We start from the raw sequence: 461,373 nt of genomic DNA, 5'->3' as shown, positions 1-461,373 counted from the left end.
CCAGAGAGATTGTGACAGCTTTAGTCATCAGATTTGATAAGCCCAGAAAATAAAGAACCCGGCCAGATCAGAGGATCTGCCGGGACTCCAGGTTTAACCAGGAGTCTGTCGGATTTGGAATTGATCTGCTGCGTTGCCGGGAGCGCAGTCTAAATCCGACAGATTCCGAGGGAACAGATCACAGAGGTGCCTTATTCGCCTTTGGTATCGATCACTTTACGGCCACGGTAGAAACCATCGGCGCTCATATGATGGCGCAGGTGGGTTTCACCGGAGGTGGAATCGATGGAGAGAGTCTCCGCAGACAGGGCATCGTGAGAACGACGCATGCCACGCCTGGAAGGGGTTTTTTTGCTCTTTTGAACAGCCATGGCTGAGCTCCTAAGTTCAGTCTAACAATTAATCGTGGTCGCGCTTCAATTCTGCAAGCATTGCAAACGGGTTCTCCCGCTCTGCCTTCCCGCTCTCCGATTCCGGATCCAGGGAAGGCTCATCCGCAGACTGCATTGTGCAGTCCCCTTCCGAATGCCTGGCAACTTGGGGCAACGCCAGTAACAGGTCGTCTTCCACCAAGTCCCTGAGTTTTACCCGCCCATCTTCCACAAGATGAGGGTCCAACTGCTCCGGCAACGCTTCAGCCTCATCCTGGCCTTCGACAAACGCCAGAGAGATCTCCGCATCCACCGGCAATACCATCGGGCCGAGACAGCGCTGACACTCCAGCTTCAATGAAGCCCGCAAGTCACCCTGCACACAGGCGCGTCGGCGCTCATCACGCTGAAACACCAAGTCAAAGGCGACTTCGCCTTCGGCATCCATCAGGCAAGCCCGTAATCTTGGCAAATCCGCCAACGGAAATCGACCGCTGATTTGATTGCCCAGATCAGCAAAGCGCCAAGGATCAAACTGATCGGGCAAGTGCTGCGACATAAGCGGACAATGATATTACGGAAAGGGACGGCGTGTCAAAATGACCAACCGGTTCACTAAGTTAGAAAATGCGATGCAGATGGGATTGCCGGTTCCGCTGCGCCTGAACCGACCTACCCTGATTTCTGAAGATGCGAAGGACACAATGCCAGCAGGGGCCCGTGCCTCGCGGCGAAGGGCGCACTTAGTGTCAGCCACCCACGATAGCCAATAACACTCCGGCAGCAACTGCAGAACCGATAACTCCCGCGACGTTCGGCCCCATGGCATGCATCAGGAGGAAATTGTGGTGATTGGTTTCCAACCCGACCTTGTTCACCACCCTGGCGGCCATAGGCACGGCGGAGACACCGGCAGCACCGATCAGGGGGTTGATCTTGCCGCCGGTAACACGGTGCATCACCTTGCCCATTAAAACGCCAGCCGTGGTGCCGATACAGAAGGCAAAGGCGCCCAGACCAAGGATACCCAGTGTCTCAACGGTAAGAAATTTATCTGCAGAGAGCTTGGAACCTACCGCCAGACCCAGAAAGATCGTGACGATGTTGATGATCTCATTTTGCGCTGCGTGACTCAGGCGCTCCACCACACCGCTCTCCCGCAGCAGGTTGCCAAACGTCAGCATACCGATCAGCGGCGCAGCAGAAGGCAGAAAGAGGATGCAGAGCAGCAATACCGCAAAGGGGAAGAGCACCTTCTCCAGCTTGCTGACGTGGCGCAACTGCTGCATGACGACGCCCCGCTCCTCCTCGTTGGTCAGCCAACGCATGATCGGCGGCTGAATAATGGGTACCAGCGCCATATAGGAGTAGGCGGCCACAGCAATCGCCCCGAGCAGATCCGGCGCAAGGCGGGATGCAAGGAAGATTGCCGTCGGTCCGTCGGCGCCACCGATGATGGCAATGGCCGAGGCATCCGACAGGGTAAAATCGAAACCCGGCACCATATTCAGCGCCAGCGCACCCATCAGGGTCACGAAGATACCGAACTGGGCAGCGGCCCCCAACAGCAATGTCCAGGGCATGGCTATCAGCGCACCGAAATCGGTCAATGCCCCAACACCCATGAATATCAACAGGGGAAATACGCCGGTCTCTATCCCGACTTGATAGATGTAACCGAGCAGCCCAGTGTCACCACCAATACCGGCCACCGGGATATTGCTCAGGATAGCCCCAAAACCGATAGGCAGCAGCAGCAGCGGCTCAAACTTCCTGACGATGGCAAGATAGATCAGAAGGCCGCCAATGAACATCATCAGCATCTGCCCCCAAGTGAGGTTAGCCAGGCCGGTGGACAGCCATAAGGGTTCCAGTCCGATCTCCATCAGGCGAGACTCAAAAGAGCATCATCGACCTGGACGGTATCACCCTCTTTGACCAGGACATCCGCAACCACACCGGCTATCGTCGTCCGTACCTCGGTCTCCATCTTCATGGCTTCGAGGATCATCACCACTTCACCAGCGGCAACCGACTGGCCCTTGGCGACCTTTATTTTAAATATATTCCCCGCCAATGGAGAGGAGACCAATCCTCCACCAGCAGCTGCCGGTGCCGGTGCCGCGCTGACCGCACTGGCGGCAGGGGTGGGCTGAATGCCACTCACCTCGCCTCCGGCAGTCACCTTCACGTCGTAGGCCACACCATTGACTTCAACCTGGTAGAAACCAGGCTCATCGTTAGAAACTGGCGCTGCAGCGACCGGCGCTTCCGGCTCCTGCCCAGGCACCGGTTCGAACGCATCGGGATTATCCCGATTCTCAAGAAACTTAAGTCCAACCTGGGGAAAGAGCGCATAGATCAACACATCGTCGACTACCGCATCCGCAACCCGCAGGCGCTTCTCCTTGGCAAGGAGATCAAATTCATTCGCCAACTTGTCCATCTCCGGCTCGATCAAGTCAGCCGGACGACAGGTAATCGCCTCCCCACCATCCAGTACTTTGTCCTGAAGCAGCTTATCGACCGGTGCCGGAGTTGCACCATATTCACCCTTCAACACACCCGCCGTCTCTTTAGCGATATTCTTATAGCGTTCACCCAGCAGTACATTGATAACGGCTTGGGTACCGACGATCTGCGAAGTCGGCGTCACCAGTGGAATATATCCAAGATCCTTGCGTACCTTGGGTATCTCTTCCAGTACCTCGTCGAAACGGTCACAGGCACCCTGCTCACGCAGTTGATTCTCCATATTGGTCAGCATGCCGCCAGGCACCTGTGCCACCAGGATTCTGGAATCAACCCCTTTCAAGGAACCCTCAAACTTTGCATACTTTTTTCGCACTTCACGAAAATAGGCCGCGATCTCTTCCAACAGGTGCAGATTGAGACCGGTATCGCGCGCAGTGTTATCCAGAATCGCCACCACCGACTCAGTCGCTGAATGGCCATAGGTCATACACATGGAGGAGATCGACGTATCCAACATGTCGATACCCGCTTCTGCAACCTTGACCGCAGTCGCAGTGCTCATACCGGTAGTGGCATGACTATGCAAGGCAATGGGAATCGAACAGGAGGATTTCAGGCGGGTAACCAGCTCCTCGGCCACATAAGGCCTGAGCAGACCCGCCATATCCTTGATACAGATGGAATCGCAACCCATCTCTTCGAGCTGGCGACCCATCGCCAACCAATAGTCCATGTCGTGCGCAGGACTCACGGTATAGGACATGGTGCCCTGCGCATGTTTGCCTGTCTTCAAGGTGGCTTTGACCGCAGTTTCCAGGTTCCGCAAATCATTCATTGCATCGAAGATACGGAAAACGTCGATGCCATTTTCCGCCGCACGATCGACAAAAGATTCGACCACATCATCCGCGTAATGCCGATAACCGAGTATATTCTGCCCGCGCAGCAACATCTGCTGAGGGGTTTTCGGCATGGCCTTTTTCAACTGGCGCAGCCGCTCCCAAGGATCTTCGCCCAAAAAGCGAATGCAGGCATCGAAGGTTGCGCCGCCCCAGGTCTCAAGGGACCAGAATCCCACCCGATCAAGCTTCTCGGCGATCGGCAACATATCCTCGATGCGCATACGCGTCGCAAACAGCGACTGATGGGCGTCACGCAAAACAAGCTCAGTGATACCTAGAGGTTTTTTTTCAGTCATGGAAAGTCTGCCGCCATCTGTTAACAGATCAGGTCAAAATAATTATATAGGAGTCGGATTTTACTGGATAATCAATTGTGTGTCGCGCGGTAACGGGTGACGGCCGCTGTTATGACGGCAACCAGATCCCCTCTTGCTGATGGATGACCCTGCTGTAAGACAGGCAGTCCCCCATCCGGCTGCTCCTCCAATTCCGGCTTCTGCAGCGCCACGGCAAAACGAGACATGGCCAGCATGACAAATACCAGAACGACCAGAAAAGAGAACACTATCCCCATTCCCAGCGCCATAAGCTTGGAACCAGCCAGCAGTAAATCCGACATTGGCATAGGCAAATCTTGTTTCCCAGTAGCACGCAACGTCCTTTTTACGTCACTTGGTGGACACGAGTCAAGCACGATCCACATTAAGAAAGAAGAGCTACTTATTGTTAATTAAAGAAAAATATGCCATCTATTAAGATTATTCATGCTTTGTATTGAAAATACCAATAGAACAATACACAGCATAATCTCCACCCAATATACAACAGAGTCAGCTTAAATGCGCTTATTCACTGTGGTTTTTGCTATTATCCGCGCGTCCAACCTCCAGACACACTTAACTTGATAGAAATTGATAGAAATTGATATGCCCACAGCAATGCGAACCCTCGTCCTTGGCTCCACCTCCCCTTTCAGACGCGAGCTTCTCAACCGCCTTGGCATCGCCTTTGAAACAGCCTCTCCAGAGATCGACGAGACACCTGTTTCAGAAGAGACCCCGGAGGCGCTGGTCACCCGCCTTGCCAGACTCAAAGCCGATGCGGTCAGAGAATCCTGGCCCAATGCCCTCATTATCGGTTCCGACCAGGTGGCAACAATTGACGGAGAGATTCTCGGTAAACCCGGCAGCCACGAACGTGCCGTCGAGCAGCTCTCAAAGGCCGCCGGAAAGCGCGTCACATTCTCCACCGGCCTCTGCCTGCTTAACAGCCGTACCGGTAACACTCAGGTTTGCTGCGAACCCTTTCACGTCTATTTCCGTCAGCTGGAACAGCAGGCCATCGAACACTATCTTCAGCGTGAACAGCCCTATAACTGCGCAGGCTCATTCAAATCGGAGGGCTTGGGTATCACGCTGTTTGAAAAGATGGAGGGCGACGATCCCAATTCGTTGATCGGACTGCCGCTGATCCGCCTGGTGGATATGCTGGCCAACGAAGGCTGGGATATCCTGGGTAACGCCTGATTCTGACCGGCAGACTAATCTCTCTGACTTAATACCGGCCCTTAAACTGTCGAAAAACTTTACAGTTGCAACCGGCCTGCCCTGGACTGCGGATCCCGTCTTCTTCCTGAACTGCGGAACCTTGATATTTTCTTTTATTACAGCAAGTTAATAACCCGCTGTGGAGATCTGAATATAGAAAGAACGACAGAAAGGTCATAATTCCGGTGGAGTACATTCTTAATAATAGGATTTATATTCATTACGATGTGTCGGATTATTTTACATTCCTTTACAATTTCAGGGTTTCTGAAATAAACATTATTCTGTAAAAACAAAGAGATACCTTTTAAGGCATAAAGCATGCTTGACTTTCCATGTTATTTGTGCCGATTTTTATTGATGGACAGCAAAAGTCGTGGCCTTATATCCGCAGCAACTCAATATGATGATCAGGAATATTAAATTTGTAGTGATTTAGAACTCGATCGCGATTCTTCGCTGGACGAACACTAAAAGGATATCAAAATGGGCATGCAAAGAATGAGGGGTATTCTGGTTGCACTCTGGGGTGGTTGCCTGATTGCTTTCTGGCAGGCCCCGGTTCAAGCGGCGATGTACGGAAGTGACGTAGCGTTTGAGACAACGGACCAGAGCATGTGGGCGCCGGGTGCGGCGGGAATCCTGGATATAAACCATTTCATTGGTCCGCAATGGAACGAATCCGGCTCGATCGGGGGTATCGCTGAAGTCACGACACCGTCAGTCACCCTGATTCCGGAAATTTGCGCGTGGGGCATCTGTACACCTGCGGTGACGATCCCCGCAGCCGATCTCGGGGACTACGGGGCTGAGATTTCCGGCAGCACGGATGGCCAGATCGGTTTTGATCTCGCCCTGGCCGCCGACTCCGGCTCGGTCAACGTGGCGTACCCGGTGGGCACCACGTTCGAGTGGCCTGACCCGCAGGATCTGAGCGCGGGGGCGCCGCTCCTTCTTTCCACCTCGCTCGCCGAGGGCGCCACCGCCATGAGCACGAACTTCCCCGAGGCCTCGTTGACCCTTGATTTCGTCTTCGACGTACACGCGGAGGGGGGATTCGAAGTTTGCGTCGCATTCTGCGGCGCCCTGGATTTTCCGACTATTGATATTGACGAGACGATCAATCTGGTGGATATCGACTCGAATACCACCGCCGTCACGTTTGATGTTGGACCAATCACCACCACGGCTCAGATTCCGGACCTCGACACCTCGACCGCAGGGACCAACGCCAGTGGAGACCTCGTTTCCTCCGGTATAGGCTCAGCCCCCCTCCTTGACGTGGATGTAGACCTTGATCTGATCGCGACAACCTTGCTTGGTCTGCCGCCATTGGGCGCGGAGATTGGGATTTTCGGCGCTTCGGCCGGCTACGAGCTGCTCGACGTCCTGGTTGGCGCCAACGTCCAGGTTGTCCAGAGCTTTACCTTCGATCCGACTTTGATGGTACAGCTGGATCTCAGTGACGGGCAGTCCAAGACTGTTGCAGTGGGGGACAGCGTCCTGTTCGATACACCAGTGGCAAAGGAAACCACAGTCACGCCTACTTTTTTCCTCGACAACACCTTCACCAATACCACTTCCCTGCGGATCGACCCCACGTTCGATCTGGAGATCCTCTCTGCCCATCTGGGACTGGACCTGCCTGGCATAGTGAATACTTTGGGTGTCGGTGACATTAATATCACCTTAGGGCCCTTGTTCGAACAGCATCTGACTACGCCCGGGCCCGACATTGCAGTGTTTGATCGGTCTTGGGCACTGCCATTTGACCAGGTCATGGCAGCCGATTTTACCATCCGGACACCTGAACCGGGCACGTTGATATTGCTGGGCAGCGGTCTTCTCGGCATGGCCGTATCACGGCGCAGGCGTACAATTCCTGCCTGATACAGCGCATAGACTGTCTTTCCCCTCACAGCAGGAAGGAGGCCGATTGAGGCCTCCCTCCTGCTTCTCTGTTTTCAAAATACAGGTTTATATAGCGATCGAAACACCTGGAAAAGTCCTGCCTGTTCATTATGGCGTCTGGATGCACATCCTTGCTGTACCGTCAATTTTGTCCACCGAATAAGTGGTGGACTTTGAAAAGTGTATGATGATGTTTTGAACAACCTGCTCTGAGTGGTGGTGTCTGCACAGCCACCTGCGCCGATACAAAAAGTCGTGATGGGTCATGAGATAAATATAATGGCATTAAAGAAGAGTTTCGGTCTCGCGGTTGTTGTCGGCATATGTTTGCAACTGGCGGTTTTCTGGAATACAGCCCACGCAATCTACATCTCGCCACCGGTTTTCGTGCAGTTTTCCGGCAGTACGAAAATTCGTCAGCTTTTGGAGACCCGGCATTTCCGGGAAGTGCTCAAACTGGCCCAGACCCATCTCCGGGACAAGCCGGATGACGGTGAAATGCTGGCAATCCTGGGATACGCGCAGGCGGGGCTTGGGGATTGGCGCTCAGCCCGGCGGAGCGTCACCCGGGCCATTCAACTGGTCCCAGCGGCTCGTGCTGACCAATTGCGATTGTTGTTGGCCAACATCCTGCTGGATAAGGGAGACTCGAAAGAAGCTGAAAGAATCTTCCAGGCGCTCCTGGCGCGTGATGCAACCAATACCAAAGCGCTGCTGGGACTGGGACTGCTATTTCGCCGTACCGATGACTTACCCCGGGCAGTGGATTACTTTAAGCGGGTTCTCAGGATCGATCCTGAGCAGGAAACGGCCCTCAGAGCACTGGTCCAGATCCACATGGAGCAGCGTGATTACCCTGCCATCGCCCGCGTGGCGAGAGAAATTCCTGCAGATTCCCCTAGCAAGGGCTTGGGGTATTACTTCGAGGCACTGGCGCTGATCCGACGGGAGCAGCCCGACTACCACGCCGCGGTTGACCTTCTGGAAAAGGCATTGGATGTTTCCAGATCGGCCCAGGTGCTATACACCCTCGGATACGTGCTACTAAAGGAAGGGCGAACGAAGGAATCCGTGCGCCGGCTGAAGGAGGCCATAACACTGAACCCCAACTTCTTCGAGGCGCTCAAGTTGCTGGGGATTATTTCATTGCGGTCGGAGCAACCAAAGGCGGCATCGGAGTATCTGGAAAAGGCACTCTCCATAAATAAATCTCCCGAACTGCATCATCTTCTGGGAAAAGCCTATCTACTCCAGGATCGAAGGGAAGACGGGGTAAACGAGCTGTTGAAATCGTTGGAGAGCGCAGATTTGAATTCTGATGCGCAGTTCGCACTCGAGGGGCTTTACCGTTATATCGGCGGCGATCTGGAGCAATCGGAGATCGCCCTGCGGGAATCGCTCAAGACGACTCCAAACGCACTGGATGCACGCATCCTGTTGATTGCGAATCTGCTCAAACAGGGCAGATTCGAGGGCGCAGCCCGACAAGCCCGGCTCGGGATGGACCTTCACCCCAACCTGCAGGCGTTATTGCTCAACCTTTTGGCCCAAGCCAAGCTGAGTGCAGGCGATCTTGAAGAGGCGGAAAAGGCGCTGCTGGACGCCCTCGAAAGTGATCCGGGCGCAATACCGGCCCGTCTAAACCTGTCAGGGGTATACTTCAGAAAAGGGCAATACAGCAAAGCGGAGGCGGAGCTGAAAAACATCCTGACGAAGGACCCTCTGCATGTGCAGACCCGACTCCGCCTCGGCAGGGTTTATCAGGCGACCGCAAATTTCAATGCGGCGGAGCGAGTACTCCGCGGCCCGAAGGACGACGCCCCCCCAGCGCAGCTCTTGCTGCGGGAGTTGGTCTTATTGAAGACCCGCGAACGCGAGCACATGGCCGCGCTCGAGTATGCCCGGATCATGATTACCAAATACCCCAACCTGTTCGATGGGTTCCTGTTGCAGAGTCAGGTCTTTGCATCCCTGGGCAGGGCTGCGGATGCGATCGAGTCCCTCGACACCGGATTACAGAAAGCCGGCGATAGTCGCAAATCACTCGGCCTGGCCGCGAAGCTGGCAAGAGTGAACGGTTGGCATGAAAAGGCTGTGCATTACCTACAACGCCACGAGATGCAGTTTGGACTGGCTGACCCTGTACTTAAGAAATTATATGCCACTGAATTGATAGAACTCGGAAGTACCAGTCTGGCGAGGGAAGTGATTCAGGGCAGCTTGAGCCCGGCAGATCCGGATACAGCCTTTTTGCTGGCGAAAAGCTATATTGCGGACGGCGACCAGGTAAAGGCCGAGGAATATATCGACAGCGCCTTGGAATCAGGCGTATCCGCCGAGGCAGTGGAGAAACAGAGGGCCGAGCTGCGGTTGGCGATACAAACGGAATCTTTGGTGGAGGCACTGCAATCCAAGCCAGATGATCCGGCACGATACCATGCCCTCGCCGAGGCCTATGAGTTTCTGGGTGACTTCGACGCTGCGATAGAGACCTATAAAAGAGGAGCAGCAAAAACCCGGCGAAAGTTGCTGTTTCATACACAGACGGCACGCATCTACCTTAAAAAAGGCGATACAAGGCGCGCAATTGAGCTGGCTGACGATGTCTTGGATCGGCTGGGGAACGGATCCGATCCCGGTGGCGATGTTGAGTTTCGCGCCTACGCGGTTCTTGGGATGAGTTGGGCTCGTCGGCAGGATACGAGCAAGGCTGAGGCAGCCCTGGAACGTGCTACCCGAGAAGGAAGTCGCTTGGCCCCTGCTTTCTACCAGCTCGCAAAGATTAAGCTGGCAAAGGGTGATGCAGAAACAGCGACGACGTTGTTGAAGTCGGCAATTGGTATCAAACCGACTGTTATTCGCTATTACTTGGCACTTGCCCAGATTTATCAGCGATCAGGACATGTTCAGAAAAGTGTAGCGGTATATGAAGAAGGTCTTGCTGCAAATATCGATTCCGTACCTCTGCTTAACAATGTAGCACTACTCTACCTGAGTCTGGGTGAGCACCAGAACGCACTCTCCCGTGCGAACCGAGCTTTGGAACTGGCTCCCCAGGAAGCAAACGTCCTCGATACAGTTGGTTGGGTGCATTTACAGACCGGGAACCCCGAAAAGGCTGTTCGCTATCTGGAGCGAGCAGTGGATCGAGATCCAAAATCATCTCTGTATCGCTACCATTTGGGTTTTGGCTACTTCAAAATGGGTGCTATTAAACTGGCAAAGCGCGAGCTTGAAGAGGCACTCAACCATCAGGCACTCGCACCCTGGACTCAGGAAGTCAAAAGAGTACTTGCGACAATCGCGAGCCAGGGCTAGGCATCTCTTGATGTCCCGCCTTCGGCATCCCGGATTATGCGCTAGCTATTGGGCTCAGAAAAAATCTTCTGTTAAGACATGCAGATGAAATATCCGGATGAGAGCAAGAAATCTACCGCTGCGGGCGACAGAAATCCCACGAGCCTCGTTTCCCTGAAAAATAGAGATCTGGCATTCATAGAGAATTGGGCCCGCTCCTATCCGTATAATCGGTATCGGAATTATCCGGTTATCTCCAGGATTCAAGCCACGAAAACGCTTGCCGATGCCATCCTTGAGGCGGAACCCACGGCACTCCTGTTATGGTGTCGGGATGGGTCGATGCCGACCGGGTTGGTTCGTACCGTTGATCTTCCTTGGGACAGCGCCTTGTACAAGCGCCGAATTGGGCGTATCACCCATCTCTGTGGAGATCTGACTGCTGGAGATCTCCGACGCCTTCTCATGAAGACTGGTTTTGACCATCTTTCAGTGCGCGTCGATGCCTCTGACTTGGACACACAGCGGATGCTTACCCAGATTGGATTCTTCATGGCAGATTCCATTCTTACCTATCTTTATCACCCGACTTCCGGTGAACCACCGAAACAACCGATGGTCACCCGTTCCAGAAAGCCACGCAGATACCGTGAATACGAGCCGCTTGACCGGGATCGGATCCTGAAACTCACATCCCAACTGTACGCGCACTATCCAGGGCGATACTCCGCCGACCCAAGTCTTCGTGAACGCGCAGTGGAGCGCTATGTGCGTTGGGCAGAGAAATACTTGGACGGAGACGCCGATAAAATTTGGGTTTCAGAATTGAACGGACGGGTGGTTGGGTATCTCGCCTTTCGCTACGATAGGAGTCTATATCGGAACTTCGGGGTCGGATGCTACGGTTCCGGGCTTGGTGGCTCCAGGGGTGGTGACTACCATGGATTGTTACAATATGCACTGACACACACAAAGGACATGTCCTGGCAGTGCGCGGAATTTGACACCCAGATAGACAACTACCCTGTACATCGCATCTACCAGGACTTGAAACTCGAGTATGTACGAGCTGAGTACACTTACCACCTGCATCTCTCATAAGGAATCTGACCTGGGTTGGAGCAGGCGTCCCAAGGGTGTGCCGGACAACCCGACCTTATCGATTACTGTTCCCGTTTATAACAACGCCGCTTCACTTCCCCAGTTGCATGAACGCCTGGTTTCGACCCTTCGTGCCACAGGATTGGAACACGAGATTATCTACGCCAATGACGGAAGTACTGACAACAGTTACGAAGTTCTGACTGGTTTGCGCGGCGTAGAAGGACGGGTGAAGGTCCTGGATCTAGTCAAAAATTACGGGCAAAGTGCAGCTATCCTGGCAGCCATAAGTAAAACCAACGGAGATATCATCGTCACCATTGATGCCGATCTGCAAAATCATCCGGAGGATATTCCAGCCCTGGTCGCAGGGATACGCAATGGCGCCGATTTTGCCTGTGGTATCCGCCTCAACCGGCGGGACTCCCTGCTCACCAGAAGGGGACCGTCATGGCTGGTGAATCAACTGGTCGGTCATGCATTAGGCGTCAATTTACGGGACTGGGGTTGCGGGTTGAACGCGGTAACGTCGGTCCTGGCCATGGAGATTTTCGCTCAGAATCCGCCGCCCGGGCTACCAAAAGCAGAAGTTGCCCTGATGGCTTCTCGTATTGCCCAGATAGAGGTGGGGCACAGCGAGAGAGAGCACGGGCGCTCGGAATACACTGCGTGGCGCTTGCTTTGTTTTAGCGCAGGTTTTCTGCGAAGTTTTTCAATAAGACGCAGCTTTTCCCGACTATTCACTAGGCTGACAACAGGGAACAACCTGCACGCCCCCGGTTCCATGGAGGAAGCACCTGGCACTTTTTCCGGTGCGGGTGAAAAAGCCGCTGCCGTGTTGGCCTGGACAGTCCTGGCAGGCGCAGCTGCCATCGTGCAATTGGGGGCGTTATTCTATCGTTCCACAGCTGCAGACAACCACTACAGGATTCGTGAAATCCTGGAATAAGCTCCGGTTTCACCTGGCAAGACCCCGGCATACTGATGCAAACGCATGAGTAGGCGTTAGTGATGCGTATTCCACTCCACAAGGTGGCGAGAGCTGGCGTGTTTAAAGCGTACAAGCCTTGAAATCAGGAGATGCGAAAAATAGAAAGTTATTTTTGCGCGAACTCTAAGAAACTTTTACGGATCGGGAAACAACCACTGAACAGAGTCCCGGGACGAGTATGTTACTGCAAAAGCCTGCATGGTCCCGGATTGTATATTGGCTGCAATGCCCTTCTTACTGTGTGCTAAAGAGATGTCGGGGCTGTTTTTTTCGCTGAAGGTCAAATGAGTGAAGGGGCTGTAGCCGGAATCATTGAGGATCAGCATCGCAGAGGCCGACTGGGCAGGGTTTGGTGGAACGAACTTGAAATAGCGATACGACAACGTCGTCAGGCTGAATCCAAAGAAATAACCATCGGAATTGGCCGTTATATTTGCGTTATGCGGAATCAACACGGTCTCGATGTGCGGCCCATTTTCCAAAAAGTCGAGGAAATACAGAGGGACTGGATTAGCAACGAAGATGGTTTGAACGTCTTTATGAGCATCTACGTAGGCGTCGACTCTACCAGCGAAGGCACGCAATGGCTTTGGGTTGAACCGTTTGAGACCCTGGCCCGGATCTCGTTCTATTTCCTGCCCTTTTACCAAATTATGCTCAGAGGACCCCTGCTGATCGTAAAGTTGGCGTAACCATTCAGACTGCAACATGTGCCCTGCCAGGGTGGTAAGGAAAATCGCGGCCGTAAGGAACGTGATCAGACTCTGGTGGAAACGCAACTTGGATTCCGCCTGAAACAAGTAGTGGACCGGCAATGCCCAGGCAATCCCGAATACGGGGATGACAGAGAACAGGTATCTGAGCTCAAAATCCTGCATTCCTCGAGTGATAGTCAATGCCTGTATCCCAATCAGAACCCAGGGTCCGAGGAGAATCGGCCACCACTTCCTGTATCTGCGTATCAACAACGAACTTAGAGCCAGACCGCACCAGAGTGGATTTAACAGTCGGTCCAGCGAAATCCCCGGACCGGATTGTTGCCCCAGTGCCGGTGACAGTATGTTTCTCAATTCGAGTCGCCACCCGAGAAAGGAGATCCCGTCTCCCGAAAGCAGAAGAAAAACAACCAGGTAAATCAAACTGGGCAAAGCAACAAGTGCACCCTGTTTGGCATCTCGACGAAGCCCGAAGTAGACCAGGAATAAAAGGCAGTATATTCCTCCCTCTGGCCGGACCAATGGCAACAGCCCCACGATGATGGCCAGCAAAGTGTTTCTCTCCTCAATGAGGAGCATGAAAGCCACGGCCAGCAACAAACCAAAGAGACCCTCCGCGTAGAAACTGGAAGAAAGGATCACGTAGAGAGGCATCAGTCCTACAATCAGAACGGACGCAGCAGCCAGGATGGGGTGGCACCCGGACCGAAGGCTGGCACGGGCGATCACTACGAGAGTCAGTATTCCTACGATAGCGTGACCCAATCGCATGACGAGCAGATTGTCGAAAGACAGCGCGGCCACTATCGCATCAAACAACAGTGCCAGCGGCATAACATAATTCCAGAGGAAAATCGTAGGCACACGGAAGGCATTCTTGGCGGCGAAAAAACGATACGAATCGTCAATGGAAAAAAGCTTCCTGCCGTCGATCCAATCGATTTCCAGCCAAATGTCTGGACCGCTTGTAAGGAATGGCACTGCGAGCAGGAGGAGACCCAGCAGTACCAGGCACATCCTTATGAGATCCCGCGAGACAAGGTGCCTAAAGGGTCGGTTCCTCATAACTGCACCATGCGATAAATATGGAGGGTCTCCGAGAACTGTATTTTAGATTATGAATCTTTTGACAAGAAAGTCTAATGTGAGCATAGGGGGAAAATAAACGCCGTTTTCTACCTACCAGCAAAGTATCGAATGGTCGCTGAGTTGTCAATTAGACGAATCACTGGTCCGAAATCGCCTCATTTTACTCTTTAAAGAGTGCCCTCCATACCAATAATTATGACGAATTTTAGGGTGACGAGCAGCGGCAACAGCACTTACTTAACCACCGGATAACAGGGATCGCCCCATAATCCCGTCGGATTCTCCATCATGAGATGAATAATGGTTGGAACCAGGCACATCATGATATTTACACCGTTCCTGATCTGGGCTCGATTCAGCTAACTTGCGGTTAATGTCATTCACAACAACGCTCTTCAGTAGCGAATCACACTTTCACAACTTCTTCCGAAGCAACCGTCTTACACAAGCGGGCAAAGGGGCGCATCCCCTCTGCGGCATCGAAATCGGCGTAGTCTGGATTGTTGGCCTGGAGATAGTAGCCACCATCACCACGTTTGCGCACCACCCGCAGGACATATTGATCATCGCCGCTCACATCCTGTCGTTCCACCGCCATGATCTGGTTGCTGATCGAACCCGCATGTTCTGTATCGACCAGTTTCAGCAGGAGATAATCACCGTCGCGGATTGGACTTCTGCCACCATCCATAGAATTGCCTGTAGCGCGAGCAATAAAATGGCGTGAAGAATTTGCACGATACTGTGGCGCTATTTTCACTACAGTCTCATTGCCACCATCTGCATCATTGAAGTGACCGCAGGCAATCTTGAGATTGGGATAGAATGGGATCACATCCCAATCATCATCGGTATCAATCCTGGTGACGTGGCCTGTTTCTGCAACAATATCTGCGTTGCGCTGCTCACGATCCATATACATGGCCAATTTGTAATCAGCCAACTCCTGAACCATCGCGTGAAAGATCTGCCGATCTTCGACTGCCAGTTCAAAATTGGGCTGTAACCGGTCCTCATTCATCTCAAAGAATGGTGGACTCTGGTTATTATTGCCACCGATAAAGGCGTTCACAGGATTCGAATTCCAGTAAGTCAGCCATTGGCCGAATTTGGAAACGAGAACCTCGGCCAGATTCTGAAAACGCTTGGGCAGATCCATTACCATCAATGGCTGACGGCGCAATAGAATCTCACCAGAACGGATCGCCAAATCCTGGATGGTCTGCGGGTGAATGAAGCCATCAAGTTCCAGCAGCGCCTCCAGCAGCACCATCTTGTACGACTTGTTCATGGCTGCCTTTTCGACTTCAAGGAAGTAGGAGCGATGGCCTTGCAAAACTCGCTGCTGTGCATCATCCAGTCCTCCACGAGCTGTGACCAAATCAAACCAGGAGCCAAACTTCTTATTGCGCCTGATATGTTTAAAATCCACCCCGGCACGATACATCTCAACCGCGCTGGGTCGCTGCTGCTCCACCAACATCAACTGTTCGTAGATCTCAACAATCCCCTTGGGCAGGGTTTTGATCACTTCGTTCAGAAAGTCGATCACACCCAGATCATAGTTGGCGAAACAGCCCTTGGGCAGTGGCAGGTCATCCTGCAGTTGCCGTCGGATGAATTCACGCAGGGAAGTCACCCCAAACAGGGTCTCCGGCTTGTTCAAAAATGCCTTGTGGTTACCGATGAAATCCAGCACCTGTAGATAATCTTTACCGTCATGCATCCGCAGACCGCGCCCCAACTGCTGCAGGAAGAGTATCTTCGACTCGGTAGGTCGGAGCATCATCACGGTATCTATGGAGGGAAGGTCGGTTCCCTCATTGAACAAATCGACCGAGAAGATCACCTCCAGCTTGCCGCTCTCCAACTGATTCAATGCAGCGTGGCGTGGCAGTTCTGATTCGGCATGTACAGCCGCTGCGAGAATCCCCTCCTTTTTGAAATAGTCGGCCATAAACTCTGCGTGGGAACGAGAGACGCAGAATGCGAGGGTCCGGCTCTGACTCAGTTCCCGCCAGACTGTCAGCGCATGTTTAGCCCGAGCATAGGTAGCCAACTGATTACTCAGATCGCGAGGGTCAAAACGCCCGTTACGCCAAGGAATCTCGGTATATTCTACGGTTCTGTCATGAATGCCGTGGTAGTGGAACGGGCATAGCAGATCCGCATTGATACCCTCGACAAAATTTCTCTCAAATACCAAGTTGTCATCGCACAACGAAAGTATGTCCGCTTGATCAGTACGCTCCGGCGTCGCTGTCAGACCAAGCATGAAACCCGGTTGGAAATAGTTGATCAGACGACGATAGGTGATCGAATCAGCATGATGGAATTCATCCACCACAATATAGTCGAAACAGTCCGGCGCAAACTGTCGCAGGTGCTCATCCCGCCCCAGGCTCTGAATCGAGGCGAAGACAAAATCCGCCTCACCATCCTTCGCTCTACCTGTGTAGTACCCCAGACTCGTCTCTGGCTGAATACGAGCAAAGGTATCTTCCGCCTGCATCAGAATCTCTTCCCGATGGGCGACGAACAGCACTCGCTTGGCTTTGATCTGTTGCACATCAAAGGCCGCCAGCCAAGTCTTACCCAGACCCGTGGCCAACACCACTAACCCGCGCCGATAACCAGCAATCCGAGTGGCCTGCAATGCAAACAGCGCCTCTGCCTGAATCTCGGTTGGAGTGGCGGGCAGTGGCTCCTCTTCCGGCTCACCGCTGACCACCCGCAACGATACCTTGCGCCGCACCGCATAATCGTCGATCCAAACGTGGGTTAATGGAAATAACCGCGAATCAGAGAACAGCGCCTCAAATTTGTAGAAGATCTCCTGAAACTTGGCCGAATCCGCCGGGTAATCCACTCTCAGATTCCACTCCAGACCACGGGTCAGTGCCATGTTGGAGATATTGCTGGAACCGACAAAGGCACAACCATCGAAGAGATCGTCACCGTCACGACGCAAAAAGATATAAGACTTGATGTGAAAGCTGGGATCACCTGGAGTAGAGAAGATCCGAACATCCGCTCCACGCTCTGCCAGCAGCATCAACCGCCGCAACGCTTGAGGCTCGGTCACATCCAGATAGTCAGACGTCAGCACCCGAATCACTGCCCGGCGACTCATTGCATCTCTCAATGCATCAAAGATAAGCTGCAAACCACTCTGACGGATAAAGGCCACGGTGATATCGATCTCAGTGGCCTGGTTAATGGCATCGAGCAACTGGGGGAGAAACGGGTCTAATTGACCACCGGTGACTAATGATTGGTTTGATTCTTTCATCTATTCTGGAAGCCAGCCTGGATATAGTCAGATCAATATCACTCTCAATCACGACAACTTACCAGAATTCCATTCAGCCATCGCTCATGATCTCGCCCTGGCCTGATGTCAACCGTAACCCACAATTCCTTTATTGTCAGAGTTTCGGTCTTACCTACCAATGATTGCAGCCCTGCCTCATCCAGATCGGTGAATCGACGGCCCTGTTTTTCGTATTCGCCCCGACCATATTTGAATGAGCAATAGATCACACCATTGGGCTTCAACGCATCTGCCAGTCGATGAAAAACGTCTGATAACTCTTTGGCGGGAACATGCAGCAGCGAGGCACAGGCCCAGATGCCATCGAACTGGTTTTGATATTGAATATCCTGCAGGCGTTGCACCTGGACTGATTGTCCGATCTCTTTTTCAGCCAATGCAGCAATCTCGGTGGAGGCGTCAAAAGCAGTGACCTGATAACCATTTTTGATGAAATGCCTGGCATCGCGGCCAGAACCACAGCCAGCATCCAAAATATGAGCATACCCTGGCAATAGCGGAAGAAAACGCCGATAGAGTGGCTGCATGTCAACCTGGAGGGTCGATTCAACAAAAGTCTTGGCGTTATTTTTATAGTAGTCCATGTTCCGCACTCACAGATACTCGGCGGTTTTTGCCAGCAGGGCACCCGCCTGTGTCGCCATCCGCTGCGGATCGGGTCTTATACCTACTCGTCCCAGATCGAGTCGGTCTGCATCCCAGCAGGTTGCAATGGTCATATCTGCGTGAGTATGAGAACGGGTGTGTCCTTCACAGGATGCCGTTAGCTGCTGCATCTGGCCATCAGTCAGCCGGATTACCCCTTCAGTTCGCAAGATCTCAGCATACCTGGCGGCCCTTGGCCCATGTTCAGGATCGTTTGTGTCATTCACTCTGCAACTATCGTGGATGACACTGAACAGTTCAATGACGCTGGTATCCACTATATTTTCTACCGCCAATCGCAAACCATTCTGTCTGACCCGGCTCCAGTGAGATACACCGTGGATACCCTGCCAATCAAGTTGGTAGTCGACCCGAATTCTGTGGATGAGTTTTGTGTCTATACCCATTTGTGGTGCGCCTCCTTGGGAAAAACGCCTCTCCTCTGCCTGAGTCTATCGCAAGCGCTTGCGGTAGATTCATTATCCATGATTTCTGGTTTTGCCATGGACTTTCCAGGCCTTCCGTCGGCCATTATCACAAAAATAATGGCCGATGAATCACTGCCTTAGTGTCTCCATCGGCTGCGACGTTGCGACGCCCTCGCAAACCGGCTTCCTCCATGGGCAGCAGCACTGCCCCTGACCTGCAACCTGAATGCGCAGAGATGGATCACGCGGTTCTCCTTCACCAGCGCACCCCCGGAGAGGCGTTCACCGTGGAGGCGCAGATCCTCACCTTCACCCACGGAAGGAAAGCATTCCACTGCCGCCTTGGCAGTATCATCCAACATCACTTGCGGGTCGTCAGTTGCAGCTCCCTCTGACCCTGCCTGCGCCGTGTCGATAGCATCCAGCGCATAGCTTTCCACAAGCTTGCCCAGCAGGCTCGAAAGGGTTGCGGGGCTGTCGAACAGATCCAGTCCCACAGTCCTGCCATTCACTGCGAACATCGCTCCGGCCTGCTCTTGAATCGGAAGGAAAGCCTGGAGAAAATCGTCCAGACTGGCGCGATGCTGCTGGTACATTGCGGCAGCGGCTTCACTCCTGGAGTGGGCCTGCATTCGCGCAGACTTTTCCGATATATCCTGCCAGACTGCCGACTGATCGCTACGCCGGGTGCCGGAATTCCGCAGGGATGCACTTACATGGGCCGCCTTGCTCGCTCTTCCTGCGGCATAGTGTGCGCGCTTGGCGCTTGCAAAGTCGGCGGATTCAGCCTGCCACCGTCCCGCCTCCACGCAGGAGACAGGAATGATGATGCTCTTGTGGGCAGGCGCCATAACGGTGAGATTGAGTATACGATTCTGCTTCGCTCCCACCAGTTCTTCGCCGTCGAGGAGTAACACCGGACGATCGCATTCGTTGACGAATCTGAGTTCCGGTACAGAGCCTGACTCGGATACTTCGGTCACACGGGCGCATCCCCGCGCCAGGGCTTCATCCAGCAAGAGATAGTGGGGTTCGGCACTCTTTTCTGCGATCAACGGAAAAAGGACAAGATTGTGGTGGACCTGTGGTTCACCCAATCTGACCTGGGAAAGACATTCGGTAATGGTGGACATGGCGACCTCCTGTGACAGGGAACACTTAGGATGTTGTCATTATCACTGAGGCGGTGACTCATTCCGTGAGTCCGTGAAGCGGGTTGACGTGGTCAAGGATTTTGTTACAAACCAGTTAAGCCGCTTTTTTCAGTTCCATCAGTTGCTGTTCAAAGTCATTGGGGCTCATGCAGCCCAGATATGAGTGCAGTCGCTTTCTATTATAAAACATGGAAATATATTCCAGTATGTCCTGCAGGGTTGTTGATTTCCATGCCCAATTGATCCAGTTTGAGTGAAAGTTGCATTTAATATCTGGCCCAGGCTGAATAAATAACTTCAGGAAGTTCTATGGTTTTTCCAAACCAACATGGGTCATTATTCAATACAAACGCTGGTTCAAATTTAGAAGCAAATCAACACCCCTCGACTTTGGGAAAAAGTGCATTTATGCTTCCTATACACTCAACTTGGCAGCACGGTGATTGAAAGAACAGCATCTTACCGCGAGTTGTTTGTGCGACAACTCGATACAACGGCACTTATGTAGATTCACCAAGCCTCAAATCAGGGGATGGCACTGGGGTACGGCCGGTTCAAGCAGGGGGTGAAACGCTTGGCAGGGTACTGCGTCGCTCCCCTGAAGAGAGAACCTAAACCCAAGCAAATCAATAAATAACGTGTAGTTATTGCTCTGACCCTAAATATCTTTTGCTGATGTTTGCTATTGTCAGTCACTGAACCCCACGGAGGGCCAGTAGCTCAACGATTCAGGTTACTTAAATTGAGGAGGAGAGGCTAGATGAAAAGAAAAAAAATAGCTGTGGTCGGTGGTGGTCAGATCGGCGGTATCCTGGCCTTGCTGGTGGCCCAGAAGGAGCTGGGTGATCTGGTGATTCTGGATATCCCCGACAAGGAGAATTTTATCAAGGGCAAGGCCCTGGATATCATGCAGATGCGGCCAAATGACGGGGTTGATGTGGAGCTATCGGGCAACAGCGATTTCTCCGCCATGGAGGGTGCCGATGTGGTCTTGGTCACTGCCGGTATGCCGCGCAAACCGGGGATGAGCCGCGACGATCTGCTGAATATCAATCTGAATATCATCCGCAACGTGGCGGACCAGGTGAAGCAGCATGCCCCAAATGCCTTGGTGATCATTACCACCAACCCACTGGATGCCATGGTCTATGCCTTCTATAAGCTCTCGGGCCTGCCCAAGGCTCAAGTCGCGGGCATGGCGGGGGCTCTGGATGGTGCGCGCTTTCGTACCTTCATTGCCATGGAGACCGGGCTATCGGTACAGGATGTCTCCTGCCTGGTGATGGGTGGTCACGGACCCAGCATGGTACCTCTGGTTCGCACTGCAACGGTGGGAGGAGTCCCCATTACTGATCTACTCTCAGTCGAGCAGATTCAGGCCATTGTGAGACGTACTCAGGATGCCGGCACCGAATTGGTCAAGCTATATGAGACCGGCAGTGCCTATTTCAGTACCGCCTCCGCCGTCATCGAGATGGCCGAAGCCTATCTTAAGGATAAACAACGGGTGATTCCCTCCGCTGCCTTATGCGAGGGGGAATACGGCGTGAACGGCCTGTTCCTAGGCGTGCCTGCGGTCATTGGCGGCACTGGTGTGGAACGTATCCTGGAATTCGAACTCTCCTCGGAAGAAAGGGAGATGCTGGATGCCACGGTAGCGGCGGTGAGCAAAACCGTGGAGGAGACCGGCTTGTAAGCCATGAACGATGCAGATACCACGGGGTGTTTGCACCTAACAGCAAACATCGGATGCAGGTCACGCCTTCCAAACAAGGAAAGGGCCGCAAGCTCGATCCTGAAGAGAAAGGACAATGCCAATCTTTATCTGTACGTATGCAGGTGATGTCACCGGCATATACGGTATCCGGCTGACCAACCCGAAATTCACGACCCAATAAATTCGGGGTGATTACCCTCCCTCGCCGCTTTTTCATCTTTTTGACGTTGGCGACTGGATTCACGTCCATCCAGCCCCACTCCCTGGTAGCCACATTGATCGCGCTGGAAAACGAGGTCAGGTATCGATTGACCGTCCCTGGCGCTCTTTTTTGTTTCAACTTGTCCCGACATTCAGTAATCAGGGCCGGCAAGAGATCAGCCAGCTTGTAACGGCCGATCAGAGCTTCAACTGTATGCCTTTTCGTCTGAGTACCTACAAGCCGATGTTCACTGATCGCGGCCTCAGTCTGAGTGGCCCAGGCTTTGGCATCGGTCCGGTGCTTGAAGGTCTCAGTTACATTCCTTATTTTTCACAAGTAAACTTTCTATAAGCTATTCTGATTTCACGCCCTGTTTTTTTCTCAAAATCAAAATCGAAAAAGTCTCCATCAACCTTTATTACCAGCCCACGATCACCATCACTTCTGAATGTCATCTGATAACCCCCTGTACCAGAACACATTTGTTGATCTCCCATACTATTCCACGAGCATACATATTTTCCATATGAGGTATATCTGAGCCCCATCTCTCTAAATGAACTTGAAATTTCGCTTGCATATATTTTATTATTGTTCCGTTTAATGCTAAATGGATTGCTAGGCAAATCCCAATTAGCCTTTCTTGATTTCCCACCATCCAAAACCACTTGCCCATACCATGGGCCATCGAATTTACATTGCAATACAACATCGTTTGACGAATCCCACTTTTTTTCTTCATCATAGGGATTGCTAGCAATCACGTTGCTAGACAGAAACGCCAAGGTTAAAAGCATTATTTTTTTAACCATCTCTCACTCCTAATTAAATCTAACGAGCCTGTCGAAAAACCAACATTTCACACAGCATCCTGCATGGAGTCGATTTCCGGTAAGGCTTTTTCATTACTCGATATAATTGATCCGTATTTTCAATCACTGCGTAGTTTCTGTCTAAATCCATCTCGTAACCACCACCATTTCCACCCGCTAACCCCATGCCCATCCATAACGGTGAATCTTGAGGATGTTGTGTAGCATCATCAATTTCCATTGACCATCCACTTTGCGTTTGCCTCTAAGGGTAAACCGCCGGATGCCGATGGCGTCTGTAATATGGCCAAACACCGGCTCTACGGTACCCAGCCTCTGGCTGTAGATATGGCGTCCTGCCACACTATCGATCTTGCGCTTCATGCGTTCGATGATCCCCGCCTTCTGCTCCTGCGTGATATCCAGTGCAACATTGACCTGTCAGGGTGTGATCTGTTGGACGCGATCAGGCATTGCCCAAACAAAAACGCCGGGCCTGTGCATTACGCTTCCGCTTGCTTTGTCCGTTATCACAACCGATGCGTATATATCCCATTCAGTCATTTATCCACCTCCCTAATCCTTTTAGTCAAGGCACAATCTAAGGTACACCCTCAGGTACGCCGAAACCACAAAAGGTTGATTCAAGCGCCCCAGAGACTTAGAGATGCGTATTCCGCACCATCATGACCATTCATTTCGTTCTATCGTGACCGGTGGTTACGATTTATCGTGACCGATTTCGGGAGTTTTCCCGGAAAACACGATCACGATGCAGGAATCGACGGTCATCCTTAAGCGGAATACGCAAAAGAATGACATTCTGATGAGAGCATAATTCTACTTTGTCAGATTCCATCACCCGGCAACCGACTGTTCCAGCGTCTGTTTTCGATATTGGGAGTCGATAGCCGCTTGTCGTTTACGATGCCGTTTCGTCATTTGCCGTAGTATTTCATCGCGTTCAATATCTCGCCGTGGCAGGAAGGCACGCAATAGCGATTCGATGTCTGAACAACTGAGTAAGGGGTGATCATCTTTTTGCACAATTCGCTCTTCGAGCATGAATAACATCGCCATCATGACCAAGGCCATATGGTGATGCCAGGATTTCCATTTACGGGCCTGATAATCAGCAAGACCTGATTCACTCTTACCATCCTGGAACGAACGCTCAACCCAGAACCGCTGCGCCTGCATCTTTGCAAGACAATGGGATGGCGTTTCTTCCGGTGCATTCGACAAGGTGTATTTAATCGTCTCCGGTGAATTGACCTCTCGTCGTACAATCAGGTGCCATTGATGTGCCTGGGCTTCTTTTCCATCCCAAAGCCAAACCCGATGATGCAGGATCTCGACGCGCAGTTTGCCCTTGCTGCTATCCCGTAATACCACTTGCTGCCACTCGCTGTCCCGTTGCTCATTGAGCCACTGGTCAACGCGCAGACGGGCTGCCTGGGCTTGCAGACGACTTCGACGACGACCGCGCGTTGTCGTGCTCTCCGGTATGAACGGCTGTGGATCTTCCAGGTAGACCTGTTGGTCTTTGTGGATGTCCACCACAAAGGTTTCACCCATCGCCTCCAAACCCCTCAGAAAAGCCGGATCCTTCCCGTATCCCCCATCTGCACCCACCCAGGCAAAACGCAGGCCAAGCGTCCTCTGATGACGCACCATCTCCAGCGCCAACTCTGACTTGCTTTGATGTTTCCGTTCAACTTCCGGGATACCCGCCTTGCGACAGCGAGCCGGGTTCGATACCCACTCTTTGGGTAGATAGAGACGTTCATCTATCAGCGTGGACAAGTGCCCTTTACCCAGTGCTGCGAATACACCAACCTGGCAGTTATCCACCTTGCCCTGGCGGCCATTCCATTGGCGTTTAACCCCCACTGAATGTTTACCCTTCTTGGCAAGGCCACTCTCATCGAGCAACAGACAGGTATCCGCGGTTCCACCCAGCCATTGATCGGCTTCCAGCGCCACTTGGTCTAACACCGCACGATGATCCCACGGGGACTCGGTGAGCATATGCTGGAGACGCTGATCATCTGCGCCTGCAACCACCTCTTCCATGCGTTCCATGTTCTTTCTCTGCGCTTGCATCAGGCCTTTGAGATAGTGTGTGACCGGTTGAAACACCGACCTCGTCTTGCTTCGAAAATGGGATTCAAAGCGGTACTGGAAACGTTGGAATCGCTCCGCTATGCGATCGATTCTACTTATGCGCGTATCAGGTAATTCAAATGACCTTGGTGCTTGTCATTTGATGCTCTTCCTTACGATGATTGCCAAGAAATTCACAGCATATATTTTATATTATTCAGTGAGTTACTTATAGATCTAATCTGACAAAGTAGAAATAATAATGGAGTTTTTTGGGTGGGAAGGGATTTCAAGGAGCAATTTGTTTGGATTTGTCGAGACTCAGGTAAGCCACAGAGGCAACGACATCGCCCCAGAAATTCCAATCAATCGGCCCCGCAGCGGGGGACTCTATGGGGGACTAATGCATTTCAATAAGACATATTTATTATATTTATCAATATCTTATGATTGCTATATGGCGGAGAGGCAGGGATTCGAACCCTGGATGGGCTACAAACCCATGCCGGTTTTCAAGACCGGTGCATTCAACCGCTCTGCCACCTCTCCAGTGCGGCGCTAGGATACCACCAGATTACTCCTTGAAAAAGCCCGAATTCGCCTATATTTCATCTATTGATCTTTCAAATAAGACAGGTATCCTTCCCTGAACTAATATGGATGTACCCTGTCATATATTAAACGTTCGATTTCAGGCATTTACCCAGGAGGCAAAGCCGACATGAACCAATTTGATCTTAGCACCGCCCGTTCCCAGGAATCGGTACTGGCTACCAATAAGGTGCTCAAGAACACCTATATGCTGCTGTCCGCGACGCTGGTCTTCAGCGCGATCATGGCTGCGGTCTCCATGGCAATGACGATGCCGCCTATGGCCTATATGATCTCGGTGATTGGCGCCATGGTGCTCGGCATATTTGTTCTGCCCCGCACCGCCAACTCTTCCAAAGGCATTGGGGTCATCTTTCTGATAACCGGCCTGATGGGCTTTGGACTGGGCGCTATACTCTCCATCTACCTTGCCCTGCCGAAGGGTCCCGAGATCATCGGCACCGCTTTTGGTGGTACCGGCATCATCTTCCTCGGCCTGTCCGGTTACGCGCTGACGTCCAAACGTGATTTCAGCTTTATGGGTGGATTCCTGTTTGCCGGCATGATGGTTGTCCTGCTCGCGGTACTCGCCAATCTCTTCATGGATCTGCCCGCGCTTTCACTGGCGATCTCCGCAGGCATCATCCTACTGATGAGCGGCTTTATCCTGTTCGACACCAGTCGGATTATCAGTGGCGGCGAAACCAATTACATCATGGCCACTTATGGCCTCTATCTCGCCATCTTCAATATCTTCATCAGCCTGTTGCATCTGTTGGGGGCGCTTTCCGGTGACGATTGAGTAGCCGCTTGATGTTGTATCTTAAAGCCCCGGCCTGTGCCGGGGTTTTTTCTTATTGGGGTACCTCTGGTCAATTGGGTTGTTGTTATTTCGAACCCGACCGCGGGAAGTCCTTTAGGGTAGTAAGAAATCTCATACCTCAAAACCTACTATGCGCTCTGTAGTTTGAGATCTCTCCCTACGGTCGAGATGACGATTAATCAGGTAGAAAGATTATGGATTGGATGAAAATACTTGCCGCGGCAGGCGTTGTGATGATGCTGTTTTTCATGTGGCCAGCCTACAAACACTGGAGCCAAAACGGCCCAAAGGCGGAGAAAGGCGATTGGCAGGCCGTGGTGCTGCCGCTGGCAGCGATAGTGGGGTTTGTGGTCCTGTTGATCATGATGGTGAGATAGCCCCGCATCAAATGCTCTGACGGTGCCCAAAGGGTTTCCAGGAGGGTGCGATGACATTCGGCATATCAGATCGTTTGAGCAGGCGAGCGGGTGCAATAGCAAACTCGCCATAGCGTGCGTTGGTTTGATCCACCACCTGATGCAACGCGTCTGACTCCACCTGCTCATCCATGCCAAAAAGCTCCAGCTGTTCGCAAACCGGTCGAGGATCCAAGGCCGTGACCTGAACCTGGGAGACACCCTCTCCCTGCCACTGCTCACGCAAGGTTTCGCGACACAACGCCATGATCCGCCTCCCGTCACTCGTCGGCAGGGGGGTAGCCCTCTTGGCGCCAATCCACCCCCATCCCGCCCGGAGCCCCACAAAGAAGCGGCTGGCCTGCAGTTCATGTCTGCGTAACCGGGCTGCCACCTTCTCGCTCATATGCAGCAAAAATATCTGGATTATCTCCAGGTCCCGCGTATCCGGCGGCATTACCTTGCCGTGACCGATGGACTTTGGCGGTGCCACCCGGGTCTCCACCCGATCCGGATCTTCCCCCTGGCACATATACCAGATACGCCTTCCCTGATTGCCGAAACGCCGGCCAAGTTCACCGATCGGCAGCCGTGACATGTCACCACAACGATAGACACCCCGCTCCGCCAGATAGCGGCCGACCCCATCTGCAATACCACAGAGTTCCGTGACCGGCACTCCCCGCAGGCGATATCTGGCCTCCCAGGGCGGAATCAGCACAAACCCATCCGGCTTGCCCTGCTTGGCCGCCCACTTCGCCGTTGTCTTATCCCCGCTCACGCCCACTGAGCAGCGCACGCCAGAAGCCGTCTCCACCCGCGTTTTTACCAGACGCCCTATCCGCTCTGGCGATCCATAGAGCCGCTGACAATGCGTGACATCGAGGAATGCCTCATCTACGGAGAAAATCTCCAGATCCGGCGTGATCGTCCGCAGGACACGCATGATGCGGGTGGAAACTGCAGCGTACCGTTCAGGGGAGGCAGGTACCTGGATAAAATCCGGACAGATCTGTAGCGCCTCCCTGACCCGCATGCCGGTTTTTATCCCCAGGGCACGCGCCTCGTAGGAGCAGGTGATGATGCAGGTGCCACGCTGGCCGTTGGTGATGCCGATCGCCCGTCCCCGCCACTCTGGATGATCCCGTTGCTCCACCGAAGCAAAGAAGGCATCCATATCCATCAGAATGATGACACGCCGCCAGCGCCTATCCTCCAGAGTCGTCATCAACGCTTCCCATAGGTACGCAGCTGCCCCACCACCACGCCCTGGATACGCACCCGCTCAGCAGCATAAACCATGGGTGCCATGGCGCTGTTGGCGGGAATCAGACTGATGTCACCCTGCGGATTCCGCCGCAGGTATTTCAGCGTCGCCTCTTCATTGTCAATCAGTGCCACCACGATGTCCCCATCGGCGGCATGCTCCTGTTGCGCAACCACCACCATATCGCCATCGAGGATACCGGCCTCCTCCATCGAATCACCACAGACCTGCAGCGCAAAGCGCCCAGGACCGATAAAAAAGGCGGCCAGATCCACCCGTACCTGATCCTCAATCGCCTCGATCGGCCGCCCCGCTGCAATGCGTCCGGCCAGCGGCAGCGTCATATCCCGAGCTTTACTCGGCCCCGGCAAGGTAATGCCCCGCTTGCGCCCGGCATGCAGTTCGATGACACCTTCTTGGGCCAATGCCTGTACATAACGATGCACCACGCCTTTGGAGCGAATACCAATTCCCAGTGCAATTTCGCTCAAAGTCGGGGCATAACCTTCGTGGAGGATAAATTCACGAATAAAGCTCAGGGACTTCAGGTGACTTTTGCTCAACATAATTGTTCTCTAAATGTTCTCTATCCTAAAATAATAGAGAACATTTAGAGAACTGTAAACAGATGATGGCGTTTCCAATTGATCATGAGCAACCACACTGCTGTTTCCCGCAATTGCCGATAGCGATTCATCCCGTAAGCAACTAATCTTAAATGTTCGTCCTGAAGCATGGATTACAGACTGAGCACCCAGGAGAGAGCACCATGTTCGAAGCCACCAAAGTCGGTCGGAAAGTCACTAAAGAAGACTACAAGGCGGAAGAGCCCGATCTGCGCACCGAACTACTTCGCGTACAACGAGAGATCCGGAAGACCAATACTTCCGTTGTAATTATCGTTGCGGGGGTTGAAGGTGCGGGTAAAGGTGGGGTTGTCAATCGCCTCAATGAGTGGCTCGACCCCCGTAATGTGCAGACTTTCGCCTTCTGGGACCAGACCGATGAGGAGCAGGCACGCCCCCGCTATTGGCGCTTTTGGCGCACTCTGGCTCCGAAAGGGGATATCAGCATCCTCTTCGGCGGCTGGTATCTGGCACCCATCGAACACAGATTTCGCGACCGGTGTGACGACGCCCAACTGGATGCCGAGTTAAATCGTATCGCCGACTTTGAACGCATGCTCACGGAAGATGGCACATTAATACTGAAGTTCTGGTTTCACCTGCCGGAAACGATACAAAAGAAACGGCTGAAAAGCCTTTCCAGAGATGACAAGAGCCGCTGGAAAATGCTGCCCAAAAAAGCCCGTTTCAGCCAACAGTACCGCCATTTTGAAAAGGTGGCGGAACGTGTCATCCGGCACACAGACACAGGCGCCACCCCCTGGTATATGATCGAGGCCACTGACAAGCGTTACCGTGATCTCACTGTTGGACGGACACTGTTGGAGGCGATGAAATCCCGCCTGGAGACGCCTCAACCTCTTTGCATCCCGGCCACGTCTCATGCCCCCACACTGCCGAATCAGGCATCGGCGCAGATTACCCTGCTCGATCAAGTCGATCTCTCAAAAACGAAGGAAAGAGACCTCTACAAATCCGAACTCAAGAAACTACAAGCCGAAGCCAACGAACTGGCCTGGAAGGCATACCAGAAAAGGCGTTCCTGTGTATTGGTGTTCGAGGGCGTCGATGCCGGGGGTAAGGGCGGCGCCATCCGGCGTCTTACCAGCGCAGTTGATGCCCGTCTCTATCGAACCATTCCCATTGCTGCACCCACCGATGAGGAGAAGGCGCACCACTATCTATGGCGTTTCTGGCGTCATCTGCCCCGGGCTGGCCGCATGACCATCTTCGACCGCTCCTGGTATGGCCGTGTGCTGGTGGAACGGGTCGAAGGTTTTGCCAGTGATCCCGAGTGGCAACGCGCCTACTCAGAGATCAATCAGTTCGAGCAGCAGATGTCGGAAAACGGCATCATCGTCATGAAGTTCTGGCTGCATATCAGCGCCGACGAACAACTCGCCCGTTTTGAGGCCCGCAAGGCCACGCCATACAAACAGCACAAAATAACCGATGAAGACTGGAGAAACCGGGAGAAGTGGGAGGAGTACAAACTGGCGGTCAACGAGATGGTGATCCGCACAAGCACAGAATTTGCGCCTTGGCATCTGATCCCAGGAAACGACAAAAAATATGCCCGTGTCACCGTACTCCGAACGATTGTCGAACGGTTGCGGGCTGAGTTGAAAAGCGATGACAAAGCGAGCGGCTATATCCCCTGTGGGCCACTCAAAGTCTGACGGGAAGTCCGGAAAGGGTTACTGCTATAAAGAGCAGCAACAGGGAAATCGGCTGACTGGTGGGCCAGACAGCTACTCTTGCTCAATAGCGCTGTTCACGCGCTCGCGCAGCTCCTTTCCCGGTTTGAAATGGGGAACATACTTTCCTGAAAGCGCGACTGTTCTGCCGGTCTTTGGATTGCGTCCCATACGCGGCGGCCGATAGTGAAGTGAAAAACTGCCAAAACCCCTGATCTCGATGCGTTCACCAGATGAGAGTGATTGGCTCATCTGCTCGATCATGCACTTTACCGCAAGCTCCACATCCCGATAGGCAAGGTGGCTCTGCGCTTTAGAGATTATCTCGATCAACTCGGATTTTGTCATTCTTATCAGCTTCCCAGTGATTATTGGGGGCCGGCAACCCCGGCCCCCGCATTGTCAGACTACTGATTTATCGAAAATCAGTCGCCCTGGTTGTCCATCTGCTCTTTCAGCAAATCACCGAGGGTCGGTGCGCTGGTTGCCGCATCACGGGCATAACCCTTGATAGCTGCAGTCTCTTCATCCGCATCCTTCGCCTTGATAGAGAGAGAGAGAGTACGGTTTTTGCGATCGACACCAAGGAACTTCGCCTCAATCTTGTCGCCCTCTTTTAACACGCTGCGCGCATCTTCGACGCGGTCGCGGGAGAGTTCAGAGGCACGCAAGTAACCTTCAACGCCATCAGTCAGAGTGATGACAGCACCTCGAGGATCAACTTCGGCAACTACACCGTTCACAAGGCTGCCCTTGGTATTAGCTGCAACGAAAGCGGAGAAAGGGTCTTTCGCAAGCTGCTTGATGCCGAGGGAGATGCGCTCACGCTCAGGATCGACGGAAAGGACAACGGTTTCAACCTCATCACCCTTCTTGAAGTCACGCACTGCCTCTTCGCCGACATCATCCCAGGAGATATCGGAGAGATGAACCAAACCATCGATGCCACCGTCCAGGCCGATGAAGATACCGAAATCGGTGATCGACTTGATGTTGCCGGAGACATGATCGTTCTTGTTGTGGGTAGCGGCAAACTCATCCCAGGGATTGGATTTACACTGCTTGATGCCGAGGGAGACACGACGACGCTCTTCGTCGATATCCAGCACCATGACTTCAACTTCGTCACCCAGGCTGACAACCTTGGAGGGGTGGATGTTCTTGTTGGTCCAATCCATTTCGGAAACGTGAACCAGACCTTCGACACCCTCTTCGATCTCCACGAAACAGCCGTAATCGGCGATGTTGGTGATCTTGCCGAACATGCGGGTGTTTTCCGGGTAACGGCGAGCCAGATTGACCCACGGATCGTCGCCCATCTGCTTCAGACCCAGGGAGACACGGTTGCGCTCGCGGTCGAATTTGAGGACTTTGACATCAATCTCATCACCGATCTCAACCACGTCGGAAGGATGCTTGACGCGCTTCCAGGCCATGTCGGTAATGTGCAGCAGGCCGTCGATACCACCCAGATCCACGAAGGCACCGTAGTCGGTAAGGTTCTTGACGATACCCTTGATCTGCTGACCCTCTTCCAGAGTCTCCAGCAGCTTCTCGCGCTCTTCGCTGTACTCCTGCTCCACCACGGCGCGGCGGGAAACCACTACGTTGTTGCGGCGCTGATCCAGCTTGATCACCTTGAATTCGAGATCCTTGCCTTCGAGATATGCGGTGTCGCGTACCGGACGTACGTCCACCAGCGAACCAGGAAGGAATGCACGGATATCGCCGAGCTCGACGGTAAATCCACCCTTGACCTTGCCGTTGATACGGCCGTGAATGGTCTCCTCCGCTTCAAATGCCGTTTCCAACACTTTCCAGGCCTGGTTGCGCTTGGCCTTTTCACGGGAGAGCCTGGTCGCGCCGAAGCCGTCTTCCACGGCATCCAGGGCGACTTCAACCTGATCGCCGATGTTGACTTCGATCTCGCCATCCAAATTAAGGAACTGGGAACGCGGGATCACGCCTTCGGACTTGAGTCCGGCGTTGACGATGACGGATTCGGAGGTGATGTCCAGCACCGTGCCGATAACGATGGCACCGGGACGAAGCTGGGTATTGGAGAGGCTCTCCTCAAATAATTCTGCAAAACTTTCGGTCATGGGTTTGGATTTCCTGCAACGCTGAACGGTTGCACAGGCAGTTGTAAAAACCTGCCAGGTTAATGGTTAAAAAAATAGCTGGTCGATCCAGCCGCTTATCCGGCCACTGCCGGCATCATTGAGGGTCAGACGTTGAGATCGGAAAAGGTGAAACGCACCTTTTCCATTACCTTCTCGACAACCTCATCAATGGTCATCTCAGTGGAATCCAGTTCCAGTGCCGTCTCCGACGCTGCAAGTGGAGCCACGCTACGATTCCTGTCGCGTTCATCACGCTCCTGGATCTCTGTAGTGAGACGGGCGAGATTAACACTCAATCCCTTGTCTTTCAACTGTTTATAGCGACGACGGGCACGTTCTTCGGCACTCGCGGTGAGGAAAATTTTGACCTCCGCTGCGGGGAAGACGACCGTTCCCATATCCCTCCCATCAGCCACCAGACCGGGCGCTTGTGCATAGTTGCGTTGCCACTGCAACAGCGCGGCGCGCACTTGCGGTACCGCCGCCACCTTGGAGGCCGCATTTCCTGCAGTCTCGGTGCGAATTGCGTCAGTAACATCCTCGCCATCCAGCAAAACCCGTTCTCCATCGAAGGCAAGCGGCATCTTTTCCGCCATTTTGGCAAGTTTATCGACATGATCGACACTGATTCCAGCACGATCAACCATCAGGCCCAGCACTCGGTAGATCGCGCCGCTGTCAAGAATGCGCCAGCCGGTGGCCTCTGCCACCTGTTGAGTAATGGTGCCCTTGCCGGATCCTGAGGGCCCATCGATAGTAATCACCCGAACCATGCTCAAGCATCCTCCGAACTGCTGATCCGCAGCCCTGCCCCGCCGGCCAGACCGGTAAAGCCGGGAAACGAGGTATTCACATTGGCGCAGTCGTCGATGTGGATATCTCCTGTGGCACGCAGCGCCGCCATGGCAAAGGACATGGCAATCCGGTGATCGCCATGACTGTCGACCGTGCCACCCTGGATCGTCCCACCCTGTATGACAATGCCGCCAGGCGTCGCCTTGGCATCTATGCCCAACGTATTCAGCCCATCGGCCATCACCTGTATGCGGTCACTCTCCTTGACCCGCAGCTCCTCGGCGCCGGTCAGGATGGTCTCCCCCTCGGCACAGGCGGCGGCGACAAAGATTGCCGGGAATTCATCGATGGCCAGGGGCACCTGATCTTCAGGAATACGGATGCCTTTGAGCCGACTGGAACACACCCGGATATCCGCCACTGGCTCGCCGCCCACGGTTCGCTCATTGAAGACCTCGATCTGCGCCCCCATCAGCCGCAAGATATTGATGACGCCTTCCCGGGTCGGGTTGATACCGACATGCTCCAGAGTGACATCCGAGCCTTCGGCAATAGTGGCGCCAACCATAAAAAAGGTGGCGGAAGAGATGTCTGACGGGACATCGATATTGCAGGCGGACAGCTTTCCTCCGCCAGTCAGGCAGACCCGCGCCCCTTCACGCCGGATCGCGTAACCGAACCCCTCCAGCATACGTTCGGTATGGTCACGGGTCGGCGCCGGTTCGGTGATACAGGTTTCCCCTGCCGCATAGAGTCCCGCCAGCAGCACACAGGATTTCACCTGGGCACTGGCCATCGGTAATCTGTAGTCCATGCCCTGCATCGAGCGATTGGCATGTATGACCAAAGGGGCCGTTCCCCCTTCAGCGGTATCGATCTTTGCCCCCATCTGCGCCAGGGGTTCGGTGACCCGTTTCATCGGCCGTCCGGAGAGAGAACTGTCACCACTGAGAGTCACTTCAAAACCCTGCCCTGCCAGCAGACCGGAGAGCAGCCGCATCGAGGTTCCGGAGTTGCCCAGGTCAAGAGGGGCATCCGGCGCCTTGAGTCCGTGTTTACCGACGCCGTGGATCACTACCTTACCTGCGTCCGGCCCCACTATTTCAACCCCCATCCGGCGAAAGGCGTTGAGGGTCGCCAGACTGTCCTCTCCTTCAAGAAAACCGGTCACTTCAGTCATACCCTCGGCCAGAGAACCAAGCATGATGGAGCGGTGGGAGATCGATTTGTCACCCGGTACCCGCAGGCTGCCGGTGAGACTGCCGCCAGGTTTGACGTGAAATTTTATGTTGGATGATGCGTTCAACTACTTTCTCTCAATATATTTGAACCGTTGGAGGGGGCCATTCAAGAAGCCTCCCATACAACCTATGAATTAAATGGCTATTGTCATCTCGACCATAGGGAGAGATGACAGGCTTCTCTATTCATTGAAAGATTCATTAAGGAAACTCTGCTGATAAGAAGCTACTCTACCCCGTCGATATAACGATCCCGTGCCGCCTTGGCGCGTTCAAAGATTTCAAGCAGGCCCTCTGCGTTGTCTTTTTCCAGTGCATCCGCCATGCCATGCAACTCACCGGCAAAACGTTTCAACATACCGCCCAGCGCCTCACGATTTGCCAGGCAGATATCCCGCCACATGACCGGATTGCTGGAGGCGATACGGGTAAAGTCCCGAAAACCACCCGCTGCATAGCGAAAGATCTCGTCGTTCTCTTTCATGCGTGCCAGGCTGTCCACGAGACTGTAGGCCAGCATATGGGGAAGATGACTGGTCGCAGCCAGCACCTCATCGTGATGCGCCACAGCCATGTAGCTGAGATCGGCACCACAATGCCGCCAAGCCTGCTCGACCTTCTGCAGCGCTTGCGGATCGGTGTTGTCCAGCGGCGTCAGGATAACCCGGCGGTTGCGAAACAGCTCCGGGAACGACGCATCGACACCGCTCCGCTCAGTACCGGCAATAGGGTGACCCGGCACCAGAAAAGCCGGGGCTTCACCAAAGACCTTGACTGCGTCCTCGACAACACTGCCTTTTACGCTGCCCACATCGGTGATCACCGCGTCGTCTGCAAGATGGTCCTGCATGGCGCGAAAAGTCGCTTCCATTGCACCCAGCGGTACTGCCAGGACAATCAAATCCGCCCCCCTGACAGCTTCACCGATATCGTGGGTATAGTGGTCGATAACACCCAGTTCAACCGCCCGCTCCAGGTTGGGCTTGCTACGCCCGCAACCGACGATCTCCTGTACCACACCCTCCTCACGCAGGGCGCGGGCCATGGATCCGCCAATCAAACCGACCCCGATGATGGCAAGTTTTCTGATCATCGTCCCAGCACCTTTTTCAGAGCATCCAGAAAACGCCGGTTCTCTTCCGGCAACCCCACGGTGACCCGCAGATGGTTCGGCATCCCGTAGTTAGCCACCGGCCGCGCGATACAACCCTCCCGCAACAGAGCCTGATCGATCTCCACGCCGGAACAGCCCAATTCAACCGCGATGAAATTACCTGCCGAGGGGATATAGCCGAGACCCAATGCCTCAAAGCCCTCGATCAATTGAGTCAGACCTGCCAGATTGGCCTCCACCGATGATTGGATAAATGCCTGATCCTCCAGCGCAGCCAATGCACCCACCTGAGCAAAACTGTTCACATTGAAAGGTTGGCGCACCCGGTTGAGCAGTTCCGCCACATCGGGATGACTGATGCCGTAACCGACCCTCAGGGCGGCCAGCCCATAAGCCTTCGAGAAGGTACGGGTGACCACCAGATTGGGGAAATCATTGAGCCACCGGGAAACATCCGGGTAGGTTTTCTGAGTCACATACTCGCTGTAGGCCTCATCCACCACAACAATGATATTCTCCGGAACAGCAGCGAGAAACGCCTTGAGTTTATCAGCTTCGAGCCAGGTACCGGTGGGGTTGTTGGGGTTTGCAATCCAGATGACGCGGGTAGCGCCGGTAATGCTTAGCCGCATCGCATCCAGGTCGTGGCCGTAATCATCAGCAGGTGCGATCACAAGTTTCGCCCCTGCAGCCTGACTGCTGATGGGATAGACAGCAAAGGCATACTGAGAGAAGAGAGACTCGCTTCCCGGCGCCAAAAAGACCCGGGCGATCATATCCAGCACATCGTTGGAGCCGTTGCCAAGGGTGATGCATGCCGGATCCACGTCATGCTTTACCCCCAATGCAAACCGCAGGTCATGCCCCCCTCCATCGGGATAACGGGCCAATTCCGCTATCGACCGCCCGATCGCCGCTGCCACTTTAGGACTGGCACCCAACGGATTTTCATTGGAGGCAAGTTTTACCGAGTGACTGATGCCCAACTCCCGCTCCAGTTCGGAGATGGGTTTCCCTGGAACATAGGGCGTCAGCTCAGCGATACCGGGAGTAACATTTTCAATGAATCGGTTCATGCATCAATAGTAGAAGAAAGGGTCAGTTCAGTGCATCTCTTTAAAGATGCACCGGGCAAATCGGGTCATCTCGACCGCAGGGAGAGATCTCCAGCTACGGAGCACTGGGGATGAGATTTCTCCCTGCGGTCGAAATGACGACGAAAACAGCATTCAAGCAAGGCCCTTTTAAAGAACCGCTCTCGGATAGGAACCGAGCACTTTGAACAGGCTCGCTTTCTTTTCCAGCTCGGCCAGCGCCTCTGCTATCGATTGATCATTACGATGACCATTGATATCGACAAAAAAGACGTAGTCCCATCTGCCACGTCTCGACGGCCGTGATTCGATGCGCGTCATGCTGATGCCGTGTTCGGCAAAAGGAGAGAGGATCGTGTGCAGGCCACCGGCCACGTTACGAATGGAAAAAAGCAGACTGGTTTTATCTTCACCGCTCGCTGCCGCATCCTTGTTGCCAATGACCAGGAAACGTGTGGTATTACCCGGCTCATCCTCAATGTTGCTCGCCAGCACCGGCAGCGCATAGACTTCCGCAGCGGTCTCGCCGGCGACAGCCGCACAACCCGATGCATCCGATGCCATCTTGGCCGCTTCTGCGTTACTACCCACAGCAACGCGTTCAGCGCGCGGCAGATGATGATCAAGCCAGCTGCGGCATTGGGCCAGGGATTGCTGATGCGAATAGACAGTCTTGATCGCATCCAAACCAGCCTCATGGCTCAACAGATTGTGATTGATACGCAGGGAGACCTCCCCACAAATCATCAATGGAGAAGAGAGAAAGGTATCCAGTGTATGGCTGATCACCCCCTCTGTGGAATTTTCCACCGGCACCACGCCATATTGGCAGATACCGGATTCCACCTCTCGAAACACGTCGGGGATAGAACCCAGGGATGTTGTTTTGACCGAATGGCCAAAGTGTTTGAGAGCTGCTGCCTGGGTAAAGGTACCTTCCGGACCAAGAAATGCAATCTTGAGGGGTTGCTCCAGTGCCAGGCAGGCGGACATGATCTCGCGAAACAGACGCGCCACCTCTTCACCATCCAACGGGCCGGTATTGCGGGCCTTGACCCGACGCAGCACCTCCGCCTCGCGTTCCGGGCGGTAGAATTGCGCATCGGGATCTGCTGCCAGCTTGATATCGGCAACCTCCTGGGCCGCTGCCGCACGGGCATTTATCAGTTGCTGAATCTGCTGATCCAGGGAGTCGATACGCTCGCGGATTGCCTCCAGCTTATCGTTGTCGCTCATGTACGCAGTCCGGCCTCGGTCGCTCCCTGCCTTACTTTTTGCAGCCCAGGCAACGCACGGAGAGTACTCCGTCAATGGCAGCCAGCTCATCCAGTATGGCCTGTTGGGGCTCACTATCCACATCCAGAAGCGTAAAGGCGATATCACCGCGAGACTTGTTGAGCATATCGATGATATTCAGCCCGGCATTGCCCAGATCACTGGAGATCTGACCCACCATATTTGGCACATTGCTGTTGACCACAGCAATCCGGTATCCACCATCACCGTTGCGCGGCAGGTTAATCTCGGGAAAATTCACCGAATTGGTAACATTTCCATTCTCTAGATAGTCACTGACTTCGTCGGCCACCATGATGGCACAGTTGTCCTCTGCCTCTTTGGTGGATGCACCCAGGTGCGGCAGCGTAATCACCCGGGGATGACCCTTTAGCAGATTGCTGGGAAAATCGCAGACATAGGCGTAGAGCTGTCCGCTGTCCAGCGCCGCTACGGCAGCCTCGTCATCGATGATGCCGTTGCGGGCGAAATTAAGCAGTACCGATCCCTGCTTCATCAGCTTGAGACGATCCTCATTGATCATGTTGGCAGTGGCGTCATTCAGCGGCACATGGAAAGTGACAAAATCCGCTTTGGACAACAGGTCGTCCACACTCAGCGCCTGTTCCACATCGGCCGCCAGTTTCCAGGCGCTCTGCACAGTGATCGTCGGATCGTAGCCAATGACGTTCATGCCCAGCACACGACAGGCGTTGGCCACCTTAACGCCGATGGCACCCAGACCGATGACACCCATGGTGCGTCCAGGCAGCTCAAAGCCGACAAAATTCTTTTTGCCCGCCTCCACATCCTTTGTGATAGCGGCATCTTCGCCACCAAGACCTGTGGCGAACTGCCAGGCCTGGCCAAGATTACGTGCGGCGATAAGGGTGCCGGCAATCACCAGTTCCTTCACCGCATTGGCATTGGCACCCGGCGCATTGAAGACGGCGATACCCTTCCCCGTCATCTTATCGACCGGGATGTTATTCACACCGGCGCCGGCGCGGCCGATTGCTTTCACTGTCTCTGGAATCTCCATATCGTGCATCTTGTAGGAGCGAAGCAGGATCCCATCGGGGTGAGTGATCTCGGAGGCCACTTCATATTTTTCTCGCGGAAGACGATCCAGCCCGACCACAGAAATATTGTTTAATGTCAGTATCTTGTGCATATTACTTCAACCTTGGTGCTATCAACACGGATGCCGCTGAGACGCGGAGAACGCTAAGAAATATTTATGAAAACTCTGACCTATTGTCATTTCGAGCGTAGCGAGAAATCTCATACCTCGTAATCAATCACTCTGTAGATTGAGATCTCTCCCTACGGTCGAGATGACAATGACCCTTATTTACCAGAGGTCCTTAAATATTTCTTAGCGTTCTTTGCGCCCTTCGCGTTCCTTAGTTTCTTAAATCAACCGTGAGTCCGTTCGAACTCGGCCATATACTCGATCAGGGCCTTAACGCCCTCTTCCGGCATGGCGTTGTAGATACTGGCACGCATGCCACCTACAGAACGATGTCCTTTGAGAGTCTTGAGACCCACAGCCGCAGCCCCTTCCAGGAACTTGCCGTCCAATTCAGCGTTTGCCAGAGTAAACGGTACATTCATCCAGGAGCGGCTCGCAATCTCCACCGGGTTGGCATAGAAGTCAGAACCGTCGATAGCGGCATATAAGGCAGCGGCCTTGCGCGCGTTGATCTCGGCCATCGCCGTCAGTCCACCCTTGCCTTTGAGCCACTTGAAGACCAGTCCGGCCAGATACCAGCCATAGGTCGGCGGGGTGTTGTACATGGAACCCGTTTTGGCGTGAGTCCCATACTGGAACATCACCGGCGTACCATCAATAGGCTCCCCGATCAGATCCTCGCGGACAATGGCCAGAGTCAGACCGGCAGGGCCGATATTCTTCTGCGCACCGGCATAGATAATGCCGTATTTTGACACATCCAACGGGCGGGAAATAATGGTGGAGGAGAAATCACCCACCAGCGGCACATCACCTGTATCCGGGATATAGGGAAACTCCACGCCCTCGATGGTCTCGTTGGGCGTGTAGTGAACGTATGCGGCATCACTGCGGAGATTCAGTTCCGGCTGTGCCGGGGCACGGGTGAAACCACCGGTTAGATCGGCAGCCAAGTTGACGTCACAGTAACGCTTCGCCTCGGCGATCGCCTTCTTCGACCAGGAACCTGTGTTGATATAATCGACTTTGTTGTTATCCCGGGTCAGATTCATCGGCACCATGCCAAACTGACTGGAGGCACCACCCTGCAGAAAGAGCACCTTGTAGTTGTCCGGCACCGCCAGCAACTCCCGCAGATCGGCCTCTGCCGTTTCCGCGATGGACATGAATTCCTTGCCCCGGTGGCTCATCTCCATGACCGACATACCCGCATCATGCCAGTCGAGAAGTTCCTCCTGCGCCTGCTGAAGAACGGTTTCCGGCAGCGCCGCAGGACCAGCGCTAAAGTTAAAGACACGTGACATCTTTGCCTCTCAATATACTGATATTTAAAGTTTTAATGCCGTAACATTTCTACTACAAGCATGTGTTAATTTCGTTAGGAACAGAAGCAGGCCGGTTCAAGCGTAGCGGAACCGGCAACAACCCTATCTATTCAGTCATCCGAATACGCCCGATCCGCTACGCTTGATCGGGCCTACGCATCAGGATTCTCACTCTCGGCCTCATCGGACGCTTCCGCACCCTCCGCCTCGTCGAGACTTTCGACGCGCTCGATGCCGATCAGTTTTTCTTTCTTGCTCAGGCGGATCATTATGACACCCTGGGTGTTACGGCTCATCCGGGAGACATCGACGACACGGTTACGCACCAGCGTCCCGCCGTCGGTGATCATCATCACCTCATCATCATCATCAACCTGCACTGCGCCAACCACAGAGCCATTGCGCTCCGAAGTCTGAATGGAGATAACCCCCATGCCGCCGCGGCCATGCACCGGGTACTTATCCACCGCTGTGCGCTTGCCGAAGCCATTTTCAGTCACGGTCATGACGTCGCCATGTTCCGCGACAATCAGGGAGACCACCTCATGCCCCCCTTCAAGCTTGATGCCGCGCACACCACAAGCGGTACGCCCCATGGCTCGTACATTGGATTCCTTGAAACGCACCGCTTTGCCGGAACTGCTGAAGAGCATCACATCCTGGTTACCGTCGGTAATATCGACACCGATCAGTTTGTCCCCATCGCGCAGATCCACGGCAATAATGCCATTGGCCCGAGGCCTGGAGAAGGCCTCCAGCGGCGTCTTTTTCACCGTACCGGAACTGGTCGCCATGAAGACATAACGGTCATCGGTATATTCACGCACCGGCAGGATGGCGTTGATGCGCTCATCCCCTTCCAGCGGCAGCAGGTTAACCATCGGTTTACCGCGCGCATTGCGGCCCGCCTGGGGCAATTCATAGACCTTCAGCCAATAGATCTTGCCTCGATTGGAGAAGCAGAGAATCGTGTCATGGGTGCTGGCAACGAACAGTTTGTCGATAAAATCCTCGTCCTTCGTCGCTGTCGCCATCTTACCCTTGCCGCCCCTGCGCTGCGCCTGATAAGTGGTGATGGGCTGAGCCTTGGCATAACCGCCGTGGGAGAGTGTCACCACCACATCCTCTTCGGTGATCAGGTCTTCCAGAGTCAGATCCAGCCGGTTCTGCAGAATCTCGGTACGCCGTTCATCACCATACTGCTCGCGAATGGCCAGAAGTTCTTCACGGATCACCTGCATCAGGCGGTTCGGATTACCGAGGATATCGAGCAGATCGGCAATCTTCTCCAGCAGCTCCTCGTACTCCTTGATGATCTTATCCTGCTCCAGACCGGTCAGACGATGCAATCGCAGGTCGAGGATCGCCTGGGCCTGTACCTCGGTAAGGCGATAACCCTCATCGGTCAGACCAAATTCCGACGTCAATCCTTCCGGCCTGGTGCTCCCGGCACCAGTCCTTTCGAGCATCGACTCCAGCGCCCCTGATTTCCAGTGTCGCGCCAACAACGCTTTTTTGGCCTCGGCAGGACTGGACGCCTTTTTAATCAGTTCGATGACTTCGTCGATGTTGGCGAGTGCAACCGCCAGACCTTCGAGCACATGCGCACGGTCGCGCGCCTTACGCAGTTGAAACAGGGTTCTGCGAGTCACCACCTCACGGCGGTGACGAATGAAGAATTCGAGCAGTTGCTTGAGATTCAGCAGGCGGGGTCGACCATCCACCAAGGCAACCATGTTGATGCCGAATACACTCTGCATTGCGGTGTGCTGGAAGAGATTATTCAGCACCACCTCCGCCACCTCGCTACGGCGCAGAGTGATGACCACGCGCATGCCATCCTTGTCGGACTCATCGCGCAGTTCGGTAATGCCTTCGATCTTCTTCTCTTTCACCAGATCGGCGATGCGCTCCAGCATGCGCGCCTTGTTCACCTGGTAGGGTAATTCATGGACGATGATCGATTGCCGGTTGTTGGACGGATCGGTCTCGATCTCGGTGCGGGCCCGCATATAGATGCGGCCACGGCCGGTATGATAAGCCTCGTGAATGCCCAGAGCGCCGTTGATAATGCCCGCCGTCGGGAAATCAGGACCGGGCACATGCTGCATCAGTTCATCGATGGTGATCTGGTCATTGTCGATCAGCGCCACACAAGCGTCGATCACCTCTGTCAGATTATGCGGCGGCACATTGGTGGCCATGCCCACGGCGATACCGGCAGAGCCATTGACCAGCAGATTCGGAACCCTGGCCGGCAGGACACTGGGTTCATGTTCCGTTTCGTCATAGTTGGGAACGAAATCGACCGTATCCTTGTCCAGATCGTCCAACATGGTGTGGGCGATCTTCGACATACGAACTTCGGTGTATCGCATGGCCGCAGGTGAATCCCCGTCCACCGAGCCGAAGTTACCCTGACCATCCACCAGCAGGTAGCGCATGGAAAAGGGCTGAGCCATTCGCACCATGGTGTCATAGACCGCGGTATCGCCATGGGGATGGTATTTACCGATGACGTCCCCGACGATACGCGCCGATTTTTTATAGGGCTTGTTCCAGTCGTTGCCGAGTTCGTTCATCGCGTAGAGAACGCGGCGGTGGACCGGCTTGAGACCGTCGCGGACATCCGGCAGTGCGCGCCCCACGATTACGCTCATGGCGTAATCGAGATAGGACTGACGCATCTCGTCTTCCAGGTTGACCGGCAGGATTTCTTTGGCGAATTCGCTCATGGACGTCTGCTATCTTTCGCGGGTACGAATTTAAGGTATTTGTCCAAATATTGGACAGCCACCCAAGGAGGCTCTGTTTAAAGAATCCTGTCATCTCGACCGCAGGGAGAGATCTCCGGCAACGAAGCGCTTGCTCGCTGTCGAGGTATGAGATTTCTCCCTATGGTCGAAATGACAATAACCAATTTTTCAGAACTGGCCTTTGAGAGAGGCGTTATAAAAAGCGAATTATACCATAGCCACTGCCCCTGCTGCTGTATAAAAAACGTCTGAAATCGATTTTCAGGCCGTCTCAGCCTACTTTTCCATCAATTCACGCATCTTTTTTGCGTTCGGCGAGTGAACAACGCCCTTCTCGGTGACAATAGCGTCGACCAACCCGGCTGGGGTCACATCAAAAACCGGGTTCCAGACCCCTGCCCCTTCGGCGCCGATGCGTTTATTCCCGCAGGAGAGAAGCTCGTCCCCATCCCTGACTTCAATGGGGATATCCTCTCCGGAAGCCGTCTGCATATCGATGGTGGAGGTCGGCGCCGCCACCATAACCTTCACCCCATGAAACTTTGCCGCCACTGCAAGACCATAGGTACCGATCTTGTTTGCCACATCTCCGTTTGCGGCAATGCGGTCGGAACCGACGATAATCCATCCGATACCGCCCTGGGACATGCGGCTTGCCGCCGCGCCATCGGCCAGCAGGGTCACGGAGATGCCGTCCTGCAGCAGTTCCCAGGCAGTGAGGCGGGATCCCTGCAGCCAGGGCCGCGTCTCATCCGCGAACACCTGATCGATCAACCCGGCAGCATGGGCGCTGCGAATCACCCCAAGGGCGGTACCGTATCCACCGGTGGCGAGCGCCCCTGCATTACAGTGGGTAATAACCCCGGTGGGCCCATCGATCAGCGAGGCACCCAACGCCCCCATGCGCTGGTTTGCCACCACATCTTCTCGATGGATGGCCACGGCTTCCTTCAGCAGGGCGGCTTCCGGGTTCTCTGTCTCAGGCAGATCATCTATCAGGGACTGCATCCGATCGAGCGCCCAGAAGAGATTCACGGCGGTAGGCCGTGACTGACGCAGCTTCTCCATTCCCGGACCAATCCGTTGTTTCCACTCCGATGCCGCAGACGCAAATGCATCCCTGCCCGCCAGCACCACGCCATATGCCGCTGTGACGCCGATTGCCGGCGCACCACGAACCACCATATCCCGAATGGCATCTGCCGTTGCGGCAGTACTGTTCAGCTCCAGATAGTCGGCTGCTGCAGGCAGATAACGCTGGTCCAATAACCAGAGCCGGTTTTCACGCCAGACGATCGCAGTATCGGGTGTGGGCTCAATCTTTCTATCTGGTGCTTCCATCTTTAGGGTTCCCGTGGCAAATTTGGCGCTATTTAGGCAAATTCAATAAAAAAGGCAAGATTACCCTATGCCCTCTACTGTCGATACCCTGATCCACGCACAGTGGATCATCCCTGTCGTGCCGGAAAACCTGGTAATGGAAAATCATTCACTCGCCATCGAGGGGGGGCGCATTCTCGACATTCTGCCGACCTTGGAGGCACGGGAAAAATATTTGGCCGCCAATGAGCTTGAATTGACCGGGCACGCGCTTATCCCCGGTCTGATCAATGCCCATACACATGCTTCCATGTCACTCCTGCGGGGTCTGGCCGACGATCTCCCCCTGATGACCTGGCTCAACGAACATATCTGGCCTGCCGAGGGGCACTGGGTGAGCGAAGAGTTTGTCCACGACGGCACCCAGCTCGCAATAGCGGAGATGCTGCGCGGCGGCACCACCTGCTTCAGTGACATGTACTTTTTCCCGGACGTCGCAGGGCGCGCTGCCGATGCGGCGGGAATACGGGCCGTTGTGGGGCTCATCGCCATCGATTTTCCTTCGGCCTGGGCCACGGATGCCGATGACTACCTACATAAAGGGCTGGAGGTACATGACCAGTTTCGTGGCAATAACCTGATCCATACCGCCTTCGCCCCTCATGCCCCCTACTCCGTCTCCAACGAACCCCTGGAGCGCATCCGGGTACTGGCTGACGAACTGGAGATTCCGGTACATATCCATCTGCATGAAACAAACGACGAGATTGTGCAGGGACTGCAGAATCACGGAAACCGCCCGATGCAGCGCCTGCAGGAGCTGGGACTGCTCACCCCTTCGTTGATGGCCGTGCATATGACCCATCTGGAAACGGGTGAGATCGAGATCTTTGCTGACGGAGGCGGCCACGTCGTCCACTGCCCCGAATCAAACCTCAAACTGGCCAGCGGCTTCTGCCCGGTCAACCGCCTGATGAAAGCCGGAGTGAATGTCGCTCTGGGTACCGACGGCGCTGCCAGCAACAACGACCTCGACATGTTCAGCGAGATGCATACCGCTGCACTGCTGGCAAAGGGCGTAGCGGAGGATGCCAGTGCCGTACCAGCCGCAAGCGCACTCTCCATGGCGACCATCAATGGCGCACGGGCACTGGGTCTGGGTAACGTAACTGGCTCACTGGAGACCGGCAAATCAGCGGATCTGGTGGCGGTGGACCTGCAACGACTCAACACACAGCCGGTGTACCATCCCATCTCCCAGCTGGTTTATGCAGCAAGCCGCGAACAGGTCAATCACGTCTGGGTTGCCGGCCGCGAACTGCTGCGTGATGGAGCGCTTACGACCATCGACGAGGCCAGCGTCATTTCACGCGCCAATCACTGGCAGCAGAAAATCGCCGAAGCTTGATCTATGTCGATGATTCCCTTATTTTCTGGCGACTGTCAGGCACTCAAGTTTAGGAGTTCAAGCCACCCTGAGAAAATGAAGGGGGACGTATGCTTCATCAGGTAGGGTGCGCTGTGCGCACCCTACGTTTGCCATATCCCATGCCAACATCATCACAAACTCCGAAACTTGGGTTAGGAATTAACCCGTATTCAAGTTTCAGAGTTGAAAACCGATACAGAGTGGTATTCCATACTTCAATCCTTACAAAAAATAACATTACCACCCGACCCCAGACATCAAAATAAACCATCTTCCTTATTGCTGCCGGGCAGCCATACCCATAGTCAGCGAAAGAAAGATCCAGGACGAAACAATAATCGGAGCGACTTTAGTCAATGAAACGGAACATACACCTGATCGCAGCAGCCCGGCCCAACTTTATGAAGATCGCACCGCTTTACCACGCGCTCGCCAAAGAGTCGTGGGCCGATCCGAAAATCGTGCATACGGGCCAGCACTATGATCTGAACATGTCCGATGCCTTTTTTCATGACCTGCAACTCCCGGAGCCACATATCCATTTGGGCGCAGGCACCGGCAGCCACGCAGAACAGACGGGCAAGGTCATGATGGCCTATGAGAAGGTCGTGTTGGAACACAAACCAGACATGGTGGTGGTGGTCGGCGACGTCAACTCCACCATCGCGTGTACGCTGGCAGCCACCAAGGTCGTCTACGATCCCGATGACACCAGCAGCTTGAATCGTCCGCTGGTCGCTCACCTCGAGGCTGGCCTGCGCTCTTTCGACCGCAGCATGCCTGAAGAGGTAAACCGCCTGGCAACCGATGTGCTGGCGGACATTCTCTGGACCCCCTCTTCAGACGGAGACGAACACCTGCTCCATGAAGGCGTCGCCAGGGAGAAGATCATCCGGGTCGGCAACATCATGATCGATTCATTGGAGATGATGCGGGACAAGATAGAAGCTGACCCGACTTATACCAATTTGGGGCTGGAAAAGGGGGAATATGCCGTCGTCACCCTGCACCGACCGGCCAATGTGGATAATCCGGCTTCCTTGAAGTCGCTCTGCGACATGTTGTCCCATCTTGCCAAAGCGCTGACCATCGTCTTCCCGGTTCATCCAAGAACACGCAAGAATCTGGAGAGCACCGGGCTGCTGTCATCGATTTCAGACAATCCCAACATCAAATTACTGGAACCGCAGAACTACATCAGTTTCATGAATCTGGTCTTCAACTGCCGTATCGCAATCACTGACTCCGGCGGCCTGCAGGAAGAGACAACCTATCTCGGCATCCCCTGTCTGACCCTTCGCCCCAATACTGAGCGGCCGATTACCATCACCCAGGGCACCAACCAGCTAGGCACACTGGAGAGCATCGAGGGACAGATCGACGCAGTACTTCGGGGTGAATCAGGTAAAGGCAGCGTACCAGATCTCTGGGACGGCAAGACCGCCGGCCGGGTGGTCGATTCGATCAAATCGTTGTTGGACACATAGCGTCATGGTGCGCGGGTTGCACCCTACTGTCCGAGATTGTAGGGTGCGCCATGCGCACCGGTACTCCAAGGTTTCGTCAGGCGTAATCGTCTACCAGACCGTTCGATATCCGCCTTGTCGCTTGAGGTTCTCCTGATTCCGGCAAGTTCGCGGGTTCACCACCAATACCTACACCTTCTCCCCTGCCTCGCTCTTCAGCACCGGGTTGCGCATCTTGGCTCTCACGCTGTCCCACGTCCACGTTGGCCAGGTTCAGGTTGGCTTCACCCAACATATCACGCAAACGGGGTATCGCAGCCTCCAGGGCCTCCCTCGTCAGGGGTTGCTGAGCGATGAAACTTACACTGGCCTGGTCATTTTGCACGGAGATGCGGATCTCCATCGGCCCCATATTCGGCGGTGTCAGCTTGACTTCGGCACTCTGGATATTGCGGCCGAGCATCCACTGAATACGTTCTCCTACGGCCTGATCCCACCCCGGCTGGCTGACTGGCACATCGACCCGCAGCATCTCCATGCCCGGCCGGGCAGAAGCGCCGGCACCAACTGACTGGAATCCGGCCAGGTTGAATCCACCGGTAACTTCTCCAGTTGTCCTGCCCTCAAGGGCAACACCTTCTGAAACCCTGCCCAAACCAGCCAGGTCACCTTTCACAGCTCCCTGGGCCAGTTGACCGAGCATCAAGGCGGTTTTCATGTCAGCCTGGGCGTCCGTACCGATGGGGGGCAACACTGTCTGCAAGCCAGAGGTGTCTGTCAATTGGATAGCAGCTTGCGGCATTGTCTTGCCGTTTGCAGCGGGGTTGAACGGCAGCAGGTTGCCGCCGGTAACTATAAACGGGGTCAGTTTGTCACCCCCCTCTACATCCGGCATCAGCGGCAGAGCAACGACTACACCCTCTTCGAGGTCGTCGATCATCTCCTGCATCTGCTGATCAAAAGGGTTTTCCGGCGCGCTGTCCGGTGATACAGCTGACTGATTACCGCCTTTTCCTGATGAGGCACCCGAGAGCGTAGCGGCTCCCTGGCTGGCGGGTAGTGCGGGTAACTGAAGCATAAACACGGCCTGTCATACGAATCCTGACAAGTAACCAGCATAAACCGGGCCAGATTGACTCCGACCCCTTAGCAGTCATGGTGCGCACAGCGCACCCTACAAAAGATCATTTTTGCTCGCCCGGCGCCACTTGGCCGACTGGAGGCGCCACTCTTCATCACTTTCCAGTGCCACCAGCAACTCAATGCGCAACAGTTCACCGCGCCATTGGCTCAACGCCTCACTACCCACAGGAGCGGTACCGGCAATGCCTGCAAACAGAACGACCTGCGCCTGCGCATCCTCAAGCAACTCCACCTGGTCGATCCGGTAGACGACATGAATCGATTTGTGCCGTAGAAAATAACCTGCCAGCAGGCGTCTGATCTCATGTCGGGTACGCCTTATACCATCAGAATACTGCTCCGAGATCAGTGCTGCTGCATCGCTCAGGTCCCGGCCCTCCACCGCGACTTCACCTCTGGCGACGAATTGCCGGACCTGATCCTCCGGTGACAGGTAGGGGGGATCGCTGCATCCCGCCAGCAGTATCAGTACCCAAAGTAACGGCAGGCGAAGCAGCCAGTCCAAGGGGTTACCTCAACCCAAGTACGTCCTGCATGTCGAAGATTCCTTTCTCCTGGTTGACGATCCAGTTCGCTGCCCTTGCAGCACCCTTGGCAAAGGTCATCCGGTTGGAAGCCTTGTGGACGATCTCCACACGCTCACCCTCATCGACAAACCAAACCGAATGCTCACCAATGATATCGCCGGCACGAATCGTCTCGAAGCCGATGGTTTTGGTATCGCGCGCGCCTGTCATGCCTTCCCGGCTATAGACCGCACACTCTTTCAGGTCACGCCCCAAGGCATCCGCTACCACTTCCCCCATACGCAGCGCAGTACCGGATGGGGCATCCACTTTGTGACGATGATGGGCTTCGATAATCTCGACGTCCGTATCTTCCCCCATCACCTTGGCGGCAATCCGCAGTAGATTGAAGCAGAGATTCACTCCAACGCTCATATTCGGCGCAGTGACGATGGGGATCACCCTGGAAACATCCACCAGGTCTTTCTTTTCCGTATCGCTCAGACCGGTGGTGCCGATCACCATGCTTTTGCCCGCAGTCATGCAGACTTCAAGATGTTTCATGGTGGCTTTTGGCGCAGTGAAGTCGATCACCACATCAAAATCATCCACCACATCCTCCAGCGAGTCGGCAATGGAAACACCAAGATTTCCGATACCGATCATCTCTCCGGCATCCATACCAAGTACATTACTGTCCAACCGCTCGGTTGCCGCGCTCAGGACCAGTCCTTCCGCTTCATTCACTGCCTGAATCAGCGTCCTTCCCATACGCCCTGCCGCACCTACAATGGCTACACGCGTCATATTATTATCCTCTCAATTGCTCGGTTAACCAGCGGATCATCAGCCCGTTATGGCAGTTATATAACTAAAAGCCCATTCCTTCAAAAAACTTCTTTACACCATCCACCCAAGTGCTGGACTGAGGACTGTGCTTACTGCCACCTTTTTTCATGGTTTCATCAAATTTTCTCAACAACTCTTGCTGCTCATCGGTCAGGTTTACCGGTGTCTCCACCTGCACCCTGCAGAGCAGATCACCCACAGCACCGCCACGCACCGGCTTCACCCCCTTGCCGCGCATGCGGAACATACGATCGGTCTGGGTCCCTGCCGGGATTTTGAGCATTACCTTACCACCGAGGGTCGGCACTTCAAGCTCCCCCCCCAGCGCCGCGACGGAAAAACTGATCGGCACTTCACAATAGAGGTGGTTGTCCTCCCGTTTGAATATTCCGTGGGGCTTAACCACGACCTGCACATAGAGGTCACCTGAAGGACCGCCATTCTCGCCGGCCTCACCCTCACCGGAAAGACGGATACGGTCACCGGTATCGACCCCTGGCGGCACTTTCACCGAAAGGGTCTTGTGCTCCTGCACCCGACCCTGACCATGACAGCTTGTGCAGGGATTATCGATGACTGAGCCCTTGCCATGACAGCGCGGACAGGTCTGCTGCACAGAGAAGAATCCCTGCTGCATACGTACCTGGCCCTGGCCTCCACAAGTATCACAGACTTTGGGCTTGGAACCTTTCTTTGCACCCGTGCCGCCGCATGTATCGCATTTAACCAGCGTTGGCACCCGAATCTTTACGGTAGTGCCGGAAACGGCATCCTCCAGTGAAAGCTGCAGGTTGTAGCGCAGATCGGAACCACGCTGTACACGAGGACCGCCACCGCCACCGCCCCGGGCACCACCGAAGATATCGCCGAACACGTCGCCGAAGATATCGCTGAAATTTGCGTTGCCGCCGCCGAACCCTCCCGGGCCGCCCCCCATACTGGAATCGACACCGGCATGTCCAAACTGGTCATAGGCAGCCCGCTTCTGGGCATCTGAGAGAATCTCATAGGCCTCTTTAGCCTCCTTGAAACTCTTTTCAGCCTTACCCGCCTCGTCTCCTGTATTCCGATCAGGATGGTACTTCATGGCGAGGCGCCGGTAGGCCTTCTTTATCTCGGCCTCACTGGCGTTCTTTTGTACACCCAGTACTTCGTAGTAATCGCGTTTAGACATGCGCTGTTGAACCGAACTTCAAATTCATATGATATATGAAACGCAAAGCGTTCCCCCAATAAATGCCAAAACCGCGCACCAACCGAAGGGTCGATGCGCGGTGCTTCAACAAGGCAGCCCTGCCTTATTTTTTGTCGTCTTTGACCTCTTCGAACTCGGCATCGACCACATTGTCGTCAGCACCACCCTGGGCACCGGCGTCGTCGCCTGCTGCACCAGCCGCGCCGGCAGCACCCGCTGCTTCGGCGGCGCCCGCGTCACCACCCTGCTGGGCGTAGAGACGTTCGGCCATTTTCGACGAAGCATCGGTGAGTACTTTGGTCTTCGCCTCAATGGCATCCTTGTCGTTGCCTTTCATCGCCTCTTCGAGATCTTTGATCGCCGCTTCGATGGCGTCCTTCTCACCAGCTTCCAGCTTATCGTCACCAAGCTCTTCCATCGACTTTTTGGTGGCGTGAATCATATTGTCCGCCTGGTTGCGAACCGTTGCCAGCTCCTGGAACTGGCGATCTTCGTCGGCATGAGCCTCGGCGTCCTTCACCATACGGTCGACCTCGTCATCACTCAAACCGGAGGAGGCCTTGATGACAATCGACTGCTCCTTACCGGTCGCCTTGTCCTTGGCTGAAACGTTGAGGATGCCGTTGGCATCGATATCGAAGCTCACCTCGACCTGCGGTACACCACGAGGCGCCGGAGGAATGTCGGTCAGATCGAAACGACCCAGGGATTTATTGGCCCCCGCCTGTTCGCGCTCACCCTGCAGTACATGCACGGTCACCGCGGTCTGATTGTCATCGGCAGTGGAGAAAACCTGGGACGCACTGGTCGGGATGGTGGTGTTCTTGTCGATCAGTTTGGTCATCACGCCACCCAGGGTCTCGATACCCAGGGAGAGCGGGGTGACGTCGAGCAGCAGCACGTCCTTGACCTCACCGCCCAATACACCACCCTGAATAGCGGCGCCGATGGCCACCGCCTCATCCGGATTGACGTCTTTACGCGGTTCCTTGCCGAAAAAGGCCTGTACCTGCTCCTGTACCTTGGGCATGCGGCTTTGACCACCGACCAGGATCACCTCGTCGATATCAGAAGTGGAGAGGCCTGCATCCTTGAGGGCGATCCTGCAGGGGTCGATGGTACGAGTCACCAGATCATCCACCAGGGATTCCAGCTTGGCACGTGTCAGCTTGATATTCAGGTGCTTGGGACCGGTCTGATCCGCCGTGATATAGGGCAGATTGATATCGGTCTGCTGGCTGTTTGAGAGTTCAACCTTGGCCTTTTCCGCACCCTCTTTCAAACGCTGCAGGGCCAGCGGATCGTTGCGCAGATCCACGCCCTGATCTTTTTTGAACTCATCGACCAGGAAGTCGATGATGCGCATGTCGAAATCTTCACCACCGAGGAAGGTATCGCCGTTGGTGGAGAGCACCTCGAACTGGTGTTCTCCATCAATCTCGGCGATTTCAATGATCGAGATGTCGAAAGTGCCGCCGCCCAGGTCATAGACCGCCAGTGTCTGGTCGCCGCGCTTCTTGTCCATGCCATAGGCCAAGGCCGCAGCAGTGGGCTCGTTGATGATGCGTTTGACGTCGAGACCGGCGATACGGCCCGCATCTTTGGTGGCTTGGCGCTGGGAGTCGTTGAAGTAGGCCGGGACGGTGATGACCGCATCGGTCACATCTTCACCGAGGTAATCCTCAGCGGTCTTCTTCATCTTCTGCAGGATCTTGGCTGCGATCTCCGGCGGGGCCATCTTTTGGCCATTGACGTCAACCCAGGCATCGCCATTGTCGGCTTTGACAATCTTGTAGGGCACCATATCCATGTCGCGCTGCACCACACTGTCCTGAAACATACGACCGATCAGGCGCTTGATGGCAAACAGGGTGTTATCGGGGTTGGTAACCGCCTGACGCTTGGCCGACTGACCCACCAGGATCTCACCATCATTCGCATAGGCGATGATGGAGGGGGTGGTACGATCACCTTCGCTGTTTTCGATCACCTTTGCGGTATCACCTTCCATCACTGCCACGCAGGAGTTGGTGGTACCCAGATCGATTCCTATGATCTTGCCCATGTCTCTCTATCTCCGAATTCTATATCTAAAATTAATGTGCTGATTCTTGCTAACTGACTCTATAAATGGGGTCAGCCGATAAAACTTCAAGCCTGTTCATCAACGGGTGCTGACGGCGCCTTGGAAACCATCACCATTGCCGGACGAATGAGGCGGCCATTCAGACGGTAACCCTTCTGCACAACGGCCACTACCGTATTGGGCTCCACGTCATCCCGCTCCTGCATCGACATCGCCTGATGGAATTCCGGATTGAAGGTCTCACCCGTAGGATCGACCTGCTCCACCCCATTCTTCTCCATCACACTGCTGAGTAGCCTGAGGGTCAGCTCCGTGCCTTCCCGCAGCTTCTCCACATCGGCACTCTCTTCCTGCGCGGCCTGATGTCCCAACTCCAGACTGTCCCAGACCTGCAGCAGGTCCTGGGAGAATTTGTCCAGCGCGAATTTATGGGCATTTTCCAGATCGCGTTCCTGGCGCTTACGCAGATTATCCATCTCGGCCTGGGAGCGCATCAGTTGATCCCAGTGATCGTCGGCCTTGCCGCGGGCATCTTCCAGCAACTTCGTCAGCGCCTCCGGGGAGACCTCTTCGTTGGTGACGACTTCGCCTTCAACCACGGTTTCCGCGGCCTTCTCTTCGCTCACATCCTCTACCTTATCTACCACTTCGCTGGACTCTGCCGGCTGATCCTTATCCATCTCTTACTTAACCTCTGAATCTCAATGTTTTGCTCTGAATTACCCGACAAATTGGGGTTGCTATCTGTTTTTCAAGGCCGCACCCAAAATCTTTGCCGTGACATCGACAATCGGGATCACCCTTTCATACTCCATGCGGGTTGGGCCGATGACAGCCAGCATACCCACCACATCTTCATCCACCTGGTAAGGGGCGGTCACAATCGAACAACCATTAAGCATCTGAAAACCCGACTCCTCACCAATGAAGATCTGCACCCCATCGGCATTGTGGAACTGATCGAGCAGATGGAGGATCTCGCGCTTCTCGGCAAAGGCATCAAACAGTTTGCGCAGCTGCTGCAGACTGGCCAGATCCTCGAACTCCATCAGATTGGTCTGCCCGGCAATGAGACAATCTTCGCGAGTTGCGCTCGCATCAACCACCTCTCCCGCCATCTCCAGCGCCTGGGCCATGGTCTGATCGAAACTTTCGCGGGCGGCATTCAGCTCTTCCAGCACCCGGCTCCGCACCTTCTCCATCTCCAGCCCGGAGAAGGAGTGGTTGAGGAAATTGGCGGCCTGATCCAACTCCAGGCGGGTAAAATCCCGATGGGTATTGAGGATGCGGTTAGCCACCTCGCCATCATTGGTTACAAGGATCGCCAACACCCGATTTTCGGATAGCGGCAGGAACTCGATCTGACGGAATGCCGTGCGTTCCCGCCTCGGGACCGTCACAACCCCAGCCATGTGCGTCACGCCGGAGAGCAGTTGCGAGGCCGAGGTCAGCAGGTTACCCGCATCACCGGAATAAGCCAGCTCCGAGCGAATGCGTTCAACCTCTCCCGCCTGCAGCCGCTGCACAGTGAGCAGAGAGTCGATAAACATACGGAAACCGGTCACAGTGGGAATCCGCCCGGCCGAGGTATGTGGCGACGCCACCAGCCCGAGATCCTCCAGGTCGCACATCACATTGCGGATGGTCGCAGGACTCAGATCCATCCCGGCATCCTTCGCCAGGGTTCTGGAACCCACGGGCTGACCATCACGGATATAGCGTTCAATCAGCACTTTGAGAAAGTGCTGGGCGCGTTCGCCAACCCCGCTTTCACTGATTACCTTCTTCGTTGCCAAAAAGCCCTCCGCAAAGGCACACTGTTAGCACTCTTTTATATCGAGTGCCAAAACCGGGTGAAAGCTAGCAACTCACCCCTTTTGAGTCAAGGAATATAAGCCTTCTGAATGCTTGGATTGGTCTGAAGCACATGCTAAGTTTCCTTGAATAAAACCGATGATTCCCGGCACTAAGGAGCCGTTAATAAAATGAACCAGCCTTTCCAGCGCATCGGATTGATCGGCAAGCACGGAGACCCTACCGTCAAGGCGACAACCCGTCGTCTCTGGGATTTCCTCTCCCGGCGCGGTCACGAGGTACTGCTGGAAGAGGCCACCTGCAAACTGCTGGAGGGACGACCCCTGCCCGGCGTTCCCGAAATCGACCTGCCCAGTAACAGCGATCTGGTGATCGTGGTGGGTGGTGACGGCACTCTGCTGCACGCTGCCCGTGTATTGGCAGACCAGGACACCCCCATTCTCGGCATCAATCTTGGCAGACTCGGTTTTCTCGCGGATATCTCACCGGGCGAGATGCTGCCCCATCTCGACGCCATTCTGGCTGGGGATTACGATGAGGAGCGGCGCTTCATGCTGCAGGCCTCCATCGGTGAAGATAAGGGTTCGAGTGATGCCATCCCTGCATTCAATGACGTGGTGGTGCACAAGTGGAACATTGCCCGCATGATCGAATTCGAGACCTATATCAACGGCAAACTGGTCAATGATCAGCGCTCTGATGGTCTCATCATCTCCACACCGACCGGTTCCACTGCCTACGCGCTTTCCGGCGGCGGCCCCCTGCTGATGCCTTCGCTCAACGCTCTGGTGCTGGTCCCCATCTGCCCCCATACCCTGAGCAACCGCCCCATCGTGGTGGACGGTGACAGTGAAGTGGAGATTCATCTGGCCCAGGGTCATGCGGAACATGTCCGGGTCACTTGCGACGGCCAGGCCACGCTCCCGGTGGTGGAGGGGGATATCATCCGCATCCGCAAGGCGGAGCACCCCGTTCGACTGATCCATCCCCGCGGCCACGATCACTACAATCTCCTGCGCGCCAAGTTGGGCTGGGGCTGATGCTGACGCAGATACATGTTCGCAATCTGGCCATCGTTGCAGCACTGGAGCTGGACCTTTTTTCCGGACTGAGCGCCCTCACCGGTGAGACAGGGGCCGGTAAATCCATCCTGATCGATGCCCTTGGTCTGGCCCTCGGCGGCAAAACGGACAACAGCATGATCAGGAGCGGCAGTGAACGGGCCGAAATCACCGCCATTTTCGATATCTCCGCCCTGCCGGAGATCCACAGCTGGCTCCAGGACCACTCCCTCGACGATGAGAACGACTGCATGCTACGACGAGTGCTCTCCAGAGAGAGCCGCTCCCGCGCCTATATCAACGGTCGTCCTGTCCCTATCCAACAGGTCCAGGAACTGGGGCAACGTTTGGTGCAGATTCATGGCCAGCACGCGCATCAATCACTACTGCGCCCCCACTATCAGCGGCGCCTGCTCGATGCCTACGGGGACCATCTTGCCCAGACAAAAACAGTCGATGAGTCATTCAGAGACTACCGCAAATCATTTGAACAACTGGAAACCCTGCTGGCTGCTGCTGCAGACCGGGCCTCCCGGCTGGACCTGCTGCGATTTCAGGCCGATGAGTTGTCGCAGCTTGGTGCTTCCTGCGCAGAGATCGAGACGCTGGACAGGGACCACAAACGTCTGAGCCACCTGGAGCGACTGCGTTTTGGGTGCGGAGCGGTAATCGATGGGCTCGATGAGAACGAGCCGTCTCTGCGCAGCCAACTCGCACGTCTGAGTGATGAACTCAGCGCACTGCAGGAGCTGGACAGCAATCTCGAAGAACCCGGGGAAATGCTGGCGAGCGCCCTGATTCAGGTGGATGAGGCCCTGATCGGCCTGCGCAACTATCTCTCAGGTCTTGAACTCGATCCCGAAAGCCTGCAGCAAGTGGAAGCGCGCATCGGCGCACTGCATGACATGGCGCGAAAATACCGGGTCAGCCCGGAGAGACTCCCCCAACGCCTGCAGCAGGTCCTGCAGGAACTGGCGCAGTTGGAAAACGCCGATGTAACGCTGGAGACCCTGTCCGTTCGTGTTGAAAAACAGCGGGAGGCGTTTTTAGGGCAGGCGAAAAAACTGAGCGGCAAGCGTCGTCTGACCGGCAAACGACTGGCTCAGGAGATCAGTGCCGCCATGCAACAACTGGGTATGCCCGGTGGACGTTTCGATGTCACCCTAAAGGAGATCAACGCAGCAGACGCCAACGGCTCTGGGCTCGATCTGATCGAATTCATGGTCTCCGCCAATCCTGGCATGCCTCTGCAGCCCCTTAACAAAGTGGCCTCCGGCGGTGAACTCTCCCGCATCAGTCTGGCCATCCAGGTCGCCACCATCCGTTACGGTGATACCCCGACCCTCGTATTCGATGAGGTCGACGTCGGCATCGGCGGCAGTGTGGCTGAGATCGTAGGCCAGATGCTGCGCACCCTCGGTGAGTCCAGGCAAATTCTCTGCGTCACCCACCTGCCCCAAGTAGCGGCACAGGCTTTGAACCACCTCCAGGTGCAGAAAAGCACGACCAATAAGCTGACCCGCACGGAGATCACCCCACTGGGGGATGAGAGCCGAATCCAGGAGATCGCCCGCATGTTGGGCGGCATCGAAATCACTGAACAGACCCTCGCTCACGCAGAAGAGATGATCTCACTTGCGGACAGGCGGTAACACCTTCCCAAATCCTATCAACAGAATTGTTAATGATCATTAACAACTGGCGGATTGACCTACCCTCCCCCTATTCACTATATTCTGTGACGTAATCCTCACTTTCCCCCATTGGAGAGAAAATCAGGAGCCTAGGCGGACAAATTGCAGACCGATGTAATGTTCGATTTCATGCCAGTCTCTGGAACTTTGCAGAGCACTATATTAGTACTTTAGAATAAGACAACCCTTAAAAAACATGTAGTTATGAAAGCTCTAAAACGCAAAGGAGGCAGGCCCGTCAAGAAATCTTTTGTAACGCCGGATGTGCTGCCGCAGGAAGATTACGACAGGCCACTGAGAATCGGTCTGCTCGATATTAATACGCGCCTCGAAAACAGATTGCGTTACTTCTTCTCGGAAAACTGCCATGGCGATTATGTCGTCAACGAGAATCCCCACTCCGCCGATATCTGCCTGATCGATCTGGATGGCCTCCACGGCAAGTCTATCTGGGCAAGCCAGATCGAGCGTCAATACCGCTGCCCTACGATTCTCCTCTCCTTGCATGAGACACAGGCCGAAGGCGCAATATGGCTGCAAAAACCATTACAGGCAAAACTGCTGTATGAAGCGCTGGAAAAGATCAGGCGACAATTTCTGCAGGATCATCACCAATACAGGGAAGTAAATTCGGTTACTCTGCCCAAACCATCCGCTAAAACCGATCTTACTTTCAACCACCTACATCAGGAACTGCAACTCAGGGCCAAGGCGCTGCAGGGCCGCCTGGAAAAAGAGAAGATCAGACGCACCGAATTGCGCACTCGCAAAGGCATTGAGCTAACCAATAACCTGCCGCCTGCCGATACCCCATCCAGACAGATGTCTATTGAAAGCCTGGGAAACGAGGTGGTCGAGATATTTATCGGCAGCACCCCAGATGTGGATCTGTATAACAAAGCACAACTCGCCCAAGTACAATACGACCCACAACACTTCCTGATCGGACGAGTACTGGAGGCTGTTAAGCTTGCTGAAACTTATTGCCGGCCTGCCAGCATCTCCAGCCATCACGGCACAATCACCATTGTTCCAATGACCCGAGAAGTATTGATTGAGATTGAAGAGCAGCAATTGCATTCTCTCGCCTCTCAACCTATTGAAACAGATAAGTGCCTTCCCTCCTTGCAGGATTCGGTTTGTGACATGCCAGGCCGGACACGCCGTCGTCCAATAGAGGCTTTCGTCTGGGAACTCACACTCTGGAGCAGCTTGGGCCGTATGCCTGCCGGCACCAACCCCCACCAGGCAGTCCGGCTTAAACACTGGCCCAATCTGACACGTCTGCAGATTTTTCCACACGCCACACGGATTACTGCGCTCTGGTCACAGCAGAAACACTCGTTGGCCACTACAGCCCAGGTACTGAATATTCCTCAGCGCTACGTCTTTGCCTTTTACAGTGCCGCCCATGCCATCGGACTGGCAGCTACAGAGGCAGACATGAATACGGAAACCGGTATCCCGACACTAGCCATCAAATCTTATGGCAAACCCACGCTGTTCAAAAGAATCCTGCATCAGTTGAAATCACGCTGAGTATGGCCGCAGTGAATAACTAGATGGACAACTACAAAATACTCATTGCGGGATCGGTTGGCGCGGGGAAGACCACTGCAATCAGTAGTGTAAGCAATACCCCACCCCTGACTACTGAAGCCCTTGCGTCTGACATCACCCAGGAATATAAAGAGACCACAACGGTCGCCATGGATTACGGATTGATGACGCTATCCGGCATTGGTACGCTCCATCTATATGGCACCCCAGGCGAACCACGCTTCGACTTCATGTGGGATATTCTAAGCAAGGGCAGCGTCGGTCTGATACTGCTTATCGACAGCTCACGCACCGACCCTTTCAGTGACCTGCACTTTTTCCTCCGCTCGTTCAAAAAGTTCACCTCAAAAAACAGAGTTGCCATCGGTATTACCAAGATGGATCTCTGCTCAACCCCCTCGATTGACGAATATCAGGCACAATTGCGGAATATCCTTCCTAATATTCCTGTTTTTTCGGTAGATGCAAGAAATCATATCGACGTAGCATTACTTATCGAAGCGCTTATTTTTTCACTGGATCCGAAATTAGCTGCCTGACGTGAATAACTATCTTCTAAAAAAAGGGTTGTTTGTACTGCCGACGCCTGCCGGCGCCTACTACTGTGTCTCCACACCAGACCCGACAATCGCCAGAATCATGCTGCGCGCCATGATGAATGGAGAATCGAGCCATCGTTTAACCATTGAAACCCTGACATCATGGAGCTGTGTCGATGAAGAAGAGACAATAGAGACCCTTTTAAAGTCCCAGACCATGGGCTGGATCGAGGGCTTTGAAGTGAGGCAGCCTGCGCCCGAGGGAACACTCGAGGATTTGTTGCCAAAGATGCTCCTGAAACTTTCAGGCAGCGGCAAAGCAATATTGGCGGACGAACAAGGATTTTCCATCAATTCCCTCGGGTTTTCCCCGGATACAGCGGTAAACTTGTCTGCTATCAGCGCAGATATTGCTTCGATGCACGAACGCCGACGCAATATCCTGCATGATAAGCTAGAATTCTGGACCAGTGCATGGGCATTGGTGGATGCGGCAGGAAACAGCCAGGTTGGATTCTGGCCGATCTATATTGGTGTACACCGTTTTGTACTCATCATTGGCGGTGTACCACATCTTAATCAACCGGTATTGACCCAGCTGATTTGGGCATTGAACAAACGCTATGGAAACCTGGATGGATAGAAATACCTGCCGCTACCTTCGCGCCATGAGTTTAAGAGAGTGTTCCACCGCCTAGAGAGGAGAAATTTTCCACTCCCCCTCCGTGGCTATAAAAGTAATGATAACAATAGAAAACTACAATAATTTTAGATAGTTGGGGACAATAACATGCGCTCAGACATGCTAAATTCTATATTGAATGATCTTAACGGCACTTCAGCCGATATTGAGGCATCCGGGGTTATCTCCACGGATGGTTTGATGATGGCATCACAACTGCCCGCGGGAATGGATGAAGACCGGGTTGGCGCGATGAGTGCCGCCATGCTCTCACTGGGAGACCGTACCGCTCAGGAACTTGCCCGCGGCGAGCTCGAACAGGTTCTGGTTAAAGGCAACAGGGGTTATGTACTCATGATGCATGCTGGCGACGAGGCAGTTGTCACTGTATTGGCAAAACCCACTGCCAAATTGGGTTTGATCTTTCTCGACGTAAAACGTGCCGCAGAAAATATCATTAAAATGATCTAAAACCTTTTAACTGTCAGAAACGCCATTACCCGACCTACACCTTGGCAACGAAATTGCGCGTCATCACTCACCCAAGTCAAGAGCATCAGCTCCAGCACGTTCGAAAGATCGATCCCAATATCGACGCCGCATTCCGTATCCCCGGAGAAAAGCAACTCTGGCTGGATGCTGGCAACTGGTGGGAGCAGGCTTTGAGCTATCTGGCCCGACAGATTACTCATGAGCCATCCGACCTGCGCTCCCACGTGCAGCGAATCTACCTCCACATACATCTCAGCGATGCGGCTGGCGTCACAGGTGCGCTGCTTGACCTGTATATCGCACTAGGTGAAAAAGGACAGCCCCTGAGAACCCGCATGTTCATTTTTGCAGCACACCTGCTGAAACCACGCTGGATCGAGTATTTCATCCGCCATCAGGATGCTGGGGTGCTTTCATCAGACATTACCCCACCCGTCCATACATCCATGCTCACACTCGGATTAAGCGGAACATCGCAGGTCATCAGTCTGGAAAAGGGGCAACAACTGCTGACAGAAATATCCCCAAGCCTGACAATAGTGTCGGCCGCAAGAAATCCGCGAGGTTAATCGCTTACGATTCGCGGCCGGGGCAAGAAGGGTTGATGCAACGCCCATAGATAATCAGAGAGTGGTCCTCCATTTCAAACCCATGCTCTGCAGCAATCTCTTTTTGCCGCTCTTCAATGGTGGCATCCATAAACTCTTCAACCTTCCCACAGAGTACACAGACGATGTGATCGTGATGCTCTCCACGATCCAATTCAAATACCGCGTGCCCCCCCTCAAAATTATGCCGGGTAACCAAACCCGCCGCTTCAAACTGGGTCAGCACCCGATAGACAGTCGCCAGACCGATCTCTTCGCCTTTTTCCAGGAGCATCTTATAGACATCTTCAGCACTGACGTGGCGTGGCACACTCGCTTCAAGTAGCTCAAGAATCTTTACCCTTGGCAGGGTAACCTTCAAGCCCGCTTTTCTAATTTCCTGATTATCCATTTATCACTACTCCGCCTTCGTGTTTTTCAGAAGGTGATGAGGTATCATCCAACATTGATTTTTATTGAATTGTACTCGTAATGCAAAAGATTCTCATCTCTCTTTTGGTCAGCACTCTCCTCATCCTGGGCGGTTGTTCAAGCTGGCGGGATTTCTCCCTGGTTCATATTCCAGACATCCAGCAGGGTAACATCGTCACCCCTGAAGTGGTGGCTGAACTCAAACCGGGAATGAGCCGAAAGCAGGTACGATTCTTACTCGGCACCCCTCTTCTGGTGGATGTCTTTCATCAGAACCGATGGGATTACCTTTTCAGCATAAAGAGGCGCAACGATCCTCTGGAGATCAAGCACTTTTCCGTCTTTTTCGACGGTGACTCAATGGTCCGTTACAGTGGAGACATCAAACCTGCGGAAAACATTGCTGAACAGAAGGAAAAGAAAGAACTCGTTGTCAGCGTACCCGACTACACTGGCGAATTGGGCATCGTGGACAAGGCACTGCAGAAAGCCGGTCTCGATATCGAGGATGACTAGAACTTCTGCCGGTTCCGCTACGCTTGAACCGGCCTGCCCTAAATTAGCTGCGTGAAAAGCATCTAGCCATCTCAGCTCTGCTCGCCGCCACCTTTCCTCATTACCTTACCCTCGGCAGCGCGCTTCTTTCTCGCCTCCTTGGGATCAGCAATCAGTGGCCGATAGATCTCCACCCGGTCACCACTATTCAATACCGTCTCCTGCTTGGTGAGTTTGCCGAAAATACCCACCTTGGCTGAGTCCGGGTCTATCTCAGGAAACTGCTCCAGAACGCCTGACGATTCAATGGCGTTGCGCACCGTCATGCCAGAGGCGCCTTTGACCACCAGAATAACCTGCTCATCAAGCTTCCCATAGGCCACTTCCACCAAAATACCTTCATCAGTCACGGTACACCTCATCCGCCCGCTTACAAAACGAATCCACCAGCGTGGTGGCGATATGATTAAAAACCTTGCCGAAAGCAGCATCGATCAATTTTCCCGAGAACTCAAAATCCAGTACCAGCTCCACCTTGCTCGCATCGGTTTTGAGGGGAATGAAGCGCCAGCCACCCTGTAATTTTCTGAATGGCCCATCCCGCAACTGGATATCCATCCGTTCATTGGAGACCAACGCATTGCAGGTTGAAAAACGCTGTCGAATACCAAGGCGGGAAACCTCCAATTCTCCACAAATCTGATCCTCGGTTCTTGAGATCAGGCGACTGGCACTGCACCAGGGGAGAAACTCCGGGTAAGACTCAAAGTCACACACCAAGCGGTACATCTCTTCGGCTGAATGATGAACCAGGGCGCTTTTGCTCACTACCGGCATACTCAGAAGATCCCGACAGCGTTAAGAAAGACGACAACAACAGCCAGTGGCGAAACATAGCGGATCAGCACCCGCCACAGACCATAACGCCAAGCATGCATGGCAAACTCATCAACACTTGATTCCCGCTTCATCAACCAGCCGGCAAACAACGCAATCAGCAAGCCGCCCAGCGGCAGCATAATATTGGCTGCCAGATAGTCCAACAGATCAAAGAACGTCTTTCCGAACAGCTTATACTCATCTCCTGACCAGATATTGAAGGAGAAGATGCTGCCAAGGCCCAAAACCCAGGTCGTCATACCGATCACGGCAGAGGCACGTACGCGAGTCAGCCCCCGATTCTCCACCAACCAGGCAACCGCCGGTTCGATCAGCGAGATCGCCGAGGACCATGCGGCAAAGACCAGCAGAACGAAAAACAGAGTTCCAAAGAACTGTCCGCCGGGCATGGCGCCGAAAGCAATCGGCAGGGTCTGAAAGATCAGCCCTGGGCCTGAACCGGGCTCCAGGCCATTGGCAAACACGATGGGGAATATCGCCATGCCAGCAACCAATGCAACCAGGGTGTCCAGCAGCGCAATCAACACCGCTGAACGGGCGATAGAGGTTCCCTTCGGCATATAGGAGCCGTAAACCATGATCGCCCCCATACCCAGACTCAGGGTAAAGAAAGCGTGTCCCATCGCCACCAGAACGGGACTGCCAGACAGCTCACAACTTTCGCTTCCAGCGACAGTTTCGCAGACGTAAAACAGCTTGCCGAAATCAGGTTGAAAGAGAAATTTCAGGCCATCGATGAACGCCCCTGTACTCATCGCATAACCCAGCAGCACAAACAGCAGCACAAAGAGCGCCGGCATCAGGTAAGTCACCGCCTTTTCCAGACCAGCCCGCACCCCGCGCGCGACCACCGCCATACTCATCAACATGAACAGGGTATGCCAGGCAATCAAGCGTTCCGGATCGCCGGTAAGACCGGTGAAAACAGCCTGCACGCCCGCCGCATCGGCACCATTGAAAATTCCTCCGGCCACCCGAAAGACATAGGCCAAAGCCCAGCCGGCGATCACACTGTAGTAAGAGAGGATAATAAAACCGGCCAGCACACCACTCCAGCCAACCAGGGACCAGGCAGACGAAGCGCCCTCCTCCTTTGCCAGCGCCGTCATGGTGTTGATCGGACTCTGCCGACCACGCCGTCCCAGCATCACCTCCGCCATCATGATCGGGATACCCACCACGGCAATACAGAGCAGATAGACCAAGACAAATGCACCCCCGCCATTCTCGCCGGTGATGTAGGGGAATTTCCAAATATTGCCCAATCCCACCGCTGAACCCGTAGCAGCCAGGATAAAGACCAGCCTGGATGACCACTGGCCGTGGATGGATGTCCGTTCTGTCATGGCGGAAATTTTTCCCCTGAAGCGCTTGATCGAAAGCGATTTATTCTCCGTGAAATCAACCTCTATAACAAGGCAGGACTGGCCGATAGATGCCCACTCGCATAGAATGCGCCGATGGGAAAAAAATCAAAATCAGCGAAATCCTCCGGCGGCTCGACCATCGCCCTCAACAAGAAGGCGAAGCACGACTTTTTTATCGAGGAGCGCTACGAGGCGGGCATCTCCCTGCAGGGATGGGAGGTCAAGAGTCTGCGCGAGGGACGCGTGCAGATCAAAGAGAGCTACGTCATCATTCAGAACGGCGAGGCCTACCTCTTTGGGGCCCATATTACCCCGCTCAAAACCGCGTCCACTCATGTCACGACCGATCCGACCCGCAGCCGAAAACTGCTGCTGCACCGCCGCGAACTGAGCAAACTCATCGGCCTGGTGGAGCGAAAAGGCTACACCTTGGTTCCCACCGCGCTCTACTGGAAAAAAGGCTACGCCAAACTGGAGATCGGTCTGGCAAAAGGTAAAAAACAGCACGATAAACGCAGCAGCGATAAAGACCGTGACTGGAAGCGTGAGAAAGAGCGAATCTTCAAACGCGGCTGATCCAACCTCACTTCAGCATGGCACGGAACTTCCCGCTGCTTTATACTGTCTACCCTTGAGACTTGAGAAAAGTTTCTCCTTGGGGGCGACGTAGGCTTCGACGGGGGTTACAAAACCTTAGGTGCATGTCGAGGGGCAGATAACCTCGTAAAACTAGCTGCAAACTTATAGTTGCCAACGACGACAACTACGCACTCGCCGCTTAATAACCGGTAGAATGCCGTCTGACTGGAGCCGTGCTTATGCGTCCAGGGTCTTCGGACCAATCAGGCGTCATATCTCATAAGATCGCGATGAAGCTTATTCGGGGTGGATTCGTTAAAACTTAACCGAAATCGCTATCTGCACACCCTGTCCGTCGGGTGGCAGCCAGCTAAAAATAATAGACCGGACTAAACATGTAGAACCTACGGCAGAGGACTCGCGGACGGCGGTTCGAATCCGCCCGCCTCCACCAATTGAAGATCCAAAGCAATCCAATAAAGACCCTAAGCCCGCGTAACAGCGGGCTTTTTTATTGCCTGACTGTCCGTTACCGTCTAGTATAATCCTATGAAATCCACGATAAATGACGGTAAGTATGGCGGTAGCCCCACTTACCGCCACTGGAGTTACCGCCATGCCACTCACTGACAGCGCCATCCGTAACGCCAAACCAAAAGACAAGCAATACAAACTGACAGATGGGTCTGGCCTATATCTCCTTATTACTCCAAAAGGAGGCAAGTGGTGGCGATTGGATTACCGTTTCAACAGCAAGCGGAAAACTCTCTCAATGGGGGTCTATCCTGATGTGTCTCTGAAAACAGCAAGAGACAGGAGATCAACAGCCCGAAAGCAATTGGTGGATGGAATTGACCCAAGCGAAGCCCGCAAAGCAACCAAGGCATCTCAATCAGGAGCAGACAGCCTAGAGACCGTAGCCCGTGAATGGTGGGGCAAGCATGAGCCCAACTGGTCGAAAACCCACTCGTCCCGGATCTTGCTGCGACTGGAGAAAGACGTGTTCCCTTGGATTGGCTCAAGGACAATCGGCGAGATCACAGCACCTGAGCTACTGACAGTCCTTCGCCGAATAGAAGACAGAGGCGCACTGGAAACAGCCCACCGCATCCACCAAAGCTGTGGACAGATCTTCCGCTCTGGAAGAGATCAAGCCACTCACTGGCAACGGAAAGTATGTTTTTCCAGGCATGCGCAGCAATAAACGCCCCATGTCAGAAAATACAGTTAATGCAGCCCTGAGGCGACTCGGGTATACAAAAGAGGAAATGACAGGTCATGGGTTCCGCTCCATGGCTTCTACCCTTTTGAATGAGCAGGGTTGGCACAGAGACGCTATCGAACGCCAATTAGCTCATACTGAAAGAAATTCCGTTCGAGCCGCCTATAACTACGCAGAACACATGCCGGAGAGGATCAGGATGATGCAGGAATGGGCGGACTTCCTTGATAAGTTGAAAGCTGGTGCAGAGATTATTCATATAAACCAAAGATTCTAAACAACACTGGGGACACCTTTTTGGAGCGGATCGGAAGCAGATCGGGGGAGGACGTAGAGCCAGCTGCGGTGCCGCAACCCGGCGCTGCTACTTAGAAATCAGTATCTCTTAGCTCAGAACGATGACGGGAAACGAAAAATGAGTATGTCTGGTAGCTGACACCTTCTATTTTCCGAACCTGAATACTACCCATTTTGAGTCTGATACTCGCTTCAGACCGCCCCCCCATAACATCAGAGGAATAGGTATGTTCCCTCCAAGCCAATCGGGTGTGTCTTGGGCTCAATATCTCTTCCCGATCAGCTTCTATTGACACCCGTTCCCATACCCAAATAAAGTGATTCGGATCGTCTCTATCACCCAGATCCTGAGATACATGAATTTCTGTCCCGTTTGGAAATCGATAGCTAACAGGATAGATTTAGATTAATTTCAATCAGTTAGTGTAGCCAGAGAGATAAATTAATCAATTTCCAAAGTGTAAATAATTCCGACAAATTAACTTTCATCCAAAGTCTCTGTCCAACTGGCATAGGTATTGGACGATTCTCTACCCAATCGCAACCCCCTTGATCTTGCGCAACCAGTTAGGTGAGAAATCTACTACTGGACATTTTGTCCAGGGATGACCAAGAATCATCTTGATAAGAGGGTCTTGCCCCTCCACCGGGAGATTTTCGAAGTTATGTTTTTGAAGTGCAGTAAAAGTTAAATTTCAACTATGGAGAAGCGCAATGCCTCAATACGTTATTGTTTATCTGGGCGGTGATCAACCATCCAGTCCAGAGGAAGGTAAGCAACATTTTTCGAAATATATGGATTGGTTATCTTCATTGGGCGACTCAGCTGTTAGTCCTGCAAATCCGCTTAAGAATACGAGCACAGTAAACTCTGATGGCACTGTTGCCATTGGAGGCACAACGACAATGTCTGGTTACACAATAATTGAAGCGGAATCTATGGAGGCGGCGCTGTCGATTGCAAAGGCTTGCCCTTTTCTTGATATTGGCGGTTCACTTGAGGTGTCGGAGTTAGTAGAGATGCCAAGACAAAAATAATAATTTCAAGGCTCAGAAGATGGATTTTTGAGCTCTGCGTTATGCCATAGGAGGAGAGAAAGGTTGAAAGAATCTTTAAAACCTGGAATTCGATACGAGCACAAATATGTCGTGCCTGTATCAAAGACGGTTCCAGCCTTATATCCAGAATCAGAAGAATTTATAGCAATGCCCGAAGTCTTCGCAACAGGATTTCTGGTTGGATTTCTTGAGTGGGCGTGTATAAAGGCGATTAATCCTCATCTAGGAGTCTGTCGGGTTTGATCCATTGAGCCAGGGATATTTTCCGGCCCACCGTGTTTTTCCCATAATCGCTGCCTCTGTAGGAATATAAGCCCTATGTAGGGCAGTGAATTATGAAAGACTGACCTATCCTTGTCGATATCTCAGCCTGCCAGCGCATGCATCCGCTTCAGGTTCCATGCCGTACATACCAGATTCCATTCACCTTGCGCTGAATCACTCCCTCGAAGGTGAAATTGCCGAAATCCCATTACTTCTTTGATAATGCCGAAGACGGTCTCAACTGTCGATTTCCGTGTGGCATACACGGCCTTGCCTTCCGGTGTACTGAGTCGATGCCTCATTCGGGTTAACATATCGGCATCTTCCGGGCAGGGCGGCACCTGTTTCAGCCGCTCTTCCAGCGGCAGGTTGTGCTGTTCGCGGCTATCGGAGAGGTAGGGGGTGATCTCCTGTGCTTCACAACGATTGACATTCTCTTCACTGAAGTAACCCGTATCCGCCAACAGACCTTGTGGTTTTCCCAGCTGCTCTTCTGCTGCCTTCAGTTGTGCAAGTGCAGGTTCTATTTCCTGTTTGTCATTGGGTTGCTGGGTAATATGGTTCTCCACGATCAGGTGGGTACCGGTATCAACTGCCGCTTGGGCGTTATAGGCCTGAACAAACCCTTCCGATGAGGGCATGATGCGTGACTCCTCATCCGTGAAATTGACTTGGTCTTTTTCCTGTGGACCTTCTTCTGGCGGCTTTGGCACTCTACCTCTGGCCTTCTTCCCTGTCTTTTCCTCTCGTTCCTTACGCCGCTTCACCTTCTCTTCGTATTCCGCCCGTTCTTTTTCAAAGCGCTCACGCGCTCTTCGTTCGATCTCTTTCTTAGCCTTGGCTATCGCAGCAAGCCGGTCCTCACGACGTTTGAGTTCCTCTGGAATATCCAGTTCCGGCTCTTCTTCTGCATCGGCCTGTTCGGCCTTTTTCAGCAACAGCTCGACTTCACGATGAAGCTGCTCTTCAAGCTTGTTGGCATACCCCCAACTCATCGCCTTGTGTTTGCTGGCATTGGCCTTGACCTTTGTCCCATCCAAACTCACATTGCCTATCTTCAAAAGACTCATCGCCTTGGCTATCACTAATATCTGGACAAAGAATCCCTTCAACTCCTTGAGAAAGCGTTTGCGAAAGGTGGCGATGGTGTCATGGTCTGGATGGCTGTCTGCCGTAATGAACCGGAAGGCCACGGAGTCGTAGGTGGCTTGCTCCAACTTTCGGCTGGAGAATACGCCGGTTGCGTAACCGTAGAACAGCAGTGAAAGCAAAATGGCTGGATGGTAGGGCGCTTTTCCTCCGCCACCGTATTGAGATTCCAGCTCTTTCAGATCCAGCTGTTCTACGATGTCCACGATAAATCGCGCCAAATGGTTCTCTGGTAGCCAGTCCTGTAATGAGGGCGGCAACAGATAGGGGGTGTCTCGATTAATCGTGCGGAATTTATCTGACATACTGACTTCGGTTCGTTATTCTTTGGCTTACAGTATTTTATCAAATGGGACTGGTTAAATCCGACAGACTCCTAGACTGGCCACATGAACAAACCGTTGGAATTCATATTAATGTAAGTCATGGCGCGGCAACACCTCCTGGGTTCGAAGTTACTGCAACTGTCGAATTAATTAAAGTCGAAGGAAGAAAACTTACATTTTCGGTCGAGGCACATGATGAAGTAGAATTAATCTCCAAAGGCGAGCATAAACGGTTTGTAATTAGCAAAGAAAAATTTGATTCAAGCGTTGCAGAGAAACAAAATAATATTACATGATCGGATAAGGAGCGACTCAAGTGTATAGTCGAAACTTGATCTGACAGCACAGCCTTACGACTGCTCTCCCTCACTCACCAAGCCTCGTCCGAAACTTTCGAAAAACATCATTAAGCTCTCGTTCAGTATTCCCTTGTTATCGTTACCAGTAGGAGAGGAATTTAACCGCTCTCCTGGAGGTTCAAAATGCGCAACAAGAGCCTGATTACAGCACTCTCCGTATCCACATTGATTCTGATGTCCCTTGGAACTCCGCTGACCGCGGAAGCAGAATCCAATGATAAAGCAGGCATGATCAAGACCGGCGACTACAGCTATCGTGCCGAGCGGCCACGCAAGCATGAGCGCTGGCGCCATAGGGAGCGCCGTCATTCCCAGCACCACAGGCACTGGAAAGGCAAGCGTCACAATTGGGAATATCCGGCATACCGTTACCCAAGGCACCACTACTATTACGACGATGCGCTTGGAGTATTCATTCTGGGGGGTGTCCTGGGATACTACCTGAATGAGTGACGTGGATGTAGCCAAATATGATTAGCCGGGGCAGTGGCTAATGCTGCCCCTTTTATTATATATCCTGATTACCTCTATAATTCAGCTGTGATGGGTACAACTATGACTGGATCACGAAGAGTGGGTGTTGCTGCAACAGCTTGCGAGTGGGAACGAGCTGTCATCGCTTTGACAGACGATGGGCCAAGGGTCATTGTAGGGCAGGATAGATAAGGCGCAGTGAATGAAGGCAGGATATAGACCGTCGGCTGGAGTAATGGGAATCATGATTCCCCTGGGTTTGGCGCTCGCTGTTGGCCCCGCCGGCGCAGAGACTGAAGCGGACGAAAACTGGTTAGACTACTCGGTGCATGGGGTCGGCGAGACCCTGGACGCAGGAGCCAACTGGTTCGACCGTTTCTTTGGGGATGAGCGGGATGCGGAGGAGACCGATGCGGTGGTGCATCTGCGTCTGATTCAAGACCTGCGGTTCGAATCGCGCAATGAAATGACCTACGACCCGAAGTTCCGCCTGCAGGTGAAACTGCCACGGTTGCAACGCCAGGCCCGGCTGGTGATCGAGGGGGGAACCGAAGAAGATCGCCTGACCGATTCAGAGGTGCCACCGCCCACCGCAGCGACTACCGGGACTACCAGTACCAGCGGTGCCAGCCTGCGTTTCGACGTGCTGGATCAGGCGATGAAAAAGTTGTCCTTTTCCGCCGGGTTCCGGCTCAACCCCCTGGCCACCAAACTCCGGACGCGTTACCGAGAGGCTTGGCGTTACGATGAAGATTGGTTGACCCGGTTGGCCGGCACCGGCTATTGGGACTCCCGGGACGGCTTTGGCGTCGATCTGCGCGGTGATATAGAGCACGCCCTGACCGGTGGGGATATGCTGCGCTGGAGCAACTACGGGCTACTCTCCGAGATCAGCAACGGCGTGGAGTGGAGCAGTGAATTCACCTATTTCTACCGGGACTCTTCCCAACGGGCCATCGCTTTCGACGCCGGGATGTTCGGACAGACCCAACCCGATTTTCAGGTCAACACCTATCGGATCCGTGCACGATATCGGCGCAACTTCTACCGTCCCTGGCTCTTCTACGAAGTGATCCCGGAAGTCTTTTGGCCCCTGGATGACAACGGTGGCGGTCGTGACATCAACACGGCCCTGTTCCTGCGTCTGGAGATCCTCTTCCGCCAGGATGGCTCAGGTTAAGCGGCAGCATTGGGATGCTGTCCATCCGAAAGCATTATGCGGCGACCAATTTTTGATGCCACCACTCCACCGTTCAGGCCGTAAAATTCTGCTACAAGGGAAAAACGGGTCACAGGGCGGCTGGATCACAAGTCCGGCGAGAGGCTGCCTCCACAAATCCCGGCTGACTCAGCATGCCGGTAGAGTCCTTCCTCATCAATCACTTCGATACTGCTGCCATGAACCTGGATCAGTTTTTGCTCGGAAAAATTGTGCAGGATTCGGGAGAAGGTTTCCGGCTTCACCGAGAGTCTTGAGGCCAGCACCCCTTTGGGGACATTCAGTTCGATGGTGTTTCCTTCCTTTTTCCCTGCATTCCAGCGTCCCCAGAGGAAACCTGCCACACGCCCGGTTGCACTCTGCAACGTGAGATCGTCGATCTCCTTGATCAGCCGTTTGAGCCTCTGGCTCATATCCCCCATCAAACGGAAGCAGGTATCTACCGACTCACGCAACATACCGAGAAAAGCTGTGTTATCGAAGGAATATAATTCAGTTTCACCAATGGCTGATGCATTTACCGGAAAATTGGGACTCTCCTGAAACATCAATGCTTCAGCAAAAGTGTGGCCGGGAGAGATAATCTCAATTACCTTCTCATTGCCATTCAGAGCCAGGCGATAGAGCTTGATCTGGCCCTGCGTGACCAGATAGAAGCGCGTCGCTTTTTCTCCGGCCTGGAACAGATGCAGCCCATCCGATAGCTTTATACGGCGACTCATCGCCTCAACGCGCTGGATCTGCTCTTCATCCAAGCGGGCAAAAAGATACGACTGTTTCAGCTCTGTCGACACACTGCGCTCCATTTAAGAGGCAACCCGCACCATCGATAAGTTTGTCAGCCAAGCCTATCCAGCTCAATACTCACGGCACGAAATCGTCGGACTGCATGCACTAAATTGTAGCAGAGCAACAGCGCAGATAGCGACAAGAGAGACCCCGCGAGGCGGGAAAGCGCTTCCGGAAAAAATACAGCGGCGCCCAAAGTCACCAACATCAGCAGATGCAAGCGGTATTGACGCCGCGCCAATGTGTCAGGAAGAAAGTCCTTCATGGTGGGAATACGCGGCCCCGCACCTCCCTGCTGAACCATTTTTCGATGTTGCAGGTGAAACCAGCTCAGAAAGGGAACGATTTTATAGAGCATCCCATTGACCACAGAAAGGCCAAAACCGGTCAGCATGATCACCCCCAGCAGCAAGACAAATCGATGATCCAAACCCCTCATCATCCAGACCGGGAAAGCTGCCAACAGCATCAGCATACCCAAACGCCAGAAGTCGAGCGTCACATCCGGCAGCTTGCGGCGCCGTTTCCGCTGCAACTGTAGCGTCGACCAGGCAAAGCCGATAAAAACCAGCCCGATGGCACCCATGATCCCCCATGCGAGCCAAACCGGCGTCCACCCCTTAACACCCGACAGGTAGAGCATCGACCAAAGCAATACCAGTATAAACAGCGCACGGGAGAGATAGCGCGTCATCTGCTCAGGATACTCAGGTGTGAGTTGAAACATTGGCACCACCTGGTAGGAGACACCAACCACCAGCAACCCAACCCAGGTCAGCAGGCCCCAGCTCAGATGAACGTTTGTCAGTACCAACGGCTGCCAGAGAGGCAAGGGCCAGACCAGACTCGCAGTGAGCAACAGACCAAGAAAAACCGTAACCGCCAACCCTGAAATAGCAAAGCGCATTGCTGTAACCGTGGGACTCGGCAACTTAACCTTTAGAAGCGCTATCGCCACCCCGCCACCGAAAATGACAAAACCTCCCGTGAGCGCAACCATGGCAACGGGCATCCAAAACTGGCCATTCTGAATAAACCCGATAATAAGAGAGGAGACGCCGATGGTCAGTAGCAGATGAGCCAGAGTACTGACCCAAAAAACACCAGGCACCGGTGACCCCGCCAGTACGGGGAGCATCTGCATCATCGCCCCAACCATCACCAATCCCAGAAAGCCCAGAGTAAAGAGGTGTGTAAGTGCCAGGGTAACAGGTGACCAGCGGAACGTAAGCGCATCGGCCCCATAGAACATCAGCACTACACCGGCAAGGAACAGAAACAACGGGGCAGTCAGAAAAAAACGGATTGGAACGGAGAACGGTGGCGCCTGCTCAAGGGAAAGACTGGCCTGAGTCAGCATACCTCCGCATTCTCCATCAGCGCCTGGACCGTTGCGGCCATATCTGCGTCATCGGCACGCCAGATATAGATTTCAAATCGTCCCAGGCGGGCAGTGCCAACCTTCCAGACAAAACGCCCCTCAAGCATGGGGAAAAGCATGCGCGGCTCACGGGAATGGATGACATGCAGGCAGTCACCCAATGCGAGCGCCTGTACTGCCTCCAGCGTCCGCTCCAGCGGTTCACAGGGCTCCAGCATGCTGACATCCAGATTAATCACCATTGTGCTGCTTCAGTCGATGGCTCCCATCCGATCCAGCAACTCGGAAGCTTGACCGCCGAGTACCTGGTCCGACATCTGGTAGAGCATCTGCTCCTCTTTGGCATTGTGCTGTTGCATAACAACCAACAGCGTATCCGACAACCCCAGGTAGCGATCCTGATCCCTGGTTTTTACACTCTCAGCCATCTCTTGAAACAGATCACGCATCTGCGCATGTTCGCCACGCATCACTTCTGTCGGCCCCATAGCCATGCCGGTAGCCTCCTCAAAGGCAGGAAACAGCACCTCTTCCTCCATTTTAAAATGGTGCTCCATTGCAGCGTGAAATGCCCCGAATTGAGTTGCAGCGACCTCCCAGTCCCCATTCGCCGCCTCGTTTTCCGCTGCGGCAAAGATCTCATCACAACGCCGGTGATCGTGTGTCATCGCTGCAGAAATGGTGCTCATTGATGCCTCTGACTACATAAAATAATGGAGAGTATCAACCAAAAGCACAGAAACAATCTTTGATAAACGTCAACACAAAGGTGACATATGTCAGAGGATTTTAATTTCTGGGGAGTTGTTCTATATTGACCATGGAGTCACTGATGCCCCGCGTGTCCGGAAAAGCATCCCGATCCACGCTGACGCACATCGTCAAGGTAATTTCACCAAGGGGGCAAAATGGACAGCAATAATAAGAAAATCATCCTATTTTCCGACGGAACCGGAAATAGTGCTGCAAGCAGAAACCGCACTAACGTCTTGCGTTTGTATGACACACTCGATCTGCAAAAGAATGATCAGGTCGCTTTCTATGATGACGGCGTCGGCTCCCAGGAATTCCTCCTGTTCAAAATCCTTGGAGGCGCTTTCGGTTATGGTCTCAAACGCAATGTGCGTGAGCTCTATAAGACGCTGTGCCGCAGCTATGACAAGGGAGACAGGATCTACCTGTTCGGTTTCAGCCGGGGCGCCTTCACGGCCCGCGTGCTGGCAGGCATGATCGCATACTGCGGTCTAAAAACAGATGCTGCAGACGAAACGGAACTCGACAGGATCACCCGACAAAACTACAGCGCCTTCCGTTCTCAGTTTCATCAAACCTTGCTAAGCAGGCTCTACCGTAGAATTTTAGGGCTGGGCAAAGACTCCATTTCCAATGAGCAACCTGACATCCAGTTCATTGGTGTCTGGGACACAGTGGATGCCTACGGCCTGCCTATCGATGAATTATCCGTACTCTGGGACAAGTATATCTTTCCCATCCGGTTTCCGGATCGCTGCCTGTCCAAAAAGGTTATTCGCGCCTGCCACGCCGTCTCAGTAGACGATGAACGACTGACCTTCCATCCACTGCTGTGGGATGAAACCAAGAAAAATGACCCCAGTCGGATCGATCAGGTATGGTTCTCGGGCGTACATGCGGACGTGGGCGGCGGATATCCCATGGACAATCTCTCCCTGGTACCCTTGGACTGGATGATTTCCAAGGTCGAGAGCTTCGAAGATCCAGCGCACAATCTGCAGTTCATCCAGGCGAAACGCCAGGAGATCTCTCAACATGCTGACTGGCATGGCGTGCAGCACGATTCACGTGCAGGAGCGGGCGCCTACTATCGTTACAAACCCCGTCATATCGATCATCTGTGTAATGATCAGGAAAATGGCGTGGAGATCAAAAGACCGAAGATTCATCGCAGCGTACTGGAAAGAATCAAGCGGGACGTAGTGCCCTATGTGCCCACATGATTACCTGCGGACTACGAAGTGGTCTCAACGAGGAACCAGGCACCTGAGTACGAAAAGCCGCAGGAGGCTCTGGCCAGGGCCGAGGCCATGAACCCCGCCCTGGACGTAATTTTCTGGCGGCGTTGGCTCTATGGTTTGCTGTTGGTCACAACAGCGCTGTTCCTGGGCTCCCGTTTCTATCTGGACTGGACACCCGACGGAAGCTGCGTGGGCAGCGCCTGTGCCATTGACCCCATCCTGGTTTTCGCCAAGGATGCCCTACCGGATTCACTGGACGGATGGTTTCACGCCTGGCGGCAGAACCCCATATGGTTATGGAGTATCCTTGCCGCTTTCGCGCTCTTTACCTGGCTTAAGGTAATAGCCTGGCACTCGACTCAGGCACATGCCGGGGCAGCTTGGGCAGTATTGAAAGGCAAAGCCGAGATAGTGAAATCCACAGTTAACCCGGCTACCCAGGAGAAGAGACACAGCAGCGTCCGGCAATTCCGGGAAAAGGCCCATTCCACTGTTCGAAACAGAAGCAAATCGGTGCTGGCCCACTTGGCCCTGCTGGTAATTCTCTATCTCATCCTGGCAGTATTCAGCCATTCCATCCTGCATGTGAGGGCAAGCTTTGGCGGACTCTGCGATCAGTCAGTAGCAACAAATAATCTGAAAGAGAGCCATTCCGTCACACTCGATATCAGCAATCCCTGTTCGGCAACCGGCATTACATTGAAGGCAGGTCAAAGTTACCGTTTTGAAGCCATATCTGAAGGCCTGCTGGATGGGGATATACCGTCAGGACCCGAGGGCACATCCCCGGCCAAGCTTATACCCTGGACCCCTTTTCGCCGTCACATCGGAGAGCCCTGGATAAAACTCATGGGACGTATCAACGATCAGGGCAACGAGACCTTCACCATCGGCAGCGACCTCCCGAAATACACAGCCAAAACCGACGGAGAACTGTTTCTCTATATCAACGACGCAGCATTTGGGTTCTTGCCAGGAAAATACTGGGCACTACCCTATTCCTGGTCGTTGGGACAGAACAAGGGAGAGATTGAGATCACCGTCACCCGACAGGCGGATGACGGTTGAGACGAGGTTGCTGGAGATTAAATAGAAGGGGCGATGTCTCCTCTACGATCGCACCGTAGATGGATTAATCGCGGCAGAAAATTACGCACTTAGCGCAAAAGATATGGAGATTTTGTCGGCATGTGAAGTCCATTCTCCACAAGAAGGAAACTCAGGCGGAAGAATCCATCTCATACATCGTGAGGAAGCTGTCAGTCGACATGCAATACCCGTCGGTGCCGTCCTCATTGTTATAAACGAGGTAGTCACCGGCTTTGTAGTGGGATTCACCCTCGATGGTTTTGATGCTGCCGCCGCTATCCACCTGCCGCGCCCACACCGGTGTGGTTTTTACGAAACGCCCGGGTGAAACCTGGCAGTAGGTGCGGGTGAAAACATCGGCATCGACAGTATAGAAATCACCATCGTTATTCACCAGCCAATCACCCTGTTTGCAGCGCTGTTCTGCACCCCACTTTTGGTAGACAAAGCCGGTGGTTACCAGATCCAGTTGGACGGCTGTGACGGCTTGATCCGGGCGCTTACGATAGCGGGTGAGGTTTTTCATAGGTTCATCAACATAGCATGGATTTTATTCCGAAGCGGACACCCACATTTCCTGTAGGATCCGCGCCTCGTGGCGATGAGACAGAGCGCCTGCAGGTAAAGTCGCCCACCTCGGATCCCAGTCCGGTAGGTTGAGACCGCTCCCTACAGTTGAGATGACTTGAACGCATGCATTATTTGGAAAACACTTTTTTCAGCAGATCAGTGGTTCTGGCCGTGGGATTTTCCCGGATCTGCTTCTCCTGAATGGCTATATATTTGAACAGGCCATCCATGGTCCGGTCAGTAACATACCGGTCAAGATCCATCGAGTCGGTGTTGAAAAAACCACCGAGCATTCCGCCCGCCTGGCCCAGCAGGGATTTATAGGCCGAGGTGACCCCAGCGCTATTCGTGGCCCGTTCTACAATTGGACGAAATTTCTCCTCCAATTGCGCTTCACTGCTCTTGCGAAAATATTGCGTTGCGGCATCGTCTGATCCATTCAAAATGGATTTGGCATCACCAACACTCATGTCTCGAATGGAGTCACCCAAGATTGCCGACGCCTCGGGCACAGCCTGCTCTGCTGCCCGATTCAGAGTTGTGACAAATTCATCGACATAATGCCCCTGCCCTGTCTTTCGGGCAATCGACTCAATCGTCTTTAGAGAATCAGGCATGGCAATGCGCACCAGTTCGTCAGCTAAAAACCCATCCGTCTTACCCAATCGATTGATCGCGGTCTCGACGCCATTGGCAAGCGCCTCTTTCAATCCGGACACTATGTCACTGTTGCTCAGCACCGATTGCGTTGCAGTTTCAACATCGTCGCTCTCGACGAACTGCTTAAAGATACTTTTCCAATCACCTTGAGCACTCGATGCAAGTACTGTCAAAACAGCTGCTGCCGCAAGCAATCGGGTAAATTTGAGCTTTTTCATTATCCCTGTCCTTTTCCATACAGTGTTGGATTCTATGTCAGTTTCTTCAGAGGCTTATTATTTCAGCTTATCCAGAAACCCGTCTACCCAAACTGAGCAGGATCGGTCCGATTCTGCTAAATGATACGCAATCCCTTCTCGCTTGAACGGGTCACTTTTTGCGTCATGCCTCCCGCGGCAATCGTCCACCCCTGGGCGTCATGGGATACAAGACGACGCAAGAGAGGCCGGTTTCAGTGAAACAGAACTGGACAGGCTGGATGAACTTTGCCTGGCAGTGTTTTGACTTTTGTCAAGTTCTCTTCATGTAACCTAAAGAAATTTCTGGCATGGTCGCTAAACTATTTAGAGTGAATTGAAGGGATTGGCATCAGATTGGCTATTCGTCTGAACAGTAGATAAGAGAGGTGACCTGGAATAACCGCTATTTGGGACATCACTGAAAAAAATGAAAAAAAACAGTGATCTGACAAGAATCAAACGACCAGTGTTGCTACCGCTGGCCGTGACATTCATTATTCTAACGAGTGCATTTCTCGCTTTAATTCTATGGATTGAGCAGGAGCATGCGAGAGAGAAATTCCTCTCTCTCAGGAATTCCATCGAAACCTCTTTCCTGAGGAAACTGGATGATGAGACGGCGCTGCTTTCCAGCCATCTCTTTTTCATCAGCAACAGCAGCTGTTTTCAAAAGGCCTGGAGGAGACAGGACAGACAGGCATTGCTGGCATGCAGTGGGCCTGTCTTTCAGCAAATGCAGGCGTTTTTCCAAGTCTCAGAGTTGAATTATGTCACAGACGATTTCAACTATTTTTTACGCGTTGACGAGCCCACAAGATATGGAGATTCTGAGCGTGGTCGAGTTGTGCATCGTGCTGCCAATACCGGAGAGCTCAGTTATGGCCTGGAGATCTCCCAACGCGGTCAACTCCTCCTGGTAATTGCAAAACCCTGGCATTTTGAAAACAGTGCTCCCGGTTTTATCGAAATGGAGATTGATATATCTGATGCTATCCATGAGGTTGCAACTGTACAGAATGTGGATCTTTTCGCTTTCATTGAAAAAACGGAGATCAATAGGGCATTGTGGGAGCAAGAAGCGAATCAATCCGGGAGTGACTATGGTTGGGAATTCCTGGAAAACCACATTGTCACTATTGGCGACCCATTGAGTTTTCCCAATAAACAGAAACATTTTTTTGACGGCCATGTTATCGAAGATGAAGAACCGGCAATCAACTACAGGGACAAGGCGCGTTCCTACTCATTAGGCAAGTTCCCCCTGCTTGACGAGGCCGGTCGTTATGTTGGCCATATTGGGATAATCGTTGATAACACAGAGGAGCAGATTGCAATCTGGGGGCTGTTCGGGCGTTTTCTTGCCCTCTTTCTGTTGGCTGGCGGCATTCTGTTTTTGTTGTTTTTCCGATACCTCGGCCGTATTGATCAGAGACTGGCAACGGTATACCACGATCTGCATCAGGAAATTACTGAAAGAAAAAGAATGGAGATCTCTCTGCGCAAGCTTTCGAGTGCGGTTGAACAGGGTGCCAGCGCAGTTGTGATCACCACTGATCAAGGAGAGATCGAGTATGCCAACTCCCGCTTCAGTGAAGTAACTGGTTACTCTTTGGATGAGATTAGAGGAAAAACACCCAGCATATTACGCTCGGGGGAGACCCAGGCTGACATATACGAAGATCTCTGGAGCACCATTTTGGCAGGACGGCACTGGGTTGGCGATCGGCACAACCGTAAGAAATCCGGAGAGCTCTACTGGAGCCATCTCTCCATTTCACCGATTACCGGGGATCGCGGAAAGATCACTAACTACGTGGCAGTCAGTGAAGATGTGACTGAGCTGAAATCAGCCCATGAACAAATGGAACGCCTGGCCTTCTACGACACCCTGACTGAGCTGCCAAACCGCCGTCTGTTCAAGGACCGGCTAGAGTGGGCCATTAAGGATGCATCAAGAAAAGGTAGTTCAGTGGCTCTTCTGTTTCTCGATCTGGATCATTTCAAACATGTGAACGATACCTTGGGACATGAGGCAGGAGATTTACTGCTGAAAAGCGTAGCCCGGACGTTGACAAAGAGCGTGAGGGGAAACGATACGGTAGCACGTCTTGGGGGGGATGAGTTCACCATTCTTCTGACTGATATACAGAGCCCTTCCGCTGCCAGAAAAGTAGCGGAAAAGATTTTGCAGTCGCTGCGATCACCGGTTCACCTGGAGGGTAAAGAGGTCACAATAACCACCAGTATCGGTATTACGCTGGGCCCTGAGGATGGAACTCAAGCCAATGCGCTGATGAAATATGCTGACCTCGCCATGTATAAAGCCAAGGAAAAGGGACGAAAAAACTATCGATTCTATACCTCTGCAATGAACGACGAGGTGCAGCAACGGGTCCGGATTGAAAGGGAGTTGACCAATGCACTGGAGAACAGGGAGTTTTTTCTTTTCTACCAACCGCTGATCCGTATCCACGATCGGAAGATGGTGGGAATGGAGGCTCTGATACGCTGGCAGCATCCGGAACGTGGCCTACTGGCACCATATGAGTTTCTCACAGTTGCAGAGGAGACAGGCCATATCAACTCAATAGGTGATTGGGTACTGCGTCAGGCCTGCCAGGATACAGCTGACCTGCATCTCGACGGATATGGCGATATTGTTGTATCTGTGAACCTTGCAGCTAGCCAGTTCCGTGATGCACATCTCCCGAAAACCATTAGCGAAATACTGGACGAAAAACGAGTGGAGAGCCGATGGTTGGACCTGGAAATCACCGAAAGTATCCTGATGGAAAATACCGATCAGGTAATTGGAACGCTACGGCATCTCAAGGCTCTGGGTGTGACGCTTTCGGTGGATGATTTCGGGACCGGCTACTCGTCACTGAGTTATCTGAAACGTTTTCCTGTGGACCGTTTGAAAGTGGATCGCTCATTTGTTCAGGATATACCGGATGATCGCAACGATATGGAGATCACAGCGGCCATTATCGCGATGTCCCATAAACTGAATTTGCAAGTGGTTGCCGAAGGTGTTGAAACAGCAGAGCAATTTGAGTTTCTCCAACAGAATACTTGCGATATATGTCAGGGGTATATGTTCAGTAAACCAGTGCCGATAGACAAACTCAGGCAGTACCTGGATGAGCAGAAAAATAGTTAGACCTCATCGCTTACTAGATGGAAAGTGACTTGCCAAGGGAGACAAAAAGCTAGACGGCATGCCTGCAGGAGGGCCAGTTTCAGGGGAATTGGGTGAAAAAGGGGCCGTAAACGCGGCTCGTTACGACCCCAATCCCGGCAGATGATTCGCGGCACTTGGGCCGCGAACCTTTTTCAGGATTACTTACGGCTCAGTTCAACCCGGCGATTCTGGGCTTTACCCTCAGCCATATCATTCCCGGCCATCGGATTTTCTTCGCCATAACCCATGGCAGACAGGTTATCAGCTGTGACACCATTGATCACCAGATAGGCCATCACGGTTTCTGCACGACGCTGGGAGAGATCTTTGTTGTAAACAGCATCACCATCGCTATCGGTATGACCGGATACCTCCACCGCGATATCCGGATTGGCAACCAGGGTGGCAGCAACACGATCAAGAATTTCGACAGAATCATCAGTCAACTCATCAGAGTTGATCTTGAAATTCACCCCACGCAGGACAATGGCAACATTCTGCTCGCAGCCCAGGGCGTCAACAGTTGCGCCTGCTGCGGAATCAAGACACATATCGGCGCTATCCAGTACGCCATCAGCATCGCTATCGGTAACTACAGGTGCTTCTTCAGGAGTCGGAGCTGAGACTGCGACTGCAACCTCGACTGGCTCTGGCTCTGCTATTTCGACTTCGGCTGGCTCTGGCATGGCCACTTCGACTTCTACTCCAGCAGGGGTCTTTTCGACCGGTGCAACTACAACGGGGGCAACCGGTGCATGCCAACCCCAGGGACCCTGGCGATTGTAACCACCCCAACCCGGCATACCATATACAGGTGCTCCGCTATAAGGCCGTGAGGGGGCAACTTGTGGCGATGTCTGCCAATTATGCGCACGATGTTCTTTGACCCAATCAGGGGCTTCCGGGCGCTCAAATGACGGCATCTGTGCACGACGTTCGGCTACCCAGTCGGGTAGTTGCGGCGCTTCAAAAGCGGGCATCTGGGGCATCGTCGGCATCTGGGCACGACGCTCGGTTACCCAGTCGGGTAGTTGCGGCGCTTCAAAAGCAGGCATCTGGGGCATCGTCGGCATCTGGGCACGACGCTCGGCTACCCAGTCGGGTAGTTGCGGCGCTTCAAAAGCGGGCATCTGGGACATCGTCGGCATCTGGGCACGACGTTCGGTTACCCAGTCGGGCACCTGCGGCGTGCCAAAGGCAGGCATTGCCGGGCGGGCCATACGAGCCATGTGACCCCGCCCCATCGGACCGCTGAATAGGCTTTGACGCATCGCCTTCCTCTCGGCACGACGCTCCTGAACCCAGACAGGTGCTTCCAGTCGATCAAGACGGTGGGCAGAACGGCATTCAGGGTTACTACCTGCAGCTTCGGCCAGGACAGCAGTCGGTGCGGTGGTTACCATCAGGCTGAACATAGCGTATACCAGCGATCGCTTGTAAAACATGGGTGTCACTCCTGTAAGGGGCAGACCACATACTATGGGTGGCAGGCCAAAGACTCTTAGTAATTCATAAAGTGCGAATATTCTACTTTATTTCGCCTGCAATAGAGAAGCCTGATATTTGTGTAACGTTTTTTTACTTTTAAACTCAGGTTTCAGGGTTCGCGGTTGTGGTTGACATGGAGTAATGTAACGAACGCAGGGTGCGCTGTGCGCACCAGAAATAAGCAATCATGGCGCGCACAGCGCACCCTACCAGATGGTTTAAACGCCACCCTTCATCTTTTCAGGATGGCTTGAACTCCGAAACTTGAGATTTGAAGTCTGTCTGGCTTTGCATTCAGCTTTCATTCAGCCACCTCACCGTAGTCTGTAGTCAGAGGTTGAGTAATCTCAACCTACTGACAAATTAACGGGAGATAGTGATGAAAAAACTGAATGGAGTACTGCTTGCTGCAGCGGGTTTGCTGTTTGCATTTGCCGTTGAAGCGAGACCGGTGTGGCAGGATGATGATGTCGATATTGAGATCGTCTCAGATTATGGCCGGGAATTTGCCAAATACGAAATTGAAAACGACGGACACGCACACCGCGCCTACCTGGAAGCCAGAAAGGGAAAAAATTACAGTATCCGCGTTTCCAACAACAGCGATAGACGTATCGGGCTCGTTATTGCGGTTGACGGCAGGAACATCATCTCCGGAAAAAAATCCCATCTGAAATCCCGCGAACGTATGTATGTTCTTGGTCCCTATCAGCAGGCAGAGTATGAGGGTTGGCGCACCAGCAAAAAACAGGTCAACCGATTCTACTTCACCCAAGTTGACGATTCATACGCTGATGCCTGGGGTGACCGCACAGCGATGGGCGTCATTGCAGTTGCCGTGTTTAATGAAAAAAAACCTAAAATTGCACACGACAATTACCCCCGCCGACAAGAGAAACGTCTCTCGCGTCGAGGACAGGGGACAGACATGCAAGAAAGTGCGCCTGGCACCGGTTTTGGCGAATCAGAGTACTCTCCGGTCAGAACCGTACGTTTCAAACCGCGTTCCAAAGCAAGTGAAAAGCACTTTCTGAAATATGAGTGGCGCAGAACACTGTGCAGAAAAGGTGTGATCGATTGCCAGCGCTCTCGCGGTCACTCGCGTAATCGTTTCTGGCCTGATGAATGGGACGGCGGATTTGCCCCCTTCCCTCCCGGTCGCAGGAATCATTAAGCACCGTGTAACCCTGAAGGCATGATCAAGCGTAGCGGATCAGGCGAAATGCCGGTTCCACTAAGCTTGAACCGGCCTACAGAGGTTGATACCCCATACTATCAAGATCATTTTGAAGCCGGTTTATCAAACCTTCCCCTTCCCTCGCCGCATAAGGGATACGTTCCCCACAACCCCACACCGGCCCCGGCCAGCAGGCATCGCTTTGGGAACGGGCCACCACATGCCAGTGCAACTGCGAAACCACGTTCCCCAGAGCACCAATGTTGATCCTGTCCGGTGTGGTCATCGCACTGAGCAGATTTGAAACGGCACTACTCTCTCTGATGAGAGCCAGTTGATCACTCTCCTCAAGCCTATGTACCGCAGTGATATCTGCCCGCTGCGGCACCAGGATCAACCAGGGAAAACGACTGTCGTCCATCAAGCGAAGTTCGCATAACTGCAGCTTCGCAACAAAGAATGTGTCAGCTTTGAGTTGTGGATGAAGCAGGAACATAAAACCTCAATGCATGAAAAAGCGTTCAAAGGTCAGGCGACCTAATCTGTTGGAATCGCGCCACGCAGGGGAACCAATAGCGCTATAATACTCCGATGAAGCGTACCATCTTCTTTATCTCAGACCATACCGGCCTTACGGCCGAGGCTATTGGTCGTTCGCTGTTGAGCCAGTTCAAGGGACTTGAATACGAGACCATCCATATGCCTTTTATCGACAGTGTCGATAAAGCACGCCGCGCCTCCGAGCGGATCAACCAGGTGACCATGGAGTCGCACACGCATCCGCTGGTGTTCAGTACATTGGTCGATCCAAAATTGCGCGCGTGTCTGCATGGCGTTGGGGCTGTAATCTTCGATTTTTTCGACGATTACACCCATCAGCTCGAGAAGGAGTTGGGCACCGCATCCACACCGGTAAGGGGACGCGCCCACGGCATGGGTAATCACCATGTCTATAATGCCCGCATCCACGCAGTAAACTTTGCGCTCGCTAATGACGACGGGGCAGTGGTACGTAACTACGCTTCCGCCGACCTCATTCTGCTGGGGGTATCGCGCAGCGGCAAGACGCCCACCTGCCTGTTTCTCGGCCTGCAGCACGGTATCCTGGCAGCCAACTATCCCCTTACCGACGACGACCTGGAAAACGGCCGCATCCCCAAAACACTCCAGTCTCACACTGACAAACTGTTTGGTTTGACCATCGATATACAGCAGTTACAGCGTATCCGCCAGGAACGCCGCCCCGGTGGGCGTTATGCATCGCTGGCCCAATGCAGGTTGGAAGTCGAGGAGGCGGAAACCATGTTCCACCGCTACAAGATCCCCTTTCTCGACACCACATCCATGTCGGTGGAGGAGATATCCGCAAGGGTTTTGCAGCAGACAGGCCTTGAGAGCCGGATGGGTTAACCTGTTGCCAGCTTGATCAGGCCTGCGAAGATCAATCCTTCTTGCGTGATTGATGCTTCTTCTGCTTCGACTTGTGTTTACCGGCAGCCTTTTTCTCGCCTGTATTGGCCTTTTCACGGTGAGATTTCTTGCCTTTGCCACCGCGACTCCCTTCGTCCAATTCAATGTCCAGTTTCTGCCCGCAGACATAGACCCGGCGTAGATGTTGGAAGATATCCTTCGGCATGCCTTCCGGCAGTTCCACCGTGCTGGAATCCTCACTGATATCGATATGACCGATATGTGCGCCGTCGAGACCCGCCTCATTGGCAATAGCGCCAACGATCTCCCGGGGCGAAACACCATCTTTGTGACCAACTGCAATGCGGTAGGTTTCGCGTGGAATATCGTCATCTCGCCGCGAGGGTCGCTCTTTACGTTTTTTGCCTTCCCCGGGCCCTCGATCACCACGGGGGGCTTCACCCCGCTCCTGATTCGACTTGCGCCCAGGGCGCTCAGACCGGCCGCGCTGTTGAGTCTGTAACTCCTCAACGATGAAGGGGCGCTCGCGCTGGCTCAGGTAGGTCAGCGCGGCAGCAATATCCATCGCGCTCATCTCCTGATCCTGTTCGAAGCGGCTAAGCAGACGATAATAGTAGTCGAGATCCTGTTCCGCGAGGGTCTCCCGCAGCATCAGCATGAACCGGTCGATGCGGTGTTCGCTGAGATCATCCGCGGTGGGCATTTCCATCGCTGGAATACGCTGGCGGGTGTTGCGTTCGATGGCCTTCAACAGATGGCGTTCACGGGGCTGTACAAACATCAGAGCCGTGCCTTCGCGCCCTGCCCGGCCGGTGCGGCCGATGCGATGAACATAGGATTCCGGATCATTGGGGATATCGAAATTGACCACGTGGCTGATGCGTTCCACATCCAGGCCGCGGGCCGCGACATCGGTGGCCACCACGATATCGAGCTGACCTTTTTTCAGGCGGTTGATGGTACGTTCCCGCATCGTCTGATTCATGTCGCCGTTCAAGGCTTCAGCGGCAAAACCGTGGGCCTCAAGCTTGTCCGCCACCTCTGCCGTGGAAGTCTTGGTGCGCACAAAGACAAGCATCGCATCAAACTCCTCCACCTCAAGCACCCGGGTCAGGGCATCCATCTTGTGATGGCGGGTCACAACGATGTGGCGCTGATCGATAGCGGTCACGGTCTCGGTCTTGCCCTTGACCTTGATCTCCATCGGATCGGTCAGATGCTTTCGCGCCACGCGACGAATCGCATCCGGCATGGTCGCGGAGAAAAGCGCCACCTGACGTGTCTCCGGTGCCTGATCGAAGATCCACTCGATATCATCAACGAAGCCCATCTTCAGCATCTCATCGGCCTCATCCAGTACCAACGCCTGGATGCCCTTCAGAGAGAGTGTGCGGCGACGCAGATGATCCATCACCCGCCCCGGTGTCCCGACGATGACATGTACCCCCCGCTTGAGCTGACGCAGCTGGGTCGACATGCTCTGTCCGCCATAGAGGGGCAGGACGTGGAATCCCTCCAGATGGCGGGCGTAGCTCTGGAACGCCTCGGAGACCTGCAGTGCCAGCTCACGGGTCGGCGCCAATACCAGCACCTGGGGTTCACGTTGTTTCAAATCGATACGGCTCAGCAGCGGCAGAGCAAAGGCTGCGGTTTTGCCGGTACCGGTCTGGGCCTGGCCCAGCAAATCCCGTCCCTCCAGCAGGTGCGGAATACACTGTGCCTGCACTGCTGTCGGAGTTTCATACCCCAGCCGCTGGATCGACCTTAAAACAGGCGTGGCCAGTTCGAGATCGTCGAAAACGATAGAAGTTGGATCGGAAGACATGGGGAACAGCACCTCGAACAGGGAGAAAATCCACCGAGGAGGCTCAATGGAAGGGACGGGAAAGGCGCGTAATTATACAGATTTTGGCCATAGCTGGATAGCATCACTCGCTAAAACCTTAAGATTTAGCACTACCGATCATCGAACAGACAAAAAAATGTTATTGAATTTTCACATTTCAGCTCCATACTGGCTACGCTTATTAGGTTATGTTCCTCCCATAACAAATAACCGCCAACCACCTCTCTGGACTGGTGCCGCCACTGTAGGCCCCCATATTTACCATGAAAACGTTACGACGACTTTTCAGAAATGCTCCCGTGCCTATTGCCATCAAATGGTCAATCGCCATCGGCACCCTGATTTCACTGGTAATGGGCACCCTGGGCTGGTTTCTGATCACCCAGCAGAACCGCATCCACATGCAGGAAGTGGAGATCTTCGGCACGGCACTGGTAGAGCAACTCTCTCACTCCTCGAGTGAACCTCTGCTCGCTGACGACCTATTCAACCTCCAGGGGTTGGTCAGCAGACAGACCCAAAGTCGCGATATCGTGGGTGCTGCCATCATCGGTTTGCGCGGCCTGCGCGCTGACTCGGGAATCGTGCCGGAAAAGCTGGACGATGCAGATGAACAGAACTCCCGAGTATGGTTCTGGCGCGATGAAGACGGAATCTCCCATCCTGTGATTACCTTCACCACGCCAATCCGCTTCCGCGACACCACCGCGGGTCAGGCGATCATCACTCTCGACCGGGAATTTCTCGACCGTCATCAGCTCGCCACTATCCGTATCATCGCCTATGCCACCTTGGGCCTGATCCTGATCGCCGCCCTGCTCTCATACGCACTGAGCCGTCGACTTTCACGCCCTATCACCCTGCTTGCACAGGCAGGAGAAAAAAAAATTGGTGCCGACTTTGCCGAAAGTATCGATGCGGGGCGCAGGGACGAGATTGGCCAGGTCTACGCCCACTTCGATCGTATGTCCTTGGGACTGCTGGAGAAAGATCAGGTTGAAGCAGCCCTCTCCCGCTACGTCTCACCGGTGGTGGCAAACAAGATTCTCTCCAATCTGGCTCAGCCCCGTCTGCCGAACCAACAGGTGGATGGCTCGGTGCTCTTTTGCGACATTGTCGGTTTTACAGAATTTTCGGAGAATCTGCCACCTGACGAGGTCGCAACCATGCTGAACCTCTATCTGGGTTATATCGCCGAGGCGGCCAATCTCAGTCATGGATTTGTCGATAAGTTCATCGGCGACAGTGCCATGATCCTGTTCGGCGTACCGGATTCAGATCCGAAGCATGGCCAACACGCCATCCGCTGCGCCTGGCTGATTCAGGCACTGGTCAAGCAGCTCAATCGTCAGCGTGTGGCTTCTCCGATCCACTTTCGTATCGGCATCAACAGCGGAGTCATGCTGGCGGGCAATATCGGCATCCCGGAGCGTCTGGAGTTCACCGTTGTGGGTGACACCGTCAACCTCGCCTCACGGCTCTGCTCCCTGGCGCCGGCGGATGGTATTATCATGAGCGAAACAACTGCCATACAGCCCCACATTGATGAGATGATTGAACTGACTGAACAAGCACCCATCCAGGTACGCGGACGAAAAAACCCGGTAACACCCTCCATCGCAGGCACACCCTCCTCCGAATTCGGTCACTGGTTGATGAATGCCATCAGCACTATCCTCGACAATGGAACAAGGGGATGAAACAGCTGCTTCTGCTGGCACTGGTGCTCATCAACGGTTGCGCACTCAATCCCCTGAAAAAAGAGGAGCAGCCCAAGCCAATACCAATCGACGACTCACTTGCCAGCGCCCAAACACTGGCACAGGATGGCCGTTTGGGCGAGGCCGTGGCCCTTCTCGAAACTGCCATCCTGCAAGAAAATGACAACACAGCCCTTCAGGTCACGCTCGATAAGCTGCAACAACAAAAGAGCGCACTACGACATGAGTTACAAGATCGTTTACTGATTGCAGAGGTCCATGGAATGCAGCGGGAGCTCCCGCTGATGGAGAGGCTCTCCCTTTCGGAATCAGGCGACGGCTATCTTCGTTCCAGGCTAATGGACAAAAAAACCAGGCTGCAACGCAGCCATAAAGAACTCTCCGACTGTGGCTGGCGTTATGCGAAAATAGACCGGGAGCTGGCAATAACCTGTCTGAACCTTGCTCAATCGATCCACAATGACGTCACCGACCTACGGCTGCTCACACAACTGCAGGAGAAAGAGCAGCTTGCCAATGAGACGCATAAACAGGAAGCACGTCTGGCACGCGAAATGGCTTGGACCACCCGCAATCAGCAGCGTATTGCACAGGCAAAAAGCTTTTTGAAGCAAAATATCCTGCTTGAAGCGCGTTATCTGATCAGGCTGGTATTAATAGAAGACCCCAAAAATAGTGAGGCTAAAAAATTGCTTTCGCAGTTGGAAGCCAAACTTAAAGGTCACGTCGATACCCTGCTGGAAGCTGGTGACCGACTCTACCGGGATGACGAGATAGAAGGCGCCAAAGCGGCTTGGCACGCGGCCCTGAACCTGGACCCAAGTGATGCACGGGCCAAAGAGAAGATCAAGCGCGCCCAGAAAGTACTCGACAACCTGAAGTCACTTAAAAAGCCGGAGTAACTCATCCGTACGCCGAATCCCGCAAGCTCCATCCCGGCTGCTGATTTCCCAGTTCTCGCGTATAGACCCTGAATCGCCCAGGGTTATGGCCTGTGACAGGGCCTGGAACAGCAGTATCCGGCAGTTGCAAGTGGATATTGGCCGCTGATCCGGTACAATCCCGCCCTGCGCAATGCGGGACACAAACCCTTTATGCTGAATTCCCCGCGTCCGTGTATCCGTCTCAGGGATTACGCATACAGCGAGATGCGCTACAAGGTGCCACCCCGAACCGATCCGGAATGCGCCAAGCGTCTGATGGAGCTTGCCCAGGAACTGGTCGATCTGCGTTGGGAGACTTAACGAACACATGACCGGGCAGGAACCCACCGAATCCAGCCGGTCGCTTAGGAAGCAATTCGGATGATAAAAGCGCTTTCAAGTTGCCTTATGGGATTGCTGCTCTCATCAGCTGCCCAGGCGAACAGTTGGCTCCCCAGCACCCCAGTCTCGTTTTATGAAACCAGCTACGAAATGCAGTATCTTGCCGCAACGCTGAACGAGGAATCCTGGCTGACCAAGGCTGCTGAAGGGACCGAACAGCCGTTATCACTCAATGACCGTCCCTACGGCTTTGGCAGGGAACTGGACGACGACAGCCCTGCTGACTGGGATGGAATCAAACGGGATGCATTCTACTTCATAGGCTACCAGGCAACAGCCATCGCCGTGCTCTACGTAATGCCGGAAAGCATCTCCCAGTGGAGCGACGAGGACAAAAGCAACTACAGCTTCTCCAAGTGGTGGGATAACGTCACAAACCCAATCTGGGATGGGGACCACTGGTGGATCAACTACATCCTGCATCCCTATTGGGGGATGGCCTACTATACCCGTGCACGGGAGCGTGGTTATGACGAGATGAGTTCATTTTGGGCATCCGTCGCCTTCTCCTCAATGTATGAATTCGGACTCGAAGCCCTTTTTGAACCGGTCTCGATACAGGATCTGATCTTTACGCCCGTGATCGGCAGTATGCTCGGCTACTACGTGGAAGGTGTACGTACCAATATCAAGGCACAGCGCCACTACAGTTTCGGTGACAAAACCCTCCTGGTACTCACAGACCCACTGGGAGCCGCTAACAGCATAGTGGATGGCTGGTTTAGTAGTGATGTGGAATCTGACCTGAAATTTCGATCCTTTGTCAGAGAAAATTACTACACCAACTCAGAACCCGAAGCATGGAGTGACTCGCCCTACCACACTGAACGCGTGGTAGGTGATTATCTCGGTCTTGAGATGAACCTAAACTGGCGCTAAAAAGGTAGAAAGATAACAGATTTATTTTCGTAGGTCGGGTTAGCACAGCGTAACCCGACAAGATCCTACCCCGCAGCAAGCAGACAGCTTTCGACAAGTAGCCACGCTACCCGTTGCATGCCTTCCCGTTGCATTGACCCGTTCCAGTCCCTCTATCCGAGCCTGCCATCGGTTATACTGACGCATAATCAGGCCGGTTTGATACCATCAAAATCTATACATCGTAATTTTGGATAACCGAGTCATGGGTTACTGATATTTGCTCATATGGAAGCCGATGCGGCGATTTGTTGTAGTCACCTGCCTGCTGCTGGCCACTGCTGCCGCGCATGCTTTGGACATAGCGGTGCAGATAGAAGGCCTGGACGGCGAGCAGGAGGCTAATGTGCGTGCTTTCCTCTCCCTGGAGCAGGAGAAGACACGGAAGAGGCTGACCGAGGGTCGGTTGCGTCTGCTACACAGGGAGGCACCGGCAGAGATTCGTCGGGCGCTGCAACCCTTCGGCCACTTCAAACCCAAAATTGAATCCAAACTTGAACAGAATGAGGCAGGTTTTCAAGCCCTCTACCAAATCCAGCCCGGCCCCCGGATAAAACTGGCAAAAGTCGAGTTCAATGTCACCGGTCCAGGCAGGGGGGATACCCTGTTTGTCATGGGACTCGACCTGTACGAAAACGACTTTCTGGATCAGACCCGCTACAAGATCCTTAAGCAGCAACTGCTATCCGGCGCCATAGAGGCCGGATATCTCGATGCCAGCTACAGCATCCATGAAGTACGGGTGGACCTGGACAGGTACCAGGCTGAGATCCGCCTGGAACTGGAGAGCGGCCCGCGCTACCGGTTTGACGAGGTGCGCTTCGTTCAGGACATACTGAATCCCGAGTTTCTTGCACGCTACCTGCGCTTCGGTCCCGGCGACCCGTTCAGCCACGAACAGTTGCTGACACTGCAGTCCAACCTTATCGATAGCGAGTACTTCAGCCACGTGGAGGTCCGCACTCTGCGTGATGAGGCTGTGGAAGACCGGGTGCCCACCGAAGTGGTACTGACGCCCAACAAACCAAACCGTTACCGGATCGGACTCGGCTTCACCACCGACACAGGGCCACGCGTCACCCTGGACTGGAAGCGTCGTCTACTCGGCCGTAACGGCCATCGCATGCTCAGCGAACTGCGCCTGTCCGCACCTCACAGCTCGTTAAAGACAGAATACACCATCCCACTGGAGCGCCCGTCCAGGGACTCCCTCTCATTCTCGGCCCAGGGAGACCGTTTCGACACCGATGCCCGCCGCGGTGAACGACTGCTGCTCAATAGCGCCCGTTCAGTGGGTCTGGAGAATCACTGGCGGCGCACCATAGGCATTGACTACTCCTACGAAGACTTTGAGGTGGGTGCGCAGGACGACAACGCCTTACTGCTGGTGCCTTACGTGAGCTGGTCGCAGCTGCGCAGTGACAGTCTCTACTACATTCAGCGCGGCCATAGGGTCAACCTGCGTTTCGAGGGAGCCGCCGAGCAACTGCTCTCCAGTACCAGCTACCTCCAGGTTCATACCAACAACAAGCTCATCCGTGGCCTCGGCGACGGCAACTGGCGTATCCTCACCCGAATGGAACTGGGAGCCACCCTGACGCAAAGTCTGATGGAACTGCCCGCTTCCAAACGTTTCTTCGCCGGCGGAGACAACAGTGTGCGCGGTTTTGGGTGGGAGGAGATCGGCCCTCAGGACTCGACCGGTGCGGTTATCGGCGGACGTTTTCTGGCGGTGGGCAGTATCGAGTTGGAACGTTTGCTTGCGGAAAAGTGGAGTGCCGCCGTGTTCGCCGATGCAGGCAACGCCTTCGACCCGGATTACGCTGCCGACATCGAATACAGCGTCGGTTTCGGTGTGCGCTGGCACTCACCGGTGGGACCCATTCGGGTGGATCTGGCCAGCGCCCTGAGCCAGGATGAACCCTCAGTGCGTCTGCACATCGTTATCGGTCCCGAGTTATGAGCTGGCGCCTCCTCATTCTGCGCAGTCTGGCAACCCTGATCAACACCATTCTGCTGGCCTCCGTCTGCCTCATCCTGGGACTGGGCTTTGTTGCACACAGCGAAAGCGGCACCCGTTGGCTGTTCGATCTGGCCAGGGATCTGGCACCGGGTGAGCTGCAGGCAGTCAGTCTCAAGGGACGCCTCACCGGCCCGCTGTACCTTACAGGACTCAGCTATCGTGATGGCGATCTATTGCTGGAGATCAGCCATCTGAATCTGGATTGGCAGCCCGTCGCCCTGTTGCAGCGACGCCTGCAGATCCTCTCCCTGGCACTGAACCAGAGCCGTCTGACATTGCCGCAAACAGCGTCAGACAACACCCCAGCCGAGCCATTTCCCGGCCTCGCCCTACCCCTTGAGCTGGTGTTGAAATCGGTAGAGGTAACCGACTTCCATCTCATCCAGCCCACGGCTGCCGAACCTGTCATCATCGAACAGATCAGCCTGGCTGGCCAAACTTCCGGTGAAACACTGAAAATCAATCACCTGGAAGCCACTGCCCTTGGCGCTCAAGTGGAGGTCAACGGAAATGTACGCCTGATTCCAACACTGCCCCTGGAATTGCAGTTGCAGTGGCGTTATCAGCTGCCGGAGGGTCCCGGACTGTCAGGACAGGGCCGCTTCGCCGGCAACCTGACCGAACTCAAACTTGAGCAGACCTTCTCCCCCCCCCTGTCCACAAATCTGAACGCCACTCTGTACGAGCTGGAAACAGCACCCCGCTGGGATGCCAAACTTGCGCTGAATGACACGGATCTCGGTGCCTTCGTCGCTGACTTTCCTGCCAGAATCAGCGGACGGCTACAGACAACCGGTAGCCCTGAGATGGCCAAAGCTGACGGCAATCTAAAGCTGACCGAGCACTCCCTGGGGGAACTGAACACGGCGCTTGCCATCACCTATGAAGCGGGCAGTCTGGTTGCCAAGCACCTGCAAATCACCACCCCCGCAGGCGCCAGGATTGAAGGACGTGGACGATACTTTGCCGACGATGCTCAAGGCGTGTTCGATGCCGACCTCTCCTGGAGCAACCTGCGCTGGCCTCTGGCTGGGGAGACAATCCAGGTACGCAGCAATCAGGGCCGATTGAAAGTCGACGGTCAGCCAACGGACTACCACTACCAACTCAGCCTGGATGCGCTCATCCCGGATCAGCCGGCACTCGCGCTGGAGGCATCCGGCAATGGCAATACCGATGGCCTGGACTTTGAGGCGCTGCACATCCTCCTGCCCGAAGGAGAGATCGACGCTTCCGGCCGGGCGGACTGGACACCACAGCCAGCCTGGGATCTAAATCTTACAGGCGCCGGTATCAATCCCGGACAGTTCCATCCTGACTTTCCCGGCAAGCTGGCGCTGGATCTGACTAGCCGAGGCCAGCTGTTGGAAGACGGCCCCCAGGTTGAAATGAAACTGGCACGGCTGGATGGTGAGCTGCGTGGCTATCCGATCAAAGCCAAAGGCGACCTGAAACTCGCCGCTGAGACGTTACAAATAGACAGTCTGGCGCTGACCTCCGGCAACAGCGTGGCCCACATCGATGGTACGGCCGGTGACGTACTGAACCTGGAGTGGAGCCTGCAGGCTGATGACCTGGCCAGTCTGTGGCCCGGCCTGAGTGGCTCCCTCCAGGGCGAAGGCCGCCTGAGCGGTAGCCGGGAGACACCGCAAATTCACGCCGACATCGGCGGCAAGGCTATCGGTTTCGAGGCATATGAGGTGGCTGAACTTCAGGTACAGGCGGCGCTGGATCTGAGTCGCAACCAGCAAGTGGAGCTGGACCTGGCGGCCCAAGGCCTGAAGTCGGGCACCTTGCAGTGGCAACAATTGTCACTGAGTGCCAAAGGCGCACGCACCGCACACCGCATCGAGCTTAATCTGGACAGTCAGCAGGCACCGGCAGCGCAACTGACTATTGATGCCGGGCTGGATGAAAACGACAGCTGGAGCGGACATCTGCAGACACTGGCCCTCACGCTGCCCGAAATCGGCCGTTGGGATCTGGATCGCCCCACCGCTTTTTCTCTGTCACCCAAAACCCAACGGGTGCAGGAGCTGTGTCTGGCTGCCGGTGAAGGACGCCTGTGCGCTGACTTCGACGGGAATGCGGAGCATGGCTGGAAGGCAAAACTGGACGCACCGGCCTTTCCCCTAACCTTCTTCCAGCAGTGGATGCCAGCGGAGCTGGCACTCACGGGGCACAGCGACCTGGCAGCAGACTTTCACACCGATCCCGAGGGGACAATCCTCGGCCGTGCCGATATCAAACTACCCAGGGGAGAGCTGGTTTTCGAACTGAATGGTGAACCCCGCCGAGTGGATTTCTCCGGTGGCAATCTACAGGGGAAGCTGGACGCCAAGGGTGCCCATGCTGAAATCACTATACCTCTGGCCGATCTGGGAGAGATCGACGGGGAGATACGTCTGCCGGGGGTGAATACCGCAGACCTGGATCCGGACAGGCAGCCCCTGACGGGTCACCTGAAGGCACGCATCAACGACCTGGGTCTGGCCTCAGTGGCAGCGCCGCAATTACAAAATGTGGCGGGGTTCATCGATGTGGATTTCGTCCTGTCCGGCCTTTTGGGCAAACCAGAAATCAAGGGAAAAGCAGAGCTGAAGGAGGGTGCCCTGGACATCCCTGAACTGGGGTTGGAGCTGCGCGATATTGGCATGAACATAAATGCCCCAACGCTGGACCGACTGGTACTGCAGGGTAAAGTCAGTTCCGGCGGCGGCACCCTGACGCTGGAGGGCGAGACTCTCGTCAAACCGGCAGAAGGTTATCCCACCCGCCTCAAGATACAGGGAAAGGATTGGGTAGCGGTAAACATTCCGGAAGCGGAGATGCACGTATCACCGGATCTGCTGATCCTGCACACCAGCAAACGCTCTGAACTTGACGGCGAGATTCACATCCCCTACGGTCGTATCCGACCAAGGGAGCTGCCCGCCTCCACGGTATCCGACACGCCGGACCTGGTGATTGTGGGTCGTGACGCGCCACAGCACGAGCAGAATGATCCAAACTTTCACTCCAAGCTGCGCATCATCTTCGGCGACAGGGTCAGTTTCGAGGGTTTTGGCCTGCGTGCTGATCTCACCGGCAACCTGCTGCTGATCGATGAACCGGGCAGACCGGTCATAGGCCGCGGCAGAGTGGGTGTGACGGACGGCACCTATCGCGCCTATGGACAGGATCTCAAAATAGAACGCGGTTACGCCCTGTTCGCCGACAGCCCTGTGGACAATCCGGGCCTGGACGTTCAAGCAGTACGCGAAGCTGGAGAGGTAACCGCCGGCTTGCGGGTAAGCGGCACCCTGAAGACGCCCAAGCTTTCACTCTACTCCACCCCAACCATGACCCAGAGCGAAATCGTCTCCTATCTTCTCACCGGGCATCCGCCGGGAGAATCCAGTGGAGATGTAAGCGTAGTCGCGGCACTACAGGCTGCGGGTGTGGGCAGCCTCGCCACCGAAGCCGGCCGTCAGTTGGGATTGGAAGAGCTACGAATAGAAGCGGGCAGCAGCCTGGCCGAGGCCTCTGTGGTGGCAGGCACCTATCTATCGCCACGCCTGTATGTGCAATACGTCAACGAACTCGCCACGCGCGAGACCAAGCTGCGACTGCGCTACGACCTCACAGACAAACTACAGATTCAGACGGAAACCGGCCGTTCACAGGGAGTGGATATTTTCTACACCATCGAGCGTTAAACCAGGCGAAACCACGCTGGACGACATTTTTTCCTATGTTGAGCTGGACTCCACCGGAAAACCCTCCAGGCGCCATTCCGGCAGACCACCATCCAGACGCCGGGCTTTAACGCCTCTCTCCCGCAGTTTCGAAACGGCGTCGAATGCCAGTACACAATGTGGCCCACGGCAGTAGGCAACGACCTCCTGGGAAGGATCAAGTGCATCCAGCTGCTTTTCCAATTCTGCCAGCGGAATATTGATCGCACCCGGCAGATGTCCCGCTGCATACTCTTCCGGCGGACGCACATCCAGTACAGTCACCAGACCATCCCTGACCCTCTCCAGCAATTGTGCCGCTGGCACAGGTTCCAGGCTGTCCTTGACCTTAAGATAGTCATCGACAAGACGATCCACGTCAGCCAGGTGGCGCTCCGCCACTTCTCTTAGAGAGCCAAGCAGGGCCGAGACATCCATACCACTCAACCGGTAGTAGACCTTGTGTCCCACTTTGCGGTTGATGACCAGTCCGGCCTGCCTGAGCTGCTGCAGATGTTGGGAGGTATTGGCCACGGTCAGACCTGAGACCCGGGCCAAGGCATCCACGCTACGCTCGCCCTGGGCCAGAAACTCCAACAGTTCCAGCCGGTGGCCATTGCTCAGCGCCTTGGCGACACGGGCAAACTGGCTGAAAAGATCGTGTTTAAAATGACCTGTTGACATATCAACCCAACTATACTTCAATCATTCAAGGGATCTATTGAATTAATGATAATTAAATTAAAGTATAGCAGACAAGAGTGTGGAGGATAGTGAATCATGAACTGGCACGACTGGATTCTGGCCAATGAGTTGCCCATTCGTCTGAGTTTTTTCTTCGGCATCTTTGCCGTTATGGCAGGGTGGGAAATCCTCTCACCCGCCCGCACCCTCACCGTCCCCAAGGGTATCCGCTGGGCCAATAATCTGGGACTGGTGTTTCTAAACAGCATTGTGCTGCGACTGCTTTTTCCTGCGGCTGCGGTGGGTGTTGCCGCCCTTGCCGAGCAGCAAGGTTGGGGGCTGCTCCACTTCTACGACATCCCCTTCATATTATCGGTCGTCATTGCAGTGATAGCGATGGATTTTGTCATCTACCTGCAGCATGTGATGGTCCACGCGATACCTGTTCTTTGGCGCCTGCACCGGGTCCATCACGCCGACCTGGACTACGATGTCACCACCGGCGCCCGCTTCCATACCCTGGAGATCATCCTCTCCATGCTGATCAAGTTCGCCACCATTCTGCTGCTGGGTCCACCCGTCGTGGCTGTGGTGATCTTCGAGGTGGTGTTGAATGCCACTGCCATGTTCAACCACAGCAATATCCGACTGCCGGCAAGCCTGGACCGGGTAGTGCGCTGGTTCCTGGTCACGCCTGATATGCATCGGGTACACCATTCAGTGGAGGACGATGAGACGAACAGCAACTTCGGTTTCAGCCTGCCCTGGTGGGATCGGCTCTTCGGCACCTATCGTGATCAACCCAGAGGCGGTCATGAAGGCATGACCATAGGCATCCACAAATACCGCGATCCGAAACAGGTCAACCAGCTGCCCGGTATGCTGGCACTACCCTTTGTCGGCAAGATCAGTGGTTACGCCATCAACCGCCGCGAATGGAGCAACAGCGATGAAAAATAAAGGGCTGTGCCGCTTTTGGCGAGATGGCGCAATGAGATAAGGATGCCCCACCCGTAAAAACTGCAGTCGAAGTCTGATATGGAGCCGATCATGAACACTCTGATCATCTTGAATGACCCACCCTATGGCACGGAACGCAGCTATCACGGTCTGCGCCTGGCCAAGGCACTGAACAAGACAGATGCGAAGGTCACGGTATTTCTGCTGGCCGATGCAGTGGTCTGTGCAAAACGCGGGCAGAAGGTACCCCAGGGATTCTACAACATCGAACTGATGCTCAAATCCATCTTACGTAAGGATGAGGTACTGCTCTGTGGCGCCTGTATGGATGCCCGTGGTTTTACGGACGATGACATTGTGCAAGACGCCCGGCGCAGCACCATGGCGGAACTGGCAGAACGCACCTTGACGTCGGACAAGGTGTTGGTGTTTTAACCTCGTTTGGCTGCATAACCCACGCAAAGATTTCTCATGCACACAGGCATAGGAGGTCAGGCAATGTTCAAGCGACTAATTTGGCTTTCAATGGATTTTCCGCACAGCACGCTGCTGCTGGTACTGTTGGCCACACTGGCTTTCGGCTTTCAGTTTCAAAAAAAACATACGAGACGCTGCAACGCCAGGCCGAATGCTGCCTCGATTGTGGCGTTCCTGGCTGCCGCAATGCATGATGCCCATTGGGTAATTTCGTCCCAGACTGGCTCGAAGCTGCTGCCTGCAGGGATTGGCAAACAGCCGGAGACCTGGTCCGAATTCGTGACAGAATCCTGCAATCCAGTCGACGCAAGTCACTGGCGGACAACCCGGAGGAGTAACATCCATGTCCACCCTGCCCCATCGAATACCTTTTTTTCTACTCCTGTTCCTGTTTTGGCAGGGTCAGGTTCTTGGATTGACCCTTTCCGGCGTGGTGATGGATGATGAAGAAACTGTTGCCGATGTAGAGATAATGCTGACCGACGCGAGCAACAATGTCGTCCTGGACAGTGTAGATACCAACAGGAAAGGTGCATTCCGTTTTTCCGTCAAACCGGGTATTTTCAACATTGGCGCTTTCAAAAACGAATATGCCGTTGTCTGGACCAGAGGCGTGGCAGTAAAAGACACCGACATTTCAATCAGGATCGAGATCATGCCAAAGGCGTTTGCGGAAGATCCGTTATCAGCATCTGATGATTGCGAGTGAATAAACCGCCCCACCACAAACGGTCTGAATATTTAAACGACGGGGAATCAAACCCAAAGAGATGAAAGATCAGCATTGTGAAATCACCAAAGCTGCCGCCGGGACGGATAATGCACAAGACCGGCTTTGGCCCTCCCCCGCCTATACGCAACAGGTCGAGGCATTGAAGAACGCGATAGGCAAAAAAATCTATCTCGTCGAACTCAAACCCGGTGATATCAACATGGGCATCCGCCTTTCGGATACTGCCTTTGAATTGCTGGATGTTGTCGATTTCCCACGGCCTGACCCCACAAAAGGGATCGCCCCACACCTGATCCTGCTCGACGATGGCCGAGGCATCAATCTGGGACACATTGCGCGGATTTCATTGAACACCCCTTTCAGCCCTTCTGCCGCCAACACTCTCTACCAGGATAGATTCCTGATGCAGAGTCTTCTGTTGCGTGAGCGGCGGCTTTCCAAGGTCTCTATTGCCGCAAAATCCAAAGCGTTGCTTGGAAGAATGCTTGGGAAACCGTTGGATAATCCGATCATAGAGAACGGGGGATCTATCTTTGAGTCTGATGTGACCGCCAAAAGAAAACGGGTGAAGAAATCACAATAATATTCAGGCAAGGAAGTTGAAGCCCCAGCCAACCAGAGTGAATGCCACGGCCAATACACCGGCAAACAGGGCCAGCGCCTGCCACTTGATGACCTTGCGCAGGATCAGCATCTCGGGCAGCGATAGGGCCGCCACACTCATCATCAAGGCAAGCGTAGTGCCCACGGCAACCCCTTTTGTGAGCATCGCCTCGGCCACCGGAATCACCCCGGTGGCGTTTGAATAGAGGGGAATGCCCAACACCACGGCCGCCGGTACCGAGTACCAGGCATCGCCTCCCAGATATTCACCAACCCATTGTTCAGGCACAAACCCGTGGAACAGGGCGCCCACGCCTATGCCCAGTACCACCCACTTCCAGATTCGCCCGACAATCTCCTTCACCTCCGCTACCGCATAGCGATGTCGGCCAGCGAAGGATCTGTCGGGCTCGGGTAGGTCAGCCTCTCCCATGTGGATCTTCCAGACGTAATCCTCGACCCAACGTTCCGGCCTGAATACCTGCATCGCCAAACCGCCGAACCAGGCAACCAGTAACCCCGCCGTTACATAGAGCGCCGCCAGTTTCCAACCGAGGATGCCAACCAGGATTACTGCGGCAACTTCGTTGATCATCGGGCTGGCGATAAGAAAGGAGAAGGTGACGCCCAAAGGTATTCCTGCCTCCACAAAACCGATGAACAGCGGCACCGAAGAGCAGGAGCAGAATGGCGTCACCGCACCGAGTGAGACCGCGACCCCCCGTGCCTGCCAATCGGGGCGACCACGCACAAATCTGCGAACCCGCTCCGGGGACAGCAGTGCCCGCAGCAGCCCCATGAGATAGATGACAATAACCAGAAGTGCAAATATCTTGGCCAGATCCATGACGAAGAAGTGCAGCGCCGCGCCTGCGGATGATTGCGGATCCAGGCCCATGCCTTGATAGATCAGCACGTTTGCCAGGACCTCAAACATCTACAGCTTCTTTCTTCTCATGGGGTACATCAGGAAGGCGAAACGAAAGCAGCGCAGCCACTAACAAGAACCCGGCCGACCACCAGAGACACCCCACCAGCCCCTGCGTCTGGTAGGCCCAACCGGAGAGCATTGTACCCACCAACCGGCCGCCTGCATTCGCCATATAATAAAAACCGACATTCATCGAGACCTTGTCAAAATCGGAATAGGCAAGAATCAAATACGAGTGCACAGCTGAGTTGATGGCAAAGACGATACCGAAAAGAATCAGACCGAGGATCAGCACCACTTGCGAATCCCATCCCTGCCCCAACGCCAGAGCTAAGCCTGCGGGGATGAACACAAGCAGAAAGGCAGAGTTGCGCGCAGTATTGCCGCCAGGCCCCTGACCGTGATGAGTGTGCCGTACCACTCTTGGAGCGGCGGCCTGCACGAAACCGTAGCCGATCACCCACAGCGCCAGGAAACCACCCACCCAGGAGAACTCCCACTTCAGCACGTCATAGAGGAACACCGGCAGACCCACCACAAACCAGACATCACGGGAACCGAACAGGAAGAAGCGGGCCGCCGACAGCCAGTTGATCGCCGGAATCTTGGAGAATACCTGGGTGAACTTGGGTTTGGATTTCATCTTGCCCACACCGGAGGGCAATAACACGGCTGTTACCACCAGCACTACCAGCAACATACCCGCCAGCACAGCCAGCGCTGCCCGAAAACCGATCCACTCCAACAGGGCCGCTCCGATAAAGAACCCCGCCCCCTTGAGGGCGTTCTTGGAGCCGGTAAGCACGGCAACATACTTGAACAGCTTCGACTCACCACCACCGCTTAAGGTTTTCACGCTGGCCTTGGCAGACATCTTGTTCAGATCTTTTGCGATGCCAGACAACGCCTGGGCAGCCATCACAAAAGGTACGGAGAGCAAGGCATCCGGCACAGTGAGCGCCAACAGTGCCACCACCTGCATCCCCATACCGATATGCATGGTGAGATTCAGGCCGATACGTGCTCCCAGCCACCCCCCCACCAGGTTGGTGACAATGCCGAAGAACTCATAGAAGAGAAACAACATCGCCACCTCGAAGGGCGAATAGCCCAGCAGGTGGAAGTAGAGTACCACCAACATGCGGATGGCACCGTCGGTGATGGTAAAGGCCCAATAGCCGCCGGTGACTGTCAGGTAGTTTCTGAGGTTATTATCCATTATCGGCCATTGTCATGAGAGAGTTAACAGCAGGCGGCAACCCGACAGACCGCCTCGCGAATCAGGGTCTCCGGCAGTGCTTCATAGGTCTCTCCGCCAAAGGTCACGGTTCTGCAATCCGTCGGCTGGCCAGTGAATTCACAGCAGGAATCGCAGTGACTCTTACCCGAACTGGCCTCGGGTAGGATTGACTCGATAGGTCGTCCATTGATGAGAATGAGATTGGACTGATCGATCTCATCCATATCCAGCAGTGTCTCCTCCAATCTGATATCCCAGCCCGATGGCTGACACTCTTTTGCGAGCCGTTCGATTAGCATATCCAAAGCTACACCTGTATCGGTGCAACGGACACAGGTATTTCCCGCTTTCTCAATATGTCGCCATTCGACAACCAGTCTCTTGTCATGCATGTCTCTATCCTCCAGCGATCACTGATCAGTGTTAGAAAAACTCATAAAAAACTGGCCACTTTGCCTGCAACATCCATCATCCGTTCCACATAACCCCACTCGTTGTCATACCAGGCATAGATTTTGACTTGAGTGCCATCGACCACCATGGTGGAGAGCGCGTCGACGATGGAGGAGCGCGAATCATTGAGATAGTCGACAGAAACCAGCGGCCGCTCCTCATAGCCCAGAATCCCTTCCAATTCACCCTCGGCAGCCTCTTTGAAGTAGCCGTTAACCTCTTCAACCGTTACCGGACGACTGGCCTCGAAGACGAAATCGGTGAGTGAAGCATTGAGCAGCGGCACCCGCACGGCGTGGCCATTGAGCTTGCCGGCCAGCTCAGGAAATATCCGGGTGATCGCCTTGGCCGACCCCGTCGAGGTGGGAATCAGCGACTGACCGCAAGCCCGCGCCCGGCGCAGATCCTTGTGACCCTTATCGACGATGGTCTGGGTATTGGTGATATCGTGGATGGTGGTCATGCAACCATGTTTGATGCCGATCCGCTCATGCATCACCTTGACCACCGGCGCCAGACAATTGGTGGTACAGGAAGCGGCGGTCAGCAGATGATTCACCGCTGGGTCGTAAAGATCGTCATTAATTCCGTAGACAATGTTAAGCGCACCTTCGGTGGGTGCGGCCACGATCACCTTCTTCACACCCTGTTCGAAATAGGCATTCAGGGAGTCCGGCTTTTTGTGGTGTTTACCGGTGGCCTCGATGACGATGTCACAATCCGACCAATCAGTATCCCCAATTTGCATATTTGATGAGTAGGCCAACGGCTTGCCGTCGACGATCATCACTTCATCATCCGACGCGGTTCCAAGATCCCAGGTGCCGTGCACCGAATCAAACTTGAGCAGGTGCGCTGAACCCTCAGCATCCGTGGCAATCTCATTGACGCGGACAATCTCAAACTCGTCCCTTCCCCAACCTGCCCGCAGACCCAGCCGACCCATGCGACCAAAACCGTTGATGCCAATTCTTACAGTCATCTCTATCTCTCCTTAAGGTAGTCTATTCAGCGATCCATTGACGGACCAGATCTGGACCCGGCAGGCCACCGGCATGAACCACCTTGCCATCGACCACCACACCAGGGGTGGACATCACACCGTAGCCCATGATCTCCGCCATGTCGGTAATCTTTTCGAGTTCGATCTCCGCGCCTGCCTGTTCTGCGGCAATTCGGATCAGATTGGCGGTGGTCTCGCAGTTCTTGCAGCCGGAGCCCAATACCTTGATGTTTTTCATAATCGGTTCCTCTGGATCTTGTAAAAATCAGGCGCTACAGACGCCACTGGGACGGTTGGGCATCTCCGCCAAGGCAACGGTGTCACTGGCAAAAGGCTCTTCATCCCGAATTCCTTCTGCCGTCTTGCGGATCACCGCCTCCACCCAGGGTGGAATCTCCGGGTTGAGACGGTAGTAGATCCATAGCCCAACCTTGCGGTCACTGACCAGTTCCGCCTTGCGCAGACCAGCGAGATGGTGGGAGACCTTGGGTTGGGGAAGTCCCAGCGCTTGGGTCAATTCACAGACGCAAAGTTCTTCATGATTGACAAGCAGGGAGAGGCAACGAAGACGGGTAGGATCGGAGAGCGCCTTGAAAAGCAGTGTGGGCGACATATCGAATCAGCTCTATATCTACGGAAGAAGATATAGAGTATATCTACACAAATAGATATTGCAAAGAAAAATTTGTCTCGCCTACCAAAAAGGTCGGAGTCGATACAGCTCTACCTGTGAGTTGTGACATTCTTAATTTGTCTGTGACCTACATCTCACCTACTTACATATTTTCATCTCGATCACAATTAATTGTGATGCGGTCAATAAAAAATGATGCCTATCATCACTATGAAACGATTTGATACAGCAGAGAAACAGATGGGAAATATCTGTGCATTATATTGCTATACACACATCGGATGCGGCTGAGTCTTATACCGCCTACTCCTCTGATGCGTCTTTCTTATTAGCAAGAGGTAATCAACAAATGAACAAGTCTACCAAGCACGCTTTCCTGGCTTTTACTCTGACTGCAATCAGTACGCCTTATGCAATGGCGGATCACAACAGCATCTGGGGCGAGGGATGGGCCAACATGCCGAACGATATCCATAACACCCGTCTCGACACTATGGATGGCGATAACGAGGAGTTCCTTGACTTCGTTCGCATGGGTGCCGGTGCGGATTCCGTCAACCGTTATGCTGAGGATGGCTCCACAGAGTCAGGCTCCGGTACAGGTAGTGCTTTCCAAAACGGTGTCGGTTCCGGGGCCATGGGCAGCAGTTCAACGAGCGACATGCGTGGCACCCGGGGTGGAAGAAGCTAAAACTTTCGCTCAAGCAAAAAAGGCGCCTCGGTGCCTTTTTTGCCGTTTCATGATGCCACAGAGGAAAAGCATGAAGATGACTATGCAAATCGGCAGACTTAAACATACTGGGGTGATCCTCTGGTGTATCACTATCCTGCTGTTTGCAGCCGAGGTGACTGCAGCTGATCAAACTGCTGCGCCTGACGAGGATGCAGGAAATTTTAACTATCCTATCTCGCTCAACGCCACCTATATATATGACGATAATATCTATGCACAGAATGCTGATGCGCTGGATGATTCCATTCTATTGATATCACCAAGAATCGCCGCAAAATCCTTGTGGGATCGCCACAACCTCACCTTTCGTGCTGGGGCGGATTTAGGGCTCTACAGCACCTATTCCAAAGAGAACTACGAAGATCTTTTTTTCAAACTCCGGGGACGTTATGACCTATCAGACAAAACATCAGTGTTTGGTGGTATTGGCTACAGTCTGGAGCATGAAGGACGCGACTCACCGGAAGACAACCTGAGTGGACTTGAGCCGACCACCTATGATTCAACTGAACTGAGTGCCGGCGTGTCCCACGATATCGGCCTCTATTCACTGCGTCTTGGTATGACCAGTGAATGGCTTGATTATGACAATGTTCCCGCAGTTGACGACTCCCTGATCTATAACGATGATCGGGATAGACGATTGGATAGCGTAGGGCTACAACTAAAGCACAGCGTAACCGACGCCAGTGAATGGTATGCACGAACGCTCTACAATCGCCGCGACTACGATGAGGCATTGAGTCTTGATGGTTACCAACGGGACTCCACCGGCTATCGTGCCGCCCTTGGTTTCAAGTACAAAGCTGAACAGAAAATACTGTTCGACGGCTATCTCGGCTTGATGACGCAGAATTACGATGATCCACGTTTCAGCCGGGTGGATGCGATTGACTTTGGTGGAAAACTCGTTTGGCTGCTCAATTCCAAGAGCCGGTTGAACCTGCTCTTCAATCGCACACTCAACGAAACCACCGTGGCCGGCTCTTCTGGATATCTCCTGACCGACCTGGGGGGTACGCTGGAGTACAATTTCATGCCGAAGACGATCGGCAGTCTCTCCCTCTCGAAAAGTGTTGCGGATTACCAGGAAATAACACGTCAGGATGATCTGTTGTCTTGGGGTGTGGGAGTGAAGCATCTTCCCAACAAGAATCTGTATGTTTCAGCAGACTACAAGATATTTTCCCGGGATACCTCGGATGCCTATCTGTCCGATGGCATGCCAACGGACGAGTACGATTTCGATCGGCAGCGGATCTATTTGACCGTAGGGCTTACTTTTTAAAATGGAAACATACTGATATGGGGATTTCAGCCCCGGAAAAGAGAGTCGTCCAGCATGCTCTCTTTTCCGGCAGCTAATCCACCTACTTGGCCATATAGTGAACACCGCCGAAATGTTTTTGCCCGTCAACGGTTTTGAAAAGCACCATCAACTGATATTTTCCGGCTGATGCCAGGTCATAACCTGCCATATACCAATCCCCCATCTTCATCAGCATCTTGCTGCTCTCTTTGCCGTCGGGGCTGGCCACCTTGGAGTTGGCGGTGATGTCGTTCAGCGTCTGCCCCCCCTTCTCCACCTTGATCATCAGGTTGTGACTACCGCCATGCTGCATACCCTCTTTGGCCTGCATCACATGGAAGCTGACGGTGTAGCCGTCGATCTGGGTCTTCTCCAGGAACATCTTTGGCTGGGAAGCCATAGCATCATGGCTGCTGTGATCCATGCTGTCACCCATGTCGGCATAGCCAACTGCGGCAATGCTGCTGAGGATGGCAAAAGTCAGGCTCTTCAGGACTGTTTTCATGTTGTATCTCCACTCATGTTGATAAAAAAATTGATTGAAGGGGGCGGAGTCAAACCGCCCCAACCACGTCATTTTTTCCGCCATTGTTTGCGCAGTTTGACTCCGACCGCCAGGGATGGCGGAAGTGTCGGTTTGGCCCGGAGCATTCACCGACCGACCCCTGGCACAAAAAGAATCAGGCTTCGCTGTTTTTCAGTAGCTCCTCCGCTTCCTCGACAGTTCCACTGGAATAGAATCGTTCCTTGAACTGCAACACCAGGCCATAGATCACCGGCAGTACCAGCAAGCAGAGCACGGTGACACTCACCATGCCCCCCACCATCGGGGCGGCTATACGTTGCATCACCTCGGAACCGGTGCCGGTGCTCCAAAGGATCGGCAGCAGGCCGGCGATGATGGCGGTGGCAGTCATGGCGATGGGACGCACCCGCTCCGCCGTGCCCTGGAGCACCGCGTCCATCAGTTCGGTTTTGGTCAGACAGCCTGCCTCACCCAGACTGGTCCTCTGGTGGCGCGCCTCCGCCACCGCCTGATCGATGAATGTCAGCACCAGCACACCAATCTCCGCCGCCACCCCGGCCAGGGCGATGAAACCCACCACCACCGCCACCGACAGGTTGAAGCCGTACCAGTAGACCAGCCAGATGCCGCCGATCAGGCCGAAGGGGATGGAGAGCATCACCACCAGCGGCGAACTGAGATTGCCGAAATTGAAGAAGAGCAGCAGGAAGATGATCAACAGCGTCGCCGGTACTACGATGCGCAACCGCTCCTCAGCCCGCTCCATGTACTCGAACTGTCCCGACCAGACCAGGGCATAACCCGGCGGAATCTTCACCTGCTCACTCACGGTCTTCTTGGCCACTGCCACATATCCGCCAATATCCGAGGTGCTGATATCGACATAGATCCAGGCGTTGGGCCGGGCGTCCTCACTCTTGATTACCGGCGGCCCCCGGCGCAGATGGATCTCGGCTACCAGGGCCAGAGGGATGGATTCACCGCCGGGAGTGGGAATCAGCACCCGCTTGAGCCGCGCCGGATCATCACGCAGCTCTCTCGGGTAACGCACGTTGATCGGATAGCGCTCCAGCCCCTCAACCGTGCGGGAGACGTTCATGCCACCGATGGCGGACTGGATCACATCCTGCACATCGCCCAGGGTGAGTCCGTAGCGGGCCGCCTCTTTGCGGTCGATGTCGAAGTCGAGGTAGTAACCCCCAACCGCCCGATCACCGAAGGCGGAGACCGTATCGGGCACCGTCTTCATAACCCGCTCGATCTCTTTCGACAGGGACTCCAGCACTCCGAGATCCGGCCCACTGACCTTGATCCCAATCGGGGTCTTGATGCCGGTGGAGAGCATGTCGATACGGGTCTTGATCGGCATGGTCCAGCTGTTGGACAGCCCTGGGAACTTTATCGTCCCATCCATCTCGTTCATCAGTTCTTTGGTCGTCTTGGTGGGATCGGGCCACTCTTCTCGCGGCTTCAGCCGAATCGTGGTCTCCAGCATCGCCAGGGGCGCCGGGTCAGTGGCGGTCTCGGCCCGGCCCACCTTGCCGTAGACCGTCGCCACCTCCGGAAAGCTGGCAATGATCTTGTCGGTCTGCTGCAACAGCTCCCTGGCCTTGGCGATGGAGATACCGGGATAGGTGGTGGGCATGTAGAGGATGTCCCCTTCATCCAGTGGCGGCATGAACTCACTGCCCAGCTGCTGCAATGGCTGGACAGTAAAACCCAGCAGCGCAACCGCCCCGACCAGGGTCAACCAGCGCACCCGGATCGCCAATGACAATAGCGGACGATGCAGCAGATGGAGCAGGCGATTGATGGGATTTTTCGCCTCTGAGATGATCTTGCCACGGATGAAAAAACCCATCATCACCGGCACCAGGGTCACCGCCAGGATTGCCGAGGCGGCCATGGCATAAGTCTTGGTGAAGGCCAGGGGGCTGAACAGGCGGCCCTCCTGTGCCTGCAGGGTAAACACCGGCAGAAAGGAAACGGTGATGATCAGCAGCGAGAAGAAGAGCGCCGGCCCCACCTCTCGGGCGGAGTTGCCAATGGCCTGCCAACGCTCCCGGTCACTCAGCTTGCGGTCGAGCCGGTGGGCCATCTGTTCCAGATGTTTGTGGGCGTTTTCGATCATCACAATGGCGCCATCCACCATCGCACCGATGGCAATGGCGATACCGCCGAGAGACATGATGTTGGCATTGATACCCTGGGCCTGCATCACCATGAAGGCCATCAGGATACCCACCGGCAGGGTGAGGATCGCCACCAGCGCGGAGCGGGCGTGCAACAGGAATATGATGCAGACCAGTGAGACCACGATCGACTCCTCCAACAGCTTGTGCTGCAGGTTGTCCACCGCCCGCTGGATCAGATCGGAGCGGTCATAGACCGGCACGATCTCCACCCCGTCCGGCAGCCCAGCCTTCAACGATTCCAGTTTCTCCTTTACCCGCTGAATCGTGGTCAGGGCATTTTCGCCAAAACGCATCACCACCACACCACCGGCAGTCTCACCCTCGCCGTTCAACTCGCCCACGCCACGGCGCAGCTCCGGCCCCAGCTGCACCTGGGCGATATCCCGCAAGCGCACAGGGGTCCCCCGGCCATCCACCGCCACCGGTATCTCCCGCAGGTCATCCAGGCTCTTGATATAGCCACGAGCCCGCACCATGTACTCGGTCTCGGTCATCTCCACCAGCCGCCCACCCACGTCGTTGTTGGAACGTTTGATGGCGTGTTTCACCTTGTCCAGGGTGATGCCGTAAGCGGCCATGGCATTGGGGTCCACTTCCACCTGGTACTGCTTCACGAAACCACCGATGCTGGCCACCTCGGCCACCCCGGGCACCGTCTGCAGGGGGTAGCGCAGATACCAGTCCTGGATCGAACGCAGCTGGGAGAGGTCCTGATTGCCGCTGCGATCCACCAAGGCGTATTCGTAGACCCAGCCGACCCCGGTGGCATCCGGTCCCAGAGTGGGGTTGATCCCATCAGGGAGTCGACTGGTGACGTAGTTGAGCTGCTCCAGCACCCGGGAGCGGGCCCAGTAGAGGTCGGTCCCATCCTCGAAGATGATGTAGACGAAGGAGAGACCGAAGAAGGAGTAGCCCCGCACCGTTTTGGCGTAGGGCACCGAGAGCATGGCGCTGGTCAGCGGATAGGTGACCTGCTCCTCCACCACCTTGGGGGCCTGGCCGGGAAATTCGGTGAAGACGATCACCTGCACATCCGACAGATCCGGGATGGCATCCAGCGGGGTCTGTTTCACCGCCCAGACACCCGCCGCCAACAGTAGCAGGCTGCTGATGATGATCAGGAAACGGTTGCGCAGGGAACCGTTGATGATCCACTCAATCATGGCTTGCTCCCTTCATCCAGGGAAAAGCCACTCATATCCATCGCATCGGAACCGCTGCTATCGAGGCGCATCGCATCCATCGACATGTCAGGTGCGTCCATGGACATCCCCTGCATATCCATATCCGCCCCACCGACAGACTGATCGGCCTTGACCGCCTCCAGCATCTTGGCAGTGGCCTCACGCAGCTTGGACTCGGAATCGATCAGAAACAGAGCAGAGGCCACCACCTCTTCACCGGCGTTCACTCCATCGAGCACCTGCACCCAACCCTCGCTATTCTGACCCAGGGTCACCGTTCGTGGCTCGAATTTGCCCGGTGCACGCACCACGAAGACCTGCTCCCGTTCACCGGAACGCACAATCGCAGAATCCGGCACCACCACCGCATCCTTCTGCAACCCGGTATTGAGGGTCACATCGGCGAACATATCCGGCTTCAGGGCCAGTTGCGGGTTCTCCAGCTCCAGACGCACCTTGATGGTCCGGGTTCTTGCCTCCGCATAGGGGTAGATATAGGAGACGATACCCTCGAAGGTCCGGCCCGGCATGCTCTTCAGGGTTAGCTGCGCCTTGTCTCCGATACGCACCCAGGGCAGCTCATGTTCATAGACATCGACCTGCACCCATACCCTGGTGAGGTCGGCAAGTCGGTAGAGTTCGCTCTTGGGGGTCACATACTCCCCCTCGCTCACATTCAGCTTCATCACGATGCCGTCGAAGGGGGAGTGGACGTGCAGTGCCTTGAACGTCTTACCGCTCTGTTCCAACTCCCGAATCTGGTGTTCCGGCACATCCAGCAGCTGTAGCCGCTCGCGGGAGATCTCTGCCATCTGACGGGCGCCCTCGCGGATATCGGGATACTCACTCTCACCCAATGTCTTCAGATTGCGCAGCGCCAGCAGATACTCATGCTGGCTGCTGACCAACTTGGGGGAGTAGATGGAGAAGAGGATGTCATCCTTCCTGACCGGCTCCCCTGTCTTGTTGATAAAGAGTTTTTCGATCCAACCCTCGGTCTTGGGGTGCAGACGGGTGATGCGGGTCTCATCGGCAATCACCCGGCCCAGCGCCCGTACCGAGCGCGAAAAGGCCTGACGTTTGGCCGTGACGGTGCGCACACCGATATTCTGCACCGTCACCGGGTCGATCTTCACCGTGCCGGCCGGTTCATCCGCTGCCCCGCCGTCATCCGCATAGACCGGCAGATAGTCCATGCCCATCTCATCCTGGGTAAAGACCGGAGAGGTAATTGCGGGATTCATGGGATTACGCCAGAACAGGGGTTTCTTCCCCTCCGCCTTAACCGGCGCTGCAACCGCAGCCTCCACACCAAGCACTGTCCAGGGTATCTGCAACGGGTAACCACTCAACCAAACTCCAGCACCTATGCCAACCAGCAGTGCGACCGTGAGACCTATCAGGTATTTATTCATGATTTTTTCTCCCCACCGACCGCAGCCAGCAAACGCGCCTCCGCCTGTTTGGCTTGGCTCAGTGCCTTCCAGTAGGCGATACGAAAGTTGTTCAATTTGATCTGTGTGCGAACCAGGGTGAGGAAATCCACCTTGTCCACCTGATAACCGGCAAGCATGGAGGCCACCGCCTGTTCGGTCTGTGGGATGATTCCTTTGAGCAGCAGACGGGCTTGCTCCCGGCCCTGTTCATAGTCCGCCAGCGCCCGCTCCACCTGTTCGCGGATCTCATGCCGGGCATCATCCAGGGCATAGCGGGCCTCCATCCGTTCACTGTTGCGCTGATCCACCTCCCGGTTCTGTTTATCGCCCTGATAGATCGGCAGGTTGAGGCTGACACCGATGGAGAGAAAATCGCTGCGGGATGAGCCGTCCGGATTGTTTCCACCGCGCAGGCCGTAGGCCCCCTTGATGGTGAAATCGGGATAGTTCCCCCTACGCGCCAGCTCCAGACGCCGATCTGAGGCATCCAGCGAATGTTGCTTCATACTCAGCAGGGGACGCACAACCAGAGCCTGCTGCAGCCACGCATCTTCACCCTCCAGATCCGCCAGCTCAGGGGGATCTATTAGCTCCAGCTCCACTGATGAGCCGCCTGGATGGGCCATCAGGGCTTGCAGGCGGGCTGCCTCACTGCGGCGCATGCCCCGCAGGCGTACCGCCCGTTCCAGCTGGCCTGAAAGCTCCACCTGTGCCAGCAGCACATCCTGCTGCAGTCCCTCCCCCACCCGGTATTTGACCTGCACCACCTGGACGAAAGAGCGCAACCGCGACTGATTGTCCTCTACGGTGGCCAAGGCGCGATCCAGGTAGAAGAGGTTCCACCAGCTGCGCCTCACATCGCGGACCAGCATCAGCCGCGCCTCGCGGGCTTTATCCTGCTTGCCCAAGGCCGCCAAGCGTGCCGCTTCGGCACGCAGTTCAAGCTTGCCGGACCAGGGCAGTTTCTGGCTGATGCCGACCTGAAATTGGGTCATGGCTTCCTGGGTCAGATCAAAACTGTCCAGGGGAAGATTGGCGGCATTGAAGGACAACACAGGATCGGCCAAGGCGCCAACCTGACTCGGCCGCTGGGCAGCAGCTTCTGCCCTGGCCTCTATCTCAGCGAGACCCGGATTACCTTGTAACGCCAGGCTCACCGCCTGGTCGATCGACAAAGTACCGGCCGCCTGGCTGTTCTGCCAGACCATACCGCACACAAAGAGAAGGGCGGCACGCACCCGGCGTTGCGAAAAAGAGATCATTGATGGAAACCTGCTGTTTGATTCGGGATTGGCAGCAGGGGTTTCCTCACCCCAAGCAAATTCGAGTCGTCCTGGCGGACGCTAAAACATCAGGGGGTGGAGAACGGGATGCTGCCTGCTGAAACGATCGTCAGACAACAGGAGGTATCAGATACGCAGGCAGCAGAAACTCAGGCGTGGGGGTATTGGAACTGGCGGGGCCGGGAAGGAGAACAGAATCTCATCGCGGGGTGGCCCCCTTACCGGGCGCAGGTCCCCCAGATCTTTGGAGACCAGAACCGGCTGATCGATGCGCTCAAAGGTCAGGAGATTGGAATCGCGCTGCGGCAGAACCTGCTGCAGATTGAGATGAGCGGTGTCACAACGACACAGAGTGTCCACCATCTTGGGCATCTGGCAATGCTGATCATCACTCATGACCTTATGGGAGTCCTCTCCCATCGGCATGGAGTGCTGCCCAAAAGCCGCCAAGGCACCCTGCCCCCAGGACAACAGCAATACCACCACCAGCATCCAGGTGGTCAATCGAAGACTGTTGTCGCGGACAAATGACATCTTAAGGCTTCTTACTTCCCAAGGTTTTCATATGTTCAGTTAAAGACACTGCTGGCAACGAATGGTTCCGCCGCTGAGCACTGGATTTGAACAGACATCATGGCCAGTCACAAGTCTATTCCATCCCTATCGACTCACGGTCGACTTACCTGACAAATGCGAACAGCGATACATCACCTACCCTTCTACTTGGGTGGTTTATTACAACAGGCGGGAGGTGGCGCATTTGCATTGTCTCTGGCATTGGTATCGGAAAATTGAAACCAATTACCCTTGAACCGGCTCCACCAACTATCCAATGGCGGAAAGCCGGTGTTTTCCAACACATCGGCAATCACCTGGTAGGCCGATTGAGTGGCGTCGTAACGCACAATGACCTGATGTTTTTCCACATCGGTGGCCACCTTACAAACTCCCGGCAAGGCGCTGACCGCACGTTCCACTACCATCGCATCAGCAGCATGCACCAGTGCCGGTATTTTAATCCTGTGCCTGACTTCCCAGGTGCCTACAGGTTTCATGGGGTCTTGTGCTTTCGCCATTTAGTCCACAACACTCCCCCCCACCACCCCGCGTACACGAAGGAGACGGGAACGCACCTCTTTCGCCAGATCGGCCACGTCATCCCGATCCACCAGACTCAGGACCGCTTCCGGATCCATAAATGCAACTGTGATTGCACCATCCTCCTCTTCACGGATCACCACATTGCACGGCAGCAGCAGACCAATATCGGGCTCTGCATCGATTGCCTGATTTGCCAGGGTTGGGTTGCAAGCGCCCAGGATTTTGTAGGGACGTTTCTCCAAACCGAGTTTTTTCTTCAGCGTAGCCTGGACATTGATCTCGGTCAGGATGCCGAATCCCTCTTCTTTCAGGGCATCGACCAACTTCGCCTCGATCTCGTTAATGTTTCCCGTCAGTCGGGTTGAAAAGCTGTACATGATTATCTTTCCTCTCTTGGTTTGTTGATAAAAACTATAGCGTCCTCAGGAAACGGATAATCTTCCAGCGATCCTTTTCGCTGAGTGAATCCTTGAAGGCCGGCATAGCCGTATTGAATCGCTTGCCACCCTCGCTGATGGTCCAGAAGAGATAGTTGTCTCTGGCCATCATGCGCATCTTCATGAAGGCATTAAGATTGGAGGGACGGGGCGAAAGCTCCTCGGCGGCTGGCCCGTTTCCATAACCCAGTTTACCGTGACAGACAGCGCAGTTGGCCTGGAAGAGCTGCCCGCCCTCAACTACCACCTCATCGGATGCAGACAATGGATTTCGCATATCTCTGTAGGGTTCAGGAACCCCCACCATCATGCCTTGGTGGTGCCTGCCCATGCTGTGGTTCATCATCATGTCGGCAGCCAACGTGGCACCAGTCACCAACAGCAGAACCAGCACACTCAATCCAAATTTTCCTCTTGGTCTATTCAAAGCGGTTTTCCTCCAGCACTGAAGATCACCGTACAGTGATGGTAATCTTTTCGGAGAGCAGAGGCGGATCCTGGGGTTCGTGTTGCTCATCGCCCAACAATAACTGGAGCGTATGTCTACCGGGTGGCAGCTCCAGCAGAGTTTCAGTCTCCCCTTCATCAAAATGCATGTTATGTGCATCCCTTGGTATCGTCTCATCCATATCCGGTGTCTGATCCAAATCCACAAGAAGGTGATGATGGCCTGCAGTGTGCCGGCGCTTGCCCTTGGTCCCGGCAGGGGTGATACCGAAACCCTTGATGCCGAATTTCACTTTAAACGGACTCTTCACCACTTCTCCATCCGTAAGACCAACAAAATAGATCTTTGCCTCTTCCGGTGGCGAATGCGCCCCCGAGATGGGTGTCGCCAGCAGCAGTGCCATTGCCAGAACGGATGTGATGGCGGAAACAAGCCTCTTCTTATTCATCTCTATCTCCTACTGGTTCCGGCTGGCATAGACGGTGGCTTTCCCGTTTTCCTGAATAGTCACAACGTTATATGGATCTTTCCTCGGCCCTTCCATCCCTGGCGAACCCATGGGCATGCCGGGTACGGCAAGACCTTTGATCGGCGGTTTCTCTTTCAACAGGCGGGCAACTACATCCGCAGGCACGTGTCCCTCTATGATATATCCCCCGACCTTGGCGGTATGACAGGATTGCATGTTGCGCGGCACGCCAAGCTCTGTTTTGATCGAACTCATATTGCTCTGGTTGTGTACCTCCACCGAATAGCCATTCTCTTTCATATGGCTGACCCAATCTTTGCAGCAACCGCAGGTCGGACTTTTGTAGACCACTACATCAGCCGCCTCAGCGGGTTGCTGGCTGAACAGTACGCCACCCGCAACCAGCGTGATCCCGGTCAGCAACCAACCAGCAAGTTTTCCGTAAAAGGGTGATTTCTTCGACTTCTTAATATTTGTCTTTGGCATGATTTTTTCCTCTGTGATTATCAGCCTTTATTACTGGACTGTATTGGTTTACCGGCCTGAGCATTCCGCTCGTGCCACACGCGATAGATCTCATCGGACCAGTGAGTCTGTACCCAGGCCAGAATGTCATCGATCTGTCTATTGCTCAGTATGTCAGCGAAGCTCGGCATAGTTCCGCCGAGAGGAATGCCTCCCCGTTGCACGGTTCGGCGCAACACGGATAGCGGATGGTGCCAGGTATGAGCGGCACCATTCAGGGGTGGAGGTGGATATTTGCCATCGGGCAGCGGTTCTTTCCAGTTCGGCGTGCCCGATGCGTCCGGCATGTGGCAGCTAGCGCAATTCGTCTGGAACAGTACATTGCCCCTCGCAACCTGCTCCTGGTTGTACCAACGCTGAACGGATGGAGATACTGGCGGCGAAACAACCGCTTTTTCGATGCTGGCCACTGCATCCTGCTGCTCGCTGCAACCGGCCAATACAACCAGTCCCATCAGCGGCAACAGGCTCAACAATCTTCTCTTCATTACTCTCTCTCCCGTTGTCTGGCGGCAGGGATCAAATTCAAAATTAACTCCAACTTCTTCATCACCAATCAGAACCAGGCGCGGATACCGGCAACAATCTGAGCATCGCTGGTATTCTCACCTTCATCTCTGGCAAAGTCGGCAGTCTGGCCGAATTTCCCTGTCCAGTTGACACCTATGTAGGGAGCAAACTCCCGCCGTATCTCGTAGCGCAACCGCAGCCCCAACTCCATATCGGAGGGACCGGAACCGACGCCGATCACTTCGACATCCTTGCTGTAGAGATTCATCTCGACCTCTGGCGACAGGATCAACTTCTGCGTGAACATATATTCGTATTCTGCATCCAAGCGAGCTCCGATCTGCCCTGACTCACCGATAAAGATGCCGGCATCCACCTCGAACAGATAGGGCGCCAGGCCTTTGAAACCGAAGGCCAGGAAGTCCCGGTTCGGATCCGGTTTTATATCCCGTCGCCAGCCAACCTGGAGATCCCAAAATGGTGCGATGGCGCGGCTATAGAGGAACTGCACTTCAGCCTCCTCAGTTTCGCCATTCACGCGCTCCACTTCTGTCTTGAACCAGAACTTGTTGAGGTCGTATCCAATCCAGGCGTCCGCTTCCAGCACCAGCGGATTGGAACCACTCGTACCCCTGGTCTCCAGTTTGTCGATCATCACCTGGTAGACCAGAGGATCATCTGCTCCACCAGCAAAAACGGGGTTGGATAATCCGATCGCCATCAACGCAGCCAATGTCTTTTTCATCATTTATTTCCTCCTCAACTGACGACGACGGTGCGGAACATGCCGAGCATGTGATAGAGCAGATGGCAGTGATAAGCCCAGCCTCCCTCCGCATCCACGGTGACCCGATAACTGATGCGGGAACCCGGCTGCACGATCACGGTGTGTTTGCGCGGGATGAAGTTGTTGTCACCGGTCTCCAGGTCACTCCACATGCCATGCAGATGCATCGGGTGGTTCATCATGGTGTCGTTGACGAAGGTGATGCGCAGGCGTTCGCCCAGTTTCCAGCGTAGGGGTTCGGCGTCGCTGTGTTTGACGCCGTTGACGGACCACATGTAACGGCCCATGTTGCCTGTGAGGTGGAGTTCGATCTCACGATCCGGATCACGGTGATCATGGGTGGTGTGCAGGTTTTTCAGATCCGCATAGGTCAGCACACGACGGCCGTTGTTACGCAGGCCGACACCGGGATCATCCAGCCGGTACTGGGGAGCGTCCGCCCGCATGTCCACATGAGGGCCGTATTCCGTTGAAGCGTGATGTACAGGTTTGGCGGTGAAGTCTGATGGGTTGGGCTTCATGGCCGGTTTCGCGGATGGCATCGGAGCCATCTGCATGCCACCCATATCCATATCGCCAGACATCTGCATCCCCGGCATCATCTTCCCGTCAGGCATCTGGTGCTGGCTGTGGTCCATGCCCGACATGTCATGCCCGGCATGGTTCATCATGTTCATGCCCATGTCGTCATGCCCCAGATTCGGTACCGGATCCATTTCGGGGATCGAGGCCGTCAATGAGGGATCGGGCGTCAGGGTGCCCCTGGCATAACCAGAGCGTGCGATATCCTGGGCGAAGATAGTGTAAGCCGTGTCATCTTTGGGCTCGACGATGACATCATAGGTCTCCGCCACACCCATGCGGAACTCATCTACGGAAACCGGCTCGATATGCTGACCATCCGCTGCCACCACGGTCATCTTCAGACCGGGAATGCGCACGTCGAAGAAGGTCATGGCAGAACCGTTGATGAAACGCAGGCGAACCTTTTCACCTTTTCTGAACAGCCCGCTCCAGCCTTCCGCCGGGGTCTGGCCATTGGTCAGGAAGGTGTAGGTATAGCCGGTCACATCCGACAGATCGCGCTGGCTCATGCGCATCTGATTCCACATCTTGCGGTCATTCCAGGTGGCCGTCAGTCCCTTCTCCTTGATGTCCTTCATCAGGTCCGCGTGGGTGCGCTCATTGAAGTTGTAGTAGTGGCTGAGCTTTTTCAGTTTGGCATAGACGTTGGTGGGATCTTCATCGGTCCAGTCGGAGAGCATCACCACGTAGTCACGATCATAGGTGTAGGGTTCAGGCTCCCCGGGATCGATGATGATGGGGCCGTAGAGACCAGTCTGCTCCTGAAACCCGGAGTGGCTGTGGTACCTGTAGGTGCCGCTCTGGGTCACGGGAAACCGGTAGGTGAAGGTTTCACCGGGTTTGATACCTTTAAACCCTGTTGCAATGTCCGGCACCCCGTCCATGGCACTCGGCAGGATAATGCCGTGCCAGTGAATGGAGCTGGTCTCTCGCAACAGGTTGGTCACCCGCAACGTCACGGTATCGCCCTCTCGCCAACGAAGAATCGGCGCCGGCAGTGAACCATTGACGGTCGTGCCAATTTGCGCGGCACCAGTGAAGTTGATTGCCTGCTCACCAATGGTCAGATTGAAATCGGTGCCGCGCAGGGTTTCAGGCCCCTGCTGTTTCATGACGGCGGCCAGCGCGCTGGACCCCAGCCCCAGCCCAGCGAAGGCGCCACCCATCGCCACACCTTGTACAAATCGGCGGCGCGTCAGACACACCCCCTTGATCGGGTCGTTAATACTACTCATGGAGTTAATCTTCCTCTGCAAATCAACGGCAAAGTGATAGCCGCTGACTATTTAGTCAACAAACAGTTGTCAGGTGATCTCTGATAAATCAGCGATCAGCAGCAAGGAAGTCAGGCCCTGGGCGGGCGGAAGAGAGAAGAGGAGAGTTGGCTTACAAAGCCCTTTTCTGCCCTGGGCAAAACAGGCGTTGCGGCAAGATGGGTGGGAAGTAAGAAAACCGGCAGCAGCGCAAGCACGCAGGATGCGCACTGACCGGATGAGCAGCTATGGTTGGCACAGCCATCGTCAGCATTACACTGCTCACAATCGTGGGCCGTTTGGTCCATAACCATGCCGCTATCAAACATATCCGACATCTGATGCACGCTCCCCTCCCGGTCAGGGGAAGCGGCAAAACCGGCCATCGCACCCTGCAACGGAGATAACCCCAGCAAAAGTGTCAGGAGCAGAGCCAGAAATTTGTCAGACAGTCGAGGCATATTTAGATAATACTGAGATTCATTCTTATTTCAATCATTTTTCTGGCAGTCAATTTTCAAAAAAGTTCCATCTCTTTTGTCGGTCAGAGGCCGGAGTCAAACCGAATGCAATAACAGGATTGACTTCGTTTCTCTGGAAGAGATGCCTCACCGCCTTGCCGTCACATCTTGAGGCCCGTAACATCTGGTCTCTACCGGAAACGGATCTTTCAAACCGACCGGGAGATGAGACCAGGATGCAAAAGAACCCATCAAGCACAAACGGACAGGAGGTCCAGATGCCGTCAAGGATTCAGACAACACTGCGACAATATTTCGGTTTCACCGAACCACGCCCCGGTCAACAGGAAGTGATGCAGCATCTGTTGGAAGGCCATTCGGCCGCAGCCGTCTTCCCTACCGGTGGCGGCAAATCGCTCTGTTACCAACTGCCCGCGCTGCTGCTGCCCGGGGTGACCCTGGTGGTCTCGCCTCTGATCGCCCTGATGAAAGACCAGATCGATGCACTCACTGCACGAGGCATCAGCGCACGCCGGCTCGATTCCAGTCTCAGTGCCGACGAATACCGGGAGGTGATGGCGCAGCTCAGAAGCGGCACCCTGCGTCTGCTCTACGTGGCCCCCGAGCGTTTCAACAACGAACGATTCCGCGAGACCCTGCGCCGGATCGACATCTCCCTGCTCGCCGTGGACGAGGCCCACTGCATCTCCGAATGGGGCCACAACTTCCGCCCCGACTATCTCAAGCTGGCGGGATTCGCCCGGGAGTTCGGCGCCGAACGCATCCTGGCCCTAACCGCCACCGCCACGACACCGGTGCTTGAGGATATCTGCCGGCTCTTTGCAATCGGCCCGGAATGTGCCATCCGCACCGGATTCTACCGCCCCAACCTCACCATCGAGACCACACCGGTGGATGCCACGGAACGCGACCGGATACTGCTTGATGCCATCAGGGAGGCACCAACCGGATCCGGCATTGTCTATGTCACCCTGCAAAAGACAGCAGAGGCGGTGGCCACTATCGCCTTCGGCATGGGGGTGGACAAGGCCGATATTCGTGCCATCTATCACTACAACCTGCCCAAGAGCCTGGAGAACTACTCCCAGGAGATCGGCCGCGCCGGGCGTGACGGACAACCCGCCCTCTGCAAGATGCTCGCCTGCGCCGACGACCTGAACGTGCTGGAGAATTTCATCTACGGTGACACCCCGGATGAGTCGGCACTTCACAGCCTGATCAACGACCTCTTCGACCAAGGTGACACCTTCGATGTCAGCCTCTACACCCTCTCGGCACTACACGACATCCGTCCCCTGGTACTGCGCACCCTGCTCACCTACCTGGAACTGGCAGGCTATCTGGAGGGTGGAATCCCCTTCTACGCCGATTACAGGTTCAAACCTCTGCTGAGTTCAGCAGAAATCCTCTCCCGTTTCGATGGCGAACGTCGAACTTTTCTCGCTGCCCTGTTTCGCCAGTCGGTCAAGGGCAGAATCTGGTTCAGCCTCGATCCGGCCCAGGCCGCCGCCAACCTGGAAACCACCCGGGAACGTATCATCAGCGCCCTCGACTGGCTGGGGGAACAGCAGTTACTGGAGGTTAAGGTGGCCGGCATCCGCCACCGCTACCGGCGTCTTCGTCAACCCAATCCCGCCCAGGAATTGGCCCACGAACTACACCAGCGCATGCTCAAACGAGAGAAGGCGGAGGTCCATCGCCTGCAACAGGTACTCGACCTGGTGGACCTGGACGGCTGTCAGACCAACGCCCTGTCAGCCCACTTCGGCGAACAGCGGGAGCAACCCTGTGGACACTGCAGCTGGTGCCGCCGGGGGAAACAAAGGATAGCGCCGCGCCGGACCGTTTCCATCAGCGATGGGATATGGCAGGAGGTTAGCAACCTGAAACAGGAACAGGGAGAAAGTCTTGCGGACGCACGCCTGCTGACCCGGCTTCTCTGTGGAATCACTTCCCCCCGGTTGAGCCGGGAGAAACTGACCGGGCATCCACTGTTCGGCAAGTTGGACCAGATGCCCTTTGACAAAGTACTCGTCTGGGCAGAAAAGCGTACAAACCGCTCCGACTGATTTGCCACTGCTCCCCAACCATGATCCACACTCTGAAAGACTTACGCGAACGCTTTGGCCCAGCCTGGCTTGAGCAAGGTTCCCGCTTCCTCAAGAATCATGCCGCCTTCATACCCCAGGTTCAGCGAGGGGGGGCGTTGATCACGGCACTGATCAACGCCGATCAACAGCGGTTACGGGTCTATGTCCGCGTACAAATGGATCCGGGCGAGAAGATCCAGATCAACGGGGAGTGCAGCTGTTCATCAGGACAGAATTGTTCACATGTGGCCGCTGTGCTGATCAAGGTATTGCTGGATGAGCAGGAGATACCAAGCGAGGCGCAGGAAACCAGAAAGGCTAAGCATCCATTGGGACGACCCATGGCGGGGTTGCTGGACTATCCGCCTGGAGTGCATCAGCGCCTGACCTATCTCCTCCGCCCCGACCCGGTTGATCCTACACGGATAGAAGTTGAGACCCGTTGCGCCCGGGCACTGAAAAACGGCGGTTACGTGGAGGATCGTATCTATGAACCCGCTTGGGCTCAGCGGGGAACACCTCCACGTTTTCTGCTTCAGACCGATCTCGATATTCTGGCTGGCCTGAATCAGGGGGGAGAGGCAAAGCCGTCGCTCAAGGGTAAGTCAGGTGAACAGCTGCTGCGCGCCATGCTGGAGACCGGGCGTTGCCATCTGGGACATGTTTCCGGGAAGACTCTGCGTCTGGGCAAGCCACAATCTGCAACCCCCTGCTGGGAAGTGGATTCCATCGGCAATCAACGGATCAGATGGCATGAACGCGCCACCATTTTCCTCGCCTCTCTCTGGTGTCTGGAGTCTGATCGATGCACCCCCTTGGCGAGTGATCTGCCCGGCGCCTTGGTAGAGGCGCTGGCCGCCATGCCACCCGTGACCCCGGAACAGGTTCCCAAGGTAACGGCCGACCTGCAAAAGCACTTTCCTGACACCACCCTACCCCCCTTGCGACAGATCAGGGTTGAGCGGCGTCCCCCTGTGGCGCCCCGGCCCTGCCTGCACCTCTGCGGACCGGAGATGCCCCTGGCCTGCCTCTCATTCAAGTATCACGAAATCCGCATCGGCACCCGGGGAGCGCCTATACAGTTCAAAGACGGCGCACAGGTACATCTGATCCGGGATGAACCCGCCGAGCAGCGCTGTATAGAGCAACTCATCACATTGGGTTTTCGCATCCATGAAGGTCAGAGCAGGGAGAGAGCAACCGACTGTTTTTCGCTTGCAGACGAGCCTCTCCCCTGGCTCGATTTTCAATCCCGTCAACTGCCGGAATGGGAGACGCAGGGTTGGCGGGTAACCTGTGACAAGGATTTCCCCCACCGCCTGGCCCGCCCGGACCACTGGTACAGTGAACTCGAACCCCTGGAAACGGGGGCGGATGGCTACGGTGTCAGCATCGGCATCGTTCTGGAGGGCCAGCGCATCAACCTGTTGCCAGCCCTGGTGCAGTGGCTGCACGAACTGCCACCGGACCGGCGCGGGGAGAGACTGGATGGGCTGATCCATGAGTGTGGGATGGCCGTACCCCTGGAAGACGGCCGCCACCTGCTCCTCTCCCAAAACCGCGTTCGCCGGATCATGGAGAGCCTGTTCGAGCTGCACGACAGCAGGCTCGACGAGATGCAGCGTCTACGGCTCAACCGCTTCCAGTTGGCCCGTTTGGCGGAACTGGACGAGTCACCGGACGGGGAACCCTTGCAATGGCTGGGCGCGGAAGCGTTACACAGCCTGGCAGAGACCCTACGCAACATCGGAGCCATCCCCGCCATAACGCCACCGGCGGGCCTGCGGGCAGAACTGCGTCCCTACCAGCAACGGGGACTGGACTGGCTGCAATTTCTGCGGACTCATCGACTGGGTGGCATACTGGCGGATGACATGGGACTCGGCAAGACTGTGCAGACCCTGGCTCATCTGCTGTACGAAAAAGAACAGGGGCAACTGGACAGGCCCAGCCTGGTGGTCGCCCCCACCAGCCTTATGGCCAACTGGCAGCGGGAGGCGCAACGCTTCGCTCCCGATCTGCGGACGCGGGTCCTGCACGGTCCCCAGCGGCATGAACTGTTCGAAGGAATGGGGGAACAGGATCTGCTGATCACCACCTATCCCCTGCTGCTGCGGGATCAGGACCGGCTACTGATCCAGGAGTATCACCTGCTGATCCTGGACGAGGCCCAGGCCATCAAGAATCCCAAGGCCAAGGTTGGCGCAATCGCACGCCAGCTCAATGCCAGACACCGGGTATGTCTGACCGGCACGCCGATGGAAAACCATCTGGGAGAACTCTGGTCCCTGTTCGATTTCCTGTTGCCCGGTCTGCTGGGAGAGGAGCATCAGTTCCGACGGCGTTGCCGTAAGCCGATTGAAAAATGGGGCGACGAGTATCAGGCCGACCGGCTGCGCCGCCGCATCCGACCCTTCCTGTTACGGCGCACCAAGCAGGCGGTGGCGCCGGAACTGCCGCCCAAGACCGAGATCCTGCGCACGGTGGTACTTGGGGAAACACAACGGGAACTCTATGAGGATATCCGTCAGAACATGTACCAACGGGTGCGTAAAGAGGTAGCTGAAAAAGGCCTCTCCCGCTGCGGCATCCTGATCCTCACCGCCCTGCTCAAGCTGCGTCAGGTATGTTGCGATCCACGCCTGATCAGCCCGGAAGAGCGGGGGCGGATCGAGGCCGGACACTCCGCCAAACTGGAACTGCTCATGGATCTGCTGCCGGAGATGATCGAAGAGGGTCGCCGCATCCTGCTCTTCTCTCAATTCACCTCCATGTTGGGACTGATCGAGCAGGCACTGCAGACGGCCGGTATCGACTATGTCCTGCTCACCGGCAGCACCCGCGATCGAGCCACCCCCATCGATCGTTTTCAGGCCGGCAAGGTGCCCCTGTTTCTCATCAGCCTCAAGGCCGGCGGCATGGGCCTCAATCTTACTGCAGCCGACACGGTCATCCATTATGATCCCTGGTGGAACCCGGCCGTGGAGCGCCAGGCCACCGACCGGGCCCACCGCATCGGTCAGGAAAATCCGGTATTTGTCTACAAGCTGATCAGCGAGGGTTCGGTAGAGGAACGGATCCAGTCCATGCAGGAACGCAAACAGGCACTGGCCGATGCACTCTATGACAGCACCGGCGCCGCCGATCCCCAATGGACCGAGCAAGACCTGAAAGCGCTGTTCGGGCCGTTGGTCTAAACCATGAAAGGTGGCCGCAAAGCGACAATCTGTGATACATAAGCGCTTACGCGGGGATTATTTCCTTTTGCTCGAGACGTAGGCACGATCAAGCATAGCGGATCGGGCGTTTTTGCTGAGCACTTCCCCCGAGTTCGGGATAACATCATGAGCCACCCTATCCAACACGCCGTCGATCAGCTGCTCCTGGAGCAGGGTGAATACAGCCCCCTTGAACTTTTGCTGGCAGAGGGGCGTCTGGATTACAGCGATTATGAGGCTTGGCGCACCGCTGATATCCCACGACTGGAACAGGTGTTGTTCGGCGACCCGGAAAGGTTGGACGGCCTTCTGGCCGAGGCCCAGGAGTATGCAACTGCCCTGGGCCTGCAACCGGAAACCCTGCGCTACCACGCTTGGGGAGATAGCGGTGGATCCCCACTCAGCTTCAGCGACAACATCATCCGGGAGCAGCGCTTCCATACTGTATTTCGCAAGGCCAATGATCAGCCTCAGTTCGACCTGTTCATGGACGCCACAGCCACCAGTCTGGCCAATGGTATCGTCCTGGCGCTTATCGATCGCAACAACGAGGAAGCCCATCGCCTGCTCGATCAGTTGTATGAGGTGGATCCGGGGCATCCCCCGCTGGGAGCGTTGGAACGAATGGTTGAGGCAGGTGACCGGTTGATCGAACCGGTCGCAGACTGCGAGTGGGAACTCCGGTATCTGATGGATGAACTCCTGCCTCTAGCCGAAAGGGAGCTGGGGCGCGAAAGCCGCAATCTGCTGGTGCCTTATTGGCAGCGACTCACCGACGCCCTCGAGGACCTGGCCTTCGACCCCACCCGGCCGGAGCTGCATGCCAGCTACGCGGCGAGCCGTGCCTTTGACTGGGAAACGGTACGCCGGGCAACTCAGGAGGATCCCGGCTGGCCACAACAAGCCCTGCTGCTGCGCCGCCACGCCCATGCCTGCGGACGCCTGCACAACCTGCTGGAGTCCCTGCAAAGCTGGATCCGGCTATGCTGGTCTTCTCCTCATGAGGCGGCAGCGATCGCCACCGAGGCAGATACGGACTTGCAACAGATGTGGCGGCTTTTTCTGACCCTGGACCCGGAACTGACCGCAGAGGATTTCCCTGCCTGGTTGTTATTGATCCGCCCCGGCCTGGCGCGGCAACTCCCGCCCCCCGAAGGCGACGAACTCTATCCTCCGTCCTATGTGCGGGTCTATCACATGCTGCGAGAGGATCAACCGTCTCAAAACACCCCGGGCGCAACCGAGATAGAGCGACGCGGCGAGCTGAAGCAGTTGAATCCGGCACTCTTTATCCATTATATGCGGGCCAGAACAGCCCTCTGAAGCACCAGGGCAGAGCCGACCCAGTGCTAATGGCGTTTCTCCGGCTAAAAGCACCTCAGCCAATCCTCTTATAACCAATCGAGTCTGACCCCATCGATTGCCGCCACGATGAGCACACCCACTAAGGCCGGAGGTATATCTTCCCTTCCTCTACTCGCGGGGCGCACCTGCCTGCCAATACCTCCAGTAACGCTTCTCCAGCAATCAACTTGCGCCAGCCATCAAGGATCGCCAGGTTCCGTTCTCCAAGAATCAGCCTTTCGATGTCACCTTGTGACGCCAGGGCCGATGGCGTGATGCCTTCCCTCGCCGCCAACAGACGCAGACTGCACATAAGGAGATCGGCCATCGCTTCCTGGTTGATGGAGAGCCGGGGAGAACGCCGTTTTTCCTCAGGCCACTGCTCCTTGGGGGTTTTACGGGCATCTGCAATCCTCTCCAGCAGCGTCTCGCCAAAACGCTTCACTGTCCCGCTTTCAAGACCGCGAATCCGTTCGAGTTGCCGGATCTTCTCAGGCATGCGCCGAGCCAATTCCAGCAGCACCTCGTCTTTGATAATCCAGCGACGGGGGCGGTCCGCCGCAATCGCCCGTTCTTCACGCCACGCTGATAATGCCTTCAACACGGCAAGTTGAATGCCTTTGAGACGCTGCCGTCCTTTGACCCGCTGCCAGGACTCATCTGGATCTACTGCATAGGTCGTGGGATCGGCCAAGCGTGCGAAGTCATCCTCCAACCATCGATCCCGCCCTTTCTCTTGTAGACTGGCGACCAGCTTCAGATAGACCTCGCCCAGGTAGATCACATCATCGAGCGCATAACGTAACTGCTCCTGCTCCAGGGGGCGTCGTGACCAGTCGGTTCGTGTATGGCCCTTCTCCAGGCTATGATCCAGCACCTGCTGCACCAGGGTACCGTAACCCACCTGATCGCCCAGACCCAGCAGGGTTGCCGCCAATTGGGTATCGAACAATGGCCCCGGCAGACTCTGCCGCAGTAGATAGAAGATCTCCAGGTCCTGGTGCCCGGAGTGAAAGATCTTCACTATTGCCGGATCGTAGAGGATATCCAGCAGCGGGGCGAGATCGTCAATTGCCAACGGATCTACAGATGCGGCCAGCTGCCCGTTGCTCACCTGCAAGAGACAGAGTTGGGGAAAATAGCTCTTCTCCCGCATGAATTCTGTATCCACCGCCAGCCACTCACTGCCACGCAGTTGGTCGCAAAGCGCGTTCAGTCCGGTAACGGAATCGACGTGGAACTCCTGCATGATCAGCAGCACTCCTGGAATGATAAAGCCGCGAGCATAACATGTTGCTGGTTCTACTGCGGTGTCCTCACGTGAGTATAAAACCATAACCCGGCATAACAACCCTTAACTTGATCGCACTCACCTTGTTGGCTGGGTCATCACGGCGGAGTAGTTAAAATAGCAGTTCTTATGTGTGGACAAATCCGCACATCCCTGCTTTTCCAACTCAAAAAATGAAACAACGAATTTCGCCAAATATGTAACGATAATGTTACCGTATCTCCCTCGAGGTCAGGCCCGCCCATAGTCCTTAAATAGGATCTGAACTACACAAACGCCCTATGATCACGCGAAAGCCGCCACTGGATTCCTCCCGTCTTCTGTTCGGTCCCGAGAACAGTGCAATCTGGCTGGTTGCCATCATCGGTCTGAGTCTTTCCTTTGCCGCCCAGCTACTGATGCAGCAACAGCTGGAAGCACACAAAATGCTGGACTTCGAATGGGTTGCTCACAACCGCACCCGAGCCTTAAGCCACGGAATAGATAACAGTATGCTCGCGGTTACGACTCTCCGGGATCACATCCTGGCATCGGACCGGGTGGATAGTGATGGATTCCGGATGTTCGCCGAATCGCTCCTGGACCGTTACCAGGGTATCCAGGCACTATTATGGGTACCACTGGTTAGAGGACCGGAAAGGAAAGCCTTCGAGGCATCCACTGCCCTTAGGCGGAACGAATACCAGCTGTTCGAGCGCGCCCGCACCAGCGACTTCAAGCTGGTCCCTCGTGGCGAAAGCGCTGAGTATTACCCGGTGCTCCATATGGCCCCGGAGCAGGGTAACGGGATTCGAGCCGGTTTCGATCTGGGCTCGGTCCCCAAGTTCGCAGAGGCTCTGTCACGTGCCCGTGAACAAGGGCAGGTGGCAACGAGCGGGCGCATCGCCTATCCGACGCCACAAGGCGGCATCGAGTACGGATTCATGGTAGCCAACCCAGTTTTCAGCGCAAGCGCCCCCGTACAGACGGCCGATCAGCGCAGAGCGAGTTTGTCAGGTTTCGTCGTGGGATTCTTCCAGTTTGGCAAATTGGCCAATGCCGCCATCTCGCTGCTTGAACCGCGCGGAGTGGAAATCTTGATGCTTGATGAGTCGGCGCCTATTGACGAGCGATTCCTGCATTTTTATTCCAGCCGCCTCTCTCCCAAAGACGTTGGGGCGGACGATTATGAAGGCTGGTGGAACAATCAGGAGGAGCCCAAGTTCGCTGAACGGGTTCAGGTAGCTGACCGGCAATTGGCGATCGTCTGTGGGCGCACAAATCTGTTCCGCAGTGCCGAGGCCTTTCAGGAAGGACCATGGATGGTGCTGATCGCCGGCTTGCTGTTCACTCTACTCATGTCTTTCTACCTGGCCAGAATTCGAGAGAACATTCGGCAACGCTCGGCCATGGAGCAGCGACTCATGGAGCGTGAAGAGTTGTTCCGACAAATGACAGAGACCGTGGACGAGGCATTCTGGGCCACGGCGGTGAACGGCATAGAGATACTCTATCTCAGCCCCGCCTATGAGAAGATTCTGGGGATTGTCAATGGTGGTAAACTTCCTCCTCTGCTGGACGCAGCTTACCCCGAAGACCGCCCGATGCTGACCGAAGCATTGCAGAACATCGGACGGGAAGGGAATGACGCCGAGATAATTCACCGGATACAACGTGCGGACGGAATGCTGCGTTGGGTGCGGACCCGGGGATTCGCAGTGCGCGATCCGGACGGCAGTATATACCGCTTAGTAGGCTTTATGGAGGACATCACCGAGCGCAAGCTGGCAGACAGAGCGTTGCGTGAGTCCGAGGCCAAGCTGCTTGATCTATTCCAGCAGTCGCCGGACATTATCATGACAGTGGATGTCCAAGGCAAGATTCTGCTCATGAACCGCTCCGTTCCTGCTCTGCCGGCAGAGCGGGCCGTTGGACGCAATTCCATGGCCCTGATGCCCCGGGAATTTCGCAAGTGGTTCCGCAAGGCATTGAAAACAGTTTTCCACAAAAGCACCACCCGGCAATTCCAGTATTCGGCAGACGACGGAACATACTGGGAAGGTCGCATCGTACCCATCTGCAGCGATGAAGGGCAGGTGACTGCTGCCATGGTAATCGCTGGCGACGTCACGGAAAAACGTAACCTGGAATCCCAGGCGCTGCGTAACGCACGCCTCGCTTCCATCGGTGTGCTGGCTGCCGGGGTGGCCCATGAGATCAACAACCCCAACAACGCGATACAGTTCAACGCTACTTTGGTCTCGCGAGCATGGCATGACATCACCCCGATTTTAAATGGATACTTCGAGGAAAACGGCGACTTTGCTCTCAGCGGACTGCCCTTCTCTGAGGTCCGAGACAACTTTCCGCACTTACTGTCGGAAATCACCATGAACTCGGACCGCATCCGCCGTATCGTACAAAATCTCAAACACATGTCTCGACAGGATACCGGTGAGTTGACCGAGAAAGTGGACATCCAACAGGTGCTGGAAGCAACAGTTATGATCCTGCACAATCAGATCCAGAAATTCACCGATGACTGTACCCTGGTAGTGCCGGATGGCCTACCCGCCGTACCGGGCAACTCCCAGCAGCTCGAGCAGGTATTTATCAACGTCTTGCTGAACGCACTGCAGGCCCTGCCGGATCGGACCAAAGGGGTGCATATCAGTGCTGACTTCGATGCAGATAATAGCGAGATATGGGTTGCTATACAGGATCAAGGTCGAGGCATTTCAGAACGGGATCTAGGCCAGCTGACAGAGCCCTTTTTCACCACCCGAACTGACGCAGGCGGCACCGGTTTGGGCCTATCGATATCCCGCTCCATCTTGGAGAAACACGGTGGTAGAATAGGCTTCAAGTCGGTACTGGGCAGCGGCACCACGGTGACCATCCGGGTCCCGACCATTCACAAGGCATGAGAGCGCATCATATGGTGCATGAATCGAACACCTCTTTCCCAGTGGTACTGGTAGACGATGAGTCTACGGTACTATTCAGCTCCCAGATGATTCTCGCCAGCGCTGGGATCAAGGAGGTGCTGACCGTAAAAGACAGCCGGGAGCTGATGCCGTTGCTGGCAGGTCAGGAGGTAGCCGGAGTGGTGCTGGACCTGTTCATGCCCTACCTATCTGGAACCCAACTGCTGCCGGAGATCGTCAGGGAGCATCCCGAACTCCCGGTAATCGTTATGACAGCGGCCCAGGAGGTGGAAACAGCGGTGGCCTGCATGAAGGAGGGGGCCTTCGACTATCTGGTCAAGCCAGTGGAGGAGAGCCGCTTCGTCTCGAGCGTCAAGCGGGCACTTGAGATGCGCACTCTGCGCAGACAGGTGAGCGTCCTCAAGCGTAGTCTGATGACAGACGAGTTGGAGCACGGAGAGTTATTTTCCAATATCGTCACCGTCAGCCGCAAGATGCGCTCCCTGTTCCAATACCTGGAGGCAATTGCCAGCTCTGGAGAACCCGTTCTCATCAACGGTGAGACCGGTTCAGGCAAGGAACTGTTAGCTGAGGCAATACATCGTCTGAGCGGTCGAACGGGAGCATTCGTCCCGGTAAATGTGGCGGGGCTGGACGACGCCCTGTTCTCCGACACTCTATTCGGGCACCGCAAAGGTGCTTTCTCAGGTGCTGATACAACACGCGAGGGAATGATTGCCCAAGCCGAAGGCGGCACCTTGTTTCTGGATGAGATCGGCGATCTGACGCTCGCTTCCCAGGTAAAGCTGCTGCGGCTACTGCAGGAGCGCCACTACTACCCATTGGGTTCGGACATGGCGAAGATGAGCAGTGCCCGGATCCTTTGCGCCACTCACCGCGATCTGAATGCCCGCATGGCCGAGGAGTCCTTCCGCTCCGACCTCTACTATCGCCTGTCCGTACATCAGGTGGATATTCCCCCATTACGGGAACGCAAGGAAGACATTCCGGTTCTGCTGGCCGTCTTCGCCGCTGAAGCGGCCGACTCATTGGGGAAGAAGTTCCCGGAGGCACCGCCGGAGTTACTGACTTTACTCACCAACTATCATTTTCCCGGCAACGTGCGAGAACTGCGATCGATGGTCTTCGATGCCGTGGCACGCCACAAATCCGGGCGGGTACTGGCGGTAAAAAGTTTCCGCAAGACCATCAAGACACAACAAGTCACTGCGGTGCCATCAAAGAAGAAGGCAACGGAGAAAACTGACTCGCAGGGAAGATTCCAGACCTTGAAGGAGGCGGAACAACTGCACATTGAGGAGGCATTGCAACGAGCCGGCGGCAACCAAGGCACTGCCGCCGCCTTGCTGGGCATCTCGCGACCAGCCCTCAACCGGCGCCTAGCGAGGATGCGGGGTGATTGAGCCTGAAATGCTTTTTACGCTAATTGGCAATCATTCCATCGTCATACCAATTGAGCTTGTCGCAGGCATCGGTGGAATATTGGTTTCGACACGAGACAAGGGATAAAGCAAATTAGATCAAGCTTACTAACGCTACAAAGGAAATCACTGCGAAAATAAACAGCACAGGCAGGATAAAAACATCCACTGGGAATTCTAAGCTTTTCATATTGTTTTCAGATGGCATTTGAAACTCCTAATTGTCGAATACACTTCTTTCATTCAGAAACGATTAACATATTTTGTATAGGTTTTACTAAGTTAAAGCACCCAGGCTAGCGTATGCGCTTTCTATCAGGCCCAAGTCTTTCTTCAGTTTCCTACGCATCGTTTTGCTATTTTGTCTTTCCAGTTTCTTGAGTAGTTTTTTCTTCTCCGCCTTGAGCTGCCGGAGAAAGAAATTCAACTCATCTTGACGCTTATGACACTGCTTGGAGGTTGAATCCAAGAGGCTGTCAAGCTCATTTATTAGCTTTTGATATTTCATTGACTTCTCCCCATTTCTATATTTCATTTTGTATTTGTAGCACCCAGAATTTTAATTTCCTCATCAGCAAACAACCCTGGAGTAAATGACATACCCATTACGGCCTCAAACTCGCTTTATCCCTGCTGACCGTTTTTTCAATGCATTGACTTAGATCTCAAGCAAAAAACGCACCACCCCATGCAATTTAAGATTACTGACCTAAAATCAATCAGATAGAATGAGAGGAAAGAGAGAGAAATAACTTTTTGGGGTGTAACAAAACGAGCATTTACAAGCAGATCAAGGCTGCACAAAGTTCATTTATCATTATTAATCAGTTGGTTATATATCTATCAAACACGCATGTATTGGGTGTAAATTTTTATTTCGTTACACCCCCCGCCGAAACAGACCTGCTCTTCCTTTTCCGTTCACTGGTCCGCAGTTGGTCACAAAGCGCGTTCAGTCCGGTAAAGGAATCGACGTGGAACTCCTGCATAATCAGCAGCACTCCTGGAATGATAAAGTCGCGAGCATAACATGTTGCTGACTCTACTACGGTGTCCTCACGCGAGTATAAAACCATAACCCTTATCTTGATCGCGCTCACCTTGTTGGCGAAGTCATCGCGGTACGTTACTGATTCACCATGACATCAGCAAAAAAACAGACCATTTCCGAAACCAAACTGTAAGTATCTCCGTATAACAACGACTAACGGACAGAAAACAAAATACAAAAGATTTTCGTTACCGTTTTTTACCCAGGAGAAACACGATGAAACTCACCACACGCAAAAAGACACTAAATGCCATTCTCTCCGGCTGTCTGGCCACAGTTGCCCTGAGCAGCGCACCCCTGTTTGCCGCCAATCCCTGCGGAGCCAGGAACCCCTGCGCCGCCAAGCAGGCGATGAAGATACACAATCCCTGCAATCCCTGTGCGGCAAAAAACCCTTGTGGTGCAAAGAATCCATGTGCCGCCAAGAATCCCTGTGCTGCGAAAAATCCCTGCGGGGCTGGAAAAGTGACCCGACCAGCCGACTACAAGCCTTACCGAGGCAACAGTGCGGCCCTTGCAGCCGAAGGAAGCAAGCTGTTCAAGGACACCCGCCTGAGCACCAATGGCATGTCGTGTAATACCTGCCACAATAATAACGCCTCTTACCAGGCTACCTTCGCTGAGCCCTACCCTCACTATGTACGCATGGCCGATGACCAGCAGAAGCTGAAATCCGTCCATGCCGACGAGATGGTGCAGCTCTGCATGATGGGTCCCATGAATGCCAAAGCATTGGCCTGGGACTCAAGAGAGCTGGCCGCCCTCACCGGCTATGTTCTGGCACAGCAGAAGAGCTTCACCAAGACCCACAAGATGGGCGCAATGAATCCTTGTGCCGCCAAGAACCCATGTGGCGCAAAAAATCCCTGTGCCGCCAAGAATCCTTGTGGGGCAAAAAACCCTTGTGCCGCCAAGAATCCATGTGGGGCGAAAAACCCTTGCGCGCCAAGAAATCCTTGCTCTGCAAAGATGCACTAACGTGTCATGCGGTGGGCGCTCCAGCCAGCCGCCCATTCACACAATGGCTCTGAACTCAAGCTTCGGAGTTCGTGGTAATGTTTGGCATGGGATGTGACGAACGTAGGTTGCGCTGTGCGCACCATGATTGCTGAAGACGCTCAAATTCCGAGGGGGAATCTGATTTGATGCAGCTGCCTGTACTGTCAACGTCGCTGGTCATCGTGGTTCCGCTCTTATTCACCACCGAGCCACGCCTCACACTGCTGCTCCTGATTGGCGTCGCCCTCGGCATCACCCTGCAACATGCCGCCTTCGGTTTTACCAGCGCCTACCGGCGTTTTATACTTTACCGTGATACCGCCGCATTAAATGCCCAACTGATCATGCTAGCAGTCGCCACGCTGCTGTTCGCGCCGATTCTAAGCAGTGGCACTGTTTTTGGGCATGGCGTGGCAGGTGCTGTGGCTCCAGCAGGCCTACAGGTTGCTGCAGGTGCCTTTCTGTTCGGTATCGGCATGCAACTCGGCGACGGCTGCGGCTCAGGCACCCTCTACAAGGCAGGCGGTGGCGCACCGCGAATGCTGATCACCCTCATCGCCTTTTGTGCAGGATCCTTCTGGGCAAGTCTTCACATGGGATGGTGGCAACAGCTTCCATCGCTACAGACCCAATCGCTCGCCGAACCCTTGGGATACCCTACTGCGGTCTCAATCCAGTTAGCGTTTTTCGCCCTGCTTGCCCTGCTGCTACGTCGCTGGCGCAGCCGACAGAAACCCGCTACCACCCCACCGCAGAGAGGCTGGCAGCGTTTGTTATCAGGCCCTTGGCCTCTGGTCATGGGTGCCCTGCTGCTCGCGCTGCTCAATTTCGCAACCCTGCTGACAGCTGGCCATCCCTGGACTATTACCTGGGCCTTTACCCTGTGGGGTGCCAAGGCGGCAGTCCTTCTCGGCTGGGATCCGTCCAGTGCACCATTCTGGAGTGGGGCTTTTCAGCAGTCGGCGCTACAGGCCGACATCCTGCAGGATGTCACCTCGGTGATGAATATCGGCATCCTGCTCGGGGCATTGGCCGCCGCCGGACTGGGAGGCCGATTCTCGCCCTCATTCCGCATCCCCCTGCGTTCGCTTGCTGCCGCCATCATTGGTGGTCTTTTGATGGGTTATGGTGCCCGCATCGCCTATGGTTGCAATATTGGCGCTTTTTTCTCGGGCATCGCTTCCCTTAGCCTGCACGGCTGGCTCTGGATCGCCTGCGCCCTGCTCGGCAGCGCACTGGGCGTACGCTGGCGACCCCGTCTTGGACTTTCAAACTGATGAGCAGCAGAAACAAGTGAACAGTAAAATTTCCGATATTCCGTTACCCACCCTATCTCCGCCGAATCCCGCTCAACTCCCATGCGGAGAAATCGCGGAGATGCTGACAGCAGGAACAGAGGTACGTGCCAGTATGCGGGCACTGGAGCGGGTCGGGCTCAACCTGGTAGGCGAAGTGTTGAAAGACCAGGGCGATTTTATCGAACTGGAACACTATCCAAAAGATGATGTCTTTGACGACGAGACCCACAGCCAGTACTACTATCATACCCATCGTGACGATGCGGATGAGCATGGTCACTTCCATACTTTTCTGCGGGCCGGTGGCATGCCTGAAGGCGCCAAACCGCTGGACTACCCCCTGGCCAGTGAACCCTGGCCACAGGGAGATGATGCAATCGGCCATCTGGTTGGCATCTCCATGGATGCCTGGGGTCGGCCTATCGGGCTGTTTGCCGCCAATCGCTGGGTGACGGGTGAAACCTGGTATCCTGCTGAGACCATGATCGAAATGTTGCCCCGTTTCGCCATCGAGCACGCCTGGCCCTCCTGGCCGGTGAACCGCTGGATCAGCGCCGTGGTCAGGCTGTTCCAACCGCATATCCTCGCCCTGCTCACCCACCGCGACAGTGTGATTTCCGCCTGGCAGCAGGCCCACCCTGGGATGGATGTGTTTGAAGATCGTAACCTGGAGCTGACGGGGTATCTGCCCATCTCTGTGGATGAGTGGATGGCGTTGCTGGAACAGGCTTCATCGTGAGCCGTCACCGGATCAAATTTCAGTTTGCCTGCGGGTTTGTGTTTTCGATGCTGATCTCGACGGCGATGGCTGACAACGATCCCAGCGCATCCATCAATACCTTCCTTTCCCGCCACTGGCAACGCCCGCTGCAACATCAGGGCGAGGCACCGGCCTCCTTCCCGGCCCTGGAGACCTCACTGGACCCCAAGGCCTGCGGGACCTGCCATCCACAGCAGTTCCAGGATTGGCAGGGAAGCCTGCACGCCCATGCAATGGGTCCCGGTCTGCTGGGTCAACTCATGGACATGAACCCCGTCAGCAGAGCAGAACATCAGGCCTGTCTGCATTGTCACGCGCCCCTGGCTGAGCAGGCCGATGAAGTGATTACATGGCTCTCCGGTGAAAAAACCGGCAGCAGCAATCTCCTGGACGTGACTATTCCCAATGACCCGCTCTATGATCAGGGATTGATCTGCGCCGGCTGTCATCTGCGCAATTTTCAAGTCCACGGCCCACACAGAAACAAGGCACTTCCCCCCTCCCCGCCACTGGCTGAAAACGCCCATCAACCCCACAATGGATGGCAACCCCAGGATGCCTTTGAGAGTTCCCGCTTCTGTGCAGCCTGCCACCAGTTCGATACAGACGGTTACGCACTGAACGGCAAACTGCTCGAAAACACCTTCGAGGAGTGGAAGGGAAGCCCACAGGCGAAGGCGGGAAAAAGTTGCCAGTCCTGCCACATGCCAGACCGCCGTCATCTGTGGCGAGGCATACACGACAAGGCAACTGTGCTGTCGGGCGTCAGGATCTCGCTGGACGGGGTAGAGACAAACAACGACAGGATCAGCGGCATCCTGTCACTGACCAGCACGGAGGTGGGTCACCAGTTCCCAACCTATGTCACCCCTCGCGTGGTGTTGGAGGCGATACAACTGGATAGTCTCAATCAACAGATTCCCGGAACCCGGCAGGAGCAGATTGTCGCCAGGCAGGTGAGCCTCGACCTAAGTCGGGAACTGTTCGATACCCGCCTCGCACCCGGAGAGACCGCCCGCCTGAATTATCAGGCCCCCCGCCATCCTGAAACCCAATCCATCCTCTTCCGAATCCAGGTCGAGCCAGATACTTTCTACCGGGACTTCTATCGGGCCACCCTGAACAGCGGATCGAGTGATAAAGGCGCCGAAACCCTGCGTCTCGCACTACAGAATGCCGAGGCATCGGTCTATACTCTGTTTCGCAGAGAGATACCGCTGGAGTTGAACAGTGAGCCATAATCGTTGACTGGAAGTCTGTCGACCCGACTATGGATCTCGTCCAATCCAATGCACATTTTTCCTCTTATCCTGACTTGAAGATTCATTTGAGAACAGCCAGGTTGTTGAGCGTTTATAGAATAAACCATTCAAGGGAAGCGCATGTCCATATCGGAACCCGAACGCTGGCTTGAGGAACATAGCTCCGCGCTCTATGCGTTTGCATTCCTGCATGTACGCGACGGGCATCGGGCTGAGGATTTGGTGCAGGAGACCCTGCTGGCGGCTCTCAAAGCCCGCAAACGTTTTCAGGGCAACGCCTCTCTCCGAACCTGGCTCACCGGCATCCTCAAGCACAAGATCATGGACGAATTCCGGCGACAGTCCCGCGAGGCACCCACCCCGAATTCTCCCGAGGATGCGTGGGATGCGGCTGAAGCGAGACGGGTTGCCGAGAATTTCACCGATAGTGGCCGCTGGAGTCAGCCACTCACAAACTGGGGGGACACGGAGCAGGATTTTTCCCGCGATCAGTTCTGGTCACTGATCGAGCAGTGTTTGGCTGCACTCTCCCCCCGTATGGCACGACTCTTTGTTTTGCGCGAATTATGGGAAATGGAGACCGAAGAGGTGTGTAAGGAAATGGCTATCACACCGACCAACCTCTGGACAACACTGCATCGAGCCCGATTGGGTATGCGACAGTGCCTGGAAAAAAACCTGTGTGCCTGATGTGAGGTCTCTGCACAATGCTTACCTGTAAAGACGCGAGCCGCCTGATCTCCGAGGGGCAGGATCGAAAACTCAGTCAGAGGGAAAAGATAGGCCTGCGCCTTCATCTGTGGATGTGCGACAGTTGCCGTCTCTTCGAAAAACAGGTGGCTCATCTGCGCCAAGCCTTGCGCCGGGGATGGTCAGGTGGCGATCTACCCACGGACAAGCAGTTGTCCGAGGAGGCCCATGAGCGTATCCGCAAAGTCCTTAAAGAATACTCAAACGAAGACAGCAACTCATCTACTTGAAACAGGCTGTCATAACCATCCGCAGAATCAATGGTGATGGATATCCGTATGCTGGAAGTATTTACGCAAAGAAAAGAGATCGCTCTTCTCAATCAGCCTCGGCACAAGAAAAAACAGGAAGACAACTGCGACACCCGCAATCAGGCTGATAACACCCCCTTCCACCACCACGGCGCCAAAGGTAACGTAAAGATAGGTCAGCGGCAGCATGCCAAGATAGGTGGCAATACTGAATTTTGCCAATGACATCTTGGTCAATCCGGCACCATAACTGACGATATCAAAGGAGATCATAGGCATCAGCCGGGAGAAAAAAACAATTTTCGTCAGCAACCTGTCGGAACAGAGTGTACAGAAATTGATGTGGCCACTTATCAGGCCCTCTATCAAATCACGTCCCAAAAAGCGGGCAATAAGAAAACTGACCATCGCTCCCAACAACGCGCCGATAGACGCGTACAGGGTTCCGGCAATTGGGCCAAAAACAGTACCGGCAGCGATATCCAACGGCAAACTGGGAATTGGACTTATCACCACAGCGGAGGCCATCACACCAATGAACAATACTGGCGCCATTGGTCCTGCGTCATTCAGCCACTGACTGATCCTGTCAGGCTGCAGAAAATCGCTGATCTCAAAATAGGACTCAACCCAATAGAGCAACGCAAAAACAACCAGGACGAGGCCAATCTTAAGTATGAATTCAGGCTTTTTCATTAATCCAATTCAGCATAAAAATTCCAAGATTCAAAAACGGAGCCACGGCTTCATTCCGACGAAAAGTAGATATCACCGTACCAGGCTGTCGCTTTTGCACCAGTATTATCTGTATCCGTCATGAGTGCTATCAGGTCGATCTGATGAACATCCTGACCGAACAGCTGTTTAAAATCCTCCTTCAGGTTGCGTCGCTCCGATTTCCACAGCAACACATCCGATACGCCTGAGTGTACAGCAACCATCATTGATTGATCGGTATAGGCGCTGGGCCAGACACTGCCTTCTGCCTGACTGCTCGACCAGACATAGGTGATTGAGCGGGTACGCCAGGGAGCCCAACCACCCTCCTTCACTACATAGATCCTTGCAGGATAATCATCGCCTTGCCGGCTACGTTCATTTGGACTGTCCAACACACCAGCCACCCGCCAACGCCAATTGAGGTACGGCGTCTTGTCCAGATTGATAGAGATCTTCTTCACCAGCCCGGATGCGGACCCCACGCTTACCGCCTTTACCACCTGCTTGCCGTTTTCTTCGATCAGTTGATAACTCGTATGACCTTTAAAATCGTGCCCCTCCCATCCGGCCAGGCCATCAATATTGATATGCTCAACAATAGGCGACGCTGCATGAAGGATGGAAGAACCGCTCAGCAGACAGACCAGCAAAAAAGTTTTCATATTGACGTCCAGTAGTCCTTTCTATCTTGAAACAGGTATTCCACCGAGTTCACTGTAAGACAAATATTAGAGCGCATACCATTTACCCGATCTAATTAAATACACACCTAACAGCATACGACTTGGTCGCACGAGAGCGCTTTTTCCTTACTCGGCCGATACTACGAATTACACTCGTGGCAGGAAAAGCTCTTCTCTAACAGACGGAACATGATCCGCCCTGCCAAGCACAGCCCAAAATATTAGCCTGTAAGCATTTTTCTTTATCGTCGACTAAGAGGAACCACAATTTACCTGGCACACATGGAGAAAAAAAGTGGAAATCACACCCCGAACGTTGTTTGCTTTTGCGATCCTCACCCTCGTAGGCGTCTTTTTCGCCATAGGATCTCTGACCGGCATCCTTTCACCCGCGCTTCTTATCTCTCTCTTCTTGCTTGGTATTTCTCTGATGGCCGCCAAAAAGGTCGCGGGGTGGGTAAAGAACAGAAAAGTTTATGCGAAATGGCAGAAGCCCTCCACATTTGATCGTAACCTGGTGGTGATTGGGGCGGGATCAGCCGGACTGGTGACCGCCTATATCGCGGCTGCGATAAAGGCAAAGGTCACGCTTATCGAAAAACATAAGATGGGTGGTGACTGCCTGAACACCGGGTGTGTGCCCTCCAAGGCGTTGATCCGCTCGGCCAAGCTACTCTCCCACATGTCTCGTTCCAAAGAGTTTGGTATCCGTGAGGCCCATGCTGACTTCGACTTTGCCGAAGTAATGGAGCGGGTTCAACGTGTGATAAAAAGAGTCGAACCCCATGACTCAGTGGATCGGTATAGCGAACTCGGCGTGGATGTGATTCAGGGCGAGGCGAAGATCGCCTCACCCTGGACAGTAGAAATCAAAACGGCAGAGGGCATGCAAACCCTTACAACCCGCAACATCGTCATCGCCACCGGAGCCAGACCCTTTGTGCCGCAGATTCCGGGACTCGCGGGGATTGGCTATCTCACCTCCGACAATATCTGGGATCTGCGAATACGCCCAAGGCGTCTGCTTGTTCTGGGTGGAGGCCCTATCGGATCGGAGATGGCGCAGACTTTCTCCCGCCTGGGTTCACAAATCACTCAGGTGGAAAGACGGCCCCGGCTTCTGATACGCGAAGACCCGGAGGTGTCGGAGATGGTCATCCAGCGCTTCCGTTCCGAAGGTATCAATGTGCTGCTGGAACACAAGGCAAAACAGTTCCTGATTGAAAACGACGAAAAAGTCCTGATCGTGGATGATCTGCAAAACGAGGGAGTGGAAGTGCGCATCCCCTTCGATGCTGTGTTGGTGGCGGTAGGCCGTGCAGCCAACCTGAAGGGCTTCGGCTTGGAAGAGTTGGAAATCCCCGCCGGTCGCACCATTGAGACCAATAAGTTCATGCAAACGGTCTACCCGAACATCTACGCCGCAGGCGACGTGGCTGGCCCCTTTCAATTCACCCACACCGCCGCTCACCAGGCGTGGTACGTGGCAGTCAATTCCCTGTTCGATCCCTTCAAAAAGTTTCAGGCAGACTACTCGGTTATCCCCTGGGCCACCTTCGTCGACCCGGAGGTAGCACGGGTGGGTTTAAATGAGCTCGAAGCAAAGGAGCGCAATATTCCCTACGAAGTGACGGTATATGGAATCGACGATCTAGACCGGGCTATCGCCGACGGGGAGGCTCACGGCATGATCAAAGTGCTCACTGTGCCGAAGAAGGACAAGATTCTCGGCGTCACCATCGTAGGTGAGCACGCAGGAGACCTGCTTGCCGAGTATGTGGTGGCCATGCGCCATGGCATCGGCCTCAACAAGATCCTGGACACCATCCACATCTACCCAACCCTGGCTGAAGCCAACAAGTATGTTGCCGGAAACTGGAAACGTGCCCACGCACCCGCAGGTCTATTGCGCTGGAGCGAGCGTTTTCATTCATGGCGGCGTGGAATAAAAACAAAGGAGACACGAGTAAGCAAGACACTTCCTCCTGTTGGAGAGAAATACAGTCGTTAGATTTTTATGTGTAGTAGTGAAGACTTAATTTGGCAAAGAGTGTCAGATACTGAATTACTGCAAGCGACACTAAACTGACATCCGCCTCACATTCAGATCATATGTCGGAATATTTTACACCCTCTAAGCTGGGCAGATGCGCCTAAACGCCGGTTCCGCGCATATATCGACCCAAAACAAGCCATTTTCAGGCTGATTTCGGGCTGATTTCGGGCTGATTTCGGGCTGATATGCGAATTCTTGACCCTTTATCTAACCTCAGGTCCGCAGGGGGTGTCGGATAATCTTACAGTCATGAAATACCTAACAATTTAAGCAAGCATTAACCCTATGAAATATAAGTGTAAATTTAGTCTGGCACTAAATATGCCTTTTTATTGGGGAGGGAGGCGCTTGATTCTTAGAGATATTGGGTCAAGACGACCTGAGTTTTACAGACTGGAAAGTAATCAATTTCAGAGGTCTCGAAATGAAACAGTCTCTTTTTCAAACTCTATTGATGTCATGTCTGTTGGTATCAGCAGGCAATGCTGTGGCGCTAGGTTTGGCAACGCCGAGCGATGATCCATATACGTACTGGGCTTGGGCGGATGCAGGCGATGCAACTGATGAACCTGCGGATGGCGTTCAACACGCTCATGCAATCGAGCCAGGGAGATCAGAAATGCTGGTCGATCCTTATAGTCTGCACGGATATGGCTTGAATGATGGGACAAGCTCTTCTATCGCGGTGGATGGGGCATTTAAAGACCAGATCTATTTTGAAACAGCAGATTCTTCTCCAGCTTATCTTTCATTCGAATTCAATTTAGACATTACCGTTAGTGCTACCGGAACAGGTGAGCCTGGAGGAGTATATTTCGTCCCACGTTTTGTCGTAGATAATCGTTTTTTTGTACTCGGACTTGGTGAAACACCATCTAGTATTGAAGATTCATACTTTGAAGTGGGGTCTTACCATGAGACGGTCACTTACTCCACAAATGGAAATATGGTGCAGGAGATGGTAGATAGTGGCACCTATCTACCCATTGACATTGCAGCATTTACAATTGTCTTGCCAAACACTGAGATGGACTGGCTGGATTCCATGACGTTAGACGCTGTCCGGGCATTCGACGCAACGGGGAATGAATTAAGTCCTGATCAGTTTATAGCGACCAGTGATGCGCTTGCTTCAGTCCCAGAACCCTCCACACTTGCTCTCATGAGTTTTGGCCTGATTGGTATTGGCATTGCCAGTCGTAAAAAACAATAAGTATTACCATAAGAAGCCAAGCTATAACTTGCCCTGCTTCGTGCAGGGCTTTTTGTTTTTAGACATAAGTCTGGGGACGGGTTAATTTGCTTGGAACGAAATCACCTAAATGACAGGTTCTGGTCGATAGCTGCTCTTCGCAGAAAGCGTTAGTGAACGGCACCTCTGGCCGAAAGCAGCATTTTGACCGAGTTTAAAGGAATATGTAGGTGATATTTCCTATACTCAAATAAAAATCCAATCTCCCAGGTGATGAGGATGGTACGACATATCTTGGTTATAACGCTTACCTGTCTGCTGATGATAGGCCAGCCTGCCGCGGAACAGAGTATCAATCAGGCCATGAGGCAGATCGAAGAGGCCATACACCTGACCCCGGATATCGACAACGGGCGAGAAGTCTACCGGATATGTGCTGTCTGCCATATGCCGGAGGGCTTGGGCACTGAGGATGGATATTATCCTCAGATAGCCGGACAACATTCTACGGTAATCATCAAGCAGCTCGCGGATATCTTGGCCCGCAACAGGGACACCCCCACCATGTTTCCCTTCACTATTCTGGAGAACCTGCAGCCGCAGGAGTTCGCCAACGTGGCGGCCTATCTGGCAGGCCTGCCGATGACGCGCGATAACGGCCTCGGCCCCGGGACGGACCTGGAGCACGGCAAGAGGCTGTATGAAGAGAACTGCATAGATTGTCATGGAGAAAATGGGGAGGGAACCAATAACGACTACATGCCCCTGATCCAGGGACAGCATTACAACTATCTTGTACGCCAGTTCGAATGGATTCGAACAGGGAAACGACGTAACGCAGATGAGAAGATGGTGGAGCAGATTCAGGGATTCACAGACCGCAATATCTCGGCCATCATGGACTACACGTCACGACTGAAACCAACGTCTGGGCGGCTGGCAGCGCCCGGTTGGCGGAATCCGGATTTTCCCGATTTCTTTCGTGTGGAATCACCGAAGTAGGCGATTCACATTCAAATCTGACAGACCCATCGAGGCGAACTATCAGCAATACAATGGCATTTTAAACAGCAGGAGATTAAAGGTAAATCTTAGTGGCACCGATCCGCCGATTCTTAGCTGACCTGGAAGAAGCAGCATCCATTTATTCTGATCGGAGTACTCGCTGGAAACGTTCGTCTAATTCTTTTTGCTGTTTTGGTTCCGCACCTGGCATACATAGCCAGTCTAGTTCCATATGCTCTAACTGTTCGGTGCTATTCACTGTTTGCTGGCCCAGTCCAGATTTATTCATCTGTTCAAGCTGGTATTGCATACGTATCGCTTTATCATCAGCAGGGCTTTCCTTTCCCATCGCAATTTCCAACTGAATACAAAGCAGTCTGCGTTCTGCCCCGATTGCAACTCGATCAACAACCGTCTGAGCTGAATTTCGACGCTTTTCTATACGGCTGGACAATGCTGAGTCATGAAGGTCAATGGAATCCCATTGTTGCGATATTCCCTGAAGTTGTTCGTCTGAGGGCGATTCTCCCAAGGCCTCCAGTTGAGCGCAAAGATTAGCTTTCAGTCGGAGTGCATCTATCTGCTTGGCGCGCATACTATTAACAATTCGAGAATGACATTCTTCGAACTGATCGCAAGCTTTGCTATATTCACGTTGAATACCTTCTGCCAGCTTTTCAGGGAGTTGCCCGGGTGATTGAGGCCGATTCGATTTAGGAAGCTGTAATTCAGGCAGATCGGCGTATTTAGCTTGCAGAATAGTAAATAACTGATCAGCCTCCCCTAGATTATTAGCTGTTCTGGCCAGTGTTTTAATATCCTTAATAATGTCCTTGTAGGCATTGACCTGTTGGTCTGTTTTATCTCTTTTCCCCTGGCGAAGTTCCTGTACTTTGCTGTAGACAATATCACACTGTTTTTTGAACTCAGTCCACGCCTTTTGGTCTTGATTACGCTTAGTGATACCGATCTGCTTCCATCTTATTTGCAGTGTTTTTAATTGCGCCAGATTTTCCTCTTTGACGGCTGCTTCAGCAAGCACCTCAGTTTGCTTAATCAGATCATGCTTCAACCTTATATTAGCCTCATAAGCAACGTCAAGTTTTGCAAACACATCGCCCTTAAACTTTGAAAATTGCTTCCATTGTTTTTGGCCTTCATTTCGTTCAACATCTTTTATGTTGGTAAAGTTCTTACTAATACTGCGTACAGAAGACTGTACAGCCTTATAGTCAGGATTGTTGTCCCAATCGGTTCCTTCGAGTAGTTTTTGCATCTGTTCAACATACTGTTGTCGTTGTTCGAGATGAGTTTTACGAATCTTGTGTCGTTCATTAAAAAACTCTGCACAGGGTTGATAAACTTTATCAGTTGCATGTTTAAACCTTGGCCAATACTGCTCTGATATGTCCGAGTGCCCGAGTTTTTTCCACTGTTGCTGGAGATTCTTTATCTCGATTGAGAGCTTGTCGGGGTGCTGTTTGGAGGTGCCAAGAAGCTCAATCTTTTCACAAAGCTCTATATACTTTGGTTCTGTCGCGAAATTCTTCCAATCATCCATATCACCCAATGCTTTCCTGGCTTCTTCAAATCGCTCTTCGAGGGCCAAACGATCTTTCCCTTCAAAATGATGGAGTCCTTTTTCGACTCTTTCACAGAACTGCTTTGCTCTCGCAAGATTGCCAGTGCGGGAAAATCGAAAGATAGAACTGATTTTCTTATGCAAAAGATCAAGTTTTTGCTCCCGTTCGGCTGCAGACTTCTTCTGTGTTTTTCGCCAGTCTGTCAGCTGTGCTTGTAATTCAGTCGCCACTTGTAGCTCACCATACGCAGAAAGCCATTTATGATTTTTTAAAGCGGCACTCAATTTCTGACTATTTTCGGCTAACTTGTTAGCGGCTCTGGTTTGCCCGGATACATCAGATTCATCTGACTCTGTAATACTCTCATCCTTCAATATGTTGGTGGCCTGAAGCACCAACTGAGTCGCAGATTGTAATGCACTGAGCAGTTTGTCGTATCGATCATGTATTACAAAAGCTGGCCTGGCTTTCACGGCTAATTGTTGCCAGTTAGAGCTGAATTGATCTAATCTGTTTAGCGTTTTGGGTAGTGACTCTATTGAGCTGGTGAGATCCCTGCTCGCTACGTTTTCGAGAAAAGCTTTGATTTCTTGAACCAATTGTTGCTGAGACTGGTGAGTCTGTTCAAGAGTGCTTTGTTCTTCAAATCGAGAATCAACAATCTTACGCGCAGTTTGATATCGCTGATTCGAATCTGGATCTATTTCGAAATCAAGGTTATCCCAGTGCTTTCGGTGAACCAGTAGTTTAGCTTTGAACTCGGGCCGCCAATCTCGACTGGCGAGATACTCTATTTCTTCAGACAGCTTTTCTACAGTCGTTAAATTCTTGACATGCTGTCGCTCTTGTCTTCTGAATTCATCTATTTTTTCCTTAAGAATGCGTTCGGCATTCTTGTCTTTTCCGCGCAGAATCTTCCTGGCGGACTCGAGCGCTTCGATATTTTTTAGTTTTTCTGCAACCAGTTGCCGGGAGTCAGTAAAAATGGTTAGACCAAGTACTTCAAGAAGTTGCTTTGTGGACAAGCTTTGTATGGCTTCAGATCGAACTGAAGAGATGTCTGCATGGGCTGCAATGCGCAATTTCAATTCTGGATAGCGATTTAGCAAGTCGCTATATTGATCTTTATTAAGAGAACATCTTGTACTCATTAAATCATTAACCCTTTTCTCAGCTTCTACACAAACTGAGTGATTGGAATGCTTTATCGATATTTCGTGCAATGCAGCGGCAGACGTTAACTTCTGGATAGCCGCAATACAAATTGAAACATCCTCATCATCTGTGGCCAGCTGAGTAAGTATCTTCTGTTTCTCTGAACTTGCGCTATCCATTTCAGAAATGGCTTTCAAGCGTTTCTGAATTGAGCTGCTTTTCCAGGCGGGTTTAAAAAGATCGGCTAACATATTTTTCCATCTGATTGTTTTTAGCAGGAGTATTTCCCATGTATGCTCATTCTAGCTCCTGTTTGATCTGGTTGTTCCATATTTCTGGAATCGTGCAAGGTACTTTTTTCCGCACAGCCCTTGGGTGACCCTGCCATTCAGCTCTGGCCAAAATCAGACACTACCTGTCAGATCAATCACCCCCGGATACACATCACGCATTCACAACTGACAGCAGGCTATCCACAATGTCGTCCATTTCTTCCCGTTGCGGGTGCATCTTGTTGTAGACCCGCAATCCAAATATGCCGGTCATCAGCAACTGTGCCAGCGTGGACGGATCCTTTCCTGAGGCAAGCTCACCCCGCTCAAGCGCTTCAGTCAGCACTTGGCAGAAGCGCTTTTCAACGTACTCAAGCGCTTCTATTACCCGTTGGTTTATCTCTGCATCCTCCGCAGGGACTTCCAGCAGGGTGTTTACCAACAGGCAGCCCTTTCCCTCAGGGTCAGCAGCTGTCTCATCAAGAAGATGTTCAAAAAAAAGACGAATCCTGACCAATGGTGGCTCATCGCTGTTCAACACGGCGTCAACGAACCGTTTCAGTTCTCCAGCGTAGTAATCAAGAGAATACAAAAAGAGACTGCGTTTGTTATCAAAAGCGCCATACAGACTGCCCGGTTGCAAACGGGTCGCTTCGGTAAGATCCCGCACCGAGGTATTGTGATAACCCCGGCGCCAGAACAGCAGCATTGCATCCTGTAACGCTGTTTCACGATCAAACTCGATAGGTCTTGCCATATCTCTAACCAAATTCTCTGAAATTACTTATATGCTAGCGTTACTTGAACGGTCGTTCAATAACAACTATGGTTATTGAACGATCACTCAATTACCAAAAAGGAGCTTCTCATGCCGATTTTTCCTGTCCATTCCCGAGAATCAGCCCCAGATGCGGCACACCCGACTCTGGATGCAGTCACCAGTCTGTTCGGTTTTCTTCCCAACCTGCTTGGCGTAATGGCGACCTCTCCAGTGCTTGCAGAGGCCTATGTCGCTCTATCCGGTATCTTCGAGAAGAGCGGCCTGAATGCTGCAGAGAGGCAAGTGGTGTTATTGACGGTGAGCCGCTTCCACGAATGTCATTATTGCATGGCCGCCCACTCCCTGGCCGCTGATATGGAGCAGGTACCCACAGATGTGGTTGAGGCCATCCGTAGCGATCATCCGATCACCGATCCAAAACTGGAGGCGCTACGGGTTTACGTCAATCGTCTGATAGAAAAACGCGGCTGGATCGAGGAGACAGAGATGGCTGAATTTCTCGCTGCCGGTTTTGAACCCTCTCATGCCCTCGATGTGCTGGTCGGCGTGGGACAGAAAACCCTCAGCAACTTCACCAACCATCTCGCCAAAACCCCGCTCGATAGTGCCTTCGAACAACACACCTGGGCACCTGCAGAATAAAACCGACGTAAGGAACAGCCTATTCAAGCGACCAATCGCAAATAGAGGAAAAAGCCAGCGAGAAACATCACGCGGGTGAAACACACTCTAACTGGAGCCTTTCAGCCTACACTTGGTTAAAGCAGGCAAGTACAGACTTGGCAGGAGGGCGGTAGCACGATGAGGAAGGCGTGAAAACAACAACCCGTAAAACAGCGCGTGACGGCAAACCCAATGAGTCTGGCAGGATCAATAAAGCCGAGCGGGAACGAGTGTCGGCACAAGCCAGTGGAAAACAGGCATGGCGCCGCTGGGGTCCCTATCTCAGTGAACGCCAGTGGGGCACGGTGCGTGAAGACTATAGCCCCCGCGGCAAGGCGTGGGAGTATTTCACCCACGACCAGGCACGTAGCCGCGCCTACCGTTGGGGCGAAGATGGCATTGCCGGGTATAGCGATGAAAAACAACGACTCTGCCTTTCGCTCGCCCTCTGGAACGGCCAGGACCCGATCCTCAAGGAGCGGCTGTTCGGCTTGACCAACAACGAAGGCAACCACGGCGAGGACGTCAAGGAACTCTACTACTATTTGGATGCAACACCGAGCCACGCCTACCTTAAGATGCTCTACAAATACCCCCAGCGCGCCTTTCCTTATGCTGATCTGGTGGAAGAGAATCACCGTCGCGGCAGGGATCAACCCGAATACGAACTGCTTGATACCGGCATCTTTGATGAAAACCGCTACTTCGATGTCTTTGTCGAATATGCCAAGGCGGATGTGGACGACATCCTGATGCGAATCACGGTGATTAATCGTGGCGCTAAAGATGCCCCCCTCTACCTGTTGCCCCAACTCTGGTTCCGCAACACCTGGGCCTGGGGCCAGGATCCGGCCCGACCGACACTCACTGCCACAGAGCGTGGCTGCATTGCGATACACCACCATAAGCTGGGCGACTACCACTGTCATCTGGACGGCGGCCCCGAGTTGCTCTTCTGCAACAACGATACCCATGTAAAGCCGTTGAAAGAAATGGAGGCCAGCGGCTACTTCAAGGATGCCTTCCACGACTATCTCATCAATGGCGACCACACGGCGATCAACCCGCAGCGCAACGGCACCAAGGCGGCGGGACTCTACCACTTTGAAATCCCTGCTCTTGATCAGGTGCAGGTGCGCATCCGGCTGAAAAAAGGGCGGCATCAGCACCCTTTTGAGCACTTCGATGCCATATTCAAATTGCGCACTGAAGAGGCCGATGCCTTCTACGCTGATTTACAGAAGAGTCTGCCGGATGACGAAACCCGGCTGATTCAGCGCCAGGCTCTCGCGGGGATGATCTGGAGCAAGCAGTTCTACTACTACGACATTCCACAGTGGCTTGAGGGCGACCCGGGACAATCAGTGCCGCCGAAGGAACGCCGTCATGGTCGCAACAGCGACTGGCGTCACCTCAACAATGCCGACATCATCTCCATGCCGGACAAGTGGGAGTACCCCTGGTACGCAGTCTGGGATCTGGCCTTTCACTGCATCACTCTGGCAATGATCGACCCGGACTTTGCCAAACGCCAGTTGCTACTGATGACACGGGTCTGGTACATGCACCCGAACGGACAGATCCCCGCCTATGAATGGGGCTTCGATGACGTCAATCCACCGGTTCACGCCTGGGCGGTGTGGGAAGTTTATCGCACCGAACGCGACACCACGGGCAAGGAAGACCTCGATTTTCTCGAACGGGAACTGCACAAGCTGATCCTCAACTTTACCTGGTGGGTCAATCGCAAGGATGCAGACGGCAACAGCATCTTCCAGGGCGGCTTTCTCGGCCTGGACAACAATGGGGTATTCGACCGCAGCTCCCCATTGCCCACCGGCGGTCATATCAACCAGGCCGACGGCACCAGCTGGATGGCCATGTACTGTCTCAACCTGATGCGTATCGCGCTGGAACTGGCACAGACCAACCACACCTACGAGGACATCGCCACCAAGTTTTTCGAACACTTCCTCTATATCGCTGCCGCGATGAACAATATCGGCGATCAGGGCATTGGCCTATGGGACGAGGAGGATCAATTCTATTACGACGTGTTGCGCTTTCCCGATGGAAAGCTGATGCCGATGAAAATCCGCTCGATGGTGGGACTGATACCGCTTTTCGCGGTAGAGATTCTGGAACCAGAACTTATCGACCGGCTGCCCGACTTCAAACGCCGCTTGCAGTGGTTTCTCAACTACCGCCCCGACCTGGCAGCCTTGGTCTCCCATTGGGAAGAACCTGGTCGGGGCAATCGCAGGCTACTCTCTCTGTTGCGCGGCCATCGCATGAAATGTCTGCTTCGGCGCATGCTGGACGAGACAGAATTCCTCTCCGATTACGGTGTGCGCTCACTATCCCGCGCGCACCAACGGGCCCCGTATATTTTCGACTTCTTGAAGCACTCCCTGTCAGTCTCCTATCGGCCAGGCGAGTCGGATTCGAATGCGTTTGGTGGCAATTCCAACTGGCGCGGTCCCATCTGGTTCCCGGTAAATTATCTGCTGATCGTCTCGCTGCGCCGCTTCGCCACCTTTTATGGTGACGAATTCAAGATCGAGTGTCCTACTGGCTCGGGAGAATACCTCTCGATCGATAAGGTGGCCGATGAATTGGTGATACGCCTGACCCGGCTTTTTCGTCGCGACGAACAGGGACGAAGAGCGATATTTGGTGACAACACCAAACTACAAGACGATCTCCACTTTCGTGATCACCTGTTGTTTCACGAGTATTTCCACGGTGACGACGGCCGCGGGATCGGCGCTTCTCACCAGACCGGCTGGACTGGATTGGTAGCGTCACTTCTGGGTTCGTAAGACAAATTAATAACAGGAAACAGCATGCATTCAACGTTCATCAAGACCCTGTCGGCCACACTGATTGCGGTCGCAATCATCTACCCTCTCTGGCCAGCCACTGTGTGGGTATTGGTTTTCATCACCCCTTTCACTGCACTGGGGTTTTACGACATGCTCCAGAAGCGGCACTCCATTCGCCGAAACTTCCCCCTGTTCGGGCGCGGCCGGTGGATCATGGAGGAGATCCGGCCTTTTATCCGTCAGTATTTCGTGGAGTCAGACACCGACGGAGCACCCATCAACCGGATGTTCAGGAACATTGTGTACCAACGCGCCAAAAGGGCATTGGAGACTGTGCCTTTCGGTACGCGGGTCGACACTTACCGAACCGGTTATGAATGGATCGGGCACTCACTCTCCGCGATAAACGTATCAGATGTCGACGAGGATTTACGGGTCAATGTCGGCGGACCAGGTTGCAGGCAGCCATACTCGGCCAGCATATTTAATATCTCCGCCATGAGTTTTGGCGCATTAAGCCAGAATGCCATCCTGGCACTCAACAAGGGGGCAAAATCAGGCGTATTCGCGCACAACACCGGTGAAGGCGGAATCAGCCCATATCATCTGGAACATGGGGGCGATCTGATCTGGCAGATTGGAACCGGCTACTTCGGCTGTCGTGACCGGAACGGCAAATTTTCCCCTGATCAGTTCAAAGAGAAGGTTTCCCTCGAAAGCGTCAAAATGATCGAGATCAAGCTCTCTCAAGGCGCTAAACCCGGCCATGGCGGAATCCTGCCTGCGGAAAAAAACACCCCTGAAATCTCGAGGATACGTGGTGTGAAACCCTATACACAGGTCAACTCGCCCGCCACCCATAGCGCATTCGATTCACCGCTGGGATTGGTGCAATTCATCGCTCAACTGCGTGAACTCTCCGACGGCAAGCCGGTCGGTTTCAAGCTCTCGATTGGACGCAAGAGCGAATTCGTCGCCATCTGCAAGGCGATGCACGAAAGCGGCATTCTCGCCGACTTCATTACTGTTGATGGCGGTGAAGGTGGTACCGGCGCCGCCCCGCTTGAGTACACAAATTCCATCGGCATGCCGTTGCGTGAAGCCATCACCTTTGTTGCCGACTGCCTGACCGGTTTCGGCCTGAAGCAGCATATAAAGATCATTGCATCCGGCAAGATCATCACCGGATTTCATCTGGTAAAAAACATGGCACTCGGTGCTGACATCTGCAATAGCGCCCGTGGCATGATGCTCGCAGTTGGCTGTGTACACTCCCTTATCTGCAACAGTAACAGGTGCCCCTCCGGGGTTGCCACGCAGGATCCTCGACTCTTCAACGGGCTGGTTGTACCGGATAAGGCAGCACGTGTTGCGCACTATCATGCCAAAACGGTACATGCGACTGCGGAAATCATTGCATCAACCGGCATCTGTCACACCTCTGAACTGAATCGCACCCATATCTATCGGCGTATCAGCCAGTACGAAATCAAACGCTATGACCAGATCTTTCCCTACCTGCCCGCAGACTGTCTGTTAGAGAATTCAATACCTGACTTATTCAAGCTAATTATGCAGGAGGCGAGTTCCGATACATTCGCACCCCATAATTGCCTGACGCGCATTGACAACGAGTGCAGAGAAATTGATATGCCGGATGAAATGGCTGTCGCTGAAAAGACGACTATCACAGAGGATCGATAAAAGATCATCCCGCAATATTCACTTGGTGGGTCTTGTATTAATAGATGGAACAGCTACGAGAGGGACTTCTTTGGTCGCCGCCCCTCCAAGTTGACGATTTACAACCCGGCTCACCAGCTTGCATTCATCGATACAGTATCCTAGCTTGTAAATATAGGTGGAAGAGAAAAACTGTAGGAGAATGACGATGTTCAGAATTATTCGCCTTTTCTTGATGCTGTTTCTGATGAATGTGCCGCTTTCTCTTTTGGCACTCGATTTCGAAGTGACAGCCCAGACCACCGACTGCTCCGGCGACATCGGATTCTCCTCTTTCGATTCCCGGGACCTCTATAAGATGCAATCGGCAGACTGCAGCGACCCGAATACCGGACAGAAGCTGCAGCAGGTGCTGCTGAAATCCAAATCAGGCCTGGTCACCTACGATGTCATCTGGGTCACTCAGGAGGAGGCCAGAAACATCCTGCAGCAGATAAAGGAGATCAAGGCAGCCAAGATCAAACGTCTGACCCGTCCCGAGGTGGTGATCCAGAAAGAGACCGTGATCCGCCACGAACGTCCAGCTGCAGCTGTGCCCCCAGCCGCCACCCGTTCGGCCCCGTCGGTGCGTAGCGACCTGCCCGGACCGGCAATCAACATCATCGACCCGCCAATCGCCAACACCCGCTCCATTACCAATGTCATCACACCATCGGATGCCGATAAGCGGATCGTAGTAGGCAAGATCAACTCACCCGCAGGTCTGATCTCCCTGACCATCAACGGCCAGTCTCACAAAGTTGACGAACACGGCATCTTCAAGGCAGAGGTACCGGTAAGTCGTTCCAAAACACCGGTAACCATCGTCGCCGTGGATAATCAGGGCAAACGGGGCACGGTGGAGTTCCGACTGCTGCCCGAACCCCTGCAGGAACAACCCGACACTGCCGCCGGTACGGACAGCGACCCTGACATCTTCGGCACCTATCACGCCCTGATCATCGCCAATACCCGATACGATAAACTGGATGACCTCAGTACCCCGAAAAACGACGCGGACGTGATCGCCGACATCCTCAAACAGCGTTATGGATTCACCGTCACCCGCGTCTACGACGCCACCCGCTACGAAATTCTCTCCGCCCTGAACAAGGCCCGCCGGGAACTCACGGAAAAAGACAACCTGCTACTCTACTACGCCGGCCACGGAGAGTACGACAAGGCCAATAACCGTGGCCACTGGTTGCCGGTGGACGCGGAGACCGACAGCACCGCCAACTGGATCTCCACCGTGGCAATCACCGACATCCTCAATGCCATGTCGGCGAAACATGTGCTGGTGGTGGCGGACTCCTGCTACTCCGGCGCCCTCACCCGTGCAGTCAACACTGAACTCGATCCCGGTATGTCGGAAGAGACCCGTATGAAATGGCTCAGGGTCATCGCCAAGACCCGCTCACGTTATGTGCTGACTTCGGGTGGCGTAAAACCGGTATTGGACGACGGAGGAAACGGTCACTCCATGTTTGCCAATGCACTCATCGATGTACTGAACGGGAGTAAAGGGGTACTCGAAGGCTCCAAGTTGTTCCGCGAAGTCAAGTCACGGGTGTCGGCCCGGGCAGAAGAACTCAATGTCGATCAATCCCCCCAATACGCCCAGCTCAAGCGTACCGGCCACGAGTTTGGTGAATTTCTCCTGGTAGGTCAGCGTTGATCCTGGTCTGGTGTAACTGGAAGACTTCACTCCATGGATGATTTCAGAGCGGCGCTGGACGACTTTTTCACCGGACGATTGGATCTGGAGGGGCTGTTGGGCAGGCTCGATGCCCAACTGCTGCTGAACCCGGAAAGCCGGACAGAACTCACTGCACTGCTCGAAGAGTTGCAGCACAGCAACCGGATTCCGACACAGATCGTCACCAGCCTGCGTGTACGCCTCGACCAATACGCGCAACCCGCCCAGGATGCTGCGGGAGAAGAAACGCGAATTCATTCAGACCTGGAAGCAGACCGTCTGCCCCCCATTCCCGACGAAGCAACCCGTATCGCCGGAACCCCGACACCATCGCCCTCTCCCGCTGCTCAAACATGGTCCGCCCCAGCACCTCATCAGGCTTCAGGACGTGCCGCCCACCCACTGGTAGGCGACACCCTTAACGGACGTTTCGTGCTGGAAGACGAGATCGGCCGCGGCGGCATGGGCGTGGTCTACCTGGCAAAGGACCTGCGCAAGGAAGAGGCGCGGGACCGGGAGCCCTATGTCGCCATCAAGGTGCTGAACGAGGCGGTGCAACAGAATTCCGATGCCTTTATCGCCCTGCAGCGGGAGGCCAAGAAGGCCCAGCGTCTGGCCCACCCCAACGTGGCTACAGTCTACGACTTCGACCGGGACGGCGATACAGTCTACATGACCATGGAACTGATGCAGGGTGAGTCGGTAGAGCATCTGATCAAGCGAATCCGGCCCAGCGGACTGCCAATGGAGAAGGCCCTGCCGATCATTGAAGGAATGGCCCATGGCCTGGCCTACGCCCATAAAAAGGATATCGTGCACGCTGATTTTAAGCCGGGAAACGCCTTTATCCTGCAGAATGGCGAGATCAAGGTGCTCGACTTCGGCATCGCCCGCGCCTTCAAACCACCGGGACAGAGCTCAGGCGACGCCACCGTCTTCGATCCCGCCAAATGGGAGGCCCTCACTCCTGCCTACGCAAGTTGTGAGATGTTCGACCAGGCAGCCCCCGATCCACGAGACGATATCTACGCCCTCGGCTGCGTCAGCTATGAACTGCTCACCGGACACCACCCCTTCGACAAGCTGCCGGCCAACCAGGCCCGTGGCCGAAAATTAATACCCAAACCCATCCCCGGACTCAGCCGCCAACTGAACCAGGCCCTGGCTCATTCCCTGGCCTTTGAACGCAGCGAGCGCACCCCGGATCTGGAGCAGTTTCTACAGGAGCTGAAAGGGGGAAGCGGCGCGAATCTCAAGTTGCGGGGATTGGCAGTGGCTATCTCCCTGCTGCTGGCAGTTGTGGGCATTGGGATCTATCTTTTGATCGGCGAAGAGTCAGACAAGCCGAAGGATTCACTCCTGCCGGTACCGGCGGTTGAGCCGCTGGTAAAAACAACTCCGATGCCGGTGGTCCGACTGGAGCCATCAGAACCGGATGAATTCGAAGAAGCACCGGCTGCCGGCGCCAAACCCGAACCTGAACCCAAACCCGGAAAACTCGATGCTGAAACCCAGGCCAAGGTTGAGCGCATTCTGGAAGTCGCTGCACTTCACCGGATGATCGGTCGCCATCTGGAACCGAAAGGCAGCAATGCGGTAGAGGCCTATCGGGCGGTTCTCGACCTGGACCCCGAAAACCGAATTGCACGGGAGGGTTTGGATCAAGTGGCCAACCATTTTGTGAATCAAGCAAAACAGGCCATGAAACAGGGAGATAATTCAGCGGCACAAACCCTACTCGACCAGGGCCTTCAGGCAGCCCCCGAACACAGAGAACTCCAAATCTTGAAAAGGCGGCTGCAATCAGAGTAGGCATATACATTTAATTCTCACAATAAGGCTATCAGCAGATACTTCAATCAGAGCGCCGATTTGATCTTATACTTCAGATTAAGGACAGAGATATTCGCCTCACCTGCAATCATGGGAAGGAGCCAACAGATGTTGAAACTCAAGCACGGGTTATGTCTGCTCACCGCCGCACTGACCTTGGGACTCGCCTCTCTGGCGCAGGCGGACTACGTAGCCTATTCGATCATAAAAGAAGGTGGTGCCAAGCAGCCGCTACCCGAATATATCGGCGACATTGATGTTAAATACCTGGTCAATCTTGAGTGGGGCGGATACAGCGGCAAGAAGACCCGTATCGGCGTATTGCCGGTGGAAAACAACTCCTCCAGCCAGAGCGTAAGCGTCAGCGGCCCCAGTGGCACCTATACGTACAATGCTGCCACCAGCAGCGGCGGTGTTCCGGTCCAGGGTATCGAGGCGATGCTGATGGACACGATGCACAAGACCAAACGTTTTCGCCTGGTGGAGCGCAAAGTGCTGGACAAGGCGATAAAGGAGCAGGATCTGGGGGCTACCGGGCGCATAGCCAAACCTTCCGCCGCCAAAATCGGAAAGATTCTCGGCGCTCAATACCTGTTTCAGGCGGTGATCACTCATTATGAGGCAGGGGTGGAAGAGAAAGGCGGCGGCCTTGGTGGTTTGATAGGCGGTAGTGCCGGTGCGCTACTGGGAGCCATCTCTGTGAAAGAGTCAAAGGCAGTACTGGGCATGAACTTCCGTCTGATCAACTCTGAAACCAGCGAGATCGTCTACACCGATCAGGTAGAGGCAGAATTGAGTGAATCCGGGCTCACCTTCGGCGGGGCAGGCATAACCGGCGGCGGCGGGCTGGGAGGCTTCATGTCCAAATACGCCAAAACCCCAATCGGGCAGGCTGTAATCTCCACCGTCAATCGTGGGGTCTACGGTCTGATCAAGCAGACCGGCACCTCTCCCGCCACCGGTTCGGTAATCAAGGTTAAGGGCAACAAGATCTATCTCAATCTGGGTCAGGATACAGTGGAACCCGGAGAGAGCCTGGACCTGATGCGCATGGGTGAACAACTGATCGATCCTGAGACGGGCATCTCCCTCGGCGGGGAAGAAGAACTGGTCGGCTCGGTCAAGATCACTGCAGCGAAGGAAAAATACTCCATTGCCAAACCGACTGGACGCCTCAAGGCATCGCGTATCAAACGTGGCGATAAGATAGTCTCCCAACGTGCTCCCGAACCGATGAAGTTCGCCACTTCCTGGAGACCACCGAAGGAGAAAAGCGGGTTCTTCGGTGGAGGCAGTAAAAAGGAAACCAGCAGTCCATTCGGAGACGATTCGCTCTTTTAACAAGAGCCAAAATGATCCCCGGACGGGGTATTAGATTGTAGGAGCGGCGCCCTCGCCGCGATAACTCCGCAGATGGAAAAATCGTGGCGGGGCGCCGCTCCTACAGACGCTTCGCAGCAAGCTGCACTGACATAGGACGGTAGATAACATGGGCAATCCAGCAGCGAGAATGGGGGATAATGTCATCCAGCAGGCCCCCCATTGTCATGCCCCGATTCACCCACCGGCACCGGTTCCCACCCCGGTACCCCATCCTCCGCTGCCTCTGGCGATCGTTAAGGGCGAGCCGACCGTGTTGATCGGAGGCATGCCAGCGGCCCGGGTAACCGACATGACCGCTCCCTGCGCCCTGCCCGGCTGCGTCCCCAACGGCCCCGGCATGGTCGCAATGGGTTCTTTTACCGTGCTGATCGGTAACCTGCCTGCAGCACGTATGGGAGACATGACCGCTCATCCGGGTTGCGTGGCACCCATCCCCAGCCCGGTGGGCAAGATTCTGCCGCCTGGATGTCCCACTGTCCTGATTGGCTAAGGCGGATTGAGCATTGCGTCTATGTCATTTTGAAACCCTTGCCCCAATCTGCCCCCGATGTCGCCTGGAGACGGCGAAAACACATCCATTAGCGGTGGCAACCGTGGAACAACAGATCGGGGAACTGATCATCGAAGGCGTGATCCACTGTTCCAATCCGGCCTGCCAGTTGGAATATCCGATCATCGACGGCATCCCTGTCATCGTGCCCAACGTCCGCCAGTATCTCGCGGACAATCTGTTCCACCTCACTCTGCGCAGCGATCTCTCACCCACATTGACATCCATGCTCGGCGATGCGGCGGGACCGGGCACCCCCTTCGACAGCAACCGCCAGTACCTGAGCACCTACACCTGGGACGCCTACGGGGAATACGATCCCAAGGAACAGGAAGCCCAACCGGGTGTTTCACCCGGCGCGGTAAAACGCTGCCTTAAAGCCGGGATGGAGTTGCTGCCGGGAATACCGGAAGGACCGGCCGTCGATCTGGGCTGTGCCGTGGGTGGCTCCACCTTTGAATTTGCCCTTCACACCGACGGGCTGGTGCTCGGCATCGACAACAACTTCTCCCTGCTGCGGCTGGCCCAGCGGGTCCTGCAGGAGCGGAGCGTCAGCTATCCCCGACGGCGAATCGGTATCGTCTACGACCAACGGGAGTTTTCTGTACCAGTGACCCAAACGGAACGGATCGATTTCTGGGCCTGTGATGCACTTGCGCTGCCCTTCGCCGATGCCACCTTCGGTTTGGCGGTGGGGTTGCAACTGGTGGACTCTGTCAATTCTCCAACGTTCCTGCTGGAAGAGACGGCCCGTAACCTGCGCCCCGGCGGCACCATGATCATGGCGACACCCTACGACTGGTCGCCTGCGGTCACACCCCTCGAAGGCTGGATCGGCGGCCACTCCCAACGCGGTCCCAACTCAGGCGCCGCAGAACCTCTGTTGAGGTCGTTGCTGACCCCGGAAGCACATCCCCAATCCGTCAAAGGGATGCGACTCACCAACGAAATCACAGATTTCCCCTGGCACACCCGCATCCATGACCGCAGCATTATGCAGTACCGTGTTCATCTGGTAACCGCCGTGTCGACTGACATTTGAACGGTGCACCGTTCATAGTTCTACATGAAGATCCTGGACATAGGAGTGTTGAACCGAATTACAATTCGCCTGCTGTATCAAGAAAAAGCCAAGCGGATGGAACTAGATGCTGTTGAGAGGCGATGCGATCTATTGATTGTGAAATCGGTGATCTGCTCGAAAAAGTAAAAGAATAGGAATATTATTCAGCGATAATAGATCAGATAATGACTCAAGCCTGAATACTGCAAGATTTCTCGTGTTGATCGCAATCAGATCGAAGGAACACTTAAGCGAATGGATTTGAGAAAATTTAATGCCAGCCCGCCCTTTTTGTACAAATCTTTTCAGCTTTTCTGTTGCTCACATCTTGTTGGGTAGTTAAGAGGGCCACGTGACCACAGCACACCACGCCAAATATTTCGCTTGGGAACTCACTCGCCGCCGCAGAGGCGATGATGTTGACCGCATCTCCCAGTCCCTCTTTGATGCCAGCGTTGATCTAAATCCCCACCAGATTGACGCTGCCCTGTTCGCCCTGGGTAACCCGCTGACCAAGGGCGTTGTAATGGCAGATGAAGTCGGTCTCGGCAAGACGATTGAGGCCGCATTAGTGCTTTGCCAATATTGGGCTGAGCGCCGTCGTCGTCTCTTGGTTATCTGCCCCGCATCACTTCGCAAGCAGTGGGCAACGGAGCTTGCTGAGAAGTTTCATCTGCCGACACAAATCCTTGATGCCAAGACCTGGAAGAACCTGAAGAAAGGTGGAATTTACAATCCGCTTGATCAGGAACAGATCAGCATCATGTCTCTTAATTTTGCGGCACGTAACCAAGACAAACTACGTGGCATCCCCTGGGATCTGGCCGTTATCGATGAAGCGCACAAACTTCGTAACGCCCATCGTGAAAGCCATCAAACAGGGCAAGCTATCAAAAAGGGACTGGCTGGTTGCCGAAAATTATTACTGACAGCCACACCATTGCAGAACTCCCTACTTGAGCTATTCGGGCTCTCAACCGTTATTGACGAACACCTTTTTGGTGATGCGGTCAGCTTCCGTAGTCAATACATGCGCGGTGAGGATAACCTTCCTGCTCTCCGGCGTCGCCTCAGTGAATTTGTGACGCGCACTCTGCGTCGCCAGGTCTTGGAATATGTGCGTTACACAGAGCGAAAACCGATAACCATACCTTTTACCCCAGGAGAAGATGAGCAACGCCTTTACGACCTTGTCTCAGCTTACCTGCAACGCGAAGAGACCTACGGCTTCCCTGTTCGGCAGCGTCATCTCATCGCTCTTGTTCTACGCAAACTGCTGGCATCATCCACTCAGGCGGTCATCAATACCCTTGAGACTATGCATGAGCGCCTGCGCGTGCTCCTGGAAGGAAAAACACTGGATGATGACTGGCTTGATCATCTCATTTCTGAAGAGGAAATTGACGACGAACTTGAAGATGAGCCACTTAGCGAAGCGGCTGAAGAGGCCGGGAACTACCAGGTCGATAAAGATAATGAGCGCACAATCGACCTGGTTGCACTGCGTGGAGAAATCGCAGAACTGGAGCACTACATCACCCTTGCTCACAGCATCAAGGAGGACGAGAAGTCTCACGCATTACTGAAGGCCCTGCAAATTGGTTTTGATCACATGGCCGAGATGGGGGCGCCGCGTAAAGTCGTCATATTTACTGAGTCACGCCGTACACAGGATTATCTGGCCAGATTTCTGGAAGCCCATGGTCATGCCGGCAAAGTGGTCACTTTTTCAGGCACGAATAATTCACCGGCCATTACAGGTATTTACCAACGGTGGCTGAAAGAGCATGCGGGCAGTGATCGTATTGCCGGTAGCCCCGCGGTTGATAAACGTACCGCCATTATCGACCATTTCCGTGAGCGTGGTGAAATTTTGGTGGCAACAGAAGCGGCAGCTGAAGGCGTCAACCTACAGTTCTGCGCCTTGGTCGTGAATTATGATCTGCCATGGAACCCCCAACGGGTCGAGCAACGTATCGGTCGCTGTCATCGCTATGGGCAGGCATTCGATGTTGTGGTCATTAACTTCCTCAACCGTCGCAACGAGGCAGATCGTCGTGTGCTGGAATTACTCTCAGAAAAATTCCATCTGTTTGACGGTGTCTTCGGTGCTTCTGATGAAATCCTCGGTCGTATTGAGTCAGGTGTCGATTTTGAGAAGCGCATAGCGGCTATCTACGATACCTGTCGAACCACAGAAGAGATCCAGACAGCTTTCGAAGCCCTGCAAAAGGAGCTGGAGGCATCCATTGAAGAGCGCATGCGGGAGACAGAGCAGAAGTTGCTTGAGCACTTCGATGCTGACATCCATGAGTTGCTCAAGATAAAGCGTAAACGTGCGGAAGAGAGCCTGGATCATATCGCCAGACTATTCTGGTTGCTCACGCGCCATATCCTGGTAGATACCGCAACCTTCGACAACGAAGCACTCAGCTTTCATCTGGCCGATTCACCCTGTCACGGCGCTCTCCCTGGTGAGTACCAACTCATCCGCAAAGGGGAGACCATTCCAGAGCATGCCCACCTCTATCGCCTGTCGCATCCTCTCGGGGAGTATGTCCTGGATCACGGTCGCCGACTCGATACCCCGCAAGCAACGCTCTGTTTTGACCTAAGCGGGCACCCCTATAAGGTGTCTGTTCTGGAGGGATTGTCGTCCAAATCTGGCTGGTTGGAGCTCAACCTACTTGAACTGCATAGCTTTGAGAAAGAAGAGCATCTGGTTTTCACCGCGCTGACTGATGATGAAGAGCTTCTCGATCAGGATGCCTGTATCAGGCTTTTTGGCCTGGAAGCGAAATCCACTCAGGCTAACGGTGATTCTTCCCCTGCTATGTTGTCCGGCACAGCCCAGCGTCAGATTGAAGCCACCCTGGCTCGTGCACTGGATGAAAATGATCAGTACTTTCAGCGAGAGCGTGAAAAGCTCGAAAACTGGGCTGATGATCAGATTTTGGCGGCAGAGCAAACCTTACAGGACACCAAAAGCCGTCTTCGGGACAGCAAACGTCGTGCCCGACTTTCTGATACGGTCGAAGAGCAAAAGCAGTGTCAGGAAGAGATAAAAAACCTGGAACGTCGTCAACGCCGACAAAGGCAGGAGATCTTTGATGTGGAAGATGAGATTGAGGCCAAACGGGATCAGCTTATCGAAGCTCTGGAAAGGCGTCTGAAAAAGAAGACGCTGGTTCATCTGCTCTTCCGTATCCGGTGGGAAATAGCTTAATATGTCGACCATATTATTTTTTATCGACATATTCTGCCAATGCGTTGATGCGATCGACACGCTAGAGAAATATGTCGAAAAATTGTAAGTAAATCGACATATGAAGCCATTTCTGCCAGAGGCACCTTACAACGAATTACCACTCCTGCCGCCCACTGAGGAGCTGGAAACCCGCGCTGTACTTAAACTCTGCATTGAGGCTCGGGCGGCAGTGGCTGAACTCAAGCAATTGGGGGAAAATCTGCCCAATCAGGCCGTGCTGATCAATGCCATCCCATTGCTGGAGGCTCAAGCCAGTTCTGAGATTGAAAACATCGTCACCACATCCGACCGCCTGTTCCGCTTTGCCGAGGCGGGTAACAACCAGATTGATGCCGCCACCAAAGAGGCGCTGCGTTATCGCACGGCACTCTACCAGGGACATCAGATGCTGATGAGACGGCCGTTGAGTACCGGCACCGCGGTTGAAGTCTGCAGCATCATCAAGGATGTAAATCTCGATATTCGCCAAACCCCCGGCACACAATGGGTCAACGACCGTACGGGAGAAGTGATCTATACCCCACCCGAAGGCGAGGCGCTGCTGCGCGATAAGCTCGCCAACTGGGAACGTTTTCTGCACCAGGAGGAGACCATTGACCCCTTAGTGCGCATGGCGGCGGGCCACTACCAGTTTGAGGCGATTCACCCCTTTATCGATGGTAACGGTCGTACCGGCCGTGTACTCAACCTGCTCTATCTGGTGGAACAGGGGCTGCTCAACCAGCCGACACTCTACCTCTCCGGTCATATCAACCGCACCAAGGCCGATTATTACCGCCTGTTGCTGGAGGTGACCACGGAAGAGCGCTGGGAAGCGTGGATGCTCTACATGCTGGATGCCATTCGCCAGACCGCCGTCTGGACCGGCGACAAGATCCGCGCCGCACAGGCCCTGCTGGAGCACACCGTTCAGTACGCACAGAAAAAAGCCGGCAACATCTACAGCCGCGAACTGGTGGAGCAGCTTTTTGTACAGCCCTACTGCCGCATTGCCAATCTGGTGGATAACAGCATCGCGAAACGGCAGACCGCATCGGTCTACCTCAAACAGCTCTGCGACATCGGCGTGTTGGAAGAGCACAAGGTCGGGCGTGAAAAGCTCTTCCTGCACTCCAAGTTTTTAACGCTGCTCACCCGTGACAACAACGAATTTGAGCGATATGCAAACACATCGCGTGATTGATGCGGTTCGCTACCGCTCACCACATCCTACATTCACGTAGGGTGCCGGTGAGGAACGAACCGCACCATTCACCCTGTAGACACGGAAATTTGACCCATGGCCTCAAGCTACAACAAAAAACAGAAGTTCATCACCCTGCTGCATGAACTGTTCCAGCTCAACCAGCCGGAACTCGACTTCGGCATCTACCGCATCATGCATGCCCGTAAGGACGACATTAACCGTTTTGTTGAGCAAGACCTGCCGCGCATCGTCAATGACGCCTTTAAGGATTTCCAGTCACAGGACAAAGTTGCTCTCCAAGCAGAGCTGGCAGAAATTCGTCAGGCTGTTGAGAAACTTGGTGGAAACCCGGACGAACACGAAAAGGTTAAGGCGTTACAGGGCCAGCTTGCCCATGGTCTCGACTTGGGCCGTGAAGAGGGCGAGGTCTACGATGCACTCATCACCTTCTTCAGCCGCTACTACGATGAGGGTGATTTTATCTCCCGTCGCGTCTATAAAGACGGCACCTACGCCATCCCCTACAGCGGTGAAGAGGTGGTGTTGCACTGGGCCAACAAAGACCAGTACTACATCAAATCCTCAGAGACGCTGCGTGACTACAGCTTCCGGTTGGATCCAGACAATGAAGCCAACCCCATGCGCGTCCACTTCAAGCTGGTGGATGCCGATCCTGGTGCGCAGAACAATGTGAAGGAGAGCGAGACCAGCAAGCGGATCTTCATACTCGATGCTGAACAGCCTTGGGAAGAGCTGGAAGGAGAGCAAGGTAAAGCGCTCAATCTCCGTTTCCACTACCGCGCCACCACCGCCAGTGACTGGACGGCAACCGCCAAGGCCGGAGCAACAGCCGCTGCCGTCAAAAAATCACCCACCCAGGATCACTGCCGACAGATGGCGGTGGAGCGACTGCTGGGCGAGAACAGCGACCTGCCCGCTGCCTGGAAAAACGGCCTCGGCCAGCCCTATACGAAGGCCGATGGTGAGAAGGCCGACTACCCCATCCTGCAGGGCCAGCTCAACAACTACACCAGGAAAAACACCTTCGACTACTTCATCCACAAGGATTTGGGGGGCTTCCTCACCCGTGAGCTGGATTTCTACATCAAGAATGAACTGCTGCGATGGGAAGACGTGGCGGCGATGAAAAACCAGCCCGCGAGACTGGCGCCATTGCTCTCCAAGATCGAAGTGATTCGAACTATTGGCGAGAAGATCATTGCCTTTCTGGCACAGCTTGAGGAGTTTCAGAAGAAGCTGTGGTTGAAGAAGAAGTTTGTTACGGAGACGAATTACTGCATTACCTTGGATCGGGTGCCTGAGTCTCTTTATGACGAAATTGTGGCGAACCAACGGCAGCATGAGGAGTGGGAGAGACTGGGGTTTACCACGAAGGACACGAAGATCACGAAGACGTTCTTAATCGAGAATCTGTTTCTTATTTTGGATACGGGGTTATTTGAAAATTATTTGAAAACTCAATTAGTGGCAGGTGTTGATGGCATTGATGCGCTTTGTAATGGATTGTTGGTACACTCTGAAAATTTCCAGGCACTAAATCTAGCTACAGAAAAATATATCGGCAGAATTAATACAATCTATACAGACCCTCCATATAATACAGGTAGCGATGAGTTTTTATATAGGGATAATGCAAAACGCAGTAGTTGGCTGACATTTATTGATAACAGAATAGCCGCCGCTAGCCCACTAATGTCACCAAATGGCTCATGCTATATGAGCATTGATGACACCGAGTATCCGTATCTTAAAGCAACATTCGATGGCTTGTTTGGAAAGCAGAACTTTATAGCCAATATTATTTGGCAGAAAAATTTCTCGCCTCGTAACACGGCCAAATTCTATTCAGAAAATCATGACTATGTGTTGTCTTATGCGAAATCAATAGATAATTTTGAAATCGGCTTGTTACCTAGGAGTAAAGATGCAATTAATCGCTACTCTAATCCAGATGGTGACTCTAGGGGGGATTGGACCTCTGGTGATCTAACCGCAAGAAACTATTACAGTGAAGGGACATACGAAGTAGAAGGTCCAACAGGAAAAATATTTACACCTGCAGTCGGCAATTACTGGAGAATAGCGAAGAATAAATTCCTGGATATGGATCGACAAGGCATCATCTGGTGGGGTGAAGATGGAAACAATATGCCTCGTTTAAAGCGGTATCTAAGTGAGGTTAAAGACGGGGTGACACCGGTTACGATATGGCCACATAAAGAGGTTGGTCATACGCAAGAAGCAAAAAAAGAGCTTGTTTCGATGGTTTATTTTGAGACTAGTGGAGATGTTTTCAACACGGTAAAACCCACGAGATTAATTAAAAAAATTATAAATACATCAGGACTATCGAAAACCGGTAACGTTCTCGATTTATTTGCTGGGTCTGGGTCAACAGGGCATGCAGTAATTGACTTAAACCGAGAAGATAAAGGTACGCGCAATTACACGCTCATTGAGATGGGTGGCTATTTCGATACCATCCTTAAACCCCGTATTCAAAAAGTCATTTATTCTAAAGACTGGAAAGACGGTAAACCAAAACCCGACAAAAACGGCAATCTCAACGGCGTTTCCCACTGTTTCAAATACCTCCGTCTTGAAAGTTACGAAGACGCCCTGGCAAACCTAAAACTGAACCGTGAAAAGGCCCAGCAGGATCTACTTACCTCCCAAAGCTCGGAAGATCAGGCCGCCCGCGAAGCCTATCTGCTCAACTACATGCTGGATGTGGAGACCCGTGGTTCCGACTCGCTACTGAACGTCGCCAAGTTCGTTGACCCCACCCGCTATCAACTCCAGGTACGCAATCCCACCGGGGATGAGACCAAACGGGTCAATGTGGATCTGCTGGAGACCTTCAACTGGCTAATCGGCCTGACGGTGGAGTATATCGCCGCGCCGATCCACTTTGATGCCAAACTGAGCCAGGCCGAGCATGGCCGCTGGCAGGCCAGCGTGAAGCGTTTTGAGGGTGGCCGTTGGTGGTTCCGATCTGTGGTGGGTACTACCCGCAAGGGCCAGAAGGTGCTAGTGGTCTGGCGCAATCTGCCTTGTGTCATCGACAAGGAGGAGAACGGCCTGGTGAAAGACAACGCTGTGCTCGATGCGGTGCTCATCGACAAACTCAAGATCCGTATGACCGAGAGTCTGGATGACGAGTTTGACATCCTCTACGTGAATGGCGACCACAACATCACCATTCCAAAGAAGCGCAATGGTGAACTGCTGGAAGCACGCATCAAGCTTATCGAGGAGGACTTCCATCGCCTTATGTTCAGCAGTGAGGGAGTTTGAACATGCCTATCTGCTGGATAATTGCAGGACCCAACGGAGCGGGCAAAACCACCTATGCCTTGAAGTATCTGCCGGAAGTGGCTAATTGCCGCAATTTCATCAATGCCGACCTGATTGCGGCGGGACTGTCTCCACTGGCGCCGGAGCGGGAGCAGATGGCCGCAAACCGGATTTTTCTCCGGGAAATTAAGGCGAATATCGGCAGACATGGAGATTTCGCCTTTGAGACTACCTTATCTGGCCGTACCTATTTGCGTCTAGTCAATGGATTGATAGAAACTGGTTGGCAAGTTGAATTGGTCTATCTGGCCCTGCCCAATGTGAAGATGTCACAAATGCGAGTCGCCGAACGAGTGGCTCATGGTGGGCACAATATTCCTGCTCATGCCATCGAACGTCGTTTCCCACGCAGTCTGTACAATCTGTTGGTGGACTATTCATCTTTGGTATCCCGCACACGCTGCTTCATGAATCATCAGGAATACCCTGAGCTTGTATTTGAACAAGTCGGCGATGAACGCGAGATCATTCATACTGAATTCTACAGACGCCTTTTAAAGGAGGGCGGACTATGAGCAACACCAAACAACCTGCAACCCCTGTCATTTCAGAAGAGAGTCAAAAGATGTTGGATAGCCTGCGCGAGGCGGTTCAGGAAGCGCTTAAGCGTAAACATAAACTGGGCCAATACGCGGTGATTTGGAAGGATGGCAAGCCGGTTATCATTGGTGAAGATGCGCCGACCAATCAACAGGACGAACTGGGTAGCTAAGCGTGGTAAAAAGAGCCAGGAAAAGGACACCACCCTTGCCGTTCAGCCGCCAACTGGTACTCAACCAGTGGCTGTTTTCGCTGTTTGGCTTTGATTCGATGGATGGCCGCTATGACATTCGTGGACGAGAGGTGCCTCTGCTGGAGGCGCTCAGAGACCGTCACCAGATGATGGGCGAAGTGGTTGGCCGCAACAGCGAAGGTGAGCACGAGATTGTTCAACGTCTGCTCAACGAAGCGCAAGGCTTGCCTGGCATCAGCGACGAGGAGTTGCGAGAGTATGACCGCAATATCAAGCACCTGTCAGAGAGCATCAATGACGGCCGTGCACTGGCGCGAGAGGAGCCGGTGGAGTGGAAGTACTTTCAGTACCTGATGCTGCTGTTTACCGAGGTCTATCTGGATTGGCTGTTCCGTAAACCGGAAGATCTTAGAGACGCACTCAACAAACAGGTTGAGGCATGGAATGACCAACATGCGGATCAACCGCCACTGGCAGTTTTGGATGAGGCTGAACTACCGTGGCTGCAACTCAACAAAGTCGCCTACTGGAGTGCCACAGGTTCAGGCAAGACGCTGATCATGCACGCCAATATCCTGCAGTATAGGCACTACCTTGAGCACTATGGTAATGCCAAGGATCTTGGTCGAATCATCCTTCTGACGCCCAATGAGGGACTTACCCGGCAGCATCTGGTGGAGATGGAAACCTCTGGCATACATGCCACCCCCTTTAGCAAAAACCAGGGTTCACTGTTTGCCGATGCGGTCATCGTTATCGACATCAACAAGTTCCGTGACGAGGCCAAAGAGAAGACGGTAGCCACCGCCTCTTTCGGCAATAACAACCTGGTGCTGGTGGATGAAGGCCACCGTGGCTCCTCGGGTGAAGAGTGGCTGCGGCATAGAAATGCGCTCTGTGAGAAGGGGTTCTCTTTTGAATACTCCGCCACCTTTGCCCAAGCCGCTATGGCGCGTGATGATAGGCGTCAGCTCTACAGCAAGGCAATTCTGTTCGACTACTCCTACCGTTTTTTCTACGGGGATGGTTATGGCAAGCAGTCGCAGATTCTCAACTTGCAGAAGAACCTGGACGACAAGGACCACTACGCCTATCTGGTGGCATCGCTTCTGAGCTTCTACCAGCAGCGACGCCTCTTCGATGAACGGAAAGACACACTCAAGCCTTTCAATATTGAGCCGCCGCTGTGGATCTTCGTCAGCAGCAAGGTGACCGCCAGTCTCTCTACGGGAGAAGCCTCTGATACGGTGCAGGTGCTGCAGTTTCTCGACAAGGCGGTCAAGGATAAAGAGGCGACCGTATCGGCTATCCGCAGGCTTCTGGATAACGGCATGGTCGGTGCGGGGGGCGTGGATCTGCTATCCGGTCGGTTCGACTATCTCAAGTCGTTAACCGAAACGCCCGAGACGCTTTATAGCGACCTGTTGGAAAGGTTATTCCATACCGCAGGTGGTCATCTCTATGTGGAAAATATCAGTGGTGTTGCCGGTGAGATTGCGCTGAGAGCAGGCGCCTCAGACATTCCCTTCGGTGTTATCAACGTCGGTGATGACAGTAAGCTGGTTAAGCTCTGTGAGAAGGCCGGATTGGCGGTGCAGGATTCGCGCTTCTCCGCATCTCTGTTCAATGACATCAACCAGCCGGATAGCCGGGTCAATGTGCTGATTGGGTCCAAGAAATTCACCGAAGGTTGGAGCAGTTGGCGTGTTTCTAATATGACGCTGATGAACGTGGGCAAGAGTGAGGGTGCGCAGATCATCCAGCTCTTTGGTCGCGGGGTGCGATTGAAGGGGTGGAATGAGACCCTGAAACGTTCCGCTGAAGTCGTGCCGCAACTGCCTGAGGGCCTGGAGCGCCCTAAACATATCGGCGTTCTCGAAACATTGAATATCTTCGGCGTCAAAGCGGACTACATTGCCCAGTTTCGCAAAGAACTCGAAGAGGAAGAGATTCCTATCAATGAAGGGCTGGAAGAGTACCGGCTGCCGCTGGCGCACATCAAACCTCTGCCCGGCAACCTCAGCGTTATCCGCCTGAAAGAATCCATCGCCGGTCGTGCCCTGGGAGGGCAGGGCAGCGCATTCAGTCAGCTTGCCGAGCAGGTATACCTGCTGCCGCCGAAGACGCTCAAGCCACAGGAAAAAGACTACTTCATCTGCCCGCCTCGTATCACCCTGGACTGGTATCCGCAGGTTAAAGGCTTTGCTACCGATAGGCGGGGGCAGCAGGAGGCTGGCCGTAATAATGGCAATCTGGGTGCGTTGCATCTAGCGATGCTGGATATGGATAAGCTCTATTTCGATCTGCTCACCTTCAAACGAGACAAGCGCTGGGCGAGCCTGACCCTGAGCCGTGACCAGATCAGAGAGGTAATTGCTGATCCCTCCTGGTATACCCTTTACATACCCAAGGAAACCCTCTCACCCGGCGCACTGGATGGGCTGAGAACCTGGTATGACATCGCCCTGACCCTGCTGAAGAAATATACCGAAGCCTTCTATGCATGGCGGCGTAAGCAGTGGGAGGCAGATAAACTTGAGTACCGCCCCCTGGTCGGCGATAAGGCGCTCTTTCCCGGTGTCAGCGAAGAGACTCCGGGCGGAAGCTATGTGCTGACTGTTGATCGTAATCGTCACGAATCCCTGATCAATCAGCTCGACAAACTGCGCACTGAGATACTTGGGGGAAATATCTCGAACTGGCGTGGGCAGAAGCCGAGTGGCCTGGAGCTGCTATGGTGCGAACGCCATCTTTACCAACCTCTGTTGGCCCAACATGACAAAGAAGTAGAAGTAGCCCCTGTTCCCCTGAACAAAGGCGAGCAGCAATTCGTCGAGGATATGCAGAAGGCGATGGAAAATGGTGTTTTCAAAGGCTTCGAGACCTATCTGCTTAGAAACGAGAGTAGAGGCGATGGCGTCGGCTTCTTCCTGGAAGGGGGCTTTTACCCGGATTTCATTCTTTGGCTTATTCAAGGTGCCAAGCAGAAAATCGTCTTTATTGATCCCAAGGGGCTGCGCAACCATAAGCCCGAAGACCCTAAAGTTCAGTTCTATAAATCCATAAAAACTATCGAGGCCGATCTGCATGCACAGGATACAGCAAGCAAAGATATCGAGCTGCACGCTTTTCTGGTATCCAACACGTTGGCCTCAATGCTCGAAAGCCAGTGGTCTGGCGATGGACGTACAGTGACTAAGCAGGATATGGAAGGCTGGAATATCCTGTTCCAGATTGATGATGCAGATGACTATGTTTCAAACATGGTGAAGCGCGTACTGTGAACTTGATTTGTACAGGATGTACCCATGGCAATTGAGCGACTTGAAAGGATTTCCAACTATCGTACCTATCGCGATTTCAGGTGGTCCAACGATCTTCTGGAATTTTCCAGGTACAACCTTTTCTATGAATGGAGTTGGTCAGGAAAAACCACGCTATCAAGCATCTTTTGTTCTTTACGGGGTCTGTAAAATAATAGACGTAATCCTTCAAGGAAGCTGAATCGTATTGGGCGCAAAACTACGGAATATCTGATCAAACAGTGGGTCGGTTGCGGCCTGATTGGAGGCCAAAGAGACCGCCGTCAGCTTGTAAAGATGGACGGTTTCACCGCACTGCATTATGAGCAACTGTTTCTGCCGCACCCGCGCCGGACCCTCACCCCACTCACAGCTGCTCATGATACCGTCACAACCCGATCGTTTGCCTGCCGCCTGGCTGATAAGTTGAAACGCCTCGACCTTCTCTCTCAGAGCTTCCATCTCCTGATCCGCCAAGGTCTTGAGATCAGGCGCCTCAGACCGCTTCTCCACCCGGATCGTCATATAGGGTGAATCATTTCCCTTTGCCGGAAATGCGAAGGTATAGACCGAGGCATCGATACACTGCTCCGGCAGTTCAACGGCAAACCCGGAGCCCTGAAACTTGGGCATAACACTCTCCTGCTGGATCTTTCAGAACAGGCCACACTATCAGACCGATACTAAGCCCCCAATATCATTGCCACAGTCCAGCCAGATTAACCGGCGGCAAGGCCAATGACTGAAACCGCAACACCCTGACCATGTTGCGGGTGCGGTGACTGAGCAGCGGCATGACACCCTGTTTGAGCAGCACCTCCCCTGCACGCTCGCTGATCCATGCCTCGGCGCAGGGCAGCATCTGCCGTTCGCCGTCAACTTCAAAGGTGAAGACTGGAAGACCCTCGATATCGAGGCGGTCTCCGGGCTCCATGGCCCAGCCACGTGCGACAAATGCCTCCGCCAATAGCTGGGCACAGGCAAAGGCCGGGCTACCCCAAAGATAGTCTTCATGATCTCCCGGCTGCAGTGGAATCTCTTCGAAGGAAAAGCTGTCGATCTCCTCCCCCCCTTTGCCGTAGGGCAGTCGCATCAAAGGCTGTGGCAGAGCCAAACCGAGCCAACGGGCTGCTGAAGTCTGACGCAACGCCTGCCAACGCTGTGCCGCATCCCCATCTAATCCAGCCCACTTCTCCACCGGCTTTGTGATGACATCACAACCGAGCAGTTGTGGTGAGGCGGCGGCGAGAAAAGGACCACCTGCCTGAGAGCCCAACAGCCCCAAGGCATGTAACGCAGCGACATCCTGCTCTCCTGCGCCGAAGGCGAAGTCGCCCGCCAGCACCGACCAGGGTTCACCACCCGTGCTCCCCACCCCCTGTTCCACCAATAAACGATAGAGCGACGATCCTGACGGGTTGTCCGACAAGGTGGAAATATCTGCCGCCAGTTCCGACTTGGTAATGTCGAATGTATAAAGCTTCAGAGTCTCATCTGTCTCCACGCCTGTGACCAGACGTTGTAGTGCAAGCCAGGTGGCCTCCAGCGCCTGAAACTTGGGCGCGTGCAGCAGACTTCGCATCTGCTCGCCAATGGCATCATCCACTGAGGAGATGTATGCCGCCTGTTGAGGATCGGCCCCGGGCACGATATGCGCTGCGACAATGTGCTGGATAAACTGTTCTATCCCTGCATTAGGCGCACTCTCTCTTGTTATCGGGCTACTGGACTCACGGCCTAACAGGCGCTCGAACACATCGCCTTGCTGCTCAGGTGTGGCAGAATCGCCGACTGTTTCTTCGCTGGTTGATATTACGTCGACGGCTGCGGCTTCTTGCCGAAGTTCGGCAGCGGCGGCAGAGAATGTATTCGCATCCTGTAATCTGCCACGAAGCTGACGCAATGCCTTGAAAAGACCAAGGCGCTGAAACAAGGCATCGGGATGAAACTCCTCCAGTTCACTGAAGGTAAGATCGATCCGGGCATTCTCTCCCTCACCAAGCTGAAGACTCACACTCGGCGCATAGCGCCCGATCAGCTGTTCAAAATTGTCCACGTCCACCTGACGAATGGCGCGTTCAATCAGCGGCCCTGCATCCTCAGGATGACCACTGAAGTTACCCATCAACAAGATACGCATAACCGAAGTCGATTTTCGCTGCGGTGCTGCGCCACCACCGCGAAGACCAAACTCAAATTCCATGTGTGCAGCCATCGGTCAAAACTCCCCATTTGATCTTCTGTCTTTAGTGTAGCCGCTCACTCCTGCTTAATTTCATAGGGATCTGCCGGAACTTGGCAATGTGGGGCAAAAGAAAGCAAAATCAGCTAAACTCGAATTGAAAATGCAGGGAGAGTTGCCAGGTGTCTGACCCCACACAATCCACCAGGAGCGTGTCCGTCTCCACCCCCCTCGGCGGGGATGTGTTGCTATTCAAGAGCATGAGCGCCAGCGAGGGAATGAGCCAGCTCTTCGAGTACGAACTGGAATTGCTCAGCGAACAAAGCGACATCGATCTCAACGATATGTTGGGACAAAGCGTTACTGTTCGTCTGGAGAGCGTTACCCCGGCAGCCCAAGGGGGCAAGGATCGTTTTTTCAACGGACAGGTCAGCCGTTTCAGCTACGCGGGCACTTTAGACCGTTACCATCTCTACCAAGCCACCCTGCGACCCTGGTTTTGGAATCTGACCCGAACCTCCACCTGCCGCATCTTTCAGGAGATGACCGTTCCCGATATCGTGGCCGAGGTGTTGCGAAAAAACGGCTTTTCCGATTTTGAATTCAGCCTCAGCAGTGGCAGGTACCGCACCTGGACATACTGTGTTCAGTACCGTGAAACCGACTTCAACTTCATCTGCCGCCTGTTGGAGCAGGAGGGTATCTACTTCTATTTCCACCACCAGGATAACCAACACTTCCTCGCCATGACCGATTCGGTCAGCTCCCATAACAGCGTGGGCGCAATCCCCTATTTTCCACCTCGGGAAAACGCGCGGCGTGAAGGTGAGTTCATACACGAATGGTATGTAGCTTCGGAGGTATGCCCGGGTAAATTCGTTACCGACGATTTCAACTATGAGACGCCGAAGACAGAACTGGAAGCACGTCTGGACAGTCCCGAGAGCCATCAGGGCGCCGACGGCGAGATCTATGACTATCCGGGGGAATACAGCAAGCCGAACGAGGGCGAGACCTACGCTCAGATCCGCCTAGAGGAATTGCAGACCCCCCATATCGTAGCCGAGGCAGCGAGCAACTGCCCCCGAATCAGCGTGGGTGAATTGTTTAATCTGGAGAACTTTCCGCGAGAAGATCAAAACCAGGAGTACTTGATTACCTCCGCCTCCTACCAGATCAAATCCAATGCCTATATCAGTGGCTCCGGCAGCGCAGACGAGGGTCTCTACAGCTGCCAGTTCAGCTGCATCGACCGTACCCGCCAGTATCGCGCCCCCCGGCTGACGCCAAAACCCGTGGTGCAGGGGCCACAGACCGCGTTCGTGGTCGGACGAAAAGGTGAGGAGATCGATACCGACAAACTGGGCCGGGTCAAGGTGCAGTTCCACTGGGACCGGGAGGGCAAGATGGACGAAAAAAGCTCCTGTTGGGTCCGTGTCTCACAGAACTGGGCAGGCAAGCTGTGGGGAGGCGTATTTCTTCCCCGCATCGGACAGGAAGTGATTGTGGATTTTCTCGAAGGCGACCCCGACCGGCCCATCATTACCGGTCGGGTCTACAACGGGGAGAATACGCCGCCTTATGCCCTGCCCAACAACAAGACCCAATCCGGCATCAAGAGCCGCAGCACCAAACAAGGCGAAGAGGATAACTTCAACGAACTGCGCTTCGAGGACAAAAAAGGCGAGGAAGAGGTCTATTTCCACGCGGAAAAGAATTTCACCCGCATGGTGGAGAACGACGACACTCTCAACGTCGGCAACGACCAGACGCGGGAGATCCACAATAACCGGACTACCACCATCAAAGAGGGTGACGACCAACTGGAGATCGAAAAAGGTCATCGCAATACCCTGATCAGCGAGGGCAACGACACCCTCGAAATCAAGATGGGCAACCACGACACCATCGTTACTCAAGGCAATGACACCCTCTCCTTGGAACAAGGTGATATGAAGGTCAATATTGATGTCGGCAAGCAGGTGGTCAAGGTCGCCGAAAACATCGAGATGAGCTCAGTCAACAGTTCGATCAAAATGGACGGAAACAACTCTATCGAAATGTCGACCAAAAAGTGCATCATCGAGGCATTGAGTTCGATCGAGCTGAAGGTTGGAGGCAGCAGCATTAAGATTGAACCCGCCAAGATCACGATAAAATCTCCGCAGATCGCTATCAGCGCTGATGGCAAGCTCGACGTGAAGAGCCCCATGACCACGGTAACGGGCGATGGCATCCTGACCCTCAAAGGCGGGCTCACCAAGATCAACTAGGCTGTGATTCAATGGAAGATATCAAACTGAACAAGGTCAAAGTCGCTACCGCCAACGAAGTCTGTCTCCTTTTCGATTTGGATGAAGAGGCAGCGCCTCTGCTGCAGGAGAACCAAACACCCGCCCAGTTTCTGCAGATCCTGATGGAGCACGAATACCTGGCCGATGCCGCTCGATTTATCGCCTTCGCCCTGCCCGAGCGTGAAGCCGTCTGGCTGGCCTGCCTGGTTGCCCGCAGCGCAGTCGATGAATCAACCTCCGAGGCCGAGAACAAGGCCATCGCCCAAGCCGAGCAGTGGGTCTACAAACCAACTGATGAGCAGCGCCGGACCCTGATGGATATCGCAGAGTCCGCCGGACTCGACACCCCCGCAGGTTTCGCCGCAGCCTCTGCTTTCTGGAGCGGAGACGTCATCGCCCATGCCGATCTGCCTCCGGTCCCGCCCCCTGACGGCATCACCGGCAAGATGGTCTGGGGGGCCATGATTTTGGCGGCGTACCATAAGACACCGGAGCTGGCGAACGACAGATACCGCACCTATATCAGCCAGGCCATCGATATCGCCAATGGCGGCGGCGGCAAGAACCACTGAAAGTGAGCGTATGTAATAAGCCCCTGATCGGTAAGAGACAAGGGCATTTTTTATGACATCTATCAGGCAATATGCAGCTTTTCCCAGGAAGGATTTGTTTTCTTTTCCAGTTGATTGCAGGGGTCTGAAGAGTGTGCTACAAGAATGAGTATAGGACAATAAATTTGCTGGATTCAGTATAAAGAAATCAGGGTAGTCTACAATCCTAAATAGGTCGGATTGCGGCAATAGATTGAGGACAACGGGACGCTGGCCGATGACAAGTGCAATCGATGTAGAGAGCATCCTGCAAGAGGTATCGGCTGACAGCCCATGCGGTGAAGATCTGGAGTACGATCCAGGATTCATCGAACTGGAACGGCTGGCCGCCGGCCGGGCAGAACAGCAGATCGGGGATACGCTCGTGGAGGCGGAAGAACCCGACTGGAAGGCTATGCAAAATGCCTCCCTGGAACTCCTTTCACGCACCAAAGACATCCGCATCCTCATCTATCTCATCCGCGCAGCCCTCCACATCGATGGCTATAGTGGCGCCGCCAAAGGCATCAACCTCCTGCACAACCTGGCCGAACAAAACTGGGAACAGATTCATCCCCAACTCGATGCAGAAGACAACAATGATCCCACGATGCGTATCAACGCGATCAGTGCACTGACCGACAATACCAGCATGCTGAGCCCTCTGAGCAAGGCGCCCCTGGTCACTTCCCGAATGCTGGGGAGATTCGGCCTGCGGGATTACGCCATCGCCGATGGTGAACTTGAACCGCTGGATGACGCAGACACGGTGGACATGGCCCGGATTAACGCCGCCTTCATGGATACTGATTTGGAGGAACTACAAGCGACCGCAGAGGCCGTGGACGAGTCCATCGACCACCTGACCAAATTAGAGGTCTTCATCACGGAACAGGTCGGTGTAGCCAACGCCATCAGCCTTTCCGATTTGGTGGATTCGTTCAAAGAGGCACAGCAGGTTCTGAACGGGCAACTGGAGGCACGTGGCGTGGGATCTGAGGAAGAGACGAATTTAGAGCAAGGCGCGGCTTCAGGCGCCCCTGCGCCAGCACTCAGTGGAAACATCAACACCCGGGCAGACGTAACACGGGCCCTGGACAAGATCATCGACTATTACAACAGAAATGAACCATCAAGCCCGATCCCTATCCTGATGGAGCGGGCAAAAAAACTCATCTCTCTCGATTTCGTGGATATCATCAGGAACATGGCGCCGGATGCCATAAGCCAGGTGGACGTATTTCGCGGCCCTGACGAGGAAGAGGGATCGGAGGCGTCAGAAGACAATTGGTAAATACAGTATCACCTGAATAACAAACTTGGAGGTAAACCGTGGCCCAGAGCAGTCAGAAATTCATAGCCAGGAATCGCGCACCGCGCGTTCAGATCGAATACGACGTTGAGGTTTACGGTGCCGAAAAGAAGGTACAGCTTCCCTTTGTCATGGGCGTCATGGCAGACCTCTCCGGCAAGCCCGAAGAGGCCCTGCCTCCGATTTCCGAGCGCAAGATGCTGGAGGTCGATGTCGACAACTTCGACGATCGTCTCAAGTCGATGAAACCCCGGGCGGCCTTCCAGGTGCCCAATACCCTGACGGGTGAAGGCAGCCTCAGTGTGGACCTCACTTTCGAGAGCATGGACGATTTCTCCCCGGCAGCGGTGGCACGCAAGGTAGGCGCCTTGAACGAACTGCTGCAGGCGCGCACCCAACTCGCCAACCTGATGACCTACATGGACGGTAAAGCCGGCGCTGAGGAGCTCATCTCCAAGGCCCTGAACGATCCCACCCTGCTGCAATCTCTGGCCTCGGCACCAAAGCCCGGGGACGATGAAACAGCGGCAGAGGAAGAGGAGGGTTAAACCATGGCAGAGCTGGAAAAAGACGTACAGGCGCAAGCGGAAGCAACAACCCTGGAGGCCGGTGATTTCGCGTCACTGCTGAATCAGGAGATCCGCCCGAAATCGGACCGCGCCCGCGAGGATGTGGAGAATGCCGTGCAGACCTTGGCGGAGCAGGCCTTATCCGCTTCCGTCACAGTGTCAGCCGACGTTACCGTTACCATTCGGGAGATGATCGCCGAGATCGACAAACGCCTCACCGAACAGGTTAACCAGATCCTGCACAATGAGGATTTTCAGAAGCTCGAAGGTGCCTGGCGCGGCCTGCACCATCTGGTCAACAACACCGAAACCGATGAGATGCTCAAGATCAGGGTCATGAACATCTCGAAGAAAGATCTGCACAAGAACCTGAAGAAGTTCAAAGGCACTGCCTGGGATCAGAGTCCCATCTTCAAGAAGCTCTATGAAGAAGAGTTCGGCCAGTTTGGCGGTGAGCCCTACGGCTGTCTGGTGGGTGACTTCCACTTCGACCAGAGCGCACCCGACGTGGAGCTTCTGGGGGAGATGGCCAAGGTTGCCGCCGCAGTTCATGCACCTTTCATCGCCGGCGCTGCACCCACCACCATGCAGATGGACTCCTGGCAGGAACTGAGCAATCCTCGCGATCTGACCAAGATTTTTCAGACCCCGGAATATGCGGCCTGGAACTCACTGCGAGAGTCCGATGATGCCAAGTACATCGGCCTTGCCATGCCCCGATTCCTCTCCCGCATGCCGTACGGTGCTAAAACCGATCCGGTGGAAGAGTTCGATTTTGAGGAAGAGACCGGCAACGCCGACCACGATAAGTACACTTGGGCCAACGCCGCCTATGCCATGGCCGTAAATATCAACCGTTCGTTCAAGATGTACGGCTGGTGTTCCCGAATCCGCGGCATCGAGTCCGGAGGCGCGGTGGAAGGCCTGCCGGCACATAGCTTCCCCACAGACGACGGCGGGGTGGATATGAAGTGCCCCACCGAGATCGCGATCAGCGACCGGCGGGAAGCAGAACTGGCCAAAAACGGCTTTATGCCGCTGGTACACAAGAAAAACACCGACTTCGCCGCTTTCATCGGCGCCCAGTCATTCCAGAAACCTGCGGAATACGATGATCCCGATGCCACCGCCAACGCAAATCTGGCGGCCCGCCTGCCCTACCTGTTCGCCACTTGCCGCTTTGCACACTACCTGAAGTGCATCGTGCGCGACAAAGTGGGTTCGTTCAAAGAGAGGGAAGAGATGCAGCGTTGGCTGCAGGACTGGATCCTGCAGTACGTGGACGGGGATCCGGCCCACTCTTCCGAGACCACCAAGGCAGAACATCCTTTGGCGGCTGCGGAAGTCGTGGTTGAGGAAGTGGAGGGAAATCCGGGGTACTACACCTCGAAATTCTTCCTGCGTCCCCACTATCAACTGGAAGGTCTGACGGTTTCGCTGCGCCTAGTATCGAAGCTGCCATCAGCTAAAGCCGGGTAAGGAGATGTCGCCGGTTATTGAGTGTGGATTTTTTCCGCAGACCAACACCCGGCCGATGTCAGGTACAACACGTTGAGCATTTAGGAGAGATATCATGGCTGTTGACATGTTTATCAAGATTGGCGACATCAAAGGTGAAGCCCAGGACAAATCACACAAAGGCGAGATCGACGTCCTCGCCTGGAGTTGGGGCATGAGTCAGTCCGGCACCATGCATACGGGTGGTGGTGGCGGTGGCGGCAAGGTTTCGGTGCAGGATCTGTCGTTGACTAAATATGTGGACAAGTCCACACCGAATCTCTACAAATATTGCGCCTCAGGCGAGCAATTCGACGAGGCAAAATTGACCGTGCGCAAGGCCGGTGGCAAGGCTCCTTTGGAGTACGTCATCGTCACCATGAAAGAGGTGATCGTGACCTCGATATCCGCAGGTGGCAGCGGCGGCGAAGACCGGCTGACCGAAAATATCACATTGAATTTCGCAGAGGTAAAGTACGAATACCAGCCGCAGGATCAGAAGGGTGCCAAAGATGGCGGCCTGATCAAGTTTGATTTTGATGTGGCAAAAAATGATGTGAAAAAGTGACGGATCTCCGTCGATGGCTATATGGGATGGCCCCGCAAACCGGTGGGGCTGCCCTCTCCTGTCATCCTGAAGGCGGTGAACCGAAACACCCCTTCGCTGAATTGATCGGGGTGTGAATATGTTGGCGCAACAATCCCTGCGCGATGGGAATCTCGATGAGGCCCTGGCTCAGCTCCAGGATCAGGTGCGCAAGGCCCCCGCCAAGGCCGAATACCGGACCTTCCTGTTCCAACTGCTGTCGGTAATGGGCAGGTGGGATAGGGCGCTCAACCAACTGAGTGTGGTAGCCGACCTGGATGACGGCACCCTGGCCATGGTGCAGACCTACCGCGAAGCGATCCGTTGCGAGGTTCTGCGGGAGGAGATTTTTGCCGGCAAACGCTCTCCCCTGCTGTTCGGTGAACCCCCTGAGTGGGTAGCACTTTTGATCGAAGCCCTGCGCCTCGGTGCGGAGGGCCAACACGCCGAGTCTCAGACTATACGCAGCCAGGCCTTCGAGGCGGCTCCCACTATCAGTGGCACCCTCGACGGCCAGCCCTTCGAGTGGATCGCCGATGCGGATCCCCGCCTTGGCCCTGTCCTCGAAGCGGTGGTCAACGGGCACTACTACTGGGTGCCGATGCAGCAGATCCGCCGCATCAACATCGAGGAACCCGAGGACCTGCGCGACCTGGTCTGGATGCCCGCCTACTTCACCTGGGCCAACGGCGGTGAAGCGGCAGGGCTTATTCCCACCCGCTATCCCGGTTCGTTTGCCAGCCAGGACCCACAAATCCAACTGAGCCGCAAGACCGAGTGGATCGACGCCGGTTCAGACCTCTATCTGGGGCTGGGACAGCGTATGCTGACCACCGATGGCGGTGAATTTCCTCTGATGAACATCCGTGAAATCAACCTGGACACAGTGGATGAACCTGCGGAGCCGACACCACAGGATGAGACCTGACGGATTCGACAAACCTTGGCTGAACTCACCCAAAAAGAGCGTCTGCAGCCGTCCCTGCTGGATCGGTTGGCCGATGATCACCCGAACAAAAAAAACGAGTCCCGTGACCAGCGGGTGCTCTCGATTCAAAAACTCCGGGAGAGTGTGCTACGGGATCTGAGTTGGCTGCTCAACACGGTAAATCTGGGCACCATGCAGAACCTGGAGGCGTATCCTGAAGCAGCACGGTCGGTGCTCAACTACGGGGTCCCGGACTTTGCCGGCCACACGGCATCCAGTGTCGACGTGCCCGTTCTGGAGAGGCTGTTGCGCCAGGCGATCATCGACTTCGAACCCCGGCTGCTCAAGAACAGCGTCAGAGTCAAACTCCAGGTTGCCGAGAGCCACATGAGCCACAATGCCATGACCTTCGACATCGAAGCTGAACTCTGGGCAGAACCGGTACCGCTGCATATGTACATGAAAACCGAGATCGACCTGGAGGTCGGCACCGTCACCGTCTCCGACTATTCCGGCGGGGGCAGGGGCTGATGGATCCTCGGTTGCTGCAATACTACAACCGGGAGTTACAGTTCATTCGGGAGATGGGCGGCGAATTCGCCAAGGAGTTTCCCAAGATCGCCGGTCGGCTCGGACTCGAAGGTTTCGAGTGCGCCGACCCTTATGTGGAGCGCCTGCTCGAAGGTTTCGCCTTTCTTGCCGGTCGCATCCAACTTAAACTCGACGCTGAATTTCCCCGTTTCACACAACACCTGCTGGAAGCGGTCTATCCCCACTACCTGTCGCCAACACCTTCCATGACAGTCGTCCGGTTTCAGCCCGATCTTATGGAGGGGGGGCTGGCAGACGGTTTCACCCTGCCCCGGGACAGCGCCATGCGTAGCCTGATGGGTAAACACGATCAGACCGCCTGCGAATATCGTACCGTCAGGGAAACGGTCCTCTGGCCACTGGAAGTAACCGACGCCACCTACCTGCGTTCTCTTGCCGGCATCGACCTGCCCCATCTCCCGGAAGCCAAGGCAGGCATTCGACTGCGTTTGCGGGTCACCGCAGGACTCAGCTGCGACAAGCTGGCTCTGGAAAGCCTGCCACTCTATCTGCAGGGCGCAGACGAACTCCCCATGCACCTCTATGAGCAGATCCTGGGCAACGCAGTGGCGGTGGTGGCGCGCCCCACCAGTCGTCCCGCCCCCTGGCAGGAGGTTATGGATCGGCAATCGATCAATCAGATGGAATTTGACGACAGCGAGGCTCTGCTGCCTTTCACCGACCGCTCCTTTGAAGGATACCGTCTGCTGCATGAATATTTCGCTTTTCCGGCACGCTTCATGTTTGTCGAGCTGACAGGACTGGCTCCAGCTTTCAAGCGCTGTCCGCACGATGAGATCGAACTGATCATCCTGCTCAACCGCAGTGATACCTATCTGGAAAAGGTGGTCAACGCAGACAATTTCGCCCTCTTCTGTACACCGGCGGTCAACCTCTTCCCCAAGCAGTGCGACCGCATCCACCTGACCCAAAAAGAACATGAACACCACCTGGTGCCGGACCGGACCCGCCCATTGGACTACGAGGTCTATTCAATCACCGGCGTCACCGGCTACGGTGTCGGCACTAAAGCGGAGCAGGAGTTCCTGCCATTTTATGCCTCCCACGACTTGGCGGTACAACAGACCGATGAGGGATTTTTTACTCTGAGACGTGACCCACGTGTCATCTCCTCCCGTCAGCGACGCAACGGGCCGCGTTCAAGTTACATCGGCAGCGAGGTATTCCTCACCCTGGTGGATGCCAAAGAGGCACCCTACCACCCGGACCTGCGGCAGTTGGGTATCTCCACCCTCTGTACCAACCGGGATCTGCCACTGCAGATGCCGGTTGGTAAAGGCACCACCGACTTCACCCTGGAGAGCGGAGGGCCGTTCGACAGTGTGCGGGTGGTCGCCGGCCCTACTCGCCCCCGACCCTCCTGGGCGGAGGGTGATACCACTTGGCGGCTGGTCAGTCATCTGTCGCTCAACTACCTCTCGCTGATCGACAACGACGAGGCCCAGGGTGCGGCGGCACTACGGGAGTTGATGAGCCTTTACAGCAATGTCGCTGAAGCGCCCGTGCGCAAGCAGATCGGCGGTGTCAAGAGCATCACCTCAAAACCAATCATCCGCCGCGTTCCCATACCCGGGCCAATCGCCTTCGGCCGTGGCCTGGAGATCACCCTGACCCTGAACGAGGACGAATTCGAAGGCACCGGCGTATTCCTGTTGGGCGCGATTATGGAGCGGTTTTTTGGCCGCTATGTCTCTCTCAACTCATTCACCCAGACCGTCATCCGCACAACGGATCGCGGCGAGATCATGCGATGGCCGTTACGCACAGGACAGCAACACTTGCTCTAGCGCTGGAGCAGAGCCTCACCCAAGAGCCGTATAGCTACGACTTCTACTGGGCCATGCGGGCGCTCGAAGCCTACCATCCGGGCAATCCCCGGTTCGGCGAGTCCCTGCGCCCCGCAGATGATGCAATCCGGCTGGGAGAAGAGGCTTCCCTGTCATTCGCTCCCTCCAGTATCTCCAGCTTCATCCCTGCTAATGAAGGACAACGCCCACGTTTGGAGGTGTTGTTCTTCGGCCTGTTCGGACCCAACGCGCCCCTCCCGCTGCATCTGTCAGAATATGCCCGGGATCGGGTGCGCAATTCAGACGACCCCACCTTCAGCCGCTTCGCCGACCTGTTTCATCACCGCTTTCTTTCGCTCTTCTACCGTGCCTGGGCCAATGCCCAACCGGCAGTCAGTCATGATCGGCCGGAGCAGGACCGGTTCGCCACCTACTTGGGCGCCACTTGCGGTTACGGCATGCCGTCGCTTCGCAAGCGGGACGAAATGCCCGACTTGGCCAAACTGCACTACTCAGGCTGGATCTCCAACCAAGTCCACAACGCAGACGGTCTACAATCGATTCTGGCGGGGGTTTTTCGGCTGCCGGTGTCCATTGAGCAGTTCGTGGGACACTGGATGACCCTGCCGCAAGATACCCGCTGCCGGCTTGGCGAATCCCCAGAGACAGGCGCCCTCGGTCTGACCGCTGTCATCGGCGCCCAAGTGTGGGATTGTCAGCATAAGTTCCGCATCATATTGGGGCCGCTCGAACTTGCGGACTACCTGCGTATGCTGCCTGGTGGAGAGAGTTTCAAACGCCTGACAGCCATCGTAAAGAACTACATCGGTGACGAACTGCACTGGGACCTGAATCTCATCCTGAAAAAAGAGCAGATACCGCCAATCCGGTTGGGCACTGAGGGACAGTTAGGCTGGACCACCTGGTTGAGCTGTGAGCCACCCACAGAAGACCCGCGTGACCTGATGCTCAACCCCTTTTTCAAGCCGTAACCCGGCTGGAGCCAACTATACTTGCAACAGAAGTGAACTATTGGAAAACAGTACAAACGGATCGCACAGGAGCGCAATTATCATAGAGCGTTTTTATTGTTAATACTGGCAATGCGCAATGTAGGAGCCGCGCCCTCGCGGCGAAGCGCCGCTCCTACGCTGTGTTCAGGATTTTCATACAGCGCTTAACTTCGCGCCCTCTGCGTTCCAAAAGGAAGCTCAGAGTGACTCGGTTATTGTCATTTCGACCGTAGGGAGAAATCTCATGCCTCCGACAGCAAGTAAGTACTCCGTTGATTGAGATCTCTCCCTACGGTCGAGATGACAGGTATCTCTACTCGTTCAGAGTTTCCTAAATCAGGTTTATGGGTAGAAGACCACCAGGAACACAACAAAGGGGATATAAGGATGTCTGAAATCAGTCGCACCGCCCTGTTCGGCAAGCTCAACAGCGTCGGCTACAAGTCCATCGAAAGCGCCACCGTCTTCTGCAAGATGCGAGGCAACCCCTACGTGGAACTGGTGCACTGGATCCACCAGATCCTGCAACTGAAAGACTCCGATCTCCACCACATCATCAAATATTTCAGCCTGGAGCCCTCCCACCTGGTGAGGGACATCACCGAGACCCTGGACAGCCTGCCCCGAGGCTCCACCTCCATCTCAGATCTCTCCGCACACATCGAGGAAGCAGTGGAACGTGGCTGGCTCTACGGCACGCTGATGTTCGGGGAATCCCAGGTGCGCACTGGTCATCTGGTTGTCGGCATTCTCAAGACCCGCAGCCTCACGCACGCCCTGAGCGGCATCTCCAAGGAGTTCCAGAAGCTCAAGCTGGAGAGCCTCACCGACCGCTTCGACGAAGTGGTGGGCGACTCCCCTGAAGCGACCCTGCACGCCACCGACGGCTTCCAGGTGGGTGGCGGCGTTGCCCCCGGCGAGGCCAGCGGCGCCATCGCCCCGGCCCAGATGGGCAAGCAGGAGGCATTAAACCAGTTCACCGTGGACCTCACCGCCGAGGCGGCATCCGGCAAGATGGACCCGATCGTCGGTCGTGACGAGGAGATCCGCCAGATCATCGACATCCTCATGCGGCGACGCCAGAACAACCCGATCCTCACCGGTGAGGCGGGTGTGGGCAAGACCGCCGTGGTTGAAGGCTTCGCCCAGCGAATTGCTGCCGGCGACGTACCGCCACCGCTGCAGAATGTCACCCTGCGCTCTCTGGACGTGGGTCTGCTACAGGCCGGCGCCAGTATGAAGGGCGAGTTCGAGAACCGCCTGAAGCAGGTGATCGAGGAGGTACAGTCTTCCGAAAAACCAATCATCATGTTCATCGACGAAGCCCACACCCTGGTGGGCGCCGGCGGTGCAGCCGGAACCGGCGATGCGGCCAACCTGCTAAAACCAGCCTTGGCCCGCGGCACCCTGCGCACTGTCGCCGCCACCACCTGGGCCGAGTACAAAAAACACATTGAAAAAGACCCTGCCCTCACCCGCCGTTTCCAGGTGGTACAGATAGACGAGCCATCGGAGGAGAAGGCGATCCTCATGATGCGAGGCATGGCAAGTACCATGGAGCACCACCACAAGGTGCAACTGCTGGACGAGGCCCTGGAGGCTTCGGTCAAACTCTCCCACCGCTACATCCCGGCGCGCCAACTGCCCGACAAGTCGGTGAGCCTGCTCGATACCGCCTGCGCCCGGGTGGCCATCAGCCAGTACGCAGTGCCCGCGGAGGTGGACGATTCGCGCAAGCGCATCCAGGCCCTGAATACCGAACTCGAAATCATCGGACGGGAGAAAAACGTCGGTGTCGACACCACCGTACGGGAAACGGAGGCCAATGAGTCACTGGCAGCAGAAGAAAAACGGCTGGAAGGCCTGGACAAACGCTGGAACAACGAAAAAACACTGGTCGAACAGATTCTCGACATCCGGGGAAAATTGCGGGTCACCACCCACAAGGTGGAAGGTACCGACAGCGATTTGGAGAAAGCGGCTGATGCCGCAGCGGAAGATATCGCTGTCGAAAGTACGACAGGTGGAGACGAAGAAGCCCTCTCCGACGAGGAACGTCAGACGTTACTGGCACAATTGAAGGGACTGCAAAACGAACTCCACGAACTTCAGGGAGAGCATCCCCTCATTCTACCCTCAGTGGATGGACAAGCCGTCGCCTCGGTGGTTCAGGACTGGACCGGCATCCCCGTGGGCCGCATGGTCAAGAACGAGATCGAGACTATTCTTCATCTGGCAGACACTTTGGAGCAGCGCATCATCGGGCAGCGTCATGCTTTGGAGATGATCACCCGCCGCATCCAGACCTCCCGCGCCAGCCTCGACAATCCGAACAAACCCATCGGTGTCTTCATGCTGGCGGGTACCTCCGGTGTAGGTAAGACCGAAACCGCCCTGGCCCTGGCCGAAACCCTCTATGGCGGCGAACAGAACATCATCACCATCAATATGAGCGAATACCAGGAAGCCCATACGGTCTCGACCCTCAAGGGTGCCCCTCCCGGTTACGTCGGTTATGGCGAAGGCGGAGTACTCACCGAGGCGGTGCGCCGCCGTCCCTACAGCGTGGTGCTGCTGGACGAGGTGGAGAAGGCCCATCCAGACGTACACGAAATCTTCTTTCAGGTATTCGACAAGGGCTGGATGGAGGACGGCGAAGGCCGGGTGATCGACTTCAAGAACACCCTCATCCTGCTCACCACCAATGCAGGCACCGACCTGATTACAAACCTCTGCGCAGACCCGGACCTGATGCCGGAGCCCGAAGGTATCGCCAAGGCATTAAGGGAACCCTTACTCAAAGTCTTCCCGCCCGCCCTGCTCGGTCGCCTGGTGGTAATCCCCTTCTATCCGCTCAGCGACGAAGTGATCGGACTTATCGCCAAACTACAGCTCGGACGTATTGAGAAACGCATCCGCGAAAATCACAAAATCCCCTTCAGTTACGACCAGGATGTCATCCAACTCATCACCGACCGCTGTACCGAGTTGGAGAGCGGCGGCCGCATGATCGATACGATCCTGACCAATACAGTATTGCCGACAATCAGTGAAGAGTTGCTCAAGCGGATGATGGAAGCAAAACCCATCGAGCGAGTGCATGTGGGAGTTGAAGGGGGAGAGTTTAGCTACGGATTTGAATAGGCGCGCAACGGCAGATCAGGCAGAAGAAATTCGAGGACGCTAATCATGGGATTCAAGCAATGCAGCAGCTGCAAAGGTTACTACAACGCTAATCGCGGTGGGTGCATCAATCCAGAGTGTACCGCGTGTGACAAAGCTCGTGTCACCAACATCATTAGCACGCCAGTCATTCCGAAAGCGAAGCCCAGGAGGCCGGTCACTAAACCGTGGGTGAAACCGAAACCCAAGAGGCCGGACACGAAGCCGTTGATGAAGAAGAAGTCTCGACCGGCAGGAGGAATTGGAGCGCCACCCAAGCTGGCCGGCCCTTCGCCGGTCGTTGTACTCAAATCCGACACCATGTCAGAATCTGAACAACAGCGGAGCGATATTGGGTACCACATCATCTATCGTGGGGACACCAGGACGCCCCCACAGTTAACAACCTATGACGGATTCACTGCCTGGGTGGAGTTGAGTCCAGAGCAGGCAAGAAATGTCATCAAACGTAGTCAAGGGCAGAACTTCAATCTCAAATTACCAAAGGAGGCGAAAAGATTGGAAGATGCTTTCAATAAACACCAGAACCTCAATCTAATGACCCTAGGCCGTCAGATCAAGCTGGAGAAAGCGGGAGATACTTTCCATGTCTCAACCGACCCGACAGAAGGCTGCGGAGGCTACGCGAGCGGATACATCTATGCCATGAAGTTCAAAACGCTGTACTTGATCGACAAATCCGGAAACCAGTCGACAGGATCACTCAAGGACGTCAGAGGGATCAACCCCAAGCTCGTACTCGATACCCCTTCCTTGTCAAATGCGACTATTATCGGGCTGGCTATACCGGGACAAGCAGGAGTCGAAGTCGCATTCTTGACGAAGATACCTATGAAGAACATCTACAGATACCGGATGCCGCATAATCAGGAGTGGAATTATTTGGAGTCAGAATAGCCTCGTAGCAGGGACGGCGGTTACTCGACGTTCATTACACAGGCCTAAGGAAACTCAGGTGAATTGGATCATTGTCATCTCGACCGTAGGGAGAGATCTCAAACTATACGGCGTATAGCTATGTTTCCAGCTGAAGTGGACCAACATTCGATCGAGCCGACCCCTTTCAGGAACCCGCATCAACCGCCGCAAACCGCTCCATCAGACTGTTGAAATTATCCAGGGATGCGAGATGGATATATATCCACTCCAACTCATCATTTTTAGCCAACTTCCCGATCACCTCTGCATCGAGATTTTTTAACCGATCACGGTTGACCGTATAGAACCCTGTCAGCGACATCTTGGCGCCGCTGTTCAACTCCACATTGGCGTGCATCGGTTCCAGCAGATCCAACTCCTTCAGATGGTTCGAAAAGGCTTGCGAACGTTGAGATTCCACCTGATACTGCTGCAGAAAACCTACCATCCGCTGCAGATAGGCACTCTGACTGCCATCCTTCTCGAACAGCCGTTCTCCTCGTCCATCCTGATTTACACCTTCGTAAGCTTCGTCGATACAGACAGTAAACTCGCTACCACTATTCGCAAGGATAAATGGATAACGCCGTACATAGGCTGGCAGATAATCGGCATCCCAGGTCGAACGCCCCTTGATGAAAAGGTTCTGTTCCTTTTCAAATCCCAGCAGCGCAACGGGTGAAAGTGAATTGTCATCACCAGAAAAAACGATGGGATAGTAGTGGGATGCCTTGACGAACTCCACCACCGACAGGAACACGGCATTAGTGGCTTTGGAAAAAGAGCAATCGTTGCCCTGTTGCACAAAGAAGCCCGCATGACGCTGTTCACTGACGGGCATCACGGATTGATAAAATATGGGATTTCCCGACACTTGATTATCCTTTTTAATTTCTTGCAGATCCGGCTCAAGCCGGGTTTCTCATCGACCTGAACAACGCCTACCGCATTCTCCCACCATCGATTCTCGACTCATCCGGCGCATAAAAAACCTTTGGGAAGGCTTTGACGTGACTCATCCAATTTTTCGGCAGTTCATATTTCAGATTAAGCCACCTACCACCCATGGTGAGTTCATCGCCACTAAAATCCCCACCCTCTTGTTCATCCAGAATGCCTGGCATCCTGAGCCCAAGCCCAATAACATTGTGGATCTTGATCTGAGATTTCAGAAGGGCTGCATCAACTTTTTCAAACTGATCCTGGGATGCGGCCTGAACCTGTCCGGCAAGCAGACTTTGCACTGCTGACAAATCGGTAACGGTTCCCCCGATGGAGGATCGCCCTGCAGTCAGGCCTGTACTTCTTTCGTAAACAGGTTTGCCCGTGATGACATTCACTGTCCCGGTAATGACTGCACCCCACTGCCCACTGATGACCGCTTCGTGATTAAAGGCCAGGTTTATGGTGCCCACATCCGGCTGCTGGAAGCGCACCGGTTGAGTACTTGTGCCGATGGAACCGACGAAACCCAATGCGTAAATATTGGCTGTCACACCGCTGCCCTTGACATTCACATTTTCGTTGGTCGCCTTGATGTCACCAAATTCAGAATTCACATTTATTTCCGCTGCAGCGGTTTCCAGTTGAGAGATGGTAACGTCGTCATGACCCGTGTAAACAATCTGATGACCAGAAGTGGCTAAGGTATGGGTACCGGCGTTCATCGTCAGGGTGCCGGTATCTGCAAACACTTTGACAAAGCCATTTTCTGAAGTGATGTTCCCGGTTTGAAGAATGGAGTCTGCCCACATTATTGTGTCGCCGCCCGCAGCAATATCACCGACAACAAGGGTATCCTTGTCTCTGACAGTAACAGTGTTATTGCCACTGTTGTTTACACTGACAGCGCCTATGAAGTCATTGTGCTCATCGACCAAAGTGATGTCATTGGCACCAGTTGTGAAGCTGCTGGTTCCACCAATGCTCAACGCCCCACTCTGGGTGATCGAGCCGCTTGCTGTAACATCAAGATCGGTCAGTGACATCTCAGGCAGCACAACTCCACCACCCGTTGCATTCAGATTCAGATTAGCCGCCGTGATATTGCCGCCGCCAATGATCGTTTCAGCAGTCAGTACTGCTGTGCCCAAAGCCTCAACCTGGTTGATATTCATCACCCCTGATTCGGTCACGTCGATCGCACCCGCTACAGCCGTCGTACCCCCCTCATTCAAGGTCCGTACCGCCAGGAAGCCAAACTGGGAGTTGGCATCATTCAGCGTGATGTCGGCAGCAGCATCGTTCCGAGTGACAAACAAGGCACTGCCGTTCACAGATAGAGTGCCGCTATCGGTAATGGCACCCGCTGCACCGAGCGTTAGCTGTGCTGTGGTAATTGCGCCCAGGTCGATAGCATCGGCCAGGTTCGTCACGCTGGTGGTGCCTGTACCGTCGGTGGTCACGATCAAGGCACCGTCGATATCGCTGGCCTGATCCAGGGTCACCGAGCCGTTGGCTGCCGTTGTTGTGAACAAGGCATCACCGCCGATGTCCAGTACGCCGCTGTCGGTGATCGCACCTGCTACGCCAATCGTCAGTTGTGCGGTGGTGATCGTGCCAAGATCGATGGCATCGGTCATGTTCGTCACGCTGGTGGTGCCCGTGCCGTCGGTGTCCACAATCAAGGCACCGTCGATGTCGCTGGCCTGATCCAGGGTCACCGAGCCGTTGAGTGCAGTAGTCGTGAACTGGGCATCGCCGCCGATATCCAGTACGCCGCTGTCGATGATCGTGCCCGCAGCCCCAATCGTCAGTTGTGCGGTGGTGATCGTGCCAAGGTCGATGGCGTCGGTCAGATTGGTGACGCTGGTAGTACCCGTGCCGTCGGTGGTCACAATCAAGGCACCGTCGATATCACTGGCCTGATCCAGGGTCACCGATCCGTTGGCTGCCGTTGTGGTGAACTGGGCATCGCCGCCGATGTCCAGTACGCCGCTGTCGGTGATGGTACCGGATGCAACCATCAGTTGTGCGGTGGTGATTGTCCCAAGATCGATGACATCGGTCAGATTGGTCACGCTGGTGGTGCCCGTGCCGTCGGTGGTCACGATCAAGGCACCGTCGACGTCGCTGGCCTGATCCAGGGTCACCGAACCGTTGGCTGCCGTTGTCGTGAACTGGGCATCACCGCCGATATCCAGTACGCCGCTGTCGATGATGGCACCCGCTGCACCAATCGTCAGCTGTGCGGTGGTGATCGTGCCAAGATCGACGGCGTCGGCCAGGTTGGTGACGCTGGCGGCGCCCGTGCCGTCAGTGGTCACGATCAAGGCACCGTCTATGTCACTCGCCTGATCCAGGATCACCGAGCCGTTGAGTGCAGTAGTCGTGAACTGGGCATCACCGCCGATGTCCAGTACGCCGCTGTCGGTGATGGTACCGGCTGCGCCAATCAGCAGTTGTGCGGTGGTGATTGTCCCAAGATCGATAGCATCGGTCAGATTGGTAACGCTTGTGGTGCCCGTGCCGTCGGTGGTCACAATCAAGGCACCGTCGATATCACTGGCCTGATCCAGGATCACCGAGCCGTTGAGTGCAGTAGTCGTGAACTGGGCATCACCGCCGATGTCCAGTATGCCGCTGTCGGTTATAGCACCCGCTGCACCAACCGTCAGTTGCGCGGTGGTGATCGTGCCAAGATCGATGGCGTCGGTCAGATTGGTCACGCTGGTGGTACCCGTGCCGTCGGTGGTCACAATCAAAGCCCCATCGATATCGCTGGCCTGATCCAGGATCACCGATCCGTTGGCAGCCGTGGTGGTGAACTGGGCATCGCCACCGATATCCATTACGCCGCTGTCGATGATCGCGCCCGCTGCACCAATGGTCAGCTGTGCGGTGATGATCGTCCCAAGATCAATGGAGTCTGTCAGATTGGTAACGCTGGTGGTGCCCGTGCCGTCAGTGGTCACGATCAAGGCACCGTCTATGTCACTCGCCTGATCCAGGATCACCGAGCCGTTGAGTGCAGTAGTCGTGAACTGGGCATCACCGCCGATGTCCAGTACGCCGCTGTCGGTGATGGTACCGGCTGCGCCAATCAGCAGTTGTGCGGTGGTGATTGTCCCAAGATCGATAGCATCGGTCAGATTGGTAACGCTTGTGGTGCCCGTGCCGTCGGTGGTCACAATCAAGGCACCGTCGATATCACTGGCCTGATCCAGGATCACCGAGCCGTTGAGTGCAGTAGTCGTGAACTGGGCATCACCGCCGATATCCAGTATGCCGCTGTCGATGATGGCGCCGGCGGAATTGGCAATAAGATCGTCGGCAATCCCCAGTGCAGGCAGCGATATGCCGGCGCTATTGGTTACCGTTAATGCCGCCAACGCATTGTTCTCACCAACCGCGCCCAGCAAGTTAACAATACCCGCCGCACCGGCGTTGAGCACCAGGGAGTCAGCGCTGTCGGCATCTTCCACCACGCTGGTGATGGTGATGTCGTCTCCCGCTCCCCCTCCAGAGGTCAGGGTGACGGCGCCACCACTGTCCAGATCCACAGCGCCGGTAAAGGTTAATGCTCCCGTGTTACTGGTGTAGATGGTTCCATTCAGGTCGATGTTGTCGCCGGTCACTGCGATGGGGGTGTTGGCGATCATGTTGGCCAGATCCACTTGGGCCGCATTGCTGACTGTCAAGCCGTCAAGGGCTATGTCTGCCCCGATCGCACCAGACAGCATCACACCCCCCCCGGCACCACCGTTGAGCACCAGCGCGCTGGCAGTACTGTCATCATTGACCGTACCTGCAATATTGATGTCCGCGCCGGTAGCAACTCCATTGGTTGTATTCAAGGTCACAGTGGCAGGTGTGCCAAGGATAACGTTATCGCTTATCACGATCACGTTACCCGCAGTGACGATGTCGGCGTTCAGCGTGGTAGTGCTCCCCGAGCCATCCAACGTGATCGAAGCGTTGTCGTTGCCCGTAAGCTGACCGTCTACCGTGATGCTGCCAGCACCGGCCGGCGCCCGAATGGTCACCGGATCCACGAAGGTCGAGCCGCCCACTACGATGGCGTGGGCACCACTAGCCCGGCCAATGGAAATCGAAGCGAATCCATCAGCCAACGCAGCTATGTCGGTAGCGGAAACATCCAGGGTACCGGCTCCGCCTCCCACTCCTATCGAAGTGCCATCGGCAACCGGCTGCAGAATGATGCTCGTGCCAGCAATGGAACCAACTCCACCGTTAAAGTCGATCTCGTCGGCTGTGTAACCCTGGGCACCAACGGTGGTTACAGCCCCCGTATCCACCTGTGCCGCACTGCTGACAGTCAGCGCTGCCAGCATATTGGTTCCACCGACGGCACTTCGTAGATCCACGTTGCCCAATCCACCCGCATTGAGCACCAGGGTATCCGCACTGTCGGCATCTTCCACCGCGCCAGTGAGGGTGATGTCATCGCCTGCTCCACCATCGGTGGTCAGGGTGACGACGCCACCGCTGTCCAGATCCACCGCGCCGGTGAAGGTCAATGCTCCTGAGTTACTGGTGTAGGTGGTTCCATTCAGGTCGATGTTGCCGCCAGCCACCACGACAGCGCCATCGGCGATCACGTTGGCCAAATCCACCTGTGCAGCATTGCCGATCGTCAAACCGCCCAGGGCCGTGCCCTCTCCGGCCGAACCAGACAGCGCCACCGTCCCCCCTGCTCCACCGTTGAGCACCAGCGCACTGGCAACACCGTCGTCATCAACCGTTCCACCGATACCGATGTTTGCGCCGGCCACAACTACTCCACTATTGGTAGTATCCAGGGTCACCGTGGCTGGAGTACCAAGAATCACGTTATCGCTGATCGAGATTGCGTTGCCGGCGGTGACGATATCAGCGTTCAGCGTGGTCGTAGCTCCCGGACCATCCAGGGTGATCGACGCGTTGTCGTTGCCCGTAATCTGACCGTCCACCGCGATAGCACCGGCCCCGTCGGGAGCACGAAGGGTAATCGGGTCGTTGAAGGTAACAGCATTGATGGTGATGGTTCCGGTTCCGTCGGCACGGCCGATGGTGATTCCGCTGAACCCATTCTGGAATTCGGCAATTTCCTCAGTCGTGAGAGAGAAGGCCCCCGCGCCACCGGCAATACCGATGCTTTGTCCCACAGTGGTGGGCTGAACCAGAAGGGTTCCAGTTCCGTTGACGACGCCATCCAGGCTCATTCCGTCACCGGTCAGGGTGATGGCGCCGGTTCCGGCTGAGAGAGTTCCAGCCGCATTGGTGACCAGGGTACCGGTACCCACACCAATATTGATGACGTTGTTGGCGGCTTGTACCGCGGCAGTCAGAGTGATGCCGTTGTCGCCATTATCCAGGGTGAAACCACCTGGAGCCGTCACCGCCCCCAACTGGGCAATGTTATGATTACCCGAATCCAAGGTCAGGTCCGAGGATACTCCCGTCAGCGTAGCCGTCATTGTCGCAGCAGCAACCCCTGTTCCGGCCCCATCGGTCACATCCCCTGCGGCAATCAGGTTCACCGTCTGACCCGCCGCGTCCAGATTGTTCAGAACGATCCCGGCACTGCCGGTCAAATCCAACTGCCCACCCACAATGGAGTCGGTCAGAGTCAACGCGCCGGTATTGCTGATGGAAGTCGCAGCAGTGGTCAGATCAAGCGTGTTAACCGCTGTCTCAATGTCAATCACCGCCTGGTTGCCCAGGATGTTCAGGGTGCCGGCGGTTACATTGACCGTGGCATCCACGCCAGCCGCATCAGCATTGCCGTCGGTAATGGCGCCACCCGCGGACAGGTTCACCGTCTGGCCGGTCGCAGTGATGGTTCCAAGGGTAAAGGCGTTGGCCAAGGTGAGATCAACCTGCCCCTGAGCGGTAATGTCACCATTCTGATTCAGGGTTCCGGCATCGATGTCTATGGCCCCAACCAAGTTGCCGGCACCCACTGCGCCACCAAGGGTTACAACACCGTTGCCGGCATTCACGGCCAGATCCCAGGCGGACCCCTGTCCTTGAATGGTGCCGGAGAAGTTGATCGGCCCATTGGCTGCAGTCAGACTACTGTTGCCGGTCAGAACCACGTTGTTCTGCATGGCGATCCCGCCACCACCCGCAGTGAGCACGGTATTGAGCAGAATCTGGTCCAGGGCATTCACGGTCACGCCACCAGCCCCAGTGGCGGTAACCCGCCCGTCCAGCTGAATATCTGACCCTGCGGGGGCAACGCCACTGCTTTGCAGGGTAATGCTCCCTGCCGCCTGGATCTGATTATTGGCGCCATCCGCGGCCACGTAGACACTGTTGAACCCGCCGACGCCATTGGGATCGTTGTCGTCGGAAAGGTCGGAACCGGTAATGGTCACGTCTCGGGCAGAGTCGATGAAACCGCCGGTGTCCACCCGCACGCCACCATCGCTATCGTTATCATTATCCGCACTCAGGATGATATCCAGAGTGTCCAGGGTTGTTTGCAACATGGCCTGAATAACGATATCGCGGTCGGCGACCAGATTGATATCACCATGCCCGGCTTCAGAGTGGATGATGTCGGAGGCGATCACGGTATCCGGGGAACCGCCGGTTGCGGTAATGTCACCGGCACCCAGTCTAATCTGCACCCCGTTGCTCACGGTGAGTCCGGACAGGGTGCTGGTGCCGCCACTGCCGTCTCGGGTATCCAGGTCTGCATTAAGGGTCAGGTTGCCGGTGGCATTGATCAGGATGTTGCCACCATCGGTACCTGGATGGTTGCCACTGGTGACAGCACCGGTAACATTCAAGTCACCGCCACCAGTCTGGTTGAAGGTTACATTAGCCCCCACCGTGCTCAGTGAAGTCAGTTCGGTGGCACTTGCCTGGCTGTTTGAGATTTGCACATCAAAGGCACCACTGTTGTCCACCGACAGGGATGTAGCTGCGGTTTCAATGGCATCCTCCGCCCCTATGCCTGAGACGGCGGTGAGCGAAATAGTCGTTGCCGTGATGTTGGTTCCGCCACCGTTACCGTCGGTGATGGCGCCGGCAGCGTTCAGGTTCACCGCCTGACCAGTGGCGTCCAGGTTGTTCAGGGCAATCCCGACGCTGCCGGTCAGATCCAACTGCCCTGTCACCGTGGAGTCGGCCAGGGTCAACGCACCTGTGTTGCTGATGCTGGTGGCCGCCGTAGCCAGGTCCAGGTTGCTCGCCGCTGTCTCAATATCCGTCACCGCATGGTTACCCAGAATGTTCAGGGTGTCAGCGGTTACATTCACTGTGGTATCGGCGCCGGCGGCATCCGCATTAGCATCGGTAATAGCACCTCCGGCGGCCAGGTTCACCGTCTGGCCGGTGGCCGTCAGGGTACCCAGAGCGATGCCCGCACTGCCGGTCAGATCCAACTGACCCGTCACTATAGAGTCAGCCAGCGCCAGCGCGCCGGTATTGCTGATAGAGGTGGCCGCAGTAGTCAGATCCAGAGTGCTAACCGCTGTCTCAATATCCGTCACCGCCTGGTTGCCCAGGATGTTCAGGGTGTCAGCCGTCACATTTACCGTGGTATCCGCGCCAGCGGCATCAGCATTGCCGTCAGTGATGGCGCCTCCGGCGGTCAGGTTCAAAGTGCCGCCGTCCAAATTAAGGATACCTAGAGCCACCGCAGCGGTATTCACCACATTCACGCTTTGGTTAGTGGCATCATTGCCGTCGGAAGAGTCAATGGACAGCGTGGATACGGTAGTACTCAGAGTATTTGCACCCGCCCCGTTGGAATCCAAATCCAAATCCAATGTGTCGGCACTGATGGTGTTGGTGGTATCGTTGATCCGGCCACCTCGCAGGGCCACATTCTTTCCGGCCAGATCCACCGCATCGCCCAGGCTGATCGCGCCTGTGCCGCCAGCCTGGCCGATGGTCACTGTACCGCTGCCTGCCTTCAATTCGGCAATGTCGTCGGTGGTCAGGGTGAAGCTCGTCCCGTCCGCCACTGCCAGTCCCACCGTATCCGCCACCGCATCCGGTTGTAGTATCACGTTGGTACTGCCCAGACTGTTGATGGTGTCAAAACCATCCACGTCAGTGGCAGTGACCGTCAGTATGCCGGCCGTCACATTTTCTGTCGTATTGTCCAAGGCAAAGGTGACCGCATTGGCGCCAGTAGTGATCGTGACGTCGTTTACTCCAGCATCGATCCCGCCAGTCAGATTCAGCGCCTGGTCGTTGGCCAGCTGGAAGTCACCTCCAGTAGCATTCACCGTATCCAAGTTGATCAGTACATTGGCTTGAGTCAGCGTGGTGGTACTGCTGGCATTAGTGACGTTCAGGGTAGTTGCTGTCAAAACGCCGTTCTGGGTAATAGCACCTCCAGCGGTCAAATTCACCGTCTGGCCGGTGGCCGTCAGGGTACCCAGAGCGATGCCCGCACTGCCGGTCAGATCCAACTGACCCGTCACTATAGAGTCAGCCAGCGCCAGCGCGCCGGTATTGCTGATAGAGGTGGCCGCAGTAGTCAGATCCAGAGTGCTAACCGCTGTCTCAATATCCGTCACCGCCTGGTTGCCCAGGATGTTCAGGGTATCAGCCGTCACATTTACCGTGGTATCCGCGCCAGCGGCATCAGCATTGCCGTCGGTGATGGCGCCTCCGGCGGTCAGGTTCAAAGTACCGCCGTCCAAATTAAGGATATCTAGAGCCACTGCACCGGCATTCACCACAGTCACGCTTTGATTGGTGGCATCATTGCCGTCGGAAGAATCAATGGACAGCGTGGATACGGTAGTACCCAGGGTATTTGCACCCGCCCCGTTGGAATCCAAATCCAAAGCCAACGTGTCGGCACTGAGGGTGTTGATGGTATCGTTGATCCGGCCACCTCGCAGGGCCACATTCTTTCCGGCCAGATCCACTGCACCGCCCAGACTGATCGCGCCTGTGCCGCCAGCCTGGCCTATGGTCACTGTACCGCTGCCTGCCTTCAATTCGGCAATGTCGTCGGTGGTCAGGGTGAAGCTTGTCCCGTCCGCCACCGCCAGTCCGACCGTATCCGCCACCGCATCCGGTTGTAGTATCACGTTGGTACTGCCCAGACTGTTGATGGTGTCAAAACCATCCACGTCAGTGGCAGTGACCGTCAGTATGGCGGCCGTCACATTTTCTGTCGTATTGTCCAGCGCAAAGGTTGCAGCATCACCTGCCGTGATACCAATGTTCCCACCTGTCGAGAGTGCACCGCTGACAGATACGGTGCCTTCTGAATTGATTGTGATCGACCCGGACCCGGAAGTCAGAGTGCCAACCGCAATGTTGGCTGTACCCACATCACGACCATCTGATCCGGATTGAATGATGATATCTCCAGCACCTTGCCCGCGGATTTCTATCGCAGATACATCAATGCCTGTGCTTCCTTCTAATGCTGCATTGCGAGTAATCAGAGTCAAGGATCGATCAGTATTCAAAAGGAGTATGCCATTCCCTTCGCCACCATTATCGAAAGTTCCAGAGGTAGAGATACCATCAGTGGCTTGCAGGATGATATCGGCATTGGTTCCTTCGATTTCGGATTCATACACGGTAAAACTGGCCGGAATATCTGCAAATGCTACGGTTGTATCGCCATCATGAGAGAGCACGGTTGCTGAATCGCCGGCCTCGTTATCACTACCGTCTGAACTTCCGCCAGCAATTGTGATCGTGCCAGGATCGAGGAGGAGTGTCCCCTGACGACCATCAGCTCCAGATAGATCAGTTGTTCCTCGATAGATCAAACCCTCTTTACCGGATACCTCGGCAAAACCACCACTACCTGAATTGCTGTCGCCTTTTGCACTAATGGTTCCGTAGAACCTGGTGATTTCATCCGCCCAAACGATCACCTTGCCGCCATCACCATCAACAATGGCATCCGCCCTGATCTGCGTATCTGGCCCAACATAAGTTCGGTCGGCATTCAGCACATCCGGATTACCCCCCTGGTAATCCCCACCAACCAGCACTTCGCCGCCACCAATATGGCCGGAGGCATCAATCGTTGCGTTGCCGAACAGGCCGACACGGTCACCCAACACCTGCACACTACCGCCTTTGCCACCAATCTTGGATTGGGCGCTGATGGCACTGTTATCGGTCAGGAGGGTCGTATCGGCAGATTCCAGTTTCACCCTGCCGCCATCACCTGCACTGCCGTCGGCAACAATAGCGCCACTGGATGTGATGCGGTCGCCTGTTACCTCGATGCTTCCACCCTTGGTACCCGACGCTTCCAACCTGCCGCTGTTGGCCACCAGACCGCCAAACCCGGTCAACCGGATCTTGCCACCGGATTTGTCGATGCTGCCGGCATGGATCACACCTGTGTTGTTGACCACTTGGCTGAAGACGTCGCGGGCGGTGTGTCCGGCCAGAACCACAGTGCCGCCTTCGGCACGGATCTCACCTGAATTGGCCACGGAAGCTTCGGCACCGCTGTCATTGCCCAGCACTGCTTCGTCGACGCGAAAACGGATCAATCCGGCACCGTCAAAATCAACCACGGCCTTGCGCCCGGAGGCAAGGTGAACGTAACCCACATCGGCAACGATCAGCCCTTCATTGCTGGCAGTGCCGCCCACCATAACGACGCTGCCGCCGGTAGCGGCCTTGATGATTCCGCGGTTGATCACGCTGCCGGGGGATTGGCCGTCAGGCAGACCCAGTTCATATTTGCCGTCCATGAATTTGCCCGGATCCATGTCCAGGCCCGTGGCGATGAGACTGCCGACATTGACGGTAGCGGTACGGCCGAAGATGAGGCCATTGGGATTGGAGAGAAAAACCCGGCCGTTGGCTTCGATGGTGCCGAAGATCTGGCTGGGATTTTGATCGAGTATGCGGTTGAGGACGGCGGCGGAAGCGGAGGGTTGCTGGAATCGCACCAACTCCTGGGCCTGTACGTTGAAGCTCTGCCACTCCAGAGCCAGGTTGTGAGACTGCTGCTGGATCAGGGTGGTGTTGGTGCTGGGTGTGCTGATCGCGCCCTGACCACCGACTACCTGCCCCCCTTGGGGACCGGCCAAAACCATACCCGGCTGAGCAAGCAGCAAACTGGCTGGCAGGACGATTGCCATCCGTATGAAATGGGATAACTCTTTTATGGCGTAGCAAGTTTCACTCGAACCAGTGGCAGTCTGGCCCACGCGTGCCGCTTTCCTTCGCCGATGGCGCCTTCTCATTGCTAAACTCTCAGACGATCTCCGACCTCACCACGCTACAGTTCGCTTATTAGTTAGTATGGACTATTTATTGGTTTTTTCCGCTTTATATGGTGTCTTATTTGACCTGAACCCAACCTGGACAATCACCTGAATTCCTATTCATTAAGTATAATAATATTATATTTATCAAACAGATAAATAACAATAATTATCTAAATTCTAACAATAGCAACGCCCATCAAATACTGTCAAAAAAGCTGGAACAGCATGTTCACAAAAAACTGCGGATCTCTTTCATTGCTCGGCTCACGATCCCCCAAGGGTGTAGCCAGCGACATGTTCATACTGAAGCGGGAGGTGTTGAAACCCAACCCAAGCCCGGCGCCGCTGAGAGCGATGGATTCATCCTCATTGTCCAGAGGATTGTTGAGCCAGCCGCTGGCATGATCCACAAAAAGCGATACGGTAATCGCCCGCCCCCAAGTGGTGGCGGTGGAGCCGGCAACCCAACCTGGAACCGCAGTCTCCTTGAAAAATGGCAGGTTAGACGACCACTCCAGGGAGAGGAAATAGCCGCTGTCACGTAAAAATTCGGCGGTAGGATATGCCCGGACGCTGCTGGGACCACCCAGGGCCATCTGCTCCAGGGAGACCAGCAGATCCGGCGAATACTGCCCGTTCACCCGTAACCAAAGCATGGTGTCGGCGAATAACTGTTGTTTGCGTACGGCACCGAATACGAGTTTGCCGAAACTGCCCCCGGCTTTGGTTCCGTCGCCGCCGGTACGACTGGAATTGGAGGCGTTCTCTCCCTCCATCGCCCCGAACAGATCCCCGACTCCCCGATGGTAGGCAACGTTCAAACGCAGCTGGTTGGAGCGCCCCACCGGTGCCAACAGTTCGTCGGAATCGAGGAAATCGAGACCAAAGTTGAACACCGACAATTTGTCCTGGGCGGTGACTATATCCGTTTGGCGAGTCAGGGCATCTTTGAGCGTCAGCCCCGCAGAGGCCGCGAGACGGGTGCGAAAAGTCTGCCAGAACACCCGATCAAGGGCGAGGTACATCTGCTCCGTCACACCATCAATCTCGAACACCTCCAGTTCCTGGCCAATCTCAAACTGGTTGCGGCTGACTCCCATACTGACATGATAGTCCGGTGTAATAACCGGTCGCATGTAGTCAAAGGCATAAAAACGACCGTTACTGGGACTGGCGTTGTTGAGCAGCGAAGCCGAGAATCGGTCAGCGGCACCGGTGGGGTTATTCCAGTCGAGGTTGAGACGTCCACGGTAGATACCCGAGTATTCAGATCCGGAATTATCCAGTGAAAAACCGAGGTTTATGGGATACTTCTCTTCAAATACCTCAAGTTCCAGTGCAGTCTTGCCCACCTCTTCGTCGGGGAAGAAGGTCAGCTGGGCTCGGCGCTCCGCCAGGCGCAGCCCAGGATAGTCCCAGACGCTGAGCAGCGACTGAGTGATCTCGCTGCGAGTGACCGGTTCGTCCACCAGCTTCTCAAAGGGTTTCAACAAGACTTCAGGCTCATAACGCTGATTGCCCTTGACTGCCACCTTGCCCAACCGTCCCTCAAGGAGATGGATCTCCACTGAGGCATTTTCCACCGTCTGGGGGGGCAGGAAAGCAGTGTCCAGAATTCTGTCGCGCTCGCGGAAAAAGTTGGTCACCCGGATAGAGACATCCTCCAGGTCGAAGATGGAAAACTGGTTTTCATACTCCTGCAGAACCGATTTAAGCAGTTGGTCCAGCGCAGGATCCAACACCGGCACGGCGCAAAACTCGCCATATTCAGTGTGGTTGCAGTCGACATCGAAGGTGAGCCGTACATTGATGCCCGCCTGGTCGAACATGGCGAACTGCTTGCGGTAAGCTTTCAGCACCTCGTCGAGTACCTGCTGCAGTGCATCGTCATCCAGATTGATGTCGCAGGTGAAGCCGGACTCGGTCTTGGCACACTTACCTTCGAACTGCTGGATGGGAATGAGTCGTTTGACACTCAGACGATTGACCTCGACCCGGTTCTCGTCCGGAACGCGTTCGCGTTTAAGTGGGACTCGGAAACCCTTGAGGGCCTCCTCCTCAGCGCCCTCTGCGGGCAGCGGGATGTCCAACAGCGGCCCCGGAACATCCATGTCCCGCGGCATTGCAGGATCTGGGATGAGTGGACCGGCGGACTGAACCGGTCCGATGCCGGAGAACGCCAAGACAAGAGTGAGAACCCGGATCAATACCCGGCTGCGTTGCCTCACACCGACTACACTCATTGCCTCATCCCCAGCCCGTCGACACGACTTTTCGCAAACCCCAATAAAGCTTACGATACTTGAGAAAGTATATGCCCATGTTCGGTAAAGACAACCGAAGCGACTAGCGAAAGGTGCGATTATCATTGATATTTACCGATCAGTTGCAGAAGATATAGAAGATTGACCACCTGATCAGGTAATCCGTATAGCGCCCTGTCTGGTTGTGCCGGTCCCGGCCCGGAACATGGAAGCGGAATTGTCCTAACCCAAATTGGATCATCAGTCTCTACCACCCATGAAACTCTGTCTGAACGTCACTACCTACCGCAATCAGCCGCCTGTCACTCCTTTGTCGGCTGAGTTCGACTCACAGGGCGGCACTCTGGGACGTTCCGCCGGTAACCTTTTCGTGCTGCCTGATCCCGAACGTTTCATCTCCGGCAAACACGCGGCCATTGCCTTTCGCGACGGTAGCTTCTACATCACCGACACCAGCACCAACGGTATCTATGTAGGAGGTAGCGAGCAGCCATTGGGGCGCGGCAACAGCGCATCACTGAGCAACGGCGACCATCTGCTGATCGGCGACTATGAGATTGAGATTGTTTTGGAGGGAGACGCAGGGGCTGCCGCCCCTGCCTTCGGCGCGGACAATCCCTTTGCCGCACCACCTCTGACCCCTGCTGCATCGCCCGTTGTTGACGCTTTTTTCCATGAGAGAGAAGCGGACGACGATCGGGTGGACACCACACCCACCACCAACTCCCTCTTTTCCACGCCGCCGGAACCTGTCCCCTCTCCCGTTACTGGTTCTGAAAGGGATGATGTGCCGGTGGAAAACGAATTTTTCCAACCACCTCAGGCCATCCCAGAGGATTGGGACTCACTGACAGAGGCGCCACTGTCGGCACCACCACCAGCAGAGGAGGAACCCGTATCTGCCCCTCCTCCTTCACCACCGCCAGCAACCCAGCCTGCGGTCACGCCCAGCCCACCGACATCGGTTCAGGATCAAGAGGCACTACGCCTGATTCTTGAAGGCGCAGGTATGCAGCATTTCGACATTCCAACCGATGTCGCACCGGAAACTCTGCGCACACTGGGCGCTCTGATGCGGGAGATGGTGGAGGGCCTGATGGGAGTGCTACGCGCGCGTGCCGAGATCAAAAGCCAGTTCCGCATGCAGCTGACTACTATCCGTCCGGTAGAGAACAATCCACTAAAATTCACCGTCAGCGTAGAAGAAGCCCTGTCCCAGCTGTTCAGGCCGGACAACAGCGCCTACCTCTCTCCCATGGATGCAATCCGGGAAGCGGTGGATGACATCTCGGCCCATCAGCTTGCGGTAATGGCCGGTATGCAGGGCGCACTCTCCGCCATGTTGCAGCGTTTCGAGCCCGAGGCACTGGAGCGTTACTTCCAGCAAAAAGGGGGGCGCAGCCTGCTGGAGAGCAAAAATGCCTGGTACTGGGAGCAGTATGCGGAGAAACACAAAGAACTGCTGGCGGAGGCCGAAGACAACTTTCAGGATCTCTTCGGCGAAGAGTTCGCCCGCGCCTACGAGGACCAGATCACCAGACTGGCCAGGGCGCGAAGAGACTGACCCAGTTTATTCCGGTGCGCACAGCGCACCCTACCAAACTCCGGTGCGGGAGATCTCTCCCTAACGGTCGAGATGACAGGATTCGTTCAGCGGTTACCTGACCTGGGCTTGATCAGATAACACACAATAAAGTGGCTGCGAAAAGGAATGGGTTTCCGGGAATCCGTTATACTCTCTAACGAAAGGTTGCCTGCACCACCCATCCACGTAGGATAAACGTGGCGATAGTGCGTAGGGTAGACTAAGTTTAGGAACTGGGCATTGATAACCCAAGGAGAAAACATGCGGTCCCGCCATCTGCTTCTGTTCTTCGCCCTGATGGTCTCTCTCTTCTTTGCCGGCTGCGGTGAAAAAAAGGCCCCTCCCCCTACCCAACTCAGCGCCAAGTTCATCGCCTCGCTCCACGTTAATCCAAACGCCGAAGGCACCCCTTCACCGGTTGTGGTCCGCTTCTACGAGCTTAAGACCCCGGGTATCTTTGAAGACACAGATTTTTTTACCCTGTACGACGACGACACCGCAGTACTGGGCGCCGACCTGGTGGCCAGGGATGAGTTCAAGGTCAAACCCGGAGAGACACTTCCCTTACTGCGGGAACTCGATCCCCAGACCCGTTTTGTCGGCGTCATGGCCGCATTCCGCGACCTGAACAACGCTATCTGGCGGGCGACTGCCCCCATCGCACTCCATCAAGTCAACGCCTATACCATTCTGCTCGGACGCGGTGAGGTTTCCATTTCGGAGACCAAACCTCCGGGAGACGAAGAACAAGAGAAGAAATCCAAAGAGCCACTTTTCAATTTTTGACCCGGGACCCGGATATGACCTGGCGCAACAAAATCATCTGGTCGGAAGGCATGTTCCTCCGGCCTCACCACTTCCAGCAGCACGATCGCTACCTGGAAAACCTGTTGGAATCACGCTGCGCGCCACTCCGGGCCTACGGCTGGGGCATCCGGGAACTGAGCATCGACCAGGATCTGCTGACCCAGGGAAAATTGTCGGTCTCCCGCTGCAAGGGTGTGTTACCGGACGGCACCCCTTTCGACATCCCAGGAGAGGACACCCCTCCACCCATACTTGAGATACCGGAGAACACCCATGACACCCTGATCCACCTGGCCCTGCCTGCCCGCCGACAGGGGGCGGTGGAAGCCGACCGCAACGATATCCCGGAAGTGCTGGCCCGCTACCTGCCCAGGGAGCAGGAGGTGGACGACAGCAACGACGGCGCCGACACCAAGGCCCTGGTCCAGACCGGCAGCCTGCGCCTGCGCCTGATGCTCGACGGCGAAGACCGCAGCCAGTTCATCTGCATGCCTCTGGCACGGATCGTGGAACTGCGGGCCGACATGAACCTGCTGCTCGACGAGGACTTCCTGCCTCCCGCCCTCGATTGCCGGTCTCATCGTCGGCTGCACGGTTTTCTCGATGAGCTGCAGGGATTGCTGCATCACCGGGGCGAAGCCCTCGCCGGGCGCATCACCGCATCCGGCCGGGGTGGCGCTGCGGAGATTGCCGACTTCATGATGCTGCAGGCGGTCAACCGGCTGGAGCCCCTGTTCACCCACCTGGCGCAGATGGAGGGACTCCACCCCGAGGCCTTCTACCAGATCGGCGTCCAGACTGCCGGGGAACTCTCCACCTTCACCTCGCGGGAGAAGCGCCCCCTTGAACTGCCGCCCTACCGCCACGATGATCTGCAGGCGACCTTCGAGGCGCTGATGAACGCCATGCGCCAGTCCCTGAGCATGGTACTCGAACAGAATGCCGTGGCGATCCCGCTGCAGGATCGCAAATACGGCATCCGGGTCGCAGCGCTGGCCGACCACAGTCTGATCGACAGCGCCAATTTCGTGCTGGCGGTGGGCTCCCAAATGCCTACCGAGACCCTGCGCAACCGTCTCCCGGCCCAGGTCAAGATCGGGCCGGTGGAACAGATCCGCGAACTGGTCAATCTGCAACTGCCGGGGGTAGCGCTACGACCTTTACCGGTAGCGCCGAGGCAGATCCCCTACCATGCCGGATTGACCTATTTTGAACTCGATCGCAGCAGCGAACTATGGAAACAGCTCAAGAGTTCCGGCGGATTCGCTTTCCACATCGGTGGCGAGTTTCCCGGTCTCGAACTCGAATTCTGGGCTATCAAAGGGTGACCAACCGTGACTACCGACGACCCCTTTTTCGACGCGGACGGTGACGACAGCGACCGGACGGTGATCCGTCCCATGCCCGGCGGCAGACGGCCGGGCGGTGGAGCTGCCACGCCCCGGGCCGAACCACCACCGATGCAGCCCAGGGCGCCGGTTCCACCGCCCGGCCGCTATGACGTCGACCGGGGTCTCAATCCTCTGGTGACCGCCGCCGCCCCCCTGCTCTCCCTGCTGGGCAAACTGCGCAACGCCCCGAGCCACCCGGATGTCAACAGCCTGCGCCGACGCATGGAGGAAGAACTCCGTCTTTTCGAAAGCCGGGCCGCTTCCGGCGGGATCGACCAGGAGAGCATCTTCGCCGCCCGCTACGCGCTGTGCACCGTGATCGATGAAACTGTGCTCAACACCCCTTGGGGCAGCAGCAGTCCCTGGAGTACGGAGAGCCTGCTGATCCTCTTCCACAAGGAGGCTTGGGGCGGCGAAAAGTTCTTCCAGATGCTGGAGCGCATGCTCAAGGATCCAGGCCGTTTTCTGGAGATGCTGGAACTGATGTATATCTGCCTGAGCATGGGTTTCGAGGGCAAATACCGCATTATCGAAGGAGGCAACCGGACCCTTGAACAGATCCGTGACAGCGTCTATCGCACCATCCGAATGCAACGTGGTGAATACGAGCAGGATCTTTCGGTCCACTGGCGCGGCGAGCAGTTGGGCGACAACACCCTGCGCCACTACATCCCGCTCTGGGTGGTGGCCGCACTCTCCGGCGTACTGCTGCTGAGCACCTTTCTGGTCTTCAGCTACTTCATCAACGACACCTCCGCCCCCGTCTTCAAAGACGTCTACGCGGTGGGCCGTGAGGTTCCGCCGGAGATCGACTCCGCCCCACCTCCTCCACCGCCGGTGAAGGACGACCTCTACGACCGGGTCTCCGGCTTTCTGGAACCAGAGGTTCGGGAGGGACTGGTGGAACTGATCAACAACGATTCCGACGTGGTCATCCGCCTGCGAAACAAGGGACTCTTCGGTTCCGGCAGCGATCAGGTGAAGTCAGGCTTCAGGCCCTTGCTGCAGCGCATCGCCGAGGCCCTGGCGGCCAATGTCGACGACCCTATCCTGGTGGCCGGACACTCGGACAATATTCCGATCCACACCCTGCGCTTCCCCTCCAATTGGCACCTCTCCATGGGACGGGCCGAGTCGGTGGCGGAGATCCTGCGCCAGGATGCTGCGATCAAGGGTGAAATCGTTGCCGATGGCCGTGCCGATAACGAGCCGCTGGTGCCCAACGATTCATCGGAGAACCGGGCCAGAAACCGCCGTGTCGAGATAATCCTGGAGAAGTGATGAGCAAGATCGCAGGGTTCTTCAAAAAGCGCTGGGTAATCCAGCTGCTCGGGCTGATCGCCCTGAGTATCATCATCTGGTTCATCGGCCCCCTGATCGCCATCGCCGGCATGGTGCCGCTGGAAGGGATGATCGTGCGGGGTCTGGTGATCGTTTTCCTCCTCCTGTTATGGGTGCTCTATCTGCTGTGGCATCAGTTACGGGCGCAGAAGGCCGACAAGGCGATGATGGAGGAGATCAGCCAATCCGATGCGGCGCCGGGCGCTGAACAGTCGGCAGAGGAACTGTCGATCCTGCAGGAACGTTTTGACGAAGCCCTGGGAGTGTTGAAAAAGAGCGGCAAGGGGAAAAGCGGCAGCCAGTACCTCTACGAGCTGCCTTGGTACATCATCATCGGTCCACCGGGATCGGGCAAGACCACCGCCCTGGTCAACTCCGGACTCAATTTTCCGCTCTCCGACCGCTTCGGCAAAGACGCCATCCGCGGCGTGGGCGGCACCCGCAACTGCGACTGGTGGTTCACAGAAAACGCTGTGCTGCTCGACACCGCCGGGCGCTACACTACCCAGGACAGTCACGAGGCCGTCGACTCCGCCGCCTGGCTCGGCTTTCTGGAGCTACTGAAGAAACACCGCAAACGCCGCCCCATCAACGGTATCCTCATCGCGGTCAGTCTCTCCGACATGATGTTGCAGACCGAGGAGGAGCGCAGCCTGCACGCACGCTCGGTGCGCAGCCGCATCCAGGAACTGAACGAACGACTGGGAGTGAAGGCACCCGTCTACATGCTGTTCACCAAGTCCGATCTGGTGGGTGGCTTCACCGAATTCTTCGAGGACATGGGCCGCGAGGACCGGGCTCAGGTCTGGGGCATGACCCTGCCCCTGGAGGCGACAGAGAGCACCGAGGGGGCGGTAAGCCGCTTTCCCGACGAATTCGATGCCCTGCTGAGCCGTCTCAACGACCGGGTGCTGGCCCGCCTGCACCAGGAGCGGGACATCCAGCGACGCAATCTGATCTTCGCTTTTCCCCAGGAGATGGCCTCTCTGAAAGAACCCCTTACCCGTTTTCTCGACGGCGTCTTTCGTCCCAGCCGTTTCGAGGACCGGCAACTGTTGCGCGGCATCTACTTCACCAGCGGCACCCAGGAGGGCACACCCATCGACCGGCTGCTGGGCAACCTGGCCCAGAACTTCGGCCTCGACCGCATACGGCTGCCCGCCTTCAGCGGACGCGGCCGCAGCTACTTCATCCAGGATCTGTTCCGCAGCGTCATCTTTCCGGAGTCTAGTCTGGCCGGTAGTGACAAGAAGGTCGAGCTGCGCCGGGCCTGGATGCAACGAGGTGCCTATGGTGGGGCGATCCTGCTGACTATTCTCACCGCGCTGGCTTGGACCACCAGCTTTACCCGCAACCAGGTGAAGGTCGGCAACCTGGAAAATAACCTAGAGAGCTATCAACAGTCGATCTCAGATCTGGACTACCGCATCACCGATTTCCGTAAACTCCTGCCACCCCTGGACGATCTGCGTGCCGCCACCGAAGTCTACCCTGAGGATACGCCCCTTCTCATGGGCATGGGGCTCTATCAGGGCAAGAAACTGGGGCCCGCCACCGATTCGGCCTACCAGCGGACGCTGCAGGGGCGCTTCCTCTACAGCCTCGGCGCCCGGCTCGAGGATTATCTGCAGAGCCGGGAGCAGAAAGACCTGCTGCGGGAGGCCTTGAAGAGCTACCTGATGCTGGGTTACCCCGAGCACCTGGATCCTGAGCAGATCAGACTCTTCATGTCAGTGGACTGGGGAAACAGGTTGGCCGGCGAAAGCGAGGCCCAGAATCGGTTGATGAACCACCTGGAGAGTCTGCTCTCCACCCGTTTCAAACCCCTGCCCCTGAATCTCAAGCTGGTGGCCCAGGCACGGGATGCGCTGACAGAAATCCCCCTGTCACAGCAGATCTACAGCCAGATACGCCAGCGGTCGGCAGCGGATCGCAGCAAGGATTTTCTGCTCGGCACTGCCTTGGGGCGTCACGGCGACCTGGTCTTCGGCGTCAACGAAGGGAGCCTGGAAAAGACCCGTATCCCGGCCCTCTACACCCGTCAGGGTTTCTATAACATCTTCCTGCCCCAAACCCTGGAGCAGGCGGAGGCCGCGCTGAGCGAAAACTGGATCCTAGCCGAAACAGACGCCGGCGAGATCAGCGATGCCGAAGCGCTGCGTCTGGTGAAAGCGGTCAAAGATCTCTACGCAGAGGACTACATAGCGGCCTGGCGCGGCCTGCTCGATGGTATGCGCATCGTCAAGATACGCTCTCTCACCCAAAGTGTTGAAGTGCTGGACGTGGCCTCCGGTCCCTCCTCCCCCCTGCGCAAGCTGTTACGGGTGGTTGCGGACAACACCACCCTGAGCAAAGCCCCGACCGATGAAAAAATGGCTGCCGCCGCCGACAAGGCCAAGGGGGTGGCGGATATTGCCGCGGAATTGAGCACAAGTGCCTACCAGAAGAAAAACCGCCTGGAACGGCTGATGCGGGCGGCCGGCAAATCAGGGGTAGAGACCCCGGGCAAATCCCTCGATCCGGTTGCAGTGCAGGTTGAGGAGACCTTCGAGCGGCTCATCGAGCTGGCCAAGGCCCAGGGTGACAACCCCGCTCCGCTGGAAGGTCTGATCGGTGACTTGGGCGACCTGCACGCCTCCCTGGCCGACCTGGAAGCCGCCGGTGGCAGCGCCGCACTGGCTGCCGCCAAACAGCGTGCCTCCGGCTCCAAGGACCCGACCAAACGGCTGCAACGCCGGGCCAAGCGTCTGCCCAGACCGGTCAACGAGTGGGTCTACGCACTCACCGAACGGGGCTGGGGCGTGGTAGTGGGCAGTTCCCGTAACGAACTGGCCAAACGCTGGCAGGCGGAAGTGCTGCCGCTCTGCCGCCGCGGCATTCAGGGCCGCTACCCCCTCTCCAAAGAGACCGAGAAGGAGGTCACCCTGAGCGACTTCTCGCGCTTCTTCGGCCCCGGCCAGGTGATGGACAAGTTTTTCGAGGAGAACATCAAACCCTTCGCCGACACCAACCGTAGCCCCTGGCGCTGGAAAAAGGCCGGTGGCCACCCGATGGGCGTTTCGGCAAACACCCTGCGCCAGTTTGAGCGCGCTGTACGCATCCGCGATGTCTTCTTCGCAGAAGGGGGCAAACGGCCCAAGATCGCCTTCAGTCTCAAGCCCGCCTACCTCGATGCAGAGACAAGCCGCTTCCTGCTGGATCTCGATGGCCAGAAGCTGAGCTACCGCCACGGACCGGCCCGCAACACCCGCATGCAGTGGCCTGCCCCCGACGGCAGCGGGCAGGTCAGAATCCTCTTCGAGAATCTTAAAGGCCGTACCTCTGCCGATTCCAAGGACGGTGTCTGGGCCTGGTTCAAATTGCTTGATCAGGCCGAGGTGAAGGATACTGCGATGGCCGACCGTTTCCAGGTTAGCTTCAGCCTCGGGGGGCAAACTGCCCGTTTCGAACTGCGAGCCGACAGCATCATCAACCCGTTCCGCATGCCGGAGTTGGAGGCGTTCCGTTGTCCGGCAAAACTCTGACCCATGCTGCCCCACAGGCCAGCGGTTTTTTCGGCAAGCTGCCAAGCCACGGCGACTTTCTCACCCGCCGCCTGCCCCGTGGTTTCACCGACCCCTGGGACCGCTGGCTGCAGAGCGCCGTAGCAGACAGCCGTGAGCAACTCGGAGAGGGCTGGCTCGACATCTACCTCACCAGCCCGATCTGGCGCTTTGCCCTCTCGACCGGGTTATGCGGCGAGACCGCCTGGTGCGGCATCCTGATGCCCAGCGTGGATCGGATCGGCCGCTACTTCCCTCTCACAGTGGCAGTCCCCCTGGAACCAGGCAGCAACCTGACGGCCCTACTACAGGATGACGCTGAGTGGTTTTCACGCTGCGAGAAACTTGCGTTGGCTTCCCTGGCGGAAGAGATCCCCCTGGAAGATTTCGATTTAGCCCTGACCGATCTGTCACCACCGGAGATCCCGCCCCATCCCGGAGCCGTCACCAGCAACAGCTTGGGAAGAGCGGCCTGGCAGTTCGAACTCCCCTCCCTCGAATCCGCATTCCCGGTAAGCACCGCCCTTAACCAGACCCTTTTGGAACGGACCTTTCTCGCTTACAGCCTCTGGTGGAGCGAGGGCTCGGAACGGGTTCGTCCCTCCCTGCTGGTCACCGAAGGCCTGCCGCCGATTCAGGGTTTCGCCGCCCTGCTCGACGGTAACTGGGTCAACTGGAACTGGAGCCAATACCGGGTTCCCCTGCCCCCCTCACCCATCCTGGAGAGTGATAACGGAAGTGAACCGGAGACCGGCAAACCCGCAGAAACGGAAGCCAAATGAGCGGGACGACCACCGTATATTGGGAATCCACCGCGTTGAGCAACGTCGGCAAGGTGCGCAAGCTGAACGAAGATGCCTGCCTCGACCGGGTTGAATCGGGCCTCTGGGTGGTGGCGGATGGCATGGGGGGACACAGTTCGGGCGACCTGGCCAGCGGTTTGATTGTGGAACGGATGCAGCAACTGAGCCTGCCGGATGCCCTGAGCAATAAAGTGGATCTGCTGGAAGAGACCCTGCTCGACATCAATCAGCAACTGCTGGCGGAAGCCACCCGCCGTGGCGGCAATATTACCATCGGCGCCACGGTGGTGGTGATGCTGGCGCATGCGGCCCATCTGTTGCTTCTCTGGGCTGGTGACAGCCGCGCCTACCGTTTTCGAGATGGCGAACTGGCCCAACTGACCCAGGATCACACCCAGGTGGAGGAGCTGGTCGCAGAGGGTTTGTTGCTGCGGGAGGATGCGGAGAACCACCCCGCCTCCAATGTAGTTACCCGTGCGGTGGGGGCGATGGAAGCGCTCTATGTGGACATGGACGATACCCGGGTCGAACCGGGGGACCTCTACCTGCTCTGCAGTGACGGCCTCAACAAGGAGGTGGCAGACCCGGAGATCGGGCAGATCCTGGCCATGCAGCTGCTCCCAGGGGACTACTGCCAAAGGCTCATCGATCTCGCCCTTGAGCGCGGGGCCAGGGACAACGTTACCGTAGTGGTAGCCCGGGCCGAAACGAGGCAGTCTGAACGGATATGACAGACTTCAGGACCCTGTTGAACGGACTCAGTCAAGGCAGCATAAACGCCGACGAGCTAATCGAGCAGTTCTCCCGAATCGCCGTAGAGACCCCGGAACAGATTCCTGAGCTAATCAACGCGATTGACGAAGACTTTCGCTCGGGACATCTGCCACCCCAGATCCACGCCATAATGCTGGCCCGGATCAAGAGACCAGCCCCCGCCGATGCAGAAACTCCTGTGCCACCATCCGGAGTTGCCGAAAAGAGCCCCCAGGACGAGAAGACTCACATCATCGACAGAGACGACGATGCCACCCTGGTAATCCCCCGTCCCGGCAAAGAACCTGTAATCGACGACGAGGCAACGCGGGTCGTCACCCGTCCAACGTCCCCCACACCTGTCGACGACGAGGCCACCAGGATTGCCACCGGGCATACAACCCCGCCCACCTCACCCTCCCAGACCTCCAACGCGCCCTCCTGGGCCAGTACCAGAGGCATGGGAACCACCACAGCGTCAAACCGGATCAGCCACGAACCCGAGGTAGGCGACATTCTCAACCAGCGTTTCGAACTGGTGGAGGAGATCGGCCGCGGCGGCATGGGGGTGGTCTTCAAGGCACTGGACCAGCGCAAAGTCGAGGCAAAGGACCGCAAACCCTACGTCGCACTCAAACTGCTGAACGAGAGTTTCAAGCAGCACGCCGCCTCCCTGATGGCTCTGCAGCGGGAAGCACGCAAGGCCCAGGACCTGAAACACCCCAATGTCATCGGCATCTTCGACTTCGACAAGGACGAACACGGCAACTACTTCATTGCCATGGAGTTCCTCGAAGGCAGCCCCCTCGACAAGGTAATCAAGAAACTGCGCGGCACTGGCATGTCACCGGAGCAGGCGCTGAAACTGATCACCGAGATGAGTCTGGCGCTGGAGGCCGCCCATAACCACAAACCAGGCATCATTCACTCAGATTTCAAACCGGGCAACGTCTTCCTCACGCAGGATGGTGAGGTCAAGGTATTCGATTTCGGTATCGCCCGGGCGGCCAAGCCGAAGATCCCCCAAGCGGGCAGCGATGTCACCGCCTTCGACGCCAGCACCCTGGGGGCGCTTACCCCCACATACGCCAGCCTGGGAATGCTGGAGGGCCAGGACCCCGATCCCCGGGACGACATCTATGCCCTGGCCATTGTCGCCTATGAACTCTTCACCGGCGGCCGCCCCTTCGGTCGTCTGCCCGCCACTGAAGCGAAAAACAAGGGACTGCGCCCGGAGCGAATCAAGGGGCTGAGCCGGCGTCAGTGGAAAGGACTGCAGCGGGGGCTGGCCTTCGAACGTGAAGACCGCACCCCCAGCGTCGAACAGTTTCTCGACGAACTGACCCCGAAGAAATCCCGGCTGCCGCTTATTGCCGGGCTCTCCGTCATGGGTGCCGGACTGCTGGGCTGGCTGCTGGTGCCGGGTTATCTTGAGAAACAGCGCGCAACCGAACTGGCGGCAGAGGTTGAGAAGGCCAAGCTTGCCCAAATCCCCCAGCTGCTGGAAAGCGCCACCGAGCTCAGCCCCGAATCCCAACGCTTATTATCCTCCAAGGCGGTAACCCGCCTCATCGGCATCATCAACCAAGGCACCCAGAATCAGATCAGGGAAGGCCTGCAGGTAACCGAGGAACTCCCTCCTGCTCAGATGCGCGAGGTGATCTCCAGCGCCCGCGAGGCGATCCTCACGTATTACATCAGTCTGGCTGACGCCGCCTTCGCTCCCCAGGAGGGGAGCTACGACTATGTCGCTGCTGAACGGCAGATGACCCTGGCCGGTGCCCTCTATCCCGATTCGATCCAGGTTTTCCGCACCACCCAGCGTATGGAGGATGCCCGCAACGACCTGCTCAATCGCCTGGATAGCCGTTTCAACGAAAACCTGACCGCAGGGCGTCTGCTGCCCGATCCAGTAATGGATGATATGGCCGATGTTCTCGGGATCCTGCGCCAGCTTGATCCCGAACATCCGCTGCTCACCGATCCACGTCTCGCCAATGCCTACAGCCAACAGGCAAACAGCCTCCTGACGAAAAACGACGTAGATAGCGCCGCCATACTGACGGAAACGGGCCTGAAACAGTTCCCCGATGACGTGGCGTTGGAGAATCTGGCGGCCCGAATCCATCTGATGCGCAACAAAGAGGAGGCCCAAGCCCTGTTGGTCGATCTGCACCGGGATCTCAAACAGAGGCTCCCCGGGATCGACACGCTTGATGGCTATCGGGGGGTGGAAAAACCCCTTGAGCAGCTGCGCTTGATCCAACCCGGCGATCCTCTGCTCAGCCAGGCTGAAGCGGGATTGCGCAAGTTGCTTCAGCCCCGGCTTGAACATCTGATCACGCAGGAGAAGTGGAGCGAAGCCAATACCCTGTTGAAACAGTTTGCCGGACAACTCTCCAGCGACTATATGCGGGAACAGCAGAAACGTCTGCTCGATGGCAAACGCGCCCCGGAACTGCTGGCTCAGGAGATCGCCGAGCGCAAACGGATCATCGAACAGTTGACCGCCGGGGCAAAATTCACCGCTGCCTGGGAACAGGCACTGGACACCGCACTGAACAGTCTCAATAACCTGATCGAGGCTGATGATCCCTGGCTCAGCAAACAGAGAGAGAAAATCGGCCGACTCTACCTGCAGCAGGCAGAGAAAGAGCGTAGCGCCGACCAGTTCGCCAAGGCGGGTGCCCTGTTGAGTCAGGGTGAACGCTTTGCTCCAGCCATGACGAACCGTTTCAAGACGGAACGCGGCCTGCTGACCTCGGCGGAATCAGCCTGGGAGCAAGAGAACAGGGAACGCATCCGGCTGGCCCGGGTAGAGGGTACCAAACAATCACTGCTCACCCAGGCCAAGGCAAACGATGTTACAAAAGCCAGCAAGACTTTGCAGGAGTTGCAGCAGGAGTTACCGGCGAATGACCCTTTTCTTCAGGTCATCGGCCCCGAAGCCATCGGTGGGGCCTATCTCCGTCTGGCACAAAGACGGGCTAAGAGAGATGACTTTGCCGCGGCCATAAAACTGGTTCGCCACGGTCTGACGATTGCGCCGGAAATGCTGGAACTTACCGAAAAACTGGGTGACTTCCAGCGCAAAGTCGAATTTCAAAAGGTTGGCCAGGCATTGAAAAAACAGCCACCGAAAAAACTTTACGCGCAAGAAACCGAGTTACAAAAGCTGCAACAAAAATTCCCCGAGCAGTACCCGGTGGCTGAGAAAAAATATGTCGCGCTGCTCATCAAGCGTATTGAAAACGCAAAGAATCCAGAGGTCTCCACCTCCCTGCTCACCGCTGCCAGGCAACTCTTTCCCGAAAACCGGGCATTGACAAAAGTTGTGATCGCCAAGCCGCCCAAACCATCAATTTTTGCCGCACGCGGTTTAGCGGCAGTCGACGCTGGACGCCTCAACGAGGCCCAAAAACTGTTGCAGGAGGCAAAGAAAAAGGAGTCGGCCCACCCTGATCTGGCACGCCTCGGGAAGTCCCTGAAGGCACGCCGGGAACAGGCAAAAAAGCACTTTTCCGAACACCAGACAGCGCTAAAGGCAAAGGACCGTAAACAGGCCATCGCCAAGGTGGAACAGGCTATCGAACGCTGGAACGATAATGCCACTTTCAAGAAAAAACTGAAGGCGTTACAACAGCCCCTCTCGAAAGACCGTTGTAATCCAAAATATGCCGGTTACGGAAAACGCAGCAGCAAGTTCCGTTGTTACGATCTGCTGGAGGGCAAGCAGCGCGGTCCCATTATGGTCGTGGTACCGGCCGGCGCAGGAAACACCACACCCTACGCCATCGGCCGCTACGAGATCTCCGTCGGCGACTACAATACCTATTGTCGGTTGAGCGGCAAGTGCGAACCCCGTTCAGGCAAGAACACCAAGCTTCCTTTGAACAATATCTCACTGCAGACGGCTCAGGCTTATGCCAAGTGGCTGACCGGGAAGACCGGCCACACCTACCGGCTGCCACGGGAGGATGAATGGCTGCACGCCGCCAAGGCCAAGGGGCGTCAACCCGCCGGTTCGGACTTCAATTGTCTGTTGCGCAGTGGCGGTTCGGTGGTCAAGGGTGGCGCGCCCATCGAGGTCAATGTGGCACCGCAGAACGCTTGGGGCCTGTTCAATTTTGTGGGCAACCTGCAGGAGTGGGTAAACAGTTCAAGCGGGACCAAGGTCAGGGGCGGCCACTTTAACTCACCGGCAGACACCTGCAGTATCAACCTCAGTCAGAAGCATGGAGGAGGCGCCGACAAGGTGACCGGATTCCGGCTCCTGCGTGAGATCAAAGGGTAAGCCATGAGCGACACGCAGCCCAAAATCAGACTACGGCAACTGGCAAAGGAATTCGCAGAGGGCTGTATCGACCGGGAGAGCTATCGCGCCCGGCGTGCCGGGTTGCTGGATGCCCTGTCTCCCACGGACAAGATTGCTCCAGCTTCCGACAGGAAGGCGACAGCTGCCACAAACCGTTCCATCCTCCCCCTTGTCACCGCTGCCGGTGGTCTGCTAATGCTGGCGGGGGCAGGGCTGTTTCTCCTCTTCACCGGGGAAGACGAACCGATATCAACTCCACCTGCTGTGACGGCTGAAACACAATCACCTCCCCCGCCCCCCGTGATTCCGGAAATGGAGGAGACATTGGTAACAGTACTACAAGCATTCGTGCAGTCAGACGACTGGCGTGAGGAGAGCCGGGAGCGACTTCTGCAAGCATGGAAAAACCGGGGAGCACAGGCTAAAGCGAAGGTAAGATCCTCACGCTGGTTCCACAACCTGGAGACCGATTTCCAGTCACGTCTTGAGGAGGAGCGCGGACTGGCCACCAGCAGGAGTGGGGAGAGAGTGAAATCGCTATTGGATTTTGGACGCCAATTGGGACTGCAGCACGACATAGAGGATAAAACACTGATCGTCGTGCCGACCCCTGAGAAGAAGCCCCGTCCGGTTTCTCCCCCCCCGCCCCCTGTCGAAAAACCGGCCTCCAAAACCACACCCGAACTTGTCACCCCGGCGCCACCCAAACCTGTGACCGCAGTAGCACCGAAACAGAAGATGGCATCATCAATCGAAGCCTCGATCAAACATCCCGTTGTCAGCGAGCTGGTAAAGCATAAAACCGAAGAAAAACCGGCGACCTCCCCCTCACGGAAACAGTCAGCAAGTGTTGAAATACCAGTCCCACCAGGATGCCGTCCCAAGTATTCCAGTCGCCATCGGCTGCAGTGTAGGGATCGTCTGCAATTAGGTGAAAAAGGACCCTGGCTCGCAGTACTTCCCGGTGGACTTTTTGCCATGGGCAGCAGCGAGAAAACAGATGAAGAACCCGTACACCAAGTCAACATCGCCTACCCTTTCACCATCTCAACTCATGAGGTCAGCTATCGGGAGTATGCGATATTCTGCCGGACTACAATCGGGGAGTGTCCTGAGCAGCCCTGGAATCGTGATGATCTTCCCGTAGTCAACGTCAGTTGGGACGATGCCAAGCGTTACACGACCTGGCTCTCGAAGCAGACAGGCAAGGGCTATCGCCTGCCCACCGAAGCGGAGTGGGAGTATGCAGCACGGGCAGGCAGCACCGGTCCCTATCCGGTAGCCGAGAGCGATCTCGGCAGTTATGCCCACTATACCCGTCACGGTAACGAGGACTCACCACAAGCCGACAAACCACAACGCACCAATCCCAACGCCTTCGGCCTGTTTCACATGGCTGGTAACGTTCGGGAGTGGGTGTTGGACAGCTGGCATAATAATTACATCGGCAGCCTGGGCAACGGCAAACCCCGTTTCGATCACAAATCGAAACAGCGTGTGGTACGCGGAGGCAGTTATAACGACTCAGCCGGCGCTCTGCGTTCATCAGCCAGGGCCACCCTGCCCCAGATCCAAACCGATCGCTATACCGGTTTTCGCACTGTTCGGGATATCTACCTCAAACCCGGTCGGGTGGACCTGGAGAGCTGGGGAGACTGGTGGCTGTCACAGCAGGAAGTAACTCACTATACGGTGCAACTCTTTGCCCTCAACCGGCTGGACAAACTGGAAGGTCTCATGGCGCGCCATTCGGATCTGGTCATAAAGGTCGTCGGCGCAAACGATGAAGGCTTCAAATACCGGATTCTCTACGGACTCTTCACAACAAAACCCGCCGCCGAGAAGGCCTTCGATAGCCTGCCCGAAGCACTACGGAAACAGGTCCCACGTCTGGTGGTCAAGCAGATTGGGGAATTGCAGGGGCCATAAGTTTTGAAGGAAACGGTGGCCGGAGGTAAGAGTGGATTCTTATAACCTGATTCAGATCAACATATAGACGAAAATGTATCGAATCATATTTCCCGAATAGTCTATAACAGAAAATAGGGGTTCTGTTTTGTCTGAAGGGAGGAGTGGGGATTCAGCCTAGTTTCATGAGGAGTTATGACTGTGGTTCGCCCCTACTCATTTCCCGTCCCCTATTATTTCCTTTTTGTGACGTAAATATTGCGTTGTAAATTACGCTCTATCGGAGAAAAGTAATGATAAAGACATCCTACGAATTAGCGGCAATGTTACTTGTGACGGTTTCAATGACATTCATGCACGCTGCACAGGCTGTAATTATCGACTTTGAATCGGCAACTGTTGGAACAGATCAGACGGCTAACTACATGGAAGATGGATTTCGACTATCAGTTCTTGTCGGCGACTATGACGTGAACCCTTCAGATGCCTTTATTGGAGATGGTCAGTATCTGGCATTAGAGAGAACTAACAACGGAATCTTACAGAGTACAGTTAAAATAGACATGTTTGGCGCATTGTTTGATTTTCAGAGTCTCGTATCTTCGAGTTTTGGCGGGCGTATTACATTTTCTGACGGCACGTCGGAGCTTTTCGGCGATTTTCTTACGGAGCCGGTCACGGTGGCATTCTCCGGCCATACTAATCTCACCTGGATTGAATTAAGTTCCCGAAGCAACGACTTCTTTCGCGTTGACAATATCTCACTTAACGTACCCGAACCCTCGACCCTCGCATTGACAGCAGTTGGTCTAACCGGCCTGGGCTTCGCCCGTCGCCGAAAGAATGTACAAAAGAACGGGGACAGGTCTTGAATTCGCGTACTCGCTCCAGATAACTTTACAGCACGACTCCCCGTTGATAGTGGACACCAAACCATACTGTAAAGAAGAGGTGATTTTTTTACGCCGGATAGGGGCCAACAAATAAATCCGCCCCCTTCCGGCTCTTTTCCAAATGGAGGTCTCCGATGTGGAGCGACAGATCGGGCTAGGGGAACGGCCCCTGGTCAGGATTCGCAGCACCACCATCAACCTGGGCTTCCCTGCGTTCGATCTCCGTCTTCAGGCTATGTATGCCACTGCCATAACTTAGCGATCCGGTGAATTGGGGGAATTCACGCCGGTGGCGCTGGATCAACGGGGCATTGGTGCCAAAGTAGTAGCGCAGCCCAAGGAAATAGTAGCTGTAGTCACCCTCACCCTTGGCAGCACCGCCCAACAGTGTCAGCGCCGGTAAACGATCCAGGGCCGGCTGCAGTTCAAAACCCAGTTGTGCCATCGCCTCTCCATCGACCTGAGCCGCCCCGACATTCAGCGAGAGGATATCTATCGGGTAGAGATCCAACCCGGCGAACAGATTGACCTTCTTCTCCGCATCCCCATTCTGGTACTCGACACTGCCGCTGAAGGTGGTAATTGATGTGTACCATTTGCCATTCAGCGCGTAACGGTTAAGTCCGTTCCCCTTCCAATTCAGGCGGGACGCGTTGGCGTCGAGCAAGCCGATCTCAGGATCGTGCCAATAGAGATGCACACCAAAGCCGGTCATGCTGGAATCGGCCACCTCACCCAAGGCACCATCCACCTGGATAGAAAAGGGGCCGGAGAGACCGAAATGATAGTTGCCTCCAATCACATGGGCGGTTTCGGAGTCGAGTTCGCCACCCATATAGTCGAGCAGACCATTGGAATGTGGAACTTCATCGGCGTATGCAGCTTGGCTCAGGAAACCAACAACGGCAATAAATATCGGTAGCAGGCATTTCATGGCTCAGGTTTCCAATAGGACAGAAAAGGTAATAGAAAATGGGGCAGGATTTTTTCACTCAAGAATGTGGCCAATAATAAATTCCCTTCCACCTTATACTATAGTATTAAACTGACAGACATAGTTGAACGCAGATTAACGGCAATCTTAATCTTCTGATTCAGAGGTGGTCATGGGTCAATACTTTCCACTCAAAAAGTACACATGGAAATTCAAAAGGACGAAAGAAGGAAACTGGAAAGCCGGCATGCTGTTTTACACTGCTGCCAAACCCTACGGACTTAAGGATCTGCATATCATTGCTTCCAAACCGAGCAGAATAGGAAGCTATTCGGACGCCCACGTCACTTTCGGTTTTGCGCAATACAAAGAGCGGATTTTTTATCAGGTAAACGACGATAAATTAGTAGCCGACTACGTGCTGGCCCCAAAAGGCTGGCAGTCATCATTCTGGATAAATTTCCCGTCTCTGAGAGCGGCTACTGAAGCGGAGGTACTGAGGTTCGTTGCCTTTTGGCGAGATGAGGGCAGACTGGAAAATCCACCGAGGGCTGTTGACTAAGATAAAAAAGGGACGAAGGGATTATTCTTTGACCCGTTTGCAGTGATGCGATAAAAATAACAACACACAAGGACTATGTTGTAAGGATCTGTGATGCCAGAAAGAACAAGGATATATACACCAGAGCTTCCTAGTCATATACCATAATATCTCCGTCGCCTTTTAGAATCCTTTCCCACTCAAAATGACTTCGCCCACGGATACCGACCAACAAGGAAATGACGCCGCGAACGATTCCGGAGTCACCATTGGCGAAGCCCTGCAGATTGCTCTCGAACGCCATCAGCAAGGTCGACTGACGGAAGCACAGCTCATCTACGAGCGTATCCTCGAGCTGGCCCCGGAGTACGCCGAGGCACACCACTTTCTCGGGCTGATCAAGGTCCAGTCGGGAGATGCTGAAGGGGCAGAAGATAATCTTAGACAAGCTATCCGACTCGACCCCGCTTACGTGGCGGCGCATAACAACCTGGGTAACTTTCTGCAGGAACAGGGACGGCTGGACGAAGCGGAAACCGAATATCGACAGGCCATCTCACTAAATCCGGAGTTCGCCGACGCCCACAACAATCTGGGGACAGTACTCAAGAATCAGGAGCGGTGGAATGAAGCGGAACCGCTCCTGCGCCGCGCTATCGAGCTGCAACCCGATCATTTCCAGGCCCTGAATAACCTGGGCGTCCTGTTGAAGGAACAGGGCGATCTGGAAGCGGCCCGGCAACTCCTGCAACAGGCGTCAGATCTGAAACCCGACTTTGCCGAGGCCTGCCACAACCTGGGACTGGTCCTTGCTGCCTTAGGTGACTATGAAGCGGCCGAGGCGGCCCTGGAAAAAGCGGTGGCCTACGGTGCGGATACCTACGTCAACCTCTGCAGCATCCTTCGGGAGCAGGCCCGCTTCGCCGAGGCAATCAAACACTGCCGCAAAGCCCTCGCACTCGATCCCGATCGCTGCGATACCCTACATCATCTTGGCATGATGCTGGAAGCCACCGGCCAGGTGGAGGAAGCAGCGGGAGTGTTCCGACACTGGGCAGAAGTGGAACCGAACAATCCCTTCGCCAAACATATGCTCGCAGCCTGCAGTGGCGAGGAGATCCCCATGCGGGCGACTGATCACTATGTGCAGTCGCTGTTTGACAGCTTCGCTCCCACCTTTGAGGAACGACTCGAAGGACTGGAGTATTGCGTCCCCCAAGTCATCGCCGACGCGGTCATCAAGCGGATCCCGCCGGATAACGGCTACACCGCGCTCGATGCAGGCTGCGGCACAGGACTCTGTGGCCCACTGCTCAAGCCTGTCGTCTCACGTCTGATCGGTGTGGATCTTTCCCGAAAGATGCTGGAGAAGGCTGCAGAACGAAAGATCTACGAGCAGCTGATAAAAGCGGAATTGACCCACTTCTTCCAAACTACACCGGAGCACTTTAATCTTATCGTCTCCGCCGATACCCTGGTCTACTTCGGCGACCTGCAACCGGTGATCTCCGCAGCCTGGCTCACCCTCCAACCCAGGGGCCTGGTCGTCTTTACGCTGGAACGGCTTGATGAGAGCACCGACACAGGTTTTCATCTCTGTCCTCACGGGCGTTACAGCCATACAGAGCCATATGTAAGATCCGTCCTGCTGGCAGCAGGGTTTGGGGAGATCTCTGTCACCGACGAAACCCTCCGGATGGAGATGGGCAAACCGGTGGCGGGGTTGCTGGTGATAGCCAAAAAGAAATAATACAGTTATGGAATAAATGGATAAGAACGATAAAAAATTATCTCTCGACGACGCTGTCAAGTTGGCAGTGAAGCTTCACCGGGAGGGGCAAGTCGACGACGCAAGAACCCTCTACCAACGAATACTTGAAGCGGCTCCCACCCAGCCGGATGCGCTCCATTACCTGGGTGTTCTACAGCACCAAGCCGGGCGTGAAGAGGAAGCGGTCAAACTGATTCGTGGCGCCATCAAGTCAAACCCGGCCTACAGGGAGGCCCACAACAACCTGGGAAATGTATTGAAGGAACTGGGTCGACTGGATGAGGCAAAGGCGGCCTATCGGGGCTGTCTTGCGCTCGACCCAAAAAACGCCGATGCACTCAACAACCTGGGAACGGCGCTCAGGGAACAGACTCACTACCAGGAGGCGATGTCGTGCTATCGAAAGGCCATCGAAATCTCTCCAGAACATGCGGATGTATGGCATAACATCGGCAGCATTCTGGTTGAGCTGGAACGCTACGAGGAGGCGATAGACGCTTACCGCAAAGCAATTTCATTCCACGCCCCCAATTCCGCCTCCTACCGCTGGCTGGGTTATTCGCTCTACCGGCAGGGTCGGCTACAGGAGGCGGTGGATGTGTTCAGGAAATGGTTATTGTTCGACCCGGACAATCCCGTTGCCCGGCATCTACTGGCTGCCTGTACAGGAGAGAATGTACCGGAGCGGGCCTCCGATGCCTTCGTCGAAGAGACCTTCGACAAATTTGCCGGCAGCTTCGACAAGGTCCTGAAAAAGCTTGAATACCGTGCGCCGGAACTCCTGGCAGAGGCAGTTGCAAGCCTCATCCCACAACAGAACGAGGAACTCATGGTACTCGATGCCGGTTGCGGTACCGGCTGGTGTGGCCCCCTGCTACGCCCATACGCAAGGCGCCTGGTCGGGGTCGATCTATCCCGGGCCATGCTGGAAAAGGCAAAGGGTTGTGGGATCTACGACGAACTGATCGAGGAAGAGCTGACCAGCTATATCCAGGCAAGAAAGGGGGTTTTCAACCTGATCGTCTCCGCAGATACACTGTGCTATTTCGGCGCGCTTGAGGAAGTCACCCGTGCATCCTTCGAGGCATTAAAACCCGGCGGGCTGATGCTGTTCTCCATCGAAAAGATCGCCAATCCACAACCGGGTAACACCTTCATCCTGCGTCCCCACGGCAGATACAGCCATGCGGAAAATTATTTGCGTAATCTGCTGTCGGCCTGCGGGTTCGATCTGATATCCATCGAGAACCAGATCCTGCGTAAGGAAGCAGGCAGGCAGGTTGAGGGACTGATCGTGTCGGTCATGCGACCCCCTGGGCAACCTACTTAACGCTAGTCAGGAAGATCCACTCTCCCAGCGGATCTGACACAAATACACCGTTATTCTAATCGCGATCCTCTGATATCGGAAAATTCCTACAACCGGATCAGGCGCTGCCGATGATTTTCCTCCCAAAATAGATCTACACTTAAAGCTGAGTAGGGGATCGGGAGTATGACTATGGCAGTGCAGCGAAATTCCAAGATGTCTCGCAATGAGAAAATAGATCGTTTTCAGACGGTGATCGATCAAGTGAGTCCGCCGAAGACACTTCATGAGCGTCTGATACTAAAGACCTATAAGCTATTGTTGCAGAAAGAGTTAAATACGGGAGAAGACTTGAGCGACCTGCACAAGTGCTTCTGAATACAGCAACAACAGGAAGATACCGGAGAAGAGCAATATCCTATCTGGCCGCCCGGTATCTTCCACACCTCATTTCATATCCACCAATAACCACGCCCCTGGCTAAATGCCTCGACGGTAATTTGTTGCCCGTGACCGTCTGGAAACAGGAAAAGAAGTCTCATGATGGGCTACTCTGTCCGCTACGTCTGGTTATGTCTGCCGTGCCATGGCCATTTTTTGAAACACGCGTGGCAGCCTCACGAGATCACGACTTTTTCGAGATCAGTCAGTTAATATTTAATGATTCAATGCTAAATATTTCCCTCATTAATTTTAATAGTGTGTATTGATAATATTATCTAGATTAATACATGGACCTCCCTTAAACTCCCAGGAACACTACGGTTTTTATTACCCGTTGATGACAACCCGAAAGTGATTGGGAATTTGGACTACGACAACCTTATTCATATCTCTATTGCAATCGCCTTTATGAGCGTTTTGGGGCTTGTTTTATCTCTTACCCTGGCCATTGCGAACCGTAAGCTGTGGGTATTCGAAGATCCGCGCATCGATGAGGTCGAAGAGATGCTCCCTCTGACCAACTGCGGCGCCTGTGGTACCGCAGGTTGTCGCCCTTTTGCCGAGGGATTGGTCGATGGCAGTCTGGAACCGGCTCAGTGTACTGTGAATTCCCAGGATGCCATTGAAGAGATCGCGGAGTACCTTGGCGTAGCGGCGGGTGAAGTGGAGCAACGGGTGGCTCGCCTCGCCTGTGCAGGAGGCACCCATGTCGCGCACATGCGGGCGCACTACGAAGGCCTCTCCTCATGCAGGGCAGCAGCCCTTGTGGCCGGTGGTCCGAAAGGTTGCAGTTGGGGATGTATCGGAATCGGCGATTGTGAAGATGTCTGCGAACTAGACGCCATCACCATGGATCAACATGGCCTCCCGGTGGTCACTAATGCCAAGTGCACGGCCTGTGGGGACTGTGTCGATGTCTGCCCTAAGGAACTCTTCTCCATCCAGCCAATCAGCCACAGGTTATGGGTGGCGTGTAAAAACCTGGGCGATGGCGACGGGGCTGAAGCCGATTGCGCCGTGGCCTGCACTGCCTGCGAACGTTGTGCAAAAGACAGTCCGGAAGCGCTGATCACCATCACCGACAACCTGGCTGTAATCAACTACGAAAAGAATGCCCTGGCCTCCCCCATTGCCACCCAACGCTGCCCCACCGGCGCCATAGTCTGGCTGGACGGCGACACAGTGACCAAGGGTCGCCAGGCCAAGCATATTGTGCGTAAGGAGGCGTTGCCCCAGCACCCTGCAACCTAATACTGAGATTGCAGCAACGCGAAAAGCGTAAAGTTTCTTTAGAGGAAAATTACTCAAGACACCAACACCTGAACTGTTCAAAGAAGCATCAGGAAAAAATATAACTCCGCGTTCTTTGCGGCATTGCGGCCTCCGCGTTACCAACACCCAGGCTGACTGAAACGAGACAGAGACTATGTTCGGCAAAAAAGAGACCAAGACCTTCAAGTACCCCGGCATCCGCAAGGCGATGGCCGGCAACGAGGCCGTAGTCCGCTGTGAGCGCGAGGCCTCGGATGCAGCGGGCGCCTATCCCATTACCCCCTCCACTGAGATGGGGGAGATCTGGGCGCAGGAGATGGCCTCGGGTCACGTCAATATCTCCGATCGCACGTTGATTTTCGTCGAGCCGGAATCGGAACACGCTGCCGCAGCCGTCACCGCCGGTATGTCGATGACCGGCCTTCGCTCAACCAACTTCTCCTCCGCACAGGGCGTCGCCTTCATGCACGAGTCGCTCTACGCGGCTGCTGGCAAACGCCTGCCCTATGTATTGAATATCGGCGCCCGCGCCATCACCAAGGCATCGCTCAATGTGCACTGCGGTCATGATGACTTCCACTGCATCGACGACACCGGCTTCATTCAGATGTTTGCCAACAATGCGCAAGGCGCCGCCGACCTCAACCTGATCGGCCGCAAGACTGCCGAGTTGGCGCTGACCCCGGCCGCCATCGGCCAGGACGGCTTTCTCACCACCCATCTGATCGAACCGGTGCAGGCACCGGAGCGTGAGCTGATCGCCGAATTCCTTGGCCGTCCCGATGATGAGATCGAGAGCCCCACCCCGGCGCAGAAGATGCTCTACGGTGAGACCCGCCGCCGTGTTCCCCTGGTCTGGGACGTGGACAACCCGATGCAGTCGGGTACGGTGCAAAACCAGGACGCCCACATGCAGACCACGGCGGCGCAGCGGCCCTACTTCTATGACCATGTTGCTGAGCTCGCCGAGCAGGCGATGGAGGAGTACTACCAACTGACCGGACGCCGCTACGCGCGCATCGGTAGCCATAACGTTGACGAAGCTGATTATGTGATCGTTGGTATGGGTTCCATGGTGGTGCAGGCCCACGGCGTGGCCGAGTATCTGGAAAAGACCCGTAAGTTGATGATCGGCGTAGTGGACATCACCCTCTATCGTCCCTTCCCCGGCGACTTGCTGGGCAAGGTGCTGAAGGGCAAGAAGGGCGTGGTAGTGCTAGAGCGTACCGATCAGCCCCTGGCGGAGGATCTACCGCTGATCCGTGAGGTGCGCGCCGCCATCTCCAAATGTATCGAGAACGGCCAGGCTGACGGCACGGCGCCTTACCCCGATTACGCCTCCTACAACTCTCTTAAGGACGTGCCGCGCCTTTTCTCCGGCTGCTACGGCATTGGTTCCCGCGATCTGCAACCGGAATCGTTGATCGGCGCCATAGAGAATATGCTGCCGGAGGGTGAGCAAAAGAAATTTTTCTATCTCGGCATCGATTTTGTGCGGGATGCGGCCAACCCGAAGCAGGAAATCCACATCCAGAAGATGCTGGATGCCTATCCCAATGTCGGTGAGCTGACGGTGAAGGGTTCTGAGAACCCCAACCTGATGCCCGAAGGCTCCATCACCGTGCGCATGCACTCGGTGGGTGGCTGGGGCGCCATCACCACCGGTAAGAATCTGGTGATGACCCTCTACGATCTGCTTGGTTACGAAATCAAGGCCAACCCCAAATACGGTTCGGAGAAAAAGGGCCAACCCACCACCTACTTTCTGTCGGCGGCCCCCACTCCGATCCCGCTCAACTGCGAATACCACTTCGTCGACGTGGTGTTGAGCCCCGACCCCAACGTGTATAGCCATTCCAATCCCCTTGCAGGACTGAAAAAGGGAGGCACCCTGATCATCCAGTCCAATCTGGACAGCCCTGAAGCGGTTTGGGCCAGCTTCCCACGTTCGATGCAACAGCAGGCGGTGGATAACGAGATCAAGATTTTCTATATCGACGGCTTCAAGATCGCCCGAGAGGAGGCCTCCAATCCTGAGCTGCAATTGCGCATGCAGGGCAACGCCTTCCAAGGTGCATTCTTCGCCGGTTCACCGTTGATGAAACTGGCCGGCCTCGACGAGAACAAGCTGTTCACGTCGATCGAAGCCCAGCTGGAGGCCAAGTTCGGCGCCAAGGGCAAGCGCGTGGTGGAGGACAACCTGCGCATCGTGCGTCGTGGCTTCGACGAGATCCACAAACTTCCCCACATGCAGGTGGGTGTGCAGAACGCCGGCCAGCTAAAGAAAGAGATCGGCATGCCGGTGATGCTGAAACAACTGCCCGAGAGCAGCGGCGGCATCTCCGACGTGCATCGTTTCTGGGAGCAGACTGGTAGTTTCTATGCCACTGGCAAAGGCTCCGACAACTTGGCAGACCCCTATCAGGCGCTGTCGTTGGTGCCGGCCTCCACCGGCATCTTCCGCGACATGACCCAGATTCGCTTCGAATACCCCAAGTGGGTGGCAGAGAACTGCACCGCTTGTGGGGACTGCTATACCATCTGCCCCGACTCCTCGATCCCCGGCCTGGTCAACACCATCGGTGAAATCTTCACTTCAGTCATCAACAAGATCGAGACAGGTGGCATGCCGACCCAGTACCTGCGCCGCGAAACCCGCAAGGTTGAGAAACGACTGCGCGAACTGGTCAACGAACAAGGCGAAGGCGCCGAGGTACGCAACCTGCTCGACCGGGCGATCCTCGAAACCATCGCAGCCAGTGATCTGGAGGAGGATACCGAAGACACAGGAACGCACAGAAGCGACCTGGAGGCGGAGTTCGGTCGCTTTGTCGATGCGCTGGGCAGCTTCGATTTCGCTGCCACCAAGCCCTACTGGAACAACAAGGAGAAGAAGACCCCCAACTCCGGCGGACTCTTCTCCATCACCATCAACCCATATACCTGCAAGGGCTGCATGGAGTGTGTCGACGTCTGCGACGATCTGGCGCTGATCGCCGAGCATCAGGACAACGCAGCCATCGATAAGATGCGCAATGACTGGGACTTCTGGCTCGACCTACCCACCAGCAATGAGAGTTACAGCCGCATCGACGACCTCGATGAAAAGATCGGCGCACTGGAGACCCTGCTGCTCGACAAGTCCAACTACAATTCGATGAACTGTGGCGATGGCTCCTGCCTCGGCTGCGGCGAGAAGACCGCCACCCACCTCTTCACCAGCACCATCACCGCGCTGATGCAACCCCGCGTCAAGGCACAGCTGGCGAAGCTGGATGACCTGATTGCCCATCTTGAGCAGCACATCCGCCTCAAGCTCGCCTCCGGCGTCGACCTGAGTGATCCCGACGCACTCAACCGTGCTGCGGATGCTGAAGAGGGTGACCTGAGCCTTTCGCGTCTCAGCAACAGCATCGACCCGGACCACGAAAACACCCTGGTCGACAAAGAGTGGCTGAAGTGGGTCACCGGTGTACTTAACCAGCTGCGCGATCTGCATTGGCGCTACCGTGAGGGCCAGACCGGCAACGGCCGCGCCGAGATGGGCATAGTCAACGCTACCGGTTGTACCTCGGTATGGGGCTCCACCTACCCTTTCAACCCCTATCCGTTCCCCTGGACCAGCCATCTGTTTCAGGACAGCCCGTCCGTAGCCATGGGCCTATTCGAAGGCCATATGGTGAAGATGGCGGAAGGCTTCAGGGCAATCCGCCACGCCGAGCTGGAATTGGCGGGCAAGTTCAACCCGGTCGAGCATAACCCCTTCTTCCAGCAGTTCAACTGGAAGGACTTCAGCGACGATGAGTGGCTGATGTGTCCACCGGTGGTCTCGGTGGGCGGTGACGGCGCGATGTATGACATCGGCTTCCAGAACCTCTCCCGTGCCATGGCATCCGGCATGCCGATCAAGGTGCTGGTACTCGACACCCAAGTCTACTCCAACACCGGCGGTCAGGCCTGCACCTCCGGCTTCATCTCCCAAGTGGCTGACATGACCCCCTATGGCAAGGCGATGAAAGGCAAAGAGGAGATCCGCAAGGAGATGAGCCTGATCGGTATGGCACATCGCACCTCGTATGTGCTGCAGGGCTCTGTGAGCAACACCACCCATCTGATCGAGGGCTATATCGACGGCCTCAACAGCCGCCGTCCGGCACTGTTCAACATCTACGCAGTCTGCCAGCCTGAGCATGGGGTGGCCGACGACGCCACCGCACGCCAGGCGAAACTGGCTGTTGAATCCCGCGCCTATCCGCTGATGAAGTTCGATCCGGACGCCGGCGAGACTCTGCAGGATTGTATCGACCTGGAGGGCAACCCCGCCATTGAGGAAGACTGGCCCGCCTACAGCCTCGATTATGTCGATGAGAATGATCAAGAGGCGAAACTGGGGGTGCCTATGACCTTCGCCGACTTCGCCGTTACCGAAGGCCGCTTCCGCAAGCACTTTCGCACAGCGCCACCGGAGACGTGGGGCGAGGAGATGATCCCCTTTCACACATTCCTCGATTTGGACGAGGACGAGCGCGAGGGTAACTACCCCTACATCTGGGGTGTTGATGGCAAAAACCGCCTGATGCGCATCCTCTGCTCCGAAGAGATCGTCAAATCCGCCGAGGAGCGCCGCCAGTTCTGGCACCAGCTCAAGAGCATCGCCGGCGAACTCGACAAGGTCGATGTCAACGCTTTGGTGGAGCAGGCCAAGGTCGATATGGCCAACCGTCTCAGCTCCACCCTGCTATCGATGGCTGCATCAGGCAATGCAACAGCGCTGGCGGGATCTATTTCAGCAAATGGCCACAGCCCTGATGGGGGCATAGGCGCCGCGCCTGCCGGAGATTACGAACCGGTCTGGATCGAGACCCCGGAATGCACCGCCTGCGACGAGTGTACCGATATCAATCCAAAGATCTTCGCCTACAACGACGACAAGCTCGCCGTGGTCGTCGATCCCCAGGCAGGTACCTACAAGGACATCGTCAAAGCGGCTGAGAAATGCACCGCCGGCTGCCTGCATCCCGGTACCCCCTGGAACATGGGCGAGAAGGATATCGAGAAGCTGGTCAAACGGGCTGAGAAATTTCAGTAACCAATTAGGGCAAAAACCTATTAAGATCTGTGCTCCGATATTTAACGACCAAACTGTAGAGAAATAAACATGGCTAAAATTACACTCAAAGGAAACGAGATCAACACCAGTGGTGAACTGCCTGCCGTCGGTTCCGACGCCCCGGCATTCAGCCTCACCGCAGGGGACCTGTCCAACAAAGGACTGGGCGATTTTTCCGGGAAAAAAGTACTGCTGAACATCGTGCCAAGTCTGGACACTGCAACCTGCGCCGCTTCAGCCCGCAAGTTCAACGAGAACTTCAACAGTCGCGACGATGCGGTCTGCCTGGTGATCTCCTGTGATCTGCCCTTCGCTCAAGGCCGCTTCTGCACCGCAGAAGGTCTTGAAAACGTGGTTTCTCTGTCACTGATGAAGAGCAAGGCATTCGCCAAGGATTATGGTCTGCTGATCACCGATGGCCCTCTGGAGGGCTTGTGCTCCCGCGCGATCGTCATCGTTGAAGGCGGCAAAGTGACTTACACCCAGCAGGTTCCCGAAATCGTCGATGAGCCCGACTACGACGCTGCACTGAAAGCCCTGGGCTGATAACGCCCTCAGGATCCTGGGATAAGGTCAAAGCAATGTCACTGTTTAATCTTTTTGGACGCCCAAGCTTCAATCACGGCATCCATCCGCCAAGCAACAAAACAGTGACAGGCAAGACACCGATACGTCGTCTGCCCTTTCCCGGGATGCTGGTCATTCCCCTAAACCAGCATATCGGCAAACCTGCCATCCCGATCATCAAAAAGGGGGAAGAGGTGGTACGGGGACAGCCTATCGCAAAAGCAGATGGGTTTGTTTCAGTGCCGATACACGCCCCTGCCACCGGACGAATCAAAGGCATCGAACTGATGCCCACTGCCCAGGGTCGGAATGCGCCCTCCATTCTTCTCGAAGTTTATGAGGGTGCCACCCAGGAAGTCCTCTGGGGAGAAGAACAGACAATTGGTGACATGTCGGATGAGGCCTTGCGTCAGGCCATTCAGAACAGCGGCATGGTGGGTCTGGGAGGCGCTGCCTTCCCCTCTCACGTCAAGCTCACCATCCCGGAAGACAAGTCCGTTGACACACTGGTAGTCAACGGCTGTGAATGCGAACCCTACCTCAGCTGCGATCACCGCATGATGCTGGAGCATCCCCGTGCACTGATGCGCGGTATTCGCTATGCCATGCGCGCCACCGGCACCAAACAGGCCGTAATCGGCATCGAAGACAACAAGATGGACGCAGTGGAAACGTTGCGCGCCAACCTGCCCAGAGACGGCAGTATCAGTGTCGAGGCTGTGGAAACCAAATATCCCCAAGGCTCGGAAAAGATGCTGATCAAATCGCTACTGGGCCGCGAGGTACCTGCCGGCGGTATACCGGCTGAAATCGGTGTCGTGGTGAATAATGTCGGCACCCTGGCTGCTCTGGGCCAGTTACTACCCAAAGGGGAGGGTCTGATCGAACGTGTCATCACCGTTGCCGGTCCCGGAGTTAAACATCCCGGCAACTATCTCGTGCCCCTGGGCACACCTATCGGATTTGTTTTGGATCAGGTGGGTTATGAAGGATCACAAACCGAATTCATTCTCGGTGGACCGATGATGGGTCCCGCAGTCTCTGCGCTGGATACGCCTGTCACCAAGGGCACTTCCGGGCTGCTGGTGCTCAACGAACCGGACATCGAATCCGAGACGCTGCGGATCTGGCCTTGCATCAAGTGCGCCCGCTGTGTCGACGCCTGCCCGATGCACCTCAACCCCTCACATCTGGGCCAGCTCGCTGCAAAACGCAAATACGAAACCATGGCAGAGGAATTCCACCTGAACGACTGCTTCGAATGCGGTAGCTGTTCCTATGTCTGCCCCTCGAATATACCACTGGTGCAGTATTTCCGCATCGCCAAAGCGATCAACCGAGAGCAGGCGGCTTGAAAAACAGCAAATCACAAATAGAGCTTCGCACCACACCTCATACCCACGCTGCAGGTGATGTGGTGAAGATCATGCGCAACGTGGTCTATGCCCTGCTGCCGATTGCCGGTTTCGCTGTCTGGCAGTTTGGCCTGAGCGCCCTCGCACTGCTGATCACGGTCACCCTCAGCTGCTTGCTCACAGAACGTTTTTTCAACTGGATGGGCAGTGGTTACAACAGCCTTGGAGACTGGTCGGCGACTATCACCGGCATTCTGCTGGCCCTGACGCTGCCACCCGCCTTTCCGTTGTGGATGGGAGCCGTTGCAGGCATTGCCGGCATTGCGCTGGGCAAGGCGCTCTTTGGCGGACTTGGCATGAACGTGCTCAACCCCGCCCTGGTGGGACGTGCCTTTGTACAGGCCGCTTTTCCCGTGGCCATCACAACCTGGACCCCTGCTTTCTTCGACGGCCGCTTCAGCCAGTTCGCCCCCTCTACACTGGCGCTGCCCTTCCTTCGCCCACCCAGTGTGGATAGCTGGGTAGAGTTGTTGCAGGTCGACGCCTTCTCTGGCGCCACTCCCCTTGCCCTGTATAAATTCGAAGGCATTCAGACCGATACCATCGATCTGTTGACCGGTATGACAACGGGCTCTGCCGGAGAAACCTCCGCACTGTTGATATTGGTCTGTGGCCTCTACCTTGCCTTTCGGCGAATGCTCGACTGGAGAATTCCGCTCACTGTAATGGGCGGCGTCGTTCTCACATCTGTCCTGCTGTCTCTTATCGATCCTGAAAAAGCACCCGATGCGATATTCATGCTGTTCTCCGGCGGTCTGATGCTGGGCGCCTGGTTCATGGCGTCCGACATGGTGGGTTCACCGGTCACCCCACTCGGCATTCTCATCTATGGTCTGTTGATCGGATCTCTGACTGTTGTCATCCGTGTCTATGGCGGGCTCACCGAAGGGGTGATGTACGCTATCCTCCTGGGCAATGCGGCCACACCGCTTATCGAACAGATTACACAACCCCGTGTCTTCGGGCAGAGGGCAAGTAAGTGAGTGTCGTGGAAGAGCAGATGCAGCAACCTGCTGCCCCGGCAGGTCCGATGATAAGAACCCTGGTGAGCGTCGCCATGCTCTCAGGTTTACTGGTGGTGCTTACCTTCCATTTTACTAAACCCTATATCGACGAGAATCAGCGCCGCGCCATAGAAGCGGCGCTCTTTCAGGTAGTCCCTGGCGCAGTGACGCGGAGGGATTTTCTGGTGACGGAAAAGGGCGTCGTTCCAGCTACGGAAAAAAAGCAACTTGGCGACACGTTGTTCTACGCCGGTTACGACGACAAGGGAAAATTGCTCGGTATCGCCGCCAATGCAAGGGCCCAGGGTTATGCCAACCTGATCCATCTGCTCTACGGATACGACCCGGTTTGTCAATGCATTCGGGGCATCAAAGTACTGAAACTGGCTGAGACCCCGGGACTGGGTGACAAGATCATTACCGACCCGGCATTCGTGGCCAATTTCGAGGCACTGGACGTTACACTCGCTGAAGACGGAAAGACGTTGGCCAATGAGATAGTTACCGTTAAACACGGCAGCAAACAAAATCAGTGGGAGATCGACGCCATCTCCGGCGCCACTATCTCATCCAAGGCGGTCGGCAAGGCATTGAACGAATCAGCAAAGGCGTTGTTGCCGATGTTGGTGCCGAATCTTGAAGTCATCAAGGCGGGAAGTGTGGAACAGGTGACAGGTGAAACCGGCAATATGTAGGCCCGATCAAGCGTAGCGGATCGGGCATTCAGACTGGCGTTGCCGGTTCCGCTGCGCTTGAACCGGCCTACAGACTGATGACCTTTCAATCCGAGATTGAAACATGGCAAGAAAACAAAACAACACAATCACCTGGGATACCTTCTCCGAAGGCCTCTGGCGTGAGAACCCGGTTTTCGCCATGCTCCTGGGCATGTGCCCGGTACTGGCCGTCACCAACTCCGCCATCAATGCACTGGCAATGGGGGTTGCAACCACCTTTGTTTTGCTGGCATCCGGTCTTCTGATCTCGTTGCTGCGCCGGCAGATACCCAAACAGGTGCGTATCGCCACCTATATCGTCATCATCGCCACCTTCGTCACTATCGTCGACTACTCCATCCAGGCCATCTCGCTGGATCTCTACAACGCACTCGGCGCTTTCATCCAGCTGATCGTGGTGAATTGCATGATACTGGGACGCGCTGAAGCCTACGCATCAAAGAACAGACCACTTAAGGCATTCGTCAATGCACTGGGCATGGGAGCCGGTTTTACCTTTGCCCTGCTCTGCCTGGGTGTCGTCAGAGAGGTGTTGGGTGCCGGCAAGCTCTTTGGTTTCGACATCTTCGGGCCGCAGTTCGAACCCTGGGTCGTCATGGTATTGCCTGCCGGAGGTTTCATCGTGCTCGGCGCATGGCTGCTATTGTTTGAATGGTTCAAACAGCGAAAGGCGCAGAGTGAATCTGACGCAGTGGTGGAAGTCAGATGAATTATGAATCCCTCAGCTTTATCTTTCTGAATGCCGTGCTGGCCAACAACTTCGTGCTCGCCCTGTTTCTCGGCCTTTGTCCTTTCCTGGGCGTATCCGGAAAATTGAACACTGCTGTGCCGATGGGGCTGGCGACGATGTTCGTGATGCTGGTGAGTTCGGTCTGCGCCTATGGAATCAATATCGTGCTGGTCGGTTTGGATATCGAATTTCTGCGCTTGATCGCCTACATCGTAGTGATTGCCAGTGCCGTCCAGCTGGTCGAGATGACACTGAAAAAATTCTCCCCCGGCCTGTTTCGCGCTTTGGGTATCTTCCTCCCATTGATCACCACCAATTGCGCAATTCTCGGCCTGGCGCTTTTCCAAACCTTCAAAGAGTATGATTTCCTGCAGTCTCTGGTCTACGCATTGGGGGCGGGTACCGGCTTTATCCTGGCCATTATGCTGATGGCAGGACTGCGGGAAAAACTTGAGCTTTCAAATCTGCCCAGTGTGACTCAAGGTGCGGCCGTCAGTCTGATGCTGGGCGGACTGCTCTCCCTGTCATTTATGGGCTTTGCAGGGCTTGGAGGGCAATAGAAATGTTGCGGGACGTACTTATTGCAATAGTGTTGATTCCCACACTGCTGCTCTGTTGGTTGCTGGTGCAGTCCGTCAGCCGACGTTTTTCGAAGGCACACCCCGAGTTGGGGCCGGCACGTGAAGAGGGGGCCGGCTGTGGAAAGAGCTGCCTTTGCAGCGGTAGCAGTTGCCAACGCGAAGACAAGGACAACCGACCGAAGGGGAATAACCATGTGTGAATCATCCCATCAAGCCGATAACGGAGAGCAAACGGTGAGCGAACAAATCATCTGGTTCGAAAATCTCAACATGCAGCAGGTCAACCAAGTAGGCGGAAAAAATGCCTCACTGGGGGAGATGATCAGCACTCTTTCGGAGATGGGCGTCAGCGTACCCGGCGGTTTTGCCACCACGGCCCACGCCTTTCGTGAGTTCATCCGCCACAATCGGCTTGAAGAACGTATTGAGTCTCTACTGTCAAACCTCGACATCAATGACGTAGAGGCACTGGCGAAGACTGGACAATCCATCCGCCAGGCAATCATGGATGCTCCCCTGCCGACAGTGCTCGAAAACGCCGTCACCGCCGGTTATCAGAAGCTGGCGCGCAACAACGATGGCGATCCTGCAGTAGCAGTACGCTCATCCGCCACCGCAGAGGATCTGCCGGATGCATCCTTTGCGGGACAGCAGGAGACCTATCTCAATGTTACCGGCATCGATGAGGTACTCCTCGCCATCAGGCGTGTTTTTGCTTCCCTCTATAACGACCGTGCCATCGCCTATCGGGTACATCAGGGTTTTGATCATGATGAGATCGCCCTTTCCGCCGGCATTCAGCGCATGGTGCGCTCGGATATCGGCTCCGCCGGCGTAATGTTTACCCTGGATACCGAATCCGGTTTCGACGACGTGGTCTTTATCACCAGTGCCTATGGCCTGGGCGAAACCGTCGTACAGGGCGCAGTCAATCCTGATGAGTTCTATCTTCACAAAGCCAACCTGAAAGCTCGACGCCCGGCCGTTTTGCGCCGTACCCTCGGCAGCAAGGCCCTGAAGATGATCTACGGTAAGGGGGATCAGGAAAACGTGGTCACGGTGGATGTGGCTACCGAGGCGCAACGCCGGTTTTCACTCACCGATGAACAGGTCGAGGCACTGGCGCGCCAGGCGCTGACCATTGAAGAACACTATGGCCGCCCGATGGATATCGAGTGGGGACTGGACGGTGAAGATGGTCAACTTTATATCCTTCAGGCAAGACCTGAGACGGTTGAGAGCCGCGTCGACCATGCCAAGGTGGAGCGCTTTAACTTGGAAGAACGTGGGGTGGTGCGGGTACAGGGTCGCGCCATAGGGCAGCGTGTCGGCTCCGGCTCCGTCAAAATCATTGCGGATGTCTCGGAGATGGCCCGCGTCGAAAAGGGCGATGTGCTGGTAACAGACATGACGGATCCCGACTGGGAACCAGTCATGAAACGGGCTTCTGCCATCGTCACCAATCGTGGTGGACGCACCTGTCACGCCGCCATCATCGCCCGGGAACTGGGTATCCCTGCGGTGGTCGGTTGTGGAAATGCCACCACCAAACTGAAAGATGGCGAGGCAGTGACCGTCTCCTGTGCTGAAGGGGACGACGGGTTGATCTATGAAGGCCTGCTGAGATATAGCGTGACCCAGGGGGATAAGGTCACCCTGCCCCCGCTCTCCACCAAGATTATGATGAATGTGGGCAATCCGGGGCGTGCTTTCGGTTTTAGCCGCATCCCCAACGCCGGCATCGGGCTTGCCAGAGTCGAATTCATCATCAACACCACTATCGGTGTCCACCCCCATGCACTGATGGAGTATGAGCAGCTGCCGGAGGCACTGCGAGAACGAATTGAAAAACAGATTGCCGGTTACCCCGGCCCGGTGGAGTTCTATGTGGAAAAACTGGTGGAGGGCATCGCCACCCTCGCCGCCGGTTTTACCGGGAAACCTGTCATCGTGCGCATGTCCGATTTCAAGTCCAATGAATATGCCAATCTGATTGGCGGTGAACGCTACGAGCCGAAAGAGGAGAACCCAATGCTCGGTTTTCGCGGCGCTTCCCGTTATATCTCGAAAAAGTTTCGCTCCTGCTTTGAACTGGAGTGCAAAGCACTCAAACGGGTGCGTGAAGAGATGGGTTTCGACAACGTCGAGATCATGATCCCATTCGTGCGCACGTTGGAAGAGGCGGCTGAAGTGATCCGCTTGCTGGAGGCTAATGGACTCAAACGGGGAGAGCATGGCCTGCGTGTCATCATGATGTGCGAACTGCCTTCGAACGCCATACTGGCAGAGGATTTTCTGGCCTATTTTGACGGTTTTTCCATCGGCTCCAACGACCTTACCCAGCTGACATTGGGATTGGACAGGGATTCAGGACTGGTGGCCCACAGCTTCGATGAACGTAACCCGGCGGTGAAGAAGATGCTCAGCATGGCAATCTCCGCTTGCCATAAGCAGGGCAAATATATCGGCATCTGTGGCCAGGGACCTTCCGACTACCCGGATCTGGCCCACTGGCTGATGGAACAGGATATCAGCAGTATCTCGCTAAACCCGGATACCGTAATAGACACCTGGAAAATGCTGGCGGAATCCAAGTAGTACCTGTCCTGAAGACCGCTTGGATGCAGGCCGGTTCAAGCGTAGCAGCGGAACCGGCAGCCTCAAGCCATCCATCGATTTATATACGCCTGATCCGCTACGCTTGATCAGACCTACATCCTGAATCGATCAGACTTTGAACTGCCTTACGTGTGCCTGCAGATCATCTGCCAGACGCGCGAGTTCATGGGTCGACTGGGTCAGGTCAGTCGCGATTTCCGAAGTATGTGACGCAACCTCATTGATACTGATAACATCCTGTTCCACACCGATCACGGTGTTGTGCTGTGACTCTGCTGAGTGCGCGATCTGGCGGTTAAGTTCGGAGATAGAGGCCACCTTGCTGGCAATCTGATCCAGGCTGGCGTCTGCCTGGTTAACCGGCTCCACGCTGGTCATCGTTTGCGTTCGGGCACACTCCATCACCGAGATAGCAGTTGCAGTGCCTTCCTGGAGCTGATCGATCATGGTCCGGATTTCACTGATGGAATCGTGGGTACGTGCGGCCAGGCCACGGACCTCATCCGCCACCACTGCAAATCCACGACCCTGTTCGCCCGCGCGAGCCGCTTCGATGGCCGCGTTCAAGGCCAGAAGATTTGTCTGTTCGGAGATTCCCCGAATAACATCGAGCACACTGTCAATAGCCTCGCTCTTCTCCCCAAGGCTATTGACCACACCAGTAGCATGTTCAACCTCACTGGCCACCTTCTCTATGATCATAACAGTTTCCTGCACCACGCTTCGTCCATGGGCAGACTCTCTATCGGCGTCACCTGCCTGCACGGCTGCCCGTGATGTATTGCCTGTCACCTCTTGAAAACTTGTCGCCAGTTCGTTGATAGCAGTTGCCACAGACTGAACTGCCCGTTGCTGCTGCTGAATCTCATCTCCGGTGCTGTCAGCCACACTGGCAATACTCCGGGTAGTGCCCACAAGTTGCTGAATCGAGGTCTGGAGACCAGACACCATGCCCCGTAACTTCTCCCTGAATGCATTAAATTCGTGGGCGAGGTCTGCAATCTCATCATTGCCCTTCACCTGCAAGCTGACAGTCAGATCCCCTTCTCCCTCAGCGATATTGTGTAGCTGCTCCCGTATCTCCCGCACCGACCCAGAAATGGTTTTTACTGTCAACCAAGAGACCACTCCCGCAACGCCCAGCCCTATCAGCAGTGATAGATAAAGTGTGCTCTCTCCCGCAATCACGAGGCTATCAAGCTCAACCAGTTCAATATCCACACTGGCGCGATTGTCCGTAGTCAGGTTTTCCACCTGGTGCATCAAAGTCTCCGCTATTCCTGCGTAGGTTTTGTGGGCAACGTGCATTTTCAGAAACCCATCCATCGCCGTCACGAGAGTATCTTTATGCTGCAGCAACAGAGCCTCAATCACCTGGTGATACGATTTGCCTGCATACAAACCATCGGTAACCGGTTTATCGATCGACCCACCCTCATTGATCACTTCCACTGCGTACGCGAGGTCTTCGTAGAGCACGTCCATGTTTGCGGATATGTTTTTGTCAGCCGGCTCATCCATAAACCGCCGGTAGAGATCAAGGCGGGAAAGAATGGCAAGCCGCGCCTCCCCTGCGGCATTAATGATTGCCCACGAGTCATTGTCGACACCGGCTTCCTCTTCCTGCACAGCAACTTCGTTACCAAATCCATCCTCCGCAGCCATTTCAATATCTTCCGCACTCTTGGTATTGAGATCCCTCTCCAGCATTCGCTGGCTCGATAGACGTTCCACGGCAACCAGGAAATTCTGGAAGGTGGCGGAATTTTCAGATAGCTCCGTCTCGCTTTCCTTGAATTTTCGATATGCGTCGAGTAGATCTTCACGTGCAGAAGAGAACTTCTGCAGATTGGCATCCACTTCCACAAGACTCGCCTGTTCGACCCTTCCACTCGACTTCATCCCCTGAAACGCCTGCGTGGTAAACTGCTCAGCCTCGGTGATTTCAACATCATGGTTTTCGCCTGTTGAACGCAAGACCAAGTCAACTGCGATCAGCTGCTTTTGGATGCCCCGCATACCCGCGTTGGCACTCTCCATCGAATCCCAGACCGGCCCTGTGATCTGGCTAAGTGACTGGGTGAGGCTGTTGATCACCCAAAATCCGACAAATCCACTGATGACCAATACCAAGCCGACCGACAGAAAGCCACCGCCAATTTTTGCCGCAATGCTCAAACGCCGCATTTTCCTCTCCACTTGGTAATAATATGCAACTGTATTCCTCAGGTATTTCGGCAGACGAGCCGAATCCTTAAATGGACAACTTATTACCTGGAAAGAAATACCGGGAAATACCGGGCCGGATAGCCCTTGAAAGCTTTGGCGTCGAATGTAACTATCCGTCGTGGATCGGCCTGTCGAAATGATGGCCTGAAAATGCACAACCATCCGGATAACGAGGATCAGTATGAGCAATAGTTTTGAAACCCCCCAGGACGCTGAAGACGCCTACTATGATGCCATCGATGAAATGGATCTGGAGGCCATGATGGCTGTTTGGGAGGAATCTGATGAAGTCCTCTGTCTGCTGCCCATGTCACCCGCACAAAGAGGGCTGGAGGCGATACGCAAAGTCTGGGAACCCATGTTGAGTGGGGATATGGTGCTTAATATGGAGATCAAGCATTTAAGTTGGATCGAAACAGATGATATTGCCATCCATCTGATCAAAGAGATTGTCAAAATTCCCGGTGCACCGGAAACTCAGCCGGTTTACGCCACCAATATCTACCGCCGTGGGGGGAATGGCTGGCGTATTCTAATGCACCAGAACAGCCCGACTCCACCGGCACAAGGAATCATTCCCAAAACCATGCAGCGGTAACGATATATTTCGCTGCCATGGAAAACCATAAACTCGTTCTCCCTGAACACCTCAACCACTATGGCTACCTGTTTGGCGGCAACCTCCTCAAGTGGGTGGACGAGTACGCCTGGATTGCCGCCAGTCTGGAGCATCCGGGTTGTAAATTCGTCACCATCAGCATGGAGAATCTGGCTTTTAAAAAGAGTATCAAATTGGGCACTATCCTCCGCTTCGATGTCAGAAGAACGGAGAGTGGCAACACCTCCGTCCAATATCAGGTGGATGTCTTCGCGGACAATCTGGAGACGGGAGCGGAGGCGTCCGTCTTCTCCACCAGCGTCACGTTCGTCTGCCTGAATGACGCGGGGGAGAAAACACCTGTTTCACAGCAATAGAGGGCTACGTCAACAACGGATCGCCCTGTCCGCAAGCTTGATCGGACCTACGGCAGATTAATAACATCAGCCCGCTTCCGATTCAGTTCCGTTGCCGGGCGGTGACGCCTTGAAAACAGGCAGATCCGGTCCCTGCTCCTCTTCCAACTCCACCTTTTCGATCTTTTGGAAGCGACGGCTGATCTTTTTTGCCGAGACATTCACATCGTTAACATCACGATTGGCCAAATCAATATGCACGGCAAGCTTGTCCATACGCTCCTGAAAACGGCCAAAATCCTTGGAAAGCGCCTGTAGATGCTGCTGGATAACATGCACCTGCTCACGGGTGGCGGCGTCCTTCAACACCGCCCTTGCAGTGGTCAGTATCGCCATCATGGTGGTGGGCGAAACCAACCAGACGCGTTTACGATAGGCGTCCTCCACCAAGTCGGGGAAGCGGGCATGGATCTCGGCAAACACAGCTTCGGCCGGGATGAACATCACTGCACCGTCTGAGGTCTCCCCTGCAATGATGTATTTACCGGCGATGTCATCGATATGTTTACGAATATCCTGACGAAACTGACGTTTTGCCTGATTGCGGTCGGCTTCTGACAGCGCAGCGTCCTGCATGCGTTGGTATGCCTCTAACGGGAACTTGGCATCGATCACCACATTGCCAGTGGGATCAGGCAGAAACAGCATACAATCTGCCCGCTTGCCGTTACCCAGGGTGTGTTGCAGTGAAAATCCGGACTCCGGCATCACATTGCGCACCAAGGCATTGAGCTGAACCTCACCGAAGGCACCGCGGGAACGTTTATCTGAAAGGACCTCCTGCAAACTGACCACATTGCTCGAAAGCTCGGTGATTTTTTTCTGCGCCTCGTCTATGCGTGTCAGGTGGATGAGCACCTTGGAGAAGGTCTCCGTCGTCTTCTCAAAACCTTCGTTGAGCCGTTTTTCAACCTGGCCACTGATCTCTTTCAAGCGCTGATCCGTGGTCTCCGTCAGCCCCTGAACGCGCTTGCCCAGATCGTCCGCATGCTGGATCAACGCCTCACCCACCTGCTTGCGCACCTCCGTCATGCCGGTGTGCAGCGCCTCCTGCTGCGTCTTCATTGTATCCAGCTGACGCTTATCGAATGCCTGGCGATGGCTAACCTGGGACTGAGAAAGCGCCTCTTTCAGTTCCACCAGTTTCTCATGTTGGGCCAAACGCCCCTCATGCAGGCTGCCAGCAACAGTGGTCTGCAACTGTTCAAACCGCTCCAGCAGTTCCACACGCAGGCGGCCAGTATCACCGGTCAGGGTCTGTTGCATCTCACCAAAACGGCGTTCAAGTCCCAAGTAGAGCTTATCGGAACGCTCCAACAAATGTTGTTGCAGCACATGCAGGGAACGTTGTTGGGCCAGGGCACTCTTGGCAATTCTCTCTGCCGAATTCTGGCCGACCTGGGAGAGTTCGCGCAGCAACACCCGCTCCAGTTCACGCAGGCGTTCATCGCTCTGCCGATGGCGACCCTCCTGCGTCTGCGCCAGGGCCAGTTGGTGTTCCAGGATTTTCCACAGCCAACGCAGCACCATGACCAGCATGAGCATCAACAGCAACGTTATAGCCAGGGCGGCCTGCTGCCATGGGGGAAGTAGTAACAGTGTCTCCATGACCCAGACTATACCGGATCAGGGAGCTCATAGGTTGAGCCTGCGCGGCAGTTCCGATCAACTACCGGTAACTTTCCTTTCGACAATATCGAGCAGGGAGATGATACGCTGGGAAAGAGGATCAACCTGACTGAGCAACTCTCCTGCCTCTGCTCCACTGCCCGCATTTTTCTTCTGCACGATCTGTTTGATCAATGCATGCATGTCGGCATGGGGTACCTCCAACTCGCGCATTTCAGGAATTGCACCATAGTTGGACAGGCCTTCCGAGTAGTACCATTTGCCAAGGATGCAGTCATGATGGGACACAGCCTCATTTTGGCTCATCGACGTTTGCCCATCCAGAAAACCCTGCAACCTTGCCTTCCAGGCCAGGTGAGCCGATTTGGCCGCTGCGAAATCAATAGTTGCCTCACCGGAAATTTTGAACTGGCTGACTGTCTGCTGTAGTCCTGAAGCCCGTTGCCCCAATTCACTGATGATAGAACTGGTCTGACGGGCATAGTCAGCAGTCTCATGGCTTGAGTCACTGATATGAACCACATTTTTACTGATCTCATCCGCCACTGAATGCTGCTGTTCAGCTCCAGTGGCAATCTGAGTATTCATAGCGCTGATCGTGGAGACCGCCTCAGCGATGGAGACCAAAGACAGCCTGGCCCGCTCCGCCTGCTCAAGATTCTGTTTCGCTGTCTGGGTGCCGGATTTCATCACGGAAGCCGCATCGCGTGCGCCCGCCTGAAGCCGTGTGATCATATTTTCGATCTCGACGGTGGACTCCTGGGTGCGCGTCGCCAGCCCTCTGACCTCATCCGCCACCACGGCAAAGCCGCGGCCCTGCTCTCCTGCCCTCGCTGCCTCAATAGCCGCATTCAGAGCAAGCAGGTTGGTCTGTTCAGCAATCGACTTGATCACATCGAGGATTTTGCTGATCTCAGCACTGTCATCCTCCACCTTGAGGATGGAATTGGCAGCCATTTCAACCTCTCCCGCAAGCCGCTTGATGGAGGAGGCGGTCTCCTCCACTATCTCACGGCCATGCCCTGCTTCACTATCCGCCGACTGTGCGGCCTCACGGGCAGTTTGCGCACTATCCGCCACCTCGCCGATGGAGATGGACATCTGATGCACAGCTGTTGCGACCTGTTGAGTGCGGCCTTCCTGCTCGATCACCTCGTTGCTGATCACAGCCGTGATCTCCGACGTCTCAGCCACGCCGCCAATCACCGCACTGGTGGAGTTTGCCGTCTCCCGAACCAGCCTCTGTATCTTGTCCACAAAGCGGTTGAAGCTGCTTGTCAGAAGACCGATCTCATCACTACCACCACACGCCATTCGCCGTGTCAGATCACCATCGCCACTGGCGATATCGTCCATCATACCAGCGGCATTGCGAAGTGGTACAGAGACCATGCGGCTGATGACAACTGCGATCAACAAACCGACTATCAGACCACTTACCAGCAGAAAAAGGACCAGACGATTGGTGCTTTCAGCCTCGGCCAAGAGATCATTACTGGTCTCATATATCGCAATTTTCTGACGCTCGACCAAGTCACTTACCTTGGCATCGATGGTTTTAAAGATCGGACTTATCTGGCTCTTGATCAACCACACATCGGTTCGCCAGCGGTCACTGCCATGGATCTCGACCATCTTTTTCTGGGCCTGATCAAAGGCTGTATAGTCAGTGGTAAACTGTTCAAGTGCCTCCTCCTCCTCAAAGGTGAGTGCTTCACCATAGGCTGAGACCTTGTCTATCTGCTCTCTCGCTCTTTCCATATAGAGCGCCAGGTTCTCCAGCTGCGCCTGGTTACGGAATGCCAGATACCCCCGGATACTGCCCATCACGGTGGACCAACTGTAACGAAGCTCGTTGACTGCGGTAAGCAGCGCCAATCTGGAACTGTCCTCTGCCCCCTCCGCCTCCTCTAATTCGGATTCGATCATCTGTGTCGCCAGTTGCAGCAGACTCCGATTCAGGGGATTCACATACTGATTTGCATGGGCGATACCGGGAAAGTTTTTCTCGTTATCCGCGGCGGAAGCCAACAGTTCTTTCTGCACACTGGCGGATTTTTCCAGTTCAACGGCTATCGACTCCACCAGCATCCTGGCATCGGGGTCGCCGGATATTGATGGTAGCGCCCTGAGGTTCTGAAGCGTCACGGTGACAGCGTTCATCTTCTGTTCGAATGAATTGAGATGTGTCTGCTCTTTGCTCAGCAGATAAAATCCCAGCACTCCGTAGGCATTATGCAACTGCGTCGCCAGTTCGGCAGAGAGCAGCGCCGTAGGCTGCCGCTCCTCGACCACATCAAAAACGGCATGCCTGACCTTCTGAAGGCTGAACAGGGTCAACCCCGAGGAAGCCACCAGCACCACCAGGACAACTGCAAACCCAATGAGTATTTTATGACTGATCCGCATGTTAGAAAGAAACTGTTTCATTTTCGTTCTTATAAATCTGCCGGGCAATGCTTGCCGTAATGAAAAAAACACTGCCACATCCGAATAACAGTAAGGGTTGGTGGGAATCTCTATATTTACTGCGTTCCCTTCCTTCTTCTCCAACTTATCGGCCCATTCGACAACTTCTTTAGTCAGACACACATAATCCCATGATTTTACTATGGGTTAGCCAGCCTATTTGATTGAAAAACAGCTACAATCACACTCCATTGACGAGTGATGGCGACACGTGGATTTGCAACCAGCGACCACTCTGATATACCTTTCCCCCCCTTTTCAACATCCAACTACCCAATGAGAATCCACCTGAAAACCCTCGGCTGCCGCCTCAACGAAGCGGAACTGGAAACCTGGAGACGCGACTTCGTCGGCTTGGGGCATCAGTTGACCGGCAATCCGGAACAGGCGGAGCTCTTGGTAGTGAACACCTGTGCAGTCACTGAAGAAGCCGTACGGAAATCACGCAAGCTACTCAACCGCGCCAATAGAGCCAATCCAAACGCCAGACTGGTAGTCAGCGGCTGTTATGCCTCTCTGGACCCTACCTCCACGGCCCAGGTGGAGGGTGTTGATCTGGTTATCGGCAACCAGGACAAGGAACGACTGGTAGAGATTGTCGGCCGGGAACTGGACCTGAACGTGATGCCGGAGAACGCCACCGAACCGGCGGCAACCGGGCTGCTGGCCAGAGGCCGCCAGCGAGCCTTCATCAAGGTACAGGATGGCTGCCGTTATCGCTGCACCTTCTGCATCGTGACTCAGGCCAGAGGAGAAGAGCGCAGTCGTCCGCAATTGGAGATTATCGATGAGATCAATCAACTGCATGATGACGGTATTCAGGAGGTAGTCCTGACAGGGGTCCATATCGGTGGCTATGGCAGCGACAGGGACTCCGATCTATCCAGCCTGATACGCCAAATACTGTCGGAAACCGATATTCCCCGCCTGCGCATCGGCTCGGTCGAACCCTGGGACCTGCCGGAAAGCTTCTGGGATCTGTTCACCGATCCCCGCTTGATGCCGCATCTGCATCTGCCACTGCAGAGCGGCTCCGACAGTGTATTGCGCCGCATGGCCCGCCGCTGCAAAACCGATGAGTATGCCCTGCTGTTGAAACTGGCCCGCAGTAAGGTAGAGGATCTCAACATTACCACCGATATCATCGTCGGTTTTCCCGGTGAAACCAACGAAGAGTGGCAGCAAACACTGGACTATGTGCAACGGATCGGCTTCGGTCACCTGCACATCTTCGCCTACTCGCCTCGCAGCGGCACCAAGGCGGCCCAACTCTCCGATCCGGTCAGCCGGGATGTCAAGCGCATCCGCAGCGATGCCCTGCATCAGCTAGGAGAAGTGATGAAACGGCAAACCCTGGAGACCTATATCGGACGCACCCTGCCGGTGCTGGTGGAGGGTAGTGGGGTAAACGGCTGGGGCGGATACACGCCCAACTACCTGCGGGTGGCTATCGATGCGCCTGCTGATACGCCGCTGGAAAATCAGATAATCGACATCCGCATCAATGGATTAGCGGACTCAGGGGATCGGCTGGCCGGTGAATGGAAACAGCCATAGGGTTCAGCGAAAGCTTAAATTTTAGTATTTATTCAGCATAGTCCGGGTTACTTTACAGCCCTTTGTCCGCCTCCATCTGCTGCTGCAAGTCCAGACTATTGACGAGATAAGCGATAGATATCCCCAGCTTTCGCGTCCAGCCTAGTTCTACCCGCCAAGGTTCTCCCTCCAACTGCCAGATATGGAGTGCAGCTGCGTCACCACGGCGTATTGCACCAATCTTTCCCGCAGTGTTGTGAACATAAGTGGGATATTGGCTCTGGTCCACTGATTTGCCGTATTTTTTCTGTAAACGACGTTTAATGTCTTTGAAAGTAACTTGGGTGGCCGGTTCATAAGTGCGCAGCACCTTGTAAATCGTCCCTTTGAACGCCATGACATAGATCTTGTCTCTATCTACAGAATAGATCACCCCGGATCGTTCACCCCTCTGCTGCGGCTCTCTCTGAACAGCCCGCTTTGTAAGCTGGTTATTCATGCTTCCGCCCAGACAGAAATCGCCGAATACCTCCCGGATACAGCCCTCTTCTGCGGATACTGCATAACCCGCCAATGGCAACAACAGAAGAGTGGGAAACAGTAGTTTCGAACGAATTGTTGATTTCCTCATTATCCCGCCTTATTCATGGTGACATCACGATCCGTCGACCTGACCTTGCACACAAGCGCTAGGTGCACAATGATTGAAGGAGAGCGCTGAAATTCATGATATCCCACGGTTATGAATAAAATCAGACTCGCGGCCTCTATAATATCTGCTAGTCTTCGGTCGGAGAAGATGCAATTAGCGGATCCGCGACACTTGATCCCCTCATTCACCCTTCGAACCTGCTGATTCTTGTAGGCCGGATCAAGCGTAGCGGATCCGGCAAACAATAACCAACGATTCAGAAACCACACGTTGTTTGAGAACAAAAGAATGCCGGATACTAAACCCACTCTACTGCTGGTCGACGATGAACCCGCAAACATTACGGTGCTCATGCACCTGCTGAAAAAAGATTATCGGCTGACTGCAGCCAGAAACGGACTGGAAGCGCTGGAACGAGTGAAAAGCCAGCCTATGCCAGACCTGGTTCTATTAGACATCATGATGCCCGGAATGGACGGATATGAAGTCTGTCAACGGCTCAAAACTGATGAGACGACCCGTGACATACCAGTGATCTTTATCACCGCAATGGGTGAAGAGAGTGATCAGACACGGGGGCTGGCGATGGGCGCCGTCGATTACATCACCAAACCTATATCCACTGCGATCGTCCTTGCAAGGGTAAAGACACACCTCACACTGAAACAGGCCAGGGAGGCACTGGCGAACCAAAACCAGATTCTGGAAGAACGGGTCAAGGCCCGGACCAAAGAACTCGCAATGGCAAAAGACACCACCATTCTTGCCATGGCTACCCTAGCGGAGACCCGTGACAATGAGACAGGCAACCATATTCGGCGCACTCAATACTATGTCAAGGCATTGGCCGAAGAGTTGAGAAAACAAGCCAGCTTTGCCCCTCTCCTGACGGATGACTATATCGAGCAGCTCTACAAATCGGCTCCACTGCACGATATCGGCAAAGTAGGCATCCGCGACAGCATCCTTCTGAAACCGGGGAAGCTGACTGAGGATGAGTTCGAAGAGATGAAGAACCACACCGTATATGGAAGAGACGCCATCATCGAGGCAGAGAAGCTGCAGGGAAACCCCGACTCATCCTTCCTCATGATTGCCCGTGAGATCGCCTACAGTCACCATGAAAAGTGGGATGGCAGCGGTTATCCGAACGGTCTCTCCGGCCAGGAAATTCCCTTTTCCGGACGACTGATGGCGGTCGCTGACGTGTATGACGCCCTGATCTCAAAAAGGGTATATAAACCCGCTTTTTCTCACGAAAAAGCCAGCGATATCATCCGCCAAGGCCGCAGCGGCCATTTTGATCCGGAAGTCGTGGATGCTTTCGAGCGTATCAACGATGAGTTCCATTCAATCGCCAGGAAATTTGCCGACTAGTCTCCCTCCAGATGTGACTCAAAAAAGGGCTGACGAAATATCATCAACCCTTTTTAGGGTTAGCCGTCACAGCTCCATGCGTTCCCGGCGGAGGTAGTTGCGCTACCTACTTTTCCTTGCTTTTGGAGCTTTTTTTGTCCTTTTTGCCTTTCTTGTCCTTCTTGTCCTTCTTGTCCTTCTTGTCCTTCTTGGCCTTCTTCTCTTTCTTATCTACTTTTTCTTTGGTCTTTTTACCCTTTTCTCTCTTTGCTGCCTTCTCTTTCTTTCCACTTTTCTTGCTCACCGATGACTCCGCTTTTTCGTGCTTGGCATCAGTCTTACCACTCTTTTTCGCCTTACCGGGTTTCGCCCGGCAGTAGCCTTTGACTTTTTTTCCACTTTTGGCTTGGTAGCCTTTCACCCAGGTACAGGAAGCGTTGCCCGAACAGCTCGATTGACTCATTCCCTTACAGTCGACGGCGGCATTGCCCAGCGGGTGGAACATGGCCAAACACAACAAAAGCCCAAGTATCAGAAGTTTTCTAAAATCCCCTTTTACATCAATCATCTCTATTCCTAATTTTGTTCAAATAACTCAACAGCGCGATAGGCAATTTGCCTGTCCATACATTGGATGGGAAACTAACAGGCTCGTCAATCCTGGTTACATTTGTTTACAATTCGATATTCCGGCAGCAACTCCAAAATGCTTTTAACACAGGACTGTTGTTGAAAAGATCAAATTTCTCACAGTAATTCTCTTTAAAAACAAGCACTAAAAAACATTTCCTGATTGTTGCGTTTTCTCAATGCGCCGGCAACTCTGCATATGGTCAAATATTACCAAGTCAGGCGGGGTGGATTCAGGCAGCAAGCCCCACCCATCCAGGCTTATCTCCTCCATCCTCCTTTGGTATATACCGCTTCAGGCTTTTTCTGAAGCGGTTTTTTTTTCGCCCACAATTTAGATAAAAACAACGATCTTGCTGGGGGCTGGTAAAGCGCCAAGCGTATGATACAAGGCAATTTCAGAAGCATGGTAGGTCCGAAAACTCTTGCTGGATATGGACTTGAAAGGGCGGCAGGGCGAACTGTGGGCTTTAAGGAAGATGGCTTTTGTTCTTCCTATACTTTGTACTCCAGAGGCTGTCGCTAATTTAGGGAAGGCCTGATCCTGATTCCCCTTTATTCTGATCCGGGTCATTGTTTTTCCATGCCTATTATTATACAAAAAGCAAGTGATTATTGGGCCAAAGGCTGCTTGTTACACGAAGTAATTATCGCAGTCTATTTACGCATACAACCCATGCCAATAACGTCTAACAAAACCATGGAGAGGATCATGCGCAGTAAATTTCAAATACCAACCATTCTTTCTCTGATAACAGCCTCACTTCTATTCTCGGGTATAGTTAATGCCAGCACCTCCTCATTGCCTGAGGAAACGCAGCCTATTCCCGCCGCTCTCCGCCTTAAGCTTCTTGAGTACAGTTTAGAAAACGTGACGGAAGACTATTGGGTGGATGCAAAGGAGATCTGTGCTGAAAATCCAACAAGTTCGTTGCACTCTTGCTTCACCCAGGATGGTATCCAGGTTAAATCCGATCATGGCAGCTTGCATCTAAGCCTCACGGCATGGGGGCGCGGGACGTCGCTGTCAGATGTTGAAAAAGTTGCACCGAGCATCGACAAAGCCAAAATAGAGTTTGCGCGTAAAGGCCTCATCGAGTGGTATTTGAATATACCCCAAGGTCTTGAGCAGGGTTTCACTATCACGGATGCACCCACTGGAGCCGGCAAACTTGTACTGAAACTCACCTCACAAACTAAGGCAGAGCAAAACCAGGGGGCCTTTAAATGGGGAAGCATTCAATACGGTGGTCTCTATGCCGTTGACTCAACCGGACGAGAACTCGCGACCAATTTCAGCGCCCGGGGTAACGAAATCAATATCGAAGTCGACGATAGTCATGCCGTCTACCCTGTGATCATTGATCCATTGATCGAGGAGGAAGTACTTGACGCTTCTGATGCAGAGGTGGGGCGAAGGTTTGCAAATGACGTAGCCATTTCAGATGATGGGAACACCGCTGTTGTTGGCGCTGAAATAGTAAATAATATATTTGGGGCTACGTATGTTGGGGCTGTCTATGTATTTGTCAAGAATTCAGGTATATGGACGGAACAAACAAAGCTTACGGTGGTAGGTTCATTTAGACTTGGCGCCTCAGTAGCCGTTTCCAGCGATGGCGATACTCTCCTTGCGGGCGCTTATATGGACGGTAGCGGTACGGATAGGCCGGGCGCTGCCTATGTGTTTACTCGGAATGGCGCCACCTGGACACAGCAACAAAAGCTCCTCGCCTCCGATGGCGCGAATAATGACCTGTTCGGTTTTTCAGTGGATCTTTCCTCAGATGGTAATACCGCTGTTATCGGTGCTTATGCTGCAAGTATCAGCTTCCTTGGGGCAAATGAAGGTGCCGCCTATGTGTTCAGACGGAATGGTGGCACATGGACAGAACAGCAAAAACTCACTGATGTAAATGGAGATCTTACCGATTTTTTTGGCTATTCAGTTGCACTTTCGGGGGATGGCAATACCGTTATCTCCAGTGCAATTTTTGATGAAGGCAATAGTTCCAGCGAGGGTACCGCTTTAATCTATGCATGGAACGGCAGCGCTTGGGTGCAACAAGCGCTGCTGGCTGCTTCAGATGCCGCTGCGAATGATTGGTTTGGCGACTCGACAGCACTTTCATTTGACGGGAATACCGCCCTGGTCGGCGCACCACTGGCTGACGTAGGAGGAAATGTTGATCAAGGCGCCGCCTATGTATATACAAGAAATAGCGATGTATGGACGGAACAACAGAAGCTGCCAGCCGTAACTGGCGCCAGTGCGGGTGATAGTTTTGGTGGTGCTGTAAATGGTACTCCAGGCAGGGCGGTGGCTTTGTCAGATGACGGTAATACTGCCCTTATCGGTGCTAATGGGTTTGGTGCAATCACCGAAGGTGCGGCCTTTATATTTCTAAGCAGTGGAGGAGTATGGGCGGAGGACCAGCAACTGACATCCAGTTCCGGGTGGGATTTTGCCCGTTTTGGTAATTCGGTCGCCCTTTCTGGCAACAGCACAAAGGCCACCATAGGCGCACCGTTTGATAATAACTCCCGAGGAAACGCCTATGTATTTGGGACAGACGCTCCCATCATTACAGTTGAGGATTCTGTCGCGCCCATCGATGACCAGCAGATTCCTTTTGGCGATGTTGCCGAGTTCTCGGCATTGGATAAAACCGTTACGGCCCGCAATGACGGCAGTTCGGATCTCACACTTGGTGCGATTGCTCAACCGGGCGCTTTAGACACTCCATTCAGCATTTCTGCCGACAACTGTTCCTCTCAGATCCTGACACCGTCTTCGAGCTGCACCCTCACGGTCAGATTCGAACCGCAATCAACAGGAGCATTCAGTGATACTTTCGATATTCCGTCCGATGACCCGAACAACAATTCGGTTACGCTCAGCCTGACCGGCACGGGTATTGGTATGCAGGTTCCGGATATAACGGTCACGGATTCCGTAGTACCCATCACCGACATGCAGATAGCATTTGGTAATGTCACTCAGGCAACTTCGTCGGATGAGACGGTCACCATCACCAATGACGGAAATGCCGATCTTACTATCGGGAATATTGCTACGTTAAATGGACTCGTGGCGCCTTTCAATATTCTGAATGATGCCTGTTCGGGAACAACCGTAGCGCCAACGGCAAGTTGCACACTAGCTGTCAGATTTGAACCGACTGCAATAGGTGCGTTCAATGACAGTTTCGACATTCCATCTGACGATGCAGATGAGGCATCCGTTACGATAAGTGTGGCTGGCACGGGGACAGCAGTACCGGTACCGGATATCACTGTTACCGATACCGTTGCTCCCGTAGACGATCTTCAAGTGCCGTTTGGTAATGTCACCGTGGCCAGTTCATCTGACCAGACAGTAACGTTGGCAAATGACGGGACTGCAGACCTCATTATCGGTCAGATCGCCCAGGCTAATATCCTGGCAGCACCATTTATCATCCTTAATGACACCTGTTCCGGGCAGACCTTGGTGGCGACAGCAAGTTGTGCATTGACTGTCAGATTTGCACCGACTGCTATTGGTGCATTCAATGACAGCTTTGACATCCCGTCTAACGATGCAGATGAAGCATCCGTTACACTAAGCCTGGCTGGCACGGGGACAGCGGCTCAGGTACTGGCGCCGGATATCACGGTTACCGATTCCGTTGCCCCCGCGGACGATCTTCAGGTGCCGTTTGGCAATGTCACCGAGGCCAGTTCATCCGACCGGACAGTCACTCTCACCAATGACGGTACCGCGGATCTCATTATCGGTCAGATAGCCCAGGCTAATACTCTGGCAGCGCCGTTTACTATCCTTAATGACAGCTGTTCAATGGTGACGCTGACCCCAACTTCAAACTGCATCTTCATGGTCAGGTTCGCACCCACCTCAGTGGCTGATTTCAATGATAGCCTCGATATCCCGTCCAATGATGCCGATGAAGACCCTGCCACCATTAATGTCAGTGGCTCAGGCGTGGCAGCGGACAGCACCACCGCTGATAGTAGTGATGATGACGGCATCTTCGGTATAGGTGCATTCGACCCACTGATGCTACTTGCCATGTTCATGCTGTCAATCATCAATCTGGCCCACAGGCGCTGGAGATCGTAAAAAAACCTGTAATCTAAAACTGAAATCTGGCGCGGCTGTTATGGCCGCGCCGCCTTGTGCGCGCCCGGCATGGGCATGATTTTATGAGGTGAAAGTCCTCTGTGAATATTCCAGAAAGGAGACGAAAAGTCACCTTTAAAAAGCATTAGTGTAGTGTCCTGAATAAAATATCCATTTATAATCCCCTATGTTCCGGTTTTATGGCAAGGGAAGGAAAAATGAATTCAGCAGTAGCTATTCATCTCACCACACAAGAACAGACAGCATTACAAAAAGAATGTTCGTTGACGCAAAAGCAATTGAAACGTGGTGTATTTACCTCAGTTGAAGATCTGGAAATGGCAATCAGACAGTTTATTGATCAACATAATCAAGCTCCAGAACCTTTTGTCTGGACAAAAAGCGTTGATCAGATACTGGAAAAAATTGGGCGAGCTAAGGTCGCATTACGAAATGTGTAATATATTTAGGACACTACACTAGCGGCCATACTGCATAACCCGATGCCGCAGCCGCTCGGAGAGATCTTCTTCCACCTGATCCCATCTAAATCGCCACTGCCAGTTTCCCTCGGTGGTTCCAGGGGTATTCATGCGATGATCCCGTCCCAGGCCCAATACATCCTGCATCGGTAAAATCGCCATATTGGCGCAGGATGACAAGGCACATCGAATCAGCGGCCATGGCATGATCTCCCGGGATCGTCCCAGATAATTGTCTACCTGCTCCCTTTCAGCATCATCCAGACTGTTATACCAGCCAAGACTGGTATCGTTGTCATGGGTGCCTGTATAGACCACTGAATCCCTTGTGTGTCTGAACGGAAGGTACGGGTTGTCAGCCCCCCCGGAGAAGGCAAACTGCAAAATCTTCATACCTGGCAAGCCGTGACTTTTTCTCAGAGCCTCTACCTCAGGTGTGATAATCCCCAGATCTTCTGCCACCAACTCCAGGTGCGGCAGATCTTCATATAATTTCTCGAACAGCTTTTCACCGGGGGCAGGAACCCATCTGCCGTTGATTGCCGTCTCCTCGGTTGCCGGGATCTCCCAATAGGCCTCAAAGCCACGAAAATGGTCAATACGGATCAGATCGCAAAGCGCAGATTGAGTCTCCATGCGTTCTAACCAGAACGAAAAACCATCCTCTTCCATCTGTTCCCAACGATAGAGCGGGTTTCCCCAACGCTGTCCGGTTTCGGAAAAATAGTCCGGCGGTACGCCAGCTACCACCCGGGGCTGCCCGTCTTCCAACAGATCAAACATCGCGCGATGAGACCAGACTTCCGCGCTGTCATGAGCGACGAAGATCGGCACATCACCGAACAGAAGGATGCCGCGCTCATTAGCGTAGGACTTCAGGCGAAACCACTGACGAAAAAAGAGAAACTGTTCGAAACGGGTATATTGAATCTGGTCGCACAGACGGGCTCTGGCTTCAGCCAACGCCTGTGGGTTTCGGTCCCGCAAAGGTGCCAGCCATTCCCACCAGCATCCACCTTGCTCCGAATGGAGTGCCTGGAACAGACAGTAGTCGTCCAGCCAATGGCCCTGCTCGGCACAGAAACGATCGAGTTCGGCTCTGTCTTCATGGGAAGCCCGATCTTTGAATCCCTCCCAGGCGAGGCTGAGGGCGAAGGCGCGTCCGTTGTCGGAGAAGCTACTTTCTTCCAGCGGCAACTCATCCAGCCAACCCTCCTCTATCACGGGCTCTAGGCTGATAAAACGAGGATTGCCCGCATGAACTGAACTGCTCTGATAGGGTGAGCCATCAGCCTGGGTCGGACCTACCGGCAGTATCTGCCAAACAGTCATCCCAGCCGCATGAAGAAAATCAACAAATCGATAGGCATGACTGCCAAGATTCCCAACCTTTCCTGGGCCTGGCAGTGAACTAATGTGCAACAATATCCCGGCCCGACGGCGGCCCAATACCCCGGACAGGCTTTCACCGCCATCGGTCTGGCTATAATCCATACTACTTAATCCTTATTAGGCGACTGCCGGAATTTGAAAATATGGGATCAGTCGTTTTTTTTCATCACGCCGCCAAGCGCAGGATCACCGCTACCCTTGGTAAACACCTCTCCAAGATAGGCGGGTTCATTGATGCCCAGTAGCTCATAGAGGTGGGAAAGTTGGCGACGAAAAAGACTCTCGAAATCACTCACAGTGCCACTGGGGTTGTAGTCACCAAACCACCAGAACCAATCTGACCCTTCACAGATAGCCAGTTGTCGCTCAAGTTCCTCCATCTGCTGCGCAGAAAAGTCACCATCAGCAACTGCCTGATCATAGGCTACTTTTGCATCCCCCAGCATATCCCATGCCCGGTTCTTGTCATGATCGCCGATCCAGGTCGAGAAGGTGCCATAGACCCAACTTCCGGCAACCAGTTTTGGAAGCCTTGGTGAGGGCTTCGCCTGCTGCGCAAGAGACTCGGAAAATGTGGTTAACTCAAAACGTGGATGGTTCGACAGCCGGTCATACATGGCGTTCAGAAAGTAACTGCCATTATGGGGGTAATACTCCCAGGCATTTTCCCCGTCCATGATGATGGAGACCACCGCATTGGGATTATCCCCACAGGCATTGGCAATATTCTCCAAATGGTTGATCAGGTCCCCAACTGCGTCATCGGCGTGCCAGTCACCATAGGTAAAACCGATCAGATCAGAGAGTCCGTCGTCCCGGAAAAACATGTTCAGACCGCCCTCCCGAACCCTGTAGGGAGTGTGGACCCAGTTTTCCGGCATATGATCACCTTCACTGCTGCCAGAGAGGCTGTTATGCAATACCTGCTGACCGGTTGCGGCCCAGAGAAAACCCTCCTCTTCCAGCAGCTTGAGCGTTACTTCACTCACCGCACCCTCCGAAGGCCAACATCCGGCAGGCGAGAAGCCAAAGTGTTTCTTAAACACGTCGACACCTTTGCGCACATGCCAGCGCGCCCTCGCCTCCCCGCCCGGATAGCTTTTCAGCTCGGGCATTTCCGCATAGGGCATCGCCTCTGTGGTTGACTCGATATCCATCAACAAGGGCACGATCGGGTGAGCATAGGGGGTGACGGAGAGTTCCACCTGCCCATTTTCAGCCAGTTTGCGATAACGGTCTGTTACCCGGGTCAACTCTTCACCGATCAACTCCACCAAGCGACGCCGGTCACTGATATCATAACCATACCCCTTACTCTGCAGTGAACGAATGCGAATATCGTTGAGTCGCACGCACTCACCCACCCAGGCCAGGTGATACCAGACAAGAAGATCCACCATGAAGTGATCGTTCAAATAGGGTATGAGCGTCTCCTCCTCCAACACTTTGGAGGCGAGATCAGCCAGTCGGGAATAGTGCTTGAAACGGTGGATCAAGCGACGCTCATTGGCACGCAGGCAGGCTGAAACCAGCTCCTTGCGGGAATCCTGGTCCACCGGAAGTCCCGGCCCGGCAAGCGCTGCCAGCAGTGGATCGCGGATCAATGTTCCACGTTCCAGCCAGGCCTTGATCTGACCCGCATAGTCGTCGATCTGCTCCAGTAGAACCGGGGCAAAATTCACCACCGCCTTCGACTTTGGATTGTGCTCCAGGTGGGCCGCCATATCCGCATAGTCTTTGATACCGTGCAGATAGACCCAAGGAAGATGGTAGTCACTATGCTCCGGCCCCTTGTAGTAAGGCTGATGCATATGCCAGCAGAAGACTACCTTCAACCGGTTCTTACTCTCACTCATGATTGATTTTTCTCGTTATCGTACGTGATGAATAACCTGCCCCAGCATCTCCGGTGTTACCAATACCACTCCACCATCAGATACCAGGAAACGTTCCGCATCGGCTACGGCATCTTCGCCAATGACAGTGCCCTCGGGAATCTCACAACCTCGATCAATGACTGCTTTGCGAATACTGCAGTTGCGCCCAATATTGACATCAGGCAGCACCACCGAATCCTCAACTGAACTGTAGGAGTTGACCCTGACGTTGGAAAACAGCAGGGAGTTTCTCACGGTCGCCCCGGAGATAACGCAACCGCCGGAGACCATCGAATCCACAGCCATGCCACGCCGCTCTTCATCATCAAAAACGAATTTAGCCGGCGGCAGCTGCTCCTGATAGGTCCAGATAGGCCAGCTCCGGTCATACAGGTTCAGCGGCGGAGTCACCCCGATCAGCTCCAGATTGGCTGACCAAAATGCATCGATAGTACCCACATCGCGCCAATAAGCCTGTTTCCCGCTCTCTACATCATTGAACGGGTAGGCCATGATACGGTACTTTTCGATGACTTTCGGGATAATATCCTTACCAAAGTCATGAGAAGAATCCGGTGTATCCGCATCCTTTATCAGTTGCTCAAAGAGGAACTTGGTATTGAATACATAAATACCCATGGAGGCCAAAGCCACATCGTCCCGCCCTGGCATGTGCTGGGGATTGTCAGGTTTCTCTGAAAACTCAAGGATTTGGTACTCATCATCGACGCTCATCACGCCGAACTCTTTAGCAGTTTCCAGGTCTACCTCGATACAACCCACCGTCATATCAGCACCCGACTCAACGTGTTCCGCCACCATGGTGCCATAGTCCATCTTGTAGATGTGATCACCTGCCAGGATCAACACATAATCCGGTGCGTGACTGCGCAAAATATCCAGATTTTGGTAGACCGCGTCAGCAGTCCCCTCATACCAACTGCTTTCGATGCGCTGCTGGGCTGGAAGCAGCTCCACGAACTCGCCAAATTCGCCCCGCAGAAATCCCCAACCGCGCTGGATGTGCAGAATCAGAGAGTGCGCCTTGTACTGAGTCAGCACACCAATACGGCGAATACCGGAATTAATACAATTCGACAGTGGAAAATCCACAATCCGAAATTTCCCCCCGAAAGGAACCGAAGGCTTGGAGCGCCATTGGGTCAAATCTTTCAGGCGTGAACCCCGTCCTCCCGCCAAAATGAGAGCCAGTGTGTTCCTCGTCAGGCGACTGACAAAACGTGGATTTTGGTCGGACATAAAACTACCCTCTGTGACCTTCTGCAGATAACAACAACAGCAACCGATAAAGCCCCGCATCGACGCTGCCTTATGGTACCATCATGTTCCCTCGACGCGTAGCCGTTACTGTCCGGAATGAAGTTGATGAAACAGTCTCACGCCCAGAATATCTCCGAATCCCTGCAACGAATCCTGGAAGCCAGGCACCATGATCCTTTTGAAGTCCTCGGCAGGCATGTCGAGGGGGATTCCACCGTCGTCAGGATATTTCAGCCACGGGCTCGCCGCGTCCGGCTAAGTGACTCTGAAACAGAATTGCAACGTATCGAGGGTACCGACCTTTTCGAAGGCCATTTCAATACAGCAAACTTACCGGATCGCATTGAAATCATTTGGGAGGATGAGTACGGCGTCGAACAACAACAATTCGACCCCTACTGCTTCCCGCCACAGTTACAGGACTTCGATGTCCACCTTTTCGGTGAAGGGCGACACCGCCACGCCTACCGTTTTCTTGGCGCTCATACTCATGAGGCCGAAGGGATTCCCGGCATCCTGTTTGCCGTTTGGGCACCCAATGCCGAGCGCATCTCCATCGTCGGCGACTTCAACCAATGGGATGGACGCGTATATCCAATGCGCGCACGTGGCGGTTCCGGTATTTGGGAGCTGTTTATTCCCGGGCTGGCTACCGGCGCCTTCTATAAATTCGAGGTTCGCACCCAGGATGGTGACATCTCGCTGCGTGCCGACCCCTATGGCAACCACTTCCAGATGCGCCCCGAGACCGCCGCCGTGGTAATGGCGGACACGGAGTATCAGTGGGAAGATGATGACTGGGTTGAAGCGCGTGAAAAACTCAACTGGCAACAGTCACCCATGTCAGTCTATGAAGTGCACCTCGGCTCCTGGCAGAAAGACATTGACGGTGGATTCCTTAACTACCGGAAACTGGCCCATCGGCTCTGCGACCATATCAAAGAGACTGGTTTCACCCATGTGGAACTGCTGCCGATTACCGAACACCCTTTTGACGGCTCCTGGGGCTATCAAACGACCGGCTACTTCGCCCCGACCAGCCGCTTCGGCACTCCGGACGATTTCCGCTATTTCATCGATCATCTGCACAAAAACAATATTGGCGTGATACTGGACTGGGTGCCCGCCCACTTTCCCCGCGACCGACATGCGCTGGCGCAATTCGATGGCTCGGCACTCTACGAACATGAAGACCCCCGCCGGGGTGAGCACCGGGACTGGGGCACTCTAATCTTCAACTTTGGTCGAAATGAAGTTCGTAACTTCTTGATTTCCAGCGCAATATACTGGATGGAAGAGTTCCACCTCGATGGTTTGAGGGTCGATGCCGTCGCCTCCATGCTCTACCTCGACTACTCACGTGAAGCCGGCGACTGGCTTCCCAACGAGCATGGCGGAAGAGAAAATCTTGAAGCTGTCGACTTCATGCGGGAACTCAACAGCACCACCCACGAACTCCACCCCGGCACCCTGATGATCGCCGAGGAGTCCACAGCCTGGCCCCAGGTTTCACGCCCCACCTGGTTGGGAGGCCTGGGTTTCAGCATGAAGTGGAACATGGGCTGGATGCACGACACGCTCTCCTATGTATCGAAAGATCCGGTCTACCGTCACTACCATCACGACCTGCTGACCTTTGGTCTGCTCTATGCTTTTACCGAGAACTTCGTCCTGCCCTTCTCCCACGACGAGGTTGTGCATGGCAAAGGCTCAATGATCAACAAGATGCCAGGGGACGAGTGGCAGAAATTCGCCGCCCTGCGACTGCTCTACACTTACATGTTCACCTATCCTGGCAAGAAGCTACTCTTCATGGGCAGCGAATTCGCTCAGGCAAGGGAGTGGAACGACGACGAGGCGCTGGACTGGTTCCTGCTCGATCACCCATTCCACAGCGGGATGAAGACACTCATTTCCGATCTGAACCATCTCTACCAGAAACAAACCTCTTTGCATCAGGTGGAGTTTGAAGAGGGGGGATTCGAATGGATCGACTGTAATGACAGTTCGCAGTCGGTGCTGAGTTATCTGCGCAAGAGCACCGACGGCAACGTCGCAGTCATCATACTCAACTTTACACCGATTCCCCGGGAAAATTACCGCATCGGCCTCAGCCGCGCAGGTAACTACCGCGAGGTGTTGAATTCCGACTCAGCGTTCTACGGCGGCAGCAATGTGGGGAATGGCGGAGTCATCAGCGCTGAAGACGTGAGTTGGATGGGACGGGACTACTCTGCATCTCTGACGCTGCCTCCGCTGGGTGCGGTGGTATTGCGGCTGGAGGTATAGGGTGTAGGCCCGACCAAGCGTAGCGGATCGGGACAACTGAAATGATATGCCCATGGGGTTGCCGGTTCCGCTGCGCTTGAACCGGCCTACGACCAAGTCTCTATTTGCGGTTGCGCATCCGATGCCGCCGAAAGTAGTCGATCAAACCGCGAGTGGAACTGTCGTGTACCGCATTCACTTCCTCATCCATCAACTCAGGCAGAATCACGTTCGCCAGTTGCTTGCCCAACTCCACGCCCCACTGGTCGAAGGAGTTCACCCGCCAGACTACGCCCTGCACAAAGATCTTGTGTTCGTAGAGCGCGATCAGTGAACCAAGACGCGACGGGGTAATCCTGTCCAACAGTAGCGTGTTGGTGGGACGGTTGCCGGGAAAGATCTTGTGGGGCAAAAGCTCGACAATTTGCTCAGCACTCATTCCGGCTGCCTCCATCTCCTCACGAGCCTCGGTACGGGTCTTCCCCTTCATCAACGCTTCGGTCTGGGCAAAAAAGTTGGCCAGCAACATCTCGTGATGCTCTCCAGCCTCGTTATGGCTGTTGATCGGAGCGATGAAATCGCAGGGAACCATCTGGGTGCCCTGGTGAATCAACTGATAGAAGGCGTGCTGGCCATCGGTCCCCGCAGTTCCCCAAACCACAGGCCCGGTGCTGTAAGTAACGGGTCTGCCGAAACGCGTCACCCGCTTGCCGTTGCTCTCCATGTCCGCCTGTTGTAGATAATCGGGCAGCAGGCGCAGATACTGGTCATACGGCAGGATGGCGCAGGTCTTTGCTTTGGTAAAGTTGACATACCAGACACCGAGCAACGCCAAGATTACCGGCATGTTTTCAGAGAGATCCGCATGCAGAAAATGCTCATCCATCTCATGTGCGCCATCGAGAAGTTCATTGAAGCCCTCCATACCGATGGCAATGGCAATCGGCAGGCCGATGGCAGACCAGAGCGAGTAACGCCCACCAACCCAATCCCAGAATTCGAACATATTGTCGGTATCGATACCGAACTCAGCCACCTTCTCTTCATTCGTGGAGATAGCAACAAAGTGGCGAGCCACTGCCGCTTCATCCTTCAGTGTCTCAAGCAACCAGCTACGCGCTGTCGTGGCGTTACTGAGTGTCTCCTGAGTGGTAAAGGTCTTGGAGGCGACAATAAAGAGGGTGCTCTCCGGGTCGATATGCTTGGTCGCCTCGACGATATGGGTACCATCTACGTTAGAGACGAAATGCACCCGCAGGTTGGAGCGCTGGTAGTGTTTCATCGCCTCGCAAACCATCTTTGGCCCCAGATTGGAACCACCGATACCAATATTGACCACATCGGTTATCTGCTTGCCGGTATACCCTTTCCACTCGCCGGAGCGCACTGATTCGGAGAACTGCGCCATCTTGTCCAGTACCGCGTTGACCTCCGGCATCACATCTTCGCCATCCGCCCATGTTGGGCGGTTGCTGCGATTACGCAGGGCCACATGCAGTACGGCACGATCCTCCGTGATATTCAACCTGTCTCCGGAAAACATCCGTCGGCGCCAGCCATCCAGATCGACCGACTCCGCCAGTTTGAGTAGCAGGTTCATGGTGGCTGGCGTGACCCGGTTCTTCGAGTAGTCAAGCAAGATGCCACAAGTTCGCAGCGACATCTGTTCCGATCGCTCAGGGTGATCATGAAAGAGATCTCGCATTTGAACAGGCGCCATCTCTTCCCAGTGCGCCTGCAGGGTTAACCACTCATCAGTGTGATTTATCTCGGTCATGATCGGAACTTCTATAGGTTTCTGAGAACAAGACTCACCCGCTCTCTTCCTTGGTAACAGATGTTAAGAAGAAGCGCGTCGAGGTTCAAGGCAAGAGGTCAATTATTTCCGATAAATCTATGCTCTATGCCGCTCTTTACTTTAGAATTGGGAATAGCTTTTAACAAGTCTTTGGACAATATCGACAATACACTCATCGACTTAGCCGGGAATCCGCCATTGAACATCCTTTTTGCCTCAAGTGAAGCCACCCCTTTGATCAAAACCGGGGGCTTGGCGGACGTCGCAGGTAGTCTGCCTGCGGCGTTACGAACATCTGGGCACGACTGTCGGCTTGTATTGCCTGCCTACCCTCAGGCAATGGAACATGCCGATGACCTGCAACAGGTGGCAGAACTCGACATTCCGGGGTTTCTGGGCAGGGTCCGCCTGTTAAGCGGACTCAGCGGCCCACACGGCGTTCCGCTCTATCTGGTCGATGCACCTTATTTCTTCGACCGTGAGGGTAACCCTTATCTCACACCCGAGGGTTATAACTGGGAAGATAATGCGAACCGCTTTGGGCTCTTCTGCAAAACAATCGTCGAGATCGGCCTCGATAACGCCGGACTCGACTGGAAGCCGGACCTGGTACACGCCAACGACTGGCAAACAGGTCTGGTACCCGCGCTGCTATCACGCCATAGCGATCGCCCGGCTACGGTTTTCACCATTCATAACCTCGCCTATCAAGGACTGTTCGACCTTGAAACCTTCGACCAGCTTCATCTGCCTGCGGAGCTCTGGTCCCCGGAAGGGCTGGAATTTCACAGTCAACTCTCTTTCATCAAAGGCGGCATCGCTTTTGCTGACCGCATCACCACCGTCAGCCCCACCTATGCCGAGGAGGTACAGACCCCGGCATTTGGCTACGGATTGGAGGGGCTGTTGCAACATCGCAGCCACAATTTCAGCGGTATTTTGAATGGCATCGACTACCATGAATGGGATCCTGCAAACGACCCCAATACGGTTTCCCCTTTTACCCCAGACAGTTTCGAAAAAAAGGCTGAAAACAAACTGGCTCTACAGCGGGAGTTCGGCCTGCCAGAGGATGAGCATATCCAGCTCTTTGGCTATATTGGCCGATTGGTCGAGCAGAAAGGGGTCGATCTGATCCTGCAGGTGCTGCCAGGGATCATGGATTCAGGGGCACAGGTGGCGCTGTTGGGTTCAGGCGACCCTGAGCTGGAACAGGCGCTAAAGAAAATCAGCAGCAAGTATCACAGCAGGGTCGGTGTATATATTGGCTATGACGAGGGGCTGGCTCATCGGATCGAGGCAGGATGCGACTGTTTCCTGATGCCTTCGCGTTTTGAACCCTGCGGCCTCAACCAGATCTACAGCCTACGCTACGGCACCATACCCATCGTCCGCCGTACCGGCGGGCTGGCCGACACAGTGGTCGATGTCAATCCGCACACTCTCGCGGACGGATCCGCCACTGGGTTCCTGTTCGACAATGCCGACGGGGCCGGGCTTTGGGGGGCTGTGGAGAGAGCCATCGACTTCTACCACCGCCCGGAGGTAGAGTGGTGCATACTCGCCACTACGGGAATGCGTCAGGATCTGAGCTGGGAGACCAGCGCGAAGCACTACCTGGATCTCTACCAGGATGCGATTACCTCACCTTTCACCCCATCTGTTTAGCATTCAAACAAAAAAGCCCCAGCCTGAGGCTGGGGCTTTTTTCGGGAACCGCTGAATCAGGCCGCCTGAACAGGTATGGAGTTTCCGGTTCTTTCCACCCTATTTTGCTCGTTCAGATAGACCAGGGTCGGTTTGAAACTGGCTATTTCGTCCTCATCAATTCCTGAGTAGGCACAGATGATCACTCTATCACCGGGTTCTGCCTTGTGTGCCGCCGCGCCATTCACGGAAATCACGCGCGAGCCAGCTTCTGCCCGAATGGCATAGGTGGTAAAACGTTCGCCGTTGGCAACATTGTAGATCTGGATCTGCTCGTACTCATGTATCCCGGCAAGTTCCAGCAACTCACTGTCAATGGCGCAGGAACCCTCATAACCCAACTCTGAGTGGGTTACACAGGCCCGATGTAATTTGCATTTAAGAACCGTCAACTGCATGAAAAGCAGACTCCATCACACGAAAGCCGCGTATTATCCGCGATCTTCACGCTTCCATCAATGGCAAGAAAGCCGTCAGATTATCGATTAGCCTCGCTTTCCCTAGATGAGCGGCGGCTAAAATCACCAGATTTCGGTCGCCCGCTTCGGGAAGGCCCAAGTCCGCAGCCCTGCGCAGGGTGAAATAGTCGGGCCGGAAACCTGCTGCCACAAGTCGCTTTTGCGCCTTGAACTCCAGCAAATCATAGTCTCTTTCACCTGACATCAGGGCTTCAGAGGTCAATTTCAAGGTCTCATACAGCGCTGGCGCCTGTGTCCGCTCCTGTGGTGTCAGATACCCATTGCGTGAACTGAGCGCCAAGCCGTCCTTCTCACGAACCGTTGGCACACCAATGACCTCCATGGGGAAACAGAGGTCGGTTGCCATCCGGCGGAGCACCATCAGCTGTTGAAAATCCTTCTCTCCAAACAGGGCCAGATCCGGCTGCACCATATTGAACAGCTTGCAGACCACAGTTGCCACGCCGACAAAATGGCCCGGACGACTGCTACCACAGAGGATATCTGACAAGCCAGGCACCTCCACCTGGGTCTGCTCAGTTTTTCCTGGTGGGTAGACCACCTCCACGGGAGGCGTAAAGAGCAGGTCGGCATCCACGCCTGAAAGTTTCTCCCGATCCGCCTCCAGAGTACGGGGATAGGAACCAAAATCCTCCCCCTCTCCAAACTGCATCGGATTCACGAAGATACTGACTACGCAGCGGTCAGCCTGTTCCCTGGCCCGCTTGACCAGTTCCAGATGGCCGACATGCAAATTACCCATCGTCGGCACAAAGGAAATACGTTCATTGCCACTCCGCCAGGCGGCCACCTGTCGGCGCAACGATTCGATAGTGGAAACAGTCTCCATGGTTTTCAGGAAAAACTCTCTTCAGGCCCCGGAAACTCACCTTGCCGGACGCCCTCGACAAAGGCCCACAAAGCTGCCTGGATGCTCTCTCTGCCCAGCAAAAAGTCTTTCACGAAGCGCGGAGGATTGGGATTCATGCCCAACAAGTCGTAGATAACCAAGACCTGTCCGTCACAACCTGCACCGGCACCGATCCCGATAACCGGCATAACGACAGCCCTGGCAATCTCTGTCGCCAGTACAGCTGGTATGCACTCGAGTACCAGCATCTGCACGCCGGCATCCTGCAAAGCGAAGGCATCCTGCATGATCCGCTCAGCACCCTCCTTTTCACGTCCCTGCACCCGGTAACCACCGATCTTAAACACAGATTGCGGCAGTAACCCAAGATGGCCACATACAGGAACACCGTGGGACGTCATCTGACGCACAGCTTCCAGCTGTGCACCGCCACCTTCCAGTTTAACCATCTGTGCTCCACCTTCTTTCATCAGGCGTCCGGCGGTCTCCATCGCCTGATCAGGAGTGCGATAGCTCATGAAAGGCATATCCGCCACCAGCAGCGCGCCCTGCCTGACCCGCGCAACATTTCGGGTGTGATAGACCATCTCATCGACAGTCACTGGCAGTGTGCTCTCCTGCCCCTGCACCACCATGCCCAATGAATCCCCCACCAGAAGAACCTCAGCACCAGCGTTTTCAATCAACCGGGTAAAACTGGCATCGTAGCTGGTGATACAGCTGATCTTACGACCAGCCTGTTTCATTTCCAGCAGATAATTGACTGTGATGTTGGCGGCAGACATGAATATCCTGTTGATAGTGCAATTTAAATTGTATGAGTGGCAAACCCGCCACGATTACTCAATAGACAGGCGAATCGAGGCAGGTCGCAGCGCTTTCTACTGTCTCTTCACAGCAAACCGCTGTAATTTAATCCCAAAGAGATAAAATAGCGGTTTAGCAAAACGGATCACTTGATTTTATCATGCCCTGCTGTGAACCGTTCAAAACAGCAGAGGTGCGGGATTGAGGTAACGTTTACCCGAATCGGCAGTGCAGATATGTTTCACCAGCAACTGGAAGTCAGCTTCACTCTCAACCGGGTTGATCTCCGCCGCATTGATGATCAGCAGCGGTGAGCGGTCATAATGGTAAAAAAAGTCGGTGTAGGCGTCACACAGACGCTGTAGGTAGGCGGGATCCATGCCTGCCTCTTCCGGTCTCGCCCGTTGACGGATGCGCCGCATCAGGATCTCGACCGGCGCCTGCAGATAGACCACCAGATCGGGCTTCGGTGCCGCCATGGCCAGCCGTTCATAGACCTGCTGGTAGAGCAGCAGTTCCTCATGTTCAAGATTGACTTCGGCGAAGAGGCGATCCTTCTCCAGCATAAAATCGGCAATCAAACGCTGCCGGAACATATCACCCTGCTGCAATTCGTTCCATTGACGACTGCGTTGAAATAGAAAAAAGAGCTGAGCGGGAAATGCAGATTGCCGGCGATCCCGGTAGAAACGACCCAAAAAAGGATTCTCTTCGGCACCCTCAAGCAGCGTTTCTCCGCCAAAGGTCTCAGCCAGACGTTGCACCAAGCTGGTCTTGCCCACGCCGACGGGACCCTCGACCACCAAAAAACCCGGCGGGGAAGATGATTCAGGCGACCTTTTCGATACCATCACCTGAAATCCGTTCAAGCAGTCCGGAAAGCGGCCCGAACCGCGGGATATCCAATCCTGGCGGTGCGATCTCCGCCAAAGGATAAAGTACAAATGCGCGCTCCCCCAAGCCGGTGTGCGGCACGATCAGATGCGTGGTTTTGATCTGCTGATCACCAAACAGCAGCAGATCCAAATCAAGCGTCCGTGGACCCCAGCGTTCGCCGCGCCGTATCCGCTGATGCAGCCGTTCCAAGCGCTGCAGCTCTTCCAGTAGCATCTCTGCGTTCAGGGAAGTCGTCACTGCGGCGACTGCATTGATGTAGTCCGGCTGATCCGACGGCCCCATCGGGGGAGTCCGGTAGAGTGAGGAGCGGGCAGTGCAGTGAGTCTCCGGCAGGTTGCCCAGTTCGTCCAGCGCCCGGCTCACCTGCTGTCGCGGAGATTCCAGATTACTGCCCAACCCAATGTACGCAACGATCTGCGAGCTTTCACTCATCCGATGGTTTTGCCTTCCTGGGCCGGCGGCGGCGACGGCGACCACTACGGCCCCGGCGTTCCTGTCCGGCCATCTGACCCTGCTCCTGAGGATTTCCTTTCTGGAAATCTGTCCACCACTCCGCCAACTCCATCTCCGCCTCTCCAGCCTGGGCACGCAGCAGCAGAAAGTCATAAGCAGCACGAAATTTTGGGTGGGTGATGAGGCGTTGAGGACGTTTACCGCCACGACTGAGGAATCTCGGCTGCATCTGCCAGATGTCCCGCATCGGGTAGCTGATACGCTTCGGAATCAGCACCCTCTGAGCCTGCTCGGCCAGGACATCCCTTCCCGCCTCCTGCAGCGCAGGTATCGGGGGCATGCCGTCTGCCTCATACGCTGCCGTGCGCAGACGTACCGGCTCCCACAGCAACACGGCGAAAAGAAAGGCTGGGGTTACCGGTTTTCCATCCCTGATCCTGCTGTCGGTGTTATCCAATCCCCGGTTAACGAAGGTAATGGGAAAGTCGTGATCCTCGTGGCTCAAGGCCTCTTCGGTCGCAGGAAAAAGGTGACCAAACATGTCGTAGTGGCGCAGCTTTTCAAAAGTCTCCAGGGCAGCACCGCCCAGGAATAGCTTCAATACCTCTTCAAATAACCGGGCAGCGGGCACATCATCCAGCAGGGAGACCATTGAACCCAGGGGCGTTTCGCAGGATGCGTCAATCTTGAATCCCAGCTTGCCGGCAAAACGAACCGCCCGCAACATGCGCACAGGATCCTCACGGTAACGCTGTTCCGGATCCCCCAACAGCCTCAGCACGCCGTTATTCAGATCCGTCAGGCCATCTGCATAGTCCACAACCGAGAAATCCCCGATGTTGTAGTAGAGGGCATTGATGGTGAAATCACGCCTTTGGGCATCTTCCTCAATGGTGCCATAGACGTTATCCCGCAGGATCATGCCGTTCTCGACTTTGCGCGAATCATCTGCGCTCCCATCCCCCATGCTGCGGAAGGTAGCGACCTCGATGATCTCCCGGCCAAAAAAGACGTGCGCCAGACGAAAACGCCGGCCTATGAGGCGACAATTGCGAAAGACCTCCTTTACCTGTTCAGGCAGAGCGTCAGTCGCCACATCAAAGTCTTTGGGTTCGCGCCCAAGCAGGAGGTCGCGCACGCCCCCCCCGACCAGATAGGCCTCAAAACCTGAATTTCTCAGCCGATAGAGCACCTTGACAGCATTTTCGCTGATATTTGCCCGGGAGATATTGTGATCCGGGCGGGGAACAATGACAGGATCGAAGATGACGTTATGTCCCGTAGGCGCTTGGTCAGCCACTGCTTTTCGCTTGAACAGCTTCTGCTGAAGCCACTTTACCGTTCGATTCAACTAATACAAACCACAATAGAGATAAAAAAATACCACCAAACCATTGAGCCTGGCCATGAGGTCAGTATAATAGCGCCTTTCCGAGCAAACTGCTCCCTTCGTCTAGTGGTTAGGACGCTGGCCTCTCACGCCGGTAACAGGGGTTCGAGTCCCCTAGGGAGTACCATTTCCTTTAAAAACCGCACCGGGTTGCCGATGCGGTTATTTTGTTCCTGATGTGTGCCCCCCAAGGCACTGGAGGAAACGCCCTACTCCTTCGAGGCCTTGCTGCCCGGCGTACAGGCCAGGCCACGCAGATATGCTGCAAAATCCTCCCCCAGTTCCGGGTGCTCAAGACCATATTCAACTGTGGCTTCCATATAACCCAGCTTACTGCCACAGTCGTATCGTTTGCCTTTGACCCGGTAGGCCCGAACCTTTTCAAACTTCAACAGTTCGGCTATCGCATCAGTCAATTGAATCTCGCCACCCTTGCCGGTGCCTGTCTGCTCCAACAAGTCGAAAATTCGCGGAGTTAGGATATAACGCCCGACCACAGCCATGTTTGACGGCGCATCTTTCGGATCGGGCTTTTCCACAATTGAGCTGATGATTGCGGTTTCACCGTCATCTTCGGTTACTTCGACAATACCGTATTTATTGGTTTCCTCGGGCGGCACCTCTTCCACAAGAATCACACTGCACTGGTACTTGTCATAAACATCAACCATCTGGGCCATGGCACCCCTGCCGCCATCACCCTTGATCAGGTCATCTGCCAGGATGACCGCAAAAGGCTCATCCCTTACAACAGGTTTGGCGCAGAGCACTGCATGGCCGAGTCCCTTTGCCTCTGCCTGCCGTAGATAGATACAGGAGACCTCCTCAGGAAGAACATTCTGCACAATCTGCAGGAGTTTCTCTTTGCCGGAAGTCTCCAGCTCCACCTCAAGTTCATACGCCTTGTCAAAGTGGTCAGGGATCGCCCGTTTTGCTCGGCCTATGATAAAAACGAGAGATTCAATGCCAGCTGCCTCAGCCTCCTCGGCGCCGTACTGAATCAACGGCTTGTCAACAATAGGCAACATCTCCTTGGGAGATGCCTTGGTGGCTGGTAGAAAACGGGTACCCAAGCCAGCGGCCGGAAAGACAGCTTTCAGAACTTTTTTATTCATCTTCTTCCCTTATCACTCTTCAATAACAATACAATTTCAGTGGCCGTATGTTTCCAAATGGATTCAAGCAAAACCTGGTTAATAGTTTATCCGGCTTGCGAGACAGACAAAATCTCATTATTTATCGCATGCAGCGCCTTCAACGGATCAGCCGCGGCCGTTATCGGACGTCCAACAACAAGATAACTTGATCCTGCATTGATCGCATCGGCAGGTGTCATCACACGGCGCTGATCATCAGCCGCCGCGTCCAACGGTCGAACACCGGGCGTAACCAGTAGAAAATCGTCCCCAGCCCTGCCTCGGATATCGGATGCTTCCCGGGGAGAGCAGACAACCCCATCCATCCCGGATGAGAGGGAGAGGTCCGCCAAGCGCAAGACATTTTCAGCTGGTTCACCATGATAACCAACTTCAGCAATATCCTCTTTTGACAGGCTAGTCAGAATTGTCACGGCCACCAAAAGTGGCCTTTCTGAGCGAGCTGCCAGCCTTTCCGCCGCCGCTTCCATCATGCGGCGCCCTCCCGACGCATGAATATTCATCATCCAAACACCGAGGTCTGCTGCAGCACTGCAGGCAGCCGCAACAGTATTTGGAATATCATGGAATTTAAGATCGAGAAAAATATCGAATCCCTTGCCACTCAGTTGTTCGACAAAAGAGGGACCCAAACGAGTGAACATCTCTTTGCCCACCTTAAGCCTGCACATACCAGGATCAAGTTTTTCGACCAGTTCCAGTGCAGAGGTTTCATCAGGAAAATCCAGGGCAACGATAACCCGAGAAGCATTGTCACTCATCTGTCCTACGGCCTCATAAAATTGATGTTGAATAAGCTACCAACCGCCTATTTTTCTCTGGGCCCACAGCCCAATCCGCGAATCGGTTTCATGCTACTCCAGTTGTTGCAGCTGGGACACTGCCAATGCAGGTTTTTTGCAGAAAATCCGCATTGTTCACACTGATACGAGGATTGGCGAGCCAGCATCAACGCGACCGCCTTGTTGAGTGTTTCCATGCTCTCTCGTGGGTTGCTGCCACTATTCTGCAAGTTTAGAGTGACCAGCCGGTCAAGTCCTTTAAGATCGGGAAGCGCTTTTAGGTGTTGCAGGACAAAATCAACAGCTGATGAAACATCCTCTTCGGCCGTAATAATATCTGTCAACGCCAGCATTACGGAAGTATCGCGATGCCTGCTATATAATTGTTTCAAATAATCCTTCAGTGCAGCTCTATCGCCAATCTTTCCATAACACTCGATCAAAGAAGGCACAATTTCAGTCAAATAGGCGGAATCCTGTACTTCCACCATTTTGTATATTTTGAGGGCTGCTCGGCAGTCATCCTTTGACTTCTCTATCTCCCCCAACAGAATAGTCGACCTAATGCATCCACTGTCTACCGACTGAGCCTTCTTCAGTATTGCTATGGCAGAAACAGTATTGCCTTTTTTTATCAGCAGCTGAGCTTGCTCGCAGTAAAAATGAGCAATTATTGGCTGAAGCGAGTGGCCGTCACTCGCTTGCAACTGCTGCGCCACCTCCAAACATCGATCCCACTCTTTTTCCTGCTGGTAAATCACCAGGAGATTGGAGAGCGCCTGTTCACTATGAAGTTTTATTTCAGTCAACTCTACGAAAAGATTTTCAGCCCTATCGAACAGCCCCGCTCGCATATAGTCCTGGCCAAGTTCCAGCAAAGCCTGGGCTCTCTGTTCTCTTGAAAGGGTGGGTCGTGCGATCAGGTTTTGGTGGATACGTATTGCCCGTTCCACCTCTCCCCGACGGCGAAACAGATTGCCCAATGCCAAATGCGTTTCTACCGTATCACTATCGACTTCCAGAAGCTTAACAAAGACATCAATAGCTTTGTCCGGCTGCTCATTCAGTAGAAAATTCAATCCTTTAAAATAGGCGGGAAAGACCTCCTGGCTACTGGTTTTATCCCGACTAGCCTCACTCCGTCGAGCAGCAAACCAACCTGAAGCAGCCGCAACCGGTAGAAGCAAGAGCAAAAGCTCAAGCATACCTATTGATCCTTAAGCGGGAGAGACCGAAGATTCTTTACCTCCTCATCTACCAGACGTGAACGTCTCCGCAAAATGGAGTTTTTTCGCTTCAGGCCTAACATGGTATTCAACCCTGACAGGATTCCAAGAAAAATACCTAAACCAAGCGTACCAATCAAGATTACTGAAAGCGGGAATTCACGACTGCCAAAATAATAGTTAAAAAGTACCGGCTCTGCATTGAGCACCGTGAAAGCTGCGCCCACCATCATCGCTAAGATGAAAAAAAGCAGTTTTAGAAAACGCACAAAAAACTCCCGTCTGCTCTACAAAGATAATATTACCTCAGCAGGCTTACACTATTATTTTATCCCGCAGTTTATCGTCGTTGTAAAACTCACATTACCGGTAAATTTTTTTGTTGCAACAAGTGTTACCGTTGGGACTTTTTGATGATATCCGCGACTAACCCATCCACACTTCGGATCATCACTACCCTTCAATATCTCCACAGATAGCCTATCGTCAAGCTGAAAATTAATTAACTCATCCAGACCATCAACATTTATTCCAAATAAGTTCCCGCTCAACTGTTTCACATCGCAGAACTCGGAAAAGTGAAAATAAAGTTTCGCTGTATGCCCGGATATAGTAAGAAGATCATCTTTAATCGTAAGGCAGTTATCATTGTTATTCAATTTCAGATTACGCCTATGAGTCACCGGATCAGGAAGTCTTGTATAACCGTCGTGACTGGCGACTGCCAGTGTCATATCGTCCAGGGTTTCCCAGGATTCTAGGGTGGTATTTGCCCGTTTACCCCACATGAACGGGCCAAGCATCTCTGATTGATCAAGCCCGTCAATACTCACTGTGTTGTGTGCACTTGTCGTTCTGAAGTATTTTCTCCACTCAGGGTATGTAAAGTAGTCATACGTTCCTGGGTCGACAAGAATATCCTTTCTCCCAACTCTGAGTGAGAAACTTAGTGCATCGGCATGCCCATGCGCTGCAATAGCCCCATATCCAAGCTCCGCACAATCCAGAAGAACACTGACACAATTCGATTTTCCTACGCTTCCAGTCTGCAATAGATAATACCCTGAGTCGATAAAAGCACATGAAGCGAGTCTATCGCTTGTATCACTAATTTCGATAGCATCAAATTGCTGCCAGGCATTATTACCGAACAACCAATATCCAGTCTCAGAAAAACGATTTACATTAGACTTCATCCCTGCATCATTAAAGAGTAAAGCACCAACCGATAGAATAGCGTCAATATCCTCAGGTTCAGAACCAAGATCAAGCACATAGCCATCATCTCTGTCCCCAAACATCGGGAGAGATTCACCACCTAGAGAAAGCGCCATAACACTTTCAACCATCGCCTTGATCTGCTGCCAATATGAGGCTGGAAAATCATCATTAGTCCAGCGTCCAACAAGCCCTGAAAAAATATAAAATTGCAAAACAAAAAACTGATAACCGAGAGCATGCTCTCTATTGAGTCCATCAGGGTATGTCTGTGACTGAATCTCCTCTATCAGAATATTTTTTGATTCAACACGCCATCTCTTTGCAGCGTCCATATCGGTAAAATAGCTAGAAGCGATATAGACACCTGCTGCCTCTCCAACAAGATGATTATTTGCTGAAGAACCTTTCGAAAATTTTCTTGCCACGTCCCAACAATGTAGATAAACATTGCGTTTGAATTGGCCGACAAACTCCTCAGAAAGCTTTCCGGAATCACGGATCATATCAACCGCCCACACCCAGTTGATTAGACGTATCCCAAGCTCCAGAGGGCTACGCCAGTTCATCCCATAACCTGCTTTATTCTGCTCCATCCAAGACTCAATTTGCGATACAACTTCAGCTGCATATCTTTCATTTCCGGTCGCCCGATATGCCCGACCCAGTACAACCAGTTGATGGTGCCGGTTGGGCTCCCACACCAATTTGCAATCGCCTGAATTTTCGAAGTCCCTATAATTAACCGTCTGTGCCAGCCTCTGAGGTGTGGGCTTATCGGCCCCATGATCCCTATTCCAATCAATCGGATGCCCAAGAAATTTGTTGTTCAAATCAAAAAAGGTAAAATTGTGTTTCATCAGATCATCAGCTTTCACGACAAGTTTCTGCCGCCACTCTCTGGTCAACCCATCAATTTCCGCATCTTCCCAAGCACCTAGCCTGACATTACTGACACTGAATCCCATATTAGACAACCCCGCGCCGTAACAACCAGTTTTATCGGCGGCGGGCAGCCATTCAATGGCGAAGCGTACTTTGTCAAAATGGTCACGGGCAAGACTCTTTGCCCTCCAGACAATCTCCTCTTGGGACATGCTTTTCAGCCGCTCGACATACCAGTTAATAGACTGCATATAAAAACATCCCAGGAATAAAAGATCCCCCAAGTATCATTCCTGAGAGGCCTAATAAATTTCCAAATATTCCAGATTACTGAAAACGACAAGACACTCGACGCAATACTCTACAGCGATATCACTCTAGCCGTATCAAAACTCGTATGTAACAAACGCACCTACCCTGTTCCTATTGTAATTCTCTTCCTCGAGCACGGAATCACGCTTTGTAAAAGAGTAGTCAGCGCCACCTGTCAAATGAGGTGAGAAACGGCGTTCAAATCGCACTCCACCATAAAAATCATCGACTCTTGGTACATCATCAAATGGTGCAGTCTGATGCCAAAACGCACCAAATGTGGCAGTAGTTCTGGAACTTAACGTCCAATCCCAGACGACATCACCGCCATAAACGTGTTCAGTGGAGCCTCTTGTCTGATATTCTCGTTTAGTATCAAATATTGTAAACGTAACCTCCGATTTTCGTAACTCCAGAACAAGGTCGGCTGATAACCTTTTGTTAAGATAAACTTCTGTAGAAATTGATGGGCGATCGATTCCATAGACCGGCCTCCCATCCTCATCAAACGAAGGGGATCCCCCATCGACAAAAGACCCTGTAGTAAAGTCCTCATCATATAGAGCAGAAACAGTGAACAGCGAGCCCTCATGAATAACGATAACATTTGCTGTGTTTCCAAAATAACGTTTACCAAACACAGCCTCCATACTTGTTCTAGTGGTTGGCGCCCAACCTAAACCCAGACCCCAGACTTCACCTTCTGTCTCATCACTATCACTTGGAACACTATAAGTATTTTTTTCATAACCTAATTTAGCAATAGCAAATACACTCTTGTAGAGCGTGTATCTCATATCAGCCATTCCGATCTTAAATCTCGTAGCTATTCCTGCCTCAGGCTCTTCTTTTCTATCAAGATAAGTCAGATTCCATCTAAAGTTAGTAAACCGTGTCCCACTAGCCAGAGAGCCATCAAGTATTCTATGATCAACATCACTCGTTGCCGAATCTGCATACTTCACACGCTGTGCAGTGTACATCAGACGGCCTACAGCAAAATTACCAAATCGATGGTTCAGGTAAGGCGATATTGAGGTCATAAATACATCCGTAACATCGTCGGTAATCGCAATATTTTCAGGATCACGCACACTGTCTGAAAAAACCGGCCTTTGTGTGAAATCTGATCTCACATCGATAAAAAACAGATCCTCAACGACCGAAATGTTTGCTGCCAAACCTAACGTGTGTTGGGTTTTATTCGCCTCTGCATGATCAAGGTAGCGAATATGTTGAAGACGATAGTTGAAATCAAGATCCAGCCTATTTCCATCGCCCAAAATATGAATTCCCGGCAATATCTCCGTAATAAAGTCGCTTTCAGCCAGATCATTGCTCTCAAGCGTTACATTATCTGTATATGAGCCTTTTAGAGTGGCAACGGGCTCAATATGCCAAGATACCGCCAAGGCATTAGAATATATTAAACAAAACAAAGAAAAAACGAATATCCGATTAATAGTCGCTTCCCCTCTGCCAGAGATCATTTTTTTCAAGAGCACAGATTCAACCATAGTAACTACCATAATACTTATGGCCGGACTTCACTCTACTTTTGTTCAAAACAAGACCAATCACTTTGTTTGGATCAAGCTGTGCAATCGATTCGTTAACAGCATCAACTGCCGTCTTGCCCGCTTCGACAACCATCACTATCTGTCCCATTCGATAAGTAAGAACACCAGCTTCAGTTGTTGCCAGCATAGGAGGAGCATCAAATAAAACAATACGATCAGGGTACCTTTCAGCCAATTCTGTCAAAATCTTCTCCATACTTTCGCTGGCTAGTAGCTCAGTAGAGTTTTGGTGTCGTCTTCCGGCAGGGAGGATTTTCAGTTTTGGTACTTGTGTACTCTGAATCACGTCACCAAGATCCATAGTTGGGTCTTCCAAGACATCTATCAAACCCGGCTTATCTTCCATCCCCAGTAATTTGCTAAGAGATGACTTTAGGACATCACCATCAACGAGCAGGATAGTGGAGTCAAGTTCAGTGGCAATACTGACGCCAAGATTAATCGCCGTGTAGGTTTTACCTTCGCCAGGAAAAGAGCTTGTAACCAGAACCAAGTTACCGCGTTCAACCGGTGCGGCGCCCTTACCAAAAGCATTCATCAACAGAGGGCGCTTTATTATGCGATATTCCTCAGACAAGCGCTGTTGATCGCTATCAGGCACTAGATAACCTGCCTTACCCAAGGTTTCAAAATCAATTTCACAGATATCTTTTTCAGGAAATCCAGGTGCGGCAGCAACAACATCTGATTCAACCGAAGCAGGGATGGACACTTCCGAGTCGACTGCCATCAGCACATCTCTAGCGGTCTCAGTTTGCTCTCCGATTATTGATTTTGATTCAGCATCGACGTTATCAGATTCAACCAACACCTCATCTGCCTCAACAATCTGCTCCGCCCCGTCACTCTGATCGCGCGATCGCTCCTTGTTCAGCCGATTTATCGCTTTTTCGATACTACTTACCATTACGTACCCCAGTCACTCTGTATCATACAGCCGATCATTATAAACGCAGAAAAGGTTATACCTAACCAGTGTTCTTTGACTGACATGCTCATATAACTACGAAGTGGAGCATACTAGAACCAGGTTTCAGGAATAATCAAAACATCACCTGGAACCACCTTAACATTTGCAGAGATATCGCCATCTCTGATCAGGTCATCAAGACGAACCCGGTACTGCTCTGTTTTTCCACCAACATTGCGAACGATAATCGATTTATTGCCAGCAGCAAACTCTGTCAGACCACCTACCGCAATAATTACATCCAGCAAAGTCATATTCTCCCGATAAGGGAGTGCGCGAGGCGTGGAAGCTTGTCCAACAACTCTTATCTGTTCTGAGTACTGTCCGACAGTTGTTGTAAGACTGACAGTGACTTTAGGATTTTTTATGAGCTTGGATAGTTCCTCTTCCATTTCACGAGCCAAGTCTGTCGGAGCTTTTCCCGATGCCTGGACATCCTCTACCAGAGGCGTTGAGATATAGCCATCAGGTCGAACAATCACATCTGCTGATAGTTCAGGATTACCCCATACAAAGACACTGAGCGCATCACCTGGTCCAATCAGGTAGACCGGGGTCGCGTCTGTTTTCACAGCGGAGTCAGCAGCATCGATGGACTCCATCTTCATTGATGAGCTTGAACAACCCGCTCCCACAGTAACCAGAAACATCAGAGCAAAAAACCATGTCTTGCGGGAAAATGTTGAAAAATATACTTGCATCTCTATCTCCAGATTATTCAATGCGCGTGCAATCATACTACCGTTTATTCAATTCTTTTCTGAGAGTCATTACCCCTTCCATGTCCTCAAACTCCCGGTCACTCTCAAAGGCATGGGCAAGCGCCCTTTTTGCCTGCTCTTTCAGCCCCATTCGATGCAGAGTTACTGCATAGTGATACAAGACATTGGGATCATCCGATGATACTGCCACTCTGCTCAAAATCTCAGAACCTTTCTCTATATCGCCGCTTTGAACCAGCATCCAACCATAAGTATCAGCAATTGCAGTACTCGTGCGCGCATTTTTATACGCTCTCTCTGCGTATGATATCGCCAGTTCCTGGTTGTTTTCAAAAAGTATCAGCGCCATGTTATTTAGTGCGATTACATTCCCCGAATTGTTATCAAGAACACCTTGGTAAAGTTTAACCGCCTCATCAATCCTATCCATTTTCTGGTAGGTGGATGCAAGTGCCAAAGTCCCCTTCAGGTCGTCAGGATTATTCTTCACCCATTCCAGCATAACTTCCACTGACTTATCTTTTTTGTCATCGAGATAGTATGCCTTGGAAAGCTTATCCGACAGTGTGAACGATTGATACTTTGCCAGCCCCTCATTCAATAGCACCTGAGCCTTTGCGTAATTTCTCGATTGAACATAGATATCACTCAAGAGAACGTAACCCCACTGCTCCGTTTTTTTATTCTCTTTGACTATCATCGCCAGTCGTTCGGCCTCAGGATAATTCTTCTCTTTAGTTTCAATAGAGATAAACAGAATTGTTGCACGCAAATGGTTTGGGTTAATTTCCAGCGCTTTTTTCAGAGTGCGTTTTGCACTGGAAAGACGACCATGTTTCGACTCTGCTGTGGCGAGTGCTATGTAACCTGCAATCGACTGAGGTTGTTGCCGAACATATCTTTCAAAATAATCAATCGCCTTATTGAAACGCCCTATTTGCAACTCAGCATTTCCCATCAATAGAAGGAATGTCACGTCGGTTGGCTTTATCGCCTCAACCTCCTTCAACACTTCCAATGCTTCATCGGTTTTACCCGTTTTCAGGTAATATCTGGCCAATACAAACCTTGGGACCAAGGCTGAAGCATTTGCCTTCCTTGCCTGCTCAATCCAGGAGAGTGCTTGCTTCCTATTCTGCCTACGCTCGGAAATTTGTGAAAGTCCAAGCATTGCGTTCACGTTATTAGGATCCAATGCAAGAATCTGATTCAGCCTGTCACCCGATTCAGTTAACTTTCCATCCTCCAGATCAAGTTTAGACAGCGCAAACAGTGCAGGCAGATAGTCTTTCTTGCTCTTCAAGGCATTTTGAAACAGCGTACGTGCATTGGCCCTCTCTCCACTCATAGTCTGAATCCCGCCTTTTAGCGTCATCAGTATTGGGCTTTCAGGATTAGCTGACAGCAGTTCATCCGTCAGTTTTACTGCCTGCGAAAACTCCTGTTTTCTCAAATAAGCGTAGATAAGAAGAAGGCGGTTACTATCAGACGAATTTGTGTCGGAAAGCCCCTCCAGCTCTTCAATGGCTTGATCAATCGCACCTTTCCTTAAATATGCTTTTGCAAGTTCTTCTCTGATGCCAGTACTTTCAGGTCTGACTGACGCAGCTTTTCTCAGGTAGTGGGTACCTAATGAATCTTGCCCCGACTGACTTGCAGCATTGCCGATCATAGTCAGAAGTTCTACATCTTTGGTATCATCATTTACGATGGGAGCTAAAATTTCGACCGCGTCACCAGGCTTGTTCAAGCGTAAACGTGTCTCACCCAATAGCTTCCTCGCCTGAATGTGTGTCGGTACTTCATTGACATACCTTGTAAGGAAATCATTCGCCTGTTCATAGTTTCTTCTGGCAAAGTGCACCGAGCCCAGAAGCAGATGCGTAGGCACATGGCCCGGCATTACTTTGATTACGTGATGCAGATCCGTTTCAGCCAAATCATATTTTCCCGCCATAAAGTAGCGCAATGCTGACAAATAGGAGACGAAGGGATTTTCTGGTATGGATTTCCTGATGATTTCGATATTTGCAGAAGCTTTATCAATCTTCTTCTGTGCCAGCAGCGTCTGAATAAAAGAAATACGCAGAACAAACTTACGCTGAGAAAACATTTCCTGTTCAAGTCCAGCCAGTGCACTTTCAAAGCTCTCTTCCGCAAGAGGGAATTTTTGCAGTTTGAAATACGCTAATCCTTTGATGGTCCATGCATCGACATTTTTCTTTTCAACTTGAAGTGCTTCATCACTTGCCTCTATAGCTTTTTCATAATCCTTTTCTACAAGGAAGATTCGCCCTATCCCTGAATAAGCCTTCGCATAGCTGCCCTCTCGTGCAAGAACAGCATGGTATAAGTCCAATGCCTTCTCTTTCTTGTTATTCCCGGCAAACGCTTGGGCACGCAAAATCTGTACTTTACTCAGATCCGCAGCCTGAATCCCTTCTTCTTTTATTTCATCGAGGATTCGATTGTAGAGCCGCTGCTGCAGCAAAGCCTCTCCCTTTATCAGATAGAAATCTTTCTCCTGCATACCCAGTTGCTTTGCCCGTATTAACTCCTTCTCAGCCGATGCGCCATCCCTGATCTTAAGATAAACTCTTGCCAGCATTAATCTTGCATCACCATTGCCTGGGTTGATCTGTAGAACATTTTTTAACTCAATAACAGCCTTTTGATACTGCTTCCCTTCCGTATGAGTCTGCGCGCTCTCCAGATAGGCAAGTTCATCATCCTGACCGCCACAACCACTCAACAAAATCGCCGCTGCAGCAGATGCCATCAATATCGCTTTGAGAAATCGCTTTTTTTCGATATACATCGTCTTTTATTCCATGCCCGGTTTTTTATAAATCAATTGTGTTCATAATAGAGGTTCTGAATAGTTGCAAGTTCAGCTATTCCTCACGACAATCTTGATTGAAACACACTATTTCTCCACCGCAGACAGATACCCTGGTAGAAATCCGACCATCCTGATCCTGGTTTTATCCTCATCGGCACCGAGGTCATAACTCACCATATTGACATCTATCTCAGGATTTCCTTTTAAAATACCCAGTAGATTCAGCAACTTGGCTTTGATATTTTTTTGTTCCCGCTTACCCGCCGCATTGTACCAACGCCAGACAATTCGCCCTCTATCTGACCCAGCGGCTTTCAGCCTAGTCTCTTCAACAATTAAGTTACGACCATTTACCTGACCGAGATCGGTAACACGCCGATAGATTCTCGACCATACGTCAAAATCATATACTTTATTCAGGACACTGATCGCCTCTCTACCCTGTTCTTGTGAGCTGAAACGGGACAAAAACACATCAACTCTATGTGCTCCATCGCTGTATCTACCTTCAACAACAGAATTCCCCTGCAACCAATCAGGTTTCCATGAAGTCAGACTGTTTTCTACCAACTTCCAGTCAGCTATTTTACCTGGCAATTCAACCCTGGAACTGTCTGTTTCCGCCCCACCTGACATGTAGAAAAAGGCCAGCGCCGGGCCAGTCAATGTTGCAAAAAAAACCAGAACTGTGAATCTCAGGTTTCTGCGCTTGGTCCCGTCTGCCAACTTTATACCGTCGCCTTCCACTTGTTCTATGGCTGAGCGTATCGGTAGATAACGTTGCGAACCCCATAAATAGATGAGGATGAAAACACCAAAAATCATCCAACCCAGCATATTATGATCGTGTACGATCTCGCTCTCCATGTTGCTAAGGTGCCCTATCACAACAACAGAATATACGCGCATAAGATTGGCAGCAAACGCTAGAAGAGAGGCAAACGCAACATATGCGATAGTCTCTTTCAGGTAGAAACCAGACTGTCTTGCATACAGCAACGAAATCGTAATACCAACAATTTGATACCGTAGCCCACTACAAAATTCAGCCACCTCAAAGGTGCCTTCTGGGATGATCAGCAGATACCCTTCCCTGACTGACGTTATCCCAGATGCCTGAAGCATGTAGCCGACTGTAACGGCTGTTCCGGTTTGCAGATAAGGCGCCAACACTTTCCAAACCGGCACAACACTCAACAACAGAAGCACCGGAAAATAGAACGGTACCCCATCCTTGAGGCCCAGAAAACTAAAGATAATCATTGCTAAGATGGCAATAAATAATGCTTGCTGCAATGATTCTATATAGACCAAACCAGACATCATCCAAAGCAAGGACAAAACAATTATCCCGATCAAGCCGATATATCTTGGCTTGACAGAGAGGCTGTCCTTTCTGGCTTTCCACTCCTCGTAGAAAATGTAGAGACAAACGGCGAACAAAAGAAAGCCATGGGACTGATCTGAGTCCGATGCTGTCCAAAGGTTAAAAAAGCTGCCGAGCGTTGGATAATAAAGAGGAAAAACCAGTAACAATCCTACAATCAACAAAATTGCGGGGGAAGCTGCCGTTCTGCTATTCATCACGCCGCTGCTATTTGAGACCATATTTGTTCACAAGATCATATAGTGTTGGACGGCTCACGCCGAGCAATTCGGCCGCTTTGGAGACATTCCCTTCGACATAAGTCAGGGCGCGCGACACTGCACTTGCTTCAGCTTGATCTCTTACTTCACGTAAATTAAAAGGCTGACTCTCTTCTGAACCTGCGCTCAATTGCAACTCTTCTGCTGAGATTTGCGAACCCTCCGCCATAATGACTGCGCGTTTTATTTTGTTTTCCAGCTCACGGACGTTGCCCGGCCATGAATAGTCCTCAATAGACTGCAGTGCTTCTTTGCTAAACCCTCTGACCTTGGTTGAGTTCTGAGCGGCAAATTTTGCCAAAAATGCCCACGCCAGCAACACCGCATCTCCTGCTCGGTCACGCAGTGGTGGGATGTTGATCGTAATTTCACTCACTCGATAGAAAAGGTCCTCACGGAAAGTACCACTACCGATCATTTCATCGAGGTCCCGATTCGTGGCGCAGATCACTCTGACATCCACAGAAATCTCAGCACGTCCGCCAACCCGCTCGATCACCCGTTCCTGCAGAAAACGCAGCAGCTTTGCCTGTAGCGATAAGGGCATATCACCAATCTCATCCAGGAACAGCGTTCCTCCATTCGCATGCTCAATTTTGCCCAGCGTTCTTTTAGCGGCACCGGTAAATGCACCTTTCTCATAGCCGAAAAGTTCACTTTCAAGCAAAGTGTCCGGTATAGAAGCACAGTTAATAGCAACAAATGGGTACTCATTTCTGGCACTGATTTCATGGATCGCCTTGGCAAGCACCTCTTTACCGGTACCACTCTCACCCAATAGAAGGGTTGTAGCATCCGTCGGACCCACCTTTTCGATAACCCGGCAGACATCCAGCATTTCCGGACTATTGGCAATTACCCCATCCAGCGGCGATTTCCCCTGCCGCAACGCGAGATTTCGGTTCTCCTCTTCCAGCTCATAGAGCTGATACGCCCGATCAATTATGACCTTCAGCACATCCGAATCGATTGGCTTCTGATAAAAATCGTAGGCCCCAAGTTCCAGTGCTTTCAGCGCATTGGTACGATCGTCGTTCCCTGTCACGACAATCACCTTGGTTCTGGGAGCCAGACGCAAAACCTCTTTCAAGGTTGCTATCCCCTCACTCACGTTTGCCGGATCTGGCGGCAAACCGAGATCCAGCGTAATGACAGGTGGAGCAACTCGCCTCAATACAGCTATGGCTGACGCCCGATCGCCGGCAATCTGAACTTCGTAGCCATCGAAACACCATTTTAACTGGCTCTGCAGTCCCGGGTCGTCTTCCACGATCAATAGTGACCGCAACAACTCATTTCCACTGCTCAATGCGAGATCTCCATTTGCATATCCTCATTCTTCCTCAATCCGAATAGGCAGAGTCACAGAAAACTTTGTGCCATTGCCAATCCTGCTGGTCACGGCGATCTGACCGCCAAGTGCCCGGACAAACTCCCTGCTTTCATAGACGCCAACCCCCATGCCGGCATTACCCTTGGTTGTTTCAAAAGGTTGGAACAGGTGATCACGAATGAAGGTGTCATCCATCCCCGAGCCATTATCCTCAATGGTGATCTCAATCTGCCCAGGCATCGCACACATGGCCAACCGCACATAACCATCATCGGGCGTTGCCTCCTGGGCATTTTTGATCAAATGACCAATTACTGCGGCAAAGCGGTCTTTGTCAGCGACCACTCTGACCTCTTCATCGGAAATTGCCAGCTCCGGGCGTGGCAAAAATCCAGCGTGTTCCCTTACTGCTTCCTGCAACGCCTCCGCAACAAGAACCACTTGGGCATTGCTTTTTTCAAACCGCCCTTTTCGCAACTGTGCGAGCAGACGACTCATCTTGTTGGCCGCATTATCCACGGTTCTGATGGCATCCTCCATAAATTCAGGGTTATTTTTGTGACGGGCTGCATTGGTTACAACCAATTCAAGTTGCGCAACCAAGTTTTTCAGGTCGTGGACAACAAAAGCGGAAAGGCGATTGAAAGCTTCAAACTGATTGGCCCTGACCAACGCTTCAGAGGCCTGCATCAGCGCCAGATAGCTGGCTGCCTGCTGCGAAGCAGTTTTCAGTAAATCCCTGTCTTCCCAGTTAATTTGCCTTGGCGATCTAGGCCGAATCAGGACTAGAAACCCCAACAGATCACCATGATGCCGAATCGGCACGAGCAACCAGGCGTCTTTCACATCCCTCACCCAACCAGGCAGCTTGAGACCCTCATAAAGCGCTGGAGACGATTTTAGTTCTTCTAGATCGATAATCCAGTCCTTTGCAATGAAAAAGTCTACGAGAGAGCTCTCCGACGTAACAGTGAACTGACACAAAGGTACCTGCCAGTGGCTGACACAGGGATAGTTACCGCTGTCGTCACGCAACCAGAGAATCCCCCCGCCGGAGTCAACAAGGTCAGCGACGGCTTTAATCACCCGTCCACGGATCCTTGGACCAGGTTCACCATCAGACAGGGTATGGATGATGCGAAGCCACTCTTCCCGATAATCATATTTGTAGCGAAAAAAGTGTTTGCTGAGAAAGACTTTGACTCTGGATCTGAGGTGACTGGAGAAAAGAATGGCCGTCAGCGTTGCTATGGCCATGAACAGAAAAATCACTTGGGCGGCCTTTCCCCAGGAGCCACCATAAAAGCGGATATAGTAACCAACCGCTGACATTATCAGCAGATAGACACCTGCTCCCAGCAAACCGGTGGTATGGAAAACCGCTTTCCTTGAGATAAAAATCTTGACCGACCAGCTTGGGTTACGGGCAGCGGCCACGACCAACATGGGTACCACCAGTGCATTGATAAACCCACGAGCCTGCCACAAATCACTATCAATCTGTTTAAACAGCAGCGCATCTGCGTAGAGGAAAAAATCGAACACAAACAGCGCGCCGATACCAAAATAGAGGTATTTCACGGCCCAGCGCTGTTCAAGGCGCGTATTGCGGAAAAGCTGCTCGACCAGTGTCAGTCCGGTAATGGCAAAACCCAGATGCCCAAATAGCTGTAGACTTGCCGCCATGGGAAGAACCACCAGATTTGGATAGTTCGAGGCCACCAGCCCAATTCCAAAGAGGACGACAGAGACACCCAGGACAATCGCGGGCAGAAAGCGGAGGATACGCACATCCCCGCTGGCTGACTGCAAAAGTGGCTGCAACAGGCGCAACAGAAACACGAACCAGGCGATATTTCTGGCAACCTCAAGGGTAAAATAGACACCTACAGTGAGCGCGGTCTCCTGCAGCAGCAGAAAAACCGCCGACAGTCCCCAAAAGGCGGTAACCGTCACTGCCGATAGCAAGACAATGCCTTCAATCCTGCCGCGCCAGCTAGTCAGAAGCAACGCACTGAACAGAAAGAAAAACAACGCTGCCAACGAATAGCCAATGATACCGACACTCACCGCAGCAAACCTCGTACCTTCCCTGTCATTCCCAGATTCAACCCATCGCAGTTATTCAAGGTGTGGACAGGCTTGAAGCCCTCTCCAAAACAGAACGAAATCCCAGCTTGGGGGAGACCCGTTAAACACGGGCAACCCTGTTCAAAACAACACTCACTTATTAAAGAACATGGCGGCAGAGAGACAGAGAAGTTGAACGCCTGGCGGGAACAACAGTCACACTAACCACCCACACAGAACATGGGATGCAGCCAAATTCCTATTAATATTTTTATTATCAATCAGTTAGAGCCGATTTATTAGCTGGGCCACTTACTGAAAACTGCCACTGGATACCCCCTCTTCGGGTACCGGGTATACTATAGAGAAAACCCCGTCACAATTCACCAGTGGAAATGTGTCATCATGCTCAGCTAGCATCCAGTGGTTAAGAAAACAGTGGAAAATTACATCCTAACTCACTAATCTAAAAGCATAAATACCCAATAATCATGAGATCAACCAACCCCATCTCCAGACAGGCCGATTCAATGCAACCATCTGATTTCAGGAAACACCCCTCTTTAGTCACACCCAAACGTTGGGTTTCCGGCTTCACGCTCATCGAGGTCATGGTTGTCGTTGTGATTCTCAGCATCCTGGCGGCAATCGTAGTCCCCAAGATTATGGATCGCCCTGAACAGGCCAGGATGACCAAGGCCAAGAGTGATATCAGGGCCATCGAAGCCGCCCTCAATCTCTATCGCCTGGATAATATGATGTACCCTAGCACTGACCAAGGGCTTGAAGCACTCGTAAGCAAACCTGCCGGCGCTCCGGAACCCAAAAACTGGAAGGACGGGGGTTATGTCGACCGGCTACCCAAGGATCCTTGGGGTAGTCCCTACCTGTTCCTCAACCCAGGCAGCCATGGAGCCATCGACATCTACTCCACAGGGGTCGATTCTCAATCCACTGAAGATGATGTCGGCAACTGGAATCTGGAGTGACGGGTTTACCCGGTCTCTGAGAGCCCAGTCTGAAGATGAAGCGCCACTCAATAAAGCTATTGCGAATGGGTTATCAGAAAACCAAATCTGCCCGAATCAATGCTGGTTTCACCCTGATTGAGGTCATGGTGGTCGTCCTTATCATTGGGATACTGGTCAACTATGTGGTGGTCTCTATAGGGAGTTCATCCCCTTCCGACGCACTGAAAACCGAGGCACGGCGATTCTTCACCCTGGTTGACCTGGCAGCTGAAGAGGCGCTTCTCCGCGCCAACATCATCGGCGCACTGGTTGAGGAGGAGCGTTACGAATTTCTCATCCTGCAGGAGAAGACTTGGAAGCCACTGGAGGATAGCATATTCAGAAAGCGTTCCCTGCCTGAGGAAATATCCCTTGACTTGATGGCCGATGAGCCGATCAGCCGGGAAAAACAGAAAAAAACGCCGGATATAATTTTTTTCACCAGTGGAGAAATCACCCCGTTTGAAGTAAAGATCACGTCAGAAATCACCGATGATTACTTTCTGTTGAAAGGCACCGAGATCGGAGAGCTCAGCCTGGACCATGTTTCCGAACCCTAAGCAGCTGCAAATAACCACCACCCGTCAGCAGGGCTTCACACTGCTCGAGGTTCTCGTTGCGCTGGCAATTCTTGCGATCGCACTCGCCTCCGTCGTAAAGGTTTCAGCAAATCAGTCTCTGAACGCAGAACATCTGAGAGATAAAACAATGGCACACTGGGTCGCCATGAACCAACTCACACAGCTTCAGATCAGCCGGCACTGGCCGGCGCAGGGAACGAATACCGGCAAGAGTGAAATGGGACTGCGCGAATGGCACTGGCAGAGCAAAATCACCAATACTAGAGACGACCGGGTCAGACAGGTCGAGATCAGCGTCTTCCGCAATAGTGATGACGACGCCTCAGTAACACGTCTGGTCAGTTTTATCGGCCAGCCTTTCTAGGGAGCCTCTGAACAAGTCATGAACTCGTATCTTGCGTCCAGATTCAGAGGCTGCCCAGTGTGGTGTAACGAATAACGTGTATAAATCTGACCTGAAACAATCCGGCTTCACCTTGTTGGAATTACTGATCGCGATCTCGATCTTCTCCATCATCTCTCTCATCGCCTACAGTGGATTGAAAGTCGTGCTCGACACCGAAGCTCAGGTTGAAGCACATATCGACCGCCTCTCGGGTCTGCAGATCGCCCTGACCCTGATGCGTCGCGATATCGAACAAACGAAGGCTCGCCCGATCAGAGACGAATACGGCGATCCTCTACCCGTCATGCAGGCCGGAGGAGATGGGGGGACAGCGCTGGTTTTTACCCGCGGCGGCAGACCCAATCCACTCAATCTGCAGCGCAGCAATCTTCAACGCATTGCCTATCTGTTGGAGGACAAAAAGCTGTTCCGCCTGACCTGGCCCACCCTGGATAGAGCCCAAGGGACCGAACCACGACGCACCAAGGTTCTAGATTACATTTCCAACATAGAGGTCCGTTTCTTCGATCACAAGATGAAAGCTCACCCATCCTGGCCCATCTCCGGAGATCTGGAAGAAAAAACCAACGCCCCGCTCCCCCTGGCGATGGAAATCACCCTGGAACTCGAAGACTGGGGAAAAATCCGACGCCTTTTCCGGGTTGCGGATATCAATCCATCGCTGGAAAGCAACCCCCAATAACCAGAAAAATGCAAAACAGATCACCTAGAATACGATCTCAATCCGGCGTTGCCCTGATCACTGCAATCATGATCGTGGCGGTAGCGAGCATCGCTGCGGTCACCATGACCGAGACTCTACAGCTGAGCATTCGCCGTACCTCAAACATACTGATCACGGACCAGACATATTTCTATGCACTGGGCAGCGAAGAGTGGGCGCGAGGCCAGTTGATACGGGACGCAAGAAGTGACAAACAGGCTAGTAATCCTTATGACGCCCTTGACGAAGACTGGGCAAAACCATTGCCGATAACCGCTGTCGAAGGGGGAACGGTCGCTGCCCAGATCGTCGACTTGCAGGCACGCTTCAATCTGAATAATCTTTACCTCGCTGAAGAGCCTGATCAAGAGAGCAAAGACCGGACTGCGCAACACTTGGTAGTATTCAGCCGTCTTTTGAACCTACTGGAACTGGAGGAGGGGCTTGCGCAAACGGTATCAGACTGGCTCGATCAGGATATCGACGCTCAGTTTCCCGATGGAGCCGAAGACAACGAATACCTCGGTGGAACTCTCCCCTACCGGACAGCCAATGGACTCATGAGCAGCCCAACCGAACTGTTACTGATAAAAAACATCACCCCGGAGATCTTTGAAAGACTCGAACCCCACGTCACCACGCTGCCTGAAACCGTTCCCATCAACATAAATACTGCGGATGCCATTTTACTTCGGGCACTGGTGGAATCCCTGACTGATTCCGATGCTGAAACCCTGACCTCGGAACGAAAAGAGTCACCCTTCACAAATAAAAAGGCATTTGAAGATAGACTCACCGAGCTTTTAAGCGATAATAAAGAACTGTTGAATAATGCCGATAAGACTTACTCAGTATCCAGCAACTACTTCCTTCTGGAGACGTCGATAAGCATGGATAATACAAACCAGTACCTCCGTTGTCTGATCAATAAAACGGACAAGGGCGTCTATACTCTGTCGAGGACAACGGGAACCTTCTGAATATGGCTGGCACACTGGTAATTCGACTGCTGGATAGTGAAGCAAACCAGGTAAGCTGGCATCCACTTGGCGCCAGATCCCCGGAGAGCGAACCGATTGGCAGCGGCACACTGAAAGAGGCTGCTGAACAAGCGGCTGGCTGGCGTGTGGTCGTTTTGATCCCCAGCATCGAACTGCTGCTGACTAAAGTCGACATCCCCACAAAAAACCGCCAACGACTGCGCCAGGCAGTCCCCTTTACCCTGGAGAACGACCTTGCGGAAGAGTTGGATGAGCTGCATTTCGCGATCCACACTTCCAATCCGGATGATAAGACCCTGGTCGCCGTAATCGCAAAACAACTGCTCGAAGATTGGCTGAATGCATTCCATCAGGTCGGCATCACCCCACTGGCCATGTACCCAGACCTGCTCGCCCTGCCACGCAAACCCAATCGCTGGACGCTCTACCTCGATGATGAGAGGGTATTGGTTCGTACCGGGGACAATACCGGATTTGCAGCCGATCCGGTCAACTTCGCCGAACTGCTCCGGCTTGCCATTGACCAGACAGAGGGAGATCCACCAGGGCGCCTGGAGGTCATTCAGGCTCCGTTTCTCAGCAGCGCACCCTACTTCGACCTGGCATTGGGCAATCTCAACTATGAGATAACCCATGTCGATTACAACGGCGACTTTAGACAACTACTGTCAGATAACCTGATTGAGCAACAGACACTCAACCTGCTGCAGGGCGATTATCGTCAAGTCGACAAGCAGGCCCAAAAGTGGCAACGCTGGCTTCCGGCAGCTATCCTGTTCGGCGTTTTTCTGGGACTTTCCATCGTCTCATCATCACTCGACCACTTTCGGCTCAAGGGAGAGAATGCGGCACTAAGCCAACGGATCACTCAGACTTTCCGCGACGCATTTCCCGACATCAAACGCATCGTGGATCCACGAGTGCAGATGGAACAGAAACTGCGCCAGCTACGCAAAGATCAGAAACAACAAGGAGACACTTTCATCGATCTTTTTTCTATTCCGGCAGCGGAAATTATGAAAATTCCCGGCAGCCGCCTGAACAACATCAGCTACCGGGAGGGCCAGCTCGACCTGCAATTGACCACACGCGAACTTCCTGCGCTGGAAAAACTAAAAAAGCAGATTGAAGCACAGAACCTCTCAGTTGAGATCCGTTCAGCCAATGCCAAAGGAAAAGAGGTTTCATCCCACCTCCGCGTCAGGAAAACCCGGGCATGAACATCAACCAGTGGCTCTCATCCAAAACCCCTCAAGAACGCATAGCGTTGATTGCGGGAGTGACCACACCTGTTCTCCTGCTGGCCTATCTGCTCTTCTGGCTACCATTCGAACAGGAGATAGACAAGCAGTCACGTCAACTGAAAGACCGGCAGGAAAATCTGGCCTGGATGCAGAACGCCGCCAGTGAGGTCATGCAGCTACGCGGTGAGGGCAGTACAGCCACTCCGACAAACTCAAACGAGGCGCTGTTTACCTTGATCGACCGCACCGCCAAAAAGCATCGTCTGCGCCAAGCAGTCAAACGACTAAAACCCCAAGGCAGCGACCGGGTTCAGATCTGGATCGAGCAGGCCCCCTTCGATGGCATCATCAAATGGCTGGGCATACTCCAGGCACGCCATGCGGTCAGCATCATCTCCGTGAACATCGATCGCCAGGAGAAACCCGGTTTGGTAAATGCCAGACTCGACCTTGAAAGAGCGACACAATGAGACTTCAGCCAGGCCCAACATTTCTCGGCATTGGCTGCTTTGTGGTGTTTCTGATCGCCGCCACTCCGGCGCGCCACGTCTTGGGCTGGCTTGGAGATACTATCGCTCCACTCACGCTTGCCGACAGCAGGGGTACCATTTGGTCGGGCAGCGCTACAGAAACCCACTACAATGGCGTCAACCTGGGTACAGCAGCCTGGAGATTCCAACCACTGGATCTGTTGGCCGGGAAGCTCCGCTATCGACTCAGCTTACGCGGACCGGGGCAACAACTCGACGGCTATGCGGGGGTTAACATCGATGGCAGTTACCAGGCCGAGCACCTCAAGGGTATCGTCAAGGCACGTATTCTTCCCGGACTACTTAATCAACCGATGATCGGCGCGGTCGGCGACCTCGACATTGACATCTCCTCGATACAGTTTGCGGCATCAAACCTCAATGAGGCGGCGGGCAAGATTCGTTGGCAGGGGGCCGGCATCACCAGCCCGGTTGCCTTGGACTTGGGCGGCATGCAATTCGACATCAAGGGCGATGAAAATGGGCTAAGGTCCAGTATCCAGGATATTGGCGGCGGCCTCAGCATCAAGGGTGAATTGAATTTGGCTCCGACCGGCACCTACCGGATCTCGGGCAGGATTCTACCCAAGGCATCCGCTAACCCTGCATTGGTGAACACTTTGAAGACAATAGGCAAATCAGGGACCGGCGGCAGCATTCAGCTAAATTTTTCCGGACAGCTTTGAGGCGCGGTTCCCATCCATGGCATATACGACTCAAACGCTTTCTGCTAGTATTAAGAAACGGCTCATATACCGCAGATAACCCAATGATGAATAAAGACTTTTATTCCAACAAACTCTGTCAATACGAGCAGTGACCAAGGTCGGTGTAGAAAACACGATGAATAGTCAGGAAACCCGTTCCCCAATATTTTCTCCATCTGTGTGGCATCGCCATATCCGTGGCACGTTGTTCATCGCACTGAGTCTGCTGCTGTTTTGCGCCTCAGTCCAGGCCGACCGGATTACGCTCAACCTGAATGACGCCGATATCAGCGCCTTAATCAAGACCGTATCCGAACACACCGGCAGAAATTTTGTCGTCGATCCACGGGTGAAAGGCAAGGTCACCGTCATCTCCGCTCATCCAATGGACAAGGATGAGTTTTATCAGGTATTCCTCTCCATCCTGGAAGTCCATGGATTCTCCACCGTGCCTGCCGGGGAGGTCATCAAAATCGTTCCCGATGTAAAAGCCAAGCAGATCGGCATCCCCACCGGCACCGACAGCCAGGAACTGCCGGGGGATCAGATGGTCACCCGGATCCTGCAGGTGAAAAACGTTACCGCTTCCCAGCTGGTACCCATTCTGCGACCTTTGATTCCGCAACAGGGGCACTTGGCGGCCTACCCCGCCACCAATGTTCTGATTATTTCCGATCGCAGACAGAACGTAGATCGCCTGCTGAAGATCATCTCCCGCATCGATCAAGTGAGCGACAGCTCCATTGAAGTGGTCTCCCTGCGCCACGCCTCCGCCGCAGAGGTGGTACGAATCATTACCGGATTGCAGAAAAATAAGGGGAAAGGCGCCGCTGAGCCGGCAAAACTCATCGCTGACGAGCGCACCAACAGCGTACTGATCAGCGGTGACACCACCACCCGGCTGCGCACGAGGGTGGTGATCGAACACTTGGATACCCCTTTCGAGAATGAAGGCAATGCCCGGGTCATCTACCTACGCTACGCCAACGCCAAAGAGCTCGCCACCGTACTGACCGGCGTTAGCGACACCATGGACAAGAGCAAGAAGAAGGGCAAGGCGGCAGCCACCTCCACCCCGGTCAATATCCAGGCTGATGAAGCTTCCAACGCATTGATCATTACTGCGCCGCAGAATATCTTCAATGCTCTGCAATCAATTATCCGCAAGCTGGATATCCGCCGCGCCCAGGTGCTGGTCGAGGCGATTATCGCCGAGATCTCGTTAGACCGGGTCAAGGAGCTTGGTGTGCAGTGGATCGTCGACGGCACCCCTGGCGGCTCGGGACCGGTGGGCGTCATCAACTTAGGCACCCCCAGCATCGGCAGTATCGCAGGTGCCATCGCCGCAGACACCATTCCGGCAATACCGTCAGGCACCACAATCGGACTTGGCAGTTTCGACAACAATTCGATCAATTTTGCCGCCCTGATCCGTGCGTTGGAGAGCGACACATCAAGCAACCTCCTCTCAACCCCCAGTATTCTTACCCTGGATAATCAGGAGGCGGAGATCGTTGTCGGCCAAAACGTACCTTTCCTGACGGGACAGTACGCCTCCACAGGTTCATCCAGCACCTCGGTCAATCCTTTCCAGACCATTCAGCGTCAGGATGTCGGACTGACCCTGCGCGTCAAGCCGCAGATCAATGAAGGTAACGCTATCCAGCTGGAGGTCTCCCAGGAAGTCTCCAGCATCAACAGGACAGCCAGCACCGGCACCGCCGATATTGTCACCAATAAGCGTACAATAAAAACCGTCGTCATGGTGGATGATGGCGATACCATCGTCCTTGGCGGGTTGATCGACGAAGATCTACAGCAAGTGGAGGAGAAAGTGCCGTTTCTGGGAGATATCCCCGGCCTCGGCGTCCTGTTCCGCGCCAACTCGACCACCAAGGTCAAGCGTAATCTGGTGGTATTCCTGCGCCCTGTTATTGTTAGGGATGCCGCTACCCATGCCGCTGTGACCGGCAACAAATACAACTTCTTCCGGGCACAGCAGTTGCGGATGCGTCAGCTGGGTGTCGATCTGTTACCCGATGAGGCAGCGCCTCTGCTGCCCAATCGATTCAATGCTCTTCCTCAGCCTTTTGACGAGGAGAGTGGCACGTCTCAACACTGAGCCAACACCACATGTCTGAGTCACTTCTGAACAACTCTCCGGCAGAGACAGCACCGGCTACGGATGATGACACAGGGCATCGCCAACCAAGAATCCGGGACGATGTTACTTATGCCTTTGCCAGGCGTCACGGTGTCATCGTCACCGAAGATGCGCTACGTCAGACTCGGGTGCTGTTCAAAACCGGGACACCTATAAGCGTCTTCAACGAGATGCGTCGCTTCCTCGGGCGTCCACTTGTCTTGAAAGAGGTTGCAGAAGAGGAGTTTGAACGGGAACTCACGACGATCTACGAGTCAGGTTCCAAGCAGTCCAGCCAGATCATGGAGACCATGGGCGATGACATGGATCTCGACGACGTGGCGCGGCAACTCGATCAACCCGAAGATCTGCTGGAAAACGACGATGACGCCCCTATCATCCGTCTGATCAACGCACTCTTCACAGAGGCGATCAAGGAAGAGGCGTCAGACATCCATATTGAGCCCTACGAAAACCGTCTTGTGGTTCGTTTTCGTGTGGACGGCGTCTTGCGGGAGGTGCTCAACCCTCCCCGTACAGTCGCCCCTTTTCTGGTCTCCCGCATCAAGGTCATGGCCCATCTTGACATCGCGGAGAAGCGTATCCCCCAGGATGGCCGCATCTCGCTGAAAGTGGGACGCAGACCTGTAGATGTTCGTGTCTCCACGCTGCCCTCCAGTTACGGTGAGCGGGTGGTACTGCGACTACTCGATAAGAAAGCCGGTCGCCTGGATCTCTCCCATCTCGGCATGTCCAAAAAACTTCTGACGCAGATCGACCCTGGTGTTATCCAGCGTCCCCATGGCATCTTTCTCGTCACTGGACCCACCGGTTCAGGCAAAACCACCACCCTCTATGGAGCACTTACCCGGCTCAATACCCAAAGCCGCAACATCGTCACTGTTGAAGACCCAATCGAGTACTACCTTGACGGAATCGGCCAAACCCAGGTCAACAACAAGGTCGATCTGACCTTTGCCAGAGGGCTTCGCGCCATTCTGAGACAGGATCCCGACGTGGTGATGGTGGGTGAGATTCGTGATCTGGAAACCGCCCAGATCGCAGTACAGGCGAGTCTTACCGGCCATCTGGTTTTATCCACTCTGCACACCAACACCGCTATCGGCAGCGTTACCCGTCTCCGTGATATGGGCGTTGAGCCTTTCCTGCTGGCATCCAGCCTGATCAGTGTCCTATCCCAGCGACTGGTGAGGACCCTCTGCCCCCACTGCAAAAAACCCTATTCGGCCACGCAACGGGAGCTGGAATTGCTGGAGTTTCCCCTGGATAAACGGGTAACCCTCTATGCCCCCACAGGTTGTGACAAGTGCCACAATAACGGCTACCTGGGACGCACCGGTATTTACGAACTTGTCGTTATTGATGAAACCCTGCGAAATCTCATCCACCAGGGTACCAGTGAGCTGGAAATGCTCGAGCACGTAAGAAAATCAACTGGCTCCATGCGTCAGGATGGTATGCGCCGTGTGCTGGAAGGTGATACCACAATCGACGAGATCATTCGTGTCACGCAGGAAAGTTAGTGGACGCATTTGAATTCGTAGCGCTCGACCTTTCCGGCAAGGAGAAACGCGGCGTCCTCGAAGGGGACAGCGCCAAACAGGTAAGACAGCAACTTCGGGAGAGCGGACTTACCCCGCTCACCATCAACACAGCCAGCTCTGAAACCGTAGAAAGACGTCGTTTTACCCTGCAGCGCCGGGTCAACGCCATGGAGCTGGCGTTGATTACCCGCCAGATGGCCACGCTACTAAAATCCGGCCTGCCGCTTGAACACGTTATCAAGACCGTCGCACAACAGACCGACAAGCGACATGTGGAACGCACTCTGCTGGCAGTGCGCGCCAAGGTTCTGGAGGGACGCAGCCTAGCGGATGGACTCTCAGAATTCCCCCATACCTTTCCAGAACTCTATATCCGCACCGTCGCTTCCGGCGAGGAGTCTGGCCACCTGGAGGTGGTACTGGAACGTCTGGCCGACTACACAGAACGACGCCAGCAGATGCAGCAAAAGACCGTGCTCGCACTCTTCTACCCCGCCCTGCTGGTTATAGTTTCAATCCTTATCGTTGGTGGCTTGCTGACTTTCATCGTACCCCAGGTCACCCGGGTATTTGAGAACATGGGACAGGAACTGCCCTTCATCACCAGGGCGCTCATCGCCACCAGTGACACAGTAAGGGATTACGGCGTGCTGATGTTGGTGACTCTGCTGATCAGCGGATTTATCTTCAGCTACATCATCAAGCGACCGGGGCCCCAGATTCTGTGGCAACGTTTTACTCTGCATATCCCTCTGATAGGCCGGTTGATCAGAACCTCAAACGCGGCAAGATTTGCACGCACCCTCAGTATCATGGCCGCAAGCAGCGTCCCGATCCTGGATGCATTGCGCATCGCCTCTCAGGTTTTGACCAATCTACCAATGCGCAATGCCGTCGAAGAGGCATCACTACGAGTGCGTGAAGGCAGCAGTCTGCATGGTGCATTGGAAAAGACGGGGTACTTTCCACCCATGACACTCAGCCTCCTGGCCAGCGGTGAATCAAGTGGTAACCTGGAGGGGATGCTGGAGAGAGCCGCCGACATTCAGGAGCGAGAAATCGAATCTCTCGTCTCGACAGTGCTGGGGTTATTTGAACCACTCCTGATCCTGTTCATGGGTGGCGCAGTACTCATCATCGTTTTGGGGATACTGCTGCCCATCTTCGATCTCAACCAGTTGGTAGGCTGACACAGGAGATCCACCTCAGGAAAGCGCAATTATGCTCACTGATCAATACACCCTAAACTCCAGACTCCCGGCGATCTGTCGATTGCTTGCAATTCCTCTGCTCAGCCTGAGCCTTCTCTATGGCTGCACCTCCAGTGCCGAAAAGGAAGCCCAGCTCAAGGATCCAAAAATCATTCTGGAACAATCCAGGACTGCCTTTGCGGAAAAGAAGTATGAGGCAGCATTCCAGCTACTCTTCCCACTCGCCGTGGAAGGCAATGCCGAAGCCCAATATGCATTGGGTTACATGTATCATCATGGCCTGGGGTTGGAGAAAGACGATAGTCAGGCTATGCAGTGGATCCAACGCGCTGCTTCTCAGGGCTACGCAAAGGCGCTGAAGGCCTTAAAGTAGATAGCGTCCGTCCGCAAACAACGCTAAAAGTGCAAACGTATTGATTTAATTTAGATTCAGCGACAGCGTGGTCTGCTGGCCTTGACGCAATACCACCAGTTCAATGTTATCCGCTGATTGCAGATCTTTGATCAGGCCCATGGCCTGCTTGTCATCATTTAACGGAACACCATTGACAGAAGTGACGAGATCTGACGGCCGTACACCAAGGCGATTATAGAGATCCCGGTTTTTCTGCGGCAAAATTCGATAGCCCTTCAACTGTTTGCCCGTGCGAACCGGTACGAAACGAAGATGTTGAAAAATCTTCAGCGGTTCACGCTTGAACATCTCCTTGTATGTGCCCAGAGAAGAGGATGCCTTGGATGCAGATTTCGATCTGCTGCTGGTTACCACGGGCTTGGAAGCCTTGGGGAAACGCAGCACCTCCGACTGACCATTTCTGAGCAATACGACACGGTCTTCATGCACCGCCTGCAAAGTAACCCCACCCATTATCTTCTTGCCAACCTTGTAATACTTCTGCTCTGAGCCAGCTTTGCCAATGATTGCTGCGCCAAGTTCAGGTTTAGGGTCTGCAAAAACGCCATGCAGCGTCAGGTTAAGATTTGTCTCGGGCGCCCTTTCTGCAACAACCTTCGGGGCGCTTCTTTTTACGGCCCCTGGCCGGCCGAAGACATGCAGAGCTGAGAGACGGTCCGACTGATCTTTAAGGGAGCGACCAGGATGTTTTGTTCCAGTGAGCACCTCTCCACTACGAACGAAATGCTGCTCAGGGGGAACAGGTATCACCTGCCAGGTGATCTGAGCCAGAACATATGCAATCAGAACCACAAGTACCAGCAGCGCAACTCTGGGTAAAACGCGATTAACCAATTGATCCAACCACCCGGGGCGACCTGACTCTCCCCAGATTCCCATTGCACGTTGAGCTGTACCTGTAAAATCCATAACTACCATCGATTCCTAAGGATAACGAATCAGATTAACCTTCTTCTTGATCTCATCTATATAGTCTCTATTTATACGCTTAACCATCTTCTCTGCAAGTTTTCGATCGACTTCCGGGCCCACCCGCACACGATAAAATTGTTTTCCCTGAACCGATGTGAATTCAATATGTGCAGGCAGATCTCCTTTTTTAAGCCGCTTAACCAGTTTGTCGGCATTTTTTCTATTGCTGAAACTAGCCACCTGAATTATCCAGGCTGACGGGGAGGTACGCGCAATTTTCCCCGTTTTATTGTTGCTGGATGTGGCTGCAGGTTTCGGTTTTTTCGGCACTATTTCCAGGCTGCTCTCATTTCGTGAGACCGATTGATCAAACGATGGCAGGATATTGATTTCAGACCCTGCAGACTTTTTCGGCATTGACGGTATGTTGGTGCCTTTTATCGCTTTATTCAGCTTGGCCGGAGTTTCCAACAGCATGGGTACAAATATAACCACCAGCGAAACCAGCACCGTTCCACCTATCAACCTGCGTTTAAGCCTCTCCTCCAAAACCGGATACCTGTCAGAAATCAATAAATCGTATTAGAAGAGTATATCAGGCGCCCACAAAAACATCGGCGACTGGCTCCAGATATTGCAGTGCTTCGCCAACGGTCAGGAACGAACCGAATACCAAGACGCTATCACCCCTGCCTGCATCAGCCATTGCAGCCTGCAAGCCATCATTTACCGAGGAAAATCGACTGACTCTACTACTGCTACCGGCCTTCCGTAACGCTGCCTCAAGCTGCTCGACCGTACAAGCGCGGCTACCGGACAACTCCACCAGGTACCAACTGTCAACGTCCTGGTCCAGTACCTGGATCACCCCGGCAACATCCTTGTCTGCCAGCATAGCGAAAACGGCCAGCACAGATCCTTTCGCAGCCCTCTTCCGCAGATTATCTCTCAGCGCCTCAGCCGCCTGAATGTTGTGCGCCACATCGAGCACCACAGGAACATCCCCGTCTATCAACTGATAGCGACCTGCCAAGTGCACAGAAGCCAAACCCTTTGTTACGTCTTGTGATTCGACAACAAACCGGGAAGAAAGTTGTTCGACGACCGCCAGAACTGCAGCGGCGTTTTGCAATTGAAATGCTCCTGGTAACGCAGGCATTGGCAGATTGGAGTACGCTTGTCGCCCACCTTCCCAGCGCCACCCATCATCACTTGGAGTGGCATGAAAATCGACGTCCACCCGACACTGGATCGCCCCAATCGACTCTGCATGCTGATAGACAGAAGACGGCAATTCTTTATCAGCCATGATCACCGGGCGATTGCCACGCATGATGCCTGCCTTCTCCGCACCGATCTGGTCCAGGGTCTCTCCCAGCCAATCGGTATGGTCCAGCGCAACCGTGGTGATCACCGCTACATCCGCATCGATGATATTCACCGCATCGAGACGTCCACCAAGCCCGACCTCCAGAATCACCAGGTCCGGCGTCAGTTCAGCGAAAATATCCAGCGCCGCCAGGGTACCGAACTCAAAATAGGTCAATGCCACTTCACCCCGCGCATCGTCCACGCGTTGGAAGGCACTGCACAACTGCTCATCCGACACTGGGATGCCATTCAGCCGCACACGCTCATTGTAGTGAACCAGATGGGGGGAGGTGTAAGCGCCGGTGCGATAGCCTGCCTGCATGAAGATCGATTCCAGCATTGCAACCGAGGAACCCTTGCCATTGGTTCCGGCGATCGTCACTACCGCTGATGCCAGCCCTGAAGGCCTCAAACGCTGCCAGACACTGTCGACACGATCGAGTCCCAACTCGATCTCGTGCGGATGAAGTGACGACTGCCACGTCAACCAGTCATCCAGACTGCTAAAACGCATGTTGGACAGGGTGTTGAAGAACGAGGGGGGCTATGGGCGTGGCTTGTGCATGAAAATGCTTAGCAGATCGGCAATGCGGTCACGCATGTCGCGACGATCAATGATCATATCGATCGCACCATGCTCCAGCAGGAACTCGCTGCGCTGAAACCCTTCCGGCAGTGTCTCCCGGACGGTCTGTTCAATGACCCGGGGACCGGCGAAGCCGACCAGAGCATTGGGCTCTGCCAAATTGATGTCACCCAGCATGGCAAGACTGGCAGAAACACCACCCATGGTTGGGTCGGTCATGACAGAGATAAAGGGCAAGCCGCGTTTCTGTAACCGATCCAGGGCAGCACTGGTTTTTGCCATCTGCATCAGAGAGAAAAGCGACTCCTGCATACGGGCGCCACCACTGGCAGAGAAACAGATCAGCGGGATATGACGTTCCAGGGCAACACTCACCGCACGAACAAAACGTTCGCCGACCACTGAGCCCATGGAGCCCGCCATGAAGTTGAATTCGAAAGCCGCCACAACCACTTCCAGCCCCTTGAGCTGGCCGCGCATCACCACCAGCGCATCTTTTTCGCCGGAGTTTTTCTGCGCCTGACTCAGACGATCCTTGTACTTCTTACTGTCCTTGAACTTCAGGGGATCGACCGACTCAAGAGACTGTGCAATCTCCTCCAACGGCTCAGGATCGAGAAACGACTCCAGCCGACGCCGGGCGCCCAGCCGATTGTGATGGTTGCATTTAGGACAGACATCCAGATTCCGCTCCATCTCTGCACGATAGAGAATCGCATTGCATCCTGGACACTTGTCCCAAAGACCTTCGGGAACCGCCCGTTTGCTGCCGCCATCTGTACGAATGCGGCTTGGCATCAATTTTTCGAACCAACTCATGGGTGAGATTCTACCTCATAAATGTGCCAGAAGTCAGGAGCCTTAATGAACAGCATCCATTGCCCTGCGCATACTGGATAAAATTTCCGCCAGCGCAGGACCGATTTTATCCGGTGTCTCTTGCAGCGCCTCGACCCGGGATACCAAGGCGCTACCGACGACGACAGCGTCAGCAAGCTGAGAAACTGCTGCGGCTGTCGCAGCATCCTTGATGCCGAATCCAACTCCCACGGGAAGCGCTGTTTTCTCCCTGATCTGCTCCAGCTTTTCCGCTACTGCGGCGGTATCCAGCTGGCTGGAGCCGGTTACGCCTTTGACGGAGACATAATAGACAAAACCACTCGCCGCGTTGCAGATCCGGCCAATTCGATCAGGTGTACTCGTCGGTGCCAACAGGTAGATCTGGTCAATAGCCTTATCACGCAGTGACTGCAACAGATCTTCCCCCTCTTCCGGCGGAATATCGACGATCAGCACCCCGTCGACACCTGCGGCACTGGCTGACCCGGCAAAGGTAGCGTAACCCATCACCTCAATCGGATTGAGGTAACCCATCAAAACCACCGGCGTATTCTGATCCTTCTCCCGGAAGGTCTTAACCATCTGCAAAACATCGTGCAAACTGACATGGTGCTCCAATGCCCGTTCACTGGCCCGTTGAATGACAGGACCATCCGCCATGGGATCTGAAAAAGGTACGCCCAGCTCAATCAGGTTGGCACCAGCAGAAACCATGTCATGCATCAAACCGACGGTTACCCCAGGGGTCGGATCACCGGCGGTGATAAAGGGGATCAATGCGGTTTTGCCCTGCTTCCGCAGATCACTGAATCTCTGACTGATACGACTCATATCTCGATGCCCTCCCGTGCCGCCACGGTGTGCATATCCTTGTCTCCCCGACCGGAGAGGTTAACCAGGATGATTTTGTCACTCTCCATTGTTGGTGCAAGTTTGGCCGCGTAGGCCAGCGCATGACTCGACTCCAGCGCGGGGATAATCCCCTCGATTTTAGTCAAGGCATGGAAGGCATCCAGCGCCTCTTCATCCGTAATCGCCACATACTGCGCCCGTCCGGTATCTTTCAACCAGGCATGTTCAGGACCGACACCTGGATAATCGAGTCCGGCAGAGATGGAGTGGGTTTCGATGATCTGGCCATCCTTGTCCTCCATCAGATAGGTGCGATTGCCATGCAAAACGCCTGGCTGTCCGGCACAGAGCGGCGCTGCGTGGTGCCCGGTTTCCAGGCCATCTCCAGCTGCCTCCACACCGTAGATCCCGACCTCTGTATCATCGAGAAACGGATAGAAGAGTCCAATTGCATTGGAGCCACCACCGACACAGGCAACCAGGGCATCAGGCAGTCGGCCAGCCTGCTGCTGAATCTGTTCCCTCGCCTCTCGGCCGATCACGGTCTGGAAATCCCTCACCATAGCCGGATAGGGATGGGGGCCGGCAACGGTGCCGATTATATAGAAGGTGTTATCGATATTGGTGACCCAATCCCGCATCGCCTCATTGAGCGCATCCTTCAGGGTTTTGGATCCCGACTCCACTGATCGGACCTCGGCGCCCAGCAGTCTCATGCGGTAGACGTTGGCCTCCTGGCGGACTATATCGACAGCCCCCATATAGACCACGCACTCCAGTCCCAGCCTGGCGGCCACCGTGGCGGTTGCAACACCGTGCTGACCTGCGCCGGTCTCGGCAATGATCCGGGTCTTGCCCATGCGCTTCGCCAGCAGGGCCTGGCCGATGGTATTGTTGACCTTATGCGCGCCGGTATGGTTCAGATCCTCTCGTTTCAGATAGATCCGTGCGCCACCCAATTCCCGGCTCCAGCGCTGCGCAAAATAGATTGGAGAGGGCCGCCCGACATAGTTGGCAAGATCCTCATCGAGCTCCTTGAGGAACTCCGGGTCCCGCATATATTTCTCATAGGCAAGGCGCAAATCCTTGAGGGGTTCCATCAGGGTTTCTGCCACGAACAAGCCGCCATAGACGCCGAAATGACCTCTATCGTCCGGCTGGGTGCCAATAATATTTTCAGCTGTTGTCGCCACGCTTCACTCCTTCAATGAAGGCCGCTATTTTACCCACATTTTTAATGCCTTTGGACTGTTCGACGCCACCGCTCACATCTACTGCATAGGGGCGGACCTGCCGCACAGCCGCTTCAATATTGTCCGGATTCAATCCACCGGCAAGGATGATTCTTGAGGCCAGATCCTTAGGTATCCGTTCCCAGTCGAAGGCCGTTCCTGTACCGCCTGGCTTACCGGGTTCATAGGCATCCAACAGCAATCCGGCTGCGCCTCTGAATTCACTCGCCGCCGCGGCCGGATCAATCCCATCGCGCATGCGCACCGCCTTGACCCAGGGTCTGTCGTAGCCTTTACAAGCCGCGACATTCTCTTTCCCATGGAATTGCAGGAGATCGATATGTACCTCCTGTAGCAAGCTTGTAATCCGTGCGCGGTCCTCATCCACAAACAGGCCCACAACAGTGACAAATGCCGGTAAAACCTCGACGACCTTCCTGGCCTGCTCCACACTCACCGCTCTTGGGCTGGGCGGATAGAACACCAACCCAATCGCATCAGCTCCCTGCTGAACCGCCACAAGGGCATCTTCCGGCCGGGTGATACCACAGATTTTGATCCTGGTCCTCATAAAGCATGGAAAGATACAGGATAGCGCCTGACTGCGCTACGCCAATCACAACTCACCGACAGGTGGCGTTTGCCTGAATCGGGTTGCCGGTTCCGCTGCGCTTGAACCGGCCTACAAAATGTAGGCCTGATCTAGCATAGCGGATCAGACGATCCCTGCTACGCGGGCAATGAGATATCTGGCCCCTCAGGTAACAAATAGCTTTCAGGGTAATCGACTTTGGTGAGATAGAGTCCCTGCGGCGGGGCCGTGACACCACCTTTCGTACGATCACGCAATTCAAGGATCTGTTGTGCCCAGAATTCCTTCTGCTCTCCCCGACCGATGGCCATCAGCACACCGGCAATGTTCCTCACCATGTGGTGCAGAAACGCATTGGCATGAACATCGATTTTCACCATTTCGCCTTCCCGGCTCACATTTAACCGGTGAAGGGTACGTACCGGGTGTTTAGCTTGGCATCCCAACGCCCTGTAGGATGAGAAATCATGCTCACCCACCAGTGCCTGCGCTGCCCGGTGCATGCTCGATTCATCCAAGGGGTGATGCACCCAGACCGCTCGATCCCGCCAAAGAGCGGAACGCATCGGCCGATTCAGAATGTGGTAGCGATAGTGCCGCCCGATAGCCGAAAAACGTGCATGAAAATCGTCCGGCATCTCTCGTGCCCAGGAAATGCTGACATCTCCCGGCAAATTGACGTTTGTCCCCAATATCCAGGAGCGTCTACTCCTGACCGCCTCCGTCTCAAAATGAACCACTTGCCCTGTTGCGTGAACCCCTGTATCGGTCCTTCCGGCACAGTGCAGTCTCACAGGATGATCCGCCACTCTGGAAACGGCTTCTTCGACGCACTGCTGCACGTTGCGCACATCGTCCTGGGTCTGCCAACCGTGAAATGCAGCGCCGTCGTATTCAACCCCAAGGGCAACTCTCATCTATTCCTCTTCATGGATATAAAAGAAAAGGGGTGCAAACTGCACCCCTTCAGAAGACATCTCTTACGACAATATCAGGATGACATCTTTTCGAGCAATTGCGTGGCCTCTTCCTGTTGCTCATTGTTGCCTTCTGTGGCCACCTCTTCGAGGATACTTCTTGCACCCTCTTCATCACCCATATCCACGTAAGCGCGGGCCAAATCAAGTTTGGTATTCACTTCATCTTCTGCACCCAGTTCCATCTCCTCATCGAAGGTCAGTGAGTGGGGTGCGATATCTTCGTCAGCCTCACCCAGACCCTCGCTGTCGGTACCCAACAGATCAGACCCTTCGCTCTCTTTTGCATCCAGATCTTCGGACAACGACTCCAATTCACGTTCCAGGCTTTCGAGATCAAGATCGTCGAGAGATTCGGAGTCATCGATTCCTATTATACTGCTGGTTGCAGAGCCCGTATCATCGGCCAGATCTCCCAGGTCCAGGTCGGCAAGTACACTATCGGTGTCCGGTGATGAGTCGAGCTGCAGGCTATCATCCAATCCTTCGGATGGCGTGGCATCCTCCAGCAATCCCGAATCGAGCCCCAGACTGGCAAGATCGATATCCAGCAATTCAGAGTCAGTGGTATCGGATGTCGTCTGGTTTACGGCATCATTTTGTGCCACCACATCATCGGCCGTTTCTAAATCTATGGACAACTCAGAGTCCAGAGCACTGGGTTCCATATCATCCAGATCAGAGAGTTCACTCAGGTCCAGGGAATCAAGGTCGTTATCAAGATCATCCAGAGTATCGACAGATTCAGGGGCAGCCGGCGCAGGGGTCGACAGATCGAGTGAAGAGTCGCGCAGCTCACTATCCAGATTCAAACCAAGGTCATCGAGTTCATCATCCATACCCGATGCAAAACCGTCCTCCGTCGGCGCTGTGTCCGCAGCAGAGCCAAACAGAATGTTTTCCGGATCGAGCTCCCTGCCCATGGTGGAGATTCTGCTCCAGACATCCGGGTTCGTGGTTGCGATGCCCGCAGCTGAAAGTGCACCGGCCAGTGCAGCAAATGCACTCGTGTCTTTTGCCGAATAGTGAATTTCCAGCAGCTTGTGCTTCAGTTCCGCACGCTCAGGGGCTTTTTCGATCGCTTGTTTAACCAGCTCTTCAGCCTGCTGATAACGGCCATAGGCGATGTAAACATCAGCTTCGGAGAGAGGATCGACCTCGCCGGTTTCATCCTGCAGGGCATCGATGTCACTGGGAGAAAAATCACTCAGGAATGATGTTTCATCAGTCAGTTCGTTGATGGAACCCGCCTCCACCTGGGCCGCTTCAGCTGCAGGCTCTCCATCTGGAGTGACAAGAATACTTTCGGCAAATTCCGCTTCAGCTTCCTTGCGACGCCGCATGATCAGCCATAGCAGCGAGAGCAGGAGCACTCCAACTGCGCCCACTATACCCATCAGGGTTGTGTTGCCGGCCAAGGCACCCAGCAGCCCTTTCTCCTTCGGCTTTTTCTTTTCTACTGGTTTTGGCGCAGTCTCCTCCGCCACCTGGGTCGGAGTTACAGGCGGCGCAACTGCAGGAGCGGGCTTTTCTGTAACAGCAGGTTCAGGTTTTGCCTCTTGTACGGGTTCAGCAACAACAGCACTGTCTGCAGTTTGCTGCATGGCCTCGTCGATAGCAGACTCAATATCTGCCTCTTCGATGACGGGTTCATCGGAAACCGGCAGCACTTCCTCTTCGGCCATCACCTCAGGAGCCTGAGATTCAAGACGCTGCGTCGACTGTAACTGTGCAAGCTGATCGCTCTTCAGAGTCAAAAGCCGCTGGATGTCCTCCAGTTGAGCTTCCAGGCCCTTGATCCGGCCACGTAGCTCCTCACTCTCCTGACGCGTGGATTCATTGGATTCACGCACCAGCAGAATCTGTTTTTCAAGACGCTGGAGATCTTCTTTCTGTTCGGCCTTGCCTTCCCTGTCGACGGCCTCATCAGCCTCGGGCTTAGCAGAAACCAGCTTCAGACGGTCATCCGCCGGGACTGGCGCTGATATGGCGGGAGACGGGTCAGTTGTCGCAGCTTTCCCACGGCCTCGATTCTCTCTCCAGGCGTTGGTCTGGGCCAAGAACTCAGATCGTGCATCACGGGAGGATAGTGCGCTCGGGTCAGCACCCTCTGGAAGACGCAGGATCTTGCCAACCTTCAGGCCATTGACATTATTTCTGATAAAAGCTTTTGGATTGTGCTCCAGCAGCGCCATCATAAGCTGTTCGGTGGTTTCGCCGCTGCGCCGCATCGACTTGGCGATAACCCACAGATTGTCATTGTTCTTAACGGGGCCGTATTCGCGGGCACCGCCATCACTCCTGCTGGCAGCAGCCTCCTGCTGGCGGGGTGTAACCGTTCGCCTGCTCTGTACGGGGGTTGGCGTGCTCGCAGGTGCTGTCTGTGCAATCGGGGCGGTAACAGGCGCCGGTTTGCGTTTCACCGTAACCGGCGGATCCAGCAGTACAGTGTACTCACGGACCAGACGGCCCTTCGGCCAGTTAACCTCAATAAGGAAATTGAGGAAAGGTTCACGCACGGGATCCCGACTGCTCACCGCAATGACCACTTTACCATCACTGCGTAAAGTAGGTTTAAAGGTCAAGCCGGAAAGCATAAAAGGACGCTCAACACCGGCCCGGGCAAAGGCAGCTTGAGAAGCCAGTTCTACCCTGACGTCCTGCACCTCATCAGATTTTACCGATATCAGATCGATATCCGCTTTGAAATATTGGTTGAGAGACGATTGAGTATGGATCTCACCCAAACCAAGCGCATAGGCGCCCAGTGGTGATAGGGCTGTTGCTATTGCCACTGCCAGGGACAGCTTACGAATCATGCTTCCTCCTTGCCTGAACCACCCCGCTCACCCAAAGATGAGAAGCAGCTGCAAAGGGTTTATTTAAATCCAGATGGAACATTATTAATGATAGAATAAACTTAATATTATCCGCATAACTATAGCTTATAAATAGTCTTTTACCAAAACTTCAACAATCTTCACAACATTTGCCGCAATACCTGAACGTAGATTGTCAGCCACTGTAAAAAGTGAGAATTGCGTTGCGTTTTTTCCCACAGACCTGATCCTGCCGACTGTGATGTCTTCCATGCCTGAAGCATGGCTCACCGGGCTGACACAGGCACCGTTTTCACTATCCACAAGCGTTACACCCTCAGTCTCTGCCAACAGCGACTGCAGGTTCTGTAATGTTAGCGGCCGGGAAGTTTGAAACTGAACCATCTGTGAGTGTCCGTAAAAAACAGGCGCTATGGCAGTTGTCACGGTAAGCGAAAGATCCTCACATTCAAGGATGCGAAGAGCGTCCTGTTCAGCCTTTATCTCACCGAAGGTACTCCCATCTTCATTGAGCTCACCCAGCGGTGACAAAAGGTTGAATGCAATCTGCCGGGGAAACAGCACCGGAGTTATCGGTTTGGCATTGAGTAACTGCGCGGTCTGCCTCGCCATCTCTTCCACGCCGGCACGACCGAAATCTGAAACGGCCTGACAACTGACCACCGAGACTTGTTCGAGTCCCACCCTGTCCAGCACGGGCTTGAGAATCCTGACCAACTGGCTCGTGCCTGCATCCGGCAGGGTGGTGATGCCCCCTTTCGATACAACTTCCATCGACCCAGGATTGACCCAGCCGACCACAGGCGGCAGATCTGTCGCTTCCAGCAGCCGGGCACCGATATCCAGGATAATGCAGCCGGCATCCTGTGCGAGATCAAGCCAACCTCCAGCAGAGGAGTCTTCACCGGTCGAAATAACAATACGGACTTGGGTGAAATCGAATAGCGACAGATCAGCGATGGTCAATGCCCGGTCCCCGAACTCAACCGTATCTCCCACAGCCTCCTCATCCCCGAGCACCTGCAAGCTACCGGCAAGACTGGGATGCGAAGAGATGGCCTCCAGTAAGGTTTCACCAACCAGACCGGTCGCGCCGACCAGTGCAATATCCACTTCAGGGTTCATCTTCTGTTAAATCTCTTGATAGGGTTTGATTCCCCGCAACTTGTTACGAAGAAACACAGGGGGCAGTGTTCAGTTTCCACTATTAATGAAGAACCCCGTACACGCTATTTGCGCGCCGGGGCCGTCTTCTTCCTGGCATTGGAGCAAAACCGCCCCCAAGCCTTTAATCAATCAGCTCTCTATGAGAATACGCAGCATCCGGCGCAAAGGTTCCGCCGCGCCCCAGAGAAGCTGATCGCCCACGGTGAAGGCATTCAGGTATTCCGCACCGAGGTTCATCTTGCGCAGACGACCCACCGGCACCACCAGGGAACCAGTCACCTTGGCCGGCGTCAACTCCTGTACAGTGATGTCCCGCTCATTGGGTACTACCTTGACCCAGTCATTGGCGGAACCGAGAATCTCTTCCACCTCATCCATCGGCACATCCCTTCGCAGTTTGACCGTCAGTGCCTGACTGTGACAGCGCATGGCGCCAACACGCACACAGGTACCATCGATGGGCACAGGATTGTCGGACCGGCGCAAGATCTTGTTGGTCTCGGCAAAGCCTTTCCACTCCTCCTTGCTCTGGCCATTCTCCCGGGCCACATCGATCCAGGGAATCAGGGCACCCGCCAAAGGCGCACCAAAATTCTCGGTGGGGAAACCATCGCTACGGATGGCATCCGCCACCGCCTGATCGATAGGAAGAATCGGCGAATAGGGATCGTCCAGCTGCTCATTGCTGACAGCCGCCTTTACTGCACCCATCTGCTTGATCAACTCCCGCATGTTTTTGGCCCCGGCGCCGGATGCTGCCTGATAGGTCATTGCAGTCGTCCACTCCACCAGATCCTCCCGAAAGAGGCCGCCTAGCGCCATCAGCATCAAGCTGACGGTGCAGTTACCGCCGATGTAGTCCTTGACACCACTGCTCAGGCCATCGCGAATAACGTTGTCGTTGACCGGGTCGAGCACGATAATGGAGTGGTCCTTCATACGCAGGCTGGATGCCGCATCGATCCAGTAGCCGTTCCAACCCGCAGCTCGCAACTTAGGGAAGACCTCATTGGTGTAACCGCCACCCTGGCAGGTGACGATTACATCCATTTTCTTCAGTTCATCGATATCCGTGGCATCCTTGAGCAGCGGAATCTCTCTGCCGATGTCAGGACCCTTCTGACCAGCTTGGGAAGTGGTGAAGAAGACCGGCTCTTCGATATCGGCAAAATCGTTCTCTTCGCGCATACGGCCCATCAGGACCGACCCGACCATGCCACGCCAACCTACAAATCCAACTCGTTTCATCTGTCTTGTCTCTATTTCAATTAACCGCAAAGAACGCGAAGAATCTTACTCGGCGTAAACAATGACTTTAATTACAGCCTTTGCGCTCTTCCCGGTTACAACATCACAGCGCAGCGACCACCGCATCGCCCATGGCGTCGCAGCTGACCTCGGTTTTACCCTCGGACATGATATCCTGGGTCCGCAAGCCATCGTCCAGCACCTTGTTGACCGCCGCCTCGATACGATCCGCCATCGCGGGCTCATCCAGACTGTAACGCAACATCATCGATACCGAGAGGATGGTAGCCAGCGGGTTCGCCTTGTTCTGCCCGGCAATATCCGGAGCGGAACCATGGATCGGCTCATACATACCCTTGCTGTTCTCATCAAGCGAGGCGGAAGGCAACATGCCGATAGAACCGGTGAGCATGGCGGCACAATCCGACAGGATATCACCGAACATGTTGGTGGTAACCATCACATCAAACTGTTTCGGTGCCCGCACCAGCTGCATCGCAGCGTTATCCACATACATGTGACTCAGTTCAACATCCGGGTAGTCATCGCCCACACGGGTGGCGACCTCGCGCCATAACTCAGTGCACTCCAGGACATTGGCTTTGTCCACGGAGCAGACCCGTTTATCGCGTTTCATGGCGATGTCGAAAGCGACCCGGCTGATGCGGTCAACCTCGGACTCGGCATAGACCAGAGTATTGAAGCCCTGCTTTTCGCCGCTATCGAGCTCCCGCACACCCCGGGGCTGGCCAAAGTAGATGCCGCCGGTCAGCTCGCGCACGATCATGATATCGAGGCCCGAAACCACTTCCGGCTTCAGGGTCGAGGCATCCGCCAGTTGCGGATAGAGGATCGCGGGACGTAGATTGGCAAAGAGATTGAGACCGGCGCGCAGACCCAGCAGCCCCTTCTCGGGACGGATGGAGATGTCCAGCTCTTCCCATTTGTAACCACCGACAGCACCAAGCAGAATCGCGTCCGCCTCCTGCGCCATTTCCAATGTCGTTTCCGGCAACGGCCCACCGGTGGCATCGATGGCAGCCCCACCGACCAGCGCCTCGTCCATCTCGATATCCAGTCCAAAATCATCACGCAGTGCGGCCATTACCTTTACAGCCTCGGTAACAATCTCAGGGCCAATACCGTCACCCGGTAGAATCAGAATATTTTTGCTCATTTCGATTTACATCCTTACCCGCAGCTTGCTGCGAAGATTGGGTAGGGTGCGCCGCGCGCACCATGATTACTACTTATTGATTGGTGCGCACAGCGCACCCTACATTTATTAATTAAATAACCAGGGCGCTTCCTGGCGCCGGCGCGCTTCATAGGTTTTGATGGCGTCCACATGCTGCAGGGTGAGGCCGATATCATCAAGCCCATTGAGCAGGCAGTGTTTACGGAATGCATCCACCTCAAATGGAAAGACCCCATCCTCGGCTATCTTCAGTTGCTGCGCCTCCAGGTCCACTGCAATCTCCAGCGGCTTCTCCCCACCTGCGGCAGCAAACAGGTTATCTATTATTTCTTCTTCTAAAACAATAGGTAATATTCCATTCTTAAAGCAGTTATTAAAGAATATATCTGCAAAACTGGGGGCGATTATGACCCGAAATCCATAATCCTCCAATGCCCAGGGCGCATGCTCACGGGAAGAACCACAGCCAAAATTCTTGCGCCCCAGAAGGATGCCCGCCCCCTGATAGCGGGGATCATTGAGGACAAAATCCCCATTCAACGGCCGCTTGCCGTTATCCATGCCTGGCTCACCATGATCCAGATAGCGCCATTCATCAAACAGGTTGGGACCAAATCCGGAGCGCTTGATCGACTTAAGAAACTGTTTGGGGATGATGGCATCAGTATCCACATTGGAACGATCCAATGGACAGACGATGCCGGTAAATGTCTCGAATTTTTTCATAATCAGATAACCATAAAGTACGCGAAGAACACCAAGTAAGATAAAGAAAAACAAATAGTTTTCTCGATCATTACGCCCTTCGTGGCGAATCAGAAATCCCTTACATCAACAAAGTGTCCGGCAATCGCAGCCGCGGCAGCCATCGCGGGACTGACCAGATGGGTGCGTCCACCCTGCCCCTGCCGACCCTCAAAATTGCGATTCGAGGTTGATGCACAACGCTCACCCGGTTCCAGCCGGTCGGCATTCATGGCCAGACACATGGAGCAGCCCGGCTCACGCCACTCAAATCCTGCATCAATGAAGATTTTATCGAGTCCTTCGGCTTCTGCCTGCTGCTTTACCAGTCCGGATCCCGGAACGACCAGCGCCAGTTTGATGTTGTCTGCTACCCGTCTACCCTTGGCGACCTGTGCAGCCTCGCGCATGTCCTCGATACGGGAGTTGGTGCATGAGCCGATAAAGATCTTGTCCACATCGATCTCATTGACCGGCGTGCCCGCTTCGAGCCCCATATAGTCCAGCGCCCGGCGCATGCCTTCCGCTTTGACCGGATCATCGACCCGATCCGGATCCGGCACCTGCGTATCCACGCTGATCACCATCTCGGGGGAGGTACCCCAGGTAACCTGAGGTTTGATCTCTGACGCATCGATGTTGATGACCTTATCGAACTCGGCACCTTCATCACTGTACAGGGTCTGCCAGTTGGCGATAGCCTGCTCCAACGTCTCACCCTCCGGGGCATAGGGACGACCTTTGACGTAGTCGATAGTCTTCTCATCCACCGCCACGAAACCGGCCCTTGCACCCGCCTCGATCGCCATATTACAGACCGTCAACCGCCCTTCGATAGAGAGGTCGCGGATTGTCTGACCACCGAACTCAATGGCATAACCGGTGCCGCCGGCAGTACCGATCTCACCGATCACCGCCAATACGATGTCTTTGGCAGTGACACCAGGGGCGGTCTTGCCGTCGACACTAATCAGCATCGATTTCGACTTCTTCTGGATCAGGCACTGGGTAGCGAGCACATGCTCAACCTCCGAGGTTCCGATGCCGAACGCCAGTGCACCCATGGCACCGTGGGTAGAGGTGTGGGAGTCACCACACACCACCGTCATGCCCGGCAGGGTAGCACCCTGCTCCGGCCCGACCACATGCACGATGCCCTGACGGATATCGTTCATGGTGAATTCGGTCAAACCAAACGCTTCGCAGTTGGCGTCCAGTGTCTCCACCTGTATGCGTGCAATCGGATCGGAGATATCCGCGATTCCGTTGGGACGACTCGTGGTGGGTACGTTGTGGTCCGGCGTGGCCAGGTTGGCCTCAACACGCCAGGGTTTGCGGCCTGAAATCCGCAGACCTTCGAAGGCTTGGGGCGATGTCACCTCATGCACCAGTTGCCGGTCGATATAGAGCAGCGCAGTGTCGTTTTCATCGTAACGTACTACATGTGAATCCCAGAGTTTGTCGTAAAGGGTCTTGTTAGTCATCAGCCTTGCCTCATCATGATGGTGAAACCTTAGGATGTTCCTGTATATAATACAAATTCATATTTTTCATATTTTTTATTCTAATTAGGAATACATGTGGAATTTGCCAATCTACGCGCATTTGTAGAGGTCGCCCGCTCCAGCTCTTTCTCCCAGGCTGCTGAGATCTTGTTCATCACCCAACCTGCGGTCAGCAAGCGGGTCGCCGGGCTGGAGACGGAACTCAGCTGCCGGTTGTTCGATCGTATCGGGCGGCAGATTGTCCTTACCGAGGCGGGGAGGCAGCTATTGCCGCGGGCTGAACAGATCGCCGAGGAGATCACCGACATCCGGCAAGAGTTTTCCAACCTGAGCGGGGAGGTCGGAGGCACACTGGCCATGGGCACCAGCCACCATATCGGCCTGCATCGTCTACCACCATTTCTTAGAGGTTATGCCGACAGTTACCCAGCAGTCACACTTGATATTCGCTTCATGGGATCGGAAAAGGCCTGTCTTGCTGTGGAGAGCGGAGAGCTGGAAATGGGTGTGGTCACACTGCCGCTGCAATCACCCAGGAATCTGCTGACGCAGCAGGTTTGGCATGACCCACTCTGTTTCATCGTGGGGGAGGAGCACCCGCTGGCCGGTCGTGACAGTATCGGGATTGAAGAGCTTATTCAACATCCTGCGGTTCTCCCAACCTTAGGTACCTACACTCGAACACTGCTGGAAGATCGTCTCGAAGCAGAGGGATATAAGATCAACTGCAGCCTCTCAACCGACTATCTGGAGACGTTGAAGATGATGGCGTCGATCGGATTGGGCTGGGCTCTGCTGCCGGAGACCCTATTGACCCCAGGACTGGTTAGACTCAATGTTAAAGAGATCAGACTGGAACGCGCGTTGGGTTTGGTGACACACCGGCAGCGGACTTTGTCCAATGCAGCACAGGCGATGCAGCAATTGATAATGGACAGCACTTAATCAAAGATAACTTTTTGTACTCGTCCGGGAACAATAAACCGGAAGTCTTTCAGATGCGATACTGAGCGGTCAATCCGGGAGAGTGGCCCGCAGCCTACTGACCGCCTTGCACGAAACAGAGCAGATGATCCACGCCGGGCACCCCTCTTCAGAGGCTTGCAGCTAATTTCCGGATATTATCCCGTCACTATTTGCTCAAGTCGATTTAGATTCTTGAAAACGGCGACGCCACTGTAGCTGAATGATCACAGAACACCCTCTCCGTATAGGAAATAACAGCCCTTACCATGGCGCTTGGCTTGGTACATAGCTTCGTCGGCCCGTACCAAAAGTATTCGTGTATCACTACCGTGATCCGGGTAGAGGGCTATGCCGATACTCGCGCTGATCCTTACTTTCTGCAGCGCAGGCGTACGCAAATGTGTAATCGATTCGATCATCTTGTCCGCCAGAATCTTAACCTGCTCAAGACCCTGAAGGTCCTCAACCAGCAGCACAAACTCGTCACCACCGATTCGAGCCAGGATGTCGTTGCTCCTCAGGGTCTGCGACAGGTTGCGTGCCACATCCCGCAGCACCTGGTCTCCCGATTCATGACCAAGTACGTCGTTGACCTGCTTGAATCCATCCAGATCGATGAATAGCACTGCAAGTTGGCTCCTTATTCGATTCGCCCGGCCAATCGCCTGCCCCAGCCGCTCATTGAACAGGATTCGGTTGGGCAGATCGGTCAGTGGATCGTGCTGAGCCTGTCGGCGCAGCATTTCCTCGGCACGGCGCCGCGCCGTACTGTTGCGCACATAAACGGAGAATCCGATAACAGCGCCCTCCTTTGATCGATGGGGGGCATACTGAACTTGGACGTCCTGTTGTGCCAGGTATCTGTAGTCGATGCGATCTTCGTAAGTAACCAACTCACCCTTCAGTACACGCTCTACATGCTGCTGAATCTTGGCGAATCCTTGCTCACCCATGAACTCGACAACATGTTTCCCGAGGAATGCCTCGCGGGTTCGACCCGTCTCGATTTCATATTTCCGGTTGCACACCTGATAGGTAAGATCTGCGTTGACGTAGGAGACGTAATCCGGGACTGAATCCAGAATGAAGGCCATTGCATCATGCTCTGCTTGCAACACCGCCAGCCGCTTGCGCAACCGGTCTATTTCCCCCTCCAGGGTAATTTCTTGTGCCGTTCGCTGGATCGTGTTCGATTTTTCCATATGTGAGTTTCTTTAATGCCGAATCAGTCGGCAACCACCCCCGCTTCAGCCGGCAAGCCGTCGATTAAGACCAGGTTTGCCGAGGCTGCGGCACACCGCATTGCTTTCCAGGGACGGTATTCATCGGAAACGTACCAGGCATGGAAGGCCGCGCGATCAGGCCACTCGTGAACAACGACGATCTGGCCGGGCCAAGCCCCTTCGATGACCTCGAACTCGTTACCGGCGACCAGGAACCGCCCACCAAATTTCGCCAGTGTGTCCATGTGACCATCGACATATTGCTGAAACAATTGCGGATCACTCACGGTAACGGCTACGATCGAATAGGCAGGCATCATGTCCTCCATCACTTCAAGTTAGCTTATAAGGGACGTATCCTCCACGCAAGAGGAACGAGTAACAGCAGGTGAGGCACGATGGACCGTCATGCCCTTCCCGTCCGATCGTATCCACTCTGCCGCGTCAGCGGTCTCAGGTGCAGCAAATCCTGAAAAAATACCAGTTGACGCGCCCTCGCTTCGCTCTCCATGGCGCGCAGCGGGAGAGTTTTTACACTGACACCAAATAGTTGCATGCCTATTTCGCATCAGTGACCACCTTACTCGTTGGCCTTCTGTCTCTGGTATTATCTACAGAATCATAGCCAGTAGTTATGGACGGACTGGCCCTATCGACCATACCGACACTATTCTTGGTACCTGCCAGCTGGCGTTTCTGATTGAAAATGGTGAACCCGGAAACGAAGCAAACGCGGATCCAAAATAGCTCATGAAACAAATGGAACAGAAATAATCATGACATTATCCCATACCAGTGCGGTAGTTTTTGTACATGGCATCTTGGGCTTCTCCTCATTCCAACTACTGTGGAAAGAGATACAGTACTTCCGCGCACTCAAGACAAGCCTGCACGGTTATCCTATCCCCATCCACTTCCCTGAACTACCCGCCACCGGCACCATTCAGCAACGGGCTGAAGCACTGGCTAGCTACCTTGAAAAAACCCCTGAACAGCAGATCCATCTGATCGCTCACAGCATGGGCGGACTGGATTCACGTCACGTCATTTGCCACTTCGATCCAAAATATAGAATCCAGACACTTACCACCCTTGCCACCCCACACCGTGGATCTCCACTTGCCGAGTGGTTCATCAACAAACCCGGTTTGATTCCCGCGTTGGGCAGGCGCGTTGCATCACCAGGACTGTATGAATTAACACCAGATGCCTGCACCCAGTTTAATCTTAGAAATCCTGACCGGCCAGACGTTACCTACCAATCCTATGCAGGTGTACGCACTACAGCGGAGATGCCAATACTGTTTAGGCCATGGAGCAGCATGCTTGAGCAGGAGGCGGGTGAAAACGACAGCCAGGTCCCAAAAACATCTGCGATCTGGGGGGATTTCCAAGAAAGCCTTCTAGCTGATCATCTGGAGCTTGTCGGTTGGAGCTTAGGGCGATCTAACAGTACTACCAAGCGCCCATTTGATCACATCGCCTTCTACCACAATCTAATCAAGCGTTTGATTCGCTGACCAAGCCACTTCATTTCCTATTCCAAAATCATCAAAGGAGGGGTATAAAGTAAGTTGATTCATGATGTGCATATAAAGCTATCGACCTTACACAGGATGGATATGGCATGAGCACTGAAGCATCACAACAAACAGCCAAATACAAAGATAAGATCTACATACTAATTCTATCTATCGTTTCTCTTCTCTTTATTGGCTGCATCTCATTACTGGCTTACAAAAGCTACTATTATGTCAACCATCAACCTCCCGGGCCAGACGAGCTAAATCTAATTGATCAGATTGCCCTCTGGTTTGATCCGATTTTCTTTCAATATAACCTGGCTCTATTGAGCCTGTCAGTAACCATCATCCCGCTAATAACCTTCTGTTATATCCAAAACATGAAGAACGAAAAGCGACGCCGCCTGCACCGTGAACTTCCAGCTAAACTGTTAGATGATCCTTCTGTAAAAAAGTATATTGAACAGTACATTAATAAATCATTTCATATCCATCACTATCTTGGCAGCATGTTGGTACTAAGCCTTGTCGTCATAATGGGCAGCATGATCATCCTGCTACTAAAACCACTGCCACTGAATGCTGCAGATGGAGTGACTGGCGTAGACTACAGCCTGGGAGCAAATTTTCTCATGCTCGGCACCTATATGGGGTCATACATTCTTGGCGATGAGAAACTATATATACATGTTATATCTACCACCCTAACTGCTTTTCAGTTTGGATTTCTCGGTGCCTACATCTACTTTATCGGGCACTTGGTGCGCAGCTATTTCACACTTGATTTAACACCAAACATGTTTGTCAGCAGCAGCGTACGTATGATAACAGGGGCATTACTGGCATTGGTGCTGTGTTACATCATCGTTGATCCAGAAAACAAAGATAGCGTACTTTTGCAGGGGTTACCTGTCTGGAGTTTCTTTATCGGCTTCTTTCCTAGTCGTGGGCTCCTCTTTCTGGAAAAGATATCGATAAAAACCATTGGGTTTGCCAAAGTGCGCTATTTTTCAACGCCACTATCCAACCTGCCAGGAATGAGTTACGCACATCAGATCAGATTAGCCCGGGAAGGCTATGACAATATTGAAAACCTGGCCAACGCCTCTGCGTTAGACTTGGCATTGCGCACTGGCTTTACCTACCCACAGCTTAATCAATGGATAAGCCAAGCCAAACTGCATGAGTACCTGCGTAACGACTACCAATCCTTTCTGCAGGACACAGGAATCAGCAGCATGGATGAACTTAAAGCCTACTTTAAATCATACAGCAAAGACAAGTCGGCAGACCCAGTCTCCTTACTTGCAGCCGCAGGCAATCAATACGAACAGAAAATCAGCATTTTGTACCGGCTTGTAAATACTTCATAACCAGACCAGCAACACGAAGAATCAGCCATAAAAAACAAAGAGAGCAATGGAAACAACCATCAACTCAAACCAGTGATCACCACAAATATTTTTATTACTGCGGCCTCTTAATATGTTGCTTTTAATAAAAAACCAATCTATGCGATCTTTGCGTTTTCATGATCATTGTCGGGCGAAAACGCTATCCCTTCACCGCCCGCAGCACGACAAATTTCGGGTTCGCGGAGATTTGCTCCACATTACCGAACAGACGTTTCAGTTTGGAATGATAGTTGAGGTGACGATTACCGACAATACGCAGTTCTCCCCCGCGTTTTAGCACCTTCACTGCCTGACTGAACATGTGCCAGGCGATGAAATCACCCACCACCTGTTGCTGGTGAAAGGGGGGATTGCAAAGCACCAAATCAACTGTTTCCGGTGCAAAATCACTTAGCGCATCCCCTACTTTAAACATCACACTGTTTTGCAGACCTGAAGCTTCAAAGGTCGCCTTCGCGCTGGCAACCGCCATATAAGACTCGTCCACAAAGTGGATCGTTGCATTAGGATTTCTTTCAGCCGCAATGAGACCAACCACACCGTTACCGCATCCCAGATCCACAATCTCTGACAACCCCTGTGCCGGAATGTGTTGCAGCAAGAACCGGGTGCCGATATCAAGTCTGTCACGGGAGAAAACATTTGCATGGTTGATCAATTGGAATGTGCTGTCTTCCAACTGATAAGAGACCGGATAGGGCGAAGGAGACATCCGCAGTCTCGCATCCGGCTCGGAAAAGATCAGGCGCGCCTTCTTCTTTGCCAGAGAGGTCTTGGTCGGCCCGACGATCGACTCAAACAGTTTCAGGGTGGAACTATGTATCTGCTTCACCATACCGCAACCGATGATGCGGCAGTTATCCGCCAAATGGGGCCTCAGACGCAGCAGTTCATCCTCCAGCAGCGCGAGAGTCTTGGTGACTCTGACCAGCACCAGATCGTAGCGGGTTCGGTGGATTTGGAGTGAATCGATAATGGTTACCGCATCTAGCGGCAATCCATTGGCAGATAGATTCACTCTTGTAGCCTCTTCAGCGATAAAGGAATCACCCTGACTGACTGGTGAGAATAACGCCAATGCCGTCCCCAGTGCGCCAAAGCTATCGTTCAGGATCAGGATTTTGCTACTTTGAGAAAGCAGATCCTTTTCAGCAAGAAAGCTAAGAAGATACTCATCCGCTGCATCCCAGGCGCGCAGGGTTTCTTTCTTACGCTTTGGATAGCGGCTGAGAAAAAATTTACCAAAGGGAGTGCTGAAATGCGCCATCTCAATCAACCATTTGTAACCCGCGTTTGATATAGACATCGTAACGGGTGTTCGGACTCTTGATCGACATGGCTGGCTCGGCTTCGCCAAGAAAATCCGCCTTGGCCGGACGTTTCACCACCACCCTGGCGATGGCGCACTCCCGCGCGGTCCGCAACAATTCAGCCGCATCCGGATCATCACCCACAAGGGATCGAAAGACCCGCATCTCCTTTTTCACCAGGGCCGATTTCTTACGGTGGGGATACATCGGATCCAGGTAGACCACCTCCGGTCTGTACGCCTCTTTCAGACCCCGCATGAATATAATGGCATCGGCCGAAAACAGTTCCATCCGCGCAGCAATCTGTCCGACGGCGGCATCCTTCAGCGCACGATCAAGGCCATCCTGCAACAAAGCGGCGATAATGGGAGAGCGTTCAACCAGTTGGACGTTGCAACCCAATGTTGCCAGTACAAATGCATCCCGACCAAGCCCTGCAGTAGCGTCCAACACTGTTGGATTCAGCCCTTTCTTGAGTCCGACCGCTCTGGACAACGGCTGTCCCCGGCCACCGCCAAACTGACGTCGGTGCGCGCTTTTGCCGGAGACAAAATCGATATAGAGCACGCCACCGCCCGATGCCTGATGCAATTCCAGACGTTGCGGGGTTTTGACCAGTTGCATATCTGTCACACTCCCATCCAGAGACGTGACCGGCAGTTCCAGCAGGTTTGAATCAGGCTGCTTCATGATTGAGCCAACGCCAAACGATCAACATCGCCAGAAGCGCATAACCCGCCGCCACCCAATAGGTGGGTCCCGGTCCGATGCCAGTCCAGAGATATCCACTGAGCAGACTGCCGAAGGCACCGCCGCCACCAAAACTGATGCTGCTATAGAGCGCCTGTCCCCGTCCCTGATGCTTGCCGACAAAAAAGTGGTGGACCAGGTGGATAGCCGCAGCGTGAAATGTACCAAAGGTGGCTGCATGCATGACCTGAGCAAGCAATACCAGGAACAACTGGTCTGGTGCGCTACCGACGATTACCCAGCGCACGACGGCAATGAGCAGGCTTGCGATTACCACCTTGCGTGCGCCCCAGCGATGCAACAGCCGGTGCATCACAAGAAATACCAGGACTTCAGCAACCACTCCCAGCGCCCAGAGCTGACCGATGAGGGTGCTGGAATAACCGTGCTCTTCCATGTAGATCGAGTAGAAGGCGTAGTAGGCACTGTGACTCGCCTGCATAAGGAAACAGGCGGCCAGAAACGCAATGATCTCCTTGCGCTTCAATACCGCCAGTATCGAACCCTGTTCATGGTGGGGCATCCTTGCGCCCTGCTCCGGCACCACGAGACTGTTTAGCCAGAGACCAAGATAGAGCACCAACACCACCATCGGCACCAGTCCAACCTCCATCTGATCGATGAGATAACCGAGCCCGACTACCGCAATGATAAAACCGATGGAACCCCAGAGACGTATACGGCTGTACTGCTGTATTTGGTCGCCCAGATAGCTGAGGGTCACAGCTTCAAACTGGGGCAGCGACGCGTTCCAGAAGAAACTGAACAGCATCATCACCAGCGCCAGCATCCAGAACCCTTCGGCGTAGAAGACCCCGCCAAAGGTGATCAGCGCCAACAATGATGCAAGACGAACGATAGGCATCCGCCGCCCCGTATGATCGGCAATCCAGCCCCAGACATTGGGTGCGACCAGTTTGGTAAACATGATCACTGCCATCAACTCCCCGATCTCCGAGGGAGCGAAACCACGGTCCTTTAGATAGAGTCCCCAGAACGGCAACAGCGCCCCGAGCGAGGCGAAGTAGAAGAGATAGAAACCGGAAAGACGCCAGTACGGCATTTAGGGAACCTCTGAATGAAACCAGTCATCTCGACCATAGGGAGAGATCTCCTGCCACGGAGCGCCTGACTCACCGTCGGAGTATGAGATTTCTCCCTCCGGTCGAGTAGTGCTACATGGATGTCGCGTTAACGAACCTAAGGACGGAAATGACAATATCCGATTCATTCAGAAATTCTGCAGGAAAGAAACACGCCAGAGGCTATCAGATGACAGGCGTATCCGAATGCACGTCCATATTCTGTCCACGATGGCGCAACATGTGGTCCATCAGCACCATCGCCATCATGGCCTCGGCGATGGGAGTGGCGCGAATCCCGACGCAAGGGTCATGACGCCCCTTGGTGACCACCTCGACTGGATCGCCTTCTTTGTTCACCGTGTATCCCGGAAGACGCAGGCTCGAAGTGGGTTTCATGGCAATGCTGGCGATAATATCCTGGCCGCTTGAGATGCCGCCCAACACACCACCTGCATGATTGCTGCTGAAACCATCCGGCGTCATCTCGTCCCGGTGCTCGGTACCCTTCTGCTCCACACAGGCGAATCCGTCACCGATCTCCACGCCCTTCACTGCATTGATGCTCATCATCGCATGGGCGATCTCGGCATCGAGGCGGTCGAAAATCGGTTCACCCAGGCCTGGCGGTACGCCGGTGGCAACCACATTGATCCGTGCACCGATTGAGTTCCCCTCCTGGCGCAGTTCATCCATATAAGCCTCAAGTTCCGGCACCTTGTAAAGATCGGGGCAAAAAAAGGCGTTTTCATACACATCATTCCAAACAAACTTCTCCGGTTTGATGGGACCGAGTTGTGCCAGATAACCGCGAATCTCAATACCATAACGCGTTTTGAGATACTTCTTCGCGATGCCGCCGGCAGCCACGCGCATAGCCGTCTCCCGCGCAGAGGAGCGTCCGCCGCCCCGATAGTCACGAAAACCGTATTTCTGGGTATAAGTGTAGTCAGCATGTCCCGGACGGAAACGATCCATAATTTCCGAGTAGTCCTTGGAACGCTGATCCGTGTTGTGGATGATCAGGCCAATTGGGGTACCGGTGGTCTTACCCTCAAATACGCCGGATAGAATCTGCACCTCGTCCGCTTCACGACGTTGCGTGGTGTGACGCGATGTACCCGGTTTTCTGCGGTCGAGATCCCGTTGCAGATCCGCCTCGGACAATTCAAGGCCGGGAGGACAGCCATCGACAATACAGCCAATCGCCGGCCCGTGGCTCTCGCCAAACGAGGTTACGGTAAAGAGTTTGCCGAAGCTGTTGCCGGACATTCGACTATCGCTCCAACCAGGCGTTGATACCTTCCAGATCGGACTGGGTCAAATTGCCGGCCGCCTGCTTCAACTGCAAACCATTGAGGATGTAATCGTAGCGTGAACCTGCATAGTCTGTCTGGGCTGAAAAGAGATTGCGTTGCACATTCAGCACATCAACGATGGTTCGGGTGCCAACTTCATAACCCGCCTGAGTGGAGTCCAGCGCGCTCTTGGCAGAGACCGTTGCAGCCTTGAGGGCTCCCACTCGGCTTATGGTGGAGAGTACACCCCGATAAGCATCGCGCACCTGCCGGTTCACTGCGCGCTGACTCTGATCCAGAACCAGCTGGGCAGCACGGAAATCACTCCGGGCCTGTTCTGTCCGCGAGCTAACCGATCCGCCGGCATAAATTGGCAGTTGCAACTGCACACCAATCTTGCCGGTATCTGCCTCGGAGCCGAAGTCGTTATTAGTGCGGAACATATCGTACCCTCCCACCAGATCCAGGGTCGGGTAGTGGCCGGAGCGGAAGACTTCAATATTTTTACGCGTACTCTCCAACCCATTACGGGCGGCGATAATGGTGTAGTTTTGCGCTTGGGCCGTATCGGACCACGCCTGCAGGGTGGTGGGGGTCGGCGGATCGAGTTTCAGCTTCTCACCCAGCTCGGCCAGTGCATCCTGTGGAGCCTGACCAATAATCTCAAACAGCGCCTCCCAAGCATTGTCCACTGCGTTCTCGGCGGCAATCTCCTCTGCCCTGGCGCCGTCATGGGATGCTTGGGCCTCATGCACATCGGTAATGGCAATCAACCCCACATCGAAACGTTGTGTTGCCTGATCAAGCTGGCGGGCGTTGGCTTCAGTCTGGGCCTTGGCTACCCGCAGGATATCCTGCGCCGCCAGGATATTGAAATAGGCGGATGAGCTACGCACCATCAGGTCGATCTGGGCGGCTGCATACTCCGCTTCCGACTGTGCGATAGAGTGATCCGCCTGCTCAAGCTGAATCCAGTAATCGCGATGATAAAGCGGCTGGGAGAGGTTCAGTCCCAGACTCTTATCACTATAGTTACTGGTGCCCACACCGCCTGTTGGAGAGGTCTTTACATCACGTCTAACTCCATCGATTTCTCCTCCCAAGCTGATCGTGGGCAGCAGTCTCGAACGCGCCTGTACCTTGCCTTGGCGCACCGACTCCAACCGTTCCTTTGCTTCTTGGAGCTGCGGATCATTGACCAGCGCCAGATTGTATACATCCATCAGATCCCGGGCCTGCAGCGGCATCGCCAACAGTACGGACAAGAGAGGGAGGACCAATCGAGTTTTTTTCATCTTCAGCTCCATTCCTAGAGGGATTCGGACCACAGGGTACCGACTAAAACAGTTATTATAGGGTATTGAAGGATCAACGTAAGTCTTCGATCCAAAGGCCGCCTGCGCTCACTTCTTATCCATGGGACCGGCAGCCAGCTGAGGATCAAGGCGGGTTCCAAACAGATTCAACCCCCAATGCAGATGGGGACCAGTCGCCCGGCCTGTCGACCCAACCTCGGCGAGAACCTGTCCCTGACGGACCTTACTCCCTTTCTTCACCAGAATCCGGCTCAAGTGCAAAAATGAAGAGGTCACACCATGGCCGTGGTCGACCAATAGGGTACCACCGGAATAGAACATATCATCATGCACCAGTGTAACCATCCCATCCGCCGGTGCGACCACCTTGGTTCCGGTAGATGCAGCCACATCGACGCCCATATGGGGCCGTTTCGGCGTGCCGTTGAGAATGCGCTGACTCCCGTAGACCCCACTGATCCGGCCTTTCACGGGCCAGACGAATCCACCCAGAAAATCGGTACGTGGATCATCCAGCTTGCGTGCCTGCTTCACCATGGCGTTTTCTTTCTTGATTCGTGCCCAATCCATCTTCGGCGGAGTTACCTTCTTCTGTGGTAAGCCGTCAATACGTTGAACTTTGTAGGCGCGTTTGCCGATTTTGAGCAGTTCAACCCGCTTGCGTCCATCACTACCCGACACTTCGACACGATTTTCCAGTGCTGCATCCCGGCCAAAACCGAGCACAAACACACCGTCAGCCGAAACCCTAACCCCTATACCGTTAACGGAGACTTTTTCGCCTGGCGACACATGGCCGATTGCCATCCCCCCCTGAACAAGATCCCCTTTGAGAATCAACGATTCTGAAGCGGCAGAAGCTGCCCCGACAAAAAGCATGAACATCAATGCCTGGAGAAAAGGAAGCACCCCACTGTTACGTATACCCATAAGAGATCGAATCACCTGAAAATCTGCCCTGAAACGGAAGCAACCTAGCACAGCAAACCGCCCAATCCAATCGAGGTCGAATCTACCCCTCAAAAGTTGACACTCCAACCATCTATCGGTAAAGTTCGCGCTCCAGACGGCACAGCCGTTTAGCACCCTCTTAGCCGAGGTGGTGAAATTGGTAGACACGCATGCTTCAGGTGCATGTGGGGGTAACCCCGTGGAGGTTCAAGTCCTCTCCTCGGCACCATATCTAACCCTCTGATTTATCAGGGGGTTTTTTATTTTCACCCTCTCCATGATCGCGGTAATACAAAAGACTCATACAAAGCAGTGGTTCTGACTTGGAGAATCACCATGCACATCCCCTCTTATCTCCAGCGCAACTGCCATGGGATATTCTACTTCCGTCGAGCCGTACCGCAGATCTTACGCCACGCTATCGGTAAGCGAGAACCAAGAGACTGGGCATCAGTGCCTTGATAGAGGCATTGGTGGCGTGAGGTGCACCATTTAGTTTTAAAAACGGCTTGATTGGGGCCTGGCCAGTCCTTTTACAGTTAATTACTATGGCGATCCACGAAGCCGTGGTAAAAAGCCAGTCGTCCTACGTCTTCCCTTGTTAAGTTTTGCTTTCGAAAAGACATTTCCCTCTTCAAGAATTTCGATATTGATCCAAATTTTTGTGCTATTTCAGCCCCGCTATTTCTGATCGGGCTTGAGATTCTGACATTTGGGTGAAATTGGGTCGTCCAGCAAGTAAGCCCATCTTCACATCACCTCTGACGTAATAGATTTTTCCTGCCTCTACATTCACGGTGATCGCATCTTGTGATATTACCTGCGAGTAGAAAGTTTGTTCACCAGGGTCGAAATATTTATAGAGAAGAGTTCCACTCAATAGTTGTCCAATCGCACCACCTGGATGGTTTATATTGAAACGGATTGCCTTGCCCCCAAATTTATCCAGCCGGCTGAATACAATCAGCCCTTTACCTGGCTGTGCCTGTGGGATTTCAGCCGTATATACTGGAGTGCCCCACACACTCATCACAATAATCAAAACGATTAGCAATGTGCCGGCTTTCTTGCTATCCATAGCGCCTCCTATAAAACTGCTAGCCAGTGATTAAATAGCTTCTGTATATCACTGGCATGAAAGTGATAAAACTTTGATGGGCAAATGAAAACCCACAAAACATACTACACTCCGCTTGGATGGATGGGGCAGTTTTCAAGTCACTTTTCCGTGCAATTCAATACACTCACACCTAATATCAGGGAAATGATCGATGAAGAACAAAGAGATAATAGCGATGACAGCATGTGTCACCTTGCTGACTGGTGGATTCGGAGCCGCTTTTGCAGCCGGAGGGGGTGGTGTGCAGAACGACTCGGGGGCTATGGAGGGAAAACACTTCCACCCCAAGGGAAAATTGCCTTCAAAGTACACCGTCAACCTGCAGGAGCAACAGCGCAAGATATTGCCGTTTACAGACAAGCGGGATTTTGAAGAGCAGAAAAAAGGCTTCATAGCCGCTCCTGATTACAAGCAGATCATGGCAGAAGCGGGTCATGTGGCATGGGATATGGGCAGCTACGAATGGCTTTTGCAGGAGAAGGACTTCGATAGCATTCATCCGTCACTTCAGCGTCAGGCCATTCTGAATATGAACTACGGTCTATACGAAGTCATTCCCGGCATCTACCAGGTGCGTGGCTACGATCTGGCAAATATCAGCTTTATCAAGAGCGATACCGGCTGGATCGTGTTCGATCCTTTGACCGCGAAGGAGACGGCAGCAGCTGCACTGAAGTTCATCAATGAACAGCTTGGTGAGCGTCCCGTTGTTGCTGTTGTCTACTCCCACTCCCACGCGGACCATTTCGGCGGTGTGCGAGGTGTTGCCAGTATCGAAGATGTCAATAGCGGAAAGATCAAGATTATTGCACCTGTAGGCTTCATGGATCACGCGGTTTCAGAGAACGTCTACGCTGGTAATGCAATGACCCGACGCATGTTCTTTCAGTACGGGGTGCTTTTGCCGCGTAGTCCGTTTGGTCATGTGGACCAGTCCATTGGCAAGAATACGGCGGCAGGTAATTTAGGGCTTATTCCTCCCACAGTGATCATCGACAAGGATATCGAAGAGATGACCGTCGATGGGGTGAAAATGGTTTTTCAGAACACACCTGGCACGGAAGCACCTGCTGAAATGAACACCTATTTTCCTGACATGAAAGCTTTTTGGGCGGCAGAAAATATTACCGGCACAATCCACAACATATACACACTCCGAGGAGCGTTGGTGCGTGATGCGTTGGAATGGTCAAAACAGATTAACAAGGCGCTCTACCTGTTCGGACAAGACGCTGAGGTGATGTTCGCCTCCCATAGTTGGCCGCGTTGGGGTAAAGAACGGGTTCAGGAGGTAATGCGGGCACAACGCGATACCTATGCCAACTTGAATAATGGTGTACTGCATCTGGCCAACCAAGGCGTGACCATCAACCAGATTCACAATGTGTATGAAGTGCCAAAAAGTCTACAAGAACAGTGGGCTGCACGTAGCTATCACGGTTCTGTTGAGCATAACAGCCGAGCGGTTGTTAACCGGTACCTTGGTTACTGGGATGCAAATCCAGCCACATTGATTCCTCTCTCTCCTGAAGATTCGGCACCGCTGTATGTTGAGATGATGGGGGGGGCAAAACCAATCATCACCAAGGGTAAGACTCTGTATAAAGAAGGCAAATATCTACATGCCCAAGAGATAGTGAACAAGCTGGTTTACGCTGAACCACAGAATCAGGAAGCCAAGGATCTGTTGGCCGATATATTCGAGCAGATTGGCTACCAACAGGAGAGCCCCAGTGTGCGTAACAGCTTCCTGGCGGCGGCTTATGAACTGCGCTCTGGTATTCCAACTGGCGATTCACCCAAGACGGCCGGTCCAGACATGATCAGCGCAATGACCACCGATCTGTGGTTGGATTTCCTTGCTGTGCGTCTTGATAGTAAGAAAGCCGAAGGTCATGAATTTAAAATCAATCTGATCACGCCAGACAATGATGAGAAGTTTGTGATCGAACTCAGTAATGCCACGCTTACTAATATCGAAGGCTATCAGGCCGACGATGCTGACCTGACTATTACGCTGAATCGCGCTGACCTGGAAAAAACCATGATGGGTGCTGTCAGCTTTGACGAGCAGATAAAATCAGGCAAGGCAAAGCTCAAGGGTAACAGAGAAGTGTACGAGCAATTGAAGCCCATGCTGGTGAATTTTGACATGGGTTTCGAAATAATGCCTGGTACCGGCGCGCAGGATCTGACACCAGAGAAAAACGTATTTGAGCAGGAAGCACCTGCTAATTCCGCTGGGGGTTAAACCACACTCGGAGGAGTGCTGCTACTGCACCGTCGCCTCGTTAGCGGGGCGACGGTAATCCATGCAGTACAGAAGGGTCTGTGTCCGCTTAGAACATATTTCTGTATAAAAACTCTGTTTCTGACAGAGTACGAGGCAATCCCCCCGAGAATGGGCAGGTAGCCTTATGCTGAGGCTCCCAAGGTGAAAATTAAACGCCTGCCCCTGCAGGCAGGCACCTTATACCGACCAGGCTACCAATTATAGTAGTTGGTCGGATCTTCCATTGAGGAGAGGTCGACTTCAGCGGTTTGGTCTGAGGTCTGATCTGTCTTGACGAACGGTTCACCAACAGCGTCGGGACCATAGAAGTCGCGGTAGTAGCTAAGACAAGGATCTTCCAACCCATTTACTTGTGGATTCCCCACCTCCTGTGGAGCGGCCACGGTAAGGCCTGTTGCGAGAATGAGAGCTGAGGTCGAAAGGGTTTTTAATAACGTTTTCATGATACTGCTCCTGAAACGTTGGTTGATAGTAAAGCATTAGAATATAAGGACAGCATAATAGAGCAATTGACAATGCTCAATGCCGACACAAACGGAGCGTATTCCTGAGAACTAGATCACATAACGATGCCGTTGACAGGGTGGATCGGGATCACAGCTTTTTGCTGGGGGGGGGGAGATGTGGAGGGATACATTCTGCTATTTGCAATATAAGGCAGGATTCGGGCGTTTGCGATATTCCCATGGAGCAGGAGGCAAGCGATGAGAGAATCTGGAGATGAGAGTCCCAGATACTCCATCAGTTTTCTATGGAATTGTCAGCTTGACGATACGCCTGCTGCGCATATGTCGTGGTTCAGTAAATTGCGCTGACGAACGAGGCCATCAGAAGGCATACACAGCAGCCTTTCTGTAAACGACCCCGCTCTATCATGCGCAAGGATTTCAGAAGAATAAAGATAATTAGTAATTATAAGAGGCAATAACCCTGAAATGCGTCTGGGTCAGGTCTTTACCTTCGATGCCATTATATTCACTTGTACGGTCGGCAAGAAACGCTTTAAGCATCAGATCTTTTTGAGGCTTGTAGACCACAATGAGATCGGTCTCATAGGCATCGGTTTGCGGTGCAACCATGCCCAATCCGGCAAGACCCAGCACCTTGCGGGGCGCTAAAGTCTCGGATTGCCCGTAATTCACATAATTGAGCTTGACGATCAGGTTCTTGAGAATCTTGTACGAACCCCCGATTTTGTAGGCGTTTACGTTCTCACGGTATTCGTTACGTGAAAAGATGGAGCTGGTGTAAGCCGGATCGCCACCCCAGGCATTCAACATGGCAGTATCGCCACTGGAAGTGTTAAAGGCACCGTATACGGACCATTTTTTATTACCCAGCGCAGCCTTAAGACCGAACAGATTAAAGTCCAGGTCACCTGCCAATTTATCGCCTATTTCCTTCTGGTTCAGAAATTGGCCAGACAGTTTCAATTTCATGCCCTTCATTGGAAATGCAGTGTCGACATGGGCATAGATATTGTTGGCAATATCATCCACGTAATAGTTCCATAGCCCCAGCTCAGTATTCTTGATACCTGAATAACCGGCATTTAATACTGTTATACCGTTGGTGCTGGGTGCGCCTGCACCTAAGGTCGCAGTGCTGATGCGGTGAAACTCGGCCTGGCCAATGGTGCTCGCTTTGATTGCGGCACCTGCTGATTTGGTGCCTTCACCAATCAGCGCAAAGTCGGTCATGGCCCGGGAACCAAAAGACATATCCGTAATTTGTGCGATTCCGAACACAGCATTTTCAACGGCCGTCGTCTTGGCGCTATAGGCTGAATAGAAGTTCGGCATAGTACTGTAGGTGATGATGGTCAGCGGCGTCTTATACATCTGGTGACCGGCATCCAGAGCGAATTTTTCACGATTGTACTTAAGATAGATCTCGCCAAGTTGCGACTTGGTGGATCCGTCATCTGTTACAAACATGCCACGTGCAAGACGCCCATCAGTATCGAAGTCGGTTAACCTGAAAAGATCACCGTTGGCGTAGAATCCGACACCCACATTCAGATTGTTCCACGATGGTGTTTCGTATTTCAGCTTGAGCAGGTAAGAAGTGCCATCATCGGGATCATAGCCGTTATCCTCGGCAGAGAGGATGCTCATTGCTTTAACATAAAGATTCAGGTTGCCATAATCTTTGCCATCGGATTTAAGACCCATCGACCATGCAGGTTGTGAGATCAAAGTTAATACAGTCGCCGCCGGAATAATTGCCCGCGCCACAAGTTTTTTCATCAGTTACTCCCCTTTCTATTTTTAAGTAGTTAAATCACGTGTGCCATTGCTGCTCTGTAATTGCCGAACAGAAACTTTAAATGGATTCTTTGTTACTTCATGGATAGCTTGTTTTTCCTCGTCGAAACATCTCTTAGACTCCCCATATAAATATGCCAACGCAATCATTTTGAGACTAAAAAATGGTAGGAAGAACCTATTCTTTTTTCTCGTAACCGCTGATCATAGCCTTGACATAGCCAAACGGTTTTTCACTGGTAGTAATTGCCAGGTAAAGATGCACGATCAAGAAAGCAAGCATGGCGAAGGCAGCAGCCATGTGAACCATTGCAACTACAGTGAGGCTTAATCCTTCTAGCCCCCAGTCACCCCATGAGGTGTAAAATAGATAAAGCAGGCCACTGACCCAGGTTACTGGAGTGATAACCACATGCAGTGATAGATAGGCCAAACGCTGCAATGGATTGAGCTTGCTTGTTCGCGTCATATGGAAAGGATGGCCACCACCCAAAAAGATATCGACTGCATAATAGCGAAGCATAGCCATCAGGTTATTTTTGCTGGATGGGATGTACTGCTTCCATTCACCTGTAGTCATATGCCAGAAGATGACAAACACCAATAGCCCCATCAGTGCCCAGGCAAACAAGATATGCGTATCTACAGCCTGCTCAAACCCCAAGATCGTGTAATCCCCATGTATCTCAAACCCTGTGAGTAACAAGGGGAGAATGAGAATCGCAAGCACCCAATGCCAGATACGCTCAAAGCGAGTATAGATCATTTCATTTGACATCAGCCATTCCTCCTCTTTCTACTGAACAAGACCCGGCCAAAACCGTGAAGCGATACACCACCCAGAGTTCCAAGTACAGCCAGCCAGCCAATTATGTCCAACAGATCGCTCTTATCTCTTCCCGGCATGTAGAAACCTGAAAGTTCCGCTAGTCGTCCATTTCTACTATGACATTCATCACAGCCCAACGCTTCTTCCTTGGATGCAACCATATGTGAAAGCGGCCAGTGCATGGTAGTTTCGATAAAGCCATAGTCTCCGCTGTAATCTGCACCTGCTGCATCCATTGCTGCTTTTATGGAGCGGTTCCAATTGAACGATTTCCAATAAGCCTCTCTGTCCTTACCAAACAGGTGAGAGATAACCAGCGTGTTATTGCCTTTATCGTATGGTTGTTTTCCCCGCATGATTTTGAAGGGCCAGATTCTGGCATCGGGGTCATTGTAGTCACCTTTGAACGTATTGATTGGCACTATACTGTTAGGATCAAGCCGTTCTTCGAGCTCCTGGTAACGGATTTCATCTGACAACCAGGCGTATTCCGGTACGAGATTTTCTCCCCATTCAAAGGTGCCTTTTTTGGTCACATAGGTCACATACCCATTCTCATCTTTTATCTTCAGGTGCTTGCCATCGTCGTCCATGCGTCCTGCAGTCGACCAGTCCCACCAGGTCTTTGAGGGCACGCCACCTTTTGCATACGTCGGGATATGACAGGTCTGACAAGCCACCTTGTTCGTATGATCATTGATTTTATTGTTGACCGTTTCCTCGTGTGGCTTATCGCCATGACAAGATTCACAGGAAGCCCTACTCTGATCATCGCGCCCGGGAATATCAATACCGTGTTTATCTTTCCCGACAGAGGTGTAGTGACTTCCTTTTAAATCATGACCGTCCGTGCTGTGGCACTCCGTGCAGACAAAGTTCAGGCCATCCACGCCCATGTGAACATCCAGTGTACGGGGAGGATTGGTCATGGATGAATCAAGATCACCATGTTTTACACCATCACCGCCACCGCCGTAGAAGTGACAAACACCACAATTTTCACGGCGGGGCTTACCAACAGCCTGGGCGACCTTAGTTAAATCAGGTGCTTTCCATATCTTCTTGCTTTTTTTAGGGAAAGGTTTGTCGACATAGGTAGGATGACCCGCAGCCGTTGGAAATTTCTTATAGGTGTCTGTTGTATCATGACAGACAAGACAGTCGACATTCTCTTCTGATGAGAAATCAAAACTGTCATCCTTCCAGCCGTAGCCGATATGGCAACTGGTGCAACGCGCGTAGTTAGTAGTAATGGAGCCGCAAAAGCTGTTCACAACTCGCTTTTTGCCCAAAACCTGCCCGGTTTCCGGGTGAGTGATTTTCCAGTTCCAGTGAGTGGTTTTGTGAATCTGCTTGCTGGCTTCGGTGTGGCAGGTCAGACAGGCTTTGGTAACATCGGGTGCAGTGGAAAACTCTTGCTGCAGTACTTCGAACTTACTGTGGTCGGCAGTTGATGTACTAACTTTTTTTTGAGGCGATTGCGTAGCAGCATATGCACTGCCGAACGTAAACTCAATAAGTATAACCAGAGTGCCGAGAGAGCGGATCCATGATCTTAGATGAGAGTTCATAACTATCATGCCCAGTTTCAATTAGAGTGCATTCAGGATTCCTCTTTCCTTAATACGAAAGCCTCTTAACCAGATTCATCTCGGTTAAATATCATGTGAAATTAAGGAGAGACACGGGACATAGAGAGATTCCCCTCTCCATGCCCCCGTGTTATGGAACCACCGGTCCCATTACTGCATTACAGTGTAACTTCAGCTGTAGAAATCAGCTGAGGAGTTCTAACTTCTTCTGGAAGATGTTTAAACTTACTCTGCAGTGTATTCCAGAGAAGATTATAGTAGACCTCACCTCGAACCAGCACTACACCTTTGGAAGGAATTTCATAGTTGAAGGTGCGCTCTTCATGTGGTTTGAGACGAGAATCCTTTCCAAGCTGAGTCGCTTTCGGTGGGATAGTCGGGTCACCTTTGTCATCCTTGAGTCGGTATGCAAGATAAGCCTTTGGATCAGCCTTTCCCGGATGTCCTTTTGCATTCTCCCAGACCAAGTTGCCTTCTGCATCGTATGCGGAAAGCTTCAAGTAGATATTCCTGAATGGCGCACCTGTGGGAAGACTGTGTGGCTGCTGGTTTTTCAACTTTGCAGTCGTCATTAGTTTCCCGCCCTTGGGCTCTGCATCAAGCGTAAAAATCAAACTGCGCTTCAGCATACCTTTATGGTGCCCGCCTCCCATGCTGTGATCAGCAAGATTTCCGACCATTGGCATATGGCAATATTGACAGGTCACATCACTCTGGCTATCTACATATTCATTACCTGTGGCACATAGCGGTACGCCATGCGGGTTGTTACGTTGATCATGACAACCCATACAAGCTTCGTTGGACTTCATGAGCGATGCATTGGCTTTCATCGGCATGGAGGGCACCTCCTTGCCATCCAGCGTTACAGCACTGCCAAGATGTGGATTTGGTTTGGAGTCGTCACCCCCATTGGCGCCGCCGAATACGTCATTTGAAGCGGTCAACTTTTCAAGGCCGCGATTAAAACCTTGAGGACCCTGCAATTGATCAGATGACTTGTATGACTTCATGCCCAGCATCAACTTGCCGTTTTTGCCTTGGATACCATTGTACTTCTCCAGAAGATGGCAGCCGACACAGTTCACGCCCTCGCTATAGGCGGGCTTGGCATCGAGTTTTGTCATTTTGTCTCTGGCAGCATTTGGTGCGTGGCATTGCAGACAAACTGGGTATTTGCCTTTTTTCTTAACACCTTCTTTTGTAGGGTCGCCAACTACTTTGCGATAAAAGGTACCGTGAATTGGGTCCTTCAAAGCAGTGCTGTTGGCATGCATGGAACCCTTCCACTGCTTATAGATCTCTTTATGGCAGCTTTTACAGGTTTCCGATGAAATTCGGTGTAGCGGCTCAGCAGCCACTCCTGCAATCTGCCCGAACCACCCAATCAGAACACTTAATACCAGAATCTTTTTGGTTTTGTTATGCACTCGACCCGCCCCCTTAAATAAGCTGAATTTGCGAGCCGAATATTGCACAAAATATGAGTCTTCTGTCTATTGGGGGAATTACCTATAAGTCATATGCCTCACTTTATGGCGCATGAACATTCTCAGGTGATGTTGAACTTTTTTATTGTTATGAATATTGAATTAACACAAAAAATAGCGCAGTCTTTAAATTCGAAAAATAAATAACAAATTCACCAGGCAGTGTGATTACCCTTTTAATAACGGGCTCAACAGTCGGCACTCACTCTGTTTGGATTTCATTTTCAGCATTCTTGATCTTGTGACATTTTATAATTCACGAATTTTTATTGATCTAAATCAAGAATCAAACACATAAGGAGGATGGGCATGCGCAATGTCAGGATAACCAAATGGTACCTTCATCTACTACTTTTCGCCTTTCCACTATGGTTGGGGGCAATCAACATAAGTTTTGCAGACAAGGTTTCATTGGATTCAAGCAATTGGGGACTGGAAGAGGGCGAAGCCTGCATCAGTTGCCACAAGAAGTCCTCCGCCGGCCTTACCCATCAATGGCAATCCAGTGCCCATGCCTCGGCAGGCGTCAATTGTCTGGACTGCCACTATGCCGATCAGGTCGATAAAGATGCCATAGAGCACGAAGGCAGCATCATCGCCACAATTGTTTCCCCTAAAGACTGCGGTCGTTGCCACACCAGGGAATACAAAGAAACTGAAGGATCCGTTCATTCCAAAGCACTCTCTTTGATCGAGAATCGTATACCTGCCTTGGCGGACAACCTCACTGGCCAGGAGATGGTTACTGCCGGCTGTGCCAAATGTCACGGCTCAAAAGTGGAAGTGCGTGGAGACGGCAGTCTCTCACCCAACAGTTGGCCGAACACAGGCATTGGCCGTATCAATCCTGATGGGTCCCGCGGATCCTGTTCCGCATGCCATGGCAGACACAGTTTCTCTAAAGCCCAGGCCCGAGATCCAAGCGCCTGCGTCTGGTGCCATTCCGGCCCGGAATCACCCGATGGAGAAGTATTCGACAACTCAAAACACGGCATGCTCTTCACTGCCAACAGAGAGAAGATGAATCTCCACAGTGACGAGTGGGTGCTTGGTAAAGATTATAGTGCCGCCCCCACCTGTGTTACCTGCCATATGGGCGCAACTCCCGGTGTCAAGGCCAGCCACGATGTAGGTATGCGCGATGCATGGAACCTGAACCAGCCAATCTCGGAGAAACAATCTCTGATCATTTTTGAAGATGGTGACAGAAGAGAGTTGCCTGAGTCCCAGCCAGTGCCAAGACGAGGTAATGAAATATCAAAACTGGATGGCAGCATGGGAAAGGTTAAGGCCGTCGCAAGCTCTAAAAGACGGCGCCAGATTATGAGCAAGGTCTGTCTTGAGTGCCATAGCAAAGGTTTTGCCAACGGATTCATGAAACAGTTCGACAATGTCGTCGAACTTTACAATGAGAAGTTTGGAAAACCTGCACAGGCCATTATGTTGGCGCTTTACGATATGAATCTGCTCACGCCAGCTCCCTTTGACGATCCACTTGAATTTACCTACTGGCGTCTCTGGCACGATGAAGGCACCCGAGCCAGACACGGTGCAGCAATGATGAGCCCAAATTTTACCTGGTGGGAGGGAATGCATCTTGTAGGGCAGAATTTTTATGGGGAGTTTCTGCCTCAGGTGCGCGAACTGGCAGGCGCAGAGAAAGCTGATCAATTGATCAACGAGCATGTGCTCAGCCTTGACGAGCACAGCTGGTTGAAAAACCCTTCAAAACCCAACCCTATTCTCGGTTATGGCATAGGAAAACCCAGCCATGATTAAGATTAGAATGCCGCTTTTCATCACCCGACATGTGCTGCTAGCCTTGATCCTCGGCGGTGTGGCTGGTATCGGGTTTATGGTTTTTCTTACGGAATTCGATCACTTCACCAGTACAGAGGCATTTTGCACCAACTGCCACTCGATGGAGCTTGTCGCTGAGCCCTATCGGGAGTCCGCCCACTTTCGTCCCGCCTCAGGGGTGCGAGCCAGCTGTGGTGACTGTCATGTTTCCGAGGGGGTTTTTGCTGCCACCTGGGATCACTTTATCGGCGGCAAGGATCTCTACAATCAGCTCTTCGGTCCCGATTACGATGATCCGGTAATTGCCAAGTTGCATATGCCCGAGGCTGCTTTTTCCGCCCGTGAGTGGTTTAAAAAACGGAACTCCGCTACCTGCAAGCGTTGTCATGTCAAAGAAGCCATCTATGGCACCCGCCCCGATACAGTGGAAATCCATAAACAAGATGCAAAAGACAAATCCTGCATCGAATGTCACTACAACCTGGTGCATGCAAAGGTACCGGCTGAGAGCGTCTTCAAACGCGACGAATGGAACAGGATGGTCGAGCAGGAGTTCGATCTTAAACGCGGAGCCGCCGACAAATTGCTGGAAGAGTAAAGGTTGAGGCGAGATAAAGCGTTACCCAACCGCACTGAAAATAGCTCAATTTAGGTATCAAAACTATGAGTCTTTTAAAAATTGGTTGTAAAACCATGCGTGAAGGCGTGATCGTCTCCACCATTTTTTTCTTCGCCGGAGTTTTGATGATAATGACGGGACTCAAAATTGTCCCGGATATCTTCTACATGCAGCAGATCGTCATGTTCGCAGGATTGCTGTTGCTGCTTTTTGCTCCACTGATACTAATTACTACTTTTCTTCTTACGGTGTTACCTGGAGCCAGAGAGAAAATGGATAAATGCGAGCACTGAAACTTTGAGCTAAAGCTGGATATGACCATCAGTTACGGGCCATTTTCAAGAGTTTTCAGCGTTGCAATAACAAAAGGCCGCTCCATTTGGAGCGGCCTTTTGTTTCCGGGTATTACGTCAACGGGCCAGCTCAATGCTGGCAATTCTTCAAATGCTCATTCACAGATGGAACAAGTGATGCCAAAGCCGCTGCCAGAAGGATAGCCGGACTGATTAACAGTGCAGCAAATCCAGGATAGACAAGCCATACAAACAGGCTGGGAATGGGATCAGACAACAGTAGTACTGGCGCTAACAAGACCACGCTCAGTAGCAACATTGTCACTGAGGCTATGACGACGGCTCTCATCGATTTACAGGTGAAGATACTCACTTCATTTACCTTCTGATATTGCTTTATGATGGTAAGTATATTAGACAATGCTTATACTTATGTCAAGATTTAGAGCCTGTAACTGAACCTGAATCACAAATCTTCAGGAATATTACGATTTTTTGGGCTGATTGTTTTTCGGTAGGAATCTGCAGCAGGCTATCAGTTAGAGAAAGTGCCTGCCGGGATGCAGGCGATCACACAAAACAGATCAGTAAATCCGGTACGCCTCAGCCTGAAAATTGATCGTCAGCGCGATTGAAATGGTGGCATCCTGACTCAGTAGACCGCTGCCGACAATCTCCGTTAGGAGTACACCAAAGGTGAACAATCTCACCCTGCCTACTGTTTCTCCAATAAAAAAGTAATGAGCACAGCCTCTACCAGCGCCACCCCCAGTATCACCCACATCAAATACTTGGCCCATTCGGAAAAACGCACACGATTAGTCAGGAGTTCCGAAAAGTCCATAAGCTCCTGCCGGAGAAAAATGCTCTCGATGGCTGACTGCAGATGGCTGGCTACTTTCTCCAGAAGCACCCTATCCTCCTCCTTGAAACTCTCCCCTCCCTTCTTGTTCAGGACCAGGATGGCTCCCGCAGTTTTCTGGTCGGAGAGGCTCTTGATTGGAACGCACAATTCATTTCGGGTCGCAAACCCCGTCTGCGCATCGATCTCTTTATGTGGACCATCCAGCAGATCCATGTCTTCCTTCACATTGTAATCACCGGTAGCGATCACTTGCCCAACCAATGAATCATGCATGTCCATCTCAATCTGCTTTTCATCGAGTCCCGTGCCGCTTTGCAGCCAGACCTTTCCTGTCTTTGGATCATTGATAAAGATACTACAGCGCTCTACATTCAAGGCATTAGGAATTACCTCGACAAAGAGATCGAGCAGCTTCTTGTTACCCCGAATACTCCATGAACGATTGAGCAGCCTCTCACGTAACCTGATTTGATCAAGGTGGTGATAAAGCGCCTCACCCTCCTCGTCAGATTGAACCATCTGACCAAGCACGGGTTCACAGATTCTCTTGGGTTTTCCATTTAAAGCATCCCTGATGTAGACAGTCATTCCGTTTTGATGAAAAAAGAGTGCAAGCCGTATAAAAAACAGCAGTTCCTCGCGAACTTTGTTCAGAGTGAGGTCATCATCAACATGATGTGTGCCGGACTTCGACCGCGTCTTTCTGAGTTCATAAGTCTTTTCGGCAGGCAATAGAATGAATTCAAAGACGAATCGTTCACGAAAATTTGTAGACAACGGATGCGTCTTTGGAGGAGGCAAGGGAATGCGAAAAAAATCGATCTCCAAGTAGGATGAATCATCAAGCGTATATGCGTCGTAGACAGGTACGGCTTTTTCAAATCCAACGAAAGGCAGGCCAAGATGAAGTTCTCTCGGTCGTTGATGCAAAACAGGAGATTTCCACCAGTCCTTGCTTGAAATATCGAGGTAGCCTTCCTCTGGCCAGCCGCCAATCGCGTTGAGAATGGTTGTTTTCCCACAACCTGGGGGACCGGTAATAATGAGTTTTTTCGTCTCTAAAAAAGCGGGGAACTGAATCCCTTTAATCGTGTCGACCTCTCTTATTTCCTCTGATTTGAAAGCGTCTTCCAATCTTTCCATCTTTATCCCCAAGCGGCAGGAATAACCCTGTCTGAATATGATGATTTGCACGATTCATTTTGTAGTAAATGTTCTTCCTATTAGTTGCCTTTGTCAAAATAGATGGCCATTTCTTCCCATAACTCTAGCGATAGAGCGAGTGCAAGCGGCTGGCAATACGGCTGGTATCCACCAGCTCTTTGCGGGGATAGCGTACGATGACGCCACAGCGGCGGGTGTTGCCGATGCGGATATTGGCATAGGGCACCTGATGGCCAGCACCCTCATCGACTACAACGTTGATCCGGTTGAGACAGTCTTCATGGCTCTCCAGGCCACAGTAGTCGGGCGAGTGGTTGAGTACATCAATGAGCAGATCGAGGTAATCGTTGATGGTTTCCAGTCTCCGGCGTAGCTTTGCAAGCTTCTGTTCTATCTCGGAAAGTTGTCGGGAGTATAAGCCCCCAGCTGCATCATCAGTGGATTTTTCATGCAGAAAATCGAGGCCACTACGCTCGGCATGGCGGGTCTTGATCTCCATTTTCAGATGGACCTTTTGCCGTTCCAGATCCGCCTTCTCCTTGCTGTGGAGGGCCACCTTCTGTACCGACTCTGCGAGCAGGTGCTGAAAGGCCCGTTCCCGTAGGTCGCGGCGCACTTCGACCTCTGACTCGGCGGGTTTAACCAGATGATGGTCGGAGAAGTAGACCACGTCCTGCATCACATCACTCTGCACCATATCCCCCCTCAGGGCGTGACCGGGGCGGGTCTTCCTATGCCGGGTCATGACCATCAGGGCGTAAATATACTCAAGGTTGGCTTGGGATGGCTGGTCTGAAAAAGCGCGAAATTCGGTACTGTGGCTAAAAAGATGTTCGAGCTTTTCGGGGGAACCGAAATAGGCGTTGACCCTGGGATCTGCGCCGTAGGCCTTGGCGTTGACATCCACTGGACCAGGGATGCGCTCGATGAGCGATTCGGCATGCAGCAGAGCGCTCTCCACCGCCGGTAACAACTTCTTGCGGTAACCGGGGATCAGAGCGATCCGGCTGTCGAACTCATTGATCGCCAAGTCAATGTGCTGCGCGATCTCTTCCGCCGACAGGCGGGATGTCCGGGGCTCATCTGTGGAAAAGAGTTTATGTAACCATGCCAGCATTATCGACTGCCTGTTGTTCTGCCTTACAACACTATAGCTGACAGTGGCGGTCGGGGTGCCGATCCTGCTGCTTGTGGGTGAAATCACGCCCAGACAGACCCAGCTGGAAGCTGGGCCTGTCTGTCAGGCAATTTCATTATTGGTTGGCGCTACTGGATCTGCACGTTGACTGGTGCAGCAGAAACCATGTCAACAATCCTGTTTCTATCGACCATCTTCTCGTTAACCAGATCCGGCCGACCTGCTGCCAAAGCTCTCAGTAAACGCGGTGGGAAGGCTCTGGCCCGTAAACGGACGTTGATCTGCAGCGGTCCTTCGATGCCTGTTGGTACATCGACGTCGTAGCGTACATCCACGGTCTTTAACGCTGGAATGGAAAAGCTGTTGTCCGTGTGGGTTGAGAGGAATGGCATGAACACCTCCTCTTCGATGAAATGCCCCTGGTCGTCCCGCATCGGCTCGCCGTTTCCATCCACCGGAATTCGGATGAACTCGTTGCCGAAATTGGCAAGACCCTGGTAGACAGGCGGATGCTCGTGGCGTCGGTTGTAATCCGGACCATGTATCACATCTGCCTCCAGTGTGAGCGGATCAATAACACCGGAACCACCGTTCGGTCCGACAAGATTACGCAGATCTTCATCATCGAGATTGCCGTCGGGTTCCGTTTCACCGGTTTCCGGATGTGCTGTATCAAGCAACGTACCGCTCTCGTAGACCGGCTGGCCATTGTTATCGGAAACGATCAGTTCGACCCATATCTGTCGTTCCTGAGAGAAGCCGGAAGGCAGATTATGCCCGGTACCGCTGTTGGTAACATGAACCATGATCGGGATGGCGCCGCCACTGACCGCATCCGCAGGGGGCCGATACTGCGATCTCGGCCGCCGATTCCATGAGAATCCGGCGCCGTTGTACCTGGCCGAAGACATTCCCGTTCTCATCGCGGGCCTCATTGTCCTGGCCCGGAAAGTCGACCAATGCGATATCGATGCCCGTGAAATAATGGGTGCTGACCTCCTCCCGCTCGAACACATATCTGGGACGCGGATAAACTGTCGTCTCTCCTTCAGCGTAGGAACCTGCAGGTTCTGGCGGACCCAGATCCATGTGACAGCCCTGGCAGGTACTGCAGAACTCACCGCTCCTCAGGTAGTCGTCTTGCATATTGATGTCCTGGCCATGAGCCGAAGTATGTGTAGGGCTGTACTCTGGATTATCCAGCGGCCCAAACTTCGTATCTCCGAGTTCCAGTACAAACGCTGTATTAGCGATTCCGTCGCCGAGGCGATCAAGCCCAAGTGATGTATCTGGCCCGGAAATCTGGTGGCAGATGTCACAGGAGATGCCTCCCCGTCCAGCCTTGGTGGCAAAATCCCTCATCGCATGGCCATTGCTGTCAGACAGGGTTGGGAAACTGCCGAGTAAAGTGTCCGCCGGATTATGGCAACTTTGACAAAACAGGGCCGTAGGATGATCCCCGGCAGCGAATCCGGAACCTCCCTGGAATACCGAGAAGGCATTGCCGAGAGCCTCCAGCGCGCTGAAGGTCGGACTGAGGGCGCTGTAGGCCATCATGTTGCCGGACCACTCACGAAACTGACGCGGATGGCAAATCCTGCACTGCTCCGGGTCGGAGAAATCTACCGTCTCCAACGGTTGAAGATGAGTAGGATTTTCCAGGAAAGCTGTAAGCGCTTTGAGCTCCTACCCATCGTCATCGGCCTGGGCTGTGGCTAGTTCCTTCCCCGTTAATGCATCCGATAAAAAGACGAGGTTAAGGGTATCGCTCCGGCCTTTCACTACCAAGCGATCCTTATTATCGTTCCAGCGTACGGTATCGACTGTTACTGAGGCATTCTGTGCCAGTGCTCCGAAGCTGGAAAATTGGATAAGAAGGACAATTAGACTTGTACGGCAAAACATCCTATCACCTTTTTCATTATGCATGCTCCTTGGCAAATCCCCGAAGACAGGCGGAGGATAGAAGTAACCTCTCGTAAATAAAAGTGAACCCCAGCCGTCTATGATGTGATGAAATAGCCTTTGCTTATTTCTACTTTATTATTGTAGTGGCTATAACCTAGTAAATTAGTAAGGAATATCCGGTTGTCAACCCGCAAAAACTCATGGATAAAAAATGGTTGTTCGCGGAATCGAAGAACGGTGGGTTGTGACTAACTGAGCGAAGGCGGTAAGAAATCTTGATTTAATGCCCAGATGCATGACGTTGAGTAAAGAAACTCAGGCAGATGATGCTCAGGCGTTCAGAGGCAATAGCAAATTGACGTTTGATCTGGAAGAGGTCAATGGCTGGCATGACGAGCGCAGGGTGCAACCCGCTGCTCCAGACCATGAATAGACCAAGTGCCGCACACTCACACTTCTCCCTGAAAGATATCATCCTGGCCTTCCCTGGCCGCCATGAAAACACCTATTGAGAATGTGACTGGCGATGCAGTGCCTGCATCTGCAGAAACTCAGACTCTTTCACCACACCATCGCCATCCAGGTCGACTTCACTGAAAGGCCGTGCGTTTTTCAAACCTCTCATCATGTAGCCTTGCTTGGCACGTTCGCTGATTCGCTGACCACGAGCCTCGATGAATTCATCCTCGGTCATGGCACCGTCACCATTAAGATCGAATTCAGCGAATGAGGGCATATTCCGCCCCCTGCCTGCACCACGCCCGGAAGCCATCTCAGCCCCCTTGGCAGCTCCCTTTCCATAGGGCCGTTGTGACATCTGCTGCTGCCGAAATGCGGCCATTTCGTCAGAACCCAGAACGCCATCTGCATTGAGGTCTAACTGTTCGAATGTTGGGGCCTTGGCTGCATTGCGCATCGGCAGCCCCTCGGCGGCGCGTGCTGCCCTTCGCTCGTTGCGAAGGGCATTGAATTCATCTGTAGTAATAACTCCACTGCCATCGCGATCATAGGCCTCAAACGGTACAGGTCCCCGCTGAAGATAACTGGGCGACTGAGCCGCGGCAAACAATGCCGCCCCACTCAACAGGATCGTAAAAACTGATTTATATAACATCTTCATATCGACTCTCCAAAAAACGGCATACTTGCCGGACTACATCCCAAAAAACTCCTTTCTGTTGGAAATATTAAACTGACAAGCTGAAACCTGGCTGAAAACTGCAAAATCTTGTGGAGGTACAGTGTGTGAGATGTTTTTTTCGATTGCGATTTTTATAGAGGGTTCTTCACGGCGTAGCAGTGCATTCCCTCCCAGGGCTATGACGACACGTATGCTTCAATCACCTACGGTCACTCATTGTAATGAATCGCTCCAGTCCCTCCCGGTAACTGTTGCCACTCTGCAGGAACCCCATATTGTGGCTTCCGCCGATCTCCAGAAACCGTTTCGGTTGACGGGCCGCCTGGTAGAGCTGCTGCCCATGCTTAAAAGGGATGATTTCATCGTCCGGACTATGAACCACTAGAACCGGGCAGATGACAGATTCAAGATAAGCCCTGGTATCAAATTGGAAACGTGACAGCCAACGCACCGGAAACATGGGGTAGAGGTCTGCTGCCATATCCGGCACTGAAGTAAAGGCAGACTCCAGAATCAGGCCTCTGACTGGATAACTTGAGGCGAGACGGGCGGCGACAGCGCCCCCCAGGGAACGGCCAAACAGCAGTATATCCTCCGGAGGTATCTTCTTCTGCTCAGTCAGCAGGCGCCATGCGGCCTCTGCATCCCGGTAATTTCCCGCTTCTGTCGGACGGCCTTCGCTCTCACCGAAGCCGCGGTAATCGAAGATCAGTACCGCCAGCCCAAGCCGGTGAAAAATCTCCAGGGAATCCAGGCGATGTGAGATATTGCCGGCATTGCCGTGAAAAAAGAGCAGTGTGGCCCGCGGCTTTTCGAGCGGCAGAAACCAGCCGTGCAGGGTTATGCCATCATCGGTGGTGACTTTGATCGTCTCGAAACTCAGCCCGACTTGATCTGGCGTAGCCATGATCGCCCTGGAAGGCAAACTGGGATAGTAGAGCAAACGGGACTGGGAAAAATAGAGTATCAGCAGCAGTGCCCCATAGACCGCCACCACTATCGCCACAAACGGCCATAGACTCTCCAGCGAAAAACGCGGCATTGGACGATGCTCCTCTGTTACTTCACCTTGGTGCCTGTTAACACTATGCGGATACCCATATAACCCAAACCGCTATTCCACTCTGACACATCCAGGTCCGTTGATCGTACTTCTTCCACCCGCTTGCGGCATTACCTCTATCTGGGTGGCAATGCGCTCCTTGAGGGCTGAGACATGGGAGATCACACCGATCAATTTACCATCCTGCTGCAAGCCGGCGAGGGTCTCCAAAGCTGTATCCAGAGCCTCTTCATCCAGGGTGCCGAACCCTTCATCCAGGAACAGTGAGTCCACCCGGACGTTTTTACTGGCCATCTGGGAGAGACCAAGCGCCAGGGAGAGACTGATGATAAAACTCTCACCCCCCGACAGGTTCTTGGTTGAACGAATCTCACCCGCCTGGTAGTTATCCACCACGTTGAGTTCCAACGGCTGCCCATCATCCCTGATCAGTAGGTAGCGATCAGTCATTTTCTGCAGTTGCCGGTTGGCATGCCCGACCATCATTTCGAAGGTCAAGCCTTGGGCGAAGTTGCGATACTTCTTGCCATCTGCCGAGCCGATGAGTTCATGTAGAAGATCCCAGCGCGAACATTCACGTTTTTGTGCGTCGATCAGCTTGGCTCGATCTTGTTGTTTGCGCCTCAGACTCTCATTGTCGTGCAACTTCTGCCGCATGCCGCCAACCTCCTGCTGGAGGCTCTTTTGGCGGTTTACAAGTGCCTCCAACTCCTGCTTGAGTATGTCGCGAGGTTGATCCGTCGTCTGTTTTTTTCGTTCGATATCCAGCAATGATGATCTATCCCGGCTCCTTGCATTCAACTCTGTTTGCTCAGTTGCCAGCCGCTGGGCCTGCTGCATCAGATTGTTACGTTCTTCTTCGGGTAGACAGGCAGCCTGGTAGCTGGTTTCATCGGTAAAACCATATTGCCCAAGTCGGACATGAAACCTCTCCTCCCCGGTTTTTAATTGCTCTGCCCTGGCAAGCATAGCCTTTACAATCGCCTCAACTCTGCTTTTCAGGTTGCTGAGTTCCTGGGTCGCAGAATTGAAAACTCCGCGTGAATCTTCGAGGTGTTTCTCTCTGTCTTTGATGGCTGAAGATAGACGAGACTCCTCGTCATCCGGGCGCTTGTCACCAAAAATCCCCCTCCGCTCGCGGGTCAGTGAATCCCGCTCTTGTCTTAATATATCAAGGCCACTCCGCAGATTTTTCAGTTCAGTTTCGGATCGGCTGATCTGGCTGGTTTGATGCTGCGTCTGGAGTTCCAGGGTCGAGATACGCCTCTCAAGCTCGGCCATCTCTGCTTGCCGGGAAACCCAGCGATCGCGCCGCAAGGTTAACTCAGACTGCACCTGGTCCAGCGCATTCATAGCCAGACTGTCGACGCCATAGGATGAAACATCACGCAGCGCATCCTCCTGTGCCTGTTGAAACTGGGTAGAGAGCATTTCCAAAGCCTTTTTCGCACGCTCATCCGCTTGCTCGGCAGACTCTTTTGCGTGGGCTGCGGCCAGTGTATCCCGCTCCGATTGGATTACTGCATCTTTTGAACTTTCAAGAGAATCGCGCAAAGTGCCGATCTCTTTTTCGTGTACCTCTACAGCTTGTACGACATTTGATGTGCTTTGCAGATTATCCTCGTTCTCCTGCTGAAAGCGCAGTAATACCGCACCCAATTCATCACCTCCATCCTTATCAGGGCCATCAATTGAAAGCATCTCAAGCCCTTCATGTATCCGCTCATCCCCACTACCAATCTTGTCCGTGGTTTCCTTCTGCCGGATTAAGATCTGCTCAAGATCTTTCAGGTTTCTCGCCTGTTTGACTCTCAACCCTGTAACGGTTTCATTTGCCTGCTTAAGATTCGCTCTCACACGACTCAACGCAGCTCTGGTTTCGTCCGGGACAGGGACATTTCTTTCTGCATACGGATGTTCCTCTGCACCACAAAGTGGACAGGGTTTACCATCCTGAAGTTGGTGCCGGGCTTCCTCAAGATCCTCAATCTTTTTAAGCAGGGAGAGCTCTGTTTCAAGCAGCTGCAACTCACGTTCGAAGGCTGCGTGCTTTTCAAGCCATGCCTGAATCTGCTGTTCCAGCAAAACATCTTCTGCAGTGAGTTTTTCGTGCCGGGTAGTTAGTCCTATGAGGGTGTGTCGCAATTCAGTCAGCGATTTCAACGACGCACTGACTTCATTCAGCAGGGTCCCTCTCTCTTTGAGTTCTGAGAGGGAGTCTCGCCACTGCGTAATCTTTCGCTCAGCCAGAATATCTGCCAGGTCACTCTGCTGTTGGAGCAGTTTCGCCTGATGGGTTTCCAAGACCTCTTTCTGTGCCTGCAGCTTTTGGATATGTTCATTCCACAGCCGATTTGCCTCCTGCTTTTGGGCCTCCGCTGCAGCCAGCTCCCCTGCCCTGTCGAGAAGATTTCCATCCAGCTCACGAAGCCTGTCGAACTGACTCAGGATTCTGGCGAGCTGTTCGACGAGTCCTCTATCCGCTTCGCTTGCAGAGAGAAGTTTCTGAACCTCTTCAAAGTTTATCTTTTGTTCCTTCAGAACCTGGCTTTCCTCACGAAACTCTGTACGCAGATTATCCAGGGTTTGTTCCATCTCAAAGATGCCATCTTCAGCCGTCTTAACAGGCGCTGTTTTCTCCCGCAGTTTAAGATCCAGTTCCCGAACCTTGCGAATAACAATCAGCACCTCTTCACGTTTATGCTTCTGCTGCGCCAAGTGTGCGTCGGCCAGCTTCATATTAATTTCGGCCCTGTTAACCTCGGCCTCCTGTTCTGGCAGAGCCAGCTGACACGCTTTGCGGCGTTGCTGATCCGTTTCCTGCTCACGACGCAGCGAACTCAAACTGGCAAAATCGCCTGCCAATTCCAAAGCCTGCGTTGCCCGTTCAAGCTTTTCGTGTCCAGGCTGAAAGTCCTTCAGGCGTATCTCCATGTCTTGCTTCTGTTTAGCAAGCAAGCCCAACTCTTTTTCAAGAGATTCGATTCCATCCAGCCAGTCTATGGCTTGATTGTTCTGATCAATATCCTGATTCAGAGCGGTTTCCTGAAGAACCATCTGCTCAAGGCCTGCTTGCAACTGCCGTTCATCCTCTTCACTCAGCAGTTGCATCCCTGCCAGCTCAGCCTGAAGGATATCCAATTTTTCACGCTCACCAGCGCGTTGTTTATGAACCTGGATGGAGATCTGACTGTAGATCTCTGTGCCGGTAATCTGTTCCAGAATGGGAGCACGTTCGTCAGGTGCCGCCTGCAGAAAAGCCGCAAAACCTCCCTGCGCAAGCAGCATGGAGCGGGTGAAACGGTCGAAGTCCATACCGGTAACCGTTTCAATCTGATCGGCAACACCGCGAAGCTTTGCCTCGAGTATCCGGCCTGAATCCGCATCCGCAATCTCATGTTTCGGCGCCTGCAATTCCCCGCCTGGTTTTTTGCGTGCCCTGTGCTGGCTCCAGTGACAACGAAATCGTCCCGCTTGGGTTTCAAAGGTCACTTCGGCAAAACACTCACCAGTCTGCCGCGACATGATCTCGTTCCCGCTCTTGGTAACCTTGTTGAGACGAGGCGTTCGGCCATAAAGCGCGAGACAGACAGCATCGAGGATCGTCGTCTTGCCCGCACCGGTCGGCCCGGTTATGGCAAAGATACCGTCGGATGAAAAAACGGGGTATGCCAGATCAATTTCCCATTCACCGGCAAGCGAGTTCAAGTTCTTGAAACGTACCAGCAGTATGCGCATTTTCCGTCTCTATTCTGCCTGGGCATCGGCTTGGTTGAGAGCGGTAATGGTCTCCTGATAGGCCAGCAGAAGTTCAGGGCGCTGAGCTTCCGGCACCTCATGGGCCTCAAGACAACGAGCAAAGACATCATTGACGTTCAGATCGTCGAGGGTTTCGTTATCGTGAATTCGGTTGAGCACCCGATCTATTATCCGGTTATTCTTCACACGAAGAACCTCCAGGTTGGTCTCTGCTATCGCAGCTTCGAGTCGTTCACGCAGGTCACCGATCACTTCCCCGCCTACATAGACGATCTCTAACCATGCCTGGCTTTGTGTTGCGGACAGCGCCAGAATCCGGGCGGATATCTCATCCCAGCCACCTTGTATGCGCTCAAGCCGTTGGAAAACCGGTGTCTTGATCAGCGTCACTGTCGCTTCTCTGCCAGCGAACACTATGAGACAGACACTCTTCTCCTGGGCGGCTTCTCCAAAGCCCATCGGCAGTGGAGACCCACTATAGCGCATGATCTCTGAGGCGTTGACCTTCTGAGGGACATGGAGGTGGCCCAGCGCTAGATAGTCGACACATTCCGGGAAGATTCCCGAAGTCACATGGGCAAGTGACCCGACATATAGCTCGCGGACACCATCACCATCAACCGTTTGTCCCCCGGCGGCAAAGAGATGCCCCATGGCAATAATGGGAACCTCGGTACCCAACAAGTTACGTTTCTGTTCAGCCAGGTCACACACCTCAGCATAGTGGGTGCGTATGCCCTCGATCAGTTTCTGTTCCTTGTCGTCAATACTCTCACCGGCTTCCGCCACTCGAATATCGCGATCTCTCAGATAGGGCACTGCACAAACGATAAGTTCCGGGGAGCCTTCACGATTTTGCAGTAGCAGAACCTCATCTTCGCAGTTCTCGCCGGTCGAGCCGATGACGTGAACGTTAAGCGCGCGCAAGAGTTCCTTGGGGGCATTCAGAAATGAGGGAGAGTCGTGGTTACCCGCAATCACAATGACATGGCGACAGGATGAGGCTGCCACACGGCACAGGAACCGGTAGTAGAGCGCCTGAGCACGATTGCTCGGTGTACTTGTATCGAAGACATCGCCAGCCACGAGCAGTACATCCACCTGCTCTTGATCGATTTTCTCCGCCAGCCATGAGAGGAACGCATCGAACTCCTGGTAGCGTTTGCGTCCATAAAGTGCCCGGCCAATATGCCAGTCTGATGTATGGAGGATTTTCATTCCATTGCCTCACCAAAATGGTGCATATTCTACTAGGGCCTGTTACCACTATGCGAATGCCCAGCGTTGGCCCGGAGGGACAGGCCCCTTTTCCGCAGGCCTGCGTTGCACTTTCGTTTATGTACCGCAAGTACACCACGCTCAGTGCGCCTTGTCCTGCGAAAAAAGGGGCTCTGGCGATGGGTATCCGAATAGTGTTAACAGGCCCTTTGGCTTCAATTCGCTTTCCTGCTGTTATTGTTGCATCTAATTGGGATGATTCAACCTGGATTACCAGACTCACTCGGGTGACTTTGGCAGAGTGTCCTGATTTGGAAGGAAACCGTCATGGGAATCTATGCCAGGATTGGAACTGGTGCATCTGGCAAGAGTTGGTGGCAGCACCAAACCAGCAGATCTAACCTGCTGGCCGGTACTGCAAAATACAACATGGTTACTAGCAGATGGCGCCCGTGCTGCATCCACTGGCAGGTATCGCTGCAAATAACGCACGGACCATTGCGGGTGGCAACGGGCGGGAGAATTCACCCATCTCAATTTTTATCTGTGATGTAACGACCCGCGCCGGACTAACATGGATCTCACCTTCTGTCTTGATGGTAGCTGTGCCTTTTTGATCAAAGAACGGTGTCCGCAAAACCACACTATTTTTTCCAAGCAGATGGACATCATTCGACAGTTCCAGCTGAATATCTTCATACTTTCCGACAGATATCATACGGCCATCAAGACGTTGAACCGTAGAAGCAAGGAGATCAAGTTGGACAAGCTTTCCAGCCTTGTTCTCATATAAAACCTGCTGTCTGCCCTGGGCATCTATTCCAGTGATCTTTCTTACCTGGACGAGAACTGTGACCTCCCTACTCAGTAAGGCATTGTTTATGAGATCACTAATACTGTATTGCTTATCAGGTTGCACAGGACCAGCTGATCCTGTTGATACCAACAGAATTGAAGCCGCACACACGTGCAACATATATTTGATCAGGGACATACTTACATCCTCCAATAGCTGTTTTCTTTAGGAGACCAGTTAAAGCTGCGGCCTTTCGGCATCAGGATGTTTTTGGGAAAAAAATCCTAATTACCAAGTTAGTGCAGGTTTCTTAAGAGAAGCTTAAAGGTTTTTCCTCGAAGGGATTTTTGCCAACTCCGTCACAGTACAAGAAACATACCTTATGTATTGATGAGCAATCATACGCACCTGCTGGCATCTCGATGACTTGGTGAGAATAAAACCAATAATGCCTCTGAACAACGCGAGGGGGCAGCAAATAGGCAAGGAACCCGAGCTGGACTACGGGCGGTGCAATTGGGCCGGAGGCGCGCCATAGAAGCATATTCTCCTATTCCTGGTAACTGCCTTTGAACAAATTTTGTATTTGCACGAACTGTAGTGTTAGCATCGACCTTCAAGAAACCTGGAGATTACTGTGGAAATCCTGCCGGCCATGCCGTTCGGGTAACCGCAAGGCAGAAGTTGGATGAGTGAGTGTCCGGATATTCCATAGCGGGATCCGGAATCGGGCCGAACGGCTTGAATGATAGGCACAGGCGGAGAAATCCCTATGAGTGGCGATCAGCAAAACGAAACCGATGACAAGAACAAAGCTGTGAGCAATACCGGCAAGCCGGAGCAACCCCAGGCGCGCATGGTGACAGTTTCCATCATGGGCAAGCCCGCCCTGGTTCCCGATGATGCCACGATCATGCGGGCCATCGAGCACAGTGGCCAGCAGATCATCCGCGGAGCAGGCTGCCGTGAAGGCTTCTGCGGCGCCTGCGGCACTATCTACCGCCTGCCCGGAGACTACCGGATTCATACAGGCCTCGCCTGTACCACCCTGGTCCAGGAGGGAATGGCGCTCTCTCAGATACCCTCAGTACCCCTGGAGAAAGCGGTCTATGACCTGGAAACGATCACTCCTGACGTTGACACCATCAAAGAGCTCTATCCAGTCGTCTTCCGTTGCGTAGCCTGCGGCACCTGCACCAAGGCCTGCCCACAGGGACTTCAGGTGATGGATTACATCCAGTCCGCCATGCGCGGTGACATTGCTGAACTCATGGAACTCTCCTATGAGTGTGTAGGCTGTGGTCTGTGCGCCCTGCGCTGCCCTTCCGAGATCATCCAGCATAAGGTCGCCATACTCGGCAAGCGCCTCTACGGACGCTATCTGCGCAAGGAGAGTAAAGAACTCGATATCCGCATCCAGCAGATAAAGGATCGCGAGTATGACGGCGAGTATGCCGAATTGATGTCCTTGGACAGGAATGCTCTCAGCGAACGCTATTACGCGAGAGATACGGAGTAGCGCGGCCTCCCTGCGGCATTAGGGAAGGTATGACAACACCACTTTCGGGGCGCTTGAAGAGCAGTTTCACAGCGACAACGAGCGTGCTTTCGGAGGAAATGAATGTATCCGGATTATCTAAAAGATTCGCTTGAAAAGGTGGATCAGACTCGATCCAAAAGGCTGGAGCTGGCGAAGATCGACAAGCCTGTCTATCCACCGATGAATGCGGCGGAACGGGAAGACGTGCTCTCAAGATATCACCCCGATTCCGCAACCGCCGCTCGCAGCCGCATCCGCATCGGACCCAACAAGGGTGAACAGCTCACCACCGAGATCACCGATCTCCTCGAAGCCCATTCGATGCTCGACCCGAAGCGGATGGAGGCAAGTCTCGCCAAGCCCGATTACGAGACCGATATGCTGATCATCGGCGGAGGCGGCGCTGGCTGTTGGGCCGCCATCACTGCCATAAAGAACGGCATCAAACCGATGATCGCCACCAAGCTCCGCCTGGGTGACGCCAATTCCATGATGTCCGAGGGCGGCATGCAGGCCGCCGTTGCCCCCCCGGATTCGCCCACCCGGCACTATCTGGACGCCATCGGCGGTGGGCATTTCGATAACAAGCCCGAGCTGGTTCGAGCACTGACCGAGGATGGCCCGGAGGTTGTCAGGGAACTGGAGAATCTGGGTGTCATGTGGGACAAGATGGAGGACGGTTCGCTCCAGGTCCTGCATGGAGGCGGCACCTCGCGCAAGCGCATGGTCTCCTGCCGCGACTACATCGGCGCCGTCATCATGCGTACCCTGATGGACGAGGTGGAGAACCACCCTGACGAGATCAGCATCCGTGAATTCGAGCCGGCCATCGAGCTGCTGCTGGACGACAAGGGCCAATGTGCCGGCGCCGTCCTTTACAATCTCGACACCGAGCAGTTCATGGTGGTCAGGGCCAAGTCGACGGTGATTTCTACCGGCGGATTCGGACGGCTGCATATCCGCGGTTTTGCCACTACCAACCACTATGGCGCCACCGGCGACGGACTGGTAATGGCCTACCGAGCCGGCGCCAACCTCAAATTCATGGATTCGGTTCAGTACCATCCCACTGGCGCCATCTACCCAGAGCAGATTGCCGGCTTCCTGATCACGGAGAAGATCCGTGGTGCCGGGGGCCAACCTTTAAACAAGGATGGTGAACTCTTCGTCTTCCCCCGTGAGCCCCGCGACGTGGAGAGCGCCGCCATCATCCGCGAGTGCAGCAGCGATCGGAACATGGGCGTCGACACCGCCTCCGGTCGCAGCGGAGTATGGCTCGACTCCCCACTCATCGACATGATCCACGGCGAGGGTTACACCAGGCATCAGTTCCCCGGTATGTGCCGGGCATTCGATAATTACGGCATCGACATCGTCAAACAGCCGATGCTGATCTATCCCTCTCTCCACTATCAGAACGGCGGCATCGAGATCAACGAGCGTTGCGAGACCAATATTCCCGGCCTGTTTATCGCCGGTGAGGCTTCGGGCGGCGTCCACGGCCGCAACCGTCTGATGGGCAACTCGGTACTCGACTACAACGTCTTCGGTCGCCGTGTCGGCAAGCAAGCCAGTGAGTACTCCAAATCAGTGAAGCTCGGCAAGCTTAGTCTGGATCATGTGATTGCCTATGATGGTGAGATGACAGAGCAGGGCATCGACAGCGACCTGATCTCGCCGGTGATTCTGCCCTCTTATACTCCAGAGGACGTCAGGCTCCACCAGTTGGCCCGCCTCGGCAATATCCCAGCCCGCCACTCCATACTGCGCAGCCGGATCGGTTGTGGTTGCGGCAACGGGAAGGAAGGCAAGTGAGCGGTTTCCACATTCTCCCATGGTTACTCCCTGACATAGGAGCTATCTCATGACCGTGTTTGTCTCAAGAGACAAGATCAACAGCGGGTTTACCTCCAAGGTTCAACGACTCGCTGACCAGAACCTGATGGCCTGCTACCAGTGTGGCAAGTGTTCCGCCGGCTGCCCCATGGCCGCCTATATGGATGTCCCCCCGAATCAGATGATCCGGCTGGCGCAACTGGGGATGGAAGATGAATTGCTCGATTCCGAAGCGATCTGGCTATGCGTCTCCTGTATGACCTGCAATACGCGCTGTCCCAAAGGGGTTCGGATTGCCGAGTTGATCGAGTCCATGCGCCAGATACAGCTGCGTGCGCGGCAGGATCACCTGCAAGCGGAGAAGATTTCTGCGGCGGATCTGCGCGCCATCCCGCCCATTGCCCTCATCGGCAGCATGAGAAAGTTCACATCATGAAGCTCAGCTATTTTCCCGGTTGTACGCTCAAGAACCATGCGCGGAATTTCGAGGACTCCACCCTGTACGCGATGGATAAGCTTGGGGTGGAGGCGGTGGAGTTGGATCGCTGGAACTGCTGTGGCACCGTCTACTCCCTCTCAGCAGATGATCTGATGCGTCAGGTGGCGCCAGTCCGCAACCTACTGCGCACCAGTGAAAGGGGGGACTCGCAGCTCATGACCGGGTGCTCCATGTGCTTCAACACCCTCAAACGGGCCAACCATCGCGCCCGCGCCAGTGAGGAAGATCTGGCTCGCATGAATGATTTCATGTATGACGAGCCAGTCGATTACGCAGGGGATGTCGATGTCCTGCATGTCCTGGAAGTGGTGCGCGATCAGATCGGATTCGACGCCATTCGCGAGCAGGTAGTCAAACCCCTCGAAGGCCTGCGCGTGGCCTGCTACTACGGCTGCATGCTGGTGCGGCCCAACGAGGCGGCAATCGACGATGCCGAGAACCCCAGGGTGCTTGAGGATCTGATTACGGTCCTGGGTGGCGAGCCGGTGGATTTCAGCCATAAAACCGAGTGTTGCGGCGCCCACCAGACCGTCGATAAACCCGAAATCATCGCCGACAAGACCTACGAAATCCTGGGCTCAGCGAAGGCGCAGGGTGCGGATACGGTGGCGGTAAGCTGCCCCCTGTGCGCGTTCAACCTGGACCATCGTCAGGAGGCAACCCTGAAAATCCATTCTGATTTCCATAGCATGCCGGTCGTCTATTTCTCGCAACTGATGGCCATCGCCCTCGGAGGATCCGAGTCGGTACTGAGGCTGGATCTCCATCACACGCCCCCCGGTCCCCTGCTGACCGGGAAAGGTCTGCTCTGAGGGAAACAGGATGGCATTCGGCAAAATCAAACAAATCACCGGTGTTGTCACCATCAACAAGGCTTGGTGCAAGGGTTGCGGCTTCTGCGTCAATTATTGCCCGACCGATGCCCTTGCCATGTCACCCGAATACAACGCCAAGGGATATCATCCCCCGTACATCAAATCGCCGGACGATTGCAGAGATTGCGATTTCTGCCAGACGATCTGTCCGGAATTCGCCATTTACGTCACCCGCAAGGCGGAGACAGAGGAGAATGAGAATGCGTAAGACTGCCGCCGATCCGAAAGGTGTACTCGAGGGTTCTCACTTCCTCGACGGCGATCACGCAATTGCCGAGGGGGCATTGGCGGCCGGATGCCGCTTCTTTGCCGGTTATCCAATCACGCCGTCGACCGAGACCGCTGAACGATTTGCCGAGCGCTGTCCGGGTGTCGGTGGCATGTTCATTCAGATGGAGGATGAGATAGCGTCCATCGCGGCCCTTGTAGGTGGCGCCTGGGGTGGGCAGAAGGTGATGACGGTGACCTCAGGCCCTGGCCTCTCTTTGATGATGGAAAATCTTGGTCTGGCCGTCATGACAGAAACCCCCATGGTGATCGCCGATGTCCAGCGTGCCGGTCCATCCACCGGCTTGCCGACCCTTCCCGCCCAGCAGGATATGATGCAGATACGATGGGGATCTCACGGTGACTACCGGATTATTGCTCTCTGTCCGGATTCACCGCAGGAGTGTTTCGATCTGACGGTGGAGGCATTCAACCTGTCGGAAACCTATCGGGTTCCAGTCTTCATCATGACTGACGAGACAGTTGGTCACATGCACGAAAAGGTTGTTATACCGCCCGCCGAAGATATAGAGGTTGTGGAACGCAACTATTACGAGGGTCCCAAGGCAGATTACCGGCCCTACAAGTTCACCGGCAAGGATGTTGCGCCCATGGTCAAAGCAGGTGACGGATACCGGTTCCACATCACCGGCCTCACCCATGACGAGCGCGGCTATCCACACCTTACCGTGGAGCAGAACGAAAAAGTTGTTACCCACCTGATCGAAAAAATTGACTCCAACGCAGATAAGATTATTCAGCTCGATGAGAGTGAGATGGATGGTGCGGAGGTCGTTGTCGTCTCCTACGGCATCACCTCACGAATCGTCTCCCGGGCGGTGCAGTTGGCGCGTGAAGAAGGCATCAAGACGGGGTCGATGCGGCTCATCACCATCTGGCCCTTCGCGGAGAAGAGAATCGAGGAACTGGCCGGCAAGGTGAAGGCTATCGTGGTTCCGGAAATCAATTACGGTCAGATGGTAAGGGAGGTCGAACGCAGTGTAGCCGGCCGATGCAAAGTCGTCAGCGTCCCCCATTGCGGTGGCGCGGTGCATGATCCCGAAGTCATCCTTGACGCTATCAAGGAGGCCAGCAAATGAGCATTGAAGTGAATATCGATAAATTCCGTGCAGAGAGCCCAATGACGGATTTCCTCCGCATGGAGCGGATGCCGCACATCTGGTGCCCGGGTTGCGGGATCGGCACCGTGGTCAACTCCTTCGCCGAAGCCGTCAATAAGAGCGGCATCGACATGGACAAGCTGGCGGTGATCTCCGGCATCGGCTGCACAGGACGGGTTGCCGGCTACGTGAACTTTGATTCCATCCACACCACCCATGGGCGCGCCATCCCCGTCGCCACAGGTCTCAAACTGGCCAACCCCGATATGAAGGTGGTGGTGGTCAGCGGTGACGGCGATCTCACGGGTATCGGCGGTAACCACTTCATCCACGCCGCCCGCCGCAACATGGACATCATGGTCATCTGTGTTAACAACTTTACCTACGGCATGACCGGCGGGCAGTTGACGCCGACTACACCGCTGACGGCCAATGCTTCCACCACCCCCTACGGTAACTACGAATACCCCTTCAGTCTGCCGTTTCTGGCAGACGCCTGTGGGGCAACCTATGTCGCGCGCTGGACTTCTCTGCATGCGCGCAATATTACGAAATCGATCCGCGAGGCGCTGAACCACAAGGGCTTCTCTTTCATCGAGGTGATTGCCCCCTGCACCACGCTCTATCAGCGCCGTAATCGCTTGGGTGATGGTCTTGATGCCCTCGAGTACTACAAAGAGGAAGCTGGGGTTGAGAAAGATGTCGATACCCGCGAAGTGGGTATCGACTTCCAGAGCGATATCGCCATGGGCAGATTCGTCAAGCAGGATAAACCGACCTATGAAGAGGCGGTCAATGAGCGTTATGCCAATGTCCTGGGCGACGACTACCAACTCTACGGTATGAGCAAGCCTGAGCGTGAGGAGAAGGCCAAGCGCGAGGCAGAGGAGAGAGCCAAGATGCAGGCCCTGATGGAAGATGAAGAGGCCCAGATGATGGCCGAGGATATGGGCGTGGATGAGGAGGGTTTGTAGATGCATGAGGTTAGATTCTCCGGCTTCGGTGGCCAGGGCATCGTCCGTTGCGCCCTGATTACCGGCAAGGCGCTGTCGATGTATGACGACAAGTTCGCGACCATGACCCAGAGCTTCGGACCTGAGGCCAGGGGCGGCGCCTGCAGTTCCCAGTTAGTGGTCTCCGAAAGTCGTGTTCTCTATCCTTATGTCACCCTGCCGGGGGTACTGATCGCTCTGTCACAGGATTCCTACAACACTTATGAGCCGAAGCTGAGGGACGGCGGCCTCCTTATATATGAAGCTGATCTGGTCACGCCCAAGGAAGATGACGGGCGGGTACAGATGTATCCCGCACCCGTCACCCGTTTCGCAGAGGAGTTGGGCAACCGTCTGTTCGCCAATCTGGTGACCCTGGGTTGTTTCTCCGCCATTACCAAGATTGTGACCCCGGAGGCGATGAAGAAAGCCCTGCCGGGTCTGATCCCGGACCGCTTTCTCGAGATCAACAAAAAAGCTTTCGACAAGGGTTTTGAATACGGGCTCGAATCGCTGGAGAAGAAGCCACTCGTAACTGGGGACGCGCAATGAAAAAACGCACCGGTGTCTTCGTTTGCCACTGCGGTAAAAATATTGCCGCCACTGTCGACGTCAAGAAGGTCGCGCAGGAGCTGGCCAAGGATGACGGTGTTGTTTTTTCTGAAGACTATGTCTACATGTGCTCGGATCCTGGCCAGGGTGCAGTCATCGACGCCATCAAGGAAAACGACCTCAATGGCATGGTCATCTCCTGCTGTTCGCCGACCCTGCACGAGAAGACCTTTCGCGATGCCTCCGAGCTGGGCGATCTCAATGCCTTCCAGTGCGAGATCGCCAATATCCGTGAGCAGTGTGCCTGGGTCCATAACGACATGGAAGTGGCCACCGAAAAGGCCCTCAAGATCACCCGCGCATCGGTGCGTCGTGTGCAGCACAATCAGGCACTCGAACCCATAGGGGTTCCTGTGACCCGCCGCGCCCTGGTGGTTGGTGGCGGTATCGCCGGCATTCAGGCGGCGCTCGATATGACCGATGCCGGCCTCGACGTTATCCTGGTGGAAAAACAGTCGACCATCGGCGGTAACATGCTTAAGCTGTCGGAGACATTCCCGACACTCGACTGCTCCCAGTGTATTCTGTCGCCGAAGATGGTCTCGGTGTCGAAGAACTCCAAGATCACGCTGATGACCGAGAGCGAAGTCGAGAGTATTTCCGGCTTCGTCGGCAACTTCAAGGTCAAGATCAAGAAAAAAGCGCAGTTCGTCGATCCCGAGCTGTGTAAGATCTGCGACGACTGCACCCCGGTCTGCCCTGTCGCCGTGCCTAATGAGTACGACGTGGGCCTGACCAACCGCCGCGCCATCCATATCCCCTTCGCCCAGGCGATTCCTGCCTCCTTTACCCTGGATGAAGAGGCCTGCCTCGGCCTCGATCCCGTGGTCTGCGGCAAGTGTGAAGAGGTCTGCGAAGTCGGGGCTATTGATTACGACAAGAAGCCGACTGTCACCGAGGAAGATATCGGGGCGATCGTTGTTTCCACCGGATTCGATCTCTACGGCATGGAACATATGGGGGAATTCGGTGGTGGGCGCTACCCGGATGTGCTCGACGGTCTCCAGTTCGAGCGTCTCTGCTCGGCCTCAGGCGCCACCGAAGGCGATATTCTGCGGCCATCGGATCATAAGGTGCCCAAAGAGGTGGTCTTCATTCAGTGTTCCGGTTCGCGGGATCCGGAGAACCACTGCGCCTACTGTTCAAAGATCTGTTGCATGTACACAGCCAAGCACGCAACCCTCTACAAACACCATGTCCCCGATGGGCAGGCCTATATTTTCTACATCGATATCCGCTCCGGCGGCAAGGGTTACGAGGAGTTCGTGCAGCGCTCGATGGAGAATGACGGCGTAATCTACCTGCGTGGAAGGGTCTCCAAGGTCTACGAAAAAGACGGCAAACTCAAGGTGATGGGCGTCGATACCCTGGCCGGGCGAAACGTCGAGATCAATGCCGACATGGTGGTTTTGGCCCAGGCGATGGAGCCTTCCAAGGGGACTGCCGAGATCGCCAAGATCCTGAAGATAGGACGCGACAAGGACGGCTTCCTGGCCGAGGCACATCCGAAGCTGAAACCGGTGGAGAGCGTGACAGCAGGCATCTTTCTCGCCGGCGCCGCCCAGGGTCCGAAGGATATCCCGGAGACGGTCAGTCAGGCGGGCGCTGCCGCCAGCAAGGTCATCGCCCTGCTCTCCAAGGATCAGCTGGCGCACAGCCCGACGGTGGCGAAGGTCAGAGACCCCTGGTGCACCGGCTGCGAGATGTGCGTCGACGCCTGCCCCTATGATGCCATTGCCCTCGTGGATGGTAAGGCCCATGTTAACGAGGTTCTGTGTGAAGGCTGTGGCTCCTGCGCGGGCGTCTGCGTACGCGCCGCCATCGACGTCAAGAACGTCACCCAGCTTCAGGTTCACGAAATGATCAGCGCCATCATGGCGTAATTGGAGGAAGATTCAGGTGTCGAACCCGTCGAAAGTGACTAAAGCAGAGGAGTTCGAGCCACGCATTGTGGCTTTCCTGTGTAAATGGTGTTCGTCCGCCGGCAGCGATCTGGCCGGTGTGTCGCGTATTCAATATTCGGCAAACGCCACACCCATCACCATTCCCTGTTCGGGATCTGTGTCGCCCATGTTTATCCTCTCCGCCTTCAACAAAGGGGCGGACGGCGTACTGATTTCCGGTTGCCATCCAGGTGACTGTCACTACATGGAAGGAAACTACCTGGCCCGCCGCAAACTTTATCTGGTAAAGGAGTTGCTCCAGTTTATCGGCCTTGAGTCAGAGCGCTTCCGCATGTCTTGGGTCTCGGCCGCCGAGGGGGCAAAATTTGCAGAAGTGGTCGACGAATTTGTTGAGGATCTTCGCGTATTGGGTCCCCAGAACCGATTGAAGGCGAAGCGCTGATGGTCAACGTAGAAGAGATTCGGGACTATGCCGCCAATCTGCTGGGGAAGGGAGAGGTCAAGTCGGTGTTGGGTTTTCGACGTGGCTCAGCAAGCGCCTTTGCCGAACCCTGCACTATAACCGATGTCGGAGAGGCTGCTTCCCTGGTTTGGGATCCCACCTGCCTGAATAATCTGACGCTCTATCTTGTCAAAGACCACAAACAGCAGGCGGCAGCCAAAACCCCCGACAACCGTCCTGTTGGTATCGTCGCCAAGGGTTGCGACAGCCGCGCCATCGGCGTTTTGCTGCAGGAGAACTATTTCAAACGTGAAGATGTGGTGGTCATCGGTGTCTCCTGCGAAGGCACAGGCGTCGTCGATCCGAGGAAACTGTCCGCCAAGCTGAAAGGCAGGACGGCGAGCCGGGTCTCATTTTACGGCGCCGACGGTATCAATGTCAGGGTGTACGGCGAAGAAACTGAAACCGTCATACCCGCACAAGAGGTTTTGGCCGACCGCTGCCTTGAATGCCGAGCGGCCATTCCAACGCTGAATGACATCGTTTTTGGCGAGGCGGTTGGAGCTCGCGAATTTGACGAGCCCTTCCACGCGGCCAAGGCAGCGGAGAGCCTCTCTGCGGACGAGCGCTGGGCGACCTGGGAGCACCATTTTGATCGCTGTCTGCGCTGTTTCGCCTGTCGCGCAGTTTGTCCCATGTGCTACTGCCCTGAGTGCGTGGTCGACAGCACCACATTCGTGGTCACGCTGGGAACCAGCGCCGAGGAGAAGGCCAACCGCATCCGCTGGTGCGAACGTTCGGCAAACACCTCTGAGAGCGCTGTCTATCACTTAACCCGGGCCATTCACCTGGCCGGCCGTTGTATCGATTGTGGCGAATGCGAGCGGGTCTGCCCGGTCAATATCCCGCTACGTCTGCTCAATACCAAACTTGAAAAAGAGGCATTCGAGATGTTCGAGTACCAGGCGGGACACGATATCGAACAGGCCTCACTGCTGTCGTCCTTCCGGGACGAAGATCCCAATAGTTTTATCAGGTAGCTCCCATGGAAAAGATCCTTAACCAGGAAAAACTCAGGGAGTGGGTCGATATGCTCGACGACTGCGAGGTATACGCTCCCGCCTTTGCCGACTCGGTCTGGAATTACGCCAGGGTCGAGGCAGGCACCGATATCGACCTCTCTCACACCAACACCATCGGCTCCGTCAAGGAGTTCGTCTTCCCCCAACGTGAGGTCTTCTTCCGTTTCGAAAAGAAGGACGGCGTTCCGGTGCTGACCGCGACCCTGCCCGATCCAAAACCCACGGTAGTGTTCGGTGTACGACCCTGCGATGGCAGGGGCATGCCCCGCAATGACACGGTGTTCAATAAAGAGTTCGAAGACCCCTATTACTGGGCGAGACGGGACAAGCTGACCCTGGTCGGTCTGGCCTGCAACCAGCCTCACTCCCCCAACTGCTTCTGTCAATCGGTTGGCGGTTCGCCACACTCCGAGGACGGTCTCGACATTCTGATGACCGACCTGGGCGACCGGTTCCATGTCAAGGGAATCACGGTGAAGGGAGTGGAGGCCATGGAACGGGGCCGCGACGCCTTCGGTGCGGTTCGCGACGGTGACCAGGCCGAGACCGAGAAGGTTCACGATACCTCACGCAGTCATCCCCAGCGTCCCCTTGGTAATCTGGACGCCATTCCCGAGGCAATCCGCGAGAGCTTCGACTCTCCGCTGTGGGCCGATATGGCACAGCATTGCATCGGTTGCGGCATCTGCACCTTCCTCTGTCCGACCTGTCACTGCTTCGACATCAACGACGAAGTGATTAGCCCGACTACTGGGGAGGGCGAGCGGGTGAGAACCTGGGACAACTGTCAGTTCCCAGACTTCACCATGCACACATCGGGACATAATCCCAGGGCAGACCTTGGTTCCCGTCTGCGGCAACGGGTCAGCCACAAATTTCTCTACTTCGTCGAAAACCATAAAACTCAGCAGTGCACGGGCTGCGGTCGCTGTATTACGGAGTGCCCGGTCGGAATCGACATTGTCGCGGTCTTGGAGAGAGTAAGCCAATCATGACGGACAACATCTATCTTCCAAAGATTGGACGCATCGTCGGTATCGATGAGGAGACCCAGGGCGCCAGGGCAATCAAGACCTTCAAGGTCGAATTCCCGAACGACGACGGTTTCGAGCACGACTGCGGTCAGTGCGCCATGCTGTCGATGTTCGGCAAAGGCGAATCGATGATATCAATCGCCTCTTCGCCGCTGGTCAAAGAGTACAAGCAGTTCAGCATCATGAAGATGGGGCGAGTCACCTCGGCCTTTCACGCTGCCAAAATCGGCGACTTCATCGGTATCCGCGGCCCCTACGGCAACCAGTTTCCCCTGGATGACTGGAAGGGCCGGGATCTGGTCTTCATCGGCGGCGGCGTCGGCCTGGCCCCGATCTGGCCGGTGATCCAGACAGCAGTGGCGCGACGTGAGGACTTCGGTAAGATCACCGTTTTCTACGGTGCCCGCTCCTCCAGCGACATCATGTACGAGACCGATTTTGAGAAGCTCAAGGCGTCTGCCGAAGTGCAACTCTCAGTCGATGCTCCCGAGGAGGACTGGCAGGGTTATACGGGTTTTGTTCCAGCCAACCTGATGGACAAGGCGCCGTCACCCGATAACGCCATTGCTATTACCTGTGGCCCACCGATCATGATAAAGTTTGTCATCCAGAATCTGCAGGCATTGGGCTTTGCGGACGAACAGATCTACACCACCATCGAAAACAAGATGAAGTGTGGCGTCGGCAAATGCGGACGTTGCAACGTGGGTAAGGACTATGTCTGTGTAAAGGGCCCAGTCTATTCCTGGTCTGAGCTAAGGAGCCTGCCGCAAGAATACTAATTATCGCGTAGCTTTTCACCGCTGAGAAATCGTGGATTTATCCGCGACTTTCTGTGCCGAGGTCAGCTAAATGCTTATGAAACAATATATTAGAGCGTTAAGGGGACAGATGTAATGAACATCACTGGGATGCGTCACGGCGCAAAACTCCTGGATATTGTCGGTTTTCCTCGGTCCGAGGTGCTGGGTCCGGAGGCAAGCGATCAAGAGATTAAGGGCCTTATCGAACGATGCGGCGAAGTCTTCGTCAAGCCAATCTTCAAAGGCGGTGTCGGCAAGAAGGGTAAGCATGGCCTGCTGGGCAGGGCGAAAGACCTGAGCAGCGCCATGAAGGAGAAGGAGCGGCTCTATTTTGCCGAGCACTTCCACAACAATACCCTGAGCAAGGCCGAAGGCGTTACCTTTGAGGGCGCGGTGCCGGCTGCTTGTGAAGTCTATTTCTCCATTACCGACAATACCGAATTCCGAGCGCCGACCATCACCATTACCCATCATGGCGGCGTCGATATTGAAGAGTTGCCCCCGGAAAAGATCACCAGCATCCCATTCGATCCGCTTACCGGATTGAAAGGTTTTGTCATCTCCAACGCCCTGAAACGCCTTGGCGCCCCCAGTGAACTGATCAGCCCCCTGGTGCAGAACCTGCCCAAGCTCTGGGATCTCTACCACAACTACGGCATGACCACACTGGAGTTGAACCCGATACGCATGATGCCCAACAAGAAGGGGCGCCTGGTTCCAGTGGCCTGTGACTTCAAGTGTGGCTTCGACGATGATGATCCAAACGTCGCCCGCCTGGGTCTGCCGGATGACCTTGATACCTCCAGCTACTCCGACTTCGAGCAGGAGGTAAACTCACTGCGCACCTATCAGGGTCAGTCCGACGTATTCGTGATCAATGAAGCGGGCACCATCTCCGCCATGACATTCGGCGGCGGCGCCAACGCCCTGGTGACTGAGTTGCTGGGTGACGCGGCCACCATCTCATCTGACTTTGGTGGTAACCCCCCCTACGCCAAGATGCACGACATCAGCCGTATCGTATACAAATATTGGCTGGAGCAGACCAACGTGCTCTTCATCATTGGCGGTAAAGCCAACAATACCGATATTTACGAGACCTTCCGCGCCATGGCGGATGCGTTGCGGGATCACTTCAATGCCCATGGTCCGCAACCACTCTACGTGGTGGTGGGACGTGGCGGTCCCAACCTGATACGCGGTATGGGCTATATGCAGGATACCCTGGACTCCCTGGGTCTCCCCTATCAGATGTTCGGTTTCGACTCCGCCATGAGCGAGGTGGTCAACTTCGCACAAGCTGCCGATGAGTGGATGAAAAACGGTGGCCGTGAAATCGTGGCCAAGAAGATGGGTATCGAAGGATAACGGCTCTTCGCAGCCCTGATTTATATCTGTAACCAAGAATTTCCTAGCGTGGCCCAATGAGCAGGCCATGCAAGATTGAGGGAGCCCAATTATGCATCCGCAAGGTGTAGCTGCTTTTCCCCACTACTATGTGGGAGTCAACTCTCTGACAGAACTGGCCACGAAAGATGACCGGATCTGCGTACTTAACATCACCGGCGGCGAGAGCCGTACCGTAACCCCGGTGAGCCACTCCTATTCAGGTGGCAATATCGTCTGTGGCACCGCGCCCGGGCGCTCCGGTTCCAAGATGAATACCTCCACCGGTGATATCCCGGTCTATGACAATGTGGCCGAGGCGGTGGATGACGGCCAGGAATTCAACGTGGTGGTAGTCTACCTGCCGCCCTCCGGTGTGCGCGACGGCGTGCTCGAAGCGGTGCGGGTCAACCCCAATCTGACGAAGATCGTCATACTCACCGAGAAGGTGCCGGTACGTGACGCCCGCATCATCCGCGCCATCGGTCAGATGCACGGCATCGATATCTTCGGCGGCAATTGCCTGGGTCTGGCTGACGCCCACAACCATGTTCGTATCGGCGGCGCCTTGGGTGGCAGCGCACCGGAGGAGTCACTACTCCCCGGATCTGTGGCCATCTACTCCAACTCCGGCAACTTCACCACCACCATTGCGGTCTACCTGGCGACCGGCGGTTGGGGCACTACGGTCTCCTTCTCATCCGGTAAGGATGTCTATATCCACTACGCCGCACAGGAGTGGACCCACGCATTCCACAACGATGATCGTTCCAAGTCTGCGGTGATGTATATCGAGCCAGGTGGCTACTACGAGCATGATCTCGAATTCGACAAGCCGGTGGTTGCCTGTATCGTGGGCCGCTGGAAGGCGAAGCTGACCAAGGCATGCGGACATGCCGGCGCTATCGCCGGTACTGGTGATAACGCCAACGCCAAGGAAGAGTGGTTCATGGAGAAGTTTGGCGTGGACGCCATCTTCACCCCGGAAAATCCGGTCTGCTCCGAGAAGGGCGCCGTGGTGGTCAACATATCCCATATCCCGGAAGCCATGACCGCCGTGATGGCGAAACAGGGCGCCAAGCCCGATTTCGACTCGGTGGGTGACCTTTCCCTCAAGTGCTGGTTCAGCAACGCCCAAGGCATCGATCTCCCGGATCACCTGAATCCGCCGGTCGTAGAGGCTATGGCCCCCTACGATGCGCAGATTAGTGGATTGGGCGAACAAGTGGGCACGGTCATGCCGCGCCAGACCATGAAGGACGCCTCCGGCGCCTCCATGATGGACCCCAAGACTCAGGTGACCAAGATCCACGGCACCAGCGTACTGGAGGCCTCCACCCACTCCTTCGAGGAGAATCTGGTTCAGAGTCTGATCCGCGAATACCCGGATGAGAACGGCGCTGCTTTGGCCAATGTCGCCCTGAATACATTCGTCAACCAGAGCGGCAAGGTGGGGCTGGCCGCTGCTGACGCCTCCCGTGAGGCTGGCAACAGTCCCAATACTGCACTCTCTGCGGCAGTCGCCATGGTGGGGCCAAAACTGGTAGAGCAGGCATGCACTGTCACCACTGCGCTGGTAGAGTTGTTCAAGAAAAGCGGTCTGGAGGATCCGGCAGACGTGGGATTCGATTTCAGCACCCAACTGGAAGCTGCGGACGCCGGGGTATTCCTCACCGACTACTCGGGTCGCTGTAACGTCGCCATGTTGGAGGCAATCGAGGCCCGCGGCGCCAAATCAGTATTCATCGACTTCCTCAAGACCCTGGAACAGAAGGGTGGCGGCAAACTGAGCTGCAGCGTGCTGGTCGCTGCCATCACCACCCATCTGGCCTGGAAGGCACTGATGCGCAAGCGTCTATCGGTTACCACCGTCAGTAATATGCCCTGGCACTTCCGGGTATTCAGCACCCTGATCGGCTCAGCCGCAAGTGCAGAGAACCAGGAGAGGCACAGCTTCAGCGGCGTAGCCAACAAAGAGCTTATGAGCAGCTGGAGCTTTACCGAGACCGCCCATCTGGCCCTGCTCGGTAATCGCCCGGATATAGAGGCGCTCTACGCCTTTTCCGTCCTGCTTGGTCTGATCATCACCAACGGTCCTGGCACCATCTCCGCCCAGGGGGCAAAGGGCGCGGTAAGCGCCGATGGCCCCGAGGCCCCGGAACGGGTTCAGGTCAACAAGAGCTATATCGGCTTTCTGACTCACACAGGTTACGCCCACGGCGGCAACGGTTTTGAGGCTATCGCCTTCCTGCTGGACCGCTTCCGTGATTCTGGTCTGAGCAGTCCCGGCGACTCCGACCACGGCATGGATCTGGCCGCCATGGCCACCGACTACGCCAAGGAGTACAAGGCGTACAAGACCAAGGCCAAGGCGGTAGGCAATCTCTCCTACGCCAAGATTCCCTGCGTGAACCACCCGGTCTTCAAGGGCGAAGATATCAACTACGATCCCCGCGAGGTGTTCGTCAACGATCTGTTCAAGGAGCGCGGCAACTATAACGTCTTCCACGAGTTCTACCATGAACTGGTCAACGCCCTGTACAAGACCGGCGTCAGCCGCAACGTCTACTGCGTCAACGTGGACGCCGTGATCGCAGTGATTCTGCTGAAGATGCTGTGGCAGCCTTACGCGAATGGGGAGATCAGCGATTCGACCATGGAATCGGCTGCCTTCACCACCTTCCTGTTTGGTCGTATGATCGGTTCAGCAGCAGAGATTGATGACCACACCAATCGTGGGCGGAATATGGACACACGGACAGCGGCATCCCGCTGCTCCTACGTATCGTAGCTAACAGTTTGACGAAGCAGTTCAACCTGAATCCTGCAAGCAGTTGCAGGATTCAGGTGCAAATTTACTGAGGAAGAAACATGACAGAACAGACATCAACGATTGTTTGGACAAAAACAGATGAAGCACCCGCGCTGGCGACCTACTCTTTTCTGCCTATCGTCAAGGCATTCACAGCAGGGACCGGCATCAATGTCGAAACGAGGGATATCTCTCTCGCAGGCAGGATTATCGCGAACTTTCCCGAAAATCTGACCGACGACCAAAAACAATCCGATGATCTGGCCATACTGGGTGATCTGGCGAAGAAACCGGAAGCCAATATCATAAAACTGCCAAATATCAGCGCCTCGATCCCACAGCTGAAGGCCGCGCTCAAGGAGCTTCAGGAGTTGGGCTATAACCTCCCGGACTATCCTGAGAATCCGAAGGATGACGCCGAGAAGGAGATCAAGACCCGATACGCCAAGGTCCTGGGCAGTGCCGTCAACCCTGTTTTGCGAGAAGGCAACTCCGACCGCAGAGCGCCGGGGGCAGTAAAGAATTATGCGAAGCAGAACCCGCACTCCATGGGCGCCTGGAGTTCGGACTCGAAATCCCATGTCGCCACCATGAGCAGTGGGGATTTCTGCGCCAACGAGAAATCCGTGACCATGGCCGAGGCAACCGATATAAAAATCGAGTTTGTCGCTAACGACGGAAGCACCACCGTTCTGAAGGAGAGCGTACCGCTGGAAGCCGGTGAGGTGGTTGACGCAACTTTCATGAGCAAAAATGCCCTGACCAAATTTCTCGGGGAGCAGGTGCAAGACGCCAAACAGCAGGGCATACTCTTCTCGCTGCATATGAAAGCGACCATGATGAAGGTTTCAGACCCTGTTATTTTTGGTCACTGCGTAAAGGTCTTCTATAAAGACGTCATCGAGAAACACGCGGATGTTATTGCCGACCTCGGCGTTGATTTCAATAATGGTCTCGGCGACCTTTATGCCAAGATCGAAAATCTGCCGGCAGACAAAAAAGCCGTGATCGAAGCGGATATCCAGGCGCTGTACGCAGACCGTCCCGCGCTAGCAATGGTAAACTCCGACAAGGGCATCACCAATCTGCATGTACCCAGTGATGTGATTATCGACGCCTCCATGCCCGCCGCAATTCGTACCTCGGGCCGGATGTGGAACGCTGATGGCGAACTGCAAGACACCAAGTTCATCATCCCCGACCACAGCTACGCACCACTCTACCAGGCTACCATTGATAACTGCATCGCTAATGGCGCGCTGGATCCTGCCACCATGGGCACCGTCCCCAATGTGGGTCTGATGGCGAAAAAGGCTGAAGAGTACGGTTCGCACCCCACAACCTTCGAGGCACCAGGCGATGGCACTATCCGCGTCGTGGCTGCCGATGGAAGCACTATCCATGAGCATGATGTCGAAGAGGGTGATATCTGGCGCATGGTCGCGGTAAAAGACGCCCCTATCCAGGACTGGGTGAAGTTGGCGGTAACCCGCGCCAGGGCAACTGGTTGGCCTGCAATTTTCTGGCTTGATGAAGACCGGGCACATCATATTGAGTTGAAGAAAAAGGTTGATAGATATCTGCAGGACCACGACACCACTGGTCTGGATATTCGCATCATGGGCGTTTATGACGCAGCGAAACTCTCCGTTGAGCGTATGAGGGCAGGTGAAGACACCATCTCGGTAACCGGCAACGTACTGCGCGACTACAACACCGATCTCTACCCGATCCTCGAAGTGGGCACCAGCGCAAAGATGCTCTCCATCGTACCGCTGATGAATGGCGGTGGACTGTTCGAGACAGGTGCGGGTGGATCTGCGCCAAAACATGTTCAGCAGATCAGGCAAGAGGGACACCTGCGGTGGGATTCCCTAGGCGAGTTTCTTGCACTTGCTGCATCCATGGAGCATCTGAGCATTGCATTCGACAATGACAAGGCAAAGGTGTTGGCGGATACCCTTGATCAGGCTACGGGCAAGTTCCTGAACAACGACAAGTCGCCCTCCCGCAAAGTCAATGAACTGGATAACCGGGGAAGTCATTTCTACCTTGCCATGTATTGGGCTGAGGCACTGGCAGAACAGACCGCAGATGCTGAACTGAAGGCGCGTTTCGCCCCACTGGCGAAGCAGCTTGAAGAGAATGAGACTGCGATCGCCGATGAGCTGATTGCTGCACAGGGCCAGCCCGTTGACTTGGGCGCTTACTTTGCTCCGGATGCGGAAAAAACGCTAAAAGCCATGCGGCCCAGCGCAACCTTCAACGCTGCATTGGACGCGCTTGGTTGAGTGAACCATAGTGGGAGAGCGGAGACGCACTCCCACTTTTTACCTGTTTGGTGTTGTGGTCGGGTGCAATGATCCTTTGGAGATAGCATATGGTCGATATCGATAATCAAATGGTTGAGTTAATCAAAGAGTCCATCAAGCTGGAAATAAGCGGCAAGGGTTTTTATGAACGTGCTGCTGTTGTAACCGAAGACGAACTTGGAAAAGCCATGTTCAAACGGCTTGCCGTAGAAGAGGATGGCCACCTCGCAGTTTTGGAGGGAATTTTCACCTCCATCACTGGCGGCGAAGATTGGCGGGAAATTGCCGACAGCGAGATGCAGAAGCAAGGACCGGCACCGGTTGTCGAGCAGCTGGAAGCGGCCATAGCCAAACGGGGAAAGGATGGCAAACACGCCAACGGCGCCGAAGCGCTCAAGATAGCGATGGAGATGGAAAGAAAGGCGATCCGTTTTTTCGAAGATCTGGTCAACAAGGCGGCTAACCCCAAGGTACGTGAGTTGGCGGAATCCCTCGCTGATGAGGAGAGGTTTCATTATGATCTACTCCAGACACAGCACGACAGCGTATTGAATATGGGTTACTGGATCGATTCCACCGATATTAGAATGGATAGCAAATTTTGACCTGGATACCCGTCAACTGTAACCGTTGAGTTCTCCCCTCCTCCGCCCCGTTATTCCTCTGAATTAAAGAGCTGAAGGGGTATTGGCCAAGACTGGAACTGAGCGACTACATAATGAGAGACAGAGATCATGAGCTTCGAATTTAATGCCGATGAAGTCTTCGAGATGGCCGAGCAAATCGAGAGAAACGGTGCGGAGTTTTACCGTGAGGCTGCCGGGACCGTTATCGGTGACCCTGCAGGCAGAGACTTTCTCATCGAGCTTGCCCGGATGGAAGAGGAGCATGAGGATGTTTTTTCGGACATACGGAAGTCCCTGACGGATGAACAGCGAAAGTCGACCGTTGCTGATCTCAATAACGAGGCCATCGGCTACTTGCGCTCGCTTGCGGATACCCGGGTTTTTTTCCAGAAAGAGATAGATACCTCCTCTATGGAGGAGATCCTGAAGGCGGCGATAATGACCGAGAAGGATTCGATCGCATTCTACCTGGGAATGAAAGAAATGGTCCCGGAGAGAGGCGGTAAGGACAAAATCGAGCAGATCATCCAAGAGGAAATGAGCCATATCCGCCTCCTGAGCCAAGAGCTCATTACACGCAGGAGTGGACTCGCTGGGTAGAGTGTGGAGGGGTGATGTCAGGTAGTGGCCAGTACCCTGGCTCAGGAGGCCTTGGGGTTGCACCACATCCTTTTTTTGCCAAATCCAACCCATCCATCGTAATCTTGCTCATGGTATTCTCCTCTCATGTTGATGGTTGTAAAAATGTCCATCATGGCGCATCACGACGCAGTGTTTAGACGGGTGAGAAGAGCATCTCATCGAGATAATTCCCAGGATCCACTCACCGGGATCTATCGGAATCGACACCATTGGCGCTGAATCAGAAATAATCAACGTGAATCAAATTAACGAACTCCTAAGGAGGAGCTAAATGAAGCCTTTGAATTTGACGGAAAAAATCCTGCTTGACCACTTGGTGGATGGAAATGAGCTGCCGGCGCCTGGCACCGTGATCAAGATCAGGGTGGACGAGGCCTTCACTCAGGACGCCACCGGCACCATGTGCATGCTGCAGCTGGAGGCGATGGGCGTCAATCGAGTCAAGCCGCTCTCCGTCAACTTCGTCGACCACAGCATGTTGCAGGTCGGGTTTCGTAATCCGGACGACCACGAATATCTGAAGACCGTGGCCCAGAAGCTGGGCATAGTCTACTCTCCGGCAGGCACCGGCATCTGCCACTTTCTGAACATAGAGAACTTCGTCAAGCCAGGCATGACTGGCGTTGGCGCAGACAGTCATACCGTGAACGCCGGCGGCTGTGGCGCCATCTTCATGGGTGCCGGCGGTTATGACGTAGCCCTGGCTATGGCCACCGGCGAGTACAGTATGCCCATGCCCAAAGTGGTCAAAGTCAACCTCACCGGTTCGATACAGCCCGGCGTAATGGCCATGGACGTCATCCTCAAGATGCTGGAGATCAATGGCGTCAAGGGCGGTAAGGGCACCATCTTCGAATACGCCGGACCGGGCGTTGCCAGTCTCTCCCTCACCGAACGCGCCACCATCACCAATATGGGTGCCGAGATGGGTGCGACCACATCCATCTTCCCCAGCGACGAACGCACCCAGGCATTTCTTGTGGAACGTGGACGCGGTCAGGACTACCAGCCGTTGGCAGCTGATGAAGGCGCGGAATACGAGCACGTCATCGATATCGACCTCTCCGCCCTGGAGCCGCTGATCGCCATCTACCCCTCTCCCGGCAACGTGGAGAAAGTATCGGACCACGCCGGAACCACCATCAACCAGGTCTCCGTGGGCAGTTGCACCAACAGCTCTTTTGAGAACATCGCCTCCTTCGCCGAGCTACTGAAAGGCAAGCGTGTCTCTGTGGACACCCTGCTCTATCCCGGTTCCCGTTCCGTGGCCATGCAACTGGCCGAGTCCGGTTACATGACCTCACTGCTCCACTCCGGAGTACGTATCCAGGATAACGGCTGCGGCGCCTGTATCGGGCAAGGCGGGTCCCCGGTGAGCAAGGGCATCTCCCTGCGCACCTTCAACCGCAACTTCCCCAAGCGCTCCGGCACCGCTGACGCTGAGGTTCATCTGGTCAGCCCATTGGTGGCGGCAGCCAGCGCCATCACCGGCGAGATCACGATCCCTCAAGGGGATGTAGAGATCAAGCAAACGCCGGCGATCCTGGATACGGAATCCTTCATCATGCCCCTGCCCCTGGAAGAGGCGGAGAAGGTAGAGGTCACCCGCGGCCCCAACATCATGGCCCTGCCGAATTTCGACCCGCTGCCCGACACCCTGAAAGGCGAGGTTCTACTGAAGCTGGGGGACAACATCAGCACCGATGACATCCAGCCCGCCGGCACCTTTCTACCGTTGCGCTCCAACGTCAAAGAGTACGCCATGCAAGCCACCTTCAACCAGGTGGACCCAAGCTTCTCAACCCGTGCCTGCGAACACCGCGATGCAGGCGGTCACGGCATTATCGTCGGCGGCGAGAACTACGGTCAGGGCAGTTCCCGCGAGCATGCGGCGCTCTGCCCCCGCTGGCTGGGGGTTCGCGCCGTGGTGGTCTCCCAGTTTGCCCGTATTCATGTGGCCAACCTGGTCAACTTCGGTATCGTGCCCCTGACCTTCGCCAACGAGGCGGACTACGAGAAGATCAACCAGGGTGACACAGTCTCCATCGATGTCTCCAACCTTGAAGGGGATCTTTTTCTGGAGGTCAACGGCGAGCAGATCCCGTTGAACCCGGCCTTCGAACCTGGTGACGTGGAACCCCTGAAGGCCGGCGGCTCACTGCCCCTGTTCAAATCAACCTATAAAGGCTAAGCAATCATGGCAATGAAGATTGGTATCCCGAAAGAGTGCCACGAAGGGGAGCAGCGGGTTGCTGCAACCCCCGAGACTGCTGAGCGGCTGCAGAAGCTGGGCTTCTCGGTGGCCATCCAAGCGGGTGCCGGGGCTGAGGCAAACTTCAGCGACGATGCCTTCCGTGAGGCGGGTGTTGAGATCGTGGAGGAGGCCAAGACCCTATGGGCCGAGTCCGATATCGTGCTCAAGGTGCGCGCCCCGGATGTCGACTGCCAAGTCTGCCGGGACGAGACCGAACTGTTGCGCGAAGGCGGCACCCTCATCAGCTTCATCTGGCCGGCCCAGAACGAGGAGCTGATGCAGAAGCTGGCCGCACGAAAAGCCACAGTACTGGCCATGGACAGTGTTCCCCGCATCTCCCGTGCACAGAAGCTGGACGCACTCAGCTCCATGGCCAACATCGCCGGCTACCGTGCAGTGGTGGAGGCAGCCAATCAGTTTGGCCGCTTCTTCACCGGTCAGGTGACCGCTGCTGGCAAGGTGCCACCAGCCAAGATCCTGGTCATCGGTGCCGGTGTCGCGGGTCTGGCGGCCATTGGCGCAGCCGGCTCCATGGGCGCCGTGGTACGCGCCTTCGATACCCGCCCTGAGGTCAAGGAGCAGGTGGAGAGCATGGGCGCCGAGTTCCTGATGCTGGAATTCAAGGAGGAGGAGGACGGGTCTCCGGGCACAGGTTATGCCAAGACCATGAGCAAGGAGTTCATTGAGGCGGAGATGAAGCTGTTTGCCGAGCAGGCAATGGATGTGGACATCATCATCACTACCGCCCTGATCCCTGGCAGACCTGCCCCTGAGCTGATCACTTCCGGTATGGTCGAATCGATGAAGGACGGTAGCGTCATCGTCGATCTGGCCGCCGAACAGGGCGGTAACTGCGCCCTGACGGAACCGGGCGGGGTAACCGTCAGACATGGTGTCACCATCATAGGCTACACAGATTTGCCCAGTCGTCTGGCTACGCAGTCGAGCCAGCTATACGGCACCAACCTGCGCCACCTGCTGACAGATCTGACCCCCGGAAAGGACGGTGAGATCGTGGTGGACATGGAGGACGATGTTATCCGCGGCGCCACTGTAATCAAGGATGGCGAGATCACCTGGCCACCACCACAGATCAAGGTCTCTGCGGCCCCTGCCGCAAAACCGGCAACTGCGGCCCCGCCGCAGCCGGTGGAAGAAGAGGTAAAAAAGAGTGGCTGGGCCGGTGCCATCGGCCTTGCCGTCGGTGGGGTATTGCTGGCCGCTCTGGGCCAAGTGTCTCCACCGGAATTCCTGTCACACCTCACCGTGTTCGTTTTGGCCTGTTTCATCGGCTATATGGTGATCTGGAACGTCACCCCCGCCCTGCATACACCCCTGATGTCCGTGACAAACGCCATCAGCGGCATTATCGTCATTGGCGCTTTGCTGCAGATCTCCAGTTCGAGCGGGCTGGTGGTAATACTGGCATTCATCGCCATCCTGATCGCAACCATCAACATCGCCGGCGGCTTCTGGGTCACCCAGCGTATGTTGAAGATGTTCCAGAAGTAGAGGTTTGATAGATGACTTCAGGTATGCAAACAGCTTTTTACGTCGTTTCCGCCATCCTTTTCATTCTGGCTCTGGGTGGTTTGAGTAACCCGGAAACAGCCCGGCGTGGCAACGCCTACGGTATTACCGGCATGGCCTTGGCCTTGATCGCCACCATCTTCATGGGTGATCAGGTTCACGGCGATGGTTACACCTGGCTGGCAGCGGCCATGATCATCGGCGCCGGCGTCGGTCTCTTCCTCGCCATTAAGGTGCAGATGACCGAGATGCCGGAACTTGTGGCCATGCTCCACAGCTTTGTCGGTATGGCTGCGGTACTGGTAGGTTTCGCCGGCTATTTCGGTCCGTCGGAAGACCCGGCTCACGCCCTCACCGGCGCGGCATCGATCATTCACGAAATTGAGATCTACATCGGCGTTCTGATCGGCGCGATCACCTTCACAGGTTCCGTGGTCGCCTTTGGCAAGCTCAAGGGGATTATCACCAGTAAACCACTGATGCTGCCGGCGCGTCACTGGCTCAATCTTAGTCTGGGTCTTGTCAGTATCTATCTGGCGACGATTTTTGTCGGTGGCGAGCACAGTAATGCGGCGATTACCGCACTGGTCATCATGACCTTTATCGCCTTTGTCTTCGGCGTGCATATGGTGATGGCCATCGGCGGCGCAGACATGCCGGTAGTTGTCTCCATGCTCAACAGCTACTCGGGTTGGGCGGCGGCGGCCACAGGTTTCATGCTGAACAATGACCTGCTGATCGTCACCGGAGCATTGGTGGGTTCCAGCGGCGCCATCCTCTCCTACATTATGTGTCGCGCCATGAACCGCAAGTTCCTGGCGGTAATTGCCGGAGGCTTCGGTACAGCAGGTGGTACGGTGGCTTCGTCTGGCGATGGCGAACAGCAGGAGTACTCCCCGGAGACTTCCGCCGATGAAACGGCCGAGATGCTGAACAATGCCAAGGAGGTGGTCATAGTACCCGGCTACGGCATGGCAGTGGCTCAGGCTCAGCACACCATCAACGATATCACCCGCAAACTGCGCGCCAAGGATATCAACGTGCGTTTCGCCATCCATCCGGTTGCAGGCCGCATGCCGGGCCACATGAACGTGTTGTTGGCTGAGGCCAAAGTACCCTACGACATAGTACTGGAGATGGATGAAATCAACGAGGATCTTCCGAAGGTAGATGTGGTGCTGGTGATCGGTGCCAACGACATCGTCAACCCCAGCGCCCTGGACGACCCCAACAGCCCCATCGCCGGCATGCCGGTACTGGAGGTCTGGAATGCAAGCTCCGTGGTGGTGATGAAGCGAGGCAGGGGCGTCGGTTATGCCGGCGTGGACAACCCGCTGTTCTTCAGGGACAACACCCGCATGCTCTATGGTGACGCCAAGGCAAGTGTCGATGCCATCATGGGCAATATCTAGGAGGCTGTCGAAAACCCGATAGCCTCCTAAGCCTATGGATATCCCTTTAGCCCTCTCCTCAAAATTTTCAGGGAGAGGGCTTTATAAAGCTGAGTTGAGCAGCTTGCCTGCTCAAACGAAACTTATGCCCGTGGGTATAAAGGGATAAAGCGGCACATCAGTGCGCCGGATAGACGACTGTTTCAGAAATTGAATCTTCTCAAAGAATCCACTCTGCTCTAATTAAGGAGAATCTCATGGCCAAAGCCCCTGTTCGAGTTGCCGTTACCGGCGCCGGAGGCCAGATCGGTTACGCACTGCTGTTCCGTATCGCCGCCGGTGAGATGCTGGGCAAGGATCAGCCTGTCATTCTGCAATTGCTGGAAGTACCGCACGAGCGTGCACAGCAGGCCCTTAAGGGCGTCATGATGGAACTGGAGGACTGCGCGTTCCCCTTACTGGCGGATATGTTCGGCACTGATGACCCCAAAACAGCCTTCAAGGACGCCGACTATGCCTTGCTGGTTGGCGCCATGCCACGTGGCCCCGGCATGGAGCGCAAGGATCTGTTGCTGAAAAACGCCACGATCTTTCTTGGGCAGGGCAGAGCTTTGGATGAGGTGGCGTCCCGTGACATCCATGTGACCATCGTCGGTAATCCCGCCAACACCAACGGCCTGATCACCATGAACGCAGCAAAGAGCCTGCAGCGGGAAAATTTCAGTTCGATGATGCGCCTGGACCTCCATCGGGCTATCTCCATGCTCGCTGGAAAGACCGGCGAGCCGGTGGACTCCGTGGAGCGAATGGCGCTTTGGGGCAACCACTCTCCAGCAATGTATCCCGACATCCGCTTCGCTACCATCGCGGGTCAGAAAGCATCGGCGCGAATCGACGAGACATGGTACAGAGACGAGTTTATTCCCAATGTCGGCAAGCGGGGAGCCGCCGTCATCGCGGCTCGCGGCCTCTCCTCTGCCGCATCGGCCGCTAACGCCATCATCGCCCACAATCGTGACTGGGCGCTGGGTTCATCTGGACGCTGGGTGTCCATGGGAGTCGCCTCTGATGGTTCTTACGGCATCCCAGAAGGCCTGTTTTACGGTATGCCCTGCACTTGCGACCAAGGTAAATGGAAGGTGGTTAAGGGTCTCGACATCGATCCCTTTTCCCGCCAGATGATGGATCGGTCACTGGCCGAGCTTCAAGCAGAGCGCGACGCCGTCAGGCATCTATTCAACTGAAGAGGATAACCCGGTTACGACGCTGATTCAGACCCACGAGAATGGCTTCCAGCGCATTCTGGAGCTTCTTGCTCAGTGAATTCTCAAATATTGATCCCCGCCGCCAGCGGACTGAGTATTAAATTGTAGCGGCGCTCTCACCGCGAAAACTCTGTAGATGGGGAAATCGCGGCGGGGAATCAAACCCAAAAAGATTGTGATTCCCAATACTGCACTACTTAGCGACTGCTCGTCCGAAAACACTGTTTCAACAACGAAGCATAATAAGAAGTTTCAATATTAATCATTACCTTACCTTGTCACTTTTGTTTTCTTTGTGGCTAGAATTACAACGTTCGCGATTTTAACCCTACTGTCTCCACCCTACTCGCTTATACCGCATAACCCTCACCCTGGCAGTAGTGCTTTTGCCAAAGCATCTACATTGGTTGGTATATGGGCCTATCGCAGTTAATTACATAACCTTCCTATTAATTCTACTTTGTCAGATTAGATCTATAAGTAACTCACTGAATAATATAAAATATATGCTGTGAATTTCTTGGCAATCATCGTAAGGAAGAGCATCAAATGACAAGCACCAAGGTCATTTGAATTACCTGATACGCGCATAAGTAGAATCGATCGCATAGCGGAGCGATTCCAACGTTTCCAGTACCGCTTTGAATCCCATTTTCGAAGCAAGACGAGGTCGGTGTTTCAACCGGTCACACACTATCTCAAAGGCCTGATGCAAGCGCAGAGAAAGAACATGGAACGCATGGAAGAGGTGGTTGCAGGCGCAGATGATCAGCGTCTCCAGCATATGCTCACCGAGTCCCCGTGGGATCATCGTGCGGTGTTAGACCAAGTGGCGCTGGAAGCCGATCAATGGCTGGGTGGAACCGCGGATACCTGTCTGTTGCTCGATGAGAGTGGCCTTGCCAAGAAGGGTAAACATTCAGTGGGGGTTAAACGCCAATGGAATGGCCGCCAGGGCAAGGTGGATAACTGCCAGGTTGGTGTATTCGCAGCACTGGGTAAAGGGCACTTGTCCACGCTGATAGATGAACGTCTCTATCTACCCAAAGAGTGGGTATCGAACCCGGCTCGCTGTCGCAAGGCGGGTATCCCGGAAGTTGAACGGAAACATCAAAGCAAGTCAGAGTTGGCGCTGGAGATGGTGCGTCATCAGAGGACGCTTGGCCTGCGTTTTGCCTGGGTGGGTGCAGATGGGGGATACGGGAAGGATCCGGCTTTTCTGAGGGGTTTGGAGGCGATGGGTGAAACCTTTGTGGTGGACATCCACAAAGACCAACAGGTCTACCTGGAAGATCCACAGCCGTTCATACCGGAGAGCACGACAACGCGCGGTCGTCGTCGAAGTCGTCTGCAAGCCCAGGCAGCCCGTCTGCGCGTTGACCAGTGGCTCAATGAGCAACGGGACAGCGAGTGGCAGCAAGTGGTATTACGGGATAGCAGCAAGGGCAAACTGCGCGTCGAGATCCTGCATCATCGGGTTTGGCTTTGGGATGGAAAAGAAGCCCAGGCACATCAATGGCACCTGATTGTACGACGAGAGGTCAATTCACCGGAGACGATTAAATACACCTTGTCGAATGCACCGGAAGAAACGCCATCCCATTGTCTTGCAAAGATGCAGGCGCAGCGGTTCTGGGTTGAGCGTTCGTTCCAGGATGGTAAGAGTGAATCAGGTCTTGCTGATTATCAGGCCCGTAAATGGAAATCCTGGCATCACCATATGGCCTTGGTCATGATGGCGATGTTATTCATGCTCGAAGAGCGAATTGTGCAAAAAGATGATCACCCCTTACTCAGTTGTTCAGACATCGAATCGCTATTGCGTGCCTTCCTGCCACGGCGAGATATTGAACGCGATGAAATACTACGGCAAATGACGAAACGGCATCGTAAACGACAAGCGGCTATCGACTCCCAATATCGAAAACAGACGCTGGAACAGTCGGTTGCCGGGTGATGGAATCTGACAAAGTAGAATTAAGCGTTATCACCTGCTGAAAAGTTTGTGTTTAACGATGGCTCCAATGTTCAGGCATGTTGGAGAAAGCTGATGGGATACGGAGATTGGGATTAATCTGCTCCCATCAGTCGAAGCTCAATATACTCTGCCGTGATCGTAAGACACCAGGTCTGATCGGTAGAGTGTTCCAAGTACCGGAACTTCTTGGATTTGCGCCTGCAACACCAACTGCCAAGGCCAAGATCACTATGCGATCACATAAAAAGATGAAGTTATCCATATTGGGCACACGCGGCATCCCAGCCAATCACGGCGGCTTTGAAACCTTTGCCGAGAGGCTCGCACTCTATCTCACCGAACGTGGGTGGGAAGTAACGGTCTATTGCCAGTTGGATGGTGCCGGCCCGACCTACGAAGATACATGGAAAGGCGTTAGACGGGTGAATATCCCCGTCAAGCTGAATGGCGCGGTCGGCACAATATTGTTCGACTGGAAGTCAACACTGCATGCTTCCGGCGAGGATTCTCTCAAACTGACACTGGGTTACAACACTGCTGTATTTTCTCTCCTCTACCGCCTGAGAGGGAGAACAAATCTGTTCAATATGGACGGAATCGAATGGAAGCGCCCGAAATGGTCGCTGCCTGAAAAGATTTGGCTGATGATGAACGAGGTGTGCGGCTGCTATCTGGGTAACCACCTGATCGCGGATCATCCTGGTATCAAACGTCACCTCGAAACCCGGGTCTCCAGTGAGAAGATCTCGGTACTACTCTACGGTAGCGACGCGCTTAAAAATGCCTCCAGGGAGATGCTGGACCGGTTTGGGGTCGAACCGGGAAAGTATGCCCTTCTGGTCGCCCGGCCGGAACCGGAAAACTCGATCCTGGAAACGGTACGCGCCTTTTCCGCATCGGCGTCGGGTATGAAACTGGTAGTGCTTGGAAACTACTATCCGGATGGCATTCCCTATCATAAAGCCGTCCTGGATGCGGCCGGCGACCAGGTTATCTTTCCGGGGGCCGTCTACGAGCCGGAAGTGATTAATGCGTTGCGCTTCTACTGCGGATTCTATATCCATGGCCACACTGTTGGCGGAACCAATCCCTCACTGGTGGAGGCGCTGGGGGCCAAATCCCCGGTACTGGCCCATGATAACCAGTTCAATCGTTGGGTAGCAGGGGATGGAGCAGTCTATTTCCGTAACGAGGCGGAATGCCGCGACCATATTACAGGTCTGGTCGGTGACCAGGAGAAACTGAAAGAGATGGCAACATCGAGCCGTCTGCGCCATCAGGAGGCATTCACCTGGCCTTCGGTCCTCGGCGCCTACGAGAGTCTACTTCGATCCTGGGCGTATGGTCCGGCATCCAAATCGTCTTCAGTACCATCCACGGCCCAATGGGTGGAACCTTTGCCGAAGCATGAAGAATCGTAGACTGGGGTTAGAGTCAAATTTGCCTGTCCTATGGGTTTTAAGTGTAATTTAACAGGCAAATTTGACTCCATGACTGCCATTCTTCCCTTCCCGCAACCCGTCTGTGCGGGAAAAACCTGCACTACCCACAAGCACTCCAGTCAATCTTACCAAAGACAGTAAACTCAACGAGAGTGATAAGGGAATCCCGGCCGATCAGAAATGTCTGCATATACCAAAATTGCGCTTGAAATCATAAGATCTAAAATCCGGATCGATAATAGTACTTGTGATATGGATTTGTTACGCTGACCTTAACGTCGGCCAGAAAAGATTGAGACAACAGGCCGGCTCGCAATAGGGCATCAATAATAACTTGTGGGCATTTGGATCACTGAAATGCGAAACATTCAGACATTCGGATTACTGGCAGTCATTCTACACATTGGCGGATGCGCAATAGCGCCAGGTATGCATATGCAGGATTCGACGGGGGGGAGCACTGTCAGTGTGCCCGTTCTTTCCTCTGATGGAGAATACACCCAGGAAAAGCTGAACATACATGAAATCACCGGCGAACTGATAGTCGAACAGGAAACGCTTCTCTATCCGCAGCTGACAGGTTCAGCGTCACCCGAACAACCGGAATACCAGTACCACATCGGGCCTGGCGATGTCCTCAATATCACTGTGTGGGACCACCCGGAGCTAACCATTCCTGCCGGACAGTTTCGCGATGCGAAGACAGCCGGCACATTAGTCGGACCGGACGGGACGATCTTTTATCCCTACGCAGGAAAAATCGACGTCAAGGGCCTGACCGTCGAAGAGATCCGGGATGCGTTGACCAGGAAACTATCCCACTTCATCGAGAATATTCAACTCGACGTGAGGGTTGCTGACTACCGAAGCCAGCGCGTCTACGTGGTCGGCGAGGTCAACAACCCAGGTATCTATCCGGTGACCGATGTGCCGATGACCGCACTGGAAGCGATCAACCGGGCCGGTGGTTTTACGTTGGATTCCGACCGTCGTCAACTAACGTTGACGCGCCAGGGCGAGACCTACCGTGTCGACATGTTGGCCCTGTACGAGAATGGAGATGCTTCGCGCAATCTCCTTCTGCAGCACGGTAATGTGCTCTACGTTCCCGATCGGATCAACAACAAGATCTTTGTTCTCGGTGAAGTACGCAACCCATCCTCCTATCTGATGAACAAGGGCCGCAAGACACTGGCCGAGGCACTTGCCGATGCAGGTGGCGTCGACCAGAACTCTTCAAATCCCGCGCGGGTCTATGTCATTCGCGGCAGTGACACTCCGAAGGTTTTTCATCTCAACGCGAGTTCGCCTGACGCGCTCATCCTGGCGGACAGGTTTCCATTGTTTCCACACGATGTTGTCTATGTGGACACTGCCGAGGTGGTGCGCTGGAATCGCGTAATGTCCCAGATCCTACCGACGATAAAGATTCTGGAGATGGCCAGCAGGACAGCTTTCCCTCTGTTTCAGGGTAATGGCAATTGAACGAATCCTGGAGCGGTAGACATTGAGTAGAGATCCGTGGCCACCGCAGTCAGGGACGCGTCACGCCCTGCCCTACCTCCCCACAGAACCGGAATTGAGCCTGCACGATTACATCGGCATCCTGATCGGTGCGCGCGGCATGATAACTGCGATTGTTGCGATCTCGCTTTTAATTGGCGCTGCCGTGGCTTTTTTGTCATCTCCAGTGTTCGAGGCCGACGCATTAGTCAAGGCAGAAGAGGAGGCGAACACCCTATCCGCCCTGGATCAAGTCAACTCCCTGTTTGCAAACCAGTCCCCGGTCAACGCAGAGATCGAATTTCTCAACTCCCGGCGAGTACTCGGCAGAACGGTTGACAATCTACGCCTCGACGTAAAAGCGACTCCCCTCTATTTCCCACTGGTCGGTGAGTTTCTGGCCCGCCGTTTCCAGGGGAGCGAAGGGGATCTAGCCAAACCGCTGCTCGGCCTTGAGGGCTACTCCTGGGGTGGTGAATGGATCGAAGTCGCGGAACTGAATGTGCCGGCGAACCTGCTCGATGCCACCCTGACACTGATGATACTGGATTCCCAGCGTTATCGACTATTCGATCCGGACGGTGAACTGCTGCTTGAGGGACAGGTGGGCGAGAGCCCGCAGCCACTCCCGGGGACGGCCGACCTGCGGCTCAGGATCAGCGGGCTGCAGGCGCATCCGGGAAGCCGGTTCAACCTGGTTCGACAGGCACGGCTAACAGCAATCAAGGCGCTAAAGGGTCGTTTCTCCGCGAAGGAAACAAGCCGTCAGTCGGAATTGATTCGGTTGACGCTGTCGGGGTCGAATCGTCAGGAAACCGCAGTGATCCTGAATGAGATCATCCGTATATTCGTGGAACAGAAGTCAAGATTCCTCTCCGTGGAAGCGGAAAGGACCCTCGATTTCCTGAAGGACCAGCTTCCCGAGCTACGCGCCGCTATGGAACGGGCTGAGTCCGCTCTCAATGACTTTCGCCTGAAACAGGGGTCTGTAGATCTGCCGCTGGAGACACAATCCGTCCTGAAAAGCACCGTGGCAGTTGACGCACAGACCACGGAACTGCGCCAGAATCGGGATGAGCTGCGACAAAAATTCACTGAGGCTCATCCCAGCATAGTGGCGCTGGATGCCCAACTGACGCGTCTGCGCCGGGAGAAACGCAACCTGATATCAAAAATCAAGGATCTGCCTGAAACACAGCAACAGATGTTGCGACTGTCCCGCGACGTTGAGGTTACAACCAAACTCTACACGGAGCTGCTCAAAAGTGCCCAGGAACTGCGCGTTGCTAAGGCAAGCAGTGTCAGCAATGTACAGATCATCGATCCGGCATTGACGTCGAGCGAAGCGGTCAAACCCCGCAAAGCCCAGATTCTTCTCATCGCCCTGCTGGCAGGGTTATTCATCGCAATACTGAGCGCCTTCATACGCCGTGCACTGGAACTGAGCTTATATGATCCGAACCAGATCGAGGCCAGGCTCGGTATTCCAGTATTTGTGGCACTGCCCAACAGCAAAGCACAAAGACACCTGAAGAGACTGCAAAAGAAAAGCAGTAATGCTATATCACTCCTTGCGGTAATACAGCCTGACGACCCAACTGTGGAGGGATTGCGAAGCCTGCGTTCGACCCTGAATCACGCGCTCGCACAGGTACCGAACCGGCTGCTCCTGGTAACGGGACCCAAGAGCGACGTCGGCACAAGTTTTGTGGCAGCGAATCTGGGCGTAGTGCTGGCCAGTGGGGGGGATCGCGTCTGCATCATCGATGCGGATTTGCGCAATGGAAGGCTCAGCCACCACTTCGGAAAAAAGAACGAGCCGGGCTTAACAGAAATCCTGCTCGGGAATCTGACACTGAACGATGCATTGCAGAAAACCAGTCTCGATCACCTGCATCTCCTTCCCGCTGGCGGATCAGCTGAAAACCCTGCGGAGCTTCTGATGAAGAAGCGCTTTGCGAAAGTGTTGGATACCATGCAGACTCATTACGACCGCGTGATCCTGGATTCCCCACCTTTGCTTGAAGTTGCCGACGCGGTGATATTAGGCCAGCACGCCGGCGCTGCCCTGCTGGTAGTGAAGGCCGGTGAGCATAACCTGTCGGAACTTGAGCACTCGGCCAAACGCCTGTGGCAGGGCGGGGTTGAGCTGCGCGGAATTGTAGTCAACGGGACTAACAGCGATCAGCGTGACAAACACCATCCCCGGGGATGATGGGTAATTTGCACATGAATTTCCATCATATCAATGAACACCTGATGGAGATCATCCGTGGCGCGACGACCGCCTTCGTATTAAAGGTCATAGCCGCAGGGCTGGCCTTCGTACTGAATATTCTGCTTGCACGTCAACTCGGCAGCGAGGGCGTGGGTATCTATTTTCTCGCCCTGGCTATCATCACTTTCGGCAGTACCCTGGGTAAGTTCGGCACCGACATTCTGGCCATGCGGGAGGTCGCCCGACAGGCTGCAAGGGGCGACTGGTCGATGATATCGGTGCTGCACCGCCACTGTCTGCGCATCCTCCTGACGGCGGCACTGCCGGTAGCCCTGCTGACAGCCCTCCTGTCCGACACCATTGCGTCGGATCTTTTCGGCAAGCCACAACTGGCAGAGCCTCTACTATGGATGTCTCTCGGCATCATCCCCCTGGCTGTGTTCAACCTCTATGCACACTCACTGAAGGGACTCAAACGAATCAAAGCGGCAGTGTCTGTGCAGAGCGTCTGGCTACCGGCGCTCGCCATCCCCGGAGTCCTGATCCTGACCCCGGCTTTCGGCGTTGTGGGAGCCGCCTGGGCCCATGTAGGAGCTGCACTCCTCACTACAGCCATCGCCATATTATTCTGGAAGGGTGCTCTGCAGAAATCCCCTGTCTCAGGTGGAAAGTCGCTGCCCCCTGCCCTGCTCAACAGCGCCCGACCATTACTGGTGATTGCCCTGCTGGCCCTCGCGATCAAATGGTCATCAACTTTTTTTCTCGGATTGTGGGGGACAGCGAGCGATGTCGGCATTTTCAACATCGCCCAGCGCACGGCCCTGCTTACAAGCTTCATCCTGATTGCGGTAAACAGCATCTCCGCACCAAAATTCGCGGAGCTGCATCAACGTGGCGACATGCAGGCACTGGAGGCCACTGCAGTGGGCGCGGCGCGGCTCATGACCCTGCTCGCACTGCCGGTTCTGGCTCTATTTCTGCTTTTCCCTGACTGGGTACTGCGATTGTTCGGCGCCGAGTTCGCAGAGGGCGGCACGATTCTCTCCGTCCTTGCCCTGGGCCAGTTCGTCAACGTGGCCACAGGTTCCGTCGCCTATCTGCTGATGATGACCGGCCACGAGAAGCTGATGAGAAATAATATTATTTTCTGCGTAGCAATCAATCTGGTATTGAACCTGATACTGGTGCCGCGATACGGGATTATGGGGGCGGCGGTGGCAACCTCCGTCACCATGGCAAGCCAGAATCTCGTTGCCGCAATCCTGGTATGGCGAAATCTGGGCATTGTCACCCTGCCCTTTACAGCACGAATGGGTAAACGGGAGTCACAAGTGTAATGGATCACAGCAAGTGAACTCACGCTCTGTGAAACCGATCGATGTAATGATAATCGGAGCCGAGAAATCGGGCACCACCTCGCTTGTTCGATATGTCGGAAGCCATCCCCAGGTCTGCACCCATGACAAACGGGAGATGAACTACTTCGTCAATGACGAGGAGTTCGAAGAGGGATATCCGGCTGCCCATGCCCGCTATTTTTCCCCCTGTACAGATACCGGGATCAGGATTATCGCCAAGAGCGTCGCAGTCAGCGGAAACCCAACCGCCGTGCAGCGCCTTCATGCACACAATCCCGACATGCATTTGGTAATGGTGTTGCGCAACTCAATCGACAGGGCCTATTCCGCCTATTGGCATGCCAAACGTCGAGGCTGGGAGGATGCAGCAGATTTTGAGACCGCCATCGCTCGGGAACTGTCGGCGGATTGTGATGAATCCAAAGACGGCGATGGTGGCACAACCTACCTTAGAAAAGGGATCTACGCTGATCAGATAGCGGCATTACAGATGATTTTCAGCCCCCGGCAGGTGCATGTATTTACGTTTGACGAATTAAAGGAGGATCCGCTGAGCATCTGTCGTGTGCTGTTTTCAGTGATCGGCGTGGATGAAGCGTTTGAACCTGATGTCTCAGTACGCTTCAACAAGGCAGCCCAAGCCAGGTCACCGCAGCTGGCCAAAGTGCTCTCATATCGCGGCAAGATTAAGAAAATCATCCGTCGTCTGCTGCCTCGCAGGGTATCCGACAGACTGAAACAGCGTCTTGTAGCCTGGAACGAGAAACCGCTGCAGACTCCGGCCATGAAAGCGGCAACAAGACGCAGACTCGAAGCCTATTTCAACCCGCACAACAGACGGTTGGAAACGTTGACCGGTCGCCCGTTTGACTGGTGATTCCAGACCGATGATCAGCAAGAAACAGGGCTTGTATTGCCCATTGCCAATCGGACGGGAGGATAGTCGCACGCTCATCGAACATTGGCATTTTTCCAACAATAAAGGTTTGTAACATGTATCTGAATGAAATCATTCCAATAGCGATCGAAGCGGGCCGGGCCATCATGGATGTCTACGCCAAAGAGATCGACGTACAGACGAAATCGGACAACTCCCCGCTCACCGAAGCAGATCTTGCATCGCATAACATCATCGTAGAATCGCTGCACAAGCTTGACCCGGATATCCCGGTGCTGTCAGAGGAGTCAGATAGCATCCCCTTCGAGGTGCGCCGTACCTGGACCCGTTTCTGGCTGATAGACCCATTGGACGGCACGAAGGAGTTTATCAAGCGAAATGGTGAGTTCACGGTAAACATCGCACTCATCGAGAACAACCAACCGGTGTTGGGTGTGGTCTATGCACCAGCGCTGGATCTGCTGTTTTACGGCAGCCTGGAAACAGGCGCATTCCGGCGCAACGGTTCGGGGGAAGCTCATGCGATTTCCGCCACCCGAACCAGACAGAGTCCCGTGCGGGTAGTGGGCAGCCGTTCCCACGCTGGAGAGAGTTTAAAACACTTTCTCAACGAACTCGGCCCCCACGAACTGATCAGCATGGGCAGTTCCCTGAAGCTCTGCCTGGTCGCTTCCGGTGAGGCGGACATCTATCCCAGATTGGGGCCCACCTCTGAATGGGATACAGCTGCTTCCCAAGCGGTAGTCGAAGCAGCTGGAGGAAGGGTGACTGACACCGCAGGCAACATGTTGCGGTACGGTAAAAAGGAATCGATGTTAAATCCCTATTTTCTGGTATTCGGCGATAGTGGATACCCCTGGCATGAGCACTGCGGGCAGTCGTGAATAGAAACCAAAGCAAGTGCCCAAACACCGTGATGAATTGATTTTGGAGCAGCGAGGCACAGGATTCAGGGCAAGGGTAAAGTCAGTGGGATCTGCTGTGCTGGCTTCCGCACTGTTTTTGGGATCATTTGCCAAAGTGCAGGCTGGGGTCATAATCGAAGTGGACAGCCGGACACAAGCGCCATTAAATCACAGTGTCTACGGATTCAACACCAACCTTGCGCCAGGTCATTTCGGATTTCTCGATGACGAATTCATCAAGCATATCGGGCCTCTGCAACCGCTAATGTTGAGATTTCCTGGAGGCACCGTAGGTAATTTCTACCACTGGGCAGAAGAGGGATTCCGCCTTGAAGAGATGGATATTACACGCGCGGCGAGTCTCAATCAGGAGAATCTCGACAGATACTGGTCGCTGCAGAATTTGAGAAAGGGACGCCTCTCGTTCGATGACTTCATGCTGCTTTGCGAACGCTTTGGCATCGAGCCGCTGGTAGTTGTGAACCTATCTACCGGCACACCGGAAGAGAGCGCGGCTTGGGTGCGCTACGCTAAACAGAAGGGATACAAAATAAAACGCTGGGAGCTGGGTAACGAGTTCTATATCCGTATATACCGTGACCTGATTGGCGGTCCCGAGGACTACCTGGAAATAGCACGTAGACATGCGGATGCCATGCGCTGGGAGGATCCCGAGATCCAACTGGCCGTCCCGGTATCAGGGACCGGCTTCTTTGCCGATTCAGGATCCAAAGGAGATTATCGACAAGAATGGGACCAGGCCATGACGAAGGCTGACTTTGCCGATGCCATAGCCGTGCACGCCTATTGGCGAATCCCGGATTCGGACAACCTTGACACCCTCTACCATGACCTCTTTTCCCGGCTTGAACAGCAATGGGATCCGGCGATGAAATACTATCGGGATCTATACGGCGACCTGCCACTGTGGCTGACGGAATGGAACATCCGCGGATTCGGTAATCGCGCCATGAACAATACGCAGTTGCATGCCATGTTCATAGGCGACCATTTTATCCGCATCCTCAACAGCGACACCATTACACTCGCCAACTATCATCAGATAGCAGCCAGGGGCAAATGGCCTTCACTCTTTTCCAAAGCGAAGAAAGAGGACATGGCGCCAAAAGGTGAAACGGTAAAGCGGGCTGCGTACTTTCCTTTTCAGCTAATCGGTGAAGTACTCGCCAAAACAGACAGCCGTTACGATTTTACTATCGGCAACAACCCGATGATCAAGGGAAACCAGGAATACCCGGCAGGATTTTCTGCAGTCAATGCTTCGGTCCTGAGTGGTGCGGGGTCGCAATGGTATTTCCTGCTTCTCAACCGGAGCAGCACCGAACAGATGCTGAAGGTGCAGATCAACGGCACAAGACTCGCGGGGCAGTGGCAGCTGGATTGTGTTGCCAACAGAGATCTCGCCGCCACCAACGGTGGGAGCAAAACGGCCCCCTCGACTGCTCCGCCTGAAGTGGCGATTTCGCACCAGGCAGGAGAATGGGACAAACTCCTGTTACCGGGCAATTCATTCTGTTCAGCTATCTTTGATGATGCGCTGATCAACTGACTGGGAATTGGATCGTCGTGTGGACCGCCTGATATTTAACGTTGTACTGATTCTCGGCGCCTATCTGCCCTTCGAATCGTTGATGATGCGTTACCTGCCGGGCGCTGAGTCCCTGCAGTCCATTCTGTTCGTAGCGGTGGAGGCGTCGATCTATCTGCTGTTCGTTCTGCTGCTGACCACTCGCCTTGGAGACGGACGGCCTTTCAGGCGCACCCTGGTCGATCTCCCGCTGTTGTTGTTCATAATGATTGCATTTGTATCGTTGGTAAAAAACGGCTCCGACCCCGTCCCGGCTGTTACCAATCTTCGCTCACTACTTCGCTATGTGGTGCTCTTTTATATCCTGGCCAACCTGAGGTATAAACCAGAGCAGATCAGAATCGTCTTTCGGCTGATCATCATTCTGGGTCTTATTCAGGCCACCATCGCAATCGTACAGTTCCTCGGCGGAGAGGGTATCAAGCAGTTCTTCTATCTACGCCTGATGGATACCGAAATCGCCGGCAAAACCCTGCTTAGCAGAGATCCAACAACGGATCGAGTCGGCGCCGGCATCGGCACCCTCGGGCAACCGGGTATCCTGGCGATGTTTCTACTTGTTTCCCTGTCGGTTGCTGCAAGCGATTTTTTCATGGAGAGATCACGCCCGCTGCGGGAGACGATTTTTCTCGTCGTGGCGATAGCTTTGCTGATTCTGGGCATACTCACCACCTACAAACGGGCAGCGATAATGCTGGGGGCCATCATCCCCATATTGGCACTGCTGCTCTCCGGCGACAGGCGCCGAATAGTACCGGGTATGTTATTGCTGATGATTGGGGGTGCCCTGATGATCGCTGTAGACAGTGCGATGGAGAGTGGAAACATCGTCTCCGGGCGTGAAGCACGGGAGCACCAGGTTGCGGTGTTTGAACTGATGCGCCACCTCATGTCGGAAGAGTATTGGGCCAGGTCCGCATCCGCTTCCCGACTCTGGTTCTTCAGAGAAGCGCTCGTTAGTATATTCGGATCAATCAACCTGCTGGGATTCGGGCCTGATCCCGGTCACGCCATCCAGTTGTTTGTTGCAGACCGTTCCGGACTCAGCCAACTGCTCACCTACAACTCCTACAGAGACGTCTACTGGATGGCGCTGCTGGTTTATTTCGGAATCCTGGGTTTCAGCATCTGGATGTTCCTGCTCTGGCGACTGGGACGCAATGCAAACCGTATTCGCAGATCGCAGCTGCCCGTAACACCGACAATGCGAAAGCTCGCCGTCACCGTGCTGATTCTTATTGTTGTCACTTTCATCTACACATTTGTCGAGCGGACGCTCGTCATCCGTGCGTACGCGTTTTATTTCTGGTTTCTCGTCGGATTGCTGTCAGCTTCCGGATATGGGTGGAACAAAGATAACGCCAAGCCCCCCATCGAAACATCATGAGCACTATTCTGAGCATCTCGCAAATCAATTTTATCCGTGGCGGATCGGATAAATACCGGTGCGAACTAAACAAGCTACTCTCTGATAACGGTTATGAGATTATCCCGTTTTCGGCACAGCATCTGAACAACCAGGCAAGTGCCTGGAGCCGATATTTTCCACATGGCGTCAACTTCGACAACCCTTCAGCGGCGGATCTTCTGCGATATATCTACTCAAGACCTGCGGCCATGGCCATCGCCAGACTGTTGCAGGAAAACCGAATCGACCTTGCCCATCTTCATATCTATTACGGACAGCTTACCGCCTCCATTCTTGCACCGCTGAAGAGACGGGGTATCCCAATCGTACAGACGCTGCACGAGTTCAAGCTTGTGTGTCCGACTTACGGACTGGTGACGGCTGACGGCCCCTGCGAAGCCTGTGCCGGTCGGCATTTCTGGCGAGCGGTACAAAACCGCTGCAATCGGGGTTCACTGGCACGCTCCTGTCTGAGCGCCGCAGAATCGTACGTCTCCCGTTGGTTTGGCGCCAGAGATAAGATAGACCACTTCATCACTGTTAGTGATTTTCAGCGCAGAAAGTTAATCGATCTCGGCGCACCGGCCGACAGAATTTCCACCGTACACAATTTCATCGATGCCGAGTTGGTTCAACCCAACTTCGAACGAGGCAGTTATTGTCTCTACTTTGGGCGCCTGGAGAAAAGCAAAGGTCTCTGGACACTGCTCCGTGCGGCGGAACAGTGTCCAGAAGTACCGCTGTACATTGCAGGTGACGGCAGCGAACATGAGGCACTCAAGCAGCACCTGTCCAAACCGGGAATGGAACATGTACATTATGTTGGCTTCAAGCAGGGAGAAGAACTCAGCAAACTGATCCGCGGCAGCATCTGTACCATTACCGTGTCAGAATGCTACGAAACCTTCGGCCTGGCATTGATCGAGTCCTTCGCCCACGGGCGGCCCGTGGTGGCCAGTCGCATGGGCGGTATGCCTGAAGTCGTAACAGAAGGTGAAGATGGTTTCCTCATCGAAGCAGGCGACCACCAGGCGCTGGCAAAGTGGATAAAGTGGATGTCAGAGCATCCGTCCGAGGCGATCGAAATGGGTCGCAAAGGCAGGAAAAAAGTTATCGAACAGTTCTCACCGCAACGGCATCTGGCACAAATCGAGGCGGTCTACGGAAAGTTCCTGTAAGGGCACTGGTCCTTCAGGGTTTCGGGGGAAAAAATATGGCATTGCCCAATCTGATCATTGCAGGCGTAAACAAGGCGGGGACCACCTCGCTCTTCTCCTATCTTGCTCTCCACCCGGAGATAGGTGCATCGAGGATCAAGGAGACTTGTTACTTCCTGCCTCTGCGCTATGCTGAACCGATGGCACCGCTTGAAGAGTACGAGGCGCAGTTCAGTGACACTTTGGGTGAACGCTACATCATGGAGTCGACACCGGGTTATTTCTACGGCGGCAAACCCGTGGCGCAGGCGATCAAAAAGACCCTCGGCGATGCGCATATAATCCTGATGCTGCGCGAACCTGTCGGGCGCTTGCTCTCCTTCTACCGCTTCAAGAAGACTATGCTCGAACTGTCTGCCGATCTTTCGCTGGAGTCCTACCTGAAGCACTGCCGTAAAATGACGGAAGAAGAACTCTCCCAACGGGAAAACAACATATGGTTCGGTATTGAGGGAGGACGTTATGCCAACTACCTGGAACCCTGGTTTGAAGTGTTCGGAGAACGTCTGAAAGTGGTTTTTTTCGATGATCTCTGCACAGATGCACCAAAACTTCTGCATGAGATCTGCAGGTGGCTGAAAATCGACGAATCGCCATATGATGAAATCAGTCTCGGCGTGGAGAACAAGACAGTGCAGTTTCGCAACCGGACGCTACAGCGAATCGCACTCTGGGTAAACGACAAGGGCGAGCAATTCTTCCGCGGCAACCCTGGAGTAAAGCGGGTGCTGCGACGATGGTATCAGTCTATGAATACCGCGCAGCGGCGCGAGATCATAAGCGATGAACAGAAAGCCCGCGCGAAGGACCTCTTCCTGGAGTCCAATCGTCAGCTCAACAACATTCTTACCGAACGGGGATACACAAATCTCCCCGCCTGGCTTGAACAGAACCCAGACAAGCGTGCATAGGCAATGAGAGACGAGGAGTGCCAATTACTATTCATTGTCGGTGCCTCACGCAGCGGAACCACCATGCTCAACCGCATTCTGGGACAACACCCTGCGATTCTTGCACTGAACGAACTACACTTTTTCGGTGAGCTCTGGGATCCCCGTCTACCGGATCTAAACTGGAATCGCGTTAGCGCTGAAGATGCCGCCGCCGTTCTGCTGCAGCGTGTCAGGCATGGTATCTTCTCCGGAGTGCCGGATGCAGATGCACGGGAACAAGCCGGGAGACTGATCGCAGACTTATACCAGCAGCAGTCCACTGATAACTTTCCAGCAGCAGCCCTGTTCCGCCATGTGTTGAGCCATCTCCCGGAGCGGGATGGCGAAATGCTGATTACTGATCAAACACCACGCAACATCTTCTATGCGGCAGAGCTGCTTGAGCAGTTCCCGGAATCACGCGTGGTACAGATCATGCGCGATCCCCGTGCGGTGCTCTTTTCACAGAGAAAACGCTGGACGAAAAAATGGCGAGGCGCCGCAAGCATGCCTTGGAAAAACGTCCTGCGTGTGCTGGTGAACTATCACCCCCTCACCATGATCAAACTGTGGAGCAAGGCGGTACGGCAGGGACACAATCTGAAGGATCACCCGAGATATCACGAACTGAAATTCGAGTCTCTCACCCAGGAACCGGAGGAGCAACTCACGTCACTCTGTTCCTTCCTGGGTATCCCGTTTGACGAGCGTATGCTCGACGTACCCCAAGTCGGTTCCTCCCACTCAGAACATAATATCGAGAAACGGGGCATCTCAGCATCGTATTCAGCAGACTGGCGCGGCCATCTTCCAAAAGGCGACATCCTGATCGCAGAAAAAGCCGCCGCCGGACTGATGCAGGAGCTTGGTTACGAACCCGTTGCCCGCTCCGGATGGTATCCCTGGCTGGTGCTGCCGTTACTGCGCTTCCCACTCCATGTTCTCGGGGCAGTTATCGCCAACCCGAAACGTACACTTATCCAGTTGAGGGCGTTGCTGGGCGGAGGCAAACACAATGATCGCACAGATTGACAAACACTATGTAAAGACAAGGCCGGGACGATTGCTGCCGCGTCTGATCAGCTATCTGCTCTTCGAGGGACGGCCACTGACGACAAAGGGACGCTGGATCAATCCACTGGTCTTTGGCATCCATGGTGTAGCGAAAAGGCTTCCGCAGTTGAAGCCGGTTGAAAAACCCATCTATATCATCGGCACAGGGCGCAGCGGCACAACCATCCTCGGAGTGCTGTTATCGATGCACAGGGAGGTGGGCTTTCTGAACGAACCCAAGGCCCTCTGGCATTCGGCGTACCCGAATGAGGACCTGATAGGAAACTACAGCAGCCTGCCAGCAGACTACCGCATGAACGAGACACACGCGAGTGATGAACTCAGGATCACCCTGCAAAGACTCTACGGTGCCTACCTGCGTATGACAGGGTCACGCAGGGTGGTCGACAAGTATCCGGAAATAATCTTCCGCACCCCGTTTATCAAGGCACTGTTCCCAGACGCCCGTTTTCTATTCCTTGCACGCAATGGGTGGGATACCTGCACCTCCATAAACCGTTGGTCGCAACGACTGGGGGTTCACAAGGGCGATGAGACCCATGACTGGTGGGGAAGAGATGACCGTAAATGGCGACTGTTGGTGGAACAGCTGCTGCCGGAGCATCGGGATCTTGCCAGCCATCAGGACGAGATTATGGCCTTCGACAAGCATACCGACAGGGCAGCCGTTGAATGGATCATCAGTATGAGGGAGGGACAGCGCCTGTGTGAGAATAACCCTGATCATGTCATGCGAATCGACTACGAGAAATTGACGGCAGATCCGGACACCTGGCTCTCGGACATACTCAGCTTCTGCGAATTACCTGCGGACGAAAAATTTCTCGAATATGGGAAAGATACCCTGCGTCCCGTACCAGCCCGCCAACCGTTTGAATTAGCAGCCGTGCTACGCAGTCCGTTTGAAGAGACACAACGCGTGCTCGGTTACGAATAAAGATCTGTGGGACAGAGAATAATTCTCCGGGATAGTACTCAAACAGGATGTCGGGATATTTTACAGCAGCATAATCCACCAACTGCATATAAAAATAATTTCTGTATAATCAATATGTTGTCTGCTTTTTTTCGAGAATAGAGGAATATATTTCCCATATAATTGTAAATTCCGCGTAACAAACACCCGACATTAATGAACACACTTCCTTTTTATGTCGGAATCCTTTACATGCAGACAGCATCTGCTGGCTGCCGCTCGTAAACACATCCTATTTTTTCATAATATTCAAGTAGTTAGACTGAAATTTAAATTCTGGCATATGACTTGCTTATATCCCTGTAAATCAACAAGAAAGAAGTGCATTTCACTATTTACAAGTAGCGTGCACTCTCCACATTACCAACGACTAACATACGCCGGGGCGGGAACAAGACATGAAACTATCACAAGCAATGTACGGAATCGTGTTGACTCTCGGATTACAGGGAGGGGCCTACGCAGGGGCGGTCACCTGGGATTTCACCGGAACCTCCGCATGTGATGAGTCGTTGAGCACAGGAGGGGTCAGCACCGACGCTGTGAACTGCACCACCTCTGGTGAGACGCTGATCCTCAATGCTTTTGCCCAGGTAAAAAATCCCGACGGCAGTTTCTCCCCGACCTTCAATAATGCCAAACTGACCCGCAATAGCGACAATGGTCTCGGCGTTAACAAGGAAGTGAGCGATAGCAGCGCCCAGATCGATAATCAGGACAACATCGACCTGATACTCTTCGATTTCGATTTTTTCCTGGAGGATCTGACCATTGAATTCGGCAGCGTCTCCAGCAGCGATCACTTCTCCCTTTGGCTTGGCAGTGGCCTGGACGCCCTCTATGCCGACGCGGGTAACGGCATCGACAGTTTTACGGATCTCAACTTCGTCACCCTGGAGAGCATCGCCGGGTTCACCAAAACCACTGGACAGATCAGCCTCAGTAATCCTTTCAGCCTCTCAGGACTTAGCGGGGTCGACCAGATGATCATCGCGCCCGCCATTGGCCAGACCGACGACAAATTTCGCATCAAACGAGTCAGTGTCGTGCCGGAACCTTCAAGCCTGTTTCTATTCTTCGCCGGACTGTTTTTACTCACCGCATTCAGCAGCAGGCGTAAAACGGTAGGACAGCGCTTCTCTCCTCGCCTCAAATAGCACTCGATTGCAGAAACCCTGGTGCGCACGGTGCACCCTACGTTCTACCCCGCTGCAAGCAGACGGGGTATTAAATTGTAGGCATAATGGATTGCAGCAAGCTGCGGGGAATCAAACCCAAAGAGATTGAATGAGAACAGGAAGAGGCTTCAGCCAGCCAACAGCCAATTTGCGCTGACCACAGTGCCACGATCTTGATCGGTCTCAATGAAAAATCTGCCGCCCAGTCCTTCAACCCACTCAGGCATGCTATACAAACCCAGCCCGCCGTTTTGATCGGGAAAACTTTTCGCGTAGACCTCAGTGAGATCAAAGCCCCGCCCATCGTCCTCGATCGACAGCAGTAACTCGTCACCCTCTCTGTGCAGAGTGACCAGTATTCTCGTGGCATCGGAGTATTTGACGGCATTGTTCAACGCCTCCTGCACCACACGAAAAATCGCGGTTTTGTACTTGTCTGGAATCTGATCCTCCGACACTGTAAACGACGTGTCGATGGTAAATCCCGGCTTCGTCTCACGCAGGCGCCTACAGTGGCATTGAATGGCCAGAATAACGCCAAGGTCATCCAGCACAGAGGGACGAAGCGCCATGCAAATATTACGAACTTCGGCAAGCGACTCCCTAACCAACAGGGGCAATGAGGAAAGATTCTCCCACTCATCACCCAGATGCTCCTCGGCAGTTTCCCGTTCGATATGGGTAACGCAGCGCTGTACGCGCAGGCTGATTTCGGTCAGCGACTGGCAGACGGAATCGTGCAGTTCCCGCGAGATCCGCTTTCGTTCCGCCTCCTGGGCATTGAGCAGGGAGAGTGGAAGATTCTCCGAACCCGAACCGGAATGACTTCTGTCACAACCAGCAGTGCGGGCATCGGCCAATTCCACCGGACTGAAGTCGAGGCTCTCATACCGCTTGACCATTTCAGGCATGCTGTTGGAGCCCAGACGTACCTGCCGCCCACCAACAGACTCCTTAACGACTTTCAGTCTTTCCATCCGTTATATCCCCCGTAATTTATGGCCAAGTGCTATGTTTTCTATTTCACGCCCGTTTGCCGTCCGCTACGCCAGGCTGTTATTTGATGAAATAGCATGCAAACCCTGTGCCACAACAAAAAACCAGCACCACCAGCTTGATATATGTCACATTTCCTGAGACCCATCCAGCGGAAAAATACCCAGTGGAAAGTATCCCGACACCGTAAATACCCTAAGGTCTTTTAATAACTTATTGTTTTTTCAGGGTTTTTTACTTCATTACTTCTGGTGCCACGACAAATATCTGTAAAGAATACCGACATCACCCCATCTTGATATTTATATCTTATTGTTTTTTATAGATTTTATTTTAAACCAATAGCCTATCCGCAAGCGGTTCGCCCTGTTTCTTAAGATAAAATTAAGGTTCACCCTACCCATCATAGTAGGGTTTCACCAAATTGATCAATACCTGAAACAATATTTAAATATATCGGCAGCGGGCAAGCACGATTAAAAGGTAATTTCAATGCGCTGCTTCATGATTTAGCCATTATTTAACTTTAAATTGGCGATTTTATGACTTTGGTCGGCATGTGTGATGGGGAATGGTCAGCCAGGAATTAAAATCAATCGCATGAAGCAGAATACGGGACTGCCCCGCTGGTCCTGTTAATCTCGGAGGAGAGAAAAATGAAGAAGAGGATCTTATTATTAGGACTCGCAGTCGCGATGCCGCTGTTTAGCAGCCAGGCATCGGCAGCGGTAAGGCACCTGCATCTCGCTGCCACTGACGGCATGATGTATCTGCCTAACCACAACGGGTATGCGCCAAATACGCCGGCCACAGGGGGTGTCTACCAAGCTGCAGGAGACTACCGCAAGGTCTATATTCGCGGCTTCTGCGATGACGTGGATGGCACTGCGGCCCAACCGGGCTGTGCCAACATGCCGGCACCGATCATCGACGTGAATCAGGGCGACGATGTCTTCGTCCATCTGCGCAACATCGGCAACGCCAATCCACTGGCCCCGGTAGATCCACACACCATCCACTTGCATGGTCTGCACGTCTCCACCCAGAACGACGGTTTTAACGAGACCTCCTGGGAAGTGCCTACCTGTAATGATCCGGTCTTGAATGCTGATCCAGTCGCGCAACAAGCCTGCCTGGATGCTGGGAATGACGTCGGCACCTACTACTTCAAGGCCCAGAAACCCGGCACTTACATGTGGCACTGTCATGTGGAAGCCTCCGAGCACATCACCATGGGCATGTACGGTGCGATGGTCATCCGCCCCCGCGGTAAAAAGAACCAAGGCAAGCGTGTCTACGGTTTCGACAAGGATCGCTACGATCGTGAATTCATCGTGCTGCTCTCCGACATCGACACAGCGGGTCACGATGCCATCCAGACCGACTTCGATGGAGCTGCCTTCGCCGGTCTGCCTTATGGTCCCAAGACACCGGCAGAGATCGCTGAAGTCGAGAGCTACAATTTTGCCGACCACCAAGCCGATTGGTGGATGGTGAACGGCCGTGCCTTCCCTGATGTTCTGCTGCCGTTGAAGGATATGGCCGCCTGTAATGCGGCCAGCCGAACCGCCGACCCGGCAACCGGTGACTTCGAAGGCTGTAACGGCCGTGCTGAAGGACCACCCACCGGCATGCTCACCGGAAGCAACAACGATCCTGCGATCCCATTCAGGGGTAAGCGCTCCAACTATGCCGCTACCATCGAGGCCAACTGGAACGAACGGGTGCTGATGCGCATCATCAACATGGGTTACCAGGAGGTTCCCTGGCATATCCACGGCGCCCACTTCTCAATCGTCGGTAAGGATGCAAATCCCTTTAACTCTGACGATCAGAAACGGGAGATGTACACCGTGCACGTCGGCTCTGGCGAGACCTACGACGTGATCCTGCCAACCAGCAGCCTGGCCCGGGTGGGCATGAACGCCACCCAGTCATTCACCAATGGCCAAGGTGGCGGAGCCAACGAATTCGGCTTTGATTGGGGCGCAATCGATCCTAACAATGTCGACCAAAACCTGCTCGACCAATGGTATCCGGCGCATAGCCACAACGACTACACGGTGACCAATAACGGGCTCTACCCCGGCGGTCAGGCTCAGTTGATTCACATCAGCAACACGATTCAATAGCCTTAAGCCGTTATCGTCAACATGAAGAGAGCAGCGCGAGCTGCTCTCTTTTTTCAGGCGATCGTCCTACACGGATCTATTCTTAAACCGGGATTTCGTAGAAATGCAAGTGAGGTATCCCATGAATTACAACAAGTGGCCTTCAATCCTGATTGCCGGCAGCCTCGCCCTGCTGCCTGTGACAGTTCCGGCACAATCCGTTCATCATCACGCATCACATGCCGATGAACATGCCGCAAACAAGAGCGGCAGCGAAACAGAGACGAAGTTCCACAGGGGACTCAACGTGGAACGCCTGCTGATAAAGCAACCGACCGCCAAAGGGGTGGAGATCGAGTTGAGCTATCGGATCGTGGAGGTGGAAGAGCTGCCGGCACATCCCATGGCAACCTTTATTATCACTGAGGAGAGAGAGGCCGAAAACGAAAAGCACCTCGAACAGAACGAAAACAGAGAGACTGAAAAGAAAGAGATTACAGAATTCGTGAAACTTGACCGTCTGCAGATGATCGCCATGAGCGTGTCCCTGGAAAAAGCGGCCGAGATACCGGCGTCCAAACTCACTTTTTGGGACAAAAAGGGACTGGTAACGCCAGGCAAACCGGTAGTGGTGGCCGTGGCTGGATTGGAACAACATGACATAGTGCCAAAAAAGGGAGCCGGGTATATCCCTAGCGGCGCATTGGAAGCAGAGCGGCTCAAGGCTGAAAGGGAAAAACCACCGGCGGGGGCATCGCTGCAGGTCATCGATGCGAAGCTAAGCGGCAACGGAGGCCTGTTGAATGTCCAGTTCCGCTCCAAGGGCATCAAATCGATGGATACAGCTGGCAAGAATACTTACGTACTCGACCCGACAACGGGCAACCGCTACTCCGTACTTCGGGTACCCAGGCTCGGCCTCATGGCACCTAAAGATCTAAACCAGCTCGGTTCCTCTTTCATGGTGATCCACAACCGGAACAATGAGATAAAAGCGGGACAGAAAGTCAGCATCGTCGTTGCCGGTGCACGCCAGGACAATATTTTGATTTTGGAGAATTAGACATGGATACGATAAAGAAAACAGCTTACTGCCTGCTGGGTCTCGGCCTCTGCGTGGGCATGCAGAGTCCCCTGCTGGCAGAGGAGCAGAAAGTTGACGACCCGGACAAAAAACTCTATCCCGGCGCGATTTATGTCACGAACCAGGGCATGATCTCCGACTTGGCGGTTCCACTTGGGGCACCTGTAAACCAAAGCAAGGTCGATGGAGTCGATGTTCGCCTGTTCGTACTCAGGGCCGAATCGCCGGCACGGCATCAACCAGGAGCCAGGGGGCCCACCCACCTCTTCAACATCACCTTCTCGGAAGATAATAGTGGAGGGCTCATCAAGGAGGCGCTGGGCGCACTGGTCATCGAGGGCCATGGCGAGCCACAGCGCGTCGCCCTGCGTTCCCACGAATCGCACCATCGCGCCTTTGCCCGTTTCGATATGGAAGGTGAATACCAGGTCAGCGTCGAATATGTTGTACAGGGCCGAAAAAACCGAACCGAACCCACTTCCTTCACCTATAAAAGAAAGACTCTGAAGGCTGACCAGAACATGCCGAATGAGCACATGAAGCATCAGCACAATGGCTAGTCAACGTCCGTCTACGCCCTGTTTTACCCTTTCCCCTCCCCTACAGGGGGAGGCGGACAATTGCCGCATCCTTAAGCAATTCCAACAGCTTCTTGCGCTTTTACTGATCATGGTAATGGCGGGCGGTGCACTGGCAGATGCTGTGGATGAGCATGGGTTGAAACATACTCAAATGCACTCTACCCCTGCTTATGCATGCCCAATGCATCCTCAGGAAACGAGCCATAAGCCGGGTAGTTGCGCAATCTGTGGAATGTTTCTGGTGAAAGCGGAGACGGAGACTACCGGCGCGGCAACGATGCCAGCTGCTGCAGAGACGGCAGAAGAGCATGTCCACAAGCATAGTGATCCAAGCTATGTCTGCCCAATGCATCCCGAACAGACCAGCGATCAACCGGGTCGCTGCGATATCTGCGGTATGTTTTTGGTGAAGGCAAAAGAAGAGACCAGTGTGCCGGAATCCGCACCGGCCATGTCCGATCACAAGATGATGATGAACGAACAACCCAAAGTGCAGCCGGCACCGGAACACGAGGGCATGGCGATGAAAAGCGGGATAACTCCCGACAAGCCGGAACAGACCCAAGTGGAGACTGAGGAGGAGCATGCCCGGAAACATCTTGATCCGAACTACGTCTGCCCCATGCATCCGCAGATTGTGTCCGCTAAACCCGGGAGCTGCCCGATCTGCGGTATGGATCTGGTGCCGGTAGCTGCAGCGCAGTCTGTCGATGAGAGTCTGCCGCCGGTGAGTATCAGACCCGAAATCATCCAGCAACTGGGCGTTCGTACTGCAAGTGTGCAGAAACGCACCCTGTTACATCGACTGGAGACCCTGGGTTACGTGGGGTACGACCGTGACCGGCTGGTCAAAGTGTATGCACCTTCCGAGGGTTTTATCGAAAATCTGTCAGTCAGTTCCGAAGGGGAGCGGGTGAAGAAAGGCCAACTCCTGTTCGGCATCAAGACACCGCTGATTTCGGCCTACTACGACAAGACCTTCGCCCAGGATGCGGGCATCATTTCAGTCCTGAATGTGCTGGAGGGTGATTTTGTCAGAGCGGAAAACCCGGTGCTTACTCTCGCCAGCCTCTCCACCGTATGGGTGCTTGCTGATGTGTTTGAAAACGATGCCGTCAGGGTGACGGAGGGTCTGCAAGCGGAAGTTCGCCTGCCTTCCGTTCCCAACCGGGTGTGGGAAGGCAAGGTGGAATACATCTACCCCAACCTTGACCCCGAGACGCGCACCCTCAAGGTTCGCATGCGCTTCGACAACCCGGACGAACTGCTTAAACCCAACATGTATACCGAGATTTCCATCCATACTCCTCCCAGGCTCAACGTACTTGCCATCCCTCGTGAGGCGCTCATCGAGACAGGCAGGCAACAGCGTGTTATCGTCGCCTTGGGAGAAGGTCGTTTCCAGCCGCGTGAAGTCACAATCGGCGAGGAACGGGGTGAGTGGGTAGAGATAACCAATGGACTTAAAGAAAACGAGCGGGTGGTGGTTTCAGGCCAGTTTCTCATCGACTCTGAGTCCAATCTTCACGCCAGCCTCTCCCGCCTCGCACTGCCAACACTGCCTTAGCCTCCGCGAGAAGACACCTCCCCGATGATCGCCTCAGTCATCCGCTGGTCGATCCAGAATCGTCTGCTGATCCTACTGCTCACGCTGCTGTTGATCGGTTGGGGTATCAACGCCCTGCGCAACACACCGATAGACGCTATCCCCGACCTCTCAGACGCGCAGGTGATCATCAAGACCCAGTTTCCAGGTCAGAGCCCTGGAGTGGTGGAGTCACAGGTCACCTACCCCCTTACCACCGCAATGCTCTCGGTGCCCGGCACCGTAGCGGTTCGTGGCTACTCCTACTTCGGCGACTCTTTCGTCTATGTGGTGTTCGAGGACGATACCGATCTCTATTGGGCCCGTTCCAGAGTCCTCGAGTACCTTTCCCAGATCAGCGACCGCTTGCCCGAGGGGGTAACACCCGCCCTGGGACCCGACGCTACCGGGGTGGGTTGGGTCTATCAATACGCGTTGGTAGACCGACACCACAAACACGACCTGAGCCAGTTACGGTCGATCCAGGACTGGTTCCTCAAGTATGAACTGCAGACCGTGCCGGGAGTGGCGGAGATCGCCACCGTGGGCGGTATGGTGCGGCAGTATCAGGTGGTCTTGAATCCCAACCTGCTGCGCCTATACAACATCCCGCTCTCCAAGGTGAAGCAGGCCATTCGCGACGGCAATCAAGAGGTCGGCGGGTCGGTGATCGAGCGCGCCGAGGCGGAGCACATGGTCTACGCCACAGGCTACCTGCAAGGAGTGGAGGATCTGCGTGAAATCCCTCTGGGATTGAGTTCCAAGGGTACCCCCATCCTGCTGAAGGATGTGTCCGATATCCGGCTCGGCCCTGAGATGCGCCGCGGTATCGCTGAGCTTGACGGACTCGGTGAAGTGGTCGGAGGCATCGTGGTCATGCGCTGGGGAGAGAACGCCCGCACCACCATCGACGGCGTGAAACGCCGTCTGGAATCCCTCAAGACGGGTCTGCCTGATGGGGTGGAGATCGTCGAGACTTACGACCGGTCCCGGTTGATCGACCAGTCTGTGGATAACCTGCAACAAAGGCTGATAGAGGAGTTCATCATCGTCTCCCTGGTCTGTGTGGTGTTCCTCTTTCACCTGCGAACTTCTCTAGTCATCATCTTCAGTCTGCCGGTGGGCATCCTCGCCGCCTTCGGCATCATGCAGTGGCAGGGTATCAATGCCAATATCATGTCCCTGGGCGGTATCGCCATTGCCATCGGCACCATGGTGGACGCCGCCATTGTCATGCTGGAAAACATGCATAAACATGCCGAGCGGGATGGCGCAGGGATCACGGGGCACCATCGCTGGAAACAGGTCCAAGCGGCAGCACTCGAGGTTGGTCCACCGCTCTTCTACTCTCTCATCATCCTTACCCTGAGCTTTCTGCCCGTCTTTACCCTGCAAGGTCAGGAGGGGCGGCTCTTCTCTCCTCTCGCCTACACCAAAACCTACGCCATGGCCGCCGCCGCAGGTTTGTCGATCACCCTGGTGCCGGTTTTGATGGGTTATCTCATTCGCGGCCCGCTGCCCGCGGAGGAGAAAAACCCAATCAACCGCTGGGCCATCCGTAGCTACCGCCCCCTCATCGATATCGCCCTCCGCCACCCTTTTGCGGTCTTCCTGGTCAGTATCCTGCTGACGCTCACGGCGGTCTGGCCCCTCTCCCAGCTGGGTTCCGAGTTCATGCCTGAACTGGATGAAGGCGACCTGATGTACATGCCCACCACCTTCCCCGGCCTCTCCATCGGCAAGGCCCAGGAACTACTGCAACAGACGGACCGCATGATCCGGCAAGTCCCAGAGGTGGAGCGCGTCTTTGGCAAAATCGGGCGCGCCGAGACAGCCACCGACCCGGCACCCCTGACCATGATCGAAACCACCATACGTCTCAAACCGAAAGATCAGTGGCGGCCGGGCATGACACTGGAAGAACTCAAGCGGGAACTCGACCAACGGGTCGATATCCCCGGCGTTACCAACGCCTGGGTAATGCCGATCAAGACCCGTATCGACATGCTCTCCACCGGCATCAAAACACCGGTGGGGGTGAAGGTGGCCGGACCTGACCTAAAAGTGATAGAAAGAATCGGCGCCGAGATCGAGGAGGTGCTGCGGGAAGTACCGGGTACCGCATCGGCTTTTGCCGAACGGGTCGCCGGGGGGCGCTATTCCCGGGTCGAAATCGACCGGGTGCGAGCCGCCCGCTTCGGTCTCAGTATCAAGGATGTTCAGGCGGTGGTCACCACCGCCATCGGTGGCTTGAATGTCACTGAGACAGTGGAGGGACTGGAGCGCTATCCAGTGAACATCCGCTACCCCCGAACCATTCGCGACAGCGAGGAGAAGCTGCGCAACCTGCCCATCGTCACTCCGGACGGCCGACACATCACTCTCGGTCAGCTGACGAGGATCAGCGTGGAGGAAGGACCGCCGATGATCAAGAGCGAAAATGCCCGTCCCAACGGCTGGGTTTACGTCGACATCGGGGGGCGGGACCTGGGCTCTTATGTGGCAGAGGCGCAACAGCGGGTTAACCAGGCAGTGACGCTGCCACCGGGTTACTCGATCACCTGGTCGGGCCAATACGAACACTACCAGCGGGCAAATGCGCGGCTTGCGCAGGTGGTGCCGCTGACCCTGATCATCATCGTGATCCTGCTCTACCTCGCCTTCCACAACATGACTGAAGTGGCAATCGTGATCGGCACCCTTCCCTTCGCCCTCACCGGCGGTGCCTGGATGCTCTGGCTACTCGACTTCAACCTCTCCATCGCTGTCGGCATAGGTTTCATCGCGCTTTCCGGCATCGCGGTGGAGACCGCGGTGGTGATGATCGTCTACCTCAACCAGTCCTATGCCGCCGCAGCGAATAGCGCTGCCGCTCAAGGACGGAAGATGACAAAGCGTGAGTTACGGGAGGCAGTGATCAAGGGGGCGGTACTGCGAGTGCGACCAAAGATCATGACCGTGGCCAGCGTTATTCTCGGTTTGTTGCCGATCCTGCTGGCGGGAGGAGCCGGGTCAGATGTGATGCGGCCGATCGCCGCGCCAATGGTAGGCGGCATGTTGAGCGCGGCGCTGCTCACCCTGGTGGTGGTCCCCGCCGCCTTCTTCGTTTGGAAAGACCGACAGAGCAATTAAACCACCCGGCTTCAGGCAGACGGGACATTAAATTGTAGGAGCGGCGCCCCGCCGCGATGACTCCGTTGATAGATAAATCGCGGCGGTGGCGCCGCTCCTACTGCCTCTTCGCGGCAAGCTGCCGGGTAGTCAATTATCGCTGTTAGAAACTCCAGCGATATCCAGCAGAGAAAAAGTAATCGAGAAAGGAATCGGTGGACAGCAAGGTCTCCTCTTTATGCCAGTTGCCGCCACCCTCCATCTCGAACACCAGATCGCTTCTGAAGCGGTAGTCCGCCTGCAGGGTGCCGCCGGCAGTGATACGGGTTCCACCATCGTTATTGTCGCGGTACGAGAGATTGAGCCGTGGGTTGATTCTCCAGAGAGAGGTAATCGGGTAACGGCTGTTGGCGCTGATGGAATAGGTGTTGGAGGTACTGGCATCTGAATAGCGCAGACTTAGGATACCGATATCCCCCTCCTTCAACAGATTATTCTTGAGTACCTGTAAGGTATAGAAAAACTCATTCCCGGTCGAAGGCGTCGCTTCCACCCCCCCTGATGCCGGTGTATCACCCACATTGGAGATGGTGAGATCGCCACTGAGCTGAAAATCTTCGGCCAGTGAGTGCGTACCACCCAGAGAAACCACATGGCTGCGGGCAGAGCGATCCTCGGCCAGGGCGTAGATCTCGTCATCGGTATAGGTCTGACCGAGTTCCTCGATGGTCTCCAGGGTCTGCCCCTGCAGGGCATTGAAAGTGGTCAGGATCGGACTGGTGCGATAGTCATAATTGAAGTAGAGCTGGGTATCACTGTTCAGCGTCCAGTTGGTCTGCGCCAGAAAGGTCGACAGCCGATTATGGAAGATATCGTAATCCACCAGGCCGAAGAACGAGCGTTGATCGTCAAAATAGCGTGCCTCACCGCCCACTGCCCTGCGGTCCACCAGGTGATCGACCCGTTGCTCGATGGCGAACAGGGTGAAGTCGATATCGTAGAAGAGTGAGGCCAGCTCTGCATTTCCGCCGACGAACCACTTGTCGTCGCGGATAAAGACATCGCTGGACTTCTCCACCGGGATACCCGAATAGACGTTAAGCCTGATGTCCTCGGAGAACTGATAACCGATGACGCCCCCGTCAAACCGGTTGAGGATACCGCTCGAACGGAAGCGTTGGCGGCCGAAACGCCCGACCAGGCCTTCGGCGCGTCGTTCCACCTCGAAAAAAGCATCGGTCAGCGCTTCCTCGTTGCCCGATCCACCGTCCAACAGATCGACGTCATAGGAGCCGTTCAATTGCACCCGCATGTCGACGTCGGCACTGGAACGACGCACACTCAGATCGATGCTGTTATTGACCTGAGAGCGGGTGACACTCTCGTCATCGTCAACGAATTCACTCTCGATGCCGTCCCGCTGATAGGACTGAAAAAAACTGCCGAAAATCTCCCACTCCGCTTCCCGCTCCGCGGCAACTGCCCGGGTGGGCTCGCGCAGCTTCTCCTTGGGTTGCTCAGCCGCCGAAACCAGGCCGACGAGACGCTGGTTCACCCGCACAGAGTCCGGACCCTCGGGATACTGCTCCAGGTAACGGCGGTACTCTGCCTTGGCATGTGCAATCTGACCATTACGCTCCCGCGCCAGACCAAGCAATTCGAGCGCCTCCTTGGCAAATAGATTGTCCGCTTCCTCCAGGACCGCCGTCAGCATGCGGATAGCTTTTGGATAATCCTGAGCGGTCATGATCTCCCTGGCTTTCTCCATCATCCGGGCAAGCCGTTCCGGAACCGGTTTCACCTCCTGTTTCGGTAACATCAACGGTGCCTCCCCCGCTTCCGGTGGCGCACTGGTGTCCCCGTGAATACGGGCCTTCTCTTCGGCCGATACCCGGTCCACCCAACTACTGGGATAGAAGTGACGGATCTCCTTTTTGAACCGTTCCGCCTCGGCAGCAGATCGGAAGAAACCCAGACGCAGCCGGTACCACTGCTGGTCGTTGACCTCCGTCTGCGTGGTATAGAGCCGCCGTCTCGTTGGCACAGGCACAGGCGCTACCTTTTTAAAATCGATCGGCTGCTGCTGTGAGTGCAGGTTCAGGGCAAAGTCTCCGTCCACGAATTGCGGCTTTTCCCCCGGCGGAACTACAACGGCAGGAAGTTCGGAAACTGCCGGAATCTCCGTGGGCGGCACATCGAACAGCGGCCCCCCCTTCGGCTCCTCAAGCTTTATGCTTTCAACCTTTTTCTCCTTTTTCAGCAGCACAGAAATCGAGAAAAAGCCTTTACCCTGGGTGATCTCATACTCACCAACCGAGGTAGAAAATGAGAGCAACATGGTGGAGTTGCCGATCAGCTGCCCAGTGAAGACGACCCGCTCCAGTGGGATCTCGGCGCTCGGCTTCCAGGAGAGGGTCTCGTCACCGGTGAGAAATTCCTCTTCCGTACCCGGAGTGACAACCGGTTTCACGCGAATCGCAATCTCGCTTCTGGCACTGTTCACCAGATCGCTGACCACACGTACGGGGACATTGAAAAAGATCGAGATCCGATTCTCCTCCTCCCCGAACCCTGCATCGATCCGATCCATAACCCGCGACTTGGCCATGGCTCCGGTGGTTATCGATAGCGACAACAGCATCAACAGAGTGGCTGCCCAGAACTTTCCCGCTATTTTTTTCATTACATACCTTGTCTATTATTGTTTTGGAAACAGGTTGGTTCAATACAAACCTCGGGAGGCGATGAATCACTTGGCGAAGATTCACCAGCCTCCCGGCCAATTACTGAATTGTAGAATATAACGCAACGGGCCGTGGACCATTCCTTGGAAACCACACCCGAGATTCATCGTTAATCGAAATCCCCGTCGCTCACTCTATGCTCACGCTGTCTGTACTCCTTTATCGTAGACATTGAACTGTCAGTATAGATATGACAAGGGCCGCTGCAGTTACGGAGTTCGGTAACCGTATACTTGCGGTCGGGGTTCTCGTGCTTCTTGTGCGGACCCGATTCGTAATCCCCGGCGTGGCAACCCGCACAGTCGGGAGCATAACCTGCGTTACGCCAGGTCACCACCTGACTGTTGCTCTGATGGCAGGTTGTACAGGCCAGGTTGGAACGATGATCACCCGGATAACTTCCCGAGTTATGGCGATAGACCAGGGTCGGCAGCCAACCGGTGGTACGGTGACAACTATCGCACTGCTGCGTGGTCTGGAAATGACCGGCATGCTTGCCTTCCGCCTGATTGCCGTTGTGACAGGTGGAACAGCTGCCGGTCACCGTATTGTGATCGAAGCGCACCGAAGTCCAGGTAGTTTGCGACAGGTGACAGCTATCGCAAGCCGCCGTGGTCTGGACGTGACTGCTGTGCTTGCCGGTGGCGGTGGTGCCGTTGTGGCAGCTCTGGCAAGTTCCCGTAACTCCTCCGTGATCAAAACGCACCGCAGTCCAGCTCGCCTGAGAGATATGGCAGGTATCGCAACCGGCAGTGGTCTGGATATGACTGCTGTGTTTGCCGGTGGCGGTAGTACCGTTGTGGCAGCTCGCACAGCTGCCGGTGACTCCGGCGTGGTCAAACCTTACCGCGCTCCAGCTCGTCTGTGAGATATGGCAGGTTTCGCAGCCGGCAGTCGTCTGTATATGGCTGCTGTGCTTGCCGGTGGCAGTAGTGCCGTTATGGCAGCTCGCACAGCTGCCGGTGACTCCGGCGTGGTCAAACCTTACCGCGCTCCAGCTCGTCTGTGAGATATGGCAGGTATCGCAACCTGCGGTGGTCTGCACATGACCACTGTGCTTGCCGGTGGCAGTGGTGCCGTTATGGCAGCTTGCACAACTACCGGTGACTCCGGCATGGTCAAAACGCACTGCAGTCCAGCCGGTCTGCGAGATATGGCAGGTTTCGCAGCCTGCGGTTGTCTGCACATGGGCGCTGTGTTTGCCGGTGGCAGTAGTGCCGTTGTGGCAGCTCGCGCAGCTGCCGGTAACTCCAGCGTGATCAAAACGCACCGCGGTCCAGCCCGTCTGCGAGATATGGCAGGTATCGCAGCCGGCAGTGGTCTGCACATGACCACTGTGCTTGCCGGTGGCGGTAGTGCCATTGTGGCAGCTCGCGCAACTCCCGGTGACTCCCGCGTGGTCAAAACGCACTGCGGTCCAGCCCGTCTGTGAGATATGGCAGGTTTCACAACCAGCAGTGGTCTGCACATGGGCGCTGTGTTTGCCGGTGGCAGTAGTGCCGTTGTGGCAAGTCGCACAGCTGCCCGAAACTCCGGCGTGATCAAAACGCACTGCGGTCCAGCCCGTCTGTGAGATGTGGCAAGTTTCGCAGCCGGCAGTGGTCTGCACATGGCCACTGTGTTTACCGGTTGCCGTGGTGCCATTATGACAACTCGCACAGCTGCCGGAGACCAGGCCGTGATCGAAGCGCACTGTATTCCAGGCGTTGGTCGATATATGGCAGCTATCGCACTGGCCAGTGGTTAAGACATGGCTGGAGTGTTTACCCGTAGCCGATGTGCCGTTGTGACAGCTGCTACAGGTTCCTGCCACGCCATCGTGGCGGAAGGTGCCCACGAGCCAGGTTGTAGTGGTGGTATGACAGGTATCGCAGGCAGCAGTTGTCTGGATGTGAGTGCTGTGCTTGCCGGTAGCGGTGGAACCGTTGTGACACGTTGCACAACTGCCGGTCACGTTGCTGTGATCAAAGCGCACACTGCTCCAGGAGGTCTGGGAAGTGTGGCAGGAGTCGCATTGGGCGGTGGTCTGCACATGACTGGAGTTCTTGCCGGTGGCCGTCGTCCCGTTGTGACAGGTGTTGCAGGAGCCATTTGCCGCACCGTGGTCGAAACGCACGCTGGTCCAATTCGAGTTGGAGATATGACAACGACTGCATTCGCCACTGGTCTGAACATGCCCTGAGTGTTTGCCAGTCGCAGTGGAACCATTGTGACAGCTGGAGCAGGTACCGCTCACACTCCCATGATCGAAGCGAACGCTCTTCCAGTTCGCCTCCGAAGTATGGCAGACATCACACTGGGCAGCGGTATTCACATGGCCGGCACTCTTACCGGCTGAAGTAATACCATTATGACAGCTGGAGCACCTGCCGGCGGCATTCTCGTGCCTGAAGTTGATCGAGGTCCAGGCCTTGGTCGATATATGGCAGGTGTCGCACTGGGAAGCCGTGGTCACATGAGAGCCGTGCTTGCCGGTGGCGCTGCTGCCGTTATGGCAGGAGCTGCAGGTGCCGGTGACATTGGCATGATCAAAGGTACCGGTACGCCAGGTTTGCGTCGTGTGGCAGGTATCGCACTGTTCCACCGTTGTTATGTGTGTGGAGTGCTTGCCGGCGGCGTTCGCCCCATTATGGCAGGAGCTACAGCTACCTGTAGTATTAGCGTGATCAAATCTGCCGCCACGCCAGGTCTGGGTCGTGTGACAAGTGTCACACTGTCCCGCCGTTACTATATGCGTGGAATGCTTGCCGGTGGCATTCGCCCCATTGTGACAGGAGCTGCAGCTACCCGCTGCGTCAGCATGGTCAAAGCTGCCGCCAAGCCATGTCTGAGTCGTATGACAGGTGTCGCACTGGGCAGTGGTCTTGATATGTTTACCGCCCTTGCCGGTTGCATTGACGCTGTTGTGGCAGGAGGAGCAGGTACCGGCAACATTGGCATGATCAAAGACGCCGCCACGCCAAGTCTGGGTCGTGTGGCAGGTATCGCATTGTTCGGTAGTCCTGATGTGTCTGCCCGGTTTGCCGGTGGCCTTGGCGCCATTGTGGCAACGTGTACAGGAAGCGGTGTCAAGTTGGGTGTGATCGAGCTTGGCGATCCCCCACCGACCGGTGGAATGGCAGGTATCGCACTGTGCAGTGGTCTGCGGGTGGTCGCCGCCCTTGCCCAGCGCACTACTTCCGTTATGGCAGCTACTACAGGCACCAAGAACTGCCACATGGTCGACCCTTCGAACCTTGCGCCAACTGAAGGATGAGTGACAGAACTGGCAGTTGTTGGTAGTACTTATGTGGGCAACCGTCTTGCCCGCAGCTTTGCCCCCGTCGTGGCAACGTTCACATGCATCTGTGACACTGCCGTGATCGAAACGGGCTACCCGCCACGTTGACGAAGTATGGCAGTTATCGCAGGTATCTTCGCTCTTGATATGGTTCGCCCCCTTGCCTTCCGCCCGGGCGCCGTTATGGCAGCTCGCGCAGCGGGTGGGCGTCCCTTTGAAGATGGCATTGGTGTGGCACTGTTCGCACTCGACCCGCTTGTGACCGCCAGTCAGGGGAAAACCGGTCATAAAATGATCGAAGGACTCAGCAGCAGACGCACTGTTCCAAACAGTCTGAAATGCTGTCAGAGAGAGGGTAAGGAGCAGCATCGTCACCATTCTGCCGATCGATCTGCTTCTCATCAGTTTTACCTTTGCCATTAGACTAGTCCCACCATTTGCGTTTATCGCAATAATCATTTCATTTTCACTTCACTGAAGGAGTTGCTGTTATGGCAGCGTTTGCATTTTCTGCCGTAGGCTCCGCGGTGTTTATCTTGCTGCCGATGACAGGTGTAACAATCCTGGCCCAACTTTTTATCCGAGATTTTTTCCCGGTGACAGGCATGGCAGTTCAGCCCTTCGTGGCTGCCTTCGAGCTTAAATTCGGTTTGAGCATTATGATCGAACATCCAGATCGTCCATCCGTTCGGTGAATGGCACGTTTCACACCGCTCCGACAAACGGCCTTTGTGCGAGTCATCACCGAAGTGGCAGGCGACACACTCGGTCTTCTCATCCTTGTATTCGCTGGAGAGATGGCACTCTTCACAGGCCAGCGCGTTGTGCTGGCCGATTAAGGGGAAACGGGTCAGATCGTGGTCGAAAAAAACTTTTGCGTCCCAGCCATCGGTGTTGTGGCACCGGACACACGCCTTGCCCTGTTGCTCCTTGTGCACGTCATCATCGGCATGACAGGCAATGCAGGTGCTTTCCAACGCCTGTTTCTCTTTCTGCGCAGCGGTATGACAGGCCTCGCAGGGCAATTTTTTATGGCGGCCGTCAAGGATGAATTTAGTATCTTTTGCGTGATCGAAACCAACCTCAGCCCACCCCTTGGTGGAATGGCAGTTTTGACACTCCTTGCCGTTTACACCTCGATGCACATCATCCAGGCGGTGGCAGGTGTAACAATCCTTTTCCAGTTTTTTCTTGTATAGAGGCTCCTTGTGGCAACTGTTGCAAGCAAGCTTGCGATGCCGGTATTGAAGCTTGTATTTGGTATCGCGGTCGTGATCGAACCTGACTTCGTTCCACTTCTCGGTGGTGTGACACTCCTTGCACTTTTCACCAAACTGCCCGCCATGGATGTCATTGATCTGATGACAAAGATGACACTCCTTAGGTGTCTTCTTATAACGCTCACTGGGGTGGCAGATCTTGCACTTGAGATCCTGGTGCTTGCCTTCGAGCTTGTATTCGGTGTCTTTGTTGTGATCGAAATCAAAATGCTTCCAACCACGCTCCACATGACATTTATCGCACTTCTCACCCAGACCGCCGCGATGAGGATCGGCCTCCTTGTGGCAGTCGACACATAAGGAAAACTCTACAAAATACTTTTTGCCCTGTTCATGACTGGAGTTACATGGAACCTGTTTGTGCAGCCCTTTCAGTTTGAAATCCGCCGCTTCGTGCAGAAAGGAGCCCTCGTCGAACAATACCACCCGTGCGCCGCGCCCCTTATGGTCAGTATGACAGTGCTTGCAGGCGACCTTGTCGGGTTGCGCCTTGCGACCGTGGTAACCCTCCTTCAACTTAATATCACTGGCGATATTTGCATGGTCATGGCAGCCAAGGCAGAGCTGACTCTGTTTTTTCTGTTCAAGCTTTTCGTGGCATTTTTCGCACTCATCCTCGAACGCTGCATGTCCCTCAATCACGTCACCTGGCATCAACAGACGATCGAAAACCCCAAAGGCCTGGACGGTTGTATTTGGCACGAAAGCAAACATCAGCAGAATAAAGGTATATGGAAGCCGCAAAACGATGTCACTGAACCGGTCAAGGCTCTCTCTCAGTAAGTGTGGACTGCATAGATATGGATGACTCCAGTCACCAACATCATGAAAAACAGTGGCAGATGCAGGACATGCCACAGGGAAAAGAGACGCTCATAAAAATGCAGTTCGAGAATCCGAACCGAGGCTCGCTTGTGCGTACTGATGAGCAACCTTACGGTTTTTCTATAGCTGCGGGTTCGCTGTGGCTTCCAATTCAATTCCCGGGCAGACTGCTTCAGCTGTCGGTTAAACTCCCTTTGGATGTGCTTGTAGAGTAAAGGGGCTTCTATACGGATGCGCAGCCAGTTGATGAAGCTCTTGAACAGGCTTTCCTGCACGTTGACAACCCGCCCTTCGAACCGGGCCAGGCGTTCTTTGGTCCCTGGCGCCAGTTCGAACAACCGGCCAAGCTTGCGGGTCAACAACTCGGAATCCGACTTCAGTCTGTCGAATTTTATTTTGCCGCCATGGAGACCATAGTGAATCCTGGAATAGACAAAACGGCCCGCCAGGCCGCTGATCGCCACGGTAATCATGCTGAACAAGGCCACCCGACCGTTGAGCGAACCGAGGTGAAAATTGCTGTGAAGCATCACCAGAGTCGGGCCAAGCACACCCATTAACATATGGAAACGAAACCAGAATTTCACGGTGAGAAACCGCTTCATCCACCCAACTCGTTTACGCAACGAATAGAGCAGCAGCAGCAGCATCATGCTTCCGCCGACGATGCCGAGCGCATACCCCAGTCCCTCTTCAGGTGTCAGGATCAGCTCATCGCGGTTGATCCAGCCAGAATAGAGCACTAACGTAACGAATAGCGTAAGCAGCCAGCCCCCAAAGCCTGAGAACTTGCCATTTTCAGGCAGTACATCACTACCATCGGCCGCAGCCCGTTTTTTTTCTGTCTGTTTCACAGAATTCAACACAATTCCACTCATTGCGACTTCGCCTGTCTATAATTGTCTGGTGTTTCCATATCGATAGCGCCTTGCTTCTGTGTAGAAACCGCCTTTTTGGCGACTCCGATTCGGCTGCCCGAAAAATCCACCGTCAATATTAGGAATTTTTTACCAAATTTACGATTGAATTGTAACTGACCCGATCTTCCTGCCTACACCTGAGCGGCAACAAACCCCAGAACATGAGCCGTTGATCACACCATAATTGCTGTGCAGTGCTGAAACATGAAACAGTTCGCATTGTTTATGAGCTGCAGCATCTATCTGAAGCTGAAATTGCAAAATAACGCCACACCGCGCGGTACTGGCTGGATGAATGAGTCACTTAGCCAGGATTGCCCGCTCCCTCCCGCCGCAATCCCAGGCCAAACAGCGAAAACGCCTACTGATAAGCTGTATTTGGATGTAAAAAGCTCATCATGTGCACTCCGAATCCTGGAATATCACCGTTTGTGCCTCTGCAGTGGTAACAGGTACAGCTGAAGTATTTTCAAAATAGTGATAAAGGATCACAACGACCGTGCATACGAGAAAAAGCGCGGCAATCGTATAGAACGCCACCGCTGTTGCATCGTCGTTGACCTTTTCCGGCCTACCAATTCCCGTCATCTTCAAGCACCTCCTAGCTTTTCTTTTCTTATTAGTGAAACTTTAGGTGATAGAAAAATAAAAACTGCCGGTAATATTGGGCAAGATCAGACTGAGAAACTCCTAGTTTTCCAGTTGGAAAAGATGAATTTAATAGGTAGGTAAACACCCTAGTTTACTTCTAGGGGAGCGGCCAACAGCACATCGAGTTTACTATTTATAAACAATGACTTATCTCAATGTTATAACTGCGAATATGTATATTTCGTATTGACATCCCCTTATCAGGGCTGCACTCAGCAGCAAACTGTAAAATAAGGTCGAATGAATCCAGAGAAAGTTTGGCTATAATCCCTAGTGCACAAGGGATACAAGCAATCCTGTTAACTTGAGGATCAGGTAAAAGGGGATCGTTTTCGTCCGGGGAATCAAGTACTAAAATCCGCTAATTGCAGCGCGTGGGGGGGGTGCATGGAAAAACAATTACGAGTCGTTATCGCTGAAGACCATACAATTCTGAGGGCAGGATTAAAATCGCTATTGGAAGGCACCACGGATTACAATGTTGTCGGAGAAGCAGAGAACGGACGCGAAGCCATTCGCTGTGTCGCAGACAAGAAACCCGACTTGGCAATCATGGACCTGAATATGCCCAGCATGAACGGGATGGACGCCGTGCAGGAGATACGCAAAAGGTTTCCTGAAACAAAGATCCTGGTTTTGACCGTCCACAATGCGGAGGAGTATGTCCTGGCAAGCCTGAATGCGGGCGCTAATGGATACATTCTCAAAGATGCAACCCATTCTGAACTCCTGGTCGCGGTTGAACGGGTAATGAATGGCAAGACTTACCTCAGCCCCGACATTACTGACAAAGTTGTACAGGGTTATCTGGTCGGTCAAAAAAATTCTGAACCTGCGACCGATTGGGACACCATCACCAAGCGTGAGAAGCAGATCCTGAAATTGGTGGCTGAGGGGCACACCAACAAGAGCATGGCTGAATTCCTCTGTATCAGTATCAAAACGGTGGAAAAACACCGGGCAAATCTGATGAAGAAACTCGATCTTCACAATGCATCGGCACTTACCACTTATGCCTTGAATAAAGGCATCGTCTCCCACTAATCGTTATTTTTTGACAGCAGGATCGATAGAAAAGTGTAAACGAAGCTGTTCCCGCGTTTCTCCCGGACAGAGATGGTTTTTTTACTGCTCCATCTCACCAATGCAATACGCCATCCGCAAATTGATACTTGCCGGCAAAAGTTTGGGACAGTTAAACAGTTTCCGAAAAATCCTGTTTATCGCAGTTGATCCAGTCGGCATAAAACAGCAGAATATCGTGCAATGTAAGTCACCAGCCGAAAAACCGACCGTGATCCGTCGGCACCATTGCGATCCACTGCGATGCATTTCCTGACCCCTTTTGTACAAAATTCAACATAGTTCCGCTCACTGCAACTTCTCCTCGTATATGATTATTCAATATTTTCATCAACCCGCCGATTACATCGTAACTGCTCTACAGCTACGCTAAAATATGAAAGAATTCGCATTGCTTCTCAGCTACTACCTGCCCCCGCTACTTCTGATCTGGGGCATCTACCTGGGTCTGAAGAAGCTTAAACACCGTCATAGCCACTCAATCTGGCAAGAGGAATCTGAAGCTGGTCTGACCGAACCCGCCTCCCTGCATCCGGTGATAGATCCCAAACGATGCATGGGTTGCGGTACCTGCGTCATCGCCTGCCCCGAACAGAACAACCACCCAGTTCTCGGACTGATCGGCGGCAAGGCCCAACTAATCGCCCCCACCAACTGTATCGGCCATGGCGCTTGCAAAACCGCCTGTCCTTTTGATGCCATCACCCTGGTGTTCGGTACCGAACGGCGGGGAGTCGATATCCCGGTACTCAAACCCAATTTTGAAACCACCATGCCCGACATCTTCATCGCCGGGGAGCTGGGAGGCATGGGTTTGATCCGCAACGCCATCGAACAGGGATACAAGGCGCTCGACGCACTGATGGAAGACCACGACAAGCACCACTCCCATGACTACGACATTGTCATCGTTGGGGCCGGCCCGGCAGGTTTCTCCGCCGCGCTTCGGGCCCACGAATTGGGCTTGAAATACCTGGTGGTGGAGCAGGATTCTCTGGGAGGCACTGTGTTTCAGTTTCCCCGTGGCAAACTGGTGATGACAGCACCGGTGGAACTTCCCATAGTAGGCAAGGTAAAGTTTACCGAAACCACTAAGGAGGAACTCCTAGAATTCTGGAGCCAGGTGGAAAAGGAGACAGGAATCCACATCAACTACCAGGAGAAAGTGGAAAACATCGAGCCAGACGACAAGACTGGATACCGAATCACCACCTCGAAGGGCGAGTACAATACACTCAAGGTATTGCTCGCCATCGGCCGACGTGGCACTCCACGCAAACTCGGCGTTCCAGGGGAGGAACAGAGCAAGGTGGTCTACCGGTTGATTGACCCGGAACAATACCGTGGAGAACACGTCCTGGTGGTGGGTGGCGGTGACAGCGCCCTGGAGGCTGCCACCTCCATCGCGGAACAGCCGGGGACTACGGTCACCCTCTCCTACCGCAGCGGCTCCTTCTCCCGGGCCAAAAAGAAAAACCGGCAGAAAGTGGAAACTGCAGATGAGAATGGAACCCTGCAGGTCCTGATGAACTCGAACATCAAGTCATTCACCGAGAAACAAGTCACCATTGAACAACAGGAAGCGCTCATCGAAATACCCAACGATGCGGCTATCGTCTGCGCCGGCGGCATTCTGCCGACCGGATTCCTGAAACAGATAGGCATAGAAGTCGACACAAAACATGGCACCGCATGATCGCAGTCTCCGGCATTTCACGGGCTTTACCGCTACCCTGCTCTGCTCTCTTTTGCTCTCCATCACACCCCTGTCGGTTGTTGCGGAGACACTGGAAGAGGCACGAACCGCAGTGCGGATGCGCCAATTCGAGAAAGCGGTTGAGATCTACGAGCAACTGGCTGAGGCCGGAGATGCGAAGGCTCAATACGCCGTTGCCGGCATGTACCGGGCAGGAAAAGGGGTAAAAAAGGATTTTTCCAAGGCCTTCTTCTGGTTCGGCAAAGCAGCGGAGCAGGGTTTCGCCAAAGCCCAATACAACCTGGGCAACCTTTATGAGTATGGCTGGGGAGTCACTGCTGACCGGGAACAGGCCCTGCGCTGGTACCAGGCAGCTGCAGAACAGGGGCATCGCCAGGCAAAGCGAAAGGTTGAACAACTCGCCGCAAGCATGGCCGCAAAAAACGGTGAAGGTATTTCTGAAAGCATGATCGACGCATCGGCCTCCGGCGACCTGGGGCGTGTGCGTGAACTCTTGCGGCAAGGCGCAGATATCGACGCCACTGACTCAGATCAGCGCACCGCTCTCTACTCGGCGGTACTCAACGGGCATACACAAACTATCGCCGAGCTATTGAAATCGGGTGCCGATATCTCCATCGGAGACAGACTTGGCAATACACCGCTGCATACCGCCGTCCGTCTCGACCGGCTCGAAGAGACGCGTCTGCTGCTCAATGCCGGTGCCGACATCGAGCAACGGGATCCGGCAGGCAATACCGCCCTGATCCTTGCCGCCGGCAAGGGACTGACTGAAATCACAGCGCTGTTGATCAAGCGAGGTGCCAATCCAAGAGCCGACAATAAAAAAGGGCAGTCAGCCATGCAACTGGCCTGGCAGCGGAAACACCACAAAGTGGTGATCCAACTGGAACAGGCTGGAATAGAACGCCCAACACCTGCCAAACAGCGTGTCAGCAAACGGACACCACAACTCTCGGCCCTTTCTGACAGCTTGGTGGTTGCGGGCGAGGAACAGCCCTTTGCAGGCTGGCCAACCCTTAATATCGCGGCCTGGCGCGGCAGCGACTCCCTGGTCGACGCCCTGCTGGAAAAGGGTGCCGACATCAACGCCCAGGATCCCGAAGGCCTTACCGCCCTCGCCCGGGCGGCGTGGCAAGGACAGATAAAAATCTTGCAGCGGCTGCTGAATGCAGGGGCCAGTCCCGAAATCGCCACAGAAGAGGGAGCCACCCCCCTATTCCATGCGGCAACAAAAGGACAGATCAAGATTGTACGGGAGTTGCTCTCCCGAGGCGCAAAGGTTGATACGGCGCTGAATGACGGCACTTCGCCGCTACTAGCGGCAGTGACGAACGCACATCGGGATATTGTTTCGTTACTACTCGATCAAGGTGCAGCAGTCGATAGCAGGAAACTTGACGGCACAACCCCCCTCATGCTCGCCGCCAGCATGGAAAAGGCCGACTTTATCAGGATACTACTGGATGCCAAGGCCAATCCCGGCAGCGTCGACGACGCAGGGCACGATGCTCTTTGGTTCGCAGCAAAATCGGGAACCCTGGAAGGCCTGAAACTGTTATCGGCAAAGGAAGTCAACCTCCATCGCCAGTATCGGCAGAAAGAGACTCTGTTGATCCTCGCTGCATCCCGGGGCGAGACAGGCATGGTCGATGTCCTGATCAAGGACAACGGCAACATCGACCAGACAGGGAATACCGGCAATACGGCGCTGATGATGGCATCCCATCTCGGACACGAAAAGATCGTCGGTATGCTGCTGCAAAAGGGCAGCAATCCCGATCTGAGAAACCACAACGGCGACTCAGCCTTGATGCTAGCAGCGCGGGAGGGGCATCCAGCAGTCATCAAGCGGCTGCTTGCAGGCAAAGCCAATCCCAATCTGAGGAATAAAAAACGCGAACAGGCGGTTGATCTGGCCCGGCTCAATAACCACACGGCCATCGTCGAACAGCTGGAGCAGACAGAATCCGGAGCAGAGTGGCTCGATATGTTCCGCCTCTCACGCTGACCGGTTCAGGCTGGGTTCGCGACAGCGCTGCCTCCAGAGCCAAGTAGTAGAAACATGTACCGACAAGTAGTAGTTGGCGGTATAAAAACTCACCCCACCGCTGCCTATAATCCCTACTCAGGCACTATTTTCCCATTTGAGATGGGGTCGCAAAAGGGCGAAAGCACCATTCCCGCCCATCACCCCTCTCGGGCCCCATAGGCGCGAAAAGTCGTAAACCATGGTTTTGCGGATCACATCCATCCCTCCACTCAACCTGCTGCTGCTTTTATGGCTGGCGGCACCCTCTATTCCTGCAGCCACGCTCACCCCGGTCTTGCAAAACACCTTGACCGCCGCCCGCGCTACCGGGGATCTGCCGGTAATCATCCAGTTCAGTGACAAACTGAATATCCGGGCGCTTCGAAAAGAGGTAAAAGCGCTCGTCGGCGCTGATCGCCCAGAAGGTAGACGGGGGCACCGGGTTAAACGCCAACATGCAAAAAGAGCGCTGATCGTCGATACCATGAAGCGCAAGGCGCGCCGGGCCAAACGTCTGCTCAAACGTTTTCTCAAGGCGAAGGGAGAGCCACGGCCGTTGAAGTCACTATGGGCCATCAACGCCTTGGCAGGAGAGATCCCGGCATACCTGATCGAGGAGATGGCAGCCCTGCCCGGCGTGGAGCGCATCGCCATCGATAGTGTCTATACCCTGGCCGCCCCCGAGGGCAACCGCATCTCAGGACTACCCATGTGGAACCTGGAGAGTATCGGCGCAGTATCGCTTTGGGAGACTGGGCTCGAGGGACAGGGCATCGTGGTTGGGGTCATGGACTCCGGCGTCGACATGAATCACCCAGACCTGATCGATAACTGGCGAGGTGGTGACAATAGCTGGTTTGATCCTTACGGCCAGCACATTCTGCCGGTGGACTTTACCGGTCATGGCACCCAGGCTACCGGCGTGATTCTTGGCGGCGACGTCAGCGGTTACCAGATTGGCGCCGCTCCCGAGGCAGAGTGGATCGCCGCCCGTATCTTTGACGACACCAATCAGGCAACACTGAGCGCAATCCACCAGGCGTTTCAGTGGATGCTGGATCCCGATGGCGATCCCGAAACCGACGATGCGCCGGACGTGGTCAACAACTCCTGGGGTTTCGCCAACACAATCAACGAGTGCTACCAGGAGTTCGCCGAAGACATACGGCTACTGAAAGAAGCGGACATCTCGGTTATCTTCGCGGCGGGCAACTTCGGACCCAATGCCGAGTCGAGCATCAGCCCGGCCAACGATCCCACAGTAGTCTCCGTCGGCTCGGTGGACAGTTATAACGACATCGCTATTTCCAGCAGCCGGGGTCCCGGTGCCTGCGACGGCGGGACCTTTCCCAAACTGGTTGCCCCCGGTGAGAATATCTTCACCGCCGACAGACTGCCGCTTACCTATAACGTAGCCTCCGGCACCTCCTTCGCCGCACCCCATGTGGCTGGGGCTATCGCACTTCTTAAGAGCGCCTTCCCCACTGCCACCGTCTCCCAACTCGAAACTTCGCTGCTGGAATCCTCTATCGATATTGGCCCGGCAGGCGCAGACGGCGACTTCGGCTATGGACTGCTCAATGTGGCCGGCGCCTATGACTGGCTAATCGACGATCTCGGTCTGAGCGGGGCCGGCATCCTGATGTTTGGGGAGAAGGCCTACAGCATCGACGAAACGACGAAAACCCTGACCCTGACCCTATACCGCATTGGTGGCAGTGTGGGCGAGATCTCCGTGGATTTTCAGACCAACGACATCTCCGCCATCGGCGGCCTGGGCCACGACTACCTGGAAAGAGTCGACACGCTGGTTTTCAGCGACGGAGAGACCGCCCGCACTTTTGACATAACAATTCTGGACGATAGCGAAGACGAGATGGATGAGGGTTTCCAGGTCACCCTCTACAATCCCCAGGGAGGGGCAGTGTTGGGTGGACGCAGTAGCGTTCCCGTCACCATCCTGGATGACGACGGCCCCGGAAGTCTCGTATTCGAGGCCATCTCCTATGCTGTCAACGAGAGCCATCCCAAAGTCACTCTCTCCGTCCTGCGTCTGGGCGGCAGTTCAGGCCGGATTACTGTTGATTTCTCCACCCAAGGTGGATCGGCGACAGCGGGGGGCGATTTTGAAGCAAAGACAGGCACCCTGACCTTCGAAGAGGGCGTAACCAGTGCCTCGATCTCGGTAGACCTGCTGGACGACGACACATACGAAGGTAACGAGACGTTCGATCTGATCCTTTCGAATGCCACCGGCGGGGCCACGCTGGGAGTCTCGTCTACGTCCACGGTAAGCCTGTTGGATGACGACGCCGGAGAGACCTTGCCGACTTTCACATTCTCCGCCTCCCAGTACAATGTTGCTGAGTCTGACGGGCGAGTCGAAGTCACGGTACAGCGCCTGGGGGACAGTTCAGGTTCCTACTCGGTGTATTACAAGAGTGCGGCCGGCAGCGCCGTGGAGGGGAACGATTTCATCCAGATAGACGGCTCCCTTACCTTTCTTGGGGGAACGAACAGCCGCACTTTAGAGGTGGAGGTTCTGGATGACGGCACCTTCGAGTCTACCGAGACCTTCTCCCTGACGCTCTATAATCCCTCCAGCGGGTCTGCTCTGGGACAGACCTCCGCAACCCTGATCAGAATCGGTGACGACGACGCCCAACCCGGCGTCGGGCTCTCCAGTGCCAGCGTAAGCGGCGGTCTTTCCGGCGGTTCCACCAGCGGAAGCGCAGGGACACAGAGCCGCATTGCAGCCGGCGGCACGGCGCAAGAAGCTGACGGGGGCAAGGGACAGGCAGGATCTTTCAGCTTCTCCATCGGCAATTTCCTCGGGGTATTGGATGTCTATGTTGAGGAGTTGTTTAAGCCTGACGAAGAGACAGAACTGCAGGCCTCCGTCGATGTCGATGGTTCCATTCCAGCCGATGGGGACGGCGAGCCTCTACCCGACACTGATTGCAGCAAAGCTGAGAGCCTTGATCCCGACGAAATCGAAACAGCTGGAGACGGCATCAACCAAGACTGCAAAGGGCAAGAGCGGCAAATGGATCGTCAAAGCAAATCTTCAGACCCTGCAGAAGATGGAGCGACACCCTGACACCCAATCAACGAGATGAGTTACATAGCTCAGCAAATCGGTAGGAGCGGCGCCCCGCCGCGATCCAGACTCGAGACATGGCATCGCCGCGTGGCGCGGCTCCTACAAATAACACTGTCACACAAAGCACGGGAAATCAGCGCGCACCCCACTCCATGACCGGTACAAGTCGACCCCGTTCACCCGCAGCCACCCTGGCAATGTAGTACCCTTTGGAGAGGAAACGCTGCCCCGGGGCAAGGCTGATACGTGGATAGACTGAGGTATACGGGGCATTATCGACCATGTGTTCGATGCGTTCGATGAAGTAGTCCCTGAAGAAGTAACCACGGATATGTGTCATGGCGTCACCCGCTGCCTTGAGTGCGAAAAAGGCGTTTGCCTGAATCCGCTGCTGGTCTGAAGCATAAATCCGCTTTGCCCGCAGCCATCCCGTAGATCTGACAAGCAACCGCCGCATGCGAGACGGCAATTCATGAGGATGAACGAATCGGGTCTTCCCTTTCAACCCCTCAGGCAGGCTGCTGGCCCGGTCCCGGTAGAGGGTGGTAGAGAGATAGATCTGTTCAGGTCCATTTTTACCTTCCAGCCAAGGCTGGTAGGGCTGCAGGGCTTCATGGGACAGCCAGAGAACGGCCACGCTTCCCGGCCTGCCCTTCTCTGAGAGCGCGTCCACATCGCCACCCTTGGCATCCACGTTGATAGACGTAATAACGACACCCGCCTTTTCCAACTGCGCAGCGAAGGCTTCAGCAGCCGACTTCGACAATCGGTCAGTGCCATTATAGAGCTGGACGATCTTTTTCCTTTCCGGTTCTGCATTAAGCAGATAACGAGCCACGCCCTCCCCTTCCTGGATCACGCCTCTTGAAAAATAGAGGGAGTAGAAGTCCTGATCAGAATCTACAGGAAGATCGGTGGTCGGAAAGAGACATGGCAGTTGTTCGGCTTCGCAATAGTCGTGAATCGGCCGCCAGTCTCCGTTGACTGCACCGCTGATCACCGCAAAGACAGGCTGGCTGCGATAGTGTGCAGCCAATTGCTCCGGCCAGGTGCTCTCATCGCCTTTGAGTTCCCAGACATGGTGGCGCCACTTCCGATAGTTACCCATGATCCACTTCTTATGCCATGGCGGGTTGGCTGAGCGTTTACTCTCGTATCGGGTTTCGGTGTTTTTCTGCTGGAAGAAAACCCGCATGACATCAAGCAGCGCCTTGCGTTCCGCTTTCGGTAGCCTGTCGGATACGATGGTCGCAAAATGGACCTCGGTTTCGGTGACGCCGGGTGAAGGTTCACTGGATAACCCCTTCAGGTATTCGAGCAGAACATCAAGTTCCTCTTCCGTCAGCAGATAACGGGGCATATTGGGATCCAGCGCAGCACCATTGGCATCGACCCCTCTGAGGAGGGCTGCCTTCAGCGTCTCGTCATCGTAGGCTGGTCGCAATGTCGGTGCAGCTGGCGGTCGGCTGGTGGGGATCTGTAACGGGTTATAGAGCAGTTTACCGGTAACTGCCGGCACCACTTGCTGTCCCTCACTGGAACCCATGCCGCTACGCCGGTGGCAGGCGCCACACCTGACCTGCTCACCGGTAACCTTGACGTCACCCTGAATATAAGCGGTCATCGACTTCCCTGACGGCAGCACCCCCTCCAAGAACATCCTGCGGCCAAGTTCTCTCGGATCCACATCGTCAGCCAAAACAAGTTGGGCCTGAATCAGCAGTAATAACGGTAGCAGGCCCAGCAAAAAAAACAGAGTTGGTTTATACATCAAGAAAAGTTATCTCGCGGCTTCTTCAACGTGAAACCAGTTGCTCATACTCCTTGACGATATCGTCAGCACTGGCAATTCCCTCAATCCTGACCCAGGGTGAATCTCCATCAGCCCGCAGGAAGGTCAGGGGTTCGTGACTCATCTTTGTACCCCGGTAGGCATCGAAGGCCTTCTCGATAGCGATGATGTCTTCAACCCGGCCGGTCAGAAACCGCCATTGATCATCCGCTCCATAGAGACGGGCATACTCATTCAGTTTCTCTGGCGTATCATATTCCGGATCGATGGAGATCGAAACCATTGTCACATTCCGGCTCTCGGCTCCCAACGACTCCCGAACCTGGCTAAAGGTTGCAGACAACACGGGACAGATAGTGGTGCATGTGGTGAAGATGAAATTCAGCATCACCGGCTTGTCACCCTCCAGTTCTGTGACAAGTGATGTGGACTGACCATCCATGGAGACCAGCTCACGCTCCGGCATCCGGTAATTATGCTCTGTACGACTGTAGCCCTTGGAATTGGCGATAACCTGACGATAACGGAGCTGGTTTTCCTCGCTCCGGACACCACCAATGATTGTGGGAAACTCACGCTCTTTGGCAGCCGCCTCCCCTTGGGCGTGGAAGGCGCAATCCGGCTTCAGGGTTGCTGCGACACTATCCGCACCCGCTTCGTATAGAGACAGCAGACCGTTTGCCGATGACACTGTGGAAACCATGCCGGAACTCAATAGCCCAGCTAAGAGTAACGTCCTGAATCCGCCACCCATCAATTTTACCGCACTCAATCTGATTCCTGTCATCGACTCTCTCCTGATGTTCCTTAACCATACCCCTAGCAGCAAGACTAATAACCAGCCTCCGATGCCACCACCGCCACCCGAAGAAGTCTGGGGCGTTGTGGGTGTCGAAGTAGGCACGATGGCAACGCCGCCGGGATCCTCGATCTCACCATTGGCACTACCGTCAAAGTCATTGCCACCTCCATCCTCTATCAGCAGTTGTACACAGTAGTGCCCTTCATGCAGTCCAGCGACGTAAGTCACATCCCCCGGAGCCGGGCAAATTCCCAACCCTCCCGGTGCTGAGGAGACGCTGTTTCTGTCATCAACCACGAAGTCGTGCCAGCCCACATCATCGTTATAGAGACGGTAGACCGCGTTGGCCGGAATCGCCTCATGCACAGGTATGACGATACGTACCGACTGACCGACATAGGCAAGCCCTTTGATTTCGAACTCGAAGATACCGCCTACATGAGCGTAGGCATCCTGCGGATCCGCCACACCACCACCGGAACTGTTAACCCGATCAATGAACTCCTGCTCATCCAGGTCGGCAGAGTAGTCTTCATCTCTGATCTTCTCCTCTGAGAGCTCCAGCTTAAGACCAGGCTCTGTGATCAGCAGGAAGTCATCAGGATCTCCATTCTGACCGGCGAGGATATAGTCGTCGTCATGGGGATCGAGATAATCCGGGATACCGTCTTCATCCTCATCTTCATCGCCTTCATCAAAGTCACTGGCACCATCGCCGTCGGAGTCGGAGTCATCGTCGTCAAAAATCAGGGCAGATGCACGTACCCTGACCGACTTATCCACCGTGGTGGCATCGCCGGCGAAATCGGTCACACTGACTACCACCTTGTAGACTCCATCCATCAAACCCGACGGATCAAAGGTAACGGTATTGGGTTGCGCCCCAGGCTGTAGGGCCAGTCCGGTATCGCTTTGACTCCAGTCGTAAGTATGGGTGTCAGCCTGATTAGGATCGCTCACTACTGCAGTGACTGTCACTTGGCCTGCATCAGCAAATACCGTCGCTGTGGTCGTGTTGTTCTGCGAGCCGGTAATGCTCACCACAGGAGGCAGATTTATCTCTGTCACGTTCACATCGATGGTATGCACATTTTGCGCACCGAACGTGGCATTGGCACCTGTATTCAGCATCGTAACCTCTACCCTGGCGACACCGGCATTCTGAATCAGATATTGAATATTCGCCTGATTCGAAGGCACTGCGGCGGCGGCGATGTTTACTGATCCAGTCGTTTGCGTCACTGTCCCGCCAGCTGCGTCAAAGTCCGTGATCTGGTAGTCGATCACTACCGGATACCCGGGCGCATCGCCGTTGAGAAAGACGGGGATGTCAACTGTCGATCCCGGGTTTGCCACCTGGTCGACACCTAAATTGACCATGGGCAGCACATCAACCGTCTGTACTTCAGAGGCCATATTTGAACTGCTGTCAATGGCGCGCCAAGTGATCAGATGACGCCCCGGCGCAAACGGCCCGGTCAGATCGGACACTGGAATCACAGCGCCATCGACATCATCCTCTGCTGTCACCACCCCGAGATCAACCGAAGTGAACGGTCCCGTTGAGGGAACGGAAATCACCGGTTCCTGAATCGTGATGACCGGTGCTACCCCGTCATCGTCATCGGTGATGGTCACAGTTGCAGAGGCCAGACCAAGGTTGGCATCCACCGGATTGGAGAGGTTCACCACAAAGGTCTCACTCGGCTCCCAAACGGTATCGCCGGTTGGGGTGAGTGTGAGAGTCTTGCTCAGTTCACCATCAAGGAAGGTCAAGGTACCGTTGATAGCCGTATAGTCACCCGGTGCTGTAGCTGTTCCATCCACTGTTGGATAGTCAACGGATACAGTTCCGTCCGAACCACCGGTGCGGTCCACGGTCAGCGTAACAGCGGGACCACTCTCGGGCAGGGTTGCAGTGGCGCTGCTCAGGTCCAGGGTACCGGCACTGCGTGGATCATCATCGGTGATGGTTACTGTGGCAGTGGCCAGGCCCAGGGATGCATCCACAGCATTACTCAGGGTCAGGGTGAAGTCTTCACTTGGCTCCCAGGTCGTATCATCGATTGGGGTCAGCGGGATCGTCTTGCTGGTCTCTCCGTTGAGGAAGGTCAGGGTACCGTTGAGAGCAGTGTAATCACCAGGCGCGGTGGCAGCGCCATCCGCTGTTGCGTAGTCCACGCTTACCGTACCGTCCGAGCCGCCAGTACGGTTCACGGTCAGGATCACCGCAGGACCGCCCTCTGGCAGGGTCACTGTAGTGCTGTTCAGGGCCAGGGTACCTGCATTTTGCGTATCGTCATCACTGATGGTTACTGTGGCAGTAGCCAGGCCCAGGGATGCATCCACAGCATTACTCAGGGTCAGGGTGAAGTCTTCACTTGGCTCCCAAGTCGTATCATCGATGGGGGTCAGTGTAACTGTCTTACTGGTCTCTCCGTTGAGGAAGGTCAGCGTACCACTGATGGTCGTGTAGTCTCCCGGTGCAGCGGCAGTGCCATCTGCTGTGGCGTAGTCCACCGTTACCGTACCGTCAGAGCCGCCTGTACGATCTACAGTCAGCGTGACAGCTGGACCACTCTCTGACAGGGTCGCAGTGGCACTGCTTAGGGCCAGGGTGCCTGAAGTCCGTGTATCGTCATCACTGATGGTTACTGTGGCAGTGACCAGTCCCAAGGTGGCATCCACTGGATTGAAGAGGGTCAGGGTGAAGTCTTCACTTGGCTCCCAAGTCGTATCATCGGTTGGAGTCAGTGTGACTGTCTTGCTGGTCTCTCCGTTGAGGAAGGTCAGGGTACCGTTGAGAGCAGTGTAATCACCAGGCGCGGTGGCAGTGCCATCCGCCGTGGCATAGTCCACACTTACCGTACCGTCAGAGCCACCAGTGCGGTTCACGGTCAGAATCGCCGCAGGACCACTCTCTGGCAGGGTCACTGTAGTGCTGTTCAGAGCCAGTGTGCCGGCATTGCGTGGATCGTCATCGGTAATGGTCGCCGTGGTATTGGTCTGCCCGCCCAGGGTAGCATCCACCGGATTGGAGAGGGTCAGGATGAAGTCTTCACTTGGCTCCCAGATTGTGTCATCGATTGGGGTCAGCGGGATCGTCTTGCTCGTTTCTCCGTTGAGGAAGGTCAGGGTGCCGCTGAGGGCGGTGTAGTCACCGGCCGCGGTGGCAGTGCCATCCGTCGTTGCATAGTCCACGCTTACCGTACCATCCGAACCGCCAGTGCGGTTCACAGTCATGATCACAGCAGGACCACTCTCTGACAGGGTTGCAGTGGGGCTGCTCAGGGCCAGGGTGCCGGCATGGCGCGGATCGTCATCGGTGATGGTTACCGTGGTGCTACTCTGGGCGCCCAGGGTGGCGTCCACTGGATTGGAGAGGGTCAGGATGAAGTCTTCACTTGGCTCCCAGGTCGCATCATCGATGGGGGTCAGTGTGACTGTCTTACTGGTCTCTCCGTTGAGGAAGGTCAGCGTACCACTGATGGTCGTGTAGTCTCCCGGTGCAGCGGCAGTGCCATCTGCTGTGGCGTAGTCGACCATTACCGTACCGTCCGAACCGCCGGTGCGGTTCACGGTCATGTTCACCGCAGGACCACTTTCCGACAGGGTCACTGTAGTGCTGTTCAGGGCCAGGGTACCGGCATTGCGAACGTCGTCATCGGTGATGGTCACTGTCGCAGTGGCCAGGCCCAGAGTGGCATCCACCACATTGCTCAGGGTCAGGGTGAAATCTTCACTTGGCTCCCAGGTCGTATCACTGGTCGGGGTCAAGGTCAGCGTCTTACTCAGTTCGCCATCAAGGAAGGTCAGAGTGCCATTGAGGGCGGTGTAGTCACCGGCCGCGATGGCAGTGCCATCCGCAGTGGCGTAGTCAACCGTAGCCGAGCCGTCCGAACCGCCAGTACGATCCACAGTCAGCGTGATAGCGGGACCACCCTCTGACAGGGTTGCAATCGCACTGCTCAGGGCCAGGGTACCGGCACTGCGTGGATCATCATCAGTAATGGTCACTGTGGCAGTGGCCAGGCCCAGGGTGGCATCCACTGGATTGGAGAGGGTCAGTGTGAAGTCTTCACTCGGTTCCCAGGTCGTGTCATTGATGGGGGTCAGCGGGATCGTCTTGCTGGTCTCTCCGTTGAGAAAGGTCAGCTTGCCGTTGAGGGCGGTGTAGTCACCCGGTGCAGCGGCGGTGCCATCTGCTGTAGCGTAGTCAACCGTTACCGTGCCATCCGATCCGCCGGTGCGATTCACGGTCATAATCATCGCAGGACCGCCCTCCGGCAGGGTCACTGTAGTGCTGTTCAGGGCCAGTGTGCCGGCATTTCGTGGATCGTCATCGGTGATGGTTACCGTGGTGCTGGTCTGGGCGCCAAGGGCGGCATCCACCACATTGGTCAGGGTCAGCGGGATCGTCTTGCTGGTCTCACCGTGCAGGAAGTTCAACGTGCCACTGGCCGCAGTGTAGTCACCAGGTGAAGCGGCTGTACCGTTTGCCGTGGCGTAGTCAACAGATACCGGGCCATCGGTGCCGCCAGTGCGGCTTACTGTCAGGGTCAGTCCACCAGCCGCATTCTCAGCAACACTCTCCGTGGCAGTACTCAGGGCCAAGGTACCCGCATTGCGGGTGTCGTCATCGGTAATGGTTACCGTGGTGGTGGACAAGCCCAGGCTGGCATCAACCACATTACCCAGAGTCAGGGTAAAGGTCTCACTCGGCTCCCAGGTCGCATCATTGGCCGGAGCCAACGTCAGGGTCTTGCTCAGTTCACCATTGAGGAAGGTCAGTGTGCCGTTGATCGCGGTGTAGTCTCCCGGTGCAGCAGCGGTGCCATCTGCCGTGGCGTAATCGACCCTTACTGTGCCGTCCGAACCACCTGTACGATCCACAGTCAAGGTGATAGCGGAACCACCCTCCGACAGGGTTGCAGTAGCACTGCTAAGGGCCAGGGTGCCTGAAGTCCGTGTATCGTCATCGGTGATGGTTACCGTGGTGCTGGTCTGGGCGCCAAGGGTGGCATCCACCACATTGGTCAGGGTTACGGTGAAGTCTTCATTCAGCTCCCAAACGGTGTCGCTGGTTGGAGTCAGCAGGATCGTCTTGCTGATCTCTCCTTCGAGGAATGTAAGAGTACCGTTGATAGCCGTGTAGTCGCCCGGCGCATTGGCGGTGCCATCTGCTGTGGCGTAATCAACCGTTACGGTGCCATCGGAGCCGCCGGTTCGATCTACGGTCACTGTGATAGCGGGACCACCCTCTGACAGGGTCGCAGTCGCACTGCTCAGGGCCAGGGTACCGGCATTACGGACGTCGTCATCGGTGATGGTGACCGTGGTGCTGGTCTGGATACCCAGGGTGGCATCCACCACATTGCTCAGGGCCACGGAGAAGTCTTCGCTCGGCTCCCAAGTCGTGTCGTTGGTCAGGGTCAGCGGGATCGTCTGGCTCAACTCTCCATCGAGGAAGGTCAGGGTGCCGGTAGCCTGGGTGTAGTCACCCGGTGCAGCGGCTGTGCCATCTGCTGTGGTGTAGTCAACCGTTACGGTACCATCCGAACCGCCGGTGCGGCTTACCGTCAGTGTGATACCGCCAGCGGCATTCTCCGCAACGCTCTCGGTTGCAGTACTCAGGGCCAGGGTGCCCGCACTGCGCGGATCGTCATCGGTGATGGTCACTGTCGCAGTAGCCAGACCAAGGGTGGCATCAACCGGGTTAGAGAGATTCAGGGTGAAGTCTTCACTTGGCTCCCAGGTCGTATCACTGGTTGGGGTCAAGGTCAGGGTCTTGCTCAGTTCACCATTGAGGAAGGTCAGTGTGCCGTTGAGCGCAGTGTAGTCGCCCGGTGCAGCGGCGGTGCCATCTGCTGTGGCGTAGTCAACCGCTACGGTGCCATCGGAGCCGCCGGTTCGATCTACGGTCACTGTGATAGCGGGACCACCCTCCGACAGGGTTGCGATAGCGCTACTCAGGGCCAGGGTGCCGGCATTGCGCGGATCATCATCGGTGATGGTGACCGTGGTGCTGGTCTGGGTACCCAGGGTGGCATCCACCACATTGCTCAGGGTGACGGTGAAATCTTCACTCGGCTCCCAGGTCGTGTCGTTGGTCAGGGTCAGCGGGATCGTCTGGCTCAGCTCACCATCGAGGAATGTCAGGGTGCCGGTAGCCTGGGTGTAGTCACCTGGTTGCAGCGCGCTGCCGTCCGCCGTCGCATAATCAACAGAGACCGGACCATCGGTGCCACCGGTGCGGCTTACTGTCAGCGTGATACCGCCAGCGGCATTCTCCGCAACGCTCTCGGTTGCAGTACTCAGGGCCAGGGTGCCGGCACTGCGCGGATCGTCATCGGTGATGGTCACTGTCGCAGTAGCCAGACCAAGGGTGGCATCCACCGGGTTAGAGAGATTCAGGGTGAAGTCTTCACTTGGCTCCCAGGTCGTATCACTGGTCGGGGTCAAGGTCAGGGTCTTGCTCAGTTCACCATTGAGGAAGGTCAGTGTGCCGTTGAGCGCAGTGTAGTCGCCCGGTGCAGCGGCGGTGCCATCTGCCGTGGCGTAGTCGACCGTTACTGTGCCATCGGAGCCGCCGGTTCGATCTACGGTCACTGTGATAGCGGGACCACCCTCTGACAGGGTCGCGGTCGCACTGCTCAGGGCCAGGGTACCGGCACTGCGCGGATCGTCATCGGTGATGGTTACGGTCGTAGTGGCCTGTCCCAGGGTGGCATCCACCACATTGCTCAGGGTGACGGTAAAATCTTCACTCGGCTCCCAGGTCGTGTCGTTGGTCAGGGTCAGCGGGATCGTCTGGCTCAGCTCACCATCGAGGAATGTCAGGGTGCCGGTAGCCTGGGTGTAGTCACCTGGTTGCAGCGCGCTGCCGTCCGCCGTCGCATAATCAACAGAGACCGGACCATCGGTGCCACCGGTGCGGCTTACTGTCAGCGTGATACCGCCAGCGGCATTCTCCGCAACGCTCTCGGTTGCAGTACTCAGGGCCAGGGTGCCGGCACTGCGCGGATCGTCATCGGTGATGGTCACTGTCGCAGTAGCCAGACCAAGGGTGGCATCCACCGGGTTAGAGAGATTCAGGGTGAAGTCTTCACTTGGCTCCCAGGTCGTATCACTGGTCGGGGTCAAGGTCAGGGTCTTGCTCAGTTCACCATTGAGGAAGGTCAGTGTGCCGTTGAGCGCAGTGTAGTCGCCCGGTGCAGCGGCGGTGCCATCTGCCGTGGCGTAGTCGACCGTTACTGTGCCATCGGAGCCGCCGGTTCGATCTACGGTCACTGTGATAGCGGGACCACCCTCTGACAGGGTCGCGGTCGCACTGCTCAGGGCCAGGGTACCGGCACTGCGCGGATCGTCATCGGTGATGGTTACGGTCGTAGTGGCCTGTCCCAGGGTGGCATCCACCACATTGCTCAGGGTGACGGTAAAATCTTCACTCGGCTCCCAGGTCGTGTCGTTGGTCAGGGTCAGCGGGATCGTCTGGCTCAGCTCACCATCGAGGAAGGTCAGGGTGCCGGTAGCCTGGGTGTAGTCACCCGGTGCAGCGGCTGTGCCATTTGCAGTGGCGTAGTCAACAGAGACCGGACCATCGGTGCCACCGGTGCGGCTTACTGTCAGCGTGATACCGCCAGCGGCATTCTCCGCAACACTCTCGGTGGCAGTGCTCAGGGCCAGGGTGCCCGCACTGCGCGGATCGTCATCGGTGATGGTGACCGTGGTGCTGGTCTGGGCACCCAGGGTGGCATCCACCACATTACTCAGGGTGACGGTGAAGTCCTCACTCGGCTCCCAGGTCGTGTCGTTGGTCAGGGTCAGCGGGATCGGCTTGCTCAGTTCACCGTCGAGGAAGGTCAGGGTGCCGGTAGCCTGGGTGTAGTCACCCGGCTGCAGTGCGCTGCCATCTGCTGTGGCGTAGTCAACCGTTACGGTGCCATCAGAACCGCCGGTGCGGCTTACCGTCAGGGTGATGCCGCCAGCGGCATTCTCCGCAACACTCTCGGTGGCAGTGCTCAGGGCCAGGGTGCCCGCACTGCGCGGATCGTCATCGGTGATGGTGACCGTGGTGCTGGTCTGGGCACCCAGGGTGGCATCCACCACATTACTCAGGGTGACGGTGAAGTCCTCACTCGGCTCCCAGGTCGTGTCGTTGGTCAGGGTCAGCGGGATCGTCTTACTCAACTCGCCGTCGAGGAAATCCAGCGTGCCACTGGTCGCAGTGTAGTCACCCGGTGAAGCGGCTGTGCCATTTGCAGTGGCGTAGTCAACAGATACCGGACCATCGGAACCACCGGTGCGGCTTACCGTCAGAGTCAGTCCACCCGCTGCGTTCTCAGCAACACTTTCTGTCGCAGTACTCAGGGCCAGGGTGCCCGCATTGCGGGTATCGTCATCGGTGATGGTTACGGTCGTAGTGGCCTGTCCCAGGGCGGCATCCACCACGTTACTCAGGGTGACGGTAAAGTCTTCGCTCGGTTCCCAGGTCGTATCGTTGGTCAGGGTCAGCGGGATCGTCTTACTCAACTCGCCGTCGAGGAAGGTCAGGGTGCCGGTAGCCTGGGTGTAGTCACCCGGCTGCAGTGCGCTGCCGTCCGCCGTCGCATAATCAACAGAGACCGGACCATCCGAACCGCCGGTGCGGCTTACCGTCAGTGTGATACCGCCAGCGGCATTCTCCGCAACACTCTCGGTGGCAGTGCTCAGGGCCAGGGTGCCCGCATTGCGGGTATCGTCATCGGTGATGGTTACGGTCGTAGTGGCCTGTCCCAGGGCGGCATCCACCACGTTACTCAGGGTTACGGTAAAGTCTTCGCTCGGTTCCCAGGTCGTATCGTTGGTCAGGGTCAGCGGGATCGTCTGGCTGGTCACACCATCGAGGAAGGTCAGGGTGCCGGTAGCCTGGGTGTAGTCACCCGGCTGCAGTGCGCTGCCGTCCGCCGTCGCATAATCAACAGAGACCGGACCATCCGAACCGCCGGTGCGGCTTACCGTCAGTGTGATACCGCCAGCGGCATTCTCCGCAACACTCTCGGTGGCAGTGCTCAGGGCCAGGGTGCCCGCACTGCGCGGATCGTCATCGGTGATGGTGACCGTGGTGCTGGTCTGGGCGCCCAGGGTGGCATCCACCACGTTACTCAGGGTTACGGTAAAGTCTTCGCTCGGTTCCCAGGTCGTATCGTTGGTCAGGGTCAGCGGGATCGTCTGGCTGGTCACACCATCGAGGAAGGTCAGGGTGCCGGTAGCCTGGGTGTAGTCACCCGGCTGTAACGCGCTGCCGTCCGCCGTCGCATAATCAACAGAGACCGGACCATCGGAACCGCCGGTGCGGCTTACCGTCAGGGTGATGCCGCCAGCGGCATTCTCCGCAACACTCTCGGTTGCAGTACTCAGGGCCAGGGTGCCCGCACTGCGCGGATCGTCATCGGTGATGGTGACCGTGGTGCTGGTCTGGGCGCCCAGGGCGGCATCCACCACGTTACTCAGGGTTACGGTAAAGTCTTCGCTCGGTTCCCAGGTCGTATCGTTGGTCAGGGTCAGCGGGATCGTCTGGCTGGTCACACCATCGAGGAAGGTCAGGGTGCCGGTAGCCTGGGTGTAGTCACCCGGCTGTAACGCGCTGCCGTCCGCCGTCGCATAATCAACAGAGACCGGACCATCGGAACCGCCGGTGCGGCTTACCGTCAGGGTCAGTCCACCCGCTGCGTTCTCCGCAACGCTCTCGGTTGCGGTACTCAGGGCCAGGGTGCCCGCACTGCGGGTATCGTCATCGGTGATGGTGACCGTGGTGCTGGTCTGTGCACCCAGGGTGGCGTCCACCACGTTACTCAGGGTGACGGTGAAGTCCTCGCTCGGCTCCCAGGTCGTGTCGTTGGTCAGGGTCAGCGGGATCGTCTGGCTGGTCACACCATCGAGGAAGGTCAGGGTGCCGGTAGCCTGGGTGTAGTCACCCGGCTGCAGTGCGCTGCCATCTGCTGTGGCGTAGTCAACCGTTACGGTGCCATCAGAACCACCGGTGCGGCTTACCGTCAGGGTGATGCCGCCAGCGGCATTCTCCGCAACACTCTCGGTGGCAGTGCTCAGGGCCAGGGTGCCCGCACTGCGCGGATCGTCATCGGTGATGGTGACCGTGGTGCTGGTCTGGGCACCCAGGGTGGCATCCACCACATTACTCAGGGTGACGGTGAAGTCCTCACTCGGCTCCCAGGTCGTGTCGTTGGTCAGGGTCAGCGGGATCGTCTGGCTGGTCACACCATCGAGGAAGGTCAGGGTGCCGGTAGCCTGGGTGTAGTCACCCGGCTGCAGTGCGCTGCCATCTGCTGTGGCGTAGTCAACCGTTACGGTGCCATCAGAACCACCGGTGCGGCTTACCGTCAGGGTGATGCCGCCAGCGGCATTCTCCGCAACGCTCTCGGTTGCAGTACTCAGGGCCAGGGTGCCGGCACTGCGCGGATCGTCATCGGTGATGGTCACTGTCGCAGTAGCCAGACCAAGGGTGGCATCCACCGGGTTAGAGAGATTCAGGGTGAAGTCTTCACTTGGCTCCCAGGTCGTATCACTGGTCGGGGTCAAGGTCAGGGTCTTGCTCAGTTCACCATTGAGGAAGGTCAGCGTGCCGTTGATCGCGGTGTAGTCTCCCGGTGCAGCGGCGGTGCCATCTGCCGTGGCGTAATCAACCGTTACCGTGCCGTCAGAGCCACCCGTACGATCTACGGTCACTGTGATAGCGGGACCACCCTCTGACAGGGTCGCAGTCGCACTGCTCAGGGCCAGGGTACCGGCATTACGGACGTCGTCATCGGTGATGGTGACCGTGGTGCTGGTCTGGATACCCAGGGTGGCATCCACCACATTGCTCAGGGTGACGGTAAAATCTTCGCTCGGTTCCCAGGTCGTGTCGTTGGTCAGGGTCAGCGGGATCGTCTGGCTCAGCTCACCATCGAGGAATGTCAGGGTGCCGGTAGCCTGGGTGTAGTCACCCGGCTGCAGTGCGCTGCCATCTGCTGTGGCGTAGTCAACCGTTACGGTGCCATCAGAACCACCGGTGCGGCTTACCGTCAGGGTGATGCCGCCAGCGGCATTCTCCGCAACACTCTCGGTTGCAGTACTCAGGGCCAGGGTGCCCGCACTGCGCGGATCGTCATCGGTGATGGTGACCGTGGTGCTGGTCTGGGCGCCCAGGGTGGCATCCACCACATTGCTCAGGGTTACGGTGAAGTCCTCACTCGGTTCCCAGGTCGTGTCGTTGATCAGGGTCAGCGGGATCGTCTGGCTGGTCACACCATCGAGGAAGGTCAGGGTGCCGGTAGCCTGGGTGTAGTCACCCGGCTGTAACGCGCTGCCGTCCGCCGTCGCATAATCAACAGAGACCGGACCATCGGAACCGCCGGTGCGGCTTACCGTCAGGGTGATGCCGCCAGCGGCATTCTCCGCAACACTCTCGGTTGCAGTACTCAGGGCCAGGGTGCCCGCACTGCGCGGATCGTCATCGGTGATGGTGACCGTGGTGCTGGTCTGGGCGCCCAGGGCGGCATCCACCACGTTACTCAGGGTTACGGTAAAGTCTTCGCTCGGTTCCCAGGTCGTATCGTTGGTCAGGGTCAGCGGGATCGTCTGGCTGGTCACACCATCGAGGAAGGTCAGGGTGCCGGTAGCCTGGGTGTAGTCACCCGGCTGTAACGCGCTGCCGTCCGCCGTCGCATAATCAACAGAGACCGGACCATCGGAACCGCCGGTGCGGCTTACCGTCAGAGTCAGTCCACCCGCTGCGTTCTCAGCAACACTTTCTGTCGCAGTACTCAGGGCCAGGGTGCCCGCACTGCGGGTATCGTCATCGGTGATGGTGACCGTGGTGCTGGTCTGTGCACCCAGGGTGGCGTCCACCACGTTACTCAGGGTGACGGTGAAGTCCTCGCTCGGCTCCCAGGTCGTGTCGTTGGTCAGGGTCAGCGGGATCGTCTTACTCAACTCGCCGTCGAGGAAATCCAGCGTGCCACTGGTCGCAGTGTAGTCACCCGGTGAAGCGGCTGTACCGTTAGCAGTGGCGTAATCAACAGAGACCGGACCATCGGAACCACCGGTGCGGCTTACCGTCAGGGTCAGTCCACCCGCTGCGTTCTCCGCAACGCTCTCGGTTGCGGTACTCAGGGCCAGGGTGCCGGCACTGCGCGGATCATCATCGGTGATGGTGACCGTGGTGCTGGTTTGGGCGCCAAGGGTGGCATCCACCACGTTACTCAGGGTCACCGTGAAGTCTTCACTCGGTTCCCAGGTCGTATCGTTGGTCAGGGTCAGCGGGATCGTCTTACTCAACTCGCCGTCGAGGAAGGTCAGGGTGCCGGTAGCCTGGGTGTAGTCACCCGGCTGTAACGCGCTGCCGTCCGCCGTCGCATAATCAACAGAGACCGGACCATCGGAACCGCCGGTGCGGCTTACCGTCAGATTCAGTCCACCCGCTGCGTTCTCCGCAACGCTCTCGGTTGCGGTACTCAGGGCCAGGGTGCCCGCACTGCGGGTATCGTCATCGGTGATGGTTACGGTCGTAGTGGCCTGTCCCAGGGCGGCATCCACCACGTTACTCAGGGTTACGGTAAAGTCTTCGCTCGGCTCCCAGGTCGTGTCGTTGGTCAGGGTCAGCGGGATCGTCTGGCTGGTCACACCATCGAGGAAGGTCAGGGTGCCGGTAGCCTGGGTGTAGTCACCCGGCTGCAGTGCGCTGCCATCAGCCGTCGCATAGTCAACAGAGACCGGACCATCGGTGCCGCCGGTGCGGCTTACCGTCAGGGTGATGCCGCCAGCGGCATTCTCCGCAACACTCTCGGTGGCAGTACTCAGGGCCAGGGTGCCCGCATTGCGGGTATCGTCATCGGTGATGGTTACGGTCGTAGTGGCCTGTCCCAGGGCGGCATCCACCACGTTACTCAGGGTTACGGTAAAGTCTTCGCTCGGCTCCCAGGTCGTGTCGTTGGTCAGGGTCAGCGGGATCGTCTGGCTGGTCACACCATCGAGGAAGGTCAGGGTGCCGGTAGCCTGGGTGTAGTCACCCGGCTGTAACGCGCTGCCGTCCGCCGTCGCATAATCAACAGAGACCGGACCATCGGAACCGCCGGTGCGGCTTACCGTCAGGGTGATGCCGCCAGCGGCATTCTCCGCAACACTCTCGGTTGCAGTACTCAGGGCCAGGGTGCCCGCACTGCGCGGATCGTCATCGGTGATGGTGACCGTGGTGCTGGTCTGGGCGCCCAGGGTGGCATCCACCACATTGCTCAGGGTTACGGTGAAGTCCTCACTCGGTTCCCAGGTCGTGTCGTTGATCAGGGTCAGCGGGATCGTCTGGCTGGTCACACCATCGAGGAAGGTCAGGGTGCCGGTAGCCTGGGTGTAGTCACCCGGCTGTAACGCGCTGCCGTCCGCCGTCGCATAATCAACAGAGACCGGACCATCGGAACCGCCGGTGCGGCTTACCGTCAGGGTGATGCCGCCAGCGGCATTCTCCGCAACACTCTCGGTTGCAGTACTCAGGGCCAGGGTGCCCGCACTGCGCGGATCGTCATCGGTGATGGTGACCGTGGTGCTGGTCTGGGCGCCCAGGGCGGCATCCACCACGTTACTCAGGGTTACGGTAAAGTCTTCACTCGGTTCCCAGGTCGTATCGTTGGTCAGGGTCAGCGGGATCGTCTGGCTGGTCACACCATCGAGGAAGGTCAGGGTGCCGGTAGCCTGGGTGTAGTCACCCGGCTGTAACGCGCTGCCGTCCGCCGTCGCATAATCAACAGAGACCGGACCATCGGAACCGCCGGTGCGGCTTACCGTCAGGGTCAGTCCACCCGCTGCGTTCTCCGCAACGCTCTCGGTTGCGGTACTCAGGGCCAGGGTGCCCGCACTGCGGGTATCGTCATCGGTGATGGTGACCGTGGTGCTGGTCTGTGCACCCAGGGTGGCGTCCACCACGTTACTCAGGGTGACGGTGAAGTCCTCGCTCGGCTCCCAGGTCGTGTCGTTGGTCAGGGTCAGCGGGATCGTCTGGCTGGTCACACCATCGAGGAAGGTCAGGGTGCCGGTAGCCTGGGTGTAGTCACCCGGCTGCAGTGCGCTGCCATCTGCTGTGGCGTAGTCGACCGTTACGGTGCCATCAGAACCACCGGTGCGGCTTACCGTCAGGGTGATGCCGCCAGCGGCATTCTCCGCAACACTCTCGGTGGCAGTGCTCAGGGCCAGGGTGCCCGCACTGCGCGGATCGTCATCGGTGATGGTGACCGTGGTGCTGGTCTGGGCACCCAGGGTGGCATCCACCACATTACTCAGGGTGACGGTGAAGTCCTCACTCGGCTCCCAGGTCGTGTCGTTGGTCAGGGTCAGCGGGATCGGCTTGCTCAGTTCACCGTCGAGGAAGGTCAGGGTGCCGGTAGCCTGGGTGTAGTCACCCGGCTGCAGTGCGCTGCCATCTGCTGTGGCGTAGTCAACCGTTACGGTGCCATCAGAACCGCCGGTGCGGCTTACCGTCAGGGTGATGCCGCCAGCGGCATTCTCCGCAACACTCTCGGTGGCAGTGCTCAGGGCCAGGGTGCCCGCACTGCGCGGATCGTCATCGGTGATGGTGACCGTGGTGCTGGTCTGGGCACCCAGGGTGGCATCCACCACATTACTCAGGGTGACGGTGAAGTCCTCACTCGGCTCCCAGGTCGTGTCGTTGGTCAGGGTCAGCGGGATCGGCTTGCTCAGTTCACCGTCGAGGAAGGTCAGGGTGCCGGTAGCCTGGGTGTAGTCACCCGGCTGCAGTGCGCTGCCATCTGCTGTGGCGTAGTCGACCGTTACGGTGCCATCAGAACCACCGGTGCGGCTTACCGTCAGGGTGATGCCGCCAGCGGCATTCTCCGCAACACTCTCGGTGGCAGTGCTCAGGGCCAGGGTGCCCGCACTGCGCGGATCGTCATCGGTGATGGTGACCGTGGTGCTGGTCTGGGCACCCAGGGTGGCATCCACCACATTACTCAGGGTGACGGTGAAGTCCTCACTCGGCTCCCAGGTCGTGTCGTTGGTCAGGGTCAGTGGGATCGGCTTGCTCAGTTCACCGTCGAGGAAGATCAGGGTGCCGGTAGCCTGGGTGTAGTCACCCGGTTGCAGCGCGCTGCCGTCAGCCGTCGCATAGTCCACGGTCACAGTACCGAAACTTCCTCCGGTGCGACTTACTGTCAGTGTGATACCACCAGCTGCATTCTCCGCAACGGTCTCCGTAGCAGTACTCAATGCCAAAGTACCCGGACTGGGTGGGGGTTCGTCATCGGTGATATCAATGGAAGCCGTCGTCGTGGTGCCAAGTGCCGCCCCCCCACCAGGATTGGAGAGGGTAATCGTGAAACTCTCGCTGCCTTCGTAAACTAAATCGTCAAGCAGGTTTATGGTAATAACTTTGCTGTATTCGTTCTCGGCAAATGTCAGAGCACTATTGACTGCCTGATAGTCACTACCTGAGGTCGCTGTCCCGTTTGATGTGGCATAGTCAACGGTTATCGCACCAAAACTACCCCCTGTGCGGTTTACTGTTACGTTTACGGTACCGTCATTTTCGTTAACTGCGTAGTTTGCTGCACTCAAATCCAGCGTACCTGCCGGGAAGGTTCCCACAGGGGCACCGATAGATGCCGTGTCGGCAAAGATAAGACGTACATCAGTATTATTGGGATCGTCTATAACCCGAACGTCAAGTGTTGTGAACCCAGCATCATCGATAAAACCCAGAAACTTCCAGGTCGTCAGCACTGTCGCCTCTTCACCCGCAAAACCAACTCCCCCGCCGTTGGTGGTGAAAGTCACCTTACTGCCGTTCTGGCTACCCTTGTACCAAGCACCAAACCCATGGAGATTGTTGAGAGTCGTCGCAGCATCTGTCTTCAGGTAGAAACCGTCCGGATCCGTATGACCGGTGGCAGTGCTATTTAAGGTGTGCAAAGCATACCCGGAATGACCGACAGACGTTGTCTGCAGAAAGGTGTTTGTGGTGCCGTTACTCTCCGTCCAGGTCAGGCCGTTGTTTGTGAGGCTTACTACAGGAAAGGTTTCAGTCGCCACCCAGTCGGGACTGTCGAAGCCTTCGTTGGCAACTTCGTAACCCAGGGTTGCCAGATCCGCGAGGTAAAGTGTTTCGTTTGTATAGGTGGTTACCGCTGCCTGGGCATTGGATGCACCAAGCAATAGAGCCGCTCCCAGCAGAGTGAAAATTATTCTTTGGCCAATCACGATCGAACCCTCACGCTTTTCACCCCACCCTTCCGCAACTGTATCTGAACGGAGATGGATACTTAATTATAAATTCATGCACCGCCGCAATTTGGTGCGCTTCTTACAGAGTCCCAACTGGTACTCTGCCGGTATCTTGTTATTTATCCGGTGCCTTAATAACTTCCGGCTATCCGAAAAAAACTGCGCGGAGAAGAAGCAAAAAGCTTCAACCCCGCCGTACAGTCAATGGCAACACTCTTTTTTAAAAAGATTTATTTGTTGCCCATTCCATTTGCGCATACTTGTATCGCACGCTTACTCACGCCTCCCGTTGGCGTCGCTATTCCTTTTTCTCTTTACAACACATTTACAGAGAACGTACTTCAATTGACGCTAACTCCATCAACGCGAAAGTCACCAATCACGATCGCTACTGTCTCGCCAGATTTAACATGACGATCAGGATTGCCGAACATGATGTAGTAGTTGCGATCAGGCTTGATATTCTTACCGCGGTTTGTTGGACGAAATGCCCCGACTTTTGCCGCCATCGGAACCGGCAGTTTGATGTTGGTACGATCGGTGATGATATGAGGTTTGATACGATGATCGAAAAGTAGAATTGACTTCTCCGCATCCAACACACGGAAACGGAAATCCATCATGTATCCCCCCGCACTCAGGTTGAGGCTGATAAGACGAACCCCCCAGCGCTCCTCCAGCATTTTCGCCTGCTTTTCATCGATGATCTGTGGTTGTACAACTACCGGTGCAACAGGTGGCTTCCAGTCAATTTTCCTCTCCTTTATCACCACCGCATTGTTGTTTGCCTTCACCAGTCCGGCATCACCCGTCTGTTGCCCGGAGGACAACGTGCCGGCTTCAGCCAAACCGGGAAGGTTGTACAGAAGAACCAAGACGAATATGACCAGAGCCAGAACCATAAGAATCAACGCAGCAGATCCGCCATCATCCTTAAATTCATTCGACTTCTGGGATTCCGCCGATATAGAAGATTGTGGCATTTCCGACTCCTCTTTCTTACTCATGATAAAAATCTCATGGATTGATTGGGCTATTGTTCCAGTCATACTTTCAGGTTATACCCGCCCCCGCCTTGCGGCGGGGACATGCTCCTTATAGTGGGAAGAAGACCGGATAACCGATATGAACGGCGTTTTCGGTTCCCGCACCAAGTACCTTCAAGGTAACAGTATCACCAGGACTGGCTACCAGGGTGGTATTGTTGACGTTGATGTTGAACTTACCGTCTCCGCCAACCACTGCGGTTCCGATCAGCGTTCCGCCAGGACCATTCAGCCTGGCTTCAGCTGTTTTGCCAACATGAGCAGGTATCGTCACGCCTTTAACTCTCCAGCGATCCAATCCGGCGCCACCACGTTGGAGGTAATTCGCCTTCCGGGTCGCTACCTCGCGAATGATAGTGGCATTGGCGACGTTGCTGTCGGCCGCGCCATCGTTCACATGATAGGTGAAGGTGGCAAAGGTACCGATTCTGGCATTGCCTTGAATGATCTGATAATCGAATGATCCATCATCTATCAGATTCAACACGGACCCGCGGTTGGGGAGCGTATCAAGCACTGCTGTGATGCCGGGATTTGGCAGCGAGTCAACGTCGTGGGCATTGGACTCAAGGCCGTTGGCAGCAGTGATCCCGTAGGTACGTGCTATCACAGACTCGGCATCGGCGACAAATGAAGTCATCTCCGTCAGGTAGATATTGACATCAGCAGCGACCGGTGCATCGTTGATCGAGTTGACAGTAATGTCCACGGTTACCGGACCAGTAACGTTACCTATGGCATCCACCACTTCGTACTGGAAGGAGTCAGTACCGAAGAAGTCCACATCCGGTTCATAATGGAATGAACCATTTGCATTGAGGATGAAGGTACCGGCGCGTCCATTGACGGGTCCAGACCCGGCTACCAGTTGCGCGGTCAAAGCATCACCATCGGGGTCGGTATCGTTGGCGAGTACGCCTGGTGCTGCAACATTGAGGATTGCATCCTCGTCGATGCTATAGGCGTCGTTCGTTCCAACAGGCGGACTATTGGGTGGCACCGCCAGAACGGTGACAGTGACCGTACCAGGTACTACGTTTCCGTTGCCGTCATCCACGTCATAAGTAAAACTGTCGCTGCCGCCAACAAAGCCAGCTTGCGCAGTATAGGTTACAGTCGTGTTATCGGTCGACGTGGTTGCCTGACCTGATGTCGGTACGGAAACAGCAGCTACGCTGAGCACATCTCCATCAGCATCAGTGTCATTTGCCAGTACATCGATGATCAGCGGCGTACCCATGACAGCGGTAACATTTTACCGGTGACTACCGGTGCGGCATTAGGTGGGAGTACATCCACCGAAACCTGTACACCAGCAACAATATTGACGCCGTCAGTCACAGTATAGGTAAAACCATCCGGGCCTATATAACCAGGACCTGGCGTATATTCAACAGCCGAGTTGGGCACCGTGGCGCCTCCGAACGTGCTGGAGACGATCGCGACTGAACCATTGGCTGGCGGAGAAACTCCGAGAATACTCAGTGCATCCCCATCAGGATCGATATCGTTATCCAGCACCGTAATAACCACCGGAACATCAACAGTCGTGGAGGCCGAATCTACATTAGCAGTCGGCGGATTGTTCACCGCCGGACCGCTCACGGCGAGGAAACGCAGCATGCCACCAAGACCGTCACCTACAGTATCGTCGAGGGGATCACTGGGATTGGTCATGTATCCGTTGCCGTCATAGACGGCGTAACGTCCAGCACCGGGGGTGATAATGGCGTCCTTAGTCTTGAGGGGTGGCACCTGCACAGAGTATTGCTCACGGGGAGCATAACCGGGTGCGCCGGTTGCCACATCCTGGTAGTTGTACTGCAGGCCATCCTCCGCATGGATATTGGCATGGAGACCCTGCAGAGTCGGTACGTGAGTCTCGGCGGCCGCACTCAACATGCGTAGCAATATTCGATCACCTTCGAAGCCGGCAGCAATATCTGGCGTCACGCCGCTCTCGTAGGGTTCACCGTTGATGAGAAACCAGCGTGGATGATAAGCGATCGATGTCAGATGAGTCCCGGCAGTAACAGCAGCATTGTGCTCTGGATCGATATCACTATAGAAGAGCATCACCTCATTGTCATAAGCAACACCGTCATAGGCTTCTCCCGCCAGATTATCACGGGTCATCGCACCGTAAAGCCCCATGTAGACCTGCTCTTGAGGATGAGTGCCACTGTGATAGATGTTGGTGCCGGTGCGGGCAATAGCGTTGGCGGTGGCGCCGCTCCAGGAATAGAGCTGTTTGCCGCCAGCAGACCCGGCTTCCAGGCCGAATGAGCGCACCCGTTTGGTCAGGTTACCCGCTCTTCCGCCCGTGGTGTTATCGTTCCAGGTCGGCCCCATGCCTCCAGTGGAGACCGGCAGTTTCTGTCCCTGAATCATAATGGATGTCGGATCCGGCAAACCATTGGAGAGATAGATATTCAGGGTACTGTCGGCAGCAGGGAGATCTATTCTCCGGTCAGCCGACGTCGGGTCGTTGGAAGGATCCGCCAAGCCATTCACGCATACCAGACGATCCGCATCAAAGGTTAGGTTATAGCAGGTTCCACCTGGATCAGCGGTATAGCCCCACATGGTAATAGGCGTTGTCTCACCCGGCATGATCCTTGTATAGACCTTGGCTGCCAGATAGACATCCAGTGCGTAGACATTCCCAGTGGCGAGGACCATGGCACTGGCCAGAGCCCCCATCTTGAAATACGTCTTCATTTTTATTGACCTTTTCATTGTTATCCCTCCCCGTCACTGGATCGGCACGTAAGGCGGTACAACCACCATCGTGCTCAAGCTGCCACCAGGAAAAATATCCCATGTGGTCAACTCCTTCTCGGCATGTGAGTGCCAAACCAGAAAGTAGCCACCAAAGGGATTGAGACCACCCTCACCCGGAGGCAAGTCGCCGGTATCACCGAGGAATGGACTACCGCTCCACCAACCGCCCAAGGTCAGATCCTGCACGCCGGGAAGCGATACCGGGATAGCCTTGCCGTGATCGGCGCAATACTCGTGATTGACATCGTCAAAACCGTCGACAGGATTGACATCGATACAGATATTGTCATGGCAAGCCGCGCCGGTGGCGTCATCTAGCATGTTGTGATCGCTGTCAGTACATCCATTGGTGGCGACAGGGCCGTAGATATCCCAGTTGAGATCCTTGCCCGTCCAGGTCCAGATCATGTCAACGGTCTGTTTCGGCGCGGAATTGAGGGTGTTATCAGAGCGCCCCAGATCCGGTGTTACACCACCATCCGAAGACAGCAGTCGTCCATCTCTGGCGATGAAACGAAGATTCTCGCCGTGGAAGTGAAACGGATGGCTGTCGTGCCCCGTATTGACCGTACGCACCAGCACCCTGTCGCCTGCATGGGAGAGGGACAATGACTGGTAGGGTTGATGGGGGAAGAGTGGATTGTAGTCACCCTGGAACAGGTCAGGAAAGACCCGGCCATTGACAAACCAGATCGCGGCGTGCCGATCAGAGTTAGTGAAGTGGCTATAGTGACCCCGTTCCATCTGCACATGAATATCAGGGTCCATCTCGCTCAGCAGGTAAAGAAACTCCTGCTCATACTCTGTCGTGGCACCATAAGCGATCCGGTTGCCGGCAGAATCGAAACCAGTCGGCCGGACGATCAGCGCACCCACCAAGCCCATCTCAGAGTGCAGACCGGGATTTACACCGCCCATACTGTGATAGAGATAGGTGCCTGGGTTACTCGCTGTAAAGGTATAGGCGACCGTATCATTGAGCCCGGCCTGACGGGTCACCAGTCCAGGGGTACCACCCACCGCATTGGCTTTATGTCCGGCAATCACCATCGAGACCGGCTCCGGAACACCGAAATTGGTCACATTGATAGTGATGGTGTCGCCTTCATTTACGATCAAGGTCGGCGCCGGATATTGTGGCAAGCTGTAGCCGTTCCCCTCCGGGTGGCTGGCATTGGCCCCTCCATTCATGTCTCCGAAGCCCCACATATGCATGCTGGAGCCATCCGGCAGATTCATGTTGAAGGGAAAGGCATAGAGATTGAAGGTAGTCCCCCCCTGAGGTTTAATTCCCCGAATGTCGTGACCCGCCGCCATGGATTGGGACACGATCGTCGTCATCGCCATACCCAGCAATAGCATGCTGAGCAGGCGGACGGTTTTTTGTCTTATCTTTATCATTTTGCTTATCTCCTTTGATCGTCTTCCGGCTTGACGCTATTGCACGACAATCTCAGTCATCATTCCGCCGTCCAACTGCGTCAGATTGCTCATCTGATGCAGTTCTGTGGCATGAAGAAAGTAGGTGCCCGGCGCTACGCCAGTGGTATCGACCAACACATCATGAGTCTCACCACCACCAAAATTGACCGAGGCAACCTCACGGTAGAGGTTCTTATCTCCCGCTGCGTTACGCATATGCCGCGCACCGGTACCGACAATCTTCATCGTCAATCCGGGTGCGGTCAGGGTATAGAAGCGGTCGAGACCCACATTGGAGAGCCGTAGCAGCAGAGTCTGACCTGCGGTTACGGTCGCGTTGGAGTCCAACAACTGGGTTGGGGTATCGTTATTGAGTGTCTCACCCGGGTTGCCGGTGACCTTACCTGCAGGATGAATCTCACCATCCGCACCGACTATCGAGGCCCAGTTGTCCGCTGGTGGCGGCATAATCCCAGGATTAATCGTATCGGGATAACCGCGGCCGTTGATCTGCGGATAGTCGCCCTTGAGCGCTGCAAAAGGCAGCGGCTGAACAAAGAGACTGGCATCGTGGAACTCGCTGTCGAAGGCGGACACCTGGAGTGGCTGTTCTACGTCCCAGGCGGTAGTACCATCACCGTCATTGTATGTATAACCCGTGGGCGCACCCGGATCGGTACCGCCCTTGCGAGTGGCTACCGAGCAGTTGCCGTTGGGCGCACCCAGGGCATCCACACAGCCCGTCACATCCTGAAGAGGATGCACATAGAGGTTGGCCAACATGCCCATCTCCATGTGCTCGGTCGCCTCCACATGGCAGTGATAGATATAGGTGCCAGGCTCCACCACGTTATAGTAGTAGGTCAGTGTGGCGCCCATATTGATGGAAATAGAGACCTCCGGCACACCGTCGAACACTGCCGAGGCATTGGGAAAGCCGTGGAAGTGGATGGTATGGGGATCAAACAGGTCGGGACGAATCACCGTGCCGACATTGGTCAATGATAGATAGAACTCGTCATTCTGCTCAAGTTCTACGGTAGGACCTGGCCACTCCGCATCAAGGATACCTTCCTTGATCACTTCCGACGCCAGGGTACCGGTCTGATCTCCATAACCGAAGATATAAAGAGGATTGTCATCCGACATTACGGCAAAGCTGTCACCGGCGATCAGATGCATACACTTGGTGTTCGCTGCAGGCTGGACCTCCTCCTCGTCCCATATCGCGTTTCCATTATCGTCTCCAGGACACTGCACGAAGACTGCTGCGTTAACTGTTCCCACGCCACCTGACAAAGCCAACAATAGGGCCGCGGGCAGCAATTTTATTTTGAAGATTTTCATCGGCGTTACTCCTTATGAATATGTAACTGCCATTGTTATTTCGAATTGCTTTTTCACGTATCCGTGACCCTCATGCGAGGGCCACGGAAGCGCTTAACTACTGCAGTTCGTCCGCACCTATATCGTTGTTTCCTCCATCTGGTCGAGGCTCATTATCGAAGTCGAGCTCCAGCTGGAGCGGTACATTGGCACCGTTGTCGATACCCACCGACGCCGGGGTGACGTGGTAGTCACCCGCAGATATCGTCAGTGGCCCGTAGCTCACCTGCAGCCAGTTGCCACCCTCATCGAAGGCACCTGCTGTCTGGAGAACCGTCCTCTCCTGAAACACCAGGGTTTGGTCTCGGGCAATGTTGACATACCCCATCACGAAGGCAGGATCACCCATGACATTGGTGGTGGCATAACCCGCGGTATCGGTCAGCAGTGAGTTCTTAGGCTCCAACTGCAGATCGAGACTGGTAACCAGACCATCGAGCACTCCCAGATCAACGCTGTAGAGATCCACGTTGGCCACGTCGCAACCAGCCCCCCCTGCTACAGGATCAGCGCAGGATGCGGGGAAGATTCCGAAGTTCGTCAGCGGGGTTGCTACAGGATCCTGGTTCAGCCAGTAGAACGAGCGGTTGTGATGGACGATGTTGTTTTTCAACTTAGCGTCTGAAAAGGTAATCCAGTCACTGGTTGCACCACCGGGAAGTACCAGCGGGTCCACATGGCCACTCATTACATTGGACAATTCGGCGCTGTGGGTCCGCGAAACGATACCTGCCGGCATCGGAATGGACTCATTGACGTTTCCAGGCGCAAAGGTCAGGATCGCCGCAGTCGCTGTACTGTCGTTGTTGGCAACGGTGTTGGCACGAATATCGGCCTTCAACACGTCCTGCAGAGAGATGCCACCACCGGCGGCGCCAGCCACGTTGTTGGCGATCATGTTGTTGTAGATCCGCACCTGACTCCACTTGCCTTTACGGTCTGGGAAGCGCGCCACATCATGACCATTGACCAGGGCCAGACTGATACCACCGCCGTCACCCGCGCCAGCCAGGTTGCCGCGAATCCGGTTGGAATCCACAGTAACATTGCCGGTACCGGGGGTGAGAAGCTCACCGGTAAAGGTCTCAGGCACAAGTGCCGCCTGGCCGAGGATGGCGATGCCGCCACCAGTCCTGGGACCGGCCTGGGCGAACGACTCATTGAAGAGAATATCGTTATCTTCGATCAAACCATTTTCAGAAAAACCCAAGTGGGCGATACCGCCGCCGTCACCCTGCGTGAAGTTACCGCAGATCCAGTTCTTCTGGACCCGATAGTTATCGGCACCTGTATTCAGGGAGACACCGCCACCAGCGCCGCCAAACCCACCATTGGTAGAGATCTGGTTGTGGTGGACACGGATATCATCGTTGTGAGCATCATCGTAGACGAAGTCACCAATATCAGCGTTGGCCAAACCTGTATAGGCAGGGTCGTTCACACTGACGATCTCGTGACTCAGTTGAGGATGACCGATGCGGATACCGCCGCCGAAGAAACCAGAGTTGGCGGTGATCCGGTTGTTGCTCACATCCATGAAACTGGCATTACCGTTGACCACAATGGAACCACCGCTGCTGGCGCCAACGATGGTGAAGCCATCGACGCGAGAGCCTTTATTGCGGTTATGGCAGAAGGCCAGCCTGTCAGTATCCTCCAGGCAAGTAGCCGAAGACGCCAGGCCGGCAACGAATATGCCTGCGCCCTCACTGGTGGGGAAGATATTCTCCGCCAGTGCTGCGAATGGAACGTTGGCAACGATCTGCCCAGGCAATGGATCGATAAAACCGTTGTCGACCAAGGCCTTGGCCCGGGTGCGCCAATCGATGATCTTCTCGGTCGGCACTTGGCGGGCGTTGATAGCCACGTCTCCAGCACCCCAACCCTGGAGTTTGACGGGCTTCCACATCATCACCATCTCGTCGTAGACACCAGGAGTAACCAGGATCAGATCTCCGAGGTTAGCTGCATCGATTGCATCCTGAATGGTGTTATGAACCAACGGACCGGCTACAGCCAAGGGATCAACTGAGCGCACCTCGTAGGCGTATTTGAGCCGCTTGGTGTAGTTGGTACCTGCATCAGTCCATTTACCCAGGGTCCAGTTGTTCCGTGCACCCCAGCCCTCTTCGATGCCAACTGTAAGGCTTACACCGATAGGCGACTCAGTACCGTCCATGCCGACCACAACCACCTGGTAGGCACCGTGTGGGATTGCGACCAGTGGATCTGTCGCTGTGACATCAGCTTCGATCCGGTTTTGTCTCCAGAGGCCAACCGTCAGTTCGGTACGGATGCCAGCGTCATCTTCCAGGAAGACTCTGCCCTGGCCTGCACCAAACCTGTAGTCACGCTCGATGTTTTTCGGAATGTTGCCAGTACCGTCCCAATCGGGATTTGGCACCAACATCTTGCCCATCGATTTGATGATGATCGTCTGATTCGCCAGTGCAAAGGGACCACCACCACCATCACCCAGATGCCGCCTGACCGACGCGATTGTCGGTGTGAAATCAGGACTCTTGCAATCCAGCGGGAACTTGCCGGGGCCGGCAAATGCGGCTACAGGCAATACCGGTGTATCCAGATAGGTAGTGGAACCCGGCATGTACTGGAAGGTGTAACAGAACTGGCTGTACTGGGAATCAAAGAAGGGATCTATCACCTCTGCAGGTACGTCGCCCGCAGTGATGATCTGCCCTGGAACACCAGTGATATCACCGCTGACATCTACCGTGCCGATAAGCGGATTCGAAACCGGCCCCGCATCGTTCATGCATGCGACCAGCATATTGGGCGACATACCACTAGGCTGTGGCAGATTGGCGCTGAAGGTGGAGGGAACCACCGTGTCATAGCGACCAAACTGATCGGCATAGACCCGGCTAACCTGAACACCGTTCCAGTCGTAGAAGGCGACAGGCGTCCACGGTGGTGCAAACTTCTCACCGAAGGTCGGTGAATTCGGATCGAACTCATTGGCCAAATCGTTGAGAATCATACCGGTTACGTTGGCCGCGATCGGCACATCGGTATACAGGTGAAACTCGGTAGCGGCATTCTGACCGGACGAGAGCGCTATCTTCTTGCGATCGCAGAGCGGACGCGTCGTACCCGCAAACGGTGCCGGATCGTTCACTGCGGGATCGATCAGCATTGCCGTATCACCACTGCCATCCTTGGTCAGCATGGAGAAGTGAGGCGGTACCTGATGATCGTCACCCACGCAGGTAACTGCCAATGCCTGTGCAGAAGGCACGAACACTTCGCCAAAGTCGACGTTGCGGTCCTCCTCCTTCACGATCTTATAACCTGCAGGGGTATTCGCCTCCACGATATAGTCACCGGGCAGCATGCCTTCGAAGCCAACCGAGGCAACAGCCGGAGTGGCATAGAAAGCGGAGAGCTTGGTCTGGATTGCAACCGGTAAAGAGACCCTGTCATATCCTTCGAAGGCCCAACCACCGTCAAACACGCCGGGACGGATCTGGTTAAAATTGCGCAGACCATCGTAGCAGTCGGGGGTCGTACCTGTGGCCGGGTCTGCCGGGTCAGTAAAGAAAGTGAACGACTCACCCTGGCAACCTGTAGGCAGGCTGTCATCCCAACTGTCGGAGTAGCCTACATTGAGCGCATCGCCCAGGTCGAATGTGGAATTGCCATTCCGGTCGATGTCCTCGGGACCGGGGAAGTTACCCTGGGGATAGTTGTCTGCATCCGCCAGATCGACCAGGCCATTCATATTGACGTCATCGATCAAGTTGTCGTCTGCATCGAATACGCCATCACCATCCCAGTCGATATCGCAGGAATCAGCCGGAAAATTATTCAGCGGAAAACAGTCGATGTCACCATCAGCGTAGAGGTTCAACTGAACCCGGGGAATACCAGGCTCCCAGGTCTCAACAGCGGTAAACCGAGGATCATCCTCTGCACGGGTAATCGCGTAGTGGACCATACCGGAGATGCCACCGTTCTCACCCACGAAAGTCGTGGTGAAGCCGTTCGCAATGCTCGGGAACTCAAAAGTTTTGTAGTCGGCCTTGCCGAACTGCATCACGCTGGTCTGACCCAGAAATTGCTGGAAGGCCTGGGTCAGCACCACACCCGTCTCAGTACGGGAAAGGTTGTTACCGGTATTCGGATTATTTTCTTCGCTCCCTGCAGGACAGGTTCCGGTGACAGGATCATAGCTTACGCCGGCCGCACACTGTGTCTGTGGAGTGAGTTGATCGAAGGAGGGGTAGGTCCAGCCATTATCGGGCAGGACCGGGCCGCCGGCGTCGACAACGAAGGTTGCACCGGTCGCCTTTTTGTTTGCGAAACTCGCTTCCGCCACCAACCAGTGGAAGAAGGGGAAGACCGTATCGAAAGGCGCCTCGCCGCCGTTGTCTGTGGCGAAGTTCTGATAGACGGTGCCGTCGCGCCAGCGGATGGTGACATCCTGACTCTCAGGGCCGATGCCCGCTTCAGTCGGATCCCAGAAACCATCCTGATCGGTATCGCTGAAGACAGCAGTGTTAAGACGGCCAAACCAGTTGAAGACAGAGACGTCACCAAAATCACAGGATAGACCACCGTTACAGGTACCACCGGTCGTGTCGACAGAAAACGCTGTCTGGGCAAATACCACCGTCAGATTGGCGTCCCATATTGCAAGCTGGTAGCTGCCCGGCGCGAGATTTGGAATCGAAAAGGTTGAATCCGCAGCACAGGGGGCAGCATAAAGACCTTTGCCCAAAGCGCCGTTGACCATGCTGTTCAAAGCCACCCAGCAGGCCGGAAAATCGCGCCCACTGAAAAAGGTGAAATTAGGCGGACGTGACATGTGCTGATCAGTCACCTTACCTAGGATATTTGCAGTCTGTTCACCAGGTAGCGGCGGCTGCAGGGGTGGGAACCCACCCGCTTGCCCCGCGACGTACTCACTGCTCGCCTTGGTAAAACCCACGAAGACGTGCGGACCAGGCAGACCAAATTCAACGAACACCGGTGGCTCGTTGGCCTTGACCCAGGCGTCGATAACCTTGGTACCCTCAATGGTGGTGGTCTGCTGCCAATTAGAACCAGTTGGCGGAATCATGATGGTGCCGTACTTGCCCGGCGCCAGATTCTTCACCGTGAGGAAGCCGTCCTGATCGGGGTGCAGGGTACCGTCACCCAGCGTAGCTACCACGGGTGCGCCAGCAGTCATGCAGACAAAGTTGGTCAGCGGATTGAGATCCGGATTCCCGTTGATATCACAGGTCCGATCATAGGTCGTACCCAACGGGTTGGCGAAAGCATCCTGGATGACCTGACCACCATTATGACCATACTTACCAGCTGGCTCTTCCAGGAAGAGCGAGAAGCCGCTCCAGTCCACATGGCCCGCATTCCCTACCGGAGGATTAATCTCCTGGGGCAGATCGGGATTGCCGTTGACCGGGTAGTGATCGTGGAAAAGATAGAACGAAATCTGCGCGGTGGGAATCGGCTGCTGCTGAACCGTAACAGTGACGGTCTGCTGATCCGTGCCTGTGGCATCAATAGCGACTGAACCACCGGAGAGACTGTATCCGGAGAACGGCAGGACAGAGATATAATAGTTCTTATTATCCTCAACATCCGCAACCACGGCCTGGGCGGTATCAGAATAACCGCTCAACCCGGCACCAGTAACCGAATTGATCGCTGGTGGATGGTTACTGCGATGAAAGCCTAGCGAAAGCATATCGCCAGTGCTGACATCAGGCGTTACCGCGTAGGTTGTATCTTCTTGAATCAGCCAGCGGAAGCCATTCACAGGAGCTCCGCTTGGATCCTGCACATTTAGTGTGACTTGCCCTGAATGGGCCGCCGAAACGGCCAACATAGACAAGGCAATGGCGAAGTTAAAAACCCCTGTTTTGCCTTTTCTCATCTTATTGTTCATAACTTTCACTCTCCGAGCTATGAAAGACCCTGAAATCAGGATCATTCCCCACGCCATAACGGCGCATCTCCCGTAAAAAAAGAAATTTGTTGGACTACGGTGACAAATTTAGGCCGAACAAGTCCCGGAGACTACCGGCAGAACTAAGAATGATTGACTGCACGACTCCCCAGTTAAAAGCAGGAAAAAATGCAGTCAGTGGGCAGGTGAACCCCTACCCTGTAGCTAGGGTATCGACGAAAGGAAATACAGTCTTCCAATCAAAACACAAAGAAAAACAGTAGCTTTGAGTGGTAGGGTTGAGTCGATAGAAGGGAGGGTTGAGCAGACGTGCCGTACTTCCATAACGGCAGGAGGGCTGAAAACTTTAACAAAAAAACAGCGCCCAAAGAAAAACCCGCGTGCAAAGCAACGCGGGTAAAGGGGATTGGGTTGAAGAGACTGTTTATTTATTACAGTTCATTTTCATGACAATGCGTGCAGGTCACCGGCTCTCCTCTGGCAAGAGTGATCGACTCGCCCTCGTTGGACAGGGTGCGGTCTGTCGCCGCACGGGCAAGTACCGTTCCCTCGCCGTTCACACCATGACAGGCACGACAGGCGTCGGGATTTTTCTCGGCCAGGTCTTCGTGCCCGCCATCAGAGAACGAAGTGTCTCCAACCGGGTGCATGCCATGAGGACCTTCCAAGGTGTTGCCCAAGTCACCCGTGTGGCAGGTGCTGCACTCGGAGACCGTGCCGGTGTGCCCCTGCAACTGAACGGCGGCGACATTATCGTTGGCATCTGGGTTCTTGTTCGGCCAGATACCATGAGTGGCGCCGTGGCAAGCCTCGCAGAAGATACCTTCGTGTCCGGTGCTGACCCGGTAAAGCATTGGGTTACCGATACGAGAATCATCAGGACCGGACACTGCGGGATTGTTCGCCTCGATCACATTCTCAGCAAAACGCTTGTTGCTGGGAACAATCGGGGTGGCCTTGGCATCGTCGCTGCGGAAGGCCTGGAACAGACGGATACCGTCCACATTTGCATCGGCATCAACATTGTTGACCACCGTGCCGACAGTACCTGACAGACTATCCATGGCATCACCGGTATGGCAGGAACCGCAACCGGGTTCGTTGGCCCAGGGAACACGTGGCTGGCTTTTGCCTACATCCTCTGCAACCAGCTCCGGCGTTTTATAGAATCCGCCACCCAACTCGAAGGCACCCACGGCTGAAGGTGGGGTCGGTGCAACATTACGGGTAAAATCGTTACCCACCTGTTCCATGTTGCCGTGGCAGTCCTGACAGAGCATGCCGCCATTGGACATGGCACCACGCAGACAGTCGGTACGTCTGCCGGGGTGGCACTGGTAACAGGTTGCTTCCAAGGCATCCCGGCGCTCCTGAAAGTTCTCAACTATGCCAAGATCGTTCTTGATGGCTGGCGGCATGTCGGGAAAGAGCTTCTCGCCATTGGCATCGGTTACGGTGCCGTGATGACTGTGCATCACATTGGACATGGATTTGTGTTTGATCTGATCACGTCCGTTGGCGAGAGAGTCCGATACGGTCACACCGTTGAGTACGAGCGGTCCGTCATTCTCGGGCCCCAGCGGACCCAACTGCGCCAGATCAAGCGCCGGCGTGTAGTGGCAGGTCTGGCAGACCACCGGCTGGGAGTTCTCCAGGTCGGTGCCGTGCTTCTGGTCATGCAGACGGACCAGGTTGAGGTCCGCGGCATACTCCAGGCTGACATCAAGGGGCACTGCATCCAGTTGTGGGTCGTCGAGCACAGTGGCCGGTTCGCCAACGAGACTTCTAGTCGCTTCACCGTTACCGCCGTCAACCGGCGCGTTGTGACAGGAACCGCAATTGGCCTCACCGGAGATCGGAACAACCGTATCGTTGGATGCCAGAACAGTTCCACCTGCATCGATAGCCTGAACCCGAAACAGTGGCCAGGGGTTTTCAAGGCCGAAGTCATCATAGGCGGTCAAAGGTATGCCTGGCGCTTCATACCAGTTCACCCCTTCCTTTACATAACCGAATTTAAAGGCTGGGTTGGTAAAGAAGGGCTGATCCATCACAAAGGCTTCGAACAGCTCGGTGAGATTGTCCGCATACGCGCCATGGCGACCTGGCATGGACTGTTGATCCGCAGCCAGGTTGCCATCTCCCAGATAGAGCTGCTCCACATTCGGCATGGGCAGGCCCAGATCCAGGATATTGGCGCCTGGCGGATAGAAGGCTGGCAGGATTCCCTGTGGGTAGAAGGCATCGTAAGCCGCTAGCGCGCCTTCCCAGAAGTTGGTTTTATATACACTGCCATCGGGCAGCATGCTGGAGGCAACAGGACCTGAACCGGCCGAGTTCTCACCGCTAAGGATAGGATCAAGCGGGTTTGAGGCCGCCGAATAGACAACACTAACGCCATCAGCAGGCAACATGACCTTTGGGTCATTGCCTTGTTGGATAACTGTGGCATGCAGTACATTGAAGGGGGGCAGAATACTGGATACACGGGTATCCAGGTCGCCGCAGTGCATTCCCAGATCGTTGATGGCGAAGATCTTGTAGCCATTCTGGTTGACCAGGGGTTGCTCGGCTACCGGAATGCCGGGTGTTCCATTCTGGCTTGTGGAGTTGATCGAGACCTCGGTCCCAACCGGTGGAGGTATCACAACCGGGGGAGGCGTTCCGCCACCGGTATCACCTGAATCGCAATCATGGGGGGCATGCTTGACTCGCTTCTCGGCAACCATCCCATCTGATTGAACTGCCCGCACACTGCAGGGAACCACAGCCAGATCGTACTCTTTGAATTTCCATTCACCGGAAACGACAGCCATGCTGTTGATCACGGTCTGGTCAGATGCATACATCAGGGTGACTGTTTTGTCCCCCATTCCCTTGCCTTTTACATTCAGACGGGATATCTCACTATCCCATTTGGCTTCTTCAATTTTGAATCTGTCACTACCTGCTGAGGAGATCCCCGGTAGTGAAATACACAAGACAACTCCGGCGCTAACTAGAAATCGCACGTAGTCTGTAAACATATTGGCTATTCCCCCTGGTATATGTATGTGCCTTCGGTCGCTGAGATCGACCGCTGACTCTGTATACCAAGGTAGCCAGTGAATCTTAAGAATTGCTTAAGTTTTTGGGAATTATTTCACAATTATTCAGCCTGGGGCGGAATGGATTTCCTAATAGGAATTTTAATCACGACCTGGAGTCCTCTTCCCTCTTCACCATCTTCCAATGTGACCACCCCTCCATGCAGTCTCACCGCGCTATGAACGATCGACAGACCAAGGCCACTACCCTGACCAGTAGTGCCGATGAGGCGGTAAAACCGGCCGAAAACCAACGCCTTGTTGTGATCGGCTATACCTGGCCCGGTATCTATTACCACAAGGGAGACAGAGTCATCATCGGCCAGGAGACTAACCTTAATCACTCCGCCGGCTGGGGTAACCCGGGCAGCGTTATCCAACAGATTTCCCAAGGCAATCACGAGCAGTTCTCTATTACCCTTGAGCTTTACCGGATTCGGAGCCTCCAGTTCCAGGGCAACACCCTTTTCGAGATAACCGGGAGCATATTCCGATACCACCTCAACCGACAGCTCCTTCAAATCCAGAGTGGCAAACTCCAACTTCGCCACTTCCGGCTCCATACGCGAAAACACCAGCAACTGTTCCACCAGGCGATTGAGTCTTGACAGGCCTTTCAATGCCTGAGTTAACGAATGTTTCCGTTCACCTTCATCACTGCTTTCAAGTGCCGCTTGGATTTGAACCACTGAACCCGCGAGTGGGGTTCGCAGTTCATGGGCGGCATCGGCGGTAAACCTGTTGTAGCGTTCGATGGAAAATTGCAGCTTCTGGAACAGATCGTTGATGGCATCCAC

General features: G+C 54.4%; 339 protein-coding genes, 3 tRNA genes, 1 other RNA gene and 3 pseudogenes (2 of these 346 only partly in view). 181 read left to right on the top strand and 165 right to left on the bottom strand.

What is annotated here, in order from left to right:
- From plsX to HPY30_17005, 6 genes are all read right to left on the bottom strand, one after another.
- Nucleotides 1-28, bottom strand: the 5' end (the start) of a protein-coding gene (plsX, locus tag HPY30_17030) for a phosphate acyltransferase PlsX (protein ID QYZ67536.1). Its footprint begins 992 nt before the window's first position; the window shows 28 of its 1,020 coding nt (coding positions 1-28); the start codon lies at nt 26-28; its stop codon lies beyond the left edge, outside the window.
- Nucleotides 29-191: 163 nt separating this feature from the next.
- Nucleotides 192-371: a 50S ribosomal protein L32 gene (rpmF, locus tag HPY30_17025; GenBank protein QYZ67535.1), complete on the bottom strand. Its 180-nt coding sequence runs from the start codon at nt 369-371 to the stop codon at nt 192-194.
- Nucleotides 372-399: 28 nt separating this feature from the next.
- Nucleotides 400-930, bottom strand: coding sequence for a hypothetical protein (locus HPY30_17020; protein QYZ67534.1), 531 nt, complete (start codon nt 928-930; stop codon nt 400-402).
- Between the two features lie 190 nt (nt 931-1,120).
- A complete protein-coding gene (locus tag HPY30_17015; GenBank protein QYZ67533.1) occupies nt 1,121-2,257 on the bottom strand; it encodes a sodium ion-translocating decarboxylase subunit beta in 1,137 nt (378 codons plus the stop codon).
- On the bottom strand, nt 2,257-4,044 hold the full coding sequence (gene oadA, locus HPY30_17010) for a sodium-extruding oxaloacetate decarboxylase subunit alpha (GenBank protein QYZ67532.1): 1,788 nt from the start codon (nt 4,042-4,044) through the stop codon (nt 2,257-2,259). Before oadA ends, HPY30_17015 begins: the two co-directional genes overlap by 1 nt.
- Before the next feature lie 71 nt (nt 4,045-4,115).
- The gene (locus HPY30_17005; GenBank protein ID QYZ67531.1) at nt 4,116-4,373 is read right to left on the bottom strand and encodes an OadG family protein; all 258 of its coding nucleotides are present in this window, start codon (nt 4,371-4,373) and stop codon (nt 4,116-4,118) included.
- A 313-nt stretch (nt 4,374-4,686) separates the two neighbouring features.
- Between HPY30_17005 and maf the strand changes: the two genes are divergently transcribed.
- From maf to HPY30_16980, 5 genes are all read left to right on the top strand, one after another.
- Nucleotides 4,687-5,274: a septum formation inhibitor Maf gene (maf, locus tag HPY30_17000; protein ID QYZ68105.1), complete on the top strand. Its 588-nt coding sequence runs from the start codon at nt 4,687-4,689 to the stop codon at nt 5,272-5,274.
- A gap of 1,464 nt (nt 5,275-6,738) precedes the next feature.
- On the top strand, nt 6,739-7,185 hold the full coding sequence (locus HPY30_16995; protein ID QYZ68104.1) for a PEP-CTERM sorting domain-containing protein: 447 nt from the start codon (nt 6,739-6,741) through the stop codon (nt 7,183-7,185).
- Nucleotides 7,186-7,485: 300 nt separating this feature from the next.
- Nucleotides 7,486-10,524 carry a tetratricopeptide repeat protein gene (locus tag HPY30_16990; GenBank protein QYZ67530.1) on the top strand — a complete coding sequence of 1,013 codons (3,039 nt, stop codon included), beginning with the start codon at nt 7,486-7,488 and terminating at the stop codon, nt 10,522-10,524.
- A gap of 84 nt (nt 10,525-10,608) precedes the next feature.
- On the top strand, nt 10,609-11,604 hold the full coding sequence (locus HPY30_16985; protein QYZ67529.1) for a hypothetical protein: 996 nt from the start codon (nt 10,609-10,611) through the stop codon (nt 11,602-11,604).
- The gene (locus tag HPY30_16980) at nt 11,564-12,553 is read left to right on the top strand and encodes a glycosyltransferase family 2 protein (GenBank protein QYZ67528.1); all 990 of its coding nucleotides are present in this window, start codon (nt 11,564-11,566) and stop codon (nt 12,551-12,553) included. The genes HPY30_16985 and HPY30_16980 overlap by 41 nt, the downstream gene beginning before the upstream one ends.
- A 176-nt stretch (nt 12,554-12,729) precedes the next feature.
- Here HPY30_16980 and HPY30_16975 read toward each other — a convergent pair whose 3' ends face one another.
- The 6 genes from HPY30_16975 to HPY30_16950 form a co-directional block, all read right to left on the bottom strand.
- Nucleotides 12,730-14,328, bottom strand: a complete 1,599-nt coding sequence (locus tag HPY30_16975; protein ID QYZ67527.1) for a hypothetical protein — start codon at nt 14,326-14,328, stop codon at nt 12,730-12,732.
- 478 nt (nt 14,329-14,806) lie between these two features.
- Nucleotides 14,807-17,692: a DEAD/DEAH box helicase family protein gene (locus HPY30_16970; protein ID QYZ67526.1), complete on the bottom strand. Its 2,886-nt coding sequence runs from the start codon at nt 17,690-17,692 to the stop codon at nt 14,807-14,809.
- A gap of 44 nt (nt 17,693-17,736) precedes the next feature.
- Nucleotides 17,737-18,318, bottom strand: a complete 582-nt coding sequence (locus tag HPY30_16965) for a class I SAM-dependent methyltransferase (GenBank protein ID QYZ67525.1) — start codon at nt 18,316-18,318, stop codon at nt 17,737-17,739.
- Between the two features lie 9 nt (nt 18,319-18,327).
- Entirely contained in the window at nt 18,328-18,786 is a 459-nt protein-coding gene (locus HPY30_16960; GenBank protein ID QYZ67524.1) for a hypothetical protein, read from the bottom strand.
- Nucleotides 18,787-18,944: 158 nt separating this feature from the next.
- Nucleotides 18,945-19,940, bottom strand: a complete 996-nt coding sequence (locus tag HPY30_16955; GenBank protein QYZ67523.1) for a hypothetical protein — start codon at nt 19,938-19,940, stop codon at nt 18,945-18,947.
- A 115-nt stretch (nt 19,941-20,055) separates the two neighbouring features.
- Nucleotides 20,056-20,151 carry a hypothetical protein gene (locus HPY30_16950; protein ID QYZ67522.1) on the bottom strand — a complete coding sequence of 32 codons (96 nt, stop codon included), beginning with the start codon at nt 20,149-20,151 and terminating at the stop codon, nt 20,056-20,058.
- Nucleotides 20,152-20,721: 570 nt separating this feature from the next.
- On the opposite strand from HPY30_16950, the gene mdh reads away from it, so the two are divergent.
- Complete coding sequence (gene mdh / locus HPY30_16945; GenBank protein ID QYZ67521.1) at nt 20,722-21,657, top strand: malate dehydrogenase; 936 nt, start codon at nt 20,722-20,724, stop codon at nt 21,655-21,657.
- Nucleotides 21,658-21,845: 188 nt separating this feature from the next.
- On the opposite strand, the gene HPY30_16940 is transcribed toward mdh, so the two are convergent.
- The 5 genes and pseudogenes from HPY30_16940 to HPY30_16920 form a co-directional block, all read right to left on the bottom strand.
- Entirely contained in the window at nt 21,846-22,031 is a 186-nt protein-coding gene (locus HPY30_16940; GenBank protein QYZ67520.1) for a hypothetical protein, read from the bottom strand.
- Nucleotides 22,032-22,203: 172 nt separating this feature from the next.
- Nucleotides 22,204-22,692: a hypothetical protein gene (locus HPY30_16935; GenBank protein QYZ67519.1), complete on the bottom strand. Its 489-nt coding sequence runs from the start codon at nt 22,690-22,692 to the stop codon at nt 22,204-22,206.
- 177 nt (nt 22,693-22,869) lie between these two features.
- Nucleotides 22,870-23,151: pseudogene (locus tag HPY30_16930) on the bottom strand (IS1182 family transposase).
- Nucleotides 23,152-23,550: 399 nt separating this feature from the next.
- The gene (locus HPY30_16925; protein QYZ67518.1) at nt 23,551-24,798 is read right to left on the bottom strand and encodes an IS701 family transposase; all 1,248 of its coding nucleotides are present in this window, start codon (nt 24,796-24,798) and stop codon (nt 23,551-23,553) included.
- A gap of 458 nt (nt 24,799-25,256) precedes the next feature.
- Nucleotides 25,257-25,347: transfer RNA gene (locus HPY30_16920), tRNA-Ser, on the bottom strand.
- Between the two features lie 172 nt (nt 25,348-25,519).
- On the opposite strand from HPY30_16920, the gene HPY30_16915 reads away from it, so the two are divergent.
- Together HPY30_16915 and HPY30_16910 are read left to right on the top strand one after the other, a co-directional pair.
- Nucleotides 25,520-26,191, top strand: coding sequence for a Bax inhibitor-1/YccA family protein (locus tag HPY30_16915; protein QYZ67517.1), 672 nt, complete (start codon nt 25,520-25,522; stop codon nt 26,189-26,191).
- 215 nt (nt 26,192-26,406) lie between these two features.
- On the top strand, nt 26,407-26,589 hold the full coding sequence (locus HPY30_16910; GenBank protein QYZ67516.1) for a hypothetical protein: 183 nt from the start codon (nt 26,407-26,409) through the stop codon (nt 26,587-26,589).
- A 7-nt stretch (nt 26,590-26,596) separates the two neighbouring features.
- Here HPY30_16910 and HPY30_16905 read toward each other — a convergent pair whose 3' ends face one another.
- Nucleotides 26,597-27,835 carry a DNA polymerase IV gene (locus tag HPY30_16905; GenBank protein QYZ67515.1) on the bottom strand — a complete coding sequence of 413 codons (1,239 nt, stop codon included), beginning with the start codon at nt 27,833-27,835 and terminating at the stop codon, nt 26,597-26,599.
- Nucleotides 27,835-28,440: a transcriptional repressor LexA gene (gene lexA, locus HPY30_16900; GenBank protein ID QYZ67514.1), complete on the bottom strand. Its 606-nt coding sequence runs from the start codon at nt 28,438-28,440 to the stop codon at nt 27,835-27,837. The genes HPY30_16905 and lexA overlap by 1 nt, the downstream gene beginning before the upstream one ends.
- A gap of 203 nt (nt 28,441-28,643) precedes the next feature.
- On the opposite strand from lexA, the gene pap reads away from it, so the two are divergent.
- On the top strand, nt 28,644-30,179 hold the full coding sequence (gene pap / locus HPY30_16895; protein QYZ67513.1) for a polyphosphate:AMP phosphotransferase: 1,536 nt from the start codon (nt 28,644-28,646) through the stop codon (nt 30,177-30,179).
- Nucleotides 30,180-30,251: 72 nt separating this feature from the next.
- On the opposite strand, the gene HPY30_16890 is transcribed toward pap, so the two are convergent.
- The 11 genes from HPY30_16890 to mtnA form a co-directional block, all read right to left on the bottom strand.
- Nucleotides 30,252-30,545, bottom strand: coding sequence for an integration host factor subunit beta (locus HPY30_16890; GenBank protein QYZ67512.1), 294 nt, complete (start codon nt 30,543-30,545; stop codon nt 30,252-30,254).
- A gap of 77 nt (nt 30,546-30,622) precedes the next feature.
- Nucleotides 30,623-32,299 (bottom strand): 30S ribosomal protein S1, encoded by a 1,677-nt coding sequence (gene rpsA / locus HPY30_16885; protein QYZ67511.1) that lies wholly within the window; start codon nt 32,297-32,299, stop codon nt 30,623-30,625.
- A gap of 125 nt (nt 32,300-32,424) precedes the next feature.
- Complete coding sequence (gene cmk, locus HPY30_16880; GenBank protein ID QYZ67510.1) at nt 32,425-33,093, bottom strand: (d)CMP kinase; 669 nt, start codon at nt 33,091-33,093, stop codon at nt 32,425-32,427.
- 2 nt (nt 33,094-33,095) lie between these two features.
- Nucleotides 33,096-34,421 carry a 3-phosphoshikimate 1-carboxyvinyltransferase gene (aroA, locus tag HPY30_16875; protein QYZ67509.1) on the bottom strand — a complete coding sequence of 442 codons (1,326 nt, stop codon included), beginning with the start codon at nt 34,419-34,421 and terminating at the stop codon, nt 33,096-33,098.
- 161 nt (nt 34,422-34,582) lie between these two features.
- Entirely contained in the window at nt 34,583-35,449 is an 867-nt protein-coding gene (locus HPY30_16870; GenBank protein QYZ67508.1) for a prephenate dehydrogenase/arogenate dehydrogenase family protein, read from the bottom strand.
- The gene (locus HPY30_16865; protein ID QYZ67507.1) at nt 35,446-36,546 is read right to left on the bottom strand and encodes a histidinol-phosphate transaminase; all 1,101 of its coding nucleotides are present in this window, start codon (nt 36,544-36,546) and stop codon (nt 35,446-35,448) included. The genes HPY30_16870 and HPY30_16865 overlap by 4 nt, the downstream gene beginning before the upstream one ends.
- Nucleotides 36,547-36,714: 168 nt before the next feature.
- The gene (gene pheA / locus HPY30_16860; GenBank protein ID QYZ67506.1) at nt 36,715-37,800 is read right to left on the bottom strand and encodes a prephenate dehydratase; all 1,086 of its coding nucleotides are present in this window, start codon (nt 37,798-37,800) and stop codon (nt 36,715-36,717) included.
- A 31-nt stretch (nt 37,801-37,831) separates the two neighbouring features.
- A complete protein-coding gene (locus HPY30_16855) occupies nt 37,832-39,013 on the bottom strand; it encodes a phosphoglycerate dehydrogenase (protein ID QYZ67505.1) in 1,182 nt (393 codons plus the stop codon).
- 245 nt (nt 39,014-39,258) lie between these two features.
- The gene (gene serC / locus HPY30_16850) at nt 39,259-40,338 is read right to left on the bottom strand and encodes a 3-phosphoserine/phosphohydroxythreonine transaminase (GenBank protein ID QYZ67504.1); all 1,080 of its coding nucleotides are present in this window, start codon (nt 40,336-40,338) and stop codon (nt 39,259-39,261) included.
- Nucleotides 40,339-40,511: 173 nt separating this feature from the next.
- Nucleotides 40,512-43,094, bottom strand: coding sequence for a DNA gyrase subunit A (gene gyrA / locus HPY30_16845; GenBank protein QYZ67503.1), 2,583 nt, complete (start codon nt 43,092-43,094; stop codon nt 40,512-40,514).
- A 297-nt stretch (nt 43,095-43,391) separates the two neighbouring features.
- Nucleotides 43,392-44,456: an S-methyl-5-thioribose-1-phosphate isomerase gene (mtnA, locus tag HPY30_16840; protein QYZ67502.1), complete on the bottom strand. Its 1,065-nt coding sequence runs from the start codon at nt 44,454-44,456 to the stop codon at nt 43,392-43,394.
- 67 nt (nt 44,457-44,523) lie between these two features.
- On the opposite strand from mtnA, the gene HPY30_16835 reads away from it, so the two are divergent.
- The gene (locus HPY30_16835; GenBank protein ID QYZ67501.1) at nt 44,524-45,843 is read left to right on the top strand and encodes a TRZ/ATZ family hydrolase; all 1,320 of its coding nucleotides are present in this window, start codon (nt 44,524-44,526) and stop codon (nt 45,841-45,843) included.
- 377 nt (nt 45,844-46,220) lie between these two features.
- Nucleotides 46,221-47,351: a UDP-N-acetylglucosamine 2-epimerase (non-hydrolyzing) gene (gene wecB / locus HPY30_16830; protein QYZ67500.1), complete on the top strand. Its 1,131-nt coding sequence runs from the start codon at nt 46,221-46,223 to the stop codon at nt 47,349-47,351.
- A gap of 76 nt (nt 47,352-47,427) precedes the next feature.
- Here the strand turns inward: wecB and HPY30_16825 are convergent, their stop codons facing one another.
- The 7 genes from HPY30_16825 to hrcA all read right to left on the bottom strand — a co-directional run bounded on the left by HPY30_16825 (nt 47,428) and on the right by hrcA (nt 54,905).
- Complete coding sequence (locus HPY30_16825; protein ID QYZ68103.1) at nt 47,428-48,225, bottom strand: flagellar hook-length control protein FliK; 798 nt, start codon at nt 48,223-48,225, stop codon at nt 47,428-47,430.
- Between the two features lie 279 nt (nt 48,226-48,504).
- Nucleotides 48,505-48,978, bottom strand: a complete 474-nt coding sequence (locus HPY30_16820) for a hypothetical protein (protein ID QYZ67499.1) — start codon at nt 48,976-48,978, stop codon at nt 48,505-48,507.
- A 4-nt stretch (nt 48,979-48,982) separates the two neighbouring features.
- Nucleotides 48,983-49,786, bottom strand: coding sequence for a 4-hydroxy-tetrahydrodipicolinate reductase (gene dapB, locus HPY30_16815; protein QYZ67498.1), 804 nt, complete (start codon nt 49,784-49,786; stop codon nt 48,983-48,985).
- A 64-nt stretch (nt 49,787-49,850) separates the two neighbouring features.
- Entirely contained in the window at nt 49,851-51,002 is a 1,152-nt protein-coding gene (dnaJ, locus tag HPY30_16810; GenBank protein QYZ67497.1) for a molecular chaperone DnaJ, read from the bottom strand.
- A 124-nt stretch (nt 51,003-51,126) separates the two neighbouring features.
- Nucleotides 51,127-53,088, bottom strand: coding sequence for a molecular chaperone DnaK (gene dnaK, locus HPY30_16805; protein ID QYZ67496.1), 1,962 nt, complete (start codon nt 53,086-53,088; stop codon nt 51,127-51,129).
- Nucleotides 53,089-53,174: 86 nt separating this feature from the next.
- Complete coding sequence (gene grpE, locus HPY30_16800) at nt 53,175-53,789, bottom strand: nucleotide exchange factor GrpE (protein ID QYZ67495.1); 615 nt, start codon at nt 53,787-53,789, stop codon at nt 53,175-53,177.
- 60 nt (nt 53,790-53,849) lie between these two features.
- Nucleotides 53,850-54,905, bottom strand: coding sequence for a heat-inducible transcriptional repressor HrcA (gene hrcA, locus HPY30_16795; GenBank protein ID QYZ67494.1), 1,056 nt, complete (start codon nt 54,903-54,905; stop codon nt 53,850-53,852).
- A gap of 189 nt (nt 54,906-55,094) precedes the next feature.
- Between hrcA and HPY30_16790 the strand changes: the two genes are divergently transcribed.
- From HPY30_16790 to HPY30_16760, 7 genes are all read left to right on the top strand, one after another.
- Entirely contained in the window at nt 55,095-55,964 is an 870-nt protein-coding gene (locus tag HPY30_16790; GenBank protein QYZ67493.1) for an NAD(+) kinase, read from the top strand.
- Nucleotides 55,964-57,637: a DNA repair protein RecN gene (recN, locus tag HPY30_16785; protein QYZ67492.1), complete on the top strand. Its 1,674-nt coding sequence runs from the start codon at nt 55,964-55,966 to the stop codon at nt 57,635-57,637. Before HPY30_16790 ends, recN begins: the two co-directional genes overlap by 1 nt.
- A gap of 246 nt (nt 57,638-57,883) precedes the next feature.
- Entirely contained in the window at nt 57,884-59,218 is a 1,335-nt protein-coding gene (locus HPY30_16780; GenBank protein ID QYZ67491.1) for a hypothetical protein, read from the top strand.
- 23 nt (nt 59,219-59,241) lie between these two features.
- Complete coding sequence (locus HPY30_16775) at nt 59,242-59,778, top strand: GTP-binding protein (GenBank protein QYZ67490.1); 537 nt, start codon at nt 59,242-59,244, stop codon at nt 59,776-59,778.
- Between the two features lies 1 nt (nt 59,779).
- A complete protein-coding gene (locus HPY30_16770; GenBank protein QYZ67489.1) occupies nt 59,780-60,421 on the top strand; it encodes a hypothetical protein in 642 nt (213 codons plus the stop codon).
- Between the two features lie 147 nt (nt 60,422-60,568).
- Entirely contained in the window at nt 60,569-60,931 is a 363-nt protein-coding gene (locus tag HPY30_16765; GenBank protein QYZ67488.1) for a hypothetical protein, read from the top strand.
- Nucleotides 60,932-60,972: 41 nt separating this feature from the next.
- A complete protein-coding gene (locus HPY30_16760) occupies nt 60,973-61,521 on the top strand; it encodes a hypothetical protein (GenBank protein ID QYZ67487.1) in 549 nt (182 codons plus the stop codon).
- A gap of 4 nt (nt 61,522-61,525) precedes the next feature.
- Here HPY30_16760 and fur read toward each other — a convergent pair whose 3' ends face one another.
- Nucleotides 61,526-61,951, bottom strand: coding sequence for a ferric iron uptake transcriptional regulator (gene fur, locus HPY30_16755; protein QYZ67486.1), 426 nt, complete (start codon nt 61,949-61,951; stop codon nt 61,526-61,528).
- A gap of 80 nt (nt 61,952-62,031) precedes the next feature.
- Between fur and HPY30_16750 the strand changes: the two genes are divergently transcribed.
- Nucleotides 62,032-62,487 (top strand): outer membrane protein assembly factor BamE, encoded by a 456-nt coding sequence (locus HPY30_16750; GenBank protein ID QYZ67485.1) that lies wholly within the window; start codon nt 62,032-62,034, stop codon nt 62,485-62,487.
- Between the two features lie 71 nt (nt 62,488-62,558).
- Here the strand turns inward: HPY30_16750 and HPY30_16745 are convergent, their stop codons facing one another.
- Genes HPY30_16745 through HPY30_16735 form a run of 3 tightly spaced genes read right to left on the bottom strand, consistent with a single transcriptional unit; the run spans nt 62,559 to nt 64,712 of the window.
- Entirely contained in the window at nt 62,559-62,888 is a 330-nt protein-coding gene (locus HPY30_16745; GenBank protein QYZ67484.1) for an RnfH family protein, read from the bottom strand.
- On the bottom strand, nt 62,869-63,303 hold the full coding sequence (locus HPY30_16740) for a type II toxin-antitoxin system RatA family toxin (GenBank protein ID QYZ67483.1): 435 nt from the start codon (nt 63,301-63,303) through the stop codon (nt 62,869-62,871). The genes HPY30_16745 and HPY30_16740 overlap by 20 nt, the downstream gene beginning before the upstream one ends.
- Nucleotides 63,304-63,305: 2 nt before the next feature.
- Complete coding sequence (locus tag HPY30_16735; protein QYZ67482.1) at nt 63,306-64,712, bottom strand: sodium-dependent transporter; 1,407 nt, start codon at nt 64,710-64,712, stop codon at nt 63,306-63,308.
- A gap of 114 nt (nt 64,713-64,826) precedes the next feature.
- On the opposite strand from HPY30_16735, the gene smpB reads away from it, so the two are divergent.
- The 4 genes and pseudogenes from smpB (at nt 64,827) to HPY30_16715 (ending at nt 67,869) form a co-directional block, all read left to right on the top strand.
- A complete protein-coding gene (smpB, locus tag HPY30_16730) occupies nt 64,827-65,309 on the top strand; it encodes an SsrA-binding protein SmpB (GenBank protein QYZ67481.1) in 483 nt (160 codons plus the stop codon).
- Between the two features lie 81 nt (nt 65,310-65,390).
- Nucleotides 65,391-65,766: a transfer-messenger RNA gene (ssrA, locus tag HPY30_16725) on the top strand.
- Nucleotides 65,767-65,928: 162 nt separating this feature from the next.
- Nucleotides 65,929-66,811, top strand: a pseudogene (locus HPY30_16720) (integrase arm-type DNA-binding domain-containing protein).
- A gap of 734 nt (nt 66,812-67,545) precedes the next feature.
- Complete coding sequence (locus tag HPY30_16715) at nt 67,546-67,869, top strand: hypothetical protein (protein QYZ67480.1); 324 nt, start codon at nt 67,546-67,548, stop codon at nt 67,867-67,869.
- A gap of 386 nt (nt 67,870-68,255) precedes the next feature.
- Here HPY30_16715 and HPY30_16710 read toward each other — a convergent pair whose 3' ends face one another.
- The gene (locus tag HPY30_16710) at nt 68,256-69,608 is read right to left on the bottom strand and encodes an IS1182 family transposase (GenBank protein QYZ67479.1); all 1,353 of its coding nucleotides are present in this window, start codon (nt 69,606-69,608) and stop codon (nt 68,256-68,258) included.
- 44 nt (nt 69,609-69,652) lie between these two features.
- On the opposite strand from HPY30_16710, the gene HPY30_16705 reads away from it, so the two are divergent.
- The 3 genes from HPY30_16705 to HPY30_16695 all read left to right on the top strand — a co-directional run bounded on the left by HPY30_16705 (nt 69,653) and on the right by HPY30_16695 (nt 71,642).
- Entirely contained in the window at nt 69,653-69,925 is a 273-nt protein-coding gene (locus HPY30_16705; GenBank protein ID QYZ67478.1) for a hypothetical protein, read from the top strand.
- Between the two features lie 186 nt (nt 69,926-70,111).
- Nucleotides 70,112-70,441, top strand: a complete 330-nt coding sequence (locus HPY30_16700; GenBank protein QYZ67477.1) for a hypothetical protein — start codon at nt 70,112-70,114, stop codon at nt 70,439-70,441.
- A gap of 265 nt (nt 70,442-70,706) precedes the next feature.
- The gene (locus tag HPY30_16695; GenBank protein QYZ67476.1) at nt 70,707-71,642 is read left to right on the top strand and encodes a hypothetical protein; all 936 of its coding nucleotides are present in this window, start codon (nt 70,707-70,709) and stop codon (nt 71,640-71,642) included.
- Nucleotides 71,643-71,767: 125 nt separating this feature from the next.
- On the opposite strand, the gene HPY30_16690 is transcribed toward HPY30_16695, so the two are convergent.
- From HPY30_16690 to HPY30_16675, 4 genes are read right to left on the bottom strand one after another with little or no spacing between them, the layout of a single operon-like run.
- The gene (locus HPY30_16690; GenBank protein ID QYZ67475.1) at nt 71,768-72,475 is read right to left on the bottom strand and encodes a Crp/Fnr family transcriptional regulator; all 708 of its coding nucleotides are present in this window, start codon (nt 72,473-72,475) and stop codon (nt 71,768-71,770) included.
- A 44-nt stretch (nt 72,476-72,519) separates the two neighbouring features.
- The gene (locus HPY30_16685; protein ID QYZ67474.1) at nt 72,520-73,830 is read right to left on the bottom strand and encodes a hypothetical protein; all 1,311 of its coding nucleotides are present in this window, start codon (nt 73,828-73,830) and stop codon (nt 72,520-72,522) included.
- Nucleotides 73,824-74,093: a DUF2249 domain-containing protein gene (locus HPY30_16680; protein QYZ67473.1), complete on the bottom strand. Its 270-nt coding sequence runs from the start codon at nt 74,091-74,093 to the stop codon at nt 73,824-73,826. The genes HPY30_16685 and HPY30_16680 overlap by 7 nt, the downstream gene beginning before the upstream one ends.
- A 9-nt stretch (nt 74,094-74,102) precedes the next feature.
- A complete protein-coding gene (locus HPY30_16675; GenBank protein ID QYZ67472.1) occupies nt 74,103-74,540 on the bottom strand; it encodes a hemerythrin domain-containing protein in 438 nt (145 codons plus the stop codon).
- A gap of 219 nt (nt 74,541-74,759) precedes the next feature.
- Between HPY30_16675 and HPY30_16670 the strand changes: the two genes are divergently transcribed.
- Complete coding sequence (locus HPY30_16670) at nt 74,760-75,827, top strand: DUF2235 domain-containing protein (GenBank protein QYZ67471.1); 1,068 nt, start codon at nt 74,760-74,762, stop codon at nt 75,825-75,827.
- Nucleotides 75,828-75,845: 18 nt separating this feature from the next.
- Nucleotides 75,846-76,913 (top strand): hypothetical protein, encoded by a 1,068-nt coding sequence (locus tag HPY30_16665; protein QYZ67470.1) that lies wholly within the window; start codon nt 75,846-75,848, stop codon nt 76,911-76,913.
- 151 nt (nt 76,914-77,064) lie between these two features.
- Here the strand turns inward: HPY30_16665 and HPY30_16660 are convergent, their stop codons facing one another.
- Nucleotides 77,065-77,460, bottom strand: a complete 396-nt coding sequence (locus HPY30_16660; protein QYZ67469.1) for a hypothetical protein — start codon at nt 77,458-77,460, stop codon at nt 77,065-77,067.
- A 172-nt stretch (nt 77,461-77,632) separates the two neighbouring features.
- A complete protein-coding gene (locus tag HPY30_16655) occupies nt 77,633-78,382 on the bottom strand; it encodes a DUF4197 domain-containing protein (protein ID QYZ67468.1) in 750 nt (249 codons plus the stop codon).
- 448 nt (nt 78,383-78,830) lie between these two features.
- Here HPY30_16655 and HPY30_16650 point away from each other — a divergent pair, with 448 nt between their 5' ends.
- Nucleotides 78,831-81,566 carry an EAL domain-containing protein gene (locus HPY30_16650; GenBank protein ID QYZ67467.1) on the top strand — a complete coding sequence of 912 codons (2,736 nt, stop codon included), beginning with the start codon at nt 78,831-78,833 and terminating at the stop codon, nt 81,564-81,566.
- Between the two features lie 179 nt (nt 81,567-81,745).
- Here the strand turns inward: HPY30_16650 and HPY30_16645 are convergent, their stop codons facing one another.
- Nucleotides 81,746-83,032, bottom strand: coding sequence for an OmpA family protein (locus HPY30_16645; GenBank protein QYZ67466.1), 1,287 nt, complete (start codon nt 83,030-83,032; stop codon nt 81,746-81,748).
- 422 nt (nt 83,033-83,454) lie between these two features.
- Between HPY30_16645 and HPY30_16640 the strand changes: the two genes are divergently transcribed.
- Nucleotides 83,455-84,249: a hypothetical protein gene (locus tag HPY30_16640; protein QYZ67465.1), complete on the top strand. Its 795-nt coding sequence runs from the start codon at nt 83,455-83,457 to the stop codon at nt 84,247-84,249.
- Nucleotides 84,250-84,325: 76 nt separating this feature from the next.
- On the opposite strand, the gene HPY30_16635 is transcribed toward HPY30_16640, so the two are convergent.
- Entirely contained in the window at nt 84,326-84,748 is a 423-nt protein-coding gene (locus HPY30_16635) for an HIT domain-containing protein (protein QYZ67464.1), read from the bottom strand.
- A 95-nt stretch (nt 84,749-84,843) separates the two neighbouring features.
- Here HPY30_16635 and HPY30_16630 point away from each other — a divergent pair, with 95 nt between their 5' ends.
- Entirely contained in the window at nt 84,844-85,662 is an 819-nt protein-coding gene (locus HPY30_16630) for a kinase/pyrophosphorylase (GenBank protein ID QYZ67463.1), read from the top strand.
- A 31-nt stretch (nt 85,663-85,693) separates the two neighbouring features.
- Here HPY30_16630 and HPY30_16625 read toward each other — a convergent pair whose 3' ends face one another.
- On the bottom strand, nt 85,694-87,508 hold the full coding sequence (locus tag HPY30_16625) for a DEAD/DEAH box helicase (protein QYZ67462.1): 1,815 nt from the start codon (nt 87,506-87,508) through the stop codon (nt 85,694-85,696).
- A gap of 320 nt (nt 87,509-87,828) precedes the next feature.
- Between HPY30_16625 and HPY30_16620 the strand changes: the two genes are divergently transcribed.
- The 6 genes from HPY30_16620 (at nt 87,829) to HPY30_16595 (ending at nt 97,214) form a co-directional block, all read left to right on the top strand.
- Nucleotides 87,829-89,229: an adenylate/guanylate cyclase domain-containing protein gene (locus tag HPY30_16620; protein ID QYZ67461.1), complete on the top strand. Its 1,401-nt coding sequence runs from the start codon at nt 87,829-87,831 to the stop codon at nt 89,227-89,229.
- Nucleotides 89,226-90,152: a hypothetical protein gene (locus HPY30_16615; protein ID QYZ67460.1), complete on the top strand. Its 927-nt coding sequence runs from the start codon at nt 89,226-89,228 to the stop codon at nt 90,150-90,152. Before HPY30_16620 ends, HPY30_16615 begins: the two co-directional genes overlap by 4 nt.
- A 192-nt stretch (nt 90,153-90,344) precedes the next feature.
- Nucleotides 90,345-90,494, top strand: coding sequence for a hypothetical protein (locus HPY30_16610; GenBank protein ID QYZ67459.1), 150 nt, complete (start codon nt 90,345-90,347; stop codon nt 90,492-90,494).
- 60 nt (nt 90,495-90,554) lie between these two features.
- Nucleotides 90,555-91,454, top strand: a complete 900-nt coding sequence (locus HPY30_16605; GenBank protein ID QYZ67458.1) for a DUF3943 domain-containing protein — start codon at nt 90,555-90,557, stop codon at nt 91,452-91,454.
- Between the two features lie 277 nt (nt 91,455-91,731).
- Nucleotides 91,732-93,456: an outer membrane protein assembly factor gene (locus HPY30_16600; protein QYZ67457.1), complete on the top strand. Its 1,725-nt coding sequence runs from the start codon at nt 91,732-91,734 to the stop codon at nt 93,454-93,456.
- Nucleotides 93,453-97,214, top strand: coding sequence for a DUF490 domain-containing protein (locus HPY30_16595; GenBank protein ID QYZ67456.1), 3,762 nt, complete (start codon nt 93,453-93,455; stop codon nt 97,212-97,214). Before HPY30_16600 ends, HPY30_16595 begins: the two co-directional genes overlap by 4 nt.
- A gap of 33 nt (nt 97,215-97,247) precedes the next feature.
- Here the strand turns inward: HPY30_16595 and HPY30_16590 are convergent, their stop codons facing one another.
- Complete coding sequence (locus HPY30_16590; protein QYZ67455.1) at nt 97,248-97,916, bottom strand: metalloregulator ArsR/SmtB family transcription factor; 669 nt, start codon at nt 97,914-97,916, stop codon at nt 97,248-97,250.
- A 96-nt stretch (nt 97,917-98,012) separates the two neighbouring features.
- Here HPY30_16590 and HPY30_16585 point away from each other — a divergent pair, with 96 nt between their 5' ends.
- From HPY30_16585 to HPY30_16570, 4 genes and pseudogenes are all read left to right on the top strand, one after another.
- The gene (locus HPY30_16585; protein QYZ67454.1) at nt 98,013-98,876 is read left to right on the top strand and encodes a sterol desaturase family protein; all 864 of its coding nucleotides are present in this window, start codon (nt 98,013-98,015) and stop codon (nt 98,874-98,876) included.
- Nucleotides 98,877-98,966: 90 nt separating this feature from the next.
- On the top strand, nt 98,967-99,311 hold the full coding sequence (locus HPY30_16580) for a hypothetical protein (GenBank protein QYZ67453.1): 345 nt from the start codon (nt 98,967-98,969) through the stop codon (nt 99,309-99,311).
- Between the two features lie 385 nt (nt 99,312-99,696).
- Nucleotides 99,697-100,062, top strand: coding sequence for a hypothetical protein (locus tag HPY30_16575; GenBank protein ID QYZ67452.1), 366 nt, complete (start codon nt 99,697-99,699; stop codon nt 100,060-100,062).
- An 82-nt stretch (nt 100,063-100,144) separates the two neighbouring features.
- Nucleotides 100,145-100,579, top strand: a pseudogene (locus HPY30_16570) (hypothetical protein).
- A 93-nt stretch (nt 100,580-100,672) separates the two neighbouring features.
- Here HPY30_16570 and HPY30_16565 read toward each other — a convergent pair.
- Genes HPY30_16565 through HPY30_16540 form a run of 6 tightly spaced genes read right to left on the bottom strand, consistent with a single transcriptional unit; the run spans nt 100,673 to nt 104,929 of the window.
- Nucleotides 100,673-101,626 carry a permease gene (locus tag HPY30_16565; protein QYZ67451.1) on the bottom strand — a complete coding sequence of 318 codons (954 nt, stop codon included), beginning with the start codon at nt 101,624-101,626 and terminating at the stop codon, nt 100,673-100,675.
- On the bottom strand, nt 101,619-102,839 hold the full coding sequence (gene arsJ, locus HPY30_16560) for an organoarsenical effux MFS transporter ArsJ (protein QYZ67450.1): 1,221 nt from the start codon (nt 102,837-102,839) through the stop codon (nt 101,619-101,621). The genes HPY30_16565 and arsJ overlap by 8 nt, the downstream gene beginning before the upstream one ends.
- Before the next feature lie 23 nt (nt 102,840-102,862).
- Entirely contained in the window at nt 102,863-103,252 is a 390-nt protein-coding gene (locus tag HPY30_16555) for a DUF2703 domain-containing protein (GenBank protein ID QYZ67449.1), read from the bottom strand.
- 41 nt (nt 103,253-103,293) lie between these two features.
- A complete protein-coding gene (locus HPY30_16550) occupies nt 103,294-104,295 on the bottom strand; it encodes an ArsJ-associated glyceraldehyde-3-phosphate dehydrogenase (GenBank protein ID QYZ67448.1) in 1,002 nt (333 codons plus the stop codon).
- Between the two features lie 22 nt (nt 104,296-104,317).
- Nucleotides 104,318-104,554: a thioredoxin family protein gene (locus tag HPY30_16545; protein ID QYZ67447.1), complete on the bottom strand. Its 237-nt coding sequence runs from the start codon at nt 104,552-104,554 to the stop codon at nt 104,318-104,320.
- Between the two features lie 27 nt (nt 104,555-104,581).
- A complete protein-coding gene (locus HPY30_16540; protein QYZ67446.1) occupies nt 104,582-104,929 on the bottom strand; it encodes a metalloregulator ArsR/SmtB family transcription factor in 348 nt (115 codons plus the stop codon).
- Nucleotides 104,930-105,299: 370 nt separating this feature from the next.
- Here HPY30_16540 and HPY30_16535 point away from each other — a divergent pair, with 370 nt between their 5' ends.
- Complete coding sequence (locus tag HPY30_16535) at nt 105,300-105,641, top strand: hypothetical protein (GenBank protein ID QYZ67445.1); 342 nt, start codon at nt 105,300-105,302, stop codon at nt 105,639-105,641.
- A gap of 76 nt (nt 105,642-105,717) precedes the next feature.
- The gene (locus HPY30_16530; GenBank protein ID QYZ67444.1) at nt 105,718-106,971 is read left to right on the top strand and encodes an outer membrane beta-barrel protein; all 1,254 of its coding nucleotides are present in this window, start codon (nt 105,718-105,720) and stop codon (nt 106,969-106,971) included.
- 82 nt (nt 106,972-107,053) lie between these two features.
- Here the strand turns inward: HPY30_16530 and HPY30_16525 are convergent, their stop codons facing one another.
- From HPY30_16525 to HPY30_16460, 14 genes are all read right to left on the bottom strand, one after another.
- Complete coding sequence (locus tag HPY30_16525) at nt 107,054-107,497, bottom strand: hypothetical protein (GenBank protein ID QYZ67443.1); 444 nt, start codon at nt 107,495-107,497, stop codon at nt 107,054-107,056.
- 175 nt (nt 107,498-107,672) lie between these two features.
- A complete protein-coding gene (locus HPY30_16520) occupies nt 107,673-110,876 on the bottom strand; it encodes an efflux RND transporter permease subunit (protein QYZ67442.1) in 3,204 nt (1,067 codons plus the stop codon).
- A complete protein-coding gene (locus HPY30_16515; GenBank protein ID QYZ67441.1) occupies nt 110,873-112,312 on the bottom strand; it encodes an efflux RND transporter periplasmic adaptor subunit in 1,440 nt (479 codons plus the stop codon). The genes HPY30_16520 and HPY30_16515 overlap by 4 nt, the downstream gene beginning before the upstream one ends.
- Nucleotides 112,309-113,595 carry a TolC family protein gene (locus tag HPY30_16510; protein ID QYZ67440.1) on the bottom strand — a complete coding sequence of 429 codons (1,287 nt, stop codon included), beginning with the start codon at nt 113,593-113,595 and terminating at the stop codon, nt 112,309-112,311. Before HPY30_16510 ends, HPY30_16515 begins: the two co-directional genes overlap by 4 nt.
- A gap of 147 nt (nt 113,596-113,742) precedes the next feature.
- Complete coding sequence (locus HPY30_16505) at nt 113,743-114,150, bottom strand: hypothetical protein (GenBank protein ID QYZ67439.1); 408 nt, start codon at nt 114,148-114,150, stop codon at nt 113,743-113,745.
- Nucleotides 114,151-114,335: 185 nt separating this feature from the next.
- The gene (locus HPY30_16500) at nt 114,336-114,692 is read right to left on the bottom strand and encodes a cation transporter (GenBank protein QYZ67438.1); all 357 of its coding nucleotides are present in this window, start codon (nt 114,690-114,692) and stop codon (nt 114,336-114,338) included.
- Complete coding sequence (locus HPY30_16495) at nt 114,693-115,094, bottom strand: DUF302 domain-containing protein (GenBank protein QYZ67437.1); 402 nt, start codon at nt 115,092-115,094, stop codon at nt 114,693-114,695.
- A gap of 34 nt (nt 115,095-115,128) precedes the next feature.
- Nucleotides 115,129-115,581 carry a cytochrome c gene (locus tag HPY30_16490; protein QYZ67436.1) on the bottom strand — a complete coding sequence of 151 codons (453 nt, stop codon included), beginning with the start codon at nt 115,579-115,581 and terminating at the stop codon, nt 115,129-115,131.
- Nucleotides 115,582-115,606: 25 nt separating this feature from the next.
- Nucleotides 115,607-116,050, bottom strand: a complete 444-nt coding sequence (locus HPY30_16485) for a DUF4399 domain-containing protein (GenBank protein ID QYZ67435.1) — start codon at nt 116,048-116,050, stop codon at nt 115,607-115,609.
- Between the two features lie 9 nt (nt 116,051-116,059).
- Nucleotides 116,060-116,557: a DUF411 domain-containing protein gene (locus tag HPY30_16480; protein QYZ67434.1), complete on the bottom strand. Its 498-nt coding sequence runs from the start codon at nt 116,555-116,557 to the stop codon at nt 116,060-116,062.
- A 20-nt stretch (nt 116,558-116,577) separates the two neighbouring features.
- On the bottom strand, nt 116,578-117,084 hold the full coding sequence (locus HPY30_16475) for a cytochrome c (GenBank protein QYZ67433.1): 507 nt from the start codon (nt 117,082-117,084) through the stop codon (nt 116,578-116,580).
- Between the two features lie 68 nt (nt 117,085-117,152).
- Nucleotides 117,153-117,851 carry a copper resistance protein B gene (locus tag HPY30_16470; protein QYZ68102.1) on the bottom strand — a complete coding sequence of 233 codons (699 nt, stop codon included), beginning with the start codon at nt 117,849-117,851 and terminating at the stop codon, nt 117,153-117,155.
- A 14-nt stretch (nt 117,852-117,865) separates the two neighbouring features.
- The gene (locus HPY30_16465; GenBank protein QYZ67432.1) at nt 117,866-119,713 is read right to left on the bottom strand and encodes a copper resistance system multicopper oxidase; all 1,848 of its coding nucleotides are present in this window, start codon (nt 119,711-119,713) and stop codon (nt 117,866-117,868) included.
- Between the two features lie 110 nt (nt 119,714-119,823).
- Nucleotides 119,824-120,192, bottom strand: coding sequence for a hypothetical protein (locus HPY30_16460; protein QYZ67431.1), 369 nt, complete (start codon nt 120,190-120,192; stop codon nt 119,824-119,826).
- Nucleotides 120,193-120,470: 278 nt separating this feature from the next.
- On the opposite strand from HPY30_16460, the gene HPY30_16455 reads away from it, so the two are divergent.
- The 3 genes from HPY30_16455 to HPY30_16445 all read left to right on the top strand — a co-directional run bounded on the left by HPY30_16455 (nt 120,471) and on the right by HPY30_16445 (nt 126,844).
- Nucleotides 120,471-122,282, top strand: a complete 1,812-nt coding sequence (locus tag HPY30_16455; protein ID QYZ67430.1) for a RecQ family ATP-dependent DNA helicase — start codon at nt 120,471-120,473, stop codon at nt 122,280-122,282.
- A 20-nt stretch (nt 122,283-122,302) separates the two neighbouring features.
- Entirely contained in the window at nt 122,303-125,500 is a 3,198-nt protein-coding gene (locus HPY30_16450) for a DEAD/DEAH box helicase (GenBank protein ID QYZ67429.1), read from the top strand.
- 147 nt (nt 125,501-125,647) lie between these two features.
- Nucleotides 125,648-126,844, top strand: a complete 1,197-nt coding sequence (locus HPY30_16445; protein QYZ67428.1) for a hypothetical protein — start codon at nt 125,648-125,650, stop codon at nt 126,842-126,844.
- A gap of 121 nt (nt 126,845-126,965) precedes the next feature.
- Here HPY30_16445 and rnd read toward each other — a convergent pair whose 3' ends face one another.
- Nucleotides 126,966-128,114 (bottom strand): ribonuclease D, encoded by a 1,149-nt coding sequence (gene rnd, locus HPY30_16440; protein ID QYZ67427.1) that lies wholly within the window; start codon nt 128,112-128,114, stop codon nt 126,966-126,968.
- 323 nt (nt 128,115-128,437) lie between these two features.
- Between rnd and HPY30_16435 the strand changes: the two genes are divergently transcribed.
- Together HPY30_16435 and HPY30_16430 are read left to right on the top strand one after the other, a co-directional pair.
- The gene (locus HPY30_16435) at nt 128,438-131,062 is read left to right on the top strand and encodes a PAS domain S-box protein (protein ID QYZ67426.1); all 2,625 of its coding nucleotides are present in this window, start codon (nt 128,438-128,440) and stop codon (nt 131,060-131,062) included.
- Between the two features lie 11 nt (nt 131,063-131,073).
- Nucleotides 131,074-132,486, top strand: coding sequence for a sigma-54-dependent Fis family transcriptional regulator (locus HPY30_16430; GenBank protein ID QYZ68101.1), 1,413 nt, complete (start codon nt 131,074-131,076; stop codon nt 132,484-132,486).
- 295 nt (nt 132,487-132,781) lie between these two features.
- Here the strand turns inward: HPY30_16430 and HPY30_16425 are convergent, their stop codons facing one another.
- Nucleotides 132,782-133,012 carry a hypothetical protein gene (locus HPY30_16425; GenBank protein ID QYZ67425.1) on the bottom strand — a complete coding sequence of 77 codons (231 nt, stop codon included), beginning with the start codon at nt 133,010-133,012 and terminating at the stop codon, nt 132,782-132,784.
- Nucleotides 133,013-133,906: 894 nt separating this feature from the next.
- On the opposite strand from HPY30_16425, the gene HPY30_16420 reads away from it, so the two are divergent.
- The 6 genes from HPY30_16420 to HPY30_16395 all read left to right on the top strand — a co-directional run bounded on the left by HPY30_16420 (nt 133,907) and on the right by HPY30_16395 (nt 138,854).
- Nucleotides 133,907-134,533 (top strand): cytochrome C peroxidase, encoded by a 627-nt coding sequence (locus HPY30_16420; protein QYZ68100.1) that lies wholly within the window; start codon nt 133,907-133,909, stop codon nt 134,531-134,533.
- A 167-nt stretch (nt 134,534-134,700) separates the two neighbouring features.
- Nucleotides 134,701-135,831 carry a YeeE/YedE family protein gene (locus HPY30_16415; protein QYZ67424.1) on the top strand — a complete coding sequence of 377 codons (1,131 nt, stop codon included), beginning with the start codon at nt 134,701-134,703 and terminating at the stop codon, nt 135,829-135,831.
- A 100-nt stretch (nt 135,832-135,931) separates the two neighbouring features.
- Entirely contained in the window at nt 135,932-136,591 is a 660-nt protein-coding gene (locus HPY30_16410; protein ID QYZ67423.1) for a hypothetical protein, read from the top strand.
- Nucleotides 136,592-136,638: 47 nt separating this feature from the next.
- Nucleotides 136,639-137,853, top strand: a complete 1,215-nt coding sequence (locus HPY30_16405) for a hypothetical protein (protein ID QYZ67422.1) — start codon at nt 136,639-136,641, stop codon at nt 137,851-137,853.
- 141 nt (nt 137,854-137,994) lie between these two features.
- Entirely contained in the window at nt 137,995-138,564 is a 570-nt protein-coding gene (locus HPY30_16400; GenBank protein ID QYZ67421.1) for a sigma-70 family RNA polymerase sigma factor, read from the top strand.
- A 17-nt stretch (nt 138,565-138,581) separates the two neighbouring features.
- Nucleotides 138,582-138,854 carry a zf-HC2 domain-containing protein gene (locus HPY30_16395; GenBank protein ID QYZ67420.1) on the top strand — a complete coding sequence of 91 codons (273 nt, stop codon included), beginning with the start codon at nt 138,582-138,584 and terminating at the stop codon, nt 138,852-138,854.
- A gap of 27 nt (nt 138,855-138,881) precedes the next feature.
- On the opposite strand, the gene HPY30_16390 is transcribed toward HPY30_16395, so the two are convergent.
- Complete coding sequence (locus HPY30_16390; protein QYZ67419.1) at nt 138,882-139,571, bottom strand: TVP38/TMEM64 family protein; 690 nt, start codon at nt 139,569-139,571, stop codon at nt 138,882-138,884.
- Nucleotides 139,572-139,621: 50 nt separating this feature from the next.
- Entirely contained in the window at nt 139,622-140,257 is a 636-nt protein-coding gene (locus tag HPY30_16385; GenBank protein ID QYZ67418.1) for a DUF3047 domain-containing protein, read from the bottom strand.
- 451 nt (nt 140,258-140,708) lie between these two features.
- Between HPY30_16385 and HPY30_16380 the strand changes: the two genes are divergently transcribed.
- From HPY30_16380 to HPY30_16370, 3 genes are all read left to right on the top strand, one after another.
- Entirely contained in the window at nt 140,709-142,289 is a 1,581-nt protein-coding gene (locus HPY30_16380) for an FAD-dependent oxidoreductase (GenBank protein QYZ68099.1), read from the top strand.
- Nucleotides 142,290-142,758: 469 nt separating this feature from the next.
- A complete protein-coding gene (locus HPY30_16375; GenBank protein ID QYZ67417.1) occupies nt 142,759-143,547 on the top strand; it encodes a PEP-CTERM sorting domain-containing protein in 789 nt (262 codons plus the stop codon).
- A 258-nt stretch (nt 143,548-143,805) separates the two neighbouring features.
- Nucleotides 143,806-144,528, top strand: a complete 723-nt coding sequence (locus HPY30_16370) for a c-type cytochrome (GenBank protein ID QYZ67416.1) — start codon at nt 143,806-143,808, stop codon at nt 144,526-144,528.
- A gap of 142 nt (nt 144,529-144,670) precedes the next feature.
- Here the strand turns inward: HPY30_16370 and HPY30_16365 are convergent, their stop codons facing one another.
- On the bottom strand, nt 144,671-147,520 hold the full coding sequence (locus HPY30_16365) for a DUF349 domain-containing protein (GenBank protein ID QYZ67415.1): 2,850 nt from the start codon (nt 147,518-147,520) through the stop codon (nt 144,671-144,673).
- A 193-nt stretch (nt 147,521-147,713) separates the two neighbouring features.
- Nucleotides 147,714-148,298 carry a TetR/AcrR family transcriptional regulator gene (locus tag HPY30_16360; GenBank protein QYZ67414.1) on the bottom strand — a complete coding sequence of 195 codons (585 nt, stop codon included), beginning with the start codon at nt 148,296-148,298 and terminating at the stop codon, nt 147,714-147,716.
- Nucleotides 148,299-148,409: 111 nt separating this feature from the next.
- Between HPY30_16360 and HPY30_16355 the strand changes: the two genes are divergently transcribed.
- The 14 genes from HPY30_16355 to HPY30_16290 all read left to right on the top strand — a co-directional run bounded on the left by HPY30_16355 (nt 148,410) and on the right by HPY30_16290 (nt 171,909).
- Nucleotides 148,410-148,964 carry a carboxymuconolactone decarboxylase family protein gene (locus HPY30_16355; protein ID QYZ67413.1) on the top strand — a complete coding sequence of 185 codons (555 nt, stop codon included), beginning with the start codon at nt 148,410-148,412 and terminating at the stop codon, nt 148,962-148,964.
- A gap of 251 nt (nt 148,965-149,215) precedes the next feature.
- Nucleotides 149,216-151,807: a glucosidase gene (locus HPY30_16350; GenBank protein QYZ68098.1), complete on the top strand. Its 2,592-nt coding sequence runs from the start codon at nt 149,216-149,218 to the stop codon at nt 151,805-151,807.
- A gap of 24 nt (nt 151,808-151,831) precedes the next feature.
- Nucleotides 151,832-153,514 (top strand): FMN-binding glutamate synthase family protein, encoded by a 1,683-nt coding sequence (locus tag HPY30_16345; GenBank protein ID QYZ67412.1) that lies wholly within the window; start codon nt 151,832-151,834, stop codon nt 153,512-153,514.
- A 187-nt stretch (nt 153,515-153,701) separates the two neighbouring features.
- Nucleotides 153,702-155,210, top strand: a complete 1,509-nt coding sequence (locus HPY30_16340) for a caspase family protein (protein QYZ67411.1) — start codon at nt 153,702-153,704, stop codon at nt 155,208-155,210.
- Between the two features lie 33 nt (nt 155,211-155,243).
- Nucleotides 155,244-157,043: a serine/threonine protein kinase gene (locus tag HPY30_16335; protein QYZ67410.1), complete on the top strand. Its 1,800-nt coding sequence runs from the start codon at nt 155,244-155,246 to the stop codon at nt 157,041-157,043.
- Nucleotides 157,044-157,172: 129 nt separating this feature from the next.
- Entirely contained in the window at nt 157,173-158,405 is a 1,233-nt protein-coding gene (locus tag HPY30_16330) for a hypothetical protein (GenBank protein ID QYZ67409.1), read from the top strand.
- Between the two features lie 148 nt (nt 158,406-158,553).
- Nucleotides 158,554-158,937, top strand: coding sequence for a hypothetical protein (locus HPY30_16325; protein ID QYZ67408.1), 384 nt, complete (start codon nt 158,554-158,556; stop codon nt 158,935-158,937).
- Nucleotides 158,938-159,040: 103 nt separating this feature from the next.
- Entirely contained in the window at nt 159,041-160,039 is a 999-nt protein-coding gene (locus HPY30_16320; GenBank protein ID QYZ67407.1) for a methyltransferase domain-containing protein, read from the top strand.
- A gap of 373 nt (nt 160,040-160,412) precedes the next feature.
- Entirely contained in the window at nt 160,413-163,286 is a 2,874-nt protein-coding gene (locus tag HPY30_16315; protein ID QYZ67406.1) for a DEAD/DEAH box helicase, read from the top strand.
- A 100-nt stretch (nt 163,287-163,386) separates the two neighbouring features.
- Nucleotides 163,387-164,511, top strand: a complete 1,125-nt coding sequence (locus tag HPY30_16310; protein ID QYZ67405.1) for a Fic family protein — start codon at nt 163,387-163,389, stop codon at nt 164,509-164,511.
- 96 nt (nt 164,512-164,607) lie between these two features.
- Entirely contained in the window at nt 164,608-167,832 is a 3,225-nt protein-coding gene (locus HPY30_16305; GenBank protein QYZ67404.1) for a site-specific DNA-methyltransferase, read from the top strand.
- Between the two features lie 2 nt (nt 167,833-167,834).
- Nucleotides 167,835-168,407: a hypothetical protein gene (locus HPY30_16300; GenBank protein QYZ68097.1), complete on the top strand. Its 573-nt coding sequence runs from the start codon at nt 167,835-167,837 to the stop codon at nt 168,405-168,407.
- Nucleotides 168,404-168,604: a hypothetical protein gene (locus HPY30_16295; protein QYZ67403.1), complete on the top strand. Its 201-nt coding sequence runs from the start codon at nt 168,404-168,406 to the stop codon at nt 168,602-168,604. Before HPY30_16300 ends, HPY30_16295 begins: the two co-directional genes overlap by 4 nt.
- A gap of 98 nt (nt 168,605-168,702) precedes the next feature.
- On the top strand, nt 168,703-171,909 hold the full coding sequence (locus HPY30_16290) for a DEAD/DEAH box helicase family protein (protein ID QYZ68096.1): 3,207 nt from the start codon (nt 168,703-168,705) through the stop codon (nt 171,907-171,909).
- Nucleotides 171,910-172,116: 207 nt separating this feature from the next.
- Here HPY30_16290 and HPY30_16285 read toward each other — a convergent pair whose 3' ends face one another.
- The gene (locus HPY30_16285) at nt 172,117-172,560 is read right to left on the bottom strand and encodes a DcrB-related protein (protein ID QYZ67402.1); all 444 of its coding nucleotides are present in this window, start codon (nt 172,558-172,560) and stop codon (nt 172,117-172,119) included.
- Between the two features lie 64 nt (nt 172,561-172,624).
- A complete protein-coding gene (locus tag HPY30_16280) occupies nt 172,625-174,142 on the bottom strand; it encodes a hypothetical protein (GenBank protein QYZ67401.1) in 1,518 nt (505 codons plus the stop codon).
- Between the two features lie 227 nt (nt 174,143-174,369).
- Here HPY30_16280 and HPY30_16275 point away from each other — a divergent pair, with 227 nt between their 5' ends.
- The 12 genes from HPY30_16275 to HPY30_16220 all read left to right on the top strand — a co-directional run bounded on the left by HPY30_16275 (nt 174,370) and on the right by HPY30_16220 (nt 189,377).
- Nucleotides 174,370-176,382 carry a type VI secretion system tip protein VgrG gene (locus tag HPY30_16275; protein ID QYZ68095.1) on the top strand — a complete coding sequence of 671 codons (2,013 nt, stop codon included), beginning with the start codon at nt 174,370-174,372 and terminating at the stop codon, nt 176,380-176,382.
- A gap of 11 nt (nt 176,383-176,393) precedes the next feature.
- Nucleotides 176,394-176,975, top strand: a complete 582-nt coding sequence (locus HPY30_16270; protein QYZ67400.1) for a hypothetical protein — start codon at nt 176,394-176,396, stop codon at nt 176,973-176,975.
- Nucleotides 176,976-177,231: 256 nt separating this feature from the next.
- Complete coding sequence (gene tssA, locus HPY30_16265) at nt 177,232-178,287, top strand: type VI secretion system protein TssA (GenBank protein QYZ67399.1); 1,056 nt, start codon at nt 177,232-177,234, stop codon at nt 178,285-178,287.
- Nucleotides 178,288-178,325: 38 nt separating this feature from the next.
- Nucleotides 178,326-178,853 (top strand): type VI secretion system contractile sheath small subunit, encoded by a 528-nt coding sequence (gene tssB / locus HPY30_16260; GenBank protein QYZ67398.1) that lies wholly within the window; start codon nt 178,326-178,328, stop codon nt 178,851-178,853.
- A gap of 3 nt (nt 178,854-178,856) precedes the next feature.
- Nucleotides 178,857-180,353, top strand: a complete 1,497-nt coding sequence (gene tssC, locus HPY30_16255) for a type VI secretion system contractile sheath large subunit (GenBank protein QYZ67397.1) — start codon at nt 178,857-178,859, stop codon at nt 180,351-180,353.
- Between the two features lie 94 nt (nt 180,354-180,447).
- Nucleotides 180,448-180,939, top strand: a complete 492-nt coding sequence (locus tag HPY30_16250) for a type VI secretion system tube protein Hcp (protein QYZ67396.1) — start codon at nt 180,448-180,450, stop codon at nt 180,937-180,939.
- 118 nt (nt 180,940-181,057) lie between these two features.
- A complete protein-coding gene (locus HPY30_16245; GenBank protein QYZ67395.1) occupies nt 181,058-181,885 on the top strand; it encodes a virulence protein SciE type in 828 nt (275 codons plus the stop codon).
- 15 nt (nt 181,886-181,900) lie between these two features.
- A complete protein-coding gene (tssE, locus tag HPY30_16240; GenBank protein ID QYZ67394.1) occupies nt 181,901-182,416 on the top strand; it encodes a type VI secretion system baseplate subunit TssE in 516 nt (171 codons plus the stop codon).
- Nucleotides 182,416-184,284, top strand: coding sequence for a type VI secretion system baseplate subunit TssF (tssF, locus tag HPY30_16235; GenBank protein QYZ67393.1), 1,869 nt, complete (start codon nt 182,416-182,418; stop codon nt 184,282-184,284). Before tssE ends, tssF begins: the two co-directional genes overlap by 1 nt.
- Nucleotides 184,248-185,276 carry a type VI secretion system baseplate subunit TssG gene (gene tssG, locus HPY30_16230; protein QYZ67392.1) on the top strand — a complete coding sequence of 343 codons (1,029 nt, stop codon included), beginning with the start codon at nt 184,248-184,250 and terminating at the stop codon, nt 185,274-185,276. The genes tssF and tssG overlap by 37 nt, the downstream gene beginning before the upstream one ends.
- A gap of 408 nt (nt 185,277-185,684) precedes the next feature.
- Nucleotides 185,685-188,441, top strand: coding sequence for a type VI secretion system ATPase TssH (tssH, locus tag HPY30_16225; protein QYZ67391.1), 2,757 nt, complete (start codon nt 185,685-185,687; stop codon nt 188,439-188,441).
- A 249-nt stretch (nt 188,442-188,690) separates the two neighbouring features.
- Nucleotides 188,691-189,377, top strand: coding sequence for a hypothetical protein (locus tag HPY30_16220; GenBank protein QYZ67390.1), 687 nt, complete (start codon nt 188,691-188,693; stop codon nt 189,375-189,377).
- A 166-nt stretch (nt 189,378-189,543) separates the two neighbouring features.
- Here HPY30_16220 and HPY30_16215 read toward each other — a convergent pair whose 3' ends face one another.
- The 3 genes from HPY30_16215 to HPY30_16205 all read right to left on the bottom strand — a co-directional run bounded on the left by HPY30_16215 (nt 189,544) and on the right by HPY30_16205 (nt 203,808).
- On the bottom strand, nt 189,544-190,272 hold the full coding sequence (locus HPY30_16215; GenBank protein QYZ67389.1) for a SapC family protein: 729 nt from the start codon (nt 190,270-190,272) through the stop codon (nt 189,544-189,546).
- A 67-nt stretch (nt 190,273-190,339) separates the two neighbouring features.
- Nucleotides 190,340-201,505, bottom strand: a complete 11,166-nt coding sequence (locus HPY30_16210) for a filamentous hemagglutinin N-terminal domain-containing protein (GenBank protein ID QYZ67388.1) — start codon at nt 201,503-201,505, stop codon at nt 190,340-190,342.
- 266 nt (nt 201,506-201,771) lie between these two features.
- Nucleotides 201,772-203,808 carry a hypothetical protein gene (locus HPY30_16205; GenBank protein ID QYZ67387.1) on the bottom strand — a complete coding sequence of 679 codons (2,037 nt, stop codon included), beginning with the start codon at nt 203,806-203,808 and terminating at the stop codon, nt 201,772-201,774.
- A gap of 277 nt (nt 203,809-204,085) precedes the next feature.
- Here HPY30_16205 and tagH point away from each other — a divergent pair, with 277 nt between their 5' ends.
- The 10 genes from tagH (at nt 204,086) to HPY30_16155 (ending at nt 221,146) form a co-directional block, all read left to right on the top strand.
- Complete coding sequence (gene tagH, locus HPY30_16200) at nt 204,086-205,393, top strand: type VI secretion system-associated FHA domain protein TagH (protein ID QYZ67386.1); 1,308 nt, start codon at nt 204,086-204,088, stop codon at nt 205,391-205,393.
- Nucleotides 205,394-205,675: 282 nt separating this feature from the next.
- Entirely contained in the window at nt 205,676-206,200 is a 525-nt protein-coding gene (gene tssJ, locus HPY30_16195) for a type VI secretion system lipoprotein TssJ (GenBank protein QYZ67385.1), read from the top strand.
- A 14-nt stretch (nt 206,201-206,214) separates the two neighbouring features.
- Entirely contained in the window at nt 206,215-207,549 is a 1,335-nt protein-coding gene (gene tssK, locus HPY30_16190) for a type VI secretion system baseplate subunit TssK (protein ID QYZ67384.1), read from the top strand.
- Between the two features lie 6 nt (nt 207,550-207,555).
- Nucleotides 207,556-208,893 carry a type VI secretion system protein TssL gene (gene tssL / locus HPY30_16185; GenBank protein QYZ67383.1) on the top strand — a complete coding sequence of 446 codons (1,338 nt, stop codon included), beginning with the start codon at nt 207,556-207,558 and terminating at the stop codon, nt 208,891-208,893.
- The gene (gene tssM, locus HPY30_16180; GenBank protein QYZ67382.1) at nt 208,893-212,477 is read left to right on the top strand and encodes a type VI secretion system membrane subunit TssM; all 3,585 of its coding nucleotides are present in this window, start codon (nt 208,893-208,895) and stop codon (nt 212,475-212,477) included. The genes tssL and tssM overlap by 1 nt, the downstream gene beginning before the upstream one ends.
- Nucleotides 212,478-212,515: 38 nt before the next feature.
- Nucleotides 212,516-213,277: a type VI secretion system-associated protein TagF gene (gene tagF / locus HPY30_16175; GenBank protein QYZ68094.1), complete on the top strand. Its 762-nt coding sequence runs from the start codon at nt 212,516-212,518 to the stop codon at nt 213,275-213,277.
- Between the two features lie 35 nt (nt 213,278-213,312).
- The gene (locus HPY30_16170) at nt 213,313-214,029 is read left to right on the top strand and encodes a serine/threonine-protein phosphatase (protein QYZ68093.1); all 717 of its coding nucleotides are present in this window, start codon (nt 213,313-213,315) and stop codon (nt 214,027-214,029) included.
- Nucleotides 214,030-214,511: 482 nt separating this feature from the next.
- Complete coding sequence (locus HPY30_16165; protein QYZ68092.1) at nt 214,512-218,345, top strand: protein kinase; 3,834 nt, start codon at nt 214,512-214,514, stop codon at nt 218,343-218,345.
- Nucleotides 218,346-218,348: 3 nt separating this feature from the next.
- Nucleotides 218,349-220,295 carry an SUMF1/EgtB/PvdO family nonheme iron enzyme gene (locus tag HPY30_16160; protein QYZ67381.1) on the top strand — a complete coding sequence of 649 codons (1,947 nt, stop codon included), beginning with the start codon at nt 218,349-218,351 and terminating at the stop codon, nt 220,293-220,295.
- Between the two features lie 272 nt (nt 220,296-220,567).
- Nucleotides 220,568-221,146 carry a PEP-CTERM sorting domain-containing protein gene (locus HPY30_16155; protein ID QYZ67380.1) on the top strand — a complete coding sequence of 193 codons (579 nt, stop codon included), beginning with the start codon at nt 220,568-220,570 and terminating at the stop codon, nt 221,144-221,146.
- A 175-nt stretch (nt 221,147-221,321) separates the two neighbouring features.
- Here HPY30_16155 and HPY30_16150 read toward each other — a convergent pair whose 3' ends face one another.
- Nucleotides 221,322-222,101: a hypothetical protein gene (locus HPY30_16150; protein ID QYZ67379.1), complete on the bottom strand. Its 780-nt coding sequence runs from the start codon at nt 222,099-222,101 to the stop codon at nt 221,322-221,324.
- A gap of 247 nt (nt 222,102-222,348) precedes the next feature.
- Here HPY30_16150 and HPY30_16145 point away from each other — a divergent pair, with 247 nt between their 5' ends.
- The 14 genes from HPY30_16145 (at nt 222,349) to ppsA (ending at nt 240,180) form a co-directional block, all read left to right on the top strand.
- Nucleotides 222,349-222,663 (top strand): hypothetical protein, encoded by a 315-nt coding sequence (locus tag HPY30_16145; protein ID QYZ67378.1) that lies wholly within the window; start codon nt 222,349-222,351, stop codon nt 222,661-222,663.
- A gap of 184 nt (nt 222,664-222,847) precedes the next feature.
- The gene (locus HPY30_16140; GenBank protein ID QYZ67377.1) at nt 222,848-224,392 is read left to right on the top strand and encodes a tetratricopeptide repeat protein; all 1,545 of its coding nucleotides are present in this window, start codon (nt 222,848-222,850) and stop codon (nt 224,390-224,392) included.
- Nucleotides 224,393-224,408: 16 nt separating this feature from the next.
- Nucleotides 224,409-225,743 carry a tetratricopeptide repeat protein gene (locus HPY30_16135; GenBank protein ID QYZ67376.1) on the top strand — a complete coding sequence of 445 codons (1,335 nt, stop codon included), beginning with the start codon at nt 224,409-224,411 and terminating at the stop codon, nt 225,741-225,743.
- Between the two features lie 171 nt (nt 225,744-225,914).
- A complete protein-coding gene (locus HPY30_16130; protein QYZ67375.1) occupies nt 225,915-226,100 on the top strand; it encodes a hypothetical protein in 186 nt (61 codons plus the stop codon).
- Nucleotides 226,101-226,574: 474 nt separating this feature from the next.
- On the top strand, nt 226,575-227,417 hold the full coding sequence (locus tag HPY30_16125) for an RnfABCDGE type electron transport complex subunit B (protein QYZ68091.1): 843 nt from the start codon (nt 226,575-226,577) through the stop codon (nt 227,415-227,417).
- Between the two features lie 175 nt (nt 227,418-227,592).
- Nucleotides 227,593-232,527, top strand: a complete 4,935-nt coding sequence (locus tag HPY30_16120; protein ID QYZ67374.1) for a pyruvate ferredoxin oxidoreductase — start codon at nt 227,593-227,595, stop codon at nt 232,525-232,527.
- A gap of 69 nt (nt 232,528-232,596) precedes the next feature.
- Complete coding sequence (gene tpx, locus HPY30_16115) at nt 232,597-233,094, top strand: thiol peroxidase (protein ID QYZ67373.1); 498 nt, start codon at nt 232,597-232,599, stop codon at nt 233,092-233,094.
- Between the two features lie 35 nt (nt 233,095-233,129).
- Nucleotides 233,130-234,470, top strand: coding sequence for an electron transport complex subunit RsxC (rsxC, locus tag HPY30_16110; GenBank protein ID QYZ67372.1), 1,341 nt, complete (start codon nt 233,130-233,132; stop codon nt 234,468-234,470).
- Between the two features lie 71 nt (nt 234,471-234,541).
- Nucleotides 234,542-235,513 carry an RnfABCDGE type electron transport complex subunit D gene (locus tag HPY30_16105; protein QYZ68090.1) on the top strand — a complete coding sequence of 324 codons (972 nt, stop codon included), beginning with the start codon at nt 234,542-234,544 and terminating at the stop codon, nt 235,511-235,513.
- Complete coding sequence (locus HPY30_16100) at nt 235,510-236,229, top strand: FMN-binding protein (protein ID QYZ67371.1); 720 nt, start codon at nt 235,510-235,512, stop codon at nt 236,227-236,229. The genes HPY30_16105 and HPY30_16100 overlap by 4 nt, the downstream gene beginning before the upstream one ends.
- 103 nt (nt 236,230-236,332) lie before the next feature.
- The gene (locus HPY30_16095) at nt 236,333-236,980 is read left to right on the top strand and encodes an electron transport complex subunit E (protein QYZ67370.1); all 648 of its coding nucleotides are present in this window, start codon (nt 236,333-236,335) and stop codon (nt 236,978-236,980) included.
- Nucleotides 236,977-237,561, top strand: a complete 585-nt coding sequence (locus HPY30_16090; GenBank protein ID QYZ67369.1) for an RnfABCDGE type electron transport complex subunit A — start codon at nt 236,977-236,979, stop codon at nt 237,559-237,561. Before HPY30_16095 ends, HPY30_16090 begins: the two co-directional genes overlap by 4 nt.
- A gap of 2 nt (nt 237,562-237,563) precedes the next feature.
- Complete coding sequence (locus HPY30_16085) at nt 237,564-237,782, top strand: chemotaxis protein (GenBank protein ID QYZ67368.1); 219 nt, start codon at nt 237,564-237,566, stop codon at nt 237,780-237,782.
- On the top strand, nt 237,775-240,180 hold the full coding sequence (gene ppsA / locus HPY30_16080; GenBank protein QYZ67367.1) for a phosphoenolpyruvate synthase: 2,406 nt from the start codon (nt 237,775-237,777) through the stop codon (nt 240,178-240,180). Before HPY30_16085 ends, ppsA begins: the two co-directional genes overlap by 8 nt.
- Before the next feature lie 129 nt (nt 240,181-240,309).
- Here the strand turns inward: ppsA and HPY30_16075 are convergent, their stop codons facing one another.
- On the bottom strand, nt 240,310-242,388 hold the full coding sequence (locus tag HPY30_16075; GenBank protein ID QYZ67366.1) for a methyl-accepting chemotaxis protein: 2,079 nt from the start codon (nt 242,386-242,388) through the stop codon (nt 240,310-240,312).
- 223 nt (nt 242,389-242,611) lie between these two features.
- Here HPY30_16075 and HPY30_16070 point away from each other — a divergent pair, with 223 nt between their 5' ends.
- Both HPY30_16070 and HPY30_16065 read left to right on the top strand, forming a co-directional pair.
- A complete protein-coding gene (locus HPY30_16070) occupies nt 242,612-243,028 on the top strand; it encodes a SnoaL-like domain-containing protein (protein ID QYZ67365.1) in 417 nt (138 codons plus the stop codon).
- Between the two features lie 17 nt (nt 243,029-243,045).
- On the top strand, nt 243,046-243,405 hold the full coding sequence (locus HPY30_16065) for an acyl-CoA thioesterase (protein ID QYZ67364.1): 360 nt from the start codon (nt 243,046-243,048) through the stop codon (nt 243,403-243,405).
- Between the two features lie 66 nt (nt 243,406-243,471).
- Here the strand turns inward: HPY30_16065 and rmuC are convergent, their stop codons facing one another.
- Together rmuC and HPY30_16055 are read right to left on the bottom strand one after the other, a co-directional pair.
- Nucleotides 243,472-245,052: a DNA recombination protein RmuC gene (gene rmuC, locus HPY30_16060; protein QYZ67363.1), complete on the bottom strand. Its 1,581-nt coding sequence runs from the start codon at nt 245,050-245,052 to the stop codon at nt 243,472-243,474.
- A gap of 57 nt (nt 245,053-245,109) precedes the next feature.
- Nucleotides 245,110-247,503 (bottom strand): HAMP domain-containing protein, encoded by a 2,394-nt coding sequence (locus HPY30_16055; protein ID QYZ67362.1) that lies wholly within the window; start codon nt 247,501-247,503, stop codon nt 245,110-245,112.
- Nucleotides 247,504-247,818: 315 nt separating this feature from the next.
- Here HPY30_16055 and mtaB point away from each other — a divergent pair, with 315 nt between their 5' ends.
- A complete protein-coding gene (gene mtaB, locus HPY30_16050; GenBank protein QYZ68089.1) occupies nt 247,819-249,099 on the top strand; it encodes a tRNA (N(6)-L-threonylcarbamoyladenosine(37)-C(2))-methylthiotransferase MtaB in 1,281 nt (426 codons plus the stop codon).
- A 52-nt stretch (nt 249,100-249,151) separates the two neighbouring features.
- On the opposite strand, the gene HPY30_16045 is transcribed toward mtaB, so the two are convergent.
- Nucleotides 249,152-249,709: a hypothetical protein gene (locus HPY30_16045; protein QYZ67361.1), complete on the bottom strand. Its 558-nt coding sequence runs from the start codon at nt 249,707-249,709 to the stop codon at nt 249,152-249,154.
- Nucleotides 249,710-250,018: 309 nt separating this feature from the next.
- Here HPY30_16045 and HPY30_16040 point away from each other — a divergent pair, with 309 nt between their 5' ends.
- The gene (locus HPY30_16040; protein QYZ67360.1) at nt 250,019-251,107 is read left to right on the top strand and encodes a two-component system response regulator; all 1,089 of its coding nucleotides are present in this window, start codon (nt 250,019-250,021) and stop codon (nt 251,105-251,107) included.
- A gap of 106 nt (nt 251,108-251,213) precedes the next feature.
- Here the strand turns inward: HPY30_16040 and HPY30_16035 are convergent, their stop codons facing one another.
- Complete coding sequence (locus HPY30_16035; GenBank protein QYZ67359.1) at nt 251,214-251,654, bottom strand: hypothetical protein; 441 nt, start codon at nt 251,652-251,654, stop codon at nt 251,214-251,216.
- A gap of 774 nt (nt 251,655-252,428) precedes the next feature.
- Here HPY30_16035 and HPY30_16030 point away from each other — a divergent pair.
- Together HPY30_16030 and HPY30_16025 are read left to right on the top strand one after the other, a co-directional pair.
- A complete protein-coding gene (locus tag HPY30_16030; protein QYZ67358.1) occupies nt 252,429-255,839 on the top strand; it encodes a choice-of-anchor D domain-containing protein in 3,411 nt (1,136 codons plus the stop codon).
- Between the two features lie 218 nt (nt 255,840-256,057).
- Complete coding sequence (locus HPY30_16025; protein QYZ67357.1) at nt 256,058-256,300, top strand: hypothetical protein; 243 nt, start codon at nt 256,058-256,060, stop codon at nt 256,298-256,300.
- Between the two features lie 18 nt (nt 256,301-256,318).
- Here HPY30_16025 and malQ read toward each other — a convergent pair whose 3' ends face one another.
- Genes malQ through glgC form a run of 3 tightly spaced genes read right to left on the bottom strand, consistent with a single transcriptional unit; the run spans nt 256,319 to nt 260,850 of the window.
- On the bottom strand, nt 256,319-257,815 hold the full coding sequence (gene malQ / locus HPY30_16020) for a 4-alpha-glucanotransferase (GenBank protein QYZ67356.1): 1,497 nt from the start codon (nt 257,813-257,815) through the stop codon (nt 256,319-256,321).
- 47 nt (nt 257,816-257,862) lie between these two features.
- Nucleotides 257,863-259,569 (bottom strand): glycoside hydrolase, encoded by a 1,707-nt coding sequence (locus HPY30_16015; protein ID QYZ67355.1) that lies wholly within the window; start codon nt 259,567-259,569, stop codon nt 257,863-257,865.
- Nucleotides 259,570-259,584: 15 nt separating this feature from the next.
- The gene (gene glgC, locus HPY30_16010) at nt 259,585-260,850 is read right to left on the bottom strand and encodes a glucose-1-phosphate adenylyltransferase (GenBank protein ID QYZ67354.1); all 1,266 of its coding nucleotides are present in this window, start codon (nt 260,848-260,850) and stop codon (nt 259,585-259,587) included.
- Between the two features lie 126 nt (nt 260,851-260,976).
- Here glgC and glgB point away from each other — a divergent pair, with 126 nt between their 5' ends.
- Nucleotides 260,977-263,160, top strand: a complete 2,184-nt coding sequence (glgB, locus tag HPY30_16005; GenBank protein QYZ67353.1) for a 1,4-alpha-glucan branching protein GlgB — start codon at nt 260,977-260,979, stop codon at nt 263,158-263,160.
- A gap of 100 nt (nt 263,161-263,260) precedes the next feature.
- Here the strand turns inward: glgB and pgi are convergent, their stop codons facing one another.
- Complete coding sequence (gene pgi, locus HPY30_16000) at nt 263,261-264,916, bottom strand: glucose-6-phosphate isomerase (protein QYZ67352.1); 1,656 nt, start codon at nt 264,914-264,916, stop codon at nt 263,261-263,263.
- 126 nt (nt 264,917-265,042) lie between these two features.
- Here pgi and glgA point away from each other — a divergent pair, with 126 nt between their 5' ends.
- The gene (gene glgA, locus HPY30_15995) at nt 265,043-266,605 is read left to right on the top strand and encodes a glycogen synthase GlgA (protein QYZ67351.1); all 1,563 of its coding nucleotides are present in this window, start codon (nt 265,043-265,045) and stop codon (nt 266,603-266,605) included.
- 56 nt (nt 266,606-266,661) lie between these two features.
- On the opposite strand, the gene HPY30_15990 is transcribed toward glgA, so the two are convergent.
- The 6 genes from HPY30_15990 to pcnB form a co-directional block, all read right to left on the bottom strand.
- Entirely contained in the window at nt 266,662-267,042 is a 381-nt protein-coding gene (locus HPY30_15990; protein ID QYZ67350.1) for an aspartate 1-decarboxylase, read from the bottom strand.
- Nucleotides 267,043-267,088: 46 nt separating this feature from the next.
- Complete coding sequence (locus HPY30_15985; GenBank protein ID QYZ67349.1) at nt 267,089-267,952, bottom strand: pantoate--beta-alanine ligase; 864 nt, start codon at nt 267,950-267,952, stop codon at nt 267,089-267,091.
- A 5-nt stretch (nt 267,953-267,957) separates the two neighbouring features.
- On the bottom strand, nt 267,958-268,758 hold the full coding sequence (panB, locus tag HPY30_15980; protein ID QYZ67348.1) for a 3-methyl-2-oxobutanoate hydroxymethyltransferase: 801 nt from the start codon (nt 268,756-268,758) through the stop codon (nt 267,958-267,960).
- A gap of 201 nt (nt 268,759-268,959) precedes the next feature.
- Entirely contained in the window at nt 268,960-269,631 is a 672-nt protein-coding gene (locus HPY30_15975; protein ID QYZ67347.1) for a deoxynucleoside kinase, read from the bottom strand.
- Nucleotides 269,609-270,109: a 2-amino-4-hydroxy-6-hydroxymethyldihydropteridine diphosphokinase gene (gene folK, locus HPY30_15970; GenBank protein QYZ67346.1), complete on the bottom strand. Its 501-nt coding sequence runs from the start codon at nt 270,107-270,109 to the stop codon at nt 269,609-269,611. Before folK ends, HPY30_15975 begins: the two co-directional genes overlap by 23 nt.
- Entirely contained in the window at nt 270,102-271,382 is a 1,281-nt protein-coding gene (gene pcnB / locus HPY30_15965; protein QYZ68088.1) for a polynucleotide adenylyltransferase PcnB, read from the bottom strand. Before pcnB ends, folK begins: the two co-directional genes overlap by 8 nt.
- A 190-nt stretch (nt 271,383-271,572) precedes the next feature.
- On the opposite strand from pcnB, the gene HPY30_15960 reads away from it, so the two are divergent.
- Nucleotides 271,573-271,647, top strand: a tRNA-Glu gene (locus HPY30_15960).
- An 82-nt stretch (nt 271,648-271,729) separates the two neighbouring features.
- Here the strand turns inward: HPY30_15960 and galU are convergent.
- The 12 genes from galU to prsK all read right to left on the bottom strand — a co-directional run bounded on the left by galU (nt 271,730) and on the right by prsK (nt 288,264).
- Nucleotides 271,730-272,635, bottom strand: a complete 906-nt coding sequence (gene galU / locus HPY30_15955; GenBank protein QYZ67345.1) for a UTP--glucose-1-phosphate uridylyltransferase GalU — start codon at nt 272,633-272,635, stop codon at nt 271,730-271,732.
- Nucleotides 272,636-272,721: 86 nt separating this feature from the next.
- A complete protein-coding gene (pyrF, locus tag HPY30_15950) occupies nt 272,722-273,438 on the bottom strand; it encodes an orotidine-5'-phosphate decarboxylase (protein QYZ67344.1) in 717 nt (238 codons plus the stop codon).
- Between the two features lie 47 nt (nt 273,439-273,485).
- On the bottom strand, nt 273,486-274,664 hold the full coding sequence (gene lapB, locus HPY30_15945) for a lipopolysaccharide assembly protein LapB (GenBank protein ID QYZ67343.1): 1,179 nt from the start codon (nt 274,662-274,664) through the stop codon (nt 273,486-273,488).
- 2 nt (nt 274,665-274,666) lie between these two features.
- On the bottom strand, nt 274,667-274,954 hold the full coding sequence (locus HPY30_15940) for a LapA family protein (protein QYZ67342.1): 288 nt from the start codon (nt 274,952-274,954) through the stop codon (nt 274,667-274,669).
- Nucleotides 274,955-275,008: 54 nt separating this feature from the next.
- Nucleotides 275,009-277,039 carry an alginate lyase family protein gene (locus HPY30_15935; protein ID QYZ67341.1) on the bottom strand — a complete coding sequence of 677 codons (2,031 nt, stop codon included), beginning with the start codon at nt 277,037-277,039 and terminating at the stop codon, nt 275,009-275,011.
- 135 nt (nt 277,040-277,174) lie between these two features.
- Nucleotides 277,175-278,617 carry a TIGR03016 family PEP-CTERM system-associated outer membrane protein gene (locus tag HPY30_15930; protein QYZ67340.1) on the bottom strand — a complete coding sequence of 481 codons (1,443 nt, stop codon included), beginning with the start codon at nt 278,615-278,617 and terminating at the stop codon, nt 277,175-277,177.
- The gene (locus HPY30_15925) at nt 278,610-279,587 is read right to left on the bottom strand and encodes a tyrosine-protein kinase family protein (protein QYZ67339.1); all 978 of its coding nucleotides are present in this window, start codon (nt 279,585-279,587) and stop codon (nt 278,610-278,612) included. Before HPY30_15925 ends, HPY30_15930 begins: the two co-directional genes overlap by 8 nt.
- Before the next feature lie 113 nt (nt 279,588-279,700).
- A complete protein-coding gene (locus HPY30_15920; GenBank protein ID QYZ68087.1) occupies nt 279,701-280,300 on the bottom strand; it encodes a sugar ABC transporter substrate-binding protein in 600 nt (199 codons plus the stop codon).
- Between the two features lie 88 nt (nt 280,301-280,388).
- Complete coding sequence (gene prsT / locus HPY30_15915; GenBank protein QYZ67338.1) at nt 280,389-283,190, bottom strand: PEP-CTERM system TPR-repeat protein PrsT; 2,802 nt, start codon at nt 283,188-283,190, stop codon at nt 280,389-280,391.
- Between the two features lie 108 nt (nt 283,191-283,298).
- Nucleotides 283,299-284,798, bottom strand: a complete 1,500-nt coding sequence (epsI, locus tag HPY30_15910; protein QYZ67337.1) for an EpsI family protein — start codon at nt 284,796-284,798, stop codon at nt 283,299-283,301.
- Nucleotides 284,799-284,808: 10 nt separating this feature from the next.
- On the bottom strand, nt 284,809-286,152 hold the full coding sequence (gene prsR, locus HPY30_15905) for a PEP-CTERM-box response regulator transcription factor (GenBank protein QYZ68086.1): 1,344 nt from the start codon (nt 286,150-286,152) through the stop codon (nt 284,809-284,811).
- Nucleotides 286,153-286,194: 42 nt separating this feature from the next.
- Nucleotides 286,195-288,264, bottom strand: a complete 2,070-nt coding sequence (gene prsK, locus HPY30_15900; GenBank protein QYZ67336.1) for a PEP-CTERM system histidine kinase PrsK — start codon at nt 288,262-288,264, stop codon at nt 286,195-286,197.
- Nucleotides 288,265-288,794: 530 nt separating this feature from the next.
- On the opposite strand from prsK, the gene gspG reads away from it, so the two are divergent.
- The 12 genes from gspG to HPY30_15840 all read left to right on the top strand — a co-directional run bounded on the left by gspG (nt 288,795) and on the right by HPY30_15840 (nt 299,738).
- The gene (gspG, locus tag HPY30_15895) at nt 288,795-289,253 is read left to right on the top strand and encodes a type II secretion system major pseudopilin GspG (protein QYZ67335.1); all 459 of its coding nucleotides are present in this window, start codon (nt 288,795-288,797) and stop codon (nt 289,251-289,253) included.
- A gap of 65 nt (nt 289,254-289,318) precedes the next feature.
- Nucleotides 289,319-289,834 (top strand): type II secretion system minor pseudopilin GspH, encoded by a 516-nt coding sequence (gene gspH, locus HPY30_15890; GenBank protein ID QYZ67334.1) that lies wholly within the window; start codon nt 289,319-289,321, stop codon nt 289,832-289,834.
- A complete protein-coding gene (gene gspI / locus HPY30_15885; protein ID QYZ67333.1) occupies nt 289,818-290,219 on the top strand; it encodes a type II secretion system minor pseudopilin GspI in 402 nt (133 codons plus the stop codon). Before gspH ends, gspI begins: the two co-directional genes overlap by 17 nt.
- A gap of 76 nt (nt 290,220-290,295) precedes the next feature.
- A complete protein-coding gene (gene gspJ / locus HPY30_15880; protein QYZ67332.1) occupies nt 290,296-290,943 on the top strand; it encodes a type II secretion system minor pseudopilin GspJ in 648 nt (215 codons plus the stop codon).
- An 8-nt stretch (nt 290,944-290,951) separates the two neighbouring features.
- On the top strand, nt 290,952-291,944 hold the full coding sequence (gene gspK, locus HPY30_15875; GenBank protein QYZ67331.1) for a type II secretion system minor pseudopilin GspK: 993 nt from the start codon (nt 290,952-290,954) through the stop codon (nt 291,942-291,944).
- A 2-nt stretch (nt 291,945-291,946) separates the two neighbouring features.
- Entirely contained in the window at nt 291,947-293,185 is a 1,239-nt protein-coding gene (gspL, locus tag HPY30_15870; GenBank protein ID QYZ67330.1) for a type II secretion system protein GspL, read from the top strand.
- Nucleotides 293,182-293,679 carry a type II secretion system protein M gene (locus HPY30_15865; protein ID QYZ67329.1) on the top strand — a complete coding sequence of 166 codons (498 nt, stop codon included), beginning with the start codon at nt 293,182-293,184 and terminating at the stop codon, nt 293,677-293,679. The genes gspL and HPY30_15865 overlap by 4 nt, the downstream gene beginning before the upstream one ends.
- On the top strand, nt 293,676-294,425 hold the full coding sequence (locus HPY30_15860) for a type II secretion system protein N (GenBank protein ID QYZ67328.1): 750 nt from the start codon (nt 293,676-293,678) through the stop codon (nt 294,423-294,425). The genes HPY30_15865 and HPY30_15860 overlap by 4 nt, the downstream gene beginning before the upstream one ends.
- Before the next feature lie 157 nt (nt 294,426-294,582).
- Nucleotides 294,583-296,568: a type II secretion system secretin GspD gene (gene gspD, locus HPY30_15855; GenBank protein ID QYZ67327.1), complete on the top strand. Its 1,986-nt coding sequence runs from the start codon at nt 294,583-294,585 to the stop codon at nt 296,566-296,568.
- Nucleotides 296,569-296,579: 11 nt separating this feature from the next.
- Nucleotides 296,580-298,133: a type II secretion system ATPase GspE gene (gene gspE / locus HPY30_15850; protein QYZ67326.1), complete on the top strand. Its 1,554-nt coding sequence runs from the start codon at nt 296,580-296,582 to the stop codon at nt 298,131-298,133.
- Nucleotides 298,133-299,344, top strand: a complete 1,212-nt coding sequence (gene gspF / locus HPY30_15845; GenBank protein QYZ67325.1) for a type II secretion system inner membrane protein GspF — start codon at nt 298,133-298,135, stop codon at nt 299,342-299,344. The genes gspE and gspF overlap by 1 nt, the downstream gene beginning before the upstream one ends.
- 31 nt (nt 299,345-299,375) lie before the next feature.
- Complete coding sequence (locus HPY30_15840) at nt 299,376-299,738, top strand: SEL1-like repeat protein (protein QYZ67324.1); 363 nt, start codon at nt 299,376-299,378, stop codon at nt 299,736-299,738.
- 45 nt (nt 299,739-299,783) lie between these two features.
- On the opposite strand, the gene gspC is transcribed toward HPY30_15840, so the two are convergent.
- The 14 genes from gspC to leuC all read right to left on the bottom strand — a co-directional run bounded on the left by gspC (nt 299,784) and on the right by leuC (nt 315,823).
- Entirely contained in the window at nt 299,784-300,689 is a 906-nt protein-coding gene (gspC, locus tag HPY30_15835; GenBank protein ID QYZ67323.1) for a type II secretion system protein GspC, read from the bottom strand.
- Between the two features lie 15 nt (nt 300,690-300,704).
- Nucleotides 300,705-301,202, bottom strand: coding sequence for an SPOR domain-containing protein (locus HPY30_15830; GenBank protein ID QYZ67322.1), 498 nt, complete (start codon nt 301,200-301,202; stop codon nt 300,705-300,707).
- 85 nt (nt 301,203-301,287) lie between these two features.
- Entirely contained in the window at nt 301,288-302,577 is a 1,290-nt protein-coding gene (folC, locus tag HPY30_15825; protein QYZ67321.1) for a bifunctional tetrahydrofolate synthase/dihydrofolate synthase, read from the bottom strand.
- Nucleotides 302,578-302,607: 30 nt separating this feature from the next.
- Entirely contained in the window at nt 302,608-303,468 is an 861-nt protein-coding gene (locus HPY30_15820) for an acetyl-CoA carboxylase carboxyltransferase subunit beta (GenBank protein QYZ67320.1), read from the bottom strand.
- 42 nt (nt 303,469-303,510) lie between these two features.
- Entirely contained in the window at nt 303,511-304,320 is an 810-nt protein-coding gene (locus tag HPY30_15815; protein QYZ67319.1) for a tryptophan synthase subunit alpha, read from the bottom strand.
- Entirely contained in the window at nt 304,317-305,534 is a 1,218-nt protein-coding gene (gene trpB / locus HPY30_15810; protein ID QYZ67318.1) for a tryptophan synthase subunit beta, read from the bottom strand. The genes HPY30_15815 and trpB overlap by 4 nt, the downstream gene beginning before the upstream one ends.
- Nucleotides 305,518-306,144 carry a phosphoribosylanthranilate isomerase gene (locus tag HPY30_15805; GenBank protein QYZ67317.1) on the bottom strand — a complete coding sequence of 209 codons (627 nt, stop codon included), beginning with the start codon at nt 306,142-306,144 and terminating at the stop codon, nt 305,518-305,520. The genes trpB and HPY30_15805 overlap by 17 nt, the downstream gene beginning before the upstream one ends.
- A gap of 158 nt (nt 306,145-306,302) precedes the next feature.
- Entirely contained in the window at nt 306,303-307,082 is a 780-nt protein-coding gene (gene truA / locus HPY30_15800; protein QYZ67316.1) for a tRNA pseudouridine(38-40) synthase TruA, read from the bottom strand.
- 74 nt (nt 307,083-307,156) lie between these two features.
- Nucleotides 307,157-309,961, bottom strand: a complete 2,805-nt coding sequence (locus HPY30_15795) for a FimV family protein (protein QYZ67315.1) — start codon at nt 309,959-309,961, stop codon at nt 307,157-307,159.
- Nucleotides 309,962-310,087: 126 nt separating this feature from the next.
- Entirely contained in the window at nt 310,088-311,107 is a 1,020-nt protein-coding gene (locus tag HPY30_15790; GenBank protein QYZ67314.1) for an aspartate-semialdehyde dehydrogenase, read from the bottom strand.
- 171 nt (nt 311,108-311,278) lie between these two features.
- Nucleotides 311,279-312,397, bottom strand: coding sequence for an aspartate-semialdehyde dehydrogenase (gene asd, locus HPY30_15785; protein QYZ67313.1), 1,119 nt, complete (start codon nt 312,395-312,397; stop codon nt 311,279-311,281).
- A 103-nt stretch (nt 312,398-312,500) separates the two neighbouring features.
- Entirely contained in the window at nt 312,501-313,574 is a 1,074-nt protein-coding gene (leuB, locus tag HPY30_15780; protein QYZ67312.1) for a 3-isopropylmalate dehydrogenase, read from the bottom strand.
- A 108-nt stretch (nt 313,575-313,682) separates the two neighbouring features.
- Nucleotides 313,683-314,321, bottom strand: coding sequence for a 3-isopropylmalate dehydratase small subunit (leuD, locus tag HPY30_15775; GenBank protein ID QYZ67311.1), 639 nt, complete (start codon nt 314,319-314,321; stop codon nt 313,683-313,685).
- 89 nt (nt 314,322-314,410) lie between these two features.
- Complete coding sequence (leuC, locus tag HPY30_15770; GenBank protein ID QYZ67310.1) at nt 314,411-315,823, bottom strand: 3-isopropylmalate dehydratase large subunit; 1,413 nt, start codon at nt 315,821-315,823, stop codon at nt 314,411-314,413.
- Between the two features lie 96 nt (nt 315,824-315,919).
- On the opposite strand from leuC, the gene HPY30_15765 reads away from it, so the two are divergent.
- On the top strand, nt 315,920-316,789 hold the full coding sequence (locus tag HPY30_15765; protein ID QYZ67309.1) for a LysR family transcriptional regulator: 870 nt from the start codon (nt 315,920-315,922) through the stop codon (nt 316,787-316,789).
- A 245-nt stretch (nt 316,790-317,034) separates the two neighbouring features.
- Here the strand turns inward: HPY30_15765 and HPY30_15760 are convergent, their stop codons facing one another.
- The 3 genes from HPY30_15760 to HPY30_15750 all read right to left on the bottom strand — a co-directional run bounded on the left by HPY30_15760 (nt 317,035) and on the right by HPY30_15750 (nt 318,589).
- A complete protein-coding gene (locus tag HPY30_15760) occupies nt 317,035-318,012 on the bottom strand; it encodes a GGDEF domain-containing protein (GenBank protein ID QYZ67308.1) in 978 nt (325 codons plus the stop codon).
- 23 nt (nt 318,013-318,035) lie between these two features.
- Nucleotides 318,036-318,350, bottom strand: a complete 315-nt coding sequence (locus HPY30_15755; GenBank protein ID QYZ67307.1) for a DUF1330 domain-containing protein — start codon at nt 318,348-318,350, stop codon at nt 318,036-318,038.
- An 89-nt stretch (nt 318,351-318,439) separates the two neighbouring features.
- Nucleotides 318,440-318,589 carry a hypothetical protein gene (locus HPY30_15750; GenBank protein ID QYZ67306.1) on the bottom strand — a complete coding sequence of 50 codons (150 nt, stop codon included), beginning with the start codon at nt 318,587-318,589 and terminating at the stop codon, nt 318,440-318,442.
- 220 nt (nt 318,590-318,809) lie between these two features.
- Here HPY30_15750 and HPY30_15745 point away from each other — a divergent pair, with 220 nt between their 5' ends.
- Nucleotides 318,810-319,553 carry an alpha/beta fold hydrolase gene (locus tag HPY30_15745; protein ID QYZ67305.1) on the top strand — a complete coding sequence of 248 codons (744 nt, stop codon included), beginning with the start codon at nt 318,810-318,812 and terminating at the stop codon, nt 319,551-319,553.
- A gap of 107 nt (nt 319,554-319,660) precedes the next feature.
- A complete protein-coding gene (locus HPY30_15740; protein ID QYZ67304.1) occupies nt 319,661-320,929 on the top strand; it encodes a hypothetical protein in 1,269 nt (422 codons plus the stop codon).
- A gap of 181 nt (nt 320,930-321,110) precedes the next feature.
- On the opposite strand, the gene HPY30_15735 is transcribed toward HPY30_15740, so the two are convergent.
- The 6 genes from HPY30_15735 to HPY30_15710 form a co-directional block, all read right to left on the bottom strand.
- The gene (locus HPY30_15735) at nt 321,111-322,238 is read right to left on the bottom strand and encodes a methyltransferase (GenBank protein QYZ68085.1); all 1,128 of its coding nucleotides are present in this window, start codon (nt 322,236-322,238) and stop codon (nt 321,111-321,113) included.
- A 1-nt stretch (nt 322,239) separates the two neighbouring features.
- On the bottom strand, nt 322,240-322,971 hold the full coding sequence (locus tag HPY30_15730; protein ID QYZ67303.1) for a class I SAM-dependent methyltransferase: 732 nt from the start codon (nt 322,969-322,971) through the stop codon (nt 322,240-322,242).
- Nucleotides 322,958-324,094 carry an MFS transporter gene (locus tag HPY30_15725; GenBank protein ID QYZ67302.1) on the bottom strand — a complete coding sequence of 379 codons (1,137 nt, stop codon included), beginning with the start codon at nt 324,092-324,094 and terminating at the stop codon, nt 322,958-322,960. The genes HPY30_15730 and HPY30_15725 overlap by 14 nt, the downstream gene beginning before the upstream one ends.
- A 205-nt stretch (nt 324,095-324,299) precedes the next feature.
- On the bottom strand, nt 324,300-325,385 hold the full coding sequence (gene aroC / locus HPY30_15720) for a chorismate synthase (GenBank protein QYZ67301.1): 1,086 nt from the start codon (nt 325,383-325,385) through the stop codon (nt 324,300-324,302).
- Between the two features lie 4 nt (nt 325,386-325,389).
- Nucleotides 325,390-326,718, bottom strand: a complete 1,329-nt coding sequence (locus tag HPY30_15715) for a TolC family outer membrane protein (GenBank protein ID QYZ67300.1) — start codon at nt 326,716-326,718, stop codon at nt 325,390-325,392.
- Nucleotides 326,719-326,814: 96 nt separating this feature from the next.
- Complete coding sequence (locus tag HPY30_15710; GenBank protein ID QYZ67299.1) at nt 326,815-327,657, bottom strand: M23 family metallopeptidase; 843 nt, start codon at nt 327,655-327,657, stop codon at nt 326,815-326,817.
- A 163-nt stretch (nt 327,658-327,820) separates the two neighbouring features.
- On the opposite strand from HPY30_15710, the gene HPY30_15705 reads away from it, so the two are divergent.
- A tRNA-Leu gene (locus tag HPY30_15705) sits at nt 327,821-327,907 on the top strand.
- A 438-nt stretch (nt 327,908-328,345) separates the two neighbouring features.
- On the opposite strand, the gene HPY30_15700 is transcribed toward HPY30_15705, so the two are convergent.
- On the bottom strand, nt 328,346-328,756 hold the full coding sequence (locus tag HPY30_15700; protein QYZ67298.1) for a DUF2846 domain-containing protein: 411 nt from the start codon (nt 328,754-328,756) through the stop codon (nt 328,346-328,348).
- A gap of 337 nt (nt 328,757-329,093) precedes the next feature.
- Between HPY30_15700 and HPY30_15695 the strand changes: the two genes are divergently transcribed.
- Entirely contained in the window at nt 329,094-331,049 is a 1,956-nt protein-coding gene (locus tag HPY30_15695; GenBank protein QYZ68084.1) for an MBL fold metallo-hydrolase, read from the top strand.
- Nucleotides 331,050-331,282: 233 nt separating this feature from the next.
- On the opposite strand, the gene HPY30_15690 is transcribed toward HPY30_15695, so the two are convergent.
- The 5 genes from HPY30_15690 to HPY30_15670 form a co-directional block, all read right to left on the bottom strand.
- Nucleotides 331,283-331,534: a hypothetical protein gene (locus HPY30_15690; GenBank protein ID QYZ67297.1), complete on the bottom strand. Its 252-nt coding sequence runs from the start codon at nt 331,532-331,534 to the stop codon at nt 331,283-331,285.
- A gap of 462 nt (nt 331,535-331,996) precedes the next feature.
- The gene (locus tag HPY30_15685) at nt 331,997-333,340 is read right to left on the bottom strand and encodes an outer membrane porin, OprD family (protein ID QYZ67296.1); all 1,344 of its coding nucleotides are present in this window, start codon (nt 333,338-333,340) and stop codon (nt 331,997-331,999) included.
- A 196-nt stretch (nt 333,341-333,536) separates the two neighbouring features.
- Nucleotides 333,537-334,139 (bottom strand): cytochrome B, encoded by a 603-nt coding sequence (locus tag HPY30_15680; protein QYZ68083.1) that lies wholly within the window; start codon nt 334,137-334,139, stop codon nt 333,537-333,539.
- Nucleotides 334,136-335,758, bottom strand: a complete 1,623-nt coding sequence (locus HPY30_15675; GenBank protein QYZ67295.1) for a tetrathionate reductase family octaheme c-type cytochrome — start codon at nt 335,756-335,758, stop codon at nt 334,136-334,138. Before HPY30_15675 ends, HPY30_15680 begins: the two co-directional genes overlap by 4 nt.
- 179 nt (nt 335,759-335,937) lie before the next feature.
- Complete coding sequence (locus HPY30_15670; GenBank protein ID QYZ67294.1) at nt 335,938-337,209, bottom strand: cytochrome c family protein; 1,272 nt, start codon at nt 337,207-337,209, stop codon at nt 335,938-335,940.
- A 369-nt stretch (nt 337,210-337,578) separates the two neighbouring features.
- On the opposite strand from HPY30_15670, the gene HPY30_15665 reads away from it, so the two are divergent.
- The 3 genes from HPY30_15665 (at nt 337,579) to HPY30_15655 (ending at nt 339,981) form a co-directional block, all read left to right on the top strand.
- The gene (locus HPY30_15665) at nt 337,579-339,048 is read left to right on the top strand and encodes a hypothetical protein (protein QYZ67293.1); all 1,470 of its coding nucleotides are present in this window, start codon (nt 337,579-337,581) and stop codon (nt 339,046-339,048) included.
- Complete coding sequence (locus HPY30_15660) at nt 339,041-339,667, top strand: cytochrome C (protein ID QYZ67292.1); 627 nt, start codon at nt 339,041-339,043, stop codon at nt 339,665-339,667. Before HPY30_15665 ends, HPY30_15660 begins: the two co-directional genes overlap by 8 nt.
- 65 nt (nt 339,668-339,732) lie before the next feature.
- Complete coding sequence (locus HPY30_15655; protein ID QYZ67291.1) at nt 339,733-339,981, top strand: hypothetical protein; 249 nt, start codon at nt 339,733-339,735, stop codon at nt 339,979-339,981.
- Between the two features lie 715 nt (nt 339,982-340,696).
- Here the strand turns inward: HPY30_15655 and HPY30_15650 are convergent.
- From HPY30_15650 to HPY30_15610, 9 genes are all read right to left on the bottom strand, one after another.
- Nucleotides 340,697-341,989: a GAF domain-containing protein gene (locus HPY30_15650; GenBank protein ID QYZ67290.1), complete on the bottom strand. Its 1,293-nt coding sequence runs from the start codon at nt 341,987-341,989 to the stop codon at nt 340,697-340,699.
- 124 nt (nt 341,990-342,113) lie between these two features.
- The gene (locus HPY30_15645) at nt 342,114-343,214 is read right to left on the bottom strand and encodes a hypothetical protein (protein QYZ67289.1); all 1,101 of its coding nucleotides are present in this window, start codon (nt 343,212-343,214) and stop codon (nt 342,114-342,116) included.
- A 62-nt stretch (nt 343,215-343,276) separates the two neighbouring features.
- Nucleotides 343,277-343,954: a hypothetical protein gene (locus tag HPY30_15640; GenBank protein ID QYZ67288.1), complete on the bottom strand. Its 678-nt coding sequence runs from the start codon at nt 343,952-343,954 to the stop codon at nt 343,277-343,279.
- Nucleotides 343,920-344,783, bottom strand: a complete 864-nt coding sequence (locus tag HPY30_15635; protein ID QYZ67287.1) for a hypothetical protein — start codon at nt 344,781-344,783, stop codon at nt 343,920-343,922. The genes HPY30_15640 and HPY30_15635 overlap by 35 nt, the downstream gene beginning before the upstream one ends.
- A 778-nt stretch (nt 344,784-345,561) precedes the next feature.
- Nucleotides 345,562-346,176: a hypothetical protein gene (locus tag HPY30_15630; GenBank protein ID QYZ67286.1), complete on the bottom strand. Its 615-nt coding sequence runs from the start codon at nt 346,174-346,176 to the stop codon at nt 345,562-345,564.
- Nucleotides 346,177-346,396: 220 nt separating this feature from the next.
- Nucleotides 346,397-347,239 (bottom strand): alpha/beta hydrolase, encoded by an 843-nt coding sequence (locus tag HPY30_15625; GenBank protein QYZ67285.1) that lies wholly within the window; start codon nt 347,237-347,239, stop codon nt 346,397-346,399.
- 72 nt (nt 347,240-347,311) lie between these two features.
- A complete protein-coding gene (locus HPY30_15620; GenBank protein ID QYZ67284.1) occupies nt 347,312-350,998 on the bottom strand; it encodes an AAA family ATPase in 3,687 nt (1,228 codons plus the stop codon).
- 9 nt (nt 350,999-351,007) lie between these two features.
- A complete protein-coding gene (gene sbcD, locus HPY30_15615; GenBank protein ID QYZ67283.1) occupies nt 351,008-352,237 on the bottom strand; it encodes an exonuclease subunit SbcD in 1,230 nt (409 codons plus the stop codon).
- A gap of 436 nt (nt 352,238-352,673) precedes the next feature.
- On the bottom strand, nt 352,674-353,231 hold the full coding sequence (locus tag HPY30_15610; GenBank protein QYZ67282.1) for a hypothetical protein: 558 nt from the start codon (nt 353,229-353,231) through the stop codon (nt 352,674-352,676).
- Nucleotides 353,232-353,805: 574 nt separating this feature from the next.
- Here HPY30_15610 and HPY30_15605 point away from each other — a divergent pair.
- The 36 genes from HPY30_15605 to HPY30_15430 all read left to right on the top strand — a co-directional run bounded on the left by HPY30_15605 (nt 353,806) and on the right by HPY30_15430 (nt 398,933).
- A complete protein-coding gene (locus HPY30_15605) occupies nt 353,806-354,552 on the top strand; it encodes a 4Fe-4S dicluster domain-containing protein (protein QYZ67281.1) in 747 nt (248 codons plus the stop codon).
- Between the two features lie 102 nt (nt 354,553-354,654).
- A complete protein-coding gene (locus HPY30_15600; protein ID QYZ67280.1) occupies nt 354,655-356,388 on the top strand; it encodes an FAD-binding protein in 1,734 nt (577 codons plus the stop codon).
- A gap of 49 nt (nt 356,389-356,437) precedes the next feature.
- Nucleotides 356,438-356,845: a 4Fe-4S dicluster domain-containing protein gene (locus HPY30_15595; GenBank protein ID QYZ67279.1), complete on the top strand. Its 408-nt coding sequence runs from the start codon at nt 356,438-356,440 to the stop codon at nt 356,843-356,845.
- Nucleotides 356,842-357,720, top strand: a complete 879-nt coding sequence (locus HPY30_15590) for a CoB--CoM heterodisulfide reductase iron-sulfur subunit B family protein (protein ID QYZ67278.1) — start codon at nt 356,842-356,844, stop codon at nt 357,718-357,720. Before HPY30_15595 ends, HPY30_15590 begins: the two co-directional genes overlap by 4 nt.
- A gap of 10 nt (nt 357,721-357,730) precedes the next feature.
- Nucleotides 357,731-357,991, top strand: a complete 261-nt coding sequence (locus tag HPY30_15585; GenBank protein ID QYZ67277.1) for a 4Fe-4S dicluster domain-containing protein — start codon at nt 357,731-357,733, stop codon at nt 357,989-357,991.
- Nucleotides 357,984-359,150 (top strand): 2-oxoacid:acceptor oxidoreductase subunit alpha, encoded by a 1,167-nt coding sequence (locus HPY30_15580; protein ID QYZ67276.1) that lies wholly within the window; start codon nt 357,984-357,986, stop codon nt 359,148-359,150. Before HPY30_15585 ends, HPY30_15580 begins: the two co-directional genes overlap by 8 nt.
- Nucleotides 359,147-360,145, top strand: a complete 999-nt coding sequence (locus HPY30_15575) for a 2-oxoacid:ferredoxin oxidoreductase subunit beta (protein QYZ67275.1) — start codon at nt 359,147-359,149, stop codon at nt 360,143-360,145. Before HPY30_15580 ends, HPY30_15575 begins: the two co-directional genes overlap by 4 nt.
- Entirely contained in the window at nt 360,146-360,715 is a 570-nt protein-coding gene (locus HPY30_15570; protein ID QYZ67274.1) for a pyruvate ferredoxin oxidoreductase, read from the top strand.
- Nucleotides 360,712-362,658, top strand: coding sequence for a CoB--CoM heterodisulfide reductase iron-sulfur subunit A family protein (locus HPY30_15565; protein QYZ67273.1), 1,947 nt, complete (start codon nt 360,712-360,714; stop codon nt 362,656-362,658). The genes HPY30_15570 and HPY30_15565 overlap by 4 nt, the downstream gene beginning before the upstream one ends.
- 16 nt (nt 362,659-362,674) lie before the next feature.
- Nucleotides 362,675-363,121 (top strand): hydrogenase iron-sulfur subunit, encoded by a 447-nt coding sequence (locus HPY30_15560; GenBank protein QYZ67272.1) that lies wholly within the window; start codon nt 362,675-362,677, stop codon nt 363,119-363,121.
- The gene (locus tag HPY30_15555) at nt 363,121-364,161 is read left to right on the top strand and encodes a 4Fe-4S binding protein (protein ID QYZ67271.1); all 1,041 of its coding nucleotides are present in this window, start codon (nt 363,121-363,123) and stop codon (nt 364,159-364,161) included. Before HPY30_15560 ends, HPY30_15555 begins: the two co-directional genes overlap by 1 nt.
- A gap of 5 nt (nt 364,162-364,166) precedes the next feature.
- Nucleotides 364,167-365,198, top strand: coding sequence for a 4Fe-4S dicluster domain-containing protein (locus tag HPY30_15550; GenBank protein ID QYZ67270.1), 1,032 nt, complete (start codon nt 364,167-364,169; stop codon nt 365,196-365,198).
- Nucleotides 365,195-366,019 (top strand): FAD/NAD(P)-binding protein, encoded by an 825-nt coding sequence (locus HPY30_15545; GenBank protein QYZ67269.1) that lies wholly within the window; start codon nt 365,195-365,197, stop codon nt 366,017-366,019. Before HPY30_15550 ends, HPY30_15545 begins: the two co-directional genes overlap by 4 nt.
- A 114-nt stretch (nt 366,020-366,133) precedes the next feature.
- Nucleotides 366,134-367,408, top strand: a complete 1,275-nt coding sequence (locus HPY30_15540) for a carboxylate--amine ligase (GenBank protein ID QYZ67268.1) — start codon at nt 366,134-366,136, stop codon at nt 367,406-367,408.
- 91 nt (nt 367,409-367,499) lie between these two features.
- The gene (locus HPY30_15535; GenBank protein QYZ67267.1) at nt 367,500-370,217 is read left to right on the top strand and encodes a CoA-binding protein; all 2,718 of its coding nucleotides are present in this window, start codon (nt 367,500-367,502) and stop codon (nt 370,215-370,217) included.
- Nucleotides 370,218-370,297: 80 nt separating this feature from the next.
- Nucleotides 370,298-372,529 (top strand): NADP-dependent isocitrate dehydrogenase, encoded by a 2,232-nt coding sequence (locus tag HPY30_15530; protein QYZ67266.1) that lies wholly within the window; start codon nt 370,298-370,300, stop codon nt 372,527-372,529.
- Between the two features lie 89 nt (nt 372,530-372,618).
- Nucleotides 372,619-373,155: a ferritin family protein gene (locus HPY30_15525; GenBank protein QYZ67265.1), complete on the top strand. Its 537-nt coding sequence runs from the start codon at nt 372,619-372,621 to the stop codon at nt 373,153-373,155.
- Between the two features lie 129 nt (nt 373,156-373,284).
- Entirely contained in the window at nt 373,285-373,776 is a 492-nt protein-coding gene (locus HPY30_15520; protein QYZ67264.1) for a ferritin family protein, read from the top strand.
- A gap of 313 nt (nt 373,777-374,089) precedes the next feature.
- Nucleotides 374,090-376,009, top strand: coding sequence for an aconitate hydratase (locus HPY30_15515; protein QYZ67263.1), 1,920 nt, complete (start codon nt 374,090-374,092; stop codon nt 376,007-376,009).
- A gap of 12 nt (nt 376,010-376,021) precedes the next feature.
- A complete protein-coding gene (locus HPY30_15510; GenBank protein QYZ68082.1) occupies nt 376,022-377,584 on the top strand; it encodes a Re/Si-specific NAD(P)(+) transhydrogenase subunit alpha in 1,563 nt (520 codons plus the stop codon).
- Nucleotides 377,585-377,595: 11 nt separating this feature from the next.
- Complete coding sequence (gene pntB / locus HPY30_15505) at nt 377,596-379,014, top strand: Re/Si-specific NAD(P)(+) transhydrogenase subunit beta (GenBank protein ID QYZ67262.1); 1,419 nt, start codon at nt 377,596-377,598, stop codon at nt 379,012-379,014.
- A gap of 236 nt (nt 379,015-379,250) precedes the next feature.
- A complete protein-coding gene (locus tag HPY30_15500) occupies nt 379,251-380,237 on the top strand; it encodes a malate dehydrogenase (GenBank protein ID QYZ67261.1) in 987 nt (328 codons plus the stop codon).
- 730 nt (nt 380,238-380,967) lie between these two features.
- Nucleotides 380,968-382,215 (top strand): IS701 family transposase, encoded by a 1,248-nt coding sequence (locus tag HPY30_15495; protein QYZ67260.1) that lies wholly within the window; start codon nt 380,968-380,970, stop codon nt 382,213-382,215.
- 269 nt (nt 382,216-382,484) lie between these two features.
- Entirely contained in the window at nt 382,485-383,657 is a 1,173-nt protein-coding gene (locus HPY30_15490; GenBank protein ID QYZ67259.1) for a DUF1972 domain-containing protein, read from the top strand.
- Between the two features lie 378 nt (nt 383,658-384,035).
- The gene (locus tag HPY30_15485) at nt 384,036-385,163 is read left to right on the top strand and encodes a sugar transporter (protein QYZ67258.1); all 1,128 of its coding nucleotides are present in this window, start codon (nt 384,036-384,038) and stop codon (nt 385,161-385,163) included.
- Nucleotides 385,164-385,185: 22 nt separating this feature from the next.
- A complete protein-coding gene (locus tag HPY30_15480; protein ID QYZ67257.1) occupies nt 385,186-387,396 on the top strand; it encodes a polysaccharide biosynthesis tyrosine autokinase in 2,211 nt (736 codons plus the stop codon).
- Nucleotides 387,397-387,410: 14 nt separating this feature from the next.
- Nucleotides 387,411-388,736: a flippase gene (locus HPY30_15475; GenBank protein ID QYZ67256.1), complete on the top strand. Its 1,326-nt coding sequence runs from the start codon at nt 387,411-387,413 to the stop codon at nt 388,734-388,736.
- Between the two features lie 46 nt (nt 388,737-388,782).
- Entirely contained in the window at nt 388,783-389,634 is an 852-nt protein-coding gene (locus HPY30_15470) for a hypothetical protein (GenBank protein ID QYZ67255.1), read from the top strand.
- 116 nt (nt 389,635-389,750) lie between these two features.
- Nucleotides 389,751-390,539, top strand: a complete 789-nt coding sequence (cysQ, locus tag HPY30_15465) for a 3'(2'),5'-bisphosphate nucleotidase CysQ (GenBank protein ID QYZ67254.1) — start codon at nt 389,751-389,753, stop codon at nt 390,537-390,539.
- Between the two features lie 16 nt (nt 390,540-390,555).
- Complete coding sequence (locus HPY30_15460) at nt 390,556-392,130, top strand: hypothetical protein (GenBank protein ID QYZ67253.1); 1,575 nt, start codon at nt 390,556-390,558, stop codon at nt 392,128-392,130.
- 19 nt (nt 392,131-392,149) lie between these two features.
- The gene (locus HPY30_15455) at nt 392,150-393,556 is read left to right on the top strand and encodes a hypothetical protein (protein QYZ67252.1); all 1,407 of its coding nucleotides are present in this window, start codon (nt 392,150-392,152) and stop codon (nt 393,554-393,556) included.
- The gene (locus HPY30_15450; protein ID QYZ67251.1) at nt 393,553-394,755 is read left to right on the top strand and encodes a glycosyltransferase family 4 protein; all 1,203 of its coding nucleotides are present in this window, start codon (nt 393,553-393,555) and stop codon (nt 394,753-394,755) included. Before HPY30_15455 ends, HPY30_15450 begins: the two co-directional genes overlap by 4 nt.
- 35 nt (nt 394,756-394,790) lie before the next feature.
- On the top strand, nt 394,791-395,705 hold the full coding sequence (locus HPY30_15445) for a hypothetical protein (protein QYZ67250.1): 915 nt from the start codon (nt 394,791-394,793) through the stop codon (nt 395,703-395,705).
- Nucleotides 395,706-395,708: 3 nt separating this feature from the next.
- Nucleotides 395,709-396,758, top strand: a complete 1,050-nt coding sequence (locus HPY30_15440) for a sulfotransferase (GenBank protein ID QYZ67249.1) — start codon at nt 395,709-395,711, stop codon at nt 396,756-396,758.
- A 43-nt stretch (nt 396,759-396,801) separates the two neighbouring features.
- A complete protein-coding gene (locus HPY30_15435) occupies nt 396,802-397,737 on the top strand; it encodes a sulfotransferase (GenBank protein ID QYZ68081.1) in 936 nt (311 codons plus the stop codon).
- Between the two features lie 437 nt (nt 397,738-398,174).
- Entirely contained in the window at nt 398,175-398,933 is a 759-nt protein-coding gene (locus HPY30_15430) for a PEP-CTERM sorting domain-containing protein (protein ID QYZ67248.1), read from the top strand.
- A 149-nt stretch (nt 398,934-399,082) separates the two neighbouring features.
- On the opposite strand, the gene HPY30_15425 is transcribed toward HPY30_15430, so the two are convergent.
- A complete protein-coding gene (locus HPY30_15425) occupies nt 399,083-399,931 on the bottom strand; it encodes a sensor histidine kinase (GenBank protein ID QYZ67247.1) in 849 nt (282 codons plus the stop codon).
- A gap of 714 nt (nt 399,932-400,645) precedes the next feature.
- On the opposite strand from HPY30_15425, the gene HPY30_15420 reads away from it, so the two are divergent.
- From HPY30_15420 to HPY30_15400, 5 genes are all read left to right on the top strand, one after another.
- On the top strand, nt 400,646-402,082 hold the full coding sequence (locus HPY30_15420; protein ID QYZ68080.1) for a multicopper oxidase domain-containing protein: 1,437 nt from the start codon (nt 400,646-400,648) through the stop codon (nt 402,080-402,082).
- Nucleotides 402,083-402,203: 121 nt separating this feature from the next.
- On the top strand, nt 402,204-403,124 hold the full coding sequence (locus HPY30_15415) for a hypothetical protein (GenBank protein QYZ67246.1): 921 nt from the start codon (nt 402,204-402,206) through the stop codon (nt 403,122-403,124).
- Nucleotides 403,125-403,126: 2 nt separating this feature from the next.
- On the top strand, nt 403,127-403,705 hold the full coding sequence (locus tag HPY30_15410; GenBank protein ID QYZ67245.1) for an elongation factor P-like protein: 579 nt from the start codon (nt 403,127-403,129) through the stop codon (nt 403,703-403,705).
- 544 nt (nt 403,706-404,249) lie between these two features.
- The gene (locus HPY30_15405; GenBank protein ID QYZ68079.1) at nt 404,250-405,293 is read left to right on the top strand and encodes an efflux RND transporter periplasmic adaptor subunit; all 1,044 of its coding nucleotides are present in this window, start codon (nt 404,250-404,252) and stop codon (nt 405,291-405,293) included.
- A gap of 24 nt (nt 405,294-405,317) precedes the next feature.
- On the top strand, nt 405,318-408,443 hold the full coding sequence (locus tag HPY30_15400) for an efflux RND transporter permease subunit (protein ID QYZ67244.1): 3,126 nt from the start codon (nt 405,318-405,320) through the stop codon (nt 408,441-408,443).
- A gap of 142 nt (nt 408,444-408,585) precedes the next feature.
- On the opposite strand, the gene HPY30_15395 is transcribed toward HPY30_15400, so the two are convergent.
- From HPY30_15395 to HPY30_15375, 5 genes are all read right to left on the bottom strand, one after another.
- Entirely contained in the window at nt 408,586-411,105 is a 2,520-nt protein-coding gene (locus HPY30_15395) for a hypothetical protein (protein QYZ67243.1), read from the bottom strand.
- A gap of 170 nt (nt 411,106-411,275) precedes the next feature.
- Nucleotides 411,276-414,848: a cytochrome C gene (locus tag HPY30_15390; GenBank protein ID QYZ67242.1), complete on the bottom strand. Its 3,573-nt coding sequence runs from the start codon at nt 414,846-414,848 to the stop codon at nt 411,276-411,278.
- A gap of 53 nt (nt 414,849-414,901) precedes the next feature.
- On the bottom strand, nt 414,902-416,440 hold the full coding sequence (locus tag HPY30_15385; GenBank protein ID QYZ68078.1) for a cytochrome C: 1,539 nt from the start codon (nt 416,438-416,440) through the stop codon (nt 414,902-414,904).
- 62 nt (nt 416,441-416,502) lie between these two features.
- Nucleotides 416,503-417,429: a transcriptional regulator gene (locus HPY30_15380; protein ID QYZ67241.1), complete on the bottom strand. Its 927-nt coding sequence runs from the start codon at nt 417,427-417,429 to the stop codon at nt 416,503-416,505.
- 438 nt (nt 417,430-417,867) lie between these two features.
- Nucleotides 417,868-418,059: a hypothetical protein gene (locus tag HPY30_15375; protein ID QYZ67240.1), complete on the bottom strand. Its 192-nt coding sequence runs from the start codon at nt 418,057-418,059 to the stop codon at nt 417,868-417,870.
- Nucleotides 418,060-418,509: 450 nt separating this feature from the next.
- Here HPY30_15375 and HPY30_15370 point away from each other — a divergent pair, with 450 nt between their 5' ends.
- The 4 genes from HPY30_15370 to HPY30_15355 all read left to right on the top strand — a co-directional run bounded on the left by HPY30_15370 (nt 418,510) and on the right by HPY30_15355 (nt 426,054).
- A complete protein-coding gene (locus tag HPY30_15370) occupies nt 418,510-419,166 on the top strand; it encodes a response regulator transcription factor (protein ID QYZ67239.1) in 657 nt (218 codons plus the stop codon).
- 415 nt (nt 419,167-419,581) lie between these two features.
- Nucleotides 419,582-420,901, top strand: a complete 1,320-nt coding sequence (locus HPY30_15365; GenBank protein QYZ67238.1) for an NAD(P)-binding domain-containing protein — start codon at nt 419,582-419,584, stop codon at nt 420,899-420,901.
- Nucleotides 420,888-422,933 (top strand): hypothetical protein, encoded by a 2,046-nt coding sequence (locus tag HPY30_15360; GenBank protein QYZ67237.1) that lies wholly within the window; start codon nt 420,888-420,890, stop codon nt 422,931-422,933. Before HPY30_15365 ends, HPY30_15360 begins: the two co-directional genes overlap by 14 nt.
- A 220-nt stretch (nt 422,934-423,153) precedes the next feature.
- Nucleotides 423,154-426,054, top strand: coding sequence for a S8 family serine peptidase (locus tag HPY30_15355; GenBank protein ID QYZ67236.1), 2,901 nt, complete (start codon nt 423,154-423,156; stop codon nt 426,052-426,054).
- Nucleotides 426,055-426,190: 136 nt separating this feature from the next.
- Here HPY30_15355 and HPY30_15350 read toward each other — a convergent pair whose 3' ends face one another.
- The 10 genes from HPY30_15350 to HPY30_15305 form a co-directional block, all read right to left on the bottom strand.
- Nucleotides 426,191-427,828 (bottom strand): hypothetical protein, encoded by a 1,638-nt coding sequence (locus tag HPY30_15350; protein QYZ67235.1) that lies wholly within the window; start codon nt 427,826-427,828, stop codon nt 426,191-426,193.
- Between the two features lie 25 nt (nt 427,829-427,853).
- Nucleotides 427,854-444,893: a hypothetical protein gene (locus tag HPY30_15345; GenBank protein QYZ67234.1), complete on the bottom strand. Its 17,040-nt coding sequence runs from the start codon at nt 444,891-444,893 to the stop codon at nt 427,854-427,856.
- Between the two features lie 365 nt (nt 444,894-445,258).
- Nucleotides 445,259-445,924 carry a hypothetical protein gene (locus HPY30_15340; protein ID QYZ67233.1) on the bottom strand — a complete coding sequence of 222 codons (666 nt, stop codon included), beginning with the start codon at nt 445,922-445,924 and terminating at the stop codon, nt 445,259-445,261.
- Nucleotides 445,925-446,012: 88 nt separating this feature from the next.
- The gene (locus HPY30_15335; GenBank protein ID QYZ67232.1) at nt 446,013-447,203 is read right to left on the bottom strand and encodes a tandem-95 repeat protein; all 1,191 of its coding nucleotides are present in this window, start codon (nt 447,201-447,203) and stop codon (nt 446,013-446,015) included.
- The gene (locus tag HPY30_15330) at nt 447,188-448,684 is read right to left on the bottom strand and encodes a cadherin-like domain-containing protein (GenBank protein QYZ67231.1); all 1,497 of its coding nucleotides are present in this window, start codon (nt 448,682-448,684) and stop codon (nt 447,188-447,190) included. The genes HPY30_15335 and HPY30_15330 overlap by 16 nt, the downstream gene beginning before the upstream one ends.
- A 33-nt stretch (nt 448,685-448,717) precedes the next feature.
- Nucleotides 448,718-450,148 carry a multicopper oxidase domain-containing protein gene (locus tag HPY30_15325; protein QYZ67230.1) on the bottom strand — a complete coding sequence of 477 codons (1,431 nt, stop codon included), beginning with the start codon at nt 450,146-450,148 and terminating at the stop codon, nt 448,718-448,720.
- A 36-nt stretch (nt 450,149-450,184) separates the two neighbouring features.
- Complete coding sequence (locus HPY30_15320; protein QYZ67229.1) at nt 450,185-451,516, bottom strand: multicopper oxidase domain-containing protein; 1,332 nt, start codon at nt 451,514-451,516, stop codon at nt 450,185-450,187.
- A gap of 97 nt (nt 451,517-451,613) precedes the next feature.
- Nucleotides 451,614-457,469: a hypothetical protein gene (locus HPY30_15315; protein ID QYZ67228.1), complete on the bottom strand. Its 5,856-nt coding sequence runs from the start codon at nt 457,467-457,469 to the stop codon at nt 451,614-451,616.
- 452 nt (nt 457,470-457,921) lie between these two features.
- Nucleotides 457,922-459,373 (bottom strand): cytochrome C, encoded by a 1,452-nt coding sequence (locus HPY30_15310; protein QYZ68077.1) that lies wholly within the window; start codon nt 459,371-459,373, stop codon nt 457,922-457,924.
- A 1,265-nt stretch (nt 459,374-460,638) separates the two neighbouring features.
- Nucleotides 460,639-461,373, bottom strand: partial view of a hypothetical protein gene (locus tag HPY30_15305; protein ID QYZ67227.1) — the 3' portion only. 390 nt of this gene lie beyond the right edge of the window; the window shows 735 of its 1,125 coding nt (coding positions 391-1,125); its start codon lies beyond the right edge, outside the window; its stop codon occupies nt 460,639-460,641.

Source organism: Gammaproteobacteria bacterium (ex Lamellibrachia satsuma), assembly GCA_019623805.1.
GTDB lineage: Bacteria > Pseudomonadota > Gammaproteobacteria > Chromatiales > Chromatiaceae > QGON01.
This window is presented reverse-complemented; position numbering and strand designations above follow the sequence as displayed.

Bases quoted from the DNA above. Each gene is read 5' to 3' on its own strand.
- HPY30_15415 (QYZ67246.1), top strand. From the start codon at position 402,204: ATGAATTACAACAAGTGGCCTTCAATCCTGATTGCCGGCAGCCTCGCC.
- rsxC (QYZ67372.1), top strand. From the start codon at position 233,130: ATGTCACTGTTTAATCTTTTTGGACGCCCAAGCTTCAATCACGGCATC.
- mdh (QYZ67521.1), top strand. From the start codon at position 20,722: ATGAAAAGAAAAAAAATAGCTGTGGTCGGTGGTGGTCAGATCGGCGGT.
- HPY30_16245 (QYZ67395.1), top strand. From the start codon at position 181,058: ATGTTGGCGCAACAATCCCTGCGCGATGGGAATCTCGATGAGGCCCTG.
- tssM (QYZ67382.1), top strand. From the start codon at position 208,893: ATGAGCAAGATCGCAGGGTTCTTCAAAAAGCGCTGGGTAATCCAGCTG.
- HPY30_16515 (QYZ67441.1), bottom strand. From the start codon at position 112,312: ATGAATAAATACCTGATAGGTCTCACGGTCGCACTGCTGGTTGGCATA.
- pgi (QYZ67352.1), bottom strand. From the start codon at position 264,916: ATGACCGAGATAAATCACACTGATGAGTGGTTAACCCTGCAGGCGCAC.
- prsT (QYZ67338.1), bottom strand. From the start codon at position 283,190: ATGTATATCGAAAAAAAGCGATTTCTCAAAGCGATATTGATGGCATCT.
- mtnA (QYZ67502.1), bottom strand. From the start codon at position 44,456: ATGGAAGCACCAGATAGAAAGATTGAGCCCACACCCGATACTGCGATC.
- HPY30_16590 (QYZ67455.1), bottom strand. From the start codon at position 97,916: ATGTCAACAGGTCATTTTAAACACGATCTTTTCAGCCAGTTTGCCCGT.
- HPY30_15675 (QYZ67295.1), bottom strand. From the start codon at position 335,758: ATGAACTCTCATCTAAGATCATGGATCCGCTCTCTCGGCACTCTGGTT.
- HPY30_15590 (QYZ67278.1), top strand. From the start codon at position 356,842: ATGAAGCTCAGCTATTTTCCCGGTTGTACGCTCAAGAACCATGCGCGG.
- epsI (QYZ67337.1), bottom strand. From the start codon at position 284,798: ATGAATAGCAGAACGGCAGCTTCCCCCGCAATTTTGTTGATTGTAGGA.
- HPY30_16865 (QYZ67507.1), bottom strand. From the start codon at position 36,546: ATGAACCGATTCATTGAAAATGTTACTCCCGGTATCGCTGAGCTGACG.
- rpmF (QYZ67535.1), bottom strand. From the start codon at position 371: ATGGCTGTTCAAAAGAGCAAAAAAACCCCTTCCAGGCGTGGCATGCGT.
- HPY30_15620 (QYZ67284.1), bottom strand. From the start codon at position 350,998: ATGCGCATACTGCTGGTACGTTTCAAGAACTTGAACTCGCTTGCCGGT.
- HPY30_16735 (QYZ67482.1), bottom strand. From the start codon at position 64,712: ATGACAGAACGGACATCCATCCACGGCCAGTGGTCATCCAGGCTGGTC.
- HPY30_16670 (QYZ67471.1), top strand. From the start codon at position 74,760: ATGGACAGCAATAATAAGAAAATCATCCTATTTTCCGACGGAACCGGA.
- HPY30_16940 (QYZ67520.1), bottom strand. From the start codon at position 22,031: ATGTCGGGACAAGTTGAAACAAAAAAGAGCGCCAGGGACGGTCAATCG.
- tssA (QYZ67399.1), top strand. From the start codon at position 177,232: ATGACAAGTGCAATCGATGTAGAGAGCATCCTGCAAGAGGTATCGGCT.
- HPY30_16275 (QYZ68095.1), top strand. From the start codon at position 174,370: ATGAGCGCCAGCGAGGGAATGAGCCAGCTCTTCGAGTACGAACTGGAA.
- HPY30_16095 (QYZ67370.1), top strand. From the start codon at position 236,333: ATGGCAAGAAAACAAAACAACACAATCACCTGGGATACCTTCTCCGAA.
- HPY30_15550 (QYZ67270.1), top strand. From the start codon at position 364,167: ATGGAAAAGATCCTTAACCAGGAAAAACTCAGGGAGTGGGTCGATATG.
- HPY30_16925 (QYZ67518.1), bottom strand. From the start codon at position 24,798: ATGCAAGCGCAGAGAAAGAACATGGAACGCATGGAAGAGGTGGTTGCA.
- HPY30_16400 (QYZ67421.1), top strand. From the start codon at position 137,995: ATGTCCATATCGGAACCCGAACGCTGGCTTGAGGAACATAGCTCCGCG.
- HPY30_16455 (QYZ67430.1), top strand. From the start codon at position 120,471: ATGCCGTCAAGGATTCAGACAACACTGCGACAATATTTCGGTTTCACC.
- HPY30_16995 (QYZ68104.1), top strand. From the start codon at position 6,739: ATGGTACAGCTGGATCTCAGTGACGGGCAGTCCAAGACTGTTGCAGTG.
- HPY30_15935 (QYZ67341.1), bottom strand. From the start codon at position 277,039: ATGCAGTCTATTAACTGGTATGTCGAGCGGCTGAAAAGCATGTCCCAA.
- sbcD (QYZ67283.1), bottom strand. From the start codon at position 352,237: ATGAAAATCCTCCATACATCAGACTGGCATATTGGCCGGGCACTTTAT.
- HPY30_16520 (QYZ67442.1), bottom strand. From the start codon at position 110,876: ATGATTGAGTGGATCATCAACGGTTCCCTGCGCAACCGTTTCCTGATC.
- HPY30_16675 (QYZ67472.1), bottom strand. From the start codon at position 74,540: ATGAGCACCATTTCTGCAGCGATGACACACGATCACCGGCGTTGTGAT.
- tagH (QYZ67386.1), top strand. From the start codon at position 204,086: ATGAAACTCTGTCTGAACGTCACTACCTACCGCAATCAGCCGCCTGTC.
- HPY30_15320 (QYZ67229.1), bottom strand. From the start codon at position 451,516: ATGAAAATCTTCAAAATAAAATTGCTGCCCGCGGCCCTATTGTTGGCT.
- HPY30_15815 (QYZ67319.1), bottom strand. From the start codon at position 304,320: ATGAGTCGTATCAGTCAGAGATTCAGTGATCTGCGGAAGCAGGGCAAA.
- HPY30_16545 (QYZ67447.1), bottom strand. From the start codon at position 104,554: ATGAAAAACATCAAGGTATTGGGCTCCGGCTGCAAGAACTGCGAGACC.
- HPY30_15340 (QYZ67233.1), bottom strand. From the start codon at position 445,924: ATGAGTAAGAAAGAGGAGTCGGAAATGCCACAATCTTCTATATCGGCG.
- HPY30_15610 (QYZ67282.1), bottom strand. From the start codon at position 353,231: ATGTCCCTGATCAAATATATGTTGCACGTGTGTGCGGCTTCAATTCTG.
- HPY30_16270 (QYZ67400.1), top strand. From the start codon at position 176,394: ATGGAAGATATCAAACTGAACAAGGTCAAAGTCGCTACCGCCAACGAA.
- HPY30_16870 (QYZ67508.1), bottom strand. From the start codon at position 35,449: ATGATCAGAAAACTTGCCATCATCGGGGTCGGTTTGATTGGCGGATCC.
- HPY30_16510 (QYZ67440.1), bottom strand. From the start codon at position 113,595: ATGATCTCTTTTTCGCAACGCCGGGTGCGTGCCGCCCTTCTCTTTGTG.
- HPY30_15790 (QYZ67314.1), bottom strand. From the start codon at position 311,107: ATGAACCCTGAAGTGGATATTGCACTGGTCGGCGCGACCGGTCTGGTT.
- HPY30_16480 (QYZ67434.1), bottom strand. From the start codon at position 116,557: ATGCCAAAGACAAATATTAAGAAGTCGAAGAAATCACCCTTTTACGGA.
- HPY30_15865 (QYZ67329.1), top strand. From the start codon at position 293,182: ATGAACATCAACCAGTGGCTCTCATCCAAAACCCCTCAAGAACGCATA.
- gspH (QYZ67334.1), top strand. From the start codon at position 289,319: ATGGGTTATCAGAAAACCAAATCTGCCCGAATCAATGCTGGTTTCACC.
- HPY30_16105 (QYZ68090.1), top strand. From the start codon at position 234,542: ATGCGCAACGTGGTCTATGCCCTGCTGCCGATTGCCGGTTTCGCTGTC.
- HPY30_15840 (QYZ67324.1), top strand. From the start codon at position 299,376: ATGCTCACTGATCAATACACCCTAAACTCCAGACTCCCGGCGATCTGT.
- dapB (QYZ67498.1), bottom strand. From the start codon at position 49,786: ATGACGCGTGTAGCCATTGTAGGTGCGGCAGGGCGTATGGGAAGGACG.
- tssH (QYZ67391.1), top strand. From the start codon at position 185,685: ATGTCTGAAATCAGTCGCACCGCCCTGTTCGGCAAGCTCAACAGCGTC.
- HPY30_16910 (QYZ67516.1), top strand. From the start codon at position 26,407: ATGGATTGGATGAAAATACTTGCCGCGGCAGGCGTTGTGATGATGCTG.
- HPY30_16825 (QYZ68103.1), bottom strand. From the start codon at position 48,225: ATGCCGGATGTAGAGGGGGGTGACAAACTGACCCCGTTTATAGTTACC.
- truA (QYZ67316.1), bottom strand. From the start codon at position 307,082: ATGAGAGTTGCCCTTGGGGTTGAATACGACGGCGCTGCATTTCACGGT.
- HPY30_16205 (QYZ67387.1), bottom strand. From the start codon at position 203,808: ATGAGTGTAGTCGGTGTGAGGCAACGCAGCCGGGTATTGATCCGGGTT.
- HPY30_16985 (QYZ67529.1), top strand. From the start codon at position 10,609: ATGAAATATCCGGATGAGAGCAAGAAATCTACCGCTGCGGGCGACAGA.
- panB (QYZ67348.1), bottom strand. From the start codon at position 268,758: ATGTCTGCCGCCAACATCACAGTCAATTATCTGCTGGAAATGAAACAG.
- HPY30_16325 (QYZ67408.1), top strand. From the start codon at position 158,554: ATGGGCAATCCAGCAGCGAGAATGGGGGATAATGTCATCCAGCAGGCC.
- HPY30_16470 (QYZ68102.1), bottom strand. From the start codon at position 117,851: ATGAAAAAGACATTGGCTGCGTTGATGGCGATCGGATTATCCAACCCC.
- HPY30_15445 (QYZ67250.1), top strand. From the start codon at position 394,791: ATGGCATTGCCCAATCTGATCATTGCAGGCGTAAACAAGGCGGGGACC.
- pap (QYZ67513.1), top strand. From the start codon at position 28,644: ATGTTCGAAGCCACCAAAGTCGGTCGGAAAGTCACTAAAGAAGACTAC.
- asd (QYZ67313.1), bottom strand. From the start codon at position 312,397: ATGAAACGAGTTGGATTTGTAGGTTGGCGTGGCATGGTCGGGTCGGTC.
- HPY30_16635 (QYZ67464.1), bottom strand. From the start codon at position 84,748: ATGTTCCTGCTTCATCCACAACTCAAAGCTGACACATTCTTTGTTGCG.
- HPY30_16645 (QYZ67466.1), bottom strand. From the start codon at position 83,032: ATGTTTTACAAGCGATCGCTGGTATACGCTATGTTCAGCCTGATGGTA.
- HPY30_16380 (QYZ68099.1), top strand. From the start codon at position 140,709: ATGGCCGCCAAAAAGGTCGCGGGGTGGGTAAAGAACAGAAAAGTTTAT.
- maf (QYZ68105.1), top strand. From the start codon at position 4,687: ATGCGAACCCTCGTCCTTGGCTCCACCTCCCCTTTCAGACGCGAGCTT.
- HPY30_15425 (QYZ67247.1), bottom strand. From the start codon at position 399,931: ATGGAAAGACTGAAAGTCGTTAAGGAGTCTGTTGGTGGGCGGCAGGTA.
- HPY30_16150 (QYZ67379.1), bottom strand. From the start codon at position 222,101: ATGAAATGCCTGCTACCGATATTTATTGCCGTTGTTGGTTTCCTGAGC.
- gspC (QYZ67323.1), bottom strand. From the start codon at position 300,689: ATGGATTTTACAGGTACAGCTCAACGTGCAATGGGAATCTGGGGAGAG.
- HPY30_16905 (QYZ67515.1), bottom strand. From the start codon at position 27,835: ATGACGACTCTGGAGGATAGGCGCTGGCGGCGTGTCATCATTCTGATG.
- HPY30_15485 (QYZ67258.1), top strand. From the start codon at position 384,036: ATGCGAAACATTCAGACATTCGGATTACTGGCAGTCATTCTACACATT.
- HPY30_15475 (QYZ67256.1), top strand. From the start codon at position 387,411: ATGAATTTCCATCATATCAATGAACACCTGATGGAGATCATCCGTGGC.
- HPY30_16365 (QYZ67415.1), bottom strand. From the start codon at position 147,520: ATGTTAGCCGATCTTTTTAAACCCGCCTGGAAAAGCAGCTCAATTCAG.
- HPY30_15990 (QYZ67350.1), bottom strand. From the start codon at position 267,042: ATGCAGTTGACGGTTCTTAAATGCAAATTACATCGGGCCTGTGTAACC.
- HPY30_16425 (QYZ67425.1), bottom strand. From the start codon at position 133,012: ATGAAATATCAAAAGCTAATAAATGAGCTTGACAGCCTCTTGGATTCA.
- cmk (QYZ67510.1), bottom strand. From the start codon at position 33,093: ATGGTTCGGGTGATTACTATCGATGGGCCCTCAGGATCCGGCAAGGGC.
- HPY30_16500 (QYZ67438.1), bottom strand. From the start codon at position 114,692: ATGGCGAAAGCACAAGACCCCATGAAACCTGTAGGCACCTGGGAAGTC.
- HPY30_16505 (QYZ67439.1), bottom strand. From the start codon at position 114,150: ATGTCATTTGTCCGCGACAACAGTCTTCGATTGACCACCTGGATGCTG.
- HPY30_16680 (QYZ67473.1), bottom strand. From the start codon at position 74,093: ATGGTGATTAATCTGGATGTCAGCATGCTGGAGCCCTGTGAACCGCTG.
- HPY30_16530 (QYZ67444.1), top strand. From the start codon at position 105,718: ATGACTATGCAAATCGGCAGACTTAAACATACTGGGGTGATCCTCTGG.
- HPY30_15350 (QYZ67235.1), bottom strand. From the start codon at position 427,828: ATGTATAAACCAACTCTGTTTTTTTTGCTGGGCCTGCTACCGTTATTA.
- HPY30_16090 (QYZ67369.1), top strand. From the start codon at position 236,977: ATGAATTATGAATCCCTCAGCTTTATCTTTCTGAATGCCGTGCTGGCC.
- HPY30_15500 (QYZ67261.1), top strand. From the start codon at position 379,251: ATGGCCAAAGCCCCTGTTCGAGTTGCCGTTACCGGCGCCGGAGGCCAG.
- rmuC (QYZ67363.1), bottom strand. From the start codon at position 245,052: ATGGAGACACTGTTACTACTTCCCCCATGGCAGCAGGCCGCCCTGGCT.
- dnaJ (QYZ67497.1), bottom strand. From the start codon at position 51,002: ATGTCTAAACGCGATTACTACGAAGTACTGGGTGTACAAAAGAACGCC.
- HPY30_16990 (QYZ67530.1), top strand. From the start codon at position 7,486: ATGGCATTAAAGAAGAGTTTCGGTCTCGCGGTTGTTGTCGGCATATGT.
- HPY30_16155 (QYZ67380.1), top strand. From the start codon at position 220,568: ATGATAAAGACATCCTACGAATTAGCGGCAATGTTACTTGTGACGGTT.
- HPY30_16980 (QYZ67528.1), top strand. From the start codon at position 11,564: ATGTACGAGCTGAGTACACTTACCACCTGCATCTCTCATAAGGAATCT.
- HPY30_15660 (QYZ67292.1), top strand. From the start codon at position 339,041: ATGATTAAGATTAGAATGCCGCTTTTCATCACCCGACATGTGCTGCTA.
- HPY30_16280 (QYZ67401.1), bottom strand. From the start codon at position 174,142: ATGGCTGCACACATGGAATTTGAGTTTGGTCTTCGCGGTGGTGGCGCA.
- gspI (QYZ67333.1), top strand. From the start codon at position 289,818: ATGTTTCCGAACCCTAAGCAGCTGCAAATAACCACCACCCGTCAGCAG.
- leuD (QYZ67311.1), bottom strand. From the start codon at position 314,321: ATGAAAAAATTCGAGACATTTACCGGCATCGTCTGTCCATTGGATCGT.
- HPY30_16055 (QYZ67362.1), bottom strand. From the start codon at position 247,503: ATGAAACAGTTTCTTTCTAACATGCGGATCAGTCATAAAATACTCATT.
- HPY30_16835 (QYZ67501.1), top strand. From the start codon at position 44,524: ATGCCCTCTACTGTCGATACCCTGATCCACGCACAGTGGATCATCCCT.
- recN (QYZ67492.1), top strand. From the start codon at position 55,964: ATGCTGACGCAGATACATGTTCGCAATCTGGCCATCGTTGCAGCACTG.
- tssF (QYZ67393.1), top strand. From the start codon at position 182,416: ATGGATCCTCGGTTGCTGCAATACTACAACCGGGAGTTACAGTTCATT.
- HPY30_15400 (QYZ67244.1), top strand. From the start codon at position 405,318: ATGATCGCCTCAGTCATCCGCTGGTCGATCCAGAATCGTCTGCTGATC.
- cysQ (QYZ67254.1), top strand. From the start codon at position 389,751: ATGTATCTGAATGAAATCATTCCAATAGCGATCGAAGCGGGCCGGGCC.
- rpsA (QYZ67511.1), bottom strand. From the start codon at position 32,299: ATGACCGAAAGTTTTGCAGAATTATTTGAGGAGAGCCTCTCCAATACC.
- smpB (QYZ67481.1), top strand. From the start codon at position 64,827: ATGGGAAAAAAATCAAAATCAGCGAAATCCTCCGGCGGCTCGACCATC.
- HPY30_16070 (QYZ67365.1), top strand. From the start codon at position 242,612: ATGAGCAATAGTTTTGAAACCCCCCAGGACGCTGAAGACGCCTACTAT.
- HPY30_16025 (QYZ67357.1), top strand. From the start codon at position 256,058: ATGAATTCAGCAGTAGCTATTCATCTCACCACACAAGAACAGACAGCA.
- HPY30_15605 (QYZ67281.1), top strand. From the start codon at position 353,806: ATGAGTGGCGATCAGCAAAACGAAACCGATGACAAGAACAAAGCTGTG.
- HPY30_16460 (QYZ67431.1), bottom strand. From the start codon at position 120,192: ATGCCTCGACTGTCTGACAAATTTCTGGCTCTGCTCCTGACACTTTTG.
- HPY30_15585 (QYZ67277.1), top strand. From the start codon at position 357,731: ATGGCATTCGGCAAAATCAAACAAATCACCGGTGTTGTCACCATCAAC.
- pheA (QYZ67506.1), bottom strand. From the start codon at position 37,800: ATGAGCGACAACGATAAGCTGGAGGCAATCCGCGAGCGTATCGACTCC.
- HPY30_16745 (QYZ67484.1), bottom strand. From the start codon at position 62,888: ATGAGGTGTACCGTGACTGATGAAGGTATTTTGGTGGAAGTGGCCTAT.
- lapB (QYZ67343.1), bottom strand. From the start codon at position 274,664: ATGCTTGAGCTTTTGCTCTTGCTTCTACCGGTTGCGGCTGCTTCAGGT.
- HPY30_15385 (QYZ68078.1), bottom strand. From the start codon at position 416,440: ATGTTTGCTTTCGTGCCAAATACAACCGTCCAGGCCTTTGGGGTTTTC.
- HPY30_15450 (QYZ67251.1), top strand. From the start codon at position 393,553: ATGAGCACTATTCTGAGCATCTCGCAAATCAATTTTATCCGTGGCGGA.
- HPY30_16140 (QYZ67377.1), top strand. From the start codon at position 222,848: ATGACTTCGCCCACGGATACCGACCAACAAGGAAATGACGCCGCGAAC.
- wecB (QYZ67500.1), top strand. From the start codon at position 46,221: ATGAAACGGAACATACACCTGATCGCAGCAGCCCGGCCCAACTTTATG.
- folK (QYZ67346.1), bottom strand. From the start codon at position 270,109: ATGAGTGAAAGCTCGCAGATCGTTGCGTACATTGGGTTGGGCAGTAAT.
- HPY30_17020 (QYZ67534.1), bottom strand. From the start codon at position 930: ATGTCGCAGCACTTGCCCGATCAGTTTGATCCTTGGCGCTTTGCTGAT.
- HPY30_15530 (QYZ67266.1), top strand. From the start codon at position 370,298: ATGACAGAACAGACATCAACGATTGTTTGGACAAAAACAGATGAAGCA.
- HPY30_16075 (QYZ67366.1), bottom strand. From the start codon at position 242,388: ATGCGGCGTTTGAGCATTGCGGCAAAAATTGGCGGTGGCTTTCTGTCG.
- tpx (QYZ67373.1), top strand. From the start codon at position 232,597: ATGGCTAAAATTACACTCAAAGGAAACGAGATCAACACCAGTGGTGAA.
- HPY30_16535 (QYZ67445.1), top strand. From the start codon at position 105,300: ATGAACAAGTCTACCAAGCACGCTTTCCTGGCTTTTACTCTGACTGCA.
- HPY30_16610 (QYZ67459.1), top strand. From the start codon at position 90,345: ATGCTGAATTCCCCGCGTCCGTGTATCCGTCTCAGGGATTACGCATAC.
- HPY30_16330 (QYZ67409.1), top strand. From the start codon at position 157,173: ATGTTGAAACTCAAGCACGGGTTATGTCTGCTCACCGCCGCACTGACC.
- HPY30_15575 (QYZ67275.1), top strand. From the start codon at position 359,147: ATGAGCATTGAAGTGAATATCGATAAATTCCGTGCAGAGAGCCCAATG.
- HPY30_15750 (QYZ67306.1), bottom strand. From the start codon at position 318,589: ATGCAACTATTTGGTGTCAGTGTAAAAACTCTCCCGCTGCGCGCCATG.
- HPY30_15920 (QYZ68087.1), bottom strand. From the start codon at position 280,300: ATGTTTCTGGTTACTGTGGGAGCGGGTTGTTCAAGCTCATCAATGAAG.
- ppsA (QYZ67367.1), top strand. From the start codon at position 237,775: ATGTGTGAATCATCCCATCAAGCCGATAACGGAGAGCAAACGGTGAGC.
- HPY30_16595 (QYZ67456.1), top strand. From the start codon at position 93,453: ATGAGCTGGCGCCTCCTCATTCTGCGCAGTCTGGCAACCCTGATCAAC.
- HPY30_15520 (QYZ67264.1), top strand. From the start codon at position 373,285: ATGAGCTTCGAATTTAATGCCGATGAAGTCTTCGAGATGGCCGAGCAA.
- HPY30_15370 (QYZ67239.1), top strand. From the start codon at position 418,510: ATGGAAAAACAATTACGAGTCGTTATCGCTGAAGACCATACAATTCTG.
- HPY30_15330 (QYZ67231.1), bottom strand. From the start codon at position 448,684: ATGAAGACGTATTTCAAGATGGGGGCTCTGGCCAGTGCCATGGTCCTC.
- HPY30_15985 (QYZ67349.1), bottom strand. From the start codon at position 267,952: ATGGAGACTGTTTCCACTATCGAATCGTTGCGCCGACAGGTGGCCGCC.
- HPY30_16375 (QYZ67417.1), top strand. From the start codon at position 142,759: ATGAAACAGTCTCTTTTTCAAACTCTATTGATGTCATGTCTGTTGGTA.
- HPY30_15335 (QYZ67232.1), bottom strand. From the start codon at position 447,203: ATGGGTACGCCGCTGATCATCGATGTACTGGCAAATGACACTGATGCT.
- HPY30_16685 (QYZ67474.1), bottom strand. From the start codon at position 73,830: ATGCTGACTCAGGCCAGTCTTTCCCTTGAGCAGGCGCCACCGTTCTCC.
- HPY30_15535 (QYZ67267.1), top strand. From the start codon at position 367,500: ATGCATCCGCAAGGTGTAGCTGCTTTTCCCCACTACTATGTGGGAGTC.
- HPY30_16775 (QYZ67490.1), top strand. From the start codon at position 59,242: ATGGACAACTACAAAATACTCATTGCGGGATCGGTTGGCGCGGGGAAG.
- HPY30_15555 (QYZ67271.1), top strand. From the start codon at position 363,121: ATGGTCAACGTAGAAGAGATTCGGGACTATGCCGCCAATCTGCTGGGG.
- HPY30_15375 (QYZ67240.1), bottom strand. From the start codon at position 418,059: ATGACGGGAATTGGTAGGCCGGAAAAGGTCAACGACGATGCAACAGCG.
- HPY30_16955 (QYZ67523.1), bottom strand. From the start codon at position 19,940: ATGTCCACCATTACCGAATGTCTTTCCCAGGTCAGATTGGGTGAACCA.
- HPY30_16445 (QYZ67428.1), top strand. From the start codon at position 125,648: ATGAGCCACCCTATCCAACACGCCGTCGATCAGCTGCTCCTGGAGCAG.
- HPY30_15405 (QYZ68079.1), top strand. From the start codon at position 404,250: ATGAAAAGCGGGATAACTCCCGACAAGCCGGAACAGACCCAAGTGGAG.
- HPY30_16855 (QYZ67505.1), bottom strand. From the start codon at position 39,013: ATGCACAAGATACTGACATTAAACAATATTTCTGTGGTCGGGCTGGAT.
- HPY30_16465 (QYZ67432.1), bottom strand. From the start codon at position 119,713: ATGAGTAGTATTAACGACCCGATCAAGGGGGTGTGTCTGACGCGCCGC.
- HPY30_16605 (QYZ67458.1), top strand. From the start codon at position 90,555: ATGATAAAAGCGCTTTCAAGTTGCCTTATGGGATTGCTGCTCTCATCA.
- HPY30_15495 (QYZ67260.1), top strand. From the start codon at position 380,968: ATGCAAGCGCAGAGAAAGAACATGGAACGCATGGAAGAGGTGGTTGCA.
- HPY30_16655 (QYZ67468.1), bottom strand. From the start codon at position 78,382: ATGAAAAAGCTCAAATTTACCCGATTGCTTGCGGCAGCAGCTGTTTTG.
- HPY30_16450 (QYZ67429.1), top strand. From the start codon at position 122,303: ATGATCCACACTCTGAAAGACTTACGCGAACGCTTTGGCCCAGCCTGG.
- HPY30_15630 (QYZ67286.1), bottom strand. From the start codon at position 346,176: ATGAAGATGTTATATAAATCAGTTTTTACGATCCTGTTGAGTGGGGCG.
- HPY30_16415 (QYZ67424.1), top strand. From the start codon at position 134,701: ATGCAGCTGCCTGTACTGTCAACGTCGCTGGTCATCGTGGTTCCGCTC.
- HPY30_16120 (QYZ67374.1), top strand. From the start codon at position 227,593: ATGTTCGGCAAAAAAGAGACCAAGACCTTCAAGTACCCCGGCATCCGC.
- HPY30_16580 (QYZ67453.1), top strand. From the start codon at position 98,967: ATGAACACTCTGATCATCTTGAATGACCCACCCTATGGCACGGAACGC.
- HPY30_15525 (QYZ67265.1), top strand. From the start codon at position 372,619: ATGGTCGATATCGATAATCAAATGGTTGAGTTAATCAAAGAGTCCATC.
- HPY30_15510 (QYZ68082.1), top strand. From the start codon at position 376,022: ATGAAGATTGGTATCCCGAAAGAGTGCCACGAAGGGGAGCAGCGGGTT.
- HPY30_16710 (QYZ67479.1), bottom strand. From the start codon at position 69,608: ATGTCAGATAAATTCCGCACGATTAATCGAGACACCCCCTATCTGTTG.
- HPY30_16600 (QYZ67457.1), top strand. From the start codon at position 91,732: ATGCGGCGATTTGTTGTAGTCACCTGCCTGCTGCTGGCCACTGCTGCC.
- HPY30_16950 (QYZ67522.1), bottom strand. From the start codon at position 20,151: ATGTTTTATAATAGAAAGCGACTGCACTCATATCTGGGCTGCATGAGC.
- pyrF (QYZ67344.1), bottom strand. From the start codon at position 273,438: ATGAGTGACAATGCTTCTCGGGTTATCGTTGCCCTGGATTTTCCTGAT.
- HPY30_16525 (QYZ67443.1), bottom strand. From the start codon at position 107,497: ATGAAAACAGTCCTGAAGAGCCTGACTTTTGCCATCCTCAGCAGCATT.
- serC (QYZ67504.1), bottom strand. From the start codon at position 40,338: ATGTCACGTGTCTTTAACTTTAGCGCTGGTCCTGCGGCGCTGCCGGAA.
- HPY30_15795 (QYZ67315.1), bottom strand. From the start codon at position 309,961: ATGATTCGTAAGCTGTCCCTGGCAGTGGCAATAGCAACAGCCCTATCA.
- gspG (QYZ67335.1), top strand. From the start codon at position 288,795: ATGCAACCATCTGATTTCAGGAAACACCCCTCTTTAGTCACACCCAAA.
- HPY30_16125 (QYZ68091.1), top strand. From the start codon at position 226,575: ATGAGCGTTTTGGGGCTTGTTTTATCTCTTACCCTGGCCATTGCGAAC.
- HPY30_16435 (QYZ67426.1), top strand. From the start codon at position 128,438: ATGATCACGCGAAAGCCGCCACTGGATTCCTCCCGTCTTCTGTTCGGT.
- HPY30_16015 (QYZ67355.1), bottom strand. From the start codon at position 259,569: ATGAGTGAGAGTAAGAACCGGTTGAAGGTAGTCTTCTGCTGGCATATG.
- HPY30_16130 (QYZ67375.1), top strand. From the start codon at position 225,915: ATGGCAGTGCAGCGAAATTCCAAGATGTCTCGCAATGAGAAAATAGAT.
- tssC (QYZ67397.1), top strand. From the start codon at position 178,857: ATGGCAGAGCTGGAAAAAGACGTACAGGCGCAAGCGGAAGCAACAACC.
- arsJ (QYZ67450.1), bottom strand. From the start codon at position 102,839: ATGGATAATAACCTCAGAAACTACCTGACAGTCACCGGCGGCTATTGG.
- HPY30_16410 (QYZ67423.1), top strand. From the start codon at position 135,932: ATGCTGACAGCAGGAACAGAGGTACGTGCCAGTATGCGGGCACTGGAG.
- HPY30_15395 (QYZ67243.1), bottom strand. From the start codon at position 411,105: ATGAAAAAAATAGCGGGAAAGTTCTGGGCAGCCACTCTGTTGATGCTG.
- HPY30_15595 (QYZ67279.1), top strand. From the start codon at position 356,438: ATGACCGTGTTTGTCTCAAGAGACAAGATCAACAGCGGGTTTACCTCC.
- pntB (QYZ67262.1), top strand. From the start codon at position 377,596: ATGACTTCAGGTATGCAAACAGCTTTTTACGTCGTTTCCGCCATCCTT.
- HPY30_15365 (QYZ67238.1), top strand. From the start codon at position 419,582: ATGAAAGAATTCGCATTGCTTCTCAGCTACTACCTGCCCCCGCTACTT.
- HPY30_16405 (QYZ67422.1), top strand. From the start codon at position 136,639: ATGCTGATCTCGACGGCGATGGCTGACAACGATCCCAGCGCATCCATC.
- HPY30_16395 (QYZ67420.1), top strand. From the start codon at position 138,582: ATGCTTACCTGTAAAGACGCGAGCCGCCTGATCTCCGAGGGGCAGGAT.
- HPY30_15760 (QYZ67308.1), bottom strand. From the start codon at position 318,012: ATGGAAAAATCGAACACGATCCAGCGAACGGCACAAGAAATTACCCTG.
- HPY30_16935 (QYZ67519.1), bottom strand. From the start codon at position 22,692: ATGGTTAAAAAAATAATGCTTTTAACCTTGGCGTTTCTGTCTAGCAAC.
- HPY30_16430 (QYZ68101.1), top strand. From the start codon at position 131,074: ATGGTGCATGAATCGAACACCTCTTTCCCAGTGGTACTGGTAGACGAT.
- HPY30_16555 (QYZ67449.1), bottom strand. From the start codon at position 103,252: ATGCATGACAAGAGACTGGTTGTCGAATGGCGACATATTGAGAAAGCG.
- HPY30_16335 (QYZ67410.1), top strand. From the start codon at position 155,244: ATGGATGATTTCAGAGCGGCGCTGGACGACTTTTTCACCGGACGATTG.
- HPY30_16695 (QYZ67476.1), top strand. From the start codon at position 70,707: ATGATTCCCCTGGGTTTGGCGCTCGCTGTTGGCCCCGCCGGCGCAGAG.
- HPY30_16385 (QYZ67418.1), bottom strand. From the start codon at position 140,257: ATGAAAACTTTTTTGCTGGTCTGTCTGCTGAGCGGTTCTTCCATCCTT.
- HPY30_16540 (QYZ67446.1), bottom strand. From the start codon at position 104,929: ATGTCGCCCACACTGCTTTTCAAGGCGCTCTCCGATCCTACCCGTCTT.
- HPY30_16575 (QYZ67452.1), top strand. From the start codon at position 99,697: ATGTCCACCCTGCCCCATCGAATACCTTTTTTTCTACTCCTGTTCCTG.
- HPY30_16650 (QYZ67467.1), top strand. From the start codon at position 78,831: ATGAAAAAAAACAGTGATCTGACAAGAATCAAACGACCAGTGTTGCTA.
- gspK (QYZ67331.1), top strand. From the start codon at position 290,952: ATGCAAAACAGATCACCTAGAATACGATCTCAATCCGGCGTTGCCCTG.
- glgC (QYZ67354.1), bottom strand. From the start codon at position 260,850: ATGTCCGACCAAAATCCACGTTTTGTCAGTCGCCTGACGAGGAACACA.
- HPY30_16615 (QYZ67460.1), top strand. From the start codon at position 89,226: ATGAAACAGCTGCTTCTGCTGGCACTGGTGCTCATCAACGGTTGCGCA.
- HPY30_15690 (QYZ67297.1), bottom strand. From the start codon at position 331,534: ATGAAAACGTTATTAAAAACCCTTTCGACCTCAGCTCTCATTCTCGCA.
- HPY30_15745 (QYZ67305.1), top strand. From the start codon at position 318,810: ATGACATTATCCCATACCAGTGCGGTAGTTTTTGTACATGGCATCTTG.
- HPY30_17015 (QYZ67533.1), bottom strand. From the start codon at position 2,257: ATGGAGATCGGACTGGAACCCTTATGGCTGTCCACCGGCCTGGCTAAC.
- HPY30_15315 (QYZ67228.1), bottom strand. From the start codon at position 457,469: ATGAACAATAAGATGAGAAAAGGCAAAACAGGGGTTTTTAACTTCGCC.
- HPY30_15685 (QYZ67296.1), bottom strand. From the start codon at position 333,340: ATGAAAAAACTTGTGGCGCGGGCAATTATTCCGGCGGCGACTGTATTA.
- gspD (QYZ67327.1), top strand. From the start codon at position 294,583: ATGAATAGTCAGGAAACCCGTTCCCCAATATTTTCTCCATCTGTGTGG.
- aroC (QYZ67301.1), bottom strand. From the start codon at position 325,385: ATGTCCGGCAACAGCTTCGGCAAACTCTTTACCGTAACCTCGTTTGGC.
- HPY30_16740 (QYZ67483.1), bottom strand. From the start codon at position 63,303: ATGCCGGTAGTGAGCAAAAGCGCCCTGGTTCATCATTCAGCCGAAGAG.
- HPY30_15650 (QYZ67290.1), bottom strand. From the start codon at position 341,989: ATGGAAAGATTGGAAGACGCTTTCAAATCAGAGGAAATAAGAGAGGTC.
- gspE (QYZ67326.1), top strand. From the start codon at position 296,580: ATGTCTGAGTCACTTCTGAACAACTCTCCGGCAGAGACAGCACCGGCT.
- HPY30_15710 (QYZ67299.1), bottom strand. From the start codon at position 327,657: ATGGGTATACGTAACAGTGGGGTGCTTCCTTTTCTCCAGGCATTGATG.
- HPY30_15380 (QYZ67241.1), bottom strand. From the start codon at position 417,429: ATGAGTGGAATTGTGTTGAATTCTGTGAAACAGACAGAAAAAAAACGG.
- HPY30_16305 (QYZ67404.1), top strand. From the start codon at position 164,608: ATGGCCTCAAGCTACAACAAAAAACAGAAGTTCATCACCCTGCTGCAT.
- HPY30_15665 (QYZ67293.1), top strand. From the start codon at position 337,579: ATGCGCAATGTCAGGATAACCAAATGGTACCTTCATCTACTACTTTTC.
- HPY30_15420 (QYZ68080.1), top strand. From the start codon at position 400,646: ATGCCGCTGTTTAGCAGCCAGGCATCGGCAGCGGTAAGGCACCTGCAT.
- HPY30_16165 (QYZ68092.1), top strand. From the start codon at position 214,512: ATGGGAACCACCACAGCGTCAAACCGGATCAGCCACGAACCCGAGGTA.
- HPY30_15515 (QYZ67263.1), top strand. From the start codon at position 374,090: ATGAAGCCTTTGAATTTGACGGAAAAAATCCTGCTTGACCACTTGGTG.
- galU (QYZ67345.1), bottom strand. From the start codon at position 272,635: ATGAATAAAAAAGTTCTGAAAGCTGTCTTTCCGGCCGCTGGCTTGGGT.
- gspL (QYZ67330.1), top strand. From the start codon at position 291,947: ATGGCTGGCACACTGGTAATTCGACTGCTGGATAGTGAAGCAAACCAG.
- HPY30_16160 (QYZ67381.1), top strand. From the start codon at position 218,349: ATGAGCGACACGCAGCCCAAAATCAGACTACGGCAACTGGCAAAGGAA.
- HPY30_16550 (QYZ67448.1), bottom strand. From the start codon at position 104,295: ATGACTGTAAGAATTGGCATCAACGGTTTTGGTCGCATGGGTCGGCTG.
- HPY30_15715 (QYZ67300.1), bottom strand. From the start codon at position 326,718: ATGGAGCTGAAGATGAAAAAAACTCGATTGGTCCTCCCTCTCTTGTCC.
- grpE (QYZ67495.1), bottom strand. From the start codon at position 53,789: ATGGATAAGGATCAGCCGGCAGAGTCCAGCGAAGTGGTAGATAAGGTA.
- dnaK (QYZ67496.1), bottom strand. From the start codon at position 53,088: ATGGGCAAGATCATAGGAATCGATCTGGGTACCACCAACTCCTGCGTG.
- HPY30_16585 (QYZ67454.1), top strand. From the start codon at position 98,013: ATGAACTGGCACGACTGGATTCTGGCCAATGAGTTGCCCATTCGTCTG.
- HPY30_16250 (QYZ67396.1), top strand. From the start codon at position 180,448: ATGGCTGTTGACATGTTTATCAAGATTGGCGACATCAAAGGTGAAGCC.
- HPY30_15730 (QYZ67303.1), bottom strand. From the start codon at position 322,971: ATGAAGCAGCCTGATTCAAACCTGCTGGAACTGCCGGTCACGTCTCTG.
- HPY30_16625 (QYZ67462.1), bottom strand. From the start codon at position 87,508: ATGTCTTCCGATCCAACTTCTATCGTTTTCGACGATCTCGAACTGGCC.
- HPY30_16565 (QYZ67451.1), bottom strand. From the start codon at position 101,626: ATGTTTGAGGTCCTGGCAAACGTGCTGATCTATCAAGGCATGGGCCTG.
- HPY30_15545 (QYZ67269.1), top strand. From the start codon at position 365,195: ATGACGGACAACATCTATCTTCCAAAGATTGGACGCATCGTCGGTATC.
- HPY30_16340 (QYZ67411.1), top strand. From the start codon at position 153,702: ATGTTCAGAATTATTCGCCTTTTCTTGATGCTGTTTCTGATGAATGTG.
- HPY30_16485 (QYZ67435.1), bottom strand. From the start codon at position 116,050: ATGAATAAGAAGAGGCTTGTTTCCGCCATCACATCCGTTCTGGCAATG.
- tssJ (QYZ67385.1), top strand. From the start codon at position 205,676: ATGCGGTCCCGCCATCTGCTTCTGTTCTTCGCCCTGATGGTCTCTCTC.
- HPY30_16715 (QYZ67480.1), top strand. From the start codon at position 67,546: ATGCCTCAATACGTTATTGTTTATCTGGGCGGTGATCAACCATCCAGT.
- folC (QYZ67321.1), bottom strand. From the start codon at position 302,577: ATGCGTTTTAGCAGTCTGGATGACTGGTTGACGTGGCAGTCGTCACTT.
- HPY30_16085 (QYZ67368.1), top strand. From the start codon at position 237,564: ATGTTGCGGGACGTACTTATTGCAATAGTGTTGATTCCCACACTGCTG.
- HPY30_16965 (QYZ67525.1), bottom strand. From the start codon at position 18,318: ATGGACTACTATAAAAATAACGCCAAGACTTTTGTTGAATCGACCCTC.
- HPY30_16220 (QYZ67390.1), top strand. From the start codon at position 188,691: ATGAAGAAGAAGTCTCGACCGGCAGGAGGAATTGGAGCGCCACCCAAG.
- HPY30_16705 (QYZ67478.1), top strand. From the start codon at position 69,653: ATGGGACTGGTTAAATCCGACAGACTCCTAGACTGGCCACATGAACAA.
- HPY30_15860 (QYZ67328.1), top strand. From the start codon at position 293,676: ATGAGACTTCAGCCAGGCCCAACATTTCTCGGCATTGGCTGCTTTGTG.
- tssK (QYZ67384.1), top strand. From the start codon at position 206,215: ATGACCTGGCGCAACAAAATCATCTGGTCGGAAGGCATGTTCCTCCGG.
- HPY30_16135 (QYZ67376.1), top strand. From the start codon at position 224,409: ATGGATAAGAACGATAAAAAATTATCTCTCGACGACGCTGTCAAGTTG.
- HPY30_16290 (QYZ68096.1), top strand. From the start codon at position 168,703: ATGGATGGCCGCTATGACATTCGTGGACGAGAGGTGCCTCTGCTGGAG.
- HPY30_16915 (QYZ67517.1), top strand. From the start codon at position 25,520: ATGAACCAATTTGATCTTAGCACCGCCCGTTCCCAGGAATCGGTACTG.
- HPY30_16420 (QYZ68100.1), top strand. From the start codon at position 133,907: ATGAAGATACACAATCCCTGCAATCCCTGTGCGGCAAAAAACCCTTGT.
- leuC (QYZ67310.1), bottom strand. From the start codon at position 315,823: ATGACTAACAAGACCCTTTACGACAAACTCTGGGATTCACATGTAGTA.
- HPY30_16145 (QYZ67378.1), top strand. From the start codon at position 222,349: ATGCTGTTTTACACTGCTGCCAAACCCTACGGACTTAAGGATCTGCAT.
- gyrA (QYZ67503.1), bottom strand. From the start codon at position 43,094: ATGAGCGAATTCGCCAAAGAAATCCTGCCGGTCAACCTGGAAGACGAG.
- HPY30_16360 (QYZ67414.1), bottom strand. From the start codon at position 148,298: ATGGCAAGACCTATCGAGTTTGATCGTGAAACAGCGTTACAGGATGCA.
- HPY30_15490 (QYZ67259.1), top strand. From the start codon at position 382,485: ATGAAGTTATCCATATTGGGCACACGCGGCATCCCAGCCAATCACGGC.
- HPY30_15975 (QYZ67347.1), bottom strand. From the start codon at position 269,631: ATGGTATCGAAAAGGTCGCCTGAATCATCTTCCCCGCCGGGTTTTTTG.
- HPY30_16285 (QYZ67402.1), bottom strand. From the start codon at position 172,560: ATGCCCAAGTTTCAGGGCTCCGGGTTTGCCGTTGAACTGCCGGAGCAG.
- HPY30_16960 (QYZ67524.1), bottom strand. From the start codon at position 18,786: ATGGGTATAGACACAAAACTCATCCACAGAATTCGGGTCGACTACCAA.
- HPY30_16660 (QYZ67469.1), bottom strand. From the start codon at position 77,460: ATGAAAAACCTCACCCGCTATCGTAAGCGCCCGGATCAAGCCGTCACA.
- HPY30_16355 (QYZ67413.1), top strand. From the start codon at position 148,410: ATGCCGATTTTTCCTGTCCATTCCCGAGAATCAGCCCCAGATGCGGCA.
- HPY30_15820 (QYZ67320.1), bottom strand. From the start codon at position 303,468: ATGAGTTGGTTCGAAAAATTGATGCCAAGCCGCATTCGTACAGATGGC.
- HPY30_15470 (QYZ67255.1), top strand. From the start codon at position 388,783: ATGATAATCGGAGCCGAGAAATCGGGCACCACCTCGCTTGTTCGATAT.
- HPY30_16780 (QYZ67491.1), top strand. From the start codon at position 57,884: ATGAAAGCTCTAAAACGCAAAGGAGGCAGGCCCGTCAAGAAATCTTTT.
- HPY30_15570 (QYZ67274.1), top strand. From the start codon at position 360,146: ATGCATGAGGTTAGATTCTCCGGCTTCGGTGGCCAGGGCATCGTCCGT.
- HPY30_16750 (QYZ67485.1), top strand. From the start codon at position 62,032: ATGCAAAAGATTCTCATCTCTCTTTTGGTCAGCACTCTCCTCATCCTG.
- leuB (QYZ67312.1), bottom strand. From the start codon at position 313,574: ATGAGCAAAAATATTCTGATTCTACCGGGTGACGGTATTGGCCCTGAG.
- HPY30_15325 (QYZ67230.1), bottom strand. From the start codon at position 450,148: ATGATAAAGATAAGACAAAAAACCGTCCGCCTGCTCAGCATGCTATTG.
- HPY30_15390 (QYZ67242.1), bottom strand. From the start codon at position 414,848: ATGAGAAGCAGATCGATCGGCAGAATGGTGACGATGCTGCTCCTTACC.
- HPY30_15740 (QYZ67304.1), top strand. From the start codon at position 319,661: ATGAGCACTGAAGCATCACAACAAACAGCCAAATACAAAGATAAGATC.
- rnd (QYZ67427.1), bottom strand. From the start codon at position 128,114: ATGCAGGAGTTCCACGTCGATTCCGTTACCGGACTGAACGCGCTTTGC.
- HPY30_15930 (QYZ67340.1), bottom strand. From the start codon at position 278,617: ATGGTTGAATCTGTGCTCTTGAAAAAAATGATCTCTGGCAGAGGGGAA.
- malQ (QYZ67356.1), bottom strand. From the start codon at position 257,815: ATGGATTATAGCCAGACCGATGGCGGTGAAAGCCTGTCCGGGGTATTG.
- glgB (QYZ67353.1), top strand. From the start codon at position 260,977: ATGAAACAGTCTCACGCCCAGAATATCTCCGAATCCCTGCAACGAATC.
- HPY30_16030 (QYZ67358.1), top strand. From the start codon at position 252,429: ATGCGCAGTAAATTTCAAATACCAACCATTCTTTCTCTGATAACAGCC.
- HPY30_16970 (QYZ67526.1), bottom strand. From the start codon at position 17,692: ATGAAAGAATCAAACCAATCATTAGTCACCGGTGGTCAATTAGACCCG.
- HPY30_16045 (QYZ67361.1), bottom strand. From the start codon at position 249,709: ATGAGGAAATCAACAATTCGTTCGAAACTACTGTTTCCCACTCTTCTG.
- HPY30_15600 (QYZ67280.1), top strand. From the start codon at position 354,655: ATGTATCCGGATTATCTAAAAGATTCGCTTGAAAAGGTGGATCAGACT.
- HPY30_15360 (QYZ67237.1), top strand. From the start codon at position 420,888: ATGGCACCGCATGATCGCAGTCTCCGGCATTTCACGGGCTTTACCGCT.
- glgA (QYZ67351.1), top strand. From the start codon at position 265,043: ATGCCGCTCTTTACTTTAGAATTGGGAATAGCTTTTAACAAGTCTTTG.
- HPY30_15925 (QYZ67339.1), bottom strand. From the start codon at position 279,587: ATGGTAAGTAGTATCGAAAAAGCGATAAATCGGCTGAACAAGGAGCGA.
- fur (QYZ67486.1), bottom strand. From the start codon at position 61,951: ATGGATAATCAGGAAATTAGAAAAGCGGGCTTGAAGGTTACCCTGCCA.
- HPY30_16630 (QYZ67463.1), top strand. From the start codon at position 84,844: ATGAAGCGTACCATCTTCTTTATCTCAGACCATACCGGCCTTACGGCC.
- HPY30_15640 (QYZ67288.1), bottom strand. From the start codon at position 343,954: ATGGTTCATGTTACCAACAGCGGTACCGGGCATAATCTGCCTTCCGGC.
- HPY30_15755 (QYZ67307.1), bottom strand. From the start codon at position 318,350: ATGCCTGCCTATTCGATCGTAGCCGTTACCGTGAGTGATCCGCAATTG.
- HPY30_16040 (QYZ67360.1), top strand. From the start codon at position 250,019: ATGCCGGATACTAAACCCACTCTACTGCTGGTCGACGATGAACCCGCA.
- HPY30_16475 (QYZ67433.1), bottom strand. From the start codon at position 117,084: ATGAAGAGAAGATTGTTGAGCCTGTTGCCGCTGATGGGACTGGTTGTA.
- HPY30_15700 (QYZ67298.1), bottom strand. From the start codon at position 328,756: ATGGATAGCAAGAAAGCCGGCACATTGCTAATCGTTTTGATTATTGTG.
- HPY30_15565 (QYZ67273.1), top strand. From the start codon at position 360,712: ATGAAAAAACGCACCGGTGTCTTCGTTTGCCACTGCGGTAAAAATATT.
- HPY30_15725 (QYZ67302.1), bottom strand. From the start codon at position 324,094: ATGCCGTACTGGCGTCTTTCCGGTTTCTATCTCTTCTACTTCGCCTCG.
- tssG (QYZ67392.1), top strand. From the start codon at position 184,248: ATGGCCGTTACGCACAGGACAGCAACACTTGCTCTAGCGCTGGAGCAG.
- lexA (QYZ67514.1), bottom strand. From the start codon at position 28,440: ATGTTGAGCAAAAGTCACCTGAAGTCCCTGAGCTTTATTCGTGAATTT.
- mtaB (QYZ68089.1), top strand. From the start codon at position 247,819: ATGAGAATCCACCTGAAAACCCTCGGCTGCCGCCTCAACGAAGCGGAA.
- HPY30_15440 (QYZ67249.1), top strand. From the start codon at position 395,709: ATGAGAGACGAGGAGTGCCAATTACTATTCATTGTCGGTGCCTCACGC.
- oadA (QYZ67532.1), bottom strand. From the start codon at position 4,044: ATGACTGAAAAAAAACCTCTAGGTATCACTGAGCTTGTTTTGCGTGAC.
- HPY30_17005 (QYZ67531.1), bottom strand. From the start codon at position 4,373: ATGCCAATGTCGGATTTACTGCTGGCTGGTTCCAAGCTTATGGCGCTG.
- HPY30_16640 (QYZ67465.1), top strand. From the start codon at position 83,455: ATGAAAAAACTGAATGGAGTACTGCTTGCTGCAGCGGGTTTGCTGTTT.
- HPY30_15410 (QYZ67245.1), top strand. From the start codon at position 403,127: ATGGATACGATAAAGAAAACAGCTTACTGCCTGCTGGGTCTCGGCCTC.
- HPY30_16700 (QYZ67477.1), top strand. From the start codon at position 70,112: ATGCGCAACAAGAGCCTGATTACAGCACTCTCCGTATCCACATTGATT.
- HPY30_16345 (QYZ67412.1), top strand. From the start codon at position 151,832: ATGCATTCAACGTTCATCAAGACCCTGTCGGCCACACTGATTGCGGTC.
- HPY30_15655 (QYZ67291.1), top strand. From the start codon at position 339,733: ATGAGTCTTTTAAAAATTGGTTGTAAAACCATGCGTGAAGGCGTGATC.
- HPY30_15540 (QYZ67268.1), top strand. From the start codon at position 366,134: ATGAACATCACTGGGATGCGTCACGGCGCAAAACTCCTGGATATTGTC.
- HPY30_16370 (QYZ67416.1), top strand. From the start codon at position 143,806: ATGGTACGACATATCTTGGTTATAACGCTTACCTGTCTGCTGATGATA.
- HPY30_16300 (QYZ68097.1), top strand. From the start codon at position 167,835: ATGCCTATCTGCTGGATAATTGCAGGACCCAACGGAGCGGGCAAAACC.
- HPY30_16790 (QYZ67493.1), top strand. From the start codon at position 55,095: ATGAACCAGCCTTTCCAGCGCATCGGATTGATCGGCAAGCACGGAGAC.
- HPY30_16065 (QYZ67364.1), top strand. From the start codon at position 243,046: ATGGAAAACCATAAACTCGTTCTCCCTGAACACCTCAACCACTATGGC.
- HPY30_16890 (QYZ67512.1), bottom strand. From the start codon at position 30,545: ATGACAAAATCCGAGTTGATCGAGATAATCTCTAAAGCGCAGAGCCAC.
- HPY30_16035 (QYZ67359.1), bottom strand. From the start codon at position 251,654: ATGATTGATGTAAAAGGGGATTTTAGAAAACTTCTGATACTTGGGCTT.
- HPY30_15735 (QYZ68085.1), bottom strand. From the start codon at position 322,238: ATGGCGCATTTCAGCACTCCCTTTGGTAAATTTTTTCTCAGCCGCTAT.
- HPY30_16975 (QYZ67527.1), bottom strand. From the start codon at position 14,328: ATGTGCCTGGTACTGCTGGGTCTCCTCCTGCTCGCAGTGCCATTCCTT.
- HPY30_15625 (QYZ67285.1), bottom strand. From the start codon at position 347,239: ATGCCGCGTTTTTCGCTGGAGAGTCTATGGCCGTTTGTGGCGATAGTG.
- HPY30_15580 (QYZ67276.1), top strand. From the start codon at position 357,984: ATGCGTAAGACTGCCGCCGATCCGAAAGGTGTACTCGAGGGTTCTCAC.
- HPY30_15355 (QYZ67236.1), top strand. From the start codon at position 423,154: ATGGTTTTGCGGATCACATCCATCCCTCCACTCAACCTGCTGCTGCTT.
- HPY30_16495 (QYZ67437.1), bottom strand. From the start codon at position 115,094: ATGTACAGCTTTTCAACCCGACTGACGGGAAACATTAACGAGATCGAG.
- HPY30_15430 (QYZ67248.1), top strand. From the start codon at position 398,175: ATGAAACTATCACAAGCAATGTACGGAATCGTGTTGACTCTCGGATTA.
- HPY30_15805 (QYZ67317.1), bottom strand. From the start codon at position 306,144: ATGAGGACCAGGATCAAAATCTGTGGTATCACCCGGCCGGAAGATGCC.
- HPY30_16390 (QYZ67419.1), bottom strand. From the start codon at position 139,571: ATGAAAAAGCCTGAATTCATACTTAAGATTGGCCTCGTCCTGGTTGTT.
- HPY30_16765 (QYZ67488.1), top strand. From the start codon at position 60,569: ATGCGCTCAGACATGCTAAATTCTATATTGAATGATCTTAACGGCACT.
- HPY30_16295 (QYZ67403.1), top strand. From the start codon at position 168,404: ATGAGCAACACCAAACAACCTGCAACCCCTGTCATTTCAGAAGAGAGT.
- HPY30_16310 (QYZ67405.1), top strand. From the start codon at position 163,387: ATGAAGCCATTTCTGCCAGAGGCACCTTACAACGAATTACCACTCCTG.